Here is a 452,381-nt window from a genome sequence, read left to right on the forward strand (position 1 = left end):
CCGGCCTGCCGCACTCGGCCGTTCTCGCCGTCGGGATCGGGCTGTCCACTGCAGTGGACCGCCACGGCAACATCACCAAGGGCCTGCAGCTGAGCGAGCATTTCGACATCGGCCTGCAGACGGAACTGTGGCAAGAGCACGGCTGGCCGGTCCTGCTGGAGAACGATGCGAATCTGGCCGCCCTCGGCGAACACTGGCGCGGCGTCGGCGCCGGAGTCGACGACCTTGCCGTCATGCTGGCCGGCGAACGCCTCGGTACCGGCCTGATCGAATCCGGCCGGTTGCTCCACGGCAGCAACGGCGGCGCCGGCGAAGTAGGCACGTTGGAACTAGTCGACGGCGTCGGCAGCCAGGATGGCATCGCCCGGCTCGCCCGGCACTGGGGCACCGCCGCGCTGGCCGAAGGCAAGCCGACGCTGATCCGGGACCTGGTGGGGCCGCACACCCCACGTGTTTCCGCGAGGTTCGTCTTTGAGGCAGCGGCCAAGGATGACCCCGTCGCGCAGGAGATTTTGGAGCGCATCGGCCGCCGCATGGCGCGCGTCATCTCCCTGCTCGGCACCTTCCTCAACCCGGAACTGGTGGTCATCGGCGGCGCCGTCTCTGCCTCGGCCACCGCCCTGCTGCCGACCATCAACGCGGAACTTCCGCGGCTGACCGGGACCCCGCCGCGCGTCGCCGTCTCCGAGTTGGGCGATGCCATTGTCGCGACCGGTGCGGTCCGGCTCGCGCTGGCCTACGTGGAAGACAACGCGCTGGCGCTCACTCCGGTCGGCGCCGGGCAGGGAGCCGGGCAGGGAGCCGGACAGGGAGCCGGACAGGGAGCCGGCTTGTAAGACATTTGCCCGGCGGCAACGGCTTTTTTCGTGCAGAACGTCTGCTGACGCACCTCGGCTCTGGCAGATCTGCGGGCGGTCGATTAGGTTCGAATTTGGCCATTGGTTTTTCCCAACCAATGGCCTCGCGCTGCCCGGCCCCAACCGGGCGGCGCGATCATTCGCCTAACCTTTGGAGGACATGCAGTGACGCACTACCCCAAGCTTCAGCACGGTTCCCGGCCCAAGCGGTACCGCACTCTCGCAGCCGCCGCAGCCATCGCCGTCGTACTCCCCTTCGGTTCGCTGGCCCCGGCTGCGGCCGACGCGAACTTCCCCTCGCCCGAGGGGCAGACCAACATTTCGAGCATCCTCACCTACTCGGATGTGGTGGCCGAGCTGCAGAAGCTCGAGCAGACCAGCCGCTACGGTGTGAACGCTTTCACGCTGGAAGAAGCCGGCACGCAGGTCAGCACCTCGGAGCAGGGCCGCGACCTGTATGTGGCCACGGTCGGCAGCGGCGAGGAACATGTTTGGGTGCAGGGCCGGATCCACGGCAACGAGCCCTACGGCACGGACTCGATCCTGACGCTGCTCAAGGACCTGGGCAGCAACGGTTCCGCGGACTACTCGCTGCTGCGCGAGAAGTTCACCTTCCACTTCATCCCGATGTACAATCCGGACGGCTCGGAGGCGAACATCCGCCACACGGTGCTCTGGGACCAGGAGTCGGATGCCCCGGAACTGGACGCGGACGGCAAGCAGCAGCGGATCGACCTGAACCGGGACTGGACGGCGGACGGGTTTGTGGCGGACGAGTCGCTGGCATTCTACGAATACTGGACCAAGGTCAAGCCGGACTTCGGGATCGACATCCACCACCAGGGCTTGAAGGAGGAATGGGGAACCGGCGATGATGTCACGCTCTCGCTGGGCATCTCGCTGGCGCCCGGCGGGCCCACGCTGCCCAACATCGAGAACGGCGTGTACGACGTGCTGACCCGCCAGATGCACGTCTATGTCTACGACCAGCTGGCCAAGTACGGCTCCATCAACATGGACCGCTACCAGGTGGGCAACGGCTACGAAATCGACATTAAGGGCGGTGTGGTTTCGGCCATGATGCTCGGCCTCGACTACCAGAACCTCAACCCGGACGGGCACTCCAATCCCGTGGTGTTCTTCGAGACGTCCGGCAACACATCCGACGGAAGCCTCGGCCAGAAGGCGCGCGGCAAGTCCATCCGGCAGAACGTGCTGGCCATGAAGGAACTGCTGCTGGGTCTGGCCACGGGCGAAGTGCAGCAGGCCGACGCCGAGCGCTGGGAAGACATCCCGCACCAGCCCGTCAACGGCTACCAGACGGACTACGCCGGAATTCAGCCGCCGCGCTAATCCGGGAACACCCGTTCCCCCACCGTCAAATAACGACGGCGGACGCTTGGTTCCATGAGCAGCGGAGCCAAGCGCCGCCGTCGTTGCTTGTTCCGTCTATTGACCGTGCAGCTCACCGGATTTACAGTTAAGGAACTTATTAATTAAGGAGTTGCTTACGTGGCCGCATCGGACGAGCTGAGTGTTGTTTTTGCGGCACTCGCCGACCCTACAAGGAGGGCCATCCTGTCGCGGCTGCGCCAGGGGCCAACCACCGTAGGTGAGCTCGCCGAGCCTTTCTCGATGAGCCGGCCGGCGATCTCGCAGCACCTTCGCGTGCTGCAGAATGCAGGGCTTATCGAACGCACCACGAGCGCACAATGGCGCACCTGCACCCTGCGCACCGAACCCCTCAACGACGCATCGGTCTGGATCGACCATCACCGTGGTCTCTGGAACGAGCGTTTCGATCTGCTGGACGAGCGGCTCCGCGAACTGAAGGAGAGGTCATCCGATGGTTGACCAGACCACAACCCAGGAAAAACAGTTCACCATTACCCGTGTCTTCGACGCGCCCCGCGAGGTTATTTGGCGCGCGTGGACGAACCCGGATGAAGCCGCGCATTGGTGGCATCCGCGCGAGGTCCGGACGCCGCGTGAGTCTGTGCGCGTGGACCTGCGCGTCGGCGGCAGCTATGAGTACAACATGATCGCCCCTGATAACAGCGAGTACCCTACCGCCGGGGAGTACTTGGAAGTCGTCGAACCCGAGCGACTGGTCTTCACCTGGGGCAGTCCGGGCGACGATCGGTCTGAAGTGCCCGTCATCACCGTCACTCTCGCCGAGCTCGCCGGCGATCGGACCGAGATGACGTTCCACCTGCGCGGCATCGAGGGCAAGCTGGGCGACGGCTTTGTCTACGACGGCTGGAACGAGGCATTCGACTGCCTGGTCGAGCACCTCGCGTGAACCGGAGCCTGCCGGCTTAGCGACCCTGGGACACCGCTCCGATCGTTCCAAACAACGACGGCGGACGCTTGGTTCCGTGCGCAGCGGAGCCAAGCGCCGTCGTCGTTGTTTAATTCAGCTGGTTGATCGGCTCGCCCTTGGTGAAGGCGAGGATGTCCTCAAGCATCTGGGTGTAGCCGAGCCGGTGCGCGCGCTGGGTCACGAACCCGATGTGCGGACTCAGGATCAGGTTGGGCGCGGACCGAAGCGGGCTGTCCGCCGGGAGCGGTTCCACGTCGAACACGTCGAGCGCGGCTGCGGCAATGCGCCCCTCGGTGAGCGCGCGGACCAGCGCCGCCTCGTCCACCAGCGGGCCGCGCGAGGTGTTCACCAGCCGCCCCTCGGGGCCGAGCAGCTCCAGCTCGGCAGCGCCGACAATCCCGCGCACGGCATCCGAGAGCCGCAGGTGGATGCTGACGATGTCGCCGCGGCGGAACAGCTCCGACTTGGTCACCAGTTCGACGCCGTGTTCGGCTGCGCGTTCCTCGGTCAGGTGCGGGCTCCACGCGATGACCTTCATGCCGAAGACCTCGGCATAGCGGGCCATCAGCGAGCCGAGTTTGCCCAGCCCCAGCACGCCCAGGGTCGCCCCCGCCAGGTCGATCCCGAGCCCGGCCTGCCACTTGCCGCTGCGGATGTCGCGATCGTTCTGCGGGATGTCCCGGGCCACGGCCATGATCAGCGCCCAGGCCAGTTCGGCCGTAGCGTTGGTGGACCGGCGGGTGCCGCAGACGGCAATGCCGAGCCGCTTGGCCGCTTCCAGATCGATCGAGGCGTTGGCCATGCCGGTGGTGGTGATCAGGCGCAGCCGCGGCAGCCGCTCCAGGAGTTCCGCCGTCAGGGGCGTCCGCTCACGCATGACAACAACGACGTCGGCATCGCCCAAGCGTTCGGCGAGCGCGTCCTGATTGTCGAGGTGGTCCGTGAACCGCTCGACACTCGCCTCCGGCGGGAGCTGTTCCCACGGGGCGCTGGCCAGAGCGACATCTTGGTAGTCATCCAGAATCACGATCTTCACGCTGCCCAGCGTAGCGCTTAGCTCTCCCCGAGGCGCGGCTGCGCAAATTAGACTGGGCGGGTCCGGCATTTCACCGCCTGTCCTGACAGCTGGGAGTCCACCATGTGTGCCTTTAATACGACTGCTCCTGCTGCCGCGGCCCTCGCGATGCTGGGCGTCGCTTTGCTCACCGGTTGCGCCGCCGGAGAGGACACGGATGGCACGTCCGGCGCCCCGCCGTCGTCGTCCGTTGCTGCCAGCAGTCCGGCCCGCGCGTCGGGGGAAGCATCACCGTCAGCCAGCGCGCCCACGTCCTCCGTTCCCCCGGCGCCCGAAGGCCAGGAACTGGACCGCCTGAACCAGCAGCTGCAGCAGGCCGCAGCCGATAACGACGCCGGGCAGATTGCCGAACTGCTGGACCGTGGCGCGGAGCTGGAACACCGCAACGCGGAGGGCCGCACTCCGCTGGTCACCGCTACCAAGGCGAACAATATCGACGCCGCCCGCGCGCTCATCGAGGCCGGCGCCGATGTGAACGCCAAGGACAACATCGACGATTCTGCCTATCTGTACGCCGGCGCCGAGGGCTTCGACGAGATCCTGCAGCTGACGCTGGAGCACGGCGCGGACCTCTCCAGCACCAACCGCTTCGGCGGAACGGCGCTTATCCCGGCCTGCGAACACGCGCACACCTCGACGGTCCGGATCCTCATTGACGCCGGCGTCGACGTCGACCATGTGAACACTCCCGGCTGGACGTGCCTGCTCGAAGCCGTGGTGTTCGGCACCGGCAGCGAGGCCTACCAGGACACCGTTCGGCAGGTCATCGCCGCCGGAGCCGACCTCAACATTCCCGATGCCAACGGGGTGACAGCGCTGCAGCACGCGCAGGCACTGGGCCAGACGGAGGTCGCTGCCCTGCTCCGGCAAGCCGGCGCGCGCTGACTGCCCTGGCGGAGAAAACGCTCGACATGTGACCAAATGGTCACCTATTATTAACACGTGGACGCGGTGTTTAAAGCCCTCGCAGATCCAACCCGCAGAGCCCTGTTGGACGAACTCTTCCGCGAGGACGGGCAGACACTCAGCGCCCTTGAAGCGCAGTTCGACATCACGCGCTTTGGTGTCATGAAGCACCTGAAACAGCTCGAAGAAGCAGGCCTGGTGGTCGCGCGCCGCAGAGGCCGCGAAAAGCTCCATTTCCTGAATCCGGTGCCGATCCGGCTCATCCACGACCGGTGGGTGGGCAAGTACGCAGAACCGTGGGCCGCTGGCCTCAGCGAGCTCAAGACACGATTGGAAACTCCGATGGAAAAGATCTTTGAGATCTATATCCGCACCACCCCGGCCCGGCTATGGGAAGCGATCACAGACAGCGAGACCAGAAGCAAGTACATCTTCGGCAACCGGATCGAAACCGACTGGCAGGTTGGCTCGACCTACCGGATGACCAACCCGAAGGCCGACGGGCCGCTGAGCGAAGGCGAAATCCTGGAGATTGACCCGCCGCGCCGTCTCGTGCAGAGCATGCGCGCACTCTGGGGGGAGGACGTTGAAGCCGAAGGGACCTCCCGGATCACCTGGGAAATCGAGCAGGTGGCGGACTCCTGCCGGCTGACCGTCACGCACGATCAGCTGCGCGAGGGCGCCAACGACCAGCTCTACGGCGGTTGGCCGATGATCCTCTCCGGCCTGAAGACCTGGCTGGAAACCGGCGAAGTGCTCACCACCCCGGGGTCGCTCATGTACACCTGACCTGGCGGCGGGGCCACGGCCCCTCAATCCTGGATCCGCCCGTTAGCCATCCATCCCGGCGGCAAGAAGTTCCTTAAGCCCGTCCCGGAACTTGACCTTGCCGCCGTGGGCCGGATGGCGCACTTTGGGAACGGACAAGCCGCTGGCGCTGACGCTGCGGAAGCCTACGTTTCCCACCGCCACCACGGACTTCACCGCGAACAGCTTCGCCAGCTCCTGCCAGAACGGGCGCCCGGCCAATGCTTCGGCGGCCGACGGCGTGCGGTTCGACAGCGGCCGGCCGGGCTGGTGCGAATGCAACGGGTAGGCGCTCCAAAGCAGCGGCAGAAAATCCAGGCCGGCGAGCACGTCCCACATCACCGTCGCCGTCGGTTCGGCCGCAACCGGGGCCGCCTCCGCCGGCAAGACATACCCCCGGTCCGGCCCGAACAGCCCGAAGTAGCCTTCGCGGCTCTGCAGGATGTCGCGGTTGGTGAACGGAACTCCGGTCAGCCGCATGCCCCGGTAGCCGGGCGCCTCCCCCACCAGCAGGACTTTCGGCCGGCGTTCCAGCATGTCCTGCAGGTACAACTCCAGGTTGCGCCGTCGAACGGCGTTCTCCGGATTGGAGTGGTCGAAGAAGTTGCAACTGCTCGCCCCGACAGGCAACCGGGCAAGCTTTTCGATGAAGACCTGGATTTCCTGTGCGCCTCTGGCCAAATTCCTCAAGTCCTCCCGTCCGTTGCCACGCGCCCAGCGACCCACTCGAGCACGCCGTCGTTGGTTGTTCCGACTCCTCAACCATAGTGTCCGGCAGTGGTCAGGTGGCCTGCCCGGCTCCAATATGGGAGTCTGAAGCATGGTCGACGTCACCACCGAAACAGTCATTGCTGCCCCGCGCAAGACGGTTGCCGAATACGCGGCTGATCCGGACAATGCCCCGGAGTGGTACCAGAACATCGCCTCGGCCCGCTGGGAAACGCCACGTCCGCTCGCGGTCGGATCCCGCATTGCCTTCGACGCCGCCTTCCTCGGCCGCCACCTCTCCTACACATACGAGATCATCGAGTTCCGCCCGCTCGAAAAACTGGTGATGCGCACAGCACAGGGCCCCTTCCCGATGCAGACCACCTACACCTGGACCGAGGTGGACGGCGCCAGCACGCGGATGACCCTGCGCAACAACGGCGAACCGGCCGGCTTCTCCCGGCTGGCCGCCCCATTCATGGGGATGATGATGAGGAAGGCCAACCGTAAGGACCTGGTCCGGATCAAGTCGATTCTCGAAGCACGTCCCGCATCCGCCTAAGCGCAAGCGGCACAAGCACCACATCCCAGTCCCCGCCAGTCTCCGCCAGCGCCCAGAATGAGGATGGACGACGGCGGCAGCCCACCTGCCGCCGTCGTCCTCCCTTTGCTTTCATTTTGCTGCCTGTCCTTCCCGCGAGGCGGCTATGCTCCTGCTATGGCGGGGAACAGCGGGCCGATCGATAACGACGTCTACAACAGGCTGGGTAGTTCCTGGTGGGATGAAGACAACCCGCTCAATCTGCTGCACGGCAGCCTCACTCCCGCACGGATGGCCTACTTCAGCGAAGTCCTGCAACGCGAGCTGGGCGATGAGGACGGTAGGACGGCCAAGGCCAACTACGCCGGTGATTCGGCCGTTGCCCAACCGATCGGCGCAGGGCTGAAAGCGCTCGATGTGGGCTGCGGGGCGGGTTTGCTGGGTGAGGAGTTTGCGCGCCTGGGGTTCGACGTCATGGGTATGGATCCGTCCGCCGTCGCTATCGAAGCCGCACGGACGCATGCAGAAAAAAGCGGGCTTCGGATCCGCTACCAAGTGGGTGCCGGCGAACAGTTGCCGGTGGAGGACAGGACGTTCGACGTCGTCTACTGCTGCGATGTGCTCGAGCATGTCGCCGATCTGCCGCGGGTCCTGGCGGAGTCAGCCCGGGTGATGAAACCGGGAGGGCTGTACCTGTTCGACACCATCAACCGGACCGCCACGAGCAAAATCCTGGCCATCAAGCTCATGCAGGAGTGGGCGCCCACCCGGATCATCGACACGGAGCTCCACGTCTGGGAGAAGTTCATCAAGCCGAACGAACTGGCCTCCCTATTAATAGGTAACGGACTTCAGCCGGCCGGCCTGTCCGGTCTGGCCCCGCGGGCGAACCCGCTGGCCATGCTGCGCGGTTTCGTCCAAGCCCGGCGGGGCCGCATCTCGTACGGCGAGCTCAGCCGCAGGCTGGACTTCGGGACGGTGAGGCGGACGTCCCTCTCTTATATGGGGTACGCGGTGAAGCGCCGGAACCGGGGACCCCAGGTGGGGTCCGAGGCCGGCGAATGAGGCTGCAGGAATTGGCCGATCGGATCGAGCGGCTCGCCGCTGGGGTGACGGCTACCCCGGAGCATGTTGCTGAAGATGACGTGGCTGCCGTGCCAGGGCGGATCGTTATCGGCGTCGTCGGCGAACCGGGCGCGGGCAAAAGCACGCTCGTGGAAAACCTGCTGGCGCTGCTCAATGCAGGCACTCCCGATCCCGAGCAGCAGCGGTTCGCGCATGTCCCGATGGACGGCTTCCATCTCGCCGACGCTGAATTGGAACGGCTAGGGCTGCTGCACCGGAAGGGCGCACCGGAGACCTTCGATGTGTATGGCTATGCCGAACTGCTCGGGCGGATCCGGCGCGACCGGCACAACACCGTCTACGCTCCCGGATTCCAGCGAACCCTTGAGCAGCCGCTGGCAGGCTTCGTTCCCGTCTTTCCCGCAGCACACACGGTGCTCACCGAAGGCAATTACCTCCTGCTGGATGAACCGGGCTGGCGGCAAGTCCGTAACCAGTGCACGGAGGTCTGGTACGTCGAGCAGGACGACCGGCTGCGCATCCGGCAACTGGTTGAGCGGCACATCGCCTTCGGCAAATCGCCGGCAGCGGCCGAAGCTTGGGTACGGGAGGTGGACGAGCCGAATGCCGGCCTGATCCGTGCAAGCCGCGAACGGGCAGACCTGGTTTTCAAGCTGCCATAGGCCTGGCCGGCGCTCGATCCGTCACTTATCCACAGGCGTTCCCAAACCGTCTTAGCTAGTAGGTAGGGTCGAAGTCATGAAACATCAGCTGGATTGGCTCGTTCCGTTACTGCTCGTGCCGATCAGCTATTACGGCGGACTGCTGCTTCATACCTGGATTGTCACCGCCGGAGGGGACGATTTACTCACCGTCCTCTTGGAACTCTTGACGTTGCTTCTAGCAGTAGTGGGTCCAATAGTTGCCGGATGCTTTCTGATCCGCGCGCTGCACCGCCGGTTCCGTGCCTGGCGCCGGAGCAAGGGGCACTTCACCAAGGCTGAACGGCACCGCCGCGATGTTGAAGCCGGCTACGCGTTCGGTTACCACAAGGCCCAGGTGCTGGCGCGTGGTCTGGCCGCAGGGGCCGCTCCTCCTCATATCGATCTGTGGAATGTTCCGCTGTTCGCAGGCGAGGTCGCCTTCTACCAGTGCAACGCCACTTACGCCCGGTACTACGGCATGGACGGGTCGTACACACATGTTTCCGGTTTCTACTGGGGCCGCCCGGCCTTCGTCCTCGGAGGCCTTGCCGCCCAGGGACTCCTCAACTCATCACGCCGCAAGGCTGCTGCCGCGGCATCGATGGAATGCTGGCGCGAGCAGCAGTTCATTCCCGTCATCGTCACCTCACACCGCTTTATTTGCTGCGTCAACGGTCGGTGGGCTTCCTTCGACCATGGTGCGGTGAACGCCTGGTATGCAGAACCGGACAATTCCAGCCTGGTGCTCCACTACCAGGGCCTGCCGCCTGTCCTGTTTGCGGGGTCGGAAAGCCCGGTGCTCTCTGTCCTCACGACCTATGTGCTCAGCGGTCAAAACGGCGTAGTGAACAATCCCGGCCTGCAGTCCCTGCACCGGGGAGAATTGCTTGCGTGGGACGCGGTGGCCAGCGGGCGGAGCTGACACAGGGCGGTGAACCGGCAGCTCCCGGCCGCCGGTTCCCTGCCCGTTCCGTCACGCAACGTCATGTGACGTCACGCTGCTGACGCACAAAGTCACTGCAGTTCAGAAATATTTCCTGCCCTGGGACGCGCCGGTAGATTCCTCGGTACGTCCGCTAAGGACGGTAACTGCCACGAGGCGACGCAAGCTTCGTTGAACACTAGCCGGTGAGTGCAGTCCCCGAATGTTCGGGTTCCCCCGGCGAGCCGTTTAACGGGCCGGACGGAAGAACCCGAGAACATGACATTACGCAAAGCCCCTTGGGCACCCACGGCCCTTGCCGCCGTCGTTGTCCTGGCCCTTACCGGTTGCGGCGGCGCCGCGAGCGCCCAGCCCGATGAGGCCGACACCTTTGTTTTCGCCACCGGCAAGGACATCTCCTGTCTGGATCCCCACGTCAACGGGGACATGCCGCAGGCGTCGCTCGCCGCCAACTACCTTGATTCGCTGGTCTCGCAGGACAAGGACGGCAAGATCCGCCCCTGGCTCGCCGAATCCTGGGAGGTCTCCGCGGACGGGCTGACATATACCTTCACGGTCCGCGACGACGTCTACTTCACCGACGGCACCAAGTTCACGGCGGAGGCGGTCAAGGCGAACCTGGACCACATGGTGGATCCGGACACGCAATCCGGCACCGCCGGCGGCTACCTCAAGCCCTATGAGAGCACCGAGGTCATCAATGAGACCACGGCGCGGGTCACCCTGAACCGGCCGTACGCGGCCTTCCTGGAAGTGCTGGCCCAGCCGTTCCTCGGCATCGAGTCCCCCACTGCGCTCAAGCGGCCGCAGGCGGAGAACTGCATCTCGCCCGTGGGCACCGGCCCGTACAAGATTGTGGACTACATTCCGCAGTCCAAAGTCTCGCTGGTGCGCAACGAGGATTACAACTCGGCACCGCCGTTCGCCCAGCACGAGGGTCCGGCGCACATCAAGAACCTGGAATGGCTGATCGTGCCGGAGGATTCCACCCGGTACGGGCTGCTGCGCGCAGGCCAGGTGGACGCACTGGATCTGATGCCTTCGGTGCACTTCGCCGAGGCGGAGGCGGACAAGAAGGTGCAACTGGTACTGCAGGACCGGCCGGGCAACCCGACCAACCTGATGCTCAACACCACCCGCGCCCCGTTCGACGACATCAACGTGCGCAAGGCCTTCCTGCACAGCGTGTATGTGGAGGCCGGTATCAACAGTGTCTACTTCGGAACGGTGACCAAGGCCGGCGGACCGCTGGCCAGCACCACCGGTTTCTACTCGCCCGACTTCGAGGATGCCTACCTCCCGGACCCGGCAGAAGCGGACCGGCTGCTGGACGAAGCTGGCTGGACCGGGCGGGACGAGCAGGGCTACCGGACCAAGGACGGAAAACGGCTGACCGTGGTCCTGCCCTACACCCCGGCGGCCTGGCCCACGGCGCACGCGGCACTGGTCACGCAGATCCAGGCCAGCGCCAAGCAGCGTGGCTTCGACGTGCGGATCGAGAACCAGGACTTCGCGTCGTCGTCGGAAAAGTACAACAACTTCGAATACGACCTGCGCGCCGGCTACTGGAACACCAACACGGCGGACGTGCTGCGGATCGTGTTCTCCACCGAGTACATGAAGTCAGCCGGCTTCGTCCCCAACGGCTCCGGCTTCAGCAACAAGGAGTTCGACCGGATCGTCAACGAGGCCCTGGCCACCGATGATCCGGAAATCCGCGCCGACCTGTACTACCGGGCCCAGCAGATTGTCAGCGAGAACGCCCTCCAGCTTCCGCTCTACAACCAGACCAGCCAGCTGGCCCTGCGCCAGGACCGGTTCGCCAACCTGACGCTGGAACCGAGCCTGTCCCTCCCCTACATCTACGACGTCACGGCGGTGAACGCATCATGAGCACGGCAACGCAAGCCCGCACTTCGCATACGGAAATTCCACGAACGACGGCGACAGCCGGCTCCACGGGGCAGGTGATCCTCAAGCGCGCGGCCGGCAGCCTGTTTGTCCTCTGGGCCGCGGTGACGCTGACGTTCTTTGTCCTGCGGCTGGTGCCCGGCGATCCGGTCACCACCATCCTGGGCGGACACAGCGCCGCCCCCTCCGCCGCAACCGTGGCCGCGGTCGAGGCGCAGTACGGGCTGGACCAGCCGGTCCTCGTCCAGTATGTCAACTACCTGGCCGGGCTGGCCACCGGCGACTTCGGCACCTCGTACGTGTTCAAGGTTCCGGTGCTGGACATCCTCGGCCCGCAGATCCTGCCCACTTTCCAGATGGCCGGCCTGGCGTTGGTCTTCGCCTGGGCCATCGCGCTGGCGTTCACCCTGCTGACCGTGGGACGCGGCCGAGTGCTGGACGGGGTTGGCCGCGGCATCGAGGTCTTCTTCGCCGCGCTGCCGCCGTTCTGGGTGGGCATCATGCTGGCGGTGGTCTTCGCCGTCATCCTGGGCTGGTTCCCGGTGGCCGGCGACGACGGCTTCAAGTCCCTGGTGCTCCCGGCCCTGGCGCTGGGCATTCCGCTGGCCGGCTTCATCGCTCAGGTCACCCGCTCCTCCTTCGAGGAGGCGCTGGCGCAGCCGTTTGTGCTTTCCGCCCGGGCCCGAGGCCTGTCCGACCTGGCCGTCCGCGTGGGCCATGCCCTGCGGCACGCCATCCTGCCCGGCCTGACGCTCTCCGCCTGGGCGGTCGGCTCGCTGGTCAGCTCGGCCGTGGTCGCGGAGATCATCTTCGCCCGCCCCGGCCTGGGCCGCTCCCTGGTGGACGCCATCATCAACCGGGACCTGCCCATCACCCTGGCCGTGGTGTTCATCATCGCCGCGGTCTACATCCTCGTGAACCTGGTGGTCGACGTGCTGTACCGCGTGATCGATCCCCGCACCAATGACAAGGGGGCCGGCGCATGAGCGTGGCACATGAACCCACCACCCGGACGCCGCTGCCCGGAGGCGGCCAGCCCGACGGCGGCCGCGGCCGGACCCGCACCACCGGCGCGCTCGCCGCAGCACTGCGCGGCCTCCGCGGTACCCCGATCGGCGTGTGGATCGCTGCGGCGGTCCTGGCTTTCCTGGTGCTGGCCGCCGTCGTTCCTTCGCTGTTGACGGTCAAGAATCCCTACATCATCGACCCGGCCGGCGCCTTCACCGCCCCAAACGCGGAGCATCTCTTCGGCACCGACCAGAACGGGCGCGACGTCTTCTCGCGGGTCATCGCCGGCACCGGGCAGTCGCTGCTGCTGGGGCTGGCCGCCACTGCCATCGGGCTCGTGCTCGGCGGGCTGCTCGGCATCACCGCCGGCGTCTCCGGCAAGTGGCTGGACTCGGCGATCTGCCGCTTTGTGGAGATCCTCTTCGCCTTCCCCGGCCTGCTGCTCGCGCTGATCGTCATCGCGGTTTCGGGCACCGGCGTGGTCACCGCCGCGATCGCCGTCGGCGTGGGCACGGCCCCGGGTTACGCCCGGATGCTCCGCACGCAGACGCTGCAGGTCATCGCCGCGCCCTACGTGGAGACCGCGCGCTCGCTCGGCCGCTCCCGCCGGCACATCCTGTGGCACACCATCGTTCCCAACGTGATCCGGCCGCTGTTTGTGCTCGCCACCCTCGGCGTGGGCCAGGCGATCGTCTGGGCTTCCTCGCTCAGCTTCCTCGGCCTGGGCGCGCAGCCGCCAGCGGCCGAGTGGGGCGCGATGCTGGCGGACGGCCGCAACTACATCCAGATCGCCTGGTGGATCGCCGCCTTCCCCGGCATCTTCATCACCCTCGCCGCGCTGACCACCACCGTGGTGGGGCGTCACCTGCAGCAGCGGCTCGAAGCAGAGGTTTAGGACATGACTGATTACCGCACAAACAACGACGACGGCGGGGGTTCGGCTTCCGCTGCGCCCGCCGGTTCCGCAGGTGGCACCTCCGCTGCCGCAGCCGGCGCCAACTCCCTGCTCAACATCGAAGGGCTGAACGTCTCGTTCGCCACGCCGCGGGGAACGGTGGACGTGGTCAAAGACGTCTCGCTGGCGCTGGCACCGGGCAAAGCCTTGGCGCTGGTGGGCGAATCCGGCTCCGGCAAGACGGTCACCGCCCGCACCCTGGTGGGACTGAACGCGGCGAACGCCAAGGTCACCGCCGGACGGCTGGACGTGCTGGGCAGGAACGCATTGAAACTGTCCGAGCGGCAGTGGCGCGGGCTGCGCGGCAAGGACATCGGCTACGTGCTGCAGGACGCCCTGGTCTCACTCGATCCGCTACGCACCGTAGGTCAGGAAATCGACGAGGCGCTGCGTGCGCATGGTGTCCGGGGCAAGGCTGCCCGGCTGGAGCGGGTGCACCAGGCGCTGCGCGACGCCGGCATTCCGGATCCGGAAGTGCGCGTCAAGCAGCGTTCCGGCGAACTCTCCGGCGGGCTGCGCCAGCGGGCGCTGATCGCCCAGGCCACCGTGCTCAATCCGCAGCTAGTGATCGCCGACGAGCCGACCACCGCGCTGGACGCCACGGTGCAGGCACAGATCCTGGAGCTGCTGGCTGGGCTGAAAGAACAGGGCCGCGGGCTGGTTTTCATCTCGCATGACCTGGCCGTGGTCTCCCATCTGGCAGACGAGATCGCCGTGATGCAGGGCGGGCGGATCGTCGAATCCGGCCGCGCCGCCGAAGTGCTGTCCAACCCGCGGCACGAATACACCCGGGCCCTGATCGACGCGATCCCTTCCGGCAGGGCCAAGGGCAGCAGGCTCTCCGCCGTCGTTCCCGTCTCCGGTGCAGCCCTTTCCGGCGGCGCCGACCGGACCACGGAGTTCTCCGAAACGGCGCCCGCCATCGTGGCCCGGGACCTGGTGAAGTCCTACCCCGGCCCGGGCGGAACCCGCCGTACCGTCGTGGACGGCGTGTCCTTCACGCTGGAACGCGGCAAAACCTTGGGCATCGTGGGCGAATCCGGCTCCGGCAAGTCCACCACCGCGCGGATTGCCCTGGGGCTTACCCAGCCGGACGCCGGCAGTGTCACCCTCGGCGGGTTCGCTTGGTCCGGTACCGGCGCGGACCAGGTCTCCGAGGAACAACGACGCCGGCACCGCCCGGACATCCAGCTGGTCAACCAGGATCCGCTGAGCTCCTTCGACCCCCGCTTCAGCGTGGGCCGGGTCATCATCGACGCGCTGGAGGCCGGTTCCATCGGCACGGCCGGCGACCGCACCGAGCGGGCGGTGACGCTGCTCGACCAGGTGGGGCTGCCGCCGTCGTTATTCAACCGGCGCCCGCTCACGCTGTCCGGCGGGCAGCGCCAGCGCGTGGCCATCGCCCGGGCGCTCGCGCTGCAGCCGCGCGTGCTGCTGCTCGACGAGCCGGTCTCCGCCCTGGACGTCTCCATCCAGGCGCAGGTGCTGGACCTGCTGGCGGACCTGCAGTCACAGCTCGGCCTGAGCTACCTGTTCATCAGCCACGACCTCGGCGTGATCCACCACGTGAGCGACGACGTCCTTGTCATGAAGGACGGCAGGGTGGTCGAAGCAGGCACCGCCGAGGCCATTTTCACGAACCCGCAGACCGACTACACCCGGCAGCTGCTGGCCGCCGTGCCGGAACTGCCCGCCCGCGAACTCGCCGCCAAGGAGGCATCATGAGCAAAGAGATCCACTTCAATGGTTTCGAGATGAACACCGTCAGCCACATCAACCATGGGCTGTGGGTGCATCCGGACAACCGCCGGCATGAGTACACGGACATCGAGTACTGGACGGAGACCGCGCAGCTGCTGGAACGCGGCCTGTTCGACGCCATCTTCCTGGCCGACGTGGTCGGGACCTATGACGTGTACCGCGGGAGCCGCGGTCCCGCCGTCGAACGTGGACTGCAGGTGCCCAACAATGATCCGTACCTGCTGGTTCCGGCGATGGCTGCCGTGACCCGGAACCTCGGCTTCGCCGTCACGTTCTCCACCACCTACGAGCCGCCGTTCGGCAACGCCCGGCGGCTGAGCACGCTGGACCACCTGACCAAGGGGCGGGTGGCGTGGAACGTGGTCACCGGCTACCTGCCGGACGCGGCGCGCAACTTCGGTCTGCCCGCGCACATCAAGCACGATGACCGGTACGACATCGCGGAAGAATACCTCGACGTTTCCTACAAGCTGTGGGAGGGCTCGTGGGACGACGGCGCCGTGGTCCGCGACCGGGAGCGGCGGGTCTACACCGAGACCGACGGCGTACACGAGATCGGCCACGCCGGCCGGTTCTTCACCGTGGACGGACCGCACCTGTCCGAACCCTCGCTGCAGCGCACGCCGGTGATCTACCAGGCCGGTTCCTCCGAGCGCGGCAAGGACTTCGCCGCCCGGCACGCCGAAGCCGTCTTCGTCAGCTCCCGGACCGTGCAGCGGGTGGCCGCGGACGTGCGGGACCTGCGCGAGCGGGCCGAGGCCGCCGGACGCGGACGCGACGCGGTCAAGGCGCTGGCCTCGCTGAACATCGTGCTCGGCGAGACCGAGGCCGAGGTGGCGCGCAAGGTCGAAGAGGTGGTGCGGCTGCGCGATGTCGAGGGGCATTTGGTGCACTTCGGCGGCTCCTCCGGGATCGACGTCGCCTCGCTGGAGACGGATGAGTACCTGCAGTATGTGGGCCGTGACCATGCGCAGTCCATGGAGGCCGAGTTCGCCACCGGCGCGGGCCGCAAGCGCGCGCACGAATTGATCGACGCGCTCGCCGACCCGCGCAACGACGAGTTCTTCATCGCCGGTACTCCGGAGCAGGTGGCGGACCGGATCGAGGAGATCGTGGACGCCACGGACGTGGACGGGTTCAACATTGTGCAGTTCCTCTCCCCCGGAACGTTCACCGACGTCGTCGAACTCCTGGTTCCGGAACTGCAGAAGCGCGGCCGTTACCGGACCGCGTACTCGGAGTCGGAGCGCACGCTGCGCGAACGGCTGTTCCCGGGCAATGGCCCGCTGCTGCCCGCCACCCATCCCGGCGCCGCCTACCGCGGCGCGTTCCGCCGCGAGGAGATCACTGTATGAGCATCGCCACCGCGCCTGCTGCTGCCCCCACCTATGCCGAGCTGGCGGCCAAGTACCGGCCGCTCTTCAAGTCCATCGCGGCCGGGGCCGCCGGGCGGGAAACGGACCGGGGGCTGCTGCACGAGCAGATCGGCGAACTGGCGGCGGCCGGGTTCGGCGCCGTCAGGGTGCCGCGGGAGTTCGGCGGCGACGGGGCCACGGCGGTGCAGTTCTTCCGGCTGCTGATCGAGCTGGCCGCGGCGGAGTCCAACCTCGCCCAGGCCCTGCGCTCGCACATCGCCTTTGTGGAGGGCCGGCTGTACGCGAACGACGCCGGGTGGTTGCGTCGGGTGGGCGAAGGCCAGATCCTGGGCAACGCGTGGACCGAAACCGGCCCGGTAGCTGTGGGCGGGGTGGGCACCACCATCGAGCCGGACGGCGAGAACTTCCGTGTCAACGGCACCAAGTACTACACCACCGGGAGCCTCTACGCGGACTGGATCCAGACCGGTGCCCGGACCGCGGACGGCCGCGACATCATCGCCCTGGTCCGTGCGGATGCGCCCGGCGTCACGATCCACGACGACTGGGACGGTTTTGGCCAGCGCCTGACGGCCTCCGGAACCACCGTTTTCGACAACGTTGCCGTCCCCGCCTCGGACATCCTGGTGGAAACAGAGCAGGCGCCGTACGCCACCGGTGTCTACCAGCTCATCCACGTCGCCACCCTGGCCGGCATCACCCAGCGCGTGGTCCGCGACGTTTCCGAAGCGGTCCGCGAGCGCACCCGCGTGTTCAGCCACGGCAACGGCGTCCGGCCCAGCGAGGACATCCAGATCCAGCAGATCGTCGGCGAGATTTCGGCCCAGGCCTTCGCCGCAGAGGCTGCCACCCTTCGCGTGGCGGAGCTGCTGCAGGATGCCTTCGACCTCCGCCCCGCGAGTAAAGCAAGTAGAGGCACTGCGACCGGGAACCAGGACAGCTCAGCGACCAGCGGCGCGCGGCACCTCGCGTTCGAGGAAGCCGTCCTCCAAGTGGAGTTCGGCTCTTCCCAGGCCCAGATCGTGGTGACCGACCTTGCACAGCGCGCGTCGTCGTCGTTGTTTGATGCCTTGGGCGCATCCGCCACGAAGTCCGACCTGCAGCTGGACCGCCACTGGCGTAACGCCCGGGTCATCTCCTCCCACAACCCCGTGGTCTACAAGTCACGCGTGGTCGGTGACTGGAAGATCAACAGCTCGGTCCCGGAGTTCGTCTGGCGTTCCGGAACCGCCTGACAACAACCAGAATCAGAACAAGTTGGCGGGGGTGTCTGCCGGGCTAAAGAACCCGGCTGGCGCCCCCGCCGTCGTTGTTTCCAATGGTTTCGGGAATACCCGGGCAGGAACAATCCAGGCTGATTCTGCGCAGCTACTTGGCAAAAACTTGGGAACCAATTCCGCAACCGCCATTGCAGGTGTTTACTAAGCATGCTTAGCATGAATTTACATCGTAAGGCGGGCGGGCGGAGGAAGCTCCGCAGCGTCCACAAGAACCCATCAACTGCCCTTACGTCAGTGCACACGACCGGAGGTACCAATGTCCAGAAATGATGTGCCTTCCAGCGGCCTGACCACCACAGAAGACCAGAACAGTGCAGGCAAGAGCCACGAGGCTCCGGCTCCCGATCATTCGCGGAAGCCGGACAAGCCCAGTGACGTCCGGAATCCCAACTGGAAGTACATCCTGCGACGGACCGTTCGTGAATTTTCCAAGGACAAGTGCACCGACCTTGCCGCGGCTCTAACGTACTTCGGAGTGCTGTCGTTGTTCCCTGCGCTGCTGGCCATGGTCTCCCTGCTGGGCGTAATCGGGCAGGCCGAACAGACCACCCAAACACTGCTGCAGATCGTGGAAGGCGTCGCGAGCCCGGAAGTGGTCCAGACTCTGCGGCAGCCGATCCAGCAGTTGGCTAGCGCGCCGGCTGCAGGTTTTGCCCTGATTGCAGGCCTTGCCGGCGCACTCTGGTCCGCATCCGGTTATGTCGGTGCTTTCAGCCGGGCGATGAACCGGATTTATGAAGTTGAAGAGGGCCGGCCGTTCTACAAACTGCGCCCGGCCATGCTGGTCATCACGCTCATCATGCTGCTGCTGGCCGTTGTAATGGCTGTGCTGCTGGTCGTCTCCGGCCCCGTAGCCCAGGCGATCGGCGACGCCGTTGGGCTGGGCGAGACCGCCGTGACGGTATGGAACATCGCCAAGTGGCCGGTGCTGGTGATCTTCGCGATCCTCATTATCGCCGTCCTGTACTACGCGACGCCGAACGTGAAGCAGCCCAAGTTCCGTTGGATGAGCGTCGGCGCCTTTATCGCCCTGCTCGTCCTGGCGCTCGCTTCCCTGGGCTTCTTCTTCTACGTGACCAACTTCGGCAACTACAACAAGACCTACGGTGCCATTGGCGGCATGATCGTGCTGTTGCTGTGGATCTGGATTGCCAACATTTCCTTGCTCTTCGGCGCGGAGTTCGACGCCGAGATGGAGCGCGGACGCCAGCTCCAGGGCGGCATCGAGGCCGAGGATACCATCCAGCTGCCGCCTCGGGATACCAAGGCGAGCGACAAGAAACTCGAGAAGGAGAGGGAGGACATCAACGACGGACGTGAGCTCAGAGAACGGCACGGTAGGAGTCCTGATCGGGACTGACGGCAACTAGTTCGCATCCAGCATTGGAGTTCAAACTATGACAACGCAGAACTGGCAGGAACCGGCGGCGCCCGGCACAGAGAATCTAGCGATTCAGAACAGCCAAACGGCCACCGGCTACGCATCAACCGGCAGCTCATCCACAACGACGGCGGCCAAAGACGAAGGGAAGAACGTCGCCAAAGAGGGGGCCAGTGCCGGCAAACAGGTTGCAGGCACCGCAGTTGACGAGACCAAGGCCGTGGCCCAGGAGGCCGGCACGCATGCCAAGAACCTCGTACACGAACTGGGTTCGAATCTGAAAGACCAGGCAGGAACGCAGCAGCAGCGGGTCGCCGAGGGACTGCGGTCGCTGAGCGACGAATTGCGCTCCATGTCCCAGGCCTCGGAAAATTCCGGCACCGCGGCGAACCTGGTTGGCCAGGCAGCCCAAAGGACAAGCGATGTGGCCGGCTGGTTTGAAGCACGCGACCCCGGTTCGCTGCTGCAGGAAGTCAAGGGCTTTGCGCGTAACCGGCCGGGCGCCTTTCTGGCAATCGCCGCTGGCGCAGGCTTGTTGGCAGGCCGGCTGACCCGCGGCATTACCGGGGCGCAATCGGACTCATCGTCCGGTCCGCGCACCGGTGCTCCGGTCCAAAGCCCGCGAAGCACGCCTGCTCCACCGGCAGCCGAACCTGCACGCGCGCCCGCAGACGGCGGCTTCGGCACGACGGCTCCGGTGACCGGAGATCCCTTCAGCGATCCTTGGGACAACGAGCCCACCCTTCGCCCCGGGACCCCGCCCGTCAGCACCGACCCCGAACGGAGGCATGCGCTCTAATGACACAATCGAACTCCGCCGGCTCGCACGCCTACGAGATTCCGCCCACGGAAGCCGAGATCAGGGCACAGAACTCGTCCCTGGGCGACATTCTGAGCGAAGTCAGCCGGGACGTTTCAACCCTCATGCGCCAGGAAGTCGAACTGGCCAAGGCGGAACTCAAGGAATCAGGCACCAAGGCAGGCAAGGGCGCAGGTATGTTTGCCGGCGCGGGCGTGGCAGGGCACCTTGTCCTGGTTTTCCTCTCCCTCGCACTGATGTATGCCCTTGGCACGTTGATCGGCCTTGGCTGGTCGGCGGTAATCGTCGCCGTAATCTGGGCGATTGTTGCGGCCGTTCTCGCCGCCAAGGGCAAGAAGGAAATGAAGACGGTTCGCGGCATGCCGCAGACCGCGGAAACCATCAAGGAAATTCCCCCGACGTTTAAACCAGGTGAGGAGACCCCATGAGCCAGTCACCGGAAGAAATCCGCGAAGAAATTGAACGGACCCGTGCAGAACTAGGTTCCGACGTCGACGCGCTGGCGGAAAAGGTCAGCCCCTCCGGGATGGCGCACCGGCAAGGTCAGAAAGTCCGGGACAAGATGAACCACGTCAAGAGCAGCATCATGGGCGCGGCCGACAACACCACCGGGTCGGCAAAATCCGGAATGCACCAGGCCGGAGAATCCGTTTCCCACACCGCCCAGCACGCCGGCGAAACGGTGCAGAACGCTCCGCATCAGGTCGCCGAGAAGACCCGCGGCAACCCCATGGCGGCCGGCCTCATTGCCTTCGGTGCCGGCATGCTGATTTCCTCGCTGATACCCGCGAGCCAAAAGGAACAGGAAGCGGCAACTGCCTTGAAGGAGAAGGCGAAACCGCTGAAAACCGAGCTCACCGATGCCGCCAAGCAGGTAGCGCAGGACATGAAGGGTCCGGCCCAGGAAGCCATGGAGTCCGTCAAGAGCTCAGCGCAGGATGCTGCCGCCAGGGTGAAGGACGAGAGCGCGGGCGCCGCCGCAGACGTCAAAGAGCGAGCCCAGGATGCTAAGTCCAATGTCCAGGACACTCAGTCAGGCTCCCCGGCCGCCGCCGGCTCTACGCTCCCTACCGGCTTCTAAAAGACATCCGGCGACCAGTGCGGGCGGCAGGGACATTCCCGGCCGCCCGCACTGGTCCGCCGCCGTCAGTGGCTGGAGCTGACGTAGCCGCGTTCCTTGTCCACCAGGTTGGCCAGCGGCTCCCCCGCGGTCCAGCGGGTCAGGTTCTGCAGGAACTGGTCCGCCAGGGCCTCGCGCCAGCCGATCACGTCCCCGCACATGTGCGCCGAAATGTGGACATTCTCCAGCTGCCAGAACGGGTGCCCGGCCGGCAGCGGCTCCTCCTCGAACACGTCCAGCGAAGCGGCAGCAATCTTCCCCTCGCGCAGCGCCTCGACCAGTGCCGCCTCATCCACCAGCGCGCCACGGCCGACGTTGACCAGATGCGCGCTGGGCTTCATGGCCGCCAGGACTTCGGCGTTCATCATGTGGCGGGTCTGCTCGGTCAGCGGCGCGATCAGCACAACATGGTCGGCCCAGCCGATATGCTCGGCCAGATCCGCGCTCGGCACTACGGTGCCGAAGTCGCCGTCGTTATCCCTTGCGGTCCTGCCCACGCCGCGGACCTCGATGCCGACGGCGCGCAGCAGCCGGGCGGTGGCGCGGCCGATCCCGCCGGTGCCCACTACCAGTGCGCGCGAACCGCCGGTCGGGGTGAGCTCGCGGTGCTGCCAGACCGATTCCTGCTGCAGGCGCTTGCTCAGGTGCAGCTGCTTGTCGTGGGCGAGGATGGACGCCAGCGCGAACTCGGCGATGGGCCGGTCGAACGTGCCGTGGGCGTTGGTGACCAGCACCTCGGAGGCCCGCAGCTCGTCGAACATCATGGCATCCACCCCGGCCGCCGCCACGTGCACCCACTTCAGCGCATCCGCATTCGGCCAGGCCTCACCCAGCGCGGAGGAGAAGAAGTCCCAGAGGAACAGCACGTCGGCGCCGCGGGCGGCTTCCGGCAGACCGGCCGCATCGGTAATAACGACGTCGGCACGCGCCTTGATCTCGTCAAGATTGTAGGGGCGGGGCTGGCCCTCCGCAGCGAGAATGACAACGCGGGGACGGGAGCTGGAATCACGGTAAGTCACGCCTCCACGGTACGCGATGAGAGGATTGTTGACAATAAACAGGTGTGACCTGCACCATAGGTGGCATGACCTCTCTTAGCCCCGCGCTCAAGCAAGCAACGCCCATCGTCGTCGACCACGCCCTCGGCTCGTGGATCCATGCCACCGACGGCAAGGACTACCTGGATTTCACTACCGGCATCGGCGTGACCAGCACCGGCCACTGCCACCCGAAGGTTGTGGAAGCGGCGCGCGAACAGGTCGGCAAGATCATCCACGCCCAGTACACCACCGTGATGCACAAGCCGCTGCTGGCGCTGACCGAGAAGCTCGGCGAAGTCCTCCCCGCGGGGCTGGACTCCGTGTTCTACGCAAACTCCGGCTCCGAGGCCGTCGAGGCCGCCATCCGCCTGGCCCGCATGGCCACCGGCCGGCCCAACATCGTGGTCTTCCAGGGCGGCTTCCACGGCCGCACCGTCGCCGCCGCTTCGCTGACCACGGCCGGCACCAAGTTCTCCGCCGGCTTCGCGCCGCTGATGGCCGGCGTCCACATGTCCGCTTTCCCCTATGCCTACCGCTACGGCTGGGACGAAGCCACCGCCGTCGCCTTCGCGCTGCAGGAACTGGACTACCTGCTGCAGACCCGCACCGCCCCCAATGACACCGCCGCGTTCCTGATCGAACCGGCGCTGGGCGACGGCGGCTACCTGCCCACTCCCCCGGCCTTCATGGAGGGCCTGCGCGAGCGTGCCGACCGGCACGGCATCCAGCTGATCTTCGACGAGGTACAGGCCGGCGTGGGCCGGATGGGCAAGTTCTGGGGCCACCAGTACTCCACCGCCACCCCCGACATCCTCATCACCGCCAAGGGCATCGCCTCGGGTTTCCCCATCTCCGCCATCGCGGCCTCCACCGAGACCATGTCCAAGGCCTGGCCCGGTTCGCAGGGCGGCACCTACGGCGGCAACGCCGTTTCCGCCGCGGCCGGCGTGGCCACGCTGGAGGTAGTGGAGGAGGAGGGCCTGGTGGAGAATTCCCGCATCCGCGGCGAGCAGCTGCAGGCCGGCCTGAAGGAGATCCAGAACCGCTTCCCGGTGATCGGCAACGTCCGCGGCCTGGGCCTGATGCAGGGCATCGAGTTCACCGCCGAAGACGGCACCCCGGACGCCAAGACCGCCGCCGCGGTCCAGCAGGCCACCACCGGGCAGGGCCTGCTGTCCCTGACCTGCGGCCCGGCCGGCAATGTGGTCCGGCTGATTCCCGCCCTGGTAGTCACCGCCGATGAAATCAGCACCGGACTGGAGCGCTTCGAGGCCGCCGTGGGCGCCGTCGTCGGTGCCGTTCCCGCCGGAGCAGGAACCGGAGCCTGATCCCCCGATGACCGAAGCAGTTCTTCCCGCAACCGGGCAGGCGGACGCCCGCCTGCCCGGCATCCCGGCGCCGGAGAAGCAGCCGGCGGTGCTGACGCGCCTCGCCGCGGCCGGCGTGGCCGCGGACAGCTCGCCGCGCCGGCTCGCTGAGTACTCCTACGACGCCTCCAACTACCGCGTGCCTCCGCTGGCCGTGGTGTTCCCGCGCAGCGTGGAGGACGTCGCCGCCGTCGTCGCCGCATGCCGCGAAACCGGGACGCCGCTGATCGGGCGCGGCGGGGGAACCTCGATGGCCGGCAACGCCATCGGCCCCGGCGTGGTGCTGGACTTCTCCCGCCACATGAACCGGATCCACACCATCGACGAGGCCGCTGGTACCGTCGACGTCGACCCCGGCATGGTGCTCGCCGTCCTCTCCCGCGAGGTGGAGAAGGCCACGGGCGGCAAACTCACCTTCGCCCCGGACCCGTCGTCGAAAACCCGCGCCACCGTGGGCGGGGCGCTGGGCAACGATGCCTGTGGAAACCACTCCGTGCGCTACGGACGGACCTCTGATCACGTGGTGGAGCTCGACGTCGTTACTTCCGACGGCGCCCGGCTCACCGCCACTGCCACCGGGCTTCGCGCCACGGACCCCGCCGACAAGGCCTCCGCCGCACGCGCCGCCGCGCTCACCGGTTCGCTGCAGGAGCTCGCGCACAGCCATCTGGCCGACTTCCGCATGGAGCTGGGCCGCATCCAGCGCCAGGTCTCCGGCTACCACCTGGCCAACCTGCTGCCGGAAAACGGCTTCAGCGTGGCCCGGGCGCTGGTCGGCTCCGAGGGCACCTGCGCCATCGTGACCCGCGCACGGATGAAGCTTGTCCCCAAACCGGCGAGCGCGCTGCTGGTCTGCCTCGGGTATGCCGACGTAGTCGAGGCAGCCCGGGATCTGGAAACAATTCTCGAGTTTTCCCCCGCGGCGGTGGAGGGTATTGACGAGGCCATCGTCGACACCATGCGCTTCCGCCGCGGTGAAGACGCCGTCCTCGGGCTGCCCGACGGCAAGGCCTGGCTGTATGTGGACCTGGACGGCGATGATCCGGACGAGGTCGCCGCGGAAGCCGACCGGCTGCTGGCCCGGCTCAAGGAGAACGGCCGCCTCGTCGACGGCCGCGCGGTGCCCGACACCACGGCCCGCGCGTCGCTCTGGCGTGTCCGCGAGGACGGCGCCGGGCTCTCCTCCCGGCTCTCCACCGGCGGCGAGTCCTGGCCCGGCTGGGAAGATTCCGCCGTCGCGCCCTTGAAACTGGCCGACTACCTGGCGGACTTCCGCGAATTGCTGGCCGAGTTCGGCCTGCAGGGCGTGATGTACGGGCACTTCGGCGCCGGTTGCATGCACATCCGCATCACCTACGATCTGCGCACCGAGGAAGGCCGCGAGGTGTTCCGCCGCTTCTCGCGCAGGGCTGCCGAACTGGTGGTCCTGCACCGCGGCTCGCTCTCCGGCGAGCACGGCGACGGCCGCGCGCGTTCGCAGCTGCTCCCGGTGATGTACTCGCCGCGGATGCTCGACGCATTCAGCGCGTACCGCCGCATCTGGGACCCGGCCGGCATCCTCAACCCGGGATCGCTGACGGACCCGGATCCGATCGATGCGCACCTCGCGCTCGAGGGCGTGCCGCAGCGGCAGTGGCGCACCAGTTTCGACCTGCGTCCGATCGGCAGCGGCGGCGGCTCCACGGCGGAAACCGACAGCCCGTCCGACGCCGGCGGCAGCGGAACGGATCCGTGGGTGCACGCGGTCCAGGGCTGCATCGGCGTGGGCAAGTGCCGCACCGATTCCGGCGGCGTCATGTGCCCGAGCTACCGCGCCACCCGGGACGAAAAGGACTCCACCCGCGGCCGCGCCCGCGTCCTGCAGGACATGGTCCGCGGCGCCCGCACCGTCGAGGAAGGCTGGAAGTCCGAAGAGGTCCGCGAAGTGCTGGACCTCTGTCTGTCCTGCAAGGCCTGCTCCAGCGACTGCCCCGTGGGCGTGGACATGGCCACCTACAAGTCCGAGTTTTTCGATCACTACTATAAGGGGAGGCTGCGCCCGCTCTCGCACTTCTCGCTCGGCTGGCTGCCGCGCTGGCTCAAGATCACCGGCCGCATCGCGCCGCTGGTCAACGCGGTGCTGGCCACGCCGCTGGGCAAACTGGCCGCCGCGCTGGGCGGGCTCACCACCCGACGCGCCCTGCCGAAGTTCGCCGGTGCGCTCGACTGGCAGCGCGAAGTCGCCGCGGCCGGCGCCCTTCCCCCGTGGAATTACGACGGCGGGGCGCGGCGCCGTACGTCCGTTACCGCTGCTTCGGCTGCTTCGGCTACGGATGACCGTCGGGTTGTGGACGAGGATTCCGGCGTCGTGCTGTTCGTGGATACCTTTACCCGCGGTTTCCGTCCCGAAGTGGCCGGCGCCGCGGCCCGGGTCCTGACCGGCGCCGGGGAACGCACCGAGTGCTCGGCGGACGCGTGCTGCGGGCTGACCTGGATTTCCACCGGGCAGTTGGATACCGCCAAGAAGCTGCTGGGCAAGGCGGCCGAAGCGCTCGACGACGGCACCGACCGCCCGATCGTCGTCGTCGAACCCAGCTGTGCCGCGGCCCTGCACAAGGACCTGCCGGAACTGGTGCACACCGAGCAGGCCCGCCGGGTGGCGTCCCGGGTGCGCAGTTTCGCCGCGCACGTCAACGAGCTGGCCAAAGCCGGTTCGCTGCCTGCACCTGCGAACGATCTGCCGGAGGAAGTGGTGCTGCAGACGCACTGCCACGAATACTCCGTCTTCGGCGCCGGCACCCAGCGCCAGGCATTGGCCGCCGTCGGCGTAACCGGAGTAACAGATGCCTCCGGCTGCTGCGGGGTGGCAGGCAACTTCGGCTTCGAGAAGGAGCACTACGACGTGAGCATGCAGGTCGCCGAGCACTCCCTTGCCCCGGCACTGCGAAACACGGACGCGGACACCGTGGTGCTTACCGACGGATTCTCCTGCGCCATGCAGGTCAACCAGCTCGACGAGTCCAGACCCGGGCGCCATCTGGCGCAACTCCTGGACCCCGGCAAGCCGTCCACCGGCCCCAAGGCCGATTCCACTACCGACCTCGACTCTGAACCAATCGACAAAAAGGACCTCGCATGACCACTGAGACCACTTCCCCCGGCCGCACCGCAGGCAACGCGCGCACCTCCCAGCAGGCGCTCGACGCCGTTTCCCGCGTCAGCACGGGCGTATTTATCGACGGCGAATGGACCGAATCCGCCTCCGGCGCCCGCTTCAACGTTGTCAATCCCGCCACCGAAGAGGTCATTGCTACCGTCGCCGACGGCGGTCCGGAAGATGCCCACCGGGCCATCGAGACCGCCGGCCGTGTGCAGAAGCAGTGGGCGAAGACCTCCCCGCGCGAGCGCAGCGAAATCCTCCGCCGCGCCTACGACCTGATCATGGCCCGGCAGGACGAACTGGCCCTGATCATGACCACCGAAATGGGCAAGCCCCTCGCCGAGGCCAAGGGCGAAGTCGCCTACGCCGCCGAATTCTTCCGCTGGTTCTCCGAAGAGGCCGTGCGGATCGGCGGCGACGTCACCACCACCGGCGACGGCAAGAACCGCATCCTGGTTTCCAAGGAACCGGTGGGCCCCTGCGTGCTGGTTACCCCGTGGAACTTCCCGCTGGCCATGGGCACCCGCAAGATCGGCCCCGCCATCGCGGCGGGCTGCACGATGGTGTTCAAGCCCGCCAACCTGACCCCGCTGTCATCGCTGGCACTGGTGGACATCCTGGTCGAGGCCGGGCTGCCCAAGGGCGTGGTCAACGTTGTCTGCACCACCAAGGCCTCCTCGGTGGTCTCCCCCTGGATGGCCAGCGGCATTGCCCGCAAGGTCTCCTTCACCGGTTCGACCGAAGTCGGCGTGAAACTGCTGCAGCAGGCCTCCGAGCACGTCATGCGTTCCTCCATGGAGCTCGGCGGCAACGCACCGTTCATCGTCTTCGAAGACGCGGATCTGGACCGCGCGGTCGAGGGCGCCGTGGCTGCGAAGATGCGCAACATGGGCGAGGCCTGCACCGCGGCCAACCGGATGTTTGTCCAGCGTTCCGTCGCCGACGAGTTCGCACGCCGGCTCGCGGCACGCCTTGGCGCACTCGAGGTGGGCGACGGCGCAGAGCCGGGCACCGCCGTCGGGCCCCTGGTCGAAGAGAAGGCTCTGGTCAAGGTCCAGGAACTGGTGGACGACGCGGTAGCCAAGGGCGCCACGGTGGTCTGCGGCGGCTCCCGGCCCGAACGCCCGGGCTACTTTTACACGCCCACCGTGCTCTCCGACGTCAGCCCGGCCTCGGACCTGATGAGCCAGGAGATTTTCGGCCCGGTGGCGCCCGTGGTCCCCTTCGACAACGAGGAAGAGGTCACGCAGATGGCCAATGACACCCCCTGGGGTCTGGTGGGCTACGTCTTCACGCAGGACGTGGACCGCGGCTTCCGGATGGGCGACGCGCTGGAAGTCGGCATGGTCGGGCTGAACACCGGCATTGTGTCCAATCCGGCGGCTCCGTTCGGCGGTGTGAAGGCCTCCGGGCTGGGGCGCGAGGGCGGCCGCGTAGGCATCGAGGAGTTCCTCGAATACAAGTACATGGCAGTACCGAAGAGCTGATCTTCCCGCAGCTCCGCTTCGGGGAGTAGCCGGCCGGCGCCAATGGGCCCAAACCCCTTGTACCCGGCCGCTACTCCTTGTATATTGTTGACAATCTACTAATTACTGTGACGTGGACCACCCGCGCTTGCAAGGAGCTTCAGTTGAACGTAAACGGCACGGCCCGCATGCTCTTCACCGCCGAAGAGTATGCGGCACGCCTCGCAGCAGTCCGGCTGCGCATGGCTGAGCAGGGCCTGAGCGCCCTGCTCGTGACTGACCCGGCGAACATCTACTACCTGACGGGCTACAACGCCTGGTCCTTCTACACCCCGCAGTTGGTCTTCGTGCCGGCCGAGGGCGACATGATCCTCTTCAGCCGGCAGATGGACGCCAGCGGAGCCTTCCGCACCTCATGGCTACCGCCCGAGTGCATCGTCGGCTACCCGGAGAGCTACGTGCACCGCCCGCACATCCACCCCTTCGATTGGGTAGCCTTCGCCTTGCGCGAGCGCCACCTGATTGCCCCGGCGGCCAAGGGCTGCGTAGGTCTCGAGATGGACTCGCATTTCTTCGCGCCCAAGGCCTACCGCGCGCTGGTCAACGCCATTCCCGAATGGACGCTGGTGGACTCCTTTGAGCTGGTCAACTGGGTGCGGTCGATCAAGTCTCCCGCGGAAATCCAGCTGATGCACAAGGCCGCCGTGATCACCAACAACGCCATGGCCGCCGCCGAACAGGCTATCCGGCCCGGCGCCCGCAAGTGCGATATCGCCGCGGCCATCACCGAGGCGCAGATCCGCGGCACCGAGGAATTCGGCGGCGACTACACGGCGATCGTGCCGCTGTTGCCCACCGGCGAGTCAGCCGACACCCCGCACCTGACCTGGAGCGAGGACCGGCTGAAGGACGATGAGCCCGTCGTCGTCGAACTTGCCGGGGCCTATCAGCGCTATCACGTGCCACTGAACCGCACCTTCTCGCTGGGCGAGCCCTCCGCGGAGCTCAGCCGCCTCGCCGATGCCACCGGCGAGGGCCTGAACGCCATGCTCGACGTCATCCGCGCCGACGTTCCCGTGCGCGAGGTCGCGGCCGTCTGGAACCGCACCATCTTCGAGTATGGCTATGAGAAGGACTCGCGGCTGGGCTACTCGATCGGCGTCGGCTTCCCGCCGGACTGGGGAGAGCGGACCATCAGCATCCGCAGCGAAGAAGAATCCGTCCTCGCCGAAAACATGACCTTCCACCTGATCTGCGGCATGTGGATGGACAACTATGGCTACGGCCTCTCCGAATCCATCCGCGTGACCGCTACCGGGGTGGAGACGTTCACCACCTACAAGCGCGGCCTGCTTCCCATCAACAGCTAGGAAACTTTCTTATGTCATTCCGGGATCTCCCCCTCGCCGAACGGGCCGGCCACCTCGTCGGATCGGTCATCGACTCCAGCACCTCGCTGCTGGCCAAGCAGACACACGACATCGTGCGGTTCGCCATGGGCGCGCCCGCGGAAGAAGCCGTACCGGTGGAGCTGTTCAACAGTGTTCCCGCCGCTGTCTACGATGCGTCCTCCTACACCTACGGCGCGACCGAGGGCGAACCGCACCTGCTCGATGCGCTGACCGATTATCTAGCAACGACGGCGGACCCCACCGCCCGCGAGCGCATCACCATTACCTCGGGCGGGATGCAAGGCCTGGACCTGGCCTGCAAGATCTTCGTGGACCCGGGCGACCTGGTGGTGGTGGAAAGCCCCACCTACACCAACGGTTCAGCCACGGCCATGAGCTACGGCGCCGACCTGCTGGAAGTACCGGTCGACGACGATGGCATGATCATCGACGAGCTGGAAGCCCTGGTGGCCGCCTCGGGACGCACCCCGAAGGCCATCTACACCATTCCGAACTTCCAGAACCCCTCCGGCACCACGCTCTCGCTGCCCCGCCGCAAGCGGCTGCTGGAGCTCGCCCACAGCTGGAACTCGGTCATCATCGACGACGACCCGTACGGACTGCTGCGCTTCGAGGGCGAAGACCTGCCCACGTTCAACCAGCTCAGCCCCAACGACCCGCTGATCTTCTCGGTGCGCACTTTCTCGAAGATCCTGGCTCCCGGCCTGCGCGTGGGCTGGGTGGAAACGGATCCCGAGCTCCAGCGCCTGGTGATCAACGCCAAGCAGGCCATGGACACCTGCACCAACGTTCCGGCCCAGCACCTGGTGGCCGAATTCATCCTGCGCGGCGGCCTGGACGAGCACCTGAACTGGCTGCGCCGCGAGTACCACAGCCGCAAGGAGGCCATGCTCGCCAGCATCGACCGCCATCTGGGCGACCGGGTGCGTACTACCAATCCCGACGGCGGCTTCTTCCTCTGGGTCACGCTGCAGGGCGAGGACGCGAAGATCAATTCGCAGCGCCTCTTCGACATCGCACTGGCGGAAGGCGTGGCCTTCATTCCAGGACCGGCCCTGTCCCCCACCGGACGGTTCACGGACGCTTTCAGGCTTTGCTTCGCTTCCTGCACGCCGGAGCGGATCGAGGTTGGCATCGAACGCCTCACCAGCGCTTTGGACAAGGCGAGGTCAGAGATGCCCCTCGGTACGGCTGCCTCCTCAGGAGCGCGGTAGATGGCGGCCGCTCTCGGCGTCAACGCGGACGCCCAGGCGCCCACCCGGGACGAACAGGAAGTCCTCGACCATATCCGGCTGGATGAGATCATCGCCCTGACGGAAAGGCTGGTGAACGCCGGCGGCGAGAACCCCGGCGGCACCGAACTCGCCACGGCGGCCGTGCTCGAAGCCGAGGCCACGCGCCTAGGCTTCGAGGTGGACATCCAGCCCGTGGCTCCGGACCGCCCGAATATTCTCTTGACGCTTCTCCCACCGGACAGCAAATCGGCGCTCGGACCGGGCCTGATGTTCCTGGGCCATTCCGATGTCGTCCCGGCCGGGCCAGGTTGGTCCCGGCCGCCCTTCGAAGCCGTAGTAGCAGACGGCCGCTTGTACGGCCGCGGCTCCACGGATATGAAGGGGGGACTGGCAGCAGTTGTCGGTGCGATGGACGCATTGAAGCGCTCCGGCGTCGTACTTTCCGGCCCTGTCACCCTGGTCTGCACCGTGGACGAAGAGGATCTCGGCCTGGGCATCCGTGCCCTGACGTCGGGTGGGCTGCCGCACAGCTACCTCGGATGCGTGGTGGCCGAGCCGACCGACATGGAAACCGTCATCGCCTGCCGCGGCGACAGCTACATCGAACTCGAGATCACAGGCAAGCCCGCGCATTCCGGCCGTCCCGCGGATGGGCGGAACGCGATCAGCGCCGCCGCAAGGATCTGCGAGCTGATCCGGGCGGACCACGACGCGCTGCAGCAGGATCAGGATCCGCTTCTGGGCAGCGGCACCTGGAATGTTGGGCGCATCGAAGGCGGGGAAGGCACCTCGATGGTGGCGCCGTCCTGCCACATGTCCGTGGACCGCAGGCTCATGCCCGACGATGATCCCGAGGACATTCTGGCCAGCTTGCTGCGCAGCATCGGTGAAGCAGGTATTGATACGGACGGCATCAGCGTAGACGCCGAACTGACTATGCAAATGCCCGGCTTCCGAACTCCGGAGCACCATCCGTTGGTCTCCGCGGCGGTGAACAGTGTGCTGGCCGCCGGCGGCGAAACCCGCATCAGCGGCTGGACTGCGGCCTGCGACGGCGGCTTCATCGTCAGGGACTACGGCATTCCCGCAATCGTGCTGGGGCCGGGCGGGTTGAACGACCAGGCCCACCAGATTGATGAGTCCGTAGGGCTGGCCGAACTTACCACAGCCGCACGTACTTTCGCATTGTTGTGCCTGCGCTTCTTGAGGCATACGGTCAACGACATGCCGGATTCGAAAAATTCGCTCCTAGAAGGAGAACGCCCGTGACCCGTTCTGAGCCAATACGAAATGATTATCCGGAGCAGCAACTCGCGCCCGGATCCGAGCCAACGACGCCGGAAGCCAAGAAAACGCTCCACCGTGCCATCCTCGGTTCCGCCCTCGGTAACGCCGTGGAATGGTTCGATTACGGGGTTTACGGCTACCTCACCATTTACATGGCAGTGAACTTCTTCGGTTCCGAAGCCGGCGACGGCGGCCTGGGCGTCACACTGACGCTGGCCACCCTGGCGCTGTCCTTCCTGGTCCGGCCGCTCGGCGGTATCATCCTTGGGCCGCTGGGCGACAAGGTGGGCCGGCAGAAGGTCATGGTCCTGACCGTGCTGATGATGACGCTGGCCACCGGAGCAATCGGCCTGCTGCCTACCTTGAGCACGGTGGGCGTTCTCGCCCCGATCCTGCTGCTCATCTGCCGCCTGGTGCAAGGCTTTTCCGCCGGCGGCGAGTATGGCGGCGCTGCCGTCTACATGGCCGAATCCGCGCCGGACCGCCGCCGCGGCTTCCTGGGTTCCTTCCTGGAGTTCGGCACCACCGTGGGCTTCATGCTTGCTGCCGTTGTCTGCACCACGCTGATTACACTGGTGGGCGACCAAGGCATGGAGGACGGCTGGTGGCGCCTGCCGTTCCTGCTCACCATCCCGCTCGGCCTGACGGCCCTGTGGATCCGGACCCGGCTGGGCGAGGCGCCTGTGTTCTCCGAGGCTTCCGAGCACGCCGAGACCACGCGCTCCCCGCTGCGGCACGTGCTGGTCAACAACTGGCGGCAGATCCTGGTGCTGGCCGGTTTCGTTGTCCTGCTGAACGTGGCGTTCTACCTGATCCTCGGCTACATGCCCACGTACCTCAGCGGCCAGCTCGGACACAGCACGGCGCAAGGCAACTGGATGCTTGTGGCGATCATGGCGCTGATGCTCGTGGCGATCCCGCCCATGGGCGCGTTGTCCGACCGCATCGGCCGCAAGCCGCTGCTGCTCGTGGCAGCCGGTGGCTACATGCTGCTGTCCGTCCCGTCGATCATGCTGCTGGGCACACCCAGCCTGCTGCTGCAGTTCCTCGGCCTGGCGGTGCTTGGCATCCTGTTGGTGATTCTGGTTTCGTCTGTCTCCTCGACACTGCCGGCGCTGTTTCCGACCTATGTCCGCTACAGCGGCTTCGCCATCGGCTACAACTTCTCCACCGCGTTCTTCGCCGGACCGTCGCAGACCGTGGCCAACCAGTTGATCGAGACAACCGGCAACCAGTTGGTTCCGGGCTGGTACATGGCGATCGCAGGACTCATCGGCCTCATCAGCATCCTGTGCATGCGCGAAACTTCGCAGGCCACTTTGCGCGGCGAGACGCTTCCTGGGGTACCGGAGTCCGTAGGCGCGCCGAAGCCTATTTATGTTGAGCAGAACCGCGAGGATGCCGAGGCCCGCCGGGCGAGCTACCAAGCCTAGGCGAGTATTCGTTGCGTCCTTGACCTCAAAGCGGGGCTCCGGGTTCCGGAGTCCCGCTTTGCGTTTGCCGCTGCTGACCCGAAACACCTCAACGAGAGTGGCTCAGGCTGCGCGGTAGTAGAGGAAGTCGATGCGGCCGAGCGCCTGCTCGAAGATTGACACCGGCTCCGGCAGCTCGCCAGGCTGCTCCTTTGCCGGTGGTGTGCCGGGCAGCGGCGGTGCGGTCGATAGGTAGGTGTGCCCTGTCGGCGTGGTCGTTTCGACGGTGTGCCGTGGCCCGGGGACGTTTTGGGCGTGCCAGCCCCCTGATTCCTTCGCGAGATTACAGGCCTCACATAGGCCTTGACCATTGATCTCGCTGGTCTCCCCGTTGTTGCGCCAGGGCACGACGTGGTCGTGGTGGCGGATCGGCGCATCGCACCACGGTGTGCGGCAGAGCTGGTCCCTGGCCTGGATCACCCGCTGCATGCCGGCCGGCATCAACCGCGCCCGCGAATCCATCCCGAGCAACTGCCCGGTACCCGGCGCCGTGTATAGCCGTCGCACCCACACTTCCACCTCAGCGTCATCGCCGGAGGCTCTTCGCTTCGGACCGGGAGGCCCGGTCGCCGTGCCGGCTTCTCCTGTAATGCCGGCGTCGCTGTCGCCGGTATCTCCGTTCCCGGCAGCAGTATCGATGACCGGTTCCGGTTCGCCAGTTCCTGGCGGACCGGATGCCGTAGCGCCGTCCCCGGTGCCGGGATAGGCTGTGCCAGCACCGCCGTCGTCCTTGGCAGCACCATTTACCGGGTTGCCGGCGTCGATGGTGTCCGTGCCGGCGCTGCCGTTCACGTTGTCGGTGTCGGTGTCTTCGGTGCGGATCAGGTTCCGGGCCCACTGGGCGGGGACGATGCCGTACCCGGCCAGGTGCGCCGGTTCGGAATCGCCCTGGAACAGGGTGCGGTCGGTCATGACCAGCTGGACCTCGATCTTTGCCGGGTTCTCGGCCGGCTGGCCGGTGACGCGTTCGACGAAGATGTCGGCCATCAGCTGCCCCCGGGAGCGTTCATCGCCCTGCGCCTTCAACCGGTCGGCTTCCCTGGTCAGGGCCGCGAGCACGGCCACACCCTGTGTCACCGGCACCAGGCAGCTCACCTGGACCATGGTATCCGGCGCCGGACGACAGGACACATGGCGTTCGGTTTCGGCTTTCGCGGCCCGCCGGACCACCGACAACGGATCCAGCCGCAACGCGGCCTGCTTCGCCATCGCCCCGATCTGTTTGTCCCCGCACCCTTGCAGCGTCTTCGGATCAGCACACAACTCCCGGTCAACCTTGGCGCGGTCTTCCACGCTCAGGCACGCGGTCTCGCGGACCAGGATGGTCGCCCGCCACTCGTTCAGCCGGCCCTCCGCCAACGCCCTATAGCTGTGAGGCATCTCCCGGATCAGCGTGGTCGCCATCCCCAGGTGCTTACCGCCCCGGTTCGGCGAATCCTTCCTGGCCAGCCCGATCTCCTTCGCCAGGCCGCGGCCCCGCCGCTCCACCGGGACCCCGGCCGCCGCCCGGGCCTCCCGCCGGGAGGCCACAAACGCCTCGGTCTCGCGGGCCTGCCCCGCAGCCGAGGCGGCCTTGAGCTCTTCCAGGGCGGCGATCCGGTCGATCCGTACGCCTTCGGAGACGTCGGGGTCCATGTTCGCCAGCTCCAGGATCATTGAGCGGACCAGGGCGGCACCCGGATCACCGGGAACCGGCTTCACCGGATCCATCTCTGCTGGAACGATTGACTCGAACATACTTTCGATTCTATCGTGGAGTGATGGAGGACACAACGATTGGAGGCCGGCTGTTGATATCCCTCAGCGCCAGAAGCAGCACGTCTCAGAACCTGGCCAGGCGAGCACTTAAAGTGGCGCCCCGAAACGAGCGGTTAAAGTCGCGGCGAGAAAGCGCGAGAGTCGCGAACAGACCGCCGTAGTGACGCCAATTAGCCTGCCACAGCAGCCGTGGAGGCCCCTTCATCAGAGGCGGCCTCTTCGGCAAGCACCATGCTGCGTGAGATTTTCTCCACGGCGTCATCCATGTGCTCGGCCAGGAGCTTGTGGAACACCGGCACATCCGCGGCTCCGATAGCGGCCGCAATCGCAACATGCTCGGCCAGCCGGGCCTCAGGGGTGTACCCGGTGTCTTCCAGTGCCGCCATGCACATGCGCGTCTCGGTGATGAGGGTGTTGTGCATCCGCGACAGCCTGATGCTGTGCGCCATCGCCACCAGCAGTTCATGGAACTCGATGTCCAGGTCGCTCAGGACCGCGCCCCGCTCCCCTGCGGCAACCGCCTCGGCCATCCGGTCGGTCACTTCGTGCAGGGCCGCAGAGACCTCTTTGTGCCGACCCTCCAGTTCAATGATTTTCAGTCCGGCCGCGCGTTCGACGGCGGTGCGCGCCAAATACATATCGACGATATCCGAAGGGCCCAGTTCGGTGACGAAAATACCGCGGTTGCGGATGCTGACCAGCAGGCCTTCCTGCGTGAGCCGCTGCATCGCTTCACGGAGGGGACCCCGACTGACCCCCAGGTCGCGGGCCAACTCCGCCTCCCCCAACTGCTGGCCCGGCTCGAGCTCCCCGTGGCCGATGGCGTACCTAAGCTTCCGGGCGATAATCGCCGGCGTCGACTCCTGGATCAGGGGCTCGATAAATCTGCTCTTTGCCATGGCTTCCTTGCTTTCGGCAGTGGATCCTTGGCAGGCGGCGCACGAGCCACCGCCTGTCTCATTGCAGACAATCTTACAACTTAGCAGCAGAAGCGACTACAGTTCGGTGGCCATCACTTTAACAGAAGGTGAAGACGCCTTAAAACCAACAGGGCGGCGGTACAGTACCGCCGCCCCATTGGACGATCACGATGATCCGCTGGCACCCCAGCGAGAAAGAACCGGCTAGACGCCCGCGAGCTCCCGATTAGCGGAAGCCAGTTCCAGCCCGTGGGCCTCGGAAACGGAACGGTGCGTGACCTGCCCCGCCGCGACATTCAGGCCCGCGGCGAGTGCCGGGTCCTTGGCCAGCGCAGCTTCCACGCCCAGATCCGCTAGCGCTACGGCATAGCGGAGCGTGACGTTGGTGAGGGCGTAGGTGGAGGTGTTCGGAACGGCGCCGGGCATATTGGCGACGCAGTAGAACAGCGAATTGTGGACGCGGAATGTCGGCTCCGCATGGGTGGTCGGGCGGCTGTCTGCGAAGCAGCCGCCCTGGTCGACGGCGATGTCGACGAGAACGCTGCCGGGCTTCATCTTGGCGACAAGTTCGTTGCTGACAAGCTTCGGCGCCTTGGCGCCGGGAATGAGCACGGAACCAATCACCAGGTCCGACTCAACAACCGCGCGCTCGATCTCCAGGCTGTTGGAGGCGAGGGTCTTGAGCTTTCCCGCGTACTGGGCGTCGAGCTCGCGCAGGCGGTTGATATTGATGTCGAGAATGGTCACATCGGCCCCCATGCCCACGGCCATCGCCGCAGCGTTGGTACCCGCGACACCGGCACCGAGCACGGTGACCTTGGCCGGACGGACACCGGGGACGCCGCCAAGCAGGATGCCGGGGCCACCGGCGGGAACGGTCAGGGACTGCGCACCGACCTGCACCGAGAGGCGTCCGGCCACTTCGCTCATCGGGGCCAGCAGCGGCAGGGCGCCGTTGGCCGTCTGGACAGTCTCATAGGCAATGGCCGTGACACCGGAGTCCAGCAGCGCGCGGGTCAGTTCCGGCTCGGCGGCCAGATGCAGGTAGGTGAAGAGCACCAGGCCCTCACGGAAGTGGCGGTACTCGGAGGCGATGGGCTCCTTGACCTTCATGACCATGTCGGCGCGGGCCCACACCTCGTCAGCGGTGTCGACCAGCTCGGCACCGGCGGCCGTGTACTCTGCGTCGTCGATCCGCGACCCGGCACCTGCGCCGGCTTCGATCAGCACAACATGTCCGCGGCTGCGCAGTTCGTGTACGCCGGAGGCCGTGATGGCCACACGGAATTCGTTGTTCTTGATTTCCTTGGGAACGCCGATGATCATCGGGAGCCTCCGTATCTAGGTGTGCGAAATAGCCAAGAGCGCTATCGAAAAGGTTGAAACTGCGCCGGAACCGGCGATGAGTTAACTGTAGGACCCGATTTACGACGTCGTTCCTTGCCTTCCGCAGCGACCTCGCCGCACGCTTCGCCAACAGTGGAGCACCAGGCGGACGCAGCAAACCGCTCCGCCTGCCCGGATCCGCGCCATTGCAGGGAACAGCAGGGCATTCAAAGGGGCCAGCGCCCGGCAAGCAATGTGACCGCTACCACACTGCCAGCAATGGCGGCAATCGACAAATGTCGCGTCGGCGCGCGCCAAGTGTCGCCCCCTGTCTGTCCGGCTTCCCTAGACTGGAGGCAGACCAACCACCACCAGGAGGCCCGATGCAGAGTCCCGATGCCGAACGTGCTGTGGAGGAGATTGCGCAGGCGCTGGGCCACGGCGTTTCCGTTGAGGATCTCGACGGCGACCTCATCGCCTACAGCAGCCATCAGGCCTCGGCGGACCAGGTGCGGGTGAACTTCCTGCTGAGCAAGAAGGTGCCGGCCGATGTCAGTGCCTGGCAGCTGAGCCACGGGATTGCGACGGCGGTGCGGCCGGTGGTGGTTCCGGCCAACGCGTCGCTGGGCATGCACGGCCGGGTCTGCGTTCCGCTGCTGGTGCGCGGTTTCCGCGTGGGCTACCTGTGGGTGCTGCACGAGCAGGACGAGGAGGCGCCGGACGCGATCCTCGCGGCGCTGCCCGGGGTCCGCCCGCTGCTGGACCGGCTGGCGGAGCAGCTGCTGGATACCAATACGCCGGAATCGGACGCCCGACGGCGGCGCGAAGCGGAGTTCCTCGCCGCCTGCGAAGGTGACGCTGCCGCCGTCGAAAGTGTGGCGGGCTGGCCCGAGGTCCAGGGCCGTTCGCCCTGGACGGTGGGCAGCATGATGGAGCGGATCGAGGACCCGGACACGGCGCTGGCGGAGCAGGCCGATCCGGAGGCCTCGGTGCTGCTGCAGCGGATTTCGGCGCTGCAGGCCACGGTCGGGATCAGGCCGGCGTTGTTCAGCGCGGGCACGCAACAGCATGCCGTCATCCTCTTCCGCGATCTGCCGGGCCGGGCCGAGCACGCCGAAATCCTGAAGCGGTACGGGGCGGAGATTTCGCTGCGCGGCGGGCACCCGGAGCGGCCGGACATGCTGGGCCTGAGCGAGCCGTTCACGGACCTGCGCCGGCTGCCGGAAGCCTACGAACAGTCCAAGACCGCGGTGCAGGCGGCTGCCGTGGACCCGCAGATCGGCCCGCTCACGGACTACCGGGATACCGGGGTGTACCAGTTCCTCGCCACCGGCAAGGGCGCGCTGCCCGGGCGCTCCGTGCACTTTGCCGACCTGCAGGAGCAGGACCGCAATGCCGAACTGCTACCGGTGCTGGAACTGCTCTTCGACACGGACGGCTCGGTGGCGGACGTGGCCGCCCAGCTGCACCTGCATCGCAGTAGCGTCTACAACCGGTTGGCGCGCGTGCGCTCGATCATCGGCGCGGACCCGCTCAAGGGCAGGGTACGGCTCGAGCTCCACCTGTCGATGAAGGCGGCGCGCTGGGCTGGCAGGCCGCGGCTGTAAGACCTGGCTTGGGCATGGCAGCAGCCCCGTGTAACACGTGAACTGCTCCCCAGAAGTTGGACTGATAAATCAGATCCGATTTCTGGGGAGCAGTTTCATGTACGCAAGCAGTTCATTATCCGAGGCCCGGCGCGCAGAAGCGGTAGCGTTGTTTGATGCAGGGTATGGGTATAAAGCCGTGGCATCACAGCTGCAGGCAAGCCATAGGGCGATCAAGAATTTGTATCATCGGTGGCGGATTCGTGGGAGTGGAGCGCTGGTGACCAAGCCGACCAAGAGAACCTTTTCGTTCGAGTTCAAACGCGACATCGTGCGGCGCGTCCTGGCGGGCGAATCGAAGCTCGGGTTGGCGCAGGAGTTCGATCTGTCCTCGCCCCGGCTCATCGAGAATTGGCTGATCATCTACCGCACCGAGGGTGAAGACGGGCTCCGGCCCAAGCCCAAGGGACGCCCACGAGGGACTCCCGCGAGTCCGGAGCGTCAGGAATCCGAGCTGACTAAGCTGCGCCGGGAGAATGAGCGGTTGCGGGCGGAGAACGCCTACCTGGGAAAATTGCGGGCCTTGAGGGAGCAAGGACGACGGTGAAGGTCCAAGCCGTTGTCGCCCTCAAGGCCGCGCACCCGTTGGACGTGCTGCTCGACGTCGCCGGACTCGCCCGCTCGACCTTCTTCTACCATCAGGGCCGGCTGGCCCTGCCGGATCCGCAGGCCGGGCTGAAGACCGTGATTCGGGACGCCGTCAAGGAAGCGAAAGGCCGGTACGGCTACCGCCGTATCCATGGCGAACTGGTGAAATCCGGCTGGCAGGTCGCGAAGAAGACCGTGCTGAAGCTCATGCGCCAGCTGGGCCTTCTCAGCCATGTCCGCCGGCGCCGGCGCTACAACTCATTCAAGGGCGAAGCAGGGCAGATCGCGCCGAACCTGCTGGACCGTGACTTCGACGCGGAGGAGCCGAACGAGAAATGGGTCACCGACGTGACCGAGTTCCGCGTCGGCGAGTCCAAGGTCTACCTCTCCCCGATAATGGACCTCTTCGACCGCTCCATCGTCGCATACACATGGGGAACGTCGCCCGCACTGCAGCTGACGAACACGTCCCTGCAAGAGGCGCTGTCCACGCTCCGGCCCGGCGAGCATCCGCTGGTCCATTCAGACCAAGGATTCCAGTACCAACACGTCTCCTGGCGGAACCTGCTCGCAGGAGCCGGGGCGACGCAGTCGATGTCCCGAAAGGGAACCTGCCTGGACAACGCGGTCATCGAAGGATTCTTCGGCCACCTCAAGGAAGAGATGTTCCACCACACCCGATATACCACCATCGACGCGTTCACCGCCGAGCTGGATGACTACATTCACTGGTACAACAACGTCAGGACCCACTCACGACTCGAGGGCTTGAGCCCGGTCGAATACCGGACCCAAGCCCTCGCAGCATAAGGTTTTAGTTTACGAGTCCAACTTTCGGGGACCAGTTCACACGCGGCCAAACGCCGCGGGTCCCCTGCAATAAAACGGCCCCACTGCAATAATCAGACCAGGCTGCCCCGTGCAGCGCACCTGAACCTGACATAGCCGGGCGAACGAGGCGGACTAGATGACAGTGACCCAGAAGACGGCGGACCCGACGATCAACGAGGCGAGGCTGCACCGGCTCGCCCAGGCCCACGGCGTGGGCACGAAGTTCACAGGGTGGGATGGGCTCCCGTATGACGTGGACCCGGAAACCCTGGTCAAGGTGCTGGCCGCGCTCGGCGTTCCGGCCGGGACCGATGAGCAGGTGCGGGCCTCTTTGGCGGACGCGGAGCTGGGGCCGTGGCGGCGGATGCTGCCGCCCGCCGTCGTGGTTAAGGACGGAAGCACAAACAACGACGGCGGGGCCGGCGACAGCGAGGAGACGCTTGTTCCGGTCCATGTGCCACACGGCGCCGAGGTGCGGGTGCGGATCGTGGGCGAGGACGGGCTGGTGCTGCTGCCCGAACAGCGGACCGTTCCGACGCAGCCGCGGATGGTGGACGGCGTGCTGACCGACCGGATCATGTTCGCTGTTCCGCCCGAGCTGCCGCTGGGCTGGCACACGCTGGTCGTAGAGACCGGCGGCGGGATCGGCGGCGGGGCGGACAGCGCGGCGGACGGCGGGACTGGCCGTGGGAAGAACGGCGGGACCGGCAGCGGGACTGAGAGCATCCGCGCTGAAGCCGTCCTGGTGGTGACGCCCGCGCGGCTGACCACCGCGGATCCGCTGGAACAGCGCCCCGGCTGGGGCCTGGCCACGCAGCTGTACTCGTCGCGGTCCACGCGGTCCTGGGGCATCGGCGACTTCGAGGATCTGGCGGATCTGGCCGCGATCAGCGGTGCACGCGGTGCGGACTACGTCCTGGTGAACCCGCTGCACGCCGCCGAGCCCGCGCCGCCGGTGCAGCCGTCCCCGTATTCGCCGTCCACCCGCCGGTTCTTCAACCCGCTCTACCTGCGGATCGAGGCCGTGCCGGAGCTGGCCTACCTGGCCGCGGACCAGCGCGCACGGATCGATGCCCTCGCGGCAGAGTCCCGCCGGCTGAACGGGCAGGCGGACCGGCTGGACCGGGACACCGTCTACGCGGCGAAGCTGGAAGCCCTGGAGCTGCTGTACCAGGCGAAGCGGTCGCCGGCGCGGCAGCGCGCCTTCGAGAAGTTCTGCGCCGAGGCTGGCCAGGGGCTGGAGGACTTCGCCCTTTGGTGCGCGCTGCGCGAGGAGCTGCCCGCGGACCATCCGCTCTGGCATGATCCCGCGGCGGCGCCGGGCACCGCGGTGATGGACGGCAAGAGGAGCGAGCTCGCCGGCCGGATCGATTTCCACCGCTGGCTGCAGTGGCTCTGCGACGAGCAGCTCGAATCCGCGCAGCGCGCCGCGAAACTGGCCGGCATGCGCCTCGGCGTGGTTCACGATCTGGCCGTTGGGGCGGACCTGTCCAGCGCGGACGCGTGGATGCTGCGCGGCTCGCTGGCGCCGGGCGTCAGCGTTGGCGCGCCGCCGGACATGTACAACCAGCTGGGGCAGGACTGGTCGCAGCCGCCCTGGCACCCGCGCCGGCTGGCGGAGGCCGGCTACGCGCCGTTCCGGGACATGCTGCGGACCGTGCTCCGGCATGCCGGCGGCGTCCGGGTGGACCACATCCTGGGCCTCTTCCGGCTCTGGTGGGTGCCGGCCGGCAACGGTCCGGCCCGCGGCGCGTACGTGCAGTATGACCACGAGGCGCTGATTGGGATCCTGGCGCTCGAGGCCCAGCGCGCCGGCGCCGTCGTTATCGGCGAGGATCTTGGCACCTTCGAGCCGTGGGTGCGGGACTACCTGGCGGAACGGGGCATTCTCGGGACCTCCATTCTTTGGTTCGAGAACGACGACGGCGCTCCCCTACCGCCGGAAAAGTACCGGGTGCACTGCCTCGCCAGCGTCAACACCCACGACTTGCCGCCGACCGCGGGGTTCCTCGCCGGGGACCACGTGGTGCTGCGCGAATCGCTCGGGCTGCTGGAGCGGCCGGTCGCCGAGGAGCGGGCCGAGCATGACGCCTCGCTGGCGTCCTTCCTTAAGTTGGCGCGCAGCCGCGGGCTGCTGCCGGCGGACGGGCAGGCCGGCGAAGAGGAGCAGATCGAGGCGCTGCACCGGCTGCTGGCGCAGTCGCCGTCGGTGTTGCTGGGCGTGGCACTGGTGGACGCGGTCGGCGAGCGCCGGGTGCAGAACCAGCCCGGCACCACCGCGGAGGTCTACCCGAACTGGCAGGTGCCGCTGGCGGATTCCGCCGGCCGGGCGGTGCTGCTGGACGAGCTGGAGGGCAACGCCAGATTCAACCGCCTGCTGGCCGCGGTGGACCAGTCGATGGCCAAGTAGCAGCGCCAGACAGCGTCAGAGCAGCAGCGGCGACACGGCGAAGACCGCGGTGATCACGTGCCGTTCGCGCCGGGCCACCTGATGCATGAGGTCCGGCCCGTCCTCGAACGGCACCACGTCCGTCACGAAGTGCTTGCGGATCAGGTCCCCGTGCGAGCGCAGCAGCTTGATCGTCTCGGCGGACAGCCGCCCGCGGTCCCACTGCGCGGACAGGCCGCGGGGCGTCCGGCCGATCTGGGCGCAGCGCAGGCTCAGCCCGTTGTGGTGGAACTCCTCGCCCAGGCGCACCGCGTCCGCACCTTGGGTGTAGAAGGCCAGGTCGATCACCGTGCCCTGCGGCCGGACTGCGCGCAGGGCCGCGTGAAGCGCTTCGGCGCGGCCGCGGCATTGGAAGACGACGTCGGCGCCGCGGTCTCCGGGGCCGTGCCGCCAGCGGGTTTTGAGCAGCCTGCCCGGATCGTCGTCGAGGTCCACAGCGAGGAAGCCCAGCTCCTCGGCCAGCTGCCGGCGGCGGGGATCGGCGTCCGCCACCGCCACTTCACGCGCCCCCAAGGACGAGGCGAACAGCGCAGTCATCAGGCCGATCGGCCCGGCTCCGGTGACCAGGACAAGACGCCCCTCGACGCCGTCCTGCAGCCCGCGGACCATGCCGCCGGTGGCATCCGCGGCCGCGTGCAGGAGCCCGTTGGCGCAGATCGGCCCGAAGTGCGCGACGAAAACGCCCAGCAGCGGATCCAGCTGCGCGGGCAGCGGCACCAGATGCTCGGCCAGGGGGTCGGCCACATGCGCGGTGGCGTGCCCGTAGGCCGAGGCGAGCACGTCCCCCTCGGCGAACGCGTCGGTGCGGGACCGCACCACTTTCGCCACCTCCATGTACCCGAGCCGGCGCACCGGATACCCCGTGCCGGGCGAGCCGGGCAGGAAGAGGCTCAGCTCGGGATGCAGCCGTGAACTCAGCCCGGGGTGATTGCCCTTGACGAAGGCCAGCTCCGTGCCCGCCGAGAGCCCGGTGGCCAGGGTCTCCAGCAGGACGCCGCCGTCAGGCACCTCAGGAAGCTCCTCGTCGACAATCTCGACGCTTCCGGCAGCAGAAACAACCAAATTACGACGCCGGTTCGCCGCCGTCAGGGACCGCGGATCCGTTGCTTTGCCGGCGGCGGGCAGGTCGGTAAGCAGTATTGCCGAAGGCCGGACTGGTGCCGGCTCCGCCCCCAGATCTGGCCTCCGTTCCGTCAGCGGGTCCGGCTGGAGCTTCACCGGCGCCCCGGTCCGCGCGGATTCGGCGATGGCGCACGCCAGCCGGTGGCTGCGGAGGGCTTCGGCATACGGCACCCGGGTGGATTCGCGTTCACCGCGCACCGCCTCGATGAATTCCCGGTCCACGGCGATCCGCGGGTCTTCGCCGCACTTCATGTCCGTCCGGACCGAGCCGTCGAAGCTGCTCAGGCCCTCTTCGGACAGCTCCAGGTACAGCCCGCGGCTGACCGTGTGGAGGGACGCCCGGTGTTTGGCGGCCAGCACGGAGGTAGCAGCCAGCGTTGCCACGGTTCCGGAGGCAAACCGCACGGTCGCCGCGGTGGCGTCGTCGACCTCTTCGTAGTCCTCGCGCGGGCCTGTCACTTCATCGGTAGGCGCGGTTTCTTCCAGCGCGCGGCGGAGTCCGGCGGCGTAGACTTCCACGGCCTCGCCGAGCAGGAAGCGTGCGGTGTCCAGCACGTGGGTGAGCTGCTCGACCACCTGCCCGCCGGAGCGGTCCATCCGGCCCCACCATGGCACGGGCGGACGCTTGTCCAGCCAGTAGCCGTTGGCCAGCAGCGGCGGGGCGTCCGCCAGCAGCTTCCGGGCGTGCTCAACAGAGTCCATGCAGCGCCAGTGGTAGCCGGTTCCGGTCACCACCCCGCTCTCTTCCACCAAGGCACCGATTTCCTCGGCCACGTCCCGGCCAAGCCCCACCGGCTTTTCCACAAACAACGGCAGGCCTCTGGACAGCGCCGCGCGTTCCCCGGGACCATGGGCGAAAGGAGGTACACAGACGTACACCGCGTCCACTTCGACGGCATCGAGCGCTGCTTCGGGGCTGGTGAAGGCAGGCAGATTGAGCTCGCCTGCCAGCGCCTGGGCCGCGGGCTCGTGGGCGTCGGTAATGCTGGCGAGCCTGACACCGGGCAGCGAGTTCAGGACGCCGGCATGGCGGCGCCCCACCGATCCCGCGCCGATCAAGGCGATGCTGGTGGTCATGCGGCCTCCCGGATGAGCTTCTCGTACAGTTCGAGGTAGTGCGCGGCCATGGCCTGCGGCGTCCAGTCCGCGGCGGCGGCGCGGCAGTCCTGCGGATCGATGCCGTCCAGCTTCTGCAGGTACTGGGCGAGGTCCGGCTCGCCGGCGGCCAGGTAGCCGGTGCGGCCGTGGTCTACCAGCGAAGGCAGCACGCCCAGCGGCGTGCCGACCACCGGCACGCCCCGGGAGAGCGCCTCCACCACTCCCGTTGCCCCGGGTTCGGCCCAGCGGTTCGGCGCCAGCAGCACCCGGGCCGAGCGCAGCACCCGCTCCTTCGCCTCGCCGGCCACGCCGCCGATCCAGCGGGCGCGGCAGCCGTCCAGCAGCGGACGGACTTCGGTGAGGAGGTACTTCACGTCGGGGTGGGCGGCAAGGGCGTTGTCCCCCTCGGCGAGCCGGCGGTCCAGTTCCTGCGGGTCGTTGATGCCGGCCACCGGACCGGCCAGGACCAGCGGAATGCCGGCCGCCGCGCAGATCCGCACGGCGGTGTCCTGGCCCTTGTCGCGGGTGATCCGGGCGAGCAGCAGCGCGTGGTCGCCCGGCTCCACCTGGACCTCCAGTGCCGGGGCCGGGGCCAGCGGGACCACGCCGATCGCCTGGCGCTGCAGCTGCTCGGGAGCGCGCTCCAGCTGGGACTGCGAGACGGCAGCGAACCGCACCCGGCCACGCCCGTTGAACGTGGAATAGAACGCGGCGTGTTTGGCCAGGTCCCAGTGCAACGTCTGCAGGACCGGCGGCGCCGAGACGCCCATCGCGGCGAAGATGGCCGGCCCCACCACCTCAAGGTGGTCGTGCACGAGATCCCAGCTGCCGCCGTCGTACATTGCATTCACCAACGCATGCATGTGCGCGTGGGCAATGCCGGAGACCTGGTTGTACGGCATCGCGATGGAGCGGAACTGCGGCTCGTCCAACGGCCGCAGGTAGTCATCGGCCTCAATGGAACTCGGCCCCACGGTGGCAAGGGTGACATGGACGCCGGCGCGGCGCAGCTCCGGGATCAGCGTGGCCAGGACGGTTTCGATCCCGCCGTAGCCCTCCGGCGGAACCGGGAGCCAGGGGCCGGCATTGACCAGGATCCGCATGGCCTAGCTGGCCTTGCCCGCGGTCAGCAGGTAGTCGGGAATCTCGATCATGGGCGGACGTTCGGAGATTTCGATCTCGCAGGTTTCCTCGATGAACCGGTCGCCCTCGCGCAGGAACTGGGTCAGCGGCGCCGACGCCGGCGCGGCCGCTACGAGCCCGCTGCGGAACAGCCGGGACTGGACGGTCAGCTGCACCTGCATCGCCATCTTGGACAGGTCCGCATCCGTGGCATTCCGGTGGCAGCGCACGCCCAGGTCCACCTGCGCCATGCCCTCCAGCCCCACTGCTTCGAGCACGTCGATCAGCATGCCGATCTCCACGCCGTAGCCCGAAACGAACGGGATGCGCTCGAGCAGGGACCGGCGGGCCGCGTACTCACCCGCGAGCGGCTGCACTATCCCGGCGAGCTCGGGCCAGAAGAGGTTGAGCAGCGGCCGGGCCACAAGCTCGGTCACGCGGCCGCCGCCGGCGGGCATTACGGTGACCCCGTTGTTCAGCGGGCGGTCGTAGCAGCTCTTGACGAAGTGGACGCGCGGTTCGCTCAGCAACGGCCCCAGCATTCCGACGGCGAACTGCGGGTCGAACTCATGCAGGTCCGCGTCGATGAAAACCACGATGTCCCCGGTAGCCACCGTGAGGGATTTCCACAACGCCTCGCCTTTGCCCGGGACGTTGCCCAGCTTCGGCAGGATGTGCTCCTGGCGGGCAACCTTGGCGCCGGCAGCGGCTGCGACGGCGGACGTGGCATCCGTGGAGTTGGAGTCGATGACGATGATTTCATCCAGCAGCGGCACGGCATCAACCAGCCGGGTGCGCAGCGCCGAAACGATCTGCCCCACCGTGGCCGCTTCGTTCTTGGCGGGCAGGACTACGCTCACCTTCTGGCCGTCTTTTTGGGCTGCCAGTTGCTCCGCCGCATACCGGGAGCCCTGGTAGCTTCCGCTGGCAAACCACCGCCGCAGGTCTTCGCGCATGCCGATCTCTTTTCGTGCTGAGGCCGGATTCCCCGTCCCGGCTGTCGATAGGATCTAGACGAAGCCTACGTTTCTGTCCTGCCCCTGTGAATACTTTGAAAGGAGATGGCAGCTCCTTCGACGGACGTCCCGGAGGGGAGCCGGATGGAGTTCGCTCACCTCAGGACGGCGGTTCGGCGCCCCGGCGCAACGGCACCAGAAGGAGAAATTGATGCAGAACGCCCATCCGTCCCCGCGGCGGCAGCGGCCCCGGCTGGTGCTGTGGCGCCACGGGCAGACCGAGTGGAATGTGCTGGAGAAAGCCCAGGGTCAGGCGGATGTGCCTTTGGACGACACGGGCCGCATCCAGGCGAAGCAGGCGGCGGCGATGCTGGCAACCTTCGACCCGGCCTTCATCTGGTCCAGCGACCTGCAGCGTGCCCGCGACACGGCGCAGGAACTGGCCGCGCTGACCGGCCGGGACCTTGAGCTGGACGCCCGGCTCCGGGAGTACCACGTGGGCATCCGGCAGGGAACAACCTTCGCCGAGTTCCAGTCGAAGCACCCGGATATCTACGAAAAGTTCTTCTCCGAAGAGAACTACCGCGTCCCGGGCGCCGAGCTCCCCTCGGAGGTCAATGAGCGGATGAAGGCTGTCATCGATGAAGCTGCCGCCGCAGTGAACGACGGCGAGACGGGTGTCCTGGTTGGCCATGGCGCTGCCCTGCGCAGCGGCCTGCTGGCGTTCTTCGAAGCACCGCCCCATCTGCGCGAAATGTTCGCCGGTATGGCCAACTGCGCCTGGACCGTATTGGAAAAGCATGCCGAGCGCGGCTGGCAGATCATCGACTACAACGCGCAGACTCTGCCGCACGCTTCCAGCGTGCTGGCCGATGAAATGCCGGTGGAGCATTGAGCCGACCGGTGCCCGCCGGTACAGCCTGAACGCCGGCAGGTCCGGGACCCGGGCGGGAGGTTTTGGTCACACCTGTCCCCTGTTCGCCCCGGGGATTGGTGACGGTTAGAAAAATGCCGGATGAACACTTGGTACGCTGGATGTAGCCAGCCGGGCTCTCCGGCGAGGTATCCCAGCCACTCGACGAGGCCCCGTCGTCGTTATCTTCCGTTCGCATCCCGTAGGAGACACCGCACTCAATGCAAAGTCTGGCAGTAGAAACTCAGCAGGAACAGCTCTGGAACCGTCGCTACGATGAGAACGTCGCCGACGTCAACCAGCTGTGCGACTCCCTGAAGGAACTCAAGCCGGGCAGCGAAGTTCCCTACATCGATCCGATGCACGACACGGACCAGTGCCGGATCATCAGCCTCTTCTCCAGCCCCACGCCCGACACCGGCTCCGGCTTCATCTCGGCCGGGGACCACGACGCCGTGACACGCCTGCTCGGCGTCCAGTGGCAGGTCGGCCTGCGGCCCGAGTACGTCATGCCGTGGAATGCCTACCCGTGGCTGGTGCCCGGCGCCGAAGGCAAGCTCACCCCGGCCCAGATTGCCGAAGGCGTCAAGCCGCTGCTGCGCTTCCTGGCGCTCGTGCCCCGGGCTTCGGCGCTGGTGGCCCACGGCACCGAAGCGCAGAAGCTGGCCAATCTTTTCCTCAAGACCGAGAACCGGATGATCTACCGCCGCGGCTTCAAGACCTATAAGGTCCGCGCCCTCAGCGGCCGCCCGTTTGCCGGCTCGCCCGAGAAGCAGCAGCAGTGGCTTGACGACATGCAGGCTGCCTACGGCGACGCCATGGCGCGCACCGGGCTTCCCCGCCGCGGCCAGTAACCTCGGCCGCTCCGCAGAGGGGCGCTGACCGGGCCCGCCGAACGGTAGTAGGCTGAGAAGCAGGAGATGGACGGTCGTCCCCCGCGGGACGGCCGCCGTCGGAGAGCAACAGCTGCTCATCGTAGATCCGGCACAAAGGAATTCTGATGCGACGCATGGCAGACCCGGCATACCGAGAACAACAATGGAGCAGGCGGTTCGACCCGAATATCGCCGAAGTGAACCAACTGTGCGAGTCCCTCGTGGAGCGCAAGCCCGGCAGCGAAGTACCCTTCGTTGACCCGGTGCATGATGTGGACGAGTGCCGGATCGTGAGCCTGTTCGCCAGTCCCGGACCCGGCACCGGCTCCCGCTTCATCTCTACGGAGAACGACGACGAGACGGCCGCCCGGACGCTGGAAGTCTATGAGGCCGTTGGTCTTCGTCCCGAGCACGTCATGCCGTGGAACGCGTACCCCTGGTTCGTCTTCGACGAGCAGGACGGCAAGCTCACCGCCGCGCAGATTTCCGAAGGACTCAAGCCGCTGCTGAAGTTCCTGCGGCTGGTCCCGCGGGCCTCGGCACTGGTCGCCCATGGCGGCGAGGCCCAGAAGCTGGCCGACCTGCTGCTGAAATCGAAAATTCCGGACATTCAGAAGCGCGGCTTCAAGACCTACAAGGTCCGTGCGCTCGGCGGCCGGGCTTTTGCGGGTAAGCCCGCGGACCAGCAGAAGTGGCTCGACGAAGTCCATGCGGCCTATGCCGACGCGATGGCCAGGGCCGGACTGCTCCGGACCAGCCGTTAGGCCGGCTGCGCCCCCACCCCTCTCCGGGAGGAACGACTCCTAGGGCAGCCGGCGGTCCTCGGCGTGCAGCACCCGCAGCCAGCGGTAGCCGTAACCGCCAAGCGGCAGTTCGCACGTCCCGCCGTCGGCCAGTTCCACGTCGTCGTCGCCGAGCAGGTCCAGCAGCCCGGAACCCACAAACTTGTCCGCAGGTTCCTCCTCCGTGGCCAGATCGATGGTCACGGTCGCCGGTTCCGGGCTCAGGTTGTGGACCAGCACAAGGCTGGCCGTTTCCCACGTGCAGCGATGGGCTAGCACCGATGTGGCGGGTTGCTGCAGCAACTCGAACCGGCCCCACCCCAGCTCCGGACATTCCCGATACCGCCGGATCAGCGTAGCCATGAAGTTCCACAGTGAGTCCGGGTCACGTTTGGCCTGGGCCGCGTTGACCAACTGCGGGCCGCAACCGCCGTCTACCAGGGGCGACACGAGTTCCCCGGGCGGCGCGGTGGAGAAGCCGGCATTCTCACCGTCCGTCCACTGCATCGGGGTCCGGACTGCCAGCCGGCCCTCGGCCTCCAGATCCTCGCCCATCCCGATCTCCTCGCCGTAGTACAGCACCGGCGTGCCGGGCAGCGAGAACAGCAGCGAGTACACCATCTTGATGTGGCGCGGATCCCCGCCCAGCATCGGCGGCAGCCGGCGTTTGAGCCCCCGCCCGTAAAGCTGCATCCGCTCTTCGGGCCCGAACGCCGCGAAGACCTCCTGGCGTTCCTCCTCGGAGAGTTTGTCCAGCGTCAGCTCATCGTGGTTCCGGACGAACGTGGCCCACTGGTTATCCGGGTTGATGGCCGGGCGCTTGGCCAGCGTCTCTGCCAGCGGCCGCGCGTCCTGCCGCGCCAGCGCAAGGTACATCTTCTGCATGGCCATGAAGTCGAACATCACATTGAGCTCGTCGCCTTCACTGCCGCCGAAGAACGCCGTCTGCTCCTTGTACGGCAGGTTGACTTCGCCGAGCAGGATCCCCTCTCCGGAGCGCCGGTTCAGGAAGCGGCGCAGGTCCCGCAGGAATTCGTGCGGATCCGGCAGTTCCTCCGGCTCTTCGCCGGTGGTCTCGAGGAAGAACGGCACAGCATCAACCCGGAAGCCATTGATTCCGAGCTCCAGCCAGAACCCCATGGCCTTGGCAATCTGGTCCCGGACCGCGGGATTGGTGACATTCAGATCCGGCTGGTGCTTGTAGAAGCGGTGCAGGTACCACTCCCCCGTGGTTTCCTCCTTGGTCCAGATGGAGTCCTCCTGATCCGGAAACACCACCTGCTTGGAGGTGGGCGGCGGCGGATCGGAACGCCACACGTAGTAGTCCCGGTACGGGCTGTCCGTGGATTGCTTGGCGGACTGGAACCACGGATGCTGGTCCGACGTGTGGTTGACGATCAGATCGGCGATGACCCGCATCCCGCGGTCCCGGGCGGTGCGCAGGAACTCCACCAGGTCCCCGTGGTCGCCCAGCCGCCGGTCCACGCCATAGAAGTCCGTGACGTCGTACCCGTCGTCGCGGTCCGGCGTGGGGTAGAACGGCATCAGCCAGATGCAGGTGACGCCGAGGTCCGCCAGATAGTCCACGCGCTCGGCGAGTCCGGCGAAGTCGCCGATGCCGTCGCCGTCGCTGTCAAAGTAGGTTTCGATATCCAGGCAATAGACGACGGCGGTCTTCCACCACAGGTCCGATGTGTCCGTGATTCTCACGCCAGCTTCCTCTCTTCGTCCTGCGCATGCGGTCTCAGCGCAGCTGCGGAAGCACCTTTTCGGCGAACGCGTTGATGAACGGCTCCTGCTCCTGGCCGACGAAGTGCAGGTACAACTCGTCGAACCCCAGCTCCAGGTATTCCTGCAGCCACTCAACGTGCCGGCTGGTGTCGGCCGAAACGTTGACCGACTGCCGCAACTGGTCTTCGCCCACATGCTCGCTGACTGCGTCGAAATGCCTGGCCGTCGCCAGGTCCGCGGCGACGTGCGGCGGGAAGACGTTGGTCCGCCACTGGTCCAGGCCGATTTCCACGGCGGCTTCCTCCGATGGCGCCCAGGACAGGTGTACCTGCAGCGCGGCCTTGCCGCGGCCGCCATTGTCCCGGTAGGCCGCCAGGACCTTCTCCAGCTGGGTCGGCGGCTGATTGACCGTGATCAGGCCGTCCGCCCAGGCCGCCGCGCGGCGGGCGGTTTCGACGCTGATGGCCGGGGCGATCAGCTCGGGTTTGGGCTCGGGCACCTCCCAGATCCGGGCGTGTTCCACGGTGACCAGGCCGCGGTGGGTGACTTCCTCGCCATCATGCAGCCGGCGGATCACCTCCACCGACTCCTCGAGCCGCTGCTGGCGCACATCCTTGGACGGCCACACGTCACCGGTGATGTGCTCGTTGGTGTTCTCGCCGCTGCCCGGAGCCAGCCAGAACCGCCCGGGAAACATGACCGCCAGGGTGGCGGAGGCGTGCGCGATGATCGCGGGATGGTAGCGCTGGCCGGGTGCCGTGACCACGCCGAAGCGCAACCCGGTGGATGCGAGCGCCGCGCCGAGCCAGGACCAGGCGAAGCCGGAGTGCCCCTGCCGGGCGGACCACGGTTCAATATGGTCCGAGCACATGGCCGCGTCAAACCCGGCAGCCTCGGCGAGCTGGACATCGGTCAACAGCCGCGCCGGACTGATCTGTTCATGGGACGCATGGAATCCGATCACAGGCACCCTCCATGCTTACCCGGCGCTAACGGTGTTGTCGAGGGCTACAGTGGCATTGTGGAGGACAACACCGGCACCGGACACGCCCGCCCATGAGCCAGGAAGCCGCGGACACGGATCTGGCGGGCATCGCCGTCGAACTTTATGCCCTCCTGCCCAAGGACTTCACGGCCGCCCGCAACGAGCGGGCCAAGGAGCTGGGCAAGACCGACAAGGAGCTGTCCAAGCAGGTCCGGGGCCTGCCGAAGCCGTCCACCGCGGCCTGGCTGGTCAACATGCTGGCCGCGCACCGGCGCGACGAGATCGACGGCATTATCGGGCTCGGGGCGGCCATGCGGGAAGCGCAGGACGAGCTGGATCCGCAGCAGTTGCGCGAGCTGAGCGACCAGCGGCACCGGTTGCTGGCCGCGATCGCGAAACAGGGCCGGAAGCTGGCGAAAGAGCTCGGGCATCCGGTCAGCGAAACCATCGCCGCGGATGTGGAGCAGACGCTGCGTGCGGCCATGGCGGATCCGGCTGCGGCGGCTGCGGTGGCCAGCGGCCTGCTGACCGATTCGCTGTCCTCGAACGGGCTGGATCCGGTGGAACTGGACGGCAAGGTGGCGGTCCCCGAGGCCATCGGCGAGGCTCCTCCAACGGCGCCGAAGACCAAACAGAAACCGGTGGATGAGCTGGCCAAGCGCCGCACCGAACGGGCCGCCCGGACGGACCGGGAGAAGCAGCGCCGGGCCGAAGAAGCCGAACGGCGCCGCCAAAAGGCCCAGGCCGATGTGGACAAGGCTGCCCGCCGGCTGGCCGAGACGGAAGCCGGCGAACAGGAGGCCGAAGCCGAGGTGGAACAGATCTCCGTCAAGCGGGATGAGCTCGCCGCGGAACTGGCGGAGTTGAAAAGCCGGACCCGCACACTGGAGCGGAGCATCACGGCGGTGGACACGGAAGCCGCGGCCGCAGAAGACCGGCTCGAGGAGGCCACGCGCTCCGCCGCGGAGGCGCGGCGCGGGCTGCAGCGCGCCCGGAAGGCGCTGGAGGATCAGGACTAGGGGTCGACCGGAACGCAGACAGTAAGTATGCTTATAACCTTCCCTGCAAGCTGTCTTTCCAGGAGTTCACAATGTCAGGAAATCTCATTGCCCGGTCCGTCCACGATCTGACCGCAGGCGCCTGGTTCGGCGGCTCCCCGATGGGGGCCATCGGACTGAACGGCGCCGCCGCGCAGGCAAAGGACCCCAGAGAACGTGCCCGGCTGTCCAGCCTGGGCTGGAAGAAATGGGCTCCCGTCCAGGCTGGAGCCTTCGGCGCACACCTGCTCTCCGGCATTCCGCTCGTCCTGAAGAACGCGGACCGGCTGGGCAGCCAGCACGGCGTCGTCCGGCTCTCCGTCTACAAGGCCATCGTGACGCTGACCGGCGCCGGCGTGACCGCGTACGCGGGCCTGCTGGGCCGGAAGGTCGAAAAACTCTCGCAGGAAGGTGCCGAAGGAGCCACCGAACCCAGCCCGATGGCGTCGGAAGAGCTGGCGCAGGCACAACGGCAGCTGAAGATCCTGCAGTGGACCGTTCCGGTTTTCGCCGGCTGGGTCATGGTGCTCGGCGCCAAGGAAGGCGAGATGCAGCGGCCGCAAAACGTCGCGATGGGCCTGCGGAAGAATCTTTCCCGCCCCGAGCTGGCCCGGCTGCTGCAGGAGTGGAAGGAGCGCTCCCGGCTGATGTAGCCTGCGCTGAAGCCGGAGCCCGGGCCGGCGCGGCCCGGGCCTCTCCGGCTCTAGCTGGCCGCCGCCTCCGCCAAGGCCGGCACCTCGGCCAGGACAGATCTGTCCTTGATCCGCGAAGTAGCGGCGTACTCGCGCGTCGCGTTGATTGCTGCCACGACGGCAGACTTCTCCGCGTAAGCCTCCGAGACTGCTATGACCATGTTCTTGGCCCCGAGCAGCCGGAAACGGTACTGCTTGTTGCGGTCCTTGAAAATTTCAAACAATCGCATTCTCCCAGAATCGTGGGGCGCCTTGCTCTCCGTTGAGCGGTCGAAGCTGTTCCCCAATCCAGAAGCATAGGCGCCCAAATCCGTACTGCCGAGTAGGAAAGTAACCTGCGTCACAGATAATCAGGAAATCCCAAGAACGACGCCGGCACTAACCTTCCTCGGTTTCGGCCCGGTAGCGGGCGGCCAGTTCACTGCGGGAACTGATGCCCAGCTTCGAATAGATGCGCGTCAGGTGGTACTGGACCGTCTTGGCCGCGATGAACAGCTCCAGTCCGGTCTCCTTATTGGTCCGCCCCTCCGCCACCAGCCGGGCCACGGCGATTTCCTGCGCGGTCAGGACGGAGAAGTCCAGCGCGCCCCGGCGGCCCGTGCTCTGCAGTCCGCTCGCCTGGATCTCGCGGTCGCAGCGCTCCACGTAGACGCTGGCGCCGAGGGCCAGATAAAGGTCCCGGGCCCGGGCCAGGACGTCGGCTGCCTCCCGGCGCTGGCCGGCCCGGCGCAGCATTTGTCCATATGCGAAGTTTCCGCGCGCCCGGACGTACGGCGTCGGCAGGTCCTTGATGCCGGCGAGGCTTGTTTCGAACACCTTGCGGGCTTCATCGAGCCTGCCCTCGGCGCCGAGAATCCGGCCCCGGGGCACCGCCAGGCGGGCCAGCACAGTACGGTGGCCGCGCTGGGCCGCCAGCTCTTCATGCGGCACGAGGAAGTCCGCCGCTTCCGCCATCCGGTCAGTCATCACCAAGGCGTTGGCGTAGACATCGTGCCACGGCCAGAACCCGGGCTCGTCCATCCCGTTGTCGCGGTCCAACTGCAGCAGCGGCCCCAGGGCACGCAGCACGCCGTCGTAATCCGCAGCGGCTTCGGCCACGAAGGCGGCGGCCATCGCGGCGGGCAACTGCATGATGGCGTAGCTGTCCGCCGGCGCCCTGGCCGCGTCCCGATGGAGTGCGCTCTTGGCCGTCTCTCCCCGCAGGGCATGGATCTGGGCTGCGGTCAGGTGGAGCAGCGGCCGGGCCAGCTGGATCTGCAGGCGTTCCTGCTGGAGCAGCCCCCGCTCTACCGTGCGCAGCGCTTCGTCCCAGTCCCCGAGCTCGAACTCCGCCCGGGCCAGCCAGCCTTGGGCCCATTGCGCGATCCGGCCTGACCCCAGATGGTATTCGGTGGGGACAGCCGCGGCGAGCTGGTCGCGGGCCAGATAATGCTCGTCCTGCGCCAGGAGCAGCCAACCGCGGCCCAGTTGCACCCGCTGGCGCTGGGCCCCAAGGGCCTTCAGTGACGGAAACTTCCCGTACTGGGCGTGCGCTTCCTCGATGCGGCCGAGCCCGGCCAAGCCCAGGCCCATGATGGAGCGGGATTCGATAAAGGCGGGCGAATCTTCGGGCGCCAGTTCGATGGCGCGCTGGGCCCAGAGCACCAGGTCGGCTCCGTTTTGCGCGGCCAAGGCATGCAGGACGCGGCGCTGGCAGATCATCGCCGCGGTATCCGGCGACGATGCCGGATTGCACTGCTGCCAGGCCTTGTCCAGCTGCATGTCCGCTTCGGTTTCCCTGCCGCGCAGGACGGCCAGGTAGCCCAGTACGGCTTCTTTCAAAGGTCCGGGCCGGAAACCCGCGACCTGCTGTGCATAGGCGCTGGCCCTGGGCAGGTCGCCGGCGGCGACGAGGGCGTCGAGTGCCTGGAGCAGACGCTGCTGCCGGCCGGTGGCGTCGGGCCAGACATAACTGGCGCGCAGCAGGGCAGCGGCCGCGGACAACCACGCGCCGCGCTCTGCCTGGTGCGCGGCGTATGCATCGAGCTGCCTGGCCAGACCGGTGTCCGGCAACGCCGCGGCGGCAGCCAGGTGGAACAGCTGCTCGCCTTCATCGTCTCCCATCGACGAAGCGGAGCGGTGCAGCGCAGCCCGCTGGGTGGCGGTCAGGGAAGCATAGACGGCGGCCCGGACCAAAGGATAGGGGAAGTTCAGCACTTGCAGATCGGCGCCGATCTTCAACAGTCCCAGCGCACGGGCCTCGTCCAGGGCAGCGAGCGGATCCTCGACGCTGTCCGTTCCGGCAGCGTTGGCCAAGGCAACGGCGTCGGCGAGCAGGCAGCCGGATTCCAGCACCGCAGCGGCCTGCACCAACGCACGGGTCGCAGCGCCGGCACCGGCCAACGCGGTTTCGACTTCGTCTCTCAGGCGCAGCGGCGCAGGCAGATGCTCGTGCCACTCGTTCCAGTAGTCGTCCGGCTGTTCCTGCAGCAGTTGGAGGAGATAGCCCGGATTGCCGCCGGCATGCGCGCAAAGCCGCAAGGCCATCGGCGCGGGAAGTTCCAGCGCCCGGACCGACCAGGCGAGCGAAACGACGTGTTCGGGGACCAGCGGACGCAGCCGCAGTTTTTGCACGGCAGCCGAACCGGCGAATTCGCGGAAACCCGCCGGCAGCTGCCACCACTGGTCGTCACGCACCGCCAGCAGGACCAGCACGCGTTCGGCAGCCAGGCGGCGCAGGGCGAAGACCAGCGCGCGCAGGGAGAATTCGTCGGCCCACTGCGCATCGTCGATCCAGACCACGAGCGGCGGTTGATCGGCGTCCGCACCGTGGGAGGCAGCGTCGGCGCAGGCTGAGCGGAGCCGTGCCAGCAGCAACTGCCCGGCCTCCGCGAAATCAGCGGGAACGGCGGCGGGTGCCGTCGTGCCGCCGTCGTAACCTCGCAGCAACTGGGCCAGGACGCTTCCGTCCAGGCTTGTTTCCCAGCGGGAGCCTGCTGCCCGCAGCACCGTGCCGGAATCCGGCCGGGACAGAAAGTGCTCCACCAGGCTGGACTTCCCCATGCCCGCAGCGCCGTGGACGATGGCTACCTGCGGGTCGGCGGAACTGGCGGCGCCGGCCATTGCTGCCAGCGCCGCCAGTTCCGCGGATCGCCCCGCCAGGGGTTCGGTTTTGGTCTCAGTCATTCCCGACAATGTTAGCTGCCGTGGCCATCACGGGTGCCGGACGGTCCTCGGCCAGGCCGGAGCTTTCCTCGGTGACCGGACGCTTGGGCAGGAACAGGGTCACCAGCGCTCCGGCCAGCGCGACCCCGGCGAAGACGTAGAACGCCGTCGCGGTCTGCACTCCGGCAGCGATCAGGAAACCGCCGAGCAACGGGCCGAAGATGCCGCCGAGGCGGCCGAAGCCGGCACACCAGGCCACGCCCGCGGCGCGCACCGAGGTGGCGTAGTAGTTCGAGACCAGGCCGTAGATCAGCACCTGGGTGCCCAATGTACCGACGCCGGCGATGGCAATGGCGGTCAGCAGCACTGGCAGCGGGAAGCCGAAGGTCAGCAGGACCAGCGACACGGCGGCCAGCGCGAAAGTTGTCGACACAATCCGCTTGGCACCGAACTTATCCGCAGACCGGGAGGCGATCAGCCCGCCGACCACGGCACCGGCGTTAAGCGTCACGAGGAACATCAGCGAGTAGTTCTTGTCGTACCCGTACTGGCTCATGATTTCCGGCAGCCAGGTGTTGAGTCCGTAGGTCAGCAGCAGCCCGGAGAAGCTCATGATGCCTAGGAACGCGGTGGGAACTGCGTAGCGCCGGCTGGCGAGACCGGCGAAACCGGCCTTCTGCTTCGGGGCGGATGCCGCGGCTGCGGTCTCCGTCGGTGCGGGAGCTGCGAGCAGCGGAATGCCGGTCTTCACCGAGAGCAGTTCCGCTTCGTGCTGGCGGCCGCGGGCCTGCAGCCAGCGGGGCGACTCGGGCAGTTTGAACAGGGCCACCGGGAGCAGGAACACGATGGGCAGGGCGCCGATCATGAACAATCCGCGCCAGTCGAGGATGCCATTGAAGACGATGGCAAGCACCGAGGCCAAGGTGGCGCCGGCCGGAACGCCCGAGTAGACGATGGCGTTGTAGAAATTCTTCTTACCGGCCGGGGCGAACTCGGCCACGACTGCTCCCGCCGTCGCCACCAGGGCCCCAACGCCGATGCCGGTGAGAAAGCGCAGGATGCCGAAGGCGAAGACGCTGGTGGCCATGGAGGTCAGTGCCATGCCGATGGAGAACCAGGCGATATTGATCAGCATGACTTTGCGGCGGCCCAGGAAGTCGCCGACGGCGCCGACCACGAGGGCACCGACCATGACACCCACCAGGGCATAACTGCCCAAGGCACCGGCCTGGGCCGCATTGAGCGGGCCGAGCTGGCTGGGATCGTCGAGGAGGCTGGAGACCACGGTGCCGTACACCACCAGATCGTAGCCGTCGAAGACCAGTGCGAGGGCGGCGATCAGCACCACCCAGCGCACTGTTTTGCGGCCGCGCGCTGCTGTCGCGGCGGATTCGGTAAGAACGCTCATGTACAGACTCCTTTGTCCGGCGGCCTGTTTAGGGCAGGCCGCGATAGGGATTCGTGTCGGAAGGGACTGCGCGGCCGTCGATGGCCTGCAGGATTTAGCCGCGGGGAGCGGCCGGCAGGAAACTAGCTCTCGAAGCGGCCGGGGGAAATCATGGCGTTCACCGGTTGTCACCGGAGACTTCGGTGTGGCCGGGCTGGCCTTCGTGTTCCTCTCCCGTCTCCTTGACGGAGCTGGTGGAGCCGACGGCGAAGCGCTCGTAGTAGAAGTTTTCCGGTACTATGCCTTGGCCGTCCCAGTACTTGCGCACGGCGTCGACCATGGCTGGCGGTCCGCAGAGGTAGACGTCCACGTCGCCGCCGTTGAGCTGCTCCTCGGCGATGTGCTGCGTGACGTAGCCCTTCTTCTCCGCGGCGCTGTCCGGATCGGCCACGCAGTAATCGAACGTGAACTCCTTGATCCGCTCCGCGAAGTACTCCAGTTTGTCCAGCTCCACCAGGTCCTTATCGAAGGTCACGCCGTAGACCAGATGGATCGGGTGCAGCGGATGGCCCTGTTCGGTGGTGTCGAGCTTTTCCAGCATGGCCAGCAGCGGTGCGATGCCGGTGCCGCCGGCGAGCATCAGGGTGGGGCGTTTGATGTCGCGCAGGAAGAAGCTGCCCATCGGGCCCGTCAGTTCCAGCACGTCACCCGTCTGTGCGCGGTCCTTCAGGTAGCCGGTCATGGCACCGTCCGGGGCCGTGCGGACCAGGAACTTCAGCTGTACGGAGCCGGGCCCGCTGCTGAAGGAGTAGGACCGGACCGCGTCCGTCCCCGGAACCGCCACGTTCATGTACTGGCCCGGGAGAAAGGACAGCTCGTCGCGGTTCTCGATGTCCAGTGTGAAACCGGCGGTGTTGTCCGCGAACCAGTGCAGGTCCGCGATCTTCGCCTGGAAGGTCTGGGCTCCGGTTTTCGCCATTTCTGCCGTGCCGGAAATCTGCAGCACCAGGTCCGATTCCGGGACCATCTGGCACGGCAGACAGAAGCCCTTGTCCGCTTCGTCCTCGGTGAGCGCTTCGTCGATGTACTCGCCGGCGTCGTAATTACCCGACTCGCAGAAAGCCTTGCAGGTACCGCACGCGCCGTCGCGGCAGTCGAAGGGGATGTTGATGCGCGCCTTGTAGGCGGCGTCGGCCACCGTTTCATAGGTGTTGCACTTGATGAACCGGGTCAGGCCGTCTTCGAAAGTGAGGGCAACTTGATAGGACATGGGGAACTCGTTTCCATCGGGACCGGGGCTGTCTGGGGGAGCGGTGCCTTCGGCTGCCGGACGGGTATCCGGTCCGGCAGCCGCTCGATCAGATGTGGTAGACGTCCACGACGTGGTGGATGTAGTCGTTCTTCAGGACAACCTTCTTCTTCATGATGACCGGCTGGGTACCGGAGAAATCGAGTGTGTAGAAGGAGGTGCCGAAGTAGGTGTCCACGTTGTTGTAGCGGTAGTACAGCGTGAACCAGTTGAAGCGCACGTCCACGGTGTCACCGCGCTGCTCGACCACCTCGACGTTGGTGATGTTGTGGCCGGTGCGCGGCTCGGGGAGGCTGGTGGCGCTGGAGCGGTCGGTGCGGATCCGGAAGACCCGGTCCTCGATGCCGCCGCGGTTGGAGTAGTAGATCAGCGAGATCTCGCGCTGCGGGTCCTCGGTGAGCTCGCCGTTGTCGTCCCAGGCGGGCATCCAGAACTCGGCCGATGGGTGGTAGCAGTCGATCCACTTTTCGAATTCGCGGTCGTCCAGGAACCGTGCCTCGCGGTAGAGGAACTGCTGGATGTCCTCAAGCGCGACGGCGGTGGCGGGCTGTTCAGCGGTTGCAGTCATCGTCGATGCTCCTTAAGCGTTGTTCTTCTCGGCGGCTTCGGCCTCGACCGCGGCACGCATGCTTTGCAGCCAGTAGCCGTGCTGCACGGGGTAGAGGCCTTCGTCTTCAGTCTTCGCGCCGCTGGAAAGCGGGTTCAGGCCGATCTTCTTCGCCTGCTCGTCCGGACCGTTCAGCTGGTGGGTTACCCCACGGCTGAGGTCGTTCCACTTCGCCGTGCCGGCGAGGTAGGTCTTCTGGCAGGAGCGGAACTCTTCCAGGTCATCCGGAGTGGCCATGCCGGAGGCGTTGAAGAAATCCTCGTACTGCCGGATCCGGTTTGCCCGGGCCGCGTCGGACTCGCCCTTCGGGGCGATGCAGTAAATGGTCACTTCGGTCTGGTCCACCGAGATGGGCCGGAAGTGGCGGATCTGCGAGGAGAACTGGTCCATGATGTAGACATTCGGGTAGAGGCACAGGTTGCGCGAGGCGCCGACCATGAACTCTGCCTTCTCAGCACCGAACTCCTGCGCGAGCTCTTCGCGCCGCTCGTACAGCGGGCGGTCTTCGGGATTGCCCCACCACATCCACAGCAGCAGGTGGCCATGGTCGAAGGAGTAGTAGCCGCCGCCCTGCTTGCCCCAGGTACCGGCATCCATCGCCTTCGTCTCGTTGCTGGACTCGCCCGCGGTCCGGCGGGCAGTCGTCGCCGCGTAGTTCCAGTGCGTGGCGGAGACGTGGTAGCCGTCGGCGCCGTTCTCGGCCTGGACCTTCCAGTTCCCGTCATAGGTGTAGGTGGAGGCACCGCGCAGCACCTCGAGGCCGTCCGGGGACTGGTCCACGATCATGTCCATGATCTTGGTGCTGTCACCGAGGTGCTCCTCGAGCGGCTTGACGTCTTCCTTGAGCGAGCCGAACAGGAAACCGCGGTAGGACTCGAAGCGGGCGACCTTGGTCAGGTCGTGCGAGCCCTCTTTGTTGAACTGCTCGGGGTAGCCGGCGTCGCGGGAGTCCTTGACCTTGAGCAGCTTGCCCTTGTTGTTGAACGTCCAGCCGTGGAACGGGCAGGTGAAGTTGTTCCGGTTATCCGTCTTGCGCCGGCACAGCATCGCGCCGCGGTGGCTGCAGGCGTTGACCAGGCAGTTCAGCTCGCCGTCCTTGGACCGGGAAATGACCACCGGAGTCCGGCCGATGTAGGTGGTGAAGTAATCGCCGACGTTCGGGATCTGGCTCTCGTGTGCCAGGTACACCCAGTTACCCTCGAAGATGTGCTTCATCTCAAGTTCGAAGATCTCCTCGTCCGTGAAGATGCTCCGCTTCGCCCGGTGGATCCCGTTCTCGTGATCCTCGATCAGGGCGTCCTCAAGGTGGGTGCGGATGCTGTCCAAGGTTTCGGTCATGGTCACTCCATTCAACGTTGGGCGTCGTTGCCCGGCGGGCCACTTGGCAGCCGGTCCAAATCAGATATTCCACCCTCGCAGTACTGTGACCTGCGTCGCACCAGACATTTGCCTAGTCGCGGCTAGGGGGTCCAGCAAGACCCCTGGCGTCCTAAAACCACCCTCGATTGTCTGAATTCTTTTCCCCCGGAATTTCGCGGAAAACCGGCCGAATTTCCGTACCGGAAAGACAACGGACCCCGGCTGCCGAAGCTTCCGGGGCCCGCACAATGTGAGTCCAGGCGTTAGACCTTGGCGCGTCTGCGCAGGACCAGATAGGACACGGTGCCGGCCAGGCATCCCCAGAACGGCGACACGATGCCCCACGGCGCAATGCCCGACGCCGTCACCACCAGGGTGATCAGTGCAGCTTCCAGGACAGCCGGGGAGGCGTGGTCCGCCGTCACGGTGTCCTTGAAGGATCCTTGCAGCGCACCGATCAGGGCCACGCCGGCCAGGGCGGTGAGCATCTCCCCCGGGATCACCGCAAACAGCGCCACGATGGCCGTGCTGAAGGTGCCGAATGCCAGATAGAACAAGCCGCAGAAAACCCCGGCGATGTAGCGGCGCCGCGGGTCAGGGTGCGCCTCCGGACCGGCGCAGATCCCGGCCGTGATGGCGGCGAGGTTGATGGCGTGCGAGCCGAACGGGGCGAACAGCACTGACGCCACGCCGGACGCACCCAGCAGCAGCTTGTCGTTCGGCTCGTAACCGCTGGCGTGCATCATGGCCAGCCCCGGCCCGTTCTGTCCGGCCATGGTGACAATCAGCAGCGGTATGGAAATGCCCATGATCGCCGTCGCATTGAACGTGGGCATGGTCCACAGCGGACCGGCCAGCGAGAGGGACAGCTGCGGTGCTGCAAGCTCGCCGGTGGAGATGGCCAGCACGACGCCGGCAAACAGCGCCACGAAAACCGCATACCGCGGCAGGAACCGTTTGCCCGCGAGATAGGCAAGAACCAGGCCGCCGGCCACCAGCGGGGAGGCAATCACGGCCGAGGCCGCATTGACCACGAAGGGCAGCAGCACGCCGGCCAGGACACCCGCGAGGATGGGTTTCGGCACCGCGGCCAGCAGCTTGCCGAAGAGCCCGGTGACGCCGAGGACGGTCCCCAGGATGCCGGCGACAATGTACGCGCCGATGGCATCGGAGTAGGAGTAGTCCCCCAGCGCCGTCAGCAGCAGCGCGGCCCCGGGAACGGACCAGGCCACCATCACCGGCTGCCGGGTGAACAGGCTCAGCACCGTGCACACCAGTCCGCTGGCAATGGAAACCGCCCACACCCACGAGATGGTCTGCTCGGGAGTCAGCCCCGCGCTTTTGGCCGCTTCGAGCACCACCAGCAGTGGCCCGGCATAGGAGACGGCCACGGCGATCAGCCCGGCCAGGACAGCCGAGAGCGACATCGCGGAGCGGTGGGTCAGGCGGGAAGAATCAGTCTTTGTGTTTGCCAGCGCCATAATGTTGCAGACACTATCCGACGGTTGTGGCGTGGCCAACAACTGCCCGGCCGATCCCGCGCATCCGCGTAACAACCTAGGCAATTGTCCTAGCCAACCCGGACATTACGACGGCGGCGGCGCACCCGCCGTCGTTGGTTTCAGTAGGCGCCGTCCCTAGAACGGGACGCCGCAGCGCAGCACCACGTTGGCATAGGGCGTGGCTTCCCCGGTACGAATGATCAGGGCCGCCTGCGGGAGCACGGCCTTCAGTTCCTCGTGGCTTATCAAGACGGGCTGCAGGCCGCGTTGCTGAAGCCAACCCAGCACCTCGGGACCGGTTTCGGCCGCTGCGGTGCTTGCCTCGACTTCGAGCTCTGCCAGCACCGCGTCCAGGACCTCGGTGAACCGGGGAACGCCCTGTACGAGCGCGAGGTCGACCACGGGCCCGGCGGCCGGCAGGGGCAGCCCGCAGTCCGCGATAACCACCAGATGCCCGTGGCCCAGCCGGGACAACCCGGCGTTGAGCGCCGGATTCAGGATGCCTGTCTTTTTCACAGCTGCTCCGCTTCTTCGGGTTCAATGCCTTGCCTGATCGCCGGCAGCTCATCGGCCAGCGTCGGATACGAAGGCTGCGCACCAGCTGCCTGTACCGCGAAGGCCCCGACGCGGGCGGCGAAACGGGCGGCTTCCACAAGGTCCTCGCCGCGGGACAGGGCCGCGGCAAGGGCTCCGGTGAATGCATCGCCGGCCCCCGTCGTATCCACAGCCCGAACCTTTGGCGCCGGTACAACGGTGACGGAAGCGCCGCCGTCGTCCGTGGTTTCTCCGACCAAGGCACCCGCGGCGCCCACGGTCATGACGACGGACCGCACGCCCGCGTCGAGGAGCCCGCGGACCAGGTCCTCGTGGGCAGTGCCTGCGGGCCGCACGGCCAAACCGGACAGCGCGAGCTCCGCTTCGTGTTCGTTGACCACCAGCGGATCGGCGGCGCGGACAACCGCTGGATCCAGCTCAACCACAGGGGCCAGGTTCAGCATGACCCGCCCGGTGGCGAGCGCGGCCGCGGCCTCGATGCCGTCCCGGGGAATCTCGCCCTGCAGCAGCACTATCTCCGCCGAGGCGATCAGCTCGCGCTGGCTTTCAACGGCGGCCCGGCCCATGGTTCCGTTGGCACCGGGGATCACCACAATGGTGTTTTCGCCGTGGCGGTCCACCTCCACCAGGGCCACGCCCGTGGAGCCGTCCGGATGCACCAGGCCAGTGAGGTTCACGCCAGCGGCGCGGAGACCGGAGAGGGCGATGTCCGCATAGGCGTCATTGCCCACGGCGCCCACCAGCGCCGTTGCCGCTCCCAGCTGGGCCGCGGCAACGGCCTGGTTGGCACCCTTACCGCCGGGCAGAACTGCCATCGAGTCGCCCAGCAGCGTTTCGCCGGGGTTCGGATGGCGGTCAAGGCGGATCAGCAGATCCGCATTGATGGATCCCACGACGACGGTCAGGCCGCTCACTTGATGAATTCCTCCACATTTTCCTCGGTCACGGTGGTTACCGGGACCGGCACGTTGGACTCGACGGTTTCGCCAGCCAGCAGCTGCGCCATCAGTTCCACGGAGCGCTTGCCCAGCTCGGAGGGCTGCTGCGCGATCGTCGCGGTCATGGTGCCGGCCTGGATCGCAGCGAGGGCGTCTTCGGTGCCGTCGAAGCCGACCACCTTGACGTCCGTGCCGGCCCTGTCGCCCAGCGCCTGGATGGCGCCGAGGGCCATCTCGTCATTTTCCGCGAAGATGCCGGTGACGTCGGAGTTGGCCTGGAGCAGGTTGGTGGCGACGTCGAGTGCCTGGGCGCGGTCGAAGTTGGCGGTCTGCTTGGCCACCACTTCGATGTCCGGGTAGGCCTTGATGCCCTCTTCGAAACCGGCGCCGCGGTCGCGGCTGGCGGACGTGCCGGCCACGCCCTGCAGCACGATCACTTTGCCCTTCTCGCCCATGGCCTTGGCCAGCTCGTCCGCGGCCTGCTTGCCGCCGGCGACGTTGTCGCTGGAGACCAGGGAGGCGATTTCGGCGTCGTTGACCGCGCGGTCAACCGCGATGACGGGGATGTTGTTTTCCAGCAGCGGGCTGACCGCGGCGGCGGCCGAGTCCGAGTCCACCGGGTTGATAATGACGCCCTGCACGCCGCTGGTCGCGGCGGTGGCCAGCTGGTTGGTCTGGGTGGCCGAATCGTTCTGCGCGTCGACCACTTCCAGTGTCAGGCCCGCGGCCTCGGCGGCCTCGGTGGCGCCGTCGCGCAGGTCCACGAAGAACGGGTTGTTGAGGGTGGAAACGGCCAGCGTGACCTTGTCACCGGAGGCGCCCTCTTCGCCTCGGTTGCAGCCGGTGGCTCCCAGCGCCACGGTCAGGCCCAGGGCCAGCACGGCGGTGCTGCGCTTGAAAGACGTGAACTTCATTGTTTTGGATCCTTCTCTAGTGATTGTTCGGGTTGTTCGGGTGTCAGTGTGTGGTGTTCTTGCGGCGCAGCACGTCGATCCCCACGGCCAGCGCGATGACCAGGCCGATCACCACCTGCTGCCAGAACGAGGACACGTTGAGCAGGTTCAGGCCGTTGCGGATGACCACCAGGACCAGGGCGCCCACGAGCGTGCCGGAGATCCGGCCCACGCCGCCGGCCAGGGAGGCACCGCCAATAACGACGGCGGCAATCGCGTCCAGTTCGTAGCCCACCGCAGCCTGCGGCTGGGCCGAGTCCAGCCGGCCGGAGAGCAGCATGCCGGCCAGGCCGGCGAACAGGCCGGAGAGGGCGAAGACGATGACCAGCACCTTCTGGACCGGGATGCCGGAGAGCCGCGCGGCTTCGGTGTTGCCGCCGACCGCGTACATGTAGCGGCCGATCACGGTGCGGTTGAGCAGAAACGCGGCAACCAGGCCGGCAACCACCAGCACCACAATGGGCATCGGAATCGGCCCGAGGTTGCCGCCCAGGAACGAGACCTGGTCCGCGGTCCGCACGGGCCGGCCGTCCGAAACCACCAGCGTCAGTCCTCGGGCCACGCTGAGCATGGCCAACGTGGCGATGAAGGACGGCAGCCGGCCGTAGGCAGTGGCCAGGCCGCTTGCTGCGCCGCAGGCCGCTCCGGTCAGGAGCCCGCCCAGCAGCGCAACCCAGCCGTTCAGACCGGCGGTGGTAAACATCGAGGCGGAGACCATCGCGGACAGCGCCGCCACCGATCCCACCGAGAGGTCGATCCCGGCGGCCACGATCACGAAGGTCATGCCGAACGCCAGCACGGCAATGGTGGAAGCCTGGATGCCGATATTGAGCATATTCCCGGGGGTGAGGAAGTCCGGCGTCGCAATGAACAGCGCCAGGCAGAGCACCAACAGCCCGACCAGCGCACCGTTGTTCGCCAGGAACTTCTTGATGTCCAAGCCTTGGCGCTTCTCGGCCTTCACAGCAGTAGTCATGTTCTTAGTCCCTTAACTCTTGTCTTCCAAGTCCCGCACCACGTCACGGACGGCCAGCGTCATGACCTTGTCCTGCGTGGCGTCTTCTGCTGCCAGTTCGCCGGAGAGATGCCCTCCGCTCATCACCAGGATCCTGTCGCTCATCCCGAGCACTTCCGGCAGTTCGCTGGAGACCATCAGCACGGCGCCGCCGGCAGCGGTCACCGAGTTGATCAGTTCGTAGATTTCCACCTTGGCGCCGACATCGACGCCCCGGGTTGGTTCGTCGAGCAGGAGCACTCTGGCGCCGGCCGCGATCCAGCGGCCGAACACCGCCTTTTGCTGGTTGCCGCCGGAGAGCGAACGCACCGTCTGGTCCAGCCCGCTCATCCGGATGCGCAGTTTTCCAGCCACGTCCTGCGCCTTGTCCCGCTGGCCCTTGAAGTCCACCAGGCCGGCCCTGGCTGTGCTGGCCAGCGTGGCATAGCCGATGTTCTCGTTGACGGAGGCATCCAGCACCAGACCCTGGACTTTGCGGTCTTCGGGCACATGCCCCAGTCCCGCCTTGATCCCGGCGCCGATGTTATGCCGCGGGATTTTCCGGCCCCTGATGGTGACGGTGCCCGAGTCATAGGGGTCCACCCCCGCGACGGCGCGGACTACTTCCGTGCGGCCGGCGCCCACCAGTCCGGCAAGGCCCACCACCTCGCCGGCGTGCACGGTGAAGCTCATGTTGTTGACCAGGCCCTTGATGGACAGCCCCTCCACCTCCAGCAACGGCTCGGACGGTCCGGTGTACTCGCGGCGGCGTGGAAACTGCTGGCTGATGTCGCGGCCCACCATAAGGCGGACGAGTTCCGGCTCGGGGGTGTCCGCAGGTACTTCGGCCACGAACTTGCCGTCGCGCAGCACGGAGACGGAATCGCCCACTTCGGCGATCTCGTCGAGATGGTGGCTGATGAACACCATGCCCACGCCGCGCTCGCGCAGATCGTGCACCACGCTGAACAGCGCGGCGATCTCGCGGCGGGTGAGGGCCGCCGTCGGTTCGTCCAGAATCAGCATGCGGGCATCGAGGCTGAGGGCTTTGGCGATCTCCACCAATTGCTGCCGGGCGATGCCCAGCTCCCCCACCGGGTGGTCGAGATCGATGTCCAGGCCGATCAGGTCCAGGGCCGCGCGCGCCTGCTTGCGCAGCGCAGAGCGGTCCACCATGCCGAATCTCTTCGGGAACCGGCCCATCATGATGTTCTCTGCCACGGACATGCTGGGCACGAGGTTCAGTTCCTGGTGGATGGTGGCGATGCCGGCCGCTTCCGATGCATTGGTGTCGCGGAACCTGACCGGCTCGCCGTCGAGCAGGATCCGTCCGCCGTCGGGCTGGTAAACACCGGCCATCATTTTGATCAGCGTGGATTTGCCGGCACCGTTTTCGCCGAGCAGCACCTGGACCTTGCCCGGGTGGACACTGACGGTCACCTCGTCGATGACCTGCACAGGCCCGAAGGATTTGCTGATTTTTTCCAGCGTCAGAATCGGCTGTCCGTTCATCGGTTGACTCCAGTCTTTGCAGGTCCGGTTGATTTGCGCACCATCAGGCGGGTCGGCAAGACCACCGGCTCCGGCCTTTGTCCGGCGATAACTTCGTGCAGCAACCGGACGGCCGTGCGGCCCATCTCGTCGGCATCCTGCGCGATCAGGGTCAGTGCCGGACGCATGATGGCGAAGGCGTCAATGTCGTCGTAGCCAACCAGGGACAGGTCCTCGCCGATGCGAATGCCCAGTTCCTGGCAGACCCTGACGGCCCCCATGGTCATCAGACCGTCCGCGGCGATCAAGGCGGTGGGCGCGTTGGTGAGTTCGAGGAGCTGCCGGGCACCCGCGGCACCGCTGCCCGCCTGGAAGTCGCCGAACACCACCAGTTCCGGATCCCGCTCCAGTCCGCAGTCCAAGGTCGCAGCCTGGAATGCGGCGAAGCGTTCCCTGCCGGTGGAGGCGGACCGCGGCCCGGAAATATAACCGATCCTGCGATGCCCCAGCGTCGCCAAGTGCTGTACGGCCTCGCCCATGCCGCTGGAATTATCTGCAGTCACGCTGGGCAGATCGATATCGTCGATCACCCGGTCCACGAACACCGCCGGCAGACCGCTCGACGCCAGCATTTCCACATTGGCGTTGTCTCCGCCCTGCGGCACTAGGATCAGCCCGTCCACGCGCTGCGCCAGCAGCACGTCCAGGTAGCGGTTCTGCTGTTCGACGCTCTCATTGGCGTTGGCCAGCAGGGTGATCAGGCCAAGTTCAAGCGCCTGCTGCTCCGCGGCATGGGCGAGGTCGGCGAAGAAGGGGTTCCGGACGTCGGAGATCAGCAGGCCGATGGTGCTGGTGCGGGTGGAGCGCAGCGAGCGTGCCTGTGCGTTCGGGCGGAAGCCGAGTTCGGCGACAGCCTGCTCCACGCGTTCGCGTGACAGTACGGAAGTTGCCGGATGGCCGGACAGAACGCGGGAAGCCGTGGCGGGGGAAACCCCCGCACGGGCCGCGACATCGCGGATCGTTACACCCCGCACACCAGCTCCTTTACTTGCCTGTCCACGGAAATTCGGCTACCACTTGCCCCACCCACCTGCTCGTGGAATCGATTCCATGAAATCGTTTCCACGAGTATGAAACAGGTCACCATCCGGTGTCAACCCCGTCACTTGCGGGGTCGGCCTCTTCACGTTTGCGACGACCGTCAGGCGCCGGAGCCTCCTCGGCCGGAGAAAGGCGTGGAACACTGGTAGCGGGAGTCAGGCGAGGAAGCATTTTCAGCTAACGGAGGCGCCATGCTGTTCGACACGCTCTTCATCAACGGGGTCATCTACACCCATGATCCGTCCCGCCCCCGCGCCAATGCCATTGGCGTCAATGCCGGCCGGATTATCAGCCTCGACGACGAGCTGCCGGCCACGCACTTCCGCAAGGTTTACGACCTCGGCGGTGCCGCCGTCGTTCCCGGTTTCAATGATGCCCATTGCCACCTGTCCATGGTGGGGCTGGCCGAATTGCAGGTGGACCTGCGTCCGTCCGTTTGCCCGACGATGGAGGACCTGCTCGCCGCCGTTGGTACTGCCTGCGCCGATGCTCCCGAGGGCGCCTGGATCCAGGGTGCCGGCTACAACCAGAATTATCTGGACGGCCAGCACCCCACTGCGGAGCAGCTTGACGCCGTCAGCAACGGCCACCCGGTCTGGCTGATCCACAACTCCCGCCATATGGGCGTGGCCAACACGGCCGCTTTCGAAGCCGCCGGCTTCAGCGGACGCCGGGGAGCACAAGCACCCGACGGCGGTGCCGTACCGGTCGATGCTGACGGCCGTGCCGTCGGGCTGCTGCAGGAAACCGCGCGGGCACTGGTCACGGACCACATCCCCATCCCGAGCGTCGACGACGTCGCCGCGATGGTCGACGCCGGCAGCCGCAAGGTGCTGCCGCTCGGCGTCACCAGCATCACCGAGCCGGGCCTCGGCGCTCCCGCACACATCGGCCATAGCCCCACCGACATCGCCGGTTACCAAACCGCGCGCGACGCCGGAAAGCTGGGCGTGCGCCACCGTGATGCCCTACCTGACCACGCTGCACCCCTTGGACGATTCAGATGAAACAGGCGCTCCGTGGGGTCTCGATCTGGGCATCCGCAGCGGTCTGGGCGACGAATGGCTGCGGATCGGGCCCACCAAGATCCTCTCCGACGGCTCGCTGATCGGCCGCAGCGCCTTCATGAGCCGCGACTACGCCCTCGACTCCCCCGACGAAAACGGCAACCGAGGGCTGCTGCAGTTCCCGCAGGAGATGCTGCGGCAACGCATTATCGGTGCCCACTGCGCGGGCTGGCAAGTGGCCACCCATGCCATCGGCGACGCCGCCCTGGACGTGGTGATGGACATCTTCGCGGAAGCCCAGCAGCTCTTTCCCCGCCAGGACGCCAGGCACCGCATCGAGCACGTGTCGGTTGCCAGCGACGCGCAGATCCGCCGGATCAAGGACCTGGGCCTGATCCCGGTGCCGCAGGGCCGGTTCGTCTTCGAACTGGGCGACGGCGCGGCCCAGGCGATGGGACCGGAGCGGGTCAAGCTCACCTACCGGGTCAAGGGCCTGCTTGATGCCGGGCTGGAGATTCCGGCGAGCACGGACGCCCCTGTCGTAGAAGTGAACCCGATCCTGAACATCCACGACATGGTCAACCGCAAGACGGCTTCCGGCGCAGACTTCGTCCCCACCGAGCGGATCACAGTGGCACAGGCGGTCCATGCCTACACCGTGGGCAGCGCCTATGCCGTCCACGAAGACCAGTACAAGGGCACTCTGGCACACGGCAAGCTCGCCGATTTCGTCGCCCTCTCCGAAGACCTGTACGAGGTCGCCCCGGAAAACATCAAGGACGTCGCCGTCACCGCCACTGTGGTCGGCGGCGCAGTGGTCCATGGTGAACTGTGAGAATCTGTGTGTCACCCGCCACGACCCGGCTTCCGATGCCCACGCTAAATCCGTAAACTCGGACGTTCAGGCGGCTGATGCCGTCCCGCCCTCTTCCACGTCATCACCAACCAGCAGGAGAACACATGACTCTTTATGCCGTCACCAACCCGGCCACCGGTGAAACCGTCAAGGAGTACCCCACGGCTACCGACGTCGAAATCCAGACAGCCTTGGAGCGCACGGACAACGCCTTCCGGCGGTGGACCCGGAGCCCGCTGGAGGAGCGCGTAAAGCTGCTCAACCGCGTTGCCGAGCTCTATGAGGAGCGCCGCGACGAGCTCGCCGCCATCATCACCCGCGAAATGGGCAAGCCCATCCGCCAGGCCGGCTTCGAGGTCGACATCGTCGCATCGATCTACCGCTACTACGCCGAGAACGGACCCAAGTTCCTGGCGGACGAAGAGCTCGACGTCGTTGCGGGCGGCAAGGCTGTGGTCCGCAGGGAAGGCCTCGGCGTACTGCTGGGGATCATGCCCTGGAACTACCCGTACTACCAGGTGGCCCGCTTCGCCGCGCCGAACCTGATGAACGGCAACACCATCCTGCTCAAGCACGCACCCCAGTGCCCGGAATCCGCCCTGGCCATGGAGCAGATCTTCAAGGACGCCGGCGCACCCGAGGGTTCCTACGTCAACATCTTCGCCACCAACGAGCAGGTCGGCAACATCATCGCCGACCCACGCGTCCAGGGTGTCTCGCTCACCGGTTCCGAACGCGCCGGCGCTGCCGTGGCCGAAATCGCCGGCCGCAACCTGAAGAAGGTCGTGCTGGAGCTCGGCGGTTCCGATCCGTTCCTGCTACTGGATACCAAGGATCTGGACAAGTCCGTCAAGACCGCTGTCTTCGGCCGCATGACGAACGGCGGCCAGGCCTGCAACGCGTCAAAGCGCTTCGTCGTGCTGGAGGACATCTACGACGAGTTCGTGGAGAAGTTCAGCAGCGCCCTCGCTGCCATCACCCCCGGTGATCCGACCAATCCCAAGACCTACCTAGGCCCGCTGTCCTCACAGGCCGCGGCCGACAACCTCGCCAAGCAGGTGGACTCCGCGGTCGCCGAAGGTGCCGTGGTTCGCACCGGCGGCGGGAAGGTCAGCGACGATTCGGCCTTCTTCCAGCCGACTGTGCTGACCGATGTCACCCCCGACATGGCAGCCTTCCGCGAGGAACTCTTCGGGCCGGTCGCCATGGTCTTCAAGGCGTCCTCCGAGGACGAAGCCATCCGGCTGGCCAACGATACGCCCTTCGGCCTCGGCGCCTCGATCCATACGAACGACGCCGAAAAGGCCCAACGCATCGCCGAGCAGATCGAGGCCGGAATGGTCTACATCAACGAACCGGGCGGCACCGCGGCGGAACTGCCGTTCGGTGGTGTCAAGCGCTCCGGCGTCGGCCGTGAACTGGGCAAGTACGGCATGGACGAGTTCATCAACAAGAAGCTGGTCCGTACCTCGGGCCGGTAGAACGCGTCCTGCGGCTCAGGCTGCACAACGGCGAAGTGGCGGGAACCATTGCGGCTTCCCGCCACTTCACTGCATACCCGAGGGCTGCGGCCGGTATGCCTAGGTGAAGTTGAACTGTCAAGGTTTGACGGTTCCGTACATGTGATTCCCTTAGTGCATGGCTACGCCGACCGGTAATCATCGTCCGTACGTACTCGTACATATGGCCGTTTCGCTCGATGGCTCTTTTTCCGGGTTCCAACCGGACGTCTCTCAGTTCTATTCATTGGCGGCCGAGTGGCAAGAGGATGCCACGCTCGTGGGAGCCGACACGATATTGGCTCAGGAGAACGAGTTGGCGGGTGCCGACCTGCCGGGCCCGAAAGAGGGCGGTCCTGTACTTGCCGTTGTGGATAGCGGGTGTCGGGTAAGCGCCTGGAATGCACTCCGCGACGTTGGCCATTGGTCGCGCGTGATTGCTTTGAGGGGCAATGTCCCCAGTCCGACACACGGAGTGGAAGAAATCGTCACCGGCGGCCAACAAGTCGATCTTGCAGCCGCATTGGCTGAGCTGCGGAGCCAGCACGCTGTGCAGAGGCTCCGCGTAGATAGCGGCGGCAACTTAGTTGGTGCCCTGATGGCCGGAGGCCTCGTCGACGAAACCAGTTTGCTCGTGCATCCCGCCCTCGTCGCTGATAGCCATCGTCGTCCTTGGTGGGGTGGAGGGCATGCAGTGCCTACGTTCCAATTAACCGACCTTGAGGCGCGGGCGATCGGCGACGATATTGTTCAACTGCGGTATCGGCTCGTCTGGTGAAGATGTGAGCTGTTCCTGTTGCAAGCGGAGCGCTCTGATGAGGTAACGCGAGCGCAAACTGGGCCGGTCAACGGGCATCACTTAGCCGGTGACCGGCCCCTGCCATTTCGCGTAGGCCTTTGATCCTAGCTTCAGCATCCGAAACTGCGCGCGGACTACCCCTGTGCAGAGAGCCTAGGCACTAGGCGCTCGCGCGGTCGATCGAGGAGCCAAGCGCCCGGGAGATCGCGTCCGCGGCGGCCACTGCCTGCGGCGCAAACTGCTCGATTGTGGAGCCGGGGTACTCAAGCTCAAGCGATGAGATCGACAGGCCATACATCACTCGTCCGAGGTGATCCCGGATCGGAGCTGAGACGCACACCGTGCCGCGCTCATTCTCACCGAGATCCAGCGCGTAACCGCGTTGACGCACGTTAGCGAGCTCTGTGCGCAACTGTTCGGGATCGGTGATGGTCTTGTCGGTGCGGGGCGGCAGGCCTACCTCGGCTACCAACTGGGCCACCTGCTCAGACGTCCAGCTCGCGAGCACAACCTTTCCCATGCCGGAGCAGTGCATCGGCATCGGTAACCCCACGCGCGAAGCCATCCGATAGGGCTTCGAAGAGTCCTTGCGGATGACGTACACCATCTCGAAACCGTTCACGACGCCGACGTGAACCGTGCAGTCGACTTCGCGTACGAGCTTCTCGACGATCGGCTCCGCGATGAAGGAGATATCGAGCCGGGAGATGGCCCGGCCAGCAATGCCGAGGAGACGGGAGCCGGGGTGATAACCGCGATCGCTATCGCCGGTGATGAACTTCAACTCCGCCAACGTCGCGAGAATACGGTGCACAGTCGCCTTGGGCAGCCCGGTCTCTTCGACGATGTCAGTGAAACGGTCGTAGAGAATCGCGGCCTCGAGCACCCGCAACGTTTTCTCACTCGCGCCCATAGATGGCGCCGGGCTCGTGTCAAGCTCCTTGGGTTCCCCGGTCATGATCCGCATCATCTCATGTCGGCAATCGCGACGCCATCCATGTCATCGAAGGCCTGGTTCTCGCCGGCCATCGCCCACACGAACGAGTAATTCGACGTTCCGACACCCGAGTGGATTGACCACGACGGCGAAAGCACCAGTCCCCCATCACCGACAAGCATGTGACGGGTCTCGGACGGTTCGCCCATGAGGTGAACGACGCGGGCCTCCTCGGGTACATCGAAGTAGACGTAAAACTCGGTGCGGCGGTCGTGAGTATGCGCGGGCATCGTATTCCACATGCTGCCGGCGTGCAGTTGCGTGACGCCCATGACCACTTGGCAGCTGCGCACGCCGTCTTCGTGAATGTACTGGTTGATCGTCCGGCGATTCGAGGTCAGCGGATCGCCGAGCTCTCGGACCGTGCCCTGGCCGGGTTCGACGAGCGCCGTCGGGCAGGTGGCATGCGCGGGCGCCGAGAAGCCGTAGAAACGAGCAGGCGTCGCGGCATCGTCGGACTCGAAGGAAACGTCCTTCACGCCGCGGCCCAAGTACAGGCACGCGCCATTGGCCATCACATGGCGCTCACCATCGGCACGGACGGCACCCGCCCCTCCAATATTGACGATGCCGATCTCGCGGTGATCGAGGAACTGCTCACTACGGATCTCCGGCACTGCCTCGAGTGCGAGCGGCGCGTCAGTCGGCATAGCGCCGACGGCGACCACGCGATCGTAGTGGGTGACGATGGTGCGCACAGCGCCAGGAATAAAGAGATCCTCGACGAGATAGCGGTCGCGCAACTGCTGCTGCGTGACCCCGGGAATTTGCTCGGGCGAAGTGGGGCCGTAAACGGCGGTCATGGTTTTTCCTTCCATTGGGGAGTCAGAGCAGGCCCATGAGGCCAGGGAGCCACAGGGAAAGCTGTGGGACGAAGACGATGACGAACAGCAGCGCGATGAGCACGACAAGGAACGGCATCAATTTGGCGATAACCGGCTCAAGCTTGACCTTCGCCACCTGGGTTCCGACGAATAGCACGGGCGCCGACGGCGGCGAGATCACTGCGATCGAGAGATTGAAGACCATCACGATTCCGAAGTGCACCGGGTCGATCCCGTAAGAGACCGCGATCGGCAGGAAGATCGGAGTGAAAATCAGGATCGCCGGCGTCGGGTCAAGCGGGATACCGATCAACAGCAGAACAAGCATCATGATCAGCAGCACGACGATCTTCGAGTCAGTCCACCCGAACAGCGACTCGGCGATCAACTGCGGCAGCCGGGCGTAGGTCATCACATAGGACATGATCGTCGACACCGCGATCAGGAAGATAACGATCGCGCTGGTACGGCAGGCGTCGAACAGGACTCGCGGCAGGTCCTTGACCGAGATGGTGCGGTAGAAAAACGAGAGCAGCAGCGAGTAGATCACGGCCACGGCCGAGCCCTCCGTCGGGGTGAAGAAGCCAGCGACAATGCCCCCGATCGCTACCACGATCAAGCCGAGCGACGGAACAGCGCGCGCGAACGTAGCCAGGAAGACCGGGAACTTGGGCCATGGCTCGCCCCGCAGCTCGGGGTGCCGGCGAGCGTAGACCAACCCGACAACCGCGCATACGAGAGCCCAGAGGATCCCGGGAATGTAACCCGCGACAAACAGCGCGCCAAGTGACGTGCCGCCAGCAGCGAGAGAGTAGACGATAAGCGTGTTGCTCGGCGGGATCAGCATTCCGGCCGGTGCCGAAGCGATATTCGCCGCCGCACTGAAGGCGCGGTCATAGCCCGCCTTCCGCTGCATCGGAGACATCGTAGAGCCGATGGCGGCGGCGCTGGCGACGGCGGAACCAGAAACGGAGCCGAAGATTGCGTTTGCGATGACGTTCGTCTGCACGAGTGGCGCGGGCGTACGGCCTACGAGCACTCGTGCGAGATTGATGAGCCGCTCTGCAATACCGCCGTTATTCATTATCACGCCAGCCAGAATGAAGAACGGGATGGCGAGCAACGCGAACGAGTCAGCACCGCCGATCATCTGTTGCGCGGAAGTGATGGCGCCTCGCTCAAAATCTACGATCAGCAGCATACACAGGGCCGACGGCAGGGCGATCGCTATTGAGACAGGGGCGCCAATCGCGAGCAGCAAAGCTAGGCCGCCGATAAGGATGACGCTGATGGTACTGGGCTCAATCACAGCGATGCCGCCTCGAGGTCCTCGTCGTGATCCACATGGCCGGCATAACGGCCAGAGAAGGTCCCAACGATATGGATGGTCAGGTAAATGGTCAACAGCACGCCGGAGATCGGCAAAGCCAGGTAGAGCTGGCCCTGTGTGAGGGGCAGCAGCGGATTCTGCTGCCCCCACGCGAGGGCGGACTGCTGGAAGCCACCAAATACCATCACGTACAGCACGAACGCGAGCGTTGTGAGGTAGGCGATGATGTCTGCGACTCGTTGGAGCGATACGGGCAGTCGTGCCACCAGGAAGTCCATGATGACGTCAGCCTTCTCACCGACCGCGATGGCGATTCCGATCAGGCTGACCCACACGAATGTGTGTCGCGCTGCTTCCTCGGACCACGCGCTTGGCTGTCCGAGCACCAGGCGGGTGAAGACCTGCCAGGCCACGAGCAGCACCAGCAGCGCGAAGAGGGTGACACAGGTTGCTCGGAGCGTGCCATCGAGCCATGCCCGTGCAGTCTTCATGAGCTTCGCTGTTGCCATTAGCTGCGCGCCGCCTCGATGGCGTCGTAAACCGTCTGTGCGACCTCGGACGTGACGAGCTCTTCATGCAGCGGGCGTGTCGCCTCACGGAACACCTCGGTGTCGACCTCGCTGAACTTCGCACCAGCTTCCTCGGCTGCGGCGGCTGCCTCCTCGACAGCGGCACCGAACAGCTCGAGTTCGGTGTCGACCGACGCCGTCAGCAGCTCCTCGAAGATGGCGCGGTCCTCCTCGGAGATGCCGTCCCAGACGGTCGGGCTCGTGACCAGGTAGTCGGGCATCATCAGATGCTCAGTGCGCGAGTAGTAGGGCGCAATCTCGTCGTGCGACAGCGTGGAGTAGATAAGCTCGTTGTTCTCTGCGCCGTCAAGCACGCCTGACTGGATTGCGGTGTAGACCTCACCCTGTGCCATTGGGGAACCGACGCCACCCATAAGTCCCATCATGCGTACGTTCGTATCCGAACCGATAACTCGGATCTTCTGACCCGAGAGGTCGGCAGGCGTCTCAACCGGGCCAACGCTTGAGTACACGTTGCGGACACCACCGTGATACGCGGAGAGCACGTGGATATTGTCGTCCACCAGCGTGTCGTACAGGCCGCCTACGACCTCTGGGTCGTTGAGCACGCTCATCTGGTGCTCGGGCGACTCGTAAAGGTAGGGCAGGTTCACGACCGAGAAATCCGATTCGAAGTTCTCCAGCAAACTGCCGGCCACGACGGCAAAGTCGATGGTGCCCGACTGCACCTGCTCTATGGTGGCCGCTTGGTCACCGAGCGTCTCATCGGCATAGAGCTCAAGCGCATACCGCCCGTCGGTCTGGGTCTTGAGCTCATCCGAGAGCTGCAACAGCGCCTGAGCCTGCGGGTGGTTGATGTCCTGGTTGAATGCAACGCGGAGGACGGTCTCACCGCCGCCGTCTTCCGCGGAGGCGGAGCACGAGGCAAGTGCCATCGTAGTGATTGCGGCTGCGCTCAGTACGCCCAGAATCCTTTTTCCCTGCATGAATTTCTCCTCGTCGAGTCATTTGATCGATGTGATTTGCACCACCGGCGCGATCGAAGACTACTATAACCAGATAGAACACAGTTGCGCCAGACGGAACTTATGACGGAACATGGTTCCATCATCACTACACCGACCCGAAGAAGGAGAGATGGCATTGCGAGCAGCTAGATACATCGGCGATCAGAGGATCGAGGTGGGCAACGTTGAAGCCAAACCGCCTGCAGCCGGGGAGGTCACCATCCGAGTGGCTTACAACGGAATCTGCGGCACCGACCTGCACATCGTGCAGGGCCACATGGATACACGCGTTGCCCTACCGGCAGTGATCGGCCACGAGATGAGCGGCATCATCAGTGCGATCGGCCCAAAAGTGGAATCGCTGGCACCGGGCCAGCCAGTCACTGTGATGCCCCTGCGTTGGTGCGGGGAGTGCGCCTCCTGCCGCGCCGGCCACCAGCACATCTGCCAGCATCTTGACTTCGTCGGTATCGACTCGCCCGGCGCACTGCAGGAGCAGTGGACGGTGCCTGCCTCCCTCGTGGTTCCATTGCCCGAGGGCGTCTCCCTTGAGCATGCGGCGCTCGTCGAGCCGCTCGCAGTAGCGGTGCACGACGTGCGGCGCTCGCGGCTCGCGGCGGGCGAGACCGTCGTCGTAATCGGTGGCGGGCCCATCGGCCAGCTCATCGCCATCGTGGCCCGTGCCGCAGGCGCAGAGGTAATCCTGGCGGAGCCCGACGCCGACCGTCGCGCGTTCGCCGCGCAGTGCGCAATCGTCGTCGATCCCATCGAAGGCGACCTCGCCGCCGTCGTCGATGAACACACCGGCGGCGCCGGGGCCGATGTCGTGTTCGAGGTCGCAGGCACCCGCGGCACCGCGCTTGACGCCACTCGGCACGCTCGCACCCGCGGGCGCGTGGTATTCGTCGCGATCCACCCCGAACCGGTGCCCGTCGATCTCCATCGCATCTTCTGGCGCGAACTCGAGGTGCTTGGCGCCCGTGTTTACGAGCGCGAGGACTTCGTGCGCGCCATCGAACTGCTCGCCTCCGGCGTGGTACCGGCAGACGCGCTCATCACGCGCATCGTCCCGCTTGACGACACCTCGGAAGCGTTCGAGGCACTGCTCGCAGCGTCCGCTATGAAGATTCTTGTCGACGTGCAGGGGGTGCGCGCGTGAGTATCTCATTTGACCTGACCGGTACGACGGCCGTGGTCACCGGCGCCCGCAGAGGCATCGGCTTCGCCATGGCTGAGGGGCTCGCAATGGCCGGCGCCGACATCATTGCGGCATCCGCCAGCCAGGAGGCCGACGGGGGTGCGATCGGTGCGCGAGTACGCGAACTCGGACGCACTTTTGAGGGATATGCCGTCGATTTCCGCGACCGCGATGCCGTCGCCGCCTTCGGGTCGGCTGTTCAGGATCGTGCTGACATCCTGGTGAACAACGCCGGCACCATCCGCCGATCGCCCGCGGCCGAGCATCCGCTCGAATGGTGGGACGAGGTGCTCGATGTGAACCTGCGCAACCAGTTCGTCCTCACGCAGGCCGTTGCGGCCGGGATGCTTGAGCGCGGCTACGGTCGCATTGTCTTCACAGCGAGCCTGTTAAGTTTTCAGGGCGGCATCACCGTGCCGGGGTACACCGCGGCGAAGTCGGGCATTGCCGGTCTTGTGAAGGCGCTCAGCAATGAATGGTCCGCGCGGGGCGTCACGGTGAATGCGATCGCACCGGGCTACATTGCCACCGACAACACCGCTGCCCTGCGCGCCGATGAGGACCGCTCGCAAGCCATCCTCGATCGCATCCCAGCCGGACGCTGGGGCAGTGCCGAGGATCTGCAGGGTGCGACGGTCTTCCTCGCCAGCCCATCGGCCGCCTACGTCACCGGCGTCACGCTGCCGGTCGACGGCGGATGGATGGCACGATGATGCGCGAGCTAAGCGGCGTTGTCCCGCTTGCAACCGTCGACGACGACGCGGCCGCCGATGTGATCGCCGACGGCCTCGTCGCCGGCGGGCTGCCGGTGCTTGAGGTCGCGCTGCGCAACCCTTACGGCATGGCGGCGATCGAGCGCATTGCCGCGCGAGGTGACGTTCTTGTCGGCGCCGGCACCGTCCTCGATCGCGAGCAATTGCGCCGTGCACTCGACGTCGGCGCAGCATTTGTCGTCGCTCCGGGTCTTGACGAGGAGATCGTGGAAGCCGCGCTCACCGCGGGTGTGCCGGTGCTGCCCGGGGTAATGACACCAAGTGACATACAACGCGGCATCCGCCTCGGACTTGAACGGCTCAAGCTCTTCCCCGCCGGCGCCGCTGGCGGGCTCACCCTCATCAACGCGCTGGCCCCGGTCTTTCCAGGCGTGCGCTTTATGCCCAGCGGCGGAGTGAGCACCGCGAATCTCGGCGAGTACCTGGCGCATCCGGCCGTCTTCGCGGCGAGTGGCTCGTGGATCGCTGCGCCCGCGCGTATCGCGGCAGGCGCCGAAGCAGTCGCTGAAGCAGCGCGGGAGGCGGTCGCGGTTCGAGCCGAGGCAGGCCAGGGGGCAGGGCGATGAGCGTCGTCGCGCTCGGTGAGTCGCTGGGGCTGCTTGTCGCCGGCCGCATCGGCAGGCTTGAGCTCGTGCCTACGATGGATCTGGGCTTCGGCGGTGCCGAGAGTAACGTCGCGATTGGCTTGGCACGCCTAGGCGTGCCCGTGACCTGGATGAGTCGCCTCGGTGACGACGCGCTCGGTCGCCTCATCGAGCGCCAGCTTCGGGCCGAGGGTGTCAGCGCCGCGACGACCCTCGATCCGACGGCGCCTACCGCCCTCATGCTGAAGGAGCGTCCGGCGGCGGGCTCCAGCGCCGTCTCGTACTATCGTGCAGGCAGCGCAGGCTCTCGTCTCGCGCCGGAGCACCTCGACGTCGCCCGCATTCGGGAGGCCCGTATCCTGCACATCACCGGCATCACGGCCGCGCTTGGTGCTGGGCCGCGCGCCGCGTTGGACGCCGCGATCGACGCAGCCAAGGATAGCGGCACTATCGTCTCATTCGATGTGAACCACCGCTCGCGGTTGTGGAGCCATGCAACGGCAGCCTTCGCATACCGCGAGATCGCGGCCCGCGCCGATGTCGTCTTCGCCGGCGATGATGAGGCAGAACTGCTCACCGGCGAGCGCGAGCCGGCCGCGCAGGCGGCGGCGATTATCGAACTGGGCCCAACGCAGGCGATCGTGAAGCTCGGAGCTGAGGGCGCATATGCGCTTGCCGATGGCCAGGCCGTGGAACAGTTGGCATTTCCCGTGCACGCTGTCGACACAGTCGGCGCCGGGGACGCGTTCGTCGCTGGCTACCTGGCTGAGCTCCTCGCGGGCGCCTCGCTAACTGAGCGTCTGCGCACGGCCGCTGCCTGCGGCGCGATCGCCTGCACGGCGCCTGGCGACTGGGAAGCGGCCGCTGACCGTGCCGCGATCGAGCGCCTGCTCGGAGCCGGCGACCCCGTGCAACGCTGACGCCCGGATGCCAGGGGCGGCGCTACGGCCCCAGACCGAAGATGATGAACCGATCCGGATGAACCAGGGTGCCAGCCACGCGGGCAGTCCAGGCCGGAAGGATAACTGAAGGAGCCTTCGGGCCTAAGCACAGAGGGGCGGAGCACACTGCATCCGGCCCCTCTGTGGTCTGGTCTCAGTCTTGGAACGGCTCGGACGGCTACTACGTCCTAAAGTCTCCGGATGGCCCACCTCTAGAGCGCTTCGTCCACTGGCACATTGGCCTGATACTCTCGCCCCTCGGCCTCGCTAAACGCTGTCATTAGGTGCCCTTTTTCCAGTCCCAGTACCGTGCTTAAGGGGAAGTGGCCGGTAATAGTATTCCCTGAATGCTCAACACCGCTGAGGTCAAAGTTCTCCTCGGTGCCGTCGTGGCTGAAGCAGTAGAACGAGACGGCTTCGCCGTTGATGAACTCGATTCCCATTCTGCGTTGGTGGGAATGGTCCGGGGTGGCAGCCACGAGGCCGACCACATAGGGCCCCGACCCGGGGATGTTGCCGTCTATATCGAATTTCGCTACCAACGTGGATTCCTTGGCTGCGATGGATACGTGCTTAAGAAGTGCGTTGTGGGAACTCATGGCTCCATCCTGCTTTCTGCACTCGTATTCGTCTACCCTTCTCGGTGCCTATGCCACGATAGGCGCACCGAACCAGGTGGTGAGAGCGTCGGGGAGCCCCGGGTCAGTCGGCTCTCCCACCCAGGCGACGTGCCCATCGGGCCGAATCAACACCGCGGTGGGTGCAGGAACCGCCCCGATTGCGGGAAGCTCCCAGCCACCGGCATATTCCGCGTCGACCAGCTGGACCCGGTCTGCCCATAACGTGATGTCGAAGCGGCCGGGCTCGCCGAGGTTGAGGAGCACGGGCTTCGCCCGGTGCAGCAGGGTGAACAAGCGGAGCGGACCGTCGGTGGTGGCCAGGTCAAGATCGGGCATGCGGCGCCCGAGCAGGGGATGCCCCTCGCCGAGGTCATAGTGGACGTCCAGGCCTGACATCATGGCCCCGAACCGCTTCCGCGGCTCGTCCATGCTCAGCAGCTCGGAGACTGTGTCGCGCAAGGCAGCAGTGCGCTCGTCGGGACGGCGGAGCGCGACTTGCGCCATGGAGTTCCGCAGCACGCGGGCAGCAACCGGATGCCGCTCAGCGTGGTAGGTATCAAGCAGGCTCTCTGGTGATGTTCCGTTGACGACCTGAGCCAGCTTCCAGCCCAGATTCACCGCATCCTGCATGCCCGTGTTGAGGCCTTGTCCGCCGTCCGGGGCGTGCACGTGCGCGGCGTCGCCGGCCAGCAGGACCCGCCTGTCCCGGTAGGCTGCGGCCTGCCGTGCCATGTCGGTGAACCTGGAGATCCACGTGGGATTGTGGACCCCGTAGTCCGTCCCGTAAACGGCGATGAGCGCCTCGCTGAGATCACGCAACGTGGGTTCTGCCGTGTTTCCCACGTTTGCCTCAGTCACCATGACCTGCATAGGCCCGCCATCCAGGAAGACCACCGCGCCGTCGCGAATTTCGTACTTCAACTTGCCGAGGGCATGGAGGCCGAGTGCATCGCGGCGAATGCCTAGCTCCGGCTCCTCGGCCATCTCGACCTCGGCGATCAGGTTGCTGACGGTCGGATCACTGCCGGGGAACTCGATGCCGGCCGCCTTACGAACCAGGCTTCGCCCGCCGTCGCAGCCGACAAGGTACTCCGCCCGCAGCTGCCCGCCGTTGGCCAACTTGATGTCGACGCCGGTGCCGCCCTGAGCGAAACCGGTCACCTCGCGCCCGCGATAGATTGGCACGTCCAGTTCGTTGACCCAGCCGGCCAGGATGCGCTCGATGTGGATCTGCCACAGCCCGAGCCCATAGTTGTGCCGGGTGGGGAAGTCGCTGATATCCAAATGGGTGCCGCCAAACCCGGCGACCTGCGCCACCTGCCCCTCCGACAGGAACCGATCGGCTATCCCACGCTGGTCCAAGACCTCGATAGTGCGCGAGTGCAAGCCACCTGCGCGGGCGCCGTCAAGGTCTTGGCTGGGACGCCGCTCGACGATGGCCACATCAACCGCTGCCAACGCCAACTCACTCGCCAGCATCAGCCCCGTGGGACCTCCTCCGGCGATCACCACCGCATGCTCGGTCATCGACACCCTGCTACCCCATTCCCTGAGTTCCCGCGTTTGCCGATTATCCGGCCGGGCCGGGGGCTTGCCGCAAGCCCCCGGCCGGGATATAGATTGGAAATAGGAAGGAACGGGTTACTTGGACTCGGTCAGGGTCCGTCAGGTAGCCGGACTTTCCTCTCGCCCTTGAGTGCGCCCTCCATGGTGTCTTGCCAGACCGGGCCAGCCACTTCCGAACCGGTCAGGTCCCGATAGGTGTTGCCGTAGGCCTCCACCCGGGTCAGCGGATACTGTGCGCCACCCCTCGGGTCGCCCAGCCACACGGCTGCCACCAGTTGAGGCGTGCCGCCCACAATCCAGTTGGCGGCGAAATCGTTGGTGGTGCCCGTCTTGGCTCCCGCTTCCCGGCCTTCGGGGCGGAGCCGCGGGCCAAGAGTGCCGGTTCGCTTGAACGGTTCCTTGAGCACATCGGCCACAGTATCGGCTATGTCCTCATCAATCGCCTGATGGCAGTCAGCGTCCGGGACCGGCAGCTCTTCCTTGGTGCCGGTGCGCACTGCCTTGATGACCGTCACCGGTTGGCAAAGCACTCCCCCGCCCATGAAGGCGGAGTAGGCATTGGCCATCTCCAGCGGGCTCACTTCGTAGGCACCCAGGGCCAGCGAGGCTTCCCGCCCAACCAGCTGATCGGTCGGGATGGACGTGATGCCCAGTGTTTCGGCCATCTTGGCCGCGTTGATAACGCCGACGCGTTCAATAAGGCGGACGAAGTACACATTCACCGAGCTGCGGATGGCCTCGTAGGCGTTGATGACCCCGTAGTCGCGGTTGCCGTAGTTGACATAGCCGCCGCGCGGGTTATCGAGTTTCGACGATCGGTAGGGTCCGTCAGCGCGTAGCCGGGTGGAGGTAGGAATGCCTTGGTCCAGCGCCTCGGCCAGAATGATGGGTTTCATGGCAGACCCGACCTGGAAGGCGTTTCTGGCGTAGATCACTTCCGTCTTGCCCTTGCCCTCGCCCCAGTCCCGGTTCTGGGCGATGGCCGCGATATGGCCCTTGCCCGGCACGATGATCGCGGTACCGAGGGCCGCACGGTTGGTGTTGCCCAGTGCTTTCTCGACCGCAGCCTGTGCAGCGTCTGCCGCTTTCCGGTCCAACGTCGTCGTTAGCGTTAAACCGCCCAGGTGGAAGCGCTCCTGACGGACCTCAGGCGTCTTCCCGAACGCCTTGTTCGTCAGGATTTCCTCCCGGACAACCTCGCAGTAGAAGGGGTACTTGGATTCCCCGCAGCTGGACGGGGCCGCTCCGCGCTTCACGGCCAGGTCCGAGTCCAATGCCGCCTGAGTCTCTTCGGCAGTCAGGACACCTCGTTGCTCGAGCACCGTCAACACGGTGTTGCGCCGTTCCGTGGCACCTTCGGGGTTGGTAAAGGGGTCGAGATCAACGGGTGCCTTGAGCATGCCGACCAGCAGTGCCGACTGGATATGGTTCAGTTTCGACGCCGTCGTGCTGAAGTAGATACGGGCGGCCGCCTGCACCCCGTAGGCGCCATTGCCGAAGTAGACGGCGTTCATGTACTGGGTGAGGATCTCGTCCTTGGACAGCTGCTTCTCCAGCGCAAGCGCGTATTTGGCCTCGCGGATCTTGGCATTGTAGGTGACGCCGACTGCCACCTGCTCCTCGACTTCGTCCCGCGCATGGTTAACCAGCATGTTCTGGACCAACTGCTGGGTGATGGTGGACGCGCCCTGGACATTCTCGCTGGTCACATTGTTGATCAGCGCGCGGGTGACACCGAGGGGGTCCACGCCCCGATGCTCGTAGAACCGCGCGTCCTCGGTTGCGATCAGTGTTTCCTTGAACGCCTCGGACACCTGGTCCAGCTTCACATCTGTCCGGTTTTCACTGTAGATGCGGGCAAATTCCTTGCCGTCCTTGTCCAGCAACACCGTATGCTGCGGCAGCGGGCGGTCCACCGGCAGGTCAGTCGGCAGCTCCTCCCACATGTCCAGCACGGAATTGCCGGCGACAGACAAGCCCACCGCAGCGGGTGCCACGATCATGCCTGCACCCAAGGCCGCGACCGCGACGCTGGCCAACCAGAGATCGATGCGCCGCTGGCCGGCACGTCTCTTCGGGATTCGGCCGGGGCGGGCTTCCGCCAGCAGCTCGTCGAGATTGACCGGTTCCGGTTTGTTGCGTCCCCATAGCCGCATGATGTTTCGTGGGGGAATTCCGGTGCCGGTTACACCTGTTGCGTAACCGGCCGCTGCCGCGCATTACGAGGGGCTGTTGGGAAGGCACCCCTCGGGCGCCGCTGGTTTTCCCACACCCCTCCTTTGCCAAGATGGAGCAGATAAGAAAACAGTAGAACCTCCTCCCGGCGTTGACTAGGGCGTCAGGCATAATTGTGGACAGGACCCAAGCGGGCGGCCAGGAAGTCGTTCCAGGTTCTGCGGCCTCCCGCCTGGTCTGGTGCCAGATTCGCGCCGTTCCGGAACGCGCGTGCAGCGCCGCCCGGCATCCGGACCGGCACGATGAGGCGGCGGCGGCCGGTGGCGCGCAGGTAGCCGCTGATCAGATCCGCCAGGGAATGCACCTGCGGCCCTCCCATCTCCGGGACCAAGCCGGCCGGTTCGCTGCGAGCCAACTCGGCCAACCGTGCCGCCACTTCCGCTGCATCGATCGGCTGTACGCTGAGCCCGGCGGGAACCGGTATCACGGGCAGCTTGGCCATCCCCTGCGCCATCATCAGCACCAAGTCGTGGAACTGGGTGGCCCGCAGGGTCGTGTAGGGCACGCCGGAATTGGCAATGATCAGCTCGGCTGTCCGCTTGGCCCCGATGTAGCCGAACATGGCTCGGTCGATGCCGCTGGTGACCGGCGTGCGGTCCGCGCCGACCACCGAGATGTAAACAAGATGCCGGATGTTGGCCCCGGCCGCGGCCCGGACTAGGTTGCGCGCCTTTTCATCATCCCCTTTGCCGCTGCCGGCGCAGTGAATAATGGTTTCCACTCCTGCCACCGCCGCTTCGATGCCCTCGCCCGTGGCCAAGTCGCCGGTTACGAACTCGACGCCTTCCGCAGGTTCGCGGCTGGCCCGGCTAAGCACGCGGACGCGGCAGCCGGCTTCCAGCAGACGCGGAACGAGATGCCGCCCCAGCGTTCCGGTTCCGCCGGTTACCAGCACCGGCGTCGTCGTGCTGTGTTCTTGATTAGTGTGCAACTGCATTGTTGTTCCCCTATCAGGATTGTTACTCGTTATCGTGGTTCACTGTTATGACCCTTCCGGGCGGGAGAATGTGACAGATGGACGATCTTGAACAGCTGGCCGAGCAGTTCGAGCCGCACCGGGCCCGGCTCCGCGCCATGGCATACCGGATGCTCGGTTCGCTCAGCGAGACCGACGACGCCGTCCAGGAGACCTGGCTGCGGCTCAGCGGCACGGATGCAAAAAGTGTCGAAAACCTTGGCGGGTGGCTGACAACCGTGCTCGGACGGGTCTGCCTGAACCTGCTGCGTTCCCGCAACACACGCCAGGAACAGCCGTTCGGGCTGCACATGCCGGACCCCTTGGTGAGCAGTGTCGAAGGAAGTGATCCGGAGCAGGAGAGCTTGCTCGCCGACTCCATCGGGCTCGCGCTGCTGATTGTGCTGGACACCTTGACTCCTGCCCAGCGGCTGGCTTTCGTGCTGCATGACTTGTTCAGCGTTCCGTTCGACGAGATTGCCGAGGTTGTCGACACCTCGCCGGCAGCGGCCCGGCAACTCGCCAGCCGCGCCCGCCGCCTGGTAGAGCAGGATTCCCAAATTCCCGACGCCGATCCAGTGCGCCAGCGCGAAGCGGTGGACGCGTTTTTCGCAGCCTCCCGCCACGGCGATTTCGCTGCGCTCGTCGCGGTGCTGGATCCCGACGTCGTGCTTCGTTCCGACGGCGGACCGGCGCGTCCCGCTGCCACCACCGTCCTGCGCGGCGCATCCACGGTGGCCGGGCAAGCGGTCACATACCAGCAGCTCGCTCCGTTCGTGCGGCCGGCGCTGGTCAACGGTACCGCCGGAGCGGTGATAGTCCCGCGGAAGCAGGCGGTTTCAGTCATGGCTTTCACCGTCAGGAACGGAAAGATCGTGGCAATAGACGTACTCGCCGATCCAACGCGGCTCGACCAACTGCCGCTTGCTTTTTAACCAAAGGACATGACCATGACACCTCAGGCCAACCGGGAAAGCACCATGCGGGCGATCGTGCAGGACGTGTACGGCTCCGCGGAGGTCCTGCACCTTGCGCAGATTCCACGCCCGGTTCCCGCGGAGCACGAAGTGCTAGTCCAGGTGCGGGCGGCCGGGCTGGACCGGGGCGTCTCGCACCTGACACGGGGACGGCCCTACTTGGCCCGGCTGGCCTTCGGGCTCCGCAAACCGAAAAACCCAGTACCCGGGATGGACCTCGCGGGCATCGTCGTCGCAGCCGGCCCGGCAGTGACCAGGTTCGCCGTCGGTGACGAAGTGTTCGGATTCGGCCGCGGCTCCTTTGCCGAATATGCGGTGGCACGCGAGAATCAACTGGCCACTAAGCCGCCAAGCCTCACTTTCGAGCAAGCCGCGGCCGTTCCGGTATCAGCGGTCACCGCTTTGCAGGGCCTGCGCGACGCCGGCCGGATCGAGCCGGGGCAGAAAGTGCTGGTTATCGGTGCGTCCGGCGGGGTCGGCTCCTTCGCGGTTCAGCTGGCCAAGGCCTTGGGTGCGCACGTCACCGGCGTCGTCAGTACCGCAAAGCTCGACGCCGTTCGTTCCCTTGGCGCCGACGACGTCATCGATTACACCCGCGAAGACTTTGCCGACGGCACCAGACACTACGATCTGATCCTCGACATTGCAGGGAACCCCTCGCTCGCCCGGCTGCGCCGCGCGCTGAACCCGGCCGGAACCGCCGTCATCACCGGCGGGGAAGAAGGCGGAAACCTGACCGGCGGCATGAACCGGCAACTGGGGGCACTTCTCCTGTCGCCCTTCGTCGGCCAGCGGTTGACCATGTTTATCGGCAAGGTAAGCTCCGCCGGTCTCGAAGAGCTGACCGGGTTCATCGAGGCAAAGAAGGTCAAGCCAAGGATTGACAGGACCTTTCCGCTGGCCGAGGTCCCCGACGCGTTGCGTTACCTTGAGGCCGGCAAGGTCTGCGGGAAGGTTGCCATCATCATCTGATCGGCTACCGCCCCAAGTGCCGGCGGGAGATTTCGCGTTGGAGCGGCACAGCGATGCGGCGTGGTGGAAGATGGAGCCATGGATGCTGTCGACGCACTCAATGAGATTGCCTTCTGGCTCGAACGTGAACTTGCTCCCAGCTTCAAGGTGCAGGCTTTCCGCAAGGCCGCCACCGCCATTCGCAGTCTGGAGCCTGAGGAGCTCGCTGCCCGCGCCAGGGACGGCCGGCTCAAGAACATGAAGGGGATCGGCAGCAGGACGTTCGAGGTCATCAGCCAGGCGGTCGACGGCGGGGTGCCCGACTACCTCGCGAAGCTGCGGGAACGTTCGGCCCAGCCGCTGGCCGAAGGCGGGGCGGAATTGAACTCGGCCCTCCGCGGTGATCTGCACAGCCACAGCAACTGGTCCGACGGCGGGTCCCCCATCGAAACCATGGCTGACACAGCCCGGATGCTGGGACGGGACTACCTGGCGCTGACCGACCACTCCCCCAATCTGACGATCGCCAATGGCCTGAGCGCCAAGCGGCTTACCGAGCAGCTGGACGTCGTCGCCGAGATCAACCAGGGGTCCGACGGGTTCCGCCTGCTGGCGGGGATCGAGGTCGACATCCTGGAAAACGGCACACTGGACCAGACGCCCACCATGCTGCAGCAGCTGGACGTTGTGGTGGCCAGTGTGCATTCAAAACTCCGCGCCGATAAGCGCACCATGACCAAGAGAATGCTCGGCGGCATCACGGATCCCCACACCAATGTGCTGGGCCACTGCACGGGCCGACTGGTCAAAGGGTCGAGGGGCACCCGGCCGGAATCGGAGTTCGACGCCGACCGGGTTTTTGCCGCCTGCGCCGAGAACGATGTCGCCGTCGAGATCAATTCGCGGCCCGAGCGGCAGGACCCGCCGGACAACCTGATCCAGCTTGCCCTGGACACCGGCTGCCTGTTCAGCATTGACAGCGACGCCCACGCGCCCGGCCAGCTCGACTTCCTGCAGTACGGGTCCGAGCGCGCCGCTCGGAACGGCGTCCCGGCGGAACGGATCATCAATACGTGGCCTTTGGAGCGGCTGCTGGAGTGGACGGGCGCCGGAAAATAACCGGACCAAGGCCGCGGGCGGGAACCGGGATTTTTGTTGACCTTGGAGTGGGCTCCAAGGTTTAAGCTGAAGCCATGACTGGCTTACAGGCGCCTCACGCGCTGAAAGTTGGCGAGTTGGCCAAGGCTGTCGGCGTCTCCACGGATGCGCTCCGCTACTACGAGCGCGCGGGTCTGCTCCCGCCGCCGGACCGGTCCCCCGCGGGCTACCGGTTGTATCCGCCCAGCGCCGCGGACCGCGTGCACTTTATCCAGGGTTGCCAGCGGCTGGGCCTCCGGTTGGCCGAGATAGCCGATCTGCTGGACGTCCGGGATACGGGCCGATGCCCGTGCGAACCTGCCGAGTCTTTGCTCCGCCGGCGGATCGGCGAGCTGGACCGGGAGCTGGACCGCCTCACCCGGTTGCGCTCCGATCTGCAGGCCATGGCCGACCAATTGCACGGCACGGACTGTCCGGATCCGGCCCCCGGTACGTGGTGTCCGCCCGGCACGAAAAACATAAAGGAGGTGAACCTTGATGCACACCAAGAGGGCGTGTCCCTGCTGCGATGACCCTGCCTGCGACGGAAGCTGCTGCGGCGGCGGTTGCTGCTGAACGCGGTCCAGAACAACGACGGCGGCACTCCAGGTGGGATTTCCCTCCCACCGGAAGTGCCGGCGTCGTACGTAGTTAGTGTCTTCAGTTGGCGAAGATGTCCTGCAGCTGGCCCTGCGGGGTCCACAGCGCCACGGAGTCGCCGCCGTTGTTCAGCACCGAGGCGGTGCCATCGTTGTAGAAACTCTCCGCGGTGTTGGTGCCGGGGCCGGTGTAGACGCGCAGTTCGGCGCCCGGGGCCAGGACGTACCCGTCGCCGATCGCAAGGATGTTGTTCGCCGCGTCGCGGATGATGCTGCCGCTGACATCGATGCTGCGGCCGGTGGTGTTGCGCAGGAGCACATGCTCCCCGGTTTCCGCCTGGACGTCGCTGCCGGCCGGGTTGTTAACCGAGTCGACGATTTCGACGCCGTTCGCCGCGGGGAAGGGCTTTCCGCCGTCGAGGTAGCGGGCGGTCTGGATTGGGAAGTCGCCCGTGACGGCGTCGACACCAAGGTCGATGGAGTGCTGGACGGCCTCGGGCGAGTTAGCGGTGTAGACGCCGATGACCAAGCCGGCGGCCTTCACATCCGCAACGTTCTGCGCGGTCAGCGTGCGGTAATTGGTGCCCACGGAATCGGCGAACCCAGCCCACTGGGCCAGGGTTTCCGGACCGGGAACGGTGCTGGAAAGCTGCTGCAGCTCGATCTCCGGGGCGATGGAGGCGAAGGTCCGGTTGGAGGCCTCATCGAAGCCGAGCACCTGGATCTTGTCCGCGGCGACCAGTTTCTGCCACTTCTTATCGGTGCGCAGCTCATCGGCGACCAGCTGCTCGATGCCCGGGGAGTTCTTCGGGGACTTGATCTCGATGTAGACGCCGGTCTCGGTGGTGGCGACCTTGGCGGCATCGTCCAGGTGCGGGATGCGTTCGCCGGCGAATTCCTCGCCGAAGTAGGCACCGGCGTCGAGCTGCTGCAGCTCCGCCCAAGTGAAGGACGTGATCGGATCGTTGGCGCGGTCCGGGAAGACACCCTCGACGTTGGTGGTGCGGGCCGGGGTGTCGTCGTGGAAGAGGAACGGCACGCCGTCGGCGCTGAGCTGCACGTCGATCTCGAAGAAGTCCGCACCGGAGGCCCGGCCGTCCTTGAACGCGGCAACGGTGTTCTCCGGTGCCGTGCCGGCGGCACCGCGGTGCCCGATAAGCAGCGGAGCTTCGGCCTGGCTGCCGGCCGCATTGTCCTGCGCGGCTGCCTCGGCGGTATTGGCTGCGCCGGGCTGCGGCGCTGCCTGCTGGGCAACGGCGGCAGGCGCTGCGAGCAGGGACAGCCCGACGGCGGTGGCCGCGGCTGACCCGGTCAGTAGCGTGGTGATGCGTGATGCCATGAGAATTGAACTTCCTTCATCCTGGTGGTCGATATCTCCCCTTGGTCGATGCTGGCGCGTGGTTGCATCCGGCATGCCAACGCGGAGTGAACCCGAAATGAAGGTCGGGAAAAGGTGGACGCGGTGTGGCGGCCGCCACTAGATTACGAGCATGGCTCAACATGGGGGAACCAACGATCCTGCCGCTGCCGGCGGCCGGACGGACGCCGGCGCTCCGGACCAAGCTGGCGCGCCGCTGCCGGGACGGCCGCCCAGACCGCAGCTGTCAGACCGGACGCCGCCGCCGATAGGGCAGGCCCTGCCACCCACCGGGATGGTGAAGGCAGCCAGGTCGCTGTGGCTGTTGAGCTTCCTGCTCGGCGCGGTGGCCATCGCCTTTGCCTACTTGTCCCGCGACCACCGGCTGGAGCGGCTCCGCGAGATCGTGGCCGAGGTTGACCCTGCCCAGGACGAAGCGACAGTCGATGCGGTGGCTGCGCTGGTGCATTGGGGCAGCCTGGGCGCCCTGGCACTCATCATTGTGGTTGAGGCACTACTGCTGCGCGGGCTGATGCGCCGGCGCGGCGGGATCCGGTGGGTGCAGCTGGTGGTCCTGCTCATCCACGGCGGAGCAGCGGTCCTGACGGACGCATTTTTGGTGGCTCCGGGCGAGGGCGAAATGTACCTCCGCTGGATGCTGGTGGCACAGCTGGTGCTAGCCAGTGCGGCGCTGCTGGTCAGCCTGCTGCCCGGCGCCGACGCCTGGTTCCGTGCCAAGCACGAGACGTACGGTAGGCCGCGGGGCTGAGGCGTCCGGCAGCCCGGCGAGGATCGCCTCGCAACTGCGGACCACAATCTGGCAGGCTTCCGCGGCGCTTCGGTCGGTCATCGGGTTCTCGGCCAGCGTGCGCCAGCGGCGCAGGCAGGCCAGGGCTTCGGCCCGGAGCGCCTCCGCTGGCGTGTCTTCGGGCAGGGCGAGCCGGAGTGCAGGCAACATCCCCCGGCCGCCGATCAGGCGTTCGGCCTCTGCCGCCAGCTCCTTGGGCAGATCGAGGCCCGTGGTCCGCGCGGTAGCCAGCAGCCGCAGCTCGCGGAATTCATGGGCACCGGCCTGAATCCGTTCGAGCATTGCTGCCACCCGCTCCGTTCCGGCCCGGGGCCGCTCGCGGAGAAGGGCCTCCACCCCCGCCAAGGTGGTCCGCGCCTTGAGCTGCGCGGCGCGGGCTTGGAACTGGCCGGACATCAGACCCAGCAGGTCGTCCAGTCCGCTGCGGCGCGCGAGCGCGTGGGCCAGCGCCGTCGGCTCGCTGATACCACCCCGGATGAGAGCCGTGGACATCCGGATCCCAAACAGGCCGAAGCGTTCCAACAGAGCTGCCCGGAACTCGGGGACCGCTTTTAATCCTGCGGCGGGACGGGCAAATCTGTCAGCGGAGAGCAGCATGCGTTCGCGTTCCGACCGGTCCAGCCGGGCCAGTTCCAGCAACGCGGTGAACTCCGCCTGACGGAGCGTGCGCGCACCTTGGGCCAGCAGGCCGGCGATCGGAACGACGCCCAGGGCCAGTGACCGCAGCGTGCCGTCGCGCCGGTAGCGCTCGGCGATCTCGCCCGCCGAAAGCAGCGAGTCGATCCGTCCGGCGCCGATTTCGTCTGCCCGGGAGAGCACCGCGAGCGCGTTGACCGTCCCCGATTGGCCTGCAGCGGTGTCTTTGAAAGCCTCCAGGAACTTCAGGTCGGCGGCGTGCAGGTGCCGCATCAGGTAGACGATGGCGTCCGCTTCAGAGGGAGCATCCCGGGGCGTGAGGAAGTTCGTGGCCCGGGCGGAGACGTCGCCGGAGAGCGAAGCGATGCCCGGAGTGTCGATCAGGGTCAGCTCCCGCAAGCCCTTGGCCGGCCAGTCCACCACCAGCCGCTCAACCTCTTCGGCCCGTGTGGCGCCCATGTCGAAGACCAGCCTGCCCTCGACCCTCCTGATCGGCAGCGTCCAAGGTTCGGGTGCAGGTGCTGCGCTGGCTACGCCGGCCACCGGGTACAACGTGATCCGCGGGGTGTCCCGGTAGCGGTACCAGGTCACCACCCGGGTGCACTCGGCGGTGTCGGTGGGCGCGATCTCTTCCCCGATGATCGCGTTGAGCAGAGTGGATTTCCCGGCCTTCACCATGCCGGCGAGCGCCACCCGCAGCGGTTCGGCAAGCCGCCGCTGATAGCCCTCGAGTGCACCGCGCGCGTCCGGATCATCCGCATAAGCCTCGATCGCCTGACGCAGGAGGTCCGGAACGGCGTCGGCGGCGGAGCCGTTCGTGACGGCGCGGTCCGGGCCCGCGCCGTCCGCCCCGGCGCCGTTCACACTGTGCCTGCCAGGGCAGGTTTGCCGTCCAGCTGCTGGACATGTTTGCGCAGCGCGTTGACGCGCTTGAGCTCGGCCTTGATCTGCCGGATACGATCTTCGCGTTCCAACGTAAACGTGGAAGCTGCCTTCTGGGCCGCAAGCACCGAATCCGCCAGCGAGCGGTGGTGCTCTTCGGCGATTTCGGTGAAGTGGTCCCGCGTGGCGCGCTGCACCAGACGGAGCCGGTCCTTGAGCTGCTTGCCCACTTGGAAGACGACGTCGTCCAGTTGGCGGCGGACCAGTGCCTTGGCCTCCGTCTGGCGCCGCTTGAGCCTGGCTTCCTTGTCCTCCCGGTAGGCCTTGCCGCCGAGCAGAAGGCCCGCCCCAACCGACAACGGGTTGATCAGGGCCATGCCGACGATTCCGGTCAGCAGGCCGAACATGAGCACGCCGCCGTAGGAGCCGCGCATACCGATCAGGACCTTCTGCAGCGGCCCGATATGCCCCGGATCCAGCACGGGCACCTGCTCCACCGGGTCCAGCACACCGCCGGTATCGTCCACCCGGAGCACCGGCAGCGGCACTTCGTCCCGCGCGAAATGTTCGGCGACCTGCGCGGAGAGCCACTGTGCGCGCTCGTCCGCCCAGACAAAGGTGTCAGACACGGCCGAAGCAACACGCTGCTCGAGCCACTCGGCGAACTGGGCCCAAATCGGCCCCGGATCCCCCGCGTCGATGGCCTCCTCGGCGTCGCGCTGGATGATGCGCAGGCGGTCGCGCAGGTCATGCTCCATGTCCGCAATAAGGTCGCTGACGCCATCGCCGAGCGTAATTTGCCAACGCGCCGACCGCCGTCGTTGTTCGTCCGCGCGTTCTTTTGCAGTCTCCAGTTCCGCGATCATCTGTGGCGTGCTTTCGGGGTCTTCCAGCGCGCTGAGCTCGGACTGCAGCGACAGCCCCAGGTGCTCGGTGGTGGAGAGCAGGTCGCGGGCCACCGAATGCCGCTGGAGCCGTTCGGCCTGGCCGAGGATCTCCTTGCGCAGGTAGGTGACCAGTTCGGGAAAACCGGACTCCGCGTTGAGCTCGTCGTCGCGCAGCCGCGCGGCATGCAGGCGCAAGTCGGACGAGACGGGGAACAGCGGGATGCCGGAGCCCACCCGGTCCAGGTGGCGTCGGTCCAGCTCCGCCACCTGCCGCCACTGCGGATACAGGTCCGTCTTGGACAGCACGCAGGCCACGTTGGGGCAGATCCGCATCGCCTGCCGCAGGAAGCGGATCTCCGGCTCGGTGTACTCCTGCGAGGCGTCCGAGACCAGCAGCATCGCGTCCGCGGTGGGCAGCGCGGTGAGCGTGGTCAGCGAGTGCGCCGAGTCCAGACCGCCCACGCCGGGCGAATCCACCAGCGACAGCCCTCCGGCGAGAACCTTGCGCGGCAGGTACACCTCGGCCGCGGCCAGCCGGTTGCGGTTTCCGGGATTGCCGCTCTCGGAAACGTGGGCGGCCAGCTCCTCCAGTTTGACCGGGCGGCGCTCCAGCTCAGGTTCCCTGTCACCGTCGGCGTAGCCGGTCTCGCCCTTGGGAACAACGACGACGGCGGACGGCGGATCTCCATGGCGCACCACTGTAGGAACGGAGGTGGCAACATCGTCGTCGACCGGGCAGACCGGTGCGTTGACCAGGGCGTTGATCAACTGGCTCTTGCCCTGCTTGAATTCACCGACCACGATCACCCGGATGCTGGGATCCAGCAGCCTGCGGCGGGTCTGTTCCAGCCGGCGCCGCAGGTCCCGCCGCTCCCCGGTGCCGACCAGCTCGATGCCATAGTCAACCAGCTTCACGAGCTCAACCACAGTTGCCCTCCTTCGAATTCGCTACTGCTTAAACCGCGCCGTTGCCCGGCAGGATGGGATTCCTCCTGCCGGGCCGGTGCGAGACTATCGGCTGACCCCCACGATCACTCGACGTTGACGCTGTTGTCGGTGTTCTCCTCTACTTCAAGGTCAAACTCGTTGTCTGCGACGATGACCGATTCATCGATCGACGTGAACTCGGCCTCGACGTCGCCGATCTCGGTGTTGACGGATTCGTCGTTGGTGAAGGAATCCTCCACCTCCAGGTTGGTCGACTCGTCCGTGTTGAAGGAGTCGTCCGCGGTGAAGGAGTCCTCGACGTTGGTGGAGTTGTCCGTGTTGCCGATGTTCTCCAGTTCGGCGTCGATGTTTGTTGAGTTGTCCGAGTTGTCGTTGAACGAGTCCTCCAGTTCGACGTCGACCTCGGAGTTGCCGACATCCTCCAGCGAGTTATCTTCGGAGTTATCGTTCAGCGAATTGTCCAGGTCCACATCGACGGAGTTGTCCTCCGAGTTGTCGTTGAACGAGTCCTCGTTCGTGGTTTCCTCGACGTCGACGGTGTTGAAGTTGCCGTCGATGCCGTCGTTGTCCTCGTTGCCGATTTCGTTCTCGTCCCCGTCGACACCGTCGTTGTCCTCGTTGAACGAGCCGATGATGGTGGTGTCCTCGCTGCCGACTTCGACGTCGACGTCGCCGTCGGCCTCGACATCGACATTGGTGGAGTTGTCCTCGGAGTTGTCCTGCTCAACATCGCCGTCGGCAGCGATCGAATCATCACCGTTGGCCACGTTCGCGTCTTTGCCGGCAGCCACCGAGTCGTCACCGGAGGCGATGACTGCGTCGTTGTCGAAGATCTGGCTGACGTCACCATCGGCCCAGATGTTTTGGTTCACCGACTGGTCGTTGATGGTATCCCTGTCGTCCACCGTGGAGGTGTAGGAATACTCGTTGACGATGTGGGTCAGCTGTTGGACTGCGTGGCCGTGGTCGTCATCGTCGTTCCGGCGATGACCGCCGTCGTCGTCGTTATCCCGGTCCGGACGATGGTGGCCGTTGTCGTTGTCGTTGTCCCAGTCGCGGCCGCCGCCCCCGCCGCCGTCGTTGTTATTACCCCCGTCGCTGTCCGGATTGTTGTGGTCGATCCGCGAGGAGTTATCCCCCGTGTTGTACTCGCGGTCGAAGGAGGCACCGACGCCAACCGGGGCAAAGTCCAGGACTACCGGCATGACGGCGTCGACGTCGTCCGAGCAGACGTCGCTGAGGCCGGCGTGCTCCAGTTCCCGCTCGGGATCCTCGCGGAAGGCGTGGGCCGCATCGGGGTCCCGGAGCAGGTTCATGATGAATTCAAGAAGGGTGTTCGCAAGAGTAGGCATGGTATTCCCTCAATCTCAAAGGTGTGTGAACTTGGATCCGCCGAGCTGGCTGCCTGGCTTGCTTCAAACGTAGGTCCGGGGTGGCGGGGCCGGCATCGGGGTTATCTCCCCCTGTGCGGCTACCCCCTATAGGGGGTTGGACGTCCCCCAGCGTTAGGGAAGACCGGATGGTTCCTCGCCGAGGAGCAGGCGCAGCTGCGCCAGTAGCTCCGAACGTGTAGCGGCGCCTAACCTGCGGCGGATCCTGGCGATGTGGTGTTCGGCGGTACGGGGCGAAATGAAGATTGCGGCGCCGATTTCCCGGTACGTCTTGCCTTCCAGCACCAGCCGGGCCACTTCGCGCTCGCGGGCACTCAGGACCGCCCCCTCCGAGGCGGCACCGGCCGGCTGCCCTGCCGAAGGCCGGACTGCCGGCCGGACCGCCGGCAACGTTGGCACGAGCTCGGTTTCCGCGCTGACCGAGACCACGGATCCGGGGTGAAGGTCCCGGGCGCAGGCGAGCAGCCTGGCCATGTCCCTGCGCTCGTCGGCGCGCGGGGCGGCGTGGCCGGCCAGCCGGGAGCCGTCCCAGGTCAGTCCGACCGCGGCCAGCCCGCGTGCCGCCGCTTCGACCGCGTCGACGTCGATATGGCCGGAGAGGACCGCTACCCAGGACCGCCCGGCGGCCGCCAGCACGGAGGCCAGATGGTTATTTCCGGAGGCATGGACCAGCGCCGAAGCATGGGGCGCAAGGTCCGATGGCCGCTCCGCCAGGATGGCGGCCTGGACAGCATGCCAGCGCAGCGGAATCGACCACAGCGGAGGATCGCCGAGACGCTCCAGCAACGCCCAGGCCTCGGCGAGCTGCGGCTCCAGCCGGGTCGAATCACGCAGCCGCGCGGCCGCGACGGCCAGTTCGCCGAACGGCAGCAGGCTGTAAAGATCTACCGAGACATGCAGGATGCGCTCGCGGGCGCGCTGCCAGGCGTGGACCAGGGCAGCGGTGTCATCGGTCCGGCGGGCCAGGCCTACTTCCAGCGCGTCGAACAGCAGTTCGTCACGGGGTGCGAGTCCGCCCTCGCACGCGGCGGCCTCGATGATGGCCGCACGGGCCCGGTCCGGGCTGTCCAGCTGCATGGCCGTCCAACCGCGCAGCAGCAACAGCCTGGGACGCGCCGCCGGGCCGGCCTGCTGCCCGGCCAGGGCATCGTCCAGCACGGAGTCGGCCACGGCCGGTTCGCCGCTGTGCAGGGCTACCAGCGCAGCCAGCGCCGCCGGGACTTCCGGGAGCGGAATGCTGCTGGCGGACGCCGTCATCATGTCCGAAGCCCGGATCAGCGCGGGCAGGGCGCGGTCCGGCTGCGCCGCAATGGACGCGCTGATCCCCTCCCCCATGAGTCCGACGGCGACAGCGGCGAGCGTGGGCGAACGGCTCGGTCCGCGCGACTTGAGCATGGTTTCGGCGCCTCCGCGGTCGCCGGTGCCGATCATTGCGACGACGGCGAGCGCAGCCGATGGGCCGGCCTGGTCCGCTCCCAACCACCGGTAGACTTCCGCGCTGCGTGCCAGCATGCCCCGCTGTGCCCAGATGGCGGCGGCTACGTCCACCCCGCGGACGAGGTCGGGTGCGTCTTGGCTTGAGAGCAGGTTGTCCAGAATCCTGCCGGCGCCGTCAAGGTCGCCGATGGCTGAGGCGGCCTGGGCCCGGCGGGCCGCGGTGGCAAGTTCGTCGGAGCCGGCGGCTCCCGCTTCGTCATAGAGGGCAGCGGCGAGCGCGGGCTGCTCGGCCAGCACATTATCGCCCTCGTCCTCCAAGGCTCGGGCGATCCGCGGGTCCCTCAATCCGCTGCGCGCCAGTCCGCGGGCGACCTCGCCGAGTGGACGTCCCTCCGCGGTGATGGTATCCACCAGAGCCCGCTGCGCTTCGTGGACACGGTACGGCGGCGTCGCAGCCAGCACGGCCTGGCGCACCAGTGGGACCAGCTTTCCGTCGGCGCGCAGCAAACCCGCGGCCCGCGCCCTGGCGACAAGGTGATCGAGGCTTTCCCCGGCCCGGTCCAGGGCCGGCGGAATTTGCCCGGCGAGGTCGAAACCGACGCTGAGGGCTAGCAGCAGGTCGGTCAGGCCGCCGTCGATCTTGTCGAGTTCATGGCGCAACTGGTCCATCAAAGTGCGTGACTGGTGCGGCTCGGACAAGACGTTGCTGTCGCCCTGGCCGATAGCTTCCATAACCAGGTACACCAGCCAGGGCATGCCGGCGGTAGTCTCCGCGAGCTGGTCCACGAGCGACGTCGTGGGGGCAGTCTCCAGTACTTCCGCAGCCCGCGCCCGGATTTCCTCGTTGGACAGCGGACCGAGGATCACCGGTGCGTGATGCTGTTCCAAGGTGGCGGACAGACGCCGCAAGGCGGCCGGCTGCGGCCAGGGCCGGTACGCCACCATCAGGTTCACATCCCGCTCCTCGATCAGCGAACCAAGCTGGGCCAAGGCGGAATCGCTGAACTCATGGGCATCATCGACCAGTACAGCACCGCGGGTGTTGACCGTGCAGAGATCGAGTTCAGTAGGACTGAGGTCCACGCAATTGCGCAGAACATGGAGGCCCATGGCGCGGTACTGTGCCTCAAGGTCGTCCAGCAGGACGGTCTTCCCGGTTCCGCCGGCACCAACGATACCGGCCAGCAACCGCGTTTCCGGGGCGGCCGCTACCTCGGCCAGGAAAGAGGCAGCAACAGTAGGGCGAAGCGGGCGCGATCCGATGCCCGCAAGACTTGTCTCCACGACGTCACCCCTCCGGCGCAGGTGCAGGTGCAGGTGCAGTCGAGGGTGCTTCCGGTGCGGGCACGGGCGGTGCCGGGTCAGCTGCTGGTTCGGTCGCGGTGGGCGCCGGCGGTGCGGGTTCAGGAGGAGCGGGTTCAGGAGGAGCGGGGGCGGGCGGGTCAGGTGCGGGAGCCGTCTGCTCCGGGGCGGGTGGCTCGGGGACTGGCTGCACGGGCACCGGGGTCTGCGGGACGTCAGGAGCAGGTGCCACGGGCGGCTCGGCTGTGGTCGGCGGCTGCGTGGCCGGGGGTTGGGCCGGCGTCGTGGGCGCGGGACCGGTTGCCGGCGGCTTCGGCTGCGGCGCCGGGGAGGTCGGGTCTTGTGCGGCCTTGCTCGGTTCGGCGGCTGGTCCGGGGGCTGATGGACCCGTTCCCTTTGCCGTCGGCTTCGGTGTGCTCGACGACGAGTCCGGGCTGGGTGCGTTTGTGCCTGACGTGGAGCCCTTCCGCGGTGTGGCCCCGCCGTCGTTATTTACTGCTGCCGAGGTCCCGTCCGCGGGCGCCGTCCCTGCGATGGGATCGGCGTCGGGATCCACCGCCTGCCAGTTATCAGTGATCGGAGCCCCGCCGCTGCCGTCCAAGACCGGCAGTCCTGCCGGTCCCCCCGCACCTGATCCCTGTGGCCCAGCGCCATCGGGCAGCGGAGCCGTCCCCGCTTCGCCTTGCTCGTCCGGAGCCTGCGCCCCCGCTGCCCCGGCCGCCAACGAACTCATTTCCGCCGGACTCTGGGCCGCTGTGGCCGTCAGGATGGTGAGCGTGGCGACGGTTGCCGCGACCGCCGTCATCCGGGCGCCGGTCCGCGGGTGTGCCGGTTTACCGGAAGCCACTGGCGCGGCCGTCCCCGTGTCAGTTCCGAAACCGTGGCCGTGGCCTTGGGCGGCTGGCTCCTCGGGCGCGGCCGGACTGTCCGGAGCAGTCCCCGCTCCGGCCGCCGCCGGAGCCAGCATGGCCGCGGCCGAGAACGCTGCGCCCAGCGAGATGGAAGCCTTGGGATCGGCGTCGATAGCGATCGGCCGGTTGAACTCCGCCGAGAGCAACTGCGCCACGAGCGGGATGCGCGAAGAACCGCCGATCAGGAGGATGGCGCTCAGGTCTTCGGCCTCGGTGCCGGCCGCCTGCATCGCACGCTTCAGCGCCGCCATGGTCGTTTGCACGCCGTCGTCGATCATCGCTTCGAACTCCGAGCGCACCAAACGAATCTGGTTTTGGCCGCCCGGCAGAAGTACCGGGATGGAGGCCTCGGAATCCGTGGAAAGGGCTTCCTTCGCCTCCGTGCATTCCCGGCGGAGCCGCGCGAGCGCCATCAGTACCCCGGGATCGGTGGTATCGAGGCCGGCCAGCGCGTCTGCCGCGCAGGAAGCAACATGGCGGAAGACAGCGTCGTCGAAATCGGCGCCGCCGAGGCGCTCGATGCCCTCAGGACGCCCCAGCGTGCGGAACGTGTCCGCACTGGTCTTCTGCAGGACGGCCGCGTCGAAGGTTCCGCCGCCGAGATCGTAGACCGCGACGGTGCTGCCTTCATCGACCCGTTCCTGCGAGGCATAGTGGACCGCAGCAGCCTCCGGTTCGCTGACCAGCGTGACCTCGGCGAGTCCCACACCTGCCAGGGCTTGCCGGATCAGGTCCGTTTTATAGCCGCCCCAGCTGGCCGGATGCGCAATAGCGATGGCGGCAGGCGGTTCCCCCTCGCGTTCCTGGGCGCGGTCGACAACCCAACGTGCCATGGTGGCGACAATATCCTCGGGCGCAACAGACAGGTCGCCGACGACGATGGGGACGGCGTCACCCACACGCCGCTTGAATTCACGTACTAACCGGTCCGGATGGGTTGTTCCGCGGCGTTCGGCTGCCTCGCCTACCAGGACCTGGCCGTCCTCGCCCAGGAAAATCACCGATGGCACCGAGCCGCCGCGTACGCCCAGGTTCAGGATCTGCGGTGGCGGCTGCCCTGCACCGTCCAGGCGCGCGACCGCCGCGGCGGAAAAGCTCGTGCCAATATCAATGCCAAGTACAAAGCTCATGGACTCCCCCAGCAATGCGCGATCGACGTCGATCGTCCCAACCCGTGAATGGGCCTTCAGTCAGAGCAGTGCGATGCTCCCCAATAAGCCAGGCAGAAATCCATGCCATGGATGCGGCATGTCAGCGGACCTCATTACCTCCGCTGCGGTGACCTCAAAAGTGCTTGCGATGATGATCGCGCCGGTTCCCAGCCGGCCCGCTCGTAGTCTCTGCTTGACCCCAACTCCTTCAGATTAGGAGCCCCTCTGCGGGAATAGCAAGGGGTTCAGACCCCGTAACCCTGCCGGAAAATCCCCGTGTCCATGGTTAATGGATTAGGTAGACCTAAAAGTCTCGCAGGGTGCAATCCCTGGGGCTGACGCGCGGGTTTTCGATCTCATCCTTCGGACTGATGCCGCCCATCGTGCTGGAACCTAGACTCGCAAACGGGGGTTGGAAAAATCGCGGTCAACCGGCGCCGGACCGGACCTGCACCCCCTTCACAGACGGTAGGAACGGGGGAGATGCGGGTTGGAGTTTGACCAGCTGATGTGGCTTCTGTGTGCCGGCCCGTTTGCCCTCTGCCTCACCGTCGGCGCGCTGGTCAGCGTGCTCCGCAGCGACTTCCCGACCGGCGCCAAAACAGCCTGGGCCTGTGTGGTCCTCCTCGTCCCGGTGCTTGGCGCTTCCCTCTGGCTCGCGGCGCATCGCAACAAGTAAGAACCAGCGAGGAGACACCCATTCGTGATGGAATAACCGAAGGCAGCCCGACAACCGGGCTATAGGGGCTGACCGGAATCGAGGCGTCCATGGCAACCGCACGCCGCAGCACGTCTGTGCGGGTGGGAATCCTGGTTTTCGACGGCGTAAAGCTGCTCGACGTCGCCGGCCCGGCGGAGGCCTTCGCCGAGGCGAATCTGCTCGGCGCCTCCTACGAACTTGTCCTCCTGTCGCCCGATGGGAACGACGTCGTCTCTTCGGTGGGCATGCGGGTTTCGGTTAATGCCGCGGCGGCCGACGCAGCGAATTTCCACACGGTGCTGGTGGCCGGCGGTGACGCCCTGCCCGTGAAGCAGGTGCCTGCCGGGTTGGTCGCTGCCGCCGGGCATTTGGCCAACAACACTGTGCGCATGTCTTCCATTTGCACGGGTGCCTTCGTTCTGGCCGCGGCGGGGCTGCTTGACGGCCGCCGCGCCACAACACACTGGAAACATACCCAGGAATTGGCCCTGCGCTACCCGGCGACGCAGGTGGAGCCTGACGCCATTTTTGTCAGTGACGGTGGAATCCACACTTCGGCCGGTGTCACCGCGGGAATCGACCTCGCACTTGCGCTGATCGAAGACGACCACGGCCCGGATCTGGCCAGAGCGGTAGCCCGCTCGCTGGTGGTGTACATGCAGCGTTCGGGCGGCCAGTCGCAGTTTTCCGCCCCGTTGCAGGGCGAACCGCCCAAGTCCTCACCGCTGCGCCGGGTGCTTGACGCCGTCCAAGCTGATCCAACGGCGGAGCACTCTGTCCCAGTGCTTGCCCGCAACGCCAACCTGAGCGTGCGGCATCTGACCCGGCTCTTCCGCGAGGACCTGCAGACCACTCCCTCGAAGTACGTGGAACTCATCCGCTTCGATACCGCCAAGGCCCTGCTGGACGCGGGCTACAGTGTCACGGAAGCGGCCGAACGCTCCGGATTCGGCAATTCCGAAGCGCTGCGGCGGACCTTCATCGCGCGGATCGGCGTGCCGCCGTCGAAATACCAGCAGCGTTTCCGGTCGACGGCGAAAACCGGCTGAACGCCACGGGCGCCATGACCGAATCCGAGGGAATGTCGTCCTTTGCGACGGGGCCGGTCCCCCGTCCTGCCGGACAGTATGGAAAGTGGGCACATCCCCGTGCCCCAGTACATAAGGAGACATTCATGGCGGAAGTCATTGCCGGCATTACGGTTCCGGACACCGAACTCGTCCGGAACGCAACGGAACTGGTCCGCGGCACCACCAACGACTTGCTGTTCGACCACTCCCGGCGGGTGTTCCTCTTCGGCGCGCTTCAAGGCCGGCGCATGGGCCTCGACGTCGACCACGAGCTGCTCTACGTGGGCGCCCTCTTCCACGACCTGGGCCTGACTGATAAGTACGGCACGGACAAGCTGCGCTTCGAGGTCGACGGCGCCAACGTCGCCAAGACATTCCTGCTGGACCACGGACGTTCGGAGGCTGACGCGACCAGGGTGTGGACCGCCGTCGCACTCCACACCACCCCGGGCGTGCCCGAATTCATGGACCCTGAAATCGCACTGGTGACCGCCGGCGTGGAGACCGATGTGCTGGGCATCGGCTACCGGGACCTTGAGCGGTCCGATATCGACGCCGTCACCGCCGCCCACCCGCGGCCGGACTTCAAGCGGCAGATCCTGGCCGCCTTCACGGAGGGCAACAAGCATCGCCCGGAGACCACCTTCGGCAACGTCAACGCCGATGTGCTCGAGCACTTCAGCCCCGGTTTCCGCCGCACGGACTTCGTGGAGATCATCCAGAACTCCGCCTGGCCGGAATAGGCTTCGCCTTCCCGTTCCGATCCGCCTTAGTGCCAGCGGCCACCCGCCGGCACTAGGATCGGACGAGAAGATGGAGGGCCACCAATCAGGGAGGAGCGCGCCATGGCATCGTCACCAGCTGCCGCAGGCCTCCCCGGCCCCACGTCCCGCGGCCTCGCCCTCGTCCGGGTCAGCCTTGAACCGGGCGGCGTTGGGCTCGTCCCGCACCGGCCCCGCGCTCCGCGGCCGGACGAGGTGGAACTCAAGGTGACGCTGTGCGGCCTCTCCGGCGCCGACGTCGTTGTCTACCATGCCGATCCGGCCTTTGACTGGGTCCGTTCCGGCACGGTGCTCGGGCACGAAGCCGTGGGGGTGGTATCTGCCGTCGGCCTGCTAGTACCGGAATGGCCGGCCCCGGGGACCCGCGTTGTTCCGGTATCCATGGTCAGCTGCGGCGACTGCGAAGAATGCCTGGCCGACCGGCCGCAGCAGTGCGCGCGGCCCAGTATCCTGGGGCTCAACCGTGATGGAACGGCAGCGCGGACCGCCCTGGTTCCGTGGCAGAACCTGCTGGCGGTGCCGGACGGTCTACCCGATACGACGGCGGTGCTCGCCGAGCCGACGTCCGTCGCCTGGCGTGCCGCCGCCACGGTGGGACAGATCCGTCCCGGCGACCGTGTGGCGGTTTCGACTACCCGGGCGGTCGGGCTGCTCGCTGCCCTGATTGCCCGGAGCCTGGGCGCCGACGTTGTGATGGTGGGACGTCCCGGCCCCCACCATCAGCAACGCCAGGAACTCGCCGCGAGCCTCGGGCTGGAAAGCACCACCGAGCCCGAGCCGGAGAGCGTTGATGTCTGGATCGAAGCATCCGGTTCGGGCAAGCAGTTGGCTGCCGCCGTGGAGGTGCTGCGGCCGGGCGGCAGACTTGTGCTCGTGGCCATGTACGCCACGGGTGCCCGGCAGACGGTGAACACGCTGGTTGGCAAGGAGCTCACCGTCCTGACCAGCTACGCCTCTACCCGCTCGGACTACGATGACGCGCTGGCGTTCCTGTCAACCATGCCGGACCTCGGCGAACGCCTGATCACCGTTTACCCTATGGGGCAGGCCGTGGAGGCGCTGCGCCTGACGGCAGAAGGAGCGCCTGCCGATCACGGCCGCCCGCTGGTCAAAGCCGTGCTCCGGCTGAACGGCTAACGCCAGACTGCCTGGTCACACCGGTGTCCGGCGGCCAAAATTGACACAGCGGTGTGACCCGTGACATATTTCTCTGCGTGAACCTGTCAGACAGCTGGACAGCAGGACAGCCCATTGTCCGCGTCGGTGCCGCCGAGGCCGTACTGCGATCCCTCCGCGCCGCCATCGAAGAGGGCAAGCTCCCGGTCGGCACCAAACTCAGTTCCGAGGCCGCGCTGGCTCAGCAGTACGCCGTCAGCCGCTCCGTGATCCGCGAGGCGCTGCGGTCCTGCGCATCCCTGGGCCTGACAGTGACGCGGACCGGCAAGGGCACCTTCGTGATCTCGGACCGCGTGGCCTCGGACCTCACCCTCGGCCAGTACTCCGCCCGGGAACTGACCGAGGCCCGCCCGCACATTGAAGTCCCGGCCGCAGGGCTGGCCGCCGAACGCCGCAGCGACGAGGAACTCGCATTCCTGCGGGACGTTGTCCAGGCGATGTGCACCGAGGACGATCCGGAAGCCTGGGTCAGCCTCGACGCCAGCTTCCATTCAGCCATCGCCCGCGCCAGCGGCAACCGCGTGTTCGAATCGGTGGTGGCGGACATCCGCGACGCGCTCGCCCACCAGTCCGAGACACTGAACATGGTGGCCGGCCGCCAGCAGAAATCCGATGTGGAGCACCGCCGCATCGTCGACGCCATCGAAGCCGGTTCCGCCGAGGAAGCCAGCGCCGCCATGCGCGAGCATCTGGCCGCGGTGGGCGTGGCACTGGACCGCCTGCTGAACGCCAACTGATTCACCCAGGCGGTTTCCGCCTCGCTTATTTAGACCGCATTCCCAACAGAAAGCCGCCATGCTGCCCTTGATGTCCCAGGTTGAACCCGGCCAGCCCTGCTCCGTGCCCCGGCCAAACCATGTCCCGCTCGCCGAGCAGACCCGCGGCGGACTGGTGGAAAGCCTCCACTACGGTTCCGTCATCGCCCTGGATTACGACGGCGGCACTCGGCTTTCCGCCGGCGACCCCTTGGCGCTGTTCTACCCGCGCTCCTCGCTCAAGCCGCTGCAGGCCGTGGCCATGGTCCGCGCCGGCCTGGACCTACCGCCGGACCTGCTGGCACTGGCCGCGGCGAGCCACTCCGGTTCCCGCGAGCATCAGGACGGGGCAATGCGCATTCTACGACTGCACGGCCTCACCGAAGCGGTGCTTGAGAATACGGCCGATCTGCCCTACGGCGATGCGGAACGGCAGGACTGGCTCCGCGCCGGCGGCGAAGCGTCGCAGCTGGCCCAGAACTGCTCGGGCAAGCACGCCGCCATGGCGGCTACCTGTGTGATCAACGGCTGGCCGGTAGCCGGGTACCTGGATCCGGAACATCCCCTGCAGACGGCGATTGCCGCCGTCGTTCTTGAGCTGACCGGCGAGGAATCCCCGCTGACCAGCACGGACGGTTGCGGCACGCCGCTCTGTGCCCTGAGCCTGCGCGGCATGGCCCGCGCGTTCGGCCGGATCGCGTCCGCCGCGCCAGGTACGGCCGAGGCCACTGTGGCCAGCGCGATGATGGCGCACCCGGAACAGGTCGCGGGTGCCGGCCGGGACGTCACGGCGCTGATGCGGCTGGTTCCCGGCCTGCTGGCCAAGGACGGTTTCGAGGGCCTGCAGCTGGTGGGACTCCGCGATGGGCGCGCCGTCGCGGTCAAGATCTCGGACGGCGGCGACCGCGCGCGCATGCCGGTCACGCTCCAGGCGCTGGCTTCCGTGGGCCTCGACGCCGGCCTGCTGCAAACCCTTGCCCCGGCGCCCGTCCTGGGCGGCGGACGTCCGGTGGGAGAGCTCCGCGCCATCGATTTCAGCACCTCGAACTAAGGAAAAAGGAAAACAGTGACAGCTTCGTCATTCCGTACCGACCACGATCTGCTGGGCTACCGGGACATCCCCGCCGACGCCTACTGGGGCGTCCACACCCTGCGGGCGCTGGAGAACTTCCCCATAACCGGCCAGCCGCTCTCAAGCAACGCCCACCTGGTCAAGGGCCTGGCGGCCGTCAAACTGGCGGCAGCGCGCACCAACGAAGAACTGGGCCTGCTCGACAGCGTCCGCGCCAACGCCATTGCCCAGGCCTGCCAGGAAATCATCGACGGCAAGCTGCACGAGCAGTTCGTCGTCGACGTGGTGCAGGGCGGTGCCGGCACCTCCTCAAACATGAACGCCAACGAGGTCATCGCCAACCGCGCGCTGGAGATCCTCGGCCAGGCCAAGGGCGACTACTCCCAGCTGCACCCGAACGACCATGTAAACCTGAGCCAGTCCACCAACGATGTGTATCCCACCGCGGTCCGGGTGGCCACCATCAACAGCGTGCGCAGCCTGCTGGACGCGCTGGCCACCATGGAAGAAGCCTTCGCCGACAAGGCCGCGGAGTTCCGCACCGTAGTCAAGATGGGCCGCACCCAACTGCAGGATGCCGTCCCAATGACTCTGGGCCAGGAATTCGGCACCTACGCGGTCACCGTCGGCGAAGACCGGGAACGCCTCGCCGAAGCCACGCTGCTGATCCACGAGATCAACCTCGGCGCCACCGCCATCGGCACCGGGCTGAACGCCCCGGCCGGCTACAGCGAAGCGGCCTGCCGCCACCTGGCGGAAGTGACCGGCCTGCCCTTGGTCACCTCGGTGGACCTGATCGAAGCCACCCAGGACGTGGGCGCCTTTGTCCACCTCTCCGGCGTCCTCAAGCGGGTGGCCGTGAAGCTTTCCAAGATCTGCAACGACCTGCGGCTGCTCTCTTCCGGCCCGCGCGCCGGGTTCGGCGAGATCAATCTGCCGGCCGTGCAGTCCGGCTCGTCCATCATGCCCGGCAAGATCAACCCGGTGATTCCCGAGGTGGTCAGCCAGGTGGCGTACGAGGTGGTCGGCAATGACGTCACCATCACGATGGCCGCCGAATCCGGCCAGCTCCAGCTCAACGCGTTCGAGCCGATCATCGTGCACAGCCTCGACAAGAGCATCTCCCACCTCGAGGCAGCCTGCCGGACCCTCACCGAGCGCTGCATCCGCGGCATCACCGCCAACACCGAACGGCTCCGGCTCACCGTACAGCAGTCCATCGGCCTGGTCACGGCCCTGAACCCGCGGCTCGGCTACGCCGCAGCCACCGCCATCGCCCAGGAAGCCCAGGCCACCGGCCGCGGCGTGGCCGAACTCGTCCTCGAGCACCAGCTGCTCACCGGCGCCGAACTCGACGAGCTGCTCTCACCGGAGCGGCTCGCCAACCTCAGCAACTAAGTCCCCTCCCCCGCAGTATCCGCAACAGCAACCCCGTCCCCCACCCAAAGGACAACTATGACTCCCCCACCCCAGGGGCTCCAGAACGCCAAACCCGTTCACACCGACCACCCCTCCGACGCCGCGCTGCATGCCGAGGACCAGGGCTACCACAAGGGCCTCAAACCCCGGCAGATCCAGATGATCGCCATCGGCGGCGCCATCGGCACCGGCCTGTTCATGGGCGCCGGCGGCCGGCTGGCCGACGCCGGTCCCGCCCTGGTGCTGATCTACGCCATCTGCGGCTTCTTCGCCTTCCTGATCCTCCGGGCCCTGGGCGAACTGATCATGCACCGGCCGTCGTCGGGCTCCTTCGTCTCCTACGCCCGCGAATTCTTCGGCGAAAAGGCGGCCTTCGCCACCGGCTGGCTGTACTGGCTCAACTGGGTCATGACGGCCATCGTCGACGTCACGGCCGTGGCCCTGTACATGAACTTCTTCGCCAAATACTGGGCGCCCATCGGCGACGTGCCGCAGTGGGTCTTCGCGCTCGGCGCGCTGGTGCTGGTGCTGGGCCTGAACCTGGTCTCCGTCAAGGTCTTCGGCGAGCTGGAATTCTGGTTCGCGCTGATCAAGGTCGTCTCCCTCGTCGCCTTCCTGCTGGTGGGCATCTACTTCGTCATCTTCGGCACTCCGGTGGAAGGCCATGAGGTCGGCTTCAGCCTGATCTCCGGCAACGGCGGCATCTTCCCCAACGGCCTGATGCCGGCCATCGTGGTCATCCAGGGCGTGGTCTTCGCCTACGCCTCGATCGAGCTCATCGGCACCGCCGCCGGCGAGACCAAGAACCCCGAAAAGGTCATCCCGCGGGCCATCAACACGGTAATCCTGCGCATCGCGGTGTTCTATGTCGGCTCGCTCGTGCTGCTCTCCCTGCTGCTGCCGTACACGGCCTACAAGGCCGGTGAAAGCCCGTTTGTGACGTTCTTCGGCACCATCGGGGTGGCCGGCGTCGACGCCATCATGAACCTCGTGGTGCTCACCGCGGCCCTCTCCTCGCTCAATGCCGGTCTCTACTCCACCGGCCGCATCATGCGCTCCATGTCCGTCTCCGGCTCGGCTCCGAAGTTCGCCGGCCGGATGAACAAGTCCGGCGTCCCGTACGGCGGCATCGCCCTCACCGCCGCCGTCGCACTGCTCGGCGTCGCGCTCAACGCGATCGTGCCGGCGAAGGCCTTCGAGATTGTCCTGAACGCCGCGGCCATCGGCATCATCAGTGCCTGGGGCATGATCATCCTGTGCCAGCTGAAGCTGGGCCACTGGGCGAAGAAGGGCTTGCTGTCCCGGCCGGCTTTCCGGCTGCCGGGCGCTCCGTTCACCGGCTACTTGACACTGGCCTTCCTCGCCGCAGTGCTGGTGCTGATGGCCTTCGATTCCCCGGTGGGCACCTGGACGGTGGCCTCGCTGGTGATCATCATCCCGGCCCTCATCCTGGGCTGGCACCGCTGCCGCGACAACATCTACGCCATCGCGGCACGGCGCGAAGAGGAAGAGGCGCGGTCACAAGCCGACTCCGTCTCCTCCGACGTCTGACGCCCGGCACCCACACGCAGGCCGAAGGTCCGGCAGCAAGTCCCCCACCCGGGTACCGCTGCCGGACCTTCTCCGTACCGTCCTGACTACTGCTCTTCGGAGGGCGGGGGCTGCATTTCCTCCATTTCCTCCGGTTCCGGCGGAATACTCGCGTAGATCGTTTCCTGGTAGACCTGGCCCCTGGCCCGGAACTTGGCCATGTTCACCAGTCCTACGTATTCCAGCGGCGGTTCCTCGCCCCGGGTCGGGATCAATTGGTCGCTCAAGTCCCAGATCTGCTGCTGAATATCCTCCCCCAAGGCCGAAAAGTAACTCTCGGGGTCCTCGATCTGGGCGTAGCTCTGCGGATCATGCTTCTTCATGATGTCCATAGCGTGCTCGCCGTGCTCGTTCATTGGCTATCTCTTTCGGTTCCCTGCAGTTCATACATCGATAGTGCTGGCATGCCGGCCCCAGCTTAGGGGTGTTCCCGTCCCGCCGGGACAGGAGTGAGGGAAATGTAATCGACGCCCGGCAGCCCTTGGTGCAGTCCGGCTATCAGCCGGCGCTCGAGTTGGTGGTAGCCGTCGATCGTCATCGCTGCATCCAGTTGGACTGCTGCGTTGATGTTCAGCCGGTGCCCGTTCCAGCGCAGGCGCAGGTCCGGCAGTTTCTGCACTGCATCCTCCGTCAGCAGGATCCTTTCGGCGCGGTCCACGAGCTCCGGATCAATGCCGTCGAGCAGCCTGCGGCCGATGTCGCGGGCCGTGCCCCAAAGCAGGACGACGATCGCAAGTGTGATGATCAGCCCGACGATCGGATCGGCCAGCGGGAAACCGAGCCAGACCCCGATCACGCCCAGGACTACGGCCAGCGAGGTGAAGCCGTCCGTTCTGGCATGGATTCCGTCCGCCACAAGGGCAGCCGACCCGATGTTGCGGCCGACCTTGATCCGGTACATGGCCACCAGTTCATTGCCTGCGAAACCGACCAGTCCGGCGGCCAGGACCCAGCCAAGATTCTGCAGCGGCTGCGGATTCAATAACCGGTCGACGGACTGCCACCCTGCCCCGAGGGCGGACAGCGCGATCATGGCCACGATGAACAGCCCCGCCAGGTCCTCGGCCCGTCCGTAGCCGAAGGTATAGCGGCGGGTCGCCTTTCGGCGCCCCAGGATGAATGCGATCCACAACGGGATGGCGGTCAGCGCATCCGAGAAGTTATGGATGGTGTCGGCCAGCAGTGCTACGGAACCGCTGATGACGACGACGGCCAGTTGCAGCAGGGCCGTGACGCCCAGTCCCACCAGGCTGGCCTTGACCGCCCGGATGCCACGGGCGCTGGACTCCAGTGCGTCGTCGATGGAATCGGCCGCGTCATGGCTGTGCGGCACAAAAAGGTCGTGGAAGAAGCCACGGATACCGGTCGGATGGTGATGGCCTTGGTCTTCCTGTCCATGGTGATGGCCGGCAACATGGCCCCGAACGGTGCGGGTCATGACGCCTCCGCCGGCCTGATCCGGTGGTGGCGGGGCGCGTCGCCCAAGGCATGCTCGGCTTGGAAGATGGCGTCGGCGACGAGCTGCCGGGCGTGTTCATTCGCGAGGCGGTAGAACACCCGCGTGCCGTCCTGGCGGGCAGCCACGATCCGGGCCATCCGAAGTTTTGCCAGATGCTGGGAAACGGCTGCCGGCGACTTGCCGACGGTCTCCGCCAGTTCATTGACGGACAGTTCCTTGTCGCGCAGGGCAAGAATGATCCGGACCCGTGTGGCATCCGCCAGCATGGAGAACACCTCCACAGCCAGCTCAACATACTGGCTGTCCACAGCAAGACCGCACATCTGCTTATCTTCATTCATACGCAGATAATTGCATAGAACCGAAGTGACAGCAACGCCCTTTCATGCCGGCAGTCATTCCTCAGGGGGCATAATCGAAAGGTGCGGCCGGCGACCGGCCGGGATGCCGGCCGGAATCTGCGGGAGGGCCTTTGCGCGAGAAACTGTGGACCAGGAATTTCGTGCTGGCCATCGGCACCAACCTGTTCATCTACATGGTCTTCTACCTGCTGATGACCTCGATGGCGCTGTACGCGCTGGAACGGTTCCAGGCGGCGGACAGCGCGGCCGGCTTCGCCTCGAGCGCGTTCATCGTCGGGGCCCTCGTGTCGCGGTTCTTCGCCGGCATGCTGCTCGATAAGGTGGGCCGCCGCCGCATCCTGCTGCTGGCACTGCTGGTGTTCGTCGCCGTGTCCGTACTGTACATCCCCGCGGGATCGCTCCAGCTGCTGCTCGTGCTGCGTCTGGTCCACGGCGCCGCCTTCGGACTGGCGCATACCGCCGTGACTACCGGGGCGCAGGCGCTGATCCCGCAGGCACGGCGCAGCGAGGGCACCGGCTACTTCGCTTCCTCGACAACGATTGCCACCGCTCTGGGCCCGTTCCTTGCCGTACTGCTCGCCGACGGAGCGGACTTCCAGTCCGTGTTCTGGTTTAGCGCCGGCTGCTCGGCCGCCGCCTTCGCCGTCGCCCTTGCCCTGCGCCTGCCGGAGCACGACGACGACGATGGCGCCATGGATGCAGAACCGGAACCGAAGGGACGAGCGGCCCGCGTGCTGGCCGCCGTCATCGAACCGCGGGCCCTGCCGGTGGCCAGCATCGTGCTGGTGGCGGGGCTGGCCTACTCGGGCGTGCTGTCCTTCCTGACCTCGTATGCCGCATCAAGCGGTGAGCCATCGTCCGCCGCCCTGTATTTCCTGGTCTTCGCCGCCGCGGTGCTGGTCTCGCGGCTGTGCGTGGGCCGGCTGCATGACCGCAGGGGCGACAACGTTGTCATGTATCCGGCACTGCTGATCTTCGCGATCGGGCTGGCCGTGCTGGCAGCCGGCTCCTCGCCCGCGACGGTGACCGCGGCCGGGATCCTGTCCGGGTTCGGCTTCGGCACCTTGGTCCCGTGCAGCCAGGCCATCGTGGTCAACGCCGTGCCGGCACGGCGGCTGGGCACGGCCATCGCCACCTATTACCTGATGTTCGACGTCGGCACAGGTTTCGGCCCGGTGCTGCTGGGCCTGCTGGTACCGCTCGCCGGCTACCAGGGCATGTATGTGGCCACGGGTGTCCTCATGATCGCCTGCATCGGGCTCTACTTCACAGTGCACGGCCGAACGGCTCCGAGCGAAACGGCCCGCGTGTAGGCCGCGTCTCCGTTCGCTGGCTGCAAGAAGCGTTCTCCCTGACGGTGGCCCGGCGTAGAGTCTGAAGACATGAGCGAACATGTTGGCCATAACCATGGCGAGACGGAAGTACCGGACGATTTTTGGGAATCCTTTTACGCCGAACGGGATCAGATCTGGAGCGGCAAGCCGAACGCCATGCTGGTCCGCGAGGCGTCGGACCTGCAGCCCGGCAGTGCCCTGGAACTGGGCTGCGGAGAAGGTGCGGATGCCATTTGGCTGGCGGCTCAGGGCTGGCAGGTTACCGGCATCGACGTCTCCGGGCTGGCGCTCGAGCGGGCGGCGAAGCACGCCGAGGACGCCGGCGTGGCGGAGAAGATCCAGTGGCTGAAGCGAGACCTGTCCAGCTGGGAACCGGCGACCCAGTACGACCTGGTTTCGGCGCAGTTCCTGCATTCACCGGTCGAGCTGCCGCGCAACACCATTCTCGCGGCGGCGGCCCGTGCGGTGGCGCCCGGCGGCGCTTTGCTGGTGGTCGGGCACGAGTCCTTCCCGTCCTGGTCCAAGCACCCCGAACCGCACGAACCGCTGCCCACCGCCGCGGAGCTGGCGGTGGAACTCGGACTCAACGCCCCGGATTGGTCGCTGGAAACGGTCGACTCGGTGGTCCGCGATATCACCGGGCCGGAGGGACAGACCGGCACGCTGACCGACAGCGTGCTGCTGGCCCGCCGCGCCGGCTAAAACACCCTCCCGCCGGATACACAACCGATTAACGACGGCGGCACCCGGCCAGGTTCTTACCCTTGGCCGGGTGCCGTACATCAGTGGCTGGAGCTTAGCCCCAGGGTATGGCGCCGAGCAGGATGCCCACGGCGAGCATCACCAGCGAGACCACTGCGGCACGCCAGAGCACCTTCTTGTGGTGGTCGCCCAGCTCAACGCTGGCCAGCGAAACGAGCAGCAGGATCGCGGGAACCAGCGGGCTCTGCATGTGCACCGGCTGCCCGGTGATGGAAGCGCGGGCCATCTCCGCCGGGGTGACACCGAAGTGGCTGGCAGTTTCACTCAGCACAGGCAGCACGCCGAAGTAGAACGCGTCATTGCTCATGAAGAAGGTCATCGGGATGCTGAGCAGTCCGGTGATCACGGCCATGAACGGGCCCATCGAGTCGGGGATGATGTCGACCAGCCAGGCAGCCATGGCGTCCACCATGCCGGTGCCGTTCAGCACCCCGGTCAACACGCCGGCGGCCATGACCATGGACACCACGGCCAGCACGCTCTGCGCATGGGCCACCAGTTGCGTCGCCTGGTCCTTGACCCTGGGGAAGTTCACCAGCAGGGCAACCGCCGCGCCAACCATGAAGACGAAGGCCAGCGGCACGATGTCCAGCACGAGCACCACCATGACGGCGGTGGTCAGGGCCAGGTTGAACCAGAACAGCTTGGGGCGCAGCGTGGCTCGGTCGGGATCCAGTGCGGAACCGGTCAGCGACGCGTCCGCGTTCTCTACCTGTTCCGGTGCGTCCAGCACGGCAACGGAACCGCCGCCCTGTCCTGTCGAAGAACCGACGACGGCGGTGCCGCCGTTGCCGCCGCGTCCGTTGCCGGCACCCGTGCCGGCCGAAGCGGAACCGCCGCCTGCAGAACCGGCCGGAGCGCCGCCGTCGTTGTTTGCACTGCCCTTGGCGTTGCCGCCGGCGTTCCAGAACTCCGGCTTGGCGTTGGCCAGGCGCTTGCGCTCGTGCAGGCCGAGGGTCCAGGCGAAGACCATGACCACCAGGATGCCGGCGATCAGGGACGGGATCATGGGGACGAAGACGTCGGTGGGCGAGACGTCCAGGGCGGCGGCGGCGCGTGCCGTGGGACCGCCCCAGGGGACAATGTTCATGGTGCCGTTGGCCAGGCCGGCCACACAGGTGAGGACCACCGGGCTCAGGCCCAGGCGCAGGTAGATCGGCAGCATCGCCGCGGTGGTGAGGATGAAGGTGGTGGAACCGTCGCCGTCCAGCGATACGACGGCGGCCAGCACGGCCGTGCCCAGGACCACCTTGGCCGGGTCGTTGCCCAGCGTGCGCAGGATGAAGCGCACCAACGGGTCGAACAGCCCGACGTCGATCATCAGGCCGAAGAAGATGATGGCGAACATCAGCAGCGCGGCCGTGGAAGTCAGGGACTTCATCGATTCCAGGACCATCTCGCCGAGGCCGAGGCCGGCGCCGGCGAAGAGGCCGAAGATGGTGGGGACCAGGATGAGCGCCAACACCGGTGTCAGCTTCTTGGTCATGATCAGTGCCATAAAGACCGCGATCATCGCGAATCCGAGGAATACCAGCACAACAACTCCTTAAAACAGCAGGCCGGGTGCGTGTGACCGGCCTTACAAACTGTAGGGTGGGCCCGATCACGGATGGCGCTTTAGTTCACTTGAGGTGCATACTGCTTATTGCGCACGTTTTGCTCATTTAGCTCACGGGCCCGCCGATCTGCCGGATCCGCGGGCGCTGTATCCGCCGGATCCCAGGAGGAATGATGGAATCCTCCCCCACCCGCACCCTGCGGCCGGGCTTTTCGGCCCGCATGCTGCTGATGCAGCTGGGCGTGGTGGCGCTGGTGGTGCTGCTCTCTGCCGTGGTCTACGGCTGGCTGACGTATGAGCGGCTCGGCGACGAAGCCGAAGACCAGGCGCTGGCCGTCGCGCGCACAGTGGCTGCATCCAGTGATGTGCGCGCGGGCGTTTTTGCCCTGGCCGATGCCGGCCCGGAAGAACTCGCCGCCGAGGTGCTGGCCGAGGGAGAACTGCAGCCGCTGGCCGAGGACGTGCGGCTGCGCACCGGCGCCCTGTTCGTGGTGATTACCGACGACGCCGGGTTGCGGCTCTCGCACCCGGATCCGGATCTGCTGGGGCAGCGGGTCAGCACCGATCCGAGCGAAGCGCTGAGCGGGCGCGAAGTCACGGTGCAGGAGCAGGGCACGCTGGGCCATTCCGCCCGGGCCAAGGTGCCGGTCTACGCGCCGGATTCCGGCCGGGTGGTCGGCGAGGTCAGCGTGGGCTTCTCCAGCAAGGACATTCTCGAAGGCCTGGGCGGCAGCATCCTGCCCATCGCCCTCACCGCTGCCGGGGCGCTGGGGCTGGGCACGCTGGCTTCGCTGATCCTGGGGCGCCGGCTGAAGCGGCTGACCCTCGGCCTGGAGCCGGAGGAGATCGCCGCACTGACGCAGGACCAGGAAGCAGTGCTGCGCGGCGTGGACGAAGGCGTCATCGGCGTCTCCGCGGACCGCCGCATCACGGTGTTCAACCGCGAGGCCAAGCGGCTGCTCGGGCTGGATATCGGTACCGAAATCGTCGGCTTGCCGCTGGACAAAGCCAGCCTCCCGCCGTCGTTCTCCACACTGTTGGCAGCAGCCACGCCGCAGTCCCCCACGGTGGAACAGGTGGTCGGCTCGCGCGTGCTGATCCTGACCGCCCGTGCCGTGCAGCCCAGCCGCAAACCGGGCCGCCGCGGCTACCGCCCGTGGGCCGCCGCAGAGGGGGCCGCCGCCCAGGGGTCCGCCGCACCGGAGCTCGGCTGGGTGATCATGCTGCGCGACCGGACCGAGCTGCAGTCCCTCACCCGCCAACTCGACGCCGTCGGCGCGCTCACCACGGCCCTGCGCGCGCAGCGGCACGAATTCGCCAACCGCCTGCACACCGTCTCGGGCCTGCTGGGCATCGGCGACTATGCCGCGGCGCAGAACTACATGGGCTCGATCATGAAAACCGGGCCGCTGAACTACCCTGCCGAGCAGTCCGAGCTATTGCGTGATCCGTACCTGCAGGCGTTCATCGGGGCCAAGAGTGTGGAGGCGGCCGAACGCGGCGTCACGCTGCGGATCGGCCCGGAGACCCTGATCCGCGGCCGCATCACCGACCCGCAGGACGTGACCACGGTGATCGGCAACCTGATCGACAACGCCGTGCGGGCGGCGGTGCACGGCAGCAACCCCGAGCGCTGGGCCGAGGTCGAACTGCTGGACGAGCTCACCGAGGACGGCGGCGTGCTGCACCTGGTGGTCGCGGACTCCGGTGACGGTCTGGCGCGGCTGGCACCGGAAACCGCGTCAAACAACGACGGCGGCGGCGCGGCCTTCGAGCGCATCTTCACCGAGGGATTCTCCACCGCCGAGACGGCCGGAGACAGCCTGCAGGATGTGCACGGGCAGGGCTTCGGCCTGCCGCTGAGCCGGCAGTTGGCCCGCCGCCGCGGCGGCGATGTCTGGGTGGCGGAACCCGGCCAGCCCGGCGGCCCCGGCGCGGTCTTCTGCGCCAGACTACCCGGAACAGTTGCCCCGAAGGAACCAGGAGAGATGCATGACGAATGACCTGCAGGTGCTCATTGTCGACGACGACTTCCACGTTGGCCGCCTGCACGCCAGCTACGTCGAGGCCGTCCCCGGCTTCGCTGCCCTGCCGCCGGCCGGCACCGCGGAGCAGGCGCTGCGGGTGGTGCACGCCCGGGAACCGGACCTCATCCTGCTGGACGTGTACCTGCCCGATGCCCTGGGCCTCGACCTGCTGCGAACCCTGGACGTTGACGTCATCATGCTGACGGCCGCCGCCGATGCCGCCTCGGTCCGCAAAGCCCTGCGCCGCGGCGCGCTCGGCTACCTGATCAAGCCCTTCACGGCCGACCAGCTGACCCGGAAGCTGCGCGCCTACGCCCGCTACCGCCGACTGCTCGCCAACCAAAGCGCCGTGGACCAGGACACGGTGGAACGGGCGCTGCACGCCCTCCACCCCGGCGAGGCTCCCGGTTCGGGCCGGGCCCGCTCGGCCACGGAGACGTCGGTACTGGAAGCGCTGGAGCCCGGAACGCAGAAGTCCGCCGCGGACGTGGCACGGCAGGTAGGCATCTCGCGTGCTACCGCCCAACGCTACCTTTCCGCGCTGGCCGACGACGGCGCCGTCGAAATCCACCTTCGCTACGGCAGCACCGGACGGCCCGAGCACCGCTACGGCCCGGTGGGACCCTGACCCGAACCGCCGACTGGTGCATTATCGTTCGCGGGCCCATTCGGTTCCCGGCAAACAGCGAGGCCCCCTGCCGGTAGTGGCAGGAGGCCTCGCTGTTTTGTTTGGTCAGATCTGGATCAGAGGATGTTGTTCATCATGTTCCAGCCCCAGCCGATCTTCTGCTTCGGTGCCATGCGGCCCTTTCCGTCGCCGACGTAGAGGTAAAGGTTGCCGGCACGGTCGCGGGTCACCAGGTCGGCCTTGCCGTCGCCGCTCATGTCGCCGGGTCCGACGATCATGGTCATGCTGTTCCAGCCTCCCCAGCCGATCTTCCGCTTCGGCGCGTAGCTGCTGTTTCCGTCGCCTGCGTAGAGGAACAGGTCGCCTGCACGGTCCCGGGTCACCAGGTCAGCCTCGCCGTCGCCGTTGAAGTCGCCCGGCCCGACGATCATGGTCATGCTGTTCCAGCCCCAGCCGATCTTCTGCTTGGGGGCGTACCAGCCGTTGCCGTGACCGGCGTAGAGCCACAGATCGCCTGCCTTGTCGCGGGCAACCAGATCGTTCTTGTCGTCGCCGTTGAAGTCGCCGGATCCGACGATGCTGGTCATGATGTTCCAGCCCCAGCCGATCTGCTTCTTCGCTTCGAACCAGCCGGTTCCCTTGCCGGCATAGTGCCACAGCTTGCCGGCCGTATCGCGGGCCACCAGGTCAGCCTTGCCGTCACCATCGGTATCGCCGGTGCTGATCAGGCTGGTCATGCTGGTCCAGCCCCATCCGATCTGCTTCCGTGGTTCGTAGCCGCCGTTGTTCTTGCCCACGTAGAGCCAGAGCTTGCCGGTGCGGTCCGTGGTGATCAGATCGGCCTTGCCGTCAGAGGTGAAATCGTTGCTCGACTCCGCCGCAGCGGGCTCCTCACCTGGGGTCTCACCAGGGGTTTCGCCCGGCTCCTCCTCGCCTTCACCCGGGATCTCCTCGCCATCGCCTGGGTTCTCCTCGCCTTCACCTGGGTTCTCCTCAGCTGCAGCAGTGGTCCAGGTGCCAATCGCGCTGGTGTTGCCGGCTTCATCGATCGCTACGGCCCGCAACGTCTGGCCTGCAGAGAGCTGCACCGGTGCCGCATATAGCGTGCTGGCGTTGCTCGGCTCAGTTCCATCGAGGGTGTAGTAGATGGCCGCATTCCCATCCGCGGCCAAGGTAACCGCGGTGCCCGCAGCCATCTCGCCCTCCGGGGTGCCGGTGAGTGCCGGTGCCGTCTTGTCCAGCGTGAAGGTTTCCGTCACGACCTCGGACGGAATGCCGAAGTTGATCGCGAGGAACTTCAGTGTGGTGATTCCCTCGTTCGTGATGGCGATCGGCTCCGTGTACAAGGTGCTGTCCTCGGTCGGCTCCGTGCCGTCAGTGGTGAAGAAGATCTGCGCGGTGTCCGGGGTTGACGTCAGTGCCACCAGCTGGTCGGCGGCGAACAGTCCTCCGGCCGTTGCGGCGGTTGCCGTCGGCGCCTCCGGTGGAGTTGCGTTCGTCATCTTGCCCTGGACTACGAACTCGTCGGTCTGGCCCAGGACGTCCGGGTCCGACAACTCTTCGCCGTCGGCCTCGGTCACCTGCTCAACCTTGAAGAAGTTCGTATCGTACGGGCTGCCAACGACGGCGTGCGGCGTGTTACCGTCGCCGAGGTAGCCTGTCGGAGCGCCCTCATCCCACCGCAGGAACGGCCCGATCTTGGCCTCCAGCAGATGCGAGAATTCGCCCGTGCCGTTCAGCGCGCCGAGGTCTTCGGTGTAGTTGATGTTGCCATCGACGTCTGCCGCGAGTTCCAGCACTCCGTACGGATGCGTGAATTTGTAGGTGGCACCCGGCTCGAAGACCCCGTCACCGCGGACCCTGATCCGGCCGAAGGCCACCTGGTCCCCGTCCCGCACCATGTCAGCTCCGAAGGCTGCTTCCGATGCCAGCGTCAACTGGACCTCCTCGCCACCGACATCGACCACGGACTCCGAGGCGAACCAGAAGGCCTCGCCCGGGAAGTTATCCGGGAAGGAGGTCGGTGACTCCGGGTCAGGCCGCTCTTCGACTACCGGACACAGCGGATCTTCCAGGCACAGGTCCAGCTGGACCGGTTCCTGGCCTTCCCAGCCGTTGTCCCGCAGCCATTCAGGGAACCCATGCTCTTCGCTCGTCGGGCCAACTTCCTGCAGGTTGTGGACCTTGAACGGGAAGGACCGGATTTCGCCGGCGGTCCCCGTAGCAGGGTCCACGGCAACGGCGCGGAGGTTGACGGAAGTCCCGATCTGCATCGGTTCCGTGTATTCCCAGGTGTTGCCGAGCGGCTCCCCGTCTGCAGAGAACGACGGCGTGGAGCCGTCCGTGGTGTAGTAGATCTCCGGCGCGACAGCGGGATTGTTGGTATTTCCGCTCAACGTCACCAGCTGCGGTCCGGCCAGCGGGCTGGCTGTATCAGGTGTTGCCTCCAGCCACGGCCGGGCGGCGTCCAGCTCGTACACTTCGGTGTAGATCTCGGTGGTCTCATCGGTTGCCGGGTCGATCGAAATGTACTTCAGCGTGTTGGTGCCTGGAGTAGCCAGATCCACCGCTACTTCCGAGACAGCGGCGCCGGCAGTCGGCACGTACTCGATGCCGGTGACTGTGCCGTCCTCATTGACGACGGGATCCGTCCCATCCACGGTGTAGATGATCTTCCCTTCCGGGAAGGACGAATGGATCTTCACGGTCTGGGCCGAGTGGTAAAGGCCGCCCGGCTTGTCCACGCCGGCTTCGATCGTCGCGATCTTGCCCTGGACGGCGAAGAGGTTCGTCTCAGCCGTCTGGACGTCAGGGCCCGCAGGCCCTGAAACCCGGAAGAAGTTAGTGTCGTGAGGGCTGCCAACAACCTCGTGTTGGATGTTCGGGTCCCCGATGAAGCCGTCCGGCGCCTCTTCAGTCCAACGCAGGAACGGACCGATGCGGCCTTCCGATGGCTCATCCCAAGAACACGGTTGCTGCATGCAGCCGATGTCCTCGGTAAAGCGGATCCGGCCGCGGTCATCGGCGGTCAGCACGTCCACACCGTAGGGATGGGTGAAGGTGTACTGCTGGCCGGGTACGCCGTCATCGAGCCGGATGCGCAGCCGGGCAAATGCGTTCTGTTGGCCGTCGGCCACCTCGCCGGCACCGCTGAATGCTGCCTCCTGTGCCATGACCAGCAGGGCTTCGGCCCCATCGGGCATGGTCACCTCCGTCTCGGCAGACCACCAGAAGGACTCTTCCGGGAAGTTCCCCGGAACGGTCAGCGGCTGGGTCGGGTCGTAGTCGACGCCAATGACCGGGCAGGCCGCGGCGTCCACGCACAGTTCCAGCCGTATCGGGGCCAACCCCTTGGCCGCGTCTCCGCTGTCGCCATACCAGTACGGATAGCCATTGTCCGGGTTGATTGGACCCACCCCCGCCGGGCCTTTAGGCAAAGCTGCCGGCAGCATGCCCGCGAGCGCGGACTGCGACAGCCCCGCGCCGCCGGCCGGCAGCGCGGCCGCGGTTGCCGGCGGCAGAACGGACAGGCCCGAGAGCAGGACGGCGCCGGCCGCCGCAACTCCCACCGCCCGCCGTCGTTGTGACCTTCGGCCGTTTGGCGGCCTCAGCTTGATTTCAGGATCGGATGTCATGAGTTCCCCCTCGTGCACAGTTTCCTCGTCCAAGGCGCGATATCAGTGCGTGCCCCGCAACCAGCTTCCTGATTGGGCGTTGGGAAAAACCTATGAACGGTTAACCTTCGGACTCACGTAAGGCCAGGGCGGCCTGGACCAGCGCCGCATGGGTCAGCGCCTGCGGGAAGTTCCCCAGCTGGGCGTGGGTTTGCGGATCCATCTCCTCGGCGAAGAGGCCCAGGTCGTTCGCCAGCCCGAGCATTTCTTCGAATAGCTGTGCAGCTTCGGCACGGCGGCCCGTTTCGGCAAGCGCCTGGACCAGCCAGAAGGAGCAGGGCAGGAAGGCGCCCTCCGTCCCGGGCAGGCCGTCACGCCCGGGCGGGTAGCGGTAAAGCAGCGGCCCGCCGGCGGACAGCTTGCTGCGGATGGCGTCCACGGTTCCGCGGGTCCGCTCCGAGCCCGGTTCCTCGATGCCCAGCAGCGGCAGGATCAGCACGGCCGCGTCGAGGTCGGTGGATCCGTAGCTGCGGGTATACGTGTTCCCCTCCGGGTCGAAACCCCTGAGCCTGATCTCGGCGGCAAGCGCGTCCCGCGCTACCTGCCACCGTTGCTGCTGCCGCTGCGAAACGCGGTGGGTCCGCCCGATATTCAGCGCGCGGTCGAGGGCGAGCCAGCCCATCATCTTGGAGTGCACGTGGTGCGCGGCATCGTCGCGGATCTCCCAGATGCCCGCATCGGGTTCCTGCCACCGGCGGGCCACCAGATCGGCGAATCCGCGCATGGCGCGCCAGGTCTCCGAGTAGAGCTTGTGCCCTGCTTCCACCAGCACCCACGCCCCATCGAGGACCCAGCCGTAACCGTCGAGCTGATGCTGTGTGGCGGCGCCGTTGCCCACGCGGACCGGCGTGCTATCGGCGTAACCCGGCCATCCCGCCAAGGTGCGTTCCGGTGGGACATGCCTACCGGTCAGCGTGAGCATCGCGGGCAGCCGCGGCCGTTCCAGACGGCTGGCATGCAGCAGCCAGCGCAGGAAGCTGCGGGCTTCGCCGGCCTTGCCGACGCCCAGAAACGCACCGACCCCGATGCTGGCATCCCGGGGCCAGGCGTAGCGGTAGTCCCAGTTGCGGATCCCGCCCGGAAACTCGGGCAGGGAAGTTGTCGGGGCGGCCACGGGAGCGCCGGAGGGCGAATAGGTCAGCAGCCGCAGCGTCAGCAGACTGCGCACCACCGCGCCTCGGTAGGGTGTTCCGCCGTCGATCTCCGCTGCCCACGCCCGCCACAGCTCCTCGTCCGCCGCCAGCAACTCCACTGCCGCATCCGGTTCGACGTGCACCAGTGGTTCCCCGTACGCCACGGCCAGCACCAGAGTGACCGGGTGGCCCGGGGTTACTAAGAACGACGCCGGGGTGCCGGTTTCGAACGATAGTTCCGGATCGCTGCCCAGACTCAGCGCCAGCTGGCCCCACTCGCAGACCAGGCTCGGGCCGGAACGGACGCGCGGCCGGACATGCCGTTCGCCGAGGCGCGGATCAAACTCCACCACGGCTTGCACCGGCTGGCCCACAGCCATCAGCCGCCGCACCAGTAGCGTGGCGGGCAGCAACTGTCCGCGCACTTCGGCCACCATGGCATCGGTGAGGACCAGCGTGCCCTCGCCGACGGTCCAGGTTGTTTCCAGCGTCGCCGTCTCCGGCCGGTAGCGGCGCTGGGTGGGGGCAGCCGGCGTTGCCGGGCCCAGCCGGAAAGTTCCTGCTTCGGACCCGCCAACCAGCCGCCCGAAGACGGGTTCGCCGTCGAAACTTGGAACGCACATCCAGTCGATCGCGCCGGTGCCGGACACGAGCGCGGCGGTCCGGGTATCGCCGATCAGCCCGTAGTCTCCGATGTCCGGTTGCCGGGTGTTCTCTGTGCTCCGCTGTGCCGCCTCCATCAGCGGACCTGGAAGAGCAGCCCGAGCATGACGCCGTAGACCAGGTGCGCGGCCACCGCCACGGCCGGGGTCTGGATGCCGTAGTTCAACGCCAGCAGGCCCGGCGGCTCCAGCGCGGCGCGGCTCGACGGTCCTGCCCGGTGCGAGGCCATCCGCGGGTGGACGCCGGGCAGCAGCGGCAGCACTATTGTCAGGGCGACCGCTACATGCAGCAGGCCCAGCAGTCCCCCGAGCCACCAGGTCGCCTGGCCCAGCAGCGCGAACGTGGCCGCGTAGCCCAACGCGAAGATCTGGCCGGCCGCGAGATGGATGAAGAAGCCTGCCACCCGCGCGTGGTCCGGATCCGGGGTGACCAGCGTCCCCAGCACCAGGGGCAGGTCGAGCCGGGTCAGGCCGGCCATCTGCGCCGCGATCATGACCATGGTGAGTGCACCCGTTGCGAGCAGTCCGAACACCGCCCAGCCTGCCCAGTCCATCCCGTCTCCGCCTCCCGACGCCGCCGGTTGCCCGGCGGCGTCCTGCCGACACGCCTGTTTCCCCGCCGGCATTCACCGAAGAGGATCTGGGTGGAAGTATGCGCGGCGAGGCTTGTGGAAAGACTATGGCCACCGGCCGGTCCCGGCAACGGTCAACGGCGGAACCTCCATTCAGGAAGTCCCGCCGCAAAGGCCGCAGCGCGGAAGCGGTTAGTGCCCGTTGTCCAGAACGCGGGCGGGAAGTCCGCCCCGGCTGCTGGGTGAAGCGGCCTTCCGCCGGTTGCGCCGCGCCTTGAATCGGTTGCCCAGTGCCTTGAATGAAGGCAGGGCCACTGCGGCAGCAGCGGCAATGAACACCAGTTGCATCAGCGTTCGCGGCAGCAGCTCGGTGGCAGGTTCCCCGCCGAAGTCGATTCCGGCAACAGCCGCGTACACGTTGGCCGGGAACATGACCACCAGCAGCACCATCAATCCCGCTCCCGCCCAGGGGGCAGTCCACCGGTGCAGTAGACCAAGGGCCGCCGCCAGCTCCAGTACGCCGGTCAGCGTGACCAGCAGCCCGGGATAAGGAAGCGCTGGGGGCACCATGTTGATGAGGTCCTCGCGAATGCCGTTGAAGTGGGCCGTTCCGGTCAGGACCAGCATGGCGGCCAACCCGCCCCGCAGGCTCACCCGCCAGGATCGGAGGGGCTTGACGCCGAGAGTCCCGGCCAGCCGCAGCAGCAGTGTGACTGCCAACAAGGTGATGAGGGGTGCCATGGGAAGTCCTTCCATCGGACATCGTGCCTATCTTGACACTGACTAGATTACTCGATGATCAAACTTGTCAATGACTAGATAGCGGCTAATGTAAGAGGATGGAAACCTCGAGCTACCACCACGGAGATCTGCGCCGCGCCATCATTGATGCGGCGCTGGACGTGATCCGCGAGTTCAGCCCCGCCGCCGTCAGCCTCCGCGATCTGGCCCGGCGCGCCGGCGTCTCCCATGCCGCCCCGGCACACCATTTCGGCGACAAAGCGGGCCTCCTGACCGCCGTCGCCGTGCAGGGGTTTGGCCTGCTCGGCGACGTCCTGCAAAAGGCGGCGGGCCAGCCCGACGGGTATCTGGCTGCTGGCGTCGCCTACGTGGGGTTCGCCGTCGAGCACCGCGCGCACTTCGAGGTAATGTTCCGGCCTGAGCTCTACCATGCGGACGATCCGGAACTGCTCGAGGCCCAGGCCAGGACATCGCGGATGCTTTACGAAGGTGCCGCGCCGTACGTGCAGGACGGCGGCACCACGCCTCGGGACGCTGCACTGGCGGCCTGGTCGCTGGTGCACGGATTCGCTTCCTTGTGGCTCAGCGGAAACCTGCCTGCCGATCTGCCGGAGGATCCGCAGGACGCGGCCCGGAGAGTGGCGCGCGTCCTCTTTCCCCACAAAGCCGGCGATAACGCCTGAGACGCGGCCCGGCGTCGTACTTTGGCGTTAGTCTGGGCAGCATGGAATTCAGATACCTGGGCAACAGCGGCCTGAAAATATCGGAGATCACGTACGGCAACTGGCTTACCCACGGCTCGCAGGTGGAAAACGACACGGCAACCCAGTGTGTGCGGGCGGCGTTGGACGCCGGCATCACCACCTTCGACACCGCGGACGTCTACGCCAACACCGCCGCGGAGGAAGTCCTCGGCGCTGCGTTGAAGGGCGAGCGGCGGCAGTCGCTGGAGATCTTCACCAAGGTCTACTTCCCCACCGGGCCCAAGGGGCACAACGACACCGGGCTGTCGCGCAAGCACATCATGGAGTCAATCGATGGGTCCCTGCGCCGGCTGCAGACCGACTACGTGGACCTCTACCAGGCGCACCGGTACGACGTCGAAACCCCGCTCGAGGAGACCATGCAGGCCTTTGCCGACGTGGTCCGCGCGGGCAAGGCATTGTATATCGGTGTCAGCGAGTGGGACGCCGAGCAGCTGCGCGCCGGGCACGCGCTCGCGAAGGAGCTGGGCATCCAGCTGATCTCCAACCAGCCGCAGTACTCCATGCTGTGGCGGGTCATCGAGGGCGAGGTCGTTCCCGCCTCCGAGGAGCTGGGCATCTCGCAGATCGTCTGGTCGCCGATGGCCCAGGGCGTGCTCAGCGGCAAGTATCTGCCGGGCGCCGAACCGCCCGCCGGCAGCCGCGCCACGGACGAGAAGGGCGGCGCGCAGATGATCGAGCGCTGGATGTCCGACGACGTGCTCGAAGGCGTCCAGCAATTGGCGCCGCTGGCCGAGGAAGCGGGCCTGACCATGGCCCAGCTGGCCATCGCCTGGGTCCTGCAGAATCCGAACGTCGCCTCCGCAATCATCGGGGCGTCCCGGCCGGAGCAGGTGGTCGCCAATGTCGCCGCTGCGGGCGTGCGGCTGGACGAGGCCGTGATGGGAAAGATCGACGACGTCGTCGGCGGCCTCGCTGAGCGGGACCCGGCCAAAACCCGGGCTCCAAAGGAGCGGCTGGCCTGACTGTCCTAGCGCGTCTGGTTCTGCCGGTGGACCTCCTCAATAATCCTGACGACGGCGAGTGACTCCGCCGGGTCCACCGGCACCGGCGCGCCGGCGGTGATGCTTGCCGCCAGCTGCCGGTAGAACTCCGGGTAGGCCCCGCGCTCGGCTTTGACCGCCCGCACATCGCCGGGCACACCGATGGTCCCCCAGGTCTCTTCCGGCTCCTCGCCGTACCCTGCCGCGGAAGGCAGCAGGCCGCCGTCGAGCGCTGCTTCCTGCCCGTCCATCCCCCACTTCGTGAAGGCGGCCTTTGCCCCGAGCACGTGGAAGCGCGGCGCCGGCAGCCCGGAGATCAGGTTCATGGACAGCCGCGAGCGCACCCCGGATTCATGCAGCAGGGACACAAACGCGTCCTCGTCCGCTTCCGAGACACCCGCGCCGGTATGCCGGGTCGTCTCGCCGTAGACCGTGGCCACGGGACCGAACAGCTGCAGCGCCTGGTCGATCAGGTGCGAGCCGAGATCCGAGAGGATGCCGCCGCCCTCGGCGAGTCCGGCCGTCGCCTTCCACGCCCGCAGGCCCGCCGGCTTCCACCGCTCAAAACGCGACTCAAAGAGATGCACCTGGCCGAGTCCGCCGTCGTCGATCAGTTTCTTCAGGGTGAGGAAATCCGAGTCCCAGCGCCGGTTTTGGAAGACCGAAAGCACGACGCCGGCCTGCCGCGCCTTCTCGATCAGAGCCTCGCCCTCGGCAGACGTGGGAACGAACGGCTTGTCCACTACGACATTCAGCCCGAGCTCCAGCGCGGTGCCTGCGAGCGCGAAGTGGCTGGCCGGCGGGGTCCCGATGACCACCAGGTCCAGGTCGGCGGCGCGATCGAACAGCTCCGGCGTGCCGGCGAGGACTTCCGCATCCGGATAGGTTGCCCGGGCCAGGGCGGCGCGTTCCGGATTGCCGGTGACGATGAAGTCCAGCGAGTAGTCGCCGCTGGCTTCGAGGAACGGCGTATGAAAGACCCGGCCGGAGAGGCCGAAGCCGATGACTGCGGTGCGGAGTAGTTGAGCGTCGGTCACGAGCGCCATCTTACGGGGAAAGGAGCTCCGTTAGCGCGGCTCCCGGGCCGTTGTGTAGGAGGGCTCGCGCAGATTCCTGGTCCACCGGTAGGTGCCGGCGCCGGGCAACGGATGCAGCAGCGGGTCGAACCGCCGGTCCGTGTCCTGCTGCGTAGGATCAAGCGACAAGGACATGGTGGCGAACCGGGTCCATGATCCGCGGAGTGCCGAATGGTAAAGCCACAGCGTCCAGACGCGGTCTCCGAGTGCCTGCCGGAAGGCCTCCGGTCTCGCGGGGAGCCTGAGCGCGGAGTCCAGCGGCCGGGCCGCCAGCAGGACAGGCCCTCGGTTGCCTTGGTACGGCATCAAGGTGGTGAAATCTGCTTCCGACGCGAACCTGTGCGGCGTCAGGATGAAACGGCTGGCTCCGGACATCCCCGTGGACGCGAGCAGCACATCGAAGGATTCCGATCCAGCTTGGATCCGCAGGGCCAGCCCCACGATATCCGGCAGCGGCCCGGGCAGGCCGATCGACCGCGACAGCCTCGCCTGGACGCGAACGGTACCAGCAGTATCAAGCCAGGAAATGCCGCTTCGCCGCCCTGGCGGAAGCCTGTCGATCGCCCCGGTGAGGCTGACCCCTTCCAGGTGGATGGGGCGCTGCGGGCGAAGCGCTTTGATTCCGCGGAACAGGAGCGCAAAGCCGCGTCCCGCCGTCGTACTTAGCTGTTCCAATTCCAGCTCCTTCCGCCACCGCCACGTGTTGCACGAGGCCCGCCTGTCCGCCGGCCGGTCGAAATGTCCTATTGGGAGGAAATATACGCCGGCATGCGCCTCGGGCGGCACGCACAACCTACATCGGCCCCTTGCCAAACGCAGGCGGCTGGCTAGGCTGAAGGTCAGGGGAAGCGCAGCGAGGCATTCCCCGTCCCGGCCGATCGGATCTGTCTGCGGCCTAGGCCGCACGGTCCAGGAAGGTGGCTTGCTGGTGGATTCCCATGCCCCGGTAACCGCACGCGACATCATGACAACGCCGGTCATCAGCGTTGTCGCCGAAACACTGATCGAAGACGTCGTCCAGCTGCTAGGCCAACACCGCATCAGCGCCGTGCCGGTAGTGGATGATGAGCAGCATGTGGTCGGGCTGGTCAGCGAGTACGACCTGCTGGCGACTCCGGGCGTCACCGCGGCCCAGGTCATGACTAGCTCCGTGATCAGCGTGACTACGGATACCGCCATCTCGGAGATCCGGCAGCTGCTGGTCAACCAGTGGATCGTTCGAGTTCCGGTCCTGGAGAACGGGCGCCTGGTCGGCATCGTCAGCCGCGCGGACATCGTGGCGCTGCTGGCAACCGAGTGGGTCTGCGGCGCTTGCGGTGAACCGGTCCGGGGCGAACACCCGCCCAAGGCCTGCCCCAAATGCGGGGCGGACAGCGAGAGGTTCGTCCTGCACGAGCAGCCGCCGGGCCCCTGAACCGGTCCCTGCGCTGAACCAGATCCAGGAGATGGAGGTAAGCGATGACTGACCAGGCAGCCGCGGCAACAGCCGGGTCCCAGGCGGCAGGATCATTCCCCGGGGCTGAACCGCCTGAGGTGCTCATCGGGTACTACCGCGAAATGGTCCTGATCCGGAAGTTCGAGCTCACCGCGGACCAGATGTACAAGCGGGCCAAAATCGGCGGTTACTGCCACCTCAACCTCGGCGAGGAGGCCACCGTCGTCGGGCTTATGGCGGCTCTGCGGGAGAAGGATTACCTCTTCACAAACTACCGGGACCACGGCTATGCCCTCTCCCGCGGGATGGATCCCGGGCGCGTTATGGCCGAGTTATTCGGCAAGTCCACCGGAGTTTCCAAGGGCCGCGGCGGCTCGATGCACATGTTCGATACCCAGACCCGGCTGCTGGGCGGCTACGGCATCGTCGGCGGGCAGCTGCCGCCGGCCACCGGCGCCGCGCTGGCGCTGACCTACCGGGGCAAGCCCGGGCCGGACGCCGAAGCGGTGATGTGCCAGATGGGCGACGGCACCACCAACATCGGCGCGTTCCACGAGTCACTGAACCTCGCCGCCGTCTGGCATCTGCCCATTGTCTACGTGGTGGTGAACAACCGGCTTGGCATGGGCACCACGGTGGAGGCGGCCTCCGGCGAGCCTCTGCTCTACAAACGCGGCGCTTCCTACCGGATCCCCGGCGAACGCGTGGACGGCAACGACGTCGTTGCGGTGCGGGAAGCGGCGACTGCGGCGCTGGATCGTGCCCGGATCGATCGCCAGCCGGGGCTCCTGGAGGTCATGAGCTACCGGTTGCGCGGCCACTCGGTGGTGGATCCTGCACGGTACCGCTCGGCCGCGGAGGTGGAGGAGGCCCAGGCCGCGGATCCGGTGCCAGCGTTCCGGGCGCAGTTGCTCGCCGCGGGCCTACTGACAGAGGAGCAGGCAGTGCTGCTAGAGGACGACGCTGCGGAAAAGGTAGCGTCCGCCGTCGCTTTTGCCGAATCCAGCCCGGCGCCCACACCCGACGAGCTTTTCGACTTCGCCTACGCCACTCCGGTGGCGAATGCTCCGCGGGCCTTGCCCGGCCAGCCGGCTGCGGCCCGGGAGCCGCGGCTATGACCATCACCGGAGCCAGCACAGGAGACGGAATGCCCACCACCAGCTACCGGCAGGCCCTCAACGACACGCTCCGCGCGGAACTGACGCGGGACGAAAACGTGATCCTGCTCGGCGAGGAGATCGGCATCTTCGAAGGGTCCTACAAAATCACCGCCGGCCTGTTGAAGGAATTCGGTCCGGAACGGGTCAGGGATACTCCGATCGCGGAAGAAGGCTTCGTGGGAGCGGCCATTGGAGCGGCGATGCTGGGCATGCGCCCGGTGGTCGAAATCATGACGCTGAACTTCAGCCTGATCGCGATCGACCAGATCGTGAACCACGCGGCCAAAATCTACGGCATGTTCGGCGGCCAGACACCGGTGCCCATGGTGATCCGGTTCCCGGGCGGCGGCGGCCAGCAACTGGCGGCCACGCATTCGCAGAACCTGGAGGTCTGGTACGCGCATGTGCCGGGACTGAAAGTAGTGGCTCCGGCTACCCCTGCCGACGCGAAGGCCCTGCTCACCGCAGCCATCCGCGACGACGACCCGGTCATCTTCCTGGAGAACCTCTCCCTCTACAACACCAAGGGCGAAGTGCCCGACGGCGAGCAGGTCGCCGAAATCGGCAAGGCGGCCGTGGTCAAGGAAGGCAGCGATCTGACCGTCATCACCTACTCCCGCGGCACGGTCATCGCGTTGGAAACCGCCCGGCAACTGGAGGACGAAGGCATCTCTGTCGAGGTGGTGGATCTGCGGAGCCTGCGGCCGCTGGACCGGGAAACATTCTGTGCCTCGGTGCGCAAGACCAGCCGGGCCGTCGTGCTGGAGGACGACTGGCTCAGCTACGGCATCGGCGCAGAGATCTCCGCTTCCCTCATGGAGGGCGCGTTCGATTATCTGGACGCCCCGGTCAGGCGCGTGGCAGCCGCCGAAGTGCCGCTGCCCTACGCCAAGGCCCTGGAACTGGCGGCGCTACCGGACGCCAGCGACCTGGTCCGGGTCATCCGCGAAGTCCTCGACGACACCAGTTTCTCCCGATAGGAGCCAGCCATGCCGGAAGTATTCATGCCGCGCCTGTCCGACACCATGGAAGAAGGTGTCATCAGCCGCTGGCTCAAAAAGGAGGGCGACACAGTCCATCAGGGCGATGTGATCGGCGAGATCGACACCGACAAGGCCACCATGGACCTGGAGGTGTTCGAGGACGGCGTCCTGGAGAAGCTTCTCGTTCCCGAGGGCACCACCGTAGCCATCGGTGAAGCGGTAGCGATCATCGGCGGCGGGAGCGGAACCGGAGGCGGGGAGGCACCCGGCACTTCAACAACACAAAGTACGACGGCGGCCGAGGCACCGGCAGCACCCCGCGAATCCGCAGCGCCCGCACCATCCGCGGCACCAGCAGCACCGAAGGAGCCGGCCAAACCAACATCCGGCGGCCGAGTCTTGACCTCTCCCCTTGCCCGCAGAATCGCCGCCGAGCACGGCATTGACCCGGCCACCCTCACGGGCACCGGCCCAGGCGGCCGGATAGTCCGCGCCGACGTCGAGGCCGCGGCGGCAGCGGGCGAAGGGCGAACCGAGAAGACGGACCAGGGCGCCCAAGCAGGGCAGCCGGCCCAACCCAGCCCAACTGAAGCTCCACGGCCAGCAGCAGCGCCCAACCAGACGGATACGGGCGCCGACTCCGTTGATGTGCCCCTGACGCAGATGCGCAAGGCCACGGCCCGCCGGTTGACCGAAAGCGCTGGCGCTCCCCACTTCTTCCTAACCAACGTTGTGGGCGTAGACCGCCTGTTCGCGTTCCGGCAGGAAGTCAACCAGCGCTATGCGGACTCCGGAATCAAGGTCAGCGTGACCGACCTACTGGTGAGGGCCTGCGCCGTCACCCTGCATGCGCACCCGCAGGTCAACTCCTCCTGGGCAGGAGATAAAATCCTGCAGCACCGCCGCACGCACATCGGCGTCGCCGTCGCCATCGAAAACGGACTCATTGTCCCCGTCGTCAGGGATGCGGATGCCAAACCCCTGGACGAGCTTGCTGCGGAGACACGGGAACTGGCGGAGAAGGCCCGCGCCGGCAAGCTCAAGCGCGATGAATTCAGAGGCGGCACGTTCACTATCAGCAACCTGGGCATGTTCGGAATCGATAACTTCACCGCAGTGATCAACCCGCCCGAGGCAGCCATCCTGGCCGTAGGTGCCGCTACTGAGGAACCGTTCGTGCAGGACGGGACGCTGCAGAGCAGACGGATCATGAAGCTGACCATGACCGCTGACCACCGGGTGCTGGACGGCGCGACCGCGGCCGCGTTCCTTCGGGACCTCAAACAGACGCTGGAGGAACCCCTGCGCATCCTCCTTTAGCAGTTGTCCACAGTCTGGAAGTGCGGGATAGCGGTGCATTGTCGTAGCGGGGGAAGGTGGACGAACCAGACCACCCTTCACGACGAAAGGCACCAACGTGGGACGAAGCAAGAAGCGCCGCTCCAAAAACACCCGTCCGAATAAGCCCCGCCGCCAGATCCCAAGCCGCGAAGCCGAGATTGATGCGTTGGCCCCGGCATATACCGATTGGCTAGGTAAGGACGCAACGGATCACGAGAGCCATTACGTTTTGGAGTTCGTCAAGATGGTTCTGGGTTTCCACCGGAAGCTCCAGCCACGCTCCAGTTGCACTTCGTTCCGCGCGCTCCCGCTTGAGGCCGCCATTTGCTTGTGTGTTGATGAGATCGCCGAGGGAGATGATTTCCTCTTCATTCCGTTTGTGAGCTCTATGTCGCTGTATACCAACTTCTTAGAGCAGACTGGTCGTTGGACAGGAACCACCCGACAGTTGGAGGACCTGCGAAGCTACTATCACCGGGCGCATATCGCATTCGAGGCCGTCGGACCGAGCCGCGGTTTCGAATGGTCCGAGCTTGACCCAACAGAGCAGTTGAAGTTCCTCGAAGAAACGCCTCTCGTGAAGAAGGCACGAAACCTGCTCGCAGCCGTGGATGCACAATTGCACAGTGATTCCGTCCCCACTTGGCGCCAGGCATTCTGGGCATCAGTCACATTGTTCGATCAGGACGCTCCCGACGAAAACTCAGCACAAGTCAGGTTCAATATCCTTGCAAATCTGGGCCTCACCCCAACCCAAGGCTCAGCAGAACGATTGGCAGATATTCGGAATACCTTCAGCAACGGGGACAATCCCGACCGTCTGGCCCTTCTCGAAACTCTCGTTTACGCATGCTTTGAAAATGAGTTCGGTCGCGACAGCTCTCCTTACAGCGACGAGCTTTCCGTAGGTCAGACTATCGGCCGCATCCTTGCACATGCGGCCGAAACGACAGGGTCGGTGTCCGGGCTGATTCTGACCAATCCGGGTGCGCTGATACCGGGCGGTACAACTCCGGAAACAGCGGAGTTCTACGCCGAGGTGGGACGGCGTCTGAAGTATCTCCAAGAGTTGGGTCTGATCGTCATCGGACAGGACATCAGCGTTCCAACCGCACTGCGGCGCTGCGTCCTCGACGTTTGGGAAGACACAGAACCTGACCGGCTGGCCGCCTGATGCCAACGCAAGAGCTTTAAGGTCTGTACCGGCCGCGAGCATCAAACGCTCAGCGCGCACTGACGTGCTCGCCCAGTTGCTGGGTGATCTTGTGCGCCTCCTCAAGCAGAAGTTTGCCGAGGAATTCCTGCCGTTCCGGGCGGAACCGCTGCTCGATGCCGGTGAGGGACAGAGCCCAGGCCGGGTTGCCCTGGCGGTCGAAAACCGCGGCACCCATGCCCCAGCTGCCCTCGAGGATGAGCCCTGGGTTCACTGTGTAGCCGTTGCGACGGGTAGCTTCCAGGTTCGCCCGGATCCGTTCTGCGGTATGGGCGGGGCCGAAGCGCGCGGCGCGCGCACCGCCGTCGTCAAGCAACCGGTCCACCTCCGCTTCCGGGAGGAAGGCCATGATGGCCAGTCCGGCCGAGGCAACTCCCAGCGGAAAGCGGACGCCTTCATGCAGAACGAACGAACGCACCGGAAAGCTGCCTTCGACGCGCAACAGACAGACCGTTTCGTCGCCACGCCTAATGGAAAGGAATGCGCTCTCGCCGGTTTCGTCTGCCAAGCGTTGCAGGCTAGGCCGGGCCAGGTCCTCTATGGCGTACCGGTTGGCGGCGACGGCTCCGAGGACATAGATCTCGGGGCCCAAATGCCACGTGCCCGTCTCGGCATGGTGATCCAGCAGCCCCTCGGCCGCCAGCGAGTTCAGCAGCCGGTAGACCGTGGGCCGTGTCAGCCCCGATGCCTCGACGATCGCCGGAAGCGCCGCACCTCCTTCCGGGGAGCGCCCAACAATGCGCAGCAACTGGGCCACCCGCCCGACCACTTGCGCCCCCTGCACCGTTTTTTCTGCCATTTCACTCCCTCAATCCACAATATGGACACTCTACTTCAGCGTGTCCATAGTGTGAATACAGGCCGATTCCCCCTCTTGACGCCCCCTCCGAAGCCCCGCTAGCCTGCAGGTAAACCACTTGTCCACAAGATGGACATCAAGGCGTACCGTGCGCCAGACACTCAACGAGGAGGAAGCATGTCCAAACTGGCAGCAGGACCCGCGGCGGCATTGGAAGGTGCACTGCATGACGGAATGACCATCGCCGTGGGCGGTTTCGGGCTCAGCGGCATCCCGGCCGACCTGATCGATGCCGTCCGCGACTCCGGCGTCAAGGACCTCACCGTCGTTTCCAACAACATGGGCATCGACGACAAGGGGCTGGGTGTGCTGATCGAGTCCGGCCAGGTCCGTAAAGTCCTCGCCTCCTACGTGGGTGAAAACAAACTCTTTGCCGAGCAGTTCCTCGCCGGGACCCTGGAAGTGGAGTTCAACCCCCAGGGCACGCTGGCCGAACGGCTGCGCGCCGGCGGTGCCGGCATCCCCGCGTTCTACACCAAGACCGGCGTCGGCACGCAGATCGCCGAGGGCAAGCCGCATGAAGAGTTCGACGGCGAACTGTACGTCCAGGAACGCGGCATCGTCGCCGACCTGGCCCTGGTCCACGCGCACACCGCGGACACTGACGGCAACCTGATCTACCGCTACACCGCCCGCAACTTCAACCCGGTGGTAGCCACTGCCGGCCGTGTCACCATCGCCGAGGCCGAGGTCATCGTCGAACCCGGCCAGCTGGACCCGAACCACATCGTCACCCCGGGCGTCTACGTCCAGCACCTCGTCCAGGCCAGCGGACGCAGCAAGGACATCGAAAAGCTCACCGTCCGCCCGCGGCCCGCCGCCGTCGGCGCCTGAGCAGACCACCGGATACGAAACTTAAGGAGAAAACCATGGCTTGGACACGAGACGAGATGGCCGCCATCGCTGCCACCGAACTCAACGACGGCGACTACGTCAACCTCGGAATCGGCATCCCCACCCTGGTGGCAAACAACCTGCCTGAAGGCGTGCGCGTGGTGCTGCAAAGCGAGAACGGACTGCTCGGCATGGGCCCGTTCCCCTATGAGGGCGAGGAAGACGCGGACCTGATCAACGCCGGCAAGCAAACCGTCACCGTGCTGCCCGGCGGGTCGATCTTCGACTCCGCCACGTCCTTCGGCATGATCCGCGGCGGGCACGTGAAGGTCGCCATCCTCGGCGCTATGGAGGTCTCCGGCGCCGGCGACCTGGCCAACTGGACCATTCCCGGCAAGATGGTCAAAGGCATGGGCGGCGCCATGGACCTGGTGGCCGGCACACCGCGTGTGGTGGTGCTGACCGACCACGTGGCCAAGGACGGCACAGCCAAGATCGTCAACGAATGCTCGCTGCCGCTCACCGGCGTCCGCGTAGTCAACCGCATCATCACCGATCTGGCCGTCTTCGACATCACTAACGACGGCGACGATACCGCAAACAACGACGGCGGCAGCCCGGCACTGGTACTGACGCAACTGGCCCCCGGGATCACCCTTGAAGAGGTCCGGGAGAAGACCGAGGCACCTTTCACGGTAGCCCCCGCGCTCGAGACGGAACTGGCTGCTGCCTTGGAAGGAGCACAGCGATGAGCTTGCAGGAACAGTTCGGCAAGGACATTCTGCTCACCGGCTGGGGGCACTCCCGGTTCGGCAAACTGACCGACGAGACGCTGGAATCCCTGATCGTCCAGGTCTCCCGCGAAGCCATCGCCAACGCCGGACTGGAACCGGGACAGATCGACGAGATCTACCTGGGCCAGTTCAACTCCGGCATGCTGCCCCTGGGCTTCGCCTCGTCGCTGGCCCTGCAGGTCTCCGACGACCTGGCCAACGTCCCCGCAACGCGGGTGGAAAACGCCTGCGCTTCCGGCTCCGCAGCCGTGCAACAGGGCGCCAAGTCGCTGCTGGCCGGCACCGCCAGAAACGTGCTGGTCATCGGGGCCGAAAAGATGACCCAGGCCGGACCGGACGTGGTCGGAGCGGCACTGCTCGGCGCCGACTACGACATGGCCGGCAAGTCCTCCACCACCGGCTTCGCCGGACTGTTCGCCGAGACCGCCAAGCACTACGAGAAACGCTACGGCCCGGCAGGCGACGTGCTCGGCTCGATCGCCGCGAAGAACCACCGCAACGGCGTGCTGAATCCCTACGCCCAACTGCGCAAGGATCTCGGCGAAGAGTTCTGCCGGACCGTCTCGGACAAGAACCCGATGGTCGCCGACCCGCTGCGCCGCACCGACTGCTCCCCCGTCTCCGACGGCGCCGCCGCCCTCGTGCTCACAACCGGCCCCGCGCCGTCGTCGTCGGCCACTGCACCGGTCCGGCTCACAGGATTCGGCCACGCCAATGACTTCATGCCCGTGGAAAAGCGCGATCCCACCGCATTCGCCGGCAGCGTCGCGGCCTGGCAGCGCGCCCTGGCCATGGCCGGTACCGGTCTGGACGGGCTGGACTTCGCCGAAGTGCACGACTGCTTCACCATCGCAGAACTGATCATGTACGAAGTCATGGGCCTCACCCCGGCCGGCGAAGGCCGCCGCGCCATCGAAGAAGGCTGGGTCTACCGGGACGGCAAACTGCCCGTGAACCTCTCCGGCGGGCTCAAGGCCAAGGGCCACCCCGTCGGAGCCACCGGCGTCTCCCAGCACGTCGTCACAGCCATGCAGCTCAGCGGCACCGCCGGCGAAATGCAACTGCCCGGCGCCCGCCGCGCCGCCGTACACAACATGGGCGGCCTCGCCATCGCCAACTACGTCAGCGTCCTCGAAGCGGTATAGGATCCGGGGCGTTTGCCAAAGGTAAGAGCCGCCCTCCCGCTTTGCACACCTGGGATGGCGGCTCTTGGCGCCTCATCTACTTGTCTTTACTTGGAGACTTTGCCCATCCGGGCGGCGATGGGTGTGGTGAAGAGCGGTTTCGTCAGAAACCACGCGGCCACGATAACCAGCAGGGAAACCGCGAAGATGATCAGCCCCCACCAGTCCACGACGTCGCGCGAGGTGTACATGTGGTTCAGGTTGCGCAGGGCCCCGGTAAAGAAGACCAGGAACACGTGCACGACGGTGAACGCCACGAAGTAGAGCATCACCGGGAAATGGACCGCCCGGGCCCACTCCACCGGGTACGCCTTGTTGAGCCCGGCGGCCTGCTCCGGCCACCAGGTGGAGATCCGGATACCGGAAATGATCGCCAGCGGGGCAGCAATGAACACGGTGATGAAATACGTCATCACCTGCAGCGCGTTGTAATGCACCCACCCGTTCTCCGTCGGCCAGTCCAGCGAGACGTACTGGATACCGGCCGAGAGCATATTCGGGAAAATGTCCCAGCTGGTCGGCACGATCCGCATCCACTGCCCGGTGGCCAACAGCAGCACGATAAAGACCAGCCCGTTGAGCACCCAGAGCACGTCCAGGCTCTGGTGCAGCCACTGGGACAGGGAGACCTTCTTCGTGGTATTGCCCTTCGGCGAGAAGAACGAGTCCTTCTTTGCGGTCCAGTACCCGGGCGGCTTGCGCTCGGTGCGCACCTGCAGGCCCGTCCGGACGATCAGCACAATGAAAAACATGTTGAGGAAGTGCTGCCAGCCCAACCATGCCGGCAACCCGACCGGGGCACTATCCGGCTGGGACGCATGCCCGTCGTAGGTCGCAATGAACTCCTGCACCGGCTCCATGCTCCGCAACCAGCGGGAACCAAACACCGCCAGCAGAGCCAACACCAGCACGACGGCGGTCACCACCACCGGCCTCACCCACGCCGGGCGTTTTCCCGTCTGCTTGGCTCCGCCAGTCGGGGCGGGCCGGCCCGAGGTTGTCAGCGGCGTTAATCCGGAACCGCTCCGGGCAGCCACACCGGTCGGCGTGGCCGCCGGTGTCGAAGGCGGCGCCGGCGCCGGTGATCCCATCCGCGAGCGGGCCGGCGGGGCAGAATCGCCTTGGGCAGGAGTCGGGCTCTTGGCCGCTGCGGTTCCCTGCCCTTGGGTAGCGCCCATGCGCTGGCGGGTGCCGCCAGCGGTGACGGGTTTGACTTCGGGTGATGCGGCCGGCGCCGGGGATGCTCCCATACGGGTCTTTCCTGATGGCGCCGGAACCGGTTCCTGCCCGGAAGTCGATGGCGCCGACCCCATCCGCTGCTTCCGAGCTGGCGCATCAGGCGGTGCATCGGTGGAGGCGGGTGGCTGGACGCCCATGCGCTGCTTCCGCACGGGAGCGGCAGGTGGTTCATCGGCGGGTGCCGCATCCGGAGGTGCTGCATTGGTGGAAGCAGCCGGCTGGACCCCCATGCGCTGCTTGCGCACCGGGGCCGTTGGCTGGGGTGTCTTCGGCGGCTCCGAGACCTGAGCAGCAGATCCGCTGTCATTCCCGCCCTTTTCCTCCTGCGGCAAGGGCCGATAGCCGCCCATCCGCTGCCTCTTCGCCGGAGCGGCCGCCGCGGCCTGTGTCACCTGCGACGGCGCGGCAGCCGCGTCCTGTGCAGGCGACGCCGCGCGCGGTGCCGCCTGCACATCGGGGGCTGCGGACTGGACCGAGGCCTGACTCGGAGCCTGCTCCGGTGCCTCCGAGACTGGCGCAGCCGGTACCGCAGAACTCCCAGCCGCGGCGGGGACTGTGCTGGCGGCGTCGACGTCGTCGGCTGCGGCAGACTGCTGATCCTGCTGCGTCGCCTGTGCCGGCGGACGGTATCCGGCCATGCGCTGACGGCGCGGGGCAGGGTCAGCCGCGCTGTTCTCGTTGGTCATCGTGTCTCTCGCCTCCGGGACGGTCAATCAGGTGCAGCAGATCCGGCCAGGTTCAGCCGCGGCGCGCGTTTATCTCGTCGATCAACTGGGGTACCACAGTGAAAACGTCGCCAACTACGCCGAAGTCGGCGATCTCAAAGATCGGTGCGTCCCCGTCCTTGTTGATGGCCACAATCGTCTTAGCCGTCTGCATGCCGGAGCGGTGCTGAATGGCACCGGAGATCCCCAGTGCCACATACAGGTCCGGAGTCACCGAGACGCCGGTCTGCCCCACCTGGAACGACTGGGGCACGTAGCCCGAGTCCACGGCCGCACGGGACGCACCCACCGCGGCACCGAGGCTGTCCGCAAGCTGCTCGACCAGGGCGAAGTTCTCCTTCGAGCCCAGTCCGCGCCCGCCGGAAACCACAGTCTGGGCGCCCCGCAGCGCCGGCCGATCGGTCTGGGCCGGGGCATCAGTGACCTGATCGATCCGCGCTCCCGGGGCAGCAGCGGTGGACACCGCAGCGGTCTTGACCTGCGGCTCGGTCACTGCCTCCGCCCGCGCCTCAATCGTTCCCGGCCGGACCGTGACGATCATCAGGCCGCCCTCGATCGTCGACTGAGTGGTGAAGTCACCGCCGAACACCGAGTGCTCTACGATGACCTCCTGCCCCTCTTCGTCGTAGCGCACACCGACGGCATCGGCGGCCACGGAGCCGCCGGCGACGATCGCCAGCCGTCCGGCGACAGTCTTGGAGTCATTGGTATTCGACACCAGCACCGTCTGGGCGGAGTACTCCTTAATCGCGTCGGCGAGGGCCCCGACCTCCGCGGTGCCCAGCTCGGCGGTCGCCGTGTCGGATTCGGCCAGGTAGACATGGGCGGCGCCCAGCGAGCCCAGCTGCGCTGCCAGTTCCGCGCCCTGCCCGGGCGGGGTCACCGCCACGGCCACCGGTGTGCCGATGGCTGCGGCCGCGCCGAGCAGGGCGGCCGCCGTCGGCTTCGACGCACCTGCGGCGGTGGTTTCGATCAGTACCAGGATGTTTCCCATAATGTGTGCCCTTCCGGTCAATCAGGTCATCAAGTCAGGTGTGCGGTCAGATCAACCGCTGGGCGGCGAGGAACTCGGCCAGCTGGCTGGCCGCCGTGCCGTCGTCGACGACCTTCGGACCGGCTTCCTTCGGCGGGCGCGCTTCGGCGGAGACCATCACCGAGCGAACCGGGGCCGCATCCGGGCCGGCCTGGATGCCCAGCTCCGCCAGGGACCAGGTTTCCATCGGCTTCTTCTTGGCCTGCATGATGCCCTTGAAATTCGGAAAGCGCGCCTCGGCGGACTTCTCCGTGACAGAGATGGCCGCCGGCAGCCCGGAGCTGAGGCTGAGCGAGCCGCCGTCCACCTGCGTTGTCCCCGAGACGCCCTCGGCGGTAATGGCCACCTCATCCAGGCTGGGCAGCACCGGCCAGCCCAGAATCTCCGCGACCATCGCCGGAACCATCCCGCCGCGGCCGTCGGTAGCCTCATTGCCCGCGACCAGCAGGTCAGGGGCGATCCGCTGCACCGCAGCCGCCAGCACCCGCGAGGTCTGGACCATGTCCGATCCGGCCAGCGCGGGATCCGTGACCAACACAGCCGAGTCGGCGCCCATCGACAGCAGTTTGCGCAGCGTCTTGGTCGTATCTTCCAGTCCCATGGACAGCGCGACGATCTCGGCGTCGGGGTTCGCATCCTTGAACTGCAGCGCGACTTCCAGGGCACGCTCGTTGATCTCATCCGGCACCGGCTCGGAGGCTTCCCGGTCCAGCATGCCGGTCTCCAGGTTGATCTTGCGGTCCGACCAAGTGTCCGGGACCTGCTTGGCCAACACGACAATCTTCATGACGGGCTCTCCTTACTCACGAGTTGGTCCGGTTTATCAGCAGTCTATCTGCCCCCGCCCGGCGCACTCGACGAGTTCCGGAGCGTGACCGCAACAAAACGACGCCGGCACTCGGGTGGGTGGAAAACCCAGCCGAGTGCCGACGTCGTACGTAACTTTGTTGCGGGAAGCGCCGTTTAGCGCGCGGACCAGCCGCCGTCCATGGTGTAACTGGCGCCCGTGACCATTGACGCATCGTCGCTGGCGAGCCAGGCCACCAGTGAGGCCACTTCCTTCGGCTCGACCAGGCGTTTGATGGCGCTTTCGGTCAGCATGATCTTTGCCAGCACCTCGGACTCCGGGATGCCGTGGAGCCGTGCCTGGTCAGCGATCTGCTTCTCCACTAGCGGGGTCCGGACGTAGCCGGGGTTGACGCAGTTGCTGGTCACGCCGTACTCGCCGCCCTCCAGCGCGGTGACCTTGGACAGGCCTTCGAGCCCGTGCTTGGCCGTTACATAGGCGGACTTGAACGGGGAAGCGCGCAGCCCGTGCACCGAGGAAACGTTGATGATGCGGCCAAATCCCTGCGCATACATCTTCGGCAGCGCCGCGCGGACCAGCAGGAACGGGACCTCCAGCATCAGGGTCAGGATCCTCCGGAAGTCCTCCGGGTTGAAGTCCTGGATCGGGCTGACGTGCTGGATGCCGGCGTTGTTGACCAGGATGTCCACGCCGTCGAGCGCTTCGGTAAGCCGATCGTCGGTGACGGCCGAGGGATCCAGCAGATCGACCGCCCGGCTGGAGCCGCCGACTTCCTCAGCCACCGTTTCGGCGCCGGCTTGGTCCATGTCCGCGACGACCACGTGGGCGCCGCGGGCCGCGAGGGCATGCACCACGGCCAAGCCGATCCCGCTGGCGCCGCCGGTGACCAGGGCCCGCCTGCCCGCCAGTGGTTGTGCGGCGGACAGGTCGGTCCGTTCGGTTTCGTTGGTCATGAAAGTTCCCTTACGTAGAGCAGGTTGGTGCTTGTTGCGGGCGCGGACTGGCTCAGTTGGTGACGCGGGCGGTGTTCAGCCCATGCTTGCGGGCGTCGGCGTCGTCAATATCGTGCAGGGAAGCGCCCCGGGTTTCCTTCAGCGTGATCACCGCGACGGCGGTAATGGCACAGGCCACCGCCACGTAGATGGCCACCGGGACCCAGGAGCCGAAGTCCTGCAGCAACGCGGTCGCGATGATCGGCGCCATCGAACCGGCGATAATCGAGGTGACCTGGTAGCCCAGGGAGACGCCGGAGTAGCGCATGCGGGTGGGGAACATTTCAGCCATGATGGCGGGCTGGCCCGCGTACATCAGCGCGTGGAAGCACAGGCCGATGGTCACGGCGGCGATGATGATGAACGGGTTCTGGGTATCGAACATCGGGAAGGCGAAGAACGCCCAGCTGGCCCCGAGCACCGCACCGGCCAAGTACACCGGCTTGCGGCCGAAGGCATCGGAGAGCCGGCCGACCTGCGGAATCACAATGAAGTGGATGACGTGGGCCACCAGCAGCGCCAGCAGCAACTGGCTCGTGTCGTACTCGTGCTCGGTCTTGAGGTACACGATGGTGAAGCTGACGATGATGTAGTAGAGGATGTTCTCGGCGAAGCGCAGTCCCATGGCGCCGAAGATGCCCTTGGGGTACTTCTTCACAACTTCCATCACGCCGTAGCTGACGGCCTTGTCGGCTTCCACCTGGGCGCGGGCTTCAAGGAAGATCGGTGCCTCGTTGACGTGGGTGCGGATGTAGTAGCCGATGATGACGATGAATGCGGACACCCAGAAGGCCACGCGCCAGCCCCAGCTGAGGAACTGATCCGAGGGGAGGATCCAGGACATGCCCAGCAGCACCAGGGTAGCCAGCAGGTTGCCCACCGGAACGGCGGCCTGCGGCCAGCTGGACCAGAACCCGCGCGACTTGTTCGGGCTGTGCTCGGCCACCAGCAGGACGGCGCCGCCCCACTCGCCGCCCACGGCGAAGCCCTGGACGAAGCGCAGGATTACCAGCAGCGCCGGCGCCCAGTAGCCAATGGAGTTGAAGCCGGGCAGGCAGCCCATGAGGAACGTGGCCACGCCGACCATGATGATGGTGACCTGCAGGGTGTGCTTGCGGCCAAGCTTGTCGCCGATCTGGCCGAACACAATGCCGCCGAGCGGACGGGCGATGAAGCCCACCGCGTAGGTCAGGAAGGCCGCGATGATGCCGTCCAGCTCCGTGTTGGCGTTGGGGAAGAAGAACTGGCCGAAGACCAGCGAGGCGGCGGTGGCGTAGAGGAAGAACTCGTACCACTCCACCACCGTGCCCACCATCGAGGCGGCCACAATCTTTTTCAGTCCCGATTTCTCCGTCTCCGGGGACGTCGGCTTGTTGACGCTCATCGGCGCACTCCTTTGTTCTGCAGGTGTCAGCGTTGACATCGGCGTTGCGGGGTCCTGTGTTCCAGCACACAGAACGGCTTTACCGAGTATGGACATAGCCGCTGCTGTGCATCAATGACCAGTTGCGCAGAGATGAAGTGCACAATTGCAGATATGAACAGCCAATCCCCCGGCGCCGCCGCCCCGAACCCCCACGACCTGCTGATCCTGCTCGCCGTGGCGCGGACCGGAAGATTTACGACGGCGGCCGAGAGCCTGGGTTTGAACCACACCACCGTCTCGCGCCGGATTACCGCGTTGGAGAAGAGCCTCGGCGGCCGGACGCTCGCCCGCACCGTGGGCGGCTGGGAGCTCACGGACCTGGGCCGCCGGGCCGTGCGGGCCGCCGAGGACGTGGAGACCGCGGTGGCCACCATCAACGAAGGTGAGGAAGAAGCGGACCAGATCGCCGGCGTCGTACGCATTTCCGCCACCGACGGCTTCAGTGCGTTCATCATCGCGCCGGCGGTGGCCCAGCTGCGCCGGAAGCACCCGAACCTCAGCGTGGAGATTGTCAACGTCACGCGTCGGGCGCTGCAGCACCGCTCCGGCCTGGACCTGGAGGTGGTGGTCGGCGAGCCGCAGGTGCACCGGGCCGAGGCAATCCGGCTGGGCTACTACATGCTGGGAATGTATGCCTCGCGCCGCTATCTGGAGGACTTCGGCACGCCCGCCAGCGTCGCGGAACTCAGCGAGCACCGGCTGGTGTACTTCGTCGACTCGATGCTGCAGGTGGACGATCTGGATGCCCCGCGGCGGCTGGTCCCCGGCATGCTGGATTCACTAAGCTCCACCAACGTTTTCGTCCACGTCGAGGCCACCCGGGCCGGCGCCGGGATCGGCTTCCTGCCCTGCTTTATGGCCGGCCGCCACCCGGACCTAGTGCGGCTTCTGCCGGAGGACTTCCAGGAACGCCTCCCCTACTGGATGGTGCTGCGGCCGGACTCGCTGCGCCAGCCCGCCGTCGCCGCCGTGGCCGAGGCGCTGCGCCGCCGGACGGCCGCCGTCGAAGACGCCCTGCTGGGCCGCGAACCTCTGGATTACTGAGAACGACGGCGGGTGCGTCGCCGGCCGAAGAGTTCCTTGATCCAACCGAAGGCGACGCCGGACTGCCGGCTCGCACCGGTAGCGCAGGTGCAGCGGCGGGACTGCGGAACGTTACGCATCACTTGGTCAACATGGTTTCCACAGCCTGCCCACGTTGCCTTTCCGCATTCTTGGCATGTCGCCGTCCGGCACATATAAGTCCTTCCATCGCTTTATGGTAAGTAGCCGCTTTACTGGCAGCACTCGCCATTCTACATACCCCCATGGGTATAAAGAAGTAATGGAACGGGACTTGCGTAGATACCCCCAAGGGTATTACCGTTGTTGCCATACGGATACCCCCAAGGGGTGTTGGCAAACGACAAGGAGACGACATGCTGCTCGAGCGAATCTATGACCAGGATCTGGCCCAAGCCGGCTACTTCATCGGCTGCCAGGCCAAGGGCGAAGCCGTGGTGGTCGACGCCCGCCGCGACATCGATGTTTACCTCGACCTGGCCAAGGCCAACGGGATGAAGATCGTGGCCGTGGCCGAGACGCACATCCACGCCGACTACCTCTCCGGAACCCGCGAACTGGCCGCAGCCACCGGCGCCGGCATTTACATTTCCGGCGAAGGCGGGACGGACTGGCAGTATGGATTCGACGCCGAACGCCTGCACGACGGCGATGCCATCTCGATCGGAAACATCACTATCCAGGCCCTGCACACACCCGGACACACGCCCGAACACCTCTCGTTCCTGGTCACCGACGGGGCATTCAGCGATCAGCCCGGCTACCTGCTCTCCGGCGACTTCGTCTTCGCCGGCGACCTGGGCCGCCCGGACCTGCTGGACGAGGCCGCCGGCGGCATAGACACCCGCTTCGAAGGCGCGAAGCAGCTCTTCGCCAGCCTACGGACAAAGTTCCTCACGTTGCCGGACCACGTCCAGGTGCACCCGGGCCATGGTTCTGGCAGCGCCTGCGGCAAGGCGCTCGGCGCTATCCCGTCCACGACAGTCGGCTATGAGCGGCTGTACGCCTGGTGGGGCAAGTACCTGGCAGCTAACGACGAGCAAGGCTTCATCGATGAACTGCTCGACGGCCAGCCCGACGCGCACGCCTACTTCGGCCGGATGAAGCGCCAGAACCGCCTCGGCCCAGAGGTTCTTGGCGAACGTGGCCCGCTGCCCGAACTGGACAACCAGGCCGTCGCTGTGGACCTGGCCGCCGACAAGGTCACGTTTGTCGACACCCGCCCCAACGCGCAAGTCCATGAAGGAACCGTGGCCAGCGCCCTGAATATCCCGGCCGGCAACAAGGCCGCCAGCTTCGGCGCCTGGGCCTACGACCCGGAGACCGATGATCGCCCGCTGGTCCTGCTCGCCCCCGACCAGGACGCCGCACAGGAAATGTGGGACCATCTCGTGCGCGTGGGCATCGACAATATCGCCGGCTACACCACGGGCCTGGACGGGTTGCCCACAACGGTTCCGGCCCTGATCCGGCCAGAGGAACTTGACGGCTTCGACGCCGCCCTTGTCCTGGACGTGCGAAACAAGAGCGAGCACGCCGCAGGCCACATCCCCGGCTCCGAGCAGCTCAGCGCCGGCCGGGTGCTCTGGAACCTGGACCAGCTTCCGGCCGACGGCCCCATCGTGACGTACTGCCAGAGCGGGGTCCGCAACTCCGTCGCCGCAAGCACCCTGCGCCGCGCGGGCTACAACGTAGTCGAACTCGACGGCAGCTACGCCGCCTGGGAATCCTGGCAGAAGGCCGGGGAGAACGCTCCGGCCCGCTAAGCCGCGGCAGGCACAATCCGGATGGGCCCGCACGAAAGTGCAGGCCCATCCGGCGTTACACCGCCAACTACGCCGCCGGCGCGCTCTTGGACCGGTACGGCCGCAAGCCCGTACTGCTCGGCGGTTGACTTTTCGCAGTGCCAGTCCCGCTGATGCTGATCTTTGCCGGACTGGGACTGCGGCGTGGCGAGGCCGGGCGGTCGGGATCTACCGGGTCTGGCGCGACCTCGGCTAGGCGGTCGGCGCCGCCCTTGGCGGCATTACCGCTGATCTGCTGGGCCTGCACGCTGCCACCAACGTGGCAGCCAGAATGTACGAACGCTCCCGCCCCGCACGGGTTGGACCCGGCACTCCGAGCCACGGACGCCCATGCCACACAAAAAAGGCGACCCTGCGCAGTCCACCGCGCGGGGCCGCCGTCGTCCAGTCCGGCCGGTCAGGCCAGGGAGAGGAAGAGCTTTTCCAGTTCCTTCTTGTCCATCGAGTTATCCTGCTTGGCCAGGCACTGCTCCAGGCCGGTGGAAATGATCGCGAAGCCTGCCCGGTCCAGTGCCTTGGATACGGCGGCGAGCTGGGTGACCACGTCCTTGCAGTCGCGGCCCTCCTCCAGCATCCGCGTCACGGCGGCCAGCTGGCCCTGGGCGCGCTTGAGCCGGTTAATGACCGGGGTGAGTTCGGTGCTGTCGAGCTGCATGGTGTTCTCCTCGGGGTGAAAGTCTTCCTCCATTCTATACCCCCATGGGTGTCTTGCATACCCCCATGGGTATATGGCAGACTTGTGGCGACACCTCCGCTTCCTTGGAAAGGACCCCCGTTGGCTTCTGAAACTTTGACCGTGACCGCCCTCGACGCGCAGACGCTGCGTGATCGGATGGACAAGCACGAGGACCTGACCGTGATCGATGTCCGTTCCGCCGCCGAATTCGAGACCATGCACATCCGCGGCTCCTACAACGTGCCGCTGCCGCTGCTTTCCGAGCACACCGACGAACTCGTAGAACGCCTCGGGGCGCGCGTTGTCCTGGTCTGCCAGTCCGGTGTCCGCGCCGAGCAGGCCCGCCAGCGTCTGGGCGCCGCCGGGATCGATTCCGCCCTGGTGCTGACCGGCGGCGTACCCGGCTTCGCTGCCGCCGGCGGCGATGTTGTCCGCGGCGCCCAGCGCTGGGATCTCGAACGCCAGGTCCGCATGGCAGCCGGCTCCCTCGTCCTCGGCGCTCTCCTTGCCGGCAAGTTCATCTCCCCCAGGCTGCGCCTGCTAGCCGGTGCCATCGGCGCCGGCCTGACCTTCTCCGCGGCGACGAACACGTGCGCCATGGGCAAGGCCCTGTCCAAAATGCCCTGGAACAAGACCGCGGCCGAACCCACTGCCGACAGCGCCATCCGGCAGCTGCCCGCCGCTTCCGCCTGACCCCCCTCCCCTGAGCCGGTTCCCGCCCTGGCCCCGCCCGGGCGGGAACCACCTCCAACCGGCCTGCATGCACCTTAGGAGCGCGCCATGCCAGAGACCACCATCGACGACACCCATGCACGCCGCACCCTCGACCAGATCCTCGACATCCGGGAAGACTTCGAAACCGCCGAAGGCATGATCCCCGAAGCCCGGCACATCCCCATGGGCGAACTCAACGCCCGCCTCGATGAAGTCGACCGCACCCGCCGCGTCGTCGTGGTCTGCCGCAGCGGCAACCGCAGCGCCCGCGTCGCCGACGCCCTCAACGCCGCCGGCTACACCACCGACACCATGACCGGCGGCATGATCGCCTGGCAGGCCGCCGGCCTGCCCACCCGCTGACCCGGGACCCGGCAGAAGAAAGGACCACTCGCATGACCGTCGCGCTCACGGCCACCCTGCTGCTCTCCGTCGTCATCGGACTCTCCCTCGGCCTGCTCGGCGGCGGAGGCTCCATCCTGACCGTTCCCATCCTCACCTACGTCGCAGGCCTCGACCCCAAGGAAGCCATCGCCGCCTCCCTCTTCGTTGTCGGCGCGACGTCGGCCGTCAGCGCCATTACTCACGCTCGCAGCGGCCGCGTCAAATGGCGTACCGGCCTGATCTTTGGCGCCGCAGGCATGGCCGGAGCGTTCGGTGGGGGCTTGCTCGGCGGACACATCCCCGGAACCATCCTCATGATCGCCTTCGCCCTCATGATGGTCGCCACCTCCATCGCCATGATCCGCGGCCGCAAAAACAAGGCCGCTGCCACCCACAACAGCGAACTGCCCGTCCTCAAAGTCATCCTTGAAGGCCTCGTCGTCGGCCTCGTCACCGGACTCGTCGGCGCCGGCGGCGGCTTCCTCGTCGTACCGGCCCTCGCCCTCCTCGGCGGCCTCGCCATGCCCGTCGCCGTGGGCACCTCACTGATCGTCATCGCCCTAAAATCCTTCGCCGGGCTCGGCGGCTACCTCACCACCGTCAGCCTCGACTGGGGCCTCGTCGCCGCAGTCACCGCGGTCGCGATCGCCGGCTCCATCGTCGGATCCCGCCTCGCTGGCCGCATGCCCGAAGCAGTACTGCGCAAGGGCTTCGGCATCTTCGTCCTGGCCATGGGCGTCTTCGTCCTTGTCCAGGAACTCCCCGCGCCGGCCAACATCATCCTCGCCGTCACCGCCGCCGCACTGGCACTGGCCGCGCTCACCTGCCGGTTCGCGATCCCCAGGTGCCCCTTGCGCACAACCCCTACCCCGGTTGAGCCGGCACAAGCCCGCTAACCCTGGCCGCCCCACAACCATTCAACCCGCCCCGTAACCATTCAAAAGGAGAAATCCATGGCCACCATTGACATCACCGAGCACGACTTCGCCCCGATCATCCGGGAGAACGACATCGTCCTGATCGACTTCTGGGCCAGCTGGTGCGGCCCCTGCCGCATGTTCGCACCCGTCTATGAGGCCGCCTCCGCTCAGCACCCCGACATCGTCTTCGCCAAGGTCGACACCGAGGCCGAACAGGGTCTTGCCGCGGCCGCGGGCATTACCTCCATCCCCACGCTGATGGCCTTCCGCGACGGCGTACTCGTTTTCTCCGAGCCCGGGGCACTGCCGGCAGCAGGCCTCAACGGCGTCATCACGGCAGTCAAGAACCTCGACATGGCCCAACTCCAGACCGGGACCGCCAGATAAACCGAGCGCCAGTCCTAAGCTGACCGCCCGAGACTCCGACCACGCTGTCACCGTCCTACCCAGGCGGTGACGCTCCTCCCCGCCTCTGGAAGGCTCCCACTGTGAACAGCACCGCACTATCGACAACCGGATCCGCCCAGCGCCGCATCGTACGGACGCTGTCGACCGCCCAGATATTCTCCGGGCTGGGCACGGGCTCCACCCTGTCCCTGGGGTCGATCCTGGCTGTCGACCTGTCCGGGTCCGAAACCTGGGCCGGTTCCGTAAACACTGCCCTGACCCTCGGCACCGCCGCCACGGCGATCCCGCTGTCCCAACTGGCCCTGGCCCGCGGGCGGCGCGTCGCCCTGGCCACCGGGCTGGCTGGCGCCATCGCCGGCACCGCTCTGATCATTGGCGCCGTGGTTACCGGGCTTTTCGTGCTGCTGCTGGCCGGAGCGCTAATGGTCGGCCTGGCCTCGGCCGTGAACCTGCAGGCGCGCTTCGCCGTCACGGACCTGGCCGAGCCGGCCCGCAGGGGACGAGACCTCTCCCTGGTGGTTTGGGCGATCACGATCGGCGCCGTTGCCGGACCCAACATGGTCGGGCCCGGCGCTGTGCTGGCCGGTTGGCTGGGCATTCCGGCCTTGTCCGGACCATTCCTGATCTCGGCTGCGGGGATGGTTATCGGCGCAGGCATCGTCGCACTGTTCCTGCGCCCGGATCCTTTGCTGGCCCGCCGGGCTCTCGATGGTGACAACCTGCAGCCGGGCAAGAAGAGTTCCGGGTCGTGGCGGGCCGGGTGGCAGGTCGTGCGCGAACATCCGACCGCCCGTGGAGCGGTGATCGCAGTGGTTGCCGCGCATGCGGTGATGGTTGCGGTCATGTCGATGACCCCACTGCATATGCAGCACCACGCTGGGCACGCGGCCGGGCACCCCGACACCATCGCCCTGATCGGCTTCACCCTCTCCCTCCACGTCGCCGGCATGTACGCCCTCTCCCCGCTGATGGGCTGGCTCACCGACCGCATCGGCGCCGCAAAGACCGTCCTGGCCGGGATGGGAACATTGATCGCCGCGGTGGCGCTGACCGGGCTGCTGCCTTCGAACATGACCGTGGTCACCGCCGGGCTGATCCTGCTCGGACTGGGCTGGTCCGCGGCCACCGTCGCCGGTTCCACCCTGCTGGTCTCCACCCTGACCCCGGCCCAGCGCGTACCCGCCCAGGGCTTCTCCGACGCCACGATGTCCCTGGCCGGTGCCGCCGGCAGCGCCGCGGCCGGACCAATCATGGCTGCCATCGGGTTCCCCGGCATCAGTTCCATGGCAGCACTGCTCATCGTCGCCGCATCCATCACCCTGCTGCGGAAGACCACCATCCGTCGCTGACGCTTGCGCGCACATGGAAGTCGCCGTCATTCCGGACACCGACGACAGTGCATATGCCCGTTCTAAGGGTGATCCGTCAGTTGCTGCCGACAAGGACGTCCCACTGGCTGGGATCGATAGATGCGGTGCTGCTTTCCCACGACGAGCACCCCGACAACCTCGACGACGCCCGAGCCGCCGAGGTCGCGGTTCTCCTCGGTGCCACGTGGCGTCATTCCGGCCCACGTGGACAGTTTGGCCCACATCACCGAAGACCGTGACGAGCTTGTCTCCGCCTTCGCAGCGGCCGGACTGACCGACCGCCTGCAACTGGACTAATACAACGGACCGGGCCCTCCCAGCATTCCAATGTCAGGAGGCCCTCGCCGAGCGGGTAGCGGAGCGGCTGGCCTGCGGCATAATGCGGCTGGGCGGCCCCGTCTGCGCACCCGCTGCGGCGACCGCATTGATGCTCTCGCCGTCGAACAGATCGCCTTTACTCCCGACCTACCAGCAGAGGTGCGCGCCACTGTCCGAAGCGGCCGCCGTTTGGATGGGCTCGGTGCAGGCCGTCGCTGTACAAGGCCGGGGGCTTCTGGCGCTCCGAGCAGTCCGCCAAGCGCCGCTGGGCGGGGTCCGTCCCGGTTCGCCCGTTACCGTCGCTGAAGGAGCGGCCGTCTCTAACTGAGAAGGGGGCGACCGCGTCGGACCGCGCCGGTTAGACGCGGTCCTGCCGGGCAGCGACGGGGCTCTCGACGCGCACCTCGGTGATGTTTTCGGCGCCCTGGTTGAGGGTGCGTTTGACCGTGCACAGCCGGTCGATGGAACGTTCAGCGCTGGCGATGAGTTTGTCGCGCTTTTCAGGATCGATCTCCGACATGTCGGTATCGATCAGGGTGACGAGTCTTTCAACCCGGTTCTCGTCAAAGTTTAAGAATGCCTCGACCGTCGCGGTTGCGTTGAAGTCGTCGCCAAGTCGATTGACGAGTTGAGCCTCGGCCGACAGCGCTGCACATCCTGCGGCGGCTGCCTGCAGCAGTTCTACCGGGCTGAAGGAATCTTCGGCGCCGGGCGCGCCGATGCGAAGTTCTGCGCCTCGCCCGTTACGGGCGACGTACGTGGCGGGGCTGGTGCGTTCCGCGGTCAATGCTGGAAGGGGCTCAGTGGCCATGACACTCTCGAATCTCTTAGTGGTTCTTTACTCCCCACCTCTCGGGCGCATACCCAAGGGGGTATGCACACTCAAACATACCCCCTCCGGGTATGTCAAACAGCGGAGCCGTCGGTTGTTTGAAGTGTGGAACAACGGGGTGGGGCCCTTGGGGAAATAGGCGGGCCGCATTCAATTCGCAGCCCCCCTCCACGCCTTACCCCCGAGGGACACCTGACCCTAGTGGCAGCCCCCTGACCGCTCCTGGCTGGATTCAGCATTCCATCCGGCCCCCACCCGGGCACTTCCGTAAGCGAGGCCCTGGCGGACTCGGACCCACCACCGCTGCCCCAACCTCCAAAGAGGACGGGCCAGTCATGCGCGATGGCGCTGAGTGCAGGCGAAAACCTGCCAGCCGGACGAGGTTGCTGTTGAAGGCTCAAGGTCCCACACGGGCACCGCCTTGACATGCATACCCCCTACGGGTATATCTAGAGACGTGGCAATTACCCCCTACGGGTATCAGAGCGGGAAGGGATACGACAATGAACACCACTGAGTACTTAGTGACCGGAATGACCTGCGGGCACTGCGAAATCTCCGTCCGGGAGGAGGTCCAGGAGGTCTCCGGCGTCCAGGGCGTCGAGGTAAGCCACCGGACCGGCAGGCTCGTGGTCACCGGCAACCAACCTGTCCAGGACGCCGCCGTCATTGCCGCCCTCGAGGCGGCTGGCTACCAGGGTGTGCGGTCGAAGTGAATGCCGCCGGTCGACTGGGAGCTTACGGCGTAGGTCTGGCCGTGGTGTTCGCCGGAGCATTTGCCGCCGCGGATGTCCTGGTCCCGGCCGAAATCGCAAGCAGTTGGGCACAACCCGCCGGACACGGACAGACAACAGCAGCAGAAGGAGAGGATATGAACCACGAGGCAACCGGGACCGGTGGAAACCATTCCGCCCACCCCGTCCAGGGTGTAACCGTCGAACAGGGTGGATATGTTCTGCAGCAGGTCTCCGCGCCTTCCGCTACGGGTGAGCAAGGGGAGCTTTCGTTCACGATTACCGGCCCCGACGGGGCGCCGGTCACCGACTTCGAGACCGGGCACGACAAGGACCTGCACCTGATCGTGGTGCGCTCCGACGGAAGCAATTACCGTCATGTGCACCCGGTGATGGATCAGGCCGGGCGCTGGTCCCTGCCCTGGCAATGGGATGCGGCCGGCACCTACCGGCTCTACGCCGACATTGCGCCGGCGGGAGCGGACAGCAACATCACGCTGACTCGCACCGTCGACGTGGCCGGAACCTTCAACCCGGCCGCCCCTAAAGTAAGCATCACCGACGAGGTCAACGGGTTCGAGGTTTCCTTGGAGGGCGGCCTGTCGGCGGGCGCGGCGTCGGCGCTGGCCATCAACGTCACCCGCGACGGGCAGCCGGTCACCACCTTGGAACCCTATCTGGGTGCCTACGGGCACCTGGTCGCCCTGCGCGCTGGGGATCTGGCCTACCTGCACGTCCACCCCGAAGGTGCCGAGCCGGCAGAGGGCGAAGTGTCCGGGCCGGCGGTCGGCTTCGCAGCCACGGCCCCGACTTTGGGCCGCTACTACCTGTACTTCGACTTCCAGGTCGACGGGAAGGTCCACACTGCCCGGTTCGTCCTCGACACCACCGGATCCATCCACACCGCGACCGACGCCGGCACCGCCGGCGACGGGCACGGCGGCCACTGACCCACCCCTACCATCACTGATACGCCCGGCTTCGAAGGCCGGGCTCATCGGGGAAAGAAGTATGCAATGTCTGCATCTACGGCCCCGTCCAAGGCGCCAGGCACCGACATCGAACTCGAGATCGGCGGGATGACCTGCGCCTCGTGCGCGAACCGGATCGAACGCAAGCTCAATAAGCTCGAGGGTGTCACCGCTACGGTGAACTACGCCACCGAGAAGGCCCGCATCAGTGCCCCGGCCGGCTTCGACCCGCAGGCCCTGGTCGCCGAGGTCGAGAAGACCGGCTACACTGCCGCGGTCCCGGCCGCACGGAAGGAGCAGTCCGCAGAGGCCGGCGGGGAGCAGCCGGACACCGAACTGGTCGCGCTGCGGCACCGGCTGATCGGCAGCATCATCCTGTCGGTGCCGGTCATCGCGATGGCGATGGCCCCCGCACTGCAGTTCCCCTACTGGCAGTGGCTGTCCCTGGCGATGGCCGCACCGGTGATCGTCTGGGCCGGCTGGCCGTTCCACAAGGCCGCTTGGACCAACCTGCGCCACGGCACCGCAACCATGGACACCCTGGTCTCCATGGGCACCACCGCCGCGTTCCTGTGGTCGCTCTACGCCCTGTTCCTCGGCACCGCCGGGACACCGGGCATGACACATCCATTCGAGCTGACCGTCGCCCCCACCAACGGCGCCAACAACATCTACTTGGAGGTCGGCGCCGGGGTAATCATGTTCATCCTGGCCGGACGCTACTTCGAGAAACGCTCCAAGCGCCAGGCAGGTGCCGCCCTGCGCGCCCTCCTGGAGCTCGGCGCCAAGGACGTGGCCGTACTGCGCGACGGGGCCGAGACCCGCATCCCCACCGACCAGCTGACCGTGGGGGACGAGTTCGTGGTCCGCCCCGGAGAGAAGATCGCCACCGACGGCACCGTCGTCAGCGGCCGCAGCGCGGTCGATGCCTCGATGCTCACCGGCGAATCCGTGCCGGTCGAGGTCGAGGCCGGCGACCAGGTCACCGGAGCCACCGTCAATGCCGGCGGCCGCCTGGTCATCCGCGCCACCCGCATCGGCTCCGACACCCAGCTGGCGCAGATGGCCCAGCTGGTGGAAAACGCCCAGTCCGGCAAGGCCGAGGTGCAGCGCCTAGCCGACCGCGTCTCCGGCATCTTCGTGCCCATCGTCATCGCCATCGCCGTGGGCACGCTCGCCGCCTGGCTCGGCGCCGGATTCCCGGCCACCGCAGCGTTCACCGCGGCCGTGGCCGTACTCATCATCGCCTGCCCCTGCGCCCTGGGCCTGGCCACCCCGACCGCACTGCTCGTCGGTACCGGCCGCGGCGCCCAGCTGGGAATCCTGATCAAGGGCCCGGAAGTGCTCGAATCCACCCGCAAAATCGACACCGTCGTGCTGGACAAGACCGGCACCGTCACCACCGGCAAGATGACCCTGCAGGACGTGCACACCTCCGAAGGCACCGACCGGGACCAACTGCTGCGCCTCGCCGGTGCAGTCGAGGATTCCTCGGAGCACCCGATCGCTCAGGCCATCGCCAAGGGCGCCACCGAACGCACCGGGCAGCTGCCCGTGCCCGAGTCCTTCAAGAACATCGAGGGCAAGGGCGTGCAGGGAATCGTCGACGGGCACCTCGTCCTGGTCGGACGCACCTCGCTGACGACCGACTGGTCCTTGCCCATCGACGCGAACCTCGCCGCCGCGAAGGCAAACGCCGAAGCGGCCGGACAGACCGCCGTCGTCGTTGCCTGGGACGGCGCGGTACGCGGCGTGCTGACCGTGGCCGACGCCGTCAAGGCCACCAGCGCCGAAGCGATCCGGCAACTGAAGGCCCTGGGACTGACCCCGGTACTGCTGACCGGTGACAACCAGGCCGTGGCGGAACAGGTCGCCGCGCAGGTCGGCATCGGACAGGTCATCGCCGAGGTCCTGCCTCAGGACAAAGTCGACGTCGTGGCCCGGCTCCAAAAAGAGGGCAAAATCGTGGCCATGGTCGGCGACGGCGTCAACGACGCCCCCGCCCTGGCCCAAGCCGACCTCGGACTGGCCATGGGCACCGGCACCGACGTGGCCATCGAGGCCGCCGACCTCACCCTCGTCCGCGGTGACCTCCGCGCCGCCGCCGACGCGATCCGCCTGGCCCGCAAGACCCTGGGCACGATCAAGACCAACCTGTTCTGGGCCTTCGCCTACAACGTCGCTGCGATCCCGCTGGCCGCCTTCGGCCTGCTCAACCCGATGCTCGCCGGCGCCGCCATGGCGTTCTCCAGCGTTTTCGTCGTCGGCAACAGCCTGCGCCTGCGCTCCTTCAAGAGCAAGGCAACAACCCGGCAGTCCTCGACTTCCACCCCTGCGCCTGCACCGATCAGCGCCTGAACCACCACCCACCCCCACCGCTAGGAAACCAACACCATGGGAAGCTGCTGCAGCTCGAACGCTACGAACACCACGGCCGAGGACCTGACCCTTACCACACGCCCCGAACAGGCCGACTCGCTCGCCCGGTGCCCGGTCATGGCCGGTACACCGGTCGACAAGGCCGATGCCGAGGCCAAGGGATTGTTCCGCGACTACGATGGCCAGCGATACTGGTTCTGCTGCGCCGGCTGCGGACCGAAGTTCGACGCCGACCCGGCCACCTACGCAAACGCGGGCTGACGCCCGACCCGGCCTGGCAGGTCCGGGGCCGGCACTTAGACGGCCCCGGGCCTCGCAGACCGCCAAGAAAGAAAGACCAGGAGCCACCATGGACACCACCCCTGCCACTGCGGACACCACCGTCGACGGCCATACAGCCCACGGTTATATCTCCGACAAAGCCCGCTACCTCGCCCGCATGAAGCGGATCGAAGGGCAGGCCCGAGGCATCCACCGGATGGTCGACGAGGAGCAGTACTGCATCGACATCCTCACCCAGATCTCTGCCCTGACCTCCGCCCTGCGAGGCGTCGCGCTGGGACTCCTCGACGACCACATGAAGCACTGCCTCCTCGACGCAACCCATCTCGGCCCGGAGGCGGCCGAAGCCAAGATCCAGGAAGCTTCCGACGCCATCGCCCGCTTCGTCCGCTCCTGACACCCGCGGCCTTCTTCCCTGACCAACGCGGCCCAGGCTCCGGATTTTAAGCCGCCAAAGCCGCCAGCCAGAGTTACCTCGCGCTCTGTTGAAGTACGGGGATGTAGCCCTCCCAGCCGCCCGGTACTGCCGGGGTTCTCAGGTGAGCCGCGTGGATGAACCTGTTCCACTTCCGACCATTGGTCTGACATTGCATGCTCGACGTCCTGGCTCCGGCAGAGGAGCCAGGAGATCACGCAACCGACCGGGATACCGATAAAGAATGCAATGTCGACGCCGCCGAGCGCTTCGGCAATCGCACCCTGGAAGAAGCCGGTTCATATTAGTGCTGGCCGCGCCTTAAACGTGCGACGGCGGGGCGCGGCATTGTGCCGCGCCCCGCCGTCGATCTTTGCGAGAGCTTTGTTAGAGCTGTGCGCCGACCTTGAAGCCGCGCTCTTCGCCCGGTTCGCGGGTGTAGGAGAAGCCGTCGGCCCCGATGGTCACGGCCATTTCGGAGGCGTCGGTGCGCTTGATGACTTCCTGGGGGTTGCCGTCCAGGTCCAGGACCAGGGAGGCCTCGGTGTACCAGGACGGGACCACCGGGTTGCCCCACCAGTCGCGGCGCTGGTTGTCGTGGACGTCCCAGGTGACGGTGGGGTTGTCCGGGTCGCCGGTGTAGTAGTCCTGGGTGTAGATCTCGATGCGGTGGCCGTCCGGATCCAGGATGTACAGGTAGAACGCGTTGGAGACGCCGTGACGGCCGGGGCCGCGTTCGATCCGGTCAGAGATGCGCAGGGCGCCCATCTTGTCGCAGATCTGGATGATGTTGTGCTTTTCGTGCGTGGCGAAGGCAACGTGGTGCATGCGCGGGCCGTCGCCGCCGGTGAGGGCGGTGTCGTGGACGGTCTGCTTGCGGTGCATCCAGGCCGCGTAGGTCACGCCGTCGGAATCCTTGATGTCTTCGGAGACGCGGAAGCCCAGGTCCTCCAGGTACTTGCGGCCGCGCGGGACGTCCGGGGTGACCTGGTTGAAGTGGTCCAGGCGGACCAGTTCGCCGGCGCTGTAGAGGTCGTAGCGCTGGGTGAGGCGCTCGACGTGCTCGACGTCGTAGAAGAACTCGTACGGGAAGCCCAGCGGGTCCTCCACGCGGACGGAGTCGCCGATGCCCTTGGAGAAGCCGTCCTTGCGGCGCTCGGTGCGGCACCCGAGTTCCTTGTAGTACGCCTCGGCGGCGTCCACTTCGGCCGGGGACTTCACCCGGTAGGCAAACGAGGCAACGGCGGCGACCGGGCCCTTGCGCAGCACCAGGTTGTGGTGGATGAACTCCTCGAAGGAGCGCAGGTAGATGGTGTTCTCGTCCTCTTCGGTCACGTGCAGACCGAGGACATCCACGTAGAACTCGCGGGACTTGGCCAGGTCCGTGACGACCAAATCCATGTACGCGCAGCGGACAATGTCCGGAGCAGGGACGCTGGGCTTGGGAATTTCGTTGCTCATAATGGTTCCTTCGAATTTTTGGATTGGTGAGGGAGTGGGCCCATGGACCTGGGCCCACTCCCTTCGGGGGCCGACGCTAGCGACGGAGGTCTGGGCTCGGCGTCAGCCCCGGTCAAGCGTCCGGAGCAAGCCGGACAAGCAATTAGGCGTCGCCCGTTTCCTTGCTGGCCTCAACGCCGAACTTGGGCGAGTGGGCCTCATTGAGGGTGATCTGCACCGACTGCTGCGTGGTGTAGAAATCGACCGAGCGGTAGCCGCCCTCGCGTCCGAGGCCCGAGGCCTTGACGCCGCCGAACGGGGTGCGCAGGTCGCGCACATTGTTCGAGTTCAGCCACACCATGCCCGACTCGATGGCGTGTGCGAAGTTGTGCGCGCGCTTCAAATTCGTCGTCCAGACGTAGGCTGCGAGACCGTACTTAGTGTTGTTCGCGAGCTCGAGCGCCTCTTCGTCGGTGTCGAAGGGGGTGATCGCAACGACAGGCCCGAAGATTTCCTCCTGGAAAATCCGGGCATCGGGGGCGACGTCGGCGAACACGGTCGGTGCAACGTAGTTGCCCGTGGGGAAACCCTCGGGACGACCGCCGCCGGCGAGAAGGCGGCCCTCGGACTTGCCGATCTCGATGTAGCTCATGACCTTGTCGAAGTGGTTGGGGTGCACCAGCGAGCCGACCTCGGTCCCGGGATCGCTCGGGAGGCCCACCACGATGTTCTTCGCGCGCTCGGCGAAGCGAGCCACGAAGTCATCGTAGATGTCGCGCTGCACGAGCACGCGGCTGCCGGCGGTGCAACGCTCGCCGTTCAGGCTGAACACACCGAAGACAGTGGCGTCGAGGGCGGCCTCGATGTCGGCGTCGGCGAAGACAACAGCCGGGCTCTTGCCGCCAAGCTCGAGCGAGAGGCTCTTGAACTGGGGTGCGGCAGCGGTCGAGATGGTGGCACCGGTCGAGCTGTCACCGGTGAACGAAACGATCGGCACATCCGGGTGCTTCACGAGGTAGTCGCCCGCGACGCCGCCGGAGCCGAAGATCAGGTTGAAGACTCCCTCGGGCACGCCTGCCTCGCGGAAGATCTCGGGCCACAGCGCGGCGGAGAGCGGCGTGTAGCTGGCCGGCTTCATGACAACGGTGTTGCCAGTTGCGAGTGCCGGGGCGAGCTTCCACGACTCCTGCATGAAAGGAACGTTCCACGGCGTGATCAGCGCGGCGACGCCGATCGGCTTGCGGTTTACGTAGTTGATCTGGCGACCGGGCACCTTGAACGCGTTGTCCTCCAGCCCGACGATGAGGTCGGCGAAGAAGCGGAAGTTCTCGGCGGCGCGGCGGGCTTGGCCCTTGGCCTGGGTGATCGGCAGGCCGGAGTCGTAGCTCTCGAGGTAGGCGAGTTCGTCGTCGCGGGATTCGACGATATCGGCGATCTTGTGCAGCACTCGCGAGCGTTCGCGGGGCAGCATCTTCGGCCACGGGCCTTCCTTGAAGGCGTGCTTAGCGGCCGCGACGGCGAGGTCCACGTCTTCCGTCTGGCCGGACGCAGCCGTGGCGTAAGTCTGGTTGGATACCGGGTCCAAGACCTCAAAGGTCTCGCCGCCGATGGAGTCGACAAACTTGCCGTCGATGTAGTGCTGGATGTGGCCGGGCAGGTTCTCCGGGACAAAGTGCTTGCTCACGGGCGTGATCCTTCCCCCCTCGTTCGAGGGGTTTTCTTCCAAGGGCGAGAACGTTTCGGATTTGAAATCGTATACGATCCATGGTGACCGAAGACACGCGCTGCTGTCAATAGCTACGCGAACCGCGCCATGAAGGCGCCCAGCCTTCCCCAAGCCTCGACACTGCGTCACCCAGCAACCTTGCTCCGCCTTATGGCCGCCTCGCCTCTTCCGGGCCACCCAGAACGACTCTTTCCAGAATCTTGTGAGCACCACCACCTCGTGCTAGAGTCTTCCCACTCAGAAAGCATCAGTTCCTACTAGGTGGGAACATTGGGCCGGGGGCATCGCGAAAGCGAAGCTCTTGACTCCGGCTGATCGCCGTACACAGAAGTGCTCGTGTAAGAGCAGGGAAGAAGAACTATGACTGATTACGAAATTGCTGTCATTCCCGGCGACGGAATCGGCCCTGAAGTTGTTGACGCAGCCCTGTCCGTGCTGAAGGAATGCGAAGCGCGCTACGGACTGGAGATCAACTACACCTTCCATGACTTCAGTGCAGACCTATACCGCCGTACCGGACGGAAGATCACTGCTGCCGACATGGATGAGATCGGCAAGGCGGACGCCGTGCTGTTCGGCGCCATGGGGCTGCCCGACGTGCGCGGACCGGAAGGTCTCGAATTGGGCGCCCAGGTTGAAATGCGGGCGCACTACGGACTCTTCTCAAGCCTGAGGCCGGTTCGGCTTTTTCCCGGCGTTGAGAGCCCTGTGAAGGCGAAGAACGTCGACATGCTCGTGATCCGCGAAACGTCCGAAGGGATGTTCGCAGGGCTGGCCGATGAGCACGAGCCCAGCGATGAGAGCGCGAGTGACCGCATGACGATCACCCGGGCCACGTGCGAAAAGCTTTTCGATGTTGCGTTCTCCCAGGCCCGCGCGCGCCGCAAGCGTGGAACCCCCGGGCATGTGACCCTGCTGCATAAGTCCAATGCCTTGCGCAGCAACGTCCTGATGGAGAAGGTGTTCGACGAGGTCGCCGCGAAGAACGACGATATCGGCAATGCAAAGTTCTACATTGACGCGGGTTCGATGTACATGGTTACCAACCCGGAACGATACGACGTCGTCGTCACGGAGAACATTTTCGGCGACATTGTTTCAGAGATTGCAGCCGGCCTCGTCGGCGGTCTCGGCGTCGCGCCTTCTGCCGACGTCAGTCTGACACATGGCGTGTTCCAGCCGTCTCACGGCAGCGCGCCCGATATCGCGGGCAAGGGGATCGCCAATCCGACGGCGATGATCCTGTCCGCCGCAATGATGCTGGAGTGGCTGGGCGAGCGCCGCGAGGACGACCGCTGCACCAAGGCGGCACAGACCATTCAAAGCGCCGTCGAGTCAACGCTGGCGACAGGCCCTCGTGCACGCGACCTCGGCGGGACAGCGGGCACGCAGGAAGTGGTGGACGCCATCGTCAGTGCCTTGCCTGCGTAGTTGAAACCTGGGCGGCGCGCACACCGTGCGGCCCAGGTCACAGGCAGGTCGTCGCTCCCCCGATGCACACTGTCTGATCAGTCAGATTCCCGTGTAGCAGTCGCCAGATCTTGACGTACGAAAGGTGCGCACCAATGACATATAAGGTTCTGTTCCTCAACCCTTTGAAGGACTATATTGACCGCCTCGTGGATTCCACGCCTGACGGCTTCAGCATCACGGTGATGCCGGCAGGGGCGGATGTTGCAGACATGTGCCGTGAAGCTGCGGATGCCGATTTCCTCATTTCGGGCGTCGAGGTTCCCGAAGAGGTGTTCCGGGCCGCCCGGAACGTGAAGTTCATTCAGTACATGAGCTCCGGCTATGGGCAGTTGCCGCTGACAGTCCTGAACGACCTGGGTGTCCCGGTGGCCCAGATGAAGACCCATTCCATCTCCGTCGCGGAGCATGCGCTTACGTTGATGTTGACATGTCTGCGGCGGATTCCGGCCTCCATGCAGTTGATGCGCGAGGGGAAATGGCGCCCCGACCTGGACGAGATGTCCTACTCGGAGCTGTACAACAAGACAGTCGGGATCGTCGGCCTCGGAAATATCGGGCGCTGGGTCGGCAAGATCGTGCACCACGGCTTCGGCGCCAACGTGGTCTTCTATGACAACGCCGAGATCCCGTTGACCGTTTCCGAGCTCATCCCGGCGCGCCCCGTCACGCTGGAGGAGCTCATGGCGATCTCCGACGTCGTCTGCCTGAGTCTTCCGTTGAATGCGGAATCCGACCAGTTGATCGGGCGGAACGAACTGGCGCTGATGAAGCGCAGCGGTGTTCTCGTCAACGTCGGGCGCGGTGAGGTCATCGATGAGGCCGCGCTCATCGAGTGTCTGCGCGAAGGTCGCATCGCAGGGGCCGGACTCGATGTCTTTGCGCGAGAGCCATTGGACACTGCCAGCGAACTGCTGAATTTGGAGCAGGTGGTCTGCACGCCTCATATGGCAGGCGTCGGCTGGGAAAACGTCCAGCGGAGGATCGCGACCGTGTGGCAGAACTTCGATACGGTCCTACGCGGCGGCATGCCCAGCGGGGTCGTGACGGCGACAAAACGAGCGGCCAACAGCCCTGCCTCCTTGGAACTCGTCGGAGGAGCCGCGCGAGTCTAGCGCACCAATGCCTGCGGTCTTCATCAGCAGCGGAGTAGCTACGGCGCTTCTGCCAACTGTTTGCACCTGACCCCAGAAATACCGCCTGACCTGACCCTGATGAAAGGGAATACCATGTACACCACCTCGACCCAAGAGCCATCGGGTACCAGCGACGACGCCCGGCGCGACGCGCGCGAGGCGCTCGAGCAGGAGACCAACGCCAGCACGGAGTCCGTCCTGGCCCGTCCGGTCGACAAGACCGTCGACGGCCGCGGCGCCGTGCACCACCCGGGTGCCGGCTGGAGGCGGATCGCCAGCGTGCCGATCGCGCTGTACCTGATCATGTCCGCCGCTGTGCTCACCGCGGCCGTGACCGGGACACTGCCGCCGTCAATGCTGTCCGGCTTCGCCGTGACGATCCTGCTGGGCGGCCTGTTCATCTGGCTCGGCAACCGGGTGCCGGTGATCCGCGACTTCGGTCTGCCGACCATCCTGTGCACCTTCGCCCCGGCCACACTGGCCTTCTTCGGTCTCGTCCCGGAGCAGATCATCACGGTGGCCAGCACCTTCATCGATGAGCAGGGCTTCCTTGACTTCTTCGTCATGGCGATCATCGCTGGCTCCATCCTGGGCATGCCGCGTGCGCTGCTGGTGAAGGCCGGGCCGCGCTTCGCCGTCCCGGTGCTTGGCACCATCACCGTAACGTTCCTGGTCATCGGCGCGGTGTCGATGGTCTTCGGCAACGGCTTCATCGAGGGCATATTGCTGGTCGCAGCGCCCATCATGGCCGGCGGCCTGGGCTTGGGAGCCCTGCCGATGTCCGAGATGTACGCCGCCCGCACAGGGCAGGACGCCTCCGCCTTCATGGGCGATCTGATGTCCGCCGTTGTGCTGGCCAACGTCTTCTGCATCATCTTCGCCGGCCTGCTCAACGGCCTGGGCAAGAACCGCCCGACCCTGTTCGCCGGCTTCTCCGGCAACGGCGACCTGATCCGGGTCAAGGGCAACCGCCGGGACCTGTCGATGCCGAAGAAGGACGACCACTCCACCTACATCACCCTGGGCAAAGGCCTGCTCTTCGCCGCCGTGATCTTCGTGGTCGGTGAGCTGATGGGAGCGTACCTGACCTTCCTGCATCCCTATGCCTGGGCCATCATCATCATGGTGACCCTCAAGCTGACCGGCTGGCTGCCGAAGGACCTCGAGGAGTCAGCCACCGACTGGGGCGACCTCATCAACGCCGTGCTGGTCCCGGCCCTGCTGGTGGGCGTCTCCCTGACCTACATCAAGATCGACGAGGTCCTGGTTTCCCTGGCCGACCCGGCCTTCATCATCCTGACCTTCCTGTGCGTGCTCGTGGCCGGCCTGTCCTCCGGCATCATCGGCTGGCTGGTGAAGTTCAACTTCGTGGAGGTGGCGATCGTCCCCGGACTCGTCATGGCGGACACCGGCGGATCCGGCGACGTCTCGGTCCTCAGCGCCTCCGAACGCATGCACCTGATGCCGTTTGCGGCGATCACCAACCGCATCGGCGGCACCCTGGTACTGTTCCTCACCTCCCTGATGGTGCCGATGCTGGCCCTCTGAAACGGAAACAAGAAACCGGTGATCCCGAGGTGCCCCGGGCCGATGTCAATCGGCCCGGGGCACCTGGTCACTTTAGGCAGCTACCAGTCCGCTGACCTTGGCCGTCAGCTCCACCGAGCGGAGCCGCTGCGCCGTCGTCGGCGATTGGTGCGCGACAATCAGTTCGTCGGCGTCGGCATGCTTGGCGAAGCCGTCCAGGTACTCCTTAACCGCCTCCGGCGTGCCGACCGCGGAGTACTTCACCATCTGCTCGATGTGCTGGCCCTGCGGCGACTCAAGGATCATGTCCGCTTCCTCGTCGGTGAACGTGCGGTCGCGGCCGAAGAGCAGCGAGACGCGGGAGCGCTTGGTGATGTGGAGCTGCGCCTGGGCATCTTCGTTCGAATCGGCGGCGATGACGTTCACGCCCGCGATCACATACGGCTCGGCCAGCTGCTCGGAGGGCTGGAACTCGCGGCGGTAGGCGGCCACCGCATCCCGCAGCGCATTCGGCGCGAAGTGCGAGGCAAAGGAGTAGGGCAGGCCCAGCGCGGCGGCCAGCTTGGCGCCGAAGAGGGAGGACCCAAGGATGTACAGCGGCACATTGGTGCCCTTGCCCGGCGTGGCCTCCACCCCGGGAATGCGCGTCTGCCCGATCAGGTAGCCCTGGAGCTCCTGCACGTCCTGCGGGAAACTCTCGGCGCTCATCGGATCCCGGCGCATCGCGCGCATGGTGTTCTGGTCGCTGCCCGGCGCGCGGCCCAGGCCAAGATCGATCCGCCCCGGGTGCAGGGTCTCCAGCGTGCCGAACTGCTCGGCAATGGTCAGCGGCGCGTGGTTGGGCAGCATGATTCCGCCGGCGCCCAGCCTGATGCTCTCCGTGTGCGCGGCAACATGGGCAATCAGCACGCTGGTGGCGGAGGACGCGATGGAGGACATGTTGTGGTGCTCGGCGTACCAGACGCGGCGGTAGCCCAGCTCTTCGGCCCGCTGCGCGAGGGCAACGCTGCCCTCAAGGCTGTCCCGCACCGTCTCGCCCTTGCCGATGGTTGCCAGATCGAGGATGGAAAGAGGAACAGTCACTGGTAAGCCAGCCTTTCGTCAGACGCGCATTTCCGGGCATGGTTGCCCGGGTACACCATGGACAACGACGCCGGCGCTCAGCTTATTTCTGCGACTGCACTTTAATGCCGCTCAGGGTGCTTTGGGAATCATGATCCACAGCAGGATGTAGACGATTTCACCGATGCCCACCAGGCCAAAGATCACAAACCCGATCCGTACAAGCAGCTTTGGAATACCGAACCGGGCGGCGAGCGCCGCACAGACGCCGGCGATCATTTTGCCACTGCGGGGCCGAACCAACGTTGAGTTCATGATTTCAGGCTACGCGCGTATTACTATGCCGTGAACAATTGCCTGCCCAAGCAGCTGCCGGATCACCCCAGCAGCCCGCTCGTCGCTGGCGGCGACAGGCATCGAACGCACCTGAAAACCAACCGCCGCCACCCCGGTACACCCGCTGTTCACCCATCCCGTCTGCCGCCTTCGGAACTGCTGAATCGCAGCAGTTTAAGCCCGAATGCGGATCCCAGTCGATGCCTGCGCGGGAGCCGGATCATCTTTATCAGGGCCACCGAGCAGCAGGACACTGACGTTGGCACAGACGATCAGCATGGTGCCGAGCCACTCGGTTGCCCCGAATACCTGGCCCAACATGAGCATCCCGATCACCGCGGCGAAAACGGGGTTCACACTCATCAGCAGTCCGAAGACGTGGGTGGATATGTGACGCAAGGCGATGAGGTCGGCTACGTAGGGCACCGCGGATGCCATGACGCCGGCAGTCGCTGCGCAGGCAATGGCGAAGAAGCTCGGCGGATAGTTCAGAAAGAGGATGATGCCCACCGGTACGAACAGCAGCGCTGACACTCCCGTCGCGGCCGCGGTTCCTTCGATCCCCGGAATGCGGTGTCCAATAGAGCGGTTTAGCAAAATGTACGATGCCCAACTGCACGCGGCAACGAGCGCGAGCCCGATGCCAAGGTAGTCGGTCGAGGGCTCTGGCCAGGCAATGATCACAACGCCGGCCCCGGCGAAAAGACCGGCGACCGCCGTCCCGACCTTCCGCGAGCTGAAGAGGGCAACAGCAAGCGGGCCGAGGAATTCGAGGGTAACGGCCAGGCCTAGTCCAATACGCTCAACGGCGGAGTACAGGCTGAGGTTCATCGTCGCAAAAACCAGAGCCAGCAGCAGGACTGGCCACCACTGATGGCGCGTGAAACTCCGCAGGCGCGGCCGAACGATCGGAAGCAACAGCGCCGCCGCGACAAACTGGCGCACCGCAACAACTCCCACCGGGCCGATCAGCGGAAAGCCGAGGGAAGCGACCGCGGCTCCGGTCTGGTTGGACAACGTGCTTCCGAGCAGGGTGAGCACGCCTGCCCACCCGCGCTTCTTCGTGCTGCCGTTTGCCTTCATGGGGCCATCGTTCCCGTCATGCAACGGTTCGAGAAATGCATGGGCCGGGCGACTTATACACTGAGCGCATGAGTGTTGAGATCCGCCACTTGCGCTGTTTGGTTGCCCTCGCCGAAACGGGCAGCTTTACCGATGCAGCCATCGAACTCGGCGTCTCGCAGGCTTCCATCTCCCGCAATTTGGCCAGCCTTGAAGACGCGCTCGGCGTCCGGCTTGTCGACCGCACAACGCGGTCGCTGCAACTGTCTCCGGCTGGCGAGAGGACGCTGATCCACGCCCGCCGCCTCCTTCTGGTCCTCGACGGGTTGGAACGGGACGCGCGGTCGGAGAAAGCGGTAGTCCGGCTGGGGTATGCCTGGTCCGCCCTTGGAAAGCACACCGTGGAGTTTCAACGCAGGTGGGCGACCGCCCATCCTGATACGGAACTCCAACTCATTCGCACCAATGCCGCCACCGCGGGTCTGGCCGAAGGGGTAGCAGACTTGGCCATTCTCCGGCGGGAGCCCGATCCCGAAGCCTTCGACATGACGCGCATCGGATTCGAAAAGCGCTATTGCGCGATGGCTTCGGATGACCCGTTGGTTTCACGCCGGAGTGTGACCCTGGCCCAGGTCGCCGATGGCACCGTTGCGCTCGACCTCCGCACCGGCAGCACGAACATTGAACTGTGGCCGGCAGACGGGCGGCCCCAATCCACCGTCAGCATCGGCAACATCGATGACTGGCTGACGGTCATCAGCAGCGGCCAAGCCCGCGGCATCACTGCCGAAGCCACCATGCACCAGTACCGCAGGCCGGGGCTGACCTATCGCCTAGTACGGGACGCCCCCGCACTGCCGGTCTATGCAGCTTGGCCGAAATCCCGCCCGTCGGGCGAAACCGGTGCCATCGTCAAATTGCTGACCGAGCTTTATAGCTAGCGCAAGGACTTTCCGCGCTACCCATCCGCCCTCCCCAGCCAATCGTGTCCGTCAGAGTGGCAGTCCCGCGCCGGCCTTGAGATTCTTCATGACGATGGTGGAGGTCAGTTGCTCGACGGCGGGCAGCGCGGAGAGCTCCTCATCGTAGAAGTGCTGGTAGGCAGACAAATCCGCCGCGACTACCTTGAGCAGGTAGTCAATATCCCCGAAGAGCCGCTCCGCCTCAATGATGTGCGTATTGGCTATGACCTGGCGTTCGAACTCTGCCAGCGTGGCACGGTCCACCTGGCGCAGGGTGACAAACACGATGGCCTCAAAACCCAGCCCGACGGCGGACCGCTCGATGTCAGCCCGGTAGCCGCGGATCACCCCGGAAGACTCCAGTTCCCGCAGCCGGCGGTGGCAGGGCGCGACGGTCAGCCCGATGTCGCTGGCGAGCGCAGTGGCAGTCCTTCGCCCATCCTGCTGGAGACTGCGCAAAATACTTCTATCAATCTTGTCAATCACGCAAGAATCTTACTCCAGACCTGCAGTTCGGCAATAAAAAGGTAAGCACTTCTCAACGGTTTTTCCATACGGTTATTCCAGCTAGCCAGTCACCCCTTCGAGCAGGAGTTCCCATGGATCAGCAGCTGTTTTTCGGCTTCGCCATTGTCGCCTTTACGCTGGCCTGCACCCCGGGAGCCGACTGGGCCTACTCGATTGCGGCCGGCTTGGGCCAGCGCAGTTTCGCCCCGGCCGTTGCCGGGCTGTGCAGCGGCTATGTGCTGCACACCCTGCTGGTCGCCGCCGGACTCGCTGCCCTCATCGCCAGCCAGCCGTCCCTCCTTGGCTGGCTGACGGTCGCCGGCGCCGTCTATCTCGTCTGGCTGGGAATCAGCACGGCCAGGAGCTGGCGCGCCGCCAGCTTCAGCAGCGGCGAAACGGACAACTCGCCCAGCGCCACGGGCCGAGTGGCAACGTTCTTCCGCGGAATGGGGACCAGCGGCATCAATCCCAAGGGCCTGCTTCTCTACGTGGCGCTGGTACCTCAGTTCGTCAGCCCACAGGCGTCCCTGCCCGCATCCGTCCAGTCCGGCATTCTGGGGCTTTCCTTTGTCGCGGCTGCCGCCCTCGTTTACACCCTGGTCGCTTTGGCGGCGCGGAAGCTGCTCGCCTCCCGCCCGGCCGCCGCCGGCCGGGTCACCTTGGCCAGCGGCACCATCATGATCGCCCTGGGCGCTGTCCTGCTGTGGGAGCAGGCCGGACCCTTGCTGGCCTTCTTCGTCTAACCACAATCCGCGAAGCGGGGCCCTGCCATGGCAGGGCCCCGCCGTCGTTGTTTCCCGCCCTTCCCGACAAAGCACGAAAATCGGACTGCATTTTCGGGGGAAGCCGGGTATGGTCCTGGCACTGGTCGGGCTGGCTGTGCCCGCGTAGCGTAAGGGGCAATCCCTGTACGGGACAGAAAATGGCGGCTGGCCCGGCCTCGATCCCTGACAAGCGCTGCAGGAGGCAATTGTGGAGCAACGGTCCACCATCACCGTCCGGAACAATCCCGACCGCCGGCGTTACGAACTCCTGGACGGCGACGCCGTCATCGGCACGGCCCAGTGGGTTCCTTACGAGACGACGGACGGAGAACAGCGGCTCTTCTACCACACCGTTGTCGACGACGCCTATGCCGGGCAGGGCTTGGCCTCACAGCTGGCCCGCTACGCGCTGGACGACACCAGCAAAGCAGGCCTACCGATCATCCCGGTATGCCCCTACATCAAGAAGTGGCTGCGCAAACACCCTGAGTACAAGGCGCAGACCGTGCTGGTACGCCCAGAGCACCTCGCCGCCGTACCCCGGTCAAGGGCGCAGTAACCGCGCCAGTCCGGCACCGTGTATCTCGCGTGAGCGTCGGCCACATCTTTGTTCTTGTCAGGAGTGGCTGCGGTCACAAACGGGCAGTCGGAGTCGCTAGCATGGAGCACAACCGGGCAACCAGCCCGTCTTGATCCCGATGAGGCCAAAGTCGTTCCGAACGGAGTCCTTCATGCCAGAGCCCACCGCTGTGCCCCAGTTGACCGAACCGGTGAATCCAGCCGAACTGCTCTGCGACCGGCACCCTGCGGCCGATACCGCGTTCACCGTAATCGAGCCGGACCTGAGCTCGACGGACCTGAGCTACGGCTGGCTCAAGGAGCGTTCGGAGCAGGCCGCGGCGGCCTTTGCCGACCTGGGCGTGAAACCGGGAGACCGGGTGGCGACGCTGATGGGCAAGAGCGGGGATCTGGTGGCGGTTCTCGTGGGCCTTTGGCGGCTGGGCGCCGTGCATGTCCCGCTGTTCACCGCGTTCGCCACGCCCGCCATCGAGGTGCGGCTGGCCCGGAGCGGCGCCGCCGTCGTCGTCGCCGATACAGCCCAGTTGCAGAAGCTCGATGGCCTGCGGGACAGGCTCGGTTTGCAGGTGATCGTCGCAGGCGCCGACGCCGAGACCGCAAATAACGACGACGGCGCGGCGCACCTGAGCGCGTTGCTCGACGCGCAGAGCACCGGCTTCCCCGCCGTCGAACGCTCACTCGATGACCCGCTGGTGGAGATCTTCACGTCCGGAACCACGGGCGAGCCCAAGGGCGTCCCGGTTCCGGTCAAGGCGCTGGAAGCGTTCCACGCCTACCTGCATTACGGGCTGGATATACGCGAGGACGATGTCTTCTGGAACGTGGCCGACCCGGGCTGGGCCTACGGGCTGTACTACGGACTGCTGGCGCCACTGTATGCCGGCCGCCGCAACCTCCTGCTCCGCAGCGGCTTCGATCCGGAGCTGTGCTGGCAGATCCTGCGGGACTTCAAGGTCACCAACTTCGCTGCCGCACCCACCATCTTCCGCTCCATGCGCGCCGCCCGGCCCGAGGGCATCGACGGGCTGGCCGTCCGCCGCGCCTCCAGCGCCGGTGAACCGCTGGATGCGGACACCATTGCCTGGTCCGCGAAGTACCTCGGAGCGGCGGTCCGCGACCACTACGGGCAGACCGAAATGGGCATGTGCATCATCAACTGCTGGGAGGAATCGGCCGCCCGCGAAGTCCGGCCGGGGTCCATGGGCTTCGCCATGCCCGGCTACACCAGCACCGTGCTGGAGATGGACTCCGACGAGGCCGCGGCTCCCGGCGTGAAGGGTCGCGTGGCACTGGATGTTCCGGCCAGCCCGCTGTTCTGGTTCAACGGCTACACCAACGATCCGGCCAAAACCGCCGGGCGGTTCAGCGCCGACGGCCGCTGGTACTACACCGGGGACACCGGGCAGCTGGACGAGGACGGCTACACCTATTTCTCCTCGCGGGACGACGACGTGATCATCATGGCCGGCTACCGGATCGGCCCGTTCGAAGTTGAATCCGTCCTCGCCACCCATCCGCTGGTGCAGGAAAGCGCCGTGATCGGGGTGCCGGACGAGCTCCGGGGCGAACGGCTGGAGGCCTACGTGGTGCTGCGGGATCCTTCACGGGCGTCCGAGGAGCTGAAGGCCGAGCTGCAGCAGCTGGTCAAGCAGCAGTACGCCGCGCACGCCTACCCGCGGACGGTCCACTTCGTCGAGGAACTGCCGAAAACCCCCAGTGGCAAGCTGCAGCGGTTCGTGCTCCGGGCCCAGCACGCCAAGGAATAGCAGCGGCAGGTTGCAAAGGCGTACCCCGCCGTCGTCGTTAGTGGCCTTTACTTGAGCCAGGTGTGCGGTGCGGGGCGGCGGGTGCTGGGCAGCGAGTTGTTCAGCCGCCACTCGTGGATCCACTCGGGCAGGACCAGGTCCGCTGGCGGCTGGCCCGTCTCCGCGAAGATCTCCTCATTGCTGACCGGACCGCGTTTGGAGACCAGGCGGGCGCAGATGTAGGCGCGGGCGTAGATTTCGCCGCCGCTGACCATGCGCTGCTCGAAGAAGATGGCCCGCTCGTCGAACCCGATAATCTTCGATTCGATGGTGAATCTGGCGCCCAGATTCAGCGGCTTGCGGAAGCTGATGGTCTCGCCGCCGACAATGGGGTTCCAGCCGTTGCGGCGCATTACAGTCCACATTCCGCTGCGGACCATCAGGTCGAACCGGCCCAGATCCATCAGCGAGAAGTACATCCCGTTGTTGATGTGCAGAGCCATGTCCACGTCCGTGGGCAGCACGCGCAGCGGCAGCGACGAGGTGTCCCAGATGCCGAGTTTCGGCTGGCGGCGGGAGCGGAACAGATGGAAAAGGGTGCGCAGAAGCAGATGCATGCACCACATGCTACGCGCTGGTAACTTAGCAGACGCCAACTTGGCCGCGGCCCTGTTGCGCCGGCAGCGCTCCGCGTAGGGTAAGGGCATCTGATTCCAGAGGAGGGCCGCCATGCGAGTCGCCGTCATCGGAGCCACCGGAAACGTCGGCACTGCGCTGCTGCGCCGCATGCAGCGCGCGAAAGCGGAGGACCATGACGCGCTGGAGATCGTGGGGATTGCCCGCCGTCTGCCGGAGATGCCACGGGAACCGTACGACGGCGTGACCTGGCATTCCGTCGACGTCGCCTCGGACACCGCGCGCGAACGGCTGGCCGAGGCACTCACCGGTTGCGACGCCGTCGTCCATTTGGCCTGGGTGCTCCAGCCCAACCATGACGAACCCTTCATGCGTCGGGTCAACGTGCACGGCACCGCGAACGCCTTGGCAGCCGCCGCGGAAGCGGAAGTGCGGCACTTTGTCTGCGCCTCGTCGGTCGGCGCCTACAGCCCGGCGAACAAGGACCGGCCGGTGGATGAAAGCTGGCCTGCCCGCGGCATAGCCTCCTCGCATTACAGCCGGTTCAAGGGCGAGCAGGAGCTGCTACTGGACGAATTCGAGCGGCGGCATCTGGAGGTGCTGGTGGCGCGGCTGCGGCCCGGCCTCATCTTCCAGCACGACGCCGGCGCCCAGATCGGGCGCTACTTCCTCGGCCCGCTCATCCCCAAGTTCTTCCTGAACAAACTCCGGATTCCGCTGCTGCCGATTCCCCAGGCGTTCAAGTTCCAGGTTGTCCACGCCGACGATATCGCCGATGCCTACTGGCGGGTGGTTGACCAGCGCGCCGGCGGCGCGTTCAATGTCGCGGCGGATCCGGTGTTTACGTCCGAACTGCTCGGCGGAATGCTCAGCGCCCGGCGGGTGCTGAACGTCCCGGTGGGACTGATCCGTGCCGCCGTCGGCCTCTCCTGGGCGGTGCGGCTGCAGGCCTCGGACCCAGGCTGGATCGACATGGCCCGGAACGCTCCCATCATGAAGACTGACCGGGTCCGGACCGAGCTCGGCTGGACCCCGCGCTACAGCTCAGTCGAAGCGCTCCAGTCAGTGCTCGACGGGCTGGCTGCCGGCCAGGGCGTTGCCGGTTCCCCGCCGCTGCAGCCGCGCTAGTCGCCTGCGGGCAGCCGTTACTTGTCGTCTGGTTCCTTCTTCGGCGGGCTGTCAACGGTCTCGATGGCGCCCGTCTCTACGGGTTGCGCAAAGGGAACCGTGCTTGGGACGGCAGTCGCGCCGCGGACAGGGCCCATCCGGCGTTGCCGCAACGGATCCTTCCGAAGGTCCGCGTAGAGGGCGACGCAGAGTCCCATAATGATCAGCACAAACGGAGTCGCCGCCAAAATGGTGAACGTCTGCAACGCACCCAGCCCGCCGACAAAGAGCAGGACCGCTGCCACAGCGCCGGTGAGGATCGCCCACATGATGACCAGCGGTTTCCAAGGTTCCTTCTTACCCCGCGAGGACAACGTGCCAAGCACCAGAGAGCCGGCATCGGCGCCGCTGACGAAGAAAACTGCGGTCAGGATCATGACCACAATCGCCGCGCCGATGAAGAAGGGATACTGCTGCAGCAGTGCGAAGAATCCCGCCGCCTCGCTGCCGGTACCGGCAATGTCCAGTCCGCCCAGCTGGGCGTTGATGCCGGCGCCTCCAAAGATGGTGAACCAGATGATGCTGACGGCGGTGGGAACCAGCAGCACACCGAGGACAAACTCCTTGATGGTGCGGCCGCGCGAGATCCGGGCGATGAAGGTGCCGACGAACGGCGTCCACGAAATCCACCAGGCCCAGTAGAAGATGGTCCAGCTTGCCAGCCAGTCCGCGCCACCGAAGACGGCGGAGTGGAAGCTCATCGACATGAGGCTGGACAGGTAGGTGCCGATGGAGTTCGGTAGCAGGTCGAGGATGAACACCGTAGGCCCGACGACGAAAACGAACATCAGCAGGACGGCGGCCAGGATCATGTTGGTGTTACTCAGCCATTTGATGCCCCTGGACACCCCGCTGGCTGCGGAGAATACGACGCCGACAGTCAGGACGCAGATGATGATGATGGGCAGCGCGGCCCCGGGGTTCTCTTCGAACTCGCCCGTCCGCAGCAGTGACAGGCCCGCGGCAATCTGCAAGGCGCCCAGTCCCAGTGAGGTGGCAGAACCGAATTTGGTACATATGATGGCGAGGATATCGATCGGCTTGCCCCAGCCCTTCTCGATCCGCTCCTTGCCTAGCAGGGAGTGGAACGGCGCGCTCATCAGGTTGCCGCGGCCCATCCGGTAGGTGGAGTAGGCCAACGCAAGGCCCACCACGGAGTAGATAGCCCACGGGTGCAGTCCCCAGTGGAACAGGGTATAAGCCATGGCCGAGCTCGCGGCGGCCTCGGTGCCCGCTTCCGCACCGACAAACGGCGGCGGCGAGGCGAGGTGGGTGACCGGTTCGTAGACGCCGAAGAACATCAGGCCGATACCCATGCCAGCGCTGAACATCATGGCGATCCAGGACAGTGTCGAGAATTCCGTTTCCTCGCCTTCGCGGGAGAGCGGTATGTTCCCGTACCGGCCGAATGCCAGGACCAGCGAGAAGGCGACGAAGCCGGTGGCACCGAGAATGAAGAGCCAGCCGAAGGTGCTGGTGATCCAGCCGAGGGCCGCGCCGGCGGCCGCTTCGATGGCCTCTGTGAAGAAGATGCCGAGAATACAGACGACGACGACGATCACTAAGGAGACGCCGAAAACAGTTTTGTCTATGCCGGCCCATCCATGGGCTGGAGTGTCGGAGACCGCATCACCTAATTGCGATTCCGGCAATTTGCCCGCTTGATGTTCACTCATGGAAACCCTCGCTGGTCCGTGTTGTTCTGCTCTGCTGCAACGGGACTAAGCCCTGTTCAACGCTTGCCACTTCTGCCCCGGAATCTATCGTTAGTATAGTTGCAGCCATGAACGAGCTAGGCTACACGCACAGCGGCGACTCCGGCCAAACGGACTTCGGCGGACATGGCACGATCCCCAAGACGGATGTGAGGGTCGTAGCGTACGCGGAATGCGATGCGGCGAACGCGTCAATCGCTGTAACCCTGGCTGGAGGTGCACTGCCTCCGCAGCTGGTTGCAACGCTGGTCAGCGTGCAGAATGACCTGTTTGACCTGGCCACGGATCTCAGCATTCCGTTCAACAGCCCCACGCCGGCCAAAGCCCGGATCATTCCCGGCCATACTGAGCGGATCGAGCGCGCCATTGAGCATTTCGAGCAGGAAGCCGGCGACCTCAGCGGCATGCTCCTGCCCGGCGGAACCCTCGCCGGGGCGCTGCTGTACCAGGCCCGCTCGGTTGTCCGTCGCGCCGAGGTTGCCATCTGGCGCGCCGTCGAGGAACACCCGGACACCGTTAACATCGAGTGCGCCCGCTACATGAACCGTGTCTCCGGACTGCTGTTCGTGATGGCCCGCGGGGCCAACGCCGAACACGGAGACGTGCTGTGGGTACCGGAATCCTCCGTCTCGATGCCGGCCGAACCCGTGGAAGAGACCGGCGGAGAAAGCCACTAGCGGCGGAACCTCAGCGTGGCCAACTGGAAGGGCCGGAGCCGCACCTGGGCTCCGGAGCCCAGGTCCTGGAGCCAGTCCGCCGGATCTTCGCGCTCCAGCAGATCTGTGGCGGCCACGCCGTCGTAATCAAAGTCGGGCTGTAGCACTGCTTCGGCCCGGCCGCCGTGCGCCTCGTACAATCGCACCACCACGTCGCCGCTGCGGTCTTCGGCCAGCTTGACCGCTTCGATGACCACCGCGGGATTATCTACGCCGAACAGCGGCGTGAGCCCGGTGCTGCCTGCATCGGCGCCGGCATTCGCTTCGGCGCTGGGCGCTGCCCCGCCGGCGGTGCGCAACGGCAGGTTCAGCCGGTACCCCTCCGCCACGGCTTCGGGTATTCCGGCATTGGGCCGCAGCGAGAACCGGAAGGCATGCCGCCCCTGGTCCGCCCCCGGATCGGGAAACAACGGCGCACGCAGCAGCGACGCCCGGACGGAAGTGTACGTCCCGGCACCGTCGGCGAGCGCGGCGCACCCGATGTCGTAACCGTAGGTGGCGTCATTGGCCAGAGCCACGCCGTAGCCGTGCTCGGCAACCTGGACCCAGCGGTGCGTCACCGTTTCGAAACGGGCTGCATCCCAGGACGTGTTGCTGTGGGTGGGCCGGTAGATGTGTCCGAACTGGATCTCCGAGGCGGCACGTTCCGCATGCACGTCCAGCGGGAACGCCAGTTTGAGCAGTTTCTGCTGCTCGTGCCAGTCCACCTCAATGTCGAGTTCGACGGCGGTTCCGTCCTGGCTCAGCCGGATCTGCTCGGTCAGGACGGAGTCCCCGAACGAATGGCGGATCCGCAGCCCGGGCGTCCTGACCGTCTCAAGCGGTTCCACGAAATCCGCCTTGCGCAGCTCGACCACGGTTGCCTTGTAGTGCTCGTCGAGGTCCCATGCATCCCACTGGTTGGGCGTGTCGCGGAAGACCTGGAACAGGTTTCCTGCCAGGCCGGCCGGCACCAGCTGCCGCCCGGCGCCGCGGTCCAGCAGCGAGGTGAGCAGTCCGCCGTCGTCGATTGTCAGTTCCAGCGCTTCACTGCGCAAGGTCCACCCTCCCTCGCCGTGTTCCAGCCGGGTCGGCACAGGTTCTGCGGGCGTACCGCCGCCCAGCCCGGGCACCCCGGCCACCGGGCAAGGACCGGCGTTGACGCTGAGCGGGCCACTGCCCGGATTGACGACGGCGGCGAGGGCCTCCGCGATCAGCCTTTCCAACGTTTCGGCTACCTGCGCGTAGTTGCGCTCGGCCTCCTGATGGACCCAGGCGATCGATGAGCCGGGCAGGATGTCGTGGAACTGCTGCAACAGCACCATCTGCCAGGCACGCTCCAGCTCGTCGTAGGGGTACGGCGTGCCTTTGCGGATGGCCGCGGTGGTGGCCCAGAGCTCGGCCTCGCGCAGCAGGTGCTCGCTGTGCCGGTTGCCCCGCTTGGTCCGCGCCTGAGAGGTATAGGTGCCGCGGTGGAACTCCAGGTACAGCTCGCCCGAAAAGACCGGGGGCTCCGGATACTCCGCCTCGGCTGCGCGGAAGAACGTTTCCGGGCCGGAGAGCTGCACCCGCGGCGAACCCTCGAGATCCGCCGTCCGGTAGGCCGCCGCGAGCATCTCGCGGGTGGGCCCGCCGCCGCCGTCGCCCCAACCGAAGGGCAACAGCGAGGTGTTGGCCGCACCCTTTTCGCGGTAGTTCCGCTGGGCATGGGCCAGCTGTGCCGCGGAGATATCCGAGCTGTAGGTATCCGCGGGCGGAAAGTGCGTGAAAATCCGCGTGCCGTCGATCCCTTCCCACTGAAAGGTGTGGTGTGGGAAGCGGTTGGTGTCGTTCCAGGAAATCTTCTGCGTCAGGAACCAGCGGGAACCGGCGGCCTTGACGATCTGCGGCAGCGCGCCGGAGTAGCCGAAGGAATCCGGCAGCCACACGTCCAGCGGCTCCATCCCGAAGTTCTCCAGGAAGAAACGCTTGCCGGCGACAAACTGCCGCGCCAGCGCCTCCCCGCCCGCCATGTTGGTGTCCGGTTCCACCCACATTCCGCCGGCCGGCACAAAGCGGCCGCCGCGCACGGCTGCGGCAACCCGCTCGAACAGTTCGGGATAGTGCTCCTTCAGCCACGCGTACTGCTGGGCGGACGAGGCGGTGAAGACGAAATCCGGGTGCTCCTCGATCAGGTCCAGCACGTTGGAAAACGTCCGGGCAACCTTGCGCACGGTCTCACGTACGGGCCAGAGCCAGGCGCTGTCGATGTGGGCATGGCCGACGGCATGGATGCGGTGCGCGCTGGCATACGCCGGTGCCTCGAGTACTTCGGCCAGGCATGCCCTCGCCGCCGGGGCCGTCGAGGCGAGGTCCTGAGGATCGGCGGCATTGAGCCCCCGCTCCAGTGCGCGCAGGATCTCATGCCGGCGCGGCAGGTCCTCGGGCAGCTCGCGCATCAGCCCGTCCAGCGCCCGGAAGTCCTGCATCAGTTCCCACACCTGCACATCCAGCAGCGCCAGGTCCGCCCGGGCCAGCACATTCTGCGGCTCGGTCCCGGCGGTGGCCTTGTCCCCCAGAGGCGTGGGCGCGAAGAGGAATCCGTCCGCGACGTTGGGGTTGGACGCCGCCTCCACATAAAACTCGATCCTGCCATCATGCCCGGGAGCCAGCGGGACCTGCATGTTCAGCGGTTCAACGCCCTTGATGATGCTGCCGTCCGGGCGGTAGGCCATCCCTTCGGCTTGGAAGCCGGGCAACAGTGAGGTGCAACCGAGATCGATCACGGCCTCCAGCCGCGCGGCGCCCGCGTTCTCGCCCGCGGATAGCGCAACGGAACCTTCCCCGCGGAGGCGGGTGCCGCCGTCGTACTTTGCGGTCCAATCCGAGGGAATCTGGCCGGTGAACCGGAACCAGGTGGTCCCCCACGGCAACCCCCAGGGCCGGCCCACGGCAAAGGGCTCGAACTGCTGCAGCATCGCCTCCGTGCAGGGAACCGGCTCGTCCGGGCAGGCCCACGCTTCGACCCGCAACGGTACAGCCTCCCGGTAGAGCTGCGCCGCGAGCCGCTCCGTCATGAACCGCTGGATCCGCGCCTCGACCAGTAACCGGTTGTCGTGCATAAACACTCCTTGGGGACCATGGTGAGGACCCACCGCCGTCCTTACGCCACGGTGCCACACTGGCCGAAGAAGCGGAAGATGCTAGCGACTGCTATCCGCTTGGAACAGGAGCAGATCCAGTGGGGAATGGGCACGCGACCGGCTGGAGGGCGGCTGAGAAACAGTGCCAATTGGCGTCACTTCGGCGTAGGGTGGCCCGTATTGGGAGCGGACGCTGGACAAGCTGCCGGGTCATCGTTATTGGCGTCACATGCAGGTCGCTGGAATACTGGACAGGCTCACTCACCCCCACCCGGTCACCCCGGAAGGACGCACCTCGTGAACGACCAGATATATCAGATCATCGCCATGGCGCTGTACATGGCAGGAATGCTAGGCATCGGGTGGTGGGCTTTCCGGCGCACCGACGACCTGGACGACTACATGCTCGCGGGCCGCGGCCTGCATCCCGGGGTAGCGGCACTGAGCGCCGGCGCTTCCGACATGTCCGGCTGGCTCCTGATGGGCCTGCCCGGCGCCCTCTACGTGGGCGGCCTGTTCGAAGCTTGGATCGCCATCGGCCTGACCATCGGAGCCTGGCTGAACTGGAAGTTCGTCGCTCCGCGGCTGCGCGCCTACACCGAGGTCTCCAACAACTCGATCACGGTGCCAAGCTTCTTCGATAACCGGCTCAAGGACAAGACCCATATCCTCCGGGTCGCTTCCGGCGTCATCATCCTGGCCTTCTTCACCTTCTACGTCTCCTCCGGCATGGTGGCCGGCGGCGTGTTCTTCGAGGCCTCCTTCGGCTCCAGCTACCTGACCGGCATGCTGGTTGTCAGCGGCGTCACCGTGCTGTACACGCTCTTCGGCGGCTTCATGGGCGCAACGTTCACGGATGTGGCCCAGGGCATCCTGATGTTCCTCGCACTGCTGATTGTCCCGATCGTAGGCGTTTTCGCCACCGGCGGCATCGGCGCAACCTTCGACTCGATCCGCGAGGTGGATCCGGACTTCCTGAGCCTGTTCGCCGGCGGCACACTGGTGGCCGGCATCTCGGCGGCTGCATGGGGGCTGGGCTACTTCGGCCAGCCGCACATCATTGTCCGCTTCATGGCCATGCGCTCGGCGGCTGATGCCAAGGCCGGCCGCCGCATCGGTATCGGCTGGATGATCCTGACCGTACTTGGTGCCGTCGCAACAGCCCTCGTCGGCATCGCCTACTTCCAGCAGAATCCGAACGCCACACTGGCGGACCCGGAATCCGTGTTCCTGGACCTGGCCCAGATCCTCTTCCACCCGTTCATCGCCGGCATGGTCCTCGCCGCCGTGCTGGCCGCGATCATGAGTACCCTCTCGTCCCAGCTGATTGTCTGCTCGTCGGCACTGGTCGAGGACCTGTACAAGATTGTCAGCAAGAAGCAGGCCTCGGCCAAGGCGCAGGTGATGCTGGGCCGGATGGGCGTACTGGTCGTCTCCCTCATCGCCATGGCCCTGGCCTGGAGCCAGAACGATACGATCCTTGGGCTGGTGGCCTTCGCCTGGGCCGGCTTCGGCGCCTCCTTCGGCCCGACCGTCATCCTCTCGCTCTACTGGCGCAAGCTCACCATGCCCGGCGCCCTTGCCGGCATGGTTGCCGGTGCGGTTACCGTCTTCTGGTGGGGCAATTCTGCGCTGACGGAGACCATGTACGAGATTGTTCCGGGCTTCATCCTGAACGTGATCGTCGCGGTGGTCGTCAGCCTGATCACCTACAAGCCCAATGCCGAGATCGAAGTGGAATTCGACGAAGCCGTGGGCCGGGCCAATGCGCCGGCACCGGCGCCTGTGGCTGCCGCCGAGCGGTAACCGGTGGCGGCCGGCCGCTCCCGCAGCAGCGGCTGCCGGCGCCTGAACCACAGCAAACATCCGACGGCGGCACTCACCAAAGTGCCGCCGTCGGACGTTGTTTCCCACCAGCGACAAACAGTGATTTGATTTTCCCAATCACTTGGGCGGATACTGGCAGTCCGCTCAATCATCCGAGGAACACCCATGTCCGTGCCGCGCGCTCTGCGCCCCTTTGCACACCACAACTACCGCGTGCTGATCGCGGCCCTGGCGATCTCCATTTTCGGCACCGGCATGTGGGCCGTCGCCATGGTGTACCAGGTCATCCACCTGGACGGCGGTCCGGCCGAGCTGTCCATCGTTGCCACCTGCTCCAGCGTCGGACTGCTGGCTTTTGTGCTGCTGGGCGGCATCGCAGCCGACCGGCTGCCGCGGCGCCGGCTCATCCTGGCTGTGGAGGCAGTCAACCTGGCCGCCATCGGCGCGGTCAGCTTTTTGGCGCTCACGGACAGGCTGCAGCTGTGGCATCTGGCGGCCGCCGCCTTCCTGCTGGGCGTGGGTGCGGCGTTCTTCTTCCCGGCCTACTCGGCGATCCTGCCGCGCATCCTGCCCGCGGACGACCTGCTGGCAGCCAACGGCATGGAAGGAACCATCCGCCCGCTGCTGCAGCAGGCCGCCGGCCCTGCCGCCGCGGGCATGGTGGTAGCGGCATTCTCGCCTGCCGCCGCCATCGGCTGGATCAGTTTCTGCCATCTGGCAGCTTTGGTGATCCTGTGCTTCCTCGGCGCCGAACCCGCCCCGGAAGGCGGCCCCGCCGCACCGGCGAAGGCCTCCGTCCTGGCGGACCTGCGGGAAGGTGTCGCCTACACCGTCAAGACACCCTGGCTGCTCTGGACACTATTGTGGGCCGTGGTCGCGACGCTCATTTTCATCGGCCCGATCGAGGTACTGCTGCCCTTCGCCGTCGCCGCGCAACTCGATGGCGATGCCAGCACCTTCGGCTTCCTGCTGGGCATCTTCGGAGCAGGCGGGGCCGTCGGCGCCATGGTGACGGCCTCCCTGCCCCTCCCCCGCCGCTACCTGAGCGTGATGATCATGATGTGGGGCGCCGGCATCATGCCACTGGCTATCCTCGGCTTCACCGACAGCTTCTGGGTCATGGCGGGCGCGTTGTTTGTCATGGGCGCCACCGGCAGCGCAGGCATGGTGATCTGGGGAACACTGCTCCAGCGCCGCGTCCCGTCCCACCTGCTCGGCCGCATCTCCAGCCTGGACTTCTTCGTCTCACTGGCACTGATGCCGGTATCCATGGCGCTGGCCGGCCCGCTGGGCGAGATCATTCCGATCTGGCTGATCTTCCTGCTGGTCGGGTTGGCGTCGCCGGTACTGTCCGTGATCGCGATTGTCTGCGGCCGGATGTTGCGCAACGAGATCGAGCACCCGCTGGAGCGGACGCTGGCACCGGCCGACCAACCGGCGGAAGCGTAGCCCCAAGCACTCCCAATAACGACGACGACGGCGGCCCTCACCTGGGTGCTGGCGAAGCCTGGACTTCGCCCGCCAAAGGTGGGAGCCGCCGTCGTTCTTGTCTCTTTGGCTGTTTGCCTACCTGGCGGAGGCGTCCGCCAGTTCGGAGTTGGCGGCACTGCTCTCGCCGACCGGCCCGAGCAGGCGGACCGCGACGGCGGCAACCAGAACCACCGCGCCGACGACCAGGTACAGCTGGACCGGGCTCCACTCGGCGTCCAGCAGGGAGCCGGTGATCATCGGGGCAACGATGGCGCCGATGCGCCCGATGCCGATCGCCCAGCCCACGCCGGTGCTGCGGGTTCCGGTGGCGTAGAGTGCCGGCGTGACGGTGTAGAGGCCGGCGATGCAGCCATTGATGAGCATGCCGACGCCCACACCGGCGACGAACGCGAGCACCAGGATGCCCGCGGAGCTGATGAAGAGCACCATGGACACCGCCGAGAGCACCGCGAAGCAGATAAACACGCCGCGGCTGCTCCATTTCGTCGCGAGCACCCCGTAGAGGATGGAGCCGAAGGTGCCGCCGAGGGTCAGCATCAGGCCGCCCACCACGCCCTGCTCGGCGGTCATGCCGGCTTCGACAAGTAGGCGCGGCGTCCAGCTGTTGACGAAGTAGAAACCGAACATGGTGGCGAAGAACGCCAGCCAGATCAGCAGCGTGGTGCGGCGGTTCGCCGGAGCCAGCAGGTCACCGACCTTGTTGCGTCCCTTCGCCCGCCCCGCGGCGCCGTGGGCCTCGCTGAGGTCCGTGACCGCAGGTTGCCCGATACGGCGGGCAATCCGGTTCAGCCGCTCCACCACGTTTCGCGGGCGGCGGGTAAGCAGGAAGTCCACGGACTCCGGCAGGAGGACGGCCAGCAGCACCAGTGCGGCAGCGGTGGCAATGCCACCGAACACGAAGACCGAACGCCAGCCGTAGCTGCCCTGCAGCGACACGGCCGCCATGCCGCCCAGCGTGGCGCCGACGCCGTAGCCGGCGGTATAGATGCCGATGCCCAGGCCGCGCCAACGGTCCGAGGAGTACTCGCTCGCAATGACGTTGGTGCAGGCCAGGATGCCGCCGACACCCAGGCCGGTGACCACCCGCCACAGCCCCAGTTCGACGGCCGAGTTCGCCAGCGCGGACAGGAACATTCCGCCTGCCGCCAGCGCCAGTGAAACCAGGATCATCGGTCGGCGTCCGACGACGTCGGCAAAGGGCGCCAGCACCAAGGAGCCGATGGCCATCCCCACAAGCCCGGCGCTGAGCAGCAGGCCAAGCTCGGTGCCGCTGAGGCCGAAATCGTTGGTCACGCTGGTGGCGGTGAAGGCCATGGCCATGACGTCGAAGCCGTCGAGTGCGTTCAGCAGGACGCACAGTCCGATGATCAGCCACTGATAAGGAGACATGGCCGATTTATTGATCCGCTCGCGCAGTTCCATTCACTACTGTCTTTCTCGAAGTTTGCTCGAAATTGTGGGGCGTCCCGTTGGCTTGGTTTACGAGACCTCGATGGTCACGAGTGCCGGGCCGCGGTGCGGGTCGGCGTCGGCCTTGGCTCCGGTTTTGGAGGTGACGGCGCGGGAGACGCAGCAGCACATTTTTTGCGTGGCGTTTTGCTGGCGTTCGGAGTAGAACACGTCGCGGTGGTCCACGGCGCCGTCGAGTTCCAGTATCCTCACTTCGCAGAGCCCGCATTCGCCCTTGCGGCAGTCGAACATCATGCCCACGCCGGCGTCTTCCAGGGTTTCCAGCATGGAGCGGCCCTGGCCGACCTTGGCCTCGACGCCGAGCCGCGGAATCCGGACGATGAACTCTTCCGGGTCGTACCAGCCGGAGTTGCCGAAGGTCTCGTAGCGCAGGTTCGGCAGGTTCAGCTCCCGCTCGGTCCAGGCGCGGCGGACCACGTCCATCAACCGGATGGGACCGCACATGTACAGTTCGGTATCCAGGTCCGCGGAGGCGACCAGTTCGTCCACTTTAAGCGAGGTGCCTTCGTCATCGATGTGGACCACCAGGTTCTCGCCGTGCAGTTCCTGCAGCTCGGACAGGTAGGCCATCGCCGCGCGGCTCCGCCCGGCATAGACGAACGTGTAGTCGGCCTTCAGGTTCTTCAGCACGCGGCCCATGTTGATCATGGCCGTGATGCCGATGCCGCCGGCCAGCAGGATGTAGCGTTCGGCACCCACGCGCAGCGGGAAGTTCTGCAGCGGCTGGGTGATCTCCAGGGTCTCTCCCGGCTTCAGCGTGTGCATGAAGAGCGAACCCCCGCGGGACTGCGGCGCCTTCATCACGCTGATAACCAGTCGCCTGCCGTCCTCGCTGGACTCGACCACGGAGTAGGAGCGCTTGTCCTGCTCGCCGTCGATCATGACCTTCAGGTCCACGTGCGAGCCCGGCTCCGCCTTCTTGGGCAAGGAGGGTTCCAGGACGATGCGCTGGATGTCGGTGGCGATGGCCCGGGCCTCGAGAACAGTTGCCTGCTGCCAGACCTCGACGTTTGTTGCTGCCATTAGTTCATAACCTGTCTCACGTGTGGCCGGCCCCTACGCGGTGGGGACCAGGCGTCCTTCGGTTTCGAGCATGCGTTCGATCAGGCGGCGCACCCACATGCCGCCGGCGTCGATGTTGAGGTTGTAGAACTCGTAGTCCGGGTTCGCATCGATGGCCGCCTGCTGGGCCTTGAGCATTTCCTCGTCTTCGCCGAACACCCCGTGCACGCCGTTGCGCAGCTGGGTGGTGATCAGCTGGCTCTCCAGCCGGTAGTTGCGCATGAACGCCCAGAAGTAGTGGCAGGACCGGTCCGTCTCCGGGGTGATGGTGTTCATGACAAAGCCGTTGACGCCCTGGCTGCGGTCGCCCTCCGGCGCGCCGGTGCCGGCCTTGGCCACCCCGACGTCGATGTTGATGGTCGAGGGGGCCTGGAAAGTGATGATCTGCCAGCGGTCCACCTTGCCCTCGAAGCCGGGGAACTTGTCCCGCATGTTCTTCAGCCAGAACGGCGGCGCATCGATATTGTGCATCCAACGGGAGACCGTGACCGTGCTGCCGTCGTGGGTGACCACGAAGTCGGACTCGCTGAGCTCTTCCTGGCCGATCGAGGACGAGTGCACAAATTCCTCGTGCGTCAGGTCCATCAGGTTATCCAGCACCAGCTGGTAGTTGCAGTCGGCGTGGATGGTTTCGCCGTCGCCGGCCCACTCCTCGGAAGACATCTGGTGCATATCCGGCACCAGGTCCGGATCCGCCTTGGTCGGATCGCCCAGCCAGACCCAGACATAGCGGTAGCGCTCCACCACAGGGAAGGACGGCACCGTGGCGCTGGGGTTGATGGTTTCCTGCGCCGGCATGGACACGCAGCGGCCGGCCGAGTTGTAGACGATGCCGTGGTACGGGCACTGGATTCCGTCCTTGCCCATGGTCTTCCCCATCGACAGCGGGGCCAGCCGGTGCCAGCAGGCATCCGCCAGCGCAACGGCCTTGCCGTCCTCGGTCCGGTACAGGGCCAGCGGGCGGTTCGCGACGCGGCGGGACATCGGCTTGCGGGTCACTTCGTGGTCCCAGCCGGCTACGTACCAGGCGTTCAGCGGATGGCCCAGGACCTTATTGGTCGTGGAACTGGTGGACTGCACTGCGGTCACGGTGATTCCTTCCGGTCACCGGGCATCTCATCTGCTATGACAGAAGGGACCCGGATTGAATAAGTACAAGATGAATAAGAGTTGGGTCGGCACTACTCGACTGATCCACTATCTATCTCCATAGTTAGTGCCGTGGGACACAGCATATCTATGGATATAGTGGTTTGCAACACACCGACGAGAAAAGGTTGACGCGTGAGTCTTCGCTACGCCCTGCTGGCACTGCTGACGGTTGAACCGATGACCGGCTACGACCTCTACAAGGAGTTCGAATCGTCGGTGGGCCACGTGTGGCATGCACCGGATTCGCAGATCTACCCGGAGCTGCGGCGGATGGAGAAGGACGGACTGCTCGAAGGCGAAGAGATCAGCTGGGGCCAGCGCGGCAAGAAGCGGCAGTACCACATCACGGAAGCAGGCGTGGCGGCCTTCCGGACCTGGATGAACGGAACCTTGGACTACGCGCGCGTGCGGGACCCGGCGCACCTGAAGGCCGCCTACCTGGAGTGGGCGGAGCCGGACGCGGCCCGGGAGCAGATGCTGGCGCACATCCGGCACCATACGGAGTTGCTGCAGCAGTGGCACGACAAAGTGCGCGAAATCGAAGAAGGCGCCAGCCCCATGCTCAACCGGCGCCTGGCCAAGGTCCCGCCGGAGCAGCGTCGCAAGACAGCCGCGTTCAAGAAGTTCACCTACGAGGGCTTGATAGCGCGGGCCGAGCAGGAAATTGCCTGGGCCAACCGCGGCCTGGCCCTGATCGACGAACTGTATGCGGAGCCGGAGACCGCAGACGCGGGGAAAAGCTGACCCTGCCAGGCTGGCAGGATCAGCTTTTCTTGCCGCAGTCCCCGGACGGAATCAGCTGGAGTACTGTTTGCGCAGATCCGCCTTGCGGATCTTGCCGCTGGCCGTCCGCGGCAGGTCCTCCACGACCACCACGCTCTTGGGAATCTTGTAGCGGGCGAGGCGGTCCCGCAGATGGTTCTGGACGTCTTCTTCCGACAGGTTGAAACCTTCACGGACCGTCACGATGGCCCGCGGCACTTCCCCCCACTTCGGATCCGGAACACCGATCACCGCAACGCTGCTGACGGCCTCGAGTTCCACAATGATCTGCTCGACCTCGGCGGGGTAGATGTTTTCGCCGCCGGAAATGATCATGTCCTTAAGCCGGTCCGAAATGAACAGATACCCCTCTTCGTCCACATAGCCCATGTCCCCGGACTTGAACCAGACATCATCGGCATAGCTCTCCGCCGTGGCATCTGGCCGGTTCCAGTACTCCTTGATGACATTCGGTCCGGAAATCTGGATTTCACCGACCTCGCGGGCGGGCAAGATTTTACCGGCAGGATCCGCAATGCGGACGTCGGTAAAGAAGTGCGGCAGTCCGGCTGACCCTGCCTTTTCGCGCGATTTGTTGGGCGCGAGGCTCGTGGCACCCGGCGCCGTCTCCGTCATACCGTAACCCCCAGAGAAGGACAGCCCGCGGGATTCATAGGCTTCCAGCACCCGCATCGGCACCGCGGAACCACCGCAGGTCAGCTTCTGCAGCGAATTGATGTCCGTCTTGTCCCAGTCCGGATGCTCGCAGAGCAGCTGGTAGGTAGTGGGCACCCCGCTGATGCTCGTCGCCTTGTATTGTTCGATCAACTGCAGGGTCCGGCCGGGCTCGAACTTGGGCTCCAGGACCACCGTGGCCCCCTTGAGCAGCGCCGGCAGCACGCCCATGCCGAGCGAGGCGACATGGAACATCGGGGCGATCATCAGGGCCACATCGGTGCTGGCCATGTCATAGTCCACCAGGACATTGAAGCTGTTCCAGGTCATATTGCCGTGCGTCAGCAGGGCACCCTTGGGCCGGCCGGTTGTCCCCGAGGTGTAAAGAATCATCGCCGGGTCATCCAGCGAGACCTCCACATCGCGGTGCTCGTCGGAGCCCGAAGCGATGGCATCTTCAAAAAGCTCGACGGCGGTGCCGGATTCGATCTCCCCGTCCGGCGACACAGTGGCCGGGCCGTCCTCGACGACCAGCCGGTGTGTCACCGCCGTTTCCCGGCCTCCGCGGACGGCAAGCCCTTCGAGCGTGCGCGCATGGACCAGGATTTTGCTGCCTGAATCCTGCAGCGCGAACTGGATCTCCGGCGGTGCGAGGCGGGTGTTGAGCGGGACGAAAATTGCCCCCAGGGTTCCACAGGCGAAGAACGTCTCGAGGAAGGCCGCGTGGTTTTCGCCGAGGTAGGCCAGCCGGTCACCCTTCGCAAGACCGCGATCGGCAAAGGCGCTGGCAAGTCGGTCCACGCGAAGCGCAAAGTCGTCATACGCCAGCTGACCCGCACTGCTGATGATGGCGGTTTTGCCCGCGGACTTAACGCGGCGTTTGTGAATCCATGAACCCAACCCTTGGTTGCGCATCCTTACACGTACCCTTCGTGATGTTCCGGCACCCGGAAGACTTCCCTCAGCCAACAGATCCCGTGAGCACAGTCACAGGAAGATACCCCACGGTAAAACTAATTCATTGAAAAAGTCAATAGTTGTGAAAGCACTTCCATCTCCTCCGCCCGCCGTGGCAATGGGCACCGAAACATGCTGCTTCGATGCCCATTTGGCTACCACGGCGAACCGGATGTGCGCTTCGGCTACCGCGGCAGCAGTGCCTCCATGTCCGGAATCTCCTCGATCAAACCGCCCTCGAGGGAGATGTCGGCGATCTCCTGGATGGATTCCGCGTTCACTTCCTGCGCGAACTTCGGCAGCGTGAGCTCCTCAATGATGGCGGGATCAATCTGCGTGTACTCGGGCAGGATCGCCCGCACCTTGTCCGGGTTCTCTTCGGCGAAGGCCTGGGACTTCTTCATCGCGCTGATGAAGGCCTCGGTGACTTCCGGCTTCTGCTCGGCAATCTCGTCCGAGGTGAAGTAGACGGCCACGGTCAGGTCCTCCACCGGATGCGCATAGTTGGAGAAGACCGAAACCGCCCCGTCCTGGCGGGCGAGGGTCAGGAACGGCTCCACGGCGGCGATGGCGTCGACGTTGCCCTGCTCAAGGGCGGCGCGCATATCCGGGAACGGCATCTCCACGTAGTCCACGCTGGAAGGATCGCCGCCGGCCTCTTCGACTGCGGCGCTGATAGTGGAGTCAGAGATGTTGTTCAGCGTATTGACCGCGATCTTCTTGCCCTCAAGGTCCGTGATCTCCTTGATGCCGCTGTCCGGTTTGACCATCACGGCGGCGAAGTCCTCGTTTTCGTCGCCGGTGGTGGACGAGCCGCTTGCGACCATCTGCATGGGCAGCCCCTTGGACCGGGCGATGATCAGGGAGGTGACATTGCTGAAGCCGAAGTCCATCTGTCCGCTGGTGATCGCCGGGACAATCGCCGCCCCGCCCTGCGCCTGGGTCAGCTCAAGGTCGAGTCCGGCCTCCTCGAAGAACCCTTCCTTTTCGCCGAGGTAGATCGGGGCGACGTCGACAATGGGGATGACGCCAACGTTTACCGGAGTCAGCTCTCCGCCGGCACCGGGCGATCCGCCGCCGCCTTCCTCACCGGAGGGGCTGCCGCCGCCGCAGGCGGTCAGGGCCAGCACGGCTGTCAGGGCAAAGGCTGCACGAAGTTTCTTCACTTGCTTCTCCAAATCCCGGGTTCCCAACAAAGCAAGGCACAGCCAAACACTTCAATGTGTGCCCCGCATCACAATATCTATGGCCATAGTGCTGGTCAACGGCGCGCGGCGCATCTTGTCCGCATCGTGACGAACCGCCGCGGGCGAAAACCCCTACTCGTCGTCGAACGTAGGAAACCGTGGGTGCAGACAGCACTGGCCAGCCGCGGACCACTACGCCGGATGTGCGCAGCTATGGTCTGATGAAACCATGCGAGTGGATTTCTCCCCTGATGACCTCGGCCCCCGGGACTTCTACAAGTTCCTGACCTCCGTGGTCATCCCGCGCCCCATCGCCTGGGTTTCAACGCTCAGTGCCGACGGTATCCCCAATCTTGCCCCGCACTCCTTCTTCACGGTCGCCTCCACCGATCCGCCGATTGTCCAGTTCACCCCGACGGCACGCAAGGATTCGCTGAACAATGTGGAGGCCACCGGCGAATTCGTGGTCAACTTCGCCTCGGAGGACCTGTTCGCTGAGATCAACGGCACGGGGACCAATTTTCCGGCGGACATCAGCGAGTTCGACGCCGTGGGGCTGGCGATGGAGCCGAGCCGCACCGTGCGTCCGGCGAGGGTTGCGGAATCGCCGGCAGCGCTGGAATGCAAGCTGCACCGGATCATCCCGGTGGGCAATTCGTGGCTGGTCCTCGGGGAGGTGAGCTTCGCCGTCGTGAATCAGGAGATGATGGACGGCAAGCATCCGGAGGCACGCAGGTTGAAGCCGCTGGCCCGGCTGGGGCTCAACGAATGGAGCAGGTTGGGACAAATCGTCACGATCGATCGGATCCCCTACCGCGACTGGCCGAAAAGCTAAGCCTTCCTGCGGCCGAAAAGGAAGTAGGCAATGGGGCCCAGGAAATTGACGAAGGTACCAGCGACCCAGGCTGCCTTTGGCCCGTTCACTTCCGCGGCCGAGCGGCGCTTCAGGTCCTTCAGCGCCACGGCCTGCAGTCCCAGCTGGATGCCGATCATCAGCGCGCCCTTGGCCTTCTGGCCGTTGTTGAGTTCCTTCCACGTTTTCTTCCGTGCCATAGTGCGCTCCTGCCATAAAAGGCCGTCATATAGGGCTGGACCCAGTCTATGGTCAGGGGTGCCGAGCATAATAGGCCCATGAGCATCGTGAAAATCAACGCCATCACCGTACCCGCCGACTCCGGAGACGAGCTGGCCAAACGCTTCGCGGCCCGCGCCGGCGCCGTGGACAACCAGGACGGCTTCGAGGGTTTCGAACTGCTGCAGCCCACCGACGAGCGCAACACCTGGCTGGTCATTACCCGCTGGCGGGACGAGGAGTCCTTCGAGGCGTGGAAGAGCTCGAAGGCTTTCGGCCACGGCCACTCGCAGGAAGGCGGCGAGGGCGCGCCGGCGCAGAAGCCCGTGGGCATGTCCGCGGAGCTGTGGAGCTACAAGGTATCCGGCGGCAGCGCGGGCAACACCGCCAACGCCTGATTTTTGCCGAAGCGGGCCGGCTAGCTCCGCTCGTAGATCCAGTTCAAGCCGTTCATTGTCAGCCGGTGTCTGCCGGTGGCCTGTGCCGCGAGAGCGTTCTGTTCATACTCCGCGTCGCCGGCCCAGACAATCACCTGGCTGCCTCCGCTGGCGGCGAGGCGGCGGCTCTGGAAGGTCTCCGGTTTACCCGAAGCCGCCCGCTCCATGGCCGCGGCCACGGTCGAGTCCTGTAGCAGTAGGTGCAGTGTCACCCAGGTCGGCGTAACCAGCTGCATGGTTGCTTCCTGATGGCGGCGCAGGGCTTCGGCGGGGGTCAGCCACGCGTAGTCCATCAGCTCGCCCTCGTTCAGCTTTATCTCCTGCTCCGGGGCGGGCGCGAGGAAGAACCAGGTTTTGAGCCGCTTCGTCGCCTCGGTCGGCGGGATCCAGCAGGACACGTGGACCAGGCTCTCCGGCGGAACCAGCACGCCCGTCTCTTCCTGCGTTTCCCGCACCCCGGCACGGCGGGCGGCTGCCAACTCGTGCGCCTCGTCCCCGAACCCGTCCGCGGCGCCGTCGTTATTGGCATCCGCTGAAGCGGCGGCGTAATCCTCCTGATCCACCCGGCCGCCCGGGAAAACCCAGGCGCCGGCGAAGGAACCGGTGTGCCGCGGCCGCTCGAGCAACAGCACTTCCGGTCCGGCCAGGGAATCGCGCAGCAGCACCACCGTCGCCGCAGACCCCACTAAAGTCATTGCCGGCCCCTTCCTCTGCCACCACTGCGGCGGCGCTGTCCCTATCAGCATTGACCGTATCGCAGAGAAGACCATTCCGCGGCCGGACTACTTAAATGCAGCGGCACCGTGAACGGATCCATCTCCGCTCACGGTGCCGCAAAGACCGGCGCCGGTTTTACTTGGCCGGGTCCAGCACGAAGTTGTAGGTGACTTCGCGGCCGGTGCCGTCCGCCTTGTCCTGCGGATCCAGGACCAGTTCAGGCTTCACGGCCGAGGCGATGTCATCCGAGAGGTGCTCGTCGCCCACGAAGTACAGCTGGGCGGTGATGAGCTGGTGGTCGGCAGCGTGCACCTTGACGTGGATGTGCGCGGGACGCCAGGCGTGCCAGCCGGCGGCGGCGATCAGCTTGCCGCAGGCACCGTCCGTCGGGATCTGGTACGGGGCCGGCTGCATGGTGTTGATCTGGTAGAAACCGTCGGCATCGGCAACCACGGTGCCGCGCAGGTTCCACTCGGGCAGGCCCGGTGCGAACTGGGAGTAGAAGCCCTTGTCATCAGCGTGCCAGATCTCGACAATGCCGCCGGCCAGCGGTTCGCCGTCGACGTTGGTGATGCGGCCCTGGAACAGCAGCGGCGTGCCGGGCTCGTCGTCGCGCATCGGCAGCGTGGCCGGGGTCTGCTGTTTCGGGGAATCCGGAACGTAGTACGGGCCCTCGATGGTGCCCTTGCTGCCCTCGCGGTCTTCGCTGGCCACCTCTTCGACGGAGTGCTCTACCCACACATCGAGGAACAGCGGCCATTCGCCGTCCTCGCCGACCTGGATCAGCCACGCCTTCAGCGCGTTGTACTCGTCGTAGGTGACCTTTTCTTCCAGAATCGTGTCATTGATCGCCCCGATCACGCGGGACGCCAGCAGGTTGACGCGCTCCTTGCTGGTGTCAGCGGCGAACTTCTTGTTCTCGCGGAAGCGTTCGGTGGCGTTGGCGCCCGAGGCGGCGGCGGTGGCCTGGATTTCCTGTGTCATGTCGTTTCCTTCTTTTCCCTTGGCGGTACCGCTGCCGGTTGCGGCCCTGTTTCCCCAAGCCGCGTCCCGCATTGCTGATAGGTGAGCAGCGATACAGAAAAACGTGTTCCTGTAACCCTAACCACATTATTTAGGACGCACAAATACGAAAAACAGCAGTATTGAGATGTAGATCGTTTCAATCCCACCCTAGGTCAACCCTAGGGGCGTCCCTAGTGTGAGGTGTACCTCCGACTGGAAGAGTAGTCGCTAAATGCCAAGACCCCGTGTGACAGCGACCACAAGGTTGCGTGGCCACGGACATACATGAAGGAGACGAAGATGACCCAGGCACTGAGCGATGTCAGCGCTACGCTGGACGATGCCGTCGTCGAGGATCACGAGAACGGGATCCACCGGGCCAAACGCAAGATCTTCACCGATGAGGAGATCTTCGAACTCGAGATGAAGCACATTTTCGAGGGCAACTGGGTGTACCTGGCGCATGAGAGCCAGATCCCGAACGTCGGCGATTACTTCACCACCTACATCGGCCGGACCCCGGTGGTCATTTCCCGGTCCAAGGACGGCGAGCTCAACTGCCTGGTCAACGCCTGCAGTCACCGCGGTGCGATGCTGTGCCGGCGCAAGACGGATAACCGGAACAACTTCACCTGCCCGTTCCACGGCTGGACGTTCAACAACAAGGGCAAGCTGCTCAAGGTCAAGGACTCCCGCGACGCCGGCTACCCGGAGCAGTTCAACAAGGACGGCTCGCACGACCTGACCAAGGTCGCCCGCTTCGAGTCCTACCGCGGCTTCCTCTTCGGCTCACTGAAGGAAGACGTCAAGCCGCTCGAAGAGCACCTCGGCGACTCCACCAAGATCATGGACATGTTGATCGACCAGTCGCCGGAGGGCCTGGAAGTGCTCCGCGGGGCCTCCACCTACACCTATGACGGGAACTGGAAGGTCCAGGCCGAGAACGGTGCCGACGGTTACCACGTCTCCGCGACCCACTGGAACTACGCCGCCACCACCTCGCGGCGCGGGACCGGCGAATCGGCCAACGAGACCAAGGCGATGGACGCGGGCACCTGGGGCAAGCAGGGCGGCGGCTACTACTCCTTCGAGCACGGCCACCTGCTGCTGTGGATGTGGTGGGGCAACCCCGAAGACCGCCCGCTGTACGAGCGCCGGCAGGAACTGGCCGACGAGCACGGCGTGGACAAGGCAGAGTTCATGGTCGGCGCCTCGCGCAACCTCTGCCTCTACCCGAACGTCTACATCATGGACCAGTTCTCCTCGCAGATCCGCCACTTCCGGCCCATCTCGGTGGATCAGACCGAGGTCACCATCTACTGCATCGCGCCTAAGGGCGAGTCCGACGCGGCCCGGGCAAACCGGATCCGGCAGTACGAGGACTTCTTCAACGCCTCCGGCATGGCCACCCCGGATGACCTGGAAGAGTTCCGCTCCTGCCAGAAGACCTACCTGGCCGAAACCGCTCCCTGGAACGATATGAGCCGCGGCGTGACCCACCAGCTCAACGGCCCTGACGAGCAGGCCAAGAAGATCGGCCTGAACCCGCTCTCCAGCGGCGCGAAGACCGAAGACGAAGGCCTCTACCCCGTCCAGCACAGCTACTGGGCCGAGACCATGCGCACCGCCGTCGCCGCCGAGGAACGCGAGGCCGCTGAGCGCGCCGCGAACCCCGCCGCCGGGCAGGCCGGCACGTCAACCGGCTGCGGACACTAGAGCGAGAGCGGAAGGAATACCATCATGAGCACCGAAACAACCACCATTCCCCTGGGCGCCGAGGAACAGGCGGTCCAACTCGAACAGATCCGCCAGTTCCTGTACCGGGAAGCCCGCTTCCTGGATGACCGCGAGTTCGAGAAGTGGCTCGACTGCTACCACCCCGACGCCGAGTTCTGGATGCCTGCCTGGGCCGACGACGACGAGCTCACCGAGGACCCGCAGCGCGAGATCTCGCTGATCTACTACTCCAACCGCGGCGGCTTGGAGGACCGGGTCTTCCGGATCCGCACCGACCGATCCAGCGCCACCAGCCTGCCCGAACCGCGCACCGGCCACAACATCACCAACGTTGAAATCGTCGAACAGCTGGGCGATGTCATCGACATCCGCTTCAACTGGTTCACCCTGTACTACCGCTACAACAACGTGGACACCTACTTCGGCACCTCCTTCTACACGCTCGACTGCAGCGGCAGCCAGCCCGTCATCACGAAGAAGAAGGTCGTGCTGAAGAACGACTACATCCACCACGTCGTGGACATCTACCACATCTGATCTGAAGCATCCGGAAAGGAACACCCCCATGACCTACAAGGTTGCACTGAGCTTCGAAGACGGCGTCACCCGCTTCATCAACTGCGGTCCCAACGAGACCGTCGCGGACGCCTCGTACAAGGCCCGCATCAACATTCCGCTGGACTGCCGCGACGGCGCCTGCGGTACCTGCAAGTCCCTCTGCGAGTCCGGTACGTATGACGGCGGCGACTACATTGACGAGGCGCTCACCGACGACGAGGCGGACGCCGGCTACGCGCTGCCGTGCCAGATGACGCCGAAGAGCGACCTGGTGCTGCAGATCCCCACCACCTCGGACATGGCCAAGACCGGTGCCAGCACGCACACCGGCACGGTCACGGACATCAAGCGCTACTCGCCGACCACCATCGGCTTCAGCATGTCCGTCGGCGACCGGGCCGCGCTGGCCTACCTGCCTGGCCAGTACGTCAACATCCAGGTGCCCGGCCGCGGCGTCGAGCGTTCCTACTCCTTCAGCAACGGCCCGGACGTGGAAGAGATCTCCTTCCTCGTCAAGATCACCGACGGCGGCGCCATGTCCACCTACCTGAGCGACGAGGCCAAGGTCGGAGACACCCTGGAGTTCACCGGCCCCATGGGCAGCTTCTTCCTCCGCGAGCCCAAGCGCCCAGCCCTGCTGCTCGGCGGCGGCACCGGACTGGCCCCGCTGCTGGCCATGCTCGAAACCATGACGACGACGGCGCCCGGCCAGCCGGTACACCTCATCCTCGGCGTGACCACGGATGCGGATCTGGTGGAGCTGGACAAGCTGCGCCACTACGCCGAGACAATCGAGGGCTTCACCTGGGACTACTGCGTGGCGGATCCGGACAGCGAGGCCCCGAACAAGGGCTACGTGACCGCGCTGATCGAGCCGACGCATGTCAATGACGGCGACGTCGATGTTTACCTCTGCGGTCCGCCTCCCATGGTCGAGGCAGTGCGCGGCTACCTGAAGTCCGAGGGCATCACCCCGGCGAACTTCTACTCGGAGAAGTTTGCGCTGGCAGTCGCAGCGGATCTGGTCGGAGCCTCGGCATGACCGGTGCCCCGGAGGCAACGCCCGCCGGTTCGCCCAAGGTGTTTCCGGGCCGGTTCGAGGGCAAGATCGCCGTCGTTACCGGCGCCGCGCAAGGCATCGGGCTGGCCGTGGCCCGCCGGATCAGTGCGGAAGGCGCCGCCGTCGTGCTGGTGGACCGTGCCGAACTGGTCCATGAGGTGGCAGCGGAGCTCCGCGCCACCGGCGCCAAGGCCAGCAGCGTGACGGCCGATCTGGAGCAGTTCGACGGCGCGGAGTCGGCGGTGGCCGAAGCCGTCGCCGCCTTCGGCCGGATCGATGTGCTGATCAACAACGTCGGCGGCACCATCTGGGCCAAGCCGTACGAGCATTACGCCGCCGAGGAGATCCAGAAAGAAATCCAACGCTCCCTGTTCCCCACCTTGTGGACCTGCCGCGCGGCTCTGCCGCAGCTGATCGAACAGGGCGCCGGCGTGATCGTCAACGTTTCCTCGGTGGCCACCCGCGGTGTGAACCGGGCGCCGTACGCGGCGGCGAAGGGGGGCGTCAATGCCCTGACCCAGTCGCTGGCTCTGGAAGCTGCCCAGCACGGCGTCCGCGTGGTCGCCACGGCCCCGGGCGGCACCGAGGCCCCGGCCCGCAAGGTCAAGCGCGGACCCGAACCGGAGCAGGAACAGGAAAAAATCTGGTACCAGCAGATCGTCGATCAGACGGTGGACTCTTCGCTGCTCAAGCGCTACGGGACCTTGGACGAGCAGGCCGCGGCCATCGTCTTCCTGGCCTCGGACGAAGCGTCCTACATTACGGGCACCATCCTGCCCGTGGCCGGCGGCGATCTGGGCTGATCGGTGCCCTCGGCGCCATCGGGCTAAGCTCGGGCGGGCTAAGCTCGTAGGCGATGGTTTACCGGAATTACGACAGCCTCTTTGTCGGGCGTTTGCAGGAGCTCTCCGTTCTCGGGGAGCTCCTGCAGGACGTTAAACAGGGTAGGTCCAGGACCGCGGTCCTGTTCGGGCCCGGCGGCATCGGCAAGAGCGCGGTGCTGGAAAAATTCCTGGCCGGCCATCCGGAACTGCGGGTCCTGCGCTCCGGCGGACTCCCGTGGGTCGAGTCCGCGCCCCGGTCCGGCCTGTCCCGCCTGGCACTGGGCAGCGATCCGGCGGACCTGCTCGACCTGCTCCGGGAAGACGGGCCGGTCGCCGTCGTTCTTGAAGATATCCAGTGGGTCGACGCCGATTCCGTTCATGAGCTGCTCCAGCTGGCGGAAGACCCGGCCTCGGGTCCGCTGCTGGTCCTGCTGACCCTCGACAGCACGGCCGCGATCGACCGTGCCACTGCGCGCCACCTGTCCGGCCACCGGATCACCCGGCTGCTGCTTGAGCCGCTGTCCCCCGGCGAAATCCGCGAGCTGCACGAACACCTCACCGGCCGGGAGCTGTCCGGGCCTGCCGCGCAGCAGATCCGCCGCCACACCGGCGGCCTGCCCGGCTATGTCTGCGAGCTGTTGCCGGAGCTGCCCGCCCGTGCCGCCGGGGACGGTCTCAGCCGGCTGCCGGCCTCGACGGCCGTCGCAGCCCAGGTGGCGCACCAGCTCGCCGAGGTTCCCGCCGCGGTCCGGGCACTGATCGAGGCGACGGCGATCATCGGCCAGTCCGGCGACCTATTCGACATCGCCGCAATCGCAGGGGTTTCCGATCCCCTGGCCGTCATGGACGCCGCCGTGGCGACAGGCTTGTTGCGGACCGAGTTCTCCGACAATGCGCACCTGCTCGATTTCCGGCTGCCGCTCTTCCGGGCCGCGGTCTATGACCAGCTGTCCGGACTGCGGCGAGCCGAACTGCACCGCCAGGCGGCCGAGGTCCTGCCTGACGAGGCCCTGCATCTGTGGCATCTTGCGCGGTCCGCTCCGGCCGCCGACGACAAGCTGGCGGACAAACTGGATGAATTCGCTTCCACCCAGGCCTCCACCGGGGCATGGGCGGCTGCCGCCGACGCGCTCCTGGAGGCCAGCAGGCTCAGCACCCAGGCGCGCAATAGGCAGGGCAGGCTGGTGCGGGCGGCCGATGCGCTGGTCGGTGCCGGACGCCTGGTCCGGGCCATCCGCCTGCTTCCGGCGCTTGAGAGCATGCCCGCTACGGCCGAGCGCGACGGTGTGCTGGGCTACCTCGCCATCTGCCGGGGCCGGGAGGCCGAGGCGCAGTTCCATCTGGACAATGCTTGGAAGCGCCGGCCGCCCGAGGACCGTGCGATCGGCGCCCAAATCGCCCAGCGCCAGGTCATTCATGCCTTGGCACGATGGCGGGGCGCCGACATTATCGAGTGGGCCACCCGTGCCGTCGACTTGGCGGCCCCCGGCAGCCCAACCGCCATCGAGACGGAGGCGATCATCGGTCTGGGGCTGGCGGCCTCGGGCCAGCCCGACGCCGCCCAACGGCACTATGAGCATGTGCTCGCCGATGCCCCTCCAGGTGCCCACAGCCAGCGGGTCCTGCTGGGCAGCGGCTGGGCCCGGCTCGCCCTGGACGATCCGGAAACCGCCCGCATGCAGCTGGAGGCCGCTGTCCCCACGGAGTACCGTTCCGGCTCGCTGCGCATCTCGCTGTGGGCCAGCGCCTGGCTGGCGCGCACGCACTTCACGCTGGGTGACTGGGACGCCGCCCTCGCCACGGTCGGCGCGGCCACGGCGAAACTGGAGCGGGCACAGCTGGATCTGTTGCGGCCGCTGCTCCATTGGACCGGTGCCCAGATCCATGCCCTGCGCGGCAACCCGGACCAGGCCAGGGAGCATCTCCGGCTCGGGTCCGCCTCGGCGGAAAACTACGAAAGCATGCTGAGCCCGGCACTGCTGGCGCAGGCCCAGCTGCTGGAAGCCGGAACGGATTACCAGGGGGTTGTCCGGGTGCTCGCGCCGCTGGCGCAGACGCACACCGCGCGGCGGTCCGAACCGTTCTTCTGGATCTGGCAGGATACCTATGCCAACGCCCTGGTCCTGCTCGACCGGCTGGACGAAGCCTCGGCGTTCCTTGCGCCGTACGAGAGCCTGGCCGCGGAGCGCCGGCACCGCACGTCGCTGTCCCAGCTGAGAGCGGTGCGCGGCCGCATCCACGCAGCGCGCGGCGACCTCGACGCCATGCGCCGCTCGTTCGAAGGGGCGCTGGGGCAGCTGGCTCCGCTGTCCGCCCCTTATCACCGTGCCCGTGTGCAGTACTCCTATGGCCAGAGCCTGCGGCGCGCGGGCAAACGGCGCGAATCCGCGGAGCAGCTTGCCGCAGCCCGCCAGGCCTTCGCCTTGCTGGGTGCGCAGGCCTATGTAGCTCGCTGCGACCGTGAACTGGCTGCCAGCGGCGTGGACGTGCAGCGCCGCGAAGACTCGGATGCCAGTTCGTTGACGGCGCAGGAACACGCCGTCGCCCTGCTGGTCGCGCAGGGCAGGAGCAACCGCGAGGCGGCGCAGGAGCTGATCGTCTCGGTCAAGACGGTGGAGTACCACCTGACCCGGATCTATGGGAAGCTCCAGATCCGTTCCCGCACCGAGCTGGCGGCGCGGTACCGGCCGGAAGGCCAACGCCCCTAGCTGCGGCAAAGGCAACGCCCCTGACTCCTGCGGGGAGCCAGGGGCGTCGGTCTGCCGGTGGCAGCGGCCGTGCTACTTGATCGAGGACGGGTGCTTCGCCAGCGGGATCACGTCAATGTCCATGTACGGGAACAGCGGCAGCCCGGAGAGCAGTTCGTGCAGCTCGTCGTTGCTTTCGACGTCGAACACTGAGTAGTTGGCGTACTCGCCGACAACGCGCCAGATGCTCGCCCAGCGGCCATCCTGCTGGAGCTTCTGCGAGTAAGCCTTCTCGGTGGCCTTGATCGAGGCAGCTTCCTCGGCGGGCATGTCGACGGGAATATTGACGTCCATTCGGACCAGAAACAGCATGTGATTCCTTCGGTTTGGGGAACGGCTTTGGTTACTTGTTGTCCTGGCGGTATTGCGCCAGCTTGGCTTCATCAATGGCGGCCCCCACACCGGGGACCTGGCGGACGCTGATCTTGCCGTCCTTGATCACGAGCGGCTCGGCCAGCAGGTCATCGCTCATGTCCAGGAAGTTGGACAGCTCGCCGGCGCGGCGGGAAGTGGCTTCGTGTGCGGCACCGAAGGTCACGGTGGCAACGGTGCCGATCTGGGTATCGATCTGGTTACCCATAACGACGTCGACGCCGAGTCCGGTGCACAGGCCCAGGATCTGCTGCGCCTCGGTGAAACCGCTGCGGGCGGTCTTGATGCTGATCGCGTTGCAGCCGCCGGAGAGCAGCTCGCGGGAAACATCGCCCGCCGTCGGAACGCTTTCATCCCCCACCACGGGAATCGGGGACTTGTCCACCAGCCGGCGCCGGCTCATGGCTTCCTTGGCGTCGCACGGTTCCTCGAGCAGCGAGAGTCCCAGGCCGTCCGTCTGGCGCAGCACTTCCATCGCCTCGTTGGCGGTCCAGCCGCGGTTGGCGTCCAGGTACAGCTCGGTGTCCTGGCCCAGCCCCTCGCGCAGGACATGGCAGGCCTCAATGTCCAGCGCGAGCGGACGCCGCCCTACCTTGAGCTTGAAGGTGTTGATGCCGTAGTCGCTGCGGAAGCGCAGGGCCTCGTCGAGCAGCTTCTGCGCGGGCTGGAAGCCGAGCATGTGGGAGACGTCCATGGCGTCGGTGTAGCCGCCCAGCAGGGAACTCACCGGGGCGTTGGCCGCCTGGCCGATGATGTCCCAGAGCGCGATGTCCAGCCCGCCCTTGGCGGTCTGGTTGTGGATGGTCCGCGACAGGATGGCGTGGATCTTCTGCCGGTCCATCGGATCAAGACCGACGACGGCGGGTGCGAAGATTTTCGTGACCACCGAAACGATGGAGTCCTGTGTCTCGCCGTAGGTGTAGGGCCGCGGCGGGGTGTCGGCGGTGCCGACGATGCCTTCATCGGTGTGGACCCGGATCAGCACGTGGTCTGCCTCGGTGACCTGACCGCTGGCAAACTTCAGCGGTTTCGCGTACGGGATGGAATAGGGAATTGCCTCGATGCGCTCGATTTTCACGGGTCAACGTTCCTTTATGGGCTGGGTGACGGATTGCAGTAGTTCGGTGAAGCGGGCGACCAGCGGCCGGGTATCCGCGCCGCGCCAAGCCATGGCCAGGTCGACGACGGGTGCGTCCTTAAGCTCTCGGAAGACGGTGCCGCGGATGGAGAGGGTGCGTGTGGTGGTGGGAATCAGCGCCACACCGGTGCCGGCCGCAACGAAGGAAAGCAGGGTGGACGTTTCGCGGGCTTCTTGTACAACGTTCGGGTAGAAGCCGGCTTTGCGGCAGGCATCGATGAAGGCCTCGTTGACGGCGGAATTCGCCGGGTAGCTGATGAACTGCTCCCCCGCGAGCTGCTCGAGCGACACTGTTTCGAAGGCGACCAGCGGAGAATCATCCGGCAGCGCCACCACCAGCTCGTCGTGTTCGAGGAACTTCAGCTCCAAGCCCGCGGAGCGGACCGGTGGGCGCAGAATCGCCACGTCAAGGGTGTGGTCTTCCAATCCGTCCACCATCTGCGGCGTCAGCATCTCGCCGCGGACCTTGAGCTGGACCCCGGGCAGCTTGTCCTTGGCTTCGCGGACGATCTGCGGCATTAAGCGGTAAGTCGCGGAACCGGCAAAGCCGATCCGCAGGATGCCCTGCACACCGGTGCCGACCTGCGTGACATCGGATTCCAGCGTTTCCAGGTCTTCCAGGATCCGCCGACCGCGCTCCAAAAGCATTTCACCGGCCGGCGTGAGCTCGACTTTGCGCGTAGTGCGGGTGAAAAGAAGCGTGCCCAATTGCTCTTCGAGCTGCTTGATCTGCTGGGAGAGCGGCGGCTGAGCCATGCGCAGACGATCGGCCGCGCGGCCGAAGTGCCGTTCCTCGGCCACGGCAATAAAGTAACGTAGGTGCCGGGTTTCCACTACGCACCTCCGTTTCGTCGCGCCTTGATAAATACCACTGCAACCAGATTAGGACGCGCTCATTACTAATGAGAAATACATATTAGGGCCCAATTGATATTGGGAACATCCTAAACACGCTGGGTTAGCCCATCTGCCCCAAACCGCTGCCTGCGCCCGCGCGCATCTTGAACCTGCATGGACCGCAAATCCCCCTTCTCCCCCGCGCGAAGCCGTGCAAGAGTGGCCGTATGGGAGAAATGGTCGAGATCGGCACCGGCGAGAACGCCCTTCCGGTCTACCAGAGCAGTCCGGGCCCGGGTCTCAAAGGCGGACTCATCGTCATCCACGAAGTGTGGGGCCTGAATGACCATGTTAAGGACGTAGCCGACCGCTTCGCCACCCAAGGTTACTTCGCTATCGCCCCGGATCTGCTCTCGAGTACTGGCCTGGACGTCGACGTGGCCGCCCAACTGGGCGAGGCAATGGCACATCCGGAAAAGCGCAGCGCCACGCAACCCCGGATGCGCCCTTTCCTGGCCCCGCTGCGATCGAAGAAGACAGCCGCGGGTATCACCGCCAACGCGAAGCGCTGCTTCGATCATCTGAAAGGCAACGGCGGCGTTGCCGGACGCATCGCCGTGACAGGTTTCAGCTTTGGCGGCACCTATGCCTGGTCGCTGGCGGTCCACGAACCGGAGCTGAAGGCCGCAGTACCCTTTTATGGCCACGCGGACTTCACCGTGGACGAGTTTCGCAACATCGGCTGCCCGGTGCTTGCCTTCTACGGCGAGCGCGATACCCGGCTGATCGAAAAACTGCCCGGGGTCGAGGCCGGCCTGCAGGAAGCCGGAATCAACTTCCGGCCGGTCGTCTACCCAAATGCCGGCCACGCCTTCTTTAATGAACGCAACCCGAAGGCCTATAACGAAGCCGCCGCCACCGATGCCTGGAACCGCTCCCTGGCCTTCCTCGACCGGCATCTGAACTGATTCCGCCACGGAACCGAGCCCTTAGCCGCCGCAGGGAACGGCGACAAATCATCCGGGCCAAGGCACCATGGGTATATGTGGATCGGCTGGATTGAATTGGACCTGCTTCTGGGAGATGTCCATTCCCTGAAGGAGAAACGCTCTGTTGTCCGGCCGGTCATTGCCGAGGTTCGCAAACGCTTCGACGTTTCCATCGCCGAAGTCGACCATCACAACCTGCACCGGCGCGCCGCGCTCGGCGTCGGACTGGTCGGGGCGGACCGCGCCCACATCGTCGAAGTGCTCGATGCCGCGGAGAATTACGTGGCCTACCGTCCCGGGGTGGACCTGCTCAGCGCCCGCCGGCAGATCCTCTCCGGCGACGACTGACTTCTTGCAGGCGTCCTCCATCGGGCTGTCTCTCCGATACGGTTGACTTCGAGACCCACGCCACCGTCATGGAGGAAACTGTGACCATGCCCGCAGCCAAAGATTACGAGACGGTCGAAGACCGGATCCGCCACCTCTACTCCTTCGATAAGTCCTCGCAGCACCTGGGCATCGAGGTGGAGGAAGCCGAAGCCGGCCGCGTGGTCATGTCCATGGCGGTACAGGACAGCATGCTCAACGGCCACGGCATCCTGCATGGCGGCTATCTGTTTACCCTGGGCGACACTGTTTTCGCGTTCGTCTGCGAATCCCTCGGACACCCCTCCGTTTCCCGTCAGGCGGAAATCACCTACATCGCACCCGGAGCGGCCGGCTCCAAATTGGTCGCCACCGGCGTCGAACGCACCCGCTACGGCCGCAACAACATCGTGGACATCACGATCGAGGACCAAGACGCGCAGCATTTGGCCGAACTGCGGGTCTTCGGGGTCCACGTACCCAAGAAGTAGTCCGCGAAAGAGCCTGTCCGTCTACCCGTGAAGGAAACCACCATGGCCACTGTGCCCGAGATCGAACTGAACAACTCCGTCTCCATCCCCCAGCTCGGCTTCGGCGTCTTCCAGGTGCCGCCAGCCGAAACCCAGCGCGCCGTCGAAGCAGCGCTTGAAGCAGGCTACCGCCATATCGATACGGCGGCGGCCTACCGCAACGAGTCCGGTGTCGGCGCCGCCCTCAAGGCCAGCGGCATTGCCCGCGAGGATCTGTTCATCACCACCAAGCTGCGCAACGGCGAGCAGTCGCTGGCCCGCAAGGCGTTCGATAACAGCCTGCGCGAGCTCGGACTGGACTATGTGGATCTGTACCTGATCCACTGGCCGGTTCCGGCACAGAACCTCTACGCCCAGGTCTGGAAGGAACTGGAAAAGATTCAGGCCGACGGCGGCGCCCGCGCCGTCGGCGTCTCCAACTTCCTTCCCGAGCATCTGGAGACCGTGCTCGCGGCGGCGGATCTCGTGCCGGCCGTCAACCAGATCGAAATCCACCCGACACTGCAGCAGGCGGAGACAGTGGAGCTGAGCCGCAAGCACGGCATCGCCATCGAGGCTTACAGCCCGCTCGGCCAAGGCGCGGACCTGAAGCACGCCACGGTCACCGACTTGGCGGCCAAGCACAACGCGACGCCGGCGCAGATAGTCCTGGCCTGGCATCTGGCACAGGGCAATATCGTCATCCCCAAGACTGTAAGCCCGGAACGCATGGCTGAGAACCTCGCTTCGGCCGAGCTGACGCTTGCCCCGGACGAGGTCAGCGCCATCACCGCGCTCGAAGCCGGCAACCGGATCGGGGCGGACCCGGCCACCGCGGCCTTCACCCAGATGTAGGGCTTCGGCCCATCCCTCAGTCCCACGGATAGAAAGCAGCTAACTGATGGCCCACCTCGTCATTTTCGATTTCCCCTCCACTGGCCCTTTCGGTAGCGAAGCAGCCGCGGCGTATGCAGATCTCGCGGCCGACATCGCCGGGCAGCCCGGACTCATCTGGAAGATCTGGACCGAGGACGCCGCGGCCAAGTCAGCAGGCGGTGTTTATCTCTTCGCCAACCGTCGTTCAGCCGACGAATACATCGCCCTCCACTCGGCACGACTGCAATCCTTCGGAATCGAAAACATCGTGACCGCCCGGCACGACGTCAACGACAAACTGTCCGAAATCACACACGCCCCTTTGACCCGCAACCGCCATTCCTAATAACCAGGATGATAGGCACTCACTCGTCGCATTTCCCGCCCTGCGACTGCCAGCCGCACCTTCAGATCGAGCAGTTTCTCATTAAGAAGCGAGGGCAACTGGCGCTGGCTTCAAGGCGGACCGGAGTCTAGCCTGAGATGACGTGAGGGAGGCACCGTGGTGGGTAGTCGCGCATCCAAGCAGCTGGGTCAAGGCCCGGCGATGGATTTGATCAGGGTTGGAGCTGCAGGGCTGGAGGTTCTCGACGAGGGCTCGGGTGAGCCAATCGTGTTCATCCAGACTGCCCTCACTGCGGACGAGTTGTTCCCCGTGGCCGACCAGCTGCGCGACCGGTTCCGGACGATCGTCTACCACCGGCGCGGGTACGGAAACAGCACCCCTATTGCGGGGCCGGGATCGATCTCCTTGGACGCAGCCGACTGCAGCACCTTGCTGGAAGCATGACGGATCCCGCGGGCACACGTCGTGGGGTTCTCCTACAGCGGGGCCGTCGCGATGCAGCTTGCCGCGGACGCGGCGGAGAAAGTGCACAGCCTGACGCTGGTGGAGCCACCACCGGTGCACGTCCCAAGTGCCCCTGAATTCCGCGCCGCCAACGAGCAGCTCTTCGCCGCCCGCCGTGCGCGCGGACTCGAAGCGGCACTCGAAGAGTTCCTGACACTGGTCATCGGCCCGCATTGGCGCACGGACATGGAGCGGCACTTGCCGGGATCGGTCGAGCAGATGAGGCGGGACTCGCGCTCGTTCTTCGATATCGACATGCCCGCGCTGCTGGCCTGGCGGTTCGCGGCAGAGGATGCCAGCCGCATCAAATGTCCAGTCCTGCACGTGGGTGGCACCGACAGCGGGCCGTGGTTCGCTGAGGTTCGCCGGCTCATCCTGGGCTGGTTCCCGAACGCCGAGGACGTGGTGGTGGACGGCGCCGACCACTCGCTGGCCATCACCCACACCGCCAAGGTCGCCGTGGCCCTCAACTCCTTCATGCGACGCCACCCAATGTCCTCAAGCGGTGAGCCCCGGTAGCCGGAACTTGACCGACCGGCCCGGTCCGGTCCGGGAGAAGCATCGTATGGCTAACTGCCTCGCCGCGTGGGATGGGATTCGTCCGAGCCCGAGTAGCGCCGGATTCTTCTAAAAAACCGCATCGTTTTCCACGTTTCGCTCCCACTTGACGCGACAGCGTTGCAAGCGGACAGTAAAACTGCGCGACCGATCGTAACCACCACGGCGCCGACTTCGGCCGCACAGGAAATGACAGCTGCCATGAAGAAGCCTTTCGCACAGAAACAGCGGGTTAATACTGCTGCGCAGCCGTCCGGGGCCGCGAGGCTCCGGGCCTTGAGACCGCTGGGCCAGCACGATTTCAGGATCCTGATCACGGCCCTGTCCATCTCCATCTTCGGCAACGGGATGTGGGCCGTGACCATGGTCTACCAGGTCATCGCCCTCGGCGGCGGCCCGGCAGAGCTCTCCCTCGTGGCCGCGCTGGCAGGTCTCGGGCTGGTGTCCTTTGTCCTGCTCGGCGGCATTGCGGCGGACAGGCTCCCCCGCAGGCTGATCCTGATCAGTGTGGAGGCCGTAAACCTGCTGGCTCTGGCCTCCGTTACACTCCTGGCCCTGACTGGGCGGCTGCAGCTGTGGCAGGTGGCGGCCGCTGCGGGGATGCTGGGCATCGCGTCGGCTTTCTTCTTTCCGGCGTACTCCGCCATCCTGCCGCGCATCTTGCCGCCCGAGGAGCTTCTCGCCGCCAACGGCATGGAGGGCACCATCCGGCCGGTGCTGCAGCAGGCAGCCGGTCCCGCGGTCGCGGGCATGATCATCGCGGCTACCAGCCCAGGGCACACCGCTGCCCTCATCGCCGCCGCCCACACCATCGCCTTCACTATCCTGCTGCGTCTGCGCTCGGATGAGGGCAGCGAACCCTCCGTGCCCGCCCGGGCCTCTGTGTGGGCTGACCTGCGCGAAGGAGTTGCTTATACGGTCCGCACGCCGTGGCTGTTGTGGACGCTGCTCTACGCCATTGTCCTGTTGCTGCTGCTGATGGGGCCGCTGGAAGTGCTGCTGCCCTTCGCCATCCGGCAACAGCTCGGCGGCGGGGCCCAGACGTTCGGATTCATGCTGGCGATGTTCGGCATCGGCGGCGCGGCCGGTGCGCTGACCGTGTCCAGCTTCCGGTTGCCCAGGCGCTACCTGACCCTGATGATGTTGCTATGGGGCTTTGGGACAGTACCGATGGGCATTCTCGGTTTGACCAACAGCTTCTGGCTTATGGCGGCAGCGCTTGCCACCTGCGGCTACACCTGGGGTATGGCGCAGGTCATCTGGGGAACGCTGCTGCAACGCCGGGTTCCACCCCATCTGCTCGGCCGCGTCTCCAGCCTGGACTTCTTTGTCTCGCTGGCGCTGATGCCGGTGTCGATGGCTCTCGCGGGTCCGGTCGCCGAAGTGGTTCCGATCTGGCTGATCTACGTGGTGGTTGCCGTGGCGTCACCCGTGCTCGCCATCGCTGCCATCCTCATTGGCCGGATGCCGCAGGATGAAATCACACATCCGCTGGATACTGCGGCCGAAAGAGCCACACAGCGGGCGCAGCCGCCGCCGTCGTGAGCCGCACTTAAGCCGAAACGGCGGCGCCAGCCAGGCACCGCCGTCGTTGTTTGAGGTCTGGGGTTTACCGAGGGCGGTAGGTGTTGACCATCGGGCAGTCGAACGGATCCCGCGCGGACAGGCCTACCTTGTTGAGGTAGTTGATCACGATGCCGTACGACTGCGGCAATGTGGTCTCGGTGTAGGGGATCTTGTGCGTGGCGCAGTACTCACGGACGATCTCGCTGGCGTGGGCCAGGTTGGGTCGCGGCATGTTCGGGAAGAGGTGGTGCTCAACCTGGTAGTTCAGCCCGCCCATGAGGCCGTTGACAAAGCGGTTGCCCAGCCGGGTGCGGCCGGTGATGTTGCGGCTGGTCAGGACTTGGCGGCTGAGGAAGTCCACCTTGGAATCCTTCGGGATCAGCGGCATGCCCTTGTGGTTCGGCGCGAAGGAGGCACCCATGTAGACGCCGAAGACGGCCAGCTGCACGCCGATGAAGGCGAAGGCCATGCCGAGCGGCAGGAAGTAGAAGATGGCCGCGATGTACAGGGCCAGCCGGGCGAAGACCATGCCCAGCTCGCGTTTGCGGCCCTTGACAGTCTCGCGCGAGAACAGGTACCGGATGGACGTGGCGTGCAGGTTCAGGCCCTCGAGCGTGAGCAGCGGGAAGAACAGGTAGCCCTGGCGGCGGGTCAACCAGGCCATGAAACCCTTGCGCTCGGCGACCTGTTCCGGCAGGAACGAAATGGTGTCCTGCTCGATGTCCGGGTCCTTGCCCAAGGTGTTGGGGTTGGCGTGGTGGCGGTTGTGCTTGTTCATCCACCACTGGTAGCTGATGCCGACAAAGACGTTGGCCAGCACGCGGCCGGCACGGTCATTCGCCGGGCCCGATTCGAACACCTGTCGGTGCGAGGCCTCGTGCGCGATGAACGCCAGCTGCGTGAACAGGACGCCCAGCACGCCGGCGATGATCAGCTGGAACCAGCTGTCGCCCAAAAGCACGAAGCCCGTGGCGGCGCCGGCCAGCCCCAGGCAAAGGGCGACGAAGAGGGTGATGTAAAAAGAAGTACGACGGCGCAGCAGGCCGGCTTCGCGGATGGTCTTGATCAAATTTGAATAGCTGCTCGAGGCAGCCGTTCCGCGGGTGGTGCGGGTATTGCGCGGTGACGCTGTGATGCTCATACGGCCTTCGGGGGATTGAGTCCGACTTCCCAGCCGTGTGATAAACGGGCGTGTGCCCTGCAGATACGTTTCAGTGTAACCGCCGAATCTGGACGGCGGCTGAACGCTTACGAAGCAGTGGCAGCAGCAGTGGTAATTGGCCCTCCCAAACATCCTGTACAGTTATCCCCGTAGTTGTTGTGTTGCGCATTTGATTTTGAGCAACAGGTTCCTCCGCCGGAGTAACTTGTGCTTCTCTGAACGGCCGTAAAGAACACCGCTGCGAGGGGTCCCGAAAAGCGGGATCTCATTCAAGGCTCTAGAGGAGTACAAAAATGGCAACAGGAACTGTGAAATGGTTTAATTCCGAAAAGGGCTTCGGCTTCATCGCTCCGGACGACGGCTCTGCCGACGTTTTCGCTCACTACTCGGCTATCGAAGCCAATGGTGGCTACCGCGAACTGCGCGAAGAGCAGAAGGTCGAGTTCGAGACCACCCAGGGCCCCAAGGGCCTGCAGGCTGCGAACATCCGCGCCCTCTAAAGGTGGCTGCGGCTAACGCCGCACACTGATTTCCAAACGGAGCCGGTTTCTTCTCACGAAGAGACCGGCTCCGTTTTTCGCTCCCCGCTCCCCGGGACGCTCCACTAGCAAGAAGCAGACCCGGGAGGGCAGAATGGTTGTTATGCTCCTAACCACCGTTGACCCCAGTGCCACCGAATTTGTGACCGAGGTAGTGCCGCAGATCCTGCTGATTGGCGGCGCCGTGGTAGTTGCCATGGGTCTGGCATTCGCCGTCACGTGCTGGCTGGTGGTGCGCCGGATCCGTCGTTCCGGCGTGGTGCAGCGCGGGGTGCGGAAGGGCAGCATGGCCGTCCGGTCGGTCGCCGCGGACGATGCCGGACGCAAACTGGCGCGGCTGAGAATGCAGTTGGAGCGCTCCTCCGAGGCAACTGTCCGCTCGCTGGCTGCCGCCGATGCCCAGGGCCGGCCGCTGGGCGATCTGCCGGCGGTAGCCGCCAACCTTGCCCGCGCGGAACGTGCCTTGGACGAACAGTTGCACCTGGCACAGCGCGAACCGAATCCGCAACTGCGCAAGACCCTGGTCCCGGGGCTCGCCGGGCAGGTCGAACGGCTTTCCGGATTGTCCGCGGAGCTGCGCCAGTCACTGCTGCAGAACGGACATACCGTCAGCACCTCCCAGATCGAGCGTGTCAGTACGCATCTGGCGATGGAAGTGGATGCCCTGCGGACCTGGAACACGGCTTACGGCTCGCGGCAGCTCCCCTGAGCACGGCCGTGACACTGCCCCGCTCCTCTCACCGGTAAGGATCCTGCCATGTCGATCGGACGACGCCTTTCCCGCATCATCCGGGCCAAACGGTCGGCCGCCAGCCAGGAGCCCGAGAACCCGATCAGCTCCCTCGATGGCGCCCACCAGCAGCAGCTGGACCTGCTGGACCAGGCCCGCCGCAGCGTAGCGGACGTCGCCGCGAACCGCCGGCGCGTGGAACTGCTGGCCGAGCAGGCCGCCGCCGAGGTGGCTGCACTCAACCGCTCCGCGGAAGAAGCGGTGCAGGCAGGGAACGACGACGGCGCGCGGCAGGCTCTGCAGCGCAGCATCACCGTGGGCAAGCGGCTGGAAACCCTGACGGCACAGCGCCAGCAACTGGACGTCCAGGTGCGCGGGCTAGAACAGACCCTCATGCGGCTGGAGCACGGGATCGAAGACTCCAGATTGCGCTATCAGTCCCTCAAGGCAGACCACAACGCGGCGCAGGCCGCCCTCGGGATGCGCGAAACCCTGAGCGCGGCCGGCCAGCGGGCCGCCGCGGCAAACGCCGCCGCACGCGAAGCGGAGCAGGAGGCCCGCCGGATGCAGGCCCAAGCCGCGGCCTACGAAGAACTGGCATGGTCGGACCCGAACTCGCCGCAGGTCCTGCAGGCCTTTGAGGAACTGGAGACCAGGCTGGGCGCGGAAGAGGAGCTCAGGCAGCTCAAGGAGCGCCGGAATCCCGGCCAGTAGCCGTTTTGATTGTTGACAATCCACATTCGCCAAGCCTGACGACCTAGAATGGTCGTGATGACAGTGGCGAATGGTCAACAATCGACGGAGGGCTTCCAACATGCCTGGACTTGACGATCTGGCGGCGTTGGAGGAGCGTCCCACCGCTGTGCTGATCGCCAACCGGCTGCGGAACCGCATCATCAATGGCTCCTTTGAACTGGGCGAGCAGGTCACCGAGGCTGCCATCGCCGCTAAGCTCAAGGTGTCCCGCGGGCCTGTGCGCGAAGCACTCCAGCGTTTGAGCCAGGAAGGCCTGCTGGTGGGCCACCGGAACCGCGGCGTCTTCGTCCTGGAGCTGACGCCGAAGGACGTCCACGAGATCTACGTTGCCCGGCGTGCCGTGGAAACAGCGGCCGCTTCCGAAATCATCGGGGCCGGCGACAAAGCCGTCAAGCAGGCCGCACGAAAGCTGACCACTTTGGTCCGGAAACTGCCGGATGCCGTGGCTGCGCGGGACTGGAGCAAGGTCGCCGAACTGGACCTGAAGTTCCACGAAACGCTCGTGGCCGCCTCAGGTAATTCGCGTCTATCACGCATGTTCGTCACCCTGGCGGCCGAATCCCGGATCTGCATGGTCCACGTCAGGATTTCCTACCGCCGGATCGACATGCTCGTCGAAGAGCACCAGCAGATGATCGACCTGCTCGTTGCCAAGGATGCCGGGGGCCTGCATGCCGCCATCGTGAACCACATGGAAACGGCGACGGTTGACCTCACCGAGTCCATGGAGGAAATGCTGCGGCTGCAGGAAGCAGACGCGGCAACTTCCGACACCGGCACCGGACCGCCTTCGTCCGACGGCCAGACGCCTGGTCGCGATGGGAAGACACCGGCCGGAGCGGCGGCCAAGCCGGACGCCGTTTCCAAGCCCGACGCCGAAACAGTCCCGGCGCCGGCCAGCGGCCTGAACACCCCGCCGGCTGAACAGTACGCCGGCTGATCCGCCCAAGGCGGCTGAACGTTCCGCGGCCTGGTCTACTCCCGCCGCTCCCCTGCCGCGAGCACCGGCGGCCGCCCGAATTCCCCGCGTGCCTGCTCATATGCCGCGGCAGCCCGCAGCACCAGCGCGTCGGCGTGCCGCGGACCCACAAGCTGCAGCCCCACCGGCAGTCCTGAGGCGGTCAGACCGCACGGCACACTGATGGCCGGCTGTTGGGTCATGTTGAACGGGTACGTAAACGGGGACCACTGGGCCCAGCGCTTCAGGCCGGATCCCGGCGGAACTTCACAGCCGACGTCGAACGCCGGAATCGGCATGGTGGGCGTGACCAACAGGTCATACTGCTCGTGGAAGGCGCCCAGCCGCTGGCCCAGCTTCGCCCGGACAGCGTTGGCGTCCAGGTACTGGTCCACGGTCACCGCATGGCCCTGCCGGCAGACCTCCAGCAGCCCCGGGTCCAGCTCGCCCCAGCGCGCCTCGTCGTAGGCGCGGATGACCTTGCCGGCGCCGGCAAACCACAGCGCGTGGTACTCGTTGATGGGATCTTGGATGCCCGGATCCGCGGTCTCGACCTCCGCCCCGAGCGTGGCCAGCAGGTCCACGGCCCGGGCCACCAACCGCGCCACCTCCGAATCAACGGTGGCGAAACCCAGGTCAGGGCTGAAGGCGATCCGCAGCCCGTTGATACCGTCGTGCAGCCCCTCGGTGAAGGACTGCCGCGGCGGCGCCAGGGCAGACCAGTCCCGAGGATCGGAGGCCGCGAGCACGTCCAGCAGCAAGGCGTTGTCCTCAACCGTCCTCGTCATCGGCCCGGCGTGCGCCAGCGTGCCGTACGGGGTCGGCGGGTACAGCGGAATGGTGCCGTAGGTCGGCTTCATACCCACAATCCCGGAGAACGACGCCGGAATGCGCACCGAGCCCCCGCCGTCGGTCCCCACGGACAGCGCGCCCATCCCCAGCGCGACGGCGGTTGCCGAGCCGCCGGACGAACCGCCGCAGGTCTTCGACGCATCCCACGGATTGCCGGTGTTGCCCGTCAGCGGATTGTCCGTCACGCCTTTCCAGCCGAATTCCGGCGTGGTGGTCTTGCCGACAAACACGGCGCCGGCGGCGCGCATGGCGGCGACCACCGGGGCGTCCTCGTTCCACTCCTGATCCGGGCTGATCAGCCTCGAGCCGCGCAGCGTCGGCCAGCCCTTGGTCAACAGCAGGTCCTTGATCGAGGTCGGCACGCCATCCAGCGCTCCGGCCGGCTTGCCCGCGGCCCAGCGCTGCTCCGATTCCCGCGCCGCGGCCAGCGCCTCATCCTCCGCGACCAGGCAGAACGCGTTGAACTCGGCGTTGTGCTCTTCGATGCGCGCCATGCTCGCCTCGGTGGCCTCGACCGGCGAAAGCTCACCGGCCTTGTACCCCTGAAGCAGTTCTGTCGCGGAGAAGTCGGCGAGCGCCGTCGTCGTTGTTTCAGCGGTCATGGTGATCAGCTTCCTGCCGGAATTCGGATGGCTTCGGTGGAGCGGAACAGGCTGCCCAGTCCGCTGAAATTGCGCAGCAGGCCGGCGATGCGCAGCCCCTCCCAGACGGTGACCTGGTTGGCTGTGAGCACGGGCTTGCCGACGGCGTCCTCGAGTTCGTCGAGCCAGACCAGCGAGTGCATGGCGGTGTCCGGAATCAGGACCGCCTCCGCTTCGGGACGGTCGGCGGCCGCGGCCATGCGGGCGATGTCGTCCAAGCCCATCAGGCCCACCTCCCCCGCCGTCGCTATCCCGCTGCTGCCCAGATGAACGACGTCGATGCTTGCGTCCGCGAGGAAGCGCCGGAAGTGCCGGGCCAGGTCTTCGGGGTAGCTGGCGGCTATGGCCACCCTGGACAGCCCGAGGTGCTTGACCGCGTGCGCGAAGGCCAGCGAGGTCGAGGATGCCGGCAGGCCCAGGTCTTCGCCGATCCGTCGGGCCTGCTCCTGCGCGCCATCCCAGCCGTACACGAAGGAGCCGGAGGTGCAGGCCCACATCACCGCATCGGGCTGGTAGGCCGCGGCCCGGCGCGCGCCGTCGAGCAGGTTGGCCGAACTGCCCACGCTCAGGAGGGTGTCCACCGTATGGAGCACGTCGCCGCCGGCCGTGGTGACCACCGGCAACCGCAGCTGGCCGGCAAGGCGTTGTTCCAGCCGGGGGAAGTCGTCCTCGGCTCCGACTCCGGGGTAGAGCAGTCCAATGGTGGGCACTCGGTTCATGTTCTGCACCTGCTTTCTTTCAGTCGAGTTTTACGGTTCGGTGGGGTAGACGGTCAGGAGCCGCTGGCCCGGTCCCACCGGCGCCAGGCCAAGATGGTGGAGGGCGGCCCACATGACTGCCTGGTTGGCCGTGATGATGGGCTTGCCGAGCAGGCGCTCCAGCGGCTCGATCAAGTGGTAGGTCGGAAGATTGGTGCAGGCCACCACGATCGCCTCGGCATCCGGCCGGTCCGCGGAAACAATCAATTCGGCGGTGTAGGAGTAGGGCACCTTCCAGATCTCGCCCGAGAGCCCGAGCATCGAGACGTGCCGGACGTCTATCCCGCCCTCATTCAGATATTTCACGAAGCGTTCGGTGACGGGTGCTGTGTAGGGCGTGGCGACGGCGATGCTGTGCAGATCGAGTGCCGCCAGGGCCTTGAGGATGGCGCCGGAAACGGTGAGGACATTGGGCACGCCGTAGCCCTGCACGGCGGAGACGAATTCCCGTTCACCCTGCAGGCCATGGATAAAGCTGCCGGAGGTGCAGGCATAGATATAACAATCCGGTGATACGGCACTGATCCGCCAGGCCGTGTCGGCAACGATGTCCGGCCGGCTCACAAGCTCGGCCTGTTCGACGCCGACCAGGACAGGCTCGAAGGGCGAGCGGGCGAAATAGAGGTCGGCGCGCCCTTCGGCCCAGCGCGCCATCTCGTGATCCAAGGCCATGTCATAAGGGGCGACAACGCCGATTTTGTTCAGCACCAGCGGACCTGCCGGGATGACGGCTGCATAGCTCGCAATAGAAGTCATTCCGCCCTCCGAACGCTCCTTGTGATGGTTGATTGTTGACAATCGTAGGGCATGATCGGTTATGCTCGCATTAAGAATTCGAGGAAATTTTTTTGTGTATTTTTTCTGCTCGAGCAAGGAGAATCAGGTGGCGCGGTTTATCAAGGTTTCGCTGGAACAGCGGCAGGTCTCCTGCATTGCCAAGCTGCTTGACGAGGAGGCTCCACGGACGGCAGCGGCGGTCTGGGATGCGCTGCCACAGTCCGGCCAGGTCTTCCACGGCAAGTACGCGCGCAACGAGATCTACAACCTGCTGCCAGCGTTCGCACCGCAGGAACCCGGGCCGGAAAATACCACCATCACCCCGATCCCCGGCGACCTGTGCTACTTCACCTTCAACGCGGACATCCTCCACACCCCCGCGTACGGCTACAAGGACGACGACCGGGTCCAGACGCCGGAAGCCATTATCGACCTGGCGTTGTTCTACGGCCGCAACAACCTGCTGATCAACGGGGACCAGGGGTGGGTGCCGGGAAACGTCTTCGGGACCGTGGTCGAAGGGCTCGAAGAAATGGCCGCTGCCTGCCAGAGCATCTGGATGGACGGAGCGCGCGGAGAGACCCTGACGTTCTCGCGCCACGAGCCCGCCAGCTGAGGCTTGAACAGCTACCCAATCTGCGGGAGTGTGTCCGGCCAAGGCTGGCGCCCCAGCAGCTGAAGTAAATACCCAATTTGGGGGTTGTTGGCACGTTATCGCAGGCCTAGTGTTACAGACACACCGCAGAAGCACGGTGTAGGGGCAAGCTCTTTGGGGAGGGCTTCACCAGTTGAAGCAAACTGGAACTGTGCACGACAACGAACCGGTCCGGGTGATGCCGCGAGCGGTTTTCGCACAATACGAAACGGCACGCGAGGATGCGCGGCCGGGGGCCTGTGCCGTTTTTAGGGAAACGAGGCGAACGCCCGAGGGGTTCGCTGTGCCCGGCAAAAACCAGGAAGTAAAAAGTCATCATGAAAAAGTCAGTAACTTGGCGCCTGTTTACTCTAATCACAGGCATGTTGCTTGGACTCCTCGCAGGACTGGGATTTGCAGCACCAGCCAGCGCAGACACCGGATCCGCCGCCACCGTTGCCGATGGGCCGCACGACGACGACGACAATCGGCGTGACTGGGACGACGACAATCGGCGTGACTGGGACGACGACAACGGGCGTGACTGGGACGACGGCGACAATGACGACGCTGAACTAGATATCGAAAGGATCCGGAACAGGGCCGTCAAGGTCACCGGCGAGAACTACGAAGACGACCAGCGGGTCACCGTCTACCTTTTCCGCAACGGGCATTTCGTGGAGAAGGAACGCGTACGGCTCGACGACGATGAGGAAGACTTCACCGTCAGGTTCCGCGACCTGCGTTGTGGCCGCTACGTGGCCTTCACCCACAGTGAAGAAGAAGGCTGGGTACGCAGCGACGACTCGGTCCGCATTTGTAACCGTGATCGCGACGGCAAGCACTAATAGGATCAAACACTAATAGGATCAAAAAGAAGCACGGCGTCAGGCTGTGCGTGGAGGGCCGGGCTGTCCCGGTCCTCCTCCTTCGGGCTCCGCTGCCTGCGGAAATAGCCGGACCCCGGCAGCTGGGGCGAGCGGCCGGGGTCCGGGGCCTTTGACCATCTGGGGTCTCTGACCACTAGCTACTTTCGTATACGAGGCTTGGAAAAACCTCTACGCAGATTGCCGCCGGCGCTTGGGGAAGGCGATCCGGTCAAAGTCATTCGCGGCTTGGACGACTGCTCCACCCGCCTGCGCCCGAGCCTGTTCCGCCAGCGGGCCAACATCGACGTAGCGCGACGAAAAGTGGGTCAGCACCAGGAGACCAACCCCGCCGGCGGCCGCTAGAGCACCTGCTTGTCCAGCCGTGAGGTGACGGTACTGGGCGGCCAGTTCGGCGTCGTCGTCGTCAAACGTGGACTCGGCCACCAGCATGTCGGCGCCGTCGGCCAGTTCCTCAGCACCCGCACAAGGAGCCGTATCCATCACGAATGCGAAGCGCTGGCCAGGCCGCGGGACACTTACGTCCTCCAAGTTCACGCCGCGCAGCTTCCCCTCGCGCTGGAGACGTCCGACATCGGGCCCTGAAATGCCGGCTTCAGCGAGCCTCTCCGGCAGGAAGGTCAGGCCATCAGGTTCGACAAGCCGATAGCCGTAGGTTTCGATGCGGTGCTGCAACGGCCGCACCTCTAGCCCCGGTGCGATCGGCCCAGCCTCCGCGTGCGGATGCAATCGCAGATCGATTCCCGGGGACGAAACGGACACCAGCGCTTTCACTATTTCCTCGCCCGAAGCCGGATAGTGCAGATGCACCGGATGCGCGACGCCGTCCAGCGCCATGCGCGACAGCACGCCGGGCAGGCCATAGCAGTGGTCGCCGTGAAGATGGGTAAGGCAGATGCGCGTGATCTGCCCAGCGGAAACGCCTGCATAAATCATCTGTCGTTGCGTACCCTCCCCTGGATCGAAGAGGAGTCCCTCGCCGTCCCAGCGCAGCAGATACCCGTTATGGTTGCGGGTCCGCGAAGGGACCTGCGAACCGGTACCGAGGACAACGAATTCACGCATGGAACAGAGTGTGCCACTTATCGGTGGCGCACGGGCTACTGTGCGAGACGGGTGCGGACGATCTCGCTGACGGCTTTGCCGTCAAAGCGGCCGGCTACCTTGGCAGTGACCGGCTTCATGACCACGCCCATCTGCCGCATCGAGAGTTCTGCGCCGTCGGCCTTGAGCCCGGCTATGACCTCGTCCACGATGGCCTCCACGTCCGTTGCCGTGAGCGGCTCCGGCAGGTAGGCCTCGATGATCTCCGCTTCGGCAATTTCGGCGGCAGCGCGGCTCTCCTGACCTGCCTCCGTGTAGGTGTTCGCAGTGTCGCGTCGCTTGGCCGCTTCCTTCTGCAGGAGGGCTGTCACTTGGACATCGTCCAGTTCCATCGGCGTCTTGCCTGACTTCTCGCGCGTGGCGATTTCCCCCAGAATGTTGCGCACGGTGGTCAAAGCAACCTTGTTGCCCGCCTTCATATGTACGACGACGTCAGCCTGGAGTTGTTCTTTGAGCGTGGCCATAGTGTTCCTCGATTCGATAGCCGAACATATCCTGCCTCCACAATAAGTCCTCCTCGCGCCGAGGATTCACGGCATGCCTTCCGGAACAGCTGACTGCAGACCGCCCAAAGTGGTGGCGAGCGAAGAAGCCCCGGCCGAATGCGACCGGGGCTTCTTCTAACTGCTCGGAGGAGATGTCCTAAACCGCCGAAACGATCCAGATGATCAAGGCAATGGCTGCCAGGACGCCTACGATGGTCCAAATAAGATTGCTTCCACGCATGTTGCTTCCTCCATTCTGTTTGTACTCCCCATTATTTGCACAGGAGAAACGTTTTAAGGGGAGAACGGCAATATCCGCTAGGTGGCTTGCATCACGACAGCGGCTATCCCTGTCGACGTGACCTAGAGGGTTCCGGGATCAGGCTCCGGCAGAAGTCCCAGCTGCATCATGAAATCCAGTTGGTCCCAGTAGAAGTGGTGGGAAGTTATCAGGCCGTCTTCTGCTCGGGCAACATCACAACTTCTGAGCCTGAGCTGCCGACCCGTCGGCGGCACAATCCCACCGGAGGGCGTATGCATTTGGCCGGTGTGGGTCCCGATAAAATATCCCTCGTCAATTGCAACGCTTCCAACCTCGTTCCTTTCAAGAGACCCGTAGACGGCGTCCGGAAACGCCTCTGTCAGCTGCGACATGTAGCTGCGGATGGCGTCCCGTCCTCTGAGTTCGCCTTGATCAGGTGTAACGGCCACCGCGTCCTCGGCGTAGCAAGCAGCCAACGCCGCCAAATCCTTCGATGCCATCGCCGCGGTCATCTGGTCCATGATCTCCCGCGCCTCACTCATGGCTTCCTCGCTTCATCAGTCGCCCTACATGTGCTCGGGCCATTCGCTGGCGTGGTGCCTTTTTACGAGGGCACCTGTTCATTTCTAGTACACGCCCGGGATCAGGGCAGGTCAATGGGGCGCCTCCTGCCCGAAAGGGTTCTGTGCTCCCAAAGGGACAGGTAGGATCGCGTCCATGGAATACGTCGTGATGTACAGCCTTCGTGACGGCGTCGATCACTCGCGCATCATGGAGACGTTCCCCCGTCACAAGACCTACTATGAGGCTTTCCGTGCCGAAGGCGGAGGGCTCATTGCTCTTGGCCCGTTCCAGACCGCTGATCCTGCCGGTGCCTCGATGGGAATCTGCTTCGCAAGAGGACGCTGAACGTTTCTTCGCCAACGATCCATTCGTCACCGAAGGTCTTGCAGAACCGCGAGTCCTCGAGTGGGACGTTGAACGCTTCGAATAGGCGGCACATCCTGGCCGATGTCGGCTGTCTCAGCCTCCTCTAGTACAGGATTGAGCCCTAGGTGAGCAAACCAGGCGGAGGACATCTTCTCAGGGCCGATTCGGAGTCTTCCGCTCTGCAGACGACGCAGCCATGGGAGGATTTCCCCATGGGGAGAAGGATCGATGTCATCCCACTTTGGCTGCGGCGGACCGGCGTCGAAGTGCTCGGCTGGACCTTCATCCTTATTGGTGTCGCGATGCTCGTATTGCCGGGCCCGGGCCTGCTCGGAATCGTGAGCGGCCTGGCAGTGCTGTCGCTACACAATGTCTGGGCAAAGAATCTGCTTGGCAGGGTCAGGACCCGTGCGATCAGGATAGCCATTGCGGAAGTGCAGACGTGGCCTCGCATCCTGGCTGGTGCCATGGGCGGGCTGATGGTTGTTGCTTCAGGCGTCCTATGGACTGTCCAACCGTCCGTGCCGGACTGGTGGGTGTTCGGTGAGCAGTGGTGGCTTCCCGGAGGATGGGGCGTCGGGCTTGCCTTGATCTCCACCGGCCTGATAGCACTGCTCATCCTTCTCTACTGCTTTCGCAGGTTCCGCCGGCCCCGTTCCTCGTCACCCCGCGGCGGGTCAAACCCATAGGCCTACGCCCTGTTCAATAGGTGACATCTCAGGCATCACCGGATTCCGGATCTACTCCGCCCGTCCGGGCACCTGACGCTCCGGCTCCTGCTTGGCCGTAGCCACATACCCCTGCTCCGGCAAAATCATGATTGCCGTTGCCAAAACACCTCAGTAACGAACGATGGCGGCACGGTCCGGCCCGCCGACCCGGGGCGCGGAAACTCGTCGTCGACGGACTCCTGAAAGCGCCCTTGTTCCATGTCCGGTTCGGCGGCCACTGTAATTAGTGCTAGTCCACGGAATATAGCTTCCTACCGTTGCCCGTACACGTTCCAACGGTCCTCGACAACTCCTGGGTCCCTAGGTAAGCCTGATGTGAGAGGTTTTTGTCGGACTTGTGGAGGGAGCAAGTGGTGGGTATGCAACACGTGGCTGATGGAACATGGGCCAGCGGGATGCCGTGGATGCGGCTCGGATCCGGTCTGCCGTTGGTCTTCCTGCCGGGGCTGACTTCGACTCACCGGCTGCCGCACGGCCAGGACCGCAGGTTCCAACTGCAGGAAGTCAAGCCTTTCGCGGCCAAACGCGAAGTGTGGTGGGCAAACAGGCGTCCCGGCCTGGACCCGGACGCCACTATGGCGGACATAGCTGCTGACTATGCTGAGGCGCTGCGGACATCTTTTGGGCAGCCGGTCGATGTCCTGGGTTTCTCGACCGGCGGCAGCGTCGCCCTGCAACTGGCCGTCGACCATCCGGACGTGGTCCGGCGGCTCGTTATCCTTTCTGCTGCCGGCCGGCTCAGCAGTACAGGCCGCCGGGTCCAGCGCCTTGCAGCTGACGAGATCCGTGCAGGGCGGCCGCGTCGGGCTGCGGCGGCAATGATGGCGATGCTGGGGAACGGGCCGGCCAGTAGCAAGGTACTTGCCGGCACAGGGTGGCTGCTAGGACCTGTTTTCTTTGGCGACGCAGACAAGGACATGTTGACGACAATCGACGCCGAAGATGCGTTCAACCTCATGGCGAGGCTCTCCGAGATCGTTTCTCCGGTGCTGGTGGTGGGCGGGGGCCGCGACAAGTTCTATAGCGAGACACTGTTTCAAAGCACCGCGGAACAAATACCTAATGGACGTCTGGTGCTATACAAAAGGCGCGGCCACGTGGGTACTGGTGCGCCCGGTCTCGCAGCGGGCGTGCTGGAGTTTCTGGACGGGCAGGCATAGCATCCAGTCAGGCGCGCACGCTGTCGCTGCCCGTTTTCCCGTTGAACCGGCCGGCGATCTCAACCGCCACCGGCTTCATCAGCTGGCCCAGCTCGAGCGTGGACAGCTCTACCCCCTGAGCCTTCAGGTCTTCCACGACGTCCTGGCCGATCTGTTCAAACTCGGTGCGGGTCAGCGCCTTGAATAGCGGCCAGCAGGCAAAAGCTGTCCGTGTCCACAAGGCCGCAAAGGTATGTTCAAGCCGGAGGCTCCAGCCTATCCGCTGCTGTCGTCGATGGAGGGCACAATGACCTGCCAGGCCTCTGGCTCCAGCGTCCACTCTCGTTGCAGGAAGGGGCCGCCTATCTCACCGTCGTTGCTGACGTAGAACGCGTTGCCGTCCGTCGCGTCGACGCGGACGCTGCGGCCACGTGCACTGCGCACGTCGTCCCGCCGGGCGTGGCTTCCATCCGACAGGCCCAAGGCATAGGCCAGGCGCGGAAGCAGCCTGACCGACTCCCAGACGACGACATCAACCTCGCGGTCATAAGGATCCGCCTTCGGAATCAAGGCTGCACCGCCGCCGACGGTGCAGCCTACTCCAAGAGCAACCAAGAGGACTTTGGAGGAGTCGTTGTGAACGACTTGCCCGTCCACCCGGGCAGTCAACGCCCACCCGTTCCGGCCAACCCTGGCAGCAAGGGCGCCCAGCGCATAGCCCAGCTTCCCGAGCCGCAGCTTCGACAGCCTCTTCTTCATGGAGGCGCCCTTGCTCGCCGCCGACGCACCGATGCCCAGATGCACGGCGTTGACGGCAACGGTCGCCTCGTTACTGACCAGCAGTCCGATCTTTTGTGCGTGACCGGCGATGATGGTCCGAGCCGCCTGCGCAGGGTCGAGGGGGATGCGCAGCGCGCGGGCCAGATCATTGCCGGTGCCCAGCGGAATGATACCGATTGGGCCGGTGCGCTGCAGCTGCCCGTCACGATGGAGACGCTGAACGGCAGAATGGATGGATCCGTCCCCGCCCAACAAGACCAGAAGGCGTCCGTTGAGCCGGTGCAGCGCGGCGTCCAACTCATCGAGGTCCCTGGTGCGGACCAGCTCGAACGTACCGCCGGACTCCCGAGCCGCTGAGCCCAGGACGTCGGCGGCAACGTCTACCGTCTCCGGCTCGGCGGTGCCTGCAGAGGCATTCGCTATGGCCAGCACATGCTGGGCTGCCATTATTTCATTCCCGGTCGTCGACGCTGCTAGTGCAAACCTACTTATCGCGGCAGCATCCGGCCGAACATAGCCTGCGGGTTCTTGGTGGCCTGCCCCGTGAGGCGCCTACTCGCCTCCCCCACCACCGCCGTCGGAGCCTGCCTCCGCTGCGCTTGAATCGGAATCCGGCGGCGAGCCGTCCGACGTTCCGTCAGGATGAACTGATTCCTGGCCCGTGACCAGGAAGAGCGGTGCCATCGTGCCGGCCCCGTCGCCGTCGCTCCTCTTGAAAGGGCCGTTGTACAGATCCTTGTCGGTCGCTGCCTTCTGACGCTTGGCTGCGACGAGTATGGATACAACGGCGACTGCGAACGCGCTACCCAGGGAACCTGCGAGAATCGCGGTGACGGAAGGTTGCATAGCAGCCACTTCAGGCCTTCTTGTATGAGTGCTTCTGGGAAGCTGCTTACGCGCCACCGCCGCCGGAGTCGCAGCCGGAACTGCCGCCGGAGTCAATATGGCCTCCGAAAGTGCCGGCTGTGTAAGCTCCTGGAGCGGCCCAGCCAGAGCGCTGCCAGGGGTGGACGTGCTTTTTCACCTTGCGGTCAGCACGGGTCGAAAGCAGCAGCCAGACAACGGCAGCCACTACGAGGACGATCATGACGATGGCGAATCCCATGTGAGCTCCTGTCCCTTGGCTTCAGCGTAGGTGTTAGACCAACTGCGGACAATAGCCTGTGAGCCGGCAGCGTGTTCCATTTGTGCCACAGCTTGCGGCACAATTACCGTTCCGCGCCACCGTGCCAATCAAGCCCTGGTGAGCTGTTACGGCCTTCAACGGGCTGTCCGGCGTCGAGCCAATTGGGACCTGCAGCTGTACCGGCGGCACTGTCGTGGGAGGATTTACCCCATGGGGAGAAGGATCGATGCCATTCCGCTATGGCTGCGACGGACCGGCGTCGAAGTGCTCGGCTGGACCCTCATCCTGGTTGGTGTCGCGATGCTCGTGTTGCCGGGGCCGGGCCTGCTCGCCATCGTCGGCGGACTCGTGGTGCTCTCGGTGCACAACGTCTGGGCAAAGCATCTAGGCGACGGTGTCTTGATCAGCTAGTCCGGCATCTACCCGATGTCTTACTGTCAGCCCTTCACGCAGAGGATGGTGCGCAGGTGCTGGACGACGTCGACCAGGTCCTTCTGTGCGTCAATGACGCTGTGCAGATCCTTGTAGGCGCCGGGGATCTCGTCCACGATCGCCTGGTCCTTGCGGGATTCCACGCCTGCGGTCTGGGCGATCAGGTCATCGACCGTGTAGGTGCGCTTGGCAGCGTTGCGCGACATCTTCCGGCCGGCCCCGTGAGAGGCGGACTGGAAGGACGCGTCGTTGCCGCGGCCACGGACCACGTAGGAGCCGGTGCCCATCGATCCCGGGATCAGGGCCAGGTCGCCCTTGCCCGCCCGGATGGCACCCTTCCGGGTCACCAGCATCGTCTCGCCGTCGATGATCTCTTCGGCAACGTAATTATGGTGGACGTTGATTTCCTCACCGAAGGTAACGTTTGCCGAGCCGAAGTGCTTGCGGACCTGCTCCTTGAACAGCGCCATCATGATCGAACGGGACCGGGCAGCGAAGTCCTGGGCCCACCAGAGGTCGCGCCGGTACGCGTCCATTTCCGGGGTGCCAGCCAGGAACACGGCGAGGTCCTTGTCCACAATGCCTTTGTTGTGGCTCAGGCCCTTGGCGATCTCGATGTGCCGCTCCGCCAGCTCTTTGCCGATGTTCCTGGAGCCGGAGTGCAGTGTGAGCCAGACGGCGCCTGCTTCATCGACGCAGACTTCGATGAAGTGGTTGCCGCCGCCGAGGGTACCGAGCTGGTGGTGGGCGCGGGACTCGAGATTCTGGACCCCGCCGTGGAGGTCCTTGAACCCGTCCCAGAACGTCTTCATGCCGTGGTCGAGACCCAGACGCCTGAGGTTCACCTCATGCTTGTGGGCGTTGAAGCCGACGGGGATGGCGGCCTCGATGGCAAGGCGGAGGCCGTGCAGGTTGTCCAAGTCGCTCTCGCTCAGGGAAGTCTTCACCGCGGAGACACCGCAGCCGATGTCCACGCCGACAGCCGACGGAGAGACTGCCTGCTTCATGGCGACGACGGACCCGACAGTAGCCCCTTTGCCCAGGTGGACATCGGGCATAACCCGAACGCCGTGGACCCAGTCCAGGGTGGCGATGTTGCGCAACTGCTGGAGTGCGGCCGGCTCGACCTCGTACTCGTTCGCCCACAGGTGGACAGGGTGCTTCGTGCCCCTAAGTACTACCGGGAACATGGTCTCCCTCTTTCGTTTGTCCCATCACGAGTATGACCGGTCGGGGATCTCGGTGCACGGCCTAATGCCGCACTCTTCGTGAGGGAACAGGCCGGGATCGAACCGACTCCGGGAGGCCTCCCAGTTCAACCACCTCGGGAATCGAACCCGGATACGGTGCGTAAGCATGCAGTGCACCTCGCGCTGCCAGTCATGGCCATTCTGGGCAAAAGCTGAGCAGCGGCTCTTAGCTTGATGTGAACCTGGCCCTTCGCCACCTCCGGGGGAGCAGCCTCGATACCTTGGAATTGAACGGATCACCAAAGAAAGGAGCTGATGGGAGTGGGAATCAAGCCAATCATCGAAACGTACTGCGAAAACGGTATCTGGAAGAGTCGACGGCAGGACAGCCAACAAATCTTCGCGTCAGGCGGCACTAGGGACCAGGCCATCGCCCTCGGCCGTGCCGCCGCGAGGAACACTGGGGCCGAGCACATCGTCATGGATGCCGAAGGGCGAATCAGCGAACGCCGAAGCCTCCCCAGCAGGCGGGCGCACGGCGCGGCAGGGGCAGAACCCGCCCTCTCCGCGGGTTAGGGTGAAAACTCCCTGACATTCGAGGAGAGCACCATGCAGGAATTCTTCGCGGCCGGCGCCGAGGGCAACAAGGTCGATGCCTCAGTCGAGGCGTACATCATGAACACCCTGCTCGGGGACGGCCACCTGCTCCAGATGAACAGGATCGGGGCGATTGTTGTCGTCACCGCCTACATGAAGTTGGGTGACTTCCAGACGGTCATCTGGGACTGGCGGGCGCAGCAGGATCCGGACGTCGGATGGATCATCGCCGAACTCAATAACCTTGAAGCCGCCGAAGGGTTCCACTTCGCCCTCACCCAGTCGCTCTACAACGGCGAATTCGGCAGCACCCTCCGGGAGGAAGCCGCACGGTACCCCGACGTCGGCAGCATCATCCCCGAATAATGCGGGCCCAGACAATCGGTCGTGGAACTACCGACGATCCTTGGAAGCTCTTCTTTTGACCAGGCTTGAATGCTCCACCTGAGCACCAAAGACCAGGAACAGCGCGGAGCAGAGCGCGAGGAACTTGGTCACGCCTCCAAAAATCCGGCATGGGCCAGCGGCTCGAACCCTAAGAAACTGCCCAAAGAGGCAAAGTGTGGGGAAAGTGTGGGATCGCCCTTAGGAAGGGACGAAAATCCCCATCAATAGTGGAGCTTAGGGGAATCGAACCCCTGACCTTTTCATTGCGAACGAAACGCTCTACCAACTGAGCTAAAGCCCCGTGCCACTGCGTTCGATCATATGGCGGCTGGCGGCTTTGGAACAAGCTGAGGCGTCAAAAACCTTTACGCGCCCTCGGCCAGGGCCGGCAATAACGAATCGGGAGCACTTCTTGCGCAGTCGCCCTGGCGACCTGCAACAGACCTAAAATCTGCTCATGGACGACAAAGTGCTTAAGGCCGTTTACACGGTCTTCCTGGGGGTCATTCTTGCGTTGTTCGTCGGTCTCGGCGTCCGCACCTTTTATCCGCCGCCCGAGATGCCGGAATTCCCGATCGAATTGTCCGTCCCGACGAATGCGGCGCCCACGGATGAAGAGCTGGCCGAGCAGCAGGAGGCCCAGCGGGAATACGAGATTGCGAACCGTGCTTGGATGGAGGAAAACGAAGCCTACAACCGCAATGTCACCACGGTGTCGCTGGCAGCGTCGGTGGTCATGCTCGGTCTCAGTCTGCTGCTCGAGAAGCGGAACAGGGTTCTCGCCAACGGCGTGATGCTGGGCAGCCTCTTCACCCTGATCTACAGCATCTTCCGCGGCTTCCTGTCCGGCGACACCACGCTCACCTTCATCACGGTAACCATCGGACTAGCCATTGTGCTGTTCCTTGGTTACCGCCGGTTCTTCCAGCCTAGAAGCCATGCCCCGGTGGAGGCCTCCGGCTGACGCCTGCCGTCCAGTGCAGCTAAACAGCAAGACCCCTGTATCAGCCAGGATCGGCGGATTCAGGGGTCTAAAGCTGTGAACAACAAGGTCGGTGCTTTGCGGGCTCCTCTGACAGGTTCACGGCGGGTTGTGCCGTTTCTCCTGCACCTCACGGGCACTTGCTTGTGGCGCGGCCCGTTCTGGAAACCATTTCAACAGAGCTCGGGCAATCCGTGCAATAGTTGGTTTATTAGTTGATCAAACTGATCAAAGTAAGCAGGGGCGGCAGGACAGGAAGTGGTCATTTTGCAGCAACTTGATCAGACGGACCGCAAAATCCTCCTCGCGCTCGACGAGGATCCCCGGATTCCCGTCATGCTGCTCGCGCAGAAGCTCGGGCTGGCCCGCGGCACGGTCCACTCCAGACTGGAACGCTTGGCCGCGGCCGGCACGCTGCGACCAAACTCGGCCCGTGTCCTTCCCGAAGCCGTCGGTCGCGGAGTCACGGCCATGGTCAGCGCTGAGCTGGACCAAAGCAAGCTCAACGATGCCATCGATGCCTTACGGAACATTCCGGAGGTACTCGAATGCCACGCGCCGGCCGGGGATACCGACCTACTGCTGCGGGTGGTGGCAAAAAGCCCGGATGACCTGTACCGGGTGAGCGAGGAAATCCGGCTGTGTCCGGGCATCACCAGGACGTCCACGCAGATGTTCCTGCGGGAAGTCATCCCCTACCGCATCACGGGGCTGCTCCACGAAGAGTAAGCCCCCATGGGGTGAGCCGCCGCTGGGCGGAAGGCCGGCGGGGTCAGAAGAAGAAGTGCAGGATCACGCCGATGCTCCAGATGCTGCCGGCCGCGAAGGCGCAGCCCAGCTCGATCAGGATGCCGATTCCCATCGCTTTCAACGCAACGGCACTCGAGTGCAGCGCGGGACGGAGTTCCCGCTGGCGCAGGTACTCGCTAAGCAGCAGGCCCACCGTAAAACCGACAAACAGTCCCACCACGGGGATGACGAACATGCCCACCAGGCCAACCACCACGCCGACCACAATGGAGCGGTTGGGAATCTGGCGGCCCTTGAGCCGTTTGCCGGTCAGGACGGCACTGGCCAGCATGCCGGCAACCACCAGCACCGCGCCCAGGCCGAAGACCACCCAGCCCACCGTATTCTGCAGGACCAGCGCCCAGATGAGCAGGCTGACGCCGATGGTGATGGCACCGGGCAGCACGGGAACAATAATTCCGGCAACGCCGACGGCGATGAGCAGGCCGCAAACGAGCGTGACGATAATCTGGGCTTCCATAGCCCCAGCCTATGCGGAACGGTCCGTGTGGTCCGGTGGCGCCGCACTGAATGTCGGATCGGACGCGCCCTCGGCGGGCCCCGCCGTCGTTAGTTTTTCCGGTTGCGGATTCTGCCGCTTGCCGCGGTTCCTGCGCCAGATCAGGAAGCCCAGAACGCCCAGCAGAACCACCACAATAACGACGGCGGCGACCGGGGACGCGAGGACCAGCGCCGCCCAGGCGGCGATCGCTGCCATCCCCACGGTCGCGTAGACGATGGCCCAGAGGAGACTGCCCAGCACGACGGCGGGCAAGAAACGGATCATGCGCATCCTCGCGATTCCGGCGCTGCTGACCACCGCGGTCTGGATGCCGACGGTGAGGAAACACAGCGTGACCGCGAAGGGTCCGAACGTGTTCATGAACCGCTCTGCGCGCTTCATGACCGGGCCGTTCAGTTGCCGCTCGAACCGCGTATGGCGGCCGCCTGCGGCAATTCCGCGGCCGATCCAGTAGGTGGCGTTGGCGCGCATCATGGCGACGCAGAACAGTGCCAGAATCGCCCAGCCCAACGGAAGGTCGAGGAAAATATCCACAAACTTCCTTTCGCCGCTGCCGTCCTAACACCTAAATTCTACAGCCCGTAGAAACACTGGGGGTACACTCCCCACACGGCGTAACGGCCGGTTCCACCCGGATTATTCCGATACTGCCCGCCTACTGCACGCCCTTGATCTTCACCACGAACACCGCCCCGAGCAGCCCCACCACCGCGGCGAGCACAAACAGCGCGGTGTAGCCGCCTAGATACAGCACCACCGGGGCCGCCACCAGCGGAGCAAAAACCTGCGGCAGTGAGTTCGCCACGTTGATCACGCCCAGGTCCTTGCCCCGGTCCGCCGCGCTGGGCAGCACCTGGGTCAGCAGGGCGAAGTCGACTGCCAGGAACATGCCGAAACCTGCGCCGAGCACCGCCGCCGCTACGAGCGCCATCGGCCAGCTGGGCCAGAACGCCACCAGGAGGGACGCCGTCGCAATGGTCACCGCGGAGGCGATCACAAACGGCTTTCGGCGGCCCAGCCGGTCGCTCCATGGACCGCCGACGACGGCGGTAATCATCACCATCACTGCGTAGATGCCCGTCAGGATCAGCACGCCGGCGGCCGGATCGGTGTGGCCTACGGCGTCCTGCAGGAAGAAAAACAGGTAAAGCGTGAAAAGGTTGTTGCCCAGATTGACCAGGAACCGCGTCAGCCAGGCCCAGCCGAAGTCGGGGTACTTGGCCGGGGAGATGTAGAAGCTCTTCAGGAACCGGCCCCACACAAACGGCGGCCGGAGCGCCGGATCCAGCGGCGTGTCCCGGCCCTTGACCAGGAACGCGACGATGCTCGCGGCCAGGAACACCGCGCAGTAGATGTAGCCGAGGACAAAGCCGCCGGCCAGGTTGGCCAGCACCACCCCGAAGACGATGCCCACGGTCTGGCCCATGGCGGCCAGACCGCCCACCTGCCCGCGCTGCAGCGTGGGCACCTTGTCCGGAATCGTCGCCGTCACCGCGGCGTAGGCGCCGTTGCAGCCGGCTTGGACCAGGCACCAGCCGATTACCATGACGGCGATGTTCGGCGCCCCGGAGAGCATGAGCAGGGCGGCGAAGGCCAGGATGGTCCCGCCCAGAACCCACGGGACGCGGCGGCCCAGCCGCGAGGTGGTGCGGTCGCTGAGCGCCCCGGCGATCGGGTTGGCCACCAGCGACACGGCCGCGCCGAACCCTGTGGCGAGTGCCAGCACGGCTTCCTTGTTGGCGGCGTCGAAACTTTGCGACTGCTGGGCCAGCAGCACCTGCAGCGAGGCGAAGAGGACCGCGTTGATGCCGAGGTTGGTCAGCAGGACGGCGGTGATCCAGCCCGGTCCGACTTTACGGGTGGGTTCGCTGTAAATGTCCGGGGCCGTGGGAAAAGCCTGCCCGGTCTCGCCCGGATCCTGGATTGCCACCGCTCGCTGCGCCCCTTACTGCCCGGCGAACTGCGTGATGAAGCCCGCCCCGATCGTGGCCACCATGGCCACGACGACGAGCCAGACGAAGGGTGTTTTGAATCTGCGCATAGTCTTCATGATGCAACCAGTTTAGGCCCCGCGGGTCAGCCGACCGGTGCCCGGCCGGATTGTTTAGCCAGCTTCTTCAGCCCCACCGAAACCTGCACCGGCTCCGGCCAGCGCGGCGGCAGGTTGTCCCCCAGCGTGACGCCCTTAAGCTTGCGCCCGAACATCGGCACCACCCAGTCCCGCAGCCAGGCCCGTTCCGCCCGCGCCAGTTCCCGCCAGCCGGCCCTCTCCAGCGGCTCCAGTTGCTTGAGCTTGAGGGTGTGCCGCACGCCCAGCGCCGAGAGCACCTGCGCGGCCATGTATTTGTGGCCCACCGGGGACATATGCAGCTTGTCGGTGTCCCACATCCGCGGGTCCTGGTAGATCTCGAACGCCCAGTGGTCCACCAGCAGCGCATCGTACTGGCGGGCAATCCCGCGCACCGCCTCGTTGTACAGCCAGTTGCGGCGCCGCATCGGCTCGAGCACCGGCGGCAGCATCACGTCGAACCCGGTGAACAGCAGCAGCTGCGCGCCGGTGGAGGCCAGCCGCGCCACGGCGTTTTCGTACTGCTGCAGCAGGGCGTCCATGTCCTTGCGCAGTTCCAGAATGTCGTTGCCGCCGGCATAAAACGAAACCAGCGTCGGCTTCATCGCCACGGCGGGCTCGATCTGGTCCGCCACGATCTGGTGCAGCCGCTTGCTCCGCACGGCAAGGTTGGCGTAGCGGAACTCCGGGTCCTGCTTGCCCAGCTGCTTGGCCACCCGGTCCGCCCAGCCGCGCACGCCGTTGGGGAACTTGGCGTTCCGGTCCCCCACGCCCTCCGTGAAACTGTCCCCGAGCGCTACAAATAGACCTGCCACCCGCCTCACGCTAGCCGCGTGCGGCAACGGCCGGTCAAACAGCGGATGAACTTCCGCACCCCATGGCAGAGCGGAATATGCTGTACCCATGAGCGCTGAATCCAGTCCCGTGTCCGCCGCCGAAACCGCCATCACCGGAGCCACCGGTTCGCTGGGCGGCATGGTCGCCCGGCTGCTCTCCGAGGCGAGGCTGCCGGCACGGCTGATCGTGCGCAACGAAGCCAAGGCTCCAACACTTCAAGGAACGACGACGGCGCAGGCCGACTTTGGCGACAAAGACGCCTCGCGCCGTGCTTTGGAAGGCATCAAGACGCTCTTCATGGTCTCCGCGTCCGAGTCCGAGGACCGACTCGAGCAGCACACGACGTTCATCGACGCCGCCGTGGAGGCCGGCGTGGAGCACATCGTCTACACCTCGTTCTTCGGCGCCGGGCCGGAAGCCACCTTCACCTTGGCCCGGACCCACTACGCCACCGAGCAGAAACTGCGGGAAACGGGCCGCAAGCACACGCTGCTGCGGAACAATTTCTACGCCGACATCCTGCCGCACTTCGCCGACGAGAACGGCGTCATCCGCGGCCCGGCCGGCGACGGCAAGGCCGGCTTCGTGGCCCGCGAGGATGTTGCCCGCGCCGCGGCGGCGATCCTGCAGCAGCCCGTGGCACACGCCGGCTTCGCCTACGAGCTGACGGGACCGGAATCGATCAACCTGACCGAAGCGGCAGCCATCATCGCCGACGCAACGGGACGGCCGACGTCGTTCCTCAATGAAACGGTGGAAGAAGCGTACGCCTCCCGGTCGCACTACGGCGCCCCGGACTGGCAGCTGGATGCCTGGGTGAGCACCTACACGGCGATCGCCAACGGCGAGCTGGACAAGACAACCAACGACGTCGAGCTGCTCACCGGCCGTCCGCCGCTCAGCCTCCGGGACCTGCTGACCCAGTAAGTCCCGGACGCCCCGAGAGCCTTACGCGTTCCAGAGTCCGTAGGAGTCCGCGAGCGAGGAGATCTTTTCGGCGCGGGCCAGTCGCGGCAGGTAGGAGCCGTCGCCCACCACGGCCCCGGCGGCATGCGCGTCCAGAAGTTCGTGGGCCCAGCGGATTTCGGACTCGCTCGGCGAAAGCGACTTGTTGATGGTGTCCGCGGCTTCCAGCAGCAGGCACAGCTTCCCGGTCATGCCCATGGACGCCGTCACCTTGCAGGCCTGCTGCAGTTCTTCGCCCAGCGCACCCACGGTGGGTCCGTCGATCGGGCCGGGCAGCTGGCCCACGCGGGAGGCGACGACCAGCCGGGAGCGCGCATAGGCCAAAGCCATCGGATCGTCGCTGGTGCCGGTGTCCTTGCGGAAGTCGCCCACTCCGAAGGCGAGGCGGAAGGTGCCCGGAGCGCGCGCAATGTCCGTGGCGTTCTCGATGCCGATGGCCGACTCGATGAGGGCGAGCACCGGCGTGCCGGCCTGCAGCCGCATGGCGGTGTGGGTGACCTGGTCCGGCCGCTCGGTCATCGCGAGCATGACGCCGCGCAGCCCGGGCGCCTTGGACAGCGCCGCCAGGTCATCGGCCCAGTACTCGGTGTCGATGCCGTTGACGCGCACCCAGGCCGTCATGCCGGTGGACAGCGCTTCCACCACGCGTTCGCGCGCTTCGGCCTTGCCCGGGGCAGGCACCGCGTCTTCCATGTCGAAGATCACCGAATCGGCTTCCGACGCCAGCGCCGGAGCGAAATTGGCTTCATCGGCGGCCGAGGCGAGGAGCCAGGAACGGGAAAGTTTTGCAGGCAGTGCTGCGGCGCGGCTGTTTCTGAACGTGGGCATACCTAGAGCCTACTTAACGCAGGCGCAACGGGCTAACTTCTTGAGTGAAGAATGCGGCCAACATCACGCGATCCACGGGCTTTGGGCGCCTACGGCCCGGCGTCCGGCCGGTGCAGCAGCTGTGGCTTAAGGTGTGACTATGGCGCAGTTGAAACCCCGCACCACCGACGCTTTGTCCGACGCCGAGACCAAGCGGCTGTCCCGGGCCCTGGCGGACAGCGATGATGTGACCGTTTTCGTCAACGGCACCACGGTGAAGCTGCCCGCCCAGGCGCGCGACGCCGTCGTCGATGTTTTGCAGCGCTTTGCCCAGGGCGACGCCGTCATGGTCAGCTCGGCTGAGGATCTGCTCAATACCTCGCAGGCAGCCGAAGTTGCCGGCGTTTCGCTGACCTATATGCGGCGGCTGACCGATGCCGGGACCATCCCGGTGGAATACCGCGGCACGCACCGGCGCATCCGGCTGCGCGACGTGCTCGCCTGGCTCGAAACCCGCGAACAGAAGCAACCGCAAGGCTGAGCTGCCCGGCGCTTCCCGCCTGCCGTGAGCGGAAACACAGGGCGAAACGGCCGATCCGGGGAATGGTTGCGGGGACGTACGAGGTTACCGATGGTGCACGTACTACTTTGCTAGGAGATTTCATGAGCATCAAGGTCCTGACCCTCGTCGGCAGCCTTCGCAACGGTTCCATCAACCGCCAGCTGGCCGAAACCGCTGCAACGGTTGCCCCGGAAGGTACCGACGTACGGATCTATGACGGCCTCGAAAACATCCCGTTTTACAACGAGGATCTGGACGTTGAAGGCTCTGTTCCGGCAGCAGCCGCGGCACTGCGCGAAGCGGCCCAGGAGGCCGACGCCGTACTACTGGTCTCCCCCGAATACAACGGCACCACCCCGGCCGTACTGAACAACGCCATCGACTGGCTGTCCCGCCCGTTCGGCGCCGGCGCGCTGAACGGCATGCCGGCCGCCGTCATCGGCACCTCTCCCTCACCCTACGGTGCACAGTGGGCGCACGACGACGCCCGCAAGGCGCTGGGCATCGCCCAGGCCAAGGTGCTCGAGGACGCCAAGCTTTCCATTGGCGCCCGCTTCGAGGTCTTCGCCACGACGCATCCCAAGGACCACGCCGAATCGGCAGCCGAGATCGCCGGCGTCGTCTCCGCCCTGGCCGGCGCGGTGGAACTGGTCAACGCGTAAGCATCAACACCCGGCACCGAGCGGAGAGCGGCTGCAGCTGGCACCAGCCAGGGCAGCGGCTCTCCGCTTTTTGCTTTCCGGGTTCAACCGGAGTGCGGGAAGCCTTAGGCTGAGGGTCTGGCAACAACACCCATGCTTCAAAAACGATCACAGGAGGTCCCGTGAGCGTAGAACTTGCTCCGATCATTGAGCTGCGGAACGGCGCCAAGCTGCCGTTTCTTGGCCTCGGCACCTGGCCCATGGACAACGAGGAAACGGCCGAGGCCGTCGAGGCTGCCTTGAAAATCGGTTACCGGATGATCGATACCGCCGAGAACTACGGCAATGAACAAGGAGTCGGCGAAGGCCTGCGGCGCAGCGGGGTGGACCGCAGCGATGTCTTCCTGACCAGCAAGTTCAACAAGGAATGGCACAGCTACGACGGTGTTGAGCAGGCCTTCGAAGCCAGCGCCCGCCGGCTGGGCGTCGAGTACCTCGACCTGCTGCTCATCCACTGGCCCAATCCCGCCCAGGACCGGTACGTCGATGCTTTCGCGGGCATGACCAAGCTGCTGTCGGACGGCCGGGTCCGTGCCATCGGCACGTCCAATTTCAAGCCGGCCCATCTGCAGCACCTTTTCGATTCGGGCCTGGTGCCGGAGGTCAACCAGATCCAGCTGGACCCGCGGCACACCCGGCAGGACATCGTCGCCATCCACCAGGAACGCGGCATCGCCACCCAGGCCTGGAGCCCCATCGGCCGCGGCGGCGACCTGCTCAAGGAGCCGGTCATCACGGAGCTGGCCGAAAAGTACCAGAAGACACCGGCCCAGATCGTGCTGCGCTGGCACACACTGCTGGGGCACGTCGTCATCCCCAAGTCGTCGAATCCGCAGCGGCTGGCAGAGAACTTCAGCATCTTCAACTTCGTCCTCACCGGTGAGGAGCTGCACCAGATCAGCGCCCTGGACACCGGCGACAAAGAAATTCTCGACGCCGACAGGTTCGGCCACTAGGCTGCCGGAGACGCAGCTGGGCGGCTCCCCGCGGAGGGGACCGCCCAGCTGTTGGACCTAATGCCGGCTGTTATTGCACGGTCATGGCAGCCACGTCGGGCGCGCTGTCCACGTACTCGTACTTGACCATCAGCTCGCCCATGTCGTTGAGCACTTCGGTGCGGACCTCCGCGTCGAACTCTTCCATCTTCAGGTTCTTGGCGACCTCCTCCGGCATGCCCATGAACTCCGGCAGGACCGCGCGGACGCCGTCGGTGTCGGCCTCTGCGGCGGTCAAGGTTTCGGTCACCGCCGCCTTGAAGTCAGCCACGATCTCCGGGTTCTGCTCGGCATAGCTGCCGCTCGTGAAGGTCACCATGGTCGGCAGGCCCGGCAGCGTCTTCTGGTTCGGATAGCCCAGCAGCTTGTAGGCGTCATTGGACAGCGCCCGCGACTGGAACGGCTCCGGCACCCAGATGGCGTCCACGTTGCCGCGCTCCAGCTGTGCCTCCATGTCCGGGAACGGCATTTCGCTGAAGTTCAGCTTGGACGGATCCGCACCGTCCATCGCGGCCGATTCCATAATGGTCAGGTCGCCCTGGGTCTTGAGCGTATTGACCGCGGTGGTCTTACCAGCCAGATCGGCAAAGTCCTCAATGCCAGAGTCAGCCTTGACGATCACTGCGTTGTTGTCCTCGCCCTCGGCCCGCGAGTTGCTGTAGCCGGAGACGATCTTCATGTCCAGGCCCTTGTTGGCGGCGGTCATGACGGAGAGCGGGTTGCCCACCGCAAAGTTCATCGTTCCGGTGGAAACGGCCGGAAGCATGGCCGCGCCGCCCTGCCCTGTCTGCAGTTCCAATTCGAGGCCGTGCTTCTCGAAGATGCCCTCCTCGATGCCGTACTGCATCGCACCCGACGGGGCGATCGAGAGCACGCCCACGGTGACTTTGGTGAGGTCGCCGCTGGCGGCGCCGGACTCGCCGGCAGCGCCGCCACCGGTGCCGGACGGAGAGCCTGAGCCGCAGCCAGTCAGGGCAAGGGCGATGATGGCGCCGCCGGCAAGAACTTTGGAGAAATGCCTTTTCATAACGAGCCTCTTCCTTGAGGTGGTTGTTGACTTCGCCCGGACGCTGACTTGTCCCGGCGTGGGTTAGGCGTAGAAACGGGCGAGGAATTCCGCGACGACGGCGGGGCGCTCTTCGCCTTCAATCTCGATGGTGTTGCTGGTCTTGATCTGCACGCCGCCCTTGACCTCGGTAACTTCGGCGATGACCGAGTGCAGGCGGACCTTGGCGCCGACCTTGACCGGATTGGTGAAGCGGACGCGGTCCAGACCGTAGTTGACCTTGGTCTTGACGCCTTCGACGTCGAACAGTTCGCTCCACAGCGGGATGATGAGCGACAGGCTGAGGAAGCCGTGTGCAATGGGGGCTCCGAAGGGACCGTCCTTGGCCTTCTCCGGGTCGGTGTGGATCCACTGGTGGTCGTTGGTGGCGTCGGCGAAGGTGTTGATCTGGTCCTGGGTGATCTCCAGGTAATCGGTGTAGCCGAGGTCCTTGCCGACCAGCCCGGACAGTTCTTCGAAAGTGACAACGAGGTTGCTCATAAGATGCTCCTGAAAGGTAGATGTTGATGGTATTGACGGATTTCTAGCGGAAGGCGCCCTTGCCCGTGATGGCCCGCCCGACGATCAGCGCATTGATCTCATGCGTGCCTTCGTAGGAATAGACGGCCTCGGCGTCGGCGTGGAAACGTGCGACGTCGGTATCCAGCGTGATCCCGTTGCCGCCGACCACTTCGCGGGCCAGGGCGACGGTTTCGCGCATCCGGGCGCAGCAGAACATCTTGGCCAGCGCGGAGTTCTCATCCGCGTAGATGCCCTCTTCCTGCTGCTGGGTCAGCCGCACCACCATTCCGAGGGAAGCGGTCACGTTGCCCAGCATGGTGGCCAGCTTCTCCTGCACCAGTTGGAAGCTGCCGAGGCTCTTGCCGAACTGCTGACGCTGCTTCACGTACCGGACCGCCGCTTCGTAGGCGCCGGCCTGCAGGCCCGCAGCAATCCACGCCACGTCCGAGCGCATGTTCCGCAGCATGGCGGCGACGTCGGCAAAGGAGTTGACGTTCTGCAGCCGCGCGGATTCCGGCACGGTCACGTCGCGGAAGTCGATATCGGCGTTCTGCATCAGGCGCAGTGAGGTTTTCCGGTGGATCTTGGAGATGGTCACGCCCGGCGCGTCGGTCGGAACAAGAAAAGCCTTGACCTGCTGGTCCGCCTCGTCCCGGGCGAAAACCGCCAGCACGTCGGCGGAGGCCGCTCCCCCGATCCAGCGTTTCGCGCCGTTGATGCTCCAGGTGTCCCCGTCCCGCCGTGCACTGGTTTCCAGTCCGCCGGCGATGTCCGAGCCGTGGTCCGGCTCGGTCAGCGCGAAAACGCCCTTGTACTCAAAGGAGCGGATCTTCGGGTCCAGTTCCGCCGCCTGCTCGGCGCTGCCGCCAAGGTTGACGGCGGTGCGGAACAGGCCGGACTGGGCGTTGTAGAACGTCGCCACGGAGGCATCAGTGCGGGCCAGTTCAAAGTTCCGGAAGCCCACATACAGCCCGCTGGCGGCAGCGCCGCCAGCGGGCGAGGGTTCCATCAGGTTCAGATCGAACAGCGGCTGCGCAATCTGGTAGGGAAACTCTCCGGCCTCCCAGTAGTCGGCAAGCAGCGGTTGGACCTGCTCGTCCAGCACCTTGCGCAGCCGGCCCAGCACGGCGAGTTCGTTCTCGGTAAGCAGGGACGAGAAGCCGTACTGGTCCGACGGGTAGAAGCGACCCGCCGCGGCTCCGGTCCGTACGTCTGCGGCCACGCTCATGCCTTTCTCCCAGCCTCGAGGCCCAGCAGCTTCACGGCGTTCGCCTTCAGGATCTTCGGCCGGACTTCGTCCTTCAGCGGCAGGTCGGCAAAGGCACTGAGCCATTTCTGCGGGGTAATCAACGGGTAGTCCGTGCCGAACAGGACCTTATCCTGCAGCACCGAGTTGGACATCTTGACCAAGGACTCCGGGAAGTACTTCGGGGACCAGCCAGAGAGGTCGATGAAAACGTTTGCCTTGTGCGTGGCAATCGAATTCGCCTCGTCCTGCCACGGCACCGAGGGGTGGGCCATGATGATCTGGAACTCGGGGAAGTCCGCGGCGACGGCGTCGAGCAGCAGCGGGTTGGAGTACGCGAGCTTGATGCCGTAGCCGCCGGGCAGCCCGGCGCCCATGCCGTTCTGGCCGGTGTGGAAGATTGCCGGCAGACCGATTTCCTGCAGCGCCTCCCAGAGCGGGTAGAACTGTTCATCGCTCGGGTCGAAGCCCTGCAGGCTGGGGTGGAACTTGAAGCCGCGCACCCCGTAGTCGCCGGCCAGGCGCTTGGCCCGGTCGATCGCGTCGGCACCGGTCAGCGGGTCGACGGAGCCGAACGGGATCAGCACGTCGTTGTTCCGCGCCGCGCCCTCGACAATGTCCTCGATGCTGTTGGGTTCGCGCTTGAGCTTGGTCCGCGCGTCGACGGTGAAGACGACGGCGGCCATGTTCAGCCCGCGGTAGGTTTCCGCGATGCGGTCCAGGGAAGGTGTGCGTTCCTCGGCCTTGAAGTACTTGCTCGACGCGTCATTCAGCGCCGGAGGCAGGGACACGTGGCCGCAGTTGTCGATCTCCACATGCACGTGCATGTCGACCGCTTCGATTGCCGAGGCGTCGATTCCGACTTCGTATGCCGTCGCTGCCATCTTTACTTCGCTCCCGCTGCCTCGGGCTGCAGCTCGGCGGGCAGTTCCGGGAACTCCTCGCCCACGCTCTGCAGCCGCTCGCCGAAGAGATCATCGAACCGCTCGACCAGTTCCTCGTAGCTCCAGCCGCCGTCCTTGTACTCGGTGGCCACGGCCTCCGGGTGCGACCACAGCTGCAGGCGGTCACCACCGACACCGATCGCCTGGCCGGTCACCTTGGCCGCGGCATCGGAGGCGAGGAAGGCCACCAGGCCGGCAACGTCGTCGGCCGTTCCAAAGCCCAGGTCCTTGCGGAAGAAGTCCGGCATGGCCTCGCCGCGCTCGTCGGCCTCCACTGCCTTCTGGAAGAACGGCACGGTCTTGGTCATGGCCGTCGCCGCCACCGGAATGATGGCGTTGGCGGTGACGCCGGCCCTCTTCATTTCCAGCGCCCAGGTGCGCACCATGCCGACAATGCCGGCCTTCGCCGCGGCGTAGTTGGTCTGGCCGAAGTTGCCGCGCTGCCCGGTCGGGGACCCGATGGTGATGATGCGGCCGGCAACCTTGTTTTCCTTGAAGTAGGCGTAGGCCTCGCGGACGCAGGTGAAGGTGCCGCGCAGGTGCACGTTGATGACCAGGTCGAAGTCCTCATCGGTCATCTTCAGCAGGGACTTATCCCGCAGCACGCCGGCGTTGGTGACCAGGATGTCCAGCCCGCCGAAGGATTCGACGGCAGTCTTGACCAACTGCTGCGCGGTCTCGGTGGAACCAACGGGAGCGACAACGGCCACGGCCTTGCCGCCAGCACCGGTGATGGTCGCGACGGCCTCGCCGGCCACCTGCTCGTCAACATCATTAATAACGACGGCGGCACCCTGGCGAGCGAGTTCCTGAGCATAGGCGAGACCCAGTCCGCGTCCGCTACCGGTAACAATGGCTACTTTTCCTGCCAGTGACATCTAAAGCTCCTTCGCTTCCACCGGCCTCAGACCGGGGTTTTGGGGTTATCCTGAACTAAGATCAATGACAACGTATATCATTGAAAAAGTCAACAGTATTGAACCAATCAACGGATGAGGAACGATGTCCGCACAAACTACGACCAGGGGCAACGACGCCGACCTGGCCGAGAACGCAAACGGGGCCCAGCGTCTCCACACCACCGAACTGGCCAACGAGATCGAGTTCCTCACGGCGCGCGCCCGGTCCTTGGGGTCAGGACGGGCCAACAACATGCTCGCGGAGCTGGACTTGAAGGTCCGCTCCTATTCAGTCCTCTCCCTCGCGTGCAGCGGCGAGAATCCATCACAACGCGAACTCGCGGACTTCCTGAGCCTGGACCCCAGCCAGATCGTCGCTCTGGTGGACCAACTGGAACGGCGCGGCGCCGTCACCCGCGAAACGGACCCGCGCGACCGGCGCTCCAAGGTCATCGTGGCCACGACAGCGGGCCGGAACCTCTACAAGCGGGCCGAGTCGATCATCCGCCGTGCGGAGGACCAATCCCTGTCAACGCTGTCGCCGCAAGAACGCGAAACCCTTCGCGACCTGCTCAAGCGCATCGCGTTCTAGACGGTTCGACCGGAAAGCGCCGGCCTTCCCCGCGGGGAAGGCCGGCATTTTCTGTTCAGCAGGACTTATCAGGCCGTGGCGGAACCTGCGCCGGAATCGGTCTGCACCGCGGCCGCGGGGCGGTGGCCCTGCTTGGCGAGCTGGATTTGTTCGTAGACGTGGTGGCGCAGTTCGGTGAAGCGCGGCAGCGAACGGGTGTTGAGCTGGTCGCGCTCGTCCGGCAGATCGATGGCCAGGTCTTCCTGGATGACCGTCGGCGAGCTGGAGAGGATGATCACGCGTTCGCCGAGGTAGACGGACTCGTCGATATCGTGGGTGACGAACAGGACCGTGACGCCGAGCTTACGCCAGACGGTGCGGATCAGGTCTTCCAGGTCCGCGCGGGTCTGCGCATCCACGGCCGCAAACGGCTCGTCCATGAGCAGCACTTCGGGCTGGTATGCCACGGCGCGGGCAATCGCCACGCGCTGCTGCATGCCGCCGGAGAGCTGCCAGGGGTAGGACTGCGGCACGTGCGACAGCCCAACGGCCTCCAGCGCGTCGTCGACGAGTTTGTCCCGCTCGGCCCGGGGCACGCCCTGGTTCTTCAGCGGCAGCTCGACGTTTTCGCGCACCCGCATCCAGGGGAAGAGGGAGCGGCCGTATTCCTGGAACACGACGGCCATCTTCTTCGGCGGCCCGGAGACGCGGGTGCCGTTCAGCAGCACTTCGCCCTCGGTCGGGGCCATCAGCCCGGAGATGCACTTGAGCAGAGTGGTCTTGCCGGAGCCGGACGGGCCGACCAGGCAGGCCAGTTCGCCGGCCTTCAGGTCGAAGGTCAGGTTCCGCACGGCCTCGATATCGCCGCCGTCGGTCTTGTAAACCTTCTTCAGGTTCCGGACCGAGAGCATGGCCTCGTTCCCGGGCAGGGTCTTGCCTGCCGGGGCGGGCGTGGTTCCGGGTGTTGTTTCAGACTGCATTTTCTACCTCTCGCAGGCCGTGGTACCAGCGCAGCACACGCCGCTCGGTCCACTGGAAGATGAATGACAAGGCGACGCCGATCAGGCCCAGGACCACAATGCCGGACCACATTTCCGGAATCGCGAAGGACCGCTGGAACTGCACGATCGTGAAGCCCAGCCCCGAGGACGAGGCGAACATTTCGGAAATGACCATCAGGATCAAACCGATGGACAGGCACTGGCGGATACCGGCCATGATCTGCGGCCCGGCCGAGGGAAGCACCAGGTACTTGACCCGTGCCCAGCCGTGGATGCCGTAGGTGTGGGCCGAATCGGAGAGCACGCCGTCGATGGCACGGACACCTTCGATGGTGTTCAGCAGCACCGGCCACACGCAGCCGGAAATGATCACCGCGACCTTCATGCCATCCGTGATGCCCATCAGCAGCATCAGCACCGGGACCAGGACCGGCGGCGGAATGGCGCGGAAGAATTCGAGCACCGGCTCCGTCAGGTCCCGCAGCCACTTGATCGAACCGATCAGCAGGCCCGCGACAATGCCGATGATGATCGCCGAGACAACCCCGACGACCAGCCGCCCGATACTGGGCAGCACATCAGAGACGATCCGCTCCCCGAACCACGTCTCGGCGAACGCCTCGGCCAGCAGGGCCGGGGTCGGCACGAAGAAATTCGTCTCCCCCAGCGTCGAGGCCCACCAAATTGCAACCAGGATCAGAGGCAGTGCCAGCACGTATCCGAGAGTCTTCAAGAACCTCATACGATCACCTCCGAACGGATCGAGGAATGCCAGGACAGGGTCTTGCGCTCAATGAAACGCATGACCAGATTAATAACGACGCCGATCAGGCCGGTTGCGAGTACCAGTGCGTACATCCCCGAGATCGCGCCGCCCGACTGGGCCAGGGCGATCTCCCTACCCAATCCGGGGGAACCGATCACCAGTTCGGCAGTGATCGCCAGGATCAGCGCCACCGAGGCGGCCAGGCGGATGCCGGTCATCAGATACGGCAGCGCCGTCGGGAACACCACGTGGCGGACCCGGGCCATGGCGCCGAGGCCATAGGACTTGGCCGTCTGCATCGCCACATTGTCCACATCGGCCACTCCGTAGAGCACCTGGATGAAGACCTGCCAGAATGATGCGTAGACCACCAGCATCAGGGTTGATTCGATCTTTACGCCGAACAGCAGCACGGCCAGCGGAATCAACGCCACCGACGGGATCGGACGCAGGAACTCCACAGTCGAGTTGGTGAACTTCCGCAGGAACATCGACGAACCGATGATGAACCCCAGCACCACGGCCAGCACGATCGCCATCACCAGACCGATCGCCCAGGCCAGCATCGTCTCGCCCACCGCAACCCAGAAGGCCGTCAGACCGAAGTCAGTGATCAGCGCCGCGATGACCTCACTCGCCGGCGGCAGGAACCGGGGCTCAACGATGCCCACACGGGGAACCAGCTCCCACAGCAGCAGGAACCCGATAATGCCCGCGATCCCAAGCAGCTGTTTCGACGGCAGCTTCTTTGCTGGCTGCTTCCTGCCCCGCGGGATGGGCGCAGCAGTGTTGGCTGTTACGGCTTCCTGGGTCATGGCAGCAGCTCATCCAGGTTCGGGGCCTCGCTCAACGTGCCGTACTTTGCGGCCGCTTCGCCGAGCGTCTGGGCCGCTTCACGGCTGAACTCCGGGCGGTATTCCGGCAAGGTCAGCTCTGCGAGGGTTTCAGCATCGATTTCGGTGTAGGTTCCGACAATGTCGCGGACTTCCTGCGGGTTCTCCTGCGCGTATTCAAGAGACTTGTTCATAGCCCTGGTGAACTTCTCCACCAGTTCCGGTTCACTCTGAACCTTTTCGGAAGTTGTGAAGTAGCCGGCAATGTCGAGCTCCGGATGCATCTCCGTGAAATTCCACGAAATCACCCGGGCTCCCTCGGACCGCGCCTGGGTCAGGAACGGGTCCAGTATCCACGCGGCATCGACCTGGCCGTTTTGGAGTGCCGCCGGAGCGTCCGGGAATGCTACTTCCACGAAGTCGATGTTGTCCGGATTCCCACCGTCCTGCTCAACCACATGCTTGATGGTTGTGTCGCCGATGTTGGAGAGGTTGTTAACCGAAACAGTCTTGCCTTCGAGGTCGGCCGCGGACTGAATGTCGGAATCTTCAGGAACAACTACGGCGCCGAAGCCAGTCCCTTCCTCACCGGTGGTGGAGGCCCCGTTGGCAACGAACTGCAGGTCCAGTCCTTTATCGTTCGCCACCATGACCGAAATCAGGTTAGAGAAAGCGAAGTCAAAACTGCCGCTGACCACGCCGGGAACGATCGCGGCTCCGCCGGTAGCGGTCTGCAGGTCCAGCTCGAGACCCTCTTCGGCGAAGAAGCCCTTCTCGTCACCGAGCCAGATGGGCGCCGTATCCACAATCGGGATCACCCCGACGGAGATTTTGGTCAGTCCGCCGCTACCGGCGTCGGCGGGCGCCTCGGAGCCGCCGCCGCTCGGGGAGCCACTGCCGCAGGCGGATAGGGCGAGCACTGAAACTGCGGCCACCAGCGCGGTCAGTCTACGTTTCATTTCTACTCCTTCGTGATCCCTTGGAGACCCGGGATAACTTGAATGTTCGCGTAACGAACGAGTGTTCACCCATCAGTCTGCGCGACTCATTTTGTGACGTCAAACACATCACTTCATCGTTATAGACACGATACTCGGTGACGCACCTAAGCGGCATTGAATTGAACTTTTCAACGAATTGTGAAGCGGGATAACAAACGGGAGCCCGCAGCTATCCGGTGCCAGAGCTGTGTTGATCGACGAGTCCGGGACGTGACAAACCTGCAACGGAATGGTGACCAGAAACCCGTTTGTGGCTGGTTCCTTCGCGCGTATCGTGAGTGATAACCACAGGCCACCGGCCCCTGAGCGGATGCATGAGCATCCTCGTCCCGGCGGCATCACGTTTCCAGGGGGTCAACATGAGCAAGCAACGGGTTCTGGGGACCGCATCGGCAGCACTGCTGCTGGCTCTGACAGCGTGCAGCCCTCCGACCGGCCAAGGGCAGTCACCAACGGCAAATCCACCGGCCACGGTCGCTGCCGAGCCGCAGGCCATTGCCCCGCCTACAACTCCGGCTTCCGGCCCAGCAGCTCCGCCAGCAGCATCGGCACCACCCGTGAAGGCCCCCGCACCGATGGAGGAAACAGCTGCAGCGCCCGTCGCCCAGCCGGAAGTTTCAGTGAGGTCCGAGAACGGGGCAGGAGTTCCGTTCACGCTGTATTACATAGCCGTAGAAGACGGCGGAGTCTCCGGCGCGGAGATCGGTTGCAGGGACAGCCTCGTCGCCACCTATACGGAGCCTGTCAAGACTCAGGATCAGGTGCAGGCCAGCATCGAGCGCCTGCTCGCCGACAGGGACAGACTGCATGGATCATCCGGGCTTTACAACGCCCTCCACGAATCCGCGCTGACCTTCGAACGTGCCAGGATCGATGGCGACACCGTCACAGTCCACCTTTCCGGCGACCTCAAATCCGGAGGCTCGTGCGATGACCCGCGTGTGGAATGGCAACTGAGACAGACCGCAGCCACTGCTGCCGGAGTCGGCGAGGCCATCATCCTGGTCAACGGGATTCGGATTGAGGATTACCTCAGTGGACGCGGCCCTGCCGTTCCCGAAGCACCAGCGCCAGCTGCACAGGCCCCCATAACTGTTCCCTTGACCGTCTACTACATCGGGCTTGCCGGCGAGGAGACTTCCGGCAGCGGCATAGGGTGCGGAGACAGTCTCGTTGCGACCCTTACACAACCTGTAACGTTCACCGATCAGCTTGGGGCGAGCATCACACACTTGCTGGCAAATAGGCAGGAGTTCCTTGGCGAGTCAGGCCTCTATAACGCACTGAATTCCTCCGCCTTGTCCTATCAGGGCAGCACCCAGGATGGCGACACGGTGATTGTTAATCTGTCCGGCAGTGTCACGGTCGGTGGAACCTGTGACGGCCCCCGGATCGAAGCGCAGCTGGAACAGACCGCCGCCACGGCCGCCGGTGTTGCCGATGCCGTGGTGCTGGTCAACGGCATCCCAATTGAGAAACTCGTCGACGTGAAGTAGCCATTGGCCGGCGTGGACAGCCGGGGAGCTGGTTGGCCCCGAACAGCCGACTGGCCGGAACCGTTGGGGGCAGTTCCGGCCAGTAAGCCTTGGGGGTACCGGTCGGAACCGTTGGGGGAGTTCCGGCCAGTAGTTTTTGTGGGAGGGTAACTGGCCGGAGCCGTTGGGGGAAGCTCCGGCCAGTGGTCTATGGGGTTATGGTGCGGGATTCACTGCCAGGCGTGGTCTGCCCAAGCTGCGTCCCGCGAGTAATCGCTCCCAGTCAAGTTCCACAGATCGCCATCCTGGCCGTGGGCTCCCACAACCCCGATCTGGTCGAGTGCTGAAGCCGGGCCTTGTTCTGCGTTGCCGGGGGCCAGAGGGCCCACGGGCGCCGATGTGATGCCATAGGGAGTCATCGTCTTCTCTTCTCCAACAGAGCGGATTCAGTTTCCGGAGTCCAGGCGCGGGCATAAATCCCTAAAGCCGCCTCTTCCCACAGTGTGAAGCCCAAGCGGTTCATCATCAGATGTGACTGGCTGAAAGTCAGATTCTGCGCACCGCGGCTAACCCTCGATTTATCTGCCCGGTACAGGTAGGCGTCAATAGCCCGCTTCCAGCGGCGACGCCAGTTTTGCACACTTCCTTCAGCTGCCGTGGCGGCCATGAGGCGATGCATCGGTGCGGTTTTCGGCGCCAAGGTGGCAGTCAAACCGAGTCGGGCTTTAGCGGCGCCACGTCCAAGTTCCATAGTCGAAACACGGAGGTGGTTGTCCCAGCAGTAATCCCAGGAGAGCCGGCGGCGGTCGGGCCACTGCGGAGCCTTCGGCCCATTGAGCATGGCCCAGGCCGCATCGGAGAGCAACAGGGCACCGAGGGCTGTGCGGCCCTGCGACTTGTTGAACCGTTGCGCCGCCCAACTACCAAGTTCAGAAGACAGTTCAAAAACCTCTTCGGCGAGTTCGAGCCCTTCGAGCCCGCCGAATCTGTCCAGATCCGATTCCTGCACCAAGGCGACAGAATCCGTTCCCAGAGTGCCGACCAGATCCATGCTGTCCGGCGACACGACGTAGTGCTGCTGGACTTGAACTGTTGGCAGGATCTCAAGGAGCCGGTTCCGGGCCGCCAGCTCAAACCTTTGGAGGCTATCAAGGGCTGAGCGGTGGCCCAGGAACCGGACCTTTATGTGAGGCCCCACCTCATCAACATGGTGGCTGAAGTACCAGCGGCCCACGCCTTCGCGGCGAGCGTGGGCCACCAGTGGTGTAACCAGTTCTCCTATGACAGTTTCGGCTACGTCTTGTCTACCCGTGTAAATAGACAGGACCCACCAGTAGCGCTTGAGACTGAGCTTTTCCGAAGAGCGTACGGCTGTCAGCTGGCTCATGCGCTTCTCCTAGATCTGCTCGCTGGTGGTTGGGGAGGGATAGCCGTTGCCGTCCTGGTTACAGGATCAGCGGGTATGCTGTTGCGGTGGGGCAGCTATTTACCAGTCCCAGGCAGCCGTAACGATTGCGTTGGACTGCTGGCCCTGGTCGACTGCCACTGCAGGAGTGGCAGCCGAGACCGCGCCTACAGCAAGCAGTAGACCTGCCGTGATGCCGGCGATCTTCTTGAACATGTCATTCCCCTTCGATGTGAGTGGCAATCCATCGAGTATCGTTCCCCCGACTCTTCAAGAGTTCCGCCTCACCCTGCATGCTGTCCAGTCAATATGGGTGCAACATCATGACATGCCCTTATCGGGACGAATCCCGGCATCCATGAACGTTCTAATCCAAGGCCAAAACCGCGGACTGCCGCATGATTCAAGGATTTTCCAACATGAGTATGATTTGAGTATGACCACCACAGTTGGGTGGCATATACCGGACATGGCAGATAGTTACATGCCATTAATCATGCTTGAGGGGGCACCAGATGTTGAGTGGGACAGCCTTTGAGCTCTATGAATACGCGGTAACCCACCCGGACTGGACCAAGGAGTCCGCTTCGACTGCGCTCGGCTATACCATTCGGGACCTCAACAGCGCCATTACTGAGCTCACCGGACGACGCCTGTTCCAACAGCCGGCGCCAGATGTGGACTGCTTTACTGCCATCTCTCCGGACGTGGCCTTGGCGCAGCTAGTCGAGGCCGACGAACGCCTGCTTATTGATCTCCGCGCCAAAATCAGCGGGCACCGGAGCGACATGGCTTCGCTCGTCCCCACATACCTTGCGGCACGGAAGCGGATCGCTCTCGATTCGTCCATTGAGATACTCGAAGACCCTGGGGTAATTCGAAAGCTGCTGATCGATTACGGGCGGGATGTCACCGAACAGGTTCTGATCAGCCAGCCTGGCTCAGGATCTACGGCAGAGGTCCATGAAGAGGGCATCCAAAAGGACCTGGAACTTCTGGAACGCGGGATAGTCAGAAAAAATCTCTACAATGCCAGCACTCTGGATCATGTGCCTACTCGGAAAGCTGTCGCCGCCACGGCCCCTGCCGGCCTGGAATATCGGACATTGCCCTACGTGCCGCTGAAAGTCCTGATCTTCGACCAGTCCTTGGCACTCGTAGCTCGCCAACTGGACGCGGACGATCGGGCAGCTCTGGTGGTGCGTGACGTCAATCTGATCCATGTATTCACGCAGCTATTCAATGTGGCATGGGAACTTGCCACCCCCTACGGCTGGGAGACCGAGAGCCGAACGCCTGCCGACCTCAATAGCATTCAACGATCCGTCCTCCGGGGCATGGCTGCCGGCTACTCCGATGAAGTAATTGCACGGAGGCTGGATATCAGCGTGCGGACCTGCCGACGACACATCGCATGGATGCTGGAAGAATTGGGCGCCGAAAGCCGCTTCCAAGCAGCGCTGAAGGCCAAAGAAGCGGGCTGGCTGTAGTCGCGAAGCAGGGCGTCAACAACACAAATAGAAAACAGCTGTTGCCTTCAGAGCAACTGTTTGGGTTATCCTGTGTGAGTGAGAACACAGGAATCTGCCGCTTCTGCCGACATGCCAACCGAAACCGAAGTAGCGCTTGAACGCGCGATCACTTCGCATCGGCACCACAGCCTTTACTCCGACCGGGCCGCCAAAATCAAGCAGTCCGCAGTTCGCGATGTCTTCGATATTTCGCTGCAGCCTGGCCTCATCTCTCTCGCCGGCGGGAATCCGTTCTTGCAGTCCCTGCCTCTGGAGAAGCTCGGCGGGATGGCCTACCGCCTCATTACTGAGCAGGGCCTAACAGCTCTCCAGTACGGCGGCGGCCAAGGAACAGAGCGGCTTCGGGCCCAGGCCTGCGAAGTCATGGCCGAGGAAGGCATCGAGGATGCGGACCCGGCGAATGTTGTGATCACCACAGGTTCCCAGTCCGCCCAGGACGTGGCATGCAAAGTCTTCTGCAATCCGGGCGACGTTGTGCTCTGCGAAGACCCGACTTATGTGGGTGCCCTGAATACTTTCGAGGCTTACGAGGTCACAGTCGAGACCGTGGCCATGGACGAACTTGGCCTCGTTCCCGACGAACTGCAGCGGCGCATTGATGAGGTCCGCTCTTCCGGCGGAAACATCAAGTTCCTTTACACCATCCCCAACTTCAACAATCCGTCGGGCATCACGCTCGCCGCAGAGCGCCGGCAGCGGGTCGTGGAGATCTGCCAGGACGCGAACATCCTGATCATTGAGGACAATCCGTACGGCTTGCTGCGCTTCGATGGCCATCCGATCGCCCCGCTCCGCGCGGGCAACCCGGACGACGTGATCTACATGGGTTCGTTCTCGAAGATTCTCGCGCCCGGCCTGAGGATCGGCTGGGCTTTGGTGCCGGCACACCTGCAGCGGCGTTTCTATCTGGCCAGCGAGGCAGTCACGCTCTGCCCGCCGACGCTAAACCAGATGCTCATCTCGGAGTACCTGGACGGCCACGACTGGCGCGGGCAGATCACCACCTACCGCAGCCTCTATTCCGAGCGCTGCGCAGCCATGCTCCAGGCGCTCGAAGACTTCATGCCGGACGGCGTCAGCTGGACGCAGCCGCAGGGCGGTTTCTTCGTCTGGGTGAGCCTGCCAGAGGGAATCGATACCTACCCGCTGCTGTACAAGGCGATCGACGCCGGCGTGATCTTCATTCCCGGCGCCGCCTTCACGCCATCGGACGATCCCTCCAGCAAGCTCAGGCTGGCGTTCAGCGCCGTGTCCACCGAGAACATCCGCGAGGGTGTGCGCCGGCTGGCCCCCGTGTTGCAGCAGGCCATGGGTGCCCGGTAGCAGCTATCAGCGCTTCCTGAGGTACTTGTAGTAGACGTAGCGGCCGCCGAAGTAGAGGCCGAGAACCAGAATGATGCGCAGAATGCCATTCATGCCCGGGAACAGAAATATGAATACGTAGCTCAGCAGGAATATAACGGCCATGCCCCAGAGGGTGCGCCGCCAGTCGATCTTGGGTACGTCGGGACGGTTGCCGGACCCGGCAGGTCGGTTATTGCTCATGGCCCAAGTCAATCACAGGCGCAGGTGGTCCTTGTTGTCGGCTGCTCAGCGCTCGACCAGGATGCCGTCTTCGTCCGCATAAACCATGGCACCGGGCCGGAATGCCACACCGGCGATTTCGACGGGTACATCAACCTCCCCGAGAGATTCCTTAGCGCTCTTGCGCGGGTTGCTGCCTAGCGCCTTGACCCCCAGCGACAGCTGCGCAATGGCAGTGCGGTCGCGAATGGGTCCGTTGATGATGACGCCGGCCCAGCCGTTTTCCACCGCTGCTGCGGCGATCATGTCCCCCATGAGGGCGGTGTGGAGCGAGCCGCCGCCGTCGACCACAAGAACCGAGCCTCCGCCGGGTGAATTCAGAACGGATTTCACCAACCCGTTGTCTTCATGGCAACGAATGGTCCGGACGGGGCCGCTGAACGCCACGTTGCCGCCCAGGTCCTGGAACTGCAGCGGCACCGACTGGAGGTCCTCGCCCCGCTCGTCATACAGGTCCGCCGTGGAAACAGGACCGGAAAGATCAGTGCTGGTCATCGGGATGGTCTCCTTTTCGCCACATGGGCTCGATCATAGCCCACGCCCTGAAGGGATCCACGGTGCGCTTCGTCGTGGACCCCTTCGACGACTATTCCCTTCCCGGCACTTAATCGAGCAGAAGCGCGGGTTCTTCCATGATCGCGGCAACGTCGGCCATGAACCGGGCGGAAAGGTCGCCGTCCACCACACGGTGGTCGAAGGAGCCGCCAAGAGTAGTGATCCAGCGCGGAATGACTTCCCCGTCCAGCACCCAGGGCTTCTGCTTGATGGTGCCGAAGGCCACGATTGCGACTTCGCCCGGGTTGATGATGGGCGTGCCAGTGTCGATGCCCAGTGCGCCGACGTTGGTGATGGTCAAGGTGCCGCCCTGCATTTCGGCCGGTTGAGTCTTGCCCGCACGCGCCTTCGTAGCCAACTCGTTAAGGGCGATGGCCAGTTCCTTCAGGGACAGATCCTGTGCATCCTTGATGTTCGGCACCATCAGTCCGCGCGGCGTGGCGGCGGCGATCCCGAGGTTCATGAAGTGCTTGATCAGGATCTCGTCATCGGTCCATGTGGCGTTGACGGAGGGGTTCCGTGCTGCCGCCCAAATCACCGCTTTGGCCAGAATCAGCAACGGTGAAATCTTGATGCCTTCGAAGTCGCGGCTGACCTTAAGCCGCTTGACGAACTCCATGGTCCGGGAGGCATCCACATCAACGAAGATGCTGACGTGCGGAGCGGAGAAGGCCGATTCGACCATGGCCTTAGCCGTGGCCTTGCGAACACCCTTGACCTTGACCCGCTCGATGCGCTGGTCCTGCGGCTTCCTGCTCGGCGCCCAGAAAGTCTCGGCCTGGTCCAGTTCGGCATCCCGCTGTGCCTGATAACTCAGCAGGTCCGCCTTGGTGACCTCTCCACCGCGGCCGGTGGGGGTGATGTCAGCCAGATCGATCCCCAGATCCTTGGCAGCCTTGCGCACCGGCGGTTTGGCCAGCACTCGGGTCAGCAAGCGGTTCACCGCCGCCTGCACGGCCTCACCGCGCTGTTGTCCCTTGGTACCGTCCCGGGTTACTCCGCTTTCGACGGCGGAGTCGGGGGACGCTGGCGAGGGAACCGGCGGCACGTGCGGGGCGTGCTGCTGCGGCGCGGAATCGGAGACGCCGTGGTGGTGGGGCGCCGTCGTCGTTGTTTGGTCCGGAGTTGGGCTGGGGCTGGACGGGCGGCGCGGGCGGCGCTTGACTGCATCTGCCTTCGGCCCTGAGCCGACCAGTGATCCGCTGACCATGCCCGGTTCGCTGGCTGCCGGCGCCGCCTCGGCTGCGCCCGAGAGCGGATCGCCCTCCGTTTTCGCGGGCGCTTCCTGCGGCAGGGCAGCGCTGTCCGGACGCGCGGGCGCCTGGAGCGCGTCCCCGGTGTCCTTCACGGGTGCGGGCTGGCCGGCACCGCCGACGTTCACGGAGATGATCGGTGTGCCAACCTCGATGGTCTGCCCCTCGGGCACGAGCAGTTCCGCCACGACGCCCGCGTACGGGCTGGGTAGCTCTACCAGGGACTTGGCCGTTTCGATCTCCACGATCACGTCATTGACGGCGACGGTGTCCCCGGGCTTGACCTTCCAGGAGACGATTTCGGCTTCGACCAAGCCTTCGCCGACGTCCGGGAGGTTGAATGATTCGATGTTCGACATGGAAACTCCGATGCGTCAGTAGGCGAGGGAACGGTCGAGGGCCTCAAGCAGGCGGTCGATGTCCGGAAGATAGTGCTCTTCCACCTTGGCCACGGGGTAGGGCATGTGAAAACCGCCCACCCGCAGGACCGGGGCCTCGAGGCTGAGGAAGGCACGTTCGGAGATGCGTGCGGCGATCTCGCCGCCGACGCCGCCGAAAGTGGGTGCCTCGTGGGTGACGATCAGGTGGCCGGTCTTGTGCACGGACGTCGTGATGGTGTCGAAGTCGATCGGCGAGATGGAGCGCAGATCGATCACCTCCACGCTGTTGCCGTCCTCCTCGGCGGCCTGCGCCGCTGCCAGCGCAACCGGGACGAGCGGGCCGTAAGCGACGATGGTGGCGTCCGTTCCCTCGCGGACCACCTTGGCGCTGAACGCGTCCTGGCCGGGGCTCTCCGTGTCCACTTCGCCCTTGAGCCAATAGCGGCGCTTGGGCTCGAACACGATGACCGGGTCGTTCGACTCGACGGCCTGCTGGATCATCCAGTAGGCATCGTGCGGATTGGACGGGGTAATGATGCGCAGCCCTGCGGTGTGTGCGAAGAGCGCCTCCGGCGATTCGGAATGGTGCTCGATGGAGCCGATGCCACCGCCGTAGGGAATGCGGATGACGACGGGCGCGCTGAGATCGCCGGAGCTGCGGGCGTGGATTTTGGCCAGCTGCGTGGTGATTTGGTTGAAGCCCGGGAACACGAAACCGTCGAACTGGATTTCGCAGACCGGCCGGTAGCCGCGGAACGCCAGGCCGATCGCAGTGCCGATGATGCCGGATTCGGCCAGCGGGGTGTCGACGACGCGGGTCTTGCCGAATTCGGCCTGCAGGCCTTCGGTTACCCGGTAGACGCCGCCCAAAGCACCGATATCCTCGCCCATGAGCATGGTCTTGGGGTTGTTTTTCATCGTTTCGCGCAGGCCGGCGGTAATGGCCTTGGCGATGGTCATGTTGGCCACTAGTTACTCTCCCCTGCCTCGTCGGCGTCCGCGAAGCCTGCCTCGTACTCCAGGTGCCAGGCGAGCTCTTCGGCGACCAGCGGGTGCGGATCGGCGTAGACGTTGTTGAAGCTCTGCACCATTTCCGGACCGGTCATGGCCAGGACCTCGGCGCGGACCTTGGCGGCCATCTCATCGCCCTGGACCGTGACCTCCTCGAAGAAGGAGTCATCCGCGGTGTTGCTGGAGCGCAGGTACCGTTCCAGGCGCTTGAGCGGGTCCTTGTCCCTCCACGCGTCCTCCTCGGCGGAGAGCCGGTACTTGGTGGGGTCGTCTGCGGTGGTGTGGGCGCTCATCCGGTAGGTAAAGGCCTCGATGAGCACCGGGCCCAGGCCGGAACGGGCATGCTCCAGAGCCCAGCGCGTGACGGCGTGGACGGCAACCACGTCATTGCCGTCCACCCGGATGCCAGGGAAGCCGTAACCACTGGCGCGGTTCGACAGCGGGATCCGCGACTGTACCTCGGTGGGCACGGAGATGGCCCAGTGGTTGTTCTGGCAGAAGAAGACCACCGGAGACTGGTTCGAGGCGGCAAAGACCATCGACTCGTGGACATCGCCCTCGGAGCTGGCGCCGTCGCCGAAATAGGCAACACTGACGCCGTCCTCGCCGTCCCGCTGCAGGCCCATGGCATAGCCGACGGCGTGCAGGGTCTGGGCGGCAAGGACCAGCGTGTAGAGGTGGAAGTTCTTCTCCCGGGGATCCCAGCCGCCGCTGGAAACACCGCGGAAGAGCTTCAGCAAGGCGGACAGTTCGAGCCCGCGGGTCAGCGCCACACCGTGCTCGCGGTACGTCGGGAAGACGTAGTCATTCGCCTGCAGCGCAGTGCCGGAACCGATCTGCGCGGCCTCCTGACCCAGCAGCGGCGGCCACATAACCAGTTGTCCCTGGCGCTGCAGCGCCACGGCTTCCTGGTCGAAACGCCGGACCAGGAACATGTCCCGGTACAGCCCGCGCAGGGCCTCGCCGTCCAGATGCGCGGCGTATGGCCCGTACTGGACGTCCTCGCGCAGTGTTCCGTCCGAGGCAAGTAGCTGCACCATTTCCGGAGCGTCTGCGGGGTCGCTGGAGGTCATGGACTGCTCAAGTTCCTCAATGTCGAATTCAGAGGTGGGCAGGTGCTCAGCGCCCATACGAACTCCTCGCCGGCATGCCGCCCGTCGACGGTTACCTTAGCTGCTGATATATGCCTTGAACGGAATGCATTACCCGCAAGGCATATATTGGTCGGTTTTCTGTTCCAGCCTAACGATACCGGGCCTCAGCCCCGCTGTTGTTACGGTCAGGAAACGCCGGGGCCTTTTGTATAGTTCGCACACAGAGAGAGGAAACGCGTATTGGCCTCCACCTCGCCGATGCTGACCCGGACCCCTTCGTTGGGGAAGGCCCGTACGGACAGGGCCTGCTCCCCCGCATAGGCGGCAAAGTCCTGGGCATTCTCGCCCAGCGGGAGCCAGACAAAGTTGCCCTGGGACTCGGGGATCTTCCAGCCAAGCTCGCTCAGGCCGGCCACCACGCGGTCGCGTTCGTCCACGAGGCTTTGTACCCTTTCCACAACCTTGTCGTAGTGCTTCAGCGAGGCAATTGCCGCATCCTCGGCCAGGCTGGACACGGCGAAAGGCGTGGCGGCGACCCGCAGGTGCTGGGTGAGTTCCGGATTCGAGACGGAGTAGCCAACGCGAAGATTGGCCAGGCCATGGGCCTTGGAGAACGTCCGCAGGACGATGACGTTCGGGTACTTCTTGTACACCTTGATGCCGTCCACCACTTCCGGATCCCGGACAAACTCGGTGTAGGCCTCGTCGATGACCACCACGACGTCCTGCGGGACCTTGGCCAGGAAGTCCTCCACCTGGGCGGTGGTAAGGGCCGGGCCGGTCGGGTTGTTCGGGGTGCACAGCAGGACGACTTTGGTCCGCTCATTGAGGGCGGCCGCCATGGCCTCAAGGTCGTGCGAGCCGTCCGCCCGGTTGGTGATCTGCACGCTGGCTGCGCCGGAGAGGCCGATCATGATCGGGTAGGCCTCGAAGGAGCGCCAGGCATAGACGACCTCGTCCGCCGTGCCGTCCTCGCTCTGGCCGGCGAAGGTCTGCAGGATCTGTACCAGCGCGCCCAGACTGCCGGCACCGGTGACGATGTCCTCGGCCGGAACATCCAGGAACCGGCTCAGTTCGGTGCGCAAGGCTGTCGACAGCGGATCCGGGTAGCGCTGGATGTTGTGCTGGGACTGGATAGCCTCCAGCACCTCCGGGATCGGCGGGAGCGGGTTCTCATTGGAGGAGAGCTTGTACGGCTGCAGCCCCTCAATGACGGCTGGCGGTTTGCCCGCTGCATACTTGGGCAGCCGGTCCATGACCGGGCGGGGGCGGATCTGACGGTCTTGGGCTGCCGTCTGAACCGCAGCTACGTTGGTGGGGTTCTGGGTAGAAGTCATGGGTTAAAGAATACGGTGGTGCAACGAGGCGTTTGTCACGCCGGATCGGGTGCCCCGGCATCAGCGGTATGACAGCATGAATCCATGGGAAAGTTCATTGTGCGTGTTCTGATCAATGGCCTGGCGCTGTGGATAGCCAGCTGGGTTCTGCCTGGCATAACGGTGGAAAGCACAGCGGCAACGGAAGTTGCGCAGGGAAACTCAACGGCCGGCGTCGTACTTGCGTTCCTCTTTATCGGGCTCATTTTCGGCCTGGTCAACGCCATCGTGCGGCCGATCGTCAGCTTCCTGTCGCTGCCGGTCACGATTCTGACGCTGGGCCTGTTCACCATCATCATCAACGCGCTCATGCTGATGCTCACGGCCTGGCTCTCGTCCTACACACCCGTGAACTTTGTGGTCGATTCCTTTTTCTGGACCGCGGTGCTCGGCTCGCTGATTATCAGTCTCGTGTCCCTGATCGCCGGATCGATTACGCGGACCCGGTAGCGCGTGCCTCACCGGCGGCCGGCGGCACGGTGAGGCACTTTTGATCTACCCGTAACGTCCGGCCACTGCAGCCGAAACACGCCGTTCCTACAGTCTTACCAACAGGGTGAAACCGCTCCCCTTTTGGAGGACTGAATGAGTGTTGAGCAGATCAAGACCACAGGCACCGTGCCCGCCGGCGCCGCGACAGATTCGCGGCTGCGCATACGTCCGGGCCGGTGGGTGGACGGCTGGGATCCGGAAGACAAGGACTTTTGGGAAACCGAAGGCCGGCCGATCGCGCGGACCAACCTGAACTGGTCCATCTTCTGCGAGTTCCTGGGGTTTGTCGTCTGGCAGCTGTGGTCGATCATGGCCGTCCAGCTCCCTGCGGCGGGATTCGACTTCACTAACTCGCAGATTTTCTGGCTGATCTCGATTCCGAGCCTGGTCGGAGCCACCTTGCGCATCCCGTACACCTTCATGGTGCCGAAGTTCGGTGGCCGGAACTGGACGGTGATCTCCGCCCTGCTGCTCCTGGTCCCGTCCATCGGGCTGGCCGCGTGCGTGGCCAACCCGGAGACGCCCTTCGGCGTGATGCTGCTGATGGCGGGTCTGGCAGGCCTGGGCGGCGGCAACTTCGCCAGTTCGATGGCCAACATCACCTACTTCTACCCCTCGGCCGAAAAGGGCTACGCGCTGGGGCTGAACGCCGCTGGCGGGAACCTCGGCGCCGCCGTCGCACAGTTGGTAGTGCCCTTGGTGATCACGCTCGGCGCGGCCGCTGCGCTTAACCTCCCGCTGGGCGGACTGATCTGGGTGCCGCTGATTCTGCTGGCCGCCTGGGGTGCGCGGAAGTACATGCACAATCTCTCGCACGCGAAGGGTGATGCCGCCGGTTCCGTGGCGGCCTTGCGCGAGCCGCATCTGTGGATCATGGCGCTGCTCTACATCGGCACCTTCGGCTCCTTCATCGGTTTCTCCGGGGTGTTCCCGAAACTCATCCACGACGTCTTCCCCGGGTTCTCTTCCTTCGCGGTGGGCTCGGCCGCTCTCTCGCTGGCGTTCCTTGGCCCGCTGGTGGGCTCGCTGGCCCGTCCGCTTGGCGGCAAGCTGGCCGACCGCTTCGGCGGGGCGCGGATGACGGTAGCTTCGTTCGCGGCCATGGCGTTGATTGCGCTGGCCGTGGTGTGGACGCTGCCGCTGGCGAACTTCTGGCTCTTCCTGCTGCTGTTCCTGGCACTGTTCACCGCGAGCGGCTTCGGCAACGGCGCCACCTACCGGATGATCCCGCGCATCTTCGCCATCCGCGGCCAGACCGGGACCACCCGCAGCAGCGCGGACGTCGGCAGCGGGCGCAAGGCGGCTGCGGCGCTCGGCCTGGTTTCCGCCATCGGCGCGTACGGCGGTTTCCTGATTCCGCAAGTCCTCAACGCCTCCAATACCGCCACCGGCAGTTACACCGGCGCGTTCTACGGCTTCATGGCGGCCTACGCGGTGATGCTGGCGGTGGCCTGGTTCTGCTACCTGCGGCCCGGATCCGAGATGGCCCGGGGTGGTGTCTGATGGCGGTGGATACGCACTGCCCTTACTGCGCGCTGCAGTGTGCAATGCGGTTGGCGCCCCATGAACCGGCGGCCGCAAGCGTGGCTACCGAACCAACTTACGACGACGGCGGCAGAGCCCAGCTCCCAGTTGCCGGGACGCCGCTGGACGCAGCCGGCAGGGACTTTCCCACGAACCGGGGAGGTTTGTGCCGGAAAGGCTGGACCTCGCCGGCGCTGCTGGATTCACCGGAACGGCTGACCGAACCCCTGCTGCGCGGCGGTGACGGCAGCTTCCGCCCGATCGGCTGGGATGAAGCCCTCGATCTGGCGGCCAAGGCCATCCGGAGCTCCCGCTCGCTGCATGGGCCGGATTCGGTGGGGGTCTTCGGCAGCGGCGGCCTGACCAACGAAAAGGCATACCAGCTGGGCAAATTCGCGCGGCTGGCCGTGGGCACCTCCCGGATCGACTACAACGGCCGGTTCTGCATGTCCTCCGCCGCAGCGGCGGGGAACCGGGCGTTCGGCGTGGATCGGGGGCTGCCGTTTCCGCTGGCCGACCTGGACCAAGCCCACGCCGCCCTGCTCCTGGGCTCCAACGTGGCGGACACCATGCCGCCGTTTGTCCAGCATCTGCAGGGCGCCCGGGCTGCGGGCGGCCTCATCGTGGTGGATCCACGGCGTACTGCCACCGCCGCCCTGACGGAGGGCGGCGCGGGACTGCACCTCCAGCCGACGCCGGGTACGGATCTGGCGCTCCTGCTGGGCATTGCCCACGTCGTCGTCCATGAGGGACTCGCCGACCAGTCCTTTATCCGAGCACGCACCACTGGCTTTGAGGCACTGCTGCACAGCCTGAACCACTGGTGGCCGGCACGGGTCCAGTCCGTGACCGGCGTTCCCGCGGAACTGATCCGCGAGACGGCGCACCGGTTGGCTTCAGGGGCGCGGCCTGATGCCGGCGGGCAGGCGACCGGCGGGACCTATATCCTCACGGGCCGCGGCGTTGAGCAGCATACCGATGGCACGGACACCACTACCGCGGCCATCAACCTGAGCCTGCTGCTGGGGCTTCCGGGCAGCAGCCACAGCGGCTACGGCACGCTCACCGGGCAGGGCAACGGGCAAGGTGCCCGCGAGCACGGCCAGAAGGCCGACCAGCTGCCGGGCTACCGCAAGATTACCGATCCGGCCGCCCGGGAGCATGTTGCCCGTGTCTGGGGTGTGCGGCCCGAGCAGATTCCCGGGCCCGGTGTTCCCGCCGTCGAAATGCTCATGGGCCTTGGCCGGCCCGGCGGAGTGCGCTGCCTGCTGGTGCACGGGTCCAATGTGGCAGTTTCTGCCCCCGATGCCGGTGCCGTCATCTGCGGGCTGCGCAATCTGGACTTCTTCATGGTTGCGGACTTCTTCCTGTCCGAGACCGCCGCCGAAGCGGACCTCGTGCTGCCCGTCCTGCAATGGGCGGAGGAAGAAGGGACGATGACCAACCTTGAGGGGCGTGTGCTGCGGCGCCGCCGGTCCATCGATCCGCCGGCCGGGGCACGCTCGGAACTGTGGATCATGGCCGAACTGGCCCGGCGGCTGGACGCACCGTCGAGCTTCAGCGCTGACGCCGGAACCGTCTTCGAGGAACTCCGCCGTGCTTCTGCCGGCGGTCCGGCCGACTACTCGGGCATCAGCTATGGCATGCTCGACGCCGGCGCGGAGGCCTACTGGCCGTTCCCGGCCGGGTCCGTGGGTACGCCGCGGCTGTTTCTGGACCGCTTTGCGCACGACGACGGCCGGGCCAGACTGGTGCCCGTCTCGCAGGCGGCGCCGCCCGAAGCACTCAACGAGTCCGGCAGCCTCACGCTGGTAACCGGCAGGCTGCTGGAGCATTACCAATCCGGCGCCCAGACCCGGCGGGTTGCCGAACTCGCCGCTGCACAGCCCGAAGCACGGCTGCAGGTGCATCCCGTGACGGCGCAGGGGCTGGGTGTCGCCGATGGAGACCTGTTGGAAGTCATCGGCTCGCGCGGCTCGGTCCGGATCAGGGCCGATGTGACGATCGGAATCAGACCGGATACCGTCTTCCTGCCCTTCCATTTCCCCGGGGAGCAGTCGGCCAACATCCTCACGTCCGCGGCCACCGATCCCCTTTCCGGCATGCCCGAATTCAAATCCACCGCCGTGCGGGTCCGCGTGCTGGCGAAAGCAGGGGCCCTGTGAGCGGGCAAAACGCTGAAAGGCTTGTCGAACGCGTTGTCCTTGTCGGCTTCGGTCCGGTGGCAGCCCGACTTGTGGACGAGATCCTTCCCGCGGTCCGTGAGGGCCGGCTGGATCTGACGGTCATCGGTGCCGAAGGCGTGGCGGCCTACAACCGTGTCCTGGTTGCCGACGTGGGCACGGGGCGGACTACCGGCGAGGCCATCGGGCTGGCCGATGCCGCCCGGCTCCGCGGCGACGGTGCGACGGTACTGCTGGGCCGCACCGTCCGTCGGATCGACCGGGCGCGCAGGACCGTGCTGCTGGATGACGGAACCAAGGAGCCTTTCGACCGCCTGGTGCTCGCCACCGGAGCGCAGGCCGTGGTCCCTACGCTGGCCGGCCTGAATCCTGACCCGGCCGCCGTGGATATGCTGCCGCCCGGCGTGACGGCTCTGCGGGATCTGGAGGATGCGGCCAAGCTGCGCGCCGTCGTCGGTTCCCGCGGCCGGATCGTTGTTCTTGGTGGCGGGATTCTTGGTATCGAAGCGGCCCTGGCCTCGGCCGAGGAAGGAGCCGATGTCACCGTGGTCCATCACGGACCGCACCCGCTGGGCCGCAACCTTGATCCCGGCGGCGGCCGGATGCTGGCCGCCGCGCTGCACGCCAGCGGAATCCGGCTGGCGTCCGATGTCCGTTCCACCGCCGTCGCTTTCCGCCCACGAGCGGGAGGCCGCCACCAGTTCCATGCGCTGGTGCTCGAGGACGGCACCGAGCTTCCCGGCGATCTTCTGCTCCTGTCCTGCGGGGTGCGGGCGAGGACAGAACTGGCTGCCGGCTGCGGACTGGGCGTGGAGAAGGGGATCCTGGTGAACCACCGGCTCGAGGCCGACGTGGAAGGGCGGATATTCGCCATCGGCGACTGCGCCCAGGTTGCGTGCGGCGACGGCGGCTGCACAGTCTGTTCAGGCAGTACTGCGGGACCGGCCGGCCTGATCGGCCCGGGCTGGCGCCAAGCCGAATACGTTGCCCGGCGTTTGCTGGAGCTCGCGCCACGGCGGCAGATGGTCGTGGCAGGCGGGACAACGGCGCAGACCCAGACGGCGCCACTGGCACCGGAACGGCCCTGCGTCGTGCTGCTCAAGGCGCGAGGACTGGACCTGGCCTCGGCCGGGAACATCTCGCCCGAGCTCTGGGACGCCTGGCGGCCGGAACGGGATAGCGGCGGGAGTCCGCCGAGTTGCCCGCCCATCCAGGTAACCCAGTGGGCCGACCCGGAACATGGGCGGTATGCCAAAATGGTGACTCGCGCCGGGGTGCTTGAAGGACTGGTCTGCGTCGGCATGCCCCGGACTGCGGCCGAACTGGTGCTGCTGTATGAGCGGGGGGCCGAACTGCCGGCGGACCGCACCGCCCTGTTCCGGTTGGATTCGGTTGAGCAGCAGGACGATGGGCCGGCACCTGCCGATCCGGACTCCACTTTGTGCCGCTGCAGCGGGGCAACGCTCGGCGGGGTGGAGAACGCGATAGCCGGCGGCTGCAGCAGTGTTGAAGAGGTTTCTGCCTGCACCCGGGCCGGCACCGGCTGCGGCGGTTGCAAATCGCGCATTGGGGAATTGATCGACGCTTATGCGTCAGTAGCCGTGCGGGCGGTTCCGCAATGAGTACGATGCCCGCTTATGCGGTGGCAAGGGTTCGCGGGCGGGTACCTGCCGGGTCAGCGTGAACAGGTGCCGGCTTGCCAGGCCTCCGCCTACAGCGGCGCCGAGTGCCAGGCAGGCATCTGTCACCGAGACGTCCGAGCTGTTCTGCAACAGCTGGGCTCCGGCCACGTAGTTCCCGAAGTCATGTCCGGGGCCAAGGCCGCCGTCTTCGCCGTCCGCCGTCGCTACTTCGTTGGTCAGGGTCACGGTTACCCGGTCTCTGGTATCCGGGCTGGACTGTCCGTCTGCTCCGGGTACCCAGTCCTGGACATGCTCCAGGTGCAGGCTTCTGAGTCCTTCCGGCAGACCCACACCACCGACCGGGGAGCCGGCCGTGAGCACGTAGGAAACGTTGTGCTCGGCCAGGAATGCCTTGTCTGCGGCCATATTCATGGCGTGGATGCCGCCCTGGCTGTAGCCGACCAGGACCACCTGGTCCGCTGCCTCCGCGCCGGCCTCCTCCAGAGCCGCCGAAACCGCTGCGGAGACATGGCGGCTGTCATAGGCGAGCGCTTCGGCTACCCCCGTCTCGTCGAACGGATTCTCTGTTGCCTCCGGTCCCTGGGACTGCGTTCCCGGCAGCGAGACAACCCAGCTCTTGCCGGCGGCGGCTTCCGTTTCCAGAATCTCGATAGCTCCCGGCCCGGCCGCTGCCGCGACACCGGCACGAGCGAGCAGTCCTGCCGGTGTGGCCTCCAGCGGCACCGCCCCGGCCGCCGGTTCTCCTCCGGGTCCGATTCCGGCATCGGCGCGGCGTGTTACCGAAATGGGAGCCGGCTGCAGCAGACCCAGCCCGTTCGCGGTCTCGACAAGGTCCGGCGCGAGCCGCTCGGTGGTCGATGCGCTTCCGGCGCCTGGATCAAGGGGATCATCGGGCAGGCCGGGGATCGGCGGCAGCGCCAGCAGGCCGCGGGTTCCGTGGTTGATCAGCCGTTCCATGCCTGTCAGCGTTGGCCGCAGCTCGTTTCCCATCGCTTCGAAGGGCGTACTCAGCCACCAGGTTCCTTGCGCCAGTCCGTCCAGGGCACCGTTGGCGGCAGCCTCGGCCCGCCCGTAAGCCTCCTTCGCCCGGGTTACGTGGTCCGCTATTTCACGGACATCGTCGGCCGACGCCTGGACAGCGTCCAACGCCCGCCGCACGGCCTCCTGCGCCACTGCCCGCCCCGGCAGCATGAAGATGCGGCTGTCCAGGATGGTCAGCTGCAGGGCATAAATGTCGAAATAGATCCGATCCGCATCCGCGGCCACGGACCCCAGCCGGACTGCAGCGTCATCAAGCTCTTCCCATTGGAAGGCCGCGCCGCCGATCCCGCCCGTGACACGGAAGCCGCCAATGCCGGCGGAGCTCCCGTCCAGCCGGGCGGGGGCAGGCAGCCACTCTGGATCGCCGGTCATGGGCCCGGCTGGATCAGGTCGGCCGCTTCAACCGCTACACCGAAGGCATTGACGGCCACGGCCGCCTCCCTGACTTCTGTTGCCGCGTTGTCCATCCGCAGCTGGCGTTCCACCAGGCTGCGGCGGAAGGCCTGTCCGGCTGGAGACACCCAGGCCGCCAGTTCCAGTCCCGCCAGCCGGCCATTGAGCTCCAGCAATGCGGTCTCGCAGGCGTACAGCCGGCGCGCAGCCAGCCGCAGATCGTCGGTTCCCGTCCCGCCGACCGCAAGACCCGACGTCGTACTTTGCAACGAACTGGCCATCACTCTTCCTTCCCTTGCATCGAGGCTAGGCCGCGGCACAGGATGGCAGGCAGGTGAGTTGAGGTATGTGCGCAAGGGCCGCCGGGGGTGCGTTGTGGAGATCGGGTGAGCCGGCGCACAGCGGCAACCAGCCAACGAACCGGTGCGGTGAAAGATAGCGGACAGGTTAGGGAATCGTGCCCGACTCTTGAAAGAATAGGGCCCATGGCTGAAACTTCCCGCGTCTCCCTGGCAGACGTCACTCCTGCAATCGCCCTTGGCCCCCTTGACGGCCGCTACCGCTCCGCCGTCGCGCCGCTGGTCGACTATCTCTCCGAGGCGGCGCTGAACCGCGACCGCGTCCACGTGGAGGTCGAGTGGCTGATCCATCTCACCAGCCAGTCCGTCCTGCCGGGAGCCGGACCGCTCAGCGCCGAGCAGCAGGCCGCGCTGCGCAAGATCGTCACCGACTTCGACGGCAACTCAGTGCGCGAACTGGCCGAAATCGAGGCCGTCACGGTCCACGACGTGAAGGCCGTGGAGTACTACATCGGCCGCCGGCTGGAGGACATCGGCATCGATCACCTCAAGGCCATGGTGCATTTCGGCTGCACCTCGGAGGACATCAACAATCTTTCCTACGCCGTAGGCATCAAGGGTGCCGTGGAGCAGGCCTGGCTGCCGGCCGCCCGCTCGCTCGTGGCGCAGATCAGCGACATGGCGGAGGCCAACCGGGATGTCCCGATGCTCTCGCGCACCCACGGCCAGCCGGCGACGCCCACCACGCTGGGCAAGGAACTGGCGGTCACCGCGCACCGGCTGACCCGCCAGCTGGAGCGGATCGCCCGGACCGAGTACCTGGGCAAGATCAACGGCGCCACCGGCACCTACGCCGCCCACTACGCGTCGGTGCCCGGCGCCGATTGGCAGGCCGTTTCCAAGAGCTTCGTCGAGGGTCTGGGCCTGACCTGGAACCCGCTGACCACGCAGATCGAGTCGCATGACTGGCAGGCCGAGCTGTACGCGGACATCGCCCGGTTCAACCGGATCCTGCACAACGTGTGCACGGACATCTGGAGCTACATTTCGATCGGCTACTTCGCGCAGATTCCGGTGGAGGGCGCTACCGGTTCTTCCACCATGCCGCACAAGGTCAACCCCATCCGGTTCGAGAACGCCGAGGCCAACCTGGAGATCTCCAACGGCCTGCTGGACACCCTGGCCGCCACCTTGGTTACCTCCCGCTGGCAGCGCGACCTGACCGACTCCTCCTCGCAGCGCAATATCGGCGTGGCCTTCGGGCACTCGATGCTGGCCATCTCGAACGTAACCAAGGGCCTGGAGCGGCTCGATGTGCCGGCCGAAGTGCTGGCCGCGGACCTGGATCAGAATTGGGAGGTGCTCGGCGAAGCCATCCAGATGGTCATGCGCGCCGAAGCCATCGCCGGGGTCGAGGGTATGGACAACCCCTACGAACGGCTGAAGGACCTCACCCGCGGACACCGAGTGGATGCCGAACGCATGAAGGAATTCGTCTCCGGTCTGGGGCTGTCCGCCGAGGCTGAAGCTCGCCTGCTGGCGCTGACTCCGGGCAGCTACACAGGGATTGCCAACCAGCTGGTGGACCATCTCAAGTAGCCCGAACAAAGCGTAAGTACGACGCCGGAGCTTAATTCCGGCGTCGTACTTCGTTGGGAAGCGATCCACCCGCCGGCAACCTGCCGGTCATTTCCGCTGCCTAAAGTCGCAATCCCGACTTGCCCGCCCTCCTCCGGGCCGGCCACCGAGCTGCCTCTGCAGTCGGGATGCACGAAAGGCACGAAAATGAGTACCAACTCCCCCAATCTCGGACGCCGCGGACTGATCGCCGGCGGCACCGGCGCCATCCTGGCCGGCATGCTGGCCGCGGCGCCGGGCGCCAACGCCGCAGTCCCCGCCCAGCGACAAGGCAACGCCAAGATGCCGCTGGCGTTCGGTCCCGACGGCAAGTTCCGCGTGGTCCAGTTCAACGACACACAGGATGGGCCGCGTACCGACCGGCGCACGGTTGAGTTCATGGGCAAGGTCCTCGACGCCGAGAAACCCGGCTTCGCCTTGATCAACGGCGACGTGATCAACGGATCGCCCAAGACGGCCGAGGAGGTCCGCCAGTCCATCAACAACGTGGTGCAGCCGATGGAATCGCGCGGCATCAAGTGGGCCGTCACGTTCGGCAACCACGACGAGGATTCGATGGCGAACGGCACCGGCATGACCGAGGCCAAGATGCTGGAGTTCGTCCGCGGCTACCAGCACAACGTCAACGTCCGGCCGGAGAAGGGCGTCGACGGCTCGTCCAATGCGCAGCTGCTCATCCGCTCTGCCAGCGGCAACAAGCCTGCGTTCGGCATCTGGCTGCTCGACTCCGGACGGTATGCCCCCGAGAACCTCGGCGGCCAGGACTTCGAAGGCCTGATGGGCTACGACTGGATCCGCCCCAGCCAGATCCAGTGGTACCGGGAAGCGTCCGAGGCCGCCGAAAGGCAGCACGGCAAGATCCCTTCGCTGATGTTCTTCCACATCCCGCTCTTCGAGCACCACCACATGTGGTTCGGATCCCAGTTCAGCTCCGACGACGCCGACCACGCGGCCGCAGTGACCAAGCACAGCATCGTCGGCGTCAAGAACGAAAGCGTTTACACTGGCGCCTTCAACTCCGGTCTTTTCAGCGCCCTGCAGGAGCGCGGCGACGTCCGCGGTGTCTTTGTGGGCCATGACCACATCAACACCTACTCGGGCAACTACTTTGGAATCGAGCTGGGCTACGGACCCGGCACAGGCTTCGGCACTTACGGCCTTGGCGGCGCCAAGGAACACCATCTGCGCGGTGCCCGCGTGTTCGAACTCGACGAGCGCAAAGAGCAGGTCTACACCGCGACCAGGACCGTGTTCGCGAAGGAGCTTGGCATCGACATGGATCCGAAGAGCCAGCCGCTGGACGAACCGCTCCCGCTGCCGTAGACCGTTCCGGAATCAGCTGGCGTGGCGATATGCTGCCTCACGAATCCGGCCGGCGGGCGCTGATTCGTGAGGCAGCTCACCAAATTCGTCGTTTGGACACAAAGGGGTCTAGAGTCATAACTACGCCGCGGGGTGGAGCAGTTCGGTAGCTCGCCGGGCTCATAACCCGGAGGTCACAGGTTCAAATCCTGTCCCCGCAACGAATAGGAAAGGCCGTCAGTCCGCATTGCGCGGGTTGGCGGCCTTTCTGCTTCCACCGGCCGCGCAGTCCTGCTGTTCGCTCCCCGCCGCAATCTATCCGGCGGGAAAACTCTTCGGAGCAGGAACGCCCTCCGATCGGAACGAGAATTCTTTGTCCTCGGGACCGGGCCGTATGAGAAACCAGAAACCTAGGCAGCACACACCGCCGACTGCAACCATCAGCCCCAGCAAGCCCACCACGCTGGTATGGGTCACGGAGCCTTGCAGGGCATGGCGGAAGAACGTCAGCCAGACACCCACGGCCGTACCAAAGATGCCGATCAGCAGCGTCCGCCACGGGTGTTCCCACAGCCAGGGACCCAAGCCATTGAATTCGGCCTGCTCATACATGCGCATGCCCATGGCGTTCCGGGGGCTGAGCAGTTGAATGGTTCTTGGTGGATCAAGGTTCGCCGCGGAAGCAGGCTGCTCCACCAGTTGGGCGGCCGCGAGCGGCGCGGCTAGCAGCGCTCCCATTGCGTGCAGGGCATCTCGTCCCTGCGGCAACGACAGGATCTCCAGATACTGTTCGGCCGTATCCATGGGCATTCCGTCGGCAAGAAGTTCCTCAAGCGCCATGCCGCGGCAAGCCGTGAGCTTCCGCAGCCGGTCCACCTCGGGCCTGGCCGTGTCTTGGGGTGGCAACGTCGCGTGCGCCCAGGTCCAGTCAAGGTTCCGGCATCCCACTTGGAGGAACGGACCTTTTGTCATTTGCGGACGGACAATGATGGAACGGCGGTCGCCGTCCCGGACCATCAGGACAGCCGGCCGGCTGACTTTGCAAAGGTAGGGACCAAGCTCCCCTCCCTTCAACCGGGCGTGGGCGACGATGACGTCGGAGGTCCGCCACACCTGCAGTTCCGACTTAAGGGAGGAGGCCGTGTTGTAGAAGTCGAAATCGAATTTGCCCGAGACCAAGACCGCCTCCCCGTTGAAGGTCTGCCGTCGATAGGGAGGACGCTTCCCGAGCAGGACCTGCCAGCCCAGACCCACCGAGACGGCCTGCAGTTCAGCCCCGAGTGATTGGCCCAGATCGGTGGCGGTCTGCCCGCTGGCCACCATGTTCAAGGTTTCGGCCACAGCGACGGCTTCGTCCTCATCCACGGCGCACACCACTTCGGCTCCAACCCGTCCTTTTCTGGCCGTCATTTCCCAAACCGAGCAAATGATTTTCCTGCGCTCCAAGGCCTCCACCAGTTCATGCCGTCGGGAATTTTCAACGGTCCATTCGAACTTCAGCGTTGCTGTGCGCCAGTTGCCTTGCTCCATGAGCTGATCCTAAGGAAGACGACAGCGGGTTGCAGAAGTTATCCACAGCCTGCATCGGTTAGGGTCAAGTAATGAACAATGGCGACATCACCTTCCATACCCGCAAGTGGGTGCGGCCCGAAGACCTCAATGCTAACGGCACGCTCTTCGGCGGCAGCCTGCTGCGCTGGATTGACGAGGAAGCCGCCATCTACGCCATCGTCCAGCTCGGCAACGGGATGGCGGTGACCAAATACATGTCCGAGATCAACTTTGTCAGTTCCGCCCAGCAGGGAGACCTGATCGAGATGGGGCTGACAGCCACGCATTTCGGCCGGACCTCGCTGACGATGCGAGCCGAAGTACGCAACATGTTCACCCGCCAGTCCATCCTGACCATCGAGAAAATCGTCTTCGTCAATCTCGGTGTGGACGGCTTGCCCGCGCCGCACGGCTACACCGAGATTACGTATGACCGCGACCGGGTGCCGTCCCAGCACCTGGACCGCATGCCGCCGCCTCAGCACTGATTCCGGCGGCACTCACCAGCGGGGAACCGGCCGCCAGAGCGGGCACGGCTTCGTTGACCCGGGGCGCACGCTCATGCACACCGGCACGGCTTGTTCGGCCACGTCGGCTAACTCGTCGATATGGAAATACAACGGGTCTACCTCGTATGCGAAGCAGAAAATCTCGCAGTCGCAGTAGGCACCCATTCGTCCCAGCCGCCCTTCCAAGACGGTGGCGCGCGGAGCCGTAGTTTCACGGAACCTTGCAGTCCAGCGCAGTCCCCGGCGCCCGTTTTCAAGCATGCGCCAGACGTAGCAGGCCAGGCATTCTCCGGTGCTTGGCTCACTCATCCATCGGCCGACGGCGGGCCGTTCCAGCTCGATACCTCCACCGCCCGCCAGCGCATACCGGCCATCATCCATAGCGCCTCTGCCTTTTCATATCCCCAATGCTTCGCTGGGCAGCCGGGGCCGTGACAGGGGCGCTGGTCCGGATGTGCGTCAAGAGCCCGCATGCCGGAGCTGTGGAGGGAGTGCCTGCGCCCTGCCGCACGGGCAACAGGCGCGGCCAAAAACCGCTTTCGCCTTCAGGTTTGGCGGCGGCTCTCCTGGAAGCGAATGATGCGCTCCACGGCTTCGGCCACGGCCTCCCGACCCGCAGCGAAAGAGAGCCGGACGGAACGGCTGCCGCGAACGGCGTCGAAATCGGAGCCTGGCACCAGCGCGACACCTTCCTGTTCCAGCAGCGCGCGGCAGTAATCGCCGGAGTCCGTAAAACCGGCCAGCTGGTCCCCCAGCTCGGCGTAAAGATAGAACGCCCCGTCGGCCGGCGCGGCCGTTCCCCACTGAAGCCTGCCGAGGTTGTCCAGCAGGATCCGCCGGATCGCGGCGAATTCGGCCACGGCGGCCTCGGCCTCGCTGTAGGAGTCCTCGCTGAAGGCTTCGACGGCCGCCAGTTGAGCCGGCGCAGGCGGGCACAGCGCCACATTGCCGGCGAGCGCTTCCATTGCCGGAGCTAGGTCCCGCGGCATCAGTGCCCAGCCCAGCCGCCAACCGGTCATCCCCCAGTACTTTGAAAACGAGGAAATAACGACGCCGGTCCGGTCCATTTCCCAGGCACACACACCCCGGGCGTCGGGCGCCTGGGGGTCGGCGGGGTAGGTGATGCCGTGGTAGATCTCGTCGCTGACCAGCCGCACTCCGTTGACCGCACACCACTGCGTCAGCGCGGCAAGCTCCGCGCGGGAGACCATCGTTCCCGTCGGATTCGCCGGCGAGGCGAGGATCAACCCGGCGAGCGGACCGTGCGCGGCAGCTGCAGCGTCCAGCAGGGCGGGCGTCGGCTGGTAGCGCTCGGCCGGACCGCAGTCGATCTCCACCACCTCGCAGCCCAGCGAGCTGAGGATGTTCCGGTAGGCAGGGTAACCGGGCCGGGCCAGCGCCACCCTGTCCCCCGGGTTGAAGGCGGCCAGGAACGTGAGCATGAACGCGCCCGAGGAGCCGGTGGTGATGGCCACGTCATCGCGCTCGACTTCCAGCCCGTACCAGCGGCGGTAGTGCCCCGCCACGGCTTCGCGCAGTTCGCTGATCCCCAAGGCGCTGGTGTACGTCAGGGGCATGCCGGAGGCGTGTACCTCCGCAGCCTTCGCCGACACACCCCGAGGCGCCCCGCCGGAGGGTTCGCCGGCGCACAGCGAGATCACGTCCCGTCCCGCCGCCCGCATCTGGGCGACCCGGTGCAGTATCTTCATGACTTCGAAGTGCGGAACGAGGGCGCGGTCAGCCACCTTCAGCGGGTTCAATCAGGTGCCCGCTCTCAGGAATCGGTCTTGGCGATGTACACGTCGCAGGACGCGCGCTGCGCCACGGACGTTGCCACGCTGCCGAGCACCCGTCCCAGCCCCTTCATCCCCACGTTGCCCACCACGATCAGCCGCGCGTCCACGCGCTCGGCCTCCTCGATCAGGACGTCCTGCGGCTTGCCGTGCAGCGCGGCATAACTGGTGTGAAGCCCCTCGGTAGCGAGATCCTCGGTAGCCTTCTTGGCCACTTTTTCGGCCGTTGATGAGTCCGACAGGTACCACTTATCGTTCCCGATGCGCACCACCTCGGCGTTATCGGTCGCATGGGCGGTGACCACCCGCAGCTCCGCCGACAGTCCGGCGGCAAGCTGTGCGGCAGTTCGGGCGGCCTTCATCGAAGTTTCGCTGCCATCAACTCCAACAATGATGATTCCTGCCATCGGGGTCTCCTCTTCGAGAATGTCATCGGGACCGCTCAGGGGCGGCTTGAAACCAACATACATGCGTTCCCGCAGTGCCTGCGGCAGATAGTACTTGTAGTACAAGTCAGGCACTTGTACTATTTCAAGCATCGACAACCCGACTAAAGGACCCCGATGACCGCCACCACGTTCTCCAATCCACTCGCCGCGATCTCGGGCGGCGAAGCCACCACGGACCGCATCCGGCACGTGAAGCTCTCCACGCTGACGCTCCCGCTGCAGACACCGATCAGCGACGCCAAAGTCCTGACCGGCCGGCAGAAGCCGATGACCGAGATCGTGTTCCTCTTCGCCGAGATCACCACACAGGACGGCCACCACGGCATTGGCTTCAGCTACTCCAAGCGCGCCGGCGGCCCCGCCCAGTACGCCCATGCCAAGGAGGTCGCGGACAACCTGATCGGGGAGGACCCTAATGACATCGGCCGGGTCTACCAGAAGCTGCTCTGGGCCGGCGCCTCGGTGGGCCGCAGCGGCGTCGCCACGCAGGCCATCGCCGCACTGGACATCGCGCTCTACGACCTCAAGGCCAAGCGGGCGAACCTGCCGCTGGCCAAACTCCTCGGCGCCTACCGCGATTCCGTGCAGACCTACAACACTTCCGGCGGCTTCCTGCAGGCCCCCATCGAGGAGGTCAAGGAGCGCGCCAGCGCCTCACTGGCCGCGGGCATCGGCGGCATCAAGATCAAGGTGGGCCAGCCGGATACCAAGCTTGACCTGGCCCGCGTCACCGCCGTGCGCGAGCACCTCGGCGACGACGTGCCGCTGATGGTCGATGCCAACCAGCAGTGGGACCGGCCCACGGCCATGCGCTTCGGCCGGGTGCTCGAGCAGTTCAACCTGGTCTGGATCGAAGAACCTCTGGATGCGTACGACGCCGAAGGCCACGCCCAGCTGGCCAACGCCCTGGACACCTCGATCGCCACCGGCGAGATGCTCTCCAGCGTCACCGAGCACATCAGCCTGATCAACAACCGCAGCGTGGACATCATCCAGCCGGACGCCCCGCGGATCGGCGGCATCACGCCCTTCCTCCGCCTGGCAGCCCTGGCGGACCAGGCCGGGCTTCAGCTGGCACCGCATTTCGCCATGGAGATCCACCTGCACCTGGCCGCGGCCTACCCGCGCGAGCCGTGGGTGGAGCACTTCGAGTGGCTCAACCCGCTGTTCAACGAGCGGCTGGAAACCCGCGACGGCCGCATGATCGTCCCCAACCGGCCGGGCCTGGGCTTCACGCTCAGCGAGCAGGCCCATGCCTGGACCACGGACACGGTAGAGTTCGGCACGAACTAGCCCGCCGAGAACCATCCCGCCGCAACAACAAGGACCATCATGGCCGAGCCCGCCGCCGTCGACCGCGGTTCCTCCCGCAGCCTCACCCACTCCGTGGTGGAGCAGCTCAGGAGCAGCATTGTCGACGGCGGCATCGGTCCGGGCGACAAGCTGCCGGCGGAAAGCGCGCTCATGGCGCAGTTCGCCGTCAGCCGCACCGTCATCCGCGAGGCGATCTCGCGGCTGCAGGCGGCCGGACTGGTCGAGACCTACCGCGGCAAGGGCACGTACGTGCTGACCCGGCCCAGCGAGGAGTCCTTCACCGCCGGGCCGGAACAGATCCGCACCCCCGAGGACCGGCTGCAGCTGCTCGACTTCCGGCTCGGCCTGGAGGTGGAGGCCTCGGCCCTGGCCGCGCTGCGCCGGACCCCCACCCAGCTGGCCAAGATCGGCGGGGCGCTGGCGGACTTCCGCGCCGCCCGGAACAAGCCCAGCGAGGCGGTGGAGGCGGACTTCCGGTTCCACCGGGCCATCGCCGTGGCCACCAACAACCGCTTCTACGTGGATCTGCTCGCCTCGCTCGGGCCTGCGATGATCGCCATGCCCCAGACCAGGCTGCTGGCGAACAACGACGACGGCGAGGAGACGCATTTCTCCCGCGTCGCCTTCGAACACGAGACGGTCTTTGACGCCATCGGCCGGCAGGACGCGCAAACGGCCGCCGCCGCGATGCGCACCCATCTGGCCAACTCCCGCGCGCGCCTGGGCCGCCGCCCCGACTAGCAGTACCCAAAGTACAACGGCGGCTGCCGGCCTTTCGAACGAAAAGCCGGCAGCCGCCGTCGTACGCGGTATTAGAAGCCGTCCGGTGCCTTGACCGCGAGGACCGGGCGGTCCGCCTGGAGCAGGATCCGCTGGGCCTGGCTGCCCATGATGAACTTCCCCACCTGGGAGCGCTTGCGCAGGCCGATGACGATCAGGGCGGCGTTGACATCGTCCGCGACGTCCATGAACTCGTCGGTCAGGTCATCGGTGTGGCCGGGCTGGCGCACGGTGGCGGTGATGCCCGCGTCCGCGGCCCGCTGCACCAGCTCGGCAACCTGCTCGGGCGAGGCCAGGGCGGCATCCACCGGGGCGCCCTTGCGCGGGGAATTGAGGATCACCATGTCCAGCCCGCGCAGTTTTGCTTCGGCAATGCCGGCGGTGAGCGCGGCTTCGCCTTCGGGGGTGGGCAGGTAGCCGACCAGGATACTCATACTGATTCCTTTTCATTCTTCTGCGACGGATCGTCGGTGTTGGTGGCCTTTTTGGCGCGGGCTTTCTTGAACAGAGACTGGATCAGCGGCAGGAAGATGACCATCAGGAAGACCAGCAGCAGTACGCCGGAAATCGGGCGGGTGACGAAGCCGGCCGCGTCGCCGCCGAAGACCAGCAGCGAACGGCGCAGGTTCTCTTCCAGCAGGGCGCCGAGCACAAAGGCCAGCACCAGCGGCCCCGGCTCGAAACCGAACTTCTTCATCAGGTAGCCGATCACGCCGAAGAAGATGACCAGCCAGATGTCGAAGACGCTGTTGCGGATGGTGTAGACGCCGATCAGCGTGATCAGCACGGTGATCGGGGCCAGGATGGCGGCCCGCACGCGCAGGATCTTGACGAAGATGCCCACCAGCGGGATGGACATGATCAGCAGCAGGATGTTCCCGATGTACATCGAGTTCACCACGCCCCAGAAGAGTTCCGGGTCGTTGGCCACCAGCTGGGGGCCGGGCGTGACGCCCTGGATCAGCAGCGCGCCGAAGATGATCGCCATGGTGGCGTTGGCGGGGATGCCCAGGGTCAGCAGCGGGATGAACGACGACGTTGCCGCCGCGTTGTTGGCCGATTCCGGTGCGGCCACGCCCTCTACCGCACCGCGGCCGAAGCGCTCGGGGTTCTTGGCGCGCTTCTTCTCCATGGCGTAGGCGGCCAGCGAGGAGAGCGTGGCGCCGCCGCCAGGCAGGATGCCCAGGAAGAAGCCCAGAACGGAGCCGCGGCCGATGGCGCCGGAGGACTGCTTGAGGTCCTGGCGCGAGGGCCAGACGTTGGCCACCTTCGCCGGAGCCTGCACCTTATTGTGGCGCTGCTCCAGGTTGTAGAGGATCTCACCGAGCCCGAAGATACCCATGGCGATCGGCACGAAGTCGAGGCCGTCGGCAAGCGAGAGGCTGCCGAAAGTGAAGCGGGATTCACCGGTGAAGCCGTCGCGGCCCACCGTGGCGAGCAGCAGGCCGAGGCCCGCGGCGATGACGGACTTGAGCTTGCCGCCGTTGCTGACCGTGGCCACCAGGAGGATGCCCAGCAGCGCCAGGGCGGTGTATTCCGGCGGGCCGAAGTCCAGTGCGAAGCCCGCGACGATCGGGGCCAGCAGGGTCAGGCCGAAGATGGCAACGGTGCCGCCGATGAAGGAGCCGATGGCCGCGATGCCCAGCGCCGTTCCGGCCTTGCCTTGCTTGGCCAGCGCGTAGCCGTCGAACACCGTGACAACGGCGGAGGCCTCGCCCGGCAGCCGCAGCAGCACGGACGTGATGGTGCCGCCGTACTGCGCACCGTAGAAGATGCCGGCCAGCATGATGATCGCGGTGACCGGCTCCACGCCGTAGGTCAGCGGCAGCAGGATCGCGATGGTTGCGGCGGGGCCGAGGCCCGGCAGCACACCGATCAGCATGCCGATCATGACGCCGAGCAGGCAGTACAACAGGTTCGTCGGTTCCAGCACCACGCCGAAACCGTTGATCACCGGTTCAAAAAATTCCATGAGTCTTCCCTAGAACAAATGCGGGACGGGCACGCCGAGGGCCACGACGAAGATCAGGTAGAAGGCGGCGACAACGGCGAAGCTGAGCACCGTGGACATCCGCCAGGTTTCCTTGCCCAGGAACCTCAGCCAGACGAACGTCAGCAGTAGGGACGGGATCTCGAATCCGATGGTCCCCACCAGCAGCACAAAGCCGATCAGCGTGCCGACACCGGCGAGCACGGCCCAGCTCGAGGAGGAGAACTTCTCGGCGTCCAGCGTGTTCCGGCCGAAAACCGCCAGCGCGGTGGCCAGGACCACCAGCACCACGCTGATGATGAACGGCCACATGCCAGGCTCCGGCGCCTCGGGCGTCCCCAGCCCCATGCCCAGGGAGAGGAAAATGCCGGCAACGCCAATAACGACGACGACGGCGGCCGCCGCGATGTTGGCCAGCGGACCTGCTGCGGGGGGCTTGTCCTCGTCCCATTCGGCCGCGAGCTGCTCCGGCGTCAGATCATCGAGTACGGAGCCCGCCTCGGCGGCAGCGCGAACGTCGCTGCCGCCGAGGTTGGAACCATCACCGTGTGGTGATGTCACTTCTCGCCTCCGAGATCAATGCCGTATTCCTCCGTGAGGGCCTTGTACTTCTCGGCGTAGCCCTTCCAGTCTGCGGCCAGCTGCTCGCCGTCGATCTGGGTCGGAGTGAACAGGTTCTGCTCGTTGAACTCCTTGTACTTCTCCGACTCGAAGGCCGCGGTGAAGGCTTCCTTCAGCTCGGCGATGACCGGCTCCGGCGTGCCCTTCGGTGCTGCCACTGCGCGGTACTGGGACACCGGAACGTCGTAGCCTGCCTCGACGGCGGTGGGCGTGTCCGGCAGGTACTGGTTGCGCTCTTCGGAGAAGGTCACGATCGGCGTCAGCTTGCCGGCTTCGATCTGCGGCATGGCCTCGCCCAGCTGGATGGTCGCCAGGTCCACCTGGTTGCCCAGCAGTGCGGTCATGGCCGGGGAGCCGCCGTCGAACGGTACGTCGGTTCCCTCAACCCCGGCCTGCTTGAACAGCAGTGCCTGGGCCAGCTGGCTGCCGGTGCCGACGCCGGTGGTGGCGAAGTTGAACTTCTTGTCGGCGCTGGTGATGTCCTCCATGGTCTTCAAGCCGGAGTCTGCATTGGCCACCAGCACGTAGTCGTCCTGGGAGATGCCGGTGATGACCTCGACGTCATCCAGCGAGACCGCTTCCTCCTCACTGACGGCCAGCGGAGTGATGGTGATTAGCGAGGCGTTGAGCAGAATCAGGTTCTGGCCGTCCGGCTCCATGGCGGCAACTTCCTTGGTGGCCAGAGCGCCGTTGGCACCGGGCTTGTTGACCACGGGAATGGCCACGCCCAGCGGATCGGCAGCGTTCTCGGCGAGTGCACGGCCGATCCGGTCGGTGCTGCCGCCCGGGTCCTGGCCGATGGTCAGGGTCACGGGACCGGACGGGAACTCGCTACCATCTGCAGCTGCCCCGGAATCGGAAACATTCCCGCCGCAGGCGGACAGGCTCAGGGCAAGCGCCAGACCCGCGCTGGCGGACACGGCCGCGCGGCGGGTGAGCTTGGATGCGAACATTTAGGTCTCCTTTTGGATGGTGCAGGGTGTCGCGGCGGACCCGTGAACGGTTGTGAGGCCCATCACCACTGCAAGGTGCTTCTGGAAGCCTAAGGACAGCTCATGATACTTGTCCAAGCCCAATAAGGCATGAAGTGATACCCTCTGTGCATCATGTACTCACTCGACCAGCTTCGCGGTTTCGTGGCCGTTGCCGAAGAACTCCACTTCGGCCGCGCCGCGGAACGCCTTAATATGACCCAGCCGCCCTTGAGCCGGCAAATCCAAAAGCTTGAGCGCGGCATCCAGGTGCAACTCTTCGAGCGGGACAACCGCCGGGTGACCCTCACCTCGGCCGGCGAAGCCTTCCTCGTCGAGGCACGCAAGCTGCTCGCCTTGGCGGACAGCGCCCCGGATCTTGCCCGCCGGATCTCGGCCGGCGCCGCGGGCACTGTCCGCATCGGCTTCACCGCGGCCTCCACTTACGGTCTGCTGGGCGCCCTGCTGAACGAGATCGGGACGCACCTGCCGGAGATCGACGTCGAACTCACGGAGATGGTGACGCGCGAACAGATCCCGGCACTGGTGAAGGGCGAGATCGATATCGGCCTGGCCCGGCCGCCCTTTGATGAGGAGCTGTTCGACTCGCGGCTCCTGTACCGGGAGCCGATGGTGGCCGCCCTGCCTGCGGGGCACCCGCTGGGGCGGCTGGGGCGCGCGATCACCGGGGAGGACCTGCGCAACGAAGACCTGATCATGCACTCCCCCACCCAGGCGCGCTACTTCTACGACCTGGTGGTTAGAACCCTCCCGGTGACCAACACGAACTTTGTCCATACCGTGAGCCAGATCCTGACCATGGTGTTGCTGGTGGCGGCCGGTCGCGGGATCGCGCTGGTCCCACAGTCGGCCAGCGTGCTGGGCATCGACGGCGTGGAGTACGCACGGGTGGAGGGCTTCGGCGAAGACCCCGTGGAGCTTTATGCCATTTGGCAGCGCGATTCCCGGAACCCCGCGCTGCACCGGGTGATGAACCTGATCGAGCAGGCCTGATTCATTCGCAGCGCCCCGGGCCCCGCCGTCATAATGCAGAGAAGGTATCAAACCATACAAAAACACTCTTGGACATGCATCGAAAGTGTTCCTAGGCTGGCAGCAATGCACACCCCCATTCGGCGCCAGGGCAAGGACCTCGCGCCGCCTAATTAAGGACACAACACGTGGCACAGCTGAACCCGGCCGAATTGGCAACCCAGATCAAATCCGGTCTGCTCTCTTTTCCGGTAACGCATTTCGATGCGGACCTGCAGTTTGATGAGGCCCGGTACCGCGAGCACCTCGCCTGGCAGGCCGGCTACGACGTCGCGGGCCTCTTCGCCGGCGGCGGCACGGGTGAAGGCTTCTCCCTCACCACCGCGGAAATGGACCGCGTGGTCCGCGTTGCGGTGGATGAAATCGGCGGCAGGGTCCCCGTCCTGGCCTCCGCCACCGGACCCACCTTCCAGGCCATCGAGCAGGCGAAGTCGGCCGAGGCCGCCGGTGCGGATGGCCTGCTGCTGCTGCCGCCGTACCTGACCGAGGCGGACCAGGAAGGCCTGATCGAACACGTCAGCGCCGTCTGCCGCGCCACCAACCTCGGCGTCATCGTCTACAGCCGGGCGAACGCCGTCCTGACGGACACCTCGGTGGCCATCCTGGCCGAACGCAACCCGAACCTGATCGGCTTCAAGGACGGCATCGGCAACATCGAGCAGATGACCCGGATCTACGCCAAGGTGGGCGAGCGCCTCGCCTACATCGGCGGGCTGCCGACGGCGGAGACTTTCGCGTTGCCGCTGCTGCAGCTGGGCGTGAGCACCTACTCCTCGGCGATGTTCAACTTCGTGCCCGAGTTCGCGCTCGGCTTCTACCAGGACGTCCGCGCCGAAAACCGCACGGCCGTCTACCAGAAGCTCAACGACTTCGTCATTCCGTACCTGGACATCCGCGACCGGGTGAAGGGCTACGGCGTGTCCATCGTCAAGGCCGGCCTGACCGCCGTGGGCCGCGACGGCGGCAAGGTCCGCCCGCCGCTGCAGGACCTCACCGAGTCCGACCTGCACGAACTGACCACCCTGATCAACAAAATCAGCTAGGAGATTGCCCGTGCCCATTACAGGAAATTCCATCATCGCCGGCACCCCCGTCAACGGGACCGACGGCGAGGTCAACGCCATCAACCCGGCCACCGGCGAAAAGCTTGAGCCCGCCTTCGGCATGGTCAGCGTGGCCCAGCTCGAAGACGCCACCAAGGCCGCCGAAGCAGCGTTCGACACCTACCGTGCCACCTCCCCCGAAGTGCGCGCAGCCTTCCTCGAGCGCATCGCCGACAACATCGAAGCCATCGGCGCCGAGCTGACCGAACGCGGCACCGCCGAAACCGGCCTGCCCGCCGGCCGGCTGGAAGGCGAGCGCGGCCGCACCATCGGCCAGCTGCGGATGTTCGCCGCAGTGGTCCGCCAGGGCGACCACCTGCAGGTGCGCATCGATCCCGCACAGCCGGACCGCAAACCGGCGGCCCGCGTGGACATCCGCCAGCGCCACATTCCGCTGGGCCCGGTTGCCGTGTTCGGTGCCAGCAACTTCCCGCTGGCGTTCTCCACCGCGGGCGGCGACACTGCCTCCGCGCTGGCCGCCGGCTGCCCGGTGATCGTCAAGGCGCACAACGCACACCCGGGAACCGCGGAACTGGTGGGCCAGGCCTTGGCGAAGGCCGTCAAGGACAGCGACCTGCCCGACGGCGTCTTCTCGCTGCTCTTCGGTGCCGGCCGCTCCGTCGGCCAGGCACTCGTGGCGGATCCGCGCATCAAGGCCGTGGGCTTCACCGGGTCGCAGGCCGGCGGGATCGCCCTGATGAAGACCGCGGCGGCACGGCCGGAGCCAATTCCGGTGTATGCAGAGATGTCCTCCATCAACCCCGTGTTTGTCCTGCCCGGCGCCATCGCCGACGACGCGGCCGCGCTGGCCGGCGACTTCGTCGGATCGCTGACCATGGGGGCCGGCCAGTTCTGCACCAACCCCGGGCTGGTCTTTGTCCCCGAAGGCACAACCGGCGACGCCTTCATCAACGCCGCAGCCGGCTCGCTGCGTTCCTGCGCCGGCCAGACCATGCTCACACCGGGCATCGCCGGCGCGTGGGAAGAAGGCGTGAAGGAACTTGCAGCGGCCGACGGCGTGGAACAGGTCGCCGAGGGCACTCCGGGCGCCACCGAGAACGCCCCGGCACCGCGGCTGTTCAGCACCACCGCGGAGAACTTCGCGGCCTCGCCGCGGCTGCAGGAGGAAGTCTTCGGGGCGGCCGGGCTCTTCGTGCGCTACTCGGACGCGGCCGAACTCGCCACCGCCACCGAGAACCTCCAGGGGCAGCTCACCGCGACCGTCCATTACGCGCCGGGCGACGAGGCAGCGGCCCGCGAGCTGCTCCCCGTCCTGGAGCGCAGGGTGGGACGCATCCTCTTCAACGGCTGGCCCACCGGCGTCGAAGTTGGACACGCTATGGTCCACGGCGGGCCGTTCCCGGCGACGTCCGACTCGCGGTCCACCTCCGTGGGCAGCCTGGCCATCCACCGCTTCCAGCGCCCGGTCAGCTACCAGAATGTTCCGGCCGAGCTCCTGCCGGAGCCGCTGCAGGACAACAACCCGTGGAAACTGAACCGCCGCCTCGACGGCAGCGTAGAAACCCTGAAGGACTAGCGCATGGCAAGCAACACCCCCACGATCGTCTCGGTCGAAGCCGTCCCGGTTGCCGGCCACGACAGCATGCTGCTGAACCTCAGCGGTGCCCACGGCCCGTTCTTCACCCGGAACATCGCCATTATCACCGACAGCAACGGCAACACCGGACTGGGTGAGGTACCCGGCGGCGAAGCGATCCGCAGCACCATCGAGGAAGCCGGCAGCATCCTGGTCGGCCAGCCGATCTCGCTGTACCGGCAGCTGCTGCGCAAGGTCTCCGTGGCTTTCGCCGACCGGGATGCGGGCGGACGCGGTGCGCAGACCTTCGATCTGCGCACCACCATCCACGCCGTCACGGCGCTGGAATCCGGGCTGCTGGACCTGATGGGCCAGCATCTGGGCGTGCCCGTGGCCGAGCTCCTCGGCGAAGGCCAGCAGCGGGACAAGGTCCAGATGCTGGGCTACCTGTTCTACGTTGCCGACCGGACAAAGACCGACCTGCCGTACCTGGCCGAGGACAACCCGGCCGACGATTGGGAACGGCTGCGCCGCGAGGAGGCCATGACGCCGGAGGCGATTGTGGCTCTGGCCGAAGCCGCCCAGCAGCGCTATGGGTTCCAGGACTTCAAGCTCAAGGGCGGCGTGCTCCCGGGCAAGGAAGAGGTTGCCGCGGTGACCGCGCTGGCCAAGCGTTTCCCGGAGGCCCGGATCACGCTTGACCCCAACGGCGGCTGGCTGTTGCAGGAAGCCATCGAGCTCTGCAGCGGGCTGGGCGACGTCCTGGCGTACGCCGAGGACCCGTGCGGTCCGGAAGGAACCTACTCCGGCCGCGAAACCATGGCGGAGTTCCGGCGGGCCACCGGACTGCCGACGGCCACCAACATGATCGCCACGGACTGGCGGCAGATGGCCCACGCCATCCGGACGAACGCCGTCGATATTCCGCTGGCGGACCCGCATTTCTGGACCATGCAGGGCTCGGTTCGAGTGGCGCAGCTGTGCAACGACTTCGGCCTGACCTGGGGTTCGCACTCGAACAACCACTTCGATATCTCGCTCGCGATGTTCACGCAGGTGGGCGCAGCGGCGCCGGGCAAGATCACTGCGCTGGATACGCACTGGATCTGGCAGGACGGCCAGGGGCTGACCACGGAGCCGCTGCAGATCAAGGGCGGCTACATCGAGGTACCGGCGCGTCCGGGCCTCGGCGTCGAGCTGGACCGGAAGGCGCTCGAGGCCGCGCACCAGCTCTACCTCGAACACGGGCTCGGTGCCCGGGACGATGCCGCGGCCATGCAGTACCTGGTGCCTGGCTGGGAGTTCAACCCGAAGCGGCCGGCCCTGGTGCGCTAGGAAAGCTGGTCCGCTAGTAAAGTCAAAGGGTCCGGCCCCGCTGTCCCAGGCGGCGGGGCCGGACCCTTTTTGCGTGGAATACGGAGGTATGTGTTGGTCGGCGTCCTGATTGGTTTCGCCATAGTCGGCGCCGTCATTGTGGTTGGCTATATTGCCGCCCGCTTCCAGATCGGCGGCCCGCACGCCGGACAGGCGCTGACCCAGACCGCCTTCTTCATCACCAACCCGGCACTGCTGTTTACCGTGCTCGCCCAGGCTGATCTGGAGGCGGTCTTCTCCGCCTACGTGCCGATTGCCCTGATCACCGCGCTGGCGACGGCGGGGCTCTACGTGCTGCTCAGCCGGATCTGGTTCCGCCGCCCTGCCGCCGAAACCGCAGTAGGAGCCATGGCCAGCTCGTACGTCAACGCGAACAACATCGGCATTCCGATCGCCCTCTACGCGCTGGGGAACGCGACGCCGGTGGCGCCGGTCCTGCTGATCCAGCTGCTGTTACTGGCGCCGGCGTACCTGACGATTCTGGATCTCTCCTCCGGACGCAAACCTTCGCTGAAAAACATCCTGACGCAACCGTTCCGCAATCCGATGATCATCGCGTCGTTTCTGGGCGTGGCCGTGGCTTGGACCGGCGTCGAACTTCCCGAAGTGGTCTGGGAGCCGCTGATGCTGCTGGGCGGTGCGGCCGTGCCGCTGGTCCTGATGGCTTTCGGCATGTCGCTGCGCGGCAGCCGGCCGCTGAAGGTGAGCGAGGGCCGCACCGAGGTCATCGTCGCCACCGCCCTCAAGTCAGCCGTGATGCCGCTGCTCACGTACGTAGTGGCCACGTTCCTGTTCCGGCTGGACGCGGAGCTGGTCTTCGGGGCGGTGATCATGGCGGCCCTGCCCTCGGCGCAAAACGTCTTCCTCTTCGCCAGCCGCTACGGCCGCGGCATCACGATGGCCCGCGACGTGGTGCTGCTGTCCTCCGCGCTGGCGGTGCCGGCCCTCATCGTCGCAGCCTGGCTGCTGGCCTAGCGCCGGGACCGTCGGCTATCCGGCCCCGGGCTTCAACCGCATCTGCTCCGGCTTTTCCAACAGGAGCCACCGCGGCCGTCCATCACGCTCATGTCCCCGCGGGGTGAACCGGTCGGCTTCAACGAGCTGCTCCAGCCCGAGTCCGGTAAGCGACTGGACGTCCTGCACGGGAACTTGGAAAGTCCGGTACGGCCCGAGCGGCGGAATCTCGCCCGCTGCCGTGGCGGCCGCGGTCTGCCGTTCCAGTTCGAGCTCGTCCAGCAAGGGGGACTGGTCCAGGATGTAGGCCGTGCATGCGATTCCTTCCGCGGCACGCCAGGCGGCTACTTTCCAGAACAGCAGCGGGATCGAAAAGCCCCGGTACTGCGGATCCGCGCTGTCGAAGACCGGACCGGTGAAGACGCTGAGCCGGGTGTCGTAATTGTCCGCGTGGTCCAAGAGATAGTCCTCCAACCCCAGCCACAGCTCCTTGGACTGGTTGAAGGTATTCACCTGCGGCGCCGCATTCGTATAGAAAAAGGTCTCGGTGTTGGCCTTGGCGGCCTCGGCGCGACTGCCCCACACCGGGTCCAGCCGCCGCACCAGGTGCCCGCGATCCAGGTCGTTTCCGCGATACAGCTCTTCACCGGCCTGCAGCTCCGCGGCCAGCCTCGGATCCAGCCGCCAGCTGTCTTCCCGCGGCAAGTCCTGGAGCCGGTCGCCGTCGATGTTCACTGCGGCCAGCTCCGCGAGCCGTTGCTGGGTGTTGAGGCAGATCGTGAAATGCGTGTAGTCCAGCACCTTGACTGCGGTTGCCGGACGGGGAAGTTCAACGGTGGTCAGCAGGAAGTCCGCGCTGTAGCCCTGGGTCATGCTTCCATCCTGCGGCACCCGCATGAACGGCAGGAAGCGCCAACCGGAAATCCGGTTGACGCTTCCGCGACCGTCAGTTTCTGCGGTCCTAGTCTACGAATTCGGACTGCGTCTCAATGAAGTCCCAGTCCTTCGGCGCGAGCGTTGTGTCTTTCAGATCCGGGCCGCCCGCGTTATAAACCTCGAGGGCGACATCCGACTCGATGCTCTCGGCCCGCAGGTTCTGCCGGAACCACTGTTTGGTTGCCGTGTGCAGCTCCGGCCACCACTGTTCAATGCTCTTCTCAGTCATCTCAGGCCCTCCGTTGTCGTCTGGTTCCACCGTAAGTGCGGACAGCGGCGGGTACAAGGTCATCCCGGGAACGAACAACTGAAGGATGTAGCTGGGTCGACGGACCCAGCTACATCCTTCGAGATATACATCGGACTTAGCGCAACCAGCGCAGGGACGGGGACGACGTCAGGGCCGACCACTGGCGGCCCAGGCCGAACGTGTTGCCGGCGTGTGTTGCAGCCAGGACGATCATTGCCGCCGCGTAGACGATGTGCTCGTCGATGATCGGATTGGACTTGAGCGGCAGCGAAGACAGCCACATCAGGATCATAAGGGCGGTGCCGCCGACAGCGGCAGCACGGAGCGCGATGCCAAGAACCAGCGCCGTACCAACGGCCAGCAGCCCAAGCATGAAGGCCCAGTCCACGACCGGCGCGCCAGCCAGCGACTGGAACAGTCCGGCGAACGAGCCCTCCAGGCTGCCTAGGTAGCCTGCAGTGGGCGAGCCGCCCGCGATCCAGGCCTTCTCGGGTGTCGTGGCGAAACCGAGGCCGAACGTCTTATCGACGAAGGCCCAGAGAAAGACCGAACCCAGCAGGATCCGCAGTATCGCCAGCGGACGGGCACGCCGCGGGAGCACTGCCTGGCGCCTCTCTAGGGAGTCCGCAGAGGGAGCCGGCGCTGTCATGGTGTGGGGTGTTTCCTGCATGGTTGACATAGGTGTTTTCTCCTGGGGAGTGGGGAAAAGTGGTCTGTGGAGCGGGGTTTGTCTATCTAACCGGCGCGCACTGTCCTACGCGTTCGCACACTGTCCTGCGCATTGCCGGGAGCCCCCTGCCAGCCGCAGATCCCGGCTCAGTGCCGGTCGATCCGTCCAGGAGAAGTCAGGGCGACTCCGTCTTGGGCTGGTTAATTTGGTACCGTACCGACAGGAAATTGCATTGCGCAAATCTTTCATGATGTAATTTTGCGCCCGCTCGGCGCAATTGGGTGATGTGCGCCACGTTGATGCGGCGCCGGCAACATCCGTGGTTAAAGGAAATACGCCGCGCCACTGAAGGGCTGCCCCGGTCGCACTCCCGGGCCGCGAACGCAGGTTGCCTCGTGTGTTGAACGTCACATAATGAATGGCCCTCTGTTGATCGCCTTTTCAGATGCACGACGGCGGAAGGCCGGTTCGGCGAACCCTCTGGCTACGTTACCCATGGAGTGGGTAACGATCACGGCGGAAGGGGGATCCGCCGTCGTTCTTGGGTTTACAGCCACGCGTGGCGCAGTATGGTGTGAGTCACAGATTGATTCTCAAGGCACGTCCAACGAGGGCGCTGAGGAGATTGAGGCATGCGCGATAGTCAGATCACGGTCAACGGCCAACTGCGCGATTGCGGCGGGGCCGGCCCGCACACCCGGTTGCTCGACTGGCTGAGAACGCAGGGCTTGACCGGGGCGAAGGAAGGATGCGCCGAAGGTGAGTGCGGTGCGTGCGCCGTCCTCCTGGCCCGCCCCGACGGAGCCGACCGAAGCCGCTGGACCTCAATCAACGCGTGCCTGCCTCCTGCCTTGGCGTTCGACGGCCAGGAAATCGTGACCGCAGAGGGCCTCGGCACCGCACCGGGTCCCTGCGCCGAGGAGGCTCTGCACCCCGTTCAACGGGAGATGGCAGACCGCGGCGGAGCGCAGTGCGGCTACTGCACGCCAGGGTTCATCTGCTCCATGGCCGCCGAGTACTACCGACCGGAGCGGAACGCGGCCGGTTCCGGTGCGGCGCAGACCGGGACCGCGGTGGCCGGCGAGGAACATGCGACCGACCATGAAAGCGGACCCAACGGCTTCGACCTGCACGCCCTGAGCGGCAATTTGTGCCGGTGCACCGGCTACCGGCCCATCCGGGACGCGGCGTACGCGCTCGGCTCGCCCGATGGATCCGACCCGCTGCTGGTCCGGCAGGGCGGGCCCGCCCCTGCCGCGCGACCTACGCAGAAGACCGTGGACGGCGCCCGCTTCATCCGGCCTTCGGGCATGGAGGAGCTCTTCGCCCTGCTCGAGCAGAATCCGGAGGCCAAGCTGGTCGCCGGCGCCACCGACCTCGGGGTGGAGGTGAACCTGCGGCACACGCGGCCGCCGCTGACCCTTGCCATCGACCGGCTGGAGCCGCTGCGGGTGCTCGACGTCGGCAGCGACCGGATCAGCATCGGGGCGGCCCTGAGCCTGACCGAGATCGATCGCGGGCTGGCCGGGCGCGTGCCGTTGTTGAGCCAACTCTTCCCCCAGTTCGCCTCCCCGCTGATCCGCAATACGGCAAGCCTGGGCGGCAACCTGGCAACAGGTTCGCCGATCGGGGATTCGGCGCCGGCGCTGCTGGCGCTGGACGCGTCGGTCGTGCTGGCCTCCGCGGGCGGTGAGCGGGAAGTCCCGCTGGCCGAGTACTTCATCGGGTACCGCCAGAGCGTGAAGAAACCCGGCGAGCTCCTGCGCGAGGTGTGGATCCCGCTGCCACTGGCGGAAAACACCGCCTTCTACAAGATCGCCAAGCGCCGCTTCGACGACATTTCGAGTGTCGCCGTCGCCTTCGCCATGCAGCTCGACGGCGGCACCGTATCCTCCATCCGGATAGGCGTCGGCGGCGTTGCGGCCACACCGATCCGCGCAACCGGAACGGAGCAGGCACTGGCGGGCCAGCCGTGGACAGCTGAAACGGCCGAGGCCGCCGCCGCCGTCATGTCCGCCGAAGGCACGCCGATCGACGATCTGAGGGCGAGCGCCCGCTACCGCTCGGCCATGCTCGGCCAGGCAATGCTCAAGTTTTATGCGGAAACAGCATCCGCTGTGGAGGTAGCCCGATGAAATCCCTTGCCGACCGCCCGGTCAATCCCGTTGTCGGCGTGACCGTGCCGCATGAGAGTGCCGCACTGCACGTCACGGGAACTGCGCTGTACACCGACGACCTCATCGTGGGCCGACAGAATGTGCTGCATGCCTGGCCCGTCCAGGCGCCGCATGCCCACGCCGTCGTGACTTCCTTGCGCACCGAACCCGCGCTGCAGGTCCCGGGAGTGGTCCGGGTCCTGTCCGGGGCGGATGTTCCGGGCGTCAACGACGCCGGAACCAAGCACGATGAGCCGCTTTTCCCCACCGAGGTCATGTACTACGGCCATGCCGTCTGCTGGGTGCTGGGCGAAACGCCCGAGGCCGCACGGCTGGGCGCCGAGGCAGTCGACGTCAGCTACGACCCGCTCCCCTCGCTGCTGACGCTCACCGAAGCTATCGAGGCGGAATGCTTCCAGGGCCTCCAGCCGACCCTCAGCCGGGGCGACGCCGACGCCGCCCTTGAAGGGGCCGTGCATCGGTTCACCGGCGAGATCGAGTACGGCGGCCAGGAACACTTCTATCTGGAGACCCACGCATCGTTCGCGTACGTCGATGAAGGCGGACAGATCTTCGTCCACAGCAGCACGCAGCATCCGTCGGAGACACAGGAAATCGTGGCGCACGTGCTGGGCCGGCACAACCACGACGTCACGGTCCAGTGTCTGCGCATGGGCGGCGGTTTCGGCGGCAAGGAAATGCAGCCCCACGGCTTCGGCGCGGTCGCTGCGCTGGGCGCCGTACTCACCGGCCGGCCCGTACGCCTGCGCCTTAACCGCACCCAGGACATCACCATGACCGGCAAGCGCCATCCGTTCCATGCCAGGTGGGAGGCCGGCTTTGACCAGGACGGCCGGATCCAGGCGCTGAAGGCTACGCTGACGAGCGACGGCGGGTGGAGCCTCGATCTCTCGGAGCCGGTCCTAACCCGTGCACTGTGCCACGTGGACAATTCCTACTGGATTCCCAACGTGCACGTTGATGGCCGGATCGCGAAGACCAACAAGACTTCCCAGACCGCGTTCCGCGGCTTCGGCGGCCCGCAGGGCATGTTCCTCATCGAGGAGATCCTGGGCAGAGCCGCCCCGCTACTGGGACTCGAGCCCGGCGAGCTGCGGCAGCGCAACCTTTACGTTCCAGGGCAGACCACGCCGTACGGCCAGCCGGTCCGCCATGCCGAGCGGCTGCATGCCATCTGGCAAACCCTGCTGGAACGTTCCGACGTCGTGCGCCGGCGGGAAGATATCGACGCGTTCAACGCTCGGCACCCGCACAACCGGCGCGCCCTCGCCATCACCCCGGTGAAGTTTGGCATCTCGTTCAACCTCACTGCCTTCAACCAGGCCGGCGCGCTTGTGCACGTCTATAAGGACGGCTCCATCCTGATCAACCACGGCGGCACCGAAATGGGCCAGGGCCTGCACACCAAGATGCGCCAGGTTGCCGCCACGGCCCTGGGCGTTCCGCTGGACTTCATCCGCCTGGCCCCCACCCGCACGGACAAGGTGCCGAACACGTCGGCCACTGCGGCCAGCTCCGGAGCAGACCTGAACGGCGGGGCCATCAAGGACGCGTGCGAGCAAATCAGCGCACGGCTGGCCGAGGTGGCGGCCCGCAAGATGAATATCCATCCCGACGACGTCCGCTTCGCCAACGGCAAGGTGACCGGGATCGGTTTCCACGACCGGGACATTGCCTTCGCCGATCTGGCCAATGACGCCTACTTCCAGCGGATCCCGCTCTGGGCTGCCGGCTATTACCGCACCTCGGGACTGCACTGGGACAGCGCCCGCATGCAAGGCGAGCCGTTCAAGTACTTCGCCTACGGGGCAGCCGTTTCCGAGGTGGAAGTGGACGGGTTCACCGGCGCGTACCGCCAGCTGCGCACGGACATCGTTCACGACGTCGGCGACAGCCTCTCGCCGCTGATCGACCTCGGCCAGATCGAGGGCGGCTTCGTCCAGGGCGCCGGATGGCTGACGCTCGAGGAACTGCGCTGGGACGAATCCGACGGCGAGCACCGGGGCCGCCTGGCGACCCAGTCGGCCAGCACCTATAAGCTGCCCAGCTTCTCGGAGATGCCCGAGGAGTTCAACGTCCATCTCTTCGAGCAGGCTACCGAGAGCGGCGTCGTCTATGGTTCCAAAGCGGTGGGTGAACCGCCGCTCATGCTCGCCTTCAGCGTCAGGGAGGCCCTGCGCCAGGCGGTAGCTGCGTTCGGAGCCGGGGACCGGCCGGTGGAATTGGCCAGTCCGGCCACCCCCGAGGCGGTTTTCTGGGCGATCCAGGCAGCGCGGGAGACAACCTCAAAGGCTTACGACGGCGGGGCCCGGGTCGGGGACGAATCCTCGCCTTCATCTGTCAGTACCGCAGCAGGCTGAGATGGACTGGCTGCAGGCGCTGCAGGATCTGCGCTCGGCTGGCCTGCCCAGCGTCCTGGCTACTGTGACCGAGGCGCGGGGCCATGCCCCGCGGGAGGCGGGAGCAAAGATGGTGGTCGGCACCGAAGCCACCTGGGGCAGCATCGGCGGCGGCAACCTCGAGGCAACGGTCATCGACCGGGCGCGCGCGCGGCTCCGGGCAGGCAGTACGGTCCCCGAGAGCCTGCCGTTCCCGCTTAATGAACACGCCGCCACCGAGCACGGGCAGCAGTGCTGCGGAGGGGTGGTTACCGTTCTGCTCGAGCCGTTTCCCGCATGTGCCACCGTTGCCATCTTCGGCATGGGGCACGTCGGCCACGAACTGGCCCGGATCCTTTCCCGCCTGCCGCTCCAGCTGCACCTTGTGGACAGCCGGGCCGGACAGCTTGATCCCACGCAGCTCACCGACATCCTGGGAGGGCCGGCCGAAGTCCACCCCCAGCACAGCCCCGTTCCGGATTCCATCTTGGGCACACTGCCGCCGGGGTCGCACGTGTTCATCATGACCCACGACCATGCCGAAGACTTCCTGCTGTGCGATGCCGCGCTGCGCCGGGGCAACCTCGGCTCGGTGGGCCTCATCGGCTCCTCGGCCAAGTGGTCCAGGTTCCGACAAAAACTGCAGGCCGAAGGGCATGACTCCCACGCCATCGACACCATCAGTTGCCCCATCGGACTTGCCGGCCTTCCCGGCAAAGACCCGGCCGCCATCGCAGTCAGCGCAGCGGCCAGCCTGCTCCCGGCCCTGTCGAAGCACCTGGCCGTCTGACGGCTCACGGTTCTGTCCCCATCCTCCCGACGATGCCGGCCGGGCATGTCAGGATCGCGGAACTCTAGACCAAGGTGTTCACCTCATTTAAGGTGAACACTGTGCGCTTTGCGACGCAATCAGCTCCACAAGTTCCTCAACTCATTCAAACTCTTGATAAGGATCTGCCATGGACCGCATGATTTTCGCCAACCTCCCCGTCTCCGACCTGCAGAAGGCCACGGACTTCTACCTTGGCCTGGGCTTCACCCTGAACCCGGACTTCAGCTCCGATGACGGTTCCTGCATCGTCATCTCCGACACCATCTTTGTGATGCTCCTGAAGCAGGACTTCTTCTCAGGCTTCCTGGCCGACGGCAGCACCCCGCATCTGGGCTCCAACGCCAAGGAGGTCCTGAACTGCCTCACCGCCTCCTCTGCCGAGGAGGTCGACGACCTGGTGGCCAAGGCACAGGCCAGCGGCGGCAGCGTCTACCTGCCGGCGAAGGAAAGCATGCCCGGCATGTACGGTGCCTCCATCGCCGACCCCGACGGCCATGTTTGGGAACTGCTCTGGATGTCCCAGGACGCCGTGGCCGAGCACGAGCACCAAGAGGCCAGAGCCGCGCAGGCCTGACCCGGAACAGCGTTAAGTACAGACGGGCGGCCCCGTTATGGGACCGCCCGCCGTCGTCGTTAGTTGGGGTCTTCGGTTATTCGCCGACGAGTTCTTCGTAGAGCCTGTGCACGCGCGCGTCGATCTCGTCGCGGACCAGGCGCATCCGTTCCATGCCGTGGATGTCGCGCAGGCTCGGTTCGCCGATTTCCCAGCGCTCGTAGCGCGTGCCCGGAACCTCTTCCAGCTGCGCGTTGGTGCCCAGAATAACGACGACGTCGGCCGCCCGCTGCGCTTCTTCGGTCACCGCAGTAGGCGTGCCGCCGCTGATGTCGATGCCCTTTTCGAGCAGCGCCTCGGCCGATTCCTGGTTGACCGCGGTCCCGGGCTTGGTGCCGCACGAACTCACGTCCACCGCATCGTTGGCCAGTTTCTCCATCAGGCCGGCGGCCATCGGGGACTTGCCGCTGTTGGAGGAGCAAACAAAGAGGACGCTGGGTTTACCTGGCTGCGGGGTCATGGGGTCGCTTTCTGCTGGCAGTTTCCGAAGAAGGGCGTGAAGTCCATTATGCGCAGATCGGCTGCCGGGAGGGCTTCCGTGCAGGCCGGGAAAGCGAAGGCTCTTGATAGTAGCCGCGGTTCTTGTTGCACTGGTCTATACAGCCAGCGCCGGAACGTTTCTTCACCCCGGAGGCACCGCCGGCAGAAGCAAAGGACCCGACATGACCGAGACCAACAGCCACAAGCCCACCGTCCTCTTCGTCTGCGTCCACAACGCGGGCCGCTCGCAAATGGCCGCCGCCTACCTGGAGCACCTCTCCAGGGGCGCCATCGATGTCCGGTCCGCCGGTTCGCGGCCGGCCAAAGAGGTCAATCCTGCGGTGGTAGAAGCCATGGCGGAGGACGGGATCGACATTTCCGGCCGCACCACCAAGCAGCTCACCTCGGAGCAGCTCCACGACGCCAACATGGTCATCACCCTGGGTGGCGGCGTCGATGTCCCCGTCATCCCCGGCCGGAAGTACGAGGACTGGGAGCTGACGGATCCTGCCGGCAAGGATGTTGGCGCCGCCCGCGTCCTGCGCGACGACATCAAAGCGCGCGTCCAGAGCCTGGTCTCCGGCCTGCTCCCCGCGCTGCACCCGGACGCCAGCTAGCCCGCGGCGACGGCACCAGAAGGAGAAACATCATGAGCGAGAAGATCATCATTATCGGCTCCGGCCCCGCGGGCTACACCGCCGCGATCTACGCCGCGCGGGCCGGGCTGGAACCGCGCGTGATCGCGGGCGCCGTCACCGCGGGCGGCGCCCTGATGAATACCACCGATGTGGAGAACTTCCCGGGCTTCCCCGAGGGCATCCAGGGCCCGGAGCTGATGGAGAACCTGCAGCAGCAGGCGGCAAGGTTCGGTGCCACCATTGAGTACGACGACGTCGCCTCCGTCTCGCTCGAAGGCCACCTTAAAGAAGTGGTCACCACCGGCGAGAACGTCTACCAGGCACCTGCCGTCATCCTGGCCACCGGCTCCGCCTACAAGGAACTCGGCCTGCCGGAGGAAAAGAAGTTCTCCGGCCACGGGGTTTCCTGGTGCGCCACCTGCGACGGGTTCTTCTTCCGCGAACAGGACATCATCGTCGTCGGCGGCGGGGATTCGGCGATGGAGGAAGCGCTCTTCCTGACGCGGTTCGGGAAGTCCGTCACCGTCGTCGTACGTCGGGATGCGCTGCGGGCGTCGAAGATCATGGCGCAGCGGGCGCGGGACAACGAGAAGATCCGCTTCGTCTGGAACAGCACCGTTTCCGCCATCCACGGCGACGGCAAGGTCTCCGGCGTCACCCTGAGCGACACCATCACCGGGGCTACGCGCGAGCTCGCCGCCACCGGGATCTTTGTGGCCATCGGGCACCTGCCGCGGACCGAACTGGTCAAGGGCCAGATCGATCTGGATGCGGAGGGCTATATCAAGGTGGACTCCCCCACCACCGTGACCAGCCAGCGGGGTGTCTTCGCGTGCGGCGACGCCGTGGACCACCGGTACCGGCAGGCCATCACCGCCGCGGGCACTGGCTGCGCTGCCGCGCTCGACGCCGAACGCTACCTCGCCGCCTTGGAGGACTCTGACAGCATCGCCACCGCACTGGTGGAAGAGGAAACCCATGCCTGACACTCACGCGACGGAGTGACCCCGGCCGGCAGGTAAGTCGCTCAGCCTCAAATGCGCTCCACCAGGGCGTCCACCTGCTCCAGCAGCGCTTCAAGCTCTGCTTCGGAAACCTTGGCGGGCTGATCGGCCGCCGCGAAAAAAGTAGCGCTGTAATAGAGCCCGTCCCCCATCAGCTTGATGGCCTGGGCAACAGGCCTGCTGCCCAGCGCCTTTTCCAGCGCATCCAGCCAAAGCCCCTCGATATGCGCAAAGGTCTGGGCGGCCGCGGGATGCCCCTGCTGCACCAAGCGAGCCACGGCCACGATGGCCCGGTCCAGCGGAGAGTCCACGTATAAAGACGTGCGGACGTAGTAGCGGGCTGCCCCTTCAGGCGCTTTGCCGATCTTTTCCGCATCTTCCGCTGTCAGCGCCGCGAGCCGCGCGCAGAGCCCTTCCACCATGGCTTCCTTGGACGGGAAGTGGTAGAGCAGCCCGCCCTTTGATACCCCTGCGGCCGCCGCAACTGCGTCCATGGTGGCCGCCCGTTCCCCCTCCTTAATGAGGATGTCTTCAAAACTGTCAAGGATCCGGTCTTTTGCGCTGGCCATCCACCCATCCTAGCTTTCGCTCGGCTTGCCGCTAAACCGTCCAGCCGGTACAGTAAATGCATCCCCACAATTTTCAGGAGGTGCACTATGCTCACCATCACACAACGTGCCGGCCGCAAAGAATGGACCGCCCTGGCAGCGCTCATGCTGCCCGTGCTGCTGGTCGCCGTCGACAATACGGTGCTGAGCTTTGCCCTGCCTGCCATCTCGCTGGAGTTCAACACCAGCGGGACCACCCTGCTCTGGATCATCGACATCTACCCGCTGGTGCTCGCTGGCCTGCTGGTTGCCATGGGAAGTCTGGGCGACCGGTTCGGCCGTCGGCGCATGCTCATCACGGGCGCCGTGGGCTTTGCCGCCTTTTCTGTGCTGGCAGCCTTCGCGCCAAATGCCGAGGTGCTGGTGGCCGCGCGTGCCGGCTTGGGCGTCTTCGGCGCCATGCTGATGCCGGCCACGCTTTCGCTGATCCGCAACATCTTCACCGACCGTGGGCAGCGCCGTCTGGCCATCGCCGTCTGGGCCGCCGGCTTTTCCGCGGGCGCCGCGCTGGGCCCGATCCTGGGCGGACTGCTGCTGGAACACTTCTGGTGGGGCTCCGTGTTCCTGCTGGCCGTTCCGGTGCTAGTGCTGATGCTCATCCTGACCCCGCTCTTCGTCCCGGAGTCCAAGGATCCGGCACCGGGCGCCGTCGATATTTGGAGCATTTTCCTCTCCATCGCGACGATGCTGCCGGTGGTCTACGCCATCAAGAACCTCGCCAACGGCGGCAACCTCATGGCTACCCTGGCCGTTGCCGTGCTCGGGGTGACCGCCGGCTGGCTGTTCACCCGGCGCCAGCTGCGCCGCTCCCAGCCGATGCTGGACGTACGGCTTTTCGCGGTCCGGCCCTTCACCGGCGCCGTGCTGGTCAACCTGCTGGCGGTATTCTCGCTGGTCGGGTTCCTGTACTTCGTGTCCCAGCACCTGCAGTTGGTCCTCGGGCTGAGCCCGCTCGATGCCGGGCTGGTGCTACTGCCCGGCCTGGCGATCACCATCACTGCCGGCCTGCTTGTGGTGCAGCTGGTGCGCCGGGTCCGCCCGCACCTGGTGGTTTCCGTCGCGCTGCTGCTCTCCGCCACGGCCTACTGGATGGTTGCCGCAACCCCCGGCGCTTCGGCTGGAAACCTCATGCTGGCCTTCGCCGTCCTCGGTGCGGGAGTGGGAGCTTCGGAGACGCTCTCCAACGACCTCATCCTCTCCAGCGTTCCGGCGGCCAAGGCCGGTGCGGCGTCGGCGGTTTCCGAAACGGCCTACGAAGTGGGTTCGGTCTTCGGCACCGCGGTACTCGGCAGCATCCTGGTGGCGGCCTACCGGCAGAACATCGACCTGCCCGCGAACCTCACCCCGTCGCAACAGACAACCGCGAGCGAGACCTTAGGCGGCGCTATCAACACCGCCGCCGAACTTCCCGGTAGGACGGCGGAACCACTCCTGGAGTCGGCCTTCCACGCCTTCGACAGCGGCGTCACGATCACGGCCGGAATCGCCTCCGTACTAATGGTGGCCGCAGCCTGGCTGGCCTTCCGCACCTTGCGCGACGCCCAGTCCTGAGTTCCGGGCCAAGCAGCCCTGAGTTCCGGGCCAAGCAGCCCGGGGCTGAATTTTCCGCCCGCGAGATCGTCCCTTACCTGCCCGTCACCGGGGGTAAGGGACGATCTCGCTTTTAAGGGACGATCTCGCCGTGTTTGGACCCGACAGTGAGGGTGCAGTGAGGCATCCGGGTGAACCCCCAGCCACTGAGGCGTCGGCCACACGGCCTTGATTGATACCCTAAGGGGGTATAGATTAGACGTAGTAATCCACGGAAGGAACGCCATGAGCCACACAGAACTTCCCGCGGTCGAGCCGTCGGTCCTTGAGGATGCCCTCGCAACCGACGAGCACATCGGACACGCCTACACCACCGACAAGGCGGCCTACCTCCGCCGACTCAAGCGGATCGAAGGCCAGGTCCGGGGCATCGCCCGCATGGTGGACGAGGACAAGTACTGCATCGACATCCTCACGCAGGTGTCCGCGGTCAACAAGGCCCTGCACGCCGTCAGCATCGGCCTGCTTGAGGACCACATCGCCCACTGCGTCGTCGGCGCCGCGAAGGATTCCGAAGCCGCCGGGGACCCGACAATTGTGCAGGACAAGGTCAAGGAAGCCTCGGACGCCATCGGCCGACTGCTTCGCTAGCCCAAACAGAGCCAATTCCATCAGGAGGAACCATGAGCACCATTACCAAAGTCAGCATTGACGGCATGACCTGCGGCCACTGCGTTGACGCAGTCACCGAAGAACTCAAGGCCATCAACGGCGTGCAGGACGTCGCCATCGAGCTGAACAAGGGCGGCATTTCCACTGCCACCGTCAACTCGACCGGCGACCTGGATCCGGAACAGATCGGTGAAGCCGTAGCCGAAGCGGGTTACCTGGTCGTCGCAGCCGACGCGTAAGAGTACGACGGCGGGCCCGGCGTCATGCGACCGGCCCGCCGCTGAGAGTCGAAGGGGAAGAAGGCAATCATGGCCCAGAACACGGGTGCCCGGATTAATGGCAGCGACCAGGCCGGCTCTGCCGGAATCAGCGGCATGGAGGTGGCTCCCACGCGCCTGGTCGAGCTGGAGATCGAAGGCATGACGTGCGCGTCCTGCGTCAACCGCGTGGAGCGCAAACTGGGCAAGCTCGAAGGTGTCCAAGCCAGCGTCAACCTCCCCCTCGAATCGGCGCAGGTCACCGTGCCTGAAAACGTGTCGGACCAGCAGCTGCTCGACACGGTCAAAGCCACCGGCTACCGCGCCCGCATCAAGGCGTCACCCCGCCCTGCCTCTAACCGAAAGGTGCCGGAGGCGGGCACTCCCGGCCAGCGCGAGTTATGGCACAGCGAGGAACCAGGTGAGCCTGCGAACAGTACAGCGTCTGAGCGCAGGGACGCCCGCGAAGGCGCTCCCGATGACGAGCATGGCGAGCATGAGGACCACATGGCGCACGGGGGCACGGCGTCGCAACTGCGGCCCCGGCTGTGGGCAGCCACCATCCTGACCCTCCCGATCTTCGCCATCTCGATGATCCCGGGCGCGCAGTTCCCGCACTGGGGGTGGGTTGTCTTCGCCCTGTCCATCCCCGTGGTCTTCTGGTCGGCCTGGCCATTCCACCGCGCCGCGGCCATCAACGCCCGGCACCTGGCCTCAACCATGGACACGCTGGTGTCGATCGGCGTCCTCGCGGCATTCTTCTTCTCCGCATGGCAACTGCTGATGGACCCGATGATGACGCAGCACGTCCACGGCAGCATGGCCGACCATGCGCTCTACTTCGAGACCGCCGCCGTGGTCACGACATTCCTGCTGCTGGGCCGTTATCTCGAAGCCAACGCCAAACAGAAGGCAGGCAACGCGCTCAAGTCCCTGCTGGATCTCGGGGCCAAGGAAGCCACAGTACTGCGCGACGGCGCCGAGGTAAAAGTGTCCGCTGAGCAGCTGGTTCCCGGCGACCTTATCGTGGTCCGGCCCGGCGAAAAGATCGCCACGGACGGCTACGTGGTCGAGGGGCATTCCGCCGTCGACACGTCGCTGATCACCGGCGAATCCGTCCCGGTGGAAGTGGACGTGGACGACACGGTCACCGGCGCCACCATCAACACTTCCGGCCGTCTGCTGGTCCGGGCGACCCGCGTCGGCTCGGATACCACCTTGGCGCAGATGGGCCGGCTGGTCAGCCAGGCGCAGGCGGGCAAGGCGCCGATCGCCCGGCTGGCGGACCGTATCAGTTCAGTCTTCGTCCCCATTGTGATCGCCATCGCCGTCGTTACTTTTGTCCTCTGGCTGGTCCTCACGGGCGATCTGGAGTCCGCCTTCACCGCGGCCGTGACGGTGCTGGTCATTGCCTGCCCCTGCGCGCTGGGGCTGGCCACGCCGACCGCGCTGCTCACCGGCACGGGCCGGGGCGCGCAGCTGGGCATCCTGATCAAGGGGCCGCAGATCCTCGAGGACACCCGCCACGTGGACACCATTCTGCTGGACAAGACGGGCACAGTGACCACCGGCAAGCAGGCTGTTTCCGGCGTCGTCGCCCTTGGCTCCCATACCGAGGACGAGGTGCTGGCGCTGGCCGGCGCGGTCGAATCCGGTTCCGAGCACCCGATCGCCCACGCGATCGTCGAAGCCGCCAAGGAGCGCCTCACCGCGGCCGCTACCCGCACCGGCGTGACAGCTGCGGGCACGTCCGCCCAGCCGGGTTTGCCGGCACTGGCTGATTTCCACAGTGCGGCCGGGGGCGGTGTGCGCGGCATCGTGACAAATAACGACGGCGGACGGCTCACCGTGGTGGCGGGCCGCACCGGCTGGCTGGAAGAAAACGGCATCAACCTGCCGCCGCAGGACCGCGCCATGCTGCTGGAACAGCAGGAGTCCGGCGCGACCGCCATCTGGGTGGCCGTGGACGGCGGACTTGCCGGCATCGTCAGCCTCAAGGACACCATCAAGGACAGCTCTGCCGCGGCGATTGCCCGTCTCAAGGAACTGGGCCTCCGCCCGATCCTGCTGACCGGAGACAACGGCGCGGTCGCGGCGCAGGTTGCGGCCGCCGTCGGAATTGCCGCCGATGATGTCTTCGCCGATGTCCTCCCCGAGGGCAAGGTCGAGGCCGTGCAGAAGCTGCAGGAAGCCGGCAAGACCGTGGCGATGGTCGGCGACGGCGTGAATGATGCTGCGGCGTTGGCGCAGGCCGACCTTGGGATCGCCATGGGCGCCGGGACGGATGTTGCCATCGAGGCTGCGGACATCACGGTGATGGGCAGCGATCTGGGCCAGGTGGTCCAGTCCATCGAGCTGAGCCGCAAGACCCTGAGCACCATCAAGAGCAACCTGTTCTGGGCTTTCGCGTACAACACCCTCGGCATCCCGGTGGCGGCGTTCGGGCTGCTGAACCCGATGATCGCGGGCGCTGCGATGGCTGCGAGCTCGGTCCTGGTGGTGGCGAATTCCCTGCGGCTGCGGGCCTTCGCCCGGTAGGCCGGGTTACCCGCGGACCAGTTCCCGGCGCACGGCCTCGGGATCGGGGTTGGTGACAACCCCGTCGCGCAGGATGACCGTGGGTACCGTTTCGTTGCCGTCGTTATGCTCGCGCACAAACGCGGCTGCCTCGGCATCGCGCCAGATGTTGACCCACTGCGCCTTGCGCCGGGTCCGGCCCAGCGTGGCCATCATGCGTATGCAGTACACGCAGCCCGGACGCCAGAAAATCACCACGCCCGGCTCGTGGTCCTGGCCCCGCCGCAGCGCTGACCACGGTTTTTGCCGGCCGCCGAAAACGGGACTGACGAACCATGCGGCGGCCAGCAGGATCGCGGCGACGACGAGGGCCTGCACCCACTCCCCCCGGCTGCCGTAAACGACCAGCATCATGCCGGCGACAGCGGCCAGGACGATCGCATTGGACCAGTGCAGGAGCGGCTTCACGGGCTAGCCGGCGGCGCCATAGCGGACGGCCGCGCGGGCCTTTGCCTTGGCTGCTTCTTCAAACCGTTCTTCGGCGGTGCGGTGGTCACCAGCGAATCGAGCAGGTGCGCCGTGATGTGCGCGATTTCGTGCACCGCTTCGTTGAAGGCCTCTTCATTGGCCTTGGAGGGTTTGTTGGTGCCGCTGACTTTGCGGACGTACTGCAATGCGGCGGCCTCGACCTCGGCGCTCGTGGCGGACGGCTCGAAATTGTAGAGCCGGCGGATGTTGCGGCACATGGAAGCTCCTCGGGTTTCTGGATTGCCTCTTTCCAGTGTGCGCCAGAGGGCCGGTGGGATGTAAGAGGAAAGGCCCCCGCCGCCGTCGTAATCGGCAGCAGGAGCCCATCCCGCATCGAACTCTCCGGAAAAGCTAGCGGCTGTTGGTCAGCTCCCGCTCGGGTGCCCCGCCCTGGCTGCCGGCGGCGGCAGGCTCGCCCAGCACCGGCTTGCCGAGCATGGAGATCACTACGGCGCCGAGCAGCATGGGGATGATGAACAGGAAGTACAGGTCGGTCGGCTGCCAGCCGCCGTCCATCAGCGCGCCGGCGATCATCGGGGATGCAATGGCGCCGACGCGGCCCATGCCGATGACAAGTCCCAGCGCCGTGCCGCGCACCTCGGAGGTGTAGTAGGTCGGGCTGATGGCGAGCATGCCTGCGATCGGGGCGTTGGAGCCGAAACCGACCAGGGCGGCCGCCAGCAGCGCGCCGGCGAGCGATCCGGTGGACAGGGAGAACGCGCCGAACGTTAGGCCGCCGATGACGAAGAAAACGGCCAGGACCTTGCGCATCGGGAAGCGGGACCCGAAGAATCCAAGGACGACGGCGCCGACGATGGCTCCGGTGCTGAAGAGGACACCGGCAGTGATGCCGTCCTGCTCGCTGAAGCCGCTGGCGGTCACCAGCTTCGGGGTCCAGGAGTTGGCGAAGTAGAAGCTGGCCATCAGGATGAAGTACGCCAGCGAAATGAGGATGGTGCGGCGGGCGTTGACGCCGGTGAGCACGTCTGCGAAACGGGACTTCTTCTTGGCCGGCGCCGGCGCCGGCGCGGGCAGTTCCGTGACCGCGGGCTGTTCGATCCGGGCCAGGACCTTGTTGACGCGCTCCAGCGCATTGGCCGGCCGGCGGACCAGCAGGTAGTCGACAGACTCCGGCACCCCACGGAGGATGAGCGGAATCATGATGGCGGTGATGATCGCGCCGAAGAGGAAGGCCGAGCGCCAGCCGAACTGCAGGATCAGCACGCCGGTGGCCATGCCGCCGAGGACGCCGCCGATCGGCTGGCCGATGCTGACGATTGCCAGGGAGGTGGAGCGCCGCTTGGCGTTGGTGAACTCGGATGCGAGGACGTTGGCGGTGGCCTGCAGCGTGCCCACGGCCAGGCCGGTGATGAAGCGCAGCACCACGAGAAGTTCGTAGCTGGGCACGAAGGCCGAGGCGAGCATGCCCAGGGCGACAACCAGGGCTCCGAGCGCCAGCGTCTTCTGGCGGCCGATGATGTCGGCGATGGTGGAGACGAAGATCGAGCCGATCGCCATGCCGACCAGGGCCGAGCTGAGCAGGATGCCGAGCTGCGAAGCGCTCAGGCCCCAGTATTCGCTGACGGCGTTGGCGCTGAACGCCATGACGAGGACGTCGAAGCCGTCGATCATGTACAGCGCGGTGCAGATGGCAATGACGCCGACCTGGGTGCGCTTCATGGAGGCCGCTTCGATGCGCGACTTGATATCCATTGCAGGGCCTTACTGTTGCTGACTGGGTCGCGGGCCAACGGGAGAACGTCGGCCACACGGGGCGGTGTTCGTGATACGAACGGGTGTTCAAAATCACCGCAGCCATTAACTATATGAGCTCCGCTACCCCACCATGTGCCGCAGGCCATAGCTTGAGACACAACTCACAGCATTTACCCGTGCGCCCTCAGCCGCGGTCCACGCAGTTCATCGAGCCGGACCAGCACCACGCCCAGCACGATCAGCGCACCACCGATCAGCTGGATGGCCGCCGGCAGTTCACCCAGCAGCAGCCACGCCCACAGCACGGCAAAGAGCACCTCGGTCAGGGAGACGAAAGACGCCACCTTGGTGCCGAGGGCCCGGGCGGCCATGATGCCCGTAATGTAGGAGATCACGGTGGACAGCAGCACCAGCGCCGCCAGCGGCACCCACCAGCTCGTCCGCCAGCCGGCAAGGCTGACATCTGCGGTGCTGACCGCCATGGGCAGAATCCGGGCCGCACCCAGCACCACCATGGACGCACCGCCCACCAGCAGTCCGCCCGCAGCCAGCACCAGCGGCGGCAGGGATTCATTGTGCCGGGCGGTGATGAAGAAGTAGATGACCAGGCACACTGCGGCCGCAAGGCCCCAGAGGACACCGCCGAGGTCCAGGCGCACGTCGCCGAAGACATCCAGCACCAGCACCAGTCCGGCCACGGCCAGGACGGTGCCGGCCATCGTGGCGGAGCCGGGCCTCCGGCGGCTGGTCAGCCACAGCCAGAGCACGATCAGCACGGGCGCCAGGAACTCAAGCAGCAGCGCGACGCCAACAGAGAGCGTAGAGACGGCGTTGAAATAGGCGAGCTGGCAGCCGGCAACGCCGATCAGCCCGAACAGCACGATGGTCTTCCAGTTCTGCCGGACCTGGCTCCAGCGGCCGTGCAGCACAATAAGCGCCGGAACCGTGAGCACCAGGGCGGCCCCGAGCATGCGGACGGCAACGGCGGCGCCGGGTGTCCAGCCCGCCTCCAGCAGGGACTTCGCAAACGATCCCGACAATCCGAACACCGCCGAGGAGAACAGGGCGATCCCCACCCCGGAAACGGCGGAGGAATTGATGACGCCGCTTGCAGGCTTGACTGACACGGTACCGCCGCCCATGACTACCTCGAATGCGCTAATTGACAGCCCTCCACCCCGGCTGAATGCGAAAAATCGGGGTATGTCAGGACCTAAAGGTGGATATAGTAGTGACAGTAATGCCGAGCATATTCAGGAGTCAAGATGGTGTTTGCCCATGACACGGAAAGATCGTTGGTCGACGCGGCCAAGCTGATCAACACCGCCGAGTCCGAGGTGGACCAGTTGAACACCCTGGCGGACTTGGACGAGTTCGTGAAGGCGAACGAGTACTCCGGCTCACGCAGCCACACCATGGGGGAGCTGCGCGCGGTGCGCCATCTGCGGCCCCGGTTGCGGGCAGTCTGGACCGCGGAGGAAGACGAAGCCGTGCGCCTGGTCAACAACATCCTGCGCAACGGCCGCGCCCTGCCCCAGCTGGTCCAACACGACGGCTGGGACTACCACCTGCACGCCACCACGCCGGATGCGCCGTTGGACATCCGGATGGCGGTCGATGCGGCCATGGCCCTGGTGGACGTGATCCGCGAGAAGGAACTCGTCCGGCTGCGAGTCTGCGCCGCGGAAGACTGCAACGCCGTCCTGGTAGACCTTTCCCGCAACCGCTCCAAGCGCTTCTGCGATACCGGCAACTGCGCCAACCGCACCCACGTGGCCGCCTACCGCGCGCGAAAGGCAACCGCGTAAGTGCCGTCCGGATATTGCGGATCACCAAATCATCAGTACGCTGAGGAATAGTCCGGCAATAGTGTCTGATGAACTGGAGGAGCCCTCATGTTGAAGAAGATTGTGTTTGTAGCAGGCGTCGGCGCCGGCTTTGTGCTCGGCTCCCGGGCGGGCCGCGAAAGCTACGAGAAGATCAAGGCCCAGGCGCAGAAGCTGTGGAACGATCCCAAGGTCCAGCACAAGGTCTCCGAAGGAACCGAGTGGGCCAAGGAGAAGGCGCCGCAGGTGCAGGAAAAAGTGACCGGGAAGGCCCGGGAAGTTCTCCATAAGAACGACGGCGGATCCTCCTCCACCTCGTCCGGCACCTCGGCTTCCGGTACCGCGAGCCACACTCTCAGTGACCCGGACTCAACCGGAACCACCACCGGCATGATCCCGTAGGTTCCGCCTGTCTGGATCCCAGGGCCGGTCCGCTCCCGATTCCGAGGGCGGACCGGCCCTGGGTTTATGCGCTACATGCGCCCGTAACGGGCACGGATGATCGCGAAAACCCCGTAGCACATCAATCCGACGGCGATGGCGACCAGGGCGACAATGCCGAAGGGCTGCTCCGGGAGCGCCTTCAGGCTGCCGTCCAGGCCGGTCGATTGCCGGGGCTGGTGCGTGACGGCGGCGATGATGATCAGCAGCCCGACCAGGAACAGGGCAACACCCTTCGCGATATGTCCTACTATGCCGAGGACGCGCAGCAGCCTGCCGCGTTTCGAATCGCCGAAGTCCAGCTCGTCTGTGAACTGTCTGCGGAGCGCCTTGACCACAAAGTAGATCCCGATGCCGATGACCGTGCCGCCCACCGCCACCAGGAACGGCACGCCCAGCGGATGCTGGAGCATCGCGATGGTGAAGTCTTTGGTGGATTCGCCTGAGTCCGATTCGTCTCCGAGGGCGAACCGCGCAAACATGAACGCGAACAGGGCATAGGTCACGCTCAAGGAACCGGACGAGATGCCCTTGGAGATCTGCTCCTTGCGCGGCAGGTGCCGGGCCCGCAGGGACGCCTCGCTGAGCTGCCAAAGTGCGAGGCCCAGGCAGCTGGCGAAGCAGGTCCACATGAGCAGCGGGCCCAGCACCGGCCGTGACGCCAGGATCTCCACGGCGCCGGCAGGATCCGCCTCGCCGTAACCGCCCAGGGCGATCCGCAGGGCAATGGCGCCGATAAGAATGTGGACCAGTCCGAGTACGGCGAAGCCGACGCGTGCAAAGACGTCCAGCGTCGTCGTGTTGGAAAGCTCTTCGGCGGCGTCCGCTGCGTGTGCTGCCGAAGAGCCAGGTTCATTCCCGGCACCCATACCAGAGTCTTACCAGCAGGCGGCCCGCACCTCAACCACGGTGCCCGGCGGCGAACGGCTCCCCGGGATCCAGATCGATGACGGTGCGCAGCGGCCCGATCAGCGAATCCTCCCAGGAACAGGTCAGCACCAGGCCGTCCGGACCGTTCAAAGTGGTGCCGCCGGCGATCACGGGCCCGTTCTCGTAGAGGTAGGCGGCCACGTTGAAGGCCAGCTCCACCAGCATGTTGGGGTCCTTGTCCCGGAAGTGGATCTGCACATCGGGTAGGCCCAGTTGGTACATGCCCAGGCTGTCCACCACCATGGCGCCCTCGTCATTGGTCACCAGGAAGAACCGCATGTTCACCGGTCCCGCCAGCGGATGCGCCGCCTCAAGTTCGCCCGGTTCCCGCCAATGGGAGTTGTGCAGCCACCGGATGGCCGCCGGGTGGGTCTCCCCCACCAGGAACTGGAGGACGCTGCGGAACGATTCCAACCGCGGCTTCGGTTCAAAGGTACTGGACAGGACTTCCGTGACCAGGACCCGGTGCGTGCAGCCGGGCACCACCTGATCGGCATCGGGCCAGGTCCAGCTTTGGTCTGTGGGCGTGGCTTCGAGCGCGTCCGCCGCGGGCAGCGGCTCGGACGGTTCCGCCAGCCCGGTGCTGAGGCTGACGGTCTTGCCCCGGAGCTCAAACGAATGCTCGCGGTGCGGGAGCAGGATGACGCCTTCGGAGAAGGCAGCGCCGGGGAACCGGGCCTCCAGCCTTTCGCGCAATGCCGCCGAGGAGAGGCCCGGATCGCCCTGGTACCAGAGCTCGGCCACCAGCAGGGTCTTGCCCTCGGCGGTCTCACCGGTCTGCGCAGGACGGGCCTGCGCCTGCCCGGCCTGCTCGGCTTGCTCGGCTTGCTCGGCTTGCTGGAGTTCTGCCTGGTCCGGAGCCGCTGGTTCCGCTGGCGGCTGCGGTTCGTCCTGCCCAAAAGTCATGGCCCCAGCTTGTCAGCTCGGGGCCATGGAAAGCCAGCGGGTTGATCCGCCGACCGAAGGGTCAGGCGATCACACCTGCGGACGGTGGCTGCCGCCGTCGTCGTTCTGGTCTTCATCGCGCGGGGTGTCGGGATCCGCCTGGGGCTCCCGGGGAGCACGCTTGGGCCCGCCCACGCTGCCGGCGCCGCCCGGAATCTTGGCAGAACTGCGGTTGACGCCCGAGCCCTGGCTGAGGTGGTCCGGGTTGTCCTTGCCGGCCATGGTCAGCACGGCCACCACCAGCAGCGAGGCGATGAACGCGACGCCGGCCGCGGTGACACCAAGGTCCCAGCGGAGCTGGTTTTCGGCGCCGCCGGTGGAGAAGATCATCGTGCAGAAACCGGCGATCACACCGAGCACGGCGGAGAAAATCAGCGGCCCCTTGACCGACATCCGCGGTCCGTTCGGCTCGCCCGAAGCGTTGTTGCCCACGATGAATTCCTCCTGGTTACTGCGAAAAGTCTCACCCCAGTCTACCGGCTGTAGAAGACGTCGGGATTTGCATGTGGGCGCAGTCACGGCTGCGGGCCGGGGGTCAGCTGGCGCGGTTAGCTGGCGGTTGCCTTGCGGGAATCGAAGCGGTAGGTCAGGGCAGCGATCCCCAGCACGACGGCGGTGATGATCGCCGCGCCGCCGAGGACACCCAGCAGTGCGTGCGCGCCGAGGTAGGTGAAGAACGGCAGGGCCGCGCCGAAGCCCACCGAGACGGCGCCGACGATCAACCAGTCCTTGGACAAAACCGATCCGTGCGGGCCGCGGTTCTGCCACCACAGCACCAGTTCCGCGCCGCCGCCGATGAGCAGCGCCGCCGTGGCGAGGATGGTGAAGGTGGACGGCGTCTGCAGGGCGAACGCGAGCGCACCCGCGACGGCGAACGCGCCGGCTTCGAGCTGCAGCAGCGTCCGGTATTCGTTGGCTTCGGGCTTCCGCGCCAGCAGCCACACCGCCGCGCCGCTGAGCAGCAGGAACGCGCCGCCGGCCAGGGCCATGACCGTGTCCCCCGGCTCGGGCCAGAAGATGGTGAGGATGCCGAACGCGGCCGCGACAAGGGCCCGCATCAAAACGGGCTGCCAGTAGGCGGCGGCCTGGACAGTGCTGTTAGTGCTCACCCCTCGAGTTTAGTGCGCTCCGGTGACCATCCATGCATCCGTGCGGACCCGCCAGTCGAGCGTCAGGCCCCGCGCGGCCATGTAGCCCAGCCCGAATGCCGCCCAGAGCCAGGCCAGTCCGGTGACGCCGCTGAGTTCCGATATCTGGACCCAGACCAGCAGCGGCAAGTAGACCAAGAGATTTACGACGCCGGCAATCGCCAGATACTTTGCGTCACCGGCGCCGATCAGCACGCCGTCGAGTACGAAAACGAAACCGCAGACCGGCTGGCTGAGGGCCAGCAACAGCACCCCGATGGCGAACGCATCCTGCACGGCTCTGTCCGAGGAGAAGATCCAGCCCAGGTGCGGCCCGGCGAGCGCCAGCAGCACCCCGGTGACGACCCCGAAGCCCACGCCCCAGACGATCATCCGGCGGGTCAGCGAATGCGCCAGCGCCTTGTTGCCCGCGCCGAGTTCCTTACCGATCAGCGCCTGCGCCGCGATGGCGATGGCGTCCAGCGCGAAGGCGAGGAAGGTGAAGACCGTCATGACCAGTTGGTGCGCGGCCAGGCTCACCGGGCCCTGTGCCGTGGCGACGAAGACGGTGGCCAGAATCGCGATCCGCAGGCTCAGGGTGCGCAGCATCAGCCACGAGCCCACGTGCGTGGTGGCCTTGACCCCGGTCCAGGTGGGCGCCAGCGGTACGCCGTATTTCAGGCTGCCGCGGTAGACGATGACCAGATAAACGGCGGCCATCCCCCACTGCACCAGGCTTGTGCCCATCGCCGATCCAGCGACGGACAGGTCCAGCCCGTAGACCAGAACGAAATTCAGCCCGATGTTGACCAGGAAACCGATGCCGGCCACCAGCAACGGGGTCTTGGTGTCCTGCAGCCCGCGGAGCACACCGGTTGCCGCCAGCACGATCAGCATCGCGGTCAGTCCCGGCATGGACCACCGCAGGTAGTCCACCGCGTAGCCGTGCACCTCGCCCGCCGCGCCCATCGCGGAGGCCAGCGCGGGTGCCGACACCCAGCCCGCGACCGACAGCACGAGGCCCAGGAAGAACGCGAGCCAGATGCCGTCCCGGCCCACGGCGAGCGCATCCGCGTGCCGTCCGGCACCGAGCAGCCGGGCCACCGCGGGCGTGGTCGAATAGGCCAGGAACACCATCAGGCCCACCACCGTTTGCACCACGGTTGCCGCGAGTCCCACGCCGGCCAGCTGCGCCACACCGAGGTGGCCGACAATCGCAGAATCCGCCAGCAGGAACAGCGGTTCGGCGATCAGCGCGCCGAAGGCCGGCAGCGCGAGGGCGAAGATGGTACGGTTCAGGCCCTGCCCAGTGACGGGCGCGACGGGTTGTTTAGGACTCACGCCTCCCAGCTTAGGACTCCGCACCGACTATCCAGGCCTGAGGAAACGGCAGGCCGGTCCGTTCGCCGTCGTTAGTGGCTGTTGCCGAGGACCTACCGGAAGCGGCGGCCCTGGTCCCGCCGGTTCGCCCAGAGCGCCAGCGCGCCCAGCACCACGGTCCACGCCACCAGGCAAAGAACCGAGCTGGCGTGCATGCCCTGGCCGGAGAGTACCTGGACAGCGATGTCGCGCGCCGCCCGGGACGGCAGGAACAGCGAGAACGTGTTCAGCCAGTCGGGGAACATGATCGGCGGCAGCATCATTCCGCCGGCGAACGCCATCGGGAAGAACACCACCTGGGTCACGGCGATCGCCACCTTGGAAGTGCAGAGGTAGCCGATGAACAGCCCGAGCGCCAGGAACGGCAGCCCGCAGAACAGCCAGACCACCACGGACAGCGGAATCCGGCCCCAGGACAGGTCGCCGCTGGTGAAGGCCTCCGGCGCCGAGGTCATCAATCCGCCCAGGATCAGCACCGGAATCAGCGCGAAGAACGCGAACATCATCGCCGTCAGCGCCCGCGCGATGGTCGGCGGCACCGGCCCCGCGGGCAGCGTGCGGAGGTAGCTGTTCCACGGGTTGGCCCGCTCCTCCGCGATGCCGATGCCGTAGTTGAACAGGAACGAGCTCATGACGCCGAACAGGGCCAGTTGGGCGATCGCGGTCAGCGCGGTGATCGGGTTCGACGTGACCATCCCCTGCGGAATCACGAAGAACAGCAGGGCCAGGGTCGGGAAGACTGTGGAGGAGATGACGGCCACGGGAATGCGCAGCTGCTCCAGCACCTGCGCCTTGGTGTGCGCCTTGAGCAAGGCCGCCTGAGTCGGCGGCGCGGGAGTGTGATGGGCCAGGGTGGTCATGCCGGATCCTTTGCGGTCTCGGTTGCTGCTTCGGAGGAATGGCGGGTCAGGGCCAGGAACGCCTCTTCGAGGCTGGCGGCGTGGACTTCCAGCCCGCTGAATTCGACGCCGTCGCGGACCAGTTGCCGGACGGTGGCATCCGCGTCCTGCGTCACCACGGTGGTGATGCCCTTGGCGCTGGTGGCGGCGCTGACGGCCTGCGGGAAGGATTCAAAGAACGACGCCGGCAGCTGGCTTTTGAACGAGACCTTGCTGATTGCCACATGGCTGCGGATCTCGTCCACGCTGCCGTCTGCGATCACGGTCCCCCGGTCGATCACCACCACGCGGCTGGCCAACGCCTGGATCTCTTCGAGATAGTGGCTGGTGATCAGCAGCGTTCCGCCGCCGCGGCGGTATTCTTCCAGCCGCTGCCACAAGGTTTCGCGGGCGTCCACGTCCAAGCCGGTGGTCGGTTCGTCCAGCACCACCAGGCGCGGCCGGCCCACCAGCGCCAGCGCCACGAGCAGCCGGCGCTGCTGGCCGCCGGAGAGCGCGCCGCACTGTTTTTCGGCCATGTCGCTCAGGCCAAAGTCGGCCAGCAGTTCCGCGGTGGGAACCGGGTCCGGATAGTGCGCCGCAACGAAGTCCACGGTCTCGCGCAGCTTCAGGGTCTGCGGGACGGAGGTGGCCTGCGGCGTGGTGCCCAGCTGCAGCCGAGCCTTCGGGTCCAGCGGGCTGCGCCCGAACAGTTCCACCGTGCCGGAGTCGGCTCGGCGGAGGCCGGTGAGCAGGCTGATGAGCGTGGACTTGCCCGCGCCGTTGGGCCCGAGCAGGCCGAGCGCTTCGCCGGCGTGGATGTCCAGGTTGATGCCGCTCAGCGCCGCGGTGTTGCCGAAGCTCTTGGTGGCATTCACGACGGAGGCGAGCACCGCCGACTCTTCTATGTCTGTCAAGCGCTCTTCAGGCACGGGCTCGCGGCGTTGAGCGTGCGGTGGACGCGTCGGGCTAGGTAGCGTTTGATGCATCGGCGGATTTCCCGGTCGGTGCGTCCTTCTGTTCGCCGTTTCTCCACGTATCTCCGGGTCTCCTCGTCGTGGGTCATCTTGGTGAGAGCGACCATGTGGAGAGCGCGGTTCAGGTTTCTGTCTCCGCCTCGGTTCAGGCGGTGCCGGACGGTGTTTCCTGAGGAAGCGGGGATAGGATTCACGCCGGCCAGGGAGGCGTAGGCCGCCTCGTTCCGAACCCGTCCCTGATGGGACCAGGCGGTGAGGCAGGTCGCTGCAGTGACGGACCCAAAGCCCTTTTCATGCAGCAGGGGTGCGGCCTCGCTGATCTGTACCAGCTCGGTCACTTGCTTGTCATTGGCTTTGAGCTGGTCATCGAGTTCGAGGACACGTTTGGCCAACCGCGTTGCCTCGGTCCGGGCGATGGTCAGGGACAGTTCCTCCTCTCGGGCGCGCCACCGCGACGCTTCAGCGATCTGAGCTGCTGAGAGTGCCCTGCGGGCGTCCAATCCCAGATCATTGGTGCGCAGCAGTGCGGTGAGCGAGTTGACCGAACGGGTGCGCTCGGCGCTCATGGCGTCGCGGGCCGTGACCAGGATCCGCAAGGCCTGGCGCACCCCCTCGTTGAGCCTCGGGCGGCATAGCTTCGCCTGTGGCAGCGGCAACGCGGCTGCGGCAATGTGGTGCGCATCGAGGGCATCGGATTTGCCGACGCCGTGGCGTTTCTTCGCGTCCATTCGCGGAGCCTCGGCCACCGGGTAACCCTCGGCGGCGACAGCGCCGGCCAGGACGGCTCCGTAAGATGCGGCGCCTTCGATCACCCACAGCGTGTCAGCGTCTGCGTCGGTGCGGCGGGCCACCCACGCGATGGCCCTGTTGATGCCGGCAGACGTCGTTGGGAAGTCTCGGGTATCGATCAGCTCGCCGGTCCTGGCTGCAAGGATCGCGTAGACGTGATTGCGGGCGTGGGTGTCGACGCCCACGACAAACGGGTAGGAATGCGCGACGATAGAAATGGCGGTCACGGCACCTTTCCTCAGTGATGGAGATGGTCAGGCCGCTGTCGGCCGGTACCAGTCCGGGTAGGAAACACATCGGAACAGCACTGTGACGGGTCACGCGCCTCAAGGCGGCGGACAATCTTCTGATCAAGCTACCGAGGTGGGCCGGACAGGTCCGGCCGGCCCGCGCCACGGATGGACAAGTCGGCGGCAAGACACTTCATGGTCAACGTACGCTCGAGTCACATCCATGGCCGGCGGAACGGCCAGTACCCATCCTGCCAGCCAGTCCCAGACCAGCTACAAGAAAGTCTCACAGTCGTACGCTGTTCGGGCTTGGAATTTGGGTTGGAATTGGGGTTGGAAGCGGATTCAGCAATGGGGACAGCAACTGGTGCAGGGACTTTCATCGGTACTCCTGGATGAGTGCGGATACTTGCCGTTCGTGCGTCTCTGGCCGTTCGTGCGGTGTTGCGGTGCCTAGGGCAGGCCGGTGAGCAACTCGCGCAGCGCCACCCGGTACTGCGCGTAGGCGGCCTTGCCCTTGGCGGTGATGCCCACGTAGGTGGCGGGGGTGCGGCCCTCGATGGTCTTGGTGACCTCCACGTAGCCGGCGTCCTCGAGCTTGCGCAGGTGGGTGGAGAGGTTGCCGGCGGTCATGTCCAGCATCTTGCGGAGCTTGGTGAAGGCGATCTTGTCCCGCTCCCCCACCTCGTTCAGGATCGTGATGGCGCGCAGGCGGGATTCGGCGTGGATCACCGGGTCCAGTTCGGCCACGGCTACACCCGCCCGCGGTTGCGCAGCCGCCGGCGCCGCAGGGTTTCCGCCACGGCTCCCGCGAAGAAGCCGAGCGGACCGAGGATGAAGCAGACGGTCACGAAGTTCGCCGGGCCGGCCAGGAGCGCGACGATGTTCACCACGAGGAACCATATGCCCAGCATGGCCTGGCTCTTGTCGTTGAACATCGCGCCCCCGACCATGTACATCAGCCCGACAATCAGCAGCGCGATCCCGTTGATGATCATGCCGGTGAGCCAGAAATCGTCAACCGCGGAGCCGACCACTCCGGACAGCGTGCCCATCACCATGAAGCCCAGCGCCCAGGCGCCGCCGTACATGGCGCCGACGAAGGACGAATGGCCGCGGATCCCGCGGCGCTGCCGGGTCACGATGAAAACGGTGCTGGCCAGCGCGGCCAGGATGGTGATGCCGAAGACCGTCAGCGACGCCCCGGCGCTGAGCGGCAGCCAGCCGAAGCGCGCCGCGTGCATCGCCCCGTAGCCGATGAGCCAAGCGAAGGCCCAGATCAGGTAGACGCCTGCCTCGTTGCCCTGGAGTTCCTCCCGGGCTTTGGTTTCGGCGTCGTTGACCAGGCGCAGCGCGGCGTGCAGGTCCAGCGGCGCTTCCTCCGGCTCGCCGGGCTGGGCGCCAGTGCTGTTGGAATGCGGTGCCATGCTCGCTTGCCTTTCGTCGTGGTGGATCACACAAACTAGTTTGCACCACAAACTGGTTTGCGTCAAGGGTGTGACGAGGTGCCAGAGGACGGCGTGGTCCTACTTCCCGGGGATGGTTCCAATAACGACGGCGGCGTCCAGCTCGGTAGAAAAGTGGGCTTGGGCGGCAAAACCGTGGCGCTCGAAAATCGCCGCGGTCCCGTTCAGTTGGCTCGGGCCGGTTTCCACCAGCAGGTGGCCCCCGGGCGCCAGCCACTCGTGCGCTGCCGCGATGACCCGCCGCTGGATGTCCAGTCCGTCCGCACCGCCGTCGAGCGCGACCTGCGGTTCATGCAGCCGGGCTTCCGGCGGCATCATGCCGATCGCACCGGTGGGAACGTAAGGTGCGTTGGCAACGAGGACATCCACGCGGCAGCGCAGCTCAACGGGTAGCTCAGCGTAGAGATCCCCGTCGAACACCTTGCCGGCCGTGCCAATATTGCGGCGAGCGCAGCGCACCGCCGCCCGATCGATGTCCGCCGCGTACAGTTCCAGTCGGCTGACGGCGTCCGCCAGCGCGGCCGCGACGGCGCCCGAGCCGCAGCAAAGGTCGACCGCTACAGGCGGGCCGACCACGCGATGAGCCAGGTCGATGGCCTTGGAAGCCAGGAACTCCGTCCGGCGGCGCGGCACAAACACGCCGGGCTCCACGGCGATCCGCAGCCCGCAGAACTCCGCCCAGCCGAGGATCTGCTCCAGCGGCAGCCCGGCGACCCGCCGGCCCAGCATGTCCTCAAGCGCCGCCGGCGTCAGCGCAGCAGCGACCAGCAGCTGTGCCTCGTCCTCGGCAAAGACACAGCCCGCAGCGCGCAGCCTGTCAGTGACCAAGACCTGCGCGTGCGATGACAACTGAACGGGCATGGAACCAACTTTCCGTCACCCCGCAGTCTTCCCTACCCGCTGCCTCTGGTAAATAATCAACCTTGGACAGCACACGAGCATGACCAACAAAGGAGTTCGATCATGGCAACGCGCCTCAACCCGTACCTCAGCTTCCGCGACAACGCCCGGCAGGCCATGGACTTTTACCATGCAGCCTTCGGCGGCGAATTGACCCGGAGCACCTTCGCCGAACTGCATGCCAGTGACGATCCGGCCGAAGGGGAGAAGATCATGCACTCCATGCTGGAAACCCCGAACGGCCTCACCCTGATGTGCGCAGACACGCCGAACGGCATGGCCTACAACCCCGGAGACAACATCTCGGTCTCCCTCAGCGGCGACGACGAAGCCGAACTGCGCGGCTACTGGGACAAACTGACCGAGGGCGCCAACATCGCCGAGCCGCTGGAGAAGGCTCCCTGGGGCGATACCTTCGGCATGTTCACCGACAAGTTCGGCATCAACTGGCTGGTCAACATCGCCGGCCAGCCCCAGCAGTAGGTCCGCTGCGCGGCAAGCCCCCCGTTCGCTCCGGCCGCATAGGGTGTTTCGACCGCGAGAACGTCCCTTACCGTTTGCATTCGGCGTGTAAGGGACGTTCTCGTGCTTTAGGGACGTTCTCGCTGAGGGGCTAGATGCAGGAGTAGTCGTAGTCGAAGCCGCGCGAGACGAACTGCGTCACGGACACATGGCCGCCGGGAGTGAGCGGCGGGGAGGCGCAGTTGTTCTTAGCCCCGTTGACTGTCCTGGCGCCGGCCAGCCAACTCGGGAGTGCCGCCAGGCTGCTGTCCGGGCTGACCTGGCCGACGATCTGGCCCCACTGGAAGTTGGTCGAGTAAATGCCGACCTCGGCGCCGATGCCCTCGAAGTAGTCGGTCATGCCCTCCAGATCGGCGGCGTTAGCGACCCTGTCAGTCGACCAGCTGTTCTCGGTTTCGACGTCGAGCCACCACAGATAATCCCCCGGGTTGCTGATACCGCGGATATTGGCGTCGTCGTAGGCCTTGGCCCAGCCGTACATGTAGGCGCAGGCCGCATTTTCGGCCCCGCTGCACTCACCGTAAGGATTATCGACGACGACGGAATCGGGATCATCGACGTCCTCCGGGTAGACATTGCTCTTCGGCCACCAGGAACCGGCGTGCCCGGCGTTGGCCGTGTTGACATAGAGCGCCACATCAGGCTGGCCGGTGGCGTCCGTCAGCGTCTCCTCCTCCGCCCAGGCCAATTGCTCGGACAGGCACGGGTTCGTATTGTTGGCCAAGCCGCCGGTGACCCCGATGATGGCGAACGCCGGATTATCCGGCAGCGCCTTGCCGCATTGCGGCCAGGACACATCATCGCCGAGCAGGTCGGTGCTGCCACCGCTGTCGCCCTTGCCGCCGCCCCTGTTTGGGGCGGCATCTGCAGCCGGGGCGGCGCCAAGGCCTACAGCTGACACAAGCAGGCAAAGCATCAGCGCCGGCAGCCATCGTTTATACCGCCGGACACCGGTCTTCGAATCTTCATTGATCATGACGAGCCTTTCCCTGCGTAAGCGGAGGAGAATCCGCTGGCGAAAAGCTTCCCCCAGCCGGAGGGAGCCGTCAAGATATTTCCTCAGAGCTCGCGGACCACCCGCGCGGGGTTGCCCACGGCGACGACGTTTGGCGGCAGGCCCTTCGTAACCACCGCGCCGGCGCCGATCACGGTGTTTTCGCCGACCGTAACGCCCGGGAGGATGATCGCTCCGCCGCCAATCCACACGTTGTCACCGATGGTGATCGGCTGCGCTGCCTCCAGTTTGTCGCGGCGCGGCTTCGGCTCCACCGGGTGGGTTGGCGTCAGCAGCTGGACGTTGGGACCGATCTGTACGTCGTCGCCGATCGTAATCGCAGCGACGTCCAGGGCCGTGAGGTTGTAGTTGATGAAGGTCCGCGCACCGATGCTGATGTAGCGGCCGTAGTCCACGAACAAGGGCGGCCGGACCTCGGAGCCCTCACCGATCGCGCCCAGCAGGTCTTTCAGGATCTCTCCTGCCGCGGCGCGGTCGCTGGGCCAGACCCTGTTGTAACGGTCCGAGAGTTCGATCGCCCGGGTGCCGTCCGCGGCGAGCTCCGGGTCGTCGGCAATATAGAGATCGCCCGCGACCATCCGCTCCCGCATCGATCGCTCGTCACCGGCAAAGTAGTCTTCCATGAACAGCCCCTTTCGTTAGCGCTATGGCTCCACCGTAATCGCGGTGGCCGTACACCGGCACGGACAGCTGGAAGCCGAGATGGCGCTGACATCCCGGTGCATCCGTGTCAGGATCAGTTATGCCCGATCGCCTGATGCTCCTTGACACTGCGTCGCTGTACTTCCGTGCCTTCTACGGCATGCCCGATACGATCCAGCGGGCTGACGGCACTCCGGTCAACGCCGTCCGCGGCCTGCTGGACATGATCGCGCGGCTGACCACCGACTACAACGCCACGCATTTGATCGCATGCTGGGACGATGACTGGCGCCCGCAGTGGCGGGTCGACCTCCTTCCCTCCTACAAGGGACACCGGGTCGCAGAGGTGGTAGCGGGTGCTCCGGACGTGGAGATCGTCCCGGCCGGGCTCGAAGCGCAGATTCCGATGATCCGCCAAGTGTTGGAACTCGCCGGAATCGCCGTCGTCGGGGCCCCTGAACATGAGGCCGACGACGTCATCGGCACCTACGCGAGCCACGCCGACCTTCCGGTCGATGTGGTCACCGGTGACCGCGATCTCTTTCAGGTTGTCGACGACGCCCGGCAGGTGCGCGTGATCTACACGGCGCGCGGCATGAAGAACCTCGAAGTCCTGACCGATGCGGTGGTTGTCGGCAAATACCGCGTGCTGCCCGAGCAGTACGCCGACTACGCGCTCCTCCGCGGCGATGCCTCGGACGGGCTCCCTGGGGTCGCCGGCATCGGTGAGAAGACGGCCGCGTCGCTGCTCGGAGAGTACGGCTCCCTCGACGGGCTGCTCGCGGCTGCGGACACGGGAAGCGGAGTGTCCGCATCCGTACGGTCGAAGCTCAACAAGGCCTCCGACTATCTGAAGGTCGCACCCGCCGTTGTGAAAGTCGTGCGCGGCCTCAAGCTGCCGAGCCTTGAGGAAGCCGGCGCTCAGCTCCATCCCGTCGACGGCGATCCACGCGCCGAACTTGAGCAGCTGGCCACCGACTGGAACCTCGGCGGATCCATGAAGCGGTTCCTGGCAGCCCTCGACCACCATCTGTGAGGAGCGGTTCCGCCGTCTGCCCTGCACTCAAACAGGAAGGTTCTTGTGTATCAGTAGTGCCAGCCAGGGCCGGTCCCGCCCACAGGCCGGCCTGCCGCACTGGTGGAACCGGCGACGACGACGTTCAGTGGGAGCGCTGCTGAACGGGCGTTCATGCGGCTGCCCCAACGTCTTCGCCGAGGTCCGAGGTTCCGGTGATTCCGGAAGTCGATTCAATAACCGGCCGGATCTTCTTTTCCAGCGCTTCGTAGAACATCGAGTAGGGAAACTCGTCGTCCAGGACCAAGTCGGTGAGTCCGCGTGGGGGCCCGGCGAGCGGGAGTGCATCCGGTCCCTTCGCCCATGTGGAGGCGGGGTGAGGAGTGACCGTTGCGGAAATGAGTTCATAGGCGGCGAGCCAGTGGGCGGTCTTGGGACGATCTATGGAGCGCCAGTACAACTCTTCGATTTCCTGCCCCAGTGCGACCACGACGTCAGCGGCGTTGTCCCAGTCGATGGCCAGCTTTGAATCGGTCCAATGGAGCACGCGGTGCTGGTGCATCCACGCAAACAACAGCTGGCCTCCGAGGCCGTCGTAGTTCCGTACACGGGGCCCGGTCATGGCGAAGCGGAAGATCCTGTCGAAGATGACGGCGTACTGGACGAGTTTGGCGTACTTGCGCGCTTCCGGGGACGCCTCCTTGTCCTTTTCGATTTTGACCGACTCTCGGAAGGCGGTGAGATCGCAGCGCAGTTCTTCCAGCGTGTACAGGAAGAAGGGCATCCGCTGCTTGATCATGAAGGGATCAAAGGGAAGATCTCCGCGCATGTGGGTCCTGTCATGAATCAGATCCCACATGACAAACGTCGACTGCGTAAGCTGCTGATCATCCAGAAGAGCGGCAGCATCTTCGGGAAGGTCCAGCCGGGTGGTCGCGGCGGCGGCTCGCAGAACGCGCCTGAAGCGTGCGGCTTCCCTGTCAGCGAAAATTGCGCCCCAACTGAACTGGGGGGTCTCCCGTACCGCAACCGATTCCGGGAACAGCACCGCAGAATTCGTATCGTAGCCCGGTGTGAAGTCGATGAACCGGATGGGAAGGAAGAGCGGGTTTGAGTAGTCCCCGGCTTCAAGTTCGGCAATGAAGTCGGGCCAGATGACCTCGATCAGCACAGCTTCCACGAACCTGTTGGTGCTGCCGTTCTGGGTATACATCGGAAAGACAACGAGGTGCCGGAGACCGTCGGCACGGTGAAGTTGCGGTTGGAAGGCCTGCAGAGCCTCCAGAAAGTCAGGGACTGCAAATTCTGATGCTTCCCACGCTGTGAAGGCTTTCTGAAGACAGTCAAGATACTCCGCGTCGTGGGGGAAAAAGGGCGCGAGGCTGGCGACGGATTCGCGGATTATGGCCGCCAGCTTGGAGGCAGTGGCAAGATCACCGGGTTCCGGCACGGAACCGTCTTGAGCTTGGATGAGCTGAAGCTCCGTGGCGGCGTTCTTCAAGGCCGTCCAAGCCGGGTGGGACTGCAGCTGATTGTCCGAGAGCGTCTCTCTGGTGCGCTGGGTAGCCGTGGGCATAGGTAGTCAGTCCTTTCGAACAGAAGCAGGTGAAGTACAACGACATGGAGCCTAGACCAGACATAGAGAGACTTATGTGAAAACTGCGTGAGCATAAGCGATTTGATTTCTCGAGCTGTGGTTGAGGCTTGGAACACACAGGGGTTCGTGTTCTCGGGTCACTTTGCCCCAGTCGACGCCCTTCAGATTCGCATCGTGGGCCTCCTCGGTTGTTAACCGCTCACTACCAGTCCCGTCACGCCCCCACCGCCGGTGTGGTGGTCAGGACGCCGGTCGGTACGGCTCGGTCGCTCGTTGGCATAGAGAGGCCCTAGGCGTGCGCCTGCTGCACAGCCGAGGAGCGCCTCGCCTCGACCGCATACACCGGCCGGTGTGCTGCAGGGAACCGGTCGCGGCTTACCTAACCAGAGGGTCGGCTTCTCGATCTTGCACAACCCGGCAACACTCCAGGCAGGTGCTGCGCCTGCCGCAGGCGGAACTCGCTTGGCGCAGCACGCGTTCTAGCAGATCAACAAGACCCGCTTACCTGTATGCCGATGTAAATTAGTAAGTCTTATGCTGCTGGCGCATATTCGAAGCGCAACGGTAAGATTTCGCGGGCACTGCCGTGCAACATTCGCCTGGCAAAAGAACTCTTTCCTTCTGCGTGTTAGCTTGATCACTGCTCTTCCAAGCCAAGTTCGCCGGAAGATTCAATCCACCGCAGCTACTTTCCCGGAGGCAACATGGGACTCAGCTCCCCCACGCATACAGAAGATCGGACGGTCGCGCCCGGCCGCCCCGCCGGTCTGCCCAAATCGACGGAAACGCAGCAATCAATGATGATCGCTGCGGGTGGCGTTATCGACTCAGGATTGTTCCGCAGCTCGGGATACATGGTGGCGGACAGCCGGATCGCATTGATGCCCCTTGGTGGTATCGCATGACGCCCATGACGCGAACTTCCGCAGAAATCGAATCCAATGCGACGGCGCAACCTGGATCCTCTCCAGCGACAGGTGCACACCACACCTCCAACGACACCGCCAACGAACTCAAGCGCGGGTTAAGCAGCCGTCACCTGCAGATGATCGCTATAGGCGGTGCGATCGGTACCGGGCTGTTCGTGGCCTCGGGCGGCACCATTTCCCAGGCGGGCCCAGGTGGCGCGCTAGTCGCCTACGCGCTGGTCGGGCTGATGGTGTTCTTGCTTATGCAGTCGCTGGGTGAAATGTCGGCAAAAATTCCGGTCGCAGGATCCTTCCAGACCTTTGCCACGCGTTTTGTCTCCCCCTCCTTCGGGTTCGCGATCGGCTGGAACTACTGGTTCAACTGGGCCATCACAGTCGCCGCCGAACTGGTCGCAGCCGGAATCATCATGGACTTCTGGTTCCCCGGCATCCCCGGCTGGGTATGGGCTGGGATCTTTCTGCTGGTATTGACCGGGCTCAACGCCCTCTCGGCGAAGTCCTTCGGTGAGTCGGAGTTCTGGCTCTCCCTGATCAAGGTCTCGGCAGTGGTGCTCTTCCTGATCGCCGGCGTGCTGATGATCTTCGGCATCCTCGGGAACGACTCTCCTGGCCTCAGCAATTGGGAAAACCGGGACGAAGTGTTCCACGGCGGTTGGGTTTCGATCATCTCGGTGTTCATGATTGCCGGGTTCTCCTTCCAAGGCACCGAACTGGTGGGTGTGGCCGCAGGCGAAGCCAAGAACCCGCGCCGCGAAGTACCTAAGGCCATCCGCACGGTCTTCTGGCGCATCATGCTCTTCTACATCGGCGCCATCTTCATCATCGGCTGCCTGATCCCGTTCACCGACCCGAGCCTGCTGGCCTCCGGCGAGGCCGATGTTGCAGTATCCCCGTTCACCCTGGTCTTCTCACGCGCCGGGATCGCGTTCGCAGCCGCCCTGATGAACGCGGTGATCCTGACCGCCATCCTCTCAGCGGGCAACTCCGGACTCTATGCATCCACCCGCATGCTTTACGCCATGGCCCACGATGGCAAGGCCCCGAAAATCTTCGGCCGCACCAATTCGCGCGGCGTGCCGATCCCGGCGCTGCTGGCCACCGCGGCCGTGGGACTCTTCGGCTTCGTATCCGCGATCGTCGGCCAGGGCTCGGCCTACTCCTGGCTGCTGAACATGTCCGGCCTATGCGGCTTCATCGTCTGGGCGGGGATCGCGATCTCCCACTACCGCTTCAGGCGAGGCTTCCTAGCACAGGGCAACAAGGTCAGCGACCTGCCGTACAAGGCCTCCTTGTTCCCGATCGGCCCACTGCTGGCCTTCGCCCTGCTGATCCTAGTGATCGCGGGACAGAACTACGAGGCTGTGCTTGCCGGACGAGGCCTGGAAGTGCTTTCCTCCTACATCGGGTTGCCGGCCTTCATCGTCCTATGGCTGGCCCACCGCTTCATCACCAAGTCCAAGCTGGTACCGCTGCACGAAATGGATATCACGGCACCGGATGACCTCGAGCTCGAACCTGCCGGCGGCACCCGCTGACCCCGCTGCTGCTCGCCCGCTGAGGGTATCCCGGCAGCAGCCGCAGGCCACGACGAGTCACAGCACCTGCTGCACGAATCCTCGTCCGAGACCAGGTGGGTCCGCTATGCGCGGGCCCACCTGCGCGGCATGTTCCCCGGCATCCTGCATCAAACAACGCCGAAGGCAATAGGACATGATCATCTAGAGGGACCCTGCTCGTCAGCCGCCAGCGGCGCGCTCTCCGGGGCATTGGCATACGCAACCGAGAGCCGGCGATACGACCGCGTGAGCAAAGCCGCGAGCCCCAGCACGATCGACGCGATCCCGGAGATCAGGAACACCAGCGCAATGCCGCGGGCGTCCCCCTCCCCCAACAGCCACGCCCAGCTTTGCCTCCCAGGCTGTGAATTCATGTAGGGAATGATCCAGAATTCGGCCAGCGGCGCGATCATGAACGCAGTGATCGGAGCGGCCGCCGCCTCAAACGTCATGGCGAACCCGAAGACCCTGCCCTGAGTCGCATACGGAACCACTTTCTGAATCACGGTCTGCTCCGCGGCCTCGACCGCCGGGATGATCATCATGAAGATCCAGATGCCCACCGCATAGAGCCACCACCATTCTCGAATGGTGAACGTCGCACCGAGGAGGCCGGTGCAGGCCACCAGGATCAGCATCGTGCGGATCGGGTTCTTGCCCAGCCCAAACTTGGCCACCAGCCCGCCGCCGATCAGGAAACCGGTCGCCGTCACGCCCAGCACCACGCCCCAGATCTCCACCGGGAAGATCGTCAGGCCATACGGGTCCATGAGTGCCATGAACACCCCGCCCGTCAGGTTGTTGAAGGTGGTGAACAGGATCAGCGCGAACAATCCCCGGGTCGCGCGGACCGCCGCAATGCCCGCACGTAGATCGGCGAAACTCTCGCGCTCCTGGGCGCGCACGATCCTGGGTTCGGGAATCCTGAGGATCAGCAAGTGCACCAGCACCACACCGCAGGCGACCAGCGCAATGATGATCGTCCCGCCCATGCCCAGCATTCCGATCGCCAGTCCGCTGAAGACGGAGGTGATCATGAACGCGAGCCCCTGCACGGTTCCGACCAAGCCGTTGGCATTGGCCCGGCGCTCGGTCGGCACCAATAGCGTCACGGTGGTGGACAGGGCGATGTTGCGCAGTTGTTCAACCACCGCGCCGATAAGTACCACGAGGGCAAAGAGCCAGAACCAGATTCCGGTCAGGCTCAGCAACGCGTCCTCCGGAACCAGCAGGAACATCAGTCCCGCCAGCCCGAAGCAGGCCACCGTGAACAGCGTCGAGCCCACCATCACCGCGTGCTTGCGGTAGCGGTCCACCAGCACGCCGAAGAACAGGCCGAAGAACGCGACAAGCAGCATGTAGGCGCCGCCGATGAGACCGGTGGCCAGCACGGAACGGGTTTCCAGGTACACCCAGAAAGTCAAAGCGAACCAGAGAAAGCTGGTGATCACGTTGGCAAGGGCCGTATTGACCAGCACATGCATGAACGTGCGGTGCCCCGCTTGCGGCGGCGTCGCTTTGGTAACGGCTTGCCTGTCCGCTGTTTCAAGGTCCGCGGAGGAGGGATCTTCCTGCGGCATGTTCCAAGCGTAGAACCGTTGTAAACCCGTTGAAAGAGCGACGGCGGAATCTATGGAACCTTGAGCCGACGATCCGCATCTACCCGGCTGTCCCACTGATGACTTGTTAGCCAAGGTCGAGCCGCATTAGTACGCGAGGGAACCCGTTCAGCACCGAGTCGGTGTCGGCTACCTTGCTGAACCCAGCTCGTTCGAAGAGCTTGCGCGTTCCCACGTAAGCCATGGTGAGGTCCACCTTCTTGCCATCGTTGTCGACGGGATACCCCTCAATCGCAGGCGCCCCATGCTTCCGTGCAAATTCGACGGCGCCTCTAAGTAGATGATGCGAAATGCCCTTGCCGCGATGCCCCGGCCGCGCCCGAATGCACCACACCGACCACACATCGACGTCGTCCACGTGCGGAATCTTCCGATTGCGGGCGAAGCTGGTGTCCGCTTTCGGATGCACGGCGGCCCAGCCGACCACCTCGTCGCCGTCGTAAGCGAGCACCCCAGGTGGCGGATCCTGCCGGCACAGAAGCTCCGCAAGCTGGCCGCGCTCCTGACCTCGCAACGCCAGATTGTCCTTCGATGGAATGCGATAGCTCAGGCACCAGCACACGTTCGCATCCGGCCGCTTGGGCCCGAGCATCGTCTTTACGTCGTCGAACGCCGTAGCCGCGCGCACCTCGATCGTCATGCAATCACAGTGCCACCCGCGCCCGATGCTGACAACGGCTTGCTGCAGAACAGCCCGGACTTCGCGCACCGAAGAGGTCCGCGGTGCTTGTTAGAGCTGCTTTTCAGGAGTGGGATCAGTACAAGAAGATCGGCAGCCAGTCACGGTTGTGGGCGTGCACCAGCGCGAGGAACAGGACGAAGTCGAAGATCAAGTGAACTGACACGACATAGGTCAACGACTTCGTCAGCTTGAAGGTGTAACCCTGCAGCAGCGCGAACGGGAACGTCAGCAGCGGCCCCCAGGCCTGGTAGCCAATCTCCCACAGGAAAGACGAGAAGATCACGGCTTGCAGGAAGTTGGCGAGCCAATCCGGAAAATGCCGCCGCAGGAGCGTGAAGGTGGTGCAGATAAAGAACAGCTCATCCCAGATTCCAACGGCGTTCACCCCAAGAAAGAGACGCCAGAAGATGGTGGGATCGGATGCGTCCGGCCAGTTCTGGTAGACGCCGGTGCTGATCAGGTATCCGGGGAGAATGAAATACCCGAGCGCAACAACGCCGATCAGGTACAGCTTCGCTGTCAGCGGCCATTTACGGCCAGTGTTCACCGGAAATCTGATGATCTTCTCGCGGTAAACAAAGCGCGACACCAGCCACGGCACGAGCACGGCCAAGGCGAGTGCAGCGCCCATCAGCACCATGTGCTGAATACTCAAATCAGCGTTAAGCGGCACGAGGCTGATGATCACCATGCCCGCTGCGACCAGCGCGAGATGCCGCACGAACTCACGGTCAATCAACGCGGCCGCGACCAAGCTGAGGCCGAGCACGCTGTAACCAACAGGGTTATTCTCGACGCCGAAAAGCAGCACACCAGACACCGAGAGCAGCACCGCTGGCACCAGTTTCCAGCTGAGCGCCGTACGGGGCGGTTCGATCGAGATTGATGTCACCCCACAAGCATGTCAGCGTCGTCCGCGTCGCGAAACCGGTCTCGCGGGTTTTGCCAAGCACTACTAAGTATGCTTACGTTTAGTGAAACTTACTAGGAGGCAACATGATCGGTTTTATCATCGCAGGACTCGTCATCGGGGCGCTCGCGCGTCTTATTAAGCCCGGGAAGCAGAATCTTGGCCTGGTGGCCACGCTGCTGCTGGGCCTGGTTGGATCAGTCATTGGTGGCCTGATCGCGAATCTGCTGGGTACCGGCGACATCTTCGAGCTGAACGTCCTCGGATTTGTTGTGGCCGTAATCGCAGCGGTGCTCCTGATCGGCGTGGCCGAGGGTGTCGCCGGCCGCCGGAGCGTCCGCCGCTAGGTATTGACTTGCCGGCAAGCGGCTGGGTCCCCTGATGCCTTAAACAGACCTGCGGCCTGGAACGGCAACCGTTCCAGGCCGCAGGTTTGCCACTGGCCTCCTCTATCCGAGTGGGCCGGTGGCGACTTCGACGGCGGTGCGCAGTTGTCCCGCAGCAATAAGTGCCTCCGCGGCGGCCAGCTCCGGCGCCAGGAATCGGTCAGGTCCAGGCCCGGCCACCCGTTCGCGCAGCACTGCCAGCGCGGCGCCGGTGGCCGGTCCCGGTCGCAACGGCGCACGCAGCTCAATGCCGCGGGCAGCTGCCACCAGCTCGATGGCCAGCACCCGGCGCAGATTGTCGACGGCGGTACGCAATGCCGAGTCCTTCCACGAGGCCTACATGACGCACACCTCCACCTCACCGAACTATCAAATCCTCGCTTCCCTGGACGCCGGCCGCCGACAGGTGGAGCTGGAGGGTTTTGAACTGGTGCAGCGGCAGATGGATTTGGCGGGTGGCATCGCCGCGGCGGTGCAACGGCAGCCGCTGCTGCGAAATCATTTCCGGATCCTCGGCGCCGCAACGGCTACCTGATGGACCGGTTCGGGATCCAGGTCAACAAGACCTCCCGCAACACGGTGCTGCTCATGACCAATATCGGCACCACCCGCAGTGCCGTGGCCTACCTGCTCGAGGTCCTGGTCCAGCTGGCCGAGGCCTTTGACGAGGAACAAGCGGGGATGAGCCCGCTCGCACTGCAGGCCCGGCAGGTCCGGGTAGCCTCGCTCACGACGGCGCCGCCCCCGCTGCCAAACATCAGCCGCTTCGCGGACCGTTTCCGCTCGGGCCCGGACACTCCTGACGGCGACCTCCGGACCGCCCATTTCCTCACCTACGGGGAAGGCTCCTGCCGTTGCCTGCAGCCGGAAGCTGCCGCGCGGCTCGTGGCGGACGGTAAGGAGCTGGTCTCCGCAACATTCGTTACCCCGTATCCCCCGGGCTTCCCGGTGCTGGTCCCCGGACAGGTCATTACCAGCGAGATCCTCGACTACATGGCCGCGCTGGATGTGCGGGAGGTGCACGGCTTCCATCCGGAATTCGGCTACCGGGTCCTGGGCTAGAAGGCTGCTAGGAGTCTGCTGGGCTGTTGGCTTGGGCCTGTTGATGACTGATGTAGGAGCGAGCCAAAGGATTGAGCAGATCAGCACTAGACTCGTTGATCCGCTCGATAAGGGTCTCCGTCTCGTCCAGCACGTCGCCCGCGGCCCAGGCTTGGCCGCGGGACCCCTTGCCAATATTGCGCAGCACGCCTGCCTCCTCCAGCTTCGCGATGGCATTGTAAGCGGCTTGGGGAGTGCAGTTCGCACGTTCAGCGGCGAGCCCGGCTGTGAGGAGGGGCTGGCCGAGCAGCGAGTCGATCAGCTTCAGGGCTGCGGATCCTGAGCGGGGATTCACGGCGTCTCTCCACTGCCCCGGCAGCCCAGCCAACGTCGTGGCCGATTCGGATGCTGCCCGGCAGGCAGAGAGTGCGCAGCGGGCGATGTAGTCAACGAACAGATCTGCTTCCCCGTTTCTATAGGCGCCAAGGAGCGCGAAGTAGACATCGCGACTGGCCATGAAGGCAGACGCGATAGGGACGATTGCGGCGGTCGTGACCCCCCGGTAGCGGAGAACAGCATTTAACAAGGCTCGCCCTATGCGGCCGTTGCCGTCGGTATAGGGATGGATCGTCTCAAACTGGGCATGTGCGATCGCGGCCTGCGCGAGGGCGGGGAGGTCCTTCCTCTCGCAAAAGTCATGGAGATCGGCCATCAGGGTCGCAACTCGCCCCGGGGCCGGCGGCACAAACAACGCTCCCCGAGGGGTGTAGTCGGAGCCGCCGATCCAATTCTGCTGGTCGCGCAACTCCTCTGAGAACTTCCGATTCAGCGGATCAGGCCGCATCAAAATGGCGTGGGCGTGGTTCAGGTTGGATGGATCCGCCGGGTTGGTCTCTTCCCCCACGGAAATCAGATCCTCGATTGCGGCGGCCGCGGCGAGGGTTGAAATGGCCGCCTCCGAGCTCCTGATGCCAAGCGTCGCACGTGCCAAAGCCAACGGTGTGGACTGCACATGCTCGATCTTCGATGAAGACTCCGCCTCATTGCGCAGCAGGAACCCGGACAGAGGGGCGAGAACCTGACCGGCGGTCGCATCGAGCCGGACGATCGCTGCAACCGCCGCCTCGGTCACCGTTGCAGTCTCTGCCGAAGAGCGCCATTCCAGTTCGGAGATCGTCGCAGGGATGCTAGCGCCGTAGCGGCGGAAAGTTCGGTCAGCTTTGGATCCTTGGCTAGAGGGCTCCCATGGAAGAGTTTCGTAGGTAAGCGCAGGCCACTTACCCATGGAAAGTCCCTCCTAAGCAACCAAACTTGAAAGTTAGTAATTGATTTCAATTCTAGCGTCTCAAACTTTACAAAGACATGGATTTATCAAGTTATTGTTTCTCCCAGCCATGCCCACCGCAGCCCTCCAGCAGGCACTACACCGTGTCTGCGGCAGCGGCGAACTGGGACATGTAGAGCCGGTAGTAGGCACCCTGGGCTTCAAGCAGTTCTGCGTGGTTGCCCTGCTCCACGATCTGCCCGTCCTCCATCACCAGGATGATGTCGGCGTCGCGGATCGTTGAGAGCCGGTGCGCGATCACAAAACTGGTCCGGTCAGTGCGCAGCGCCGCCATGGCGTGCTGGACCAGCAGCTCGGTCCGGGTGTCCACCGAACTGGTGGCCTCGTCCAGAATCAGCAGCGACGGGTTGGCCAGGAACGCGCGGGCGATGGTGATCAGCTGCTTCTCGCCCGCGCTGACGTTGTTGCCTTCTTCGTCGATCACCGTGTCGTAGCCGTCCGGCAGCGCGCGCACAAAGCGGTCCACGTAGGTGGCCTTTGCCGCCTCCAGCACCTGCTCTTCGCTGGCGTCGAGATTGCCGTAGCGGATGTTCTCCGCGATGGTGCCGCCGAACAGCCAGGCGTCCTGCAGCACCATGCCCACCTTGGAGCGCAGCTCGGCACGGCTGAGCTGCGTGATGTCCACGTTGTCCAGGGTGATCCGGCCGGAGTTCAGCTCGTAGAAGCGCATCACGAGGTTCACCAGCGTGGTCTTGCCGGCCCCGGTGGGCCCGACAATCGCCACGGTTTCGCCAGGCTTCGCCGCGAAGGACAGGTCCTCGATCAGCGGCTTGTCCGGCGTGTAGCTGAAGCTGACGTGCTCGAACTCCACGTGGCCGTCCGTCTTGGCCGGCAGCGACTGAGTGGCCGTGTCCGGGTCCTGCTCCTCGGCGTCGAGCAATTCGAACACGCGCTCGGCGGAGGCCACGCCTGACTGCAGCATGTTGGCCATGCCGGCCATCTGGCTCAACGGCTGGTTGAACTCACGCGAGTACTGGATGAACGCCGTCGCATCGCCCAGAGTCATGGAACCGGAGGCCACACGCAGCCCGCCCACCACCGCGATCCCCACGTAGGAGAGGTAGGAGATGAATTGCATGACGGGCATGATCATCCCGGAGACAAACTGCGCGCCGAAGGAGGCCTTGTAGAGCTCCTCGTTCTTCTCGTCGAACTGCGCCAGCGATTCCTTCTCCCGGCCGAAGACGCGCACCAGATCGTGCCCGCTGAAAGACTCCTCGATATGCCCGTTCAGCTGTCCGGTGTTCTTCCACTGGGCAGCAAAGAGCTTCTGGCTGCGTGCACCGATCAGGCCCGCTCCCACCGCGGAGAGCGGCAGCGCGATCAGGGCGATCACGGCCAGCTGCCAGGAGACGATGAACATCATGACCGTGATGCCGATCAGGCTCAGCGCAGACATGATCAGCTGCGCGAAGGCCTGCTGGAGCGCCTGCTGGACGTTGTCGACGTCGTTAGTTACCCGGGAGAGCAGGTCGCCGCGCTGGCGGGTATCGAAATAGTTCAGCGGCAGCCGGTTCAGCTTGTCCTCCACATCGCGGCGGAGGTTGTAGACCACGCGCATGACCACCTGGTTCAGCACGTAGCCCTGCAGCCACATGAAGAGCGAGGACACCACGTACATGCCCAGCACAATAGCGATCAGCCGGCCCAGCAGCTCGAAATCGATGCCGGTGCCGGGCGTGATTTCCATCCCGGAGAGCAGGTCCGCGAACTGCTCCTGGCCCTGCGCGCGCAGCCCCGCGATCACCTGTTCCTGGGTGGCGCCGGCGGGCAGGTTGCTGCTGATGGCACCGTTGAAAATCACGTCCATTGCGTTGCCGAGCACCCGCGGAGCAATGACATTAAGTACGACGGCGATGATCACCATCGCGAGCACCACGGCAATTGCAGCCTTTTCCGGTTTCAGCAGCCCGAAGAGCCGCTTGGCGGACGGCCAGAAGTGCTTGGCCTTCTTCGCCGGCGTGCCGCCGAACATGTCGCCGTCGGCCTCGGTGGGCTGGAACTCCTCCTCCAGGACCTGTGCCTCGGCGTCCGCGGCCGCGCCGGGAGTCGGCGCCACCACCGGGTCGATGGTGGGCCCGTCGATAGGTCGGTCTATGGCGGGGCCGTCGCTGGTGCGCGGGTCGATGGCGGGGCCATCGTCCTGCCGGAGGTCCTTATCCGTGTCCTTGTCCGCGCTCATGCCACCTCCTCCGCCTGGGTCTGCGATTCGACAATTTCCTGGTAGGTGGGCGAGGTTTCCAGCAGCTCCTCGTGGGTGCCGCGGGCCACGATCTGCCCGTGCTCCATCACCAGGATCTGGTCCGCGTCCGTAATGGTGGTGACGCGCTGGGCCACGATGATCACCGTGGCGTCCTTGGTCTTGGCCTTCAGCGCCGCCCGCAGCCGCGCATCCGTGGCCACATCCAGCGCCGAGAACGAATCGTCGAACAGGTACACCTTGGGCTTGGCCACCAGCGCCCGGGCGATGCAGAGCCGCTGGCGCTGCCCGCCGGACACGTTGGTGCCGCCCTGCGACACCGGCGAGTTCAAGCCGTGCTCCTTGGCCAGCACGAAATCCGCGCCCTGGGCTACGGTGAGGGCTTCCCAGAGGTCGTCGTCGTGCGCTTGGGGGTTGCCGAAGCGCAGGTTGTGCGCGATGGTGCCGGAGAACAGGTACGGCCGCTGCGGCACCAGCGCCACGCGGTCGGTGATGTCCGGGCGCGCCATGCTGGTGATGGGGATGCCGTCGAGCAGGACCTCGCCGCTGCCGACGTCGAACAGCCGGGGCAGCATGGAAATCAGCGTGCTCTTGCCGGAGCCAGTACTGCCCACAATGGCGGTGGTCTGCCCCGGCCGGGCGGTGAAACTGACATCGTTGAGCACCGGGGCTTCGGCGCCCGGATAAGCGAAGGAAACGTTCCGGAACTCCACCACGCCGGCCTTGTCCGCCGGCTGCAGCGGCTGCTCGGGCTCGTGGATGGAGGGCTTGACGCCCAGCACCTCGCCGATCCGCTCGGCGCAGACCGAAGCGCGCGGAATCATCATGGCCATGAACGTGCCCATCATGACCGCCACCAGGATCTGCAGCAGGTACTGCAGGAACGCGGTCAGCGCGCCCACCTGCATCTCCCCCGCGTCCACCCGCAGCCCGCCGAACCACAGCACGGCCGCCGTGGCCAGGTGCAGGATCATGCCGATCGCCGGGAACATCAGCACAAACAGCGAGCCCACGGCCAGGGACACGTCCGTCAGCTCCCGGTTCGCCTTGCCGAACCGCTTGGCCTCGAACGGCTCGCGGACAAAGGCCCGCACCACGCGGATGCCGGTGATCTGCTCGCGCAGCACCCCGTTGATGTTGTCGATCTTGGTCTGCATGGACCGGAACAGCGGCATCAGGCGCCAGACCAGGAAACCAACGACGACGAACAACGCCGGCACGGATACCCACACCAGCCAGGACAGTGCAAGGTCCTCGCGCAGCGCCATGATGATGCCACCGATGCACATGATGGGCGCCGCCACCATGAAGTTCAGGCCCATCAGCACCAGCATCTGGACCTGCTGCACATCGTTGGTGCCGCGGGTGATCAGGCTGGGCGCGCCGAACTCGTTGACCTCCTGGGCGGAGAAGCCGGATACCTTGTGGAAGACGCCCTTGCGCACATCCCGGCCGACGGCCATCGCCGCCTTCGACCCGAACCAGACCGCGGCGATCGCCGTCGTTACTTGGATGAGGCTGACCCCGAGCATGACCATGCCGGTGTTCCAGATGTATTCGGTATCGCCGCGGGCCACACCCTGGTCAATGATCTGGGCGTTCAGGCTGGGCAGGTAGAGGGCCGCGATGGTCGCTGCGAGCTGCAGGATCACCACCGCCAGGACCAGTGACAGATAGGGCCGTATGTAGTGACGGACCAGTTTGATCAGCATGAAGCCGGTTCCTCGGAATCGTGAGTGTTGAGCCAGGGTGCGGGAGTACCGCGACAGCGGACGCCAATTGCCGGACGGCGCCGCAAATAAAGCCGCACCCTAGCGTATGCCTGCTATTGGGAACTGTCTATCAGTCGAAAGGACGATCTTTGGGCGGGCGCTGAGGCTCGGTCAGTTAGACGGATTCGGTCATCTCCTCCGGGACGGCAATGACATCCACCAGCGCGCCGGAGCGCATGACGGTGACCGGGAAGGGCACGCCGATGGCGTCGGAAAAGAGCAGCTTCTGCAGGCTTTCGGCGCTGGCTACCGGACGGCGGCCGGCGCTGACCACCAGGTCGCCCTGCTTCAGGCCTGCCTTGGCGGCGGGCGAACCGGGTATGACCTCGACGACGCGCAGCGCGTGCCGCTGCCCGTTGCGCAGCTTGACGGTTGCCGGCAGCTGCACCGGGGTGCTGACCAGTCCCAGATAGGCGCGCCGGACCCGTCCGTCGGTCAGCAGGGCGGAGATGATGCGGCGCGTGGTGGCGTTGATCGGGATGGCAAGGCCCAGACCGGCCCCGGCCACGGCCGTGCTGATGCCCACCACGTAGCCGCGGCTGTCGGCGAGCGCACCGCCGGAGCTGCCCGGGTTGAGGGCCGCGTCCGTCTGGATCACGTCTTCGATCACCCGCCTGCTCCCGCCGGACCAGGCAGGCATGGAGCGGCCGAGACCGCTCACCACTCCTGCGGAAACGGAGCCGCTCAGGCCCAGCGGGTTGCCGACCGCGATGACCAGTTGTCCCACCCGCAGCGCTTCGGCGTCGCCGAGCCGCGCAGGTGCCGGCGTGGCGGACAGACCGCGGAGGACGGCGAGATCGGACAGCGGGTCGGCGCCGATGATGTCGATGTCCGCGGCACTTCCGTCCGCAAATACTGCCCGCCCTTCATTCGCGCGGGCGACCACATGGGCGTTGGTCAGCAGGTAACCGTCTTCGGTGAACACCACGGCCGAACCGGCACCCACCCGTACCGGGCCATTGCGGCCATGGCGCGCCATCTCGATGGCAGCCACGTGCGGGGTAACGGACTCCGCCACACGGATGACGGTCCGTGAGTAGGCATCAAGCGGGTCTTCGGCGCCGGGTGCTGGACCGGTGCCGGGCGTTGCGTTCACCGGGCACTTCCTCGAACAGTTGGTGATCTATTAAAACCACCTTGGGTCCGTGATTGATCCGGCAGGCGCTACGCCTTCGGTGAACGCTCCCGGCCTCCTATACAGCGTTAATGGTTATCGTCTTGGTGGCCCGCACCTGCCCCGGTACCCAGGACAGGAACTTGATATGCATGAGGTACTCGCCGCGAGCGGGCGGGCGCAGCAGGAAGTCGTATTTTTCCGCCGCTCCCGACGCTATCTTGCTGGTGCGGAGCGGATACTTGCTGGACCAGACCGGCTCGGACGGGCCGTTGGGATTTGCCGTGTTGCGGAAGGGACGCCCGTCATGGGCAATCAGATCCGCCATCGCCACCGGCTTGCCCTTCATGTCGGTAAATTCCGTCAGGGTGGGGAAATAGTCCACGTTGACCATGCGGACCAACGTCGGCGCTAGCCCGCTTTGCTTCGTATTCGCTTTCATACTGGAGAAGGCCCAGACCCGGCGGCCGCCCGGCCGCTTGGGAATAACTCCGCCCAGGGTATAGAAATGCTTGGCCTTGAACCGGTTCAGGCCGGCGTCCTCGCCGGAAAGGCCTTCGGCATGGTTCATCTCATGCCAGCTTGGGTCCACCGAGTAGGGAAGCAGCACCGTTTCAGTGGCTATGTCGTACTCCGGGCCGTCAACGAAGGCGCGTCTGGTTCCCCGCTTCGGCGGCTTCACGCGGTCGATGGCAGGGTCCACGATGACCACGCCGAACATGCCCATCTGGACATGCAGCGGCGTGTTGACGTGGCAGTGGTAGAAGTACGTCCCGGACCCACCGCGGTTCGGATTTCCAGCTTCGCCGACGTCCGGCCGTAGCTGGTAGGTGTAGTCGCCGGTGACCTCGAAGGAGGTGTGGCCCACGCCGTCGTTGCGAGGATCCGGCTCAATGCCATGCCAATGAATGGTGTGCACACGCTTGCTCGGTTCAATGGTTCCGTGGAAGATCTCCCCTTCGGTGAACCGCGCCAAGGGGCCGGGCAGACCCCGGTCCTTGCTGTCAGTGGCAAAACTCCAGACATCGTGCTCGGCGCCGTCCGGGAACTCGAGCTCCCGGCCGAAGAAGTCAAACGTCATCGAGACGTCCGGGCGCTGTCGGAACAGGGTTTCCGGGCTGCCCTCATGGGGCTGGTCGGAAGCGAAATCCACCTGGCTCTCGTATTTGTGGTGGGCTTCGGCTTCCTGCTCTCCGGCCAGCACCCAATCCGCCACCAGGCCGCCAGGGTACAAACCACCCGCCGCCGTCTGTGAAGGTTCCGCATGGCAATGCATGGGGTACCGCCAGTCTTCCTTACGTGCCTCCCAAACGGCGTCGACGCAGTCCGGCGGGCGTACCATCGGCAGGATCGCTTCTTTGCGTTCAAGCGGCGAAAGCGCAACAGTGTCCTCCCATTGCTGGAGGCTCACGTGGCCGTCCGCCATCACCCGGCCCCGCTCGCGCGGGAAGTCCCTCCCGTTCTCCCGGACGGCCCAGACGTGATTGCCGTGGTAGTGCAGCTGGTGTCCCACGATGCCGGCGTTGACCATCCGGATCAGCTGTCCTGTCCGGACCGTTCCCGTGGCCGGCGACTGGCTGAAGTTCCGCACATCCGTCAAACGGGGAAACCCGGAGGGAAGGCTGTCTTCCTCCCTCTCTTCGTTCAGTTCAGGGTCATCGGAGACGCCGAGGGACCGGAATCCGGCCTGGTCATTCAGATTGAAGTAGCGCGGGGATACGTCCGTTCCGATGCTGTCGAGCTTGCCGCCCCGGGAGGCAACGCTGGCCCACTCCGGCACCACGTTATGACACATCCACAGCCATTGGCGCTCGAACTCCGGGCCGTTCGGGCCGAGATGCCAAGCCCGGGCAGGGTCGATAACTACCAGTGCCCCATAGAGTCCCAGCGTGCGTTCCACAGCCCCATTGGTGGGGTCTGTATAGAGGTACGTTCCCGGAGCGGGGGCCTTCAGGTCCAGTTTCCCGGTCCCGCCGGGGCGGATGCTTCCGCTAGTGACGTCCCCCCGATTAGCTCCCGCTCCGTGGAACATCAGTTCGTGGGACTGCGAAAGGCGGTTGTGGATGCGCAGCCTGATGGTGCTGCCTACCTCCGCGATGATGGTCCGCTCCGGAAAATAGCTGGCCCAGTACCGGCGTTTCGGCAGGTAGTAGTACTCTTCCTGCGGATCCGGACGCTCCGGCGCGGGCCTGCCATGGGGCGGCAGCGGCCGGCCCAGCGGATAGGTACGGCTCTCGACTACCTTGCCCGACCGGGTAAAGATCCGCGGAGCTATCCGCAGGCTCGGGTTCGGATCCGAAGGTGCCGTCTGGCGGTCTCCAAAACCACGGTGGTAGACCAACGCGCCGTCGACCATGGGCAGAAAGCCCTCGTTGATGAAGAGATCCAGCACGCCAGCCGACCCGGTGGAACCGGTCCTGACGTTGGTGGCGGGCGCCGTTCCGCGCCGCACAAGATTGAATAGACCGTTCCCCATAACTAAAGCCTCTCGATGCAAGCACTAATCCCCACAAGAAGTACTGCACCTAGTACTTCATCCCCAGCTTGGAAAACCCTTGACCCGGAGGCTCTACTTAGGTTCACGACGGCGGATCGGGCAGGTCCGCGCCCAAGTCCTCTAGCGGCTATTTCGTCTCGGAACCTCGCAGGGCGAGCACCGCCGTCGTACCTGCGAAAAGCGCGAGCACAGCGGCAAAGATCGCGACGCCGGCCCAGCCGAGCTGCACGAAAAACAGGCCGCCGGCCCAGCCGAGCAGGCTCGAGCCGGCGTAGTAGAACAGGTTGTAGAGGCCCGAGGCCTGGGACTGGCCCACGGTGGCCAAGCGCGGCGTCCACCCCGACGCCACCGAGTGCGCGCCGAAGAACCCCGCGGTGAAGACCACCAGGCCCACCAGGATGACCGGCAGCGAATCGGCCAGCGTGATCGCCAAGCCCGCGACAATCACCGGGATGCTGGCGAGCAGCACCCGAAGTCGCCCGAACCGCACGGTCAGTCCGCCGGCCAACCGCGACGACACCGTGCCGGCCAGGTACGCCAGGAAGAGCAGGCTGGCCAGCGACGTCGGCAGGTTGAACGGCGGCGCCTCGAGCCGGAAGCCGAGGTAGTTGTAGACCGCGACGAAGCCGCCCATCAGCAGGAAACCCTGTGCGTAGAGTGCCAGCAGCCGCGGCGAGCGCAGGTTGATGAGGATCCGCTCGGCCAGCTTGGGCCCCTGCCCGCGGACCACCGGCCGGAAGCCGCGCGGCGCTGGCGCCAGCCGGACAAAGAGGACGGCGGCGACTGCGGAGAGCACGCTCACCGCGAGCACGCCCGCGCGCCAGTCGGTAAACTCCGCTACTGGGCCGGCTACAAGCCGCCCGGCAAGGCCGCCGATGGTCGTTCCCGCAACGTAAGTCCCCGCGGCCACCGCCGCATGCAGCCGCTGGACCTCCTCGTTCAGGTACACCAGCGCGACGGCGGGAATCCCGCCCAGCGCCGCGCCCTCCAGAAAGCGCAGCGCCAGCATGGAAGGAAAAGTTGGGGCGAGCGGCAGCAGCAAACCAAGAACGACGGCGGCACTGATCGCCCAGGTCATCGTGCGTTTTCGTCCGGCGCGGTCGGCGATGGCGGACCATGGGATGACCGCGAGCGCGAGGCCGATGGTGGCAGCGGAAACGCTCAGGGCAGCGTCCGCCGCCGAAACCTGGAAGTCGCGCGCGATGCCGGGCAGCACGGCCTGCACCGAGTAGAGCTGGGCGAAGGTGGCCAGTCCGCCGAAGAGGAGCGCGATCAGCAAATGCCGGTAGGCCCTGCTGCCTTTCGGATGCCCCGGCCAGGGCTGCTGGTCCGCCGTCGTCACGCTTTAGATGCTAGGCCGGTTCCGTCCGCCGTCGGTAAACGGGCCGGCACATGAACCCGGTAGGCTGGTCCGAGCCGGATGGGCCGTTGGGACTTCACAGGGGGAAGCAGTGCGTAACGCCAGGCGTGGAACGGTCATGATGCTGGCGGCCGCGGCCCTGCTGGCCGGCTGCAGCGGCAACTCCCCGGAACCGGCGCCAACACCGACGGCGACTCCCACCTGCCCCGCAGTGGACCCGGCCTCGGTGCAGGCCGAGCCGATCGGCCAGGGCTCCGCGGCACAGGTGGCCGCCAATGTACTGGCCAGTTACACGGCCTGGGCCAATGCCGGCACGGAACTGGCCGCCTCGCCGGCGTGGAGCGGCCCCGCCCTGCCCGCCAGTTGCGCGGAAGACCTAGCCCAGCTGCATCGCGACGCCTACGCCAATACTCTCTTCGTCACGCGGTCCGACGTGGCGTGGGAAGCGTATTACGACGAGCAGCGCGACCTGAACAAACTGAACATCGCGCTGGCGCTGGAAGCTGGCCACTCCACCAACGGCGAATACGAACTCATGACCATGAAGGAACACTCCAGCACCGACGCCGGTACCTTCCTGAAGTTCGACGCCGCCTACATTCCCCCGCGCGGGGAAGGGTTTCCGCCGGTCTCGGCCGAGACCGTTAAGCCCCAGGAATGGTATGTGGCCCTGGTGCCATGGGACGGGTTCATGATCATCGACTACATCGAACTCAAGGACTCCGCCGACAGCTGACCTGTTGCCAGCACTACCGGTCGAGGCCGAGGTCCTGAATGGTCGCGGCCACACGGGCACGCTGCTCCTCGTTCAGCCCTTGGATCGGCAAGGGCAGACTCGCCCTCGGCACGAGTCCCAGCTGTTCCGCGATGGCTGCGACAACCCGGATGCTCCCGCCGTACTCGGCGAACAACTGCCACAACGATGCGAGCCGTTCGGACTCCGCGAGCGCGTCGGAAACCCGTCCTTCCAAGGCAGCGCGGGTAATCCGCAGGGCCGGCGCGGGGGGGCGCCGGCGATGACCGAGTACCAGGTGTCGCACCCGGCGGCCAGACCGGCGGCGGCCTTGGCATCGCCGGATACCCCGATGCTCACATGTGCCGGGACAGCTTCCCGTATTTCCTGGATCCGCGCCTGTGCCTGCTCCGGGTCGTCCGGAACACCGGGGATTTTGATGGAAGCGATACCGGGAAGTTCCGCGATGCGTCCGTAGAGCTCGGTCGTGAAGGTGAAGTGAGTGGTGCCGGGATTGTCGTAGACGATGACGGGCAGCGATGAATTGACGGTGACCGTCCGGAACAGTTCGAACACATCGTCGTCGGTCAGGGGCTGGTACGTCATCGGCGCGAGCAGGAGGCCGGAAGCTCCTGCCTGTTCGGCCTTTTCAGCGTTCGCGAGGACCTGCGAGGTCCGCAGCGCCCCGATGCCGATGAACACCGGAGTTCCGCCGGCGTGCTCAACAGCCAGGCGGGCCACACGGCTTCGCTCCTCACTGCTGAGGTAGGCGTAGGACCCGGTGGATCCGAGCGCGGTGATGGAATCTACCTTCGCCTCCGCGAGCCGTTCGACCAAGCCGCTGAAGGCAGCCTCGTCCACCGCGTCATCCGACAGAGGGGTCAGGGGGAAGGCACTCAAACCTGCGAACATCGTTGTCTCTCCTGTTGGTCGAGGGTTCCTGTGCGTTTCATCCCTGCGGGACTCGGGGCAGGTGCAGTTTATCCTGCCGTGCTGCGCCGCTTCCGCTTAGGCTGAATCCGGCGGGTACTTAAATATAGAAGGAGGACCGGATGCGGATCGCGGTGATGCAGGCTGCCGGCGAGGTGCTGGACGTCGCGGGGAATCTTGCTCTGGTTGCTCGCGCCGCCGCCGAAGCTGCGGCAGCAGGAGCCGACGTCTTGGTCACCCCTGAACTGTTCATCTGCGGCTACGCGCCTTTGGCCATTCAGTCCTCCCTGGGTCCGGAGTTGTCCCGCGCCATCGACGACGGCGCCGCCCGGATTGCGCGCGAACACCGGATCGGGCTGGTCTACAGTACACCGGCAGCTGCCGACTGCGGCGGCTGGCACATTACCGCCGCATTGCTGGACCGGGCCGGGAATGAGCTCCTCCGGTATGCCAAGGTGCATCTGTTCGATCGCGAAGAGCAGCAGGTTTTCGTCCCGGGCGAAGCTGCGCCCTCGGCGGTGGATTTCGAGGGCACCCGGGTGGGCCTGCTGATCTGCTATGATGTCGAGTTCCCCGAGCCCGTCCGCGCCTTGGCCGACGCCGGCGCTGACGTGGCTCTGGTTCCGACGGCGCTCGGTTCCGGCTTCCAGGACGTGCCCGGAATCCTGCTCCGGGCCCGCGCCCTGGAAAGCCAGTTGGCCATCGCCTACGCCAACCACACCGGGGCGTTGCCCGCGGACGCCGGCCAGGAGTTGCTGCTTGGCGGCCTCAGCGTGATCGTTGGCCCCGACGGCGCCTTGCTCGCCCAGGCAGGAACCGACACGGAATTCGAAGTCCTGTGGGCAGACGTCACCACCGACGACGTCGCTGCCGCCCGTCGCCACGTGCCCTACCTCCGTGACCGCCGCCCCGCACTTTACCGCGCCTGGCAACAGCCGCAGCACTAGCACTAGCACTATTAGCCGCGGTTCTTATGCCTCATATGCACAAACTCGGATCCCGCCCCTTCTGCCACGCGTTCCGGAAACAATGTGGCGTCAGTCCTGGTAGGTTCCGGACCGCAGGCGAGCAGGGCGACGCCCCGTACAGCTCGAAATCGCTTGTCTCTTCAGCCGAAGGCCGGACGGGTTCAACGCCTATAACGGCGCATATGCAATCAGGTATCCGGCAAATCGCATCTGGTGCGAATTCGACGGATTTTGATACGGGAAGCCCCAGTTTTGCCTGCTCCCGTCTCCCCGGCACCGTTAAACAAGCACGAGCAGAACCTTGCCCACTTGCACCCTCGTTCAAGCAACAGCCCTGGATATGTCAACTGCTATTCGCCGGTCATCAAAACGCCGGATCGCCAGTAGGCGAAGGAAAACGCTCGAGCCCTTGTGCGCCCTGCTGTCCGGTCTCAATCTAGTCGGCCATTCCCCACGTCAACGTGGCCAACGAAATTGAGACCGGACAGCAGGGATATAGACACTTCTAGTGAAGTCTAGCGTTTTTGCTATAAGCAGTTAGGCTTTCCTACATGGAGAGCGAACTCAATCCCTACGCACCGGGCTCCGGCTTGCGTCCGCCGGCGATGGCAGGCCGTGACGGGGAGATCAAGTCCTTTGACCTGATGGTAGCCCGCAGCAAGCGCCGCCTGCATAATCGCGGAATGGTACTCTCCGGTATTAGATCTAGCTATTTCGTGCCAGACAGCAGATCCTGCGGGCTGTAATTTAGCGCGATCAGGAGTTCAGCCCGTGTCTGCGCGTCCGCCAGATCACGCCCCAACAGCTCCCCCACTTGGCCGATCTGCCGCCGGACACTGTTGCGGTGCAGGCTCAGCGCCTTGGCCGAGCCATCCCAACTGCCGTTCGCCTCCAACCACGCCCGCAGCACCACCAGCAGGGCGGAGGCGCGCTCCGGCTCCAGTTGCCGCAGCTGGCTGAAGCTCCGGTTGAACAGCATCGCCCCGGCCTCCGGGCCCAGCAGGCCGGTGACCGAGAACTCGATCTGATCCGCCCTGATACTGCGCCCGGCAGCCTGTGCCTGCTGCCGCAGCGAAGTGGCCCGCCGGTAGGCCTCGGGCAGTTCCGGCAGTTCGGCCGTACCGGAGATGACAAGGTGCCAGCCGAGCTTCTCTACCTCCTCCACTACGGCCTCATCCACGCGCAGCCGGGTAATGGCAGCGAACCCGTAGTCGGTGCTTTCCACCAGCTTCGTGTCGAAGATCCGCCGCCATTGCAGCAGTCCGCGGACCGGATCCTCGCCTGCCGTCCTACCCGACTGGCCCGCTTTCTCCGCTGTTTCCGGAGCAGACCCCCTGGCCTGGAAGCCCTGCACCACGCGGAGTTCGGCATGGCGTGGCGCGGACACACTTTGCGCCACCAGCCGGCCGACCGCCTGCGAGCGCCGGGAATCCGCCGTCGTTGTTTCCGGGTGCAGCAGCAGTGCCGTTGCCAGTTGGCTGGGTGCCAGCGAGCCGACGGTGCGTTGGCGCAGCAAGGCTTCCAGCAGCCCGACGGCGGTCTCGACAATGTTCCTCTCCACCGGTTCCAGCGGATTGGTCGCACCCACGACGAGGGCCCCCAGGTTGGCGTCCCGGGTGCTGCGGAGCGGATACGCCACCACCCGCCGGGCCTCGGGAGCGTCGAAACTTTCCACTTCGACCCGCGGGCCGCTGCCGGCGAAGAGCCTGGCCAGCATCGGTTCCAGTTCCGCAGCCTCGGGCACGCCGCCTTGCAGTTGCGCGGGGACGGCGCGGGAGCGGACGCGCCGGTTGGCGCCGACCAGCACTGCCCATACCGGTACGTTCCGCACCAGCGCCTCCAGCAGTTCGGCCTCGGGACGCGGGGTCAGCACGGCGCGCATCAGCTGCCTGTTCGCTTCCGAGAGCAAGCGCAGCACCCTGAGGTTCTCCGCCTCCAGCAGCCGGGCGAATTCGAGTCCCAGCGCGGCAAAGGGTACTTCTTCCGGAATGGTCACCAGGGTCAGGGAGTGCTTGCGGCAGGCCTCGGCCAGGGTCTGGGGGATGTCGCTGAAATAGGGGCTGATGCCGAACCCAAGGGCGCAGACTTTTGCCTGCACCAGCCGTTCGATGTACCGGTCCACGGCCTCGGGGGTCCCGCCGTCGTCGAGGAACGGGAGTCCGGCGGTCAGGACGAATTCGCCCTCCAGCAGGTACGGGGCGGGGTCCTCCAGCTCGCTCGGCTCCACCCACCGGACCAGGGCCGGTTCCGCGGTGCCCGGCCGGCCGTCGTGGACCGTCGTCAGGGTGTCCGGCAACCGCTCCAGGAAGCGTTCCAGCGAGACCGCCGCGAAGGCTCCGGCCGTGCTGCCGCTAAACTGGTCGGCGCCCGCCCGCACAGGCCGGACGTCCTCCCCGCCACCGGCGGATGGTGCAGAATGTCTCATGCGAGAAGAGTGTAGGTCATTTTGCCCCAGCTTGTTAGCTGTCTCACATGGCACGCTGGTGGAACGGAAGAAGCCTCCAGATTGGAACCGAGAATGATCGACACCCCTCCCGCAACGAAGCGCCGGGGCCTGCCCCTGGGCAGCCAGTTGCTGCGACGCAAGCCGCTCGGCCAGATGCTCAACGAGGCCGGCACCGGCGCCGACGGCAGTTCCGGCGGTCCCCGCCTGCGGCGCAGCCTCGGCGTCTGGCAGCTGACCATGATCAGCGTCGGCGCCACCCTGGGCACCGGCATTTTCGTGGTCCTCGGGGCCTCGGTTCCGCTGGCCGGCCCTGCCATCTGGATCTCGTTCCTGGTGGCAGGCTTCGCGGCGCTGCTCTCGGCGATTTCCTACGCGGAAATGGCCGGCGCGGTTCCCGTCTCCGGCTCCAGCTACTCCTACACGTACGCCACCATGGGTGAAGGGATCGCCTGGATCTGCGGCTGGTGCCTGGTCCTTGAATACGCGGTCTCCGTGGCCGCCGTGGCGGTCGGCTCCGCTGAGTACGTCAACGAGATGCTGCAGACGTTCGGCCTGGCGTTGCCGGCCGCGATTGCCGCCCCGCCCGGCGCCGAAGGCGGGCTGCTGAACCTTCCGGCGGTCGCCGTCGTTGTCCTGGCGATGATCCTGCTGGTTCGCGGCGCCAAGGAAAGCGCGTGGGTGAACACCGTCATGGTGGTCATCAAGATCGCCGTGCTGCTCATGTTCATCGCCATCGCGTTCACCGCTTTCCGTGCCAGCCACTTCGAAACCCTGATGCCGATGGGTGTCGCCGGCATGTCGGCGGCGGCGTCACGCCTGTTCTTCTCCTATATCGGCTTCGATGCCGCCTCCACCGCCGGCGAGGAAGCCAAGAACCCGCAGCGCGACCTGCCGCGCGCCATCATCGCGTCCATGGTCATCATCACCGGCATCTACATCCTTGTCGCCGTCGCCGCCATCGGCGCCCGCGAGTGGACCTGGTTCGACGGCACCGAAGCTGCCCTGGTGCAGATCCTGCAGGAGCTGACCGGCAACCCCTGGATGGCACTGGTCTTCGCCGTCGGCGCCGTGGTGGCGATCGCCAGCATTGTGCTCACCGTGCTGTACGGGCAGACGCGGATCCTGATGTCCATGTCGCGGGACGGCCTGGTTCCCAAAGTCTTCGGCCGCGTCTCGCCGCGGACCGGAACCCCCGTGGCCGGCACGCTGATTGTCGGCAGCGCCGTTGCGCTCACGGCCGGGCTGGTCCCGCTCGGCGAGCTGGCGGACGCCACCAGCATCGGGACGCTGTTCGCCTTCGCGCTGGTCAACCTCTCCGTGATTTACCTCCGCCGCTCCCGGCCGAACCTGCCGCGGACCTTCCGGGTACCGTTCTATCCGCTGACCCCGATTCTGGGTACCGTCATGTGTATCTACCTCATGGCGAACCTTGGTTCCAGCACCTGGTGGGTCTTCGCCGCGTGGATGCTGGTGGGCGCCGCTGCCTACTTCGGCTACGGCCGCCACCACTCCCGCGTGGCGCAGTTGAGCCGCAACGATTACGAATACCTCTCCGCCCAGGACCCGGCCGCGGAGCCCGCACCGTCGGCAGCCGGCCGCTGATTCCCGGCACCTTCCTCACCACCCGAGCAACCGAAAGCTAAGCACCATGACACTGGCCACCGAACTCCACGCCCCGGCCGCCGCGGACGAGAATCCGATCACCATGCTGAACCCGGACTTCCCGTTCAGCTACGACCACTACCTCGCGCACCCCGCCGGCCTGGGTTCCGTCCCGGAGCACCTGCACGGCACGGAAGTGGCCGTGGTCGGCGCGGGACTGTCCGGGCTGGTGACGGCGTACGAGTTGATGAAACTGGGGCTGAAGCCGGTTGTCTATGAGGCCGGCGCGATCGGCGGCCGGCTGAAGACGGCCGCGTTCCCCGGGGCTCCCGACGTCGTTGCGGACCTGGGCGGCATGCGCTTCCCGGTTTCCGGCAGGGCGCTCTACCACTACGTGGACAAGCTCGGGCTGGAAACCACAGAGTTCCCCAACCCGCTGTCCGGCCCCACGACCAGCACCGTCATTGAGCTGGGCGGGCAGAAACACTACGCCGAGCAGCCAGAAGACCTGCCGGAGTTCTTCCGCGAGGTGGCCGATGCGTGGAAGGCGGCGCTGCGCGAGCACGCATCCTTCGACGAGATGCAGCAGGCCATCCGGAAACGCGACACTGCCCGCATCAAGGAACTGTGGAATGCGATGCTGCCGGAGTTCGATGAGCAGACCTTCTACGGTTTCATGGCCGCCAGCCGCGCCTTCAAGGCCGCCGGGTTCGAACACCGCGAGGCGTTCGGCCAGGTCGGTTTCGGCACCGGCGGCTGGGACACGGATTTCCCCAACTCCATCCTGGAAATCCTGCGCGTGGTCTACACCGACGCCGACGATCTGCACCGGGGCATTGTCGGCGGCGCCCAGCGGCTGCCGGAAGCGCTCTGGAACCACGCGCCCGAGGACTGCGTCTTCTGGCCGGCCGGAACCTCGCTGGCCAGCCTCCACCGCGGCAGCGCCCGCGGCGCCGTCGCAAGCATCACCCGCGGCACCCCCACGGACGGAAATCCCGACGGCGACATCGTCATCGCGGACAAGTGGGGCCACAGCGCCAGCTACCGCTCGGCGGTGGTGACCTGCCAGACGTGGCTGCTCTCCACCCGGATCCACACCGAGGAAGCGCTCTTCGAACCGGGCGTGTGGACCGCCATCGAACGCAACCACTACATGCAGTCCTCCAAGACCTTCGTGATGGTGGACCGGCCGTTCTGGAAGGACCGCGACCCGGCGACCGGCCGCGAAGTGCTCAGCATGACGCTCACGGACCGGCTCCCCCGCGCCACCTACCTGCTGGACAACGGGCCGGACAAGCCGGCGGTCATCCTGCTCTCCTACACCTGGAACGACGACGCCCTGAAGTGGCTGTCGCTCGACGCCGACGAGCGGGTCCGGCTGATGCTGCACTCGCTGGCCCAGATCTACCCCGGCGTGGACATCGCCTCGCACATAGTCGGTGAGCCGATCACCGTCTCCTGGGAGGCCGACCCGAACTTCATGGGTGCGTTCAAGGCCAACCTACCCGGCCACTACCGCTACCAGCAGCGGCTGTTCACGCACTTCAAGCAGGACCAGCTGCCTGCACATCAACGCGGCATCTTCCTCGCCGGGGACGATGTCTCCTTCACAGCGGGCTGGGCCGAGGGGGCTGTGACGACGGGACTGAATGCAGTCTGGGGCGTGGTCAACCACCTCGGCGGCAAGTGCGCGGAAGACAATCCCGGCCCCGGCGAACTGCTAGCGGAACTGGGACCGGTCGCGCTGGACTAAGGTGGGCCGTAGAGAATAAACTGGAGGAAGTTCTCGCAATGCAATAAAGAACTTCCGCAATACGAAAGGTGCTGCTCCATGACGCAACTCCAGCCAGGAACCTCCGCCCCGTCCTTCACGCTGCCCGATGCCTCGGGCAGCAAGGTTTCGCTGGCCGACTACGCCGGCCGCAATGTGGTGGTCTATTTCTACCCGAAGGCCGCCACCCCGGGCTGCACCACGGAAGCCTGCGATTTCCGCGACAACCTGAACTCGCTGCAGGCCGCCGGTTTCGACGTCGTCGGTATCTCCCCCGACGGACCCGAAGCGCTGCAGGACTTCGCCGAGGCCGAATCGCTGACCTTCCCGCTCCTCTCCGACACCGACAACGAGGTGGCCAAGGCCTATGGCTCGTTCGGCGAGAAGGAATTCAAGGGCAAGACGTTCACCGGCACGCTGCGCAGCACTGTCGTCGTCGATCCTGATGGCAATGTCCGCCTGGCCGAGTACAACGTGGACGCCAAGGGCCACGTTGCGCGGCTGCGCGAATCGCTCGGCGTGAACTGAGACCCCGGCTACAACTGATGGAGGCCTTCCCTGAAGGGGGGGCTCCATCAGTTGTAAATAGGGTTCGCCAACCCTATCGTCGCTACCTAATGTTCATTTCTCATGACAGCTAAAATTATCTGTCGTAGAATATGAATATGGAGCACAAGACTCAACTGCTTGATCGCCTGCCCCGCGGCCCGTTCACTGTCTCAGGCGCCGCGGAGCACGGAGTCTCACACACGAGCGTATATCGGATGCGCGACGCGGGCCTGATCGAGAAGATTGGCCCTGGACTGTACATCGCCGGAACGGGCATGCAGGCCGACCTCGATCTATTGGAAGCATCCTATAAGGCCCCCTTAGCTACGATCTGCCTCACCAGTGCCCTTGCCCGCCACGAACTCATCGACGAGATCCCTTCCACTATCGATCTGGCCTTGCCGCGAGGCAAGACTCCTCCTCAGCTCTCGGCTCCGGTCACGTGGCATATTTTCGACAAGGCGACGTTCGACATCGGCCGCTCAACTGTCCTGATTGAAGGCGCAGAGGGGTCGAAGATCGGCATCTACTCGCCGGAGCGCTCGATCGTGGATGCTTTCCGCTTGCGCGGGACCGCCGGCTACGAAACGGGAATCGAAGCATTGCGCAACTGGCTCAAGCGCACCGGATCTCAGCCGGGTCTTCTTATGGACATCGCATCATCGGTTCCCCGGGCCACGGGACCGCTCCGGCGGGCTTTGGAAGTCCTGCTGTGACTGCGACTCAATCCGTCTTCCTGAGGCTGCAGAAAATTGCCAGAGACCGAAAACGTCCCGCAGATGAAATCTTCACGCTCTACGGGTTGGAGCGCTTCCTGGGACGCCTAGCAGCCACTCCCTTTGCAGATGACTTCTGTCTGAAGGGCGGCGTACTTCTGTCCGCTCACGCGTTGCGCCGCCCAACCCGTGACATTGACATGCAGGCGCTCGATTTCCAGCTCGACGTTGATCATGTCACCGAGGTAGTGAAAGCAGTTTGCGACGTCGTCGTCGAAGACGGCCTGATTTTCGACGGTGTCGCAATGAAGATTGAACGAATTCGGGATGAAGCTGAATACAGCGGCCTACGCGTCACGCTGCCCGCACTACTTGGCCGGACGAGACTCGGGATCAAGCTCGATATAAGCACCGGTGACCCTATTTGGCCCGAGCTGGAGCAAATCGAAGTACCGTCGCTGCTCGGCGGCTCGGTCAAAATGCAGGGCCATCCCTTAGCTACGGTGATCGCCGAGAAAACTGTCACCATGATCCAGAGAGGTTCCACCAGCACGCGGTGGCGAGACCTCCTGGACGTGGCGGTTCTGTCAGACCGGTTCGAGTTCGGTGCTGGAGACATCAGAGCAGCAGCAGTGCGGGTTGCCAGGCACCGCGGTGCCGAACTCCGGCTCCTCCGCCCGCTCATGGCAGGCTATGGAGCGATTGGGCAAGTGAAGTGGGCGGCGTGGCGCCGGAAGCTGAGGCTAGAAGACCTCTGCGAGCAGAATCTGGATGAACAGGTTGAGCGTGTCCTCACATTCATTGAGCCAGTTTTCGACGGGTCCGCCGAAGATCACCACCGGTGGAGCCCGGACGCGCGTTCCTGGTCGTAGACGCTGCGAGCCCGCAAGCCTCAGGCAGTCCCGCGGCGGATCAACCGGCCGGTAGGCGTCTCGCCGTCGATCTCCGCGCCGCGCAGGAACGTGCGGCGGACGACTCCGGCCAGCGGCTTGCCGTCGTAGGGCGTGATCGGGTTCTTGTGCTTGAGCTTCTTCGCGTCCACCACGAAGCTTTCATCCGCGGCAAAGACGGAGAAGTCGGCGTCGTAACCCAGCGCCAGCTGGCCCTTCCGGGTCATCCGCGCGAGCTCGGCCGGCCGTCGCGACATCCAGTCCACCACCTGCTCCAGCGGGATCCCCCGCTGCCGGGCCTCGGTCCAGATCAGCGAGATCCCCAGCTGCAGCGAGGCGATGCCGCCCCAGGCCACGCCGAAATCGCCGTTCTCCAGGTCCTTCAGATCCAGCGTGCTGGGCGAATGGTCCGAAACGATGCAGTCGATGATGCCGTCCTCCAGGCCCTTCCACAGCAGCTCCCGGTTGGATGCCTCGCGGATGGGCGGGCAGCACTTGAACGCCGTCGCACCGTTGGGGATTTCCTCCGCCAGCAGTGTCAGGTAGTGCGGGCAGGTCTCCACGGTGAGCTTCACGCCGTCGCGCTTGGCACTGGCGATCATCGGCAGCGCGTCCGAGGAGGATAGGTGCAGGATGTGGGCGCGGGCGCCGGTCCAGCGGGCCCGCTCGATCACCTCGGCGATGGCCACGTTCTCGGCGCCGCGCGGGCGGGAGGCCAGGAAACGCTGGTACTGGTCGCCCTCGGCGTGCGGCGCCCGCTCAATGGCGCGCGAGTCCTCGGCATGGACGATCATCAGCGAGTCGAAGTTCTTCAGCTCCGCCATGTCCTTTTCCATCTCGTCCGCATCCAGCGGCGGGAACTCGTCCACGCCGGAGTGCAGCAGGAAGCACTTGAAGCCAAAAACGCCCTCGTCATGCAGCGGCCGCAGGTCCCCGATGTTGCCGGGCACCGCCCCGCCCCAGAAGCCCACGTCCACGAAGGCCTGGTCCCGGGCGGCGTTGCGTTTTTCCTCCAGCGCGGCGGCGTTGATGGTGGGCGGGATGCTGTTCAACGGCATGTCGATAATGGTGGTCACGCCACCGGCGGCCGCGGCCCGGGTGGCGGAGGCGAAGCCCTCCCACTCGGTGCGGCCGGGCTCGTTGACGTGCACATGCGTGTCCACCAGCCCGGGGATCAGCGTTTCGTCGGGTGCCAGCTCAAGAATTTCGCGGCCGCGCAGCCCGTTGCCCAGCGGTTCGATGGCCACAATCGAGCCGTCCCGCACGCCGACCTCACGTGCGGCGACCCCCGCCGTCGTCAGGATCCGCTCGCCCCGAATGACCAGGTCGTATTCCGGTGAAGTTGCTTCGCCGCCCACTTATGCTCCCCTCTGAGCTTCCAGTTTCCTGCCGCCCGCGATATCACCCGCCAGCAGCCGCAGTCCGATCTCCGCGCCGATGCTTTCAAGCAGCCTGCCCGCCTCGGCCATGCAGACGGAGACGTCACTTTCAAGATCCGTCAGGGCGAACGTTTGCGCAAGCCCTGCCGATTCCAGCTGAGTGTCCGACAAAAGTGTACGGCCGCAGACCGCGAAAACGGGCACGCCGGCCGCCGCGGCTTCGGTGGCCACGCCGATGGGCGTCTTGCCCTCAAGGCTCTGGGTATCCAGGCTGCCCTCGCCCGTGATCACCAGGCCCGCCCCGGCGAGTTTGTCGCGCAGGCCGGTCAGTTCAATAACGACGTCGATGCCGCGCCTGCGCTGCGCCTCCAGCACTGCCAGTGCCGCGAAACCAACGCCGCCGGCGGCTCCGGAGCCGGGCACGTGCGCCATCGCGGCCGTGCCCGCTCCCAGTTCGGGCCCGAGGACCCGGACAAACTGGGCCAGGGCGGCGTCCAGCGTCGTGACGTCCTCCGGCGAGGCGCCCTTCTGCGGGCCGAAGACGGCGGCGGCGCCGTTCTCGCCCAGCAGCGGGTTGTCCACGTCCGACGCCAGCACGAAGGAAACGCCCGCCAGCCGCGGATTCAAGCCGGACAGGTCCACCTCGGCGAGCCGCGCCAAAGCCGCGCCGCCGCGCGGAAGGAAGCGTCCGCCGTCGTCCTTCAGGATGGCGCCCAGTCCTTGAAGCAGCCCCGCGCCGCCGTCGGTGCAGGCACTGCCGCCCACCCCGAGGATGATGCTGGTGCAGCCGAGGTCCAGGGCCGCGCTGATCAGTTCCCCGGTGCCCCGGCTCGTCGCGGTGAGCGCCTGCAGCCGGCCGCCGGGCAGCACATCCAGCCCGGAGGCCGCGGCCATCTCGATCACGGCCTGTTGGCCCTTGACCGCGATGGCCGCCTCCAGCGGCATGCCGGTCGGTCCGGCAACGGTGGCGAGATGCCGCGTGTACCCGGCGCCGACGGCGGCCTGAAGGGTGCCTTCACCGCCGTCGGCCACGGGAACGTTGGTGACCTGGATGTCCGGGGCGACCGCCCGCAGGCCACGCTCCACCGCCGCGGCGACTTCCGGGGCGGTGAGCGAGCCCTTGAACTTATCCGGTGCAATCACCACTTTCATGGCAGGTTCAGCCCTGCAGAGCCACGAGGGCGGTGGGAGCGTCCGCGGCGGTCTCGGCCAGACCCTCGAACTCGTTCACGTTGTCCAGTTCTGTGCCCATGGAGATGTTGGTGACGCGTTCCAGGATGACCTCCACGATCACCGGCACCTTGTACTCGGCCATCAGCGCGCGGGCCTTGTCGAACGCGGCGGAGAGGTCTTCCGGGTTCTCCACGCGCACGGCCTTGCAGCCCAGGCCCTCGGCCACTTTGACGTGGTCCACGCCGTAGCCGTTCATCTCCGGGGAGTTCACGTTCTCGAACGCCAGCGAGACGTGGTAATCCATCTCGAAGCCGCGCTGCGACTGGCGGATCAGGCCCAGGTAGGAGTTGTTGACCACCACGTGGATGTACGGCAGCTGGAACTGCGCGCCCACGGCCAGCTCTTCGATCATGAACTGGAAGTCGTAGTCGCCGGACAGGGCCACCACGGTCTCGTCCGGCTTGCCGCGCACCACGCCCAGGGCGGCCGGGGCGGTCCAGCCCAGCGGGCCGGCCTGGCCGGCGTTGATCCAGCGGCGCGGGCCGAACACGTGCAGCAGCTGTGCGCCGGCGATCTGCGACAGGCCGATGGTGGACACGTAGGTGGTGTCCTCGCCGAAGGCCTTGTTCATCTCTTCGTATACGCGCTGCGGCTTGATGGGCACGTTCTCGAAGTGGGTCTTGCGCTGCAGCTTGCCCTTGCGCTCGGCGCATTCGCCGGCCCAGCCGGAGTAGTCCGGCAGCTTGCCGGCGGCTTTGCGCTCCTTGGCTACCTCGAGCAGGATTTCCAGTGCTGCGCCGGCGTCCGAGGTGATGCCCAGGTCCGGCGCGAACACGCGGCCGATCTGGGTGGGCTCGATGTCGATGTGCACAAACTTGCGGCCCTTGGTGTAGGTGTCCAGGCCGCCGGTGTGGCGGTTGGCCCACCGGTTGCCGATGCCGATCACAAAGTCCGAGGCCAGCATGTTCTCGTTGCCATAGCGGTGCGAGGTCTGCAGACCCGCCATGCCGGCCATCAGGCGGTGGTTGTCCGGAATGGTGCCCCAGCCCATCAGGGTGGGGATGACCGGCACGTTGAGCAGTTCGGCCAGTTCCACCAGCTGCGCGGAGGCGCCGGCGTTGATAATGCCGCCGCCGGCCACGATCAGCGGGCGCTCCGCCGCGGTGAGCATGTCCAGCGCCTTTTCGGCCTGCTTACGGGAGGCCTTCGGCTTCTCCGCCGGCAGCGGCTCGTAGGTGTCGATGTCGAACTCGATCTCGGCCATCTGCACGTCGATGGGCAGGTCCAGCAGCACCGGTCCGGGGCGGCCGGAACGCATCAGCTGGAAGGCCTTCTGGAACGCACCGGGAACCTGCGCCGGCTCCAGGATGGTCATGGCCATCTTCGTCACCGGCTTCGCGATGGTCTCGATGTCCACCGCCTGGAAGTCTTCCTTGTGCAGCTTGGCCACCGGGGCCTGGCCGGTGATGCACAGGATCGGCACCGAGTCGGCCCAGGCCGCGTACAGCCCGGTGATCATGTCGGTGCCGGCGGGGCCGGAGGTGCCCACGCAGATGCCGATGTTGCCGTCGGCGGCACGCGAGTAGCCGTCGGCCATGTGCGAGGCGCCCTCAACGTGGCGGGCTAGCGTGTGGCGGATGCCGCCGTGGGCACGCATGGCGGAGTAGAACGGGTTGATGGCCGCCCCGGGCAGGCCGAACGCCTCGGTGGCGCCTTCCTTTTCCAGGATGGCGATGGCAGCGTCTACGGTGCGCATCTTGGTCATGGGAATCTCCTTGAAAGCCTGTGGTGGAGCCCTTGGGCGGGCTGTTTTTGGGTGTGTTCGGTGGAGCCGGCGTCGCCAAATTACGACGCCGGCTGCTTAGCTTGGGTGCGGTTCCGGCCTGCCGCCGGGGTGCTTTACTTCCGGCCGGAGAGCTGCAGGACCTGCTTGAACAGGCCCGAGTGGTCCAGTCCGCCGTCGCCCTGGTTGACGGTCGCGGCGACCAGCTGTGCAACGGCGGCGCCAAGCGGGATGGCCACGTTTGCTTCACGGGCGGCGGAGGTGACGATGCCCAGGTCCTTGTGGTGCAAGGCGAGGCGGAAGCCCGGGTCGAAGTTGCGGTCCAGCATCTTCTGGCCCTTCTGCTCCAGCACCTTCGAGCCGGCCAGGCCGCCGCCGAGCACCTTGAGCGCGGCGTCGGTGTCCACGCCGTAGGCCTCGAGGAAGGCGATGGCCTCGCCGAGGACTTCAATGTTCACGGCGACGATCAGCTGGTTGGCAGCCTTGACCGTCTGACCGGAACCGGAGGGGCCCACGTGCACGATGGTCTTGCCCACGGCGTCGAAAACATCCTGCGCGGCGTCGAAGTCGGCCGCCTCGCCGCCGACCATGATGGAGAGCACGCCGTCGATGGCGCCCTGCTCGCCGCCGGAGACCGGGGCGTCCAGCGGGCGGAGGCCTGCGGCGCGGGCCTCTTCGGCGAGGCGGACGGCCACATCGGGGCGGATGCTGCTGGCATCAATCCAGAGCGCGCCCTGCTTGGCGTTGGCGAAGACGCCTTCCTCGCCGGTGACCACGGCTTCGACGTCCGGCGAGTCCGGCACCATGGTGATAACGACGTCGGCGTCCTTCACGGCGTCGGCGATGCTGCTGGCACCCGTGCCGCCTTCGGCCGCGAGCTTGTCGATCTTGTCCTGGCTGCGGTTGAAGCCGGTAACACTGTGGCCGGCCTTGACGAGGTTGATGGCCATGGGCAGGCCCATGATGCCGAGTCCGATAACTGCAACGTTGGTCATGAGATAAGTCCTTTGCTTCGTGCTGGTCGGTAAGAGTCTGTGCTGAGTGCCGGTCAGGCGGGCGGTTAGCGGATGAGCCAGCCGAAGGCCTGCTCGGCCGGCGCCTTGTACTCGAGTCCGATGGGACCCTGGTAGCCGAGTTGGCGGCTGCGGGAGATCCATTCGCCGAGCGGCAGTTCACCGGTGCCGGGGGCGCCGCGGCCGGGGTTGTCCGCGATCTGGATGTGGCCGAAGTCCTTGGCATGGTTCTCGATGACTGCCGCCACGTCGTCGCCGTTGACGGCCAGGTGGTAGAAGTCCGCGAGGAGCTTGATGTTCTGCGGACCCTCGGCGTGGACCTTGCCGATCACATCAAGTGCGTCCTGCGCAGTCTTGAGCGGGTAGCGGTCCGCGCCGGAAACGGGCTCGAGCAGGACGGTTCCGCCGATCGCGGCGACACCTTCGGCCGCGGCGACGAGGTTGGCCAGCGCCACTTCGTCCTGGGCCTCCGGGGTGTGCCCGTCCAGGCGGTTGCCGTAGAGCGCGTTGAAGGCCTTGCAGCCGAGGCGCTCACCGATACCGGCGACGACGGCGATGTTGTCGCGGAATTCGGCGTCGCGTCCCTTCCAGGACACCAGGCCGCGGTCGCCGCCCGGCATGTCGCCGGCATTGAAGTTGAGCCCGGTGAGCTGGACGCCGGCGTCGTTGATCGCGCGTTCAAACGCAGTAACGTCTGCGTCGCCGGGAACGGATTCGGCGAACGGCCACCAGAACTCCACGCTGTCGAAGCCAGCGGCGACGGCGGCCGCGGGGCGTTCCAGCAGGGGCAGTTCGGTGAAGAGGATGGAGCAGTTCACGGTGTAAGACATTGGTATTCCTCGGGATTTGCTTTTCCAGAATGTGGAAGTTTACTTTTGCTCTACGAAAAGCGTACCGAGTGACCGCGAGCACTGTCAAGCTTCTTTTCCATAAAACGGAAACGCTTTTCCATAAAAACGAACAAACTAACCGCCCACTTGCCTAAACTACTGTTTATCGATAGATTTACCTTGTTATTCGACAATAAGGAGACTCCCTTGGGAAAGCTAACGGTCCTGGCGTTGCGCATTGTGCTCGCGCTGCTGCTCGCCGGTTCGCTGTTCATCCAGGTGTGGATGGTGCCGCTGATTTCCACAGATCTCGCGGAGGCCGGCGCGCCCACCGTCATGCGCATCCTGTTCCTCGTGATCGTGGTGCTGGGCATCGTCACCGTGCAGGTCACCATGGTCTGCGTGTGGCGTCTGCTGACCATGGTGCGGCGGGGAACGGTCTTCTCCCACGGCGCCTTCCGGTACGTGGACATCATCTTCGGCGCGGTGGCCGCGGCGGCGGTCCTCATGTTCGGGCTCGCCGTGCTGCTGGCACCGGGCGGCATTGCTCCCGGCATCGTCCTGCTGATCTGCGGGGCGTCCCTGCTGATCGCCGGGATGGCCCTGATCGTCCTGGTGCTGCGGAAGCTCCTGGCGCAGGCCGTGGCCCGCGACGTCGAGGCCAAGCACCTGCGGACCGAGTTGGACGAGGTGATTTGATGGCCATCATCGTCGACATCGACGTCATGCTGGCCAAGCGCAAGATGCCCGTGGGCGTGCTCGCGGAACGCGTCGGCATCACCCCCGCCAACCTAGCGGTGCTTAAGAACGGCCGCGCGAAAGCGGTACGCTTCACCACGCTCGCGGCCCTCTGCGAGGTACTCGATTGCCAGCCCGGCGACCTGCTGCGCTGGGAGCCCGGGGAATCGCCTAATTAAAGCAAAATAGCTCCGCCCCCGGACTCTCAAACGGGGGCGGAGCAGTCTTGTCCGGCCGCAGCGGCCGGTTGTGTTCGTCAGAGAACGATCTGGCGGTTCACGTCCTTGTACAGCAGGTAGCGGAAGTTGGACGGGCCGCCGGCGTAGCAGGCCTGCGGGCAGAACGCGCGCAGCGACATGTAGTCGCCTTCCTGCACCTCGACCCAGTCCTCGTTCAGCCGGTAGACCGCCTTGCCCTCAAGCACGTACAGGCCGTGCTCCATGACATGCGTTTCGGCGAACGGGATGGAGGCGCCCGGCTCGAACGTGACGATGTTGATGTGCATGTCGTACGCCAGGTCATCGACCGGCAGCATCCGGGTGGTGCGCCACTTGTTGTCCGTGCCCGGCATCGGGTTGGGCTCAAGGTCCTGCTCGTTGCCGAATACCGGCTTCGCGGTGTAGCCCTCGAGGGCTTGGTAGGCCTTGCGGATCCAGTGGAACTTGGCGGCAGCACCGCCGTCGTTCTTCACCTGCCACTGGGAACCGGCCGGCGCGTAGGCAAAGCCGCCGGGGGCCAGGACGCGGTTTTCGCCTTCGATAGTGACGCTGAGTTCGCCGTCGACGACGAAGATGAAGCCCTCGACCGTGCTCTGCGCCTCGGGCTTGGCCGAACCGCCGCCCGGGGCGACCTCCATCAGGTACTGGGCGAAGGTGGTGGCGCCGCCGGCGACCGGGCGGTTGAGGATCCAGACGCGGGTATCCTCCCAGTCGGGCAGCACACTGGTGACGATGTCGCGCATGACGCCGCGCGGGATCACCGTGTAGGCCTCGGTGACGATGGCGCGGTCCGTCAGCAGGTCCGTCTGCGGCGGGTGGCCGGCCGGGTTGGCGAAGTACTGCGTGTTCTGCTTAGTCATGGGTTTCCTCGCTGGTGGAAGCGGATTGGGGATGGGCGATGGCCTCGAGCTGGGCGACGGACACCTCGGCCAGGCGCTCGAACTCGTTGCTTTCGACGGCGCCGCAGACCAGTCCGCGGTGGAGGAAGCGGGCCAGGGCGCGGGCCGTGGCCGGTTCATCCATGATGGCGCTGTCGATGCCGTGGACATAGTTCTTCAGCCGGACCGCGGCAGCCTCGAAGCCGTCGCGGTAGAAGGCGTAGGTGGCCAGGAAGCGGGTGGGCAACTGGGCCGAGTGCAGGTCCCAGCCCTGGTAGATGCCGCGTTCCAGGTGCCGGCGGACCAGGCGTGCGTGCAGCGCCCAGGCCTTGGCCACATTCTCCGCATCGCCGAGCGGCAGGATGTTGGTGGACCCGTCCGAGAGGTGCACGCCGGTGCCGGCCACGGCCACCTGCATGACGGCCTTGGCGTAGTCCGCCGCCGGGTGCTCCATGGACTGGTAGGCGGCCGCAATGCCCAGCGACGCGCTGTAGTCGTAGGTGCCGTAGTGCAGCGAGCTGACCCGGCCGGCGCCGGCGTGGATCAGCTGCGCCACCGGGACCGTGCCGTCCGCGGACAGGATCAGCTGCGGGGTTTCCATCTGCACCTCGAAGCGCAGGCGTCCCGCGGGCAGGTTATGCGCCTGCTCCAGCTGCTCGCAAGCGAAGACCATAGCCTGCACCTGGGCCACCGTGCTGACCTTGGGCAGCGTCAGCACCAGGCCCTGAGGCAGGCCGCGCTCTCCGGACTCCTCCACGAGGGCGCCGATGAACCGGTCCAGCGTGCGCAGGCCACGGGCCCGGGTGGGCTCTTCGAAGCACTTGAACCGGATGCCGATGAACGGCGGAGCGGTGCCGGCGGCGACGGCCTGCGCCACGAGGGCACCGGCCTTCAGCGCGTCGGCGTCCTCTTCCTCGTCCGCGCGGTTGCCGTAGCCGTCTTCGAAGTCCAGCCGCAGGTCCTCGATGGGCTCGCTTTCGAGCTTGCGGCGGACCAGTTCGGCCAGCTGGGCGCTCTCCCCCAGGCCGAGGGAGGTTGCCAGCTGCTCCAGGCCGCCGTGTTCCTTCACCGCGGCCAGCGCGTCCCCGCCCCAGCGTGCGGCCAGGTCCAGGGTGAACGAGTCGGCCGGGACGTAGACCGTGTGCACCGGCTGGCGGCCGCCGCCCTCGCCCGGGTAGGCGGCGGACAGCAGCTTATCGGTGGCCGCCAGGTCCGCGTCGATCCTGGCCGCGACGGCGCCGGAGAGGGCGAGCTTGGCCGCCATCAGGAAACCAGCTCGTAGGCCGGAAGCGTCAGGAACTCCACGAAGTCCCCTTCGCCGATCGTCAGGTCCGCGATCAGCTTGCTGGCCGGCTCGTAGTACTTGGCGAACTTGTCGGCGTCGTTAATTTCACCGCGCAGTTTCTCGGTCTCCTCGGTGAGGATGCGCTCCACCAGCTCCCGCGTGACGGTGTTGCCGGTGTCGGCCAGCGTGACCTTGTTGTGCAGCTGCTGCCAGACCTGGGTGCGGGAAATCTCCGCGGTGGCGGCGTCCTCCATCAGGTTGTGGATGGCGACCGCGCCGTTGCCGGAGATCCACACGGCGGTGTAGGCAACGGCCACGTAGAGGTTCAGGCGCAGGCCGGCCTCGGTGACCTCGCCCTGGGCGGAGGACACGTCCAGCAGCTGGGCCGCGGTGACCTCGACCTCGTCGCGAAGGCGGTCCACCTGGTTGGGCTTCTCGCCCAGCACCGAGTCGAAGATCTCGCGGCAGACCGGGACCAGATCCGGGTGGGCGACCCAGGAACCGTCGAAGCCGTCGTTCGCTTCGCGGGTCTTGTCGGCGCGGACCTTGGCGAAGGCCTGTTCGGTGACTTCGGGTTCCTTGCGGTTCGGGATGACCGCGGCCATGCCGCCCATGGCGAAGGCGCCGCGGCGGTGGCAGGTCTTGACCAGCAGTTCGGTGTAGGCGCGCATGAAGGGGGCCGTCATCGCCACGGAGGCACGGTCCGGCATGACGAAGCTTTCGCCGGCCTCGCGGAAGTACTTGATGATGCTGAACAGGTAGTCCCAGCGGCCGGCGTTCAGGCCGGAGGCGTGCTCGCGCAGTTCGTACAGGATCTCGTCCATCTGGAACGCGGCCGGAATGGTTTCGATCAGCACCGTGGCGCGGACCGAACCCTGCGGCAGGCCCAGCTCGGCCTCGGCGAAGGAGAAGATGTCGTTCCACAGCCGGGCCTCGAGGTAGCTCTCGGTCTTCGGCAGGTAGTAGAAGGGACCGTCACCGCGCTCCAAGAGGTACTGCGCGTTGTGGAAGAAGTGCAGGCCGAAATCCACCAGCGCGCCGACAGCCGGCTGGCCGTCGATCTGGATGTTCTTTTCCGGCAGGTGCCAGCCGCGCGGGCGCATGACCACGGTGGCCAGCGGGGCGTCGGTGCGCAGCCGGTACTCCTTGCCTTCGGGCGAGGTGAACGCGAGCTCACCGCGTGCGGCGGCGGTCAGGTTCGCCAGTGCGTCGATGACGTTGGGCCAGGTGGGCGTGGAAGCATCTTCCAGGTCGGCCAGCCAGACCTTGGCGCCGGAGTTCAGCGCGTTGATGGCCATCTTCGCCGGCGACGCCGGTCCGGTCATTTCCACCCGGCGGTCCTGCAGCTTCTCCGGCGCCGGTGCGACCTTCCAGTCGCCCTCGCGGACATGCTTGGTTTCGGGCAGGAAGTCCAGTCCGCCGGAGGCCGCGGCCTTCTGCCGGTTGGTCACGCGGTCCGCCAGCAGGCCGTCGCGCGTGACGGCGAACTTCTGGTGCAGCTTTTCCACGAACCCCAGGGCTTCGGCCGTCAGGATCCTTTCGGCGCCGGCTACTGGTGCGTTGTTGGTCACGGTGAGAGTCATGATGTTGCCTTCCTTTACTTGGCCGCTGCGGCCGACGCTACAGCTGCGGCGACGTCGGATGCCACGTGGGGGTCGAAAACACTGGGAATGATGAAGCTGGCGTTGAGCTCTTCGCCTGACACACGATCCGCAATGGCGTGGGCCGCGGCGACCAGCATCTCGGGCGTAATGTCCGCGACACCGGCGTCGAGCAGCCCGCGGAAGAAGCCGGGGAAGGCCAGCACGTTGTTGATCTGGTTGGGGAAGTCGCTGCGTCCGGTAGCGACGACGGCGGCGTACTTCGCCGCGATCGCCGGGTCCACCTCGGGATCCGGGTTGGCCATCGCGAAGATGATGGCGTCGTCGGCCATGGTGGCCACCTGCTCCTCGCCCAGCACGTTCGGTCCGCTGACGCCGATGAAGACGTCGGCGCCGGCCACGGCGTCGTGCAAGGTTCCAGTGAAGTTGTCCGGGTTCGTGTTCTCTGCCAGCCAGGTCCGGTGTGCATCGGTGTAGGTCTCGGTGCGGCTGATGGCACCGTTGCGGCCGCAGGCGATGATGTTCAGCGCGCCCTGTGCCTTCAGCAGCTGGATGATCGCGTTGCCCGCGGCACCGACGCCGGCCACCACAATCTTCACGTCCTCGATCTTCTTGTGGACTACCTTCAGCGCGTTCTGCAGCGCGGCCAACGTGACGATCGCGGTACCGTGCTGGTCATCGTGGAAGACCGGAATGTCGAGCTCATCGCGCAGGCGCTGTTCGATCTCGAAGCAGCGCGGAGCTGCAATGTCTTCCAGGTTCACACCGCCGTAGACCGGCGCCAGGGCCTTGACGATCTTGATGATCTCCTCGGTGTCCTGGGTGTCCAGGCAGACCGGCCAGGCGTCGACGTCGGCGAACTGCTTGAACAGGGCGGCCTTGCCTTCCATTACCGGCAGCGCGGCGGCAGGCCCGATGTTGCCCAGCCCCAGTACGGCGGAGCCGTCCGTGACCACGGCGATGGTGTTGCGCTTGACCGTCAGGCGGCGGGCGTCGTCCGGGTTCTCGGCGATGGCCATGCAAACGCGTGCGACGCCGGGGGTGTAGGCGCGGGACAGATCGTCACGGTTGCGCAGGGGAACCTTGGGGACAACCTCCAGCTTGCCGCCGAGGTGCATGAGGAAGGTGCGGTCGCTGACCTTGCGGACCTGCACGCCGTCGAGCTCGTCCAGCGCAGCGCTGACCCGCTCGCCGTGGGCGGCGTCGACGGTGTTGCAGCTGATGTCCACGACCATGCTGTCGTGGTGGCTTTCGGTCACATCAAGTGCCGTGATGGCTGCACCGGCGGCAGCAACAGCGGCTGCGAGCTCGCTGGTAGCGGTGAAGCTTGCAGGGGTTTCCACACGCAGGGTTATCGAGTACCCGGGGCTGGGAGTCGCCATTGATTCTCCTCTGTTTCTGGGGCCGAACCGGCCTAAGTAGTTTCCGTATTATGGATATTATTATCTAAGAAGTGGAAATACAACCACCTCCGCAACATTTTCTTTCGACAGGCGGAAATTAAGCAGCAGTTTGCGGTATGTTTGAGAGAGCAGTTCCACGAAGTGGATATTTTCAAGCAATGTGAGAGTGAGTTCCCATGGCAGAGAAAGCCAGCGGAGGCGTCCAGTCAGTCGAGAGGGCTTTCGAGCTGCTCGAGCTCATTACCAATGCCGGCGGAGAGGTCACCCTGAGTGAGCTGTCGTCGTTCACCTCGCTGCCCCTGCCGACCATTCACCGGCTGCTGCGCACCCTGGTTTCGCTGGGCTACGTCCGGCAGCTCGCCAACCGGCGGTACTCGCTGGGCCCGCGCTTGATCCGCCTGGGCGAAGTGGCCAACAAGCAGCTTGGCTCCCTCGCCCGTCCGCACCTGAAGAAGCTGGTTGAGACGCTGGGCGAATCGGCGAACATGGCGGTACTGGACTCCGAGATGGTGGTCTACATCGCCCAGGTTCCGTCGCCGCACTCCATGCGCATGTTCACCGAAGTCGGCCGCCGCGCCCATACCCACGACACCGGCGTCGGCAAGGCCATTCTCGCCCAGCTGGAAGACGACACCGTCCGCGACATCGTCACGCGTGCCGGCATGCCGACACCCACCGAGATGAGCATCGGCAACATCTCCGACCTCATGCTGGAACTGAAGAACATCCGCGAGCGCGGCTACTCCATCGATGAGCAGGAGCAGGAAATCGGCGTACGCTGCTTCGCGATGGCCGTACCGGATGCTCCGACCCCCATGGCCATCTCCGTTTCGGGACCCGTTTCGCGGGTTGATGATGCCTTTGCCAAGCGGGCGGTGCCGCTCCTGCAGAGTGCCGCGGAGCAGATCTCGGCGCAGCTGAACGCGGCCGCGGCGAGCTAGGTTCCAACGCTTTTTCACATCCCAAAAAAGAAATTCCACAAAAGGTGTGGCCTCAGTCACTGTGAGCTGTTAGAGTTTTTCTTGCCAAAGGCGGGTTCCCATCTACGGGAGCTATCTACCGGGCGCTACTAACCTAAACAGCAATCGTCGAAGCTGAGGTCGCCGCCCGCGCCAGTCTGGTGCCATGCCGTGGCCCGCTTCCCGATCACAGGGAGTCGCCACCATGAATACCACCACCATCTCCACCAGCCAATATCTGGCCAAGGCCGTCGAAATCGCCTCCAACAATGTCCGCAATGCCGGCGGGCCCTTCGGCGCCATCGTGGTTGCCGCGGACGGGCAGATTTTCGAGGGCGTCAACCGCGTCACCGCGAACAACGATCCCACCGCGCACGCCGAAGTCACCGCCATCCGCACCGCCTGCCAGGGCCTGGGCACGTTCGACCTGAGCGGAGCCGTACTCTACTCCAGCTGCGAACCCTGCCCGATGTGCCTGGCCTCCTCGCTCTGGGCACGGATCGACCGCGTGGTCTTTGCCGCGGACCGCCACGATGCCGCCCGCGCGGGGTTTGATGACGCCGTCTTCTACGACTACTTCGACACCCCGGTGGAGCGCCGGCTGATGCCCGTGGTCCGCGAGACCGGCGAACCAGGGGACACAGGGCATCTCGAACCCTTCAATATATGGAACAGCCTGGCGATCCGGATCGATTACTGAGGCGGTGCCGTCATGGCCATAATCCAGCCCAGAACCCGTACCAGCACCGGCACCGGCAATGTCCAGCAGGGCGCTCCCGGCACACTGGGCACTCCCCCGGCCGGCCTGCAACCCCGCGGACTCGTCGACCGCTACTTCCAGATCACCGCGCGCGGCTCCAGCCTGGGGCGCGAATTCCGCGGCGGCCTGGTCACGTTCTTCACGATGGCGTACATCGTCATCCTCAACCCCCTGATCCTCGGCGGCTTCGGCGCCGATTCCGCTCCCGTGGACGTGGCCGGAAACTGGCTGCCGGCCGCGCAGGTCGGCGCCGTCACCGGACTGACCGCCGGCGTGATGACCATCCTCTTCGGCCTGATCGCCAACCTGCCCTTCGGCCTCGCAGCAGGCCTCGGCATCAACTCCTTCCTCGCCGTCGCCGTCATCCAGGACGTCACCTGGCCCGAAGCCATGGGCCTGGTGGTGATCAACGGCGTCCTGATTGTCATCTTCGGCATGACCGGTGCCCGGACCGCGATCTTCCGCGCCATCCCCAAGGATCTGAAGGCCGCCATCACCGTGGGCATCGGCCTGTTCATTACCTTCATCGGCTTTGTGGACTCCGGCTTTGTCCGCGCCACCGAGGGCGGCCCGCCCGTCCAGCTGGGCAACAACGGTTCCATCACCTCGGTGCCCACCCTGGTCTTCGTGGCCGGGCTGCTGATCATCGGCATCCTGGTAGCCCGCAAGGTCCAGGGCGGCATCCTGATCGGCATCGTCGCCACCACGGTCCTGGCCGCGGTCCTCGAAGCCACACTGCAGCTGGGGCCGGCGTCCGACACCAATCCGGGCGGCTGGCATCTGAACACCCCGGTGCTCGCCGGCCAGATCTTCGCGGTCCCGGACCTGACCCTGGTGGGAGAGTTCGACGTCTTCGGCTCCTTCGCCCGGATCGGCGGACTGGCAGCCACCATGCTGGTCTTCACGCTGGTCTTCACCAACTTCTTCGACGCCATGGGCACCATGACGGGCCTGGCCAAGAGTGCCGGGCTGGCGCACAAGGACGGCACCTTCCCGCGGCTGAAGTCGGCGTTCATCGTTGAGGGCATCGGCGCAGTGGCCGGCGGTGCCACCTCCGGCTCCTCCAACACCGTCTACGTCGATTCCGCCGCCGGCATCGGCGAGGGCGCCCGCACCGGGCTGGCCTCGGTGGTCACCGGCGTGCTTTTCCTCGGCGCCATGTTCCTGACGCCGCTCACCAGCGTGGTGCCGATCGAGGTGGCGGCCTCGGCCCTCGTCGTCGTCGGTACGTTGATGAGCGCGCAGATCCGCGAGATCAACTTCAAGAAGTTCTCCGTGGGCATGCCCGCCTTCCTGACCATGATCACCATGCCGCTGACCTACTCGATTGCGAACGGCATCGGCGTGGGCTTCATCGTCTGGGTCCTGGTCAACTCGGCCAGCGGGCGCGCGAAGAAGATCCATCCGCTGATGTGGGTGGTGGCGGCAGGGTTCCTGGTCTACTTCGCCCGCGGCCCGATCAGCACGCTGCTCGGCGGATAACCGCTGCGGCCGGTGCCGGCAGGCTCCGGCACCGGCCGCGGACTGAAAGGACAACACCAATGCTGAATCTTGGTGCGGAGCTCGGCGCCTGGCTGGAGGCAGCCGGGGACAACTACGCCGTGGCCACCGTCATTGCCGCCAGCGGTTCCGTTCCCTGCCCGGTAGGCACCTCCATGCTGGTCTCCGGCAGCGGCAGCGTGCTCGGCTCGCTCTCCGGCGGCTGCGTGGAGGGCGCCGTTGTCGCCGCTGCGCTGGACGCCATCGCGGACCAGCGGCCGCGGACGGAGCATTTTGGCTACAGCCCCGGGGACGCCTTCGCCGTCGGATTGACCTGCGGCGGCGAGCTGGGCATCCACCTCCAGCCCGTAAAAGCGACTACCAACGACGACGGCGGGGCGCGGTTGGGTGCCGCGCTCCCCCGGCTGGCGGCGCTCGGGCCCCAGGAGCCGCTGGCCGTGGTGCGGCGGGTCGATGCCGGCGGCAGCGGCGCGGTGCTCGTGACAGACCCGCAGCAGTTCCTGCCCGGAGACTTTGCGGAGGAGCTGGAGTCCCTGACCGGCTCCGCCGCCGCGGCCCGGTCCGCGGGGGTGCAGCTCGCGGGGCTGCTCCGGCAAGGGGTCAGCGGGCTGCTGCGGCTGTCGCCGTCGGAAGTTGATTGCGGGGACGAACCGCCGGCGCTGCTGGTGGAGACCCGGCTGCCGCCGCCGCGGCTGCTGGTCTTCGGCGCCAACAATTTCAGCGAGGCCCTGCTGCCGGCCGCGAAACTGCTCGGTTACCGGGTGACGCTGTGCGATGCCCGGCCCGCCTTTACCCAGCAGCGGCGGTTCGGGGCAGCAGACGAAGTGGTCTGCGACTGGCCGCACCGGTATCTGGCCGGCGAGGCTGCAGCCGGACGCGTCGATGCCAGGACGGTGGTCTGCGTCCTCACGCACGATCCCAAGTTCGACATCCCGCTGCTGCGCACGGCACTGGAGCTGGACCTGGCCTACCTGGGCGCGATGGGCTCGCAGCGCAGCCATGCCCAGCGGGTGCGGGACCTGCTGGCGGAAGGCGTGTCACCGCAGGCACTGGCCCGGCTGCATTCGCCGATCGGGCTGGACCTGCAGGCCGTCACTCCCGCAGAGGTGGCGGTGTCCATCAACGCCCACATCATCGCCTCGCGCAACCCGGCCGCCACGGGACTCCCGCTGTCCCGGCGCAACGGGCCGATCCACAGCGGCGTGCCCGTTCCCGGCAGCGGCCCCGTCCGCACCGGCGCCTCGCTGGTGCTCAGCGGCAGACCATAACGTTACGTATATATAGGAGTCCCTCCATGGACATGAACACAATCGAGGCCGTGGTTCCCACCACGGATCCCGGCGACTGGCGCGAAGGCGATGCCTGGCTCGCCGGCGGAACCGTGCTGTTTTCCTACGGCAGCTCCACCTTGCGCCGCCTGCTGGACATCGGCTCGGCCGGCTGGGAGCCGATCACCGTCAACGACGACGGCATCGAACTCGCTGCCACCTGCCTCATCGCCACCCTCTACGAACTGCCCGACTCACCGGTCCACGCGGCCGCGATCGGAGCCGATGGCGCCGCCAGGCTGGCGGACAAGTGGCCGGCGCTGGAGCTGGTGCGGCCCTGCTGCGATTCGTTCGTGGCTTCGTTCAAGATCTGGAACATGTCCACCGTGGGCGGCAACATCTGCGCCTCGCTGCCGGCCGGACCGATGACCTCGCTGTGCGCAGGGCTGGACGGAACCGCCACCATCCTCGGCCCGCACGGCACGCACCGCCGGATGCCGGTCGCCGAACTAGTCACGGGCGACGCGGCCAACGCGCTGCTGCCCGGCGAACTGCTGCGCAGCATCTACCTGCCGGCGAGCGCGCTGGCAGCCAGAACCGCCTTCCGCCGGCTCTCGCTGGGCAACCTGGGCCGCTCCGGCGTCCTGCTGATCGGCCGGCTGGACCCCGACGAAACCCTGGTGCTGACCGTCACCGCGTCCACCAAACGGCCGGTCCAGCTGCGCTTCGACGCCGCCAGCCACCCCGATCCGGAGGACCTCGAGGCCGCGCTGGATGCGGCCATCGCCCCGGAGCTTTACCACGACGACATCCATGGCCTGCCGCAATGGCGCCGGGATATGACCTACCGGCTGGCCGGAGAAATCCGCGCCGAACTGCTCATGGGAAGGAGTGCCTGACATGGCAATGGACATCAACGGGGAAACGCACGCCAACAGCCCGCGGCCGGGCCAGTGCCTGCGCACCTTCCTGCGCGAAGAAGGCATGCAGGGGGTGAAAAAGGGGTGCGACGGCGGCGACTGCGGCGCCTGCACCGTGCACGTCGACGGCGTCCCGGTGCACAGCTGCATCTACCCCGCCGTGCGCGCCGAGGGACGCTCGATCACTACCATCGAAGGGCTGCCGGACGTGGCCGGGTCGGACCTGCACCCGATGCAGGAGCAGTTCCTCAAGGCCCAGGGCTTCCAGTGCGGCTTCTGCACCGCCGGCATGATCATGACCGCGGCAACGTTCAGCGACGAACAGAAGCAGAACCTCCCGCGCAACCTGAAGGGCAACCTCTGCCGCTGCACTGGCTACCGCGCCATCGAAGACGCCGTGCTGGGCAACGACGGCGGCGGCTGCTCCCATCCGCCGTCGGCAAGCTGCGCCCTGGACGCCCCTGCGGCTTCCTCTGCTTCCGGCACCGCTTCCCCACCCACCGGCACTTCGGCCACACCTGCACCGGCAGCGGTCGGCGCGGACACCCCCGCCCCGGCAGCTCCCCTCGTTGTCACCGGCACCGCCCGCTACACCCTGGACGTTCCCGCCGAGGAGTTCCCCGGCCTGCTGCACCTGAAGCTGGCCCGTTCGCCGCATGCCCATGCCCGTATCCGGGCGGTCGATACCCGCGCGGCGCTGGCGGTTCCCGGCGTCGTCGCCGTCTTCACCCACGAGGATGCGCCGGCCCAGCTGTTCTCCACGGCGCAGCACGAGCTGTACACGGATGATCCGGACGACAGCCGCGTGCTGGACGACGTCGTTCGCTTTAAGGGGCAGCGGGTGGCCGCCGTCGTGGCCGAAACCGTCGCCGCGGCCGAAGCCGGCGTGCGTGCCCTGGAAGTCGATTACGAGGTGCTGCCGGCGGTCTTCGAGCCGGAGGCCGCAATCGCACCCGGCGCACCGCGCCTGCACGCGGACAAGTCAGCCGATTCCCGGATTGCCGTTCCGGAGCGGAACATCGTCGCCGAGGTGCACACCGAAATCGGCGACGTTGCCGCGGCACTGGACAGCGCCGACGTCGTGCATGAAGAGACGTACGTGACCCAGCGCGTGCAGCATGTGGCGCTGGAGACGCACAGCGCCATCGCCTGGACCGAGGCCGACGGCAGTCTGGCGGTGCGCTCCTCCACCCAGGTCCCGTTCCTGGTCAGGCGCACGCTCGCCCGGATCTTCGCGCTGCCGCAGGATACCGTCCGCGTGGTGGCCGGCCGGGTGGGCGGCGGCTTCGGCGGCAAGCAGGAAGTGCTGACGGAGGACATCGTGGCGCTGGCGGCGCTGAAGCTGGGCCGACCAGTGCAGCTGGAGCTCACCCGGACCGAACAGTTCACGGCGACCACCACGCGGCACCCCTTCACCATCCGGGTCCGGGCCGGTGCCCGCCGGGACGGCACGCTCACCGCGCTGGCGCTGGACGCCACGGTCAACACCGGGGCCTACGGCAACCACGCGCCCGGCGTGATGTTTCACGGCTGCGGGGAGTCGATCGCGGTCTACCGCTGCGCGGCGAAGAAGGTGGACGCCCGCAGCGTCTACACCAACACGCTTCCCTCGGGCGCATTCCGCGGTTACGGGCTGAGCCAGATGATCTTCGCGGTGGAATCCGCGCTGGACGAGCTCGCCGTCCGGCTGGGGATGGATCCGCTGGAGTTCAAGCGGCGGAACATGATCCGCCATGGCGACGACATGCTCTCGCTGCACAGCGAACCGGAAGCGGACGTGCTCTACGGCAGCTACGGTCTGGACCAGTGCGTGGACCTGGTCCGCGGCGCGCTGGACCGAGGCCGCGAGCGCGGCGCCGGCGGCGAAGACCTGGGACCGGAGTGGCTGGTCGGCGAGGGCACCGCGCTGTCGATGATCGACACGGTGCCGCCGCGCGGACACTTCGCGCACAGCATCATCGCGCTGACCGCGGACGGCTACCGGCTGGACGTAGGCACGGCTGAATTCGGCAACGGCACCACCACCGTGCACGCCCAGCTCGCCGCGCAGGCCCTCGGCACCTCCCCCGCTGCGGTGCGGGTGCGCCAGTCGGACACGCTGCTGACCGAGCACGATTCCGGCGCCTTCGGCTCCACCGGCACGGTGGTGGCGGGCAAGGCGACGCTGGCCGCTGCGCAGGACCTCGCCGGGCTGCTGCGTTCCTTCGCTGCCCAGCTGAGCGGGGCCGCGCCCGAAGACTGCGTGCCCGTCGCGGGCGGCATGGACTGCGCGGGGCAGCTGCTGACCTTCGCGCAGCTGGCCGGAGCCGCCGAGGAACGCTCCGTCTCGCTGCAGGCCGAGGGCCGCTGGGGCGGCACCCCGCGGTCCGTCGCGTTCAATGTGCAGGGTTTCCGCGTGGCCGTGAACTCCGCTACCGGCGAGCTCGCCATCCTGCAGAGCGTACAGGCCGCGGACGCCGGCGTCGTCGTCAATCCCCGGCAGTGCCGCGGGCAGATCGAGGGCGGAATCGCGCAGGCGCTCGGGGCCGCCCTCTACGAAGAGGTCCGGATTGACGACGGCGGGGCGGTCACCACCGATATCCTGCGGCAGTACCATATCCCCACCTTCGCGGATGTGCCGCGCAGCGAAGTGTACTTCGCCCGCACGTCCGACGAGCTGGGTCCGCTCGGCGCCAAGTCGATGAGCGAAAGCCCGTTCAACCCGGTAGCGCCGGCCCTGGCCAACGCCGTCCGGGCAGCCACCGGCATCCGCTTCACCTCGCTGCCCTTGGCACGGGACCGGATCTACCTGGCGCTGAAGGACGCCAGCCGTGTGCCCGCCGTCGGCTCGGATCTGCTGCTGGCCCGGTAGGAGGCCCCCTTCGTTCGGCAGGCAGTGACCCTGCTGCCTGCCGAACGGGAGGACATGGGAGCCCCCGGCACTCGTGATTTCGGTTCCGGGCCTCATCGCGCTGAATCACGAGGTTCGCCGGTGGGAAGATGTGCAGGTGCCGGATAACTCCACCTTGCTCAATACCGGGCCAGCGGTCTGGCTGCTGCTGGCTGTCCTTCTGGTCACCGCAGCCACTGTTGGTCGTGCTGTGCTGGGGCTGCCGATCAAACACATTCTGCTCGCGGGAGTCCGTGCGCTGACCCAGCTAGCCGTCGTCGCCGTCCTTATTGCCCAGCTCGGCCGATCCGGCTGGTTAGCGGCGGCTTTCCTGCTGCTGATGCTGGGCGTAGCCTCTTGGACTGCGGCGAAACGGATAGGGAGCGGCCGGTTCTGGATCGCCGCCCTGCCGATCAGTGCCGGCACACTCCCCGTGGCAGGCCTCATGCTGGTGACCGGCGTGCTGCCGCTCGATCCCCTGGCCTTGGCTGCGGTCGTAGGGCAGCTCATCGGTGGATCGATGACCGCGACGAATCTAGCTGGCAGGCGGTTGAAACAGGAGCTTGCGCTTCGTCATGGAGAAGTCGAGGCGGGCATGGCCCTGGGCCTGACCCTGCGTTCGGCAAGATCCCTCGTGGCGCGACCTGTGGCAGCGGAAGCGCTCGTACCGGCGTTGGACCAGACCCGCACGGTAGGCACAGTGACCTTGCCCGGGGCCTTCGTCGGGCTGGTACTCGGCGGTGCGTCGCCTTTGGACGCCGGGCTGGTCCAACTTGTCGTGCTGATTTCCCTGCTGGCCGCGGAAGCTATCGCCATTTCCGTAGCTACGCATCTGGCCGAAGCCGGCCAGCTGGATCGCTAGCGACAGGTCTTCGTCGAATCCGCACGAGCCCACCGGCTGGCAGAGCTTGCCGAGATCTTGCAAGTCAGCCGCTCCGGGCCTAAATGATGGCGCCATGGCTTCCGCTTTGATCGAGGCCAACAGACGGAGCCCGCTCACGGCTCGGGGCCCCTACCGGTTTCGCGGTACGGCCGTCACCAGGCGCGCGAGATCCGTGCCGGGAGCGGTGAGCCGGTCCACGGTATCGAAGACAAACCGCTGCATCGCGGCAGCCGCAGCTGAGGGTTCGACGTCGGTGCGCCGGGCCAAGTTGACGGTTCGGGTCAGTTGGGGGTTTACCAGGCGAGTGCTGTGCAGCCCGGGGCGGTCGATGACCACCATAGCCGGGACGACGGCCACTCCCAGTCCCCGTTCTGCGAATCGGAGCACGGCGTCCATTTCGGCGCCCTCGACGGCGATCGTCGGGGTAAGGCCGCTGGCCGAGAATGCGGCGTCTGTGGCCAGGCGCAGGTCGTAACTGCGGTTGAACGCGACCTGCGGGATATGGGCCAGTTCCGCCAGCGTGATCTCGGTCGGCGTCGAACTTTCGCCACCTTGCTGCCGCGCGTGTCCTGGCAGGGGTGAGCCTGCGGCTGAGATCACCACCAGTTCCTCGGAAAGCAGGGGGATCAGTTCGGTGCCCGGTACGGATGGTTCGGTGCCACGGGTGACCATCAGGGCGAGGTCCAGTGCGTTCTCGTTCAGGGCGTCCACCAGTGAGCGCGAGCCTGCCTCGGTGATGTGCAGGTCCACTCCAGGATGCGCGGCCCGGAAGGCTGCGAGAACGTCGGAGACCAGTGAGACGCAGAGAGTCGGCGGGGCGCCGAGCCGGACATGACCGCGGCGCAGCCCTGCCAGTTCGTCCATCTGCTCGCGAGCGAACCGCGCGTCAGCGAGCATCCGCCGGGCGATGGGCAACAGCACTCCCCCTGCGTCGGTCAGTGTCACCCCCGCCGGTCCACGACGGAAGAGCTTAGTGCCTAGGTCAGCCTCCAGAGCAGCGATTTGCCGGCTCAGGGAGGGTTGGGCGAGGAAGAGCTCCTCGGCAGCCCGGGTGAAGTGGCCCATACGCGCCACGGCCTCGAAGGAAGATAACTGCTCAAGTTTCATTATAGCCTTTGTGCATCACGATGAGTAGAACAATGCATTGGACTCATCATACTCGGCTTCCTAGCATGGTCGATATGATCACACAGCATTCCAGAGAACGACTGATGTCCACCTCCGTCCTCGTCGTCGGTACCGGTGGTGCCGGGCTACGGGCTTCGATCGAACTGGCCCAGCGGGGGGTCCATGTATTGGCGGTGGGCAAGCGGCGCAAGCACGATGCTCACACCACCTTGGCAGCCGGCGGCATCAACGCCGCCCTGGGCACGATGGACCCCGAGGACAGCTGGCAGCAGCACGCCGCCGACACCCTGCGCGAATCCTATTTCTTGGCTGACCCGGCCATCGTCGAGACCGTGGCACGCAACGCCGCCGACGGAATCGGCGATCTGGAGAAATGGGGCATGCCCTTCGCCCGGGAAAAGGACGGGCGCATTTCACAGCGCTTCTTCGGCGCCCATAAGTACCGCCGCACCGCCTACGCCGGCGACTACACCGGTTTGGAAATCCAGCGCACCCTGATGCGCCGCGCGGCCGAACTGGATGTGCAGATCATCGACAGCATCTACATCACCCGCCTCCTGGTGGCCGACGGCACAGTCTTCGGTGCCTATGGATTCGATATTGTTGACGGCACACCCGTGCAGATCCTTGCCGATGCGGTGATTCTGGCAGCCGGCGGGCACACCCGTATCTGGCGCCATACCTCCTCCCGGCGGGACGAGAACACCGGCGACTCCTTCCGCCTGGCCGCTCTGGCCGGTGCCCGGGTCCGGGACGCCGAGCTGGTCCAGTTCCACCCGTCCGGACTGCTGGAACCCGACGACGCCGCCGGCACCCTCGTCTCCGAGGCAGCGCGCGGAGAAGGTGGCATCCTCACCAATGCACTGGGTGAGCGATATATGGAGCGCTACGACCCCGAGCGCATGGAGCTCTCCACCCGTGACCGGGTTGCACTGGCTGGATACACCGAGATCGCCGCGGGCCGGGGAACCGAGAAAGGCGGTGTTTACCTGGACGTCTCCCACCTGCCTCGGGAAGTCATCCTGCAGAAGCTGCCGCGCGTCTACCGCACCCTGATCGACCTGCAAATGCTGGACATCACCACAACGAAGATGGAAATCGCTCCTACCGCCCATTACTCCATGGGCGGAGTATGGGTAGCACCGGAAGACCACAGCACGGGAGTGGACGGGCTGTACGCGATCGGTGAAGCTTCCTCAGGCCTGCACGGCGCCAACCGACTGGGCGGGAACTCACTGATAGAGCTACTCGTCTACGGACGCATCACCGGCGAGCACGCCGCCGAGTACGTCACCTCCCGCACCACTGTCCACCGGGACCCCTCCGCCATCGGACTGGCCCGCACCGAAATGCAGTCACTGCTCAGTGAACGCGGAACCGAGTCAGCCCGGCGGCTGCAGCGCGAAGTGCGCAACCTCATGACCGAGCACGCCGGCGTTGTGCGCACCGAACAGGGCCTGCAGGAAGGCCTGCGCAAGCTGGCCGCCCTCGAAGAGCGCGCCCAACACATCACCGCTCGCCCCGACATCGCCGGGTTCGACGACCTCGCCCACGCCTACGATCTGCTGGGCTCGCTCCTCGCGACCCGCGCAACGCTCGAATGCGCACTGGAGCGCCGTGAGACGCGCGGCTGCCACAACCGCGCAGACTTCCCCCAGCAGGATCCGGCACTGCAAGGCAACTTCGTTTGGTCCCCAGCGGAAGGAGTCAGCTTCGAGGCTCTGGCCCCCGCCCCGGACTCCTTCCGCTCGCTAGCCGAGGTCGACGCGGACGACTCTGTAGCCGGCAAGCTCGTGGAGTAGCGGTACCCGGCCGGTCCCGAAGCTACCATCGGAATAACGAGAATCTGAGGAAGGCTGACGAGTGGCTATCACCAAGAAGACGGTACTGGAGACGAGTCTGGACATGTTCCGTGCGCAGGGGGTGACCACCATCTTCGGCAACCCCGGATCCAACGAGATTCCATTCCTCGCGGGTCTCGATGAGAGCTTCAACTTCATTCTCGGACTGCACGAGCAGGTCGTCGTGGGCATGGCTGAGGGCTACGCCCGCGCCACCGGCAGGCCTGCCCTGGTCAACCTGCATGCCGCCTCCGGGTCTGGCAACGCGATGGGCGCCCTGACCAACGCTCATTACGGCCACATCCCGATGGTCGTCCTCGCCGGACAGCAGGTCCGGCGCACCGTCGGCCAAGAGGCGATGTTGGCCAGTGTGGACGCTTCGGTCCTGCCGACCCCGCTGGTCAAGTACTCGCACGAGCCGCTGGCCGCCGCCGACGTGCCGCGTGCCCTCGCCCAAGCCGTCTTCGAAACCTCTATCCAGCCATGCGGGCCGGTCTACGTCTCCGTCCCGCTCGATGACTGGGCGGAGACCGCCCTCGACGACGATGCCCTGCTCGCCGAGCGCTCGGTGCTCGTCGCCGGCAGCCTCACCGACGGCATGGCGCAGGAGCTCATCGCCACCGTCGACGGCGCCAAGAAGCTGGCGCTCGTTGTGGGCCCCCAAGTGGATGCCGCCGCCGTCGAGGATCACACGGTCTTTGACGCCGTGGTGTCCCTGGCGGAAAAGGCCGATGCGTCCGTGTACGTCGCACCCTCGCCCTCGCGGGGCCCCTTCCCGACCACCCACCCAAACTTCGAAGGTGTCATCGTCCCGGGCATCAAGTCGGTGCGCGATCGCCTCGCCGGGCATGACGTCGTCCTCGTCCTCGGCGCTGCCGTTTTCCGCTACCACCGCTGGGAGCCGAGCAACTACCTAGAAGCGGGTACCCGCGTCGTACAGATCACCCAGGATCCGCGCGAGGCAACCCGCGCACCTTTCGGCAGGTCAGTGATTGCCGATGTGGCGGGCGTCGCGAAGGCCCTCGCCGGGGGCGTGCAGGACCGCGGAAAGCGGCGCGGGGAGCCCGGATCCCGCGAACTGCCCGCGGCAAGGACCTCCCCGGACGGGATGACCGGCACCGAAATCCTCGAGGTGCTCAATACCTACGTGAATCACACGATCGCCTACGTCAACGAAACCACCACCCTGGACCTGGACTACCTCGAGCGCATCGCCATCGACCGGCCGGGCATGTATAACTTCCCGGCCTCGGGCGGTCTGGGATTCGGCCTCCCGGTGGCGGTCGGGATGTCCCTCGGCGACCCGGAGAAAACGATCGTAGCGACCGTGGGCGACGGCTCCGCGAATTACGGCATCACCGCGCTCTACACCGCGGCAAAGCAGAACACGCGGACCGTGTTCGTCATCGTTAACAACTCCAGCTACGGCGCCCTCGCCGGCTTCGCCCAGCGAATGGGCTCACCGGACATACCTGGCCTGGAACTCGGCGGCATCGACTTCGTCTCCATCGCCGAGGGCTACGGCGTACCCGCACAGCGGACGAGCACTCGGGAGGAGTTCGAGGAGGCGTACCAAAAAGCACTGAAGGCCAGCGGCCCGGTCCTCATCGACGCGCAGGTGGTTATGGACTGATCCCTCTTAAGGACTTCGTTCGCCCGCCGCAGCTCTCAGACCCGTCCTTGCCGCCCTGCGAACCGCGCCGGGCGGCCGATGCTCGTACTGGACGAACGTTGCGGATACATGGACGATGGTCGTCGATCCGCGCAGCGGCTTCGCACCGGTCCTTCAAGTACCCCCAGGGCCACATTGAAATGGGCCTTCATTCCGGCTGACCCGCATTCTCGATGATAGCCAACGCTGATAACCGCGCATATGCCATAGTCGTGGTGTCCCAGGTGGATGCCGTTCCGGTCCCGATGATCGGCGCCACGAAAAGGGATCTGTCTTGACATATGACGTGCCAGATTCCTTTCTCCCATTCTCTTTACTGTCTGTGCCTGATGCTTCTCAGCAGCTGATCACCTGCGGGGTGCCCAGGGCCTTGAGGCCGGCGACGCCGAATTCGAGGCCGTAGCCGGACTGCTTGGCGCCGCCGAACGGCACGCGCGGGTCAACGGCGCCGTGCTTGTTGATCCAGACCGTGCCGGCCTCGATCCGCGCGGCGACTTCGCGGGCCTTGGCCGGGTCAGAGGACCAGACCGAGGCGCCGAGGCCGACGTCGAGCCCGTTGGCCATTTCGACAGCCTCGTCAACCGTGTTGTAGCGGATGATCGGCAGCGCCGGGCCGAACTGCTCCTGGGCCACCAGCGGATTGTCGTTGTCGATTTCCGCCACGAGGGTGGTCGGGTAGAAGTAGCCGGGCTGGCCGGACTCAGGGTTGCCGCCGGTCAGCACCTTGGCGCCGCTGTCCTTCGCCTTCTGTACCAGGTCCGCGACAATGTCGAACTGGGCCTTGTTCTGCAGCGGGCCCAGCACATTGTTCTCGTCCAGCCCCACACCCATCGGCATGTTCTGGGCGACCTGTACCAGTTCCTCGCAGACCTGGTCGTAGAGCGAATCGTGGACGTAGAGGCGCTTGAGCGCGGCGCAGGTCTGGCCGGTGTTGATGAACGCGCCCCAGAACAGATCCTGCGCGATGGCCTTCGGATCCGCGTCCTCGAGCACGATGCCCGCGTCATTGCCGCCGAGCTCCAGCGTCAGCCGCTTCACCGTGTCCGCGGAGGAACGAATGATCGCCTTGCCCGTGGCGGTGGAGCCGGTAAACATCACCTTGTCGATCTCCGGGTGGGAGGCCAGCGCCTCGCCGACCTCGCGGCCGCCGGAAACCACGTGCAGCAGATCCGCCGGCAGCGCCTGGTTAATCACCGCGGCCAGCGCCAGCACGCTCAGCGGCGTGTACTCGGACGGCTTCATCACCACCGTGTTGCCCATCCTCAGCGAGGGCGCGAGCTGCCAGACGCTGATCATCATCGGCCAGTTCCACGGGCCGATCGCGCCGACGACGCCGAGCGGACGGTAGTGCACCTCGGCATGGCTTTCGCCGTCGTCCACCACGACCTCGGGCTCCAAGACGAACGACGCCGTGGCGCGCAGCCAGGCGGCGCACGCCCCGACCTCGAAACGCGCATTCGGTCCGTTCAGCGGCTTGCCCTGCTCGCGCGAAAGCAGCTCGGCGAGCGCCTCCGCACTGGCATCGATGGCGTCCGCGGCCTGGTTCAGGTACTCGCTGCGCTTCTCGTGGCCCAGCGCAGCCCACTCTGGCTGCGCTGCGCGTGCGGCTGCAACGGCTGCGTCCAAATCCGCGGCGGTGTGCACGGGTGCGCGGCCGACGGTTCCGCCGGTAGCGGGGTCGAAGATCTTCCGTCCGCCGTCGGCGGGTTGGATGGCGGCGAGCAGGTCAGTGGCGGTGATGAAAGCTGTCGGCACGGTGGTTCGGGTCATGGTGTCTTTCCTTGCGTGGTTACTGGTTTCGGGCCGCGTGCAGGCAGCGGCGGGTTTCAAATAGCTGCTTGTGCCTTGTTTTGCTCGACTTTTGCTGCGACGCTGCGTGCCGTGGTGAGACCGCTCTCGATGGCGCCGTCGATGAAGCCGCCCCATCCGTTGGCATAGTCAGAGCCGGCCAGGAAGACGTTGCCTTCGGGGCGCTGCATTTCCTCGAGGCTTTCGGACAGGTAGCCGGTGTAGTGCATGGGCCAGGTGGATTTTGCGTATTCATCGCCGACCCAGGAGTGGCCGGTAATTTCAAGGACTTCGATGCCGGGTACGAGCTTCTCGAGCACGGCTTGTGTCGCGTCCCTGTCTTCGACGTCGACGGCGTTTCCGTCGGGGCCGAAGGCCACCAAGGTGGTTGTGTCCTCGTCGAAGTACTCCGATTGAACAAAGTTGATCGGCCAGTCCTCCGCGCCGAAGGCCACAAAACGGTCCCACTTGCCCTTGACCTTGATCCACACTTTCGCGCCGAGACCGGCCTGGCCCCGAGAAGCGGCTGCCTGCTTGCCTTCCGAGAGCGCGGGGGAAAACTCGACCGTGCCCAAGGCATTCAGCGGCAACGTCACGATCACTGCCTTCGCGGAATGAGTTGCCCCGTCAGCGGTGGTGACGGTGACGCCGTCGTTGTTTTGCTCGACTCGTCTGACGGCGGTATTGAGGTGCAGGTCCGCGGTGGTGTCGGCGAGGATCGCCTCGGCCAGTGCCACTGTTCCGCCCTGGACCTTGTAGGTGGCGCAGGCTTCGAACATGAGCATCCAGTCGCCGCTGGCGGCCGAGCACCAGCGCAGCGCCTGGGTGAAGGCGGCGTCCTCGATCTTGCCGTTGAAGTTCAGCGACCAGAAGGTGCGCAGGAGTTGGCGGGCTTCCTCATCCAGCTGGAGGGCGTCGATCCGTGCGGCGACACTTTCATGGTCCACGCCCTTGACAGCCGGATTGGTCAGCGGCTGGTACGGCAGCGGGATGAGCTCGCGCGTCTGTTCGAGCAGACGCTTGTTGGGCTCGTCGATGATTTCCAGCACGCGTTCGGCCGGCCCTTCATGCCGCTGTCCGTCCGCCCACCAGTAGGCCTTTTCGAACTCCGGCCCGGCGATAACGCCGATGCCGTAACGGGTCATCTCGGCCCACACATGGGGCTGGACCCAGTGGACCCAGGTGCCGCCGAGCTCAAGGTTGCGGCCCATCCGGTTCTCCACCCAAGTGCGGCCGGCGATCCGGTCGCGGGCTTCGAGGATCCTGACGGTGCGTCCCTGCTGCGTGAGTTCGCGCGCCGCGGTGAGACCGGCGAATCCGGCACCGATGACAATGACGTCGGTGGTAGTGCTCATGATTGTCCTCTTTTCGGTCCGGCTCAGCTGTAGACGAAGAATTCGACGGTAGGCTCGACCACGGTCCAGCGGGTCTTGGCTCCCTTGGAGAAGGAGGCCATGCTGCCGGCCTTCAGATCGAAGGTGTCGCCGTCGAGGACTTCGATGTGGAGGTGGCCGGAGACGATGTAGATGGTCTCGTCCTCTTCGATCGGCAGATCGAACGGTTCCGGGGCATCCGCCGGAGTGACGTGCCAGATGCCGGAGGCGAGGGCCTCGTTGCCGCCGTCGCCATTGCGGCGCAGCCACTGGACCTGGCCAACTTCGAACGGCTCGTACTGGATTTCGGTGTGGTCGGCGTGGAAAACGGGTGCGGTCATGGTTGATCTCCTTGTGGATCTAATGGGTTGGCTAGTTGGTTGGTTCGGGAGTGGATGCGGGATCGGCGGCAGCCGGATACTCGCTTTGCCGCGGTTCGCGCAGCAACGGCAGCTGCTCCTGGCCGCGGCGGCGGATGACGTAGAGGACCAGCGAGAGCAGCAGGATGCCGACGCCGATGGAGAGTTCAAGCGGTCCGCCGTACCCGGTGAGCTCGGAGGACAGCGAACCGACGACAAGGACGACGGCGCCGTAAACCGTCAGCGTGATGGCCAGCGGCATCGCGGTCTTGCCGGCACGGAAGGGGCGTGGCATCTCGGGGTGGTCTTTGCGCAGGATGATGAAGCCGCTCACAGCCAGCAGGATGGCCAGCAGGTAGCCGAGGTTCGCGGCCACGAGGATCGAGATCGGGTTCGAGACGAAGATGATCAGCAGGATGTTCATGACCACGGCGGTCAGGATCGCCCGGGCAGGCACCTGATGCTTGTTGAGCTTCTCGAACTGACGGGGAACCAGCCCGTCCAGTGCCGCGCCATAGAGGGCACGCGAGCCGTCGGCCATGCTTGCATTGACACCCATCAGCAGCGCGCCGATGGAAATGATCAGCATAATGTCGGCGACGGGGCCGGCCGGCAGGACGCTGGCGAAGGCGTTGACGAAGACTCCACCGACGTCGGCCGCCGCGTCTTCACGCGAGACCAGGCCGCCAACACCGAGCGGGACCAGTGCAAACATCGCGAAGGTGTAGGCACCCGATGCGGACAGCGCACGCTTAGCGTCCTTGCGGGACTTGTATTCAGGGGTGAAGGCAGCGCACATTTCGGTGCCGTAGGCGGTCCAGCCCACCAGATACAGCCAGACAATAGCGTCCTGCCAGCCACCCCAGTGGTCGGCGCCTTCGTCGCCGAGGCCCCAGGTGAGGTTTTCGAACTGCCAGTTACCGCTGATGATCGGCGAGACGACGAAGATCAGCAGCGGAATGACCAGCAGTGCACCGAGGAGCTTGTTCACCCATGCCGCGGGCTGCGCACCGAAGAGGTTCGGGACCATGATGGCCAGGATCAGGCCGATTCCCAGCAGCTGGCTCAGCCCGATCTGGGCGATGCCGAGGTCCAGCACCCAGACCTGATCCGGGAACCAGCGCGCCTGGATGATCGCACCGGCGGTGAAACTGACCACGGAAATGACCGCGGACCAGCCGAACCAGTAGCCGAAGGTAGCCAGGGCGCCGGCGGGCGCGAAGCGCTCCTTCCACGCCTCGTGTGCGTAGACGGGAACGCCGCCGGGCTTGTTGGGAAACATGGACGCCATTTCGGCGAAGAGGTTGTTTTGCAGCCAGCCGATTCCGGCTGCCAGTGCCCAAATGAACATGGCGGACAGGGCTCCGATGGCCGCCATCGTCGCCCCAAAGGAGACGAACAAGCCGCCGGAGACGGCCATAGCAAGCGCGAACGCGTCCTGCCAACGGAGGGTTTTATGCAGGGATGACGGTTCAGCGGCAGGAACGGCTGCAGCAGGTGTGGTGTGGTCGGTCATCACGGGACCTTTCGGGGAAATAACGCCGCAAAGCATTCGAAGGAAGAAGGCGTGAGCTAAAGCACGTACTAAGAACTATGCATCTGCTTAGTTCTTTTCGTCAAGACCTGTGGACCTTTAAATTTCCGCCGACGCACAGAAGTGTTTGACGGCGCAATCCCTGCCCGGGACAGGCGCGAGGTTGGATAAACTCGCTTCATGGCCAACGGACGAGCGCACAAATACGGTGATGGGCGGGACGCCTTGCTGGCCGCTGTGGTAGCAGTCGTCGCCGAAAAAGGACTGCGCGGGCTGACATACCGCGCAGTGGCGGACCATGCCGGAGTAAACAACACCCTGATTTCGCACCACTTCGGCTCCCGAAGCGCGCTTCTGGAAGCGGCGATGGAATGGGCGTCAGCCCGCTCCATCCGGCTCAGTGACCTCTCCGCCACAGAAGAAGTAAACGCTGAATTCGCGCAGGCGCTGGTGGAACTCGTGCAGTCGGAGCCTGAACTGCAGCTCTTCCAATACGAGATGATTCTGGAATCCCGCCGCAAACCCGAACTCCGGCCGGCAGCCGTCAAGCTCTATGACAGCTACGTCGAATCGATGCAACAGGCACTCCAGAAGCACGGCTACCAAGACACGGCCCCTCTGGCTCGGGCCATCTTCGCTGCCCTGGACGGACTGGTCCTGCAGCAACTCACCGTGTCGGATCCCGGCACGGTACGTGAAGCAATCGTGCGGATCGGAGCCCTCCTGGAAAAGCAGCCTACTTCGCTGAATCCAGCTGGCTAGGCGCTTGGGTCAGGCCGTCTGGATCTCTTCCGGGCCAGCGACGGTCAGCCAGCGCCCTACCCCCGGGATATTCGTAGAGAACGAGTATTTTTTAAACGTATAAGTCATTTAACCGGTGGCCGTAACTCGGGCTCTTCCGCCGGGATGCCATGATCATCTCGAATTGGAGCAGCTGCAGTTCAGAATCGGTCAGGACAAGATCAGTGAAAGCAACAGCAAACGTTGCATCGAGGCGTCCTGCGAGGCAGCATGAGCGAATTCCAGGGGACGCTCGACCGCCCATTCGATGGCTGGAGCCTCTAGGTGCCAGCGCGGGTTAATACCCACAGTTACCGCCTTCTTTCCCCTCGGGATGCGCTGCAGTATTGAGTGGCCGGAGGCCCGAGAGTAGCGTGGCCCCATCGACAACTCCCATCACCTTAATTTTCGGAGTGACCATGGCACATCTGAGACGTCGGTTCGCTGCCTTTACAGCCGCCCTGGTTATGAGCCTAACCAGCGGCACCGTTGCCAGCCCCGCCTTCGCCCACCCGACCGAGCCCGACAAGACCGCAACTGCCAGGGGATACGGCGGCGCAGTAAGCACCGTAGACCCCGAGGCATCCGCGGCAGCACTTAGAGTCCTTCGCAAGGGCGGCAATGCCGTGGACGCCGCAGTAGCCGCAGCGGCGACCCTCGGCGTGACTGAACCGTACAGCGCAGGGATCGGCGGTGGCGGTTACTTCATGTTCTACGACGCGGAGACCGGTGAGGTCAGCTCAATCGACGGCCGCGAAACCGCACCGGAGGCGATGCCGCACGACGCGTTCATCGACCCGGAGACCGGCGAGCCCTACCCCTTCACGCCTGAGCTCGTCACCAGCGGCGTCTCCGTGGGCGTACCCGGAACGCCGGCGACCTGGGAGCGCGCCCTCGACCGTTGGGGAACGGTGAGCCTCCGCGAAGCGCTCAAGCCAGCCATCAAAGTCGCCAGCCGCGGCTTCGAGGTCGATGAAACATTCCGCCAGCAGACCCTTGACAACAAGATCCGCTTCGAGGCGTTCACCTCGACGACCAGCCTCTTCCTCCCCGACGGCGACGCACCCGCCGTCGGCAGTACCTTCAAGAACCACGACCTGGCCAAAACGTACCGGCTCCTCGCCAAACATGGCACGGATGCCTTTTACGATGGGCCGCTTGCAGAGGAAATTGCGGCCACGGTTCAGGATCCACCGAAGACCGACACCACAAAGCTGCCCGTTCCGGTTGGCCACATGACGACGGCGGACCTGGCCGAATACGAGGCCTTGGACCAGGATCCAGCGCATGTGGAATACCGCGGGCTGGACGTTTACGGCATGGCGCCCTCGAGCAGCGGCGGCACCACCGTCGGCGAAGCGCTGAACATCCTGGACACGGTCAATCTTTCCGAGATGACCGTTCCCGGCGCCCTGCACCACTACCTTGAGGCGAGCGCGCTTGCCTTCGCCGACCGCGGCAAGTACGTCGGCGACCCGGCCTTCGTCGACGTCCCCACCGACGCCCTCACGGACCCTCTGTTCGGCAAGGAACGCGCCTGCCACATCGACCCGCTGCAGGCGGCCGAGAAACCCGTCACGCCCGGGGACGTATCAGAGTACGACGGCGTGTGCCCGGCTGCCGCCGCGGCCCCCGCGGATGAGAAGGACACCGAGAACATCTCGACGACCAACCTGACGGTCGCAGACAGGTGGGGAAACGTTGTCGAGTACACGCTCACGATTGAGCAGACCGGCGGATCCGGCATCGTGGTGCCCGGCCGCGGGTTTCTGCTGAACAACGAACTGACTGACTTCTCCACGGTGTACGACCCAGCGGATCCGAACCGCATCGAACCAGGCAAACGGCCCCGCTCCTCAATGTCGCCGACCATCATCCTCGAGGACGGTGAGCCTTTCCTCGCGCTCGGCTCCCCCGGCGGCTCCACCATCATCACGACAGTCCTGCAGACGATCCTGAACCGCGTGGATCTGGGCATGGACATACCGGAAGCGATCGCGGCGCCGCGGGCATCGCAACGAAACACCGCCAGCGTCACCGCGGAGCCGAAGTTCATCGATGCCTATGAAAGCCAACTGAAACCCTACGGCCATGAGCTGTCGCCAGCCGGGGACTCGTTCACTTCAGCGGCAGAAATAGGCGCGGCGACCGCAATCGAGTTCATGTCCGATGGAAGCATGGTCGCTGCCGCCGAACCCGTTAGGCGCGGGGGCGGCTCTGCCCTGGTACTCAAACCGTCCCGGTAGGCTGCGCCTGACCGTTACTTCTTCCCCAGTTTGAACCAAGGGACAGTGGCTATTGCGGTGGCAAGATCCGGCGCTGATTTGCCCGCTGCACTCCTGTTCGCCAAGGCTACAGAACGAGCGAAAACCGAGTATCGATGAGGATGCCCAACACCACGATCACTGATCGTGATTTCTACCGTTCCAGCAGTCTCATGTTGCCCCTCAAAAGTTGTCACCTGGGCTACTTCCTTGAGACCGCTGGCTTCTTCGAGCTCCGCGATAACAGCCTCTAAATTTTCCATACTGTGTTCCTTTGGCCGGCCGTAGTGGAGGGACTGGGTGCCGTCCGGCTCGTGATGATGGAGATGAACTTTTGGGCGGCCGAGGTCCGAGCGGGTTGTCCGGTCCAGACCATCGTGAAAGGCCGGTGGAGCTGTATGCCCTCGATTTCGACTTCGATCAGGGCGCCACTATCGAGATGGGGTCGGACTAAGGAGCGGCTCACGACGGCGGGAGCAATCCCGCTTGCCACGGCACCGGCGATCGCGCCAGTTCCTGTCATGATGGCGGCCGGGGACGCCAAGCCATCATCGACTTCAGCGGCCTGCAGTGCCAGTTCGAGAGTGCAGCGACCGGAGCCCTTGTCGTCACAGATCAAAGGCGTCCGGGCCAGTTCTGCTGGTGAGATGAGTCGACCCTGTCCAGCCCATGGGTGGTTCGGGGAGACCACGACGGCGAGGGGATCGTTCCGGATCCGTTGAGAGGCGAGGTCAGGTGGCACCTCGGGAGTTTCGATAAATCCCAGAGTCGCCACGTGTCCACGTACTCGCTTGATGACATCTGCGCTGCTGCCGGAAATGAGCCGAACTGTGGGAGCATCCGGAGCCTGTCTGAGTGCATCCATCCACCCGGGCAGCAGTTGCTCTGAAATTGACTGGCTGGCGGCCACGCAAATATCGGCTTTGCTACGGAGCGTCCGCACCGACGATGCAAAGATGTCAGCGGCCTCCAGAAGGGGCTTGGCCCACTCGATCACGAGCTTACCGTCGTCCGTCAGCTCTGAACCGTTGCGCGAACGATGCACAAGTGCACGCCCAAGCCGGCGTTCTGCAAGCTGGATGCGTGCCGAGACCGCTTGCTGGGTAACCCCGGCATTTTCTGCTGAGCGGCGAAGGCTTCCCGTCCGATTGATATTCTCCAAGAGCCTCAAGGTTTCTAGGTCAAGTTCCATCGTCGCCTTCCCTCCATGTGGCCACCGTACCAAGCCCTTACAAGCCTGCCTTGTCACCTGGTAACCAGAACTTCGTAGCCGTTTCGCATACATAACGGAAGCATTGCCGCTATGAGTGGCGAAGCTACCGCGAATCCCGGTGAAGCGGACGATGTGACGGGTCAGCTTGGTAAAAGGGCACCCAGACAACGGGCGCTGATCGCCGGGGTCCAGGTAATGGCCCTAGCTGTATGGTTCTCGGCTTCGGCGGTGGTTCCCTCACTCCAGCTCGAGTGGCAGATCAGCGCTGCAGCCGCAGTATGGGTAACTGCGTCGACTCAAGTGGGCTTTGTGCTGGGTGCAACCGCTTCTGCACTGACCAATCTAGCCGACCGACTGCGTCCAGACTGGTTGCTCGCATGGTCAGCTTGTGGTGCCGCCTCCGCCACAGTTGCCTTTGCACTATGGGCCGAGGGACTTGTCATCGCGGTCCTCTTACGGTTTGCCACCGGGGTTTTTCTGGCAGGGGTGTACCCGGTAGGGATGAAGCTAATGGCGTCCTGGTCAACTCCGGCTCAACGAGGGCGGGCCTTCGGGCTGTTGATCGGCGCACTCACGCTGGGATCTACGTTGCCGCACTTGATCGGCGCTTTTGAACTTTCCTGGAAGGCAGTCCTGCTCGTAGCTGCTGGTGTAACCATGGCCGGAGGAATACTGTGCGCAGCGGCTGTTCGCCCTGGACCTCTGTTTGAAAGCCGTTCAGTGAGCCTCGATCCCGGGTTTGTGCGGCGAATGCTTCGCAATCGTGCCCAACGGCTGGTCAACATCAGTTATTACGGGCACATGTGGGAACTCTACGCCCTTTGGACGTGGCTGCCTTCTTTCATGCTGGCCTCGCAGGATCAGACTTCCCACTCGGGTTGGTCGATTAGTGCCATCGTGTTTTTCTGCATCGGCGTCGCCGGTGTAATCGGCTGCGTGATTGGAGGTTGGGCCGCTGACCGCCACGGTCGCGCCGTGACTGCGGGGCTTTCTCTTGCGATCAGTGGTGGTTGTTGCCTCCTCTCTGCAGCCTTCTTTGATACCTCTTGGCCGGTGCTGATCGCCTTCAGTTCCCTTTGGGGTGCTGCGGTGATCGCAGACTCCGGAGTGTTCTCCACGCTCTTGAGCGAAGCGACCGAACCAGAGCATGTCGGTACTGCCCTGACCATACAGACTGCCCTCGGATTTCTCGTCACGATCGCTTCCATCCAGATCGTTCCGATCACCGCCGTGTTCGTGGGGTGGCAGTACGCATTCCTTATCCTCTTCATTGGTCCTCTGGCTGGTGTTGCTGCGCTGTATCGATTCCGACTCCTGGATATCAAGTCGCGTCCCCGCCCCAAAGTTGGGGACAATCACGCGCGCCTAGCGGAGTAATTCATGCTCGTCACCGCGATCATCACCGTCGTCTCCAAGAAAGTGGCGCCTGGAGCACAGGGGTTTCTCCAAATCCCCAGCAAAGAATCGACAATTCAGCGTGATGCTCCACTGCAGGAACGTCACGGAAAACCCCAGCTGATAGCATGAGAAGCATGTCTACGATCCCGCTTCCACCCGCGCCCGGAGCCGAGCAGCATACGAGTCTCGCCCTGGCTAACAGCACCGTCACGCTTCCTGGCGGTCACGCGGTGGATGAATTAGACAGCCCGGAGAACGCCACCCGATGGCTCATCAGCCACCAGCTCGTTCCCGACGAGACGGCTCTGCTGGCGTACTGCCAGAACCAGCTCGCAACCTTGCGGGGCAGTTTGCGTGCAATCTTCGCAGCCCAAGCAGACAGCAGAGAACCTGAACTGAGTGCCCTTGAGGGGGTCAATCAAGCCCTCACGAAGGTGCCGAGCGCGCCGCTGCTGCGGTATGACCCGCAGGAGGGATTGCACCGCGCTCCACAGCACCCGGTGACGCAACTCGTCGAACACGCGATGGCCCAAATCGCAGAGGACGCCGCCTCATTGCTGACTGGAGATCAAGCCGGACTGATCGCCCGCTGCGAAGCAACGCCCTGCAACCGGTTCATATTGCGCACCCACGCGCGCCGCTACTGGTGCTCCACACGATGTGGTGATCGCGTGCGAGCAGCCCGCGCCTATGCCCGAAAACAGGGCAGCGTGCACGCCGGCTGATCATGAGCCCTCCCCTGCCCGACCGCCACGGCGTGGGATGACCTGTGCATGAAGATCATCCTCTCGAAGCATCATCCTCCAGACGGCCTTCACTAGGCTCGTATTGGTCCTAGGCACCCGTCACGGGCCGATGCCCCAGAGACACCGCTTCACGGTCCACACCATGAGAGGAATCATCCATGATCGACGCCCTGCAGGACTTCACCGCCTCGCTTCCCACTGTGCTGCAGTGGGTGGGCGTGATACTCGCAGCCGCGATTCCGTTCATCGAGTCCTACTTCGGGTCCGTCATCGGCGTGCTCGCAGGCATCAACCCGGCGGTCGCGATCGCAGCCGCCATCGTCGGCAACGTGATCTCCATGCTGCTCTTCGTGCTCAGCGCCCATAGGGTGCGTTCGAAGGTAGTCAGCGGCAAGGCACCCAAGGAACCCTCTCCCCGCCAGCAGAAGCTGCGCGCTCAATTCGACAAGTACGGCGTAGCAGGCGTCAGCCTGCTGGGCCAGACCATTCTGCCAAGCCAGATCACCTCGGCCGCGATGGTCTCGTTCGGAGCGTCGAAGAACGCCGTTATTTTGTGGCAGATCGTCTCGATCATCCTGTGGGGCGTCGCCTTCGGAATCCTCGCCAGCTTCGGCGTCTCGCTTATCGGCTAAACGACGACGGTGATCCAATCGCCGTCGATCGCCGCAGCAAATCGGGGCAGCGGCGCGGGGGCCGGCCCACCCGTAACTGCGCCATCCGTCAGCGCGAAGGTCGAGTTGTGGCATGGACAAGCGATCTCGCTTTCCGTCGCCGCCACCTTGCAGCCCTGATGGGTGCATTCGGCACTGTAGGCGAGGACCGTTTCCTCATTGGGGCGGTGGATCAGGATCGGTTTTCCTTCAACCTCCATGTTGGCGGAGCCGCCGACCGGAACCTCGCTGAGCTTGCCCGCCCGAACCGGCGTTCCCTCGGCGCCGACGGCCGCCGGTTCGCCGCTCGTATCTCCGACTAGGTTCTGGAAGGGCGAGCAGCCGGCAAGGACGCCAGCCGTTCCTGCGGCGGCACTTACGGTCAGGAGCGAACGGCGTGAAGGGACGCGGGGAGATTCCATAAGTGCCATTCTTGCCGTAAAAACTTGGAAATTTCCAGCGGTGCGCACGGACGAGCCATCGTTTGAGCCAATTTTTGTCTGCTCCCAAGGTTCCGGCGCCGCAGCGCCGATCGCCCACGGCTGGATTATTCCTGTGTTGGTTCAGGGCCGGCTGTGACTATGATCCGAAGAACCAGCCATTCCGGAAAAGGGAGTAACACATGCAACTCGGCGCCTTCTCGATCAGCCTGGCCGTCAAGGACATCGAGGCTTCTGCAGCGTTCTACGAGAAGCTCGGGTTCCACAAACACGGAGGCGATCTCACGCACAACTGGCTGATTCTGAAGAATGGTGAGGCCGTCGTCGGGCTCTTCCAAGGGATGTTTGAGCAGAATGCGCTGACGTTCAACCCCGGCTGGAATCAGGACGCGCAGGAGCTCGACGCCTACACCGACGTGCGCGAGCTTCAGCGTCAGCTGAAAGCCCAGGGCACACATTTCGTTGCGGAGGCAGACGAGGAGACGACCGGTCCGGCGAGCTTCATAGTGCTGGACCCGGATGGCAACCCGATTATCGTGGACCAGCACGTCTGACACCGCGGAGTTGCTCAGCCGGCGACCAGCTCCCGGGCTGCTTTGGAGTGGTCGGTGATCAGTTCCTGAAGATCCAGCCCCTCGATCTGCCCGTCCACCACGCGCCACTGGCCGCCGACCATGACGCGGTCGGCTCGGTCCGCGCCGCACAGCAGCAGCGCGGAGAGCGGGTCGTGGCTGCCCGAAAAGCGCAGTTCGTCCAGCTTGAAGAACGCCAGATCGGCCTGTTTTCCGACGGCGATCTCACCGATATCGGAACGCCCCAGTGCACGGGCGGACCCTCTGGTGGCCCAGCCGAGGGCGCGCTCGGGCCTCGCGAGCTCGGCGCCATAGCGGAGCCGCTGCAGATACAGCGCCTGCTTGGCCTCGAGAATCATGTTGGAGCCGTCGTTCGACGCCGAGCCGTCCACGCCCAGCCCCACGTTGACGCCGGCGTCCTCCAGTTCAATGGCACGGCAGATGCCCGAGGCCAGCCGCATGTTGGAGCTGGGGCAATGCGCTACGCCGACCCCGGCGGCCCCAAGCTGCGTGACCTCGGCGTCGCTGAAGTGGATGCCATGGCCCAGCCAGGTGCGCGGTGCCAGCCAGTCCACGCTTTCGAGATAGTCGAGTGGCCGCAGGCCGAACCGTTCGAGGCAGAAGTCCTCTTCGTCGATGGTTTCCGCCAGATGCGTGTGCAGCCGTACGTCATGCTGCACGGCGAGGGCAGCGCTGTCCTTCATGATCTCCGGAGTGACGGAGAACGGTGAACAAGGGGCCAGCGCGATCTGGATCTGCGCGCCGGGCCCGCGTTCGTGGTAGCGCCCGATCAGCCGTTCGCTGTCGGCGAGGATCACCTCGGGCGCCTGGACCGTGCGCTGCGGCGGCAGGCCGCCGTCGTCCTCCCCGAGCGTCATGGAACCGCGGGTGAGCATGGCGCGCATCCCCAGCTCGCGCACCACCTGCACCTGGACGTCGATGGAGTCCTCCATGCCGGCGGGAAAGAGGTAGTGGTGGTCCGCCGCCGTGGTGCAGCCGGAGAGCAGCAGTTCGGCCAGCGCCGCCTTGGTGGCGAGCTCCAGGTAGCGGGGAGTCAGGCGCGCCCAGACCGGATACAGGTTGATCAGCCACGGGAACAGCGGCACGTTGACCACCGGCGCCCAGGCCCGGGTGAGCGTTTGGTAGAAGTGGTGGTGCGTGTTGACTAGGCCCGGCAGCACCACGTGATCGCTGGCGTCAAACACGGTTGTCCATGGTTCGCGCGGCGTCTGGCCGGCCGCCACGAGTTCGACGATTTCGCCGCCTTCGACCACCAAACCGCCCGCGGCGTCGTCGTTGTTGGCGGTGAAAATGGCCAGCGGGTTCGTCACCCAGGTACGTGCAGTCATGATGCTCCTTGTCAGGTACAGGTCTTGGCGCCGAGCGTTGGCAAACAACGACGGCGATGCCGCCAGCTCAGTGTTGTCCTGTCTGCTGATCCAGGAGATCGCTTGGGGCCGGCCCCGGTCCGCGGGATGCGGAGCGGGACCGGCCCAAGGCACGTTTTCTAGTGTTCCTTGCCGGCTGTGTGCACACCGGTGGAGGCGCCGTCAGACTCTCCGGTGTCCTTAGGGTCCTCGTCGGCCTCGCCGTCGCAGATCCTGCGGATGTCCTCGGGGCAGTTGATCTCGCCCTTATCCAGCTTTTCCTTGACGATCTGGTACTGCTGGGCGGTGACCACCGGGATCTCGGTGCCGTCCGCGGCCATCAGTTTGCCGCCCTGGTAGTAGTCGCCGTCCTGCAGCGCCTGCAGCTCGTCCTCGCGGACCATGCGCGGCGGGCTGGCCACCAGCGAGGACTGCTGGTCGGAGTTTCCGGCCTTCAGGTGGTTGAAGAGCAGGTTCAGCAGCACGGCCATGATGGCGGCGGAGCTGATGCCGGAGTGGAAGATGATGCCGAACCAGGTGGGGAACTCATCGTAGAAGGTCGGGGACACCACGGGGATCATGCCGAAGGCCAGCGACACGGCCACGATGATCATGTTCATGTTGTCTTTGTAATCGACCTTGGACAGCGTGCGGATGCCGCTGGCGGCCACCGTGCCGAAGAGGACGATGCCTGCACCGCCGAGGACGGGCGTCGGCACGGCTGCGACAACGCGACCGAGGATCGGCAGCAGCCCCAGGACCAGCATGATCACGCCACCTGCGGTCACTACGAAGCGGCTCTTGACGCCGGTGATGGCCACCAGCCCGACGTTCTGGGCGAAAGCAGTCTGCGTGAAGGAGTTGAACACCGGTGCCAGTGCGCTGGAGAGCATGTCCGCCCGCAGTCCGTCCGCGATGCGCCGCGAGTTGACCTTGGTCTTGGCGATTTCGCCGACCGCCAGGATATCCGCCGTCGTTTCCGTCATGGTGACGAGGATGACGATGGTCATCGAGATGATGGCGGCGAGGTCGAACACCGGCCAGCCGAAGGCGAAGGGCTGCGGGAAGGCGAAGATGGCGCCGCTGCCCACGTTGGAGAAGTCGGCGATGCCCAGGAGTGCCGCGACTACCGTGCCGGCGACAATGGCCAGCAGGATGGACAGGCGGGAGATGGCGGCGTTGCCGAGCTTGCTCAGCAGCAGCACCGCGGCAAGCGTGCCGGCAGCGAGCGCGATGTTGGCCAGGCTGCCGTAGTCGTCCGCCTTGGAGTTGCCGCCCATGGCCCAGTTGGCCGCAACCGGCATAAGGGTGAGACCGATGGTGGTGATGATGACGCCGGTGACTACCGGCGGGAAGAACTTGATGACCTTGGCGAAGAACGGGGCGATGGCCAGACCGATCACGGACGCCACCAGCACGGAGCCGAACACCATCTCGATGCCACCGCCGCCGCTCAGAATTGCCGTCATGGTGGCAACGCCGGCGAAGGAAACACCTTGTACCAGCGGCAGTTGCGATCCGAAGAACTTGACGCCGTAGCTCTGCAGGATGGTTGCCGCACCGCCAACGAAGAGGCAGGAGGCAATGAGCAGGGCGATTTCGTCCTGGCTCATGCCAGCCGCTGTGCCCACGATGAGGGGTACCGCGATGATGCCGCCGTACATGGTCAAAACGTGCTGGAGACCGTAGGCAAAGGACTTGCCGATTGGCAGCCTTTCGTCCTCGGGCCGCTGTCCGGTTATAGTCTTACGTGTAGTTTTTGCTGCATTCACAGCTGACCTCCTTGTCGGCTGCAGAGGCCGGGACGCGCGCGTGCGTCCCGGCCTCTGGCATGTGGACTAGCAGAATCCGGGGATATTTGCCCAGACTTCATGCGTGGCGGGGGAACCCTCACGCTGGATGGTGGCTTCGATCAATCCGTACGGCCGGTCCGCGGCGAAGAACACTTCGTTGGGGTTGTCCTGGCCGAACGGGCTCAGGTCCACCAGGAAGTGGTGCTTGTTCGGCAGCGACATCTTGATCTCGTCGATTTCCGGGTGCGCCTCAAGGACAAGGCGGCCCATTTCGTACATGCTCTGCTGCAGTGCCAGGGAGTGCGTCTCCGCAAATCCCTTGAGCAGCAGTGCACGGACGCTGGCGTAGACGGCGTCGAAATCGACGTCGAGGGTGTTGTAGCGCCAGCGCGCGGTCACATCGGTGGCGAGGATCCGGTCATTGGTTTCCTGCAGCGTGGTGTACTGATCCCTCGGGAAACCGTGGAATTCCGAACCGGTGGACTTCAGGACAGTGAGGTCCTCGATGCCTGCCACGATGGTCTTCTTGTTGCCGGAAATCTCGAGCACCGCGGTGCGGACTTCGCTCTTGTTCCGGGAGAAGGCGTGGTCGTGGTCGTTGATGCGGTCCCAGAAGTACTGCTCCGCCGACCAGCGTCCGCCGGTGACCCAGTCGAAGCTCTCCGTGAAATGGTTGCCAAGACGGAGCAGGAACTCCTCCGTGGTGGCAACGCCATCGCGGGCGAGGGCGTACACGGTGTTCTTCTGGGTATCGGTGGCGACCACGTGGGCGTTGTCGCCGGCGGTGTGTGCCGCTTCGAAGTCGCCGCGCAGCTGCGAGGTGACGTTGAGGTCCTGGATCTGGTGGCGGTCGGTGTCCCGGGTGATTTTGACCAGTCGGACTTCGGCCTTGCCGTACTGGTTCTGGCCCAGGACGATGCGGGTGCCGGTGGCGGATTCCACGGTGGCGGTCATGATTAGCTCCCTCGGTATGTTGAGTATGCAAACGGGCTGATGAGAAGTGGTACGTGGTAGTGCTCTGCTGTGTCCTTCACTTCGAAGGTCAGCTCCACGAACGGGAAGAAGGTTTCCGTACCCTTCTGCCCAAAGTAGGGGCCGGTTTCAAACGTGATCCGGTAGATCCCTGCTTCGATCGCCTCGGGGCCAAGATTCTTGATACGACCGTCGTTGTCCGTATGCTCCGTGGCGATTTCTTGCCAGCCGGTTGCCGTTTTGGCTTCCAGTGTGGCCTTGACACCGGAGGCAGGCCTCCCGGTCCCGGTGTCGAGAATGTGGGTGGTGACATGGCTGACGCTCATGCTTCGATGACTCCTTCAAGTCGGAGGATGGCGATTTCGCGCAACTGGCCGGCGACGACGGCGATTTCCTCGTCGGGCGAATTGCGCAGCCGCTTTTCCAGCTGGCTCAGAATTTCCTCTGCGCTGCGGCCGGCGGCACGGATCAGAAAGACCCTGTCGAACTTCTTTTCGTACGCCTGGTTGCCTGAGCGGAGCTTGTCCTGGACTTCGGCGGACTGTGCGACGCCGGATTGTTCCTTGCGGGACATATCCGCCTCGGTGCTGCTGCCGGCGGCCTTTTCTCCGATGCGCGGATGGTGCGCCAGGGCGCCGTCGATCTCTTCTTCCGTCCAGGGCTGGGCCGCCTGCTCGGCGAACGACAGAAGCTCTTCGCGGCTGCTGAAAGGACGGGCATGGATTATCTCGGTGGCCCAGCGCGTTATGTCGACGCAGGGGCGCAGCACGTCGAGGGCTGCGCTATCCGAGGCAGAATTAAAAGAGGCGAGATTCATTGCGGGTGTCAGCTTTCTAGAGATCTAATCCACCTCAGACGCTGAACACCCTTGACCATCGATAGAAATCGACTTGATTCGATGTTTCTGTATGGTGGAATCTTTATTTCATAAATAGTGTAAGCGGTGTCACAGGGTACGTGTCAAGGGTACCGGAAATTTATTTTTGCCGGCTACCGCCGCCGGACAGAGGATCCTGGGGGCCAACCGTCGACCGATACGGCGGCGGCCCCAACGGAACAGGGAGCTGGCCACCCTTTCCCGCCCGGGCAAGATTTACGACGGCGACGCGCAATCCGACATCGCAGTCCGGTCGGATTTGCTTCTGAAGCCGTAGCGAAAACCGTTGACCATAGGATTCCGACCGCCGATCTGGCATCCTTGTCAGAACCAGGAACGGCCGGACCGACCCCGAAGCCTTCCTGCACGGTGGCAACACTTGCGGGCACCAAAGCGCCCGCCCGAAGATTCCTGCCCCAAACTTCTGTGCTCAACCTCTTGACCACCCCTCTGGCTCCGCCTAGCATTTTCATATAGCAATATTATTTTTCCGCTATTCGGAATAGACGCTAGGAAAGCTAAGGAATTGGAGAACCAGCATGAATACACCCAGCCCCGAAACCAAGACCGGACAGTCAGCCACAGCCCATATCTACGACGCCGGCGGCTCAGACCCGGATTTCTACATTCCGCCGACGCGCGTTCGTCACGGACAGGGCGGCCTGCTCAACACGCTGCGGAGCCTGCCGAGCCGGCTGGCTCGGGCCACGCGCGGCTAGCAACGCCTACGGCAAAGGCTCGCGGAGCCAAAAGAGTGAGGGCGGATCCTACGGGATCCGCCCTCACTCTTTTAACCGCCGTCTACGGGCTTAGGCGTCGCCTCCGGCACTGCCCGAGGTTCCCGCGTTGACATCGTCCAGCCGGTACCGGCGGAAGGCTTCGGCCGGGGCCTCGGCGGGCACCTTGCCCTGCGCAGCGAGCAGCTGCAGGGCGCGGACCACCACGGAGTGGGCGTCGATGCTGAAGAAACGGCGTGCCGCGGCCCGCGTGTCCGAGAACCCGAAGCCGTCGGCGCCAAGGGTGGCGAACTCGTTCGGCACGTACTGGCGGATCTGGTCGGGCACCTGAGACATGTAGTCGGAGACCGCAACGACCGGCCCTTCGGCGCCTTCGAGCTGTTGCGCGACAAACGGCTTTCGCGCTTCGGAGCCGGGGTTCAGGAACGTCTCCCGTTCCGCAGCCAGGCCATCGCGGCGCAGTTCGTTCCAGCTGGTCACGGACCAAACATCGGCGCTGACGCCCCAGTCCTCAGCCAGGATGGTCTGTGCCTCCAGGGCCCACGGAACCGCGACGCCGGACGCCAGCAGCTGGGTCTTCGGCCCCTGCGCTTCCGCGGCCTTCAGCTTGTAGATACCGCCGAGGACGCCATCGATGTCCAGGCCTTCCGGCTCGGCCGGCTGGACGATCGGCTCGTTGTACACGGTGAGGTAGTACATGACGTTCGGATCCGGGTGGTTGCCGCCGTACATGCGCTCCAGCCCGGCCCTCATGATGTGGCCGATCTCGTAGCCGAAGGCCGGATCATAGGTAACGACGGCGGGATTGGTTGCCGCGAGCACCGGTGAATGGCCGTCGGCGTGCTGCAGCCCCTCCCCCGTCAGCGTGGTCCGGCCGGCCGTGGCGCCGATGATGAAGCCGCGGGTCATCTGGTCGGCGGCGGCCCAGAAGGAATCGCCTGTGCGCTGGAAACCGAACATCGAGTAGAACACGTAGATCGGTACCAGTGGTTCGCCGTGCGTGGCATAGGCGGTGCCGGCGGCGGTGAAGGCCGCGACCGCGCCGGCCTCGTTGATGCCCGGGTGGATCAGTTGCCCGGCCGGGGACTCCTTGTAGGCCAGGACAAGATCGCGGTCCACGGAGAGGTAGTTCTGGCCGCCGGGGTTGTAGATCTTCGCCGTCGGGAAGAACGCGTCCATACCGAAGGTACGCGACTCGTCCGGGACCACCGGAACCACGCGGTTGCCGAACTCCTTGTCCCGCATCAGGTCCTTCAGCAACCTCACGAACGCCATGGTGGTGGCTGCTTGCTGCTTGCCGGATCCGCGCCTGGCGACCTCGTACGCCTTCGCCTCCGGGAGTTTGATCTCCGCGTGCTTGCTGCGGCGCTCCGGCACGGAACCGCCCAGGGCCGCACGCCGGTCCATCAGGTACTGGATCTCCGGTGCGTCCGCGCCCGGGTGATAGTACGGCGGACGGTACGGATCGGCCTCGAGCTGCTCGTCGCTGATCGGAATCCGCAGGTAGTCGCGGAAGTCCTTCAGGTCCTGCAGGGTCAGCTTTTTCATCTGGTGGGTCGCATTGCGGCCCTCGAAGTGCGGGCCGAGCCCGTAGCCCTTGACCGTCTTGACCAGGACCACCGTGGGCTTGCCCTTGAACTCGGTGGCAGCCTTATAGGCCGCGTAGACCTTGTGGTAATCGTGGCCGCCGCGCTTGAGGTTCCAGATTTCGGCATCGCTCAGGTCCGCGACCATGGCCTTGGTCTGCGGGGTCTTGCCGAAGAACTGGTCGCGGACGAAGCCGCCCGATTCCGCCTTGTAGGTCTGGTAGTCGCCGTCGGGGGTTTCGTTCATGATGTCCACGAGCGCGCCGTCGGTGTCCTTGGCCAGCAGGTCATCCCATTCGCGGCCCCAGACCACCTTGACCACGTTCCAGCCGGCACCGCGGAAGAACGCCTCAAGTTCCTGCATGATCTTGCCGTTGCCGCGCACCGGCCCGTCCAGGCGCTGCAGGTTGCAGTTGACGACAAACGTGAGGTTGTCCAGCTTTTCGTTGGCGGCGAGCTGCAGCAGTCCGCGGCTTTCCGGCTCGTCCATTTCGCCGTCGCCAAGGAAGGCCCAGACGTGCTGGTCAGAGGTGTCCTTGATGCCGCGGTTGTGCAGGTAGCGGTTGGACTGCGCCTGGTAGATGGCGTTCATGGGGCCGATGCCCATGGACACGGTGGGGAATTCCCAGAAGTGGGGCATCAGCCGCGGGTGCGGATACGAGGAGAGCGCGTGGCCTTCCCGCGACTTCTCCTGCCGGAAACCGTCCAGATCCTCCTCGGTGAGCCGGCCTTCCATGAAGGCGCGTGCATACATGCCGGGCGAGGCATGCCCTTGGAAGAAGACCTGGTCGCCGCCGCAGGGGTGGTCCTTGCCGCGGAAGAAGTGGTTGAAGCCAACCTCGTAGAGGGTGGCCGCTCCGGCGTAGGTGGAGATATGCCCGCCGACGCCTATTTCGGGACGCTGTGCCCGGTGGACCATGACGGCGGCATTCCAGCGCATCCAGGCGCGGTACTTGCGCTCGATCTCCTCGTTGCCCGGGTAGTGCGGCTCCTGGTCTGCGGGGATGGTGTTGACGTAGTCCGTGGTGGTCACCATGGGCACGCCGACACTCTGGGCACCGGCCCGCTGCAGGAGCGAGCGCATGATGAACTGGGCGCGCTCGGTGCCCTGGGTGCTGATCAGCTGGTCCAGCGATTCGGACCACTCCGCGGTCTCTTCCGGATCGCGGTCCGGGAACTGGTCGGCGAGCGCGCTCAGGATAGCCGGCGTCTCATCAATAACAGTCATGTGCTACCTCTCCATTGAGGACAGAGTTCTCCTGCCGTCTCAGCTTAATTTCCACAAGACGGAATGTTTATTCCGTTATGTAAGATACAGTGAACGATGTTGGTGCGTTCCCTGTCAACGTTATGACGAACACGTCCTGTAAGGAGAGCAGATGACATCCCATGCTTCGGCACCACAGGCGGGTACCGCCGTCGTTACCGGCGCCGGATCCGGTATTGGCCGCGCGGTGGCGCGGCAGCTGCTCGCGGCCGGCTTTTCCGTTGCATTGGCCGGCCGGCGCCCGGAACTGCTCGCGGAGACCGCCGAGGATAATCCTGCGGCGCTGGTGGTTCCGACCGACATCACAGATCCGGAAGCCGTCGAAAGCCTCTTCGCCAGCGTCCGCGAGCGTTGGGGACGCCTAGACCTGCTCTTCAACAACGCCGGCACCTTCGGCCCGGCGGCCGGCATCGACGAGATCAGCCTGGCGGAGTGGAATGACACGGTGGCGGTGAACCTCACCGGTGCCATGCTGTGCGCCGCAGCGGCGTTCCGGCAGATGAAGGCCCAGCAGCCGCAAGGTGGCCGGATCATCAACAATGGCTCCATTTCTGCGCACACGCCGCGGCCGCGCTCGGTGGCGTACGCGGCGACCAAGCACGCCCTGACCGGACTCACGAAGTCAATCGAACTCGATGGCAGGCCGTACGGCATCAGCTGCGGCCAGATCGATATAGGCAACACCTCGACCGGCCTCCTGCACGGGGCCGGCATCAGCGACGGGGCATTGCAGCCGGACGGGAGCAGGCGCGTCGAGCCGACATTCGACGTAGAAGAAGCCGCCCGGGCTGTGGTCCTCATGGCCACGCTGCCGGCCCAGGCGAACATCAACCAGCTCACCATTACCGCTTCCGGCATGCCGTACATCGGCCGGGGCTAAGGAGACATTATGAGACAGGCAAAGATTATTGCCACGTTCGGCCCTTCCGTCGCCACCTACGAAAGTACGGTGTCGCTCCTCAGGGCGGGAGTCGACGTCGCACGTTTGAACATGAGCCACGGCGAACATGCGGTGCACGAGGAAATATACAACAACATCCGCAAGGCCGCGTCCGAGCTGGACCAGCCGATCGCCATCTTCGCCGATTTGCAGGGGCCGAAGATCCGGCTGGGCAGGTTTGCGGACGGGCCGCACGAACTGCGCGTCGGGGACACGTTCACCATCACCACCGAGGACGTGGCCGGCACCGCTGAGCTCTGCTCGACGACGCACAAGGGCCTGCCGCAGGACGTCAATGCGGGCGATACGCTGCTGATCGACGACGGGAAGGTTGCCCTGCGCGCCGTCGCGGTGGATGACACCCGCGTGGTCACGGAGGTCACCGTGCCCGGCGCCGTCTCCAACAACAAGGGCATCAACCTCCCGGGGGTCGCGGTCAACGTCCCGGCCCTGAGCGACAAGGATGAGGCCGATCTGCGCTGGGCGCTACGGACCGGCGTCGACATGGTTGCCCTTTCCTTTGTGCGCAACGCCGCCGACATCCGGCGCGTACACGAGATCATGGCCGAAGAGGGACGCCGCACCCCCGTCATCGCGAAGATCGAGAAGCCGCAGGCCGTCGCGGCGCTGGCCGAGATCGTCGCCGCCTTCGATGCGATCATGGTGGCCCGCGGGGACCTGGGCGTGGAGCTGCCGCTGGAAGACGTGCCCGTGGTGCAGAAGAACGCCATCGAGCTGGCGCGGCGTTCGGCAAAGCCGGTGATTGTGGCGACGCAGGTGCTGGAATCCATGATCGAGAATCCCAGGCCTACGCGTGCCGAGGCGTCGGACTGCGCGAATGCCGTGCTCGACGGCGCGGATGCGGTCATGCTCTCCGGCGAAACCAGCGTGGGAAAGTATCCGGTGGAGACCGTGCAGACCATGGCGCGCATCATCGAGTCCACCGAGCAGCACGGGCTGGAGCGCGTTCCGCCGCTGGGCAGCAAACCGAAAACCCGCGGCGGTGCCATCACGCGGGCCGCCGTGGAGATCGCGGACCAGCTCGATGCCAGGTGCATCTGCGTTTTCACGCAGTCCGGTGATTCGGCCCGCCGACTCTCCCGGCTCCGTCCGAACAAGCCCCTGTTTGCCTTCACCCCGGTGCAGTCGACCCTGAACGTAATGGCCCTGATGTGGGGCATCCAGCCGCGGCTGGTCGACTTCGCCGAGCACACCGACCACATGACGGCGCAGGTGGACCGGGTGCTCTACGAGCAGAACCTGGCCGACATCGACGACCTGATGGTCATCGCCGCCGGCTCGCCTCCGGGCCAGGCCGGGTCCACCAACTCCCTGCGCGTCCACCGGGTGGGCGACATTGCCGACGCCGGAGAACAGCTGGACGCGCGGCAGCAGGCGTAGGCGCGTCAGCCCTTGCTGGTGGATTTGGCGACGGCCGCCAGCCCCAGCAGCCCGCAGACCAGCCAGATGGCTGCCGCGGGCCCCAGCGGGGCGGCGACGAGGCCGCCGGCCAGCGGGATGACTACCTGGCCGATACGGTTGCCGAGCAGCCTGATGGCCAGGGCCGCGCCGCGAGACTGCGGGGAAACGGCCTGCGTAATCAGGCTCATGGTCAGCGGCTGGCCCAGGCCCAGCAGGAAGCCGCCGACAAACAGGGCGATTCCCGCTACCCAAAGTGCATCGAGGAAGAACGGCGCGACGGCGATGGCCGCACCGGAGCCGAGCAGGCTGGCGATCAGCAGCTGGTAGCGGGTCCATTTCTGGATGAGCTGGGCCAGGATGACGCGGGAAATGATGGAGGCGCCGGCGCGCACGGCCAGCAGGATGCCCACCCAGACCGGGGCCACGCCGTGTTCCTCCGCCACCAGCGGCAGGAAGGCCACCAGTATGTCGATGGCGGAGAGCAGGGCCAGCGAAGCGGCCATGTTCCAGGCGACGCCGGGGGTGCGCAGGATCGTCAGGGCGCCTTCCCTCGGGAGTGTCTTCGCCCCCGGCTGCTGTCCCGCCCGGCCGCCGGTGCGTGATTTCACCAGCATGGCCGGGGCGGCTGCCAGCGCGATGCCGGCGGCCAGCAGCAGGGCGGTGTTCACCGAGGCCATCCGGGCATCGCCGGTACTTTCCAGCCCGCTGCCCAACAGCAGGCCCGCCAGCAGCGGCCCGATCAACTGGCCCAGGGAAAAGGCCGCGGTGAACCAGCCGAACCCGCTGTCCAGCTGGCTCAGCGGGGCATATCGCGCAATGGCGGATTGGCCGGCGATGGTGAAGACCAGATGGCCCATGCCCAGCAGCGCGCTGGCCACGCCGATCCAGAGGAAGTCTCCGGCTGCTGCCAGCAGCAGCGCCGCCACTGAAAGCAGGACGGCCCCGAGCACCACCATGCCGCGCAGCGACTGCACCCGGTCGCTCACCCGGCCGAGCCAGAGCGCGGCGACCACGGGCAGGATGGCGTAAACGGCGGTGACCACACCGATCACGGCGGCATCGCCGCCGAGCGCCAGCAGTTTGTAGGAGATCACCGGCCGGGCCAGGTTCAGCGCCGTCTGCGTCAGCACGGCCGCGCCGATCAGGACCCATAACCACAGCCGCGAGCTGTGCTGTTCTGCTGCTGGTTCGCTCATTTCTCCTGGTTCCCTCGAGTGCCCGCCCCTATTCTGCCCTGCCGTGCAACCGTTCACCGCAAAAGCATTGCGGCGTTACGCCCGCGGTGGTCGAATAGTGTGCATGGCTACCGCCGGAACAACAATTCTCGCGATCGGTACGAAAAAAGGCCTGTGGCTGGCAACCAGCACAGACCGGGTCAACTGGTCGCTGTCCGAACCGCACTTTTTGATGAATGAGATCCCGAGCATCGGGATCGACCAGCGTGACGGCCGCACCCGGCTGCTCGTCGGTGCCCGCTCCGAGCACTGGGGACCCACGGTCTTCCACTCGGACGATCTGGGCGGCACCTGGACCGAGCCCGAAAACGGTGCCATCCGCTTCGCCGAAGAGGACGGTGCCGCGCTGGAGCGGATCTGGCAGCTTTATCCGGACGCCGAGGACCGCCCCGGCGTCGTCTGGGCCGGCTGCGAACCCATCTCGGTTTGGAAATCCACCGACGGCGGCGAGCACTTCGAGCTCAACCGCAGCCTCTGGGCGCATCCGGACAAAGACCAGTGGGGCGCCGGCTACGGCGGGGCCGCCGCGCACTCCGTCTTGCCCAGCCCCGCGGATGAAAACACAGTCCATGTCGCTATGAGCACCGGCGGCGTGTACCGGACTACGGACGGCGGGACCAGCTGGACCGCGCGCAACCACGGCATCAGCGCCTACTTCATGCCGGATCCCAATCCCGAAGTCGGCCAGTGTGTGCACAAAATCGCACGGGATCCCGAGGTACCCACCACGCTGTTCGCGCAGAACCACCATGGCGTCTACCGCTCGGATGACAACGCGGACACCTGGGTGTCCATCGCGGACGGCCTGCCCACGGACTTCGGTTTCGCCATGCTCACACACCCGCGGAAGTCCGGCACCGCCTGGGTCATCCCGATCAAGGCCGACGGCGAACGCATTCCGCCGGACGGCCAGCTCGCCGTCCACCGGACCAGCGACGGCGGCAACTCCTGGACACGCCTGCATACCGGTTTGCCGGACAACGAGTTCAACGTTGTGCTGCGCGATGCGGCCGCCGTGGACGGTTCGGATCCGGCCGGCGTCTACTTCGGTACCCGCGGCGGCTCCGTCTACGCAAGCGCCGATGAGGGCGAGGTCTTCGTCGAAGTGGCCTCGCACCTGCCGGACGTACTCTGCGTCCGCGCCGCCACAATCAACGACGGCGGCCGGTAGCCGATGGAGGAGACCACCCTGGCGGTCACCGTCGTCGTCCCCAGTCTCCTGGCCAAGGTGACCGGTGACCAGCGCGAACTGCGCGTGCCGGTGGAAGACGGGGCAACCGTGGCCCAGGTGCTGGACCGGCTCGCCGCGGAATATCCGGTGTTCGACCGGCGGGTGCGCAACGAACTGGGCGCCGTCCGCCGGTATGTAAACCTGTATGTGGACGGGGAAGACATCCGCGGGCTGGACGGCCCCGCCACCCGCATCGGGCCCGGGCAGGAGCTGCTGATCATCCAGTCCGTCGCCGGCGGGTAGAAGGAGCACAACGGGTCCCGGCCACCGGCGACCAAGCCGAACGCAACTCAACCAGGAGGTTCAAGATGACTACCGACAACGGCGGTTTGCACGACCCGAAGGAAGCGGACGCCGCCGACGTGCAGTGGCAGAACGAGCCCCTGCAGGATGACTCGGATACCGACGCCACTCCCGTGGAACGCCCCGCATCCTGGGAAGCCAATGATGCCGACGTGCAGGAGCAGGCCCTGTCCATCAACCCGGACGAAGACGACGACTACCCCCACGGCGAGGTGCCCTAACGACAATAGAATTCCGGTATGCAGAACTCGAAGGCGCAGCGGAAGAAGCCGACCTACTCCATCGACGCCGTCGACAACGCCCTCCAGCTCCTGCAACTGCTGCGCGATCTCGGCAGCGTGCGGCTCAAGGACGCCGCTGCCGAGCTCAAGGTCGCACCGTCCACCGCACACCGGCTGCTGGCCATGCTGGTTTACCGCGGTTTTGCCACCCAGGACGAGTCGAAGCGGTACTTGCCCGGGCCCTCGCTGGGGGTCGGACCCGCCGGCATCGGCGGGACTACGCAGCTGCGCAGGATCGCCCAGCCTCATCTGGAGCTGCTGGCAGCCCGACTGAACGAGACGGTCAACCTGATGATCCGCGTCGGCACGCAGGTACGTTTCCTCAGCACCGTTGAGGGCTCGAACATCCTGCGCATCGGCGACCGGCAGGGAACGGTGCTGCCCGCGAATTCAGCCTCGGGAGGCAAGGCCATCCTGGCGGAACTGGACCGGGAAGTGCTGGAGCAGTTGTTCCGGACCAACAATGCGGACATCAGCGGCGCCGCCATCCCCGCCGCCGACTACCCCGCTTTCCTGCAGGAACTCGACGCCATCCGCGCCAATGGCTTCGCCGCCAACTTCGAAGGAACCGAGGAAGGCGTCAGTGCCCTCGGAGCAGCGATCCATGACGCCGCCGGAGTAGTGGTCGGCGCAATAAGCGTGGCCATTCCGACAACCCGCTTCCGCAAACAGTTCGACGCCGGTCTCGTCCAGGAAGTCTTCAAGACGCGCCAGGCGCTCGAAGCCGACCTGGGATCGGCGTTCGCCGGCTAGCGGGCATGTCCGTAAACATTTCTGCGCGCAGGAATTTGCGGTCGATAAACGGATGCAGCTCGGGGTCGAGGGTACCGTGGGATCTAAACGTCTCGGCAAGGAGCACCAATGGCAGCGAGTCACGACCTCACCACCGACCCCGCCTTGCAGGAAGCACTGCTGACAGTGCGCCGCGGGACCGAGTTCTTCGGCCGCAAGCTCGACGAACTGCCCGACGACGCACTCCAGGCGCCCTCGCTGCTGCCGGACTGGACGCGGGCCCACGTCATCGCACACGTTAGCTACAACGCCCGCGCTATCGCCCGTCTGATGAAATGGGCGAACAGCGGCATCGAAACTCCCATGTATTCCTCCTGGGAAGCGCGCAACGCGGAAATCGAGCACGGCGCCGCCATAGCTCCCAAAGAACTGCGGGACCTCTGCCAGGACTCCGCCGCGCAGCTCGACGCCGCCTGGCGCGACACTCCGTCGGACGCTTGGAAACACCAGGTCAAAACCGCCCAGGGCCGGACCGTCCCCGCCTCGGAAACCGTGTGGATGCGCACCCGCGAAACCTGGATCCACACCGTCGACCTGGGCAACGGCGCAACCTTCGACCAGCTCCCCGCCAACGTCCTTAAACGCTTGCTGCAAGAGATCACCGGAGCCTGGCAAAGCCGCGGCGACGGCAAGGACCTGCTCCTCAAAGCCTCCGATGCCTCAAGAGTGCTTGAATTCGGCGACCGCGACTCCGACAATCCCGAAATCATCAGCGGCACCCTTGCCGACGTCACCGCCTTCGCCACCGGCCGCTCCACCAACGGCATCACCTCCAGCAAACAACAAAGCCCGACCGCGCCCCGCTGGCTCTAGCATCTCGCAGGATCAGGCGTTGGCGCGCAGCGCGTGCTTCTGGATCTTGCCGGTAGCGTTGCGCGGCAGCTCGTCGACGAGCACGATGTCGCGGGGCACCTTGTAGGTGGCCAGGCGCTGCTTGAGCTCTTCACGCATCGCTTCGCTGGTCACGTGGGTATCGGGCGCGAGGACAACAAAAGCACGTCCGGTCTCGCCCCACTTATCGTCCGGCACGCCGATCACGGCCGCCTCCTGCACGCCGGGCACGCTGAGCAGGGTATTCTCCACCTCGGCGGGGTAGACGTTCTCGCCCCCTGAGATGTACATGTCCTTGATCCGGTCCTTGATGTACATGTAGCCGTCCTCGTCCACCACCGCGATGTCGCCGGAATGGTACCAGGCGCCGTCGAGCGCCTTGGCGGTCTCCTCGGGCTTGTTCCAATAGCCGGCCATGACGTTGGGACCCTGGACGATGACCTCCCCGGGAACCCCGGGCGGGACCGGCTTGCCGTCGAGGTCCACAACCTGGTTTTCAGTAAAGAAGTGGGCACGGCCCGCAGAGCCGGCCTTGGCCAAGCCGTCGCGCGGTTCGAGCATGCAGACTCCGGGGCCGGTTTCGGTCATGCCGAAGCCCTGCATGATGGCGACCTTCTTGTCCTGCCAGGTCCGGATGGTCCGCTCCGGCAGCGGCGAACCGCCCACCATGAACCCGCGCACAGTGGAGAGGTCCGCCGCTGGAAAGGCAGGATCGCTACTCAGGGCGTCCAGCATGGCCGGCACCAGGAACGATGAGGTTACCCGGGACTGCTCCATCTCGGCCAGCACCGCCGCGGCTTTGAAAGTCCGGTGGATGATGATGCGCCCGCCCAGTGTGAACGTGGGCAGGGTCATCATGTTCAGCCCGGCGATGTGAAACAGCGGGGCGGCGGCAAGGTGGATCTCGTCCTGCCGGAGGTCCTGACCGATCAGCGCATTGACGTACTGGTAGAACAGATTGTTGTGGGTCAGCATGGCCCCCTTGGGGCGGCCGGTGGTCCCGGAGGTGTACATAATCAGGGCGAGGGCCTCAAGATCGACGTCGATCTGGACGGGTTCTCCGCTGCCGCCGGTAAGGAAGTCCTCGAACAAGGCTCCCGGGCCACCGCCGTCGACGCTGAGCCACTGCCGGATCTCGAGCTCTGCGGCGAGTTCCTCGGCATTGCCCCGCTGGTCCTCACCGAAGACCACAACGGTGGCGCCGCAGTCACGCAGGATGTAGTCAATCTCGGGCTTCCGGAGCCGGGGGTTTATCAGTACGCAGACGGCGCCGATGAGGCCGGCGGCGAAGAACGTTTCCAGCAAGGCAGGGTGGTTAAAACCTGCGTAGGCCACCCGGTCGCCCTTGGACACTCCGGCACCGGCGAAGGCATTGGCCAACCGTGTGACGCGCTGATCAAACTCTCGATAAGTCCGCTCCCGGCCTTCGAAGACGATGCAGACATCGTCCGGGCGGACCTTGGCGCGGCGGGCGGGCCATGAACCAATGCCGAGATTCACTGCAACTCCTTTGTAGCGGGATCACGTTCAAACCATTGGAACAGCCTTTTATTGATATTGTCAACGATTTAACCGGAAAGCTACGCAGCGCTCGGCGGCTTCCCCTAACCTTCCACTCGGATGCCGAGCTGTTCGGCAAGGATCGGCGCCAGCAGGTTCAGCTGGTAGTCATCCACTGTTGCGCCCTTAAGACCGCCGACGCCGCGGATCATGCTGAATTCGCTGCTGCGCAGGTCGAAGTCTTTCAGGACCGCATCCGTCACATCGAGCGTTCCGATGCGGCAGTTCTGCAACGCCACGCGCAGACCCCGGGCGCCGGCGAGATCCAGCTCGTCGATGATGCAGTCGGAGATCAGCACGTCCGTGAGCTTGGAGCTGCGCAGATTCACGTAGCCCAGTTTGCCGCCGTCGAAATTGACGGACTGCAGCGCCGAATCGAAAACTTCAGCGGAGCCGAGTCTGGTCCGGGTCAGTTCAACATCCCGCCAACTTGAGCGGGCAGCGCTGAAGACCGGCGCATACAGCTCCTCGAACCGGCAGTCGGTAAACCGGGCGCCGCGCAGCTGGGTTCCGTTCAGGGCGACCGACAGCAGCTCGCACTCCAGGAACGTGATGCCGGTCAGATCCAGCCCGTCCAGCTGCACGTTGGCATAGCGACGCCCCTCGCAATGGTCCCCGCTAAGAAGGTCCGCATTATCAACGTGTTCGAGGTTAGCCAGCCGGACCGGATCCAGTCTGGGGGCCGCCGTCGTACTTTTCGCCATGCTGCCATCCCATCACACCCGGGAAGGAAGCTCGGCGCACCCTCACAACCGGCTCGGCTACGCCTGCGCGCCCGCGGCCAGCGCGGCAAGTTCTCCGGCCTTGAGCGCCCCGAACGCGAACGCCAGAAGCGCAGGCGCCAGCAGCGACGAGAGGCGGAACGCGTGCCCCTTCTTCCAGCGCCACAGCGCCAGCACTCCCACCGCCAGGCCGTAAGCCAGCGCGATCAGCGCCGCTACGGAACTCCCCTCGCCCCAGAAATAAGGAAGGCAGACGACGGCGGCAAGCAGCAGTTCGGCGATGCCCACTCCACGCTGGACGGCTGGACGGGGCTCGTCGGCGTACATAAACCAGGGGAAACGGAAGATGTTGGTCAAGGCGCTGCCCAGCAAGAGTGAGACAAACGCTATATGGGCAAACGCCACCATGATTTCGTAGACGCCGTACCCGTCATTGGCCACCATTATGTCCCGCACACTTTCGTCCGATTGATCGTTCTTCTAGGTCGAACCGGCGGACGGGCGGGCCTGTTCCAAAACGGCCGCCAGTGAGACCGATGTCACTTCGGCCCCAGGGCAGCAGAAAGCCCCGCGCAGTTGGGGGGAAACGCGGGGCTTTCTTGGGTAACTGCGCGGCAAAACGCAGTTGGTATTAGGTCAGCTAGGCCTTAGTTGGCCGGCAGCTGCAGAACCTGGTCAACGAAGATCAGGTTCGGGTTGCCGACGGTGTCGGCGTTGGCTGCGTGCAGTGCCTGCCAGCCACCCTCGATGCCAAGCTCGGTGGCAATGGTGTTGAGGGTATCGCCAGCCTGGACGGAGTAGGTCTCGCCGCTGACTGCAACCTGGGCCTGGGCCGGAGCCTGCGCGGCCGGCGCCTGGGCAACCGGGGCCTGCTGGACAGGCGCCTGCTCGACGGGGGCTTCCTGTACCGGAGCCTCAACGGGGGCCTGCGCCACGTTGTATTCGGCAGGCGCTTCCTGAACCGGCGCCTCGGCAGGCGCCGGAGCCGGTGCTCCGCCGCCGCCACTCAGGCCCAGCTTGGCCGAGCATGCGGGCCAGGCGCCCCAGCCCTGGGTGGCCTGGACCTTCTCGGCTACGGCAATCTGCTCAGCCTTGCTGGCGTTCTGGGGGCTACCGCTGCCACCGAATGCTGCCCAAGTGCTGGGGGTGAACTGCAGTCCGCCCGAGAAACCGTTGCCGGTGTTGATGCTCCAGTCGCCGCCGCTTTCGCATTCGGCCAGGGCGTCCCAGGTGGCGGTGTCGGCAGCGTTGGCCGGGGTTCCGACCATGGCTACACCGGCACCGGTGAGGGCTACTGCCGCAAGGCCTCCGCGCAGGGCACGGCTGAAGTTCTTGTTCTTATTTGAGTTCACGATGCTCCGCAGGGCCACCTTCGCTCCATCCGTCCCCGGACTTCATCACGCCGCCGTCAACCACTCGTAGTATCGAGGTCATTTCCGACGTCTGCCATGTTGACGGCATTTGGTGTTGGGCAGCGCCGAGCATATTCGATTTTCAGTAAGTCTGCCGGTTAGGATCCGGCTCCCCTGAGCGGGTGTTATCCCCGCACAAGCCGCCACGTTACCGGACCGTTATCAACGATGCAAAATCGTGATGAATCGTTCCGCGTGTCGCGCCGCGTGTCGTGTGCGTGCCACTCGCTGTTTTGCTCGCCGCGCCGGAGGCAACAGGAGGACTGCTCCGACCGGGTTACAGCGAGGATGTTTTCGACTGGTTTCCAAGGTTGCTGAAAACGCTTGATGTACCGTCTCACCTGCAAAAATACCCAGAGCATACGACGCCGGCGCGCCCCGAAATTTTCGACGTCGGCAGTGCGCGCGAGGGCTACAAAACACATACGGATTCTGCTCACCGAGGGCGCCCGGGAACTCCTCTGAAAAAATTCTTGGGCCAGGGTGCAGTAAGCACGAGAAATACCCCGCAGCGCTTGCTGCGGAGAACCCGGAGGATGCCGCGGGAATACACTGACTCGGGCCCGGGTTGCCGCGAAGGGAACCATAACCGCTACAAGGAGTTGATTGACCGTGGCCAGGAACAGCCTGCCGGCACTGCTGCGCGAGGACCTCAAGGCCGCGCGTGCCCAGGATCCGGCCGCAAACTCGGACCTGGAAGTCGGCTTCGCCTACTCCGGCGTGCATGCCGTCTGGGCGCACCGCATTGCCCACGCCATGTGGAACCGGCCGCAGCTGCGCACCGCTGCACGGCTGCTCTCTCAGTTCGCCCGGTTCCTCACCGGGATCGAAATCCATCCCGCCGCCACCTTGGGCCGCCGCGTGTTCATCGACCACGGCACCAAGATTGTCATCGGCGAAACCGCGGTCATCGGCGACGACGTGATGATGTACCAGGGCGTCACGTTGGGCGGCCGGGCGTTGGATAAGACCAAGCGGCATCCGACCATCGGCAATCGCGTGATGCTGGGCTCCGGTTGCCGCATCCTGGGCCCCGTGACTATTGGCGACGATTCGGCGATCGGCGCCAACGCCGTCGTCGTTACGGATATCCCCGCCAACTCCGTAGCCATCGGGGTGCCTGCGCAGTGGCGGCATAAGGACGGCAATTATCCGCTGGATCCGCGGCTGGACCTGATCGACCCCGCGTTCCTGCTCTGATAAGAGACCGGCAGCCGGGCAGCGGCGCCACTAGGACGCTGCCACCCGGCTGCCGTGAGGCCTTCGCTGCTAGCTCTGGCGGCGCTTGACCATGAAGGCGCCTGCTGCGCCCGCCGTGACCAGCAGGCCAAGTCCTGCTGCGCCCCATGCTGCGGGGGATACCGACGTGGTGGCCGCGGAACGATCTGCCTTCAGTTCCTTGGGCTCCTTGTCCTCCTTTGGCCCGGTGTGCGCCTCGGTCGGCGGTCCGGTGACGACAACGGAAGCCGTGCCCATTTCGCCGCTTTGATCGCCCTTCACAGAGATCCAGTGGCGGCCCGGCTTGTCGATCGAAATCTCCTCAGAGAACTCGCCCGCGGCATTGGCCGTGGTGGTCTGCGTGAAGCCGCGGAAGTTCCTGGTGGACTGGTTCTGGGCCACGGTGATGGTGGCCGTTTCCTCGGCCTCAAGACCTGCGCCGGAAACGGTGAATTCCTCGCCGGCCTGGACGCTGCCGGCGGAGACGACAATGGGAAGCTCCGGGGCGGGGTACTGGGCGTCTGCGGCGTAGGCCGCGGTGCCTGCTGACAGGGTGAGTGCAGCGGACAGGGCCACTGCTGAGACAATCTTCTTCATATTTGATGCTCGATTCGTGATGGGGAGAGTGCGAATCACTGACAAGGCCTGCGGACAGGCCAAAGGGCGCTGCTAACTGCGGCGCCCCCCGGAAGCGACTTTATCGTTTCACCGAATGAAAGCAACCCTGTGCTACCTCGAAAGAGGACATATCATCCAAAGTTAACCTCGGCTTGCTGCCCCGAAAGAAGCCCGCCAGTGTAGGGCTTCGGACCCTTGCCCGGCTACGCTAGGGCGGAGATCCTCTGATGGTCCGCAGCGGAAAGGGCGGTGGGCAAGCAGATGCTGCTGAAAGCTGCCACTCCAGAAGATCTGGGTGCCTACCTGCACGGTGGCGCTGAATCCTTGGCTGCTGTGTTGGGAGTGAGCATTCCTGCCGGCTGGCCGGAATACCCCTGGCTCATTGATTTCACGCTCAAAGCACTCCTAAAGCAGCCCGGCCAGGCGGAGTGGCGGATGTACTACTTTCTGGATCCCGAGTTGGGCGTCTTGCTTGGATCCGGCGGCTACAAGGGCCCGCCCAAGAACGGGACAGTCGAGATTGGCTACGAGATCGCGCCCGGCTTCCGCGGGCAGGGATATGCCACCGCTGCTGTCCGTCAGCTCGTTGACCGCGCCTTTAACACGGTGGAAGTGGCGGCAGTCGAAGCCCGCACACTTCCGCACACCAACGCTTCCGGTGCTGTCCTCACGAAAGCCGGCTTCGCATGCCAAGGCATTGTTCCGGACGAGCAGACAGGGCAGGCGTGGCTCTGGCGGAAAACCCGCCCGGAGCATGATCCCTAGCCGCTGCCGCCGTCGTTGTTTTCCTGCGGCACTTCGGTCACCCGGACGCGCCCGATCCGCAGCCCCTGCATGGACAGCACGCTCAGCAGATGCCCGGCCACCTCGACCTGATCGCCGGTGCGAGGCATGCGGCCCAGCCGGTCAATGATGAAGCCGGCCACCGTTTCATAGCGCCCCTCCGGGAGTTCGATGCCGGCCAGGGACTTGAACTCCTGCAGGATCAGGCCGCCGTCCACATCAATGGCCCCGCCGGCCTGCTGCACGCGGTCCTCCGGGTCCACCCCGGCGTCGTACTCGTCGTAGATCTCGCCGACCAGTTCCTCCACCAGGTCCTCAAGCGTCACAATCCCGTCCGTACCGCCGTACTCGTCCACCACGAGGGCAATGTGATGGCCCTCCTTGCGCATCCGGGAGAGCGTGGGCAGCACCCGGTTGGTGCCGGGCAGCGGCAGGATTTCGCGCACAATCTCGCCCACCGTAGTGCCGGCCGTTTCGCCGGGTTCCGGGATGAGGTCGCGGATGTGGATGAATCCGAGCACCTCGTCGGGCGTTTTGCCGATCACCGGATAGCGCGAGTGCGGCAGGTTGCGGGTGTAGCGGCGCGCCTCGTCCAAGGTCAGCCGGCCCTCGATGAAGCGGACCTCCGGACGCGGGCGCATCACCTCCTGCAGCAGCCTCTCCCCCGCACCGAAAACGTCGTTCAGGATGCTGCGGCTGTCCTCGCCCAGCGCCTCGTTCTGCGCCACCATGTCCCAGAGCTCCTCGGTGGTAATGGTGTCCGACTTCGCGGACGGATTCCCGCCCAGCAGCCGCACCAGGGCGTTGGTGGACACGGACAGCAACCAGATGACCGGGCGCATGATCTTGCTGAACAGGTTCAGCGGCGGGGCCAGGATCTTGGTGAAGCCCACCGAGCGCTGCATCGCGAGGCGTTTGGGCACCAGCTCGCCGAGCACCAGGGACAGGTACGCCACCACCAGGGTCATGCCGATGAACGCCACGGACTGGGCAGGGCCGGCCGCCAGCCCCAGTCCTTCGAGCAGCGGCGCGATATCGGGTGCGATGGTGGACGCACCGTAGGCCGCCGAGAAGAAGCCCGAAAGCGTCACGCCGATCTGCACGGCGGAGAGGAACCGGTTGGGGTTGCGGGCGAGCTCGGCCGTCTTGGCGCCGGACTTGCCGGAGCGCTCGATCTGCCGCACCTGGCTCTCCCGGAGCGACACGAGCGCCATTTCGGTGCCGGCGAACACCCCTCCGAGCAGCACAAAGAAGAGGACCAACGCGAAATTCAATAAGGTGCCGCCATCCATAAGCCGACACTATCGGAAGGGCAGCGGGGAGTCCGTGGCCCCGGACCGGCGGCGGCCGGCGATAACAGATACCGACAGCCCTTGTGCCCGAGGCAGTACGGGGCCACACTGCTCGCAAAGAGTTTTCCGAACGGGGCAACGGAAACGACGCATCGGCCACGGAATTTAGAAGGGGGTGGCCGCTATGAAGCCCGGTCACGTGGTGTTGCTGGTCCTCGGGATCCTGCTGTCCCTGGCCGGCCTGGCGCTGGTCGCTACGGCGGCTTTCACGGGCCTGGTCCAGGCAGCGCAGGACGACGACGGCTACCTCACCTCCCAGCCGGTCCGTCTGGACACTGACTCCTACGCCCTGACCAGTCAGCCGCTGGATGTGGTCATCGACGAAGAGCTGCCGCCCGGTGTGCAGCTGGGCGACGCGTTCGGCTTCCGGCTTGAGGCGCGGGCCGCCCAACCCGGACAGGACATTTTCATCGGGATCGCCTCGGTGGACGCCGTCGATAATTATCTGGCTGGCGTTCCCCACTCCCAGCTCGCGGACGTCGAGTTCCGCCCCTTCGACGCCGACTACCGGGAGCTGCCGGGGACCTCCGCGCCGCAGCCTCCCGCCGAGCAGGACTTCTGGGCGGTCTCGGCATCCGGCCCGGGCGAGCAGCGGATCAGCTGGGACCTGCAGTCCGGCAGCTGGAGCGTGGTGGTCATGAACGCGGATGCCAGCCAGCCGGTCTCGGTGGACGCGCAGGCCGGCGTCAGGCCGGGCTTCCTGGGCCCGCTCACCATGGGCCTGCTCATCACCGGACTGGTGCTGCTGATCATCGGCCTGCCCCTGTTGATCCTCGGCGCGGCGGGAATCGGGCGGGCCTTGGCCTCGCGACCCTCCGCATTGTCCGGCGACAACCCGGCGGACCGGCGCGCCGCAGGTGACCACACGCCGTCGTACTCAGGTTCTCCGGCGGCTGGACGGCCGGTTTATCCCGCCGCGCTGTACGGCGCGCTGGATCCGGGGCTCTCGCGCTGGCTGTGGCTGGTGAAGTGGCTGCTGGCCATTCCGCACTATGTCCTGCTCTTTTTCCTGTGGTTCGCGTTTGTCGTCACCACCATCGCCGCCGGTTTCGCCATCCTCTTCACGGGCCGCTATCCGCGGTCCCTGTTCCACTTCAATGTGGGCGTGGCGCGTTGGAACTGGCGCGTGGCCTTCTACGCATACTCCGCGCTGGGCACCGACCGCTACCCTCCGTTTACCCTGGCTCCGGCCAGCTACCCGGCGGATTTCGACGTCGCCTATCCCGAACACCTGACCAACGGCCTCGTGCTGGTCAAGTGGTGGCTGCTGGCCATTCCGCACCTGCTGATCGTGTCCGCGTTTTCGAATGCGGCGATCTGGTGGGGTGCGGGCGGGGACTGGGACGGCAATTACGCCGGCGCGGCAGGCCCCTCCCTGCTGGGCCTGCTGGTCCTGATCGCCGCCGTGATCCTGCTCTTCACCGGCAGGTACCGCCGCACGCTGTTTGACCTGATCATGGGGATCAACCGGTGGATTTACCGCGTCCTCGCCTACACGGCGCTGATGCGCGACGAGTATCCGCCGTTCCGGCTTGACCAGGGCCCGGCCGAGCCGCCGCCGGAGGCTGGTGGCGCCGCCCCGGCGACAGGTCCCGACCAGCGCCAGCCTCTTGGCTGAGGGTGAAATCCTTCATTTGCGCCGTTCCGCCGTGATGCTGTGGGTACTATTAGGGCAGCTTTCCTCGAACGGCCTATGGAAGGGGTGCTCCCGTGCTCAGAGTCATCAGCTACAACCTCCGAAAGCACCGTGCCAGCCGTGAACTGCTGAAACTGACCCAGGATTTCGACGTCAATGTCCTCTGCCTGCAGGAGTGCGACACCACCGATCTGCCGCCCACGCTGGGGCCGCTGCACCTGGCCGACTCCACCAAGGGCAACCGGCTGGGCCTGGCGATGTACTACCACAAAGACCGCTTCACGGCCCTGGACACGAATACCTTCGCACTGAAGAAGTCCCTGCATGACTACGTCCTCTCCCCCGCCCACGAGCGGCTGCTCGGCGTGAAGCTTGTCGACAACGAGACGCAGCATGAACTGGTGGTCGGCTCCTTCCATGCCGCGCCGCTGACCGCGACAAATTCGCTCCGGCGCCACCAGATCAAGGCCGGCCATGCGGAACTGCTCACTATGGGCGGCGAAGGCATGACGCTGATGGTGGGCGACTTCAACTACCCCTTCTTCACGAAAAACCTCATCTCCCACCTGAAGGAAACCGGCTACGAGCTCACGCTGAGCAACCGCCGGACCTACACGCGCTACAAGGTCTTCCAAGGCCACTTCGATTTCGCCACGTCGCTCGGCCTGAATATCGAGAGCGTGGAAACGCTCCCCCGGGGCGAATCGGACCACCTGCCCATCCTCGTCTCGGCCGAATACCTGAATTAGCCGAGCCCTGCCCGCATTCCGCGGCGGACAGCAGAAACACCAATAACGACGACGGCGGGGCCGGCTAGTCGCTCAAGGCGTAGGGCGGAACGTGGCGGGCGTTGTTGAACGGCTCGAACCAGTTCTCGAACTTCATCGAGGCCACACCGGTGCCGATGCTGTCGAGATAGTCGTCGAAACCATCCAGCGCCTCGTTGTAGAGCAGTTCCGCATCCGTGTCCTCGAGCAGGAAATCCTCCACGGTTGCCCGCCAGTCTTCGTCCAGCTCCAGGCCGGCTTCCTCGGCCAGCACCTGAGCCTCGTTCAGCAGGCAGCGCAGCGCAAGCTCCTGGGCAACACACGACGGCGGCTGCCAGCGGCCGGCGATCCTGGTAGTCAGGTCGACGGCGACCGTGAGGAACCGCTGGGCGAACAGGGCCGTGTAGCGGTGCGCGAAGCGCGGCGGCAGGCCCGAAATGACGAACGTTTCGTCCACGTCCGCCGCAGTCGGCGTTCCCCGGCTGCGCAGCAACTCGATGTCCGAGAACAGCTCGTCCATCATGACCACGGAAGCGTGCCATAGCAGTCCGGCCACCAGTTTCGCCTGCCGGAGCGAACGACGGCGCTCCCCCTGGCCCTCAAGTTCGTCGTTATAGCCGAGCATGTCGGGGCTCAGCCCCTCCACCTGGGCCGAGAGGTCGATGAAGTCCTGTTCGGTGACCGGAGCGTCGGGAACGTCGGCAGGCCGGCGGTCGGCAAACTCGCCGTCGATCACGATCGCGGTGTCGGCAGCATGGATGTCGTCATCGTCGGCGGGATTGCCGGTTTCCGCGGAGACCCGGAAGGCGCGCGGCTCCACGCCCTCCACCCCGGCGAGGACGTCCGCCGCCTGGATCGGATCCGAGGCGATGATGAGCGCGTTCATCGGGTCGCTGATCGCATACTCGACTTCCTGGGTGTCGGAGGCACGCGAGATCGCGCTGTCCCGGAGGGCGTCGGCGTCGATAATGTTCACCTCGATCGTCACCCGCAGGGATACCGCTTGGCCCTGCCCGCTCTCCTCGTTCATGGAGAAAGCATATAACTGCCGTCCGGCTGGGCTAAGCCACGCCACAGCCGGGCCGGGACCCTAGCCAAACAGCAAGGAGCCGCCCGCTGCATCGGGGCACGCATGCAGCGGGCGGCTCTCGTTTTGGTATCAGCCACCGGCATCGCCGGGTACCGGATCCTCCGTCGGGTCGAAAAGCTCGGCGGCTTAGCCGACGGTCTCCGCAACCGGGATTTCGTCCTCCGGCTGGATGTCCCGCACTCCATGCAGCCCGATCAGGCTCAGCAGGGCAGCCGAGAACGCCGCGATGGCGCAGACCAGGAATGCCATGGTGAAGCCGCTGCCCAGGGCCTGCAGGGCGAACTCGTGGGCCGCGCCGCCGGGTGCACCTTCGGGAATGCTGTTCAGCGCGATCGGTCCGCCCGCTTCGGCAATTCCCAAGGCGGGGCCGAGCTGATCCGGCGTCAGGTTGGAAGCCTGGAGGGCAGGAATGAGCTGGTTGCCTGCGGTGCTCAGGGCGATCGCTCCCACCAGCACCGGGCCCAGGGCGAAGCCGAGGTCGCGCAGCAGGTTGGTCGTGGCGCTGGCCATGCCGGTCAGGTGGCGGGGTACGCAGTTCACCGCGATCGCCGTCATCGGGCTCAGGGTGAAAGCGAAGCCGATGCCGATCAGCAGCGTCGGCAGGATGAACAGCGTTACATCGCGGTTTCCGACGTCGAAGGTCGAGGCGATCAGCGCGCCGACGCCCATGACCAGGAAGCCGCCGGTCATCAGCCAGCGCGCGGACACACGGGCCTGCACACGGGACAGGACCGGGATGAGCACGAACGCCGGACCCTGCAGCAGCAGGAACAGCAGCCCCAGGAACAGAGCGTTCTGGTGCTGCACCGGACCCAGCCACATGCTGGTCGAGAAGCAGGCGCCCAGGAACGCGAACATGCCAACGACGGCGACGATCGACGAGACGGTGAACTGACGGTTGCGGAAGAGACGCAGTTCCAGCAGCGGATGCTCCACGCGCAGTTCGATGGCTACGAAGATGGCCAGCAGAACCGCGCCGGCGACGAGGGCGGAGATCACGTGGGTGGAAGTCCAGCCGTCCTCCGGACCCTGGACCAGGCCGAAGAGGACCAGGATCAGGCCCAGGGCAAAGGTGATCTGTCCCCACAGATCCAGCCGGCGGCCTTCGGGTGCCGAAGCTTCCTGCGCCCTGGTGAGGGTCAGAACGATGGCAACCAGGGAAACGACGGCGACAATCGCGTACGCACCCCGCCACCAGCCCATGCCGGCGAACACGCCGCCGAGCAGCGGAGACACGGCGGAACCGGCCGACAGGAAGCCTGCCCAGATGGCGATGCCGCGCACGCGCTCCTGTATGTTCCGCGCCACCGAGGCGACCAGCGCCAGCGAAGCCGGGAAGATGGCACCGGCACCGAGGCCGTTGAGAGCCGACCCGACCCACATCGCCTGCACGCTCGGAGAGAAGGTGCAGACGAGGGAGCCGAGCACCACCAGGGCGGAGCCGCCCATGACCAGCTTCTTGTGCCCGTATTTGTCGCCGAGGACCCCGAAGGTGAGCTCGAAGACGACCACGGGAATCATGAAGGCGGCCGTGATCCACGTCAGCTGCGAGCCGACGGTGTTAAAGGTCTGCTGGAAAACGCCGTTGAGCGCGCCGGGCAGCGCGTTGGCGATCTGGGCCACCATGACCGCCAGCGAAGCCGCTGCCAACGTGCCCGCGACGCGGCGCGGTGCCTGGATTGCCGCGGACGACGGCGGTAGGTGGGACGTCTGTGTCTCGAAATCCTGACTCATTGAGTAGTCCTTGAGTTAACTAAAGCAATCGAATGGAACGGAAGGAACCGATACCGCATCACGCGCCGACGGGCGCCGGCACGCTGAGCAGAAGTCCGGGAATCCCGTTTCGCGTAGCCGCGATCACATACTGCTGTGATCTAAGCGACAACAATGGCATTCACGCAACAGACTGTCAAGTGAAACTTCATGTCGTATTTTGAGCTGTCTCCTGAGCCAAAACGGCTATCCTGTGAAACATGGCTATGCTCCGCGAACTCCAGAAGCAACAGACCCGGCAGCTCTTGTTGGAGAAGGGTCTGGAAGTGATCGAGACGAAGGGTTATGTCGCCACGACCATCGATGACATCGCCGCGGCGGCAGGAACCACTCGGACGACCTTCTACCTGCACTTCCCGTCGAAGGCGGAACTGATGTCGGAACTGCTGCGGAAGGTCGACGAGATCCTCACCCAAGAGGACGACCCGCAGCTCTCTACGGTCGTGGAGCGCGGCGAGCGGCAGCTTGTGCGGGCCTGGCTTGACCGCAAGTTCGACCAGTGGGCCATCATCCGCCCCTACATCATGGCTGCACACGACGCCGCGCCGAGCGAACCCGTGATCTCCGAGAGCATCGAGAAGTGGTACGAAGACACAACGGCCTGGATGCAGCAAGGCCTGGACCGGGCAGGCCGCTTCGACCCGGACACCCGGCGCATCCGCTGCACCCTGGCATTCGGCCAGTTCGAGTTCCTGTCCCGGCGCTGGTTCCGCCTCGGCTGGGTCACCGACCGCGGGATCTGCCTCGAGACACTTACGGACTCCTGGTGCCAGTTGCTAACCGAGGAAAGTTCCTCCCGCTAGGAGCAAGCCACCCGCAACCAACAATCTGAAGGGCCGAAGATTCATGGCTTCTGGCGAACTCGACCCCTCGTCCGGGGTGCCCCTGTACCGGCAGATCAAGGACATTCTGCGCAAGGAGATCGCCGGAGGAATCGCTGATCCCCAGAAGCCGATGACCGAGGAGCAGTTGCTCAGCCGCTTCGAAGTGAGCCGTGCACCGATCCGCCAGGCGCTCAAGGAGCTGACCGACGAAGGATACGTCTATCGAAAGCAAGGCAAAGGGACATTCCCTGTCACCGGCGCCCGGGTACACCGGCCGGCCGATATAAGGCCAGGCGCCCTGCATCAATACCTTACCGAAAGCGGGCTGCATCCGGGCTCCAAGGTCTCCGGCATTGAACGGATAGAGCCCCCCGTCCGCATCCGTCACCGCCTGGGGCTCGACCCCCACGAACGGCTCTTGCATTTCACCCGCTTGATCTCAGTCGAGAACGAGCCCCTTGTCGAGGCCAACGTCTATATCCGGGCACCCGAAGACTTCAGGCCCACGGTGGCGGAGCTCGAAGACAAGGGCTCCGCCTTTGAGCTGCTGGAGCGGGACTACGGGATCACGCTCGACCGGGCGGAGCACGAAGCCTGGGCGACGGCGGCAGATACCGATCAGGCCGCCACCTTCGGCGTGCGCGCGGGCAGCCCCCTGCTCGTCATCGAGACGATCTTCTTCACCACCGGCGGCCTTCCTGCAGGCTGGCGTTCCGCGGTGCACCAGGCCGAAGATTTCAAGTACCGGTTCGTCACCAGCCGGTAATTCCCTCACGATCAGCGGGGCCACGGGGCCACGGGGCCTCCGCCGTCGTCGTTCCCTCCCAAATATCCTTTTGCTTGACTTTCGCATGACACCGTGTAAACCTAGTTGACGGGTAATCAGGGTCACATGCATGAGAGGCGGACCGCCAGCGAAAGCCGGACGTCAGCTCCATGGATGCCTCTTCGGTTACTACCGCCTGCACCGAGTTCGGCGAGGAATCAATCCAGAGGTCGCGGTGCATGATCCTTCCCAGTGCGTGACGCCAACACCGGCGCCACGCTAACGAAAGGTTGTGCCAAATGACGGATACAACAACTCCCACTAATACAACCGTCAACACGGTCCTTGGCCCCGTTCCCGCCGATGAGCTGGGCGTGGTTTCGGTTCATGAGGCGCTGCTCTCGGTGGTTCCCGGCGCCGAGCATGCGTATGACATCTCCATGGACCGGGCGGAGATCTTCGAGATCCTTGCCGCGAAGCTGACGGACTTCCGCGAGAACGGCGGCAAGACCATTGTGGACAGCACGGGTATGTTCCATGGCCGCGATGTGCGCCTGTACGAGGCGCTCTCGCGCTCGACCGGTGTGCACATCGTTGCGTCCACGGGCATGGGTCCCGAGGAAATGCTGGGCGGGTACTTCCTGACCCCGCAGACCAACCCCCCGACGCCGTGGCCCGCGGAGAAGTTCGCGGACCTCTTCACCAAGGAGGTCACCGAGGGCATGGTGGTTCCCCGCGTGGAGCGCCGCGGCGCCGCCGGAATCGTGACCACCACGGCCACCCGCGAGGGCATGACGCCCACCGACGAGAGTCTCTTCCGCGGCGCGGCCCGGACCGCCCTGAACACCGGCGTTCCAGTCTCCATCCGCTTTGGCAAGGACGCGCTGGGAGACCTTGGCGTCGTGCTGGAAGAGCAGCTCCCGGCGGACCGCGTGGTTGTCGGTGGGCTGGACCGCAAGGATGCGGCAGCCGCGGGTGTGCCGTTTGAAGTCGCCGAAGGGGGTGCCTTCGTCGCCCTCGACCATGTGGGTTTGAACGACGACGACGCCTACCTCACCGACCGCGAACGGGCTTCCCTGGTGCTGGAACTGGTCAAAGCCGGCCACGGAGACCGCATCCTGCTCTCCAGCAGCGCTGTCGGCGTGGCCAAGGGCCACGCGGATTACGACCTGCCGTTCAGCTACGTGATCTCGACGTTCATGCCCTTCGTGAAGTCGCTGGGACTCGCCGACGATGATGCCCGGCGCATCCTCGTGGACAACCCGCGGGACCTGCTGACCCTGCGCTAAGCACGCGCGTCCCTTTCATTCTTTTCAAACTTAAGGTGAATCTCATGTCGAGAATCAACACGGTGCTGGGACCGATCTCAGCTGAAGAACTCGGATACGTGGCCATCCACGAGCACATTGGCTACGGCATGCCGGGCTCGGAACTGGACACCAAATGGTGGAAAGCACCCGAGGAACGGTACGAGGAGACGGTGCCGAAGCTGCGGAAGTTCCACGAATACGGCGGCGGGACCTTTGTCGATGCCACCGGTATCTGCAATGGCCGCGACATCGACTACTACAAGTCCCTGTCCGCAAAGACCGGTGTCCACATCGTGGCCTGCACCGGCTTTGTCGGCGGTGACACCGCCCTGCCGTTCTTCGCCCAGGCGTCCGTCGACTACCTGGTCCGCCACTTCATCCACGAAATCACCGTGGGCATCGGCGACACCGGCAGCCGTGCCGGCGTCATCAAGGTTGGCGTGAGCCGCGGCGGACGCATGACGGATCTGGACAAGCGCATTTACCGCGCTGCGGCTCGTGCCGCCCTGATCACTGGCGTGCCGATCCTGACACACCTGGCCATTGATGCGGAAAACGCGATTGCGATCTTCGAGGAGGAAGGACTTCCCCTCAACCGCATACTTTTCGGCCACGTGGACGACGGCGTGAACGCCGATAAGACCCGCGACACCTGGATCGCCGAGCAGGGCGGCCGGGTCGGCTTCGACACCTTCGGCTACGAGACCGAGCTCGAGGACCCGCCCTTCTGGGCCCGCCCCCGCCAGGAACGCCTGGATCACTTCCTCCGCTTCCTCGGTGCAGGGCACCTGGACTTGGCGCTGGCCGGAGCGGATGCCAACTGCAGCCCGCTGGGCTGGCCCGGTGTAAAGGGCCACACCGTGAACTACATCTTCGAGGACCTGATCCCCGACCTGCGCAAGGCCGGTCTCGACGACGCGGCGATCCGGAAGATCTTCGTCGAGAACCCCGCAAACTTCCTGTCGATCAGCAACTGATCGACCGACAAACCTCCACGCCCGTTCCCCCAGGTAGTCCTGGGTCAAGAAAGAGAAGAAACAATGCAAGTTTCACAAATCCAGAACCTCAAGGTCGCCGTCGTCGGCGGCGGTTATGCCGGCGCCTCTGCCGCACTCGCCCTGCTCCAGCTCGGCGCCGATGTCCACGTCTACGAGCAGGCTCCTGAGCTCGGCGAGGTCGGCGCCGGCATCGGCCTGCGCCCGCCCACAGTCGAGGTGCTGCGCAAGTGGGGCGTGTTCGAGGAGTTCGAAAAAGTCTCCGCTCCCTCCGAGGCCATCGAGGTCTACCAGGCCAACGGCGAACTCATTGCCCGCGACCCGTGGCCGGGCATCAATGAATACGCCCAGGTCAACCACTGCCGCATGGTCCACCGCGGGGATGTCATCGAGACCCTCCTGCGCCTCCTGCCAGCCGAACGCGTACACATCGGCCACAAGATGGTGGCCGTTACCGACAACGGTGACTCCGCTACCGTGAAGTTCGAGAACGGCGTCGAGGTCGCCGCCGATCTGGTCCTGGGGGCGGACGGCATCCGGTCCAGCGTCCGTAACCAGATCTTTGGCGAGGTTCAGCCCGTCTTCTCCCACACCATCGCCATGCGCGCCGTCATCTCCGCCGACGATGCCTACGGCCTGGTCGAGAACGACAACTTCCGCGTATACGTGGGCCAGAACGGCACCACCGTCTACTTCCTGCCGCTGCGCCACCGCAACCAGGTGTCCTTCGACATCACCGCCCCGAGCGACGACACCGCCTGGGCGCCGGAAGTCACGCACGAATACATTGCCGACCTGCTCGAGGGCTTCGACGAGCGCCTGCAGAAGATCGGCCAGGAGCTGGACATCGCCAAAATGACCAACCGCGGCGTCTTCGACATCGACAAGCAGCCGAACTGGCACACTGACAGCGTGGCCCTCGTGGGGGATGCCGCCCACGCGATGCTCCACCACCAGGGTCAGGGCGCAAACTCCGCCATGCAGGACGCCGCCTGGCTGGCCGAGGCCATTCAGGAGGGCTCCGACTTGAAGGACGCTCTGCGTATTTATCAGGAGAAGCGCAAACCGATCACCGACGTGCTGCAGGACATTTCCCGCAAGCCATTCGACATCGGTGATTCCTTCCCGGAAACCACCTCCTTTGCGAAGGGAGCTGGCGTCGAATGAGCATCCACCCCGAGATCGCCAAGATCCTGGCTACGCTGCCCGCCCCGGACGGCTCCCCGTTGCACCCGGAAGCCATGCGCGCCGGCGAGGAATCGATGGTTCCCCCGCTGGCGGAGCGCCTGCCGCTCCACGCCGTTGAAGACGCAACCGCGCAGACGCCCTCGGGCGACGTGCCCGTGCGGATCTACACTCCGATCGAGTCCGACGCCTACGGCCTGCTCGTGTACTTCCACGGCGGCGCTTTCTTCCTGGGCAGCTTGGACACCCACGACCACGTCGCACGGTCCCTGGCCAAGGAGACCGGCCACAAGGTCATCTCCGTCGGCTACCGCCGGGCGCCCGAGGCCGCCTTCCCGGCCGGTCTCGACGACTGCTACGCCGTGGTCCGTTGGGCCGCCGAGCAGGGCCGGAGCCTGGGCTGGGACGGGAAAAACCTCGCCATTGCGGGCGACAGCTCCGGCGGCACCTTCGTGGCAGCCGTCGCCGCCAAGGCCCACGACGACGGGTTCGAGGCCATCACCCACCAGGTTCTGTTCTACCCGTCCCTGGACCTGGATTTCGACGTCGACCGCTACGCCTCGCTGCGGGAGAACGCCGAAGGATACGGACTGGAGACTGCGGGCCTGAAGCCTTTCAACTCCTTCTACCTCGACAGCGGCGCGAACCCCGCTGATCCCCTTGTCTCCCCGATCAAGCGCGAAGACCTCGCCGGCCTGCCGCCGGCGCTGGTCATCACGGCCGAGCACGACCCGCTGCGCGACGAAGGCGAGCTCTACGGCAAACGCCTGCAGGACGCCGGCGTCAAGGCGACGGTCAGCCGCTACGAAGGGGCCAACCACGGCTTCGTCCAGAACTTCTCCTGGATCCCCGAGTACTACCGGGCCTTCCTGGAAACGGGTGACTTCCTGAACAAGGGCTGAGCCCACCCGCGGGCCTGAGCCCCATCCGCTGTGCATCTCGGCGGCATGAGTCTTCCGACTCGTGCCGCCGACGTGTACCCGGAGCAACCTCATCGCTATCCACCAGGAACAAAAGACATGAAAACAATCAACATCAGGGACTTCATCGCTGAGGCGCGCTTCGGCCGCTTCCACGGCGGAATGCTGTTCTGGGCCTGCTTCATCATCACCTTCGACATGTACGACCTTGTTGTCTACGGATCCGTTCTACCTGTCCTGATGAAGGAATGGTCCCTGGGCCCTGTCGAGGCAGGGGCCATCGGCAGCTACGGAATCTTCGGGATGATGATCGGCGCGATCCTCTTCGGAGTCCTAGCCGACAAGATCGGCCGGAGAAAGGTGCTCACTGCCAGTATCATCCTCTTTTCCGCCGCCACGGCCTTGTGCGCATTTGCTCCGGGGCCCGTCACCTTCTCCATCCTGCGCGGGCTGGGCGGCCTCGGGATCGGCGGCATCCTGCCCTGCCTCATCGCCATGCTGACCGACTACGCACCGAAGAACCGCGCCAATTCCCTGGTAGCGATCGTGATGTGTTTCTTCTCCGTGGGCGGCATCCTGGCAGCCTTCGTCGCCATGCTACTGCTCCCGGCATTCGGTTGGCACAGCGTGTACCTGGTTGCGGCGTTGCCCCTGGTGTTCCTGCCGTTCATGATGAAGTACTTCCTCGACTCCCCTGCGAGCCTGCTGGAGAAGGGGAAGACCGACGAGCTGCGTGACGCCCTGTCGAAGGTCAACGGCCAGGTAGCGATCGGTACAAATACGGCATTCACAGGTCTGACGCAGAAGGAGGCCGGCAGCCCCGTCGGTGCGCTGTTCACAAACCGTCGCGCCCTCGGCACAATCATGATCTGGATCGCCTTCTTTATGTGCCTGCTGATGATCAACGGCCTGACCACATGGCTTCCCAAGCTGATGGTGGAGGCAGGCTACGCCCTGAGCTCGGGCCTGACCTTCATGATCGTGCTGAACTTGGGCGCCATCGTCGGCACCCTGGTGTTGGGCAAACTTGCCGACAAGTGGGGCGTGAAGCGGGTGCTCGTCCCGATGTTCGTGGTCTCCGCGCTGTCGCTGACCCTGCTGGGCTTCGGAAACAACATGGCAGTCCTCCTGCTGCTCGTGGCCATCACCGGAGCCTGCACGATGGGAGCTCAGAACATTTCCTACGCCTTCGTGGCGCAGTATTACCCATCCTTCATGCGTTCGACGGCGATCGGGCTGGCCTCGGGCGTCGGACGCATGGGCGCCGTCGTCGGCCCGATGTTCGGCGGCGTCCTGCTGACGCTTAGCCTTCCGGTAGAGCTGAACTTCCTCTTCTTCGCCATCCCGGGGGTCTTCGCCGCCCTGGCCTTCCTGTTTGTTCCGCTAGCGGCAAAGTCGGCGGGGCGGAAGCGCAAGGATCAAGATACCGAGGCAGCGGCCGAGGACAGTATGGCCCCCGCGCCGTGAGAATAAAGCCTGTTGCCGGCGGAGTGGTTCCGGCGGTAGGGCGCGGGCAGTGAGCCATCAACGGCGGCACGCATCCTTCGATGCGTGCCGCCGTTTGTGCTGCCTGCGATAATCCGGACGACGGCGAGCGCCGGGTCCGAATCCGAATCCGAATCCGTTCAGCGTGCCGTCTCGACCTGCCGACGGTAGCCATCAAGCGTGGTGAAGAACGGGGAGGGCTCCAGTGTGGGATCGCCCGTGTAGCCGAGCTCCTCGGCCACCTTCGCGAACGGGGAGTACACCGAATCCGTCTCCTGCAAGCCGTCGCGCAGGTACCGTTTCGCGGCGTCGTCGATCCTGGCCTCGAGGTCCAAGCTCCCCTGCAAGGCGGTCCGTGCCGCCTCGCGGTCGAGCTCCACACCGTAGGGCACGCCATCGGCGCCTCGGTAGGGGTGGCCCAGGTACAGGTGCTCCGGACGCACTTCATCGCGCAGGTACTGCAGGCTCGAACGGTAAGCGGTCGGATCCTCGTAGCCGGGGAAGCCGTTGGCTGCGCCATGGATCTGTACGGCGTCGCCGACGAAGACCGACTGCTGCCCGTCCACCACGTAGGCTACGGATCCGGCCGTGTGGCCCGGGATGTGGTGCACGGAGACGGAGACGCCTCCGCCCAGGGAGAGGGCCTCCCCTCCCTTCACCAGCATGGTCGGCTCCATCTCGCCCGAGATGACGTGGTTCGCCACCTTCATCTGTTCCTCCACACCATTCGGGTCGTTCAGGTACTGCTGCCGCACGTCCACGTACTGGTCAACATGCGCGCGCCGGGAGCGCAGCAGGGGCGCGTCGGCCTCGTGGATCACCACCTGGGCCCGCCGGCCGGTGAGCTCCCACAGAGCATGGGCGCCGCCGAGATGGTCGATGTGGCCGTGGGTCAGCAGGATCCAGCGCACCTCCTCGATGCTGTGGCCGAGCTTCTCGAGCGCAGGAACCATGCCCTCGACGGGCGACGAGGCGATGCCGGTGTCAACGATGGCAGGTTCTGGAGCGTCAATGAAAAAGCTGTAGAGGCCAAAGCGGCCCCAGGGCGACACCAGCGGATGGACCTTCACTTCTTGCGTCATCGTTTCTCCTCAGCTCTGGAAGTAAATTGCGACCATTCCAGCGCCGCGGATGAATGGCAACGCCAGTGATGTCTTGCAGGACCAACTTTATTATAATAATATACTGAATGTCACGCTCCGGAAACTGCTTCCCGGCGGGACGCACTTGAACGCTGACAAGGAGTTGCCCTCATGACTGATTTCACGACGTGGAACGCCGGTGGAGAGAAGATTGCCATCCGCAAGGACCTGAGGGTTCCGATGCGGGACGGCGTCGAGCTCGCCGCGGACGCCTATCAGGGCGTCGACGAGAAGCCGCGCCCGGCACTGGTCGCGCTGAGCCCGTACGGCAAGGAACTGCAGGCACTGGCCCTGACCACCCCGCCGCAGCGGCGCCCCAGCCCGATGTGGGACGGCTGCATCGAGGCCGGCGACATCGCCCGGATCGTCAAGGAAGACTACGTCCACGTCATTGGCGACCTGCGCGGCTCCGGCCACTCCGGCGGCGAGCACATCGGCAACTACAACGCCGGCGGCGTCTCGCTGGGCCAGGATGCGTACGACTTCATCGAATGGGTCGCCGCACAGCCCTGGTGCGACGGCAACGTCGGCATGGTCGGCATCTCCTACTTCGGCTCCATGCAGGTCCTGGCCGCCGCCGAGCGCCCGCCGAGCCTGAAGGCGATCTTTGTTTCCGGCGGCCACTACGACTTCTACGAGACCACCTACCACGGCGGCGTCATGTGGTTCATGCCGCGGGCCGCACGCGAAGGCCGGGGCGGCGACTCCGGCTGGGCGTTTACCGACGGCGTCAAGTCCCGCATGATCGAAAAGTACTCCCCCGAGGACCTGAAGGAACTGGTCGCCAAGCGCCTGCAGGATCCGGACGTCGCCGCCTGGCCGAACCTGGTGCACGTGCTGAACTACCCGAAGAACCACGAAGCCTGGTTCGACATCGTGATGACCGAGCTGGACGGGGAGTGGTACGAGGAGCGCAACCCGATCACGCTGGCCCCGAACATCGACATCCCGGTCTGGCTGCAGCTGGACCAGGGCCGCGGCTGGACGCTGGACGGCACGATCGAGCTCTTCGACGCGCTCAAGGGGCCCAAAAAGCTGGATATCGGGCCCTACCCGCCGATGCAGTCACGCCCCTTCATCGAGGAACACGACAAGATGTTCCGCTGGTACGACTACTGGATCAAGGGCATCGACAACGGCGTCATGGACGAGCCGGCCGTGAACGTCTTCGTCGAAGGTTCGCGCGAGAACGTCACCGCCGATACATGGCCGCCGAAGGAGATCGAGTACAAGAATCTGTACCTGCGCCCGCGCCACAAGCTCTCGACCGACCCGGAAACTATGGGTGTCGAATACGCGGCCCCGGACGGCTTCTACCAGGCCCCGCTCACGGTGACCGACAAGGTCGAGATCATCAAGTGGGAAACCCCGGTCTTCGAGGAAGCCTGCGAGATGATCGGCACCGGAGCCGCACACATCTTCGCCGAAATCGACCAGCCGGACACCAACTTCGTCCTGCGTCTCTGGGACTACGCACCGAACGGCAAGCGCCAGCTGATCACCACGGGCTATCTCAAGGCCTCGCACCGCGAGCTGGATGTAGAGCGCACCACCGAGGGCAACCCGTACCATCCGCACACCCGCGCCGTGCCGGTGGAGCCTGGGCAGATCGAGGAGTACGTGCTGCGCCTCTACCCGTTCGCGAACACGTTCATGCCCGGCCACAAGCTGGTCACGGAGCTCTCCAACGCCGAGCCGCTGGCCGACGAGCACAACGCGCTGCTCCCGCCGGATGCCTTCCACCTGCCGGTAGGCCGACCCGTCACGCACAAGATCTACCGTGACGCCGTCCACCAGTCCCGGCTCGTCCTCCCGTTCACCACACCCAAGGCCGTCCAGCAGTAGCCGCAACACTGTTTAACAACCAGTGACGACGGCGGTGCGCACCTGCGTGCACCGCCGTCGTTTGCGTCGTCTCACCTGCATCTCACCGTGCCGGAGCCGGGCTGTGCGGCGGTAAGGACAGCAACAAAACAGCGGCGCCTGCCGAGACGGAATCTTCCGTCTCGGCAGGCGCCGCTGGGTCCAGCTTGCGTTTAGGCAGACTCAACCTCAAGGACCGGCAGCTTGTTGAGGCTGTGGGTCATGTTGCTGATCTGGCGCTCCGGCTTACCCACGGTCAGGCGGCGGACGCGGCGTGCCAGTGCGTCCATCACGGCGTAGGCCTCAAGGCGGGCCAGGCCTTGCCCGGCGCAGCTGTGGACGCCGTAGCCAAAGGACAAGTGGTCCACCGGATTCCGCTTGACCTGGAAGGCATCCGGGTTCTCATAGTGCCTTGGGTCGCGGTTGCCCGCTCCGAACAGGATGGCAACCTGGGAACCGGCGGGGATCAGCGTCCCGTCGATCTCGATGTCCTGCTTGACCAGCCGCCCGAAGGCGTGGACCGGGGCTTCAAAGCGGAGGACCTCATTGAACGCGGACGGGATGATCGAGCGGTCTTCGCGGACCAGGTCGAACTGGTCCGGATTCGCCGCGAACTGCGCGATCGCATTGCCGATCGAAGCGATGGTCGTATCCATGCCGGCTCCGAGGTACTGGTGGATGATGTGTCCGCAGCTCTCCATCGGGATCTCGCCGCGCTCGGCCGCGTCGAAGATGGCCCGCCCCATGCTGCCTTCGGTCAGATCCGTGGCTTGGACCCCGGCGCACCACTGGAACAGCTCACCGGCTACCGGAAAGTTCTGCGCGGTCCGCTCGTTCATCGGTCCCAGGACATTGAAGGCCGCATCGCCCCAGCGGAGGATGTTCTCGCGGGCCTCGCCCTGGACACCAATGAGGTCGGCCACCACCTGGAGCGGCAGCGCCCGGGCAAGGGCGTCGATGGCGTCGAACGAACCACGCTCCACCAACTCCGCAACCATCTTGTCCGCCTTTTCATCGATGCCGCCCTTGAGCTTGCGGAGCGCACGTGGCGTGAGGTTCTCGGTTAGCGCGGCGCGGAGCCGCGTATGCTCCGGCGGGTCCGTCGCCAGGCTCGTTCCGACAAGTGCCCCATTCATCTCATCATTGAAGGCGACGGCGTTCGACGAGAAAACCTCCCAGTTTGCCAGCGCTTCACGGATCGTCTCGTAGCGGGTCAGCGCCCAGACGCCGTTCTTCTCAAGGTGAACCACGGGAGCCTGTTCGCGCAGTTCGGTGAAGAAGGGATACGGGTCCAGCAGGACCTCGTCGGCAAACAAGTCAATCTTGGATGAAACTGAAGTCGTCTCAACGGTCATCATGCACCTCTCATGGTTGCTAGGAACTCGTCTGGAAGCCGCGCTCCCGGCGAATCCTGGTCGTCTAGGTGCTGTAATCCAGCTCACAGCACCGCTGCTCCCATTCAACTGCCACAACCCGACATGGGGGAAGTGAATAATCGGCATGGATTCCATGCAGTGCGTGAATGTCTACCCGGAACTGACGTAGCGCGCCCTCAGCGGCTCTGCGGCCTCGATCAGGATTTCGCGCAACCAGGACTTGAATGCGCCCTCAGCAAGCCAGGGATTCCAGATCATATCGATGCCCAAGGGATCAATGGGGAACGGAAATTCCTCCACGCGCAGGTCGAAACGGCCCTCGAATTCCAGCCCCACCTGGTACCGGTGGACAGCAACACCACCGCCAGACTGGGCAATCAGGTGGGGAACGAACAAGTGGTCTGACACGCGCTGGCGCACCCGGTACGGAATCTTCTTCTCGTCCAGGATCTCGTAGGGGCGCAGGCGCTCCGATGGCTCGTCCGGAAACACATGGGACACGGTCTTCAGCAGCTGCAGCGCATCGGCCTCCCTGGGCTCGTTCCACGATGCGATCACCATCCACCTATCGTCGTACAGTCGCTCACGTGGGTGGGGCATGGGAAACGCCTCGGGCAGCAAAACGACGTCGGCTGCTTCTTCCGCGAACGCCGTGCTGGTCGCGGAGCTCGTGGTCCGCAGCCGCAGCACGGCATTCGGAGCGCGCTCCGCCAACAACCGGCTAAGCTCGCTGCCGATCACAAACGCGGTGCTGTTGGTCATCGCCACGGTGATCAGCCGGGTATCGACGGCCGGGTCGAATGATGACGCGCTGACAATCCGCGCCGCCTGGTCCAGCACCTGCCGCAGCGGTGCAATGAGTTCGGCGGCCCGCGGTGTCAGCACCATCGAGCGGCCCTGGCGAACAAGGAGGTCGTCATTGAGCAGGCGCCGGGTTCGGCTCAATCCATGGCTCATCGCCGGTTGGGACAGCCCCACCTTGCCGGCGGCCTTGGTCACCGAGCGCTCTTCAAGCAGCGCCAAAAGCGGCACCAAAAGGTTGAGGTCGATCGAGGCCAGCCTCGCCAAATCAGCGTCCATGGCAGAATCCGCGTGCGCCTCAGTCATGGCGCTTCCCGAAGACAACCTGGGCCGGACTCAGGAGCTGGCCGACCGCGTACTGCCCGCCGAGCAGCAAGCGCCCATGCCCGGTCAGCATTGCAGCGAGGTCAAGGCGCACGGAACCGTCCGCCTCATCCCGGCCGGCCAATTCCAGCCGTGCAAACGGCAGCATCCTCTCCGGATCCTGCGCCCCACGCTCCCGGACCAGCAGCACGCCCCGCTGCCCGTCCAGCTCGATCCGCGGATCCCGCAATTCGACATCGAGAGCGCCCCAATGCCCCGAGAAGCGAACCGCTCCCCGGAATTGCAGCACGTCCGTCCCCTCATCGCCGGCACACCGGGCTGACCCGACGCCATCCCATGGAAACAGGTAGCCCGCCGCGAAGTGCGACGCGGGTTCAACCGCCCCCACAACGCCATCCTCCAGAGCCTCCACGTAGGACACCAAACTGTCTTTCACATTCCACATCAGTCCCGGCTTCATGGCCGCTGCCACCTCATTCTTTCGCCCTCCGCCTCTTGGCCGCCACACATCACGCCGCGCCTCAACTATTCATACGGTGCACATACCGAATGAAAACTATTCATTTGCCGAACTCTACCGTGCCTGAAAAGCTTGATCCTATCGAGCTTGTGAGACAAGCCACACCAAAATCCAGTGGAGGAAGAGAATGAACATCATCCTGGATAGGCCGCGCTGCGAAGGGCACGGCCTCTGTGAAGAAGTCGCCCCGCACCTGATGCACTTGGACGATGAAGGAGAGCTCGTCCTGGATGTCGAGCAGGTTGACGGCGATCAGCTTGAGGCGGCAAAAGCTGCCGCACGTGTTTGCCCTGTCGCCGCGCTTCGGCTGGCGTGACCATGCGGCCGGAACGCATCGTCGTCGTTGGAAACGGGATCGCCGGCCTCACCGCCGCCGACTCCCTGCGGGCTGCGGGTTTCGACGGCGATCTGACCATTGTCGGCGATGAGCAACATTCGCCCTACAGCCGTCCCGCACTGTCCAAGGCCGCGCTTCTGGACGCCGAGGATATGACCTCGCACCGGCTGCCGTCCGCTTCGCATGAGGCCCGCGAGCTGCTGGGCGCCAAGGCCATCCGGCTGAACGTGGACAGCAAGACAGTGATGCTCGACGACGGCAGCAGCCTCCCCTACGACGGAGTGGTCATTGCCAGCGGCTCACGGGCACGCCGTCTCGGGAACGGCGATGCGATTGCCGATGAAAATCAGTTGACCCTGCGCAGCATTGAGGACGCATTGGAGCTGCGACGCCGGCTTGCCGACCGGCCCGCGGTAGTGGTTGTCGGCGGGGGCGCACTCGGCATGGAAATCGCCTTCGGCTGTCTCTCCACTGGTTGCGAAGTAACACTCGTTTCCAACCACCGGCCGATGGTCCAGCAGCTGGGACCCTATCTTTCGGGGGTTTTCCTTGCCGCAGCGCGCAGTCACGGACTCAAGCTCGCCCCGTCCCAGGCAGTCTGCCTGCGAAATATGGACGGTCACTCCCTTGTGGAGCTGGCCGACGGCTCAACCCTTGCCGCCGAACTGCTGGTCAGCGCCGTGGGCGATATCCCGAACACCGAGTGGCTCTCGGACAGCGGCCTCCTCACCGGCAACAGGCTGGAAGTCGACAGCCGTGGCCGCCTGCGTCCGGAGATCGTCGCCGCCGGTGACGTGGCCGCCTTCCCCACCGCACGTGGCATCAGGCGGATCCCCCTCTGGACCAGTGCCATCGAACAGAGCAAAGCTGCCGCACTCGCCCTGCTGAGGGGCGACGAGGCCCCGGAACTGGACTTCCGACCGTACTTCTGGACGGAGCAGTTCGGCCTCAGCCTCAAGGCCAGCGGCTTCCTCCCCCTGGCGGGCGATCCGGAGTTCCTCGAAGGCGGTCCGGGCAGCGGGCCGGCACTCATGCGCTGGACACACGACGACGCTTCCGGCACCGCCGTGGCGCTCAACTACCGCATCCCGGTTCCCAAATTGCGCAGGCTGGGCAATCCGTCTCCCGCCCTGTTGATGTGACAACCACAGGGTCACGGCGGACATTGACTAAGCGTCGCGCACGGCTTTCGCCCGTGCTCTGTCCGTCCAGGACGGCAGGCTGCCGGCGCCATATAGTGAATAAGGTGAGTTCAGAAGCTTTGTCCCGCCCCGCCGTCGTACGCCGCCCTAATCCTTTCCAGGCCTTGGTGGCGGTGATCTGCATCCCCATGGCCATCCTGGTTCCCGTGTGGGTGGTTGCCGGGCGCGTGCTGTTCGGGATCTCCGGGCCGATGGTGTCGATCCTGGCGTTCACGCTCGGGCCAGTGCTGCTGCTCCTGCTGCTGTTCGCGGGGGTCAAGACTGTGGCGAACGCCGTCCGGGTGCGTCCTTTCGGCGCGCCGCTGAAGACATCAGCGCTGCTGGTGACCACGTATCTGGTGGCCTTCGGGTTCGGCTTCACCGTGCCCGACTTCGGCGAGAACGGCGGCTCGATCTTGACCGCCCTGGCCGGCGAATCCGCGTTGGGCATGTCGATCGCGCTGTGCAATCCGCTGGGCATCATCTCCATTGCCCTGTCCATCACCGTGACCGTGGTCTGCTACCGGGACGCCAAATACGCACGGCATTAGCTGGTCGGCTCCCTGCGCGGGCTTTGGCTTGCTAGAGTCCGAAGCAGGAGCAGAACGCCACGAGCCTGGAGGTGATTGCCTTGCCGACGCCAAGGATCCGATGGGCGGTGATGCTCTCCGCCGCTCCCCTGCTGGCCGGCTGCGGTGTGTCCATGCCGGCCGATCCAAACGGGACGCTGCAGGAAATTACCGGCGGGACCCTCCAGGTAGGAGTCACCGCCACTGCGGGAGATGAAGGCGACTGGGTTCGACTGCAGCCGGGCGCGGAGCCGGCCGGGATCGAGCCGGATCTGGTGCGGGGTTTTGCCGCCAGCCGTGAGGCCACCGTTGAATGGACCGGGGGCACCGAGCACGAGCTCGTGGACGACCTGGAACACGGCGACCTGGACCTGGTGATCGGTGGATTCGGCGCGGACACGCCCTGGACCAAGCACGCGGGCATGACCCGGCCATACATGAAAACCAAAGACAAACGCGGCAAAACGGTCAAGCACGTCATGCTGACACCGCTTGGCGAGAATGCTTTCCTGCTCGCGCTGGATAAGTTCCTGCTGGCCCAGGAGCTGCAGCCATGAGCGCCGGGAAAAGCACGCAGGCCGTACACTTCGGCAACACGCGGCTGCCCCAGGAGCAGCGCGAGACCCTGCGCAAGGCCAAGAAACTCGAGTGGATCACCATCGCGTTCCTGGCTGTCACGGTGGCGCTGGTGTACCTGGTGCTCGGCAACTCGCAGGCCATGAAGGCGGCCTGGATCGAGGACATGCTCTCCTTCCTGCCGCCCATCGCGTTCCTCGTGGCGGCCCGCGTCATCCGCAAGCCGCCCACGGAGCAGCATCCTTACGGTTACCACCGCGCCATTGGGATAGCCCACTTGGTGGCCGCCGTCGCGCTGCTGGTCATGGGCACCTATCTGCTGGTGGACTCGGCGCTGGGACTGATCACCGCGGAGCACCCGACGATCGGCGGGGTGGAGCTGTTCGGCCGGACCATCTGGCTGGGCTGGCTCATGATCGGCGTCATGCTCCTGATCGCGGCGCCGCCGGTCTTTATCGGCCGCGCCAAGATGAAGCTGGCCGAGAAGCTGCATGACAAGGTGCTCTATGCGGACGCCGACATGAACAAGGCGGACTGGATGACCGCCGTCGCCGCCGCCGTAGGTGTGGCGGGGATCGGCATCGGCTGGTGGTGGGCCGACTCCGTGGCCGCGCTGATCATTTCGGCCAGCATTGCTAACGACGGCGTCAAGAACCTGCGCGGTGCGGTCAGTGACCTCATGGACGCCCGGGCCCGGACTTACGACAACGCCGGCCCGCACCCGCTGCTCGGCCGGATCGACGACTTCCTGGACAACACCGGGTGGGTGGGCAAGGCCAAAAGCCGCATCCGCGACGAAGGCCATGTATTCCATGTGGAGTCCTTTGTTGTCCCCCGCGAAGGCAGCACGCCGACGGCGGAAGACCTGGAGCAGCTGCGCGAGGACTGTGTGGATCTGGACTGGAAGGTCCAGGACCTGGTGATCGTCCTGGTGCCGGAGCTGCCCGAAGAGTTCCTGCCGGGCGTCGAAACCGGCGGCGAGGACTAGCTTCCGGTCAGGACTTTGCGCACCAGCGCACGCCGCTTGCCGCGCCGCTCCACCAGCTCGAACCCCGCGCCCAGAAAAACCTCCAGGGTGCCGTAGTACAGGTCCTGCGACGGGATCTTGCCGCCGGCGGTGTCCACCGGGTAACCCTCGACTGCTCTGGCTCCGTGGCTTGCCGCGTGCTCGACGGCGGCGTCCAGCAGCCGGTGGGACAGGCCGATTCCACGCGCATCTTGTTTGATGTAGAAGCAGGCCACCGTCCACAAGCTTGCCGGGTCCTCGTCCTCCGCCAACCGGGCGACAACGGAACGCTCCAGCCTGGTGTGGCACTCCCGCGGTGCCACGGACACCCAGCCCAGCGGTTCGCCATCGAGCCTTGCCACCAGGCCGAACGGCTCGCCTTCCTCCACTCTCGAGTGCACAAAGTCCCGCCGTTCCGCACTGCTGGAGGATGAATAGTCGCGCGAGGACAGCCGGAACCAGGAACACCAGCACCCGCCCTGCACGCCGCCGGGGCCGAAGAGTTCCTCGAAAACGGGCCAGGTCGCCGTCGTTATTTCCACCAGTTCGAGCCCGGAAAGGTCCCTCCGTGCCGTGCCGTGCTGCGTGCCGTCCAGCTGCGCCATGCTTCCAGCTTGCCAGCGCCGCGGCAGCTTGCGAAGACCTGCCGTCGGTTTTCTAGGCGCCGATAGCCATCCGGATGCCGAGCGCGAACATGACCACGGCGATCGCTCCGTCCAGGATCCGCCAGGAGGTCGGCTTGGCGAAGAACGGCCGCAGCAGCCGGGCGCCGAAACCGAGCGCGCTGAACCAGAGGATACTGCCCAGCATGGCCCCGCCGCCGAACCACCAGCGCGCATCCGGCGCCTGGCTGTTGGCCACCGAGCCTAGCAGCAGCACGGTGTCCAGATAGACGTGCGGGTTCAGCCAGGTGAGCGCCAGCACCGTGGCCACGGCGGCCTTGGTGCTGAGCGGGCCCTGCTGCTCGTTCGCGGTGAGGGAGCCGGGACGGATGGCGCGCTTCGCCGCGATCAGGCCGTAGCCGATCAGGAACGCGGCACCGGCATAGCGGATGACGTCCACCACCACCGGCGCGGCCTCGATAAGCGCGCCGATGCCCAGGATGCCGGCCGCGATGAGCAAAGCGTCGGACAGGGCACAGATGACAACGACGACGGCGACATGCTCGCCGCGGATGCCCTGCCGCAGCACAAACGCGTTCTGCGCCCCGATGGCGATAATCAGCGCTAGCCCGGTCCCCAACCCGAGGACCGCCGTCTGGACCAAATCAAGTGCACTCACAAGATTCGAAGGTACTACGACCGGGCCTGTTCTTGCGGTTGGATGTCCGCCGGGCTATTCCCCTGCCCCGACGGTGAACGTACGTTGGATGGGTAACCCGTCCATATTCCCCTTCAGGAGGAAACCACATGGCAGACAATCCCAGCCCCATCGACATCCAGAAGGCCCTTGGCGGCGTCGACTATCCCGCCTCGGCCGCCGATCTGGTCAAGCACGCGGAGAACTCCGGCGCCGACAACAACGTCCTCGAGGCACTGCGCGGCCTCCCGGAGAAGGACTACGAGACTCCCGCCGAAGTCAACAAGGCCATCTCCAACAGCTGACAACAATTAACGACGCCGGGCGCCCGCCCGGGTGCCCGGGTTCCCGCCTAACAGCGGCCCGAATGCCTCGACGATGGTCGGCTATCATGCTTCCGTGACTATCACCCAGGCCCTGCTGTCCTTCGCCGCCGTCGCTGCCTTGCTGACGATCATCCCCGGCATGGACACAGCTATGGTCCTGCGCTCCGCGATCAGCCAGAACCGCCGGCATGCCTATGCCACGGCACTGGGCATCAACTCCGGCGCCATGGTCTGGGGAATCGCCGCGGCGGTCGGCGCCTCCGCTCTGCTGGCCGCCTCAGAGACAGCATTCACTGTCCTCAAGCTGGTCGGCGCCGCGTACATGGTCTGGCTCGGCGCCTCCCTGCTGTGGAAGTCCTTTCGGACGCCAGCTGTTCCGGCTCCGGATACCGGCGCCTTCCCCGTGCCCCGGGGCGGTTCCCTGCTGGCATCCTGGGCAAAGGGCACCGGTACGAATCTGCTCAACCCCAAGGTCGGGGTTTTCTACATCGCGATGATCCCGCAGTTCATTCCGGACGAGGCCGCTCCGCTCCTGATGGGCATAGCCTTGGCCGCGGTTCACAACCTGCTGGGCCTGCTTTGGTTCACCGGCATTATTTTCGGTACGCATGTTGCCCGGAAATGGCTGCGGACACCGAAGGTAGCGAAGACAATGGACCGCATCACGGGGACGGTCATGATCGGATTCGGCACCGCCCTGGCCTTGGAAACCCGGTAGGCCTACGCGGCTCGTTCCCCTGGCGGACGTGCTTCCGTCCTGGGCGAAGGTGCGCCGATACGCGTCCGCCCGGTATTTTGGAAGGGATCCATTTCCCCCAGTAGAGGACCCTTATGTCTCCGCGCGCCCTGTTCCGCTCTGTCGCCTTCGCCGAGGCGGTGACGTGGACGCTGCTGCTGATCGGCCTGTTCCTCAAGTACGTCACCGAAACCACCGAGGTGGGCGTCCGCATCGGCGGCGGCATCCACGGGTTCGTGTTCCTCTGCTACGCGGCGGTCACGTGCTTCATGTGGGTCAACCAGAAGTGGCCGGCCAAGACCGGCCTCCTCGCGCTGGTTTCCGCCGTCATCCCGTATGCCACCATCCCGGTGGAAAAGTCGCTGGACAAGAGGGGCATGCTCAACGGTGGCTGGCGTCTGGCCGCCGGCGGCGAGGAACCGCACGGCTTGCTGGAAAAGCTCCAGGCATGGGTGCTGCGCAAGCCGATCACGGCCATCGTCGTCGCACTCATTGCTGTGGCCGCCGTCTTCAGTTTCCTGCTGTTCCTCGGCCCGCCCGACACCTGGTTTGCGTAAGGTCCGTCCCGCCGCCTGAGCTCGGCCCTGACGGCGGTCGCCCTTTCCGCGGCTACCGGCCGGAGAGTTCTTCGACCAGCTTCAGCAGCGCGGTGTTATCCAGTTTCCCGTCGCCCTGCGCCACCAGCGCCGCCATGAGCTGAGCCGCCGCGGTGCCCAGAGGAATAGTGACTCCCGCGTCCCGTGCAGCTGCGGTGAGAATGCGCAGGTCCTTATCGTGCAGCTCGGCGCGGAAGCCGGGCTGGAAATTCCGTTCCACCATGCTGGGCGCGCGCCGCTCCAGTACTGCGCTGCCGGCGAGACCGCCGGAGAGGGCGTTGATGGCGGTTGTCGGATCCACCGAGTTTGCCTCAAGGAAGACGATGGCCTCGGCCACGGCCTGGATGTTGACCGCACAGATCAGCTGGTTCGCGGCCTTGACCGTCTGCCCTGCCCCGGCGGGGCCAACATGGACGATGGTCTTGCCCATGGCCTCGAAGACGGGCCGGGCGGTTTCCACCTCGACTCCTTCCCCGCCCACCATGATGGAAAGGGTGGCCTCGATGGCGCCGCGTTCGCCGCCGCTGATCGGCGCGTCCAGCACGCCAAAGCCCCGGGCCCGTCCTGCCTCGGCGATCTTGCGTGCTGTGGCCGGCTGGATGGTGCTCATGTCGATGAAAAGGGCACCCTCGCGGGCATGGGCAAAAACGCCGTCGTCGCCGAGGGCCATCTCCTCGACGTCTGGCGAATCCGGTAGGCAGGTAATGATGACATCGCGGTCCCGGACGGCTTCAGCCACGGTGGCGGCACCCGTCCCGCCGGCTTCGACGAAGCGCTCCACCTTGGCCTGCGAGCGGTTGTACCCCGCCACATCGAACCCGGCCTTGACCAAGTTCGCCGCCATCGGGCCGCCCATAATGCCCAGACCGATGAAACCTATCTTCGTCATGAAAACCTGCCTTCGTCGTTGAAATCGGAAGTGTCGCACCTGCCGGCCACTGTAGTGGCCATTACCCGGGTCCCCGTAATCGATTGCGGACGGTGACCAGTTCGACGTCGAGCACTTGGCCGGCGTCCACCAGGACTGTCATGTAGGTGCAGACCGGCTGGCGACGCCGGTCTGTGGGCGAGCCTGGATTGAGCAGCCGCAGGCCGCCGGGCGAGGTTGTGTCCCACGGGATGTGGCTGTGTCCGAAGACCAGCACGTCCGTCTCGGGGAAGTTGGCATCGGCGCGCTTTTCGCGTCCGGTGGCGGCTCCGGTCTCGTGGATCATGGCGAAGCGGACGCCCTCGATGGTCACTCTGGCGACTTCCGGCAGCCGCGACCGCAGCACTTCGCCGTCGTTGTTTCCATAGACTGCCACCAGCTGCTTGCTCCGCTGTTCGAACTCGTCCAGCAGCTCCGGGACGACCCAATCGCCGGCGTGGAAGACCACGTCGGCCTGCTCGACGGCGTCCCAGACCTGGGCGGGCAGCTGCCGCGCGCGCTTGGGGACATGGGTGTCCGCGACGAGCAGCAGCCGGCTGGCCACTAGGCGCCCTGCGCCTTCCGCTCCGGTGCCGTTTCGGCAAGAAGGGTTTCCAGCCGGTTGTCCGTCAGGTAGGTCATGCCTTCCAGGATGCCCGTCAGCTTGCGGCGCTCCGCGGCGGTGAAGCGGGTTTCATCCAGGATGTCGCTGACCCACAGCCCGTCCATGGCGAGGCGGACGATGATGCCGATGATGCCCGCGGGGTCCCGCGGGTCGAGATCGCGGCTGTCCAGCCTGCGGTTCAGGTAGATCAGCGCCTCGGCGAGATTCGGCCTGGCTACGGCGGTAGCGAGCAATGCCGCCTGGTTCCGGTCGGCGTTCGACCGGGCATCGGCGAAAGCCCGGATGTAGGCCCGTTCTTCTGCACCTGCCGGGACAGGGTCCCGTTCGGCCAGCCTGCCCAGCTGGTGGACCAGCTCGGTAATAATCTCTTCGACGTCCTGTTCGATTTCCTCGATGGGCGCCCCGGGCCTGAACATATCTCCTCCAGCTACTTGTCTGCGGGTTCTCCGCTTGCCTTCAAGTCTAGCCACGACCTGCGGCAACCCACCCATGAGTGCGTGCCGGGCTGCGCAGAGATTTCGACAATCCCTCTGGAGTGCCCTCGCTTTAGCCGCCAACGGCACAAGACGTTCAAAGTCATTCGTTGATTTTTGGTTAAGAACCTAACAAATCTATAAACTTACGGAATGTTCAAGTGCGGATCAGTCCTAAACTGGTTGGATCAATTTCCGGAAGCAGATCGCGAATTGGCCGCACTAACCCTAAAAAGCCTCAGGTTCGTCAGTACAGATCAGGTGAAGATCGACTTGGCAACAGCTGTCACGGAATTGGTAGACCAAATTTCCTGCGACCAAGCAAAGGTAATTATCGAGTCCGTCCTTTCGAAGGAGGACATAGAGCGGTTCTTAGCGCGCAAACGTAGCCATATCGAAGCAAAACACACTGCCGTTCCGACCATGCTGACTTTACCCAGCATGGGCAAGAAGATATCTTCGTCCAAAGGTTCGCAGGAAAAACTTAAACAGCTAGTCGGAGATATAAAATCGCGTAAGATGTGGCCGACTCGCTGCATGTACATGGACTACTATCCATCTGAAGTTAGGGACGAAGATTCCGGTTCTGAAAAATATCTTGACCTTATCGTCCGAGAGCAATACCGCAGCAATAAATTCGCCAAGGCGAGCCGAAAAGTTACGCTTCTTCAAGGACGAGACGTCACTGACTCTGTCGCTGGGCCGCATGAGTCAATTCACATAATACTAATCACTGACAATATTGGGTCCGGAACCCAGGTCGTCGACTTCCTCAGCGAAATACTGCTTTCCCGGATTGTTGGCCCCCTCCGGGGACGCCAAGTACAAATCAGCCTTATTGCATGGACTGTGACAACCCACGGCATCGAACACATTCGGAAATGGATCGAAGAAGAAACGCCGATTTCGCTTGAGGGGAGGGAGGGGTTTTCGGGGTCGCCTTCGATTGAGTTTGACCTTAGATACTTAAACATAACCGAGACCTTTTATGAGATCGAGGACTCCAATATAAGCGTTAGACTGTTTGACCTATTCCAAAAGTATGGTGATCCGCAACAAAAGAAATCAACTCAAGGACTTGGGTTCGGCCGTACAGCGTCTAGGACAGTAATGCTTGGTTCGTCCTGTCCGAATAATGTTCCAGACTTCTTGTACTCTCCCGCGCGCCCGCTGCGATATAAGCCACTTTTCGAGAATAAGCAGGTGCCTGGCGATCTAGGCGACTATATCCTCAACAACAGAACTGCTGCGAATGGACTGAACGGCATGAATCGGACATTCATGCTAGAGATGAGGAGGCAACGACTCATCCAAGCCGCAAACCGTCCCGATCCGACCGGTGACCCGACGTGGAGAATTTTGCTACTCGCCGTGGCTGGCTACACGAAGTGGGATGCCGTCAGTTCCGTCGGTGTTCCCTATCACAGATTTTGCAAGGCAGAATCATCGTTGGTGCACATGAGGTGGATTACTTCAGATTTTCTGCCGACTGAAGCAGGAGTAAACATCGTCCGAGCCTTCGGCACGAAGAAAAACTACGCAGACTACGCTGCCGCCAGGAAATACATGAAGCGCTCTGTTGACGCAGGACAGACTATCTACTACCCTCGATCGTTGCGTGGGGTGCGGTAATGCCTAGTACAGTCATCCAATCTGGATGACACGGTCTGGGGATAGGGTGCGAAAAACGGCCCTGTCTTTGGCGGTTCGCAACGGATGAATCATCAAAAGCACATTGTCAATTTGACGTGTGTTCGTGAATAGGTGGTTCATGCCGGCGTCCAATATATTACACATTTTAATATCAACCACAGATCGAGCCAGACGAAATTCAATAGAATTTCGCCGGCATGAGGGAAATCAATGGTAGGAAGTATCCCACCCCACGCTTACACGAAAGAGCTTCTCAGTAGAGGTGGAACGGCATCCCTTCTGCACGAAGTCAAAAAAATTGATCGTGCATGCTTAAAATCTGGAGTAGTTCCGCTATACACGTTGACTCATCTATGTGTAATCGCCCGAGTCTCTCACGAGGTGGCACGTGACGTTATTTTTAACCACCGGGTTCACTACAAATCCAGAAGATTAGCTAAGAGACCAGGGCATGGATACAGGACGATTTATGAGCCCTCGGCTCCACTAAAGTCCCTCCAGCGCGCAATACTGCAAAACTGCTTGCCGAAGGCCTCTCTCACAGACCTATCGTTTGCCTTCGAGACCGGGCGGTCCACGTCAGGGGCTGCCCGTCGTCATATCGGCGCCAGGTCCATGATCCATGTTGATATTCAAGATTTTTTCGACTCCATACGCTCGCGGCGCGTTTACTCAGTTTTTGCACAGCTCGGCTACCCAGAGTTACTTGCCCTCGAGATGGCGGTCATCGCGTCTGTTGGGCATGAGGTTGCTCTAAGGGGCGAGAATGACAAGGGATTCACATATGAATTCCTCGAGGAGGGTCGCCTGCCTCAAGGCGCATCCACAAGCGGTAAGCTTTCCAACCTTGTTTGCCTTCGTTTGGATGACCTACTACTGCAGATCAGTGACAGGTGGGGAGGGGTAGTGACCCGGTATGCGGATGACATCAGCTTTTCGACGCCGCGTCCACTATCTCGGAAGGAATGCGCGTCAATTTACTTCGAGATCCAAGACGCTGTGCATCGTTCCGGATTCCAGTTGAATCCACGTAAGACCCGCATCCTGCCCAGAGGCAATGAATTTCGAATGCTAGGCCTGTGCGTTGGACAGAAACATGTTTGGCTTAACAAGAATTATAAGAGCGCTATTCGCGCACACCTTTACGGGGTAGAGGAATTCGGCATTTCGGCACACGCGATATCGCGTGGATTTGATTCAGACTATGAGTTTATGAACTTCATATGGGGCCATTACGCCTATTGTGTTGACGTAGACGTAACTTTCGCAAGGGAGCTACGTTCACGATTAGAGATAGCAGGCGTTTCCCGTATCTGAGGTTAACCGTGCTCGACGGCCATGTTCGAGAAGCGTGAATAGTGGCCTTGGAAGCCGACCACGATGGTCTTCGTCGGGCCGTTACGGTGCTTGGCTACAATCACGTCTGCTTCACCCGCACGAGGTGACTCTTTGTCATAGATATCCTCGCGGTGCAGGAGGATGACCATATCCGCATCCTGCTCGATCGAGTTATGGACAGCGATGCCGTTCGCCACGAAGTTATGGTTGCCCAGGACCGTAGCGTCAAAGACTTCTTCTTCGCCGTCGGGAATGATGCTCACGATCGAGTCCCAGAACAGATCGTTGACGGCTTCAACATCCAGATCAGCCTTTTCAAGGACCGCTGTCATCCGGCCGAGAGCCGGTTCCGAAGGGTCCTCCATAATGTTCCGAACCTCTGACCAAACTGTGTCAGGCACGGGTTTCGGCGCGGGCATGGCAGAGGCATCCCTCACCAGTTCAAGGAGGCGCTCGGCTGCCGGAGTCACATCGCCGTATACGTTGATTTCCTGCAGGAATCTGCGCTGGTCATCCGTACCTGAGATCGCCAACCGGAAGCCCTCGGACACCATAGCGATTTCGGCGCTGATGCCAAACCGCAAGAGCAGCGTGGCGAGGCCGTCCAGAACCGCGCGGGATCCAGAGGCAAAACTGATGTCCCCGCGAGTACCTGACATCGTTACGCCGACCGTGCCGCCGGCAGTCCAGAGCTGGCCAAAGAACAAAGCGATCTGCTTCTTCGGCAGGGCAAACACTGCACTGGGGACAAAGGCCATCGCGTCGCTAACGTGACCGTCTTCGACGTCGTAAATCTCAGGGGAAGTACGCGTCGCGTTGGCTCCCAGCACCTTGGCGGCCGCCACTACTTGCTCATCGCTCCAGACAACGCGCTCGGATGGGCCGTTTACGTGTCGCGGAACTCCAAGCCGGTCCCCGACTGTCAGCTCCCCAAGTGGTTTCCAGCCCTCATAAGTGAAGAAGGGATGGTTTTCCGTGGCCCGGACAGTCTTTCCTGAAGAGAGAGTCAGCCGGTAGACCGGTTTCACTCCGGTGGAGAAAACATGCGTCAGGTGGCGCTCGACATAGCGGAGGCTTTCGTCGAGCGACCAAACGGGCACATCCTTGGCACCGGAAGCGAACAATTCGCCCATGGTTGTCTCAGCACCGGTATCCGAACGCAACACGCGGGTATCGGCGGTCAGGCAACCCGATTCACGAAGGTCGGAAACCATCGGCTTCTTATCCGTACGCTGCTCGGAACCACGGTTCAGCTGCGACAGCGCAATCACGGGAACCTCGAGCTCCTTAGCCAGCAGTTTGAGCGCACGGGAGAACTCGGAAACTTCCTGCTGACGCGATTCCACGCGCTTACCGGACGACATCAGCTGGAGGTAGTCCAGGACCACCAGCTTGAGATCATGGCGCTGCTTCAGACGGCGGCACTTGGCGCGGATTTCCATCAGCGACATGTTGGGGCTGTCGTCAATGAAGAGCGGAGCATCATTCATCCGGCCCATGGTGGTGGCGATCTTGCCCCACTGCTCGTCCTTGATGGTTCCCTTGCGCAGGTCCTGCAGCCCGATGGTTGCTTCTGCCGAGAGCAAGCGCATGGCGATCTCGTTCCGGCCCATTTCCAGGGAGAAGAAGACCGTCGTCATGTTGTTCTTAATCGCTGCAGACCGGGCAAAATCCAAAGCGAACGTCGATTTACCCACAGCCGGCCTTGCCGCAATAACGATCATCTGTCCGCCGTGCAGGCCCTGGGTCAGTTCGTCGAGTTCGTAGAAGCCGGTGGGAACACCCGTCATGCCTTCGCCGCGGTGGCCGGCAGATTCGATCTCGTCGACCGTACCTTCAATAATGTCCTTCAGGGCGACATAGTCTTCGGCGGTCCGGCGCTCGGCCACGGTGTAAATCTCCGCCTGCGCCTGGTTAACGATGTCGTCGACTTCGCCGTCCTGCGAGTATCCGAGCTGGACGATCTTGGTTCCGGCATCCACCAGCCGGCGGAGCACAGCGCGTTCACGCACGATCTCCGCGTAGAAGCCGGCGTTGGCAGCCGTGGGGACGGACTGGATGAGGGTGTGCAGGTATGCGGGTCCGCCGATGCGCGAGATTTCGCCGCGCTTGGTCAGCAGGTCGGAGACGGTGACGGCGTCGGCAGGTTCGCCGCGGCCGTAGAGGTCGATGATGGCCTCATAGATCGCTTCATGCGATGGACGGTAGAAGTCGACGCCGCGCAGCACCTCGACGCAGTCTGCGATGGCGTCCTTGGACAGCATCATGCCGCCGAGTACCGACTGTTCGGCTACGAGATCCTGAGGCGGGGTACGTGCGAAGTCCGGTTCCCGGCCAGCCTGGGCGGAGTCGGCATGTACTAAAGTCACCGCTGCCTGCTTTCTCTACTAAAACGACAAACCGGGCAATCGCATCCCGCCTCGCCCGTTGAAACGGGTATATCAGCCGCCTCCGACGCTTTCCGCTGCTCCCGGTTGAGGGCACGAAAAACTAGAGACCGGATCGCGGTCTGTTGAGGGATACTCCGCAACGTTAGCCCTCTATCCACACAGAACCAAGCGAGTTATCCACCGGTCCTGTGGATTAATTGTGGATTAGGCGGCGTGTCTTGTGCACAGCCTGTGTGCACAACTGTGGATAACAAAGTTAACTCAGCAGTAACAAGGCTCTGACCTGCGGAAACTTTTATTCATGACTGTGGATTAAAGAATTTTCTGTGGAACACTCATCCACATCCCTCGTGTTGACAGATGCCTCACATAGCCCTACACGCTACTTATCCACGCCGTTATCCACAGCCTTTTCCACCCGCGCGCCCCAACGCTAGGCCTATCCTGTGCCACTGACGTGCGTCGTTACCCGTTCGGCTCGAAAACAAAGAATCTCGCCCTTCAGGTACCACTTTTAGTTCGGCGCAGTCTCGGGCGGAGGGCTGCTGCCCATCTGGTTGTGCCCGTAGGATTGATCACATGGAGCTTTTCCTGATCCCCTTGCTAATTCTGGTTGTCGTCGTTGCGCTCGGCCTGCTCCTGTTGAAAACGGCCAAACGCAGATCCACACCCACCGACGACGGCGGCGGAACCGGCCGCCGGCAGGGGCTGACTGCGGCGCCTGCTACCTCCAAGGAGCATTCCGAGCTGGCCAGCAGCCGGCTGAACCAGCAGCAGCACACGGCCGTCTACTCCGCTATCGCGAGGGGCGATGCGCTGCGGGCGATCAAGGATTACCGGGCTGCGACCGGAGCCGGCCTGCGCGAAGCTGCTTCCGCCGTCGCAAATATGTCCGCTCACCCCCAGCCGTACACTCCCCCGCAGGCGCCCCAGCCGGAGGATGGCCCCGGGACCGCGCGGCCGGACTCCGACGGCACCACGGAGAGGAGCGCCGCTTTGAAGCCCGATTCCACTCCTGAGCCGCTCGCCACTCCGGAATCAAGCACCACTGCCGATGCCTCGGCCGCCCGCGCAAGCGTCACTCCGGCCACGGGCTACCGTTACCGGGCGATCGTCTCCAAAGGCGATGAGATCAGGGAGATCGCGAGTACCCGGCTCAATGACGAGGTCTTTGCCAGGATCAGGGCGGCGGCGCTCGACGGCGACAAGGAAGCCGCGGTGCAGTTGCTGATGGAACACTCGGACGCGTCCCAGCAGGAAGCAGCCGGCTTTGTGGAGCTCATCCACGACGAACCACCGGCGGGCGCCCCGGAAGGCCCCTGAACCTTCCCGCGGCAGCCATCCATCTGCCAGACTGCCTCCATGACTGAAAACAAGACTGCACCCACCGCTGAGTCCGCCCAGGCCTTTGTGGACGCTGTGGAGCATCCCGTCCGGCGCGCGGACGGACAGGTGCTGCTGGACCTCTTCGAGCAACTGACGGGCCAGCCGCCGGTCATGTGGGGGCCGTCCATCATCGGCTTCGGCAGTTACCACTACAAATACGCCAGCGGGCGCGAAGGCGATGCTGCCGCCGTCGGTTTCTCGCCGCGCAAGGGCAACCTCGCGCTCTACGGCCTGACCTACGCGCCCGGGTCAGCGCCGCTGCTGGAGAGGCTGGGCAAGCACAAGACGGGGGCGGCCTGCCTCTATATCAACAAGCTGGCGGACGTGGATGTCGCTGTCCTCAGGGAGCTCATCGCCCTCGGCTACAAACACATGACGACGGCGGTCCACGAGTCGCTGCAGAGCCAGTCCTAGCCGGATTGCAGGCCGCAGCCAGAGGCTAATGGGCGGTGCCAGGGCTAGCGGCGGCGCGGAGGGCTTGGCGACGGCGCAGGGCTAACCGGCGAGCAGCCAGATCCACAGCCACACCGGCGGCACTGCGCAGATAATCCCAAGGATCAGGCCGATCGTGGCCAGCCGGCGGGCATGGGTACGCCGGGCGAGTGCGGAAACCGCCAGGGCCACGGCGCCCAGCGCGAACATGAGCACGGGCAATGCCACGAGCGGAGCCAGGATCAGCCCGGCACCGCCGGTCGCCGCGGCGTAGATCAGGACCAAGACGAGCAGGAGCGCGGCGAGCCCCGACGAGACGAGCGCCCAGAGCGCGGTGCGGGAACGGTTCCGGGAAGTTTGCGCAGTAGCCACCCGTCTATTGTCCGGTGCCGGACCGCGGCAGGGCCAATCCGGCCCGGCGCCGCCAGTCTTGCCCTACAGCTCCACCGTGCCGCGGATGACGATCTGCACGTCGCCACCGACCCACACGTCGCCGTCTTCGGCCCGGACGTACAGCCGCGCATCCCGGCCCAGTCTGGATCCCTGGCGGACGGTATAGCTCGCCGGGGCGGCGCCCTCGCCGATCAGCCACTGCCCCAAGGCGGCATTCAGGCTCCCTGTCGCCGGGTCTTCGGCAGGAACCGCCTCGAAGCCCATCAGCCCGCGGACCTCGAAACCGAGCTCGCTGCCTTCCGGATAGGCCCCAATAAGTCCGACGCCGAAGGGCGAGAGGGCGGCGTAGTCCGGTTCCACCTCGAGTACTGTCCGGGCATCGGTGAGCTGGAGTGCCTGCCAGCGGGGGCCGTTGTCCGCCCACTGGTGGCGGACGACGGCGGAGCGCTCCAGCCCCAGCGCGGCACAGATCCGCTCAACATTTTCCTCCGGCAGTTCACCCGTACGTACCCGTGGCGGGGCGGCGAAGGCCAGCCGGCCGCCGTCGTTCTTCAGGTTGACCAGCCCGGCTTCGCATTCCTGCACCAGGCCAGTGTCGCTCTGCGGACTGCCGCCGTCCTGCAGCCAGACGGCGGCGCTGCCCAGGGTCGGATGCCCGGCGAAGGGCAGCTCTTCGCTCGGCGTGAAGATCCGGACCCGGTAGTCGGCCCCGGGCTGCGTCGGCGGCAGTAGGAAGGTGGTCTCGGAGAGGTTGGTCCAGTTGGCGAAGCGCTGCATTTGCTCCGTGGAGAGGTCCTCCGCGCCGCCGACCACCGCCAGCGGATTGCCGGTTCCGGGACCGGTGGTGAAGACATCAACCTGGGAAAACGCGTGGGTACTCACGTCGGTAGCCTACTCGGTACGGCGTCCGGCAGCTCAGCGTTCCGGGTGGAGGGTCTTGCTCCACAGGACGGCGCCGCGGGCGTTGCGCAGGCTCACCGTGAAGACGTCGTCGCCGTCGAGCTCCACGTGGCCGAAGAACTGGGCCTCTCCGGTGCGCGGTGACTGGTTGGTGTAGCCGGCCTGCGAAAACACGACCTCGGGGCCGAAGGTCAGGTCCATCTCGTTGGGCCCGAAGCCGCCGGCGTTGATGGGTCCCGCGACGAACTCCCAGAACGGGTCGAAGTCCTTGAACGCGGCCCGTTCCGGCGCGTAGTGGTGAGCCGCGCAGTAGTGCACATCCGCGGTCACCCAGACGACGTTCTTGATGCGGTTGTCCTTGAAGGCCTTGAGCAGCCTGGCCAGTTCCAGTTCGCGGCCCAGCGGGGCGCCGTCGTTGTTGTTGGCAATGCTCTCCTGTGCCTTGCCGTCCGGAACGATGATGCCCAGCGGCAGGTCGGCAGAGATGACTTTCCACGTGGCCTTGGACTTTTTCACTTCGTGGATCAGCCACTGCAGCTGCTCTTCGCCGAGGATGCTGGTGGCCTTTTGCTCCAGTCCCGCCGTGTTTTCGCCCTTGTAGGTGCGCATGTCCAGCGCGAAAATGTCCAGCTGCGGCCCGCGCTCGATCTTCCGGTAGATCCGGGCCGGCTCGAAGCCCGTAGTGCCCTTGCGCGTGGCGCGGCTGTCGGTGATCGGCATGTACTCCTGCCAGGCCTGGCGGCCGCGGGCGGCCAGCGTATCGATGTCGCGGACGGTGTAGCGCGGGTCGTCGATGACCTCGCCGTGCCACCAGTTGTTGTGCGTCTCGTGGTCATCCCACTGCGCGATCACCGGCACCTCCGCGTACATGGCTCGCAGGTTCGCGTCCATCATGTTGTAGCGGTGGCGCCCGCGGTATTCGTTCAGGGTTTCGGCGACCTTGGAGACCTCTTCGGTCACCAGGTTCTTCCAGATCCGGCCGTCCGGCTCCCTGACTTCCGCCGAGATGGGTCCGTCGGCATAAATGGTATCGCCGCAGTGGATAAAGAAGTCGGGGCGGGTCTCGTGCATGGCCCGGTAGCCGAGCATGCCGCCGATCTCTTCGTTGATGCCCCAGCCCTGGCCGGCCGTGTCACCCGTCCAGACGAAGCTTTGGCCACGCTGGTGGCGGGGGCCCCAGCCCTGCCCGCGGCCGGACGCACCCGGGGCGTCCGGCGTCGCAAAGGAACCGCGGACAACCTCACCGGGCACACCGCGTTCATCCTCGAACCGCAGCGACAATTGAAACCGGCTGCCGGAAGGCAGGTTGCGCGCGTCGAACTTCGCCGTGAAGTCCGATGCCTCGGTGGCCCAGCCGCTGCGCACCACGCGCTCGAAGGCACCCTTGCCGCGCAGAACACGGCCGTCGTCGTCGGTTGTCCGCAGGGTGGCGATCAGGCGGCCGGGGCCGGAGGCGCGGGACCAGAGAACGGCGGACCTGCTGGTGACATCGCCGGTGGCGATGCCGCTGGGCAGCGTCAGACGCTTGCGGACCAGCGGAGCGCCGCCGGCCGAAGGACGGGAAACGGCCGACGCCGGCGCGGCCCCTGCGGCGGCGACGGTTCCGGCTGCGGCGAAGGCACCAAGGACAAGGGAACGGCGGGAAATTTCGGGCATGGCCCCACTGTTGCCGAACGGCCTGACGCGCTGGTGGCCTGGGTGTGAACGTCCGGTAAGCGTCCGGCGACGGGAGCATGAGCCGGTGCGCCCCGACATGGCAAAGGACCCCCACCCGTGAGGGCAGAGGTCCTTTGCGCAAAATGTCGGTATCACCGCAAGCGGATCAACCAAGCATCGGGCTATTAGCCTGCAACGACCTGGAGGTCGATGACAGCGGCTACGTCCTCGTGCAGACGAACGTTGGCCTGGTACTTGCCAACCGACTTGATGTGCTCAGGCAGTTCAACCTTGCGCTTGTCGATGGCGCCCAGACCTGCAGCTTCAACGGCTGCTGCAACGTCGGCGGGCTTGACGGTACCGAACAGGCGTCCGGACTCGCCGGCCTTGACGGTCAGCTTGACCGGCTTGGCGGACAGGGACTGGGCCTGAGCCTGAGCATCTTCCAGGGAAGCGTGCTCGCGGGCTGCACGGGCAGCCTTGATGGACTCAACCTGCTTCTCGCCGCCCTTGGACCAGGCCAGAGCGAAGCCGCGGGGCAGAAGGTAGTTACGGGCGTAACCGTTCTTTACCTCGACGACGTCACCTGCGGTACCGAGACCGGTTACTTCGTGGGTCAAAATGAGCTTTGCCATGTTTGTACTCTCCTCTTCGCTTCGCTTAGCCGCGGCCAGCGCCGGAGTAAGGCAGCAGAGCAACTTCGCGGGCGTTCTTGATTGCCAGTGCGATCTTGCGCTGCTCCTGCACGGTTACACCAGTAACGCGGCGGGCGCGGATCTTTCCGCGGTCGGAGATGAACTTGCGCAGCAATGCTACGTCCTTGTAGTCGATGACGGTGACGTCAGCGGCCTTCAAGGGGTTGGACTTTGGTTTGGGCTTACGGAGTTCAGCCTTAGCCATCGTGGAGCTCCTTTATCTAGTGGAGCCCGCAGAACGTTTCTGCGGGATGGGGTGTTTTGTTTAGAAGGGCGGTTCGTTGGAGTCAGGACCATTGCCCCAGCCGCCGGCGTTGCCGCCGCCTGCCGGTGCGCCCCAGGGGTCATCCTGAGGTGCGGACTGCGGAGCGGATTGCGGTGCTCCCCAGCCCTGGTTCTGGTTTCCGCCGAAGCCACCGCTGTTGCCGCCGCCGAAGCCGCCCTGGCCACCGCCGGAGCGCTGGGTACGGGTAACCTTTGCGGATGCATAACGCAGCGAGGGGCCGATTTCGTCGACCTCAAGCTCCATCACGGTGCGCTTTTCGCCTTCTTTGGTCTCATAGGAACGCGACTTCAGTCGCCCCTGAACGAGCACACGGGTGCCCTTGGTCAGGGTCTCGGCGACGTTCTCTGCAGCCTCACGCCATACCGACGCGCGGAGGAACAGGGTTTCCCCGTCCTTCCATTCGTTGGACTGGCGGTCAAAGGTCCGCGGCGTGGAAGCAACGGTGAAGTTTGCTACTGCCGAGCCTGACGGAGTGAACCGGAGTTCCGGATCGTTGGTGAGGTTACCAACGACGGTGATTACGGTTTCGCCTGCCATACTGCCTCCTGATGTCCTGATCCGCGGACTATTAATGTCCGCGGTTCTGCGTTCTGAAGAGTGGAGCCGGTGGGGCTCCGAAGATCAAAGCTGAAATTACTCAGCGGAGATCTTCTGCTCCTCCGGGCGGATGATCTTGGTGCGCAGGATGGTCTCGTTCAGACCAAGCTGACGGTCAAGCTCAGCTGCGGTTGCGGGGGTAGCGGTGAAGTTAACCACTGCGTAGATGCCTTCGGACTTCTTCTTGATGTCGTAGGCAAGACGGCGGCGTCCCCAGATGTCGACCTTGTCGACGGTGCCACCGTCGGTGCGGATGACGTTGAGGAACTTGTCGAGCTGAGGCTCTACGGTACGCTCTTCGACCTCGGGGTCGATGATTACCATCAGTTCATAAGCACGCATTGTGAACCCACCTCCTTTGGGCTAGACGGTCACGGTATTTCCGTAACAGGAGGTTCTATTGCGTTGTCCGGCCGCAGAACCACCGCAGACTCTTTCGGGTGTTTTGGTTATTCTCACAGAAAAAAGACGGCGGCAATGCCAGCACAGACTCATCAAGCTTACCGGACAGGTGGGCCGGGGAGTTAATCCGCGGATTGACGCGGTTCCAGGGCCGGCGCACGCGCGCGCGACTTGTCCTCCACAGCCGGGCTGTCAGCGGCCGGGCAGGCCGGAAACGTCGACCACTTCGCAGCGCTGGACCCACCACTTCTCGCAGCCGACCGTGACAACGGCGGTGCCCGCGTCGCCATAACCGGTGTCGAAGTCCGTGGTGACCTCCACGACGGAGAGCTGGTCCAGCTTCTCGACGCGGGCGGCCTGCTTGATCTCGTAACTGCTCAGCAGCTGGCTGTCCAGATAGGCGGTGGCGCTGATCTTGGACTGTTCGGTGGCGGAGTTCAGGTAGGCCAGGTGGTTCATTACCACCACGGCGAGCACCGCGACGACGGCGAGGGCCACGAACGTGAAACCCAGGGCGGCCGCAAGGTTGCGTCCCACCGAGCGGGTCTTGCCCGCGGCGGATTCACCGTCTTCCTCGTGGACCCGCTCATCCAGCTCTTCCAGATTCATGTCCCCCAACACCTTCCGTAGAAGGCCACCTTATCCCGGGACCGGCGGTATGTGGATGGGAAAAGGTTAGGGAACCTCCGGCGCCGGGCCGCGCAGGGTCAGTAATCCAGCCCCTGGCTCGGGACCACCAGGCCTGTCTCGTACGCATAGACCACGGCCTGCACCCGGTCACGCAGGTGCAGCTTACTCAGGATCCGGCGGACATGCGTCTTCACCGTGGCCTCGGAGAGGAAGAACTTGTGCGCGATCTCGGCGTTGGACAGCCCCTCGGCGATGGCGGAGAGTACTTCGAGCTCCCGCGGCGTGAGGTCATCGAGCAGCGGGTCGCGCTGCGGCGCCACGGCGGGGCTGGCATCGGCAGGCAGGGCCCGGACGTAGGTTTCCAGCAGCCGCTGCGTTACCCGCGGTGCCACCACGGCGTCCCCGCTGGCCACCAGCCGCACGGCGTGGACCAGTTCGTCCGGTGCCACGTCCTTGAGCAGGAAGGCACTCGCCCCGGCCTGCAGCCCGGCAAAGGCATATTCGTCCAGGTCGAACGTGGTCAGGATGATGATCCGCGCACACAGTCCGGCCGCGGTGATCTGCCGGGTGGCTTCGATTCCGTCCAGCACGGGCATGCGCACATCCATCAGCACCACGTCCGGCTCGAGCTTCCGGACTAGCTCCAGCGCTTCGGCACCGTTGGACGCCTCGCCCGCGATCTCGACGTCGTCCTCGCCCTCGAGGATCAGGCGGAATCCCATGCGCAGCAGCGGCTGGTCATCGACCAGCAGCACCCGGATGGGGCCGGACGGTACCGGCGCCGTTGCTTCAGTTGGTGCAGTTGATTCAGTGCTTTCCTCAGCCATGTGCAGGCTCCTCCCCCGGCCAGTACAACGTTGCTTCAACCATCCAACCACCATTGGGACGCGGACCGCAGTCCACCGTGCCGTGGTAAATCGCCGCGCGTTCGCGCATGCCGGTAATGCCCTGCCCGGCACCCAGGGACTTCACCGACGCCGGGGCATGCCCGTCGTCGGTGACGCGGATATTCACCACCGAGCCGGCCCGGGTGATGTCCACCTTGACCTCGCTCAGGCCGCGGGCATAGCGCAGCACGTTGGTCAGCGACTCCTGCACAATCCGGAACACGGTCAGCTTGAAATTCCGGTCTTCGGGCAGCACCGGACCGCTGGTGACCACGCGCAGCGGCAGCCCGGCGGCGCGGAAGCCTTCGATCAGCTCCATCAGCTCGCTCCCGGCCGGCTCCAGCGGTGCGGCCGGCTGGGCGTCGTCGCGCAGCACGCCCAGCACCCGGCGCATATCGGCGAGCGCGGTGCGGCCGGTGACGGAGAGCTGGTCGAGCACGTCCGCGGCCCGCCCCGGATCCTTCTTAACAACGACGGCGGCGCCGTCCGAGAGCGCGATCATCACCGACAACGAGTGGGCCACGACGTCGTGCATTTCGCGGGCAATCCTGGTTCGTTCGTTGGCCGAGGCGAGCAGGGCATTGTCGGCGGCCCAGCGGCGCAGCTCCTCTTCGTGCTGCCGGTCGCGCCGGACGGTGATCCCGATGCCGGCGGCAATGACGTTGAACAACAGAATGACGACGCCGGAGATCAGCCCGATGTAGGGCGGCAGCTCGCCGGAGGCGATGCTTTCGGCGATTTCGGCCGGCATTTTGAAGGCCATGGCGACCAGCAGCGGGGCCCCGGCGAGGACGGCCGCCACCAGCGCGTGCAGTGCCCGGACCGTAGTGGCTACGGTGTAGATGGCAAGCCACATGCCGATGGAGCTGCTGCCGGTACTGGTGAACAGGACGGTGAGCACGTCCCCGACGACAATCGCCGCCAGCACCAGCCAGGGAAAATGCCGGCGGAACACCAGCGCCGTGCAGGCGCCCAGCAGCAGGATCAGCGGCAGCCATTCGCCAATGCCGATGCTGTAGATCGCATTGCCCAGGCCGAACAGGAAGTTGGCCACCACCAGCAGCCAGTCCATAGCCACCGGGTGGGCATGGAAATAGCGGCGGAAAGGTCCCCGCCGCTTGGAAGATATCTCAGCGAAGGAGACGGCGGCCGTTCGCTCCGCCGCCTCCCTCGCTGAAGTCTGTGTGCTCATGCTGGTGAGCTTATCCCCGGCCTAGACGTCCCGGGACTTGGTGGTCACCGCGGCAGCGGCGAGCAGCACCGCGGTCCAGGCTGCCATGACAAGACCGCCCTGCAGCTGGGTCAGGTCGCCGTCGGCAATTTCCAGCGCCAGCAGCTGGCGGCCGGCGTTGGAGGGCAGGTAGGGCACCACGCCGTCCTGGATCCAGTCGAACTGGAGGATGCTCGCCACGATCGGCAGCACCAGCAGCAGGGCCACCAGCGTGACGATCCCGCCGGCGCTGTTGCGCAGCAGCGACCCCAGGGCCAGGCCCATCAGGGCCACCAGCGCCAGGTAGACACCGGAGAGCAGCAGCGACTGCACGAAGTTCTCCACGTCCAGCCCGTAGTCCAGTCCGTAGCCGGCCAGGATGGGCTGGCTGAGGAAATACGTGGCGAAGCTGGAGACAATACCGACGACGGCGGCTACCGCAGCAACGACGACGGCCTTGGCCGCCAGCGGGGACAGGCGGCCCGGTACGGCGGTCATGGTGGAGCGGATCATGCCGGTGGAGTATTCGGAAGCGATCAGCAGCACGCCCAGGGCGCCGATGATCAACTGGCCGAAGTCGATGCCGCCGGTGGCCATCATGTACAGCATGGACTCGTCCATGCCCATGGCTGCCGGGTCCTGCCCGCTTTCGCGGATGGACTCCATGCCGGAGCCCATGCCCCAGGCGCCGAGCATGCCGATGCCGATCATGACGACGATCGTGGTGGCCAGCAGGATCCAGGTGGAGCGCAGGGTGGTGAACTTGATCCACTCCGAGTGCAGGGACCGGACGAAATTCACGCCGCTGCCGGTGGCGTGGGCCGGCTTGTTCATGGTTGCAGTGCTCATGGCCTTACTTTCCTTCCCGGCTGGTGCCCGCGGGGGCCAGTTCGGCCGGCGGTGCAGGCTGTCCCGGCAGTGCTTGCAGCGGCGTCTGGGTGTCGATGTTCTGCGAGTGGTATTCCACTTCGTCCTTGGTCAGGTCCATGTAGACCTCTTCCAGCGAAGCCTGCAGCGGGGTGAGTTCGTAGACCAGCACCTGCTGTTCCAACGCAGCCCGGGCGATGTCGCGGGGGTCGACGCCGGTGATCTCCAGCAGCGCCGTATCGCGGGTATCCACACTGACGCCGGGAGCGGCGAGCGCGCGGATCAGCGCCTCCGGGTTGTCTGTCCGGACGCGCGAACGCACCTGGTTCTGGCTGTTCAGGAAGTCCTGCATGCTGGCATCGGCAATGATCTTGCCGCGGCCGATCACCAGCAGGTGGTCCGCGGTCTGCGCCATTTCGCTCATCAGGTGCGAGGAGAGGAACACGGTGCGGCCTTCGGCGGCGAGCGAACGGACCAGGTTGCGGACCCAAAGCACGCCTTCGGGATCGAGCCCGTTGACGGGCTCGTCCAGGATGATGGTCTGTGGATCGCCCAGCAGCGCGGCGGCGATCCCCAGCCGCTGGCCCATGCCGAGCGAGAAGCCGCCTACCCGCTTCTTGGCGACGGCGCCGAGGCCGGTCAGGTCGATGACCTCCTGCACCCGCTTCGCCGGGATGCCGTGCGTGGCCGCCATGGCGCGCAGATGGTTGTAGGCACTGCGGGAGCTATGGACCGCCTTGGCGTCCAGCAGCGCGCCGACTTCGCGCAGCGGAGCCTTGTGCGCGGCATAGTGCCTGCCGTTCACTTTGACGTCGCCGCTGGTGGGCCGGTCCAGCCCCATGATCATGCGCATGGTGGTGGACTTG

Annotated in this window: 428 protein-coding genes, 2 tRNA genes and 3 pseudogenes (2 of these 433 only partly in view); 222 read left to right on the plus strand and 211 right to left on the minus strand. The window is 65.5% G+C overall.

Translation table 11 applies throughout. The features are described from left to right. The 4 genes from AC20117_RS04120 to AC20117_RS04135 all read left to right on the plus strand — a co-directional run. Positions 1–836: the 3' portion of an ROK family protein gene (locus AC20117_RS04120; protein WP_074700865.1), read on the plus strand. It extends 418 nt beyond the left edge of the window; the window shows 836 of its 1,254 coding nt (coding positions 419–1,254); its start codon lies beyond the left edge, outside the window; the stop codon is at positions 834–836. Between the two features lie 186 nt (positions 837–1,022). Next, positions 1,023–2,210: a M14 family zinc carboxypeptidase gene (locus AC20117_RS04125; RefSeq protein WP_211482305.1), complete on the plus strand. Its 1,188-nt coding sequence runs from the start codon at positions 1,023–1,025 to the stop codon at positions 2,208–2,210. 159 nt (positions 2,211–2,369) lie between these two features. Beyond that, positions 2,370–2,711 carry an ArsR/SmtB family transcription factor gene (locus tag AC20117_RS04130; protein ID WP_074700864.1) on the plus strand — a complete coding sequence of 114 codons (342 nt, stop codon included), beginning with the start codon at positions 2,370–2,372 and terminating at the stop codon, positions 2,709–2,711. Continuing rightward, positions 2,704–3,159 (plus strand): SRPBCC family protein, encoded by a 456-nt coding sequence (locus tag AC20117_RS04135; RefSeq protein WP_074700863.1) that lies wholly within the window; start codon positions 2,704–2,706, stop codon positions 3,157–3,159. The genes AC20117_RS04130 and AC20117_RS04135 overlap by 8 nt, the downstream gene beginning before the upstream one ends. A 109-nt stretch (positions 3,160–3,268) precedes the next feature. Here the strand turns inward: AC20117_RS04135 and AC20117_RS04140 are convergent, their stop codons facing one another. Next, on the minus strand, positions 3,269–4,216 hold the full coding sequence (locus tag AC20117_RS04140; protein ID WP_074700862.1) for a D-2-hydroxyacid dehydrogenase family protein: 948 nt from the start codon (positions 4,214–4,216) through the stop codon (positions 3,269–3,271). A gap of 102 nt (positions 4,217–4,318) precedes the next feature. Between AC20117_RS04140 and AC20117_RS04145 the strand changes: the two genes are divergently transcribed. Together AC20117_RS04145 and AC20117_RS04150 are read left to right on the plus strand one after the other, a co-directional pair. Continuing rightward, the gene (locus AC20117_RS04145) at positions 4,319–5,140 is read left to right on the plus strand and encodes an ankyrin repeat domain-containing protein (RefSeq protein WP_074700861.1); all 822 of its coding nucleotides are present in this window, start codon (positions 4,319–4,321) and stop codon (positions 5,138–5,140) included. 57 nt (positions 5,141–5,197) lie between these two features. Beyond that, the gene (locus AC20117_RS04150; protein WP_074700860.1) at positions 5,198–5,950 is read left to right on the plus strand and encodes an ArsR/SmtB family transcription factor; all 753 of its coding nucleotides are present in this window, start codon (positions 5,198–5,200) and stop codon (positions 5,948–5,950) included. A 42-nt stretch (positions 5,951–5,992) separates the two neighbouring features. On the opposite strand, the gene AC20117_RS04155 is transcribed toward AC20117_RS04150, so the two are convergent. Beyond that, the gene (locus AC20117_RS04155) at positions 5,993–6,649 is read right to left on the minus strand and encodes a uracil-DNA glycosylase (RefSeq protein WP_074700859.1); all 657 of its coding nucleotides are present in this window, start codon (positions 6,647–6,649) and stop codon (positions 5,993–5,995) included. Between the two features lie 139 nt (positions 6,650–6,788). Here AC20117_RS04155 and AC20117_RS04160 point away from each other — a divergent pair, with 139 nt between their 5' ends. The 14 genes from AC20117_RS04160 (at position 6,789) to AC20117_RS04225 (ending at position 21,502) form a co-directional block, all read left to right on the plus strand. Then, the gene (locus AC20117_RS04160; protein WP_074700858.1) at positions 6,789–7,238 is read left to right on the plus strand and encodes an SRPBCC family protein; all 450 of its coding nucleotides are present in this window, start codon (positions 6,789–6,791) and stop codon (positions 7,236–7,238) included. 156 nt (positions 7,239–7,394) lie between these two features. Continuing rightward, entirely contained in the window at positions 7,395–8,282 is an 888-nt protein-coding gene (gene ubiG / locus AC20117_RS04165; protein ID WP_074700857.1) for a bifunctional 2-polyprenyl-6-hydroxyphenol methylase/3-demethylubiquinol 3-O-methyltransferase UbiG, read from the plus strand. Then, complete coding sequence (locus AC20117_RS04170; protein ID WP_083339733.1) at positions 8,279–8,965, plus strand: nucleoside/nucleotide kinase family protein; 687 nt, start codon at positions 8,279–8,281, stop codon at positions 8,963–8,965. Before ubiG ends, AC20117_RS04170 begins: the two co-directional genes overlap by 4 nt. A 76-nt stretch (positions 8,966–9,041) precedes the next feature. Beyond that, positions 9,042–9,908, plus strand: a complete 867-nt coding sequence (locus tag AC20117_RS04175) for a hypothetical protein (protein ID WP_074700856.1) — start codon at positions 9,042–9,044, stop codon at positions 9,906–9,908. Positions 9,909–10,187: 279 nt separating this feature from the next. Continuing rightward, positions 10,188–11,822 (plus strand): ABC transporter substrate-binding protein, encoded by a 1,635-nt coding sequence (locus AC20117_RS04180; RefSeq protein WP_074700855.1) that lies wholly within the window; start codon positions 10,188–10,190, stop codon positions 11,820–11,822. Next, a complete protein-coding gene (locus tag AC20117_RS04185) occupies positions 11,819–12,826 on the plus strand; it encodes an ABC transporter permease (RefSeq protein WP_236777438.1) in 1,008 nt (335 codons plus the stop codon). Before AC20117_RS04180 ends, AC20117_RS04185 begins: the two co-directional genes overlap by 4 nt. Beyond that, positions 12,823–13,743: an ABC transporter permease gene (locus AC20117_RS04190; protein WP_083339732.1), complete on the plus strand. Its 921-nt coding sequence runs from the start codon at positions 12,823–12,825 to the stop codon at positions 13,741–13,743. The genes AC20117_RS04185 and AC20117_RS04190 overlap by 4 nt, the downstream gene beginning before the upstream one ends. Positions 13,744–13,746: 3 nt before the next feature. Beyond that, entirely contained in the window at positions 13,747–15,528 is a 1,782-nt protein-coding gene (locus AC20117_RS04195; RefSeq protein WP_083339731.1) for a dipeptide ABC transporter ATP-binding protein, read from the plus strand. Next, positions 15,525–16,919, plus strand: coding sequence for an LLM class flavin-dependent oxidoreductase (locus tag AC20117_RS04200; RefSeq protein ID WP_074700854.1), 1,395 nt, complete (start codon positions 15,525–15,527; stop codon positions 16,917–16,919). The genes AC20117_RS04195 and AC20117_RS04200 overlap by 4 nt, the downstream gene beginning before the upstream one ends. Further along, positions 16,916–18,175, plus strand: coding sequence for an acyl-CoA dehydrogenase family protein (locus AC20117_RS04205; RefSeq protein WP_074700853.1), 1,260 nt, complete (start codon positions 16,916–16,918; stop codon positions 18,173–18,175). Before AC20117_RS04200 ends, AC20117_RS04205 begins: the two co-directional genes overlap by 4 nt. A gap of 301 nt (positions 18,176–18,476) precedes the next feature. After that, on the plus strand, positions 18,477–19,580 hold the full coding sequence (locus tag AC20117_RS04210; protein ID WP_074700852.1) for a YihY/virulence factor BrkB family protein: 1,104 nt from the start codon (positions 18,477–18,479) through the stop codon (positions 19,578–19,580). Positions 19,581–19,617: 37 nt separating this feature from the next. Beyond that, positions 19,618–20,400, plus strand: a complete 783-nt coding sequence (locus tag AC20117_RS04215; RefSeq protein WP_074700851.1) for a methyl-accepting chemotaxis protein — start codon at positions 19,618–19,620, stop codon at positions 20,398–20,400. Continuing rightward, positions 20,400–20,849 (plus strand): phage holin family protein, encoded by a 450-nt coding sequence (locus AC20117_RS04220; protein ID WP_074700850.1) that lies wholly within the window; start codon positions 20,400–20,402, stop codon positions 20,847–20,849. Before AC20117_RS04215 ends, AC20117_RS04220 begins: the two co-directional genes overlap by 1 nt. Further along, positions 20,846–21,502 carry a DUF3618 domain-containing protein gene (locus tag AC20117_RS04225; protein ID WP_074700849.1) on the plus strand — a complete coding sequence of 219 codons (657 nt, stop codon included), beginning with the start codon at positions 20,846–20,848 and terminating at the stop codon, positions 21,500–21,502. The genes AC20117_RS04220 and AC20117_RS04225 overlap by 4 nt, the downstream gene beginning before the upstream one ends. 65 nt (positions 21,503–21,567) lie before the next feature. On the opposite strand, the gene AC20117_RS04230 is transcribed toward AC20117_RS04225, so the two are convergent. After that, a complete protein-coding gene (locus AC20117_RS04230; protein ID WP_101632532.1) occupies positions 21,568–22,560 on the minus strand; it encodes a D-2-hydroxyacid dehydrogenase in 993 nt (330 codons plus the stop codon). 65 nt (positions 22,561–22,625) lie between these two features. Here AC20117_RS04230 and AC20117_RS04235 point away from each other — a divergent pair, with 65 nt between their 5' ends. The 7 genes from AC20117_RS04235 to AC20117_RS04265 all read left to right on the plus strand — a co-directional run bounded on the left by AC20117_RS04235 (position 22,626) and on the right by AC20117_RS04265 (position 33,920). Further along, positions 22,626–23,909 (plus strand): aspartate aminotransferase family protein, encoded by a 1,284-nt coding sequence (locus AC20117_RS04235; RefSeq protein ID WP_074700848.1) that lies wholly within the window; start codon positions 22,626–22,628, stop codon positions 23,907–23,909. Positions 23,910–23,916: 7 nt separating this feature from the next. Further along, the gene (locus tag AC20117_RS04240; protein ID WP_083339967.1) at positions 23,917–27,066 is read left to right on the plus strand and encodes an FAD-binding and (Fe-S)-binding domain-containing protein; all 3,150 of its coding nucleotides are present in this window, start codon (positions 23,917–23,919) and stop codon (positions 27,064–27,066) included. After that, positions 27,063–28,574 carry an NAD-dependent succinate-semialdehyde dehydrogenase gene (locus AC20117_RS04245; RefSeq protein WP_074700847.1) on the plus strand — a complete coding sequence of 504 codons (1,512 nt, stop codon included), beginning with the start codon at positions 27,063–27,065 and terminating at the stop codon, positions 28,572–28,574. The genes AC20117_RS04240 and AC20117_RS04245 overlap by 4 nt, the downstream gene beginning before the upstream one ends. Before the next feature lie 167 nt (positions 28,575–28,741). Further along, positions 28,742–29,923 (plus strand): M24 family metallopeptidase, encoded by a 1,182-nt coding sequence (locus AC20117_RS04250; RefSeq protein WP_074703224.1) that lies wholly within the window; start codon positions 28,742–28,744, stop codon positions 29,921–29,923. 11 nt (positions 29,924–29,934) lie between these two features. After that, entirely contained in the window at positions 29,935–31,179 is a 1,245-nt protein-coding gene (locus AC20117_RS04255; protein ID WP_074700846.1) for an aminotransferase-like domain-containing protein, read from the plus strand. Continuing rightward, a complete protein-coding gene (locus AC20117_RS04260) occupies positions 31,180–32,469 on the plus strand; it encodes a M20 family metallopeptidase (RefSeq protein ID WP_074700845.1) in 1,290 nt (429 codons plus the stop codon). Beyond that, positions 32,466–33,920, plus strand: coding sequence for an MFS transporter (locus AC20117_RS04265; RefSeq protein WP_074700844.1), 1,455 nt, complete (start codon positions 32,466–32,468; stop codon positions 33,918–33,920). The genes AC20117_RS04260 and AC20117_RS04265 overlap by 4 nt, the downstream gene beginning before the upstream one ends. A gap of 102 nt (positions 33,921–34,022) precedes the next feature. Here the strand turns inward: AC20117_RS04265 and AC20117_RS23795 are convergent, their stop codons facing one another. The 3 genes from AC20117_RS23795 to ald form a co-directional block, all read right to left on the minus strand. Next, positions 34,023–35,696, minus strand: a complete 1,674-nt coding sequence (locus AC20117_RS23795; protein WP_074700843.1) for an HNH endonuclease — start codon at positions 35,694–35,696, stop codon at positions 34,023–34,025. 191 nt (positions 35,697–35,887) lie between these two features. Next, on the minus strand, positions 35,888–36,616 hold the full coding sequence (locus AC20117_RS04275; RefSeq protein WP_074700842.1) for a GntR family transcriptional regulator: 729 nt from the start codon (positions 36,614–36,616) through the stop codon (positions 35,888–35,890). A gap of 225 nt (positions 36,617–36,841) precedes the next feature. Next, the gene (ald, locus tag AC20117_RS04280; RefSeq protein ID WP_074700841.1) at positions 36,842–37,963 is read right to left on the minus strand and encodes an alanine dehydrogenase; all 1,122 of its coding nucleotides are present in this window, start codon (positions 37,961–37,963) and stop codon (positions 36,842–36,844) included. A 383-nt stretch (positions 37,964–38,346) separates the two neighbouring features. Between ald and AC20117_RS04285 the strand changes: the two genes are divergently transcribed. The 5 genes and pseudogenes from AC20117_RS04285 to malQ all read left to right on the plus strand — a co-directional run bounded on the left by AC20117_RS04285 (position 38,347) and on the right by malQ (position 43,438). Beyond that, a complete protein-coding gene (locus tag AC20117_RS04285) occupies positions 38,347–39,570 on the plus strand; it encodes a PucR family transcriptional regulator (RefSeq protein ID WP_074700840.1) in 1,224 nt (407 codons plus the stop codon). Between the two features lie 97 nt (positions 39,571–39,667). Continuing rightward, positions 39,668–39,760: pseudogene (locus AC20117_RS24275) on the plus strand (hypothetical protein); the annotation flags it as partial. A 69-nt stretch (positions 39,761–39,829) separates the two neighbouring features. Further along, positions 39,830–40,156, plus strand: a complete 327-nt coding sequence (locus AC20117_RS23675; protein ID WP_236777348.1) for a helix-turn-helix domain-containing protein — start codon at positions 39,830–39,832, stop codon at positions 40,154–40,156. Further along, positions 40,153–41,007 carry an IS3 family transposase gene (locus tag AC20117_RS04290; protein WP_074700308.1) on the plus strand — a complete coding sequence of 285 codons (855 nt, stop codon included), beginning with the start codon at positions 40,153–40,155 and terminating at the stop codon, positions 41,005–41,007. The genes AC20117_RS23675 and AC20117_RS04290 overlap by 4 nt, the downstream gene beginning before the upstream one ends. A 157-nt stretch (positions 41,008–41,164) precedes the next feature. Further along, positions 41,165–43,438, plus strand: coding sequence for a 4-alpha-glucanotransferase (gene malQ / locus AC20117_RS04295; RefSeq protein WP_074700839.1), 2,274 nt, complete (start codon positions 41,165–41,167; stop codon positions 43,436–43,438). Between the two features lie 15 nt (positions 43,439–43,453). On the opposite strand, the gene AC20117_RS04300 is transcribed toward malQ, so the two are convergent. The 3 genes from AC20117_RS04300 to AC20117_RS04310 are packed head-to-tail and all read right to left on the minus strand — an operon-like array spanning position 43,454 to position 47,775. Beyond that, positions 43,454–45,676 carry a Gfo/Idh/MocA family oxidoreductase gene (locus AC20117_RS04300; RefSeq protein ID WP_074700838.1) on the minus strand — a complete coding sequence of 741 codons (2,223 nt, stop codon included), beginning with the start codon at positions 45,674–45,676 and terminating at the stop codon, positions 43,454–43,456. After that, a complete protein-coding gene (locus AC20117_RS04305) occupies positions 45,673–46,800 on the minus strand; it encodes a glycosyltransferase (protein ID WP_074700837.1) in 1,128 nt (375 codons plus the stop codon). Before AC20117_RS04305 ends, AC20117_RS04300 begins: the two co-directional genes overlap by 4 nt. A 3-nt stretch (positions 46,801–46,803) precedes the next feature. Further along, positions 46,804–47,775, minus strand: a complete 972-nt coding sequence (locus AC20117_RS04310) for a glucosyl-3-phosphoglycerate synthase (protein WP_074700836.1) — start codon at positions 47,773–47,775, stop codon at positions 46,804–46,806. Between the two features lie 211 nt (positions 47,776–47,986). Here AC20117_RS04310 and AC20117_RS04315 point away from each other — a divergent pair, with 211 nt between their 5' ends. The 3 genes from AC20117_RS04315 to AC20117_RS04325 all read left to right on the plus strand — a co-directional run bounded on the left by AC20117_RS04315 (position 47,987) and on the right by AC20117_RS04325 (position 50,327). Then, positions 47,987–48,670, plus strand: a complete 684-nt coding sequence (locus AC20117_RS04315; RefSeq protein WP_074700835.1) for a histidine phosphatase family protein — start codon at positions 47,987–47,989, stop codon at positions 48,668–48,670. Between the two features lie 239 nt (positions 48,671–48,909). Further along, positions 48,910–49,542 carry a uracil-DNA glycosylase family protein gene (locus AC20117_RS04320; protein ID WP_074700834.1) on the plus strand — a complete coding sequence of 211 codons (633 nt, stop codon included), beginning with the start codon at positions 48,910–48,912 and terminating at the stop codon, positions 49,540–49,542. 146 nt (positions 49,543–49,688) lie between these two features. Continuing rightward, positions 49,689–50,327, plus strand: a complete 639-nt coding sequence (locus AC20117_RS04325) for a uracil-DNA glycosylase family protein (protein WP_074700833.1) — start codon at positions 49,689–49,691, stop codon at positions 50,325–50,327. A 39-nt stretch (positions 50,328–50,366) separates the two neighbouring features. On the opposite strand, the gene AC20117_RS04330 is transcribed toward AC20117_RS04325, so the two are convergent. Together AC20117_RS04330 and AC20117_RS04335 are read right to left on the minus strand one after the other, a co-directional pair. Further along, on the minus strand, positions 50,367–52,055 hold the full coding sequence (locus AC20117_RS04330) for an alpha-amylase family protein (protein WP_074700832.1): 1,689 nt from the start codon (positions 52,053–52,055) through the stop codon (positions 50,367–50,369). 34 nt (positions 52,056–52,089) lie between these two features. After that, complete coding sequence (locus tag AC20117_RS04335; protein ID WP_074700831.1) at positions 52,090–53,046, minus strand: TIGR03885 family FMN-dependent LLM class oxidoreductase; 957 nt, start codon at positions 53,044–53,046, stop codon at positions 52,090–52,092. 86 nt (positions 53,047–53,132) lie between these two features. Here AC20117_RS04335 and AC20117_RS04340 point away from each other — a divergent pair, with 86 nt between their 5' ends. Together AC20117_RS04340 and AC20117_RS04345 are read left to right on the plus strand one after the other, a co-directional pair. Then, a complete protein-coding gene (locus AC20117_RS04340; RefSeq protein ID WP_074700830.1) occupies positions 53,133–54,080 on the plus strand; it encodes a hypothetical protein in 948 nt (315 codons plus the stop codon). Between the two features lie 71 nt (positions 54,081–54,151). Next, positions 54,152–54,751, plus strand: coding sequence for a hypothetical protein (locus AC20117_RS04345; protein WP_236777439.1), 600 nt, complete (start codon positions 54,152–54,154; stop codon positions 54,749–54,751). 50 nt (positions 54,752–54,801) lie between these two features. Here the strand turns inward: AC20117_RS04345 and AC20117_RS04350 are convergent, their stop codons facing one another. From AC20117_RS04350 to AC20117_RS04410, 13 genes are all read right to left on the minus strand, one after another. Continuing rightward, a complete protein-coding gene (locus AC20117_RS04350; RefSeq protein ID WP_074700829.1) occupies positions 54,802–55,020 on the minus strand; it encodes a YegP family protein in 219 nt (72 codons plus the stop codon). 148 nt (positions 55,021–55,168) lie between these two features. Further along, the gene (locus AC20117_RS04355; RefSeq protein ID WP_074700828.1) at positions 55,169–57,955 is read right to left on the minus strand and encodes a helix-turn-helix transcriptional regulator; all 2,787 of its coding nucleotides are present in this window, start codon (positions 57,953–57,955) and stop codon (positions 55,169–55,171) included. Next, positions 57,948–59,342, minus strand: coding sequence for an MFS transporter (locus tag AC20117_RS04360; RefSeq protein WP_083339730.1), 1,395 nt, complete (start codon positions 59,340–59,342; stop codon positions 57,948–57,950). Before AC20117_RS04360 ends, AC20117_RS04355 begins: the two co-directional genes overlap by 8 nt. Before the next feature lie 157 nt (positions 59,343–59,499). Further along, positions 59,500–60,591 (minus strand): benzoate 1,2-dioxygenase electron transfer component BenC, encoded by a 1,092-nt coding sequence (benC, locus tag AC20117_RS04365; RefSeq protein WP_074700827.1) that lies wholly within the window; start codon positions 60,589–60,591, stop codon positions 59,500–59,502. An 88-nt stretch (positions 60,592–60,679) separates the two neighbouring features. Continuing rightward, the gene (benB, locus tag AC20117_RS04370) at positions 60,680–61,198 is read right to left on the minus strand and encodes a benzoate 1,2-dioxygenase small subunit (protein ID WP_074700826.1); all 519 of its coding nucleotides are present in this window, start codon (positions 61,196–61,198) and stop codon (positions 60,680–60,682) included. Between the two features lie 12 nt (positions 61,199–61,210). Next, positions 61,211–62,575, minus strand: coding sequence for a benzoate 1,2-dioxygenase large subunit (gene benA / locus AC20117_RS04375; protein WP_074700825.1), 1,365 nt, complete (start codon positions 62,573–62,575; stop codon positions 61,211–61,213). Positions 62,576–62,859: 284 nt separating this feature from the next. Then, entirely contained in the window at positions 62,860–64,077 is a 1,218-nt protein-coding gene (locus AC20117_RS04380) for a benzoate/H(+) symporter BenE family transporter (RefSeq protein WP_074700824.1), read from the minus strand. Positions 64,078–64,233: 156 nt separating this feature from the next. Next, on the minus strand, positions 64,234–64,614 hold the full coding sequence (gene rbsD / locus AC20117_RS04385) for a D-ribose pyranase (RefSeq protein WP_074700823.1): 381 nt from the start codon (positions 64,612–64,614) through the stop codon (positions 64,234–64,236). Then, positions 64,611–65,567 (minus strand): ribokinase, encoded by a 957-nt coding sequence (locus tag AC20117_RS04390; RefSeq protein ID WP_083339729.1) that lies wholly within the window; start codon positions 65,565–65,567, stop codon positions 64,611–64,613. Before AC20117_RS04390 ends, rbsD begins: the two co-directional genes overlap by 4 nt. Continuing rightward, positions 65,564–66,505 carry a substrate-binding domain-containing protein gene (locus AC20117_RS04395; RefSeq protein ID WP_074700821.1) on the minus strand — a complete coding sequence of 314 codons (942 nt, stop codon included), beginning with the start codon at positions 66,503–66,505 and terminating at the stop codon, positions 65,564–65,566. Before AC20117_RS04395 ends, AC20117_RS04390 begins: the two co-directional genes overlap by 4 nt. Positions 66,506–66,548: 43 nt before the next feature. After that, the gene (locus AC20117_RS04400; RefSeq protein WP_074700820.1) at positions 66,549–67,520 is read right to left on the minus strand and encodes an ABC transporter permease; all 972 of its coding nucleotides are present in this window, start codon (positions 67,518–67,520) and stop codon (positions 66,549–66,551) included. A gap of 12 nt (positions 67,521–67,532) precedes the next feature. Beyond that, entirely contained in the window at positions 67,533–69,050 is a 1,518-nt protein-coding gene (locus tag AC20117_RS04405) for a sugar ABC transporter ATP-binding protein (protein ID WP_074700819.1), read from the minus strand. Continuing rightward, positions 69,047–70,063 carry a LacI family DNA-binding transcriptional regulator gene (locus AC20117_RS04410; protein WP_074700818.1) on the minus strand — a complete coding sequence of 339 codons (1,017 nt, stop codon included), beginning with the start codon at positions 70,061–70,063 and terminating at the stop codon, positions 69,047–69,049. Before AC20117_RS04410 ends, AC20117_RS04405 begins: the two co-directional genes overlap by 4 nt. Positions 70,064–70,321: 258 nt before the next feature. Between AC20117_RS04410 and AC20117_RS24065 the strand changes: the two genes are divergently transcribed. The 4 genes from AC20117_RS24065 to AC20117_RS04425 all read left to right on the plus strand — a co-directional run bounded on the left by AC20117_RS24065 (position 70,322) and on the right by AC20117_RS04425 (position 74,270). After that, positions 70,322–71,137, plus strand: a complete 816-nt coding sequence (locus AC20117_RS24065; RefSeq protein WP_250645155.1) for an amidohydrolase family protein — start codon at positions 70,322–70,324, stop codon at positions 71,135–71,137. Further along, positions 71,121–71,972, plus strand: coding sequence for an amidohydrolase (locus AC20117_RS24070; RefSeq protein WP_250645156.1), 852 nt, complete (start codon positions 71,121–71,123; stop codon positions 71,970–71,972). Before AC20117_RS24065 ends, AC20117_RS24070 begins: the two co-directional genes overlap by 17 nt. Before the next feature lie 125 nt (positions 71,973–72,097). Then, positions 72,098–73,474, plus strand: a complete 1,377-nt coding sequence (locus tag AC20117_RS04420) for an NAD-dependent succinate-semialdehyde dehydrogenase (protein WP_074700817.1) — start codon at positions 72,098–72,100, stop codon at positions 73,472–73,474. A gap of 157 nt (positions 73,475–73,631) precedes the next feature. Next, a complete protein-coding gene (locus AC20117_RS04425; RefSeq protein WP_074700816.1) occupies positions 73,632–74,270 on the plus strand; it encodes a dihydrofolate reductase family protein in 639 nt (212 codons plus the stop codon). Positions 74,271–74,451: 181 nt separating this feature from the next. Here the strand turns inward: AC20117_RS04425 and AC20117_RS04430 are convergent, their stop codons facing one another. From AC20117_RS04430 to AC20117_RS04450, 5 genes are read right to left on the minus strand one after another with little or no spacing between them, the layout of a single operon-like run. Beyond that, complete coding sequence (locus tag AC20117_RS04430) at positions 74,452–75,249, minus strand: IclR family transcriptional regulator (RefSeq protein ID WP_158300430.1); 798 nt, start codon at positions 75,247–75,249, stop codon at positions 74,452–74,454. 8 nt (positions 75,250–75,257) lie between these two features. Further along, positions 75,258–76,091 carry a 5-dehydro-4-deoxy-D-glucuronate isomerase gene (gene kduI, locus AC20117_RS04435; RefSeq protein ID WP_074700815.1) on the minus strand — a complete coding sequence of 278 codons (834 nt, stop codon included), beginning with the start codon at positions 76,089–76,091 and terminating at the stop codon, positions 75,258–75,260. A 22-nt stretch (positions 76,092–76,113) separates the two neighbouring features. Next, positions 76,114–77,421 (minus strand): TRAP transporter large permease, encoded by a 1,308-nt coding sequence (locus AC20117_RS04440; protein WP_074700814.1) that lies wholly within the window; start codon positions 77,419–77,421, stop codon positions 76,114–76,116. After that, positions 77,418–77,951, minus strand: coding sequence for a TRAP transporter small permease (locus tag AC20117_RS04445; protein WP_074700813.1), 534 nt, complete (start codon positions 77,949–77,951; stop codon positions 77,418–77,420). The genes AC20117_RS04440 and AC20117_RS04445 overlap by 4 nt, the downstream gene beginning before the upstream one ends. Further along, positions 77,951–78,958, minus strand: coding sequence for a TRAP transporter substrate-binding protein (locus AC20117_RS04450; protein ID WP_074700812.1), 1,008 nt, complete (start codon positions 78,956–78,958; stop codon positions 77,951–77,953). The genes AC20117_RS04445 and AC20117_RS04450 overlap by 1 nt, the downstream gene beginning before the upstream one ends. Before the next feature lie 151 nt (positions 78,959–79,109). Between AC20117_RS04450 and AC20117_RS04455 the strand changes: the two genes are divergently transcribed. From AC20117_RS04455 to AC20117_RS04470, 4 genes are read left to right on the plus strand one after another with little or no spacing between them, the layout of a single operon-like run. Next, positions 79,110–80,138, plus strand: coding sequence for a zinc-dependent alcohol dehydrogenase (locus AC20117_RS04455; protein WP_101632535.1), 1,029 nt, complete (start codon positions 79,110–79,112; stop codon positions 80,136–80,138). Further along, positions 80,135–80,890, plus strand: coding sequence for an SDR family oxidoreductase (locus tag AC20117_RS04460; protein WP_083339728.1), 756 nt, complete (start codon positions 80,135–80,137; stop codon positions 80,888–80,890). The genes AC20117_RS04455 and AC20117_RS04460 overlap by 4 nt, the downstream gene beginning before the upstream one ends. Continuing rightward, positions 80,887–81,516, plus strand: coding sequence for a bifunctional 4-hydroxy-2-oxoglutarate aldolase/2-dehydro-3-deoxy-phosphogluconate aldolase (locus AC20117_RS04465; protein ID WP_211482303.1), 630 nt, complete (start codon positions 80,887–80,889; stop codon positions 81,514–81,516). The genes AC20117_RS04460 and AC20117_RS04465 overlap by 4 nt, the downstream gene beginning before the upstream one ends. After that, on the plus strand, positions 81,513–82,454 hold the full coding sequence (locus AC20117_RS04470; protein WP_074700811.1) for a sugar kinase: 942 nt from the start codon (positions 81,513–81,515) through the stop codon (positions 82,452–82,454). Before AC20117_RS04465 ends, AC20117_RS04470 begins: the two co-directional genes overlap by 4 nt. Before the next feature lie 233 nt (positions 82,455–82,687). Here the strand turns inward: AC20117_RS04470 and AC20117_RS04475 are convergent, their stop codons facing one another. The 4 genes from AC20117_RS04475 to AC20117_RS04490 form a co-directional block, all read right to left on the minus strand. Beyond that, positions 82,688–83,074, minus strand: a complete 387-nt coding sequence (locus tag AC20117_RS04475) for a hypothetical protein (RefSeq protein WP_074700810.1) — start codon at positions 83,072–83,074, stop codon at positions 82,688–82,690. A gap of 48 nt (positions 83,075–83,122) precedes the next feature. Continuing rightward, a complete protein-coding gene (locus AC20117_RS04480) occupies positions 83,123–84,622 on the minus strand; it encodes an FAD-dependent monooxygenase (protein WP_074700809.1) in 1,500 nt (499 codons plus the stop codon). Positions 84,623–84,750: 128 nt separating this feature from the next. Next, a complete protein-coding gene (locus AC20117_RS04485) occupies positions 84,751–86,817 on the minus strand; it encodes a transglycosylase domain-containing protein (protein ID WP_236777440.1) in 2,067 nt (688 codons plus the stop codon). 182 nt (positions 86,818–86,999) lie between these two features. Continuing rightward, entirely contained in the window at positions 87,000–87,833 is an 834-nt protein-coding gene (locus AC20117_RS04490) for an SDR family oxidoreductase (protein ID WP_074700808.1), read from the minus strand. A 77-nt stretch (positions 87,834–87,910) separates the two neighbouring features. Here AC20117_RS04490 and sigJ point away from each other — a divergent pair, with 77 nt between their 5' ends. The 4 genes from sigJ (at position 87,911) to AC20117_RS04510 (ending at position 91,449) form a co-directional block, all read left to right on the plus strand. Continuing rightward, positions 87,911–88,786: an RNA polymerase sigma factor SigJ gene (sigJ, locus tag AC20117_RS04495; protein ID WP_074700807.1), complete on the plus strand. Its 876-nt coding sequence runs from the start codon at positions 87,911–87,913 to the stop codon at positions 88,784–88,786. A 9-nt stretch (positions 88,787–88,795) separates the two neighbouring features. Continuing rightward, positions 88,796–89,800, plus strand: a complete 1,005-nt coding sequence (locus tag AC20117_RS04500; protein ID WP_236777441.1) for an NAD(P)-dependent alcohol dehydrogenase — start codon at positions 88,796–88,798, stop codon at positions 89,798–89,800. A 78-nt stretch (positions 89,801–89,878) separates the two neighbouring features. Beyond that, positions 89,879–90,898, plus strand: a complete 1,020-nt coding sequence (locus AC20117_RS04505; RefSeq protein WP_074700806.1) for a PHP domain-containing protein — start codon at positions 89,879–89,881, stop codon at positions 90,896–90,898. Between the two features lie 74 nt (positions 90,899–90,972). After that, positions 90,973–91,449 carry a heavy metal-responsive transcriptional regulator gene (locus tag AC20117_RS04510; RefSeq protein ID WP_074700805.1) on the plus strand — a complete coding sequence of 159 codons (477 nt, stop codon included), beginning with the start codon at positions 90,973–90,975 and terminating at the stop codon, positions 91,447–91,449. Positions 91,450–91,576: 127 nt separating this feature from the next. Here AC20117_RS04510 and AC20117_RS04515 read toward each other — a convergent pair whose 3' ends face one another. Further along, positions 91,577–92,854, minus strand: coding sequence for a glycerophosphodiester phosphodiesterase family protein (locus AC20117_RS04515; RefSeq protein WP_074700804.1), 1,278 nt, complete (start codon positions 92,852–92,854; stop codon positions 91,577–91,579). A gap of 151 nt (positions 92,855–93,005) precedes the next feature. On the opposite strand from AC20117_RS04515, the gene AC20117_RS04520 reads away from it, so the two are divergent. Then, positions 93,006–93,641, plus strand: a complete 636-nt coding sequence (locus AC20117_RS04520) for a hypothetical protein (RefSeq protein WP_101632538.1) — start codon at positions 93,006–93,008, stop codon at positions 93,639–93,641. On the opposite strand, the gene AC20117_RS04525 is transcribed toward AC20117_RS04520, so the two are convergent. The 5 genes from AC20117_RS04525 to AC20117_RS04545 form a co-directional block, all read right to left on the minus strand. Then, a complete protein-coding gene (locus AC20117_RS04525; RefSeq protein ID WP_236777540.1) occupies positions 93,549–95,099 on the minus strand; it encodes a dynamin family protein in 1,551 nt (516 codons plus the stop codon). The genes AC20117_RS04520 and AC20117_RS04525 overlap by 93 nt on opposite strands. A gap of 77 nt (positions 95,100–95,176) precedes the next feature. Beyond that, the gene (locus AC20117_RS04530) at positions 95,177–97,012 is read right to left on the minus strand and encodes a dynamin family protein (RefSeq protein ID WP_074700801.1); all 1,836 of its coding nucleotides are present in this window, start codon (positions 97,010–97,012) and stop codon (positions 95,177–95,179) included. Between the two features lie 104 nt (positions 97,013–97,116). Next, positions 97,117–98,385 (minus strand): IniB N-terminal domain-containing protein, encoded by a 1,269-nt coding sequence (locus AC20117_RS04535; protein WP_074700800.1) that lies wholly within the window; start codon positions 98,383–98,385, stop codon positions 97,117–97,119. Between the two features lie 153 nt (positions 98,386–98,538). Further along, positions 98,539–101,145, minus strand: a complete 2,607-nt coding sequence (locus AC20117_RS04540; RefSeq protein WP_236777442.1) for a helix-turn-helix transcriptional regulator — start codon at positions 101,143–101,145, stop codon at positions 98,539–98,541. Positions 101,146–101,149: 4 nt separating this feature from the next. Next, entirely contained in the window at positions 101,150–103,204 is a 2,055-nt protein-coding gene (locus AC20117_RS04545) for an Hsp70 family protein (RefSeq protein ID WP_074700797.1), read from the minus strand. A gap of 511 nt (positions 103,205–103,715) precedes the next feature. On the opposite strand from AC20117_RS04545, the gene AC20117_RS04550 reads away from it, so the two are divergent. From AC20117_RS04550 to AC20117_RS04585, 8 genes are all read left to right on the plus strand, one after another. Next, positions 103,716–103,904, plus strand: a complete 189-nt coding sequence (locus AC20117_RS04550) for a PLD nuclease N-terminal domain-containing protein (protein WP_074700796.1) — start codon at positions 103,716–103,718, stop codon at positions 103,902–103,904. An 89-nt stretch (positions 103,905–103,993) separates the two neighbouring features. Continuing rightward, positions 103,994–104,974 carry a GlxA family transcriptional regulator gene (locus AC20117_RS04555; RefSeq protein ID WP_074700795.1) on the plus strand — a complete coding sequence of 327 codons (981 nt, stop codon included), beginning with the start codon at positions 103,994–103,996 and terminating at the stop codon, positions 104,972–104,974. 125 nt (positions 104,975–105,099) lie between these two features. Then, positions 105,100–105,738, plus strand: coding sequence for an HD domain-containing protein (locus AC20117_RS04560; protein WP_074700794.1), 639 nt, complete (start codon positions 105,100–105,102; stop codon positions 105,736–105,738). A gap of 102 nt (positions 105,739–105,840) precedes the next feature. Continuing rightward, positions 105,841–106,914, plus strand: a complete 1,074-nt coding sequence (locus AC20117_RS04565) for a zinc-dependent alcohol dehydrogenase (RefSeq protein WP_074700793.1) — start codon at positions 105,841–105,843, stop codon at positions 106,912–106,914. 77 nt (positions 106,915–106,991) lie between these two features. Further along, a complete protein-coding gene (locus AC20117_RS04570; RefSeq protein WP_074700792.1) occupies positions 106,992–107,690 on the plus strand; it encodes a FadR/GntR family transcriptional regulator in 699 nt (232 codons plus the stop codon). 70 nt (positions 107,691–107,760) lie between these two features. Further along, complete coding sequence (locus AC20117_RS04575) at positions 107,761–108,759, plus strand: asparaginase (protein ID WP_074703217.1); 999 nt, start codon at positions 107,761–107,763, stop codon at positions 108,757–108,759. A 15-nt stretch (positions 108,760–108,774) separates the two neighbouring features. After that, a complete protein-coding gene (locus AC20117_RS04580) occupies positions 108,775–110,178 on the plus strand; it encodes an aspartate ammonia-lyase (RefSeq protein ID WP_074700791.1) in 1,404 nt (467 codons plus the stop codon). Between the two features lie 57 nt (positions 110,179–110,235). Continuing rightward, a complete protein-coding gene (locus AC20117_RS04585; RefSeq protein WP_083339727.1) occupies positions 110,236–111,750 on the plus strand; it encodes an amino acid permease in 1,515 nt (504 codons plus the stop codon). Positions 111,751–111,836: 86 nt separating this feature from the next. Here AC20117_RS04585 and AC20117_RS04590 read toward each other — a convergent pair whose 3' ends face one another. The 3 genes from AC20117_RS04590 to AC20117_RS04600 form a co-directional block, all read right to left on the minus strand. Further along, positions 111,837–112,145 (minus strand): hypothetical protein, encoded by a 309-nt coding sequence (locus AC20117_RS04590; RefSeq protein ID WP_074700790.1) that lies wholly within the window; start codon positions 112,143–112,145, stop codon positions 111,837–111,839. Positions 112,146–112,207: 62 nt separating this feature from the next. Beyond that, complete coding sequence (locus tag AC20117_RS04595; RefSeq protein WP_074700789.1) at positions 112,208–113,227, minus strand: cation diffusion facilitator family transporter; 1,020 nt, start codon at positions 113,225–113,227, stop codon at positions 112,208–112,210. Next, the gene (locus tag AC20117_RS04600; protein ID WP_074700788.1) at positions 113,224–113,589 is read right to left on the minus strand and encodes an ArsR/SmtB family transcription factor; all 366 of its coding nucleotides are present in this window, start codon (positions 113,587–113,589) and stop codon (positions 113,224–113,226) included. Before AC20117_RS04600 ends, AC20117_RS04595 begins: the two co-directional genes overlap by 4 nt. 131 nt (positions 113,590–113,720) lie before the next feature. On the opposite strand from AC20117_RS04600, the gene AC20117_RS04605 reads away from it, so the two are divergent. Beyond that, a complete protein-coding gene (locus tag AC20117_RS04605) occupies positions 113,721–114,923 on the plus strand; it encodes an MFS transporter (RefSeq protein WP_074700787.1) in 1,203 nt (400 codons plus the stop codon). Between the two features lie 69 nt (positions 114,924–114,992). Further along, positions 114,993–115,646 carry an SAM-dependent methyltransferase gene (locus AC20117_RS04610; protein ID WP_074700786.1) on the plus strand — a complete coding sequence of 218 codons (654 nt, stop codon included), beginning with the start codon at positions 114,993–114,995 and terminating at the stop codon, positions 115,644–115,646. Positions 115,647–115,740: 94 nt separating this feature from the next. On the opposite strand, the gene AC20117_RS04615 is transcribed toward AC20117_RS04610, so the two are convergent. Continuing rightward, positions 115,741–117,243, minus strand: coding sequence for a CitMHS family transporter (locus tag AC20117_RS04615; RefSeq protein ID WP_074700785.1), 1,503 nt, complete (start codon positions 117,241–117,243; stop codon positions 115,741–115,743). Positions 117,244–117,434: 191 nt separating this feature from the next. Here AC20117_RS04615 and AC20117_RS04620 point away from each other — a divergent pair, with 191 nt between their 5' ends. Next, positions 117,435–119,267 (plus strand): ATP-binding protein, encoded by a 1,833-nt coding sequence (locus AC20117_RS04620; protein ID WP_074700784.1) that lies wholly within the window; start codon positions 117,435–117,437, stop codon positions 119,265–119,267. Further along, positions 119,257–119,919 carry a response regulator gene (locus AC20117_RS04625; protein ID WP_074700783.1) on the plus strand — a complete coding sequence of 221 codons (663 nt, stop codon included), beginning with the start codon at positions 119,257–119,259 and terminating at the stop codon, positions 119,917–119,919. The genes AC20117_RS04620 and AC20117_RS04625 overlap by 11 nt, the downstream gene beginning before the upstream one ends. A 116-nt stretch (positions 119,920–120,035) precedes the next feature. Here AC20117_RS04625 and AC20117_RS04630 read toward each other — a convergent pair whose 3' ends face one another. The 4 genes from AC20117_RS04630 to AC20117_RS04645 all read right to left on the minus strand — a co-directional run bounded on the left by AC20117_RS04630 (position 120,036) and on the right by AC20117_RS04645 (position 126,701). Beyond that, the gene (locus tag AC20117_RS04630) at positions 120,036–123,554 is read right to left on the minus strand and encodes a chitobiase/beta-hexosaminidase C-terminal domain-containing protein (protein ID WP_139186785.1); all 3,519 of its coding nucleotides are present in this window, start codon (positions 123,552–123,554) and stop codon (positions 120,036–120,038) included. Between the two features lie 100 nt (positions 123,555–123,654). Next, positions 123,655–125,466: a glycoside hydrolase family 15 protein gene (locus tag AC20117_RS04635; RefSeq protein ID WP_074700781.1), complete on the minus strand. Its 1,812-nt coding sequence runs from the start codon at positions 125,464–125,466 to the stop codon at positions 123,655–123,657. Next, the gene (locus AC20117_RS04640; protein ID WP_074700780.1) at positions 125,466–125,942 is read right to left on the minus strand and encodes a hypothetical protein; all 477 of its coding nucleotides are present in this window, start codon (positions 125,940–125,942) and stop codon (positions 125,466–125,468) included. The genes AC20117_RS04635 and AC20117_RS04640 overlap by 1 nt, the downstream gene beginning before the upstream one ends. A gap of 210 nt (positions 125,943–126,152) precedes the next feature. Then, a complete protein-coding gene (locus AC20117_RS04645; RefSeq protein WP_074700779.1) occupies positions 126,153–126,701 on the minus strand; it encodes a DoxX family protein in 549 nt (182 codons plus the stop codon). A 98-nt stretch (positions 126,702–126,799) separates the two neighbouring features. Between AC20117_RS04645 and AC20117_RS04650 the strand changes: the two genes are divergently transcribed. Together AC20117_RS04650 and AC20117_RS04655 are read left to right on the plus strand one after the other, a co-directional pair. Next, positions 126,800–127,384, plus strand: coding sequence for a TetR/AcrR family transcriptional regulator (locus AC20117_RS04650; RefSeq protein ID WP_074700778.1), 585 nt, complete (start codon positions 126,800–126,802; stop codon positions 127,382–127,384). A 41-nt stretch (positions 127,385–127,425) separates the two neighbouring features. Next, the gene (locus AC20117_RS04655) at positions 127,426–128,430 is read left to right on the plus strand and encodes an aldo/keto reductase family protein (protein WP_074700777.1); all 1,005 of its coding nucleotides are present in this window, start codon (positions 127,426–127,428) and stop codon (positions 128,428–128,430) included. A 5-nt stretch (positions 128,431–128,435) separates the two neighbouring features. On the opposite strand, the gene AC20117_RS04660 is transcribed toward AC20117_RS04655, so the two are convergent. Continuing rightward, a complete protein-coding gene (locus AC20117_RS04660; RefSeq protein ID WP_074700776.1) occupies positions 128,436–129,494 on the minus strand; it encodes a Gfo/Idh/MocA family protein in 1,059 nt (352 codons plus the stop codon). A 21-nt stretch (positions 129,495–129,515) separates the two neighbouring features. Further along, positions 129,516–130,199 (minus strand): hypothetical protein, encoded by a 684-nt coding sequence (locus AC20117_RS04665; RefSeq protein WP_074700775.1) that lies wholly within the window; start codon positions 130,197–130,199, stop codon positions 129,516–129,518. Between the two features lie 253 nt (positions 130,200–130,452). Here AC20117_RS04665 and AC20117_RS04670 point away from each other — a divergent pair, with 253 nt between their 5' ends. From AC20117_RS04670 to AC20117_RS04690, 5 genes are all read left to right on the plus strand, one after another. Next, positions 130,453–130,938: a CBS domain-containing protein gene (locus AC20117_RS04670; RefSeq protein ID WP_211482302.1), complete on the plus strand. Its 486-nt coding sequence runs from the start codon at positions 130,453–130,455 to the stop codon at positions 130,936–130,938. Positions 130,939–130,982: 44 nt separating this feature from the next. Continuing rightward, positions 130,983–132,077: a pyruvate dehydrogenase (acetyl-transferring) E1 component subunit alpha gene (pdhA, locus tag AC20117_RS04675; protein ID WP_074700774.1), complete on the plus strand. Its 1,095-nt coding sequence runs from the start codon at positions 130,983–130,985 to the stop codon at positions 132,075–132,077. A gap of 29 nt (positions 132,078–132,106) precedes the next feature. Beyond that, positions 132,107–133,099, plus strand: a complete 993-nt coding sequence (locus tag AC20117_RS04680; protein WP_074703214.1) for an alpha-ketoacid dehydrogenase subunit beta — start codon at positions 132,107–132,109, stop codon at positions 133,097–133,099. A 9-nt stretch (positions 133,100–133,108) separates the two neighbouring features. Then, positions 133,109–134,422: a dihydrolipoamide acetyltransferase family protein gene (locus tag AC20117_RS04685; RefSeq protein WP_074700773.1), complete on the plus strand. Its 1,314-nt coding sequence runs from the start codon at positions 133,109–133,111 to the stop codon at positions 134,420–134,422. 97 nt (positions 134,423–134,519) lie between these two features. After that, positions 134,520–135,617 (plus strand): hypothetical protein, encoded by a 1,098-nt coding sequence (locus tag AC20117_RS04690; RefSeq protein ID WP_074700772.1) that lies wholly within the window; start codon positions 134,520–134,522, stop codon positions 135,615–135,617. A 49-nt stretch (positions 135,618–135,666) separates the two neighbouring features. On the opposite strand, the gene AC20117_RS04695 is transcribed toward AC20117_RS04690, so the two are convergent. Further along, positions 135,667–136,455 carry an IclR family transcriptional regulator gene (locus AC20117_RS04695; protein WP_074700771.1) on the minus strand — a complete coding sequence of 263 codons (789 nt, stop codon included), beginning with the start codon at positions 136,453–136,455 and terminating at the stop codon, positions 135,667–135,669. A 177-nt stretch (positions 136,456–136,632) separates the two neighbouring features. Here AC20117_RS04695 and AC20117_RS04700 point away from each other — a divergent pair, with 177 nt between their 5' ends. The 3 genes from AC20117_RS04700 to AC20117_RS04710 are packed head-to-tail and all read left to right on the plus strand — an operon-like array spanning position 136,633 to position 139,288. Then, positions 136,633–137,349 carry a CoA transferase subunit A gene (locus tag AC20117_RS04700; RefSeq protein ID WP_074700770.1) on the plus strand — a complete coding sequence of 239 codons (717 nt, stop codon included), beginning with the start codon at positions 136,633–136,635 and terminating at the stop codon, positions 137,347–137,349. Between the two features lie 35 nt (positions 137,350–137,384). After that, entirely contained in the window at positions 137,385–138,101 is a 717-nt protein-coding gene (locus AC20117_RS04705; protein WP_074700769.1) for a CoA transferase subunit B, read from the plus strand. Further along, positions 138,098–139,288 (plus strand): acetyl-CoA acetyltransferase, encoded by a 1,191-nt coding sequence (locus tag AC20117_RS04710; protein WP_074700768.1) that lies wholly within the window; start codon positions 138,098–138,100, stop codon positions 139,286–139,288. Before AC20117_RS04705 ends, AC20117_RS04710 begins: the two co-directional genes overlap by 4 nt. Before the next feature lie 86 nt (positions 139,289–139,374). Here the strand turns inward: AC20117_RS04710 and AC20117_RS23800 are convergent, their stop codons facing one another. The 5 genes from AC20117_RS23800 to AC20117_RS04735 form a co-directional block, all read right to left on the minus strand. After that, positions 139,375–141,252, minus strand: coding sequence for a cytochrome b/b6 domain-containing protein (locus tag AC20117_RS23800; RefSeq protein WP_236777443.1), 1,878 nt, complete (start codon positions 141,250–141,252; stop codon positions 139,375–139,377). A gap of 52 nt (positions 141,253–141,304) precedes the next feature. After that, positions 141,305–142,285 carry an electron transfer flavoprotein subunit alpha/FixB family protein gene (locus AC20117_RS04720; protein WP_074700767.1) on the minus strand — a complete coding sequence of 327 codons (981 nt, stop codon included), beginning with the start codon at positions 142,283–142,285 and terminating at the stop codon, positions 141,305–141,307. A gap of 46 nt (positions 142,286–142,331) precedes the next feature. Further along, on the minus strand, positions 142,332–143,111 hold the full coding sequence (locus AC20117_RS04725) for an electron transfer flavoprotein subunit beta/FixA family protein (RefSeq protein ID WP_074700766.1): 780 nt from the start codon (positions 143,109–143,111) through the stop codon (positions 142,332–142,334). Between the two features lie 176 nt (positions 143,112–143,287). Beyond that, complete coding sequence (locus AC20117_RS04730; protein WP_074700765.1) at positions 143,288–144,085, minus strand: 3-hydroxybutyrate dehydrogenase; 798 nt, start codon at positions 144,083–144,085, stop codon at positions 143,288–143,290. Positions 144,086–144,137: 52 nt separating this feature from the next. Beyond that, entirely contained in the window at positions 144,138–145,508 is a 1,371-nt protein-coding gene (locus AC20117_RS04735; protein WP_074700764.1) for an MFS transporter, read from the minus strand. 153 nt (positions 145,509–145,661) lie between these two features. On the opposite strand from AC20117_RS04735, the gene AC20117_RS04740 reads away from it, so the two are divergent. Further along, positions 145,662–146,594 carry a LysR family transcriptional regulator gene (locus AC20117_RS04740; RefSeq protein ID WP_236777444.1) on the plus strand — a complete coding sequence of 311 codons (933 nt, stop codon included), beginning with the start codon at positions 145,662–145,664 and terminating at the stop codon, positions 146,592–146,594. A gap of 374 nt (positions 146,595–146,968) precedes the next feature. Next, the gene (locus AC20117_RS04750) at positions 146,969–148,378 is read left to right on the plus strand and encodes an MBL fold metallo-hydrolase (protein ID WP_074700761.1); all 1,410 of its coding nucleotides are present in this window, start codon (positions 146,969–146,971) and stop codon (positions 148,376–148,378) included. A 436-nt stretch (positions 148,379–148,814) separates the two neighbouring features. Here AC20117_RS04750 and AC20117_RS04755 read toward each other — a convergent pair whose 3' ends face one another. Continuing rightward, positions 148,815–149,072: a metal-sensitive transcriptional regulator gene (locus tag AC20117_RS04755; protein ID WP_074700760.1), complete on the minus strand. Its 258-nt coding sequence runs from the start codon at positions 149,070–149,072 to the stop codon at positions 148,815–148,817. A gap of 177 nt (positions 149,073–149,249) precedes the next feature. Here AC20117_RS04755 and AC20117_RS04760 point away from each other — a divergent pair, with 177 nt between their 5' ends. The 5 genes from AC20117_RS04760 (at position 149,250) to AC20117_RS04780 (ending at position 152,868) form a co-directional block, all read left to right on the plus strand. After that, the gene (locus tag AC20117_RS04760) at positions 149,250–149,786 is read left to right on the plus strand and encodes a rhodanese-like domain-containing protein (RefSeq protein WP_211482336.1); all 537 of its coding nucleotides are present in this window, start codon (positions 149,250–149,252) and stop codon (positions 149,784–149,786) included. A gap of 87 nt (positions 149,787–149,873) precedes the next feature. Beyond that, positions 149,874–150,170 carry a rhodanese-like domain-containing protein gene (locus AC20117_RS04765; RefSeq protein WP_074700758.1) on the plus strand — a complete coding sequence of 99 codons (297 nt, stop codon included), beginning with the start codon at positions 149,874–149,876 and terminating at the stop codon, positions 150,168–150,170. A gap of 32 nt (positions 150,171–150,202) precedes the next feature. Beyond that, positions 150,203–151,087: a sulfite exporter TauE/SafE family protein gene (locus AC20117_RS04770; RefSeq protein WP_074700757.1), complete on the plus strand. Its 885-nt coding sequence runs from the start codon at positions 150,203–150,205 to the stop codon at positions 151,085–151,087. A gap of 57 nt (positions 151,088–151,144) precedes the next feature. After that, positions 151,145–151,498 carry a thioredoxin gene (gene trxA, locus AC20117_RS04775; RefSeq protein ID WP_074700756.1) on the plus strand — a complete coding sequence of 118 codons (354 nt, stop codon included), beginning with the start codon at positions 151,145–151,147 and terminating at the stop codon, positions 151,496–151,498. A 101-nt stretch (positions 151,499–151,599) separates the two neighbouring features. Further along, a complete protein-coding gene (locus AC20117_RS04780; RefSeq protein WP_074700755.1) occupies positions 151,600–152,868 on the plus strand; it encodes an MFS transporter in 1,269 nt (422 codons plus the stop codon). Positions 152,869–153,565: 697 nt separating this feature from the next. Here AC20117_RS04780 and AC20117_RS04790 read toward each other — a convergent pair. After that, the gene (locus AC20117_RS04790) at positions 153,566–154,018 is read right to left on the minus strand and encodes an OsmC family protein (protein WP_074700754.1); all 453 of its coding nucleotides are present in this window, start codon (positions 154,016–154,018) and stop codon (positions 153,566–153,568) included. Positions 154,019–154,542: 524 nt separating this feature from the next. Here AC20117_RS04790 and AC20117_RS04795 point away from each other — a divergent pair. From AC20117_RS04795 to AC20117_RS04815, 5 genes are all read left to right on the plus strand, one after another. Continuing rightward, a complete protein-coding gene (locus AC20117_RS04795; protein ID WP_074700753.1) occupies positions 154,543–154,755 on the plus strand; it encodes a heavy-metal-associated domain-containing protein in 213 nt (70 codons plus the stop codon). Beyond that, positions 154,752–155,723 carry a DUF8832 domain-containing protein gene (locus tag AC20117_RS04800; protein WP_074700752.1) on the plus strand — a complete coding sequence of 324 codons (972 nt, stop codon included), beginning with the start codon at positions 154,752–154,754 and terminating at the stop codon, positions 155,721–155,723. The genes AC20117_RS04795 and AC20117_RS04800 overlap by 4 nt, the downstream gene beginning before the upstream one ends. 66 nt (positions 155,724–155,789) lie before the next feature. Further along, positions 155,790–158,102, plus strand: a complete 2,313-nt coding sequence (locus tag AC20117_RS04805; RefSeq protein WP_074700751.1) for a heavy metal translocating P-type ATPase — start codon at positions 155,790–155,792, stop codon at positions 158,100–158,102. 36 nt (positions 158,103–158,138) lie between these two features. After that, positions 158,139–158,384 carry a YHS domain-containing protein gene (locus AC20117_RS04810; RefSeq protein ID WP_074700750.1) on the plus strand — a complete coding sequence of 82 codons (246 nt, stop codon included), beginning with the start codon at positions 158,139–158,141 and terminating at the stop codon, positions 158,382–158,384. Positions 158,385–158,472: 88 nt separating this feature from the next. Next, positions 158,473–158,802, plus strand: a complete 330-nt coding sequence (locus tag AC20117_RS04815; RefSeq protein WP_074700749.1) for a metal-sensitive transcriptional regulator — start codon at positions 158,473–158,475, stop codon at positions 158,800–158,802. A gap of 405 nt (positions 158,803–159,207) precedes the next feature. Here the strand turns inward: AC20117_RS04815 and hpaD are convergent, their stop codons facing one another. Together hpaD and hpaE are read right to left on the minus strand one after the other, a co-directional pair. Then, positions 159,208–160,281, minus strand: coding sequence for a 3,4-dihydroxyphenylacetate 2,3-dioxygenase (gene hpaD / locus AC20117_RS04820; protein WP_074700748.1), 1,074 nt, complete (start codon positions 160,279–160,281; stop codon positions 159,208–159,210). Between the two features lie 142 nt (positions 160,282–160,423). Further along, positions 160,424–161,944, minus strand: a complete 1,521-nt coding sequence (gene hpaE, locus AC20117_RS04825; RefSeq protein ID WP_074700747.1) for a 5-carboxymethyl-2-hydroxymuconate semialdehyde dehydrogenase — start codon at positions 161,942–161,944, stop codon at positions 160,424–160,426. 402 nt (positions 161,945–162,346) lie between these two features. Here hpaE and AC20117_RS04830 point away from each other — a divergent pair, with 402 nt between their 5' ends. From AC20117_RS04830 to AC20117_RS04840, 3 genes are all read left to right on the plus strand, one after another. After that, on the plus strand, positions 162,347–163,417 hold the full coding sequence (locus tag AC20117_RS04830) for an isocitrate/isopropylmalate dehydrogenase family protein (protein WP_074700746.1): 1,071 nt from the start codon (positions 162,347–162,349) through the stop codon (positions 163,415–163,417). Positions 163,418–163,551: 134 nt separating this feature from the next. Then, a complete protein-coding gene (locus AC20117_RS04835; protein WP_074700745.1) occupies positions 163,552–164,571 on the plus strand; it encodes an NAD(P)-dependent oxidoreductase in 1,020 nt (339 codons plus the stop codon). Between the two features lie 114 nt (positions 164,572–164,685). After that, complete coding sequence (locus AC20117_RS04840; RefSeq protein ID WP_074700744.1) at positions 164,686–166,140, plus strand: 2-hydroxycarboxylate transporter family protein; 1,455 nt, start codon at positions 164,686–164,688, stop codon at positions 166,138–166,140. A 72-nt stretch (positions 166,141–166,212) separates the two neighbouring features. Here the strand turns inward: AC20117_RS04840 and AC20117_RS04845 are convergent, their stop codons facing one another. From AC20117_RS04845 to AC20117_RS04855, 3 genes are all read right to left on the minus strand, one after another. Then, positions 166,213–167,202: an LLM class flavin-dependent oxidoreductase gene (locus tag AC20117_RS04845; RefSeq protein WP_074700743.1), complete on the minus strand. Its 990-nt coding sequence runs from the start codon at positions 167,200–167,202 to the stop codon at positions 166,213–166,215. Positions 167,203–167,313: 111 nt separating this feature from the next. Beyond that, entirely contained in the window at positions 167,314–167,496 is a 183-nt protein-coding gene (locus AC20117_RS04850; protein WP_074700742.1) for a PspC domain-containing protein, read from the minus strand. Positions 167,497–167,691: 195 nt separating this feature from the next. Then, positions 167,692–168,600 (minus strand): EamA family transporter, encoded by a 909-nt coding sequence (locus AC20117_RS04855; RefSeq protein ID WP_074700741.1) that lies wholly within the window; start codon positions 168,598–168,600, stop codon positions 167,692–167,694. A 68-nt stretch (positions 168,601–168,668) separates the two neighbouring features. On the opposite strand from AC20117_RS04855, the gene AC20117_RS04860 reads away from it, so the two are divergent. Beyond that, a complete protein-coding gene (locus tag AC20117_RS04860) occupies positions 168,669–169,520 on the plus strand; it encodes a LysR family transcriptional regulator (protein WP_074700740.1) in 852 nt (283 codons plus the stop codon). Between the two features lie 51 nt (positions 169,521–169,571). On the opposite strand, the gene AC20117_RS04865 is transcribed toward AC20117_RS04860, so the two are convergent. After that, positions 169,572–170,027: an Lrp/AsnC family transcriptional regulator gene (locus AC20117_RS04865; protein WP_074700739.1), complete on the minus strand. Its 456-nt coding sequence runs from the start codon at positions 170,025–170,027 to the stop codon at positions 169,572–169,574. 113 nt (positions 170,028–170,140) lie between these two features. On the opposite strand from AC20117_RS04865, the gene AC20117_RS04870 reads away from it, so the two are divergent. From AC20117_RS04870 to AC20117_RS04880, 3 genes are all read left to right on the plus strand, one after another. Continuing rightward, entirely contained in the window at positions 170,141–170,791 is a 651-nt protein-coding gene (locus AC20117_RS04870) for a LysE family translocator (RefSeq protein ID WP_074700738.1), read from the plus strand. A 229-nt stretch (positions 170,792–171,020) separates the two neighbouring features. Next, a complete protein-coding gene (locus AC20117_RS04875) occupies positions 171,021–171,371 on the plus strand; it encodes a GNAT family N-acetyltransferase (RefSeq protein ID WP_074700737.1) in 351 nt (116 codons plus the stop codon). Positions 171,372–171,543: 172 nt separating this feature from the next. Further along, a complete protein-coding gene (locus tag AC20117_RS04880; protein WP_074700736.1) occupies positions 171,544–173,157 on the plus strand; it encodes an AMP-binding protein in 1,614 nt (537 codons plus the stop codon). Positions 173,158–173,204: 47 nt separating this feature from the next. On the opposite strand, the gene AC20117_RS04885 is transcribed toward AC20117_RS04880, so the two are convergent. Beyond that, complete coding sequence (locus AC20117_RS04885; protein ID WP_074700735.1) at positions 173,205–173,753, minus strand: acyl-CoA thioesterase; 549 nt, start codon at positions 173,751–173,753, stop codon at positions 173,205–173,207. Between the two features lie 112 nt (positions 173,754–173,865). Between AC20117_RS04885 and AC20117_RS04890 the strand changes: the two genes are divergently transcribed. Continuing rightward, positions 173,866–174,900 (plus strand): NAD-dependent epimerase/dehydratase family protein, encoded by a 1,035-nt coding sequence (locus AC20117_RS04890; protein ID WP_074700734.1) that lies wholly within the window; start codon positions 173,866–173,868, stop codon positions 174,898–174,900. Between the two features lie 17 nt (positions 174,901–174,917). On the opposite strand, the gene AC20117_RS04895 is transcribed toward AC20117_RS04890, so the two are convergent. Continuing rightward, on the minus strand, positions 174,918–176,615 hold the full coding sequence (locus AC20117_RS04895; RefSeq protein ID WP_074700733.1) for a BCCT family transporter: 1,698 nt from the start codon (positions 176,613–176,615) through the stop codon (positions 174,918–174,920). Positions 176,616–176,722: 107 nt separating this feature from the next. Between AC20117_RS04895 and AC20117_RS04900 the strand changes: the two genes are divergently transcribed. Further along, positions 176,723–177,331: a cob(I)yrinic acid a,c-diamide adenosyltransferase gene (locus AC20117_RS04900; protein ID WP_074700732.1), complete on the plus strand. Its 609-nt coding sequence runs from the start codon at positions 176,723–176,725 to the stop codon at positions 177,329–177,331. Here the strand turns inward: AC20117_RS04900 and AC20117_RS04905 are convergent. Continuing rightward, positions 177,328–180,450 carry an alpha-mannosidase gene (locus tag AC20117_RS04905; RefSeq protein WP_074700731.1) on the minus strand — a complete coding sequence of 1,041 codons (3,123 nt, stop codon included), beginning with the start codon at positions 180,448–180,450 and terminating at the stop codon, positions 177,328–177,330. The genes AC20117_RS04900 and AC20117_RS04905 overlap by 4 nt on opposite strands. A 318-nt stretch (positions 180,451–180,768) precedes the next feature. On the opposite strand from AC20117_RS04905, the gene putP reads away from it, so the two are divergent. Then, complete coding sequence (gene putP / locus AC20117_RS04910) at positions 180,769–182,277, plus strand: sodium/proline symporter PutP (protein ID WP_074700730.1); 1,509 nt, start codon at positions 180,769–180,771, stop codon at positions 182,275–182,277. A 186-nt stretch (positions 182,278–182,463) separates the two neighbouring features. After that, a complete protein-coding gene (locus tag AC20117_RS04915; RefSeq protein WP_074700729.1) occupies positions 182,464–183,747 on the plus strand; it encodes an MFS transporter in 1,284 nt (427 codons plus the stop codon). 117 nt (positions 183,748–183,864) lie between these two features. Here AC20117_RS04915 and AC20117_RS04920 read toward each other — a convergent pair whose 3' ends face one another. The 3 genes from AC20117_RS04920 to AC20117_RS04930 form a co-directional block, all read right to left on the minus strand. Next, on the minus strand, positions 183,865–185,178 hold the full coding sequence (locus tag AC20117_RS04920) for an MFS transporter (protein ID WP_236777445.1): 1,314 nt from the start codon (positions 185,176–185,178) through the stop codon (positions 183,865–183,867). Between the two features lie 90 nt (positions 185,179–185,268). After that, on the minus strand, positions 185,269–186,282 hold the full coding sequence (locus tag AC20117_RS04925; RefSeq protein WP_074700727.1) for a PDR/VanB family oxidoreductase: 1,014 nt from the start codon (positions 186,280–186,282) through the stop codon (positions 185,269–185,271). Between the two features lie 33 nt (positions 186,283–186,315). Then, on the minus strand, positions 186,316–187,410 hold the full coding sequence (locus tag AC20117_RS04930) for an aromatic ring-hydroxylating oxygenase subunit alpha (RefSeq protein WP_170837952.1): 1,095 nt from the start codon (positions 187,408–187,410) through the stop codon (positions 186,316–186,318). A gap of 195 nt (positions 187,411–187,605) precedes the next feature. Here AC20117_RS04930 and AC20117_RS04935 point away from each other — a divergent pair, with 195 nt between their 5' ends. Next, positions 187,606–188,217 (plus strand): PadR family transcriptional regulator, encoded by a 612-nt coding sequence (locus AC20117_RS04935; protein WP_074700725.1) that lies wholly within the window; start codon positions 187,606–187,608, stop codon positions 188,215–188,217. A 51-nt stretch (positions 188,218–188,268) separates the two neighbouring features. Here the strand turns inward: AC20117_RS04935 and AC20117_RS04940 are convergent, their stop codons facing one another. Beyond that, complete coding sequence (locus tag AC20117_RS04940) at positions 188,269–189,825, minus strand: acyl-CoA synthetase (RefSeq protein WP_074700724.1); 1,557 nt, start codon at positions 189,823–189,825, stop codon at positions 188,269–188,271. 227 nt (positions 189,826–190,052) lie between these two features. Continuing rightward, a complete protein-coding gene (locus AC20117_RS04945; protein ID WP_074700723.1) occupies positions 190,053–191,033 on the minus strand; it encodes an ABC transporter substrate-binding protein in 981 nt (326 codons plus the stop codon). 250 nt (positions 191,034–191,283) lie between these two features. Between AC20117_RS04945 and AC20117_RS04950 the strand changes: the two genes are divergently transcribed. After that, positions 191,284–191,889: a flavin reductase family protein gene (locus AC20117_RS04950; RefSeq protein WP_074700722.1), complete on the plus strand. Its 606-nt coding sequence runs from the start codon at positions 191,284–191,286 to the stop codon at positions 191,887–191,889. Here AC20117_RS04950 and AC20117_RS04955 read toward each other — a convergent pair. Next, positions 191,886–192,107: a PLD nuclease N-terminal domain-containing protein gene (locus tag AC20117_RS04955; RefSeq protein ID WP_074700721.1), complete on the minus strand. Its 222-nt coding sequence runs from the start codon at positions 192,105–192,107 to the stop codon at positions 191,886–191,888. The genes AC20117_RS04950 and AC20117_RS04955 overlap by 4 nt on opposite strands. A gap of 78 nt (positions 192,108–192,185) precedes the next feature. Between AC20117_RS04955 and AC20117_RS04960 the strand changes: the two genes are divergently transcribed. Beyond that, positions 192,186–192,524, plus strand: coding sequence for an antibiotic biosynthesis monooxygenase family protein (locus AC20117_RS04960; protein WP_074700720.1), 339 nt, complete (start codon positions 192,186–192,188; stop codon positions 192,522–192,524). Between the two features lie 20 nt (positions 192,525–192,544). Here AC20117_RS04960 and AC20117_RS04965 read toward each other — a convergent pair whose 3' ends face one another. Both AC20117_RS04965 and catA read right to left on the minus strand, forming a co-directional pair. Next, on the minus strand, positions 192,545–193,258 hold the full coding sequence (locus AC20117_RS04965; RefSeq protein ID WP_158300431.1) for an NUDIX hydrolase: 714 nt from the start codon (positions 193,256–193,258) through the stop codon (positions 192,545–192,547). 157 nt (positions 193,259–193,415) lie between these two features. After that, positions 193,416–194,264 (minus strand): catechol 1,2-dioxygenase, encoded by an 849-nt coding sequence (gene catA, locus AC20117_RS04970; protein ID WP_074703212.1) that lies wholly within the window; start codon positions 194,262–194,264, stop codon positions 193,416–193,418. Between the two features lie 321 nt (positions 194,265–194,585). Between catA and benA (AC20117_RS04975) the strand changes: the two genes are divergently transcribed. From benA (AC20117_RS04975) to AC20117_RS04995, 5 genes are read left to right on the plus strand one after another with little or no spacing between them, the layout of a single operon-like run. After that, positions 194,586–196,001 carry a benzoate 1,2-dioxygenase large subunit gene (gene benA / locus AC20117_RS04975; RefSeq protein ID WP_074700718.1) on the plus strand — a complete coding sequence of 472 codons (1,416 nt, stop codon included), beginning with the start codon at positions 194,586–194,588 and terminating at the stop codon, positions 195,999–196,001. A gap of 24 nt (positions 196,002–196,025) precedes the next feature. Next, complete coding sequence (gene benB / locus AC20117_RS04980) at positions 196,026–196,559, plus strand: benzoate 1,2-dioxygenase small subunit (protein ID WP_074700717.1); 534 nt, start codon at positions 196,026–196,028, stop codon at positions 196,557–196,559. A 28-nt stretch (positions 196,560–196,587) separates the two neighbouring features. Next, positions 196,588–197,622: a benzoate 1,2-dioxygenase electron transfer component BenC gene (gene benC / locus AC20117_RS04985; RefSeq protein WP_074700716.1), complete on the plus strand. Its 1,035-nt coding sequence runs from the start codon at positions 196,588–196,590 to the stop codon at positions 197,620–197,622. Then, the gene (locus AC20117_RS04990; protein WP_074700715.1) at positions 197,619–198,443 is read left to right on the plus strand and encodes a 1,6-dihydroxycyclohexa-2,4-diene-1-carboxylate dehydrogenase; all 825 of its coding nucleotides are present in this window, start codon (positions 197,619–197,621) and stop codon (positions 198,441–198,443) included. The genes benC (AC20117_RS04985) and AC20117_RS04990 overlap by 4 nt, the downstream gene beginning before the upstream one ends. 53 nt (positions 198,444–198,496) lie before the next feature. Continuing rightward, complete coding sequence (locus tag AC20117_RS04995; RefSeq protein WP_074700714.1) at positions 198,497–201,172, plus strand: helix-turn-helix transcriptional regulator; 2,676 nt, start codon at positions 198,497–198,499, stop codon at positions 201,170–201,172. A 72-nt stretch (positions 201,173–201,244) separates the two neighbouring features. On the opposite strand, the gene catC is transcribed toward AC20117_RS04995, so the two are convergent. From catC to AC20117_RS05010, 3 genes are read right to left on the minus strand one after another with little or no spacing between them, the layout of a single operon-like run. Continuing rightward, entirely contained in the window at positions 201,245–201,523 is a 279-nt protein-coding gene (gene catC / locus AC20117_RS05000; protein ID WP_074700713.1) for a muconolactone Delta-isomerase, read from the minus strand. Positions 201,524–201,554: 31 nt separating this feature from the next. Beyond that, entirely contained in the window at positions 201,555–202,661 is a 1,107-nt protein-coding gene (locus AC20117_RS05005; RefSeq protein WP_074700712.1) for an enolase C-terminal domain-like protein, read from the minus strand. Between the two features lie 3 nt (positions 202,662–202,664). Further along, positions 202,665–203,555 carry a LysR substrate-binding domain-containing protein gene (locus tag AC20117_RS05010; RefSeq protein ID WP_074700711.1) on the minus strand — a complete coding sequence of 297 codons (891 nt, stop codon included), beginning with the start codon at positions 203,553–203,555 and terminating at the stop codon, positions 202,665–202,667. A 230-nt stretch (positions 203,556–203,785) separates the two neighbouring features. Between AC20117_RS05010 and AC20117_RS05015 the strand changes: the two genes are divergently transcribed. The 8 genes from AC20117_RS05015 to AC20117_RS05050 all read left to right on the plus strand — a co-directional run bounded on the left by AC20117_RS05015 (position 203,786) and on the right by AC20117_RS05050 (position 209,251). Next, positions 203,786–204,526, plus strand: a complete 741-nt coding sequence (locus AC20117_RS05015; protein WP_074700709.1) for a dienelactone hydrolase family protein — start codon at positions 203,786–203,788, stop codon at positions 204,524–204,526. Between the two features lie 75 nt (positions 204,527–204,601). Then, positions 204,602–204,895 carry a DUF503 domain-containing protein gene (locus AC20117_RS05020; protein WP_074700707.1) on the plus strand — a complete coding sequence of 98 codons (294 nt, stop codon included), beginning with the start codon at positions 204,602–204,604 and terminating at the stop codon, positions 204,893–204,895. 86 nt (positions 204,896–204,981) lie between these two features. Continuing rightward, positions 204,982–205,404, plus strand: a complete 423-nt coding sequence (locus AC20117_RS05025) for a hotdog fold thioesterase (RefSeq protein WP_074703211.1) — start codon at positions 204,982–204,984, stop codon at positions 205,402–205,404. A 42-nt stretch (positions 205,405–205,446) separates the two neighbouring features. After that, positions 205,447–206,277, plus strand: coding sequence for an aldo/keto reductase (locus tag AC20117_RS05030; RefSeq protein ID WP_170837951.1), 831 nt, complete (start codon positions 205,447–205,449; stop codon positions 206,275–206,277). A 46-nt stretch (positions 206,278–206,323) separates the two neighbouring features. Beyond that, complete coding sequence (locus AC20117_RS05035; RefSeq protein WP_074700705.1) at positions 206,324–206,644, plus strand: monooxygenase; 321 nt, start codon at positions 206,324–206,326, stop codon at positions 206,642–206,644. 159 nt (positions 206,645–206,803) lie between these two features. Further along, positions 206,804–207,088: an alpha/beta fold hydrolase gene (locus AC20117_RS05040; RefSeq protein WP_158300432.1), complete on the plus strand. Its 285-nt coding sequence runs from the start codon at positions 206,804–206,806 to the stop codon at positions 207,086–207,088. Positions 207,089–207,109: 21 nt separating this feature from the next. Continuing rightward, positions 207,110–207,667, plus strand: coding sequence for an alpha/beta fold hydrolase (locus AC20117_RS05045; protein WP_074700702.1), 558 nt, complete (start codon positions 207,110–207,112; stop codon positions 207,665–207,667). A gap of 240 nt (positions 207,668–207,907) precedes the next feature. Beyond that, a complete protein-coding gene (locus AC20117_RS05050) occupies positions 207,908–209,251 on the plus strand; it encodes an MFS transporter (protein ID WP_083339721.1) in 1,344 nt (447 codons plus the stop codon). 64 nt (positions 209,252–209,315) lie between these two features. On the opposite strand, the gene AC20117_RS05055 is transcribed toward AC20117_RS05050, so the two are convergent. After that, a complete protein-coding gene (locus AC20117_RS05055; protein WP_074700701.1) occupies positions 209,316–210,413 on the minus strand; it encodes a fatty acid desaturase family protein in 1,098 nt (365 codons plus the stop codon). Positions 210,414–210,727: 314 nt separating this feature from the next. On the opposite strand from AC20117_RS05055, the gene AC20117_RS05060 reads away from it, so the two are divergent. The 4 genes from AC20117_RS05060 to AC20117_RS05075 all read left to right on the plus strand — a co-directional run bounded on the left by AC20117_RS05060 (position 210,728) and on the right by AC20117_RS05075 (position 213,399). Then, on the plus strand, positions 210,728–210,934 hold the full coding sequence (locus AC20117_RS05060) for a cold-shock protein (RefSeq protein WP_074700699.1): 207 nt from the start codon (positions 210,728–210,730) through the stop codon (positions 210,932–210,934). A gap of 142 nt (positions 210,935–211,076) precedes the next feature. Next, the gene (locus tag AC20117_RS05065; protein ID WP_139186783.1) at positions 211,077–211,682 is read left to right on the plus strand and encodes a hypothetical protein; all 606 of its coding nucleotides are present in this window, start codon (positions 211,077–211,079) and stop codon (positions 211,680–211,682) included. Positions 211,683–211,730: 48 nt separating this feature from the next. Continuing rightward, positions 211,731–212,417 (plus strand): PspA/IM30 family protein, encoded by a 687-nt coding sequence (locus AC20117_RS05070; RefSeq protein ID WP_074700696.1) that lies wholly within the window; start codon positions 211,731–211,733, stop codon positions 212,415–212,417. 100 nt (positions 212,418–212,517) lie between these two features. Next, the gene (locus tag AC20117_RS05075; protein WP_170837950.1) at positions 212,518–213,399 is read left to right on the plus strand and encodes a GntR family transcriptional regulator; all 882 of its coding nucleotides are present in this window, start codon (positions 212,518–212,520) and stop codon (positions 213,397–213,399) included. A gap of 35 nt (positions 213,400–213,434) precedes the next feature. Here the strand turns inward: AC20117_RS05075 and AC20117_RS05080 are convergent, their stop codons facing one another. The 3 genes from AC20117_RS05080 to AC20117_RS05090 are packed head-to-tail and all read right to left on the minus strand — an operon-like array spanning position 213,435 to position 216,424. Then, positions 213,435–214,871 carry an amidase gene (locus AC20117_RS05080; RefSeq protein ID WP_074700694.1) on the minus strand — a complete coding sequence of 479 codons (1,437 nt, stop codon included), beginning with the start codon at positions 214,869–214,871 and terminating at the stop codon, positions 213,435–213,437. A gap of 5 nt (positions 214,872–214,876) precedes the next feature. Continuing rightward, on the minus strand, positions 214,877–215,629 hold the full coding sequence (locus tag AC20117_RS05085; protein ID WP_074703208.1) for a maleate cis-trans isomerase family protein: 753 nt from the start codon (positions 215,627–215,629) through the stop codon (positions 214,877–214,879). 30 nt (positions 215,630–215,659) lie between these two features. Further along, positions 215,660–216,424, minus strand: coding sequence for a maleate cis-trans isomerase family protein (locus AC20117_RS05090; RefSeq protein ID WP_074700693.1), 765 nt, complete (start codon positions 216,422–216,424; stop codon positions 215,660–215,662). A 127-nt stretch (positions 216,425–216,551) separates the two neighbouring features. Between AC20117_RS05090 and AC20117_RS05095 the strand changes: the two genes are divergently transcribed. Then, entirely contained in the window at positions 216,552–217,061 is a 510-nt protein-coding gene (locus tag AC20117_RS05095) for a DUF3830 family protein (protein WP_101632540.1), read from the plus strand. A gap of 401 nt (positions 217,062–217,462) precedes the next feature. Next, entirely contained in the window at positions 217,463–217,927 is a 465-nt protein-coding gene (locus tag AC20117_RS05100) for a hypothetical protein (RefSeq protein WP_101632541.1), read from the plus strand. A gap of 210 nt (positions 217,928–218,137) precedes the next feature. Here AC20117_RS05100 and AC20117_RS05105 read toward each other — a convergent pair whose 3' ends face one another. The 3 genes from AC20117_RS05105 to AC20117_RS05115 form a co-directional block, all read right to left on the minus strand. Then, positions 218,138–219,031, minus strand: coding sequence for a ribonuclease Z (locus tag AC20117_RS05105; protein WP_074700689.1), 894 nt, complete (start codon positions 219,029–219,031; stop codon positions 218,138–218,140). A gap of 35 nt (positions 219,032–219,066) precedes the next feature. Further along, positions 219,067–219,534: a GatB/YqeY domain-containing protein gene (locus AC20117_RS05110; RefSeq protein WP_074700688.1), complete on the minus strand. Its 468-nt coding sequence runs from the start codon at positions 219,532–219,534 to the stop codon at positions 219,067–219,069. A gap of 384 nt (positions 219,535–219,918) precedes the next feature. Continuing rightward, positions 219,919–220,338, minus strand: a complete 420-nt coding sequence (locus AC20117_RS05115; protein ID WP_236777446.1) for an ester cyclase — start codon at positions 220,336–220,338, stop codon at positions 219,919–219,921. Between the two features lie 196 nt (positions 220,339–220,534). Between AC20117_RS05115 and AC20117_RS05120 the strand changes: the two genes are divergently transcribed. The 3 genes from AC20117_RS05120 to AC20117_RS05130 all read left to right on the plus strand — a co-directional run bounded on the left by AC20117_RS05120 (position 220,535) and on the right by AC20117_RS05130 (position 222,638). Next, complete coding sequence (locus AC20117_RS05120; protein WP_236777447.1) at positions 220,535–220,726, plus strand: hypothetical protein; 192 nt, start codon at positions 220,535–220,537, stop codon at positions 220,724–220,726. 233 nt (positions 220,727–220,959) lie between these two features. Beyond that, positions 220,960–221,436 carry a PGPGW domain-containing protein gene (locus AC20117_RS05125; RefSeq protein ID WP_074700684.1) on the plus strand — a complete coding sequence of 159 codons (477 nt, stop codon included), beginning with the start codon at positions 220,960–220,962 and terminating at the stop codon, positions 221,434–221,436. Positions 221,437–221,846: 410 nt separating this feature from the next. Further along, positions 221,847–222,638: an alpha/beta fold hydrolase gene (locus AC20117_RS05130; RefSeq protein WP_158300433.1), complete on the plus strand. Its 792-nt coding sequence runs from the start codon at positions 221,847–221,849 to the stop codon at positions 222,636–222,638. Positions 222,639–222,645: 7 nt separating this feature from the next. Here AC20117_RS05130 and AC20117_RS05135 read toward each other — a convergent pair whose 3' ends face one another. The 4 genes from AC20117_RS05135 to AC20117_RS05150 form a co-directional block, all read right to left on the minus strand. Beyond that, positions 222,646–222,858: a hypothetical protein gene (locus AC20117_RS05135; protein WP_074700682.1), complete on the minus strand. Its 213-nt coding sequence runs from the start codon at positions 222,856–222,858 to the stop codon at positions 222,646–222,648. A 35-nt stretch (positions 222,859–222,893) separates the two neighbouring features. Continuing rightward, positions 222,894–223,844, minus strand: a complete 951-nt coding sequence (locus AC20117_RS05140) for a diacylglycerol/lipid kinase family protein (RefSeq protein WP_074700680.1) — start codon at positions 223,842–223,844, stop codon at positions 222,894–222,896. A 105-nt stretch (positions 223,845–223,949) separates the two neighbouring features. Continuing rightward, complete coding sequence (locus tag AC20117_RS05145) at positions 223,950–224,252, minus strand: hypothetical protein (protein WP_139186781.1); 303 nt, start codon at positions 224,250–224,252, stop codon at positions 223,950–223,952. Positions 224,253–224,289: 37 nt separating this feature from the next. After that, a complete protein-coding gene (locus AC20117_RS05150; protein WP_074700676.1) occupies positions 224,290–224,502 on the minus strand; it encodes a hypothetical protein in 213 nt (70 codons plus the stop codon). Between the two features lie 231 nt (positions 224,503–224,733). Between AC20117_RS05150 and AC20117_RS05155 the strand changes: the two genes are divergently transcribed. Beyond that, positions 224,734–224,934 (plus strand): PGPGW domain-containing protein, encoded by a 201-nt coding sequence (locus AC20117_RS05155; RefSeq protein ID WP_074700675.1) that lies wholly within the window; start codon positions 224,734–224,736, stop codon positions 224,932–224,934. A gap of 26 nt (positions 224,935–224,960) precedes the next feature. On the opposite strand, the gene AC20117_RS05160 is transcribed toward AC20117_RS05155, so the two are convergent. Continuing rightward, positions 224,961–226,145: an RtcB family protein gene (locus tag AC20117_RS05160; RefSeq protein ID WP_074700674.1), complete on the minus strand. Its 1,185-nt coding sequence runs from the start codon at positions 226,143–226,145 to the stop codon at positions 224,961–224,963. A gap of 321 nt (positions 226,146–226,466) precedes the next feature. On the opposite strand from AC20117_RS05160, the gene AC20117_RS05165 reads away from it, so the two are divergent. Then, positions 226,467–226,721: a DUF2188 domain-containing protein gene (locus AC20117_RS05165; RefSeq protein ID WP_236777448.1), complete on the plus strand. Its 255-nt coding sequence runs from the start codon at positions 226,467–226,469 to the stop codon at positions 226,719–226,721. Between the two features lie 33 nt (positions 226,722–226,754). Next, complete coding sequence (locus tag AC20117_RS05170; RefSeq protein ID WP_074700670.1) at positions 226,755–227,108, plus strand: hypothetical protein; 354 nt, start codon at positions 226,755–226,757, stop codon at positions 227,106–227,108. 249 nt (positions 227,109–227,357) lie between these two features. On the opposite strand, the gene AC20117_RS05175 is transcribed toward AC20117_RS05170, so the two are convergent. Continuing rightward, a tRNA-Ala gene (locus AC20117_RS05175) sits at positions 227,358–227,430 on the minus strand. Positions 227,431–227,586: 156 nt separating this feature from the next. Here AC20117_RS05175 and AC20117_RS05180 point away from each other — a divergent pair. Then, entirely contained in the window at positions 227,587–228,093 is a 507-nt protein-coding gene (locus tag AC20117_RS05180; protein ID WP_074700668.1) for a hypothetical protein, read from the plus strand. 276 nt (positions 228,094–228,369) lie between these two features. Continuing rightward, complete coding sequence (locus AC20117_RS05185) at positions 228,370–228,840, plus strand: Lrp/AsnC family transcriptional regulator (protein ID WP_074700666.1); 471 nt, start codon at positions 228,370–228,372, stop codon at positions 228,838–228,840. Between the two features lie 43 nt (positions 228,841–228,883). Here the strand turns inward: AC20117_RS05185 and AC20117_RS05190 are convergent, their stop codons facing one another. The 4 genes from AC20117_RS05190 to AC20117_RS05205 all read right to left on the minus strand — a co-directional run bounded on the left by AC20117_RS05190 (position 228,884) and on the right by AC20117_RS05205 (position 232,306). Next, positions 228,884–229,381, minus strand: coding sequence for a DUF456 domain-containing protein (locus AC20117_RS05190; RefSeq protein WP_074700665.1), 498 nt, complete (start codon positions 229,379–229,381; stop codon positions 228,884–228,886). Between the two features lie 9 nt (positions 229,382–229,390). Next, a complete protein-coding gene (locus AC20117_RS05195) occupies positions 229,391–229,957 on the minus strand; it encodes a DedA family protein (RefSeq protein ID WP_139186780.1) in 567 nt (188 codons plus the stop codon). 121 nt (positions 229,958–230,078) lie between these two features. Then, positions 230,079–231,347, minus strand: a complete 1,269-nt coding sequence (locus AC20117_RS05200) for an MFS transporter (RefSeq protein ID WP_074703206.1) — start codon at positions 231,345–231,347, stop codon at positions 230,079–230,081. A 152-nt stretch (positions 231,348–231,499) separates the two neighbouring features. Continuing rightward, on the minus strand, positions 231,500–232,306 hold the full coding sequence (locus tag AC20117_RS05205; RefSeq protein WP_236777449.1) for an SGNH/GDSL hydrolase family protein: 807 nt from the start codon (positions 232,304–232,306) through the stop codon (positions 231,500–231,502). Positions 232,307–232,394: 88 nt separating this feature from the next. On the opposite strand from AC20117_RS05205, the gene AC20117_RS05210 reads away from it, so the two are divergent. Then, positions 232,395–233,255: an SDR family oxidoreductase gene (locus AC20117_RS05210; protein ID WP_074700663.1), complete on the plus strand. Its 861-nt coding sequence runs from the start codon at positions 232,395–232,397 to the stop codon at positions 233,253–233,255. 21 nt (positions 233,256–233,276) lie between these two features. On the opposite strand, the gene AC20117_RS05215 is transcribed toward AC20117_RS05210, so the two are convergent. Beyond that, positions 233,277–234,122: an HpcH/HpaI aldolase/citrate lyase family protein gene (locus AC20117_RS05215; RefSeq protein ID WP_074700661.1), complete on the minus strand. Its 846-nt coding sequence runs from the start codon at positions 234,120–234,122 to the stop codon at positions 233,277–233,279. A gap of 139 nt (positions 234,123–234,261) precedes the next feature. Here AC20117_RS05215 and AC20117_RS05220 point away from each other — a divergent pair, with 139 nt between their 5' ends. From AC20117_RS05220 to AC20117_RS05230, 3 genes are all read left to right on the plus strand, one after another. Continuing rightward, entirely contained in the window at positions 234,262–234,642 is a 381-nt protein-coding gene (locus AC20117_RS05220) for a helix-turn-helix domain-containing protein (RefSeq protein WP_074700660.1), read from the plus strand. A 122-nt stretch (positions 234,643–234,764) separates the two neighbouring features. Next, the gene (locus tag AC20117_RS05225) at positions 234,765–235,325 is read left to right on the plus strand and encodes an NAD(P)H-dependent oxidoreductase (protein WP_074700658.1); all 561 of its coding nucleotides are present in this window, start codon (positions 234,765–234,767) and stop codon (positions 235,323–235,325) included. 161 nt (positions 235,326–235,486) lie between these two features. After that, positions 235,487–236,320: an aldo/keto reductase gene (locus AC20117_RS05230; RefSeq protein WP_074700657.1), complete on the plus strand. Its 834-nt coding sequence runs from the start codon at positions 235,487–235,489 to the stop codon at positions 236,318–236,320. Positions 236,321–236,390: 70 nt separating this feature from the next. Here AC20117_RS05230 and AC20117_RS05235 read toward each other — a convergent pair whose 3' ends face one another. The 5 genes from AC20117_RS05235 to AC20117_RS05255 form a co-directional block, all read right to left on the minus strand. Continuing rightward, positions 236,391–237,386, minus strand: coding sequence for an ABC transporter substrate-binding protein (locus tag AC20117_RS05235; RefSeq protein WP_074700656.1), 996 nt, complete (start codon positions 237,384–237,386; stop codon positions 236,391–236,393). A 63-nt stretch (positions 237,387–237,449) separates the two neighbouring features. After that, a complete protein-coding gene (locus AC20117_RS05240; protein ID WP_074700654.1) occupies positions 237,450–237,905 on the minus strand; it encodes a MaoC family dehydratase in 456 nt (151 codons plus the stop codon). Between the two features lie 43 nt (positions 237,906–237,948). Beyond that, positions 237,949–239,154: an acyl-CoA dehydrogenase family protein gene (locus tag AC20117_RS05245; RefSeq protein ID WP_074700652.1), complete on the minus strand. Its 1,206-nt coding sequence runs from the start codon at positions 239,152–239,154 to the stop codon at positions 237,949–237,951. Beyond that, the gene (locus AC20117_RS05250; protein WP_074700650.1) at positions 239,151–240,056 is read right to left on the minus strand and encodes an amidohydrolase family protein; all 906 of its coding nucleotides are present in this window, start codon (positions 240,054–240,056) and stop codon (positions 239,151–239,153) included. The genes AC20117_RS05245 and AC20117_RS05250 overlap by 4 nt, the downstream gene beginning before the upstream one ends. Before the next feature lie 2 nt (positions 240,057–240,058). After that, entirely contained in the window at positions 240,059–240,994 is a 936-nt protein-coding gene (locus AC20117_RS05255) for an SDR family NAD(P)-dependent oxidoreductase (RefSeq protein WP_074700648.1), read from the minus strand. 124 nt (positions 240,995–241,118) lie between these two features. Here AC20117_RS05255 and AC20117_RS05260 point away from each other — a divergent pair, with 124 nt between their 5' ends. After that, the gene (locus tag AC20117_RS05260) at positions 241,119–241,607 is read left to right on the plus strand and encodes a MarR family winged helix-turn-helix transcriptional regulator (protein WP_083339719.1); all 489 of its coding nucleotides are present in this window, start codon (positions 241,119–241,121) and stop codon (positions 241,605–241,607) included. Positions 241,608–241,675: 68 nt separating this feature from the next. Here AC20117_RS05260 and AC20117_RS05265 read toward each other — a convergent pair whose 3' ends face one another. The 4 genes from AC20117_RS05265 to AC20117_RS05280 are packed head-to-tail and all read right to left on the minus strand — an operon-like array spanning position 241,676 to position 245,145. Next, positions 241,676–242,566, minus strand: a complete 891-nt coding sequence (locus AC20117_RS05265; RefSeq protein WP_074700646.1) for an ABC transporter ATP-binding protein — start codon at positions 242,564–242,566, stop codon at positions 241,676–241,678. Continuing rightward, positions 242,556–243,329: an ABC transporter permease gene (locus AC20117_RS05270; protein WP_074700645.1), complete on the minus strand. Its 774-nt coding sequence runs from the start codon at positions 243,327–243,329 to the stop codon at positions 242,556–242,558. The genes AC20117_RS05265 and AC20117_RS05270 overlap by 11 nt, the downstream gene beginning before the upstream one ends. Further along, complete coding sequence (locus tag AC20117_RS05275) at positions 243,326–244,168, minus strand: ABC transporter permease (RefSeq protein WP_074700643.1); 843 nt, start codon at positions 244,166–244,168, stop codon at positions 243,326–243,328. Before AC20117_RS05275 ends, AC20117_RS05270 begins: the two co-directional genes overlap by 4 nt. After that, positions 244,165–245,145, minus strand: coding sequence for an ABC transporter substrate-binding protein (locus AC20117_RS05280; RefSeq protein ID WP_074700642.1), 981 nt, complete (start codon positions 245,143–245,145; stop codon positions 244,165–244,167). The genes AC20117_RS05275 and AC20117_RS05280 overlap by 4 nt, the downstream gene beginning before the upstream one ends. A 617-nt stretch (positions 245,146–245,762) precedes the next feature. Here AC20117_RS05280 and AC20117_RS23810 point away from each other — a divergent pair. Continuing rightward, complete coding sequence (locus AC20117_RS23810) at positions 245,763–246,683, plus strand: GerMN domain-containing protein (protein WP_236777450.1); 921 nt, start codon at positions 245,763–245,765, stop codon at positions 246,681–246,683. 394 nt (positions 246,684–247,077) lie between these two features. On the opposite strand, the gene AC20117_RS05300 is transcribed toward AC20117_RS23810, so the two are convergent. Next, on the minus strand, positions 247,078–248,049 hold the full coding sequence (locus AC20117_RS05300; RefSeq protein WP_074700641.1) for a lantibiotic dehydratase C-terminal domain-containing protein: 972 nt from the start codon (positions 248,047–248,049) through the stop codon (positions 247,078–247,080). 99 nt (positions 248,050–248,148) lie between these two features. Beyond that, the gene (locus AC20117_RS24105) at positions 248,149–248,283 is read right to left on the minus strand and encodes a hypothetical protein (protein ID WP_257790781.1); all 135 of its coding nucleotides are present in this window, start codon (positions 248,281–248,283) and stop codon (positions 248,149–248,151) included. A gap of 299 nt (positions 248,284–248,582) precedes the next feature. Between AC20117_RS24105 and AC20117_RS05305 the strand changes: the two genes are divergently transcribed. Together AC20117_RS05305 and AC20117_RS05310 are read left to right on the plus strand one after the other, a co-directional pair. Then, on the plus strand, positions 248,583–249,557 hold the full coding sequence (locus AC20117_RS05305; protein ID WP_074700640.1) for a helix-turn-helix transcriptional regulator: 975 nt from the start codon (positions 248,583–248,585) through the stop codon (positions 249,555–249,557). A 111-nt stretch (positions 249,558–249,668) separates the two neighbouring features. Further along, entirely contained in the window at positions 249,669–250,922 is a 1,254-nt protein-coding gene (locus AC20117_RS05310; protein ID WP_074700638.1) for an aminotransferase-like domain-containing protein, read from the plus strand. A 6-nt stretch (positions 250,923–250,928) separates the two neighbouring features. Here AC20117_RS05310 and AC20117_RS05315 read toward each other — a convergent pair whose 3' ends face one another. From AC20117_RS05315 to AC20117_RS05340, 6 genes are all read right to left on the minus strand, one after another. Next, positions 250,929–251,144 carry a hypothetical protein gene (locus tag AC20117_RS05315; protein ID WP_074700637.1) on the minus strand — a complete coding sequence of 72 codons (216 nt, stop codon included), beginning with the start codon at positions 251,142–251,144 and terminating at the stop codon, positions 250,929–250,931. Positions 251,145–251,189: 45 nt separating this feature from the next. Then, complete coding sequence (gene rraA, locus AC20117_RS05320) at positions 251,190–251,678, minus strand: ribonuclease E activity regulator RraA (protein ID WP_074700635.1); 489 nt, start codon at positions 251,676–251,678, stop codon at positions 251,190–251,192. 109 nt (positions 251,679–251,787) lie between these two features. Continuing rightward, complete coding sequence (locus AC20117_RS05325; protein ID WP_074700634.1) at positions 251,788–253,350, minus strand: dihydrolipoamide acetyltransferase family protein; 1,563 nt, start codon at positions 253,348–253,350, stop codon at positions 251,788–251,790. Positions 253,351–253,365: 15 nt separating this feature from the next. After that, positions 253,366–254,340, minus strand: a complete 975-nt coding sequence (locus AC20117_RS05330; RefSeq protein ID WP_101632544.1) for an alpha-ketoacid dehydrogenase subunit beta — start codon at positions 254,338–254,340, stop codon at positions 253,366–253,368. Further along, positions 254,340–255,512 (minus strand): pyruvate dehydrogenase (acetyl-transferring) E1 component subunit alpha, encoded by a 1,173-nt coding sequence (gene pdhA / locus AC20117_RS05335; protein ID WP_074700633.1) that lies wholly within the window; start codon positions 255,510–255,512, stop codon positions 254,340–254,342. The genes AC20117_RS05330 and pdhA (AC20117_RS05335) overlap by 1 nt, the downstream gene beginning before the upstream one ends. 149 nt (positions 255,513–255,661) lie before the next feature. Beyond that, positions 255,662–256,813, minus strand: coding sequence for a histidinol-phosphate transaminase (locus AC20117_RS05340; RefSeq protein WP_083339718.1), 1,152 nt, complete (start codon positions 256,811–256,813; stop codon positions 255,662–255,664). Positions 256,814–256,897: 84 nt separating this feature from the next. On the opposite strand from AC20117_RS05340, the gene AC20117_RS05345 reads away from it, so the two are divergent. The 4 genes from AC20117_RS05345 (at position 256,898) to AC20117_RS05360 (ending at position 262,673) form a co-directional block, all read left to right on the plus strand. Beyond that, positions 256,898–257,302 (plus strand): phage holin family protein, encoded by a 405-nt coding sequence (locus AC20117_RS05345; protein WP_074700630.1) that lies wholly within the window; start codon positions 256,898–256,900, stop codon positions 257,300–257,302. A gap of 135 nt (positions 257,303–257,437) precedes the next feature. Further along, the gene (locus tag AC20117_RS05350) at positions 257,438–258,847 is read left to right on the plus strand and encodes an MFS transporter (protein WP_074700629.1); all 1,410 of its coding nucleotides are present in this window, start codon (positions 257,438–257,440) and stop codon (positions 258,845–258,847) included. Then, the gene (locus tag AC20117_RS05355) at positions 258,847–261,033 is read left to right on the plus strand and encodes a molybdopterin oxidoreductase family protein (RefSeq protein ID WP_074700627.1); all 2,187 of its coding nucleotides are present in this window, start codon (positions 258,847–258,849) and stop codon (positions 261,031–261,033) included. Before AC20117_RS05350 ends, AC20117_RS05355 begins: the two co-directional genes overlap by 1 nt. Next, positions 261,030–262,673, plus strand: a complete 1,644-nt coding sequence (locus AC20117_RS05360; protein ID WP_074700626.1) for an FAD-dependent oxidoreductase — start codon at positions 261,030–261,032, stop codon at positions 262,671–262,673. Before AC20117_RS05355 ends, AC20117_RS05360 begins: the two co-directional genes overlap by 4 nt. On the opposite strand, the gene AC20117_RS05365 is transcribed toward AC20117_RS05360, so the two are convergent. Continuing rightward, positions 262,644–264,107, minus strand: a complete 1,464-nt coding sequence (locus AC20117_RS05365; protein ID WP_074700625.1) for a hypothetical protein — start codon at positions 264,105–264,107, stop codon at positions 262,644–262,646. The two genes, AC20117_RS05360 and AC20117_RS05365, sit on opposite strands and share 30 nt — an antisense overlap. Further along, positions 264,104–264,409, minus strand: a complete 306-nt coding sequence (locus AC20117_RS05370; RefSeq protein ID WP_074700624.1) for a hypothetical protein — start codon at positions 264,407–264,409, stop codon at positions 264,104–264,106. The genes AC20117_RS05365 and AC20117_RS05370 overlap by 4 nt, the downstream gene beginning before the upstream one ends. A gap of 204 nt (positions 264,410–264,613) precedes the next feature. Here AC20117_RS05370 and purB point away from each other — a divergent pair, with 204 nt between their 5' ends. The 3 genes from purB (at position 264,614) to AC20117_RS05385 (ending at position 267,588) form a co-directional block, all read left to right on the plus strand. Then, positions 264,614–266,026 (plus strand): adenylosuccinate lyase, encoded by a 1,413-nt coding sequence (gene purB / locus AC20117_RS05375; protein ID WP_074700623.1) that lies wholly within the window; start codon positions 264,614–264,616, stop codon positions 266,024–266,026. A 186-nt stretch (positions 266,027–266,212) separates the two neighbouring features. Further along, on the plus strand, positions 266,213–267,388 hold the full coding sequence (locus AC20117_RS05380) for a metallophosphoesterase family protein (protein ID WP_074700621.1): 1,176 nt from the start codon (positions 266,213–266,215) through the stop codon (positions 267,386–267,388). 126 nt (positions 267,389–267,514) lie between these two features. After that, a tRNA-Met gene (locus AC20117_RS05385) sits at positions 267,515–267,588 on the plus strand. 94 nt (positions 267,589–267,682) lie between these two features. Here the strand turns inward: AC20117_RS05385 and AC20117_RS05390 are convergent. Continuing rightward, positions 267,683–268,897: a hypothetical protein gene (locus AC20117_RS05390; protein WP_074700620.1), complete on the minus strand. Its 1,215-nt coding sequence runs from the start codon at positions 268,895–268,897 to the stop codon at positions 267,683–267,685. A 71-nt stretch (positions 268,898–268,968) separates the two neighbouring features. Here AC20117_RS05390 and AC20117_RS05395 point away from each other — a divergent pair, with 71 nt between their 5' ends. After that, the gene (locus tag AC20117_RS05395; RefSeq protein ID WP_074700619.1) at positions 268,969–269,406 is read left to right on the plus strand and encodes an acyl-CoA thioesterase; all 438 of its coding nucleotides are present in this window, start codon (positions 268,969–268,971) and stop codon (positions 269,404–269,406) included. Between the two features lie 12 nt (positions 269,407–269,418). On the opposite strand, the gene AC20117_RS05400 is transcribed toward AC20117_RS05395, so the two are convergent. The 3 genes from AC20117_RS05400 to AC20117_RS05410 form a co-directional block, all read right to left on the minus strand. Then, the gene (locus tag AC20117_RS05400) at positions 269,419–269,808 is read right to left on the minus strand and encodes a DUF2695 domain-containing protein (RefSeq protein ID WP_074700618.1); all 390 of its coding nucleotides are present in this window, start codon (positions 269,806–269,808) and stop codon (positions 269,419–269,421) included. Between the two features lie 164 nt (positions 269,809–269,972). After that, positions 269,973–271,136, minus strand: a complete 1,164-nt coding sequence (locus tag AC20117_RS05405) for an aminotransferase class I/II-fold pyridoxal phosphate-dependent enzyme (RefSeq protein ID WP_074703201.1) — start codon at positions 271,134–271,136, stop codon at positions 269,973–269,975. A gap of 65 nt (positions 271,137–271,201) precedes the next feature. Further along, on the minus strand, positions 271,202–271,627 hold the full coding sequence (locus AC20117_RS05410) for a universal stress protein (RefSeq protein ID WP_074703200.1): 426 nt from the start codon (positions 271,625–271,627) through the stop codon (positions 271,202–271,204). Positions 271,628–271,783: 156 nt separating this feature from the next. On the opposite strand from AC20117_RS05410, the gene AC20117_RS05415 reads away from it, so the two are divergent. After that, positions 271,784–272,962, plus strand: coding sequence for an L-talarate/galactarate dehydratase (locus tag AC20117_RS05415; protein ID WP_074700616.1), 1,179 nt, complete (start codon positions 271,784–271,786; stop codon positions 272,960–272,962). A 39-nt stretch (positions 272,963–273,001) separates the two neighbouring features. Beyond that, the gene (locus AC20117_RS05420) at positions 273,002–273,724 is read left to right on the plus strand and encodes a FadR/GntR family transcriptional regulator (protein WP_074700615.1); all 723 of its coding nucleotides are present in this window, start codon (positions 273,002–273,004) and stop codon (positions 273,722–273,724) included. Positions 273,725–273,795: 71 nt separating this feature from the next. Here the strand turns inward: AC20117_RS05420 and AC20117_RS05425 are convergent, their stop codons facing one another. Genes AC20117_RS05425 through AC20117_RS05440 form a run of 4 tightly spaced genes read right to left on the minus strand, consistent with a single transcriptional unit; the run spans position 273,796 to position 277,327 of the window. Then, positions 273,796–274,197, minus strand: coding sequence for a universal stress protein (locus tag AC20117_RS05425; protein WP_074700613.1), 402 nt, complete (start codon positions 274,195–274,197; stop codon positions 273,796–273,798). Continuing rightward, positions 274,194–275,735, minus strand: coding sequence for a tripartite tricarboxylate transporter permease (locus AC20117_RS05430; protein ID WP_074700612.1), 1,542 nt, complete (start codon positions 275,733–275,735; stop codon positions 274,194–274,196). Before AC20117_RS05430 ends, AC20117_RS05425 begins: the two co-directional genes overlap by 4 nt. Before the next feature lie 9 nt (positions 275,736–275,744). Further along, positions 275,745–276,314, minus strand: coding sequence for a tripartite tricarboxylate transporter TctB family protein (locus AC20117_RS05435; RefSeq protein WP_074700610.1), 570 nt, complete (start codon positions 276,312–276,314; stop codon positions 275,745–275,747). Then, the gene (locus AC20117_RS05440; protein WP_074700608.1) at positions 276,311–277,327 is read right to left on the minus strand and encodes a Bug family tripartite tricarboxylate transporter substrate binding protein; all 1,017 of its coding nucleotides are present in this window, start codon (positions 277,325–277,327) and stop codon (positions 276,311–276,313) included. The genes AC20117_RS05435 and AC20117_RS05440 overlap by 4 nt, the downstream gene beginning before the upstream one ends. A 153-nt stretch (positions 277,328–277,480) precedes the next feature. Between AC20117_RS05440 and AC20117_RS05445 the strand changes: the two genes are divergently transcribed. The 5 genes from AC20117_RS05445 (at position 277,481) to AC20117_RS05465 (ending at position 283,387) form a co-directional block, all read left to right on the plus strand. Beyond that, positions 277,481–278,359 carry a LysR family transcriptional regulator gene (locus tag AC20117_RS05445; protein WP_074700607.1) on the plus strand — a complete coding sequence of 293 codons (879 nt, stop codon included), beginning with the start codon at positions 277,481–277,483 and terminating at the stop codon, positions 278,357–278,359. Between the two features lie 167 nt (positions 278,360–278,526). Continuing rightward, the gene (kdgD, locus tag AC20117_RS05450) at positions 278,527–279,441 is read left to right on the plus strand and encodes a 5-dehydro-4-deoxyglucarate dehydratase (protein WP_074700606.1); all 915 of its coding nucleotides are present in this window, start codon (positions 278,527–278,529) and stop codon (positions 279,439–279,441) included. Between the two features lie 10 nt (positions 279,442–279,451). After that, positions 279,452–281,038: an aldehyde dehydrogenase (NADP(+)) gene (locus AC20117_RS05455; protein WP_074700605.1), complete on the plus strand. Its 1,587-nt coding sequence runs from the start codon at positions 279,452–279,454 to the stop codon at positions 281,036–281,038. Positions 281,039–281,041: 3 nt separating this feature from the next. Beyond that, on the plus strand, positions 281,042–282,373 hold the full coding sequence (locus tag AC20117_RS05460; RefSeq protein WP_074700603.1) for an enolase C-terminal domain-like protein: 1,332 nt from the start codon (positions 281,042–281,044) through the stop codon (positions 282,371–282,373). Between the two features lie 93 nt (positions 282,374–282,466). Next, the gene (locus AC20117_RS05465) at positions 282,467–283,387 is read left to right on the plus strand and encodes an AEC family transporter (RefSeq protein WP_074703199.1); all 921 of its coding nucleotides are present in this window, start codon (positions 282,467–282,469) and stop codon (positions 283,385–283,387) included. Positions 283,388–283,402: 15 nt separating this feature from the next. Here AC20117_RS05465 and AC20117_RS05470 read toward each other — a convergent pair whose 3' ends face one another. From AC20117_RS05470 to AC20117_RS05480, 3 genes are all read right to left on the minus strand, one after another. After that, positions 283,403–284,239: a DNA/RNA non-specific endonuclease gene (locus AC20117_RS05470; protein ID WP_074700601.1), complete on the minus strand. Its 837-nt coding sequence runs from the start codon at positions 284,237–284,239 to the stop codon at positions 283,403–283,405. Positions 284,240–284,327: 88 nt separating this feature from the next. Continuing rightward, positions 284,328–284,531 (minus strand): hypothetical protein, encoded by a 204-nt coding sequence (locus AC20117_RS05475; RefSeq protein ID WP_074700599.1) that lies wholly within the window; start codon positions 284,529–284,531, stop codon positions 284,328–284,330. Positions 284,532–284,667: 136 nt separating this feature from the next. Then, a complete protein-coding gene (locus tag AC20117_RS05480; RefSeq protein ID WP_074700597.1) occupies positions 284,668–285,231 on the minus strand; it encodes a DoxX family protein in 564 nt (187 codons plus the stop codon). Positions 285,232–285,854: 623 nt separating this feature from the next. On the opposite strand from AC20117_RS05480, the gene AC20117_RS05485 reads away from it, so the two are divergent. The 4 genes from AC20117_RS05485 to AC20117_RS05500 all read left to right on the plus strand — a co-directional run bounded on the left by AC20117_RS05485 (position 285,855) and on the right by AC20117_RS05500 (position 291,183). Next, positions 285,855–287,357 (plus strand): xanthine dehydrogenase small subunit, encoded by a 1,503-nt coding sequence (locus AC20117_RS05485; protein WP_074700595.1) that lies wholly within the window; start codon positions 285,855–285,857, stop codon positions 287,355–287,357. Next, complete coding sequence (gene xdhB / locus AC20117_RS05490; protein WP_074700594.1) at positions 287,354–289,759, plus strand: xanthine dehydrogenase molybdopterin binding subunit; 2,406 nt, start codon at positions 287,354–287,356, stop codon at positions 289,757–289,759. The genes AC20117_RS05485 and xdhB overlap by 4 nt, the downstream gene beginning before the upstream one ends. A 1-nt stretch (position 289,760) precedes the next feature. Next, on the plus strand, positions 289,761–290,567 hold the full coding sequence (gene xdhC / locus AC20117_RS05495; RefSeq protein WP_074700592.1) for a xanthine dehydrogenase accessory protein XdhC: 807 nt from the start codon (positions 289,761–289,763) through the stop codon (positions 290,565–290,567). Positions 290,568–290,736: 169 nt separating this feature from the next. Beyond that, positions 290,737–291,183: a VOC family protein gene (locus tag AC20117_RS05500; RefSeq protein WP_074700590.1), complete on the plus strand. Its 447-nt coding sequence runs from the start codon at positions 290,737–290,739 to the stop codon at positions 291,181–291,183. Positions 291,184–291,259: 76 nt separating this feature from the next. On the opposite strand, the gene AC20117_RS05505 is transcribed toward AC20117_RS05500, so the two are convergent. Next, positions 291,260–291,682 carry an arsenate-mycothiol transferase ArsC gene (locus AC20117_RS05505; protein ID WP_074700588.1) on the minus strand — a complete coding sequence of 141 codons (423 nt, stop codon included), beginning with the start codon at positions 291,680–291,682 and terminating at the stop codon, positions 291,260–291,262. Between the two features lie 202 nt (positions 291,683–291,884). On the opposite strand from AC20117_RS05505, the gene AC20117_RS05510 reads away from it, so the two are divergent. Beyond that, positions 291,885–292,319: an arsenate reductase ArsC gene (locus tag AC20117_RS05510; RefSeq protein ID WP_074700586.1), complete on the plus strand. Its 435-nt coding sequence runs from the start codon at positions 291,885–291,887 to the stop codon at positions 292,317–292,319. A gap of 32 nt (positions 292,320–292,351) precedes the next feature. Then, positions 292,352–293,326 (plus strand): thioredoxin-disulfide reductase, encoded by a 975-nt coding sequence (gene trxB / locus AC20117_RS05515; protein ID WP_418202237.1) that lies wholly within the window; start codon positions 292,352–292,354, stop codon positions 293,324–293,326. A gap of 47 nt (positions 293,327–293,373) precedes the next feature. Here trxB and AC20117_RS05520 read toward each other — a convergent pair whose 3' ends face one another. Next, entirely contained in the window at positions 293,374–293,913 is a 540-nt protein-coding gene (locus AC20117_RS05520; RefSeq protein ID WP_074700584.1) for a TetR/AcrR family transcriptional regulator, read from the minus strand. Between the two features lie 87 nt (positions 293,914–294,000). On the opposite strand from AC20117_RS05520, the gene AC20117_RS05525 reads away from it, so the two are divergent. The 4 genes from AC20117_RS05525 (at position 294,001) to AC20117_RS05540 (ending at position 298,949) form a co-directional block, all read left to right on the plus strand. Continuing rightward, on the plus strand, positions 294,001–295,503 hold the full coding sequence (locus tag AC20117_RS05525) for an MFS transporter (RefSeq protein ID WP_074700583.1): 1,503 nt from the start codon (positions 294,001–294,003) through the stop codon (positions 295,501–295,503). Positions 295,504–295,767: 264 nt separating this feature from the next. Beyond that, on the plus strand, positions 295,768–296,133 hold the full coding sequence (locus tag AC20117_RS05530; protein ID WP_074700582.1) for a metal-sensitive transcriptional regulator: 366 nt from the start codon (positions 295,768–295,770) through the stop codon (positions 296,131–296,133). Positions 296,134–296,165: 32 nt separating this feature from the next. Beyond that, entirely contained in the window at positions 296,166–296,393 is a 228-nt protein-coding gene (locus AC20117_RS05535) for a heavy-metal-associated domain-containing protein (protein ID WP_074700581.1), read from the plus strand. Positions 296,394–296,528: 135 nt separating this feature from the next. Next, complete coding sequence (locus AC20117_RS05540; RefSeq protein ID WP_074703197.1) at positions 296,529–298,949, plus strand: heavy metal translocating P-type ATPase; 2,421 nt, start codon at positions 296,529–296,531, stop codon at positions 298,947–298,949. A gap of 6 nt (positions 298,950–298,955) precedes the next feature. Here the strand turns inward: AC20117_RS05540 and AC20117_RS05545 are convergent, their stop codons facing one another. The 4 genes and pseudogenes from AC20117_RS05545 to AC20117_RS05560 all read right to left on the minus strand — a co-directional run bounded on the left by AC20117_RS05545 (position 298,956) and on the right by AC20117_RS05560 (position 302,314). Beyond that, positions 298,956–299,396, minus strand: coding sequence for a glutaredoxin domain-containing protein (locus tag AC20117_RS05545; protein WP_236777451.1), 441 nt, complete (start codon positions 299,394–299,396; stop codon positions 298,956–298,958). A gap of 3 nt (positions 299,397–299,399) precedes the next feature. After that, positions 299,400–299,674: pseudogene (locus AC20117_RS05550) on the minus strand (DUF2277 domain-containing protein). Between the two features lie 133 nt (positions 299,675–299,807). Next, entirely contained in the window at positions 299,808–301,169 is a 1,362-nt protein-coding gene (locus AC20117_RS05555) for an MFS transporter (RefSeq protein WP_074700580.1), read from the minus strand. Between the two features lie 173 nt (positions 301,170–301,342). Continuing rightward, a complete protein-coding gene (locus AC20117_RS05560) occupies positions 301,343–302,314 on the minus strand; it encodes an EamA family transporter (protein ID WP_074700579.1) in 972 nt (323 codons plus the stop codon). A 123-nt stretch (positions 302,315–302,437) separates the two neighbouring features. On the opposite strand from AC20117_RS05560, the gene AC20117_RS05565 reads away from it, so the two are divergent. Continuing rightward, positions 302,438–302,980 (plus strand): CGNR zinc finger domain-containing protein, encoded by a 543-nt coding sequence (locus AC20117_RS05565; protein ID WP_074700578.1) that lies wholly within the window; start codon positions 302,438–302,440, stop codon positions 302,978–302,980. An 87-nt stretch (positions 302,981–303,067) separates the two neighbouring features. Beyond that, complete coding sequence (locus tag AC20117_RS05570) at positions 303,068–303,400, plus strand: YtxH domain-containing protein (protein WP_074700577.1); 333 nt, start codon at positions 303,068–303,070, stop codon at positions 303,398–303,400. Positions 303,401–303,471: 71 nt separating this feature from the next. On the opposite strand, the gene AC20117_RS05575 is transcribed toward AC20117_RS05570, so the two are convergent. The 11 genes from AC20117_RS05575 to AC20117_RS05625 all read right to left on the minus strand — a co-directional run bounded on the left by AC20117_RS05575 (position 303,472) and on the right by AC20117_RS05625 (position 313,022). After that, complete coding sequence (locus AC20117_RS05575) at positions 303,472–304,308, minus strand: DUF1206 domain-containing protein (protein ID WP_074700576.1); 837 nt, start codon at positions 304,306–304,308, stop codon at positions 303,472–303,474. Positions 304,309–304,339: 31 nt separating this feature from the next. Continuing rightward, complete coding sequence (locus tag AC20117_RS05580; RefSeq protein WP_074700575.1) at positions 304,340–305,275, minus strand: DUF4261 domain-containing protein; 936 nt, start codon at positions 305,273–305,275, stop codon at positions 304,340–304,342. A 69-nt stretch (positions 305,276–305,344) separates the two neighbouring features. Then, positions 305,345–305,746: a hypothetical protein gene (locus tag AC20117_RS23605; protein ID WP_074700574.1), complete on the minus strand. Its 402-nt coding sequence runs from the start codon at positions 305,744–305,746 to the stop codon at positions 305,345–305,347. 116 nt (positions 305,747–305,862) lie between these two features. Further along, a complete protein-coding gene (locus AC20117_RS05590; RefSeq protein ID WP_074700573.1) occupies positions 305,863–306,423 on the minus strand; it encodes a hypothetical protein in 561 nt (186 codons plus the stop codon). 9 nt (positions 306,424–306,432) lie between these two features. Continuing rightward, positions 306,433–307,782 carry an MATE family efflux transporter gene (locus tag AC20117_RS05595; protein ID WP_083339717.1) on the minus strand — a complete coding sequence of 450 codons (1,350 nt, stop codon included), beginning with the start codon at positions 307,780–307,782 and terminating at the stop codon, positions 306,433–306,435. A 92-nt stretch (positions 307,783–307,874) separates the two neighbouring features. Beyond that, positions 307,875–308,681, minus strand: a complete 807-nt coding sequence (locus AC20117_RS05600) for an ABC transporter permease (RefSeq protein ID WP_074700572.1) — start codon at positions 308,679–308,681, stop codon at positions 307,875–307,877. Then, a complete protein-coding gene (locus AC20117_RS05605) occupies positions 308,678–309,616 on the minus strand; it encodes an ABC transporter ATP-binding protein (protein WP_236777452.1) in 939 nt (312 codons plus the stop codon). The genes AC20117_RS05600 and AC20117_RS05605 overlap by 4 nt, the downstream gene beginning before the upstream one ends. Next, positions 309,613–310,692: an IS110 family RNA-guided transposase gene (locus AC20117_RS05610; protein ID WP_083339531.1), complete on the minus strand. Its 1,080-nt coding sequence runs from the start codon at positions 310,690–310,692 to the stop codon at positions 309,613–309,615. Before AC20117_RS05610 ends, AC20117_RS05605 begins: the two co-directional genes overlap by 4 nt. Positions 310,693–311,148: 456 nt before the next feature. After that, entirely contained in the window at positions 311,149–311,445 is a 297-nt protein-coding gene (locus AC20117_RS05615) for a transcriptional regulator (RefSeq protein ID WP_074700571.1), read from the minus strand. A 2-nt stretch (positions 311,446–311,447) separates the two neighbouring features. Further along, on the minus strand, positions 311,448–312,122 hold the full coding sequence (locus AC20117_RS05620; protein ID WP_074700570.1) for a hypothetical protein: 675 nt from the start codon (positions 312,120–312,122) through the stop codon (positions 311,448–311,450). Between the two features lie 99 nt (positions 312,123–312,221). Then, positions 312,222–313,022 (minus strand): putative protein N(5)-glutamine methyltransferase, encoded by an 801-nt coding sequence (locus tag AC20117_RS05625; protein ID WP_074700569.1) that lies wholly within the window; start codon positions 313,020–313,022, stop codon positions 312,222–312,224. Between the two features lie 102 nt (positions 313,023–313,124). Here AC20117_RS05625 and AC20117_RS05630 point away from each other — a divergent pair, with 102 nt between their 5' ends. Further along, positions 313,125–313,544 (plus strand): VOC family protein, encoded by a 420-nt coding sequence (locus AC20117_RS05630; RefSeq protein WP_074700568.1) that lies wholly within the window; start codon positions 313,125–313,127, stop codon positions 313,542–313,544. Between the two features lie 130 nt (positions 313,545–313,674). Here AC20117_RS05630 and AC20117_RS05635 read toward each other — a convergent pair whose 3' ends face one another. Continuing rightward, positions 313,675–314,559, minus strand: coding sequence for a glycoside hydrolase family 25 domain-containing protein (locus AC20117_RS05635; protein ID WP_074700567.1), 885 nt, complete (start codon positions 314,557–314,559; stop codon positions 313,675–313,677). Positions 314,560–314,642: 83 nt separating this feature from the next. Further along, positions 314,643–315,221: a sugar O-acetyltransferase gene (locus tag AC20117_RS05640; protein WP_074700566.1), complete on the minus strand. Its 579-nt coding sequence runs from the start codon at positions 315,219–315,221 to the stop codon at positions 314,643–314,645. 119 nt (positions 315,222–315,340) lie between these two features. On the opposite strand from AC20117_RS05640, the gene AC20117_RS05645 reads away from it, so the two are divergent. Beyond that, entirely contained in the window at positions 315,341–316,276 is a 936-nt protein-coding gene (locus AC20117_RS05645; protein WP_170837949.1) for a 5'-3' exonuclease, read from the plus strand. Between the two features lie 151 nt (positions 316,277–316,427). Here the strand turns inward: AC20117_RS05645 and AC20117_RS05655 are convergent, their stop codons facing one another. Beyond that, positions 316,428–317,831 (minus strand): DUF6421 family protein, encoded by a 1,404-nt coding sequence (locus AC20117_RS05655; protein WP_101632547.1) that lies wholly within the window; start codon positions 317,829–317,831, stop codon positions 316,428–316,430. A 931-nt stretch (positions 317,832–318,762) separates the two neighbouring features. On the opposite strand from AC20117_RS05655, the gene AC20117_RS05660 reads away from it, so the two are divergent. Beyond that, complete coding sequence (locus tag AC20117_RS05660; protein WP_418202238.1) at positions 318,763–320,316, plus strand: amino acid permease; 1,554 nt, start codon at positions 318,763–318,765, stop codon at positions 320,314–320,316. Positions 320,317–320,495: 179 nt separating this feature from the next. Here AC20117_RS05660 and AC20117_RS05665 read toward each other — a convergent pair whose 3' ends face one another. From AC20117_RS05665 to AC20117_RS05675, 3 genes are all read right to left on the minus strand, one after another. Further along, a complete protein-coding gene (locus AC20117_RS05665) occupies positions 320,496–321,917 on the minus strand; it encodes an MFS transporter (protein ID WP_074700563.1) in 1,422 nt (473 codons plus the stop codon). A gap of 106 nt (positions 321,918–322,023) precedes the next feature. Beyond that, positions 322,024–322,596: a GNAT family N-acetyltransferase gene (locus AC20117_RS05670; RefSeq protein ID WP_074703193.1), complete on the minus strand. Its 573-nt coding sequence runs from the start codon at positions 322,594–322,596 to the stop codon at positions 322,024–322,026. A gap of 115 nt (positions 322,597–322,711) precedes the next feature. Continuing rightward, on the minus strand, positions 322,712–323,530 hold the full coding sequence (locus AC20117_RS05675; protein WP_074700562.1) for a CPBP family intramembrane glutamic endopeptidase: 819 nt from the start codon (positions 323,528–323,530) through the stop codon (positions 322,712–322,714). A gap of 104 nt (positions 323,531–323,634) precedes the next feature. Here AC20117_RS05675 and AC20117_RS05680 point away from each other — a divergent pair, with 104 nt between their 5' ends. Next, positions 323,635–323,895, plus strand: coding sequence for a GlsB/YeaQ/YmgE family stress response membrane protein (locus AC20117_RS05680; protein WP_074700561.1), 261 nt, complete (start codon positions 323,635–323,637; stop codon positions 323,893–323,895). Between the two features lie 102 nt (positions 323,896–323,997). Here AC20117_RS05680 and AC20117_RS05685 read toward each other — a convergent pair whose 3' ends face one another. Next, a complete protein-coding gene (locus AC20117_RS05685; protein WP_139186779.1) occupies positions 323,998–324,249 on the minus strand; it encodes an aromatic amino acid lyase in 252 nt (83 codons plus the stop codon). Here AC20117_RS05685 and AC20117_RS24195 point away from each other — a divergent pair. Then, on the plus strand, positions 324,209–324,469 hold the full coding sequence (locus AC20117_RS24195) for a hypothetical protein (protein WP_335644987.1): 261 nt from the start codon (positions 324,209–324,211) through the stop codon (positions 324,467–324,469). The genes AC20117_RS05685 and AC20117_RS24195 overlap by 41 nt on opposite strands. Next, positions 324,469–324,996 carry an Orn/Lys/Arg family decarboxylase gene (locus AC20117_RS05690; RefSeq protein ID WP_074700559.1) on the plus strand — a complete coding sequence of 176 codons (528 nt, stop codon included), beginning with the start codon at positions 324,469–324,471 and terminating at the stop codon, positions 324,994–324,996. The genes AC20117_RS24195 and AC20117_RS05690 overlap by 1 nt, the downstream gene beginning before the upstream one ends. Positions 324,997–325,003: 7 nt before the next feature. On the opposite strand, the gene AC20117_RS05695 is transcribed toward AC20117_RS05690, so the two are convergent. The 6 genes from AC20117_RS05695 to AC20117_RS05720 all read right to left on the minus strand — a co-directional run bounded on the left by AC20117_RS05695 (position 325,004) and on the right by AC20117_RS05720 (position 335,245). Then, entirely contained in the window at positions 325,004–326,107 is a 1,104-nt protein-coding gene (locus AC20117_RS05695) for a Fic family protein (RefSeq protein WP_074700558.1), read from the minus strand. A 289-nt stretch (positions 326,108–326,396) separates the two neighbouring features. Further along, positions 326,397–328,295 carry an ABC transporter ATP-binding protein gene (locus AC20117_RS05700; protein ID WP_101632696.1) on the minus strand — a complete coding sequence of 633 codons (1,899 nt, stop codon included), beginning with the start codon at positions 328,293–328,295 and terminating at the stop codon, positions 326,397–326,399. A 203-nt stretch (positions 328,296–328,498) separates the two neighbouring features. Continuing rightward, positions 328,499–330,232, minus strand: coding sequence for an ABC transporter ATP-binding protein (locus tag AC20117_RS05705; protein WP_074700557.1), 1,734 nt, complete (start codon positions 330,230–330,232; stop codon positions 328,499–328,501). Positions 330,233–330,407: 175 nt separating this feature from the next. After that, the gene (locus AC20117_RS05710; RefSeq protein ID WP_074700556.1) at positions 330,408–331,388 is read right to left on the minus strand and encodes a S1C family serine protease; all 981 of its coding nucleotides are present in this window, start codon (positions 331,386–331,388) and stop codon (positions 330,408–330,410) included. A gap of 97 nt (positions 331,389–331,485) precedes the next feature. Next, complete coding sequence (locus tag AC20117_RS05715) at positions 331,486–333,882, minus strand: multicopper oxidase domain-containing protein (protein ID WP_083339713.1); 2,397 nt, start codon at positions 333,880–333,882, stop codon at positions 331,486–331,488. Positions 333,883–334,030: 148 nt separating this feature from the next. Further along, positions 334,031–335,245 (minus strand): MFS transporter, encoded by a 1,215-nt coding sequence (locus AC20117_RS05720; protein WP_074700555.1) that lies wholly within the window; start codon positions 335,243–335,245, stop codon positions 334,031–334,033. Positions 335,246–335,354: 109 nt separating this feature from the next. Here AC20117_RS05720 and AC20117_RS05725 point away from each other — a divergent pair, with 109 nt between their 5' ends. Then, positions 335,355–335,999 carry a hypothetical protein gene (locus tag AC20117_RS05725; protein WP_139186778.1) on the plus strand — a complete coding sequence of 215 codons (645 nt, stop codon included), beginning with the start codon at positions 335,355–335,357 and terminating at the stop codon, positions 335,997–335,999. 13 nt (positions 336,000–336,012) lie between these two features. Here AC20117_RS05725 and AC20117_RS05730 read toward each other — a convergent pair. Then, a pseudogene (locus tag AC20117_RS05730) lies at positions 336,013–336,908 on the minus strand (dihydrodipicolinate synthase family protein). A gap of 140 nt (positions 336,909–337,048) precedes the next feature. Here AC20117_RS05730 and AC20117_RS05735 point away from each other — a divergent pair. Next, positions 337,049–337,873 (plus strand): nitrilase-related carbon-nitrogen hydrolase, encoded by an 825-nt coding sequence (locus AC20117_RS05735; protein ID WP_074700553.1) that lies wholly within the window; start codon positions 337,049–337,051, stop codon positions 337,871–337,873. Positions 337,874–338,603: 730 nt separating this feature from the next. On the opposite strand, the gene AC20117_RS05745 is transcribed toward AC20117_RS05735, so the two are convergent. After that, positions 338,604–340,319, minus strand: coding sequence for a PucR family transcriptional regulator (locus AC20117_RS05745; protein WP_083339712.1), 1,716 nt, complete (start codon positions 340,317–340,319; stop codon positions 338,604–338,606). Between the two features lie 93 nt (positions 340,320–340,412). Between AC20117_RS05745 and AC20117_RS05750 the strand changes: the two genes are divergently transcribed. From AC20117_RS05750 to AC20117_RS05770, 5 genes are all read left to right on the plus strand, one after another. Then, positions 340,413–341,942, plus strand: coding sequence for an amino acid permease (locus AC20117_RS05750; RefSeq protein ID WP_074700550.1), 1,530 nt, complete (start codon positions 340,413–340,415; stop codon positions 341,940–341,942). A gap of 46 nt (positions 341,943–341,988) precedes the next feature. Further along, the gene (locus AC20117_RS05755; protein ID WP_170837948.1) at positions 341,989–343,695 is read left to right on the plus strand and encodes a flavin monoamine oxidase family protein; all 1,707 of its coding nucleotides are present in this window, start codon (positions 341,989–341,991) and stop codon (positions 343,693–343,695) included. Between the two features lie 78 nt (positions 343,696–343,773). Further along, positions 343,774–344,241 carry a thioredoxin-dependent thiol peroxidase gene (gene bcp, locus AC20117_RS05760; RefSeq protein WP_074700549.1) on the plus strand — a complete coding sequence of 156 codons (468 nt, stop codon included), beginning with the start codon at positions 343,774–343,776 and terminating at the stop codon, positions 344,239–344,241. A gap of 137 nt (positions 344,242–344,378) precedes the next feature. Next, complete coding sequence (locus tag AC20117_RS05765) at positions 344,379–344,978, plus strand: type IV toxin-antitoxin system AbiEi family antitoxin domain-containing protein (RefSeq protein WP_074700548.1); 600 nt, start codon at positions 344,379–344,381, stop codon at positions 344,976–344,978. Further along, positions 344,975–345,850 (plus strand): nucleotidyl transferase AbiEii/AbiGii toxin family protein, encoded by an 876-nt coding sequence (locus AC20117_RS05770; RefSeq protein WP_074700547.1) that lies wholly within the window; start codon positions 344,975–344,977, stop codon positions 345,848–345,850. Before AC20117_RS05765 ends, AC20117_RS05770 begins: the two co-directional genes overlap by 4 nt. A 20-nt stretch (positions 345,851–345,870) precedes the next feature. On the opposite strand, the gene allB is transcribed toward AC20117_RS05770, so the two are convergent. The 5 genes from allB to AC20117_RS05795 form a co-directional block, all read right to left on the minus strand. Then, entirely contained in the window at positions 345,871–347,226 is a 1,356-nt protein-coding gene (gene allB / locus AC20117_RS05775; RefSeq protein ID WP_074700546.1) for an allantoinase AllB, read from the minus strand. Continuing rightward, positions 347,227–348,399, minus strand: coding sequence for a glycerate kinase (locus tag AC20117_RS05780; RefSeq protein WP_074700545.1), 1,173 nt, complete (start codon positions 348,397–348,399; stop codon positions 347,227–347,229). 7 nt (positions 348,400–348,406) lie between these two features. After that, the gene (gcl, locus tag AC20117_RS05785; RefSeq protein ID WP_074700544.1) at positions 348,407–350,185 is read right to left on the minus strand and encodes a glyoxylate carboligase; all 1,779 of its coding nucleotides are present in this window, start codon (positions 350,183–350,185) and stop codon (positions 348,407–348,409) included. 134 nt (positions 350,186–350,319) lie between these two features. Beyond that, positions 350,320–351,198, minus strand: coding sequence for a 2-hydroxy-3-oxopropionate reductase (locus AC20117_RS05790; RefSeq protein WP_074700543.1), 879 nt, complete (start codon positions 351,196–351,198; stop codon positions 350,320–350,322). Positions 351,199–351,263: 65 nt separating this feature from the next. Continuing rightward, a complete protein-coding gene (locus AC20117_RS05795; protein ID WP_074700542.1) occupies positions 351,264–352,046 on the minus strand; it encodes a hydroxypyruvate isomerase family protein in 783 nt (260 codons plus the stop codon). A 207-nt stretch (positions 352,047–352,253) separates the two neighbouring features. On the opposite strand from AC20117_RS05795, the gene AC20117_RS05800 reads away from it, so the two are divergent. Together AC20117_RS05800 and AC20117_RS05805 are read left to right on the plus strand one after the other, a co-directional pair. Further along, a complete protein-coding gene (locus AC20117_RS05800; RefSeq protein ID WP_074700541.1) occupies positions 352,254–352,745 on the plus strand; it encodes a DUF2975 domain-containing protein in 492 nt (163 codons plus the stop codon). Beyond that, positions 352,745–352,963 (plus strand): helix-turn-helix domain-containing protein, encoded by a 219-nt coding sequence (locus AC20117_RS05805; protein WP_074700540.1) that lies wholly within the window; start codon positions 352,745–352,747, stop codon positions 352,961–352,963. Before AC20117_RS05800 ends, AC20117_RS05805 begins: the two co-directional genes overlap by 1 nt. A 77-nt stretch (positions 352,964–353,040) precedes the next feature. Here the strand turns inward: AC20117_RS05805 and AC20117_RS05810 are convergent, their stop codons facing one another. The 4 genes from AC20117_RS05810 to AC20117_RS05825 are packed head-to-tail and all read right to left on the minus strand — an operon-like array spanning position 353,041 to position 358,148. Continuing rightward, a complete protein-coding gene (locus tag AC20117_RS05810; protein ID WP_074700539.1) occupies positions 353,041–353,862 on the minus strand; it encodes a bifunctional allantoicase/(S)-ureidoglycine aminohydrolase in 822 nt (273 codons plus the stop codon). Beyond that, positions 353,855–355,144: a DUF6986 family protein gene (locus tag AC20117_RS05815; RefSeq protein ID WP_074700538.1), complete on the minus strand. Its 1,290-nt coding sequence runs from the start codon at positions 355,142–355,144 to the stop codon at positions 353,855–353,857. Before AC20117_RS05815 ends, AC20117_RS05810 begins: the two co-directional genes overlap by 8 nt. After that, the gene (aceB, locus tag AC20117_RS05820) at positions 355,144–356,748 is read right to left on the minus strand and encodes a malate synthase A (RefSeq protein WP_074700537.1); all 1,605 of its coding nucleotides are present in this window, start codon (positions 356,746–356,748) and stop codon (positions 355,144–355,146) included. Before aceB ends, AC20117_RS05815 begins: the two co-directional genes overlap by 1 nt. Positions 356,749–356,762: 14 nt before the next feature. Then, the gene (locus AC20117_RS05825) at positions 356,763–358,148 is read right to left on the minus strand and encodes an NAD-dependent malic enzyme (RefSeq protein WP_074700536.1); all 1,386 of its coding nucleotides are present in this window, start codon (positions 358,146–358,148) and stop codon (positions 356,763–356,765) included. A gap of 197 nt (positions 358,149–358,345) precedes the next feature. Here AC20117_RS05825 and AC20117_RS05830 point away from each other — a divergent pair, with 197 nt between their 5' ends. The 7 genes from AC20117_RS05830 to AC20117_RS05860 all read left to right on the plus strand — a co-directional run bounded on the left by AC20117_RS05830 (position 358,346) and on the right by AC20117_RS05860 (position 367,307). Next, positions 358,346–359,110 (plus strand): IclR family transcriptional regulator, encoded by a 765-nt coding sequence (locus AC20117_RS05830; protein WP_074700535.1) that lies wholly within the window; start codon positions 358,346–358,348, stop codon positions 359,108–359,110. Positions 359,111–359,333: 223 nt separating this feature from the next. Next, positions 359,334–359,828, plus strand: a complete 495-nt coding sequence (locus tag AC20117_RS05835) for a nucleoside deaminase (protein WP_074700534.1) — start codon at positions 359,334–359,336, stop codon at positions 359,826–359,828. A 12-nt stretch (positions 359,829–359,840) separates the two neighbouring features. Beyond that, a complete protein-coding gene (locus tag AC20117_RS05840) occupies positions 359,841–361,370 on the plus strand; it encodes an NCS2 family permease (protein ID WP_074700533.1) in 1,530 nt (509 codons plus the stop codon). Positions 361,371–361,429: 59 nt separating this feature from the next. Then, positions 361,430–362,656, plus strand: coding sequence for an XdhC family protein (locus tag AC20117_RS05845; protein ID WP_074700532.1), 1,227 nt, complete (start codon positions 361,430–361,432; stop codon positions 362,654–362,656). A 26-nt stretch (positions 362,657–362,682) separates the two neighbouring features. Further along, a complete protein-coding gene (locus tag AC20117_RS05850) occupies positions 362,683–363,555 on the plus strand; it encodes an FAD binding domain-containing protein (protein WP_074700531.1) in 873 nt (290 codons plus the stop codon). Between the two features lies 1 nt (position 363,556). Continuing rightward, complete coding sequence (locus AC20117_RS05855) at positions 363,557–366,427, plus strand: molybdopterin-dependent oxidoreductase (RefSeq protein WP_074700530.1); 2,871 nt, start codon at positions 363,557–363,559, stop codon at positions 366,425–366,427. 73 nt (positions 366,428–366,500) lie between these two features. After that, positions 366,501–367,307 carry an ABC transporter permease gene (locus tag AC20117_RS05860; RefSeq protein WP_211482301.1) on the plus strand — a complete coding sequence of 269 codons (807 nt, stop codon included), beginning with the start codon at positions 366,501–366,503 and terminating at the stop codon, positions 367,305–367,307. Positions 367,308–367,457: 150 nt separating this feature from the next. Here the strand turns inward: AC20117_RS05860 and AC20117_RS05865 are convergent, their stop codons facing one another. Continuing rightward, positions 367,458–368,435, minus strand: a complete 978-nt coding sequence (locus tag AC20117_RS05865) for a LysR family transcriptional regulator (RefSeq protein ID WP_074700529.1) — start codon at positions 368,433–368,435, stop codon at positions 367,458–367,460. Positions 368,436–368,509: 74 nt separating this feature from the next. Between AC20117_RS05865 and AC20117_RS05870 the strand changes: the two genes are divergently transcribed. Both AC20117_RS05870 and mdlC read left to right on the plus strand, forming a co-directional pair. Then, positions 368,510–370,258, plus strand: a complete 1,749-nt coding sequence (locus AC20117_RS05870; protein WP_074703188.1) for an FAD-binding protein — start codon at positions 368,510–368,512, stop codon at positions 370,256–370,258. A 61-nt stretch (positions 370,259–370,319) separates the two neighbouring features. Beyond that, complete coding sequence (mdlC, locus tag AC20117_RS05875) at positions 370,320–371,930, plus strand: benzoylformate decarboxylase (RefSeq protein WP_074700528.1); 1,611 nt, start codon at positions 370,320–370,322, stop codon at positions 371,928–371,930. Between the two features lie 375 nt (positions 371,931–372,305). Here the strand turns inward: mdlC and AC20117_RS05880 are convergent, their stop codons facing one another. From AC20117_RS05880 to AC20117_RS05895, 4 genes are read right to left on the minus strand one after another with little or no spacing between them, the layout of a single operon-like run. After that, positions 372,306–373,739 carry an aldehyde dehydrogenase family protein gene (locus tag AC20117_RS05880; RefSeq protein ID WP_083339710.1) on the minus strand — a complete coding sequence of 478 codons (1,434 nt, stop codon included), beginning with the start codon at positions 373,737–373,739 and terminating at the stop codon, positions 372,306–372,308. Between the two features lie 56 nt (positions 373,740–373,795). After that, positions 373,796–375,112 carry a flavin monoamine oxidase family protein gene (locus AC20117_RS05885; protein WP_074700527.1) on the minus strand — a complete coding sequence of 439 codons (1,317 nt, stop codon included), beginning with the start codon at positions 375,110–375,112 and terminating at the stop codon, positions 373,796–373,798. Positions 375,113–375,135: 23 nt separating this feature from the next. Beyond that, positions 375,136–375,471, minus strand: a complete 336-nt coding sequence (locus tag AC20117_RS05890) for a cupin domain-containing protein (RefSeq protein WP_074700526.1) — start codon at positions 375,469–375,471, stop codon at positions 375,136–375,138. A 31-nt stretch (positions 375,472–375,502) separates the two neighbouring features. Beyond that, positions 375,503–377,005, minus strand: coding sequence for an APC family permease (locus AC20117_RS05895; RefSeq protein ID WP_074700525.1), 1,503 nt, complete (start codon positions 377,003–377,005; stop codon positions 375,503–375,505). 198 nt (positions 377,006–377,203) lie between these two features. Between AC20117_RS05895 and AC20117_RS05900 the strand changes: the two genes are divergently transcribed. After that, on the plus strand, positions 377,204–377,785 hold the full coding sequence (locus AC20117_RS05900; RefSeq protein ID WP_074700524.1) for a TetR/AcrR family transcriptional regulator: 582 nt from the start codon (positions 377,204–377,206) through the stop codon (positions 377,783–377,785). A 437-nt stretch (positions 377,786–378,222) separates the two neighbouring features. Further along, positions 378,223–380,049 carry a gamma-glutamyltransferase gene (gene ggt / locus AC20117_RS05905; protein WP_074700523.1) on the plus strand — a complete coding sequence of 609 codons (1,827 nt, stop codon included), beginning with the start codon at positions 378,223–378,225 and terminating at the stop codon, positions 380,047–380,049. Between the two features lie 14 nt (positions 380,050–380,063). On the opposite strand, the gene AC20117_RS23225 is transcribed toward ggt, so the two are convergent. Both AC20117_RS23225 and AC20117_RS05910 read right to left on the minus strand, forming a co-directional pair. After that, complete coding sequence (locus AC20117_RS23225) at positions 380,064–380,330, minus strand: hypothetical protein (protein WP_139186777.1); 267 nt, start codon at positions 380,328–380,330, stop codon at positions 380,064–380,066. Then, the gene (locus AC20117_RS05910) at positions 380,318–381,259 is read right to left on the minus strand and encodes a LysR family transcriptional regulator (protein ID WP_074700522.1); all 942 of its coding nucleotides are present in this window, start codon (positions 381,257–381,259) and stop codon (positions 380,318–380,320) included. The genes AC20117_RS23225 and AC20117_RS05910 overlap by 13 nt, the downstream gene beginning before the upstream one ends. A 111-nt stretch (positions 381,260–381,370) precedes the next feature. Between AC20117_RS05910 and AC20117_RS05915 the strand changes: the two genes are divergently transcribed. From AC20117_RS05915 to AC20117_RS05925, 3 genes are all read left to right on the plus strand, one after another. Next, entirely contained in the window at positions 381,371–382,657 is a 1,287-nt protein-coding gene (locus AC20117_RS05915; protein ID WP_074700521.1) for an MFS transporter, read from the plus strand. A gap of 155 nt (positions 382,658–382,812) precedes the next feature. Next, positions 382,813–383,403: a CGNR zinc finger domain-containing protein gene (locus AC20117_RS05920; RefSeq protein ID WP_074703186.1), complete on the plus strand. Its 591-nt coding sequence runs from the start codon at positions 382,813–382,815 to the stop codon at positions 383,401–383,403. A gap of 179 nt (positions 383,404–383,582) precedes the next feature. Next, on the plus strand, positions 383,583–384,056 hold the full coding sequence (locus AC20117_RS05925; RefSeq protein ID WP_074700520.1) for a hypothetical protein: 474 nt from the start codon (positions 383,583–383,585) through the stop codon (positions 384,054–384,056). Here the strand turns inward: AC20117_RS05925 and AC20117_RS05930 are convergent. Continuing rightward, the gene (locus AC20117_RS05930; RefSeq protein ID WP_074700519.1) at positions 384,053–384,496 is read right to left on the minus strand and encodes a QcrA and Rieske domain-containing protein; all 444 of its coding nucleotides are present in this window, start codon (positions 384,494–384,496) and stop codon (positions 384,053–384,055) included. The two genes, AC20117_RS05925 and AC20117_RS05930, sit on opposite strands and share 4 nt — an antisense overlap. A gap of 200 nt (positions 384,497–384,696) precedes the next feature. Between AC20117_RS05930 and AC20117_RS05935 the strand changes: the two genes are divergently transcribed. Continuing rightward, a complete protein-coding gene (locus AC20117_RS05935; RefSeq protein WP_074700518.1) occupies positions 384,697–385,068 on the plus strand; it encodes a VOC family protein in 372 nt (123 codons plus the stop codon). 14 nt (positions 385,069–385,082) lie between these two features. On the opposite strand, the gene AC20117_RS05940 is transcribed toward AC20117_RS05935, so the two are convergent. From AC20117_RS05940 to uraD, 5 genes are all read right to left on the minus strand, one after another. Next, positions 385,083–386,435, minus strand: a complete 1,353-nt coding sequence (locus AC20117_RS05940) for an 8-oxoguanine deaminase (protein ID WP_074700517.1) — start codon at positions 386,433–386,435, stop codon at positions 385,083–385,085. A 158-nt stretch (positions 386,436–386,593) separates the two neighbouring features. After that, on the minus strand, positions 386,594–388,225 hold the full coding sequence (locus tag AC20117_RS05945; protein WP_236777453.1) for a nucleobase:cation symporter-2 family protein: 1,632 nt from the start codon (positions 388,223–388,225) through the stop codon (positions 386,594–386,596). A gap of 66 nt (positions 388,226–388,291) precedes the next feature. Then, on the minus strand, positions 388,292–389,200 hold the full coding sequence (gene pucL, locus AC20117_RS05950; protein WP_074700516.1) for a factor-independent urate hydroxylase: 909 nt from the start codon (positions 389,198–389,200) through the stop codon (positions 388,292–388,294). 2 nt (positions 389,201–389,202) lie between these two features. Then, positions 389,203–389,544, minus strand: a complete 342-nt coding sequence (gene uraH / locus AC20117_RS05955) for a hydroxyisourate hydrolase (RefSeq protein ID WP_074700515.1) — start codon at positions 389,542–389,544, stop codon at positions 389,203–389,205. Continuing rightward, the gene (gene uraD / locus AC20117_RS05960) at positions 389,541–390,035 is read right to left on the minus strand and encodes a 2-oxo-4-hydroxy-4-carboxy-5-ureidoimidazoline decarboxylase (RefSeq protein WP_074700514.1); all 495 of its coding nucleotides are present in this window, start codon (positions 390,033–390,035) and stop codon (positions 389,541–389,543) included. Before uraD ends, uraH begins: the two co-directional genes overlap by 4 nt. Before the next feature lie 599 nt (positions 390,036–390,634). Here uraD and AC20117_RS05965 point away from each other — a divergent pair. After that, entirely contained in the window at positions 390,635–390,814 is a 180-nt protein-coding gene (locus tag AC20117_RS05965; protein ID WP_074700513.1) for a hypothetical protein, read from the plus strand. Between the two features lie 90 nt (positions 390,815–390,904). Here the strand turns inward: AC20117_RS05965 and aceE are convergent, their stop codons facing one another. Then, the gene (gene aceE / locus AC20117_RS05970) at positions 390,905–393,646 is read right to left on the minus strand and encodes a pyruvate dehydrogenase (acetyl-transferring), homodimeric type (RefSeq protein ID WP_074700512.1); all 2,742 of its coding nucleotides are present in this window, start codon (positions 393,644–393,646) and stop codon (positions 390,905–390,907) included. Between the two features lie 151 nt (positions 393,647–393,797). Between aceE and AC20117_RS05975 the strand changes: the two genes are divergently transcribed. Further along, complete coding sequence (locus AC20117_RS05975; protein WP_074700511.1) at positions 393,798–394,565, plus strand: SDR family oxidoreductase; 768 nt, start codon at positions 393,798–393,800, stop codon at positions 394,563–394,565. A gap of 9 nt (positions 394,566–394,574) precedes the next feature. Beyond that, complete coding sequence (gene pyk, locus AC20117_RS05980) at positions 394,575–396,026, plus strand: pyruvate kinase (protein WP_074700510.1); 1,452 nt, start codon at positions 394,575–394,577, stop codon at positions 396,024–396,026. A gap of 5 nt (positions 396,027–396,031) precedes the next feature. On the opposite strand, the gene AC20117_RS05985 is transcribed toward pyk, so the two are convergent. Then, positions 396,032–397,243, minus strand: a complete 1,212-nt coding sequence (locus AC20117_RS05985; RefSeq protein WP_074700509.1) for an MFS transporter — start codon at positions 397,241–397,243, stop codon at positions 396,032–396,034. Between the two features lie 94 nt (positions 397,244–397,337). On the opposite strand from AC20117_RS05985, the gene AC20117_RS05990 reads away from it, so the two are divergent. From AC20117_RS05990 to AC20117_RS06010, 5 genes are all read left to right on the plus strand, one after another. Beyond that, entirely contained in the window at positions 397,338–398,453 is a 1,116-nt protein-coding gene (locus AC20117_RS05990; protein ID WP_211482330.1) for a WD40/YVTN/BNR-like repeat-containing protein, read from the plus strand. A gap of 3 nt (positions 398,454–398,456) precedes the next feature. After that, positions 398,457–398,756, plus strand: coding sequence for a MoaD/ThiS family protein (locus AC20117_RS05995; RefSeq protein ID WP_074700507.1), 300 nt, complete (start codon positions 398,457–398,459; stop codon positions 398,754–398,756). A gap of 65 nt (positions 398,757–398,821) precedes the next feature. Further along, complete coding sequence (locus tag AC20117_RS06000) at positions 398,822–399,037, plus strand: Rv3202a family protein (RefSeq protein WP_074700506.1); 216 nt, start codon at positions 398,822–398,824, stop codon at positions 399,035–399,037. Between the two features lie 18 nt (positions 399,038–399,055). Further along, positions 399,056–399,850 (plus strand): IclR family transcriptional regulator, encoded by a 795-nt coding sequence (locus AC20117_RS06005; protein WP_074700505.1) that lies wholly within the window; start codon positions 399,056–399,058, stop codon positions 399,848–399,850. A gap of 108 nt (positions 399,851–399,958) precedes the next feature. After that, positions 399,959–400,702 (plus strand): maleylpyruvate isomerase family mycothiol-dependent enzyme, encoded by a 744-nt coding sequence (locus AC20117_RS06010; RefSeq protein WP_074700504.1) that lies wholly within the window; start codon positions 399,959–399,961, stop codon positions 400,700–400,702. A 12-nt stretch (positions 400,703–400,714) separates the two neighbouring features. Here AC20117_RS06010 and AC20117_RS06015 read toward each other — a convergent pair whose 3' ends face one another. The 4 genes from AC20117_RS06015 to AC20117_RS06030 all read right to left on the minus strand — a co-directional run bounded on the left by AC20117_RS06015 (position 400,715) and on the right by AC20117_RS06030 (position 404,372). Further along, on the minus strand, positions 400,715–402,220 hold the full coding sequence (locus AC20117_RS06015) for an acyl-CoA synthetase (RefSeq protein ID WP_074700503.1): 1,506 nt from the start codon (positions 402,218–402,220) through the stop codon (positions 400,715–400,717). Between the two features lie 104 nt (positions 402,221–402,324). Further along, entirely contained in the window at positions 402,325–402,984 is a 660-nt protein-coding gene (locus tag AC20117_RS06020; RefSeq protein ID WP_074700502.1) for a pentapeptide repeat-containing protein, read from the minus strand. 57 nt (positions 402,985–403,041) lie between these two features. Beyond that, the gene (locus tag AC20117_RS06025) at positions 403,042–403,446 is read right to left on the minus strand and encodes a hypothetical protein (protein WP_074700501.1); all 405 of its coding nucleotides are present in this window, start codon (positions 403,444–403,446) and stop codon (positions 403,042–403,044) included. A 203-nt stretch (positions 403,447–403,649) separates the two neighbouring features. Beyond that, complete coding sequence (locus AC20117_RS06030; RefSeq protein WP_074700500.1) at positions 403,650–404,372, minus strand: LysM peptidoglycan-binding domain-containing protein; 723 nt, start codon at positions 404,370–404,372, stop codon at positions 403,650–403,652. 654 nt (positions 404,373–405,026) lie between these two features. Here AC20117_RS06030 and epsC point away from each other — a divergent pair. After that, the gene (gene epsC / locus AC20117_RS06035) at positions 405,027–405,614 is read left to right on the plus strand and encodes a serine O-acetyltransferase EpsC (RefSeq protein WP_074703184.1); all 588 of its coding nucleotides are present in this window, start codon (positions 405,027–405,029) and stop codon (positions 405,612–405,614) included. A 69-nt stretch (positions 405,615–405,683) separates the two neighbouring features. On the opposite strand, the gene AC20117_RS06040 is transcribed toward epsC, so the two are convergent. After that, positions 405,684–406,229, minus strand: a complete 546-nt coding sequence (locus AC20117_RS06040; protein ID WP_074700499.1) for a hypothetical protein — start codon at positions 406,227–406,229, stop codon at positions 405,684–405,686. Positions 406,230–406,499: 270 nt separating this feature from the next. On the opposite strand from AC20117_RS06040, the gene AC20117_RS06045 reads away from it, so the two are divergent. Continuing rightward, positions 406,500–407,015 (plus strand): GNAT family N-acetyltransferase, encoded by a 516-nt coding sequence (locus tag AC20117_RS06045; RefSeq protein ID WP_083339707.1) that lies wholly within the window; start codon positions 406,500–406,502, stop codon positions 407,013–407,015. Here AC20117_RS06045 and AC20117_RS06050 read toward each other — a convergent pair. Further along, entirely contained in the window at positions 407,012–408,325 is a 1,314-nt protein-coding gene (locus tag AC20117_RS06050; RefSeq protein ID WP_074700498.1) for a hemolysin family protein, read from the minus strand. The genes AC20117_RS06045 and AC20117_RS06050 overlap by 4 nt on opposite strands. Positions 408,326–408,509: 184 nt before the next feature. On the opposite strand from AC20117_RS06050, the gene AC20117_RS06055 reads away from it, so the two are divergent. Together AC20117_RS06055 and AC20117_RS06060 are read left to right on the plus strand one after the other, a co-directional pair. Continuing rightward, the gene (locus tag AC20117_RS06055; protein WP_074700497.1) at positions 408,510–410,003 is read left to right on the plus strand and encodes a DUF4389 domain-containing protein; all 1,494 of its coding nucleotides are present in this window, start codon (positions 408,510–408,512) and stop codon (positions 410,001–410,003) included. A 92-nt stretch (positions 410,004–410,095) separates the two neighbouring features. Then, positions 410,096–410,770, plus strand: coding sequence for an endonuclease/exonuclease/phosphatase family protein (locus AC20117_RS06060; protein ID WP_074700496.1), 675 nt, complete (start codon positions 410,096–410,098; stop codon positions 410,768–410,770). A 64-nt stretch (positions 410,771–410,834) separates the two neighbouring features. Here AC20117_RS06060 and AC20117_RS06065 read toward each other — a convergent pair whose 3' ends face one another. Next, complete coding sequence (locus AC20117_RS06065; protein ID WP_139186776.1) at positions 410,835–411,818, minus strand: hypothetical protein; 984 nt, start codon at positions 411,816–411,818, stop codon at positions 410,835–410,837. A 186-nt stretch (positions 411,819–412,004) separates the two neighbouring features. Then, complete coding sequence (locus AC20117_RS06070; protein ID WP_083339706.1) at positions 412,005–413,612, minus strand: MFS transporter; 1,608 nt, start codon at positions 413,610–413,612, stop codon at positions 412,005–412,007. Between the two features lie 239 nt (positions 413,613–413,851). On the opposite strand from AC20117_RS06070, the gene AC20117_RS06075 reads away from it, so the two are divergent. The 7 genes from AC20117_RS06075 to AC20117_RS06105 all read left to right on the plus strand — a co-directional run bounded on the left by AC20117_RS06075 (position 413,852) and on the right by AC20117_RS06105 (position 421,118). Beyond that, positions 413,852–414,454, plus strand: a complete 603-nt coding sequence (locus AC20117_RS06075; RefSeq protein WP_074700494.1) for a TetR/AcrR family transcriptional regulator — start codon at positions 413,852–413,854, stop codon at positions 414,452–414,454. A gap of 43 nt (positions 414,455–414,497) precedes the next feature. Further along, entirely contained in the window at positions 414,498–415,241 is a 744-nt protein-coding gene (locus AC20117_RS06080; RefSeq protein WP_074700493.1) for a GntR family transcriptional regulator, read from the plus strand. Positions 415,242–415,540: 299 nt separating this feature from the next. Then, positions 415,541–416,530: a phosphotriesterase family protein gene (locus AC20117_RS06085; protein WP_074700492.1), complete on the plus strand. Its 990-nt coding sequence runs from the start codon at positions 415,541–415,543 to the stop codon at positions 416,528–416,530. Positions 416,531–416,574: 44 nt separating this feature from the next. Further along, entirely contained in the window at positions 416,575–417,528 is a 954-nt protein-coding gene (locus AC20117_RS06090) for a phosphotriesterase family protein (protein WP_074700491.1), read from the plus strand. A 63-nt stretch (positions 417,529–417,591) separates the two neighbouring features. Next, complete coding sequence (locus AC20117_RS06095) at positions 417,592–418,713, plus strand: FAD-dependent oxidoreductase (RefSeq protein ID WP_074700490.1); 1,122 nt, start codon at positions 417,592–417,594, stop codon at positions 418,711–418,713. Next, complete coding sequence (locus AC20117_RS06100; protein WP_074700489.1) at positions 418,710–419,633, plus strand: alpha/beta hydrolase; 924 nt, start codon at positions 418,710–418,712, stop codon at positions 419,631–419,633. Before AC20117_RS06095 ends, AC20117_RS06100 begins: the two co-directional genes overlap by 4 nt. A 117-nt stretch (positions 419,634–419,750) precedes the next feature. Then, positions 419,751–421,118: an MFS transporter gene (locus AC20117_RS06105; RefSeq protein ID WP_074700488.1), complete on the plus strand. Its 1,368-nt coding sequence runs from the start codon at positions 419,751–419,753 to the stop codon at positions 421,116–421,118. 158 nt (positions 421,119–421,276) lie between these two features. On the opposite strand, the gene AC20117_RS06110 is transcribed toward AC20117_RS06105, so the two are convergent. Continuing rightward, a complete protein-coding gene (locus tag AC20117_RS06110) occupies positions 421,277–422,218 on the minus strand; it encodes an MBL fold metallo-hydrolase (protein WP_074700487.1) in 942 nt (313 codons plus the stop codon). A 171-nt stretch (positions 422,219–422,389) separates the two neighbouring features. Between AC20117_RS06110 and AC20117_RS06115 the strand changes: the two genes are divergently transcribed. Continuing rightward, complete coding sequence (locus AC20117_RS06115) at positions 422,390–424,123, plus strand: CocE/NonD family hydrolase (protein ID WP_074700486.1); 1,734 nt, start codon at positions 422,390–422,392, stop codon at positions 424,121–424,123. A gap of 191 nt (positions 424,124–424,314) precedes the next feature. On the opposite strand, the gene AC20117_RS06120 is transcribed toward AC20117_RS06115, so the two are convergent. The 3 genes from AC20117_RS06120 to AC20117_RS06130 all read right to left on the minus strand — a co-directional run bounded on the left by AC20117_RS06120 (position 424,315) and on the right by AC20117_RS06130 (position 427,102). Next, positions 424,315–425,499, minus strand: coding sequence for a cytochrome P450 (locus AC20117_RS06120; RefSeq protein WP_236777454.1), 1,185 nt, complete (start codon positions 425,497–425,499; stop codon positions 424,315–424,317). A 168-nt stretch (positions 425,500–425,667) separates the two neighbouring features. Beyond that, positions 425,668–426,624, minus strand: coding sequence for a LysR family transcriptional regulator (locus AC20117_RS06125; RefSeq protein ID WP_074700485.1), 957 nt, complete (start codon positions 426,622–426,624; stop codon positions 425,668–425,670). Then, complete coding sequence (locus AC20117_RS06130; RefSeq protein ID WP_074700484.1) at positions 426,617–427,102, minus strand: HtaA domain-containing protein; 486 nt, start codon at positions 427,100–427,102, stop codon at positions 426,617–426,619. Before AC20117_RS06130 ends, AC20117_RS06125 begins: the two co-directional genes overlap by 8 nt. A gap of 187 nt (positions 427,103–427,289) precedes the next feature. Here AC20117_RS06130 and AC20117_RS06135 point away from each other — a divergent pair, with 187 nt between their 5' ends. The 5 genes from AC20117_RS06135 (at position 427,290) to AC20117_RS06155 (ending at position 430,813) form a co-directional block, all read left to right on the plus strand. Continuing rightward, positions 427,290–427,478, plus strand: coding sequence for a ferredoxin (locus tag AC20117_RS06135; RefSeq protein WP_074700483.1), 189 nt, complete (start codon positions 427,290–427,292; stop codon positions 427,476–427,478). Positions 427,479–427,480: 2 nt separating this feature from the next. Beyond that, positions 427,481–428,641, plus strand: coding sequence for an NAD(P)/FAD-dependent oxidoreductase (locus tag AC20117_RS06140; RefSeq protein ID WP_074700482.1), 1,161 nt, complete (start codon positions 427,481–427,483; stop codon positions 428,639–428,641). Between the two features lie 104 nt (positions 428,642–428,745). Continuing rightward, the gene (locus AC20117_RS06145) at positions 428,746–429,231 is read left to right on the plus strand and encodes a hypothetical protein (RefSeq protein ID WP_139186775.1); all 486 of its coding nucleotides are present in this window, start codon (positions 428,746–428,748) and stop codon (positions 429,229–429,231) included. A 110-nt stretch (positions 429,232–429,341) separates the two neighbouring features. Further along, positions 429,342–429,806 carry a transglycosylase SLT domain-containing protein gene (locus AC20117_RS06150; RefSeq protein WP_074700480.1) on the plus strand — a complete coding sequence of 155 codons (465 nt, stop codon included), beginning with the start codon at positions 429,342–429,344 and terminating at the stop codon, positions 429,804–429,806. Continuing rightward, positions 429,803–430,813: a cation diffusion facilitator family transporter gene (locus AC20117_RS06155; protein ID WP_074700479.1), complete on the plus strand. Its 1,011-nt coding sequence runs from the start codon at positions 429,803–429,805 to the stop codon at positions 430,811–430,813. The genes AC20117_RS06150 and AC20117_RS06155 overlap by 4 nt, the downstream gene beginning before the upstream one ends. Here AC20117_RS06155 and AC20117_RS06160 read toward each other — a convergent pair. Beyond that, positions 430,810–431,436, minus strand: a complete 627-nt coding sequence (locus AC20117_RS06160; protein ID WP_074700478.1) for a GNAT family N-acetyltransferase — start codon at positions 431,434–431,436, stop codon at positions 430,810–430,812. The two genes, AC20117_RS06155 and AC20117_RS06160, sit on opposite strands and share 4 nt — an antisense overlap. Before the next feature lie 52 nt (positions 431,437–431,488). Continuing rightward, on the minus strand, positions 431,489–432,112 hold the full coding sequence (locus AC20117_RS06165; protein WP_074700477.1) for a LysE/ArgO family amino acid transporter: 624 nt from the start codon (positions 432,110–432,112) through the stop codon (positions 431,489–431,491). Positions 432,113–432,240: 128 nt separating this feature from the next. Between AC20117_RS06165 and AC20117_RS06170 the strand changes: the two genes are divergently transcribed. The 3 genes from AC20117_RS06170 (at position 432,241) to AC20117_RS06180 (ending at position 433,749) form a co-directional block, all read left to right on the plus strand. Then, positions 432,241–432,435: a DUF2795 domain-containing protein gene (locus AC20117_RS06170; protein WP_074700476.1), complete on the plus strand. Its 195-nt coding sequence runs from the start codon at positions 432,241–432,243 to the stop codon at positions 432,433–432,435. 94 nt (positions 432,436–432,529) lie between these two features. Beyond that, positions 432,530–433,174 (plus strand): LysE family translocator, encoded by a 645-nt coding sequence (locus tag AC20117_RS06175; RefSeq protein WP_074703180.1) that lies wholly within the window; start codon positions 432,530–432,532, stop codon positions 433,172–433,174. Positions 433,175–433,287: 113 nt separating this feature from the next. Next, positions 433,288–433,749, plus strand: coding sequence for a DUF3817 domain-containing protein (locus AC20117_RS06180; RefSeq protein WP_074700475.1), 462 nt, complete (start codon positions 433,288–433,290; stop codon positions 433,747–433,749). A 52-nt stretch (positions 433,750–433,801) separates the two neighbouring features. Here AC20117_RS06180 and AC20117_RS06185 read toward each other — a convergent pair whose 3' ends face one another. The 3 genes from AC20117_RS06185 to AC20117_RS06195 form a co-directional block, all read right to left on the minus strand. Beyond that, positions 433,802–434,677, minus strand: coding sequence for a 2-hydroxy-3-oxopropionate reductase (locus AC20117_RS06185; RefSeq protein WP_074700474.1), 876 nt, complete (start codon positions 434,675–434,677; stop codon positions 433,802–433,804). 61 nt (positions 434,678–434,738) lie between these two features. Next, positions 434,739–435,260 carry a metallophosphoesterase family protein gene (locus tag AC20117_RS06190; RefSeq protein WP_074700473.1) on the minus strand — a complete coding sequence of 174 codons (522 nt, stop codon included), beginning with the start codon at positions 435,258–435,260 and terminating at the stop codon, positions 434,739–434,741. Beyond that, complete coding sequence (locus AC20117_RS06195; RefSeq protein ID WP_074700472.1) at positions 435,260–435,736, minus strand: TetR family transcriptional regulator; 477 nt, start codon at positions 435,734–435,736, stop codon at positions 435,260–435,262. The genes AC20117_RS06190 and AC20117_RS06195 overlap by 1 nt, the downstream gene beginning before the upstream one ends. Positions 435,737–436,006: 270 nt before the next feature. Here AC20117_RS06195 and AC20117_RS06200 point away from each other — a divergent pair, with 270 nt between their 5' ends. Next, positions 436,007–437,425: a phosphoribosyltransferase-like protein gene (locus AC20117_RS06200; protein WP_139186774.1), complete on the plus strand. Its 1,419-nt coding sequence runs from the start codon at positions 436,007–436,009 to the stop codon at positions 437,423–437,425. Between the two features lie 231 nt (positions 437,426–437,656). Beyond that, positions 437,657–438,763 (plus strand): reverse transcriptase family protein, encoded by a 1,107-nt coding sequence (locus AC20117_RS24280; RefSeq protein ID WP_083339705.1) that lies wholly within the window; start codon positions 437,657–437,659, stop codon positions 438,761–438,763. 2 nt (positions 438,764–438,765) lie between these two features. Here the strand turns inward: AC20117_RS24280 and dnaB are convergent, their stop codons facing one another. Then, on the minus strand, positions 438,766–441,153 hold the full coding sequence (dnaB, locus tag AC20117_RS06210) for a replicative DNA helicase (protein WP_074700469.1): 2,388 nt from the start codon (positions 441,151–441,153) through the stop codon (positions 438,766–438,768). A 600-nt stretch (positions 441,154–441,753) separates the two neighbouring features. Here dnaB and AC20117_RS06215 point away from each other — a divergent pair. Together AC20117_RS06215 and AC20117_RS06220 are read left to right on the plus strand one after the other, a co-directional pair. After that, positions 441,754–442,497, plus strand: coding sequence for a hypothetical protein (locus AC20117_RS06215; RefSeq protein WP_074700468.1), 744 nt, complete (start codon positions 441,754–441,756; stop codon positions 442,495–442,497). 39 nt (positions 442,498–442,536) lie between these two features. Next, a complete protein-coding gene (locus AC20117_RS06220) occupies positions 442,537–442,974 on the plus strand; it encodes a DUF1801 domain-containing protein (protein ID WP_074700467.1) in 438 nt (145 codons plus the stop codon). Positions 442,975–443,055: 81 nt separating this feature from the next. Here the strand turns inward: AC20117_RS06220 and AC20117_RS06225 are convergent, their stop codons facing one another. The 12 genes from AC20117_RS06225 to AC20117_RS06280 form a co-directional block, all read right to left on the minus strand. Beyond that, a complete protein-coding gene (locus AC20117_RS06225; protein WP_074700466.1) occupies positions 443,056–443,364 on the minus strand; it encodes a hypothetical protein in 309 nt (102 codons plus the stop codon). 63 nt (positions 443,365–443,427) lie between these two features. Beyond that, entirely contained in the window at positions 443,428–444,267 is an 840-nt protein-coding gene (locus AC20117_RS06230; RefSeq protein WP_074700465.1) for a PhzF family protein, read from the minus strand. 33 nt (positions 444,268–444,300) lie between these two features. Beyond that, a complete protein-coding gene (locus AC20117_RS06235) occupies positions 444,301–445,941 on the minus strand; it encodes an alkaline phosphatase D family protein (RefSeq protein ID WP_074700464.1) in 1,641 nt (546 codons plus the stop codon). A gap of 185 nt (positions 445,942–446,126) precedes the next feature. Next, entirely contained in the window at positions 446,127–446,576 is a 450-nt protein-coding gene (rplI, locus tag AC20117_RS06240) for a 50S ribosomal protein L9 (RefSeq protein ID WP_074700463.1), read from the minus strand. Positions 446,577–446,601: 25 nt separating this feature from the next. Beyond that, positions 446,602–446,841 (minus strand): 30S ribosomal protein S18, encoded by a 240-nt coding sequence (gene rpsR / locus AC20117_RS06245; protein ID WP_026543915.1) that lies wholly within the window; start codon positions 446,839–446,841, stop codon positions 446,602–446,604. A 60-nt stretch (positions 446,842–446,901) separates the two neighbouring features. After that, positions 446,902–447,459, minus strand: coding sequence for a single-stranded DNA-binding protein (locus AC20117_RS06250; protein WP_074700462.1), 558 nt, complete (start codon positions 447,457–447,459; stop codon positions 446,902–446,904). Positions 447,460–447,555: 96 nt separating this feature from the next. After that, the gene (gene rpsF / locus AC20117_RS06255; protein ID WP_074700461.1) at positions 447,556–447,861 is read right to left on the minus strand and encodes a 30S ribosomal protein S6; all 306 of its coding nucleotides are present in this window, start codon (positions 447,859–447,861) and stop codon (positions 447,556–447,558) included. A gap of 252 nt (positions 447,862–448,113) precedes the next feature. Further along, entirely contained in the window at positions 448,114–448,530 is a 417-nt protein-coding gene (locus tag AC20117_RS06260; protein WP_074700460.1) for a hypothetical protein, read from the minus strand. A 98-nt stretch (positions 448,531–448,628) separates the two neighbouring features. Next, positions 448,629–449,273, minus strand: coding sequence for a response regulator (locus tag AC20117_RS06265; protein ID WP_236777541.1), 645 nt, complete (start codon positions 449,271–449,273; stop codon positions 448,629–448,631). Between the two features lie 97 nt (positions 449,274–449,370). Next, positions 449,371–450,630 (minus strand): sensor histidine kinase, encoded by a 1,260-nt coding sequence (locus AC20117_RS06270; RefSeq protein ID WP_074700458.1) that lies wholly within the window; start codon positions 450,628–450,630, stop codon positions 449,371–449,373. A 21-nt stretch (positions 450,631–450,651) separates the two neighbouring features. Beyond that, positions 450,652–451,497, minus strand: coding sequence for an ABC transporter permease (locus AC20117_RS06275; protein WP_074700457.1), 846 nt, complete (start codon positions 451,495–451,497; stop codon positions 450,652–450,654). A gap of 4 nt (positions 451,498–451,501) precedes the next feature. Next, on the minus strand, positions 451,502–452,381 hold the 3' portion of the coding sequence (locus tag AC20117_RS06280) for an ABC transporter ATP-binding protein (protein ID WP_074700456.1). Its footprint extends 116 nt past the window's final position; 880 of the gene's 996 nt are visible here — the last part of the coding sequence; its start codon lies beyond the right edge, outside the window — the gene reads right to left on this strand; it ends in the stop codon at positions 451,502–451,504.

It is taken from the genome of Arthrobacter crystallopoietes, assembly GCF_002849715.1.
In the GTDB taxonomy this organism is placed as follows: domain Bacteria; phylum Actinomycetota; class Actinomycetes; order Actinomycetales; family Micrococcaceae; genus Crystallibacter; species Crystallibacter crystallopoietes.

Excerpts from the sequence above, each read along its gene's own strand:
- AC20117_RS04135 (WP_074700863.1), top strand. The coding sequence starts at position 2,704 with ATGGTTGACCAGACCACAACCCAGGAAAAACAGTTCACCATTACCCGT.
- AC20117_RS04145 (WP_074700861.1), top strand. The coding sequence starts at position 4,319 with ATGTGTGCCTTTAATACGACTGCTCCTGCTGCCGCGGCCCTCGCGATG.
- AC20117_RS04160 (WP_074700858.1), top strand. The coding sequence starts at position 6,789 with ATGGTCGACGTCACCACCGAAACAGTCATTGCTGCCCCGCGCAAGACG.
- ubiG (WP_074700857.1), top strand. The coding sequence starts at position 7,395 with ATGGCGGGGAACAGCGGGCCGATCGATAACGACGTCTACAACAGGCTG.
- AC20117_RS04170 (WP_083339733.1), top strand. The coding sequence starts at position 8,279 with ATGAGGCTGCAGGAATTGGCCGATCGGATCGAGCGGCTCGCCGCTGGG.
- AC20117_RS04175 (WP_074700856.1), top strand. The coding sequence starts at position 9,042 with ATGAAACATCAGCTGGATTGGCTCGTTCCGTTACTGCTCGTGCCGATC.
- AC20117_RS04180 (WP_074700855.1), top strand. The coding sequence starts at position 10,188 with ATGACATTACGCAAAGCCCCTTGGGCACCCACGGCCCTTGCCGCCGTC.
- AC20117_RS04185 (WP_236777438.1), top strand. The coding sequence starts at position 11,819 with ATGAGCACGGCAACGCAAGCCCGCACTTCGCATACGGAAATTCCACGA.
- AC20117_RS04190 (WP_083339732.1), top strand. The coding sequence starts at position 12,823 with ATGAGCGTGGCACATGAACCCACCACCCGGACGCCGCTGCCCGGAGGC.
- AC20117_RS04195 (WP_083339731.1), top strand. The coding sequence starts at position 13,747 with ATGACTGATTACCGCACAAACAACGACGACGGCGGGGGTTCGGCTTCC.
- AC20117_RS04200 (WP_074700854.1), top strand. The coding sequence starts at position 15,525 with ATGAGCAAAGAGATCCACTTCAATGGTTTCGAGATGAACACCGTCAGC.
- AC20117_RS04205 (WP_074700853.1), top strand. The coding sequence starts at position 16,916 with ATGAGCATCGCCACCGCGCCTGCTGCTGCCCCCACCTATGCCGAGCTG.
- AC20117_RS04210 (WP_074700852.1), top strand. The coding sequence starts at position 18,477 with ATGTCCAGAAATGATGTGCCTTCCAGCGGCCTGACCACCACAGAAGAC.
- AC20117_RS04215 (WP_074700851.1), top strand. The coding sequence starts at position 19,618 with ATGACAACGCAGAACTGGCAGGAACCGGCGGCGCCCGGCACAGAGAAT.
- AC20117_RS04220 (WP_074700850.1), top strand. The coding sequence starts at position 20,400 with ATGACACAATCGAACTCCGCCGGCTCGCACGCCTACGAGATTCCGCCC.
- AC20117_RS04225 (WP_074700849.1), top strand. The coding sequence starts at position 20,846 with ATGAGCCAGTCACCGGAAGAAATCCGCGAAGAAATTGAACGGACCCGT.
- AC20117_RS04235 (WP_074700848.1), top strand. The coding sequence starts at position 22,626 with ATGACCTCTCTTAGCCCCGCGCTCAAGCAAGCAACGCCCATCGTCGTC.
- AC20117_RS04240 (WP_083339967.1), top strand. The coding sequence starts at position 23,917 with ATGACCGAAGCAGTTCTTCCCGCAACCGGGCAGGCGGACGCCCGCCTG.
- AC20117_RS04245 (WP_074700847.1), top strand. The coding sequence starts at position 27,063 with ATGACCACTGAGACCACTTCCCCCGGCCGCACCGCAGGCAACGCGCGC.
- AC20117_RS04250 (WP_074703224.1), top strand. The coding sequence starts at position 28,742 with ATGCTCTTCACCGCCGAAGAGTATGCGGCACGCCTCGCAGCAGTCCGG.
- AC20117_RS04255 (WP_074700846.1), top strand. The coding sequence starts at position 29,935 with ATGTCATTCCGGGATCTCCCCCTCGCCGAACGGGCCGGCCACCTCGTC.
- AC20117_RS04260 (WP_074700845.1), top strand. The coding sequence starts at position 31,180 with ATGGCGGCCGCTCTCGGCGTCAACGCGGACGCCCAGGCGCCCACCCGG.
- AC20117_RS23795 (WP_074700843.1), bottom strand. The coding sequence starts at position 35,696 with ATGTTCGAGTCAATCGTTCCAGCAGAGATGGATCCGGTGAAGCCGGTT.
- AC20117_RS04275 (WP_074700842.1), bottom strand. The coding sequence starts at position 36,616 with ATGGCAAAGAGCAGATTTATCGAGCCCCTGATCCAGGAGTCGACGCCG.
- ald (WP_074700841.1), bottom strand. The coding sequence starts at position 37,963 with ATGATCATCGGCGTTCCCAAGGAAATCAAGAACAACGAATTCCGTGTG.
- AC20117_RS04285 (WP_074700840.1), top strand. The coding sequence starts at position 38,347 with ATGCAGAGTCCCGATGCCGAACGTGCTGTGGAGGAGATTGCGCAGGCG.
- malQ (WP_074700839.1), top strand. The coding sequence starts at position 41,165 with ATGACAGTGACCCAGAAGACGGCGGACCCGACGATCAACGAGGCGAGG.
- AC20117_RS04300 (WP_074700838.1), bottom strand. The coding sequence starts at position 45,676 with ATGACCACCAGCATCGCCTTGATCGGCGCGGGATCGGTGGGGCGCCGC.
- AC20117_RS04305 (WP_074700837.1), bottom strand. The coding sequence starts at position 46,800 with ATGCGGATCCTGGTCAATGCCGGCCCCTGGCTCCCGGTTCCGCCGGAG.
- AC20117_RS04310 (WP_074700836.1), bottom strand. The coding sequence starts at position 47,775 with ATGCGCGAAGACCTGCGGCGGTGGTTTGCCAGCGGAAGCTACCAGGGC.
- AC20117_RS04315 (WP_074700835.1), top strand. The coding sequence starts at position 47,987 with ATGCAGAACGCCCATCCGTCCCCGCGGCGGCAGCGGCCCCGGCTGGTG.
- AC20117_RS04320 (WP_074700834.1), top strand. The coding sequence starts at position 48,910 with ATGCAAAGTCTGGCAGTAGAAACTCAGCAGGAACAGCTCTGGAACCGT.
- AC20117_RS04325 (WP_074700833.1), top strand. The coding sequence starts at position 49,689 with ATGCGACGCATGGCAGACCCGGCATACCGAGAACAACAATGGAGCAGG.
- AC20117_RS04340 (WP_074700830.1), top strand. The coding sequence starts at position 53,133 with ATGAGCCAGGAAGCCGCGGACACGGATCTGGCGGGCATCGCCGTCGAA.
- AC20117_RS04345 (WP_236777439.1), top strand. The coding sequence starts at position 54,152 with ATGTCAGGAAATCTCATTGCCCGGTCCGTCCACGATCTGACCGCAGGC.
- AC20117_RS04350 (WP_074700829.1), bottom strand. The coding sequence starts at position 55,020 with ATGCGATTGTTTGAAATTTTCAAGGACCGCAACAAGCAGTACCGTTTC.
- AC20117_RS04355 (WP_074700828.1), bottom strand. The coding sequence starts at position 57,955 with ATGACTGAGACCAAAACCGAACCCCTGGCGGGGCGATCCGCGGAACTG.
- AC20117_RS04360 (WP_083339730.1), bottom strand. The coding sequence starts at position 59,342 with ATGAGCGTTCTTACCGAATCCGCCGCGACAGCAGCGCGCGGCCGCAAA.
- benC (WP_074700827.1), bottom strand. The coding sequence starts at position 60,591 with ATGTCCTATCAAGTTGCCCTCACTTTCGAAGACGGCCTGACCCGGTTC.
- benB (WP_074700826.1), bottom strand. The coding sequence starts at position 61,198 with ATGACTGCAACCGCTGAACAGCCCGCCACCGCCGTCGCGCTTGAGGAC.
- benA (WP_074700825.1), bottom strand. The coding sequence starts at position 62,575 with ATGACCGAAACCTTGGACAGCATCCGCACCCACCTTGAGGACGCCCTG.
- AC20117_RS04380 (WP_074700824.1), bottom strand. The coding sequence starts at position 64,077 with ATGGCGCTGGCAAACACAAAGACTGATTCTTCCCGCCTGACCCACCGC.
- AC20117_RS04395 (WP_074700821.1), bottom strand. The coding sequence starts at position 66,505 with ATGAAGTTCACGTCTTTCAAGCGCAGCACCGCCGTGCTGGCCCTGGGC.
- AC20117_RS04400 (WP_074700820.1), bottom strand. The coding sequence starts at position 67,520 with ATGACTACTGCTGTGAAGGCCGAGAAGCGCCAAGGCTTGGACATCAAG.
- AC20117_RS04405 (WP_074700819.1), bottom strand. The coding sequence starts at position 69,050 with ATGAACGGACAGCCGATTCTGACGCTGGAAAAAATCAGCAAATCCTTC.
- AC20117_RS24065 (WP_250645155.1), top strand. The coding sequence starts at position 70,322 with ATGCTGTTCGACACGCTCTTCATCAACGGGGTCATCTACACCCATGAT.
- AC20117_RS04420 (WP_074700817.1), top strand. The coding sequence starts at position 72,098 with ATGACTCTTTATGCCGTCACCAACCCGGCCACCGGTGAAACCGTCAAG.
- AC20117_RS04425 (WP_074700816.1), top strand. The coding sequence starts at position 73,632 with ATGGCTACGCCGACCGGTAATCATCGTCCGTACGTACTCGTACATATG.
- AC20117_RS04430 (WP_158300430.1), bottom strand. The coding sequence starts at position 75,249 with ATGACCGGGGAACCCAAGGAGCTTGACACGAGCCCGGCGCCATCTATG.
- kduI (WP_074700815.1), bottom strand. The coding sequence starts at position 76,091 with ATGACCGCCGTTTACGGCCCCACTTCGCCCGAGCAAATTCCCGGGGTC.
- AC20117_RS04445 (WP_074700813.1), bottom strand. The coding sequence starts at position 77,951 with ATGGCAACAGCGAAGCTCATGAAGACTGCACGGGCATGGCTCGATGGC.
- AC20117_RS04450 (WP_074700812.1), bottom strand. The coding sequence starts at position 78,958 with ATGCAGGGAAAAAGGATTCTGGGCGTACTGAGCGCAGCCGCAATCACT.
- AC20117_RS04455 (WP_101632535.1), top strand. The coding sequence starts at position 79,110 with ATGGCATTGCGAGCAGCTAGATACATCGGCGATCAGAGGATCGAGGTG.
- AC20117_RS04465 (WP_211482303.1), top strand. The coding sequence starts at position 80,887 with ATGATGCGCGAGCTAAGCGGCGTTGTCCCGCTTGCAACCGTCGACGAC.
- AC20117_RS04470 (WP_074700811.1), top strand. The coding sequence starts at position 81,513 with ATGAGCGTCGTCGCGCTCGGTGAGTCGCTGGGGCTGCTTGTCGCCGGC.
- AC20117_RS04475 (WP_074700810.1), bottom strand. The coding sequence starts at position 83,074 with ATGAGTTCCCACAACGCACTTCTTAAGCACGTATCCATCGCAGCCAAG.
- AC20117_RS04480 (WP_074700809.1), bottom strand. The coding sequence starts at position 84,622 with ATGACCGAGCATGCGGTGGTGATCGCCGGAGGAGGTCCCACGGGGCTG.
- AC20117_RS04485 (WP_236777440.1), bottom strand. The coding sequence starts at position 86,817 with ATGCGGCTATGGGGACGCAACAAACCGGAACCGGTCAATCTCGACGAG.
- AC20117_RS04490 (WP_074700808.1), bottom strand. The coding sequence starts at position 87,833 with ATGCAGTTGCACACTAATCAAGAACACAGCACGACGACGCCGGTGCTG.
- sigJ (WP_074700807.1), top strand. The coding sequence starts at position 87,911 with ATGGACGATCTTGAACAGCTGGCCGAGCAGTTCGAGCCGCACCGGGCC.
- AC20117_RS04500 (WP_236777441.1), top strand. The coding sequence starts at position 88,796 with ATGACCATGACACCTCAGGCCAACCGGGAAAGCACCATGCGGGCGATC.
- AC20117_RS04505 (WP_074700806.1), top strand. The coding sequence starts at position 89,879 with ATGGATGCTGTCGACGCACTCAATGAGATTGCCTTCTGGCTCGAACGT.
- AC20117_RS04510 (WP_074700805.1), top strand. The coding sequence starts at position 90,973 with ATGACTGGCTTACAGGCGCCTCACGCGCTGAAAGTTGGCGAGTTGGCC.
- AC20117_RS04515 (WP_074700804.1), bottom strand. The coding sequence starts at position 92,854 with ATGGCATCACGCATCACCACGCTACTGACCGGGTCAGCCGCGGCCACC.
- AC20117_RS04520 (WP_101632538.1), top strand. The coding sequence starts at position 93,006 with ATGGCTCAACATGGGGGAACCAACGATCCTGCCGCTGCCGGCGGCCGG.
- AC20117_RS04535 (WP_074700800.1), bottom strand. The coding sequence starts at position 98,385 with ATGCCTACTCTTGCGAACACCCTTCTTGAATTCATCATGAACCTGCTC.
- AC20117_RS04545 (WP_074700797.1), bottom strand. The coding sequence starts at position 103,204 with ATGAGCTTTGTACTTGGCATTGATATTGGCACGAGCTTTTCCGCCGCG.
- AC20117_RS04555 (WP_074700795.1), top strand. The coding sequence starts at position 103,994 with ATGGCAACCGCACGCCGCAGCACGTCTGTGCGGGTGGGAATCCTGGTT.
- AC20117_RS04560 (WP_074700794.1), top strand. The coding sequence starts at position 105,100 with ATGGCGGAAGTCATTGCCGGCATTACGGTTCCGGACACCGAACTCGTC.
- AC20117_RS04565 (WP_074700793.1), top strand. The coding sequence starts at position 105,841 with ATGGCATCGTCACCAGCTGCCGCAGGCCTCCCCGGCCCCACGTCCCGC.
- AC20117_RS04575 (WP_074703217.1), top strand. The coding sequence starts at position 107,761 with ATGTCCCAGGTTGAACCCGGCCAGCCCTGCTCCGTGCCCCGGCCAAAC.
- AC20117_RS04585 (WP_083339727.1), top strand. The coding sequence starts at position 110,236 with ATGACTCCCCCACCCCAGGGGCTCCAGAACGCCAAACCCGTTCACACC.
- AC20117_RS04590 (WP_074700790.1), bottom strand. The coding sequence starts at position 112,145 with ATGAACGAGCACGGCGAGCACGCTATGGACATCATGAAGAAGCATGAT.
- AC20117_RS04595 (WP_074700789.1), bottom strand. The coding sequence starts at position 113,227 with ATGACCCGCACCGTTCGGGGCCATGTTGCCGGCCATCACCATGGACAG.
- AC20117_RS04600 (WP_074700788.1), bottom strand. The coding sequence starts at position 113,589 with ATGAATGAAGATAAGCAGATGTGCGGTCTTGCTGTGGACAGCCAGTAT.
- AC20117_RS04610 (WP_074700786.1), top strand. The coding sequence starts at position 114,993 with ATGAGCGAACATGTTGGCCATAACCATGGCGAGACGGAAGTACCGGAC.
- AC20117_RS04620 (WP_074700784.1), top strand. The coding sequence starts at position 117,435 with ATGATGGAATCCTCCCCCACCCGCACCCTGCGGCCGGGCTTTTCGGCC.
- AC20117_RS04625 (WP_074700783.1), top strand. The coding sequence starts at position 119,257 with ATGACGAATGACCTGCAGGTGCTCATTGTCGACGACGACTTCCACGTT.
- AC20117_RS04630 (WP_139186785.1), bottom strand. The coding sequence starts at position 123,554 with ATGACATCCGATCCTGAAATCAAGCTGAGGCCGCCAAACGGCCGAAGG.
- AC20117_RS04635 (WP_074700781.1), bottom strand. The coding sequence starts at position 125,466 with ATGGAGGCGGCACAGCGGAGCACAGAGAACACCCGGCAACCGGACATC.
- AC20117_RS04640 (WP_074700780.1), bottom strand. The coding sequence starts at position 125,942 with ATGGACTGGGCAGGCTGGGCGGTGTTCGGACTGCTCGCAACGGGTGCA.
- AC20117_RS04645 (WP_074700779.1), bottom strand. The coding sequence starts at position 126,701 with ATGGCACCCCTCATCACCTTGTTGGCAGTCACACTGCTGCTGCGGCTG.
- AC20117_RS04650 (WP_074700778.1), top strand. The coding sequence starts at position 126,800 with ATGGAAACCTCGAGCTACCACCACGGAGATCTGCGCCGCGCCATCATT.
- AC20117_RS04655 (WP_074700777.1), top strand. The coding sequence starts at position 127,426 with ATGGAATTCAGATACCTGGGCAACAGCGGCCTGAAAATATCGGAGATC.
- AC20117_RS04660 (WP_074700776.1), bottom strand. The coding sequence starts at position 129,494 with ATGGCGCTCGTGACCGACGCTCAACTACTCCGCACCGCAGTCATCGGC.
- pdhA (WP_074700774.1), top strand. The coding sequence starts at position 130,983 with ATGACTGACCAGGCAGCCGCGGCAACAGCCGGGTCCCAGGCGGCAGGA.
- AC20117_RS04680 (WP_074703214.1), top strand. The coding sequence starts at position 132,107 with ATGCCCACCACCAGCTACCGGCAGGCCCTCAACGACACGCTCCGCGCG.
- AC20117_RS04685 (WP_074700773.1), top strand. The coding sequence starts at position 133,109 with ATGCCGGAAGTATTCATGCCGCGCCTGTCCGACACCATGGAAGAAGGT.
- AC20117_RS04695 (WP_074700771.1), bottom strand. The coding sequence starts at position 136,455 with ATGGCAGAAAAAACGGTGCAGGGGGCGCAAGTGGTCGGGCGGGTGGCC.
- AC20117_RS04700 (WP_074700770.1), top strand. The coding sequence starts at position 136,633 with ATGTCCAAACTGGCAGCAGGACCCGCGGCGGCATTGGAAGGTGCACTG.
- AC20117_RS04705 (WP_074700769.1), top strand. The coding sequence starts at position 137,385 with ATGGCTTGGACACGAGACGAGATGGCCGCCATCGCTGCCACCGAACTC.
- AC20117_RS04710 (WP_074700768.1), top strand. The coding sequence starts at position 138,098 with ATGAGCTTGCAGGAACAGTTCGGCAAGGACATTCTGCTCACCGGCTGG.
- AC20117_RS23800 (WP_236777443.1), bottom strand. The coding sequence starts at position 141,252 with ATGACCAACGAGAACAGCGCGGCTGACCCTGCCCCGCGCCGTCAGCGC.
- AC20117_RS04720 (WP_074700767.1), bottom strand. The coding sequence starts at position 142,285 with ATGGGAAACATCCTGGTACTGATCGAAACCACCGCCGCAGGTGCGTCG.
- AC20117_RS04725 (WP_074700766.1), bottom strand. The coding sequence starts at position 143,111 with ATGAAGATTGTCGTGTTGGCCAAGCAGGTCCCGGACACTTGGTCGGAC.
- AC20117_RS04730 (WP_074700765.1), bottom strand. The coding sequence starts at position 144,085 with ATGACCAACGAAACCGAACGGACCGACCTGTCCGCCGCACAACCACTG.
- AC20117_RS04735 (WP_074700764.1), bottom strand. The coding sequence starts at position 145,508 with ATGAGCGTCAACAAGCCGACGTCCCCGGAGACGGAGAAATCGGGACTG.
- AC20117_RS04740 (WP_236777444.1), top strand. The coding sequence starts at position 145,662 with ATGAACAGCCAATCCCCCGGCGCCGCCGCCCCGAACCCCCACGACCTG.
- AC20117_RS04750 (WP_074700761.1), top strand. The coding sequence starts at position 146,969 with ATGCTGCTCGAGCGAATCTATGACCAGGATCTGGCCCAAGCCGGCTAC.
- AC20117_RS04755 (WP_074700760.1), bottom strand. The coding sequence starts at position 149,072 with ATGCAGCTCGACAGCACCGAACTCACCCCGGTCATTAACCGGCTCAAG.
- AC20117_RS04760 (WP_211482336.1), top strand. The coding sequence starts at position 149,250 with ATGGACAAGCACGAGGACCTGACCGTGATCGATGTCCGTTCCGCCGCC.
- AC20117_RS04765 (WP_074700758.1), top strand. The coding sequence starts at position 149,874 with ATGCCAGAGACCACCATCGACGACACCCATGCACGCCGCACCCTCGAC.
- AC20117_RS04770 (WP_074700757.1), top strand. The coding sequence starts at position 150,203 with ATGACCGTCGCGCTCACGGCCACCCTGCTGCTCTCCGTCGTCATCGGA.
- trxA (WP_074700756.1), top strand. The coding sequence starts at position 151,145 with ATGGCCACCATTGACATCACCGAGCACGACTTCGCCCCGATCATCCGG.
- AC20117_RS04790 (WP_074700754.1), bottom strand. The coding sequence starts at position 154,018 with ATGGCCACTGAGCCCCTTCCAGCATTGACCGCGGAACGCACCAGCCCC.
- AC20117_RS04795 (WP_074700753.1), top strand. The coding sequence starts at position 154,543 with ATGAACACCACTGAGTACTTAGTGACCGGAATGACCTGCGGGCACTGC.
- AC20117_RS04805 (WP_074700751.1), top strand. The coding sequence starts at position 155,790 with ATGTCTGCATCTACGGCCCCGTCCAAGGCGCCAGGCACCGACATCGAA.
- AC20117_RS04810 (WP_074700750.1), top strand. The coding sequence starts at position 158,139 with ATGGGAAGCTGCTGCAGCTCGAACGCTACGAACACCACGGCCGAGGAC.
- AC20117_RS04815 (WP_074700749.1), top strand. The coding sequence starts at position 158,473 with ATGGACACCACCCCTGCCACTGCGGACACCACCGTCGACGGCCATACA.
- hpaD (WP_074700748.1), bottom strand. The coding sequence starts at position 160,281 with ATGAGCAACGAAATTCCCAAGCCCAGCGTCCCTGCTCCGGACATTGTC.
- AC20117_RS04830 (WP_074700746.1), top strand. The coding sequence starts at position 162,347 with ATGACTGATTACGAAATTGCTGTCATTCCCGGCGACGGAATCGGCCCT.
- AC20117_RS04835 (WP_074700745.1), top strand. The coding sequence starts at position 163,552 with ATGACATATAAGGTTCTGTTCCTCAACCCTTTGAAGGACTATATTGAC.
- AC20117_RS04840 (WP_074700744.1), top strand. The coding sequence starts at position 164,686 with ATGTACACCACCTCGACCCAAGAGCCATCGGGTACCAGCGACGACGCC.
- AC20117_RS04850 (WP_074700742.1), bottom strand. The coding sequence starts at position 167,496 with ATGAACTCAACGTTGGTTCGGCCCCGCAGTGGCAAAATGATCGCCGGC.
- AC20117_RS04855 (WP_074700741.1), bottom strand. The coding sequence starts at position 168,600 with ATGAAGGCAAACGGCAGCACGAAGAAGCGCGGGTGGGCAGGCGTGCTC.
- AC20117_RS04860 (WP_074700740.1), top strand. The coding sequence starts at position 168,669 with ATGAGTGTTGAGATCCGCCACTTGCGCTGTTTGGTTGCCCTCGCCGAA.
- AC20117_RS04870 (WP_074700738.1), top strand. The coding sequence starts at position 170,141 with ATGGATCAGCAGCTGTTTTTCGGCTTCGCCATTGTCGCCTTTACGCTG.
- AC20117_RS04880 (WP_074700736.1), top strand. The coding sequence starts at position 171,544 with ATGCCAGAGCCCACCGCTGTGCCCCAGTTGACCGAACCGGTGAATCCA.
- AC20117_RS04885 (WP_074700735.1), bottom strand. The coding sequence starts at position 173,753 with ATGCATCTGCTTCTGCGCACCCTTTTCCATCTGTTCCGCTCCCGCCGC.
- AC20117_RS04890 (WP_074700734.1), top strand. The coding sequence starts at position 173,866 with ATGCGAGTCGCCGTCATCGGAGCCACCGGAAACGTCGGCACTGCGCTG.
- AC20117_RS04895 (WP_074700733.1), bottom strand. The coding sequence starts at position 176,615 with ATGAGTGAACATCAAGCGGGCAAATTGCCGGAATCGCAATTAGGTGAT.
- AC20117_RS04900 (WP_074700732.1), top strand. The coding sequence starts at position 176,723 with ATGAACGAGCTAGGCTACACGCACAGCGGCGACTCCGGCCAAACGGAC.
- AC20117_RS04905 (WP_074700731.1), bottom strand. The coding sequence starts at position 180,450 with ATGCACGACAACCGGTTACTGGTCGAGGCGCGGATCCAGCGGTTCATG.
- AC20117_RS04915 (WP_074700729.1), top strand. The coding sequence starts at position 182,464 with ATGTCCGTGCCGCGCGCTCTGCGCCCCTTTGCACACCACAACTACCGC.
- AC20117_RS04920 (WP_236777445.1), bottom strand. The coding sequence starts at position 185,178 with ATGTCTCCTTATCAGTGGCTGATCATCGGACTGTGCGTCCTGCTGAAC.
- AC20117_RS04925 (WP_074700727.1), bottom strand. The coding sequence starts at position 186,282 with ATGGCAGCAACAAACGTCGAGGTCTGGCAGCAGGCAACTGTTCTCGAG.
- AC20117_RS04940 (WP_074700724.1), bottom strand. The coding sequence starts at position 189,825 with ATGCGCAACCAAGGGTTGGGTTCATGGATTCACAAACGCCGCGTTAAG.
- AC20117_RS04950 (WP_074700722.1), top strand. The coding sequence starts at position 191,284 with ATGCGAGTGGATTTCTCCCCTGATGACCTCGGCCCCCGGGACTTCTAC.
- AC20117_RS04955 (WP_074700721.1), bottom strand. The coding sequence starts at position 192,107 with ATGGCACGGAAGAAAACGTGGAAGGAACTCAACAACGGCCAGAAGGCC.
- AC20117_RS04960 (WP_074700720.1), top strand. The coding sequence starts at position 192,186 with ATGAGCATCGTGAAAATCAACGCCATCACCGTACCCGCCGACTCCGGA.
- AC20117_RS04965 (WP_158300431.1), bottom strand. The coding sequence starts at position 193,258 with ATGACTTTAGTGGGGTCTGCGGCGACGGTGGTGCTGCTGCGCGATTCC.
- catA (WP_074703212.1), bottom strand. The coding sequence starts at position 194,264 with ATGACACAGGAAATCCAGGCCACCGCCGCCGCCTCGGGCGCCAACGCC.
- benA (WP_074700718.1), top strand. The coding sequence starts at position 194,586 with ATGACCCAGGCACTGAGCGATGTCAGCGCTACGCTGGACGATGCCGTC.
- benB (WP_074700717.1), top strand. The coding sequence starts at position 196,026 with ATGAGCACCGAAACAACCACCATTCCCCTGGGCGCCGAGGAACAGGCG.
- benC (WP_074700716.1), top strand. The coding sequence starts at position 196,588 with ATGACCTACAAGGTTGCACTGAGCTTCGAAGACGGCGTCACCCGCTTC.
- AC20117_RS04990 (WP_074700715.1), top strand. The coding sequence starts at position 197,619 with ATGACCGGTGCCCCGGAGGCAACGCCCGCCGGTTCGCCCAAGGTGTTT.
- AC20117_RS04995 (WP_074700714.1), top strand. The coding sequence starts at position 198,497 with ATGGTTTACCGGAATTACGACAGCCTCTTTGTCGGGCGTTTGCAGGAG.
- catC (WP_074700713.1), bottom strand. The coding sequence starts at position 201,523 with ATGCTGTTTCTGGTCCGAATGGACGTCAATATTCCCGTCGACATGCCC.
- AC20117_RS05015 (WP_074700709.1), top strand. The coding sequence starts at position 203,786 with ATGGGAGAAATGGTCGAGATCGGCACCGGCGAGAACGCCCTTCCGGTC.
- AC20117_RS05020 (WP_074700707.1), top strand. The coding sequence starts at position 204,602 with ATGTGGATCGGCTGGATTGAATTGGACCTGCTTCTGGGAGATGTCCAT.
- AC20117_RS05025 (WP_074703211.1), top strand. The coding sequence starts at position 204,982 with ATGCCCGCAGCCAAAGATTACGAGACGGTCGAAGACCGGATCCGCCAC.
- AC20117_RS05030 (WP_170837951.1), top strand. The coding sequence starts at position 205,447 with ATGGCCACTGTGCCCGAGATCGAACTGAACAACTCCGTCTCCATCCCC.
- AC20117_RS05035 (WP_074700705.1), top strand. The coding sequence starts at position 206,324 with ATGGCCCACCTCGTCATTTTCGATTTCCCCTCCACTGGCCCTTTCGGT.
- AC20117_RS05050 (WP_083339721.1), top strand. The coding sequence starts at position 207,908 with ATGAAGAAGCCTTTCGCACAGAAACAGCGGGTTAATACTGCTGCGCAG.
- AC20117_RS05055 (WP_074700701.1), bottom strand. The coding sequence starts at position 210,413 with ATGAGCATCACAGCGTCACCGCGCAATACCCGCACCACCCGCGGAACG.
- AC20117_RS05060 (WP_074700699.1), top strand. The coding sequence starts at position 210,728 with ATGGCAACAGGAACTGTGAAATGGTTTAATTCCGAAAAGGGCTTCGGC.
- AC20117_RS05065 (WP_139186783.1), top strand. The coding sequence starts at position 211,077 with ATGCTCCTAACCACCGTTGACCCCAGTGCCACCGAATTTGTGACCGAG.
- AC20117_RS05070 (WP_074700696.1), top strand. The coding sequence starts at position 211,731 with ATGTCGATCGGACGACGCCTTTCCCGCATCATCCGGGCCAAACGGTCG.
- AC20117_RS05075 (WP_170837950.1), top strand. The coding sequence starts at position 212,518 with ATGCCTGGACTTGACGATCTGGCGGCGTTGGAGGAGCGTCCCACCGCT.
- AC20117_RS05080 (WP_074700694.1), bottom strand. The coding sequence starts at position 214,871 with ATGACCGCTGAAACAACGACGACGGCGCTCGCCGACTTCTCCGCGACA.
- AC20117_RS05085 (WP_074703208.1), bottom strand. The coding sequence starts at position 215,629 with ATGAACCGAGTGCCCACCATTGGACTGCTCTACCCCGGAGTCGGAGCC.
- AC20117_RS05090 (WP_074700693.1), bottom strand. The coding sequence starts at position 216,424 with ATGACTTCTATTGCGAGCTATGCAGCCGTCATCCCGGCAGGTCCGCTG.
- AC20117_RS05100 (WP_101632541.1), top strand. The coding sequence starts at position 217,463 with ATGTTGCTTGGACTCCTCGCAGGACTGGGATTTGCAGCACCAGCCAGC.
- AC20117_RS05105 (WP_074700689.1), bottom strand. The coding sequence starts at position 219,031 with ATGCGTGAATTCGTTGTCCTCGGTACCGGTTCGCAGGTCCCTTCGCGG.
- AC20117_RS05110 (WP_074700688.1), bottom strand. The coding sequence starts at position 219,534 with ATGGCCACGCTCAAAGAACAACTCCAGGCTGACGTCGTCGTACATATG.
- AC20117_RS05115 (WP_236777446.1), bottom strand. The coding sequence starts at position 220,338 with ATGGACCAGATGACCGCGGCGATGGCATCGAAGGATTTGGCGGCGTTG.
- AC20117_RS05120 (WP_236777447.1), top strand. The coding sequence starts at position 220,535 with ATGGAATACGTCGTGATGTACAGCCTTCGTGACGGCGTCGATCACTCG.
- AC20117_RS05125 (WP_074700684.1), top strand. The coding sequence starts at position 220,960 with ATGGGGAGAAGGATCGATGTCATCCCACTTTGGCTGCGGCGGACCGGC.
- AC20117_RS05140 (WP_074700680.1), bottom strand. The coding sequence starts at position 223,844 with ATGGCAGCCCAGCATGTGCTGGCCATAGCGAATGCCTCTGCAGGCACC.
- AC20117_RS05150 (WP_074700676.1), bottom strand. The coding sequence starts at position 224,502 with ATGGGATTCGCCATCGTCATGATCGTCCTCGTAGTGGCTGCCGTTGTC.
- AC20117_RS05155 (WP_074700675.1), top strand. The coding sequence starts at position 224,734 with ATGGGGAGAAGGATCGATGCCATTCCGCTATGGCTGCGACGGACCGGC.
- AC20117_RS05160 (WP_074700674.1), bottom strand. The coding sequence starts at position 226,145 with ATGTTCCCGGTAGTACTTAGGGGCACGAAGCACCCTGTCCACCTGTGG.
- AC20117_RS05170 (WP_074700670.1), top strand. The coding sequence starts at position 226,755 with ATGCAGGAATTCTTCGCGGCCGGCGCCGAGGGCAACAAGGTCGATGCC.
- AC20117_RS05180 (WP_074700668.1), top strand. The coding sequence starts at position 227,587 with ATGGACGACAAAGTGCTTAAGGCCGTTTACACGGTCTTCCTGGGGGTC.
- AC20117_RS05190 (WP_074700665.1), bottom strand. The coding sequence starts at position 229,381 with ATGGAAGCCCAGATTATCGTCACGCTCGTTTGCGGCCTGCTCATCGCC.
- AC20117_RS05210 (WP_074700663.1), top strand. The coding sequence starts at position 232,395 with ATGAGCGCTGAATCCAGTCCCGTGTCCGCCGCCGAAACCGCCATCACC.
- AC20117_RS05215 (WP_074700661.1), bottom strand. The coding sequence starts at position 234,122 with ATGCCCACGTTCAGAAACAGCCGCGCCGCAGCACTGCCTGCAAAACTT.
- AC20117_RS05220 (WP_074700660.1), top strand. The coding sequence starts at position 234,262 with ATGGCGCAGTTGAAACCCCGCACCACCGACGCTTTGTCCGACGCCGAG.
- AC20117_RS05225 (WP_074700658.1), top strand. The coding sequence starts at position 234,765 with ATGAGCATCAAGGTCCTGACCCTCGTCGGCAGCCTTCGCAACGGTTCC.
- AC20117_RS05235 (WP_074700656.1), bottom strand. The coding sequence starts at position 237,386 with ATGAAAAGGCATTTCTCCAAAGTTCTTGCCGGCGGCGCCATCATCGCC.
- AC20117_RS05240 (WP_074700654.1), bottom strand. The coding sequence starts at position 237,905 with ATGAGCAACCTCGTTGTCACTTTCGAAGAACTGTCCGGGCTGGTCGGC.
- AC20117_RS05245 (WP_074700652.1), bottom strand. The coding sequence starts at position 239,154 with ATGAGCGTGGCCGCAGACGTACGGACCGGAGCCGCGGCGGGTCGCTTC.
- AC20117_RS05250 (WP_074700650.1), bottom strand. The coding sequence starts at position 240,056 with ATGGCAGCGACGGCATACGAAGTCGGAATCGACGCCTCGGCAATCGAA.
- AC20117_RS05255 (WP_074700648.1), bottom strand. The coding sequence starts at position 240,994 with ATGTCACTGGCAGGAAAAGTAGCCATTGTTACCGGTAGCGGACGCGGA.
- AC20117_RS05260 (WP_083339719.1), top strand. The coding sequence starts at position 241,119 with ATGTCCGCACAAACTACGACCAGGGGCAACGACGCCGACCTGGCCGAG.
- AC20117_RS05265 (WP_074700646.1), bottom strand. The coding sequence starts at position 242,566 with ATGCAGTCTGAAACAACACCCGGAACCACGCCCGCCCCGGCAGGCAAG.
- AC20117_RS05270 (WP_074700645.1), bottom strand. The coding sequence starts at position 243,329 with ATGAGGTTCTTGAAGACTCTCGGATACGTGCTGGCACTGCCTCTGATC.
- AC20117_RS05275 (WP_074700643.1), bottom strand. The coding sequence starts at position 244,168 with ATGACCCAGGAAGCCGTAACAGCCAACACTGCTGCGCCCATCCCGCGG.
- AC20117_RS05280 (WP_074700642.1), bottom strand. The coding sequence starts at position 245,145 with ATGAAACGTAGACTGACCGCGCTGGTGGCCGCAGTTTCAGTGCTCGCC.
- AC20117_RS23810 (WP_236777450.1), top strand. The coding sequence starts at position 245,763 with ATGGAGGAAACAGCTGCAGCGCCCGTCGCCCAGCCGGAAGTTTCAGTG.
- AC20117_RS05300 (WP_074700641.1), bottom strand. The coding sequence starts at position 248,049 with ATGAGCCAGCTGACAGCCGTACGCTCTTCGGAAAAGCTCAGTCTCAAG.
- AC20117_RS24105 (WP_257790781.1), bottom strand. The coding sequence starts at position 248,283 with ATGTTCAAGAAGATCGCCGGCATCACGGCAGGTCTACTGCTTGCTGTA.
- AC20117_RS05305 (WP_074700640.1), top strand. The coding sequence starts at position 248,583 with ATGTTGAGTGGGACAGCCTTTGAGCTCTATGAATACGCGGTAACCCAC.
- AC20117_RS05310 (WP_074700638.1), top strand. The coding sequence starts at position 249,669 with ATGCCAACCGAAACCGAAGTAGCGCTTGAACGCGCGATCACTTCGCAT.
- AC20117_RS05315 (WP_074700637.1), bottom strand. The coding sequence starts at position 251,144 with ATGAGCAATAACCGACCTGCCGGGTCCGGCAACCGTCCCGACGTACCC.
- rraA (WP_074700635.1), bottom strand. The coding sequence starts at position 251,678 with ATGACCAGCACTGATCTTTCCGGTCCTGTTTCCACGGCGGACCTGTAT.
- AC20117_RS05325 (WP_074700634.1), bottom strand. The coding sequence starts at position 253,350 with ATGTCGAACATCGAATCATTCAACCTCCCGGACGTCGGCGAAGGCTTG.
- pdhA (WP_074700633.1), bottom strand. The coding sequence starts at position 255,512 with ATGGGCGCTGAGCACCTGCCCACCTCTGAATTCGACATTGAGGAACTT.
- AC20117_RS05340 (WP_083339718.1), bottom strand. The coding sequence starts at position 256,813 with ATGACTTCTACCCAGAACCCCACCAACGTAGCTGCGGTTCAGACGGCA.
- AC20117_RS05345 (WP_074700630.1), top strand. The coding sequence starts at position 256,898 with ATGGGAAAGTTCATTGTGCGTGTTCTGATCAATGGCCTGGCGCTGTGG.
- AC20117_RS05350 (WP_074700629.1), top strand. The coding sequence starts at position 257,438 with ATGAGTGTTGAGCAGATCAAGACCACAGGCACCGTGCCCGCCGGCGCC.
- AC20117_RS05355 (WP_074700627.1), top strand. The coding sequence starts at position 258,847 with ATGGCGGTGGATACGCACTGCCCTTACTGCGCGCTGCAGTGTGCAATG.
- AC20117_RS05365 (WP_074700625.1), bottom strand. The coding sequence starts at position 264,107 with ATGACCGGCGATCCAGAGTGGCTGCCTGCCCCCGCCCGGCTGGACGGG.
- AC20117_RS05370 (WP_074700624.1), bottom strand. The coding sequence starts at position 264,409 with ATGGCCAGTTCGTTGCAAAGTACGACGTCGGGTCTTGCGGTCGGCGGG.
- purB (WP_074700623.1), top strand. The coding sequence starts at position 264,614 with ATGGCTGAAACTTCCCGCGTCTCCCTGGCAGACGTCACTCCTGCAATC.
- AC20117_RS05380 (WP_074700621.1), top strand. The coding sequence starts at position 266,213 with ATGAGTACCAACTCCCCCAATCTCGGACGCCGCGGACTGATCGCCGGC.
- AC20117_RS05390 (WP_074700620.1), bottom strand. The coding sequence starts at position 268,897 with ATGGAGCAAGGCAACTGGCGCACAGCAACGCTGAAGTTCGAATGGACC.
- AC20117_RS05395 (WP_074700619.1), top strand. The coding sequence starts at position 268,969 with ATGAACAATGGCGACATCACCTTCCATACCCGCAAGTGGGTGCGGCCC.
- AC20117_RS05400 (WP_074700618.1), bottom strand. The coding sequence starts at position 269,808 with ATGGATGATGGCCGGTATGCGCTGGCGGGCGGTGGAGGTATCGAGCTG.
- AC20117_RS05405 (WP_074703201.1), bottom strand. The coding sequence starts at position 271,136 with ATGAAGATACTGCACCGGGTCGCCCAGATGCGGGCGGCGGGACGGGAC.
- AC20117_RS05410 (WP_074703200.1), bottom strand. The coding sequence starts at position 271,627 with ATGGCAGGAATCATCATTGTTGGAGTTGATGGCAGCGAAACTTCGATG.
- AC20117_RS05415 (WP_074700616.1), top strand. The coding sequence starts at position 271,784 with ATGACCGCCACCACGTTCTCCAATCCACTCGCCGCGATCTCGGGCGGC.
- AC20117_RS05420 (WP_074700615.1), top strand. The coding sequence starts at position 273,002 with ATGGCCGAGCCCGCCGCCGTCGACCGCGGTTCCTCCCGCAGCCTCACC.
- AC20117_RS05425 (WP_074700613.1), bottom strand. The coding sequence starts at position 274,197 with ATGAGTATCCTGGTCGGCTACCTGCCCACCCCCGAAGGCGAAGCCGCG.
- AC20117_RS05430 (WP_074700612.1), bottom strand. The coding sequence starts at position 275,735 with ATGGAATTTTTTGAACCGGTGATCAACGGTTTCGGCGTGGTGCTGGAA.
- AC20117_RS05440 (WP_074700608.1), bottom strand. The coding sequence starts at position 277,327 with ATGTTCGCATCCAAGCTCACCCGCCGCGCGGCCGTGTCCGCCAGCGCG.
- AC20117_RS05445 (WP_074700607.1), top strand. The coding sequence starts at position 277,481 with ATGTACTCACTCGACCAGCTTCGCGGTTTCGTGGCCGTTGCCGAAGAA.
- AC20117_RS05460 (WP_074700603.1), top strand. The coding sequence starts at position 281,042 with ATGGCAAGCAACACCCCCACGATCGTCTCGGTCGAAGCCGTCCCGGTT.
- AC20117_RS05470 (WP_074700601.1), bottom strand. The coding sequence starts at position 284,239 with ATGACCCAGGGCTACAGCGCGGACTTCCTGCTGACCACCGTTGAACTT.
- AC20117_RS05475 (WP_074700599.1), bottom strand. The coding sequence starts at position 284,531 with ATGACTGAGAAGAGCATTGAACAGTGGTGGCCGGAGCTGCACACGGCA.
- AC20117_RS05480 (WP_074700597.1), bottom strand. The coding sequence starts at position 285,231 with ATGTCAACCATGCAGGAAACACCCCACACCATGACAGCGCCGGCTCCC.
- AC20117_RS05485 (WP_074700595.1), top strand. The coding sequence starts at position 285,855 with ATGCGCGATAGTCAGATCACGGTCAACGGCCAACTGCGCGATTGCGGC.
- xdhB (WP_074700594.1), top strand. The coding sequence starts at position 287,354 with ATGAAATCCCTTGCCGACCGCCCGGTCAATCCCGTTGTCGGCGTGACC.
- xdhC (WP_074700592.1), top strand. The coding sequence starts at position 289,761 with ATGGACTGGCTGCAGGCGCTGCAGGATCTGCGCTCGGCTGGCCTGCCC.
- AC20117_RS05500 (WP_074700590.1), top strand. The coding sequence starts at position 290,737 with ATGGACCGCATGATTTTCGCCAACCTCCCCGTCTCCGACCTGCAGAAG.
- AC20117_RS05505 (WP_074700588.1), bottom strand. The coding sequence starts at position 291,682 with ATGACCCCGCAGCCAGGTAAACCCAGCGTCCTCTTTGTTTGCTCCTCC.
- AC20117_RS05510 (WP_074700586.1), top strand. The coding sequence starts at position 291,885 with ATGACCGAGACCAACAGCCACAAGCCCACCGTCCTCTTCGTCTGCGTC.
- trxB (WP_418202237.1), top strand. The coding sequence starts at position 292,352 with ATGAGCGAGAAGATCATCATTATCGGCTCCGGCCCCGCGGGCTACACC.
- AC20117_RS05520 (WP_074700584.1), bottom strand. The coding sequence starts at position 293,913 with ATGGCCAGCGCAAAAGACCGGATCCTTGACAGTTTTGAAGACATCCTC.
- AC20117_RS05525 (WP_074700583.1), top strand. The coding sequence starts at position 294,001 with ATGCTCACCATCACACAACGTGCCGGCCGCAAAGAATGGACCGCCCTG.
- AC20117_RS05530 (WP_074700582.1), top strand. The coding sequence starts at position 295,768 with ATGAGCCACACAGAACTTCCCGCGGTCGAGCCGTCGGTCCTTGAGGAT.
- AC20117_RS05535 (WP_074700581.1), top strand. The coding sequence starts at position 296,166 with ATGAGCACCATTACCAAAGTCAGCATTGACGGCATGACCTGCGGCCAC.
- AC20117_RS05540 (WP_074703197.1), top strand. The coding sequence starts at position 296,529 with ATGGAGGTGGCTCCCACGCGCCTGGTCGAGCTGGAGATCGAAGGCATG.
- AC20117_RS05555 (WP_074700580.1), bottom strand. The coding sequence starts at position 301,169 with ATGGATATCAAGTCGCGCATCGAAGCGGCCTCCATGAAGCGCACCCAG.
- AC20117_RS05560 (WP_074700579.1), bottom strand. The coding sequence starts at position 302,314 with ATGGGCGGCGGTACCGTGTCAGTCAAGCCTGCAAGCGGCGTCATCAAT.
- AC20117_RS05565 (WP_074700578.1), top strand. The coding sequence starts at position 302,438 with ATGGTGTTTGCCCATGACACGGAAAGATCGTTGGTCGACGCGGCCAAG.
- AC20117_RS05570 (WP_074700577.1), top strand. The coding sequence starts at position 303,068 with ATGTTGAAGAAGATTGTGTTTGTAGCAGGCGTCGGCGCCGGCTTTGTG.
- AC20117_RS05575 (WP_074700576.1), bottom strand. The coding sequence starts at position 304,308 with ATGGGTGCCGGGAATGAACCTGGCTCTTCGGCAGCACACGCAGCGGAC.
- AC20117_RS05580 (WP_074700575.1), bottom strand. The coding sequence starts at position 305,275 with ATGACTTTTGGGCAGGACGAACCGCAGCCGCCAGCGGAACCAGCGGCT.
- AC20117_RS05600 (WP_074700572.1), bottom strand. The coding sequence starts at position 308,681 with ATGACCACCCTGGCCCATCACACTCCCGCGCCGCCGACTCAGGCGGCC.
- AC20117_RS05620 (WP_074700570.1), bottom strand. The coding sequence starts at position 312,122 with ATGGCACCGCATTCCAACAGCACTGGCGCCCAGCCCGGCGAGCCGGAG.
- AC20117_RS05625 (WP_074700569.1), bottom strand. The coding sequence starts at position 313,022 with ATGCCCGTTCAGTTGTCATCGCACGCGCAGGTCTTGGTCACTGACAGG.
- AC20117_RS05630 (WP_074700568.1), top strand. The coding sequence starts at position 313,125 with ATGGCAACGCGCCTCAACCCGTACCTCAGCTTCCGCGACAACGCCCGG.
- AC20117_RS05635 (WP_074700567.1), bottom strand. The coding sequence starts at position 314,559 with ATGATCAATGAAGATTCGAAGACCGGTGTCCGGCGGTATAAACGATGG.
- AC20117_RS05640 (WP_074700566.1), bottom strand. The coding sequence starts at position 315,221 with ATGGAAGACTACTTTGCCGGTGACGAGCGATCGATGCGGGAGCGGATG.
- AC20117_RS05645 (WP_170837949.1), top strand. The coding sequence starts at position 315,341 with ATGCCCGATCGCCTGATGCTCCTTGACACTGCGTCGCTGTACTTCCGT.
- AC20117_RS05655 (WP_101632547.1), bottom strand. The coding sequence starts at position 317,831 with ATGCCCACGGCTACCCAGCGCACCAGAGAGACGCTCTCGGACAATCAG.
- AC20117_RS05660 (WP_418202238.1), top strand. The coding sequence starts at position 318,763 with ATGACGCGAACTTCCGCAGAAATCGAATCCAATGCGACGGCGCAACCT.
- AC20117_RS05665 (WP_074700563.1), bottom strand. The coding sequence starts at position 321,917 with ATGCCGCAGGAAGATCCCTCCTCCGCGGACCTTGAAACAGCGGACAGG.
- AC20117_RS05670 (WP_074703193.1), bottom strand. The coding sequence starts at position 322,596 with ATGACGATCGAGGTGCGCGCGGCTACGGCGTTCGACGACGTAAAGACG.
- AC20117_RS05680 (WP_074700561.1), top strand. The coding sequence starts at position 323,635 with ATGATCGGTTTTATCATCGCAGGACTCGTCATCGGGGCGCTCGCGCGT.
- AC20117_RS24195 (WP_335644987.1), top strand. The coding sequence starts at position 324,209 with ATGGCCAGCACCCGGCGCAGATTGTCGACGGCGGTACGCAATGCCGAG.
- AC20117_RS05690 (WP_074700559.1), top strand. The coding sequence starts at position 324,469 with ATGGACCGGTTCGGGATCCAGGTCAACAAGACCTCCCGCAACACGGTG.
- AC20117_RS05700 (WP_101632696.1), bottom strand. The coding sequence starts at position 328,295 with ATGTTCGGCGGCACGCCGGCGAAGAAGGCCAAGCACTTCTGGCCGTCC.
- AC20117_RS05705 (WP_074700557.1), bottom strand. The coding sequence starts at position 330,232 with ATGCTGATCAAACTGGTCCGTCACTACATACGGCCCTATCTGTCACTG.
- AC20117_RS05715 (WP_083339713.1), bottom strand. The coding sequence starts at position 333,882 with ATGGGGAACGGTCTATTCAATCTTGTGCGGCGCGGAACGGCGCCCGCC.
- AC20117_RS05735 (WP_074700553.1), top strand. The coding sequence starts at position 337,049 with ATGCGGATCGCGGTGATGCAGGCTGCCGGCGAGGTGCTGGACGTCGCG.
- AC20117_RS05745 (WP_083339712.1), bottom strand. The coding sequence starts at position 340,319 with ATGAGACATTCTGCACCATCCGCCGGTGGCGGGGAGGACGTCCGGCCT.
- AC20117_RS05750 (WP_074700550.1), top strand. The coding sequence starts at position 340,413 with ATGATCGACACCCCTCCCGCAACGAAGCGCCGGGGCCTGCCCCTGGGC.
- AC20117_RS05755 (WP_170837948.1), top strand. The coding sequence starts at position 341,989 with ATGACACTGGCCACCGAACTCCACGCCCCGGCCGCCGCGGACGAGAAT.
- bcp (WP_074700549.1), top strand. The coding sequence starts at position 343,774 with ATGACGCAACTCCAGCCAGGAACCTCCGCCCCGTCCTTCACGCTGCCC.
- AC20117_RS05765 (WP_074700548.1), top strand. The coding sequence starts at position 344,379 with ATGGAGCACAAGACTCAACTGCTTGATCGCCTGCCCCGCGGCCCGTTC.
- AC20117_RS05780 (WP_074700545.1), bottom strand. The coding sequence starts at position 348,399 with ATGAAAGTGGTGATTGCACCGGATAAGTTCAAGGGCTCGCTCACCGCC.
- gcl (WP_074700544.1), bottom strand. The coding sequence starts at position 350,185 with ATGACCAAGATGCGCACCGTAGACGCTGCCATCGCCATCCTGGAAAAG.
- AC20117_RS05790 (WP_074700543.1), bottom strand. The coding sequence starts at position 351,198 with ATGACCAACGTTGCAGTTATCGGACTCGGCATCATGGGCCTGCCCATG.
- AC20117_RS05795 (WP_074700542.1), bottom strand. The coding sequence starts at position 352,046 with ATGTCTTACACCGTGAACTGCTCCATCCTCTTCACCGAACTGCCCCTG.
- AC20117_RS05805 (WP_074700540.1), top strand. The coding sequence starts at position 352,745 with ATGGCCATCATCGTCGACATCGACGTCATGCTGGCCAAGCGCAAGATG.
- AC20117_RS05810 (WP_074700539.1), bottom strand. The coding sequence starts at position 353,862 with ATGACTAAGCAGAACACGCAGTACTTCGCCAACCCGGCCGGCCACCCG.
- AC20117_RS05815 (WP_074700538.1), bottom strand. The coding sequence starts at position 355,144 with ATGGCGGCCAAGCTCGCCCTCTCCGGCGCCGTCGCGGCCAGGATCGAC.
- aceB (WP_074700537.1), bottom strand. The coding sequence starts at position 356,748 with ATGACTCTCACCGTGACCAACAACGCACCAGTAGCCGGCGCCGAAAGG.
- AC20117_RS05825 (WP_074700536.1), bottom strand. The coding sequence starts at position 358,148 with ATGGCGACTCCCAGCCCCGGGTACTCGATAACCCTGCGTGTGGAAACC.
- AC20117_RS05830 (WP_074700535.1), top strand. The coding sequence starts at position 358,346 with ATGGCAGAGAAAGCCAGCGGAGGCGTCCAGTCAGTCGAGAGGGCTTTC.
- AC20117_RS05835 (WP_074700534.1), top strand. The coding sequence starts at position 359,334 with ATGAATACCACCACCATCTCCACCAGCCAATATCTGGCCAAGGCCGTC.
- AC20117_RS05840 (WP_074700533.1), top strand. The coding sequence starts at position 359,841 with ATGGCCATAATCCAGCCCAGAACCCGTACCAGCACCGGCACCGGCAAT.
- AC20117_RS05845 (WP_074700532.1), top strand. The coding sequence starts at position 361,430 with ATGCTGAATCTTGGTGCGGAGCTCGGCGCCTGGCTGGAGGCAGCCGGG.
- AC20117_RS05850 (WP_074700531.1), top strand. The coding sequence starts at position 362,683 with ATGGACATGAACACAATCGAGGCCGTGGTTCCCACCACGGATCCCGGC.
- AC20117_RS05855 (WP_074700530.1), top strand. The coding sequence starts at position 363,557 with ATGGCAATGGACATCAACGGGGAAACGCACGCCAACAGCCCGCGGCCG.
- AC20117_RS05865 (WP_074700529.1), bottom strand. The coding sequence starts at position 368,435 with ATGAAACTTGAGCAGTTATCTTCCTTCGAGGCCGTGGCGCGTATGGGC.
- AC20117_RS05870 (WP_074703188.1), top strand. The coding sequence starts at position 368,510 with ATGATCACACAGCATTCCAGAGAACGACTGATGTCCACCTCCGTCCTC.
- AC20117_RS05880 (WP_083339710.1), bottom strand. The coding sequence starts at position 373,739 with ATGACCCGAACCACCGTGCCGACAGCTTTCATCACCGCCACTGACCTG.
- AC20117_RS05885 (WP_074700527.1), bottom strand. The coding sequence starts at position 375,112 with ATGAGCACTACCACCGACGTCATTGTCATCGGTGCCGGATTCGCCGGT.
- AC20117_RS05890 (WP_074700526.1), bottom strand. The coding sequence starts at position 375,471 with ATGACCGCACCCGTTTTCCACGCCGACCACACCGAAATCCAGTACGAG.
- AC20117_RS05895 (WP_074700525.1), bottom strand. The coding sequence starts at position 377,005 with ATGACCGACCACACCACACCTGCTGCAGCCGTTCCTGCCGCTGAACCG.
- AC20117_RS05900 (WP_074700524.1), top strand. The coding sequence starts at position 377,204 with ATGGCCAACGGACGAGCGCACAAATACGGTGATGGGCGGGACGCCTTG.
- ggt (WP_074700523.1), top strand. The coding sequence starts at position 378,223 with ATGGCACATCTGAGACGTCGGTTCGCTGCCTTTACAGCCGCCCTGGTT.
- AC20117_RS23225 (WP_139186777.1), bottom strand. The coding sequence starts at position 380,330 with ATGGAAAATTTAGAGGCTGTTATCGCGGAGCTCGAAGAAGCCAGCGGT.
- AC20117_RS05910 (WP_074700522.1), bottom strand. The coding sequence starts at position 381,259 with ATGGAACTTGACCTAGAAACCTTGAGGCTCTTGGAGAATATCAATCGG.
- AC20117_RS05915 (WP_074700521.1), top strand. The coding sequence starts at position 381,371 with ATGAGTGGCGAAGCTACCGCGAATCCCGGTGAAGCGGACGATGTGACG.
- AC20117_RS05920 (WP_074703186.1), top strand. The coding sequence starts at position 382,813 with ATGTCTACGATCCCGCTTCCACCCGCGCCCGGAGCCGAGCAGCATACG.
- AC20117_RS05925 (WP_074700520.1), top strand. The coding sequence starts at position 383,583 with ATGATCGACGCCCTGCAGGACTTCACCGCCTCGCTTCCCACTGTGCTG.
- AC20117_RS05930 (WP_074700519.1), bottom strand. The coding sequence starts at position 384,496 with ATGGAATCTCCCCGCGTCCCTTCACGCCGTTCGCTCCTGACCGTAAGT.
- AC20117_RS05935 (WP_074700518.1), top strand. The coding sequence starts at position 384,697 with ATGCAACTCGGCGCCTTCTCGATCAGCCTGGCCGTCAAGGACATCGAG.
- AC20117_RS05940 (WP_074700517.1), bottom strand. The coding sequence starts at position 386,435 with ATGACTGCACGTACCTGGGTGACGAACCCGCTGGCCATTTTCACCGCC.
- pucL (WP_074700516.1), bottom strand. The coding sequence starts at position 389,200 with ATGACCGCCACCGTGGAATCCGCCACCGGCACCCGCATCGTCCTGGGC.
- uraH (WP_074700515.1), bottom strand. The coding sequence starts at position 389,544 with ATGAGCGTCAGCCATGTCACCACCCACATTCTCGACACCGGGACCGGG.
- uraD (WP_074700514.1), bottom strand. The coding sequence starts at position 390,035 with ATGAATCTCGCCTCTTTTAATTCTGCCTCGGATAGCGCAGCCCTCGAC.
- AC20117_RS05965 (WP_074700513.1), top strand. The coding sequence starts at position 390,635 with ATGAATACACCCAGCCCCGAAACCAAGACCGGACAGTCAGCCACAGCC.
- aceE (WP_074700512.1), bottom strand. The coding sequence starts at position 393,646 with ATGACTGTTATTGATGAGACGCCGGCTATCCTGAGCGCGCTCGCCGAC.
- AC20117_RS05975 (WP_074700511.1), top strand. The coding sequence starts at position 393,798 with ATGACATCCCATGCTTCGGCACCACAGGCGGGTACCGCCGTCGTTACC.
- pyk (WP_074700510.1), top strand. The coding sequence starts at position 394,575 with ATGAGACAGGCAAAGATTATTGCCACGTTCGGCCCTTCCGTCGCCACC.
- AC20117_RS05985 (WP_074700509.1), bottom strand. The coding sequence starts at position 397,243 with ATGAGCGAACCAGCAGCAGAACAGCACAGCTCGCGGCTGTGGTTATGG.
- AC20117_RS05995 (WP_074700507.1), top strand. The coding sequence starts at position 398,457 with ATGGAGGAGACCACCCTGGCGGTCACCGTCGTCGTCCCCAGTCTCCTG.
- AC20117_RS06000 (WP_074700506.1), top strand. The coding sequence starts at position 398,822 with ATGACTACCGACAACGGCGGTTTGCACGACCCGAAGGAAGCGGACGCC.
- AC20117_RS06005 (WP_074700505.1), top strand. The coding sequence starts at position 399,056 with ATGCAGAACTCGAAGGCGCAGCGGAAGAAGCCGACCTACTCCATCGAC.
- AC20117_RS06010 (WP_074700504.1), top strand. The coding sequence starts at position 399,959 with ATGGCAGCGAGTCACGACCTCACCACCGACCCCGCCTTGCAGGAAGCA.
- AC20117_RS06020 (WP_074700502.1), bottom strand. The coding sequence starts at position 402,984 with ATGGCGAAAAGTACGACGGCGGCCCCCAGACTGGATCCGGTCCGGCTG.
- AC20117_RS06025 (WP_074700501.1), bottom strand. The coding sequence starts at position 403,446 with ATGGTGGCCAATGACGGGTACGGCGTCTACGAAATCATGGTGGCGTTT.
- AC20117_RS06040 (WP_074700499.1), bottom strand. The coding sequence starts at position 406,229 with ATGAAGAAGATTGTCTCAGCAGTGGCCCTGTCCGCTGCACTCACCCTG.
- AC20117_RS06050 (WP_074700498.1), bottom strand. The coding sequence starts at position 408,325 with ATGGATGGCGGCACCTTATTGAATTTCGCGTTGGTCCTCTTCTTTGTG.
- AC20117_RS06055 (WP_074700497.1), top strand. The coding sequence starts at position 408,510 with ATGAAGCCCGGTCACGTGGTGTTGCTGGTCCTCGGGATCCTGCTGTCC.
- AC20117_RS06065 (WP_139186776.1), bottom strand. The coding sequence starts at position 411,818 with ATGAACGAGGAGAGCGGGCAGGGCCAAGCGGTATCCCTGCGGGTGACG.
- AC20117_RS06070 (WP_083339706.1), bottom strand. The coding sequence starts at position 413,612 with ATGAGTCAGGATTTCGAGACACAGACGTCCCACCTACCGCCGTCGTCC.
- AC20117_RS06075 (WP_074700494.1), top strand. The coding sequence starts at position 413,852 with ATGGCTATGCTCCGCGAACTCCAGAAGCAACAGACCCGGCAGCTCTTG.
- AC20117_RS06080 (WP_074700493.1), top strand. The coding sequence starts at position 414,498 with ATGGCTTCTGGCGAACTCGACCCCTCGTCCGGGGTGCCCCTGTACCGG.
- AC20117_RS06085 (WP_074700492.1), top strand. The coding sequence starts at position 415,541 with ATGACGGATACAACAACTCCCACTAATACAACCGTCAACACGGTCCTT.
- AC20117_RS06090 (WP_074700491.1), top strand. The coding sequence starts at position 416,575 with ATGTCGAGAATCAACACGGTGCTGGGACCGATCTCAGCTGAAGAACTC.
- AC20117_RS06095 (WP_074700490.1), top strand. The coding sequence starts at position 417,592 with ATGCAAGTTTCACAAATCCAGAACCTCAAGGTCGCCGTCGTCGGCGGC.
- AC20117_RS06100 (WP_074700489.1), top strand. The coding sequence starts at position 418,710 with ATGAGCATCCACCCCGAGATCGCCAAGATCCTGGCTACGCTGCCCGCC.
- AC20117_RS06105 (WP_074700488.1), top strand. The coding sequence starts at position 419,751 with ATGAAAACAATCAACATCAGGGACTTCATCGCTGAGGCGCGCTTCGGC.
- AC20117_RS06110 (WP_074700487.1), bottom strand. The coding sequence starts at position 422,218 with ATGACGCAAGAAGTGAAGGTCCATCCGCTGGTGTCGCCCTGGGGCCGC.
- AC20117_RS06115 (WP_074700486.1), top strand. The coding sequence starts at position 422,390 with ATGACTGATTTCACGACGTGGAACGCCGGTGGAGAGAAGATTGCCATC.
- AC20117_RS06120 (WP_236777454.1), bottom strand. The coding sequence starts at position 425,499 with ATGATGACCGTTGAGACGACTTCAGTTTCATCCAAGATTGACTTGTTT.
- AC20117_RS06125 (WP_074700485.1), bottom strand. The coding sequence starts at position 426,624 with ATGACTGAGGCGCACGCGGATTCTGCCATGGACGCTGATTTGGCGAGG.
- AC20117_RS06130 (WP_074700484.1), bottom strand. The coding sequence starts at position 427,102 with ATGAAGCCGGGACTGATGTGGAATGTGAAAGACAGTTTGGTGTCCTAC.
- AC20117_RS06135 (WP_074700483.1), top strand. The coding sequence starts at position 427,290 with ATGAACATCATCCTGGATAGGCCGCGCTGCGAAGGGCACGGCCTCTGT.
- AC20117_RS06140 (WP_074700482.1), top strand. The coding sequence starts at position 427,481 with ATGCGGCCGGAACGCATCGTCGTCGTTGGAAACGGGATCGCCGGCCTC.
- AC20117_RS06150 (WP_074700480.1), top strand. The coding sequence starts at position 429,342 with ATGCTCTCCGCCGCTCCCCTGCTGGCCGGCTGCGGTGTGTCCATGCCG.
- AC20117_RS06155 (WP_074700479.1), top strand. The coding sequence starts at position 429,803 with ATGAGCGCCGGGAAAAGCACGCAGGCCGTACACTTCGGCAACACGCGG.
- AC20117_RS06160 (WP_074700478.1), bottom strand. The coding sequence starts at position 431,436 with ATGGCGCAGCTGGACGGCACGCAGCACGGCACGGCACGGAGGGACCTT.
- AC20117_RS06170 (WP_074700476.1), top strand. The coding sequence starts at position 432,241 with ATGGCAGACAATCCCAGCCCCATCGACATCCAGAAGGCCCTTGGCGGC.
- AC20117_RS06180 (WP_074700475.1), top strand. The coding sequence starts at position 433,288 with ATGTCTCCGCGCGCCCTGTTCCGCTCTGTCGCCTTCGCCGAGGCGGTG.
- AC20117_RS06185 (WP_074700474.1), bottom strand. The coding sequence starts at position 434,677 with ATGACGAAGATAGGTTTCATCGGTCTGGGCATTATGGGCGGCCCGATG.
- AC20117_RS06195 (WP_074700472.1), bottom strand. The coding sequence starts at position 435,736 with ATGTTCAGGCCCGGGGCGCCCATCGAGGAAATCGAACAGGACGTCGAA.
- AC20117_RS24280 (WP_083339705.1), top strand. The coding sequence starts at position 437,657 with ATGGTAGGAAGTATCCCACCCCACGCTTACACGAAAGAGCTTCTCAGT.
- AC20117_RS06215 (WP_074700468.1), top strand. The coding sequence starts at position 441,754 with ATGGAGCTTTTCCTGATCCCCTTGCTAATTCTGGTTGTCGTCGTTGCG.
- AC20117_RS06220 (WP_074700467.1), top strand. The coding sequence starts at position 442,537 with ATGACTGAAAACAAGACTGCACCCACCGCTGAGTCCGCCCAGGCCTTT.
- AC20117_RS06235 (WP_074700464.1), bottom strand. The coding sequence starts at position 445,941 with ATGCCCGAAATTTCCCGCCGTTCCCTTGTCCTTGGTGCCTTCGCCGCA.
- rplI (WP_074700463.1), bottom strand. The coding sequence starts at position 446,576 with ATGGCAAAGCTCATTTTGACCCACGAAGTAACCGGTCTCGGTACCGCA.
- rpsR (WP_026543915.1), bottom strand. The coding sequence starts at position 446,841 with ATGGCTAAGGCTGAACTCCGTAAGCCCAAACCAAAGTCCAACCCCTTG.
- AC20117_RS06250 (WP_074700462.1), bottom strand. The coding sequence starts at position 447,459 with ATGGCAGGCGAAACCGTAATCACCGTCGTTGGTAACCTCACCAACGAT.
- rpsF (WP_074700461.1), bottom strand. The coding sequence starts at position 447,861 with ATGCGTGCTTATGAACTGATGGTAATCATCGACCCCGAGGTCGAAGAG.
- AC20117_RS06260 (WP_074700460.1), bottom strand. The coding sequence starts at position 448,530 with ATGAATCTGGAAGAGCTGGATGAGCGGGTCCACGAGGAAGACGGTGAA.
- AC20117_RS06265 (WP_236777541.1), bottom strand. The coding sequence starts at position 449,273 with ATGGGATTCCGCCTGATCCTCGAGGGCGAGGACGACGTCGAGATCGCG.
- AC20117_RS06270 (WP_074700458.1), bottom strand. The coding sequence starts at position 450,630 with ATGAGCACACAGACTTCAGCGAGGGAGGCGGCGGAGCGAACGGCCGCC.
- AC20117_RS06275 (WP_074700457.1), bottom strand. The coding sequence starts at position 451,497 with ATGAGCACTGCAACCATGAACAAGCCGGCCCACGCCACCGGCAGCGGC.